This is a genomic window from Geopsychrobacter electrodiphilus DSM 16401, from assembly GCF_000384395.1.
Classification (GTDB): Bacteria; Desulfobacterota; Desulfuromonadia; order Desulfuromonadales; family Geopsychrobacteraceae; genus Geopsychrobacter; species Geopsychrobacter electrodiphilus.
Genome location: NZ_ARWE01000001.1, coordinates 3659168 through 4120540 on the forward strand (window position 1 = coordinate 3659168; position 461373 = coordinate 4120540).

The 461373-nt window shown below is 52.8% G+C and carries 438 protein-coding genes, 1 tRNA gene and 15 pseudogenes (2 of these 454 only partly in view); 193 read left to right on the plus strand and 261 right to left on the minus strand.

Translation table 11 applies throughout. The features are described from left to right. From D888_RS22160 to fabG, 14 genes are all read right to left on the minus strand, one after another. Positions 1-202 carry the start of a beta-ketoacyl synthase N-terminal-like domain-containing protein gene (locus D888_RS22160; protein WP_020677813.1) on the minus strand. Its footprint begins 518 nt before the window's first position, so the window shows 202 of its 720 coding nt (coding positions 1-202); it begins with the start codon at positions 200-202; the stop codon falls past the left edge of the window. Beyond that, positions 199-1320 carry a beta-ketoacyl synthase N-terminal-like domain-containing protein gene (locus tag D888_RS0117185; protein ID WP_245555049.1) on the minus strand — a complete coding sequence of 374 codons (1122 nt, stop codon included), beginning with the start codon at positions 1318-1320 and terminating at the stop codon, positions 199-201. The genes D888_RS22160 and D888_RS0117185 overlap by 4 nt, the downstream gene beginning before the upstream one ends. Before the next feature lie 5 nt (positions 1321-1325). Continuing rightward, positions 1326-1787: an acyl-CoA thioesterase gene (locus D888_RS0117190; RefSeq protein WP_020677815.1), complete on the minus strand. Its 462-nt coding sequence runs from the start codon at positions 1785-1787 to the stop codon at positions 1326-1328. After that, positions 1784-2164, minus strand: coding sequence for an ApeI family dehydratase (locus tag D888_RS0117195; protein ID WP_020677816.1), 381 nt, complete (start codon positions 2162-2164; stop codon positions 1784-1786). The genes D888_RS0117190 and D888_RS0117195 overlap by 4 nt, the downstream gene beginning before the upstream one ends. Continuing rightward, positions 2161-2823, minus strand: a complete 663-nt coding sequence (locus tag D888_RS0117200) for a lipoprotein insertase outer membrane protein LolB (RefSeq protein WP_020677817.1) — start codon at positions 2821-2823, stop codon at positions 2161-2163. Before D888_RS0117200 ends, D888_RS0117195 begins: the two co-directional genes overlap by 4 nt. Before the next feature lie 3 nt (positions 2824-2826). Next, positions 2827-5202 (minus strand): MMPL family transporter, encoded by a 2376-nt coding sequence (locus tag D888_RS0117205; RefSeq protein ID WP_020677818.1) that lies wholly within the window; start codon positions 5200-5202, stop codon positions 2827-2829. Beyond that, positions 5199-5846, minus strand: a complete 648-nt coding sequence (locus tag D888_RS22165; RefSeq protein WP_051092389.1) for an outer membrane lipoprotein carrier protein LolA — start codon at positions 5844-5846, stop codon at positions 5199-5201. The genes D888_RS0117205 and D888_RS22165 overlap by 4 nt, the downstream gene beginning before the upstream one ends. A 2-nt stretch (positions 5847-5848) precedes the next feature. Further along, positions 5849-6271, minus strand: coding sequence for a hotdog family protein (locus tag D888_RS0117215; protein ID WP_020677820.1), 423 nt, complete (start codon positions 6269-6271; stop codon positions 5849-5851). A gap of 38 nt (positions 6272-6309) precedes the next feature. Then, a complete protein-coding gene (locus D888_RS0117220) occupies positions 6310-7056 on the minus strand; it encodes a lysophospholipid acyltransferase family protein (protein ID WP_020677821.1) in 747 nt (248 codons plus the stop codon). Positions 7057-7120: 64 nt separating this feature from the next. Continuing rightward, positions 7121-7375, minus strand: coding sequence for a phosphopantetheine-binding protein (locus tag D888_RS0117225; protein WP_020677822.1), 255 nt, complete (start codon positions 7373-7375; stop codon positions 7121-7123). After that, the gene (locus tag D888_RS0117230; RefSeq protein WP_020677823.1) at positions 7368-8603 is read right to left on the minus strand and encodes a beta-ketoacyl-[acyl-carrier-protein] synthase family protein; all 1236 of its coding nucleotides are present in this window, start codon (positions 8601-8603) and stop codon (positions 7368-7370) included. The genes D888_RS0117225 and D888_RS0117230 overlap by 8 nt, the downstream gene beginning before the upstream one ends. Then, on the minus strand, positions 8594-10069 hold the full coding sequence (locus tag D888_RS0117235; RefSeq protein WP_020677824.1) for a phytoene desaturase family protein: 1476 nt from the start codon (positions 10067-10069) through the stop codon (positions 8594-8596). Before D888_RS0117235 ends, D888_RS0117230 begins: the two co-directional genes overlap by 10 nt. Before the next feature lie 4 nt (positions 10070-10073). Beyond that, positions 10074-11288, minus strand: coding sequence for a beta-ketoacyl-[acyl-carrier-protein] synthase family protein (locus D888_RS0117240; RefSeq protein ID WP_020677825.1), 1215 nt, complete (start codon positions 11286-11288; stop codon positions 10074-10076). Between the two features lie 16 nt (positions 11289-11304). Then, positions 11305-12036 (minus strand): 3-oxoacyl-ACP reductase FabG, encoded by a 732-nt coding sequence (gene fabG, locus D888_RS0117245; RefSeq protein WP_020677826.1) that lies wholly within the window; start codon positions 12034-12036, stop codon positions 11305-11307. Positions 12037-12272: 236 nt separating this feature from the next. On the opposite strand from fabG, the gene D888_RS0117250 reads away from it, so the two are divergent. Both D888_RS0117250 and D888_RS0117255 read left to right on the plus strand, forming a co-directional pair. Next, positions 12273-13325 (plus strand): hypothetical protein, encoded by a 1053-nt coding sequence (locus D888_RS0117250; protein ID WP_020677827.1) that lies wholly within the window; start codon positions 12273-12275, stop codon positions 13323-13325. Between the two features lie 237 nt (positions 13326-13562). Then, the gene (locus D888_RS0117255; RefSeq protein ID WP_026362467.1) at positions 13563-14435 is read left to right on the plus strand and encodes a glycerophosphodiester phosphodiesterase; all 873 of its coding nucleotides are present in this window, start codon (positions 13563-13565) and stop codon (positions 14433-14435) included. A 133-nt stretch (positions 14436-14568) separates the two neighbouring features. Here D888_RS0117255 and D888_RS0117260 read toward each other — a convergent pair whose 3' ends face one another. Next, complete coding sequence (locus D888_RS0117260) at positions 14569-16482, minus strand: potassium transporter Kup (RefSeq protein WP_020677829.1); 1914 nt, start codon at positions 16480-16482, stop codon at positions 14569-14571. A 373-nt stretch (positions 16483-16855) separates the two neighbouring features. On the opposite strand from D888_RS0117260, the gene D888_RS0117270 reads away from it, so the two are divergent. The 10 genes from D888_RS0117270 (at position 16856) to D888_RS0117315 (ending at position 25667) form a co-directional block, all read left to right on the plus strand. Beyond that, positions 16856-17191 carry a hypothetical protein gene (locus D888_RS0117270; RefSeq protein WP_020677831.1) on the plus strand — a complete coding sequence of 112 codons (336 nt, stop codon included), beginning with the start codon at positions 16856-16858 and terminating at the stop codon, positions 17189-17191. A gap of 231 nt (positions 17192-17422) precedes the next feature. Next, on the plus strand, positions 17423-20029 hold the full coding sequence (locus D888_RS23755; RefSeq protein WP_020677832.1) for a protein translocase subunit SecDF: 2607 nt from the start codon (positions 17423-17425) through the stop codon (positions 20027-20029). A gap of 337 nt (positions 20030-20366) precedes the next feature. Beyond that, on the plus strand, positions 20367-21944 hold the full coding sequence (locus D888_RS0117280; protein WP_020677833.1) for an ATP-binding protein: 1578 nt from the start codon (positions 20367-20369) through the stop codon (positions 21942-21944). A gap of 30 nt (positions 21945-21974) precedes the next feature. Beyond that, entirely contained in the window at positions 21975-22538 is a 564-nt protein-coding gene (locus D888_RS0117285; protein ID WP_020677834.1) for an ANTAR domain-containing response regulator, read from the plus strand. 4 nt (positions 22539-22542) lie between these two features. Next, on the plus strand, positions 22543-23337 hold the full coding sequence (locus D888_RS0117290) for an NAD(+)--dinitrogen-reductase ADP-D-ribosyltransferase (protein WP_020677835.1): 795 nt from the start codon (positions 22543-22545) through the stop codon (positions 23335-23337). Next, on the plus strand, positions 23330-24262 hold the full coding sequence (draG, locus tag D888_RS0117295; RefSeq protein WP_020677836.1) for an ADP-ribosyl-[dinitrogen reductase] hydrolase: 933 nt from the start codon (positions 23330-23332) through the stop codon (positions 24260-24262). The genes D888_RS0117290 and draG overlap by 8 nt, the downstream gene beginning before the upstream one ends. Further along, positions 24234-24461 carry a hypothetical protein gene (locus D888_RS0117300; protein ID WP_020677837.1) on the plus strand — a complete coding sequence of 76 codons (228 nt, stop codon included), beginning with the start codon at positions 24234-24236 and terminating at the stop codon, positions 24459-24461. The genes draG and D888_RS0117300 overlap by 29 nt, the downstream gene beginning before the upstream one ends. Before the next feature lie 12 nt (positions 24462-24473). Further along, positions 24474-24758: a hypothetical protein gene (locus D888_RS0117305; RefSeq protein WP_020677838.1), complete on the plus strand. Its 285-nt coding sequence runs from the start codon at positions 24474-24476 to the stop codon at positions 24756-24758. 17 nt (positions 24759-24775) lie between these two features. Then, on the plus strand, positions 24776-25231 hold the full coding sequence (locus D888_RS0117310) for an FKBP-type peptidyl-prolyl cis-trans isomerase (protein ID WP_020677839.1): 456 nt from the start codon (positions 24776-24778) through the stop codon (positions 25229-25231). Beyond that, positions 25221-25667, plus strand: a complete 447-nt coding sequence (locus D888_RS0117315) for a GNAT family N-acetyltransferase (protein WP_020677840.1) — start codon at positions 25221-25223, stop codon at positions 25665-25667. Before D888_RS0117310 ends, D888_RS0117315 begins: the two co-directional genes overlap by 11 nt. Before the next feature lie 35 nt (positions 25668-25702). Here the strand turns inward: D888_RS0117315 and D888_RS0117320 are convergent, their stop codons facing one another. From D888_RS0117320 to D888_RS0117335, 4 genes are all read right to left on the minus strand, one after another. Beyond that, positions 25703-27307, minus strand: a complete 1605-nt coding sequence (locus D888_RS0117320) for an aspartate:alanine exchanger family transporter (protein WP_020677841.1) — start codon at positions 27305-27307, stop codon at positions 25703-25705. Positions 27308-27563: 256 nt separating this feature from the next. Then, on the minus strand, positions 27564-28196 hold the full coding sequence (thiE, locus tag D888_RS0117325; RefSeq protein ID WP_020677842.1) for a thiamine phosphate synthase: 633 nt from the start codon (positions 28194-28196) through the stop codon (positions 27564-27566). Between the two features lie 8 nt (positions 28197-28204). Further along, on the minus strand, positions 28205-28993 hold the full coding sequence (gene thiM / locus D888_RS0117330; RefSeq protein WP_020677843.1) for a hydroxyethylthiazole kinase: 789 nt from the start codon (positions 28991-28993) through the stop codon (positions 28205-28207). Between the two features lie 123 nt (positions 28994-29116). After that, positions 29117-30145: an aldo/keto reductase gene (locus tag D888_RS0117335; protein WP_020677844.1), complete on the minus strand. Its 1029-nt coding sequence runs from the start codon at positions 30143-30145 to the stop codon at positions 29117-29119. Positions 30146-30378: 233 nt separating this feature from the next. Here D888_RS0117335 and D888_RS0117340 point away from each other — a divergent pair, with 233 nt between their 5' ends. Next, the gene (locus tag D888_RS0117340) at positions 30379-31041 is read left to right on the plus strand and encodes a class I SAM-dependent methyltransferase (RefSeq protein ID WP_020677845.1); all 663 of its coding nucleotides are present in this window, start codon (positions 30379-30381) and stop codon (positions 31039-31041) included. A gap of 39 nt (positions 31042-31080) precedes the next feature. Here the strand turns inward: D888_RS0117340 and D888_RS0117345 are convergent, their stop codons facing one another. Continuing rightward, positions 31081-32082, minus strand: coding sequence for a metalloregulator ArsR/SmtB family transcription factor (locus tag D888_RS0117345; protein ID WP_020677846.1), 1002 nt, complete (start codon positions 32080-32082; stop codon positions 31081-31083). Positions 32083-32485: 403 nt separating this feature from the next. Between D888_RS0117345 and D888_RS0117350 the strand changes: the two genes are divergently transcribed. Both D888_RS0117350 and D888_RS0117355 read left to right on the plus strand, forming a co-directional pair. Beyond that, a complete protein-coding gene (locus tag D888_RS0117350; protein WP_156827043.1) occupies positions 32486-32752 on the plus strand; it encodes a hypothetical protein in 267 nt (88 codons plus the stop codon). Between the two features lie 2 nt (positions 32753-32754). Continuing rightward, a complete protein-coding gene (locus D888_RS0117355; RefSeq protein WP_020677848.1) occupies positions 32755-33396 on the plus strand; it encodes a lactate utilization protein in 642 nt (213 codons plus the stop codon). Positions 33397-33535: 139 nt separating this feature from the next. Here D888_RS0117355 and D888_RS0117360 read toward each other — a convergent pair whose 3' ends face one another. The 4 genes from D888_RS0117360 to D888_RS0117375 all read right to left on the minus strand — a co-directional run bounded on the left by D888_RS0117360 (position 33536) and on the right by D888_RS0117375 (position 43987). Continuing rightward, complete coding sequence (locus D888_RS0117360; protein WP_156827044.1) at positions 33536-35680, minus strand: hypothetical protein; 2145 nt, start codon at positions 35678-35680, stop codon at positions 33536-33538. Positions 35681-36008: 328 nt separating this feature from the next. Continuing rightward, positions 36009-38255, minus strand: a complete 2247-nt coding sequence (locus D888_RS24480; protein ID WP_020677850.1) for an outer membrane protein assembly factor BamB — start codon at positions 38253-38255, stop codon at positions 36009-36011. A gap of 275 nt (positions 38256-38530) precedes the next feature. Further along, positions 38531-41803 (minus strand): AfsR/SARP family transcriptional regulator, encoded by a 3273-nt coding sequence (locus D888_RS0117370; RefSeq protein ID WP_020677851.1) that lies wholly within the window; start codon positions 41801-41803, stop codon positions 38531-38533. Positions 41804-42190: 387 nt separating this feature from the next. Continuing rightward, positions 42191-43987, minus strand: a complete 1797-nt coding sequence (locus D888_RS0117375) for a cation:proton antiporter (RefSeq protein ID WP_020677852.1) — start codon at positions 43985-43987, stop codon at positions 42191-42193. A 212-nt stretch (positions 43988-44199) separates the two neighbouring features. Here D888_RS0117375 and D888_RS0117380 point away from each other — a divergent pair, with 212 nt between their 5' ends. Together D888_RS0117380 and D888_RS0117385 are read left to right on the plus strand one after the other, a co-directional pair. Next, positions 44200-45243, plus strand: a complete 1044-nt coding sequence (locus D888_RS0117380) for an aldo/keto reductase (protein WP_020677853.1) — start codon at positions 44200-44202, stop codon at positions 45241-45243. Between the two features lie 197 nt (positions 45244-45440). Then, complete coding sequence (locus D888_RS0117385) at positions 45441-47393, plus strand: monovalent cation:proton antiporter family protein (protein WP_020677854.1); 1953 nt, start codon at positions 45441-45443, stop codon at positions 47391-47393. A 198-nt stretch (positions 47394-47591) separates the two neighbouring features. Here D888_RS0117385 and D888_RS0117395 read toward each other — a convergent pair whose 3' ends face one another. The 3 genes from D888_RS0117395 to D888_RS0117405 all read right to left on the minus strand — a co-directional run bounded on the left by D888_RS0117395 (position 47592) and on the right by D888_RS0117405 (position 49186). Beyond that, on the minus strand, positions 47592-48173 hold the full coding sequence (locus tag D888_RS0117395) for a DJ-1/PfpI family protein (protein WP_020677856.1): 582 nt from the start codon (positions 48171-48173) through the stop codon (positions 47592-47594). 205 nt (positions 48174-48378) lie between these two features. Next, entirely contained in the window at positions 48379-48690 is a 312-nt protein-coding gene (locus D888_RS0117400; protein ID WP_020677857.1) for a cytochrome c peroxidase, read from the minus strand. A gap of 295 nt (positions 48691-48985) precedes the next feature. Further along, positions 48986-49186, minus strand: a complete 201-nt coding sequence (locus D888_RS0117405) for a hypothetical protein (RefSeq protein WP_020677858.1) — start codon at positions 49184-49186, stop codon at positions 48986-48988. A gap of 463 nt (positions 49187-49649) precedes the next feature. Between D888_RS0117405 and D888_RS23390 the strand changes: the two genes are divergently transcribed. Beyond that, positions 49650-51626 (plus strand): sensor histidine kinase, encoded by a 1977-nt coding sequence (locus D888_RS23390; protein WP_020677859.1) that lies wholly within the window; start codon positions 49650-49652, stop codon positions 51624-51626. A gap of 88 nt (positions 51627-51714) precedes the next feature. On the opposite strand, the gene D888_RS0117420 is transcribed toward D888_RS23390, so the two are convergent. Next, positions 51715-53379 (minus strand): phytoene desaturase family protein, encoded by a 1665-nt coding sequence (locus tag D888_RS0117420; RefSeq protein ID WP_020677860.1) that lies wholly within the window; start codon positions 53377-53379, stop codon positions 51715-51717. Between the two features lie 338 nt (positions 53380-53717). Here D888_RS0117420 and D888_RS0117430 point away from each other — a divergent pair, with 338 nt between their 5' ends. From D888_RS0117430 to D888_RS22185, 3 genes are all read left to right on the plus strand, one after another. Further along, on the plus strand, positions 53718-55985 hold the full coding sequence (locus tag D888_RS0117430; RefSeq protein ID WP_020677862.1) for a GspE/PulE family protein: 2268 nt from the start codon (positions 53718-53720) through the stop codon (positions 55983-55985). A gap of 608 nt (positions 55986-56593) precedes the next feature. Continuing rightward, the gene (locus D888_RS0117435) at positions 56594-57724 is read left to right on the plus strand and encodes a helix-turn-helix transcriptional regulator (RefSeq protein WP_020677863.1); all 1131 of its coding nucleotides are present in this window, start codon (positions 56594-56596) and stop codon (positions 57722-57724) included. Positions 57725-57922: 198 nt separating this feature from the next. Next, on the plus strand, positions 57923-58240 hold the full coding sequence (locus tag D888_RS22185; RefSeq protein ID WP_211215676.1) for an alpha/beta fold hydrolase: 318 nt from the start codon (positions 57923-57925) through the stop codon (positions 58238-58240). 250 nt (positions 58241-58490) lie between these two features. Here the strand turns inward: D888_RS22185 and D888_RS0117445 are convergent, their stop codons facing one another. Next, complete coding sequence (locus D888_RS0117445; protein ID WP_020677865.1) at positions 58491-60125, minus strand: PKD domain-containing protein; 1635 nt, start codon at positions 60123-60125, stop codon at positions 58491-58493. A gap of 620 nt (positions 60126-60745) precedes the next feature. Here D888_RS0117445 and D888_RS0117455 point away from each other — a divergent pair. Further along, positions 60746-61012: a DksA/TraR family C4-type zinc finger protein gene (locus tag D888_RS0117455; RefSeq protein ID WP_020677866.1), complete on the plus strand. Its 267-nt coding sequence runs from the start codon at positions 60746-60748 to the stop codon at positions 61010-61012. A 212-nt stretch (positions 61013-61224) separates the two neighbouring features. On the opposite strand, the gene adeC is transcribed toward D888_RS0117455, so the two are convergent. The 21 genes from adeC to D888_RS0117570 all read right to left on the minus strand — a co-directional run bounded on the left by adeC (position 61225) and on the right by D888_RS0117570 (position 88967). After that, on the minus strand, positions 61225-62622 hold the full coding sequence (adeC, locus tag D888_RS0117460) for an AdeC/AdeK/OprM family multidrug efflux complex outer membrane factor (protein WP_020677867.1): 1398 nt from the start codon (positions 62620-62622) through the stop codon (positions 61225-61227). A 1-nt stretch (position 62623) separates the two neighbouring features. Beyond that, positions 62624-65773: an efflux RND transporter permease subunit gene (locus D888_RS0117465; protein ID WP_020677868.1), complete on the minus strand. Its 3150-nt coding sequence runs from the start codon at positions 65771-65773 to the stop codon at positions 62624-62626. A gap of 12 nt (positions 65774-65785) precedes the next feature. Further along, positions 65786-66955 carry an efflux RND transporter periplasmic adaptor subunit gene (locus D888_RS0117470; protein WP_020677869.1) on the minus strand — a complete coding sequence of 390 codons (1170 nt, stop codon included), beginning with the start codon at positions 66953-66955 and terminating at the stop codon, positions 65786-65788. A gap of 247 nt (positions 66956-67202) precedes the next feature. After that, positions 67203-68764, minus strand: a protein-coding gene (locus tag D888_RS22190) for an IS3 family transposase (RefSeq protein ID WP_156827136.1) whose coding sequence is annotated in 2 segments (ribosomal slippage) — positions 67203-68290 and positions 68290-68764 — 1563 coding nt in all. Because the reading frame shifts where the segments join, the coding sequence is not laid out codon by codon here. 198 nt (positions 68765-68962) lie between these two features. Next, positions 68963-69172 carry a YwbE family protein gene (locus D888_RS0117490; protein ID WP_020677873.1) on the minus strand — a complete coding sequence of 70 codons (210 nt, stop codon included), beginning with the start codon at positions 69170-69172 and terminating at the stop codon, positions 68963-68965. A gap of 72 nt (positions 69173-69244) precedes the next feature. Further along, positions 69245-69649 (minus strand): hypothetical protein, encoded by a 405-nt coding sequence (locus D888_RS0117495; RefSeq protein WP_020677874.1) that lies wholly within the window; start codon positions 69647-69649, stop codon positions 69245-69247. Between the two features lie 195 nt (positions 69650-69844). Continuing rightward, a complete protein-coding gene (locus D888_RS24485; protein ID WP_020677875.1) occupies positions 69845-71671 on the minus strand; it encodes a CHASE domain-containing protein in 1827 nt (608 codons plus the stop codon). Further along, on the minus strand, positions 71661-71834 hold the full coding sequence (locus D888_RS24215; protein ID WP_020677876.1) for a hypothetical protein: 174 nt from the start codon (positions 71832-71834) through the stop codon (positions 71661-71663). The genes D888_RS24485 and D888_RS24215 overlap by 11 nt, the downstream gene beginning before the upstream one ends. 148 nt (positions 71835-71982) lie before the next feature. Continuing rightward, on the minus strand, positions 71983-72942 hold the full coding sequence (locus D888_RS23395) for a response regulator (RefSeq protein ID WP_020677877.1): 960 nt from the start codon (positions 72940-72942) through the stop codon (positions 71983-71985). Between the two features lie 59 nt (positions 72943-73001). After that, on the minus strand, positions 73002-74231 hold the full coding sequence (locus tag D888_RS0117515) for a GGDEF domain-containing response regulator (RefSeq protein WP_020677878.1): 1230 nt from the start codon (positions 74229-74231) through the stop codon (positions 73002-73004). Beyond that, on the minus strand, positions 74228-74989 hold the full coding sequence (locus D888_RS0117520; protein WP_020677879.1) for a response regulator: 762 nt from the start codon (positions 74987-74989) through the stop codon (positions 74228-74230). Before D888_RS0117520 ends, D888_RS0117515 begins: the two co-directional genes overlap by 4 nt. A 51-nt stretch (positions 74990-75040) precedes the next feature. Then, positions 75041-76078, minus strand: coding sequence for a two-component system sensor histidine kinase NtrB (locus D888_RS23400; RefSeq protein ID WP_020677880.1), 1038 nt, complete (start codon positions 76076-76078; stop codon positions 75041-75043). Beyond that, a complete protein-coding gene (locus D888_RS0117530; protein ID WP_020677881.1) occupies positions 76071-80243 on the minus strand; it encodes a PAS domain S-box protein in 4173 nt (1390 codons plus the stop codon). The genes D888_RS23400 and D888_RS0117530 overlap by 8 nt, the downstream gene beginning before the upstream one ends. Before the next feature lie 73 nt (positions 80244-80316). Beyond that, on the minus strand, positions 80317-81360 hold the full coding sequence (locus tag D888_RS0117535) for a response regulator (protein ID WP_020677882.1): 1044 nt from the start codon (positions 81358-81360) through the stop codon (positions 80317-80319). Next, entirely contained in the window at positions 81357-83675 is a 2319-nt protein-coding gene (locus D888_RS0117540) for a hybrid sensor histidine kinase/response regulator (RefSeq protein WP_211215677.1), read from the minus strand. Before D888_RS0117540 ends, D888_RS0117535 begins: the two co-directional genes overlap by 4 nt. A 198-nt stretch (positions 83676-83873) precedes the next feature. Beyond that, on the minus strand, positions 83874-84404 hold the full coding sequence (locus D888_RS0117545) for a YIP1 family protein (RefSeq protein ID WP_211215678.1): 531 nt from the start codon (positions 84402-84404) through the stop codon (positions 83874-83876). 171 nt (positions 84405-84575) lie between these two features. Further along, the gene (locus D888_RS22205) at positions 84576-86252 is read right to left on the minus strand and encodes a PAS-domain containing protein (RefSeq protein WP_020677885.1); all 1677 of its coding nucleotides are present in this window, start codon (positions 86250-86252) and stop codon (positions 84576-84578) included. 363 nt (positions 86253-86615) lie between these two features. Next, positions 86616-87311 carry a DUF799 domain-containing protein gene (locus tag D888_RS0117555; protein WP_020677886.1) on the minus strand — a complete coding sequence of 232 codons (696 nt, stop codon included), beginning with the start codon at positions 87309-87311 and terminating at the stop codon, positions 86616-86618. Continuing rightward, positions 87308-87691, minus strand: coding sequence for a DUF4810 domain-containing protein (locus D888_RS0117560; RefSeq protein WP_020677887.1), 384 nt, complete (start codon positions 87689-87691; stop codon positions 87308-87310). The genes D888_RS0117555 and D888_RS0117560 overlap by 4 nt, the downstream gene beginning before the upstream one ends. After that, entirely contained in the window at positions 87688-87984 is a 297-nt protein-coding gene (locus D888_RS0117565) for a hypothetical protein (RefSeq protein ID WP_020677888.1), read from the minus strand. Before D888_RS0117565 ends, D888_RS0117560 begins: the two co-directional genes overlap by 4 nt. After that, a complete protein-coding gene (locus D888_RS0117570) occupies positions 87984-88967 on the minus strand; it encodes a CsgG/HfaB family protein (protein ID WP_020677889.1) in 984 nt (327 codons plus the stop codon). Before D888_RS0117570 ends, D888_RS0117565 begins: the two co-directional genes overlap by 1 nt. Before the next feature lie 778 nt (positions 88968-89745). Between D888_RS0117570 and nifH the strand changes: the two genes are divergently transcribed. From nifH to D888_RS22210, 9 genes and pseudogenes are all read left to right on the plus strand, one after another. After that, positions 89746-90624, plus strand: a complete 879-nt coding sequence (gene nifH / locus D888_RS0117585; protein WP_020677891.1) for a nitrogenase iron protein — start codon at positions 89746-89748, stop codon at positions 90622-90624. Between the two features lie 187 nt (positions 90625-90811). After that, the gene (nifD, locus tag D888_RS0117590; RefSeq protein WP_020677892.1) at positions 90812-92254 is read left to right on the plus strand and encodes a nitrogenase molybdenum-iron protein alpha chain; all 1443 of its coding nucleotides are present in this window, start codon (positions 90812-90814) and stop codon (positions 92252-92254) included. 139 nt (positions 92255-92393) lie between these two features. Further along, positions 92394-93857 carry a nitrogenase molybdenum-iron protein subunit beta gene (nifK, locus tag D888_RS0117595; RefSeq protein WP_020677893.1) on the plus strand — a complete coding sequence of 488 codons (1464 nt, stop codon included), beginning with the start codon at positions 92394-92396 and terminating at the stop codon, positions 93855-93857. A gap of 211 nt (positions 93858-94068) precedes the next feature. Next, positions 94069-94443 carry a nitrogen fixation protein NifX gene (gene nifX, locus D888_RS0117605; RefSeq protein ID WP_020677895.1) on the plus strand — a complete coding sequence of 125 codons (375 nt, stop codon included), beginning with the start codon at positions 94069-94071 and terminating at the stop codon, positions 94441-94443. Positions 94444-94541: 98 nt separating this feature from the next. Then, entirely contained in the window at positions 94542-94811 is a 270-nt protein-coding gene (fdxB, locus tag D888_RS0117610) for a ferredoxin III, nif-specific (RefSeq protein WP_020677896.1), read from the plus strand. A gap of 17 nt (positions 94812-94828) precedes the next feature. Then, the gene (locus D888_RS0117615; RefSeq protein WP_020677897.1) at positions 94829-95212 is read left to right on the plus strand and encodes a NifB/NifX family molybdenum-iron cluster-binding protein; all 384 of its coding nucleotides are present in this window, start codon (positions 94829-94831) and stop codon (positions 95210-95212) included. A 409-nt stretch (positions 95213-95621) separates the two neighbouring features. Further along, positions 95622-96503: a radical SAM protein gene (locus D888_RS0117620; RefSeq protein ID WP_020677898.1), complete on the plus strand. Its 882-nt coding sequence runs from the start codon at positions 95622-95624 to the stop codon at positions 96501-96503. A gap of 116 nt (positions 96504-96619) precedes the next feature. After that, positions 96620-96910 (plus strand): annotated as a pseudogene (locus D888_RS0117625) (hypothetical protein); the annotation flags it as partial. Between the two features lie 34 nt (positions 96911-96944). Then, a complete protein-coding gene (locus tag D888_RS22210) occupies positions 96945-97205 on the plus strand; it encodes a hypothetical protein (protein WP_020677900.1) in 261 nt (86 codons plus the stop codon). Between the two features lie 184 nt (positions 97206-97389). On the opposite strand, the gene D888_RS0117635 is transcribed toward D888_RS22210, so the two are convergent. The 3 genes from D888_RS0117635 to nifE form a co-directional block, all read right to left on the minus strand. Then, positions 97390-98415 (minus strand): nitrogen fixation protein NifQ, encoded by a 1026-nt coding sequence (locus tag D888_RS0117635; protein ID WP_020677901.1) that lies wholly within the window; start codon positions 98413-98415, stop codon positions 97390-97392. Between the two features lie 292 nt (positions 98416-98707). After that, positions 98708-100003 carry a nitrogenase iron-molybdenum cofactor biosynthesis protein NifN gene (gene nifN, locus D888_RS0117640; RefSeq protein WP_020677902.1) on the minus strand — a complete coding sequence of 432 codons (1296 nt, stop codon included), beginning with the start codon at positions 100001-100003 and terminating at the stop codon, positions 98708-98710. Then, positions 99991-101343 carry a nitrogenase iron-molybdenum cofactor biosynthesis protein NifE gene (nifE, locus tag D888_RS0117645; protein ID WP_020677903.1) on the minus strand — a complete coding sequence of 451 codons (1353 nt, stop codon included), beginning with the start codon at positions 101341-101343 and terminating at the stop codon, positions 99991-99993. Before nifE ends, nifN begins: the two co-directional genes overlap by 13 nt. A 380-nt stretch (positions 101344-101723) precedes the next feature. On the opposite strand from nifE, the gene nifV reads away from it, so the two are divergent. Together nifV and D888_RS23765 are read left to right on the plus strand one after the other, a co-directional pair. After that, positions 101724-102863 carry a homocitrate synthase gene (gene nifV / locus D888_RS0117650; protein ID WP_020677904.1) on the plus strand — a complete coding sequence of 380 codons (1140 nt, stop codon included), beginning with the start codon at positions 101724-101726 and terminating at the stop codon, positions 102861-102863. Between the two features lie 197 nt (positions 102864-103060). After that, positions 103061-103824 (plus strand): annotated as a pseudogene (locus D888_RS23765) (TSUP family transporter). A gap of 164 nt (positions 103825-103988) precedes the next feature. On the opposite strand, the gene D888_RS0117660 reads toward D888_RS23765, so the two are convergent. Both D888_RS0117660 and D888_RS0117665 read right to left on the minus strand, forming a co-directional pair. Then, complete coding sequence (locus D888_RS0117660) at positions 103989-104921, minus strand: mechanosensitive ion channel family protein (protein WP_020677905.1); 933 nt, start codon at positions 104919-104921, stop codon at positions 103989-103991. 138 nt (positions 104922-105059) lie between these two features. After that, positions 105060-105326 (minus strand): hypothetical protein, encoded by a 267-nt coding sequence (locus tag D888_RS0117665; protein ID WP_020677906.1) that lies wholly within the window; start codon positions 105324-105326, stop codon positions 105060-105062. 293 nt (positions 105327-105619) lie between these two features. On the opposite strand from D888_RS0117665, the gene D888_RS22225 reads away from it, so the two are divergent. Beyond that, on the plus strand, positions 105620-105841 hold the full coding sequence (locus D888_RS22225; RefSeq protein ID WP_020677907.1) for a hypothetical protein: 222 nt from the start codon (positions 105620-105622) through the stop codon (positions 105839-105841). A gap of 13 nt (positions 105842-105854) precedes the next feature. Here the strand turns inward: D888_RS22225 and D888_RS0117675 are convergent, their stop codons facing one another. Continuing rightward, complete coding sequence (locus tag D888_RS0117675) at positions 105855-107081, minus strand: CaiB/BaiF CoA transferase family protein (protein ID WP_020677908.1); 1227 nt, start codon at positions 107079-107081, stop codon at positions 105855-105857. Positions 107082-107540: 459 nt separating this feature from the next. On the opposite strand from D888_RS0117675, the gene D888_RS22230 reads away from it, so the two are divergent. Continuing rightward, positions 107541-108311, plus strand: coding sequence for a hypothetical protein (locus D888_RS22230; protein WP_020677909.1), 771 nt, complete (start codon positions 107541-107543; stop codon positions 108309-108311). A 13-nt stretch (positions 108312-108324) separates the two neighbouring features. Here D888_RS22230 and glgC read toward each other — a convergent pair whose 3' ends face one another. Beyond that, positions 108325-109608, minus strand: a complete 1284-nt coding sequence (gene glgC / locus D888_RS0117685; RefSeq protein WP_020677910.1) for a glucose-1-phosphate adenylyltransferase — start codon at positions 109606-109608, stop codon at positions 108325-108327. 396 nt (positions 109609-110004) lie between these two features. On the opposite strand from glgC, the gene D888_RS0117690 reads away from it, so the two are divergent. Then, positions 110005-111042 carry an alcohol dehydrogenase catalytic domain-containing protein gene (locus D888_RS0117690; protein WP_026362471.1) on the plus strand — a complete coding sequence of 346 codons (1038 nt, stop codon included), beginning with the start codon at positions 110005-110007 and terminating at the stop codon, positions 111040-111042. Between the two features lie 105 nt (positions 111043-111147). On the opposite strand, the gene D888_RS22235 is transcribed toward D888_RS0117690, so the two are convergent. Together D888_RS22235 and D888_RS24815 are read right to left on the minus strand one after the other, a co-directional pair. Beyond that, positions 111148-111447, minus strand: a complete 300-nt coding sequence (locus D888_RS22235) for a magnesium chelatase subunit ChlI family protein (RefSeq protein WP_281169686.1) — start codon at positions 111445-111447, stop codon at positions 111148-111150. 45 nt (positions 111448-111492) lie between these two features. After that, positions 111493-111615, minus strand: a pseudogene (locus D888_RS24815) (ATP-binding protein); the annotation flags it as partial. Between the two features lie 14 nt (positions 111616-111629). On the opposite strand from D888_RS24815, the gene D888_RS0117700 reads away from it, so the two are divergent. The 3 genes from D888_RS0117700 (at position 111630) to D888_RS0117710 (ending at position 113826) form a co-directional block, all read left to right on the plus strand. Then, on the plus strand, positions 111630-112124 hold the full coding sequence (locus D888_RS0117700) for a helix-turn-helix domain-containing protein (RefSeq protein WP_020677913.1): 495 nt from the start codon (positions 111630-111632) through the stop codon (positions 112122-112124). 114 nt (positions 112125-112238) lie between these two features. Continuing rightward, positions 112239-112592, plus strand: coding sequence for a helix-turn-helix domain-containing protein (locus tag D888_RS22240; RefSeq protein WP_026362472.1), 354 nt, complete (start codon positions 112239-112241; stop codon positions 112590-112592). Then, entirely contained in the window at positions 112573-113826 is a 1254-nt protein-coding gene (locus D888_RS0117710) for a type II toxin-antitoxin system HipA family toxin (RefSeq protein ID WP_020677915.1), read from the plus strand. Before D888_RS22240 ends, D888_RS0117710 begins: the two co-directional genes overlap by 20 nt. Before the next feature lie 228 nt (positions 113827-114054). On the opposite strand, the gene D888_RS0117715 is transcribed toward D888_RS0117710, so the two are convergent. Continuing rightward, on the minus strand, positions 114055-114663 hold the full coding sequence (locus tag D888_RS0117715; protein WP_020677916.1) for a type IV toxin-antitoxin system AbiEi family antitoxin domain-containing protein: 609 nt from the start codon (positions 114661-114663) through the stop codon (positions 114055-114057). Between the two features lie 606 nt (positions 114664-115269). Here D888_RS0117715 and D888_RS0117725 point away from each other — a divergent pair. From D888_RS0117725 to D888_RS23410, 6 genes are all read left to right on the plus strand, one after another. After that, the gene (locus D888_RS0117725) at positions 115270-116805 is read left to right on the plus strand and encodes a Fic family protein (RefSeq protein WP_020677918.1); all 1536 of its coding nucleotides are present in this window, start codon (positions 115270-115272) and stop codon (positions 116803-116805) included. Between the two features lie 609 nt (positions 116806-117414). After that, positions 117415-118209, plus strand: a complete 795-nt coding sequence (gene folE2, locus D888_RS0117730) for a GTP cyclohydrolase FolE2 (protein WP_020677919.1) — start codon at positions 117415-117417, stop codon at positions 118207-118209. A gap of 412 nt (positions 118210-118621) precedes the next feature. Next, entirely contained in the window at positions 118622-119239 is a 618-nt protein-coding gene (locus tag D888_RS0117735) for a TetR/AcrR family transcriptional regulator (protein WP_020677920.1), read from the plus strand. Positions 119240-119774: 535 nt separating this feature from the next. Continuing rightward, positions 119775-123023, plus strand: a complete 3249-nt coding sequence (locus D888_RS23405) for an ATP-binding protein (protein ID WP_169513299.1) — start codon at positions 119775-119777, stop codon at positions 123021-123023. Positions 123024-123275: 252 nt separating this feature from the next. Continuing rightward, positions 123276-124175 (plus strand): GGDEF domain-containing protein, encoded by a 900-nt coding sequence (locus D888_RS22255; RefSeq protein ID WP_020677922.1) that lies wholly within the window; start codon positions 123276-123278, stop codon positions 124173-124175. A 393-nt stretch (positions 124176-124568) separates the two neighbouring features. Next, entirely contained in the window at positions 124569-128645 is a 4077-nt protein-coding gene (locus tag D888_RS23410) for an ABC transporter substrate-binding protein (protein WP_020677923.1), read from the plus strand. Between the two features lie 367 nt (positions 128646-129012). Here the strand turns inward: D888_RS23410 and D888_RS22265 are convergent, their stop codons facing one another. Together D888_RS22265 and D888_RS24820 are read right to left on the minus strand one after the other, a co-directional pair. Next, positions 129013-129345 carry a magnesium chelatase subunit ChlI family protein gene (locus tag D888_RS22265; protein ID WP_020677924.1) on the minus strand — a complete coding sequence of 111 codons (333 nt, stop codon included), beginning with the start codon at positions 129343-129345 and terminating at the stop codon, positions 129013-129015. A gap of 12 nt (positions 129346-129357) precedes the next feature. Further along, positions 129358-129480 (minus strand): annotated as a pseudogene (locus D888_RS24820) (ATP-binding protein); the annotation flags it as partial. Between the two features lie 14 nt (positions 129481-129494). Between D888_RS24820 and D888_RS0117760 the strand changes: the two are divergent. After that, positions 129495-129971 carry a helix-turn-helix domain-containing protein gene (locus D888_RS0117760; RefSeq protein WP_020677925.1) on the plus strand — a complete coding sequence of 159 codons (477 nt, stop codon included), beginning with the start codon at positions 129495-129497 and terminating at the stop codon, positions 129969-129971. 2 nt (positions 129972-129973) lie between these two features. Here D888_RS0117760 and D888_RS0117765 read toward each other — a convergent pair whose 3' ends face one another. From D888_RS0117765 to D888_RS24825, 6 genes and pseudogenes are all read right to left on the minus strand, one after another. After that, the gene (locus tag D888_RS0117765) at positions 129974-130366 is read right to left on the minus strand and encodes a hypothetical protein (protein ID WP_020677926.1); all 393 of its coding nucleotides are present in this window, start codon (positions 130364-130366) and stop codon (positions 129974-129976) included. Between the two features lie 165 nt (positions 130367-130531). Beyond that, on the minus strand, positions 130532-131509 hold the full coding sequence (locus tag D888_RS0117775; protein WP_020677928.1) for a virulence RhuM family protein/type II toxin-antitoxin system death-on-curing family toxin: 978 nt from the start codon (positions 131507-131509) through the stop codon (positions 130532-130534). Beyond that, positions 131502-131762, minus strand: a complete 261-nt coding sequence (locus D888_RS0117780; RefSeq protein ID WP_156827048.1) for a hypothetical protein — start codon at positions 131760-131762, stop codon at positions 131502-131504. Before D888_RS0117780 ends, D888_RS0117775 begins: the two co-directional genes overlap by 8 nt. 6 nt (positions 131763-131768) lie before the next feature. Continuing rightward, the gene (locus D888_RS0117785; protein WP_020677930.1) at positions 131769-132701 is read right to left on the minus strand and encodes an Abi family protein; all 933 of its coding nucleotides are present in this window, start codon (positions 132699-132701) and stop codon (positions 131769-131771) included. A gap of 223 nt (positions 132702-132924) precedes the next feature. Next, the gene (locus D888_RS22270) at positions 132925-133257 is read right to left on the minus strand and encodes a magnesium chelatase subunit ChlI family protein (RefSeq protein WP_156827049.1); all 333 of its coding nucleotides are present in this window, start codon (positions 133255-133257) and stop codon (positions 132925-132927) included. A 12-nt stretch (positions 133258-133269) separates the two neighbouring features. Continuing rightward, positions 133270-133392: pseudogene (locus tag D888_RS24825) on the minus strand (ATP-binding protein); the annotation flags it as partial. 62 nt (positions 133393-133454) lie between these two features. On the opposite strand from D888_RS24825, the gene D888_RS0117795 reads away from it, so the two are divergent. The 6 genes from D888_RS0117795 (at position 133455) to D888_RS0117820 (ending at position 139520) form a co-directional block, all read left to right on the plus strand. Further along, positions 133455-133901, plus strand: coding sequence for a helix-turn-helix domain-containing protein (locus tag D888_RS0117795; RefSeq protein ID WP_020677932.1), 447 nt, complete (start codon positions 133455-133457; stop codon positions 133899-133901). A gap of 114 nt (positions 133902-134015) precedes the next feature. Continuing rightward, positions 134016-134369 (plus strand): helix-turn-helix domain-containing protein, encoded by a 354-nt coding sequence (locus D888_RS22275; RefSeq protein ID WP_026362475.1) that lies wholly within the window; start codon positions 134016-134018, stop codon positions 134367-134369. Continuing rightward, entirely contained in the window at positions 134350-135603 is a 1254-nt protein-coding gene (locus tag D888_RS0117805; RefSeq protein ID WP_020677934.1) for a type II toxin-antitoxin system HipA family toxin, read from the plus strand. The genes D888_RS22275 and D888_RS0117805 overlap by 20 nt, the downstream gene beginning before the upstream one ends. 225 nt (positions 135604-135828) lie before the next feature. Further along, entirely contained in the window at positions 135829-136461 is a 633-nt protein-coding gene (locus tag D888_RS22280) for a Fic family protein (RefSeq protein ID WP_020677935.1), read from the plus strand. 383 nt (positions 136462-136844) lie between these two features. Continuing rightward, positions 136845-137924 (plus strand): IS5 family transposase, encoded by a 1080-nt coding sequence (locus D888_RS0117815; RefSeq protein WP_020676404.1) that lies wholly within the window; start codon positions 136845-136847, stop codon positions 137922-137924. A gap of 483 nt (positions 137925-138407) precedes the next feature. Then, the gene (locus tag D888_RS0117820) at positions 138408-139520 is read left to right on the plus strand and encodes an IS110 family RNA-guided transposase (protein WP_020677936.1); all 1113 of its coding nucleotides are present in this window, start codon (positions 138408-138410) and stop codon (positions 139518-139520) included. A gap of 928 nt (positions 139521-140448) precedes the next feature. Here the strand turns inward: D888_RS0117820 and D888_RS0117830 are convergent. The 7 genes from D888_RS0117830 to D888_RS23415 all read right to left on the minus strand — a co-directional run bounded on the left by D888_RS0117830 (position 140449) and on the right by D888_RS23415 (position 145126). Beyond that, positions 140449-140694, minus strand: a complete 246-nt coding sequence (locus D888_RS0117830; RefSeq protein ID WP_020677937.1) for a double zinc ribbon domain-containing protein — start codon at positions 140692-140694, stop codon at positions 140449-140451. A gap of 9 nt (positions 140695-140703) precedes the next feature. Then, positions 140704-141411, minus strand: coding sequence for an ABC transporter ATP-binding protein (locus D888_RS0117835; RefSeq protein ID WP_020677938.1), 708 nt, complete (start codon positions 141409-141411; stop codon positions 140704-140706). A gap of 22 nt (positions 141412-141433) precedes the next feature. Beyond that, on the minus strand, positions 141434-142591 hold the full coding sequence (locus D888_RS0117840; protein ID WP_020677939.1) for an ABC transporter permease: 1158 nt from the start codon (positions 142589-142591) through the stop codon (positions 141434-141436). Between the two features lie 29 nt (positions 142592-142620). Next, positions 142621-143139: a DUF2318 domain-containing protein gene (locus tag D888_RS22285; protein WP_020677940.1), complete on the minus strand. Its 519-nt coding sequence runs from the start codon at positions 143137-143139 to the stop codon at positions 142621-142623. 59 nt (positions 143140-143198) lie between these two features. Next, positions 143199-144080, minus strand: a complete 882-nt coding sequence (locus tag D888_RS23780) for a cation transporter (protein ID WP_156827050.1) — start codon at positions 144078-144080, stop codon at positions 143199-143201. Positions 144081-144343: 263 nt separating this feature from the next. Then, positions 144344-144568, minus strand: a complete 225-nt coding sequence (locus D888_RS0117855; RefSeq protein WP_020677942.1) for a hypothetical protein — start codon at positions 144566-144568, stop codon at positions 144344-144346. 81 nt (positions 144569-144649) lie between these two features. Then, positions 144650-145126 (minus strand): hypothetical protein, encoded by a 477-nt coding sequence (locus D888_RS23415; RefSeq protein ID WP_156827051.1) that lies wholly within the window; start codon positions 145124-145126, stop codon positions 144650-144652. A gap of 250 nt (positions 145127-145376) precedes the next feature. On the opposite strand from D888_RS23415, the pseudogene D888_RS24665 reads away from it, so the two are divergent. Further along, a pseudogene (locus D888_RS24665) lies at positions 145377-146430 on the plus strand (IS256 family transposase); the annotation flags it as partial. An 89-nt stretch (positions 146431-146519) separates the two neighbouring features. On the opposite strand, the gene D888_RS0117875 reads toward D888_RS24665, so the two are convergent. Next, a complete protein-coding gene (locus D888_RS0117875; protein WP_020677946.1) occupies positions 146520-146972 on the minus strand; it encodes a hypothetical protein in 453 nt (150 codons plus the stop codon). Positions 146973-147641: 669 nt separating this feature from the next. Between D888_RS0117875 and D888_RS25005 the strand changes: the two are divergent. Next, positions 147642-148267, plus strand: a pseudogene (locus tag D888_RS25005) (transposase); the annotation flags it as partial. Positions 148268-148430: 163 nt separating this feature from the next. Continuing rightward, complete coding sequence (locus D888_RS0117890) at positions 148431-148901, plus strand: hypothetical protein (RefSeq protein WP_020677948.1); 471 nt, start codon at positions 148431-148433, stop codon at positions 148899-148901. 693 nt (positions 148902-149594) lie between these two features. Here the strand turns inward: D888_RS0117890 and D888_RS0117905 are convergent. The 5 genes from D888_RS0117905 to D888_RS0117930 all read right to left on the minus strand — a co-directional run bounded on the left by D888_RS0117905 (position 149595) and on the right by D888_RS0117930 (position 158216). Next, a complete protein-coding gene (locus D888_RS0117905) occupies positions 149595-151016 on the minus strand; it encodes an efflux transporter outer membrane subunit (RefSeq protein ID WP_020677951.1) in 1422 nt (473 codons plus the stop codon). A gap of 694 nt (positions 151017-151710) precedes the next feature. Beyond that, a complete protein-coding gene (locus tag D888_RS0117915) occupies positions 151711-152157 on the minus strand; it encodes a hypothetical protein (RefSeq protein WP_020677953.1) in 447 nt (148 codons plus the stop codon). 58 nt (positions 152158-152215) lie between these two features. Next, positions 152216-155518: an efflux RND transporter permease subunit gene (locus D888_RS0117920; RefSeq protein WP_020677954.1), complete on the minus strand. Its 3303-nt coding sequence runs from the start codon at positions 155516-155518 to the stop codon at positions 152216-152218. A gap of 29 nt (positions 155519-155547) precedes the next feature. Then, positions 155548-156906 (minus strand): efflux RND transporter periplasmic adaptor subunit, encoded by a 1359-nt coding sequence (locus D888_RS0117925; RefSeq protein WP_020675438.1) that lies wholly within the window; start codon positions 156904-156906, stop codon positions 155548-155550. A gap of 11 nt (positions 156907-156917) precedes the next feature. After that, on the minus strand, positions 156918-158216 hold the full coding sequence (locus D888_RS0117930) for a TolC family protein (RefSeq protein ID WP_020677955.1): 1299 nt from the start codon (positions 158214-158216) through the stop codon (positions 156918-156920). Positions 158217-158779: 563 nt separating this feature from the next. Here D888_RS0117930 and D888_RS0117935 point away from each other — a divergent pair. Both D888_RS0117935 and D888_RS0117940 read left to right on the plus strand, forming a co-directional pair. After that, on the plus strand, positions 158780-159340 hold the full coding sequence (locus D888_RS0117935; protein ID WP_020677956.1) for an OsmC family protein: 561 nt from the start codon (positions 158780-158782) through the stop codon (positions 159338-159340). A gap of 172 nt (positions 159341-159512) precedes the next feature. Further along, positions 159513-160814, plus strand: a complete 1302-nt coding sequence (locus D888_RS0117940; RefSeq protein WP_020677957.1) for a hypothetical protein — start codon at positions 159513-159515, stop codon at positions 160812-160814. Positions 160815-160965: 151 nt separating this feature from the next. Here the strand turns inward: D888_RS0117940 and D888_RS24905 are convergent, their stop codons facing one another. Continuing rightward, positions 160966-161037: a hypothetical protein gene (locus D888_RS24905; protein WP_083928953.1), complete on the minus strand. Its 72-nt coding sequence runs from the start codon at positions 161035-161037 to the stop codon at positions 160966-160968. A gap of 373 nt (positions 161038-161410) precedes the next feature. Here D888_RS24905 and D888_RS22305 point away from each other — a divergent pair, with 373 nt between their 5' ends. From D888_RS22305 to D888_RS22310, 3 genes are all read left to right on the plus strand, one after another. Further along, the gene (locus tag D888_RS22305; RefSeq protein ID WP_020677958.1) at positions 161411-162757 is read left to right on the plus strand and encodes an APC family permease; all 1347 of its coding nucleotides are present in this window, start codon (positions 161411-161413) and stop codon (positions 162755-162757) included. A gap of 418 nt (positions 162758-163175) precedes the next feature. Continuing rightward, the gene (locus D888_RS0117950; protein WP_020677959.1) at positions 163176-163367 is read left to right on the plus strand and encodes a hypothetical protein; all 192 of its coding nucleotides are present in this window, start codon (positions 163176-163178) and stop codon (positions 163365-163367) included. Positions 163368-163699: 332 nt separating this feature from the next. Next, positions 163700-164599 carry a DMT family transporter gene (locus D888_RS22310; RefSeq protein ID WP_281169687.1) on the plus strand — a complete coding sequence of 300 codons (900 nt, stop codon included), beginning with the start codon at positions 163700-163702 and terminating at the stop codon, positions 164597-164599. A gap of 208 nt (positions 164600-164807) precedes the next feature. Here the strand turns inward: D888_RS22310 and D888_RS25010 are convergent, their stop codons facing one another. The 5 genes from D888_RS25010 to D888_RS22315 form a co-directional block, all read right to left on the minus strand. Beyond that, a complete protein-coding gene (locus D888_RS25010) occupies positions 164808-164978 on the minus strand; it encodes a DUF302 domain-containing protein (protein ID WP_425402576.1) in 171 nt (56 codons plus the stop codon). 335 nt (positions 164979-165313) lie between these two features. Beyond that, positions 165314-165499 (minus strand): multicopper oxidase domain-containing protein, encoded by a 186-nt coding sequence (locus tag D888_RS0117965; protein ID WP_020677962.1) that lies wholly within the window; start codon positions 165497-165499, stop codon positions 165314-165316. A 460-nt stretch (positions 165500-165959) separates the two neighbouring features. Beyond that, complete coding sequence (locus D888_RS0117970) at positions 165960-166253, minus strand: hypothetical protein (RefSeq protein WP_020677963.1); 294 nt, start codon at positions 166251-166253, stop codon at positions 165960-165962. An 18-nt stretch (positions 166254-166271) separates the two neighbouring features. Further along, the gene (locus tag D888_RS0117975; RefSeq protein WP_020677964.1) at positions 166272-166790 is read right to left on the minus strand and encodes a glycine/sarcosine/betaine reductase selenoprotein B family protein; all 519 of its coding nucleotides are present in this window, start codon (positions 166788-166790) and stop codon (positions 166272-166274) included. A 38-nt stretch (positions 166791-166828) separates the two neighbouring features. Further along, on the minus strand, positions 166829-167755 hold the full coding sequence (locus D888_RS22315) for a sulfurtransferase (protein ID WP_020677965.1): 927 nt from the start codon (positions 167753-167755) through the stop codon (positions 166829-166831). Positions 167756-168777: 1022 nt separating this feature from the next. Here D888_RS22315 and D888_RS24255 point away from each other — a divergent pair. Next, positions 168778-169065 carry a GSU3473 family protein gene (locus tag D888_RS24255; protein ID WP_020677967.1) on the plus strand — a complete coding sequence of 96 codons (288 nt, stop codon included), beginning with the start codon at positions 168778-168780 and terminating at the stop codon, positions 169063-169065. Between the two features lie 1020 nt (positions 169066-170085). After that, positions 170086-170247, plus strand: coding sequence for an NAD(P)/FAD-dependent oxidoreductase (locus D888_RS23795; RefSeq protein WP_020677968.1), 162 nt, complete (start codon positions 170086-170088; stop codon positions 170245-170247). A 103-nt stretch (positions 170248-170350) separates the two neighbouring features. On the opposite strand, the gene D888_RS0118000 is transcribed toward D888_RS23795, so the two are convergent. The 3 genes from D888_RS0118000 to D888_RS0118010 all read right to left on the minus strand — a co-directional run bounded on the left by D888_RS0118000 (position 170351) and on the right by D888_RS0118010 (position 172718). Further along, positions 170351-171964 (minus strand): hypothetical protein, encoded by a 1614-nt coding sequence (locus D888_RS0118000; protein ID WP_020677969.1) that lies wholly within the window; start codon positions 171962-171964, stop codon positions 170351-170353. A gap of 44 nt (positions 171965-172008) precedes the next feature. Continuing rightward, the gene (locus D888_RS24260) at positions 172009-172146 is read right to left on the minus strand and encodes a hypothetical protein (RefSeq protein WP_020676582.1); all 138 of its coding nucleotides are present in this window, start codon (positions 172144-172146) and stop codon (positions 172009-172011) included. A gap of 101 nt (positions 172147-172247) precedes the next feature. Next, complete coding sequence (locus tag D888_RS0118010) at positions 172248-172718, minus strand: RT0821/Lpp0805 family surface protein (protein WP_020677970.1); 471 nt, start codon at positions 172716-172718, stop codon at positions 172248-172250. A gap of 290 nt (positions 172719-173008) precedes the next feature. Here D888_RS0118010 and D888_RS0118015 point away from each other — a divergent pair, with 290 nt between their 5' ends. The 6 genes from D888_RS0118015 (at position 173009) to D888_RS22330 (ending at position 176481) form a co-directional block, all read left to right on the plus strand. Beyond that, the gene (locus D888_RS0118015; RefSeq protein ID WP_020676580.1) at positions 173009-173590 is read left to right on the plus strand and encodes an RNA polymerase sigma factor; all 582 of its coding nucleotides are present in this window, start codon (positions 173009-173011) and stop codon (positions 173588-173590) included. Then, the gene (locus D888_RS0118020) at positions 173587-174042 is read left to right on the plus strand and encodes an anti-sigma factor family protein (protein WP_020676579.1); all 456 of its coding nucleotides are present in this window, start codon (positions 173587-173589) and stop codon (positions 174040-174042) included. Before D888_RS0118015 ends, D888_RS0118020 begins: the two co-directional genes overlap by 4 nt. Before the next feature lie 4 nt (positions 174043-174046). Next, on the plus strand, positions 174047-174265 hold the full coding sequence (locus D888_RS0118025) for a hypothetical protein (RefSeq protein ID WP_020677971.1): 219 nt from the start codon (positions 174047-174049) through the stop codon (positions 174263-174265). Then, on the plus strand, positions 174262-174801 hold the full coding sequence (locus D888_RS22325; protein ID WP_020677972.1) for a DUF3106 domain-containing protein: 540 nt from the start codon (positions 174262-174264) through the stop codon (positions 174799-174801). Before D888_RS0118025 ends, D888_RS22325 begins: the two co-directional genes overlap by 4 nt. 301 nt (positions 174802-175102) lie before the next feature. Then, on the plus strand, positions 175103-175507 hold the full coding sequence (locus D888_RS23420) for a hypothetical protein (protein ID WP_020677973.1): 405 nt from the start codon (positions 175103-175105) through the stop codon (positions 175505-175507). A gap of 116 nt (positions 175508-175623) precedes the next feature. Then, positions 175624-176481 (plus strand): transporter, encoded by an 858-nt coding sequence (locus tag D888_RS22330; protein WP_020677974.1) that lies wholly within the window; start codon positions 175624-175626, stop codon positions 176479-176481. Here the strand turns inward: D888_RS22330 and D888_RS0118045 are convergent. Both D888_RS0118045 and D888_RS0118050 read right to left on the minus strand, forming a co-directional pair. After that, positions 176478-177194: a copper resistance protein B gene (locus D888_RS0118045; protein WP_020677975.1), complete on the minus strand. Its 717-nt coding sequence runs from the start codon at positions 177192-177194 to the stop codon at positions 176478-176480. The genes D888_RS22330 and D888_RS0118045 overlap by 4 nt on opposite strands. Then, positions 177191-179035 carry a copper resistance system multicopper oxidase gene (locus D888_RS0118050; protein ID WP_020677976.1) on the minus strand — a complete coding sequence of 615 codons (1845 nt, stop codon included), beginning with the start codon at positions 179033-179035 and terminating at the stop codon, positions 177191-177193. Before D888_RS0118050 ends, D888_RS0118045 begins: the two co-directional genes overlap by 4 nt. Positions 179036-179305: 270 nt before the next feature. Between D888_RS0118050 and D888_RS0118055 the strand changes: the two genes are divergently transcribed. The 8 genes from D888_RS0118055 to D888_RS0118090 all read left to right on the plus strand — a co-directional run bounded on the left by D888_RS0118055 (position 179306) and on the right by D888_RS0118090 (position 185895). Then, positions 179306-179731 (plus strand): MerR family DNA-binding protein, encoded by a 426-nt coding sequence (locus D888_RS0118055; protein WP_020677977.1) that lies wholly within the window; start codon positions 179306-179308, stop codon positions 179729-179731. A gap of 18 nt (positions 179732-179749) precedes the next feature. Further along, positions 179750-179896 carry a hypothetical protein gene (locus D888_RS24385; protein WP_020677978.1) on the plus strand — a complete coding sequence of 49 codons (147 nt, stop codon included), beginning with the start codon at positions 179750-179752 and terminating at the stop codon, positions 179894-179896. A gap of 76 nt (positions 179897-179972) precedes the next feature. Continuing rightward, positions 179973-182591 (plus strand): heavy metal translocating P-type ATPase, encoded by a 2619-nt coding sequence (locus tag D888_RS0118065; protein WP_020677979.1) that lies wholly within the window; start codon positions 179973-179975, stop codon positions 182589-182591. Positions 182592-182663: 72 nt separating this feature from the next. Continuing rightward, complete coding sequence (locus tag D888_RS0118070) at positions 182664-183818, plus strand: NAD(P)/FAD-dependent oxidoreductase (protein WP_020677980.1); 1155 nt, start codon at positions 182664-182666, stop codon at positions 183816-183818. A gap of 10 nt (positions 183819-183828) precedes the next feature. Continuing rightward, a complete protein-coding gene (locus D888_RS0118075; protein ID WP_020677981.1) occupies positions 183829-184086 on the plus strand; it encodes a DUF5676 family membrane protein in 258 nt (85 codons plus the stop codon). Between the two features lie 41 nt (positions 184087-184127). Next, complete coding sequence (locus D888_RS22335) at positions 184128-184361, plus strand: hypothetical protein (protein ID WP_020677982.1); 234 nt, start codon at positions 184128-184130, stop codon at positions 184359-184361. Between the two features lie 92 nt (positions 184362-184453). Then, on the plus strand, positions 184454-185218 hold the full coding sequence (locus tag D888_RS0118085) for an HD-GYP domain-containing protein (protein ID WP_020677983.1): 765 nt from the start codon (positions 184454-184456) through the stop codon (positions 185216-185218). 29 nt (positions 185219-185247) lie between these two features. Further along, a complete protein-coding gene (locus tag D888_RS0118090) occupies positions 185248-185895 on the plus strand; it encodes a methyltransferase family protein (protein ID WP_020677984.1) in 648 nt (215 codons plus the stop codon). Positions 185896-186476: 581 nt separating this feature from the next. Here the strand turns inward: D888_RS0118090 and D888_RS24670 are convergent. The 4 genes and pseudogenes from D888_RS24670 to cadR form a co-directional block, all read right to left on the minus strand. Next, entirely contained in the window at positions 186477-186809 is a 333-nt protein-coding gene (locus tag D888_RS24670; RefSeq protein WP_245555050.1) for a magnesium chelatase subunit ChlI family protein, read from the minus strand. Positions 186810-186821: 12 nt separating this feature from the next. Next, positions 186822-187031: pseudogene (locus D888_RS24675) on the minus strand (ATP-binding protein); the annotation flags it as partial. Continuing rightward, positions 186989-187201: a hypothetical protein gene (locus D888_RS23800; RefSeq protein WP_156827054.1), complete on the minus strand. Its 213-nt coding sequence runs from the start codon at positions 187199-187201 to the stop codon at positions 186989-186991. The pseudogene D888_RS24675 and the gene D888_RS23800, both read right to left, overlap by 43 nt. 35 nt (positions 187202-187236) lie before the next feature. Then, positions 187237-187659, minus strand: coding sequence for a Cd(II)/Pb(II)-responsive transcriptional regulator (gene cadR / locus D888_RS0118100; protein WP_020677987.1), 423 nt, complete (start codon positions 187657-187659; stop codon positions 187237-187239). 102 nt (positions 187660-187761) lie between these two features. Between cadR and D888_RS0118105 the strand changes: the two genes are divergently transcribed. The 4 genes from D888_RS0118105 to D888_RS0118120 are packed head-to-tail and all read left to right on the plus strand — an operon-like array spanning position 187762 to position 192335. Next, positions 187762-190149, plus strand: coding sequence for a heavy metal translocating P-type ATPase (locus D888_RS0118105; protein WP_020677988.1), 2388 nt, complete (start codon positions 187762-187764; stop codon positions 190147-190149). Positions 190150-190169: 20 nt separating this feature from the next. Then, entirely contained in the window at positions 190170-190664 is a 495-nt protein-coding gene (lspA, locus tag D888_RS0118110; RefSeq protein WP_020677989.1) for a signal peptidase II, read from the plus strand. Positions 190665-190683: 19 nt separating this feature from the next. After that, the gene (locus tag D888_RS0118115; RefSeq protein WP_020677990.1) at positions 190684-191433 is read left to right on the plus strand and encodes a cytochrome c biogenesis CcdA family protein; all 750 of its coding nucleotides are present in this window, start codon (positions 190684-190686) and stop codon (positions 191431-191433) included. Positions 191434-191456: 23 nt separating this feature from the next. Further along, a complete protein-coding gene (locus tag D888_RS0118120; RefSeq protein WP_020677991.1) occupies positions 191457-192335 on the plus strand; it encodes a right-handed parallel beta-helix repeat-containing protein in 879 nt (292 codons plus the stop codon). 90 nt (positions 192336-192425) lie between these two features. Here D888_RS0118120 and D888_RS0118125 read toward each other — a convergent pair whose 3' ends face one another. The 8 genes from D888_RS0118125 to D888_RS0118155 all read right to left on the minus strand — a co-directional run bounded on the left by D888_RS0118125 (position 192426) and on the right by D888_RS0118155 (position 198179). Beyond that, positions 192426-192683 carry an SHOCT domain-containing protein gene (locus D888_RS0118125; RefSeq protein WP_020677992.1) on the minus strand — a complete coding sequence of 86 codons (258 nt, stop codon included), beginning with the start codon at positions 192681-192683 and terminating at the stop codon, positions 192426-192428. Between the two features lie 63 nt (positions 192684-192746). Then, positions 192747-193133 carry a DUF302 domain-containing protein gene (locus D888_RS0118130; RefSeq protein ID WP_020677993.1) on the minus strand — a complete coding sequence of 129 codons (387 nt, stop codon included), beginning with the start codon at positions 193131-193133 and terminating at the stop codon, positions 192747-192749. A 103-nt stretch (positions 193134-193236) separates the two neighbouring features. After that, complete coding sequence (locus D888_RS0118135) at positions 193237-193743, minus strand: DsrE family protein (RefSeq protein WP_020677994.1); 507 nt, start codon at positions 193741-193743, stop codon at positions 193237-193239. A gap of 47 nt (positions 193744-193790) precedes the next feature. Next, entirely contained in the window at positions 193791-194315 is a 525-nt protein-coding gene (locus D888_RS0118140) for a hypothetical protein (protein ID WP_020677995.1), read from the minus strand. A gap of 29 nt (positions 194316-194344) precedes the next feature. Beyond that, the gene (locus D888_RS22340) at positions 194345-194644 is read right to left on the minus strand and encodes a double zinc ribbon domain-containing protein (RefSeq protein ID WP_020677996.1); all 300 of its coding nucleotides are present in this window, start codon (positions 194642-194644) and stop codon (positions 194345-194347) included. 2 nt (positions 194645-194646) lie between these two features. Then, entirely contained in the window at positions 194647-194787 is a 141-nt protein-coding gene (locus D888_RS24265) for a hypothetical protein (protein ID WP_156827057.1), read from the minus strand. Positions 194788-195000: 213 nt separating this feature from the next. Further along, complete coding sequence (locus tag D888_RS0118150; RefSeq protein WP_020677997.1) at positions 195001-196362, minus strand: sigma-54-dependent transcriptional regulator; 1362 nt, start codon at positions 196360-196362, stop codon at positions 195001-195003. Beyond that, positions 196359-198179, minus strand: a complete 1821-nt coding sequence (locus tag D888_RS0118155; protein WP_020677998.1) for a two-component system sensor histidine kinase NtrB — start codon at positions 198177-198179, stop codon at positions 196359-196361. Before D888_RS0118155 ends, D888_RS0118150 begins: the two co-directional genes overlap by 4 nt. Before the next feature lie 81 nt (positions 198180-198260). Between D888_RS0118155 and D888_RS0118160 the strand changes: the two genes are divergently transcribed. The 3 genes from D888_RS0118160 to D888_RS0118175 all read left to right on the plus strand — a co-directional run bounded on the left by D888_RS0118160 (position 198261) and on the right by D888_RS0118175 (position 201515). Continuing rightward, positions 198261-198614 carry an ArsR/SmtB family transcription factor gene (locus D888_RS0118160; protein WP_026362483.1) on the plus strand — a complete coding sequence of 118 codons (354 nt, stop codon included), beginning with the start codon at positions 198261-198263 and terminating at the stop codon, positions 198612-198614. A 75-nt stretch (positions 198615-198689) separates the two neighbouring features. Further along, the gene (gene feoB, locus D888_RS0118165) at positions 198690-200684 is read left to right on the plus strand and encodes a ferrous iron transport protein B (RefSeq protein WP_020678000.1); all 1995 of its coding nucleotides are present in this window, start codon (positions 198690-198692) and stop codon (positions 200682-200684) included. 180 nt (positions 200685-200864) lie between these two features. Then, positions 200865-201515: a metal-dependent transcriptional regulator gene (locus D888_RS0118175; protein WP_020678002.1), complete on the plus strand. Its 651-nt coding sequence runs from the start codon at positions 200865-200867 to the stop codon at positions 201513-201515. Positions 201516-201597: 82 nt separating this feature from the next. On the opposite strand, the gene D888_RS22345 is transcribed toward D888_RS0118175, so the two are convergent. Continuing rightward, positions 201598-201930 carry a magnesium chelatase subunit ChlI family protein gene (locus tag D888_RS22345; protein WP_156827058.1) on the minus strand — a complete coding sequence of 111 codons (333 nt, stop codon included), beginning with the start codon at positions 201928-201930 and terminating at the stop codon, positions 201598-201600. A 12-nt stretch (positions 201931-201942) separates the two neighbouring features. After that, a pseudogene (locus tag D888_RS24830) lies at positions 201943-202065 on the minus strand (ATP-binding protein); the annotation flags it as partial. Between the two features lie 14 nt (positions 202066-202079). Here D888_RS24830 and D888_RS0118185 point away from each other — a divergent pair. The 4 genes from D888_RS0118185 (at position 202080) to D888_RS0118200 (ending at position 205484) form a co-directional block, all read left to right on the plus strand. Further along, positions 202080-202574, plus strand: coding sequence for a helix-turn-helix domain-containing protein (locus D888_RS0118185; protein ID WP_020678004.1), 495 nt, complete (start codon positions 202080-202082; stop codon positions 202572-202574). 114 nt (positions 202575-202688) lie between these two features. Next, entirely contained in the window at positions 202689-203042 is a 354-nt protein-coding gene (locus D888_RS22350) for a helix-turn-helix domain-containing protein (RefSeq protein ID WP_026362484.1), read from the plus strand. Continuing rightward, positions 203023-204276, plus strand: coding sequence for a type II toxin-antitoxin system HipA family toxin (locus D888_RS0118195; protein ID WP_020678006.1), 1254 nt, complete (start codon positions 203023-203025; stop codon positions 204274-204276). Before D888_RS22350 ends, D888_RS0118195 begins: the two co-directional genes overlap by 20 nt. Before the next feature lie 290 nt (positions 204277-204566). Then, positions 204567-205484, plus strand: a complete 918-nt coding sequence (locus D888_RS0118200) for a glutaminase (RefSeq protein ID WP_020678007.1) — start codon at positions 204567-204569, stop codon at positions 205482-205484. An 84-nt stretch (positions 205485-205568) separates the two neighbouring features. Here D888_RS0118200 and D888_RS24915 read toward each other — a convergent pair. The 5 genes and pseudogenes from D888_RS24915 to pdxR form a co-directional block, all read right to left on the minus strand. Continuing rightward, positions 205569-205727, minus strand: a pseudogene (locus D888_RS24915) (DUF5131 family protein); the annotation flags it as partial. 454 nt (positions 205728-206181) lie between these two features. Next, entirely contained in the window at positions 206182-209319 is a 3138-nt protein-coding gene (locus D888_RS0118210) for an efflux RND transporter permease subunit (RefSeq protein ID WP_020678009.1), read from the minus strand. A gap of 3 nt (positions 209320-209322) precedes the next feature. Beyond that, positions 209323-210477 carry an efflux RND transporter periplasmic adaptor subunit gene (locus tag D888_RS22355; protein ID WP_083928909.1) on the minus strand — a complete coding sequence of 385 codons (1155 nt, stop codon included), beginning with the start codon at positions 210475-210477 and terminating at the stop codon, positions 209323-209325. A gap of 44 nt (positions 210478-210521) precedes the next feature. Beyond that, a complete protein-coding gene (locus D888_RS0118220; protein WP_083928910.1) occupies positions 210522-211151 on the minus strand; it encodes a TetR/AcrR family transcriptional regulator in 630 nt (209 codons plus the stop codon). Positions 211152-211692: 541 nt separating this feature from the next. After that, positions 211693-213087 (minus strand): MocR-like pyridoxine biosynthesis transcription factor PdxR, encoded by a 1395-nt coding sequence (gene pdxR, locus D888_RS0118230; RefSeq protein ID WP_020678013.1) that lies wholly within the window; start codon positions 213085-213087, stop codon positions 211693-211695. A 132-nt stretch (positions 213088-213219) separates the two neighbouring features. Between pdxR and D888_RS0118235 the strand changes: the two genes are divergently transcribed. Then, complete coding sequence (locus D888_RS0118235; RefSeq protein ID WP_020678014.1) at positions 213220-213591, plus strand: pyridoxamine 5'-phosphate oxidase family protein; 372 nt, start codon at positions 213220-213222, stop codon at positions 213589-213591. 30 nt (positions 213592-213621) lie between these two features. Continuing rightward, positions 213622-213798 (plus strand): hypothetical protein, encoded by a 177-nt coding sequence (locus tag D888_RS0118240; protein WP_020678015.1) that lies wholly within the window; start codon positions 213622-213624, stop codon positions 213796-213798. 619 nt (positions 213799-214417) lie between these two features. Here D888_RS0118240 and D888_RS0118250 read toward each other — a convergent pair. The 9 genes and pseudogenes from D888_RS0118250 to D888_RS24835 all read right to left on the minus strand — a co-directional run. Further along, positions 214418-214633 carry a zinc ribbon domain-containing protein gene (locus D888_RS0118250; protein WP_020678016.1) on the minus strand — a complete coding sequence of 72 codons (216 nt, stop codon included), beginning with the start codon at positions 214631-214633 and terminating at the stop codon, positions 214418-214420. Positions 214634-214642: 9 nt separating this feature from the next. Continuing rightward, on the minus strand, positions 214643-215350 hold the full coding sequence (locus tag D888_RS0118255; protein ID WP_020678017.1) for an ABC transporter ATP-binding protein: 708 nt from the start codon (positions 215348-215350) through the stop codon (positions 214643-214645). Positions 215351-215372: 22 nt separating this feature from the next. Continuing rightward, positions 215373-216530 (minus strand): ABC transporter permease, encoded by a 1158-nt coding sequence (locus tag D888_RS0118260; protein WP_020678018.1) that lies wholly within the window; start codon positions 216528-216530, stop codon positions 215373-215375. A 29-nt stretch (positions 216531-216559) separates the two neighbouring features. Next, positions 216560-217078, minus strand: coding sequence for a Fe-S-containing protein (locus D888_RS22360; RefSeq protein ID WP_020678019.1), 519 nt, complete (start codon positions 217076-217078; stop codon positions 216560-216562). Between the two features lie 59 nt (positions 217079-217137). Beyond that, positions 217138-218019: a cation transporter gene (locus D888_RS23425; protein ID WP_245555024.1), complete on the minus strand. Its 882-nt coding sequence runs from the start codon at positions 218017-218019 to the stop codon at positions 217138-217140. A gap of 365 nt (positions 218020-218384) precedes the next feature. After that, complete coding sequence (locus tag D888_RS24275; RefSeq protein WP_020678021.1) at positions 218385-218528, minus strand: hypothetical protein; 144 nt, start codon at positions 218526-218528, stop codon at positions 218385-218387. Between the two features lie 573 nt (positions 218529-219101). Continuing rightward, a protein-coding gene (locus tag D888_RS23805) for an IS3 family transposase (RefSeq protein ID WP_156827059.1) occupies positions 219102-220657 on the minus strand; the annotation gives its coding sequence in 2 pieces (ribosomal slippage) (positions 219102-220186 and positions 220186-220657; 1557 coding nt in all). Between the two features lie 183 nt (positions 220658-220840). After that, positions 220841-221173 carry a magnesium chelatase subunit ChlI family protein gene (locus D888_RS22370; RefSeq protein ID WP_245555025.1) on the minus strand — a complete coding sequence of 111 codons (333 nt, stop codon included), beginning with the start codon at positions 221171-221173 and terminating at the stop codon, positions 220841-220843. Positions 221174-221185: 12 nt separating this feature from the next. Then, positions 221186-221308 (minus strand): annotated as a pseudogene (locus tag D888_RS24835) (ATP-binding protein); the annotation flags it as partial. 62 nt (positions 221309-221370) lie between these two features. Between D888_RS24835 and D888_RS22375 the strand changes: the two are divergent. The 3 genes from D888_RS22375 to D888_RS0118305 all read left to right on the plus strand — a co-directional run bounded on the left by D888_RS22375 (position 221371) and on the right by D888_RS0118305 (position 223523). Next, positions 221371-221844, plus strand: a complete 474-nt coding sequence (locus tag D888_RS22375; RefSeq protein ID WP_020678025.1) for a helix-turn-helix domain-containing protein — start codon at positions 221371-221373, stop codon at positions 221842-221844. Between the two features lie 91 nt (positions 221845-221935). After that, positions 221936-222289 (plus strand): helix-turn-helix domain-containing protein, encoded by a 354-nt coding sequence (locus tag D888_RS22380; protein WP_026362484.1) that lies wholly within the window; start codon positions 221936-221938, stop codon positions 222287-222289. Then, a complete protein-coding gene (locus D888_RS0118305) occupies positions 222270-223523 on the plus strand; it encodes a type II toxin-antitoxin system HipA family toxin (protein WP_020678026.1) in 1254 nt (417 codons plus the stop codon). Before D888_RS22380 ends, D888_RS0118305 begins: the two co-directional genes overlap by 20 nt. A 246-nt stretch (positions 223524-223769) precedes the next feature. Here the strand turns inward: D888_RS0118305 and D888_RS22385 are convergent. Continuing rightward, a pseudogene (locus tag D888_RS22385) lies at positions 223770-223958 on the minus strand (winged helix-turn-helix transcriptional regulator); the annotation flags it as partial. A 143-nt stretch (positions 223959-224101) separates the two neighbouring features. Between D888_RS22385 and D888_RS0118315 the strand changes: the two are divergent. After that, complete coding sequence (locus D888_RS0118315; protein WP_020678028.1) at positions 224102-224338, plus strand: thioredoxin family protein; 237 nt, start codon at positions 224102-224104, stop codon at positions 224336-224338. 992 nt (positions 224339-225330) lie between these two features. On the opposite strand, the gene D888_RS0118320 is transcribed toward D888_RS0118315, so the two are convergent. Beyond that, positions 225331-225963 (minus strand): DUF6448 family protein, encoded by a 633-nt coding sequence (locus D888_RS0118320; protein WP_020678029.1) that lies wholly within the window; start codon positions 225961-225963, stop codon positions 225331-225333. 206 nt (positions 225964-226169) lie between these two features. Here D888_RS0118320 and D888_RS22390 point away from each other — a divergent pair, with 206 nt between their 5' ends. Both D888_RS22390 and D888_RS0118330 read left to right on the plus strand, forming a co-directional pair. Beyond that, a complete protein-coding gene (locus D888_RS22390; RefSeq protein ID WP_156827060.1) occupies positions 226170-226712 on the plus strand; it encodes an RNA polymerase sigma factor in 543 nt (180 codons plus the stop codon). Then, positions 226699-227235, plus strand: a complete 537-nt coding sequence (locus D888_RS0118330) for a hypothetical protein (protein ID WP_020678031.1) — start codon at positions 226699-226701, stop codon at positions 227233-227235. The genes D888_RS22390 and D888_RS0118330 overlap by 14 nt, the downstream gene beginning before the upstream one ends. Positions 227236-227337: 102 nt before the next feature. Here the strand turns inward: D888_RS0118330 and D888_RS0118335 are convergent, their stop codons facing one another. Together D888_RS0118335 and hcp are read right to left on the minus strand one after the other, a co-directional pair. Next, positions 227338-227814: a ferritin family protein gene (locus tag D888_RS0118335; protein ID WP_020678032.1), complete on the minus strand. Its 477-nt coding sequence runs from the start codon at positions 227812-227814 to the stop codon at positions 227338-227340. A 103-nt stretch (positions 227815-227917) separates the two neighbouring features. Further along, entirely contained in the window at positions 227918-229540 is a 1623-nt protein-coding gene (hcp, locus tag D888_RS0118340; RefSeq protein WP_156827144.1) for a hydroxylamine reductase, read from the minus strand. A gap of 381 nt (positions 229541-229921) precedes the next feature. Between hcp and D888_RS22395 the strand changes: the two genes are divergently transcribed. From D888_RS22395 to D888_RS24930, 20 genes and pseudogenes are all read left to right on the plus strand, one after another. Beyond that, positions 229922-230548 carry a TetR/AcrR family transcriptional regulator gene (locus D888_RS22395; RefSeq protein ID WP_245555026.1) on the plus strand — a complete coding sequence of 209 codons (627 nt, stop codon included), beginning with the start codon at positions 229922-229924 and terminating at the stop codon, positions 230546-230548. A gap of 70 nt (positions 230549-230618) precedes the next feature. Continuing rightward, complete coding sequence (ric, locus tag D888_RS0118350; RefSeq protein WP_020678035.1) at positions 230619-231341, plus strand: iron-sulfur cluster repair di-iron protein; 723 nt, start codon at positions 230619-230621, stop codon at positions 231339-231341. 527 nt (positions 231342-231868) lie between these two features. Further along, a complete protein-coding gene (locus D888_RS0118360; RefSeq protein ID WP_020678036.1) occupies positions 231869-232219 on the plus strand; it encodes a hypothetical protein in 351 nt (116 codons plus the stop codon). A gap of 178 nt (positions 232220-232397) precedes the next feature. Then, positions 232398-233192, plus strand: a complete 795-nt coding sequence (locus D888_RS23430) for a cytidylate kinase-like family protein (RefSeq protein WP_020678037.1) — start codon at positions 232398-232400, stop codon at positions 233190-233192. A 48-nt stretch (positions 233193-233240) separates the two neighbouring features. Further along, positions 233241-233387 (plus strand): annotated as a pseudogene (locus D888_RS24925) (iron-sulfur cluster repair di-iron protein); the annotation flags it as partial. A gap of 59 nt (positions 233388-233446) precedes the next feature. Next, a complete protein-coding gene (locus D888_RS0118375) occupies positions 233447-233641 on the plus strand; it encodes a ferredoxin (protein ID WP_020678039.1) in 195 nt (64 codons plus the stop codon). A 22-nt stretch (positions 233642-233663) separates the two neighbouring features. After that, entirely contained in the window at positions 233664-233825 is a 162-nt protein-coding gene (locus D888_RS0118380; protein ID WP_020678040.1) for a rubredoxin, read from the plus strand. A gap of 23 nt (positions 233826-233848) precedes the next feature. After that, positions 233849-235183, plus strand: coding sequence for an FAD-dependent oxidoreductase (locus tag D888_RS0118385; protein ID WP_020678041.1), 1335 nt, complete (start codon positions 233849-233851; stop codon positions 235181-235183). Between the two features lie 108 nt (positions 235184-235291). Beyond that, a complete protein-coding gene (locus tag D888_RS0118390) occupies positions 235292-236515 on the plus strand; it encodes an NAD(P)/FAD-dependent oxidoreductase (RefSeq protein ID WP_033423825.1) in 1224 nt (407 codons plus the stop codon). 155 nt (positions 236516-236670) lie between these two features. Next, positions 236671-237888 (plus strand): c-type heme family protein, encoded by a 1218-nt coding sequence (locus D888_RS0118395; protein WP_020678043.1) that lies wholly within the window; start codon positions 236671-236673, stop codon positions 237886-237888. Between the two features lie 53 nt (positions 237889-237941). Continuing rightward, the gene (locus D888_RS0118400; RefSeq protein ID WP_020678044.1) at positions 237942-240350 is read left to right on the plus strand and encodes an acyl-CoA dehydrogenase; all 2409 of its coding nucleotides are present in this window, start codon (positions 237942-237944) and stop codon (positions 240348-240350) included. A gap of 183 nt (positions 240351-240533) precedes the next feature. Continuing rightward, complete coding sequence (locus tag D888_RS0118405) at positions 240534-240791, plus strand: hypothetical protein (RefSeq protein ID WP_020678045.1); 258 nt, start codon at positions 240534-240536, stop codon at positions 240789-240791. A gap of 84 nt (positions 240792-240875) precedes the next feature. Then, complete coding sequence (locus D888_RS0118410; RefSeq protein ID WP_020678046.1) at positions 240876-241373, plus strand: ferritin-like domain-containing protein; 498 nt, start codon at positions 240876-240878, stop codon at positions 241371-241373. A gap of 16 nt (positions 241374-241389) precedes the next feature. Next, positions 241390-241755, plus strand: coding sequence for a DUF488 domain-containing protein (locus tag D888_RS0118415; RefSeq protein ID WP_020678047.1), 366 nt, complete (start codon positions 241390-241392; stop codon positions 241753-241755). Between the two features lie 263 nt (positions 241756-242018). Next, positions 242019-242627, plus strand: coding sequence for a TetR/AcrR family transcriptional regulator (locus D888_RS0118420; protein ID WP_020678048.1), 609 nt, complete (start codon positions 242019-242021; stop codon positions 242625-242627). After that, positions 242624-243769 (plus strand): efflux RND transporter periplasmic adaptor subunit, encoded by a 1146-nt coding sequence (locus D888_RS0118425; protein ID WP_020678049.1) that lies wholly within the window; start codon positions 242624-242626, stop codon positions 243767-243769. Before D888_RS0118420 ends, D888_RS0118425 begins: the two co-directional genes overlap by 4 nt. Further along, positions 243766-244971 (plus strand): ABC transporter permease, encoded by a 1206-nt coding sequence (locus D888_RS0118430; protein ID WP_020678050.1) that lies wholly within the window; start codon positions 243766-243768, stop codon positions 244969-244971. The genes D888_RS0118425 and D888_RS0118430 overlap by 4 nt, the downstream gene beginning before the upstream one ends. A gap of 1 nt (position 244972) precedes the next feature. Beyond that, positions 244973-245683, plus strand: a complete 711-nt coding sequence (locus D888_RS0118435) for an ABC transporter ATP-binding protein (RefSeq protein WP_020678051.1) — start codon at positions 244973-244975, stop codon at positions 245681-245683. 30 nt (positions 245684-245713) lie between these two features. Then, positions 245714-247156 (plus strand): efflux transporter outer membrane subunit, encoded by a 1443-nt coding sequence (locus tag D888_RS0118440; RefSeq protein ID WP_020678052.1) that lies wholly within the window; start codon positions 245714-245716, stop codon positions 247154-247156. 72 nt (positions 247157-247228) lie between these two features. Beyond that, a complete protein-coding gene (locus tag D888_RS24930; RefSeq protein WP_083928912.1) occupies positions 247229-247474 on the plus strand; it encodes a zinc-binding dehydrogenase in 246 nt (81 codons plus the stop codon). Between the two features lie 300 nt (positions 247475-247774). Here D888_RS24930 and narI read toward each other — a convergent pair whose 3' ends face one another. The 5 genes from narI to D888_RS0118470 form a co-directional block, all read right to left on the minus strand. Then, complete coding sequence (narI, locus tag D888_RS0118450; protein ID WP_020678053.1) at positions 247775-248452, minus strand: respiratory nitrate reductase subunit gamma; 678 nt, start codon at positions 248450-248452, stop codon at positions 247775-247777. Beyond that, entirely contained in the window at positions 248445-249008 is a 564-nt protein-coding gene (gene narJ, locus D888_RS0118455; protein ID WP_020678054.1) for a nitrate reductase molybdenum cofactor assembly chaperone, read from the minus strand. The genes narI and narJ overlap by 8 nt, the downstream gene beginning before the upstream one ends. Before the next feature lie 2 nt (positions 249009-249010). After that, entirely contained in the window at positions 249011-250498 is a 1488-nt protein-coding gene (gene narH / locus D888_RS0118460) for a nitrate reductase subunit beta (protein ID WP_020678055.1), read from the minus strand. Between the two features lie 233 nt (positions 250499-250731). Beyond that, a complete protein-coding gene (locus tag D888_RS0118465) occupies positions 250732-254355 on the minus strand; it encodes a nitrate reductase subunit alpha (RefSeq protein WP_020678056.1) in 3624 nt (1207 codons plus the stop codon). A 2-nt stretch (positions 254356-254357) separates the two neighbouring features. Beyond that, positions 254358-255260 (minus strand): c-type cytochrome, encoded by a 903-nt coding sequence (locus tag D888_RS0118470; RefSeq protein ID WP_020678057.1) that lies wholly within the window; start codon positions 255258-255260, stop codon positions 254358-254360. 893 nt (positions 255261-256153) lie between these two features. On the opposite strand from D888_RS0118470, the gene D888_RS0118480 reads away from it, so the two are divergent. Then, positions 256154-256420, plus strand: a complete 267-nt coding sequence (locus D888_RS0118480; RefSeq protein ID WP_020678058.1) for a hypothetical protein — start codon at positions 256154-256156, stop codon at positions 256418-256420. A gap of 180 nt (positions 256421-256600) precedes the next feature. Continuing rightward, positions 256601-257107, plus strand: a complete 507-nt coding sequence (msrA, locus tag D888_RS0118485; RefSeq protein WP_026362489.1) for a peptide-methionine (S)-S-oxide reductase MsrA — start codon at positions 256601-256603, stop codon at positions 257105-257107. Positions 257108-257327: 220 nt separating this feature from the next. On the opposite strand, the gene D888_RS0118490 is transcribed toward msrA (D888_RS0118485), so the two are convergent. Next, positions 257328-258164, minus strand: coding sequence for an FTR1 family iron permease (locus D888_RS0118490; RefSeq protein WP_020678060.1), 837 nt, complete (start codon positions 258162-258164; stop codon positions 257328-257330). 213 nt (positions 258165-258377) lie between these two features. Here D888_RS0118490 and D888_RS0118495 point away from each other — a divergent pair, with 213 nt between their 5' ends. Further along, a complete protein-coding gene (locus D888_RS0118495; RefSeq protein WP_020678061.1) occupies positions 258378-259244 on the plus strand; it encodes a hypothetical protein in 867 nt (288 codons plus the stop codon). A 208-nt stretch (positions 259245-259452) separates the two neighbouring features. Here D888_RS0118495 and D888_RS23815 read toward each other — a convergent pair. Next, positions 259453-259920, minus strand: a pseudogene (locus tag D888_RS23815) (magnesium chelatase subunit ChlI family protein); the annotation flags it as partial. A 14-nt stretch (positions 259921-259934) separates the two neighbouring features. On the opposite strand from D888_RS23815, the gene D888_RS0118510 reads away from it, so the two are divergent. Beyond that, on the plus strand, positions 259935-260399 hold the full coding sequence (locus D888_RS0118510) for a helix-turn-helix domain-containing protein (RefSeq protein ID WP_020678064.1): 465 nt from the start codon (positions 259935-259937) through the stop codon (positions 260397-260399). Positions 260400-261677: 1278 nt separating this feature from the next. On the opposite strand, the gene D888_RS0118535 is transcribed toward D888_RS0118510, so the two are convergent. The 8 genes from D888_RS0118535 to D888_RS0118570 all read right to left on the minus strand — a co-directional run bounded on the left by D888_RS0118535 (position 261678) and on the right by D888_RS0118570 (position 270485). Then, a complete protein-coding gene (locus tag D888_RS0118535; RefSeq protein ID WP_483788269.1) occupies positions 261678-262154 on the minus strand; it encodes a PIN domain-containing protein in 477 nt (158 codons plus the stop codon). Between the two features lie 5 nt (positions 262155-262159). Beyond that, positions 262160-263230: an XRE family transcriptional regulator gene (locus D888_RS0118540; protein ID WP_020678070.1), complete on the minus strand. Its 1071-nt coding sequence runs from the start codon at positions 263228-263230 to the stop codon at positions 262160-262162. 514 nt (positions 263231-263744) lie between these two features. Beyond that, positions 263745-264314, minus strand: coding sequence for a hypothetical protein (locus D888_RS0118545; protein ID WP_020678071.1), 570 nt, complete (start codon positions 264312-264314; stop codon positions 263745-263747). Next, positions 264314-265972, minus strand: a complete 1659-nt coding sequence (locus tag D888_RS0118550) for a DEAD/DEAH box helicase family protein (RefSeq protein ID WP_020678072.1) — start codon at positions 265970-265972, stop codon at positions 264314-264316. Before D888_RS0118550 ends, D888_RS0118545 begins: the two co-directional genes overlap by 1 nt. After that, positions 265969-268356 carry an ATP-binding protein gene (locus D888_RS0118555; protein WP_020678073.1) on the minus strand — a complete coding sequence of 796 codons (2388 nt, stop codon included), beginning with the start codon at positions 268354-268356 and terminating at the stop codon, positions 265969-265971. Before D888_RS0118555 ends, D888_RS0118550 begins: the two co-directional genes overlap by 4 nt. Positions 268357-268368: 12 nt before the next feature. Further along, the gene (locus D888_RS0118560; protein ID WP_020678074.1) at positions 268369-269406 is read right to left on the minus strand and encodes a DNA cytosine methyltransferase; all 1038 of its coding nucleotides are present in this window, start codon (positions 269404-269406) and stop codon (positions 268369-268371) included. 2 nt (positions 269407-269408) lie between these two features. Further along, positions 269409-269843: a very short patch repair endonuclease gene (locus D888_RS24935; protein ID WP_342666809.1), complete on the minus strand. Its 435-nt coding sequence runs from the start codon at positions 269841-269843 to the stop codon at positions 269409-269411. Between the two features lie 553 nt (positions 269844-270396). Further along, positions 270397-270485: transfer RNA gene (locus D888_RS0118570), tRNA-Arg, on the minus strand. Positions 270486-270602: 117 nt separating this feature from the next. On the opposite strand from D888_RS0118570, the gene D888_RS25015 reads away from it, so the two are divergent. The 9 genes from D888_RS25015 to D888_RS22430 all read left to right on the plus strand — a co-directional run bounded on the left by D888_RS25015 (position 270603) and on the right by D888_RS22430 (position 278140). Then, positions 270603-270815 carry a lysozyme family protein gene (locus D888_RS25015; protein WP_083928913.1) on the plus strand — a complete coding sequence of 71 codons (213 nt, stop codon included), beginning with the start codon at positions 270603-270605 and terminating at the stop codon, positions 270813-270815. 260 nt (positions 270816-271075) lie between these two features. Beyond that, positions 271076-271489 carry a lytic transglycosylase domain-containing protein gene (locus D888_RS22415; RefSeq protein WP_020678076.1) on the plus strand — a complete coding sequence of 138 codons (414 nt, stop codon included), beginning with the start codon at positions 271076-271078 and terminating at the stop codon, positions 271487-271489. Then, the gene (locus tag D888_RS0118580; protein ID WP_020678077.1) at positions 271486-272217 is read left to right on the plus strand and encodes a hypothetical protein; all 732 of its coding nucleotides are present in this window, start codon (positions 271486-271488) and stop codon (positions 272215-272217) included. The genes D888_RS22415 and D888_RS0118580 overlap by 4 nt, the downstream gene beginning before the upstream one ends. Continuing rightward, complete coding sequence (locus D888_RS0118585; protein WP_020678078.1) at positions 272189-273565, plus strand: type IV secretory system conjugative DNA transfer family protein; 1377 nt, start codon at positions 272189-272191, stop codon at positions 273563-273565. Before D888_RS0118580 ends, D888_RS0118585 begins: the two co-directional genes overlap by 29 nt. After that, positions 273555-275051, plus strand: a complete 1497-nt coding sequence (locus D888_RS0118590; RefSeq protein ID WP_020678079.1) for an HD domain-containing protein — start codon at positions 273555-273557, stop codon at positions 275049-275051. The genes D888_RS0118585 and D888_RS0118590 overlap by 11 nt, the downstream gene beginning before the upstream one ends. Continuing rightward, on the plus strand, positions 275048-275857 hold the full coding sequence (locus D888_RS22420) for a conjugal transfer protein TraF (RefSeq protein ID WP_020678080.1): 810 nt from the start codon (positions 275048-275050) through the stop codon (positions 275855-275857). The genes D888_RS0118590 and D888_RS22420 overlap by 4 nt, the downstream gene beginning before the upstream one ends. Beyond that, positions 275838-276305: a hypothetical protein gene (locus D888_RS0118600; protein ID WP_020678081.1), complete on the plus strand. Its 468-nt coding sequence runs from the start codon at positions 275838-275840 to the stop codon at positions 276303-276305. Before D888_RS22420 ends, D888_RS0118600 begins: the two co-directional genes overlap by 20 nt. Beyond that, positions 276277-277746, plus strand: a complete 1470-nt coding sequence (locus D888_RS22425; RefSeq protein WP_020678082.1) for a conjugal transfer protein TraH — start codon at positions 276277-276279, stop codon at positions 277744-277746. The genes D888_RS0118600 and D888_RS22425 overlap by 29 nt, the downstream gene beginning before the upstream one ends. A gap of 13 nt (positions 277747-277759) precedes the next feature. Continuing rightward, on the plus strand, positions 277760-278140 hold the full coding sequence (locus D888_RS22430) for a hypothetical protein (protein WP_020678083.1): 381 nt from the start codon (positions 277760-277762) through the stop codon (positions 278138-278140). Between the two features lie 314 nt (positions 278141-278454). On the opposite strand, the gene D888_RS23440 is transcribed toward D888_RS22430, so the two are convergent. The 9 genes from D888_RS23440 to D888_RS0118660 form a co-directional block, all read right to left on the minus strand. Further along, positions 278455-278871 carry a hypothetical protein gene (locus D888_RS23440; protein WP_020678084.1) on the minus strand — a complete coding sequence of 139 codons (417 nt, stop codon included), beginning with the start codon at positions 278869-278871 and terminating at the stop codon, positions 278455-278457. Positions 278872-278873: 2 nt separating this feature from the next. Then, complete coding sequence (locus tag D888_RS0118620; RefSeq protein WP_020678085.1) at positions 278874-279788, minus strand: zinc dependent phospholipase C family protein; 915 nt, start codon at positions 279786-279788, stop codon at positions 278874-278876. Between the two features lie 453 nt (positions 279789-280241). Continuing rightward, positions 280242-281803 (minus strand): IS3 family transposase gene (locus D888_RS22440; protein WP_156827136.1). Its coding sequence is split into 2 segments (ribosomal slippage): positions 280242-281329 and positions 281329-281803, totalling 1563 coding nucleotides; the frame shifts between segments, so codons are not numbered across the junction. A gap of 218 nt (positions 281804-282021) precedes the next feature. Then, on the minus strand, positions 282022-284103 hold the full coding sequence (locus D888_RS0118635) for an anti-phage 6A-MBL system cap2_3 protein (protein WP_020678086.1): 2082 nt from the start codon (positions 284101-284103) through the stop codon (positions 282022-282024). Beyond that, on the minus strand, positions 284096-285259 hold the full coding sequence (locus D888_RS0118640) for an anti-phage 6A-MBL system MBL-fold protein (protein ID WP_020678087.1): 1164 nt from the start codon (positions 285257-285259) through the stop codon (positions 284096-284098). The genes D888_RS0118635 and D888_RS0118640 overlap by 8 nt, the downstream gene beginning before the upstream one ends. Then, a complete protein-coding gene (locus tag D888_RS0118645) occupies positions 285252-285980 on the minus strand; it encodes a hypothetical protein (protein ID WP_020678088.1) in 729 nt (242 codons plus the stop codon). Before D888_RS0118645 ends, D888_RS0118640 begins: the two co-directional genes overlap by 8 nt. Positions 285981-286321: 341 nt before the next feature. Further along, positions 286322-287584: a translesion error-prone DNA polymerase V subunit UmuC gene (gene umuC / locus D888_RS0118650; RefSeq protein ID WP_020678089.1), complete on the minus strand. Its 1263-nt coding sequence runs from the start codon at positions 287582-287584 to the stop codon at positions 286322-286324. Next, positions 287581-288012, minus strand: coding sequence for a translesion error-prone DNA polymerase V autoproteolytic subunit (gene umuD, locus D888_RS0118655; RefSeq protein ID WP_020678090.1), 432 nt, complete (start codon positions 288010-288012; stop codon positions 287581-287583). The genes umuC and umuD overlap by 4 nt, the downstream gene beginning before the upstream one ends. Before the next feature lie 147 nt (positions 288013-288159). Next, positions 288160-288861 (minus strand): SOS response-associated peptidase, encoded by a 702-nt coding sequence (locus D888_RS0118660; RefSeq protein WP_245555028.1) that lies wholly within the window; start codon positions 288859-288861, stop codon positions 288160-288162. 644 nt (positions 288862-289505) lie between these two features. On the opposite strand from D888_RS0118660, the gene D888_RS0118670 reads away from it, so the two are divergent. The 19 genes from D888_RS0118670 to D888_RS0118780 all read left to right on the plus strand — a co-directional run bounded on the left by D888_RS0118670 (position 289506) and on the right by D888_RS0118780 (position 303679). Further along, positions 289506-289910, plus strand: a complete 405-nt coding sequence (locus tag D888_RS0118670) for a single-stranded DNA-binding protein (protein WP_020678093.1) — start codon at positions 289506-289508, stop codon at positions 289908-289910. A gap of 105 nt (positions 289911-290015) precedes the next feature. Beyond that, positions 290016-291035 carry a phage recombination protein Bet gene (bet, locus tag D888_RS23445; protein WP_020678094.1) on the plus strand — a complete coding sequence of 340 codons (1020 nt, stop codon included), beginning with the start codon at positions 290016-290018 and terminating at the stop codon, positions 291033-291035. A 435-nt stretch (positions 291036-291470) separates the two neighbouring features. Beyond that, positions 291471-291743, plus strand: a complete 273-nt coding sequence (locus D888_RS0118685; RefSeq protein ID WP_020678096.1) for a hypothetical protein — start codon at positions 291471-291473, stop codon at positions 291741-291743. A 92-nt stretch (positions 291744-291835) separates the two neighbouring features. Then, positions 291836-292801, plus strand: a complete 966-nt coding sequence (locus D888_RS0118690; RefSeq protein ID WP_020678097.1) for a hypothetical protein — start codon at positions 291836-291838, stop codon at positions 292799-292801. Between the two features lie 230 nt (positions 292802-293031). Beyond that, positions 293032-293226 carry a hypothetical protein gene (locus tag D888_RS22450; RefSeq protein ID WP_020678099.1) on the plus strand — a complete coding sequence of 65 codons (195 nt, stop codon included), beginning with the start codon at positions 293032-293034 and terminating at the stop codon, positions 293224-293226. 398 nt (positions 293227-293624) lie between these two features. Next, entirely contained in the window at positions 293625-294554 is a 930-nt protein-coding gene (locus D888_RS0118710) for a CbbQ/NirQ/NorQ/GpvN family protein (protein ID WP_020678101.1), read from the plus strand. A 472-nt stretch (positions 294555-295026) separates the two neighbouring features. Continuing rightward, positions 295027-296037, plus strand: coding sequence for a DUF3150 domain-containing protein (locus tag D888_RS22455; protein ID WP_020678102.1), 1011 nt, complete (start codon positions 295027-295029; stop codon positions 296035-296037). A 129-nt stretch (positions 296038-296166) separates the two neighbouring features. Continuing rightward, positions 296167-297900 carry a cobaltochelatase CobT-related protein gene (locus D888_RS0118720; protein WP_020678103.1) on the plus strand — a complete coding sequence of 578 codons (1734 nt, stop codon included), beginning with the start codon at positions 296167-296169 and terminating at the stop codon, positions 297898-297900. Between the two features lie 81 nt (positions 297901-297981). After that, entirely contained in the window at positions 297982-298476 is a 495-nt protein-coding gene (locus D888_RS0118725) for a JAB domain-containing protein (protein ID WP_020678104.1), read from the plus strand. A 14-nt stretch (positions 298477-298490) separates the two neighbouring features. Then, on the plus strand, positions 298491-298877 hold the full coding sequence (locus D888_RS22460) for a TSCPD domain-containing protein (RefSeq protein ID WP_020678105.1): 387 nt from the start codon (positions 298491-298493) through the stop codon (positions 298875-298877). Beyond that, on the plus strand, positions 298874-299188 hold the full coding sequence (locus tag D888_RS0118735) for a hypothetical protein (RefSeq protein ID WP_020678106.1): 315 nt from the start codon (positions 298874-298876) through the stop codon (positions 299186-299188). Before D888_RS22460 ends, D888_RS0118735 begins: the two co-directional genes overlap by 4 nt. 368 nt (positions 299189-299556) lie before the next feature. Beyond that, positions 299557-299826, plus strand: coding sequence for a hypothetical protein (locus D888_RS0118745; protein ID WP_020678108.1), 270 nt, complete (start codon positions 299557-299559; stop codon positions 299824-299826). Between the two features lie 11 nt (positions 299827-299837). Then, positions 299838-300140: a hypothetical protein gene (locus D888_RS0118750; protein WP_020678109.1), complete on the plus strand. Its 303-nt coding sequence runs from the start codon at positions 299838-299840 to the stop codon at positions 300138-300140. 21 nt (positions 300141-300161) lie between these two features. Then, positions 300162-300458: a hypothetical protein gene (locus tag D888_RS0118755; RefSeq protein WP_020678110.1), complete on the plus strand. Its 297-nt coding sequence runs from the start codon at positions 300162-300164 to the stop codon at positions 300456-300458. Then, the gene (locus tag D888_RS0118760; protein ID WP_020678111.1) at positions 300455-300919 is read left to right on the plus strand and encodes a metal-dependent hydrolase; all 465 of its coding nucleotides are present in this window, start codon (positions 300455-300457) and stop codon (positions 300917-300919) included. Before D888_RS0118755 ends, D888_RS0118760 begins: the two co-directional genes overlap by 4 nt. Before the next feature lie 115 nt (positions 300920-301034). Beyond that, positions 301035-301346 carry a DUF7673 family protein gene (locus tag D888_RS0118765; protein WP_020678112.1) on the plus strand — a complete coding sequence of 104 codons (312 nt, stop codon included), beginning with the start codon at positions 301035-301037 and terminating at the stop codon, positions 301344-301346. Positions 301347-301717: 371 nt separating this feature from the next. Beyond that, a complete protein-coding gene (locus D888_RS0118770) occupies positions 301718-302707 on the plus strand; it encodes a tyrosine-type recombinase/integrase (RefSeq protein ID WP_020678113.1) in 990 nt (329 codons plus the stop codon). Then, positions 302704-303006: a hypothetical protein gene (locus D888_RS0118775; protein WP_020678114.1), complete on the plus strand. Its 303-nt coding sequence runs from the start codon at positions 302704-302706 to the stop codon at positions 303004-303006. Before D888_RS0118770 ends, D888_RS0118775 begins: the two co-directional genes overlap by 4 nt. 1 nt (position 303007) lies before the next feature. After that, the gene (locus D888_RS0118780) at positions 303008-303679 is read left to right on the plus strand and encodes a thermonuclease family protein (protein ID WP_020678115.1); all 672 of its coding nucleotides are present in this window, start codon (positions 303008-303010) and stop codon (positions 303677-303679) included. A gap of 420 nt (positions 303680-304099) precedes the next feature. Here the strand turns inward: D888_RS0118780 and D888_RS0118785 are convergent, their stop codons facing one another. The 12 genes from D888_RS0118785 to D888_RS0118840 all read right to left on the minus strand — a co-directional run bounded on the left by D888_RS0118785 (position 304100) and on the right by D888_RS0118840 (position 316346). Continuing rightward, complete coding sequence (locus D888_RS0118785; protein ID WP_020678116.1) at positions 304100-305215, minus strand: NADH:flavin oxidoreductase; 1116 nt, start codon at positions 305213-305215, stop codon at positions 304100-304102. A 222-nt stretch (positions 305216-305437) separates the two neighbouring features. Further along, positions 305438-305866, minus strand: a complete 429-nt coding sequence (locus tag D888_RS0118790) for an acyl-CoA thioesterase (RefSeq protein ID WP_020678117.1) — start codon at positions 305864-305866, stop codon at positions 305438-305440. A 54-nt stretch (positions 305867-305920) separates the two neighbouring features. Beyond that, a complete protein-coding gene (locus D888_RS0118795) occupies positions 305921-306124 on the minus strand; it encodes a tautomerase family protein (protein WP_020678118.1) in 204 nt (67 codons plus the stop codon). A 53-nt stretch (positions 306125-306177) separates the two neighbouring features. Continuing rightward, a complete protein-coding gene (locus D888_RS0118800; RefSeq protein ID WP_020678119.1) occupies positions 306178-308016 on the minus strand; it encodes an aldehyde ferredoxin oxidoreductase C-terminal domain-containing protein in 1839 nt (612 codons plus the stop codon). 61 nt (positions 308017-308077) lie between these two features. Continuing rightward, complete coding sequence (locus D888_RS0118805; protein WP_020678120.1) at positions 308078-308302, minus strand: MoaD/ThiS family protein; 225 nt, start codon at positions 308300-308302, stop codon at positions 308078-308080. Between the two features lie 43 nt (positions 308303-308345). Beyond that, positions 308346-309500, minus strand: a complete 1155-nt coding sequence (locus D888_RS0118810; protein ID WP_020678121.1) for an iron-containing alcohol dehydrogenase — start codon at positions 309498-309500, stop codon at positions 308346-308348. A gap of 52 nt (positions 309501-309552) precedes the next feature. Beyond that, complete coding sequence (locus D888_RS0118815) at positions 309553-310206, minus strand: ATP-binding cassette domain-containing protein (protein ID WP_020678122.1); 654 nt, start codon at positions 310204-310206, stop codon at positions 309553-309555. Next, complete coding sequence (locus D888_RS0118820; protein WP_020678123.1) at positions 310193-310981, minus strand: ABC transporter ATP-binding protein; 789 nt, start codon at positions 310979-310981, stop codon at positions 310193-310195. The genes D888_RS0118815 and D888_RS0118820 overlap by 14 nt, the downstream gene beginning before the upstream one ends. Continuing rightward, a complete protein-coding gene (locus tag D888_RS0118825; RefSeq protein WP_020678124.1) occupies positions 310981-311925 on the minus strand; it encodes a branched-chain amino acid ABC transporter permease in 945 nt (314 codons plus the stop codon). The genes D888_RS0118820 and D888_RS0118825 overlap by 1 nt, the downstream gene beginning before the upstream one ends. Next, positions 311925-312821, minus strand: a complete 897-nt coding sequence (locus tag D888_RS0118830) for a branched-chain amino acid ABC transporter permease (RefSeq protein WP_020678125.1) — start codon at positions 312819-312821, stop codon at positions 311925-311927. The genes D888_RS0118825 and D888_RS0118830 overlap by 1 nt, the downstream gene beginning before the upstream one ends. 63 nt (positions 312822-312884) lie before the next feature. After that, entirely contained in the window at positions 312885-314213 is a 1329-nt protein-coding gene (locus D888_RS0118835) for an ABC transporter substrate-binding protein (protein ID WP_020678126.1), read from the minus strand. Positions 314214-314594: 381 nt separating this feature from the next. Further along, entirely contained in the window at positions 314595-316346 is a 1752-nt protein-coding gene (locus D888_RS0118840) for a sigma 54-interacting transcriptional regulator (protein WP_020678127.1), read from the minus strand. 776 nt (positions 316347-317122) lie between these two features. Between D888_RS0118840 and D888_RS0118845 the strand changes: the two genes are divergently transcribed. The 3 genes from D888_RS0118845 (at position 317123) to D888_RS0118855 (ending at position 319044) form a co-directional block, all read left to right on the plus strand. Continuing rightward, on the plus strand, positions 317123-317638 hold the full coding sequence (locus D888_RS0118845; RefSeq protein WP_020678128.1) for a hypothetical protein: 516 nt from the start codon (positions 317123-317125) through the stop codon (positions 317636-317638). 27 nt (positions 317639-317665) lie between these two features. Beyond that, positions 317666-318349 (plus strand): tetratricopeptide repeat protein, encoded by a 684-nt coding sequence (locus D888_RS0118850; protein ID WP_020678129.1) that lies wholly within the window; start codon positions 317666-317668, stop codon positions 318347-318349. Positions 318350-318786: 437 nt separating this feature from the next. Beyond that, on the plus strand, positions 318787-319044 hold the full coding sequence (locus D888_RS0118855; RefSeq protein WP_020678130.1) for a hypothetical protein: 258 nt from the start codon (positions 318787-318789) through the stop codon (positions 319042-319044). A 68-nt stretch (positions 319045-319112) separates the two neighbouring features. On the opposite strand, the gene D888_RS23450 is transcribed toward D888_RS0118855, so the two are convergent. From D888_RS23450 to trfA, 29 genes are all read right to left on the minus strand, one after another. Next, entirely contained in the window at positions 319113-322352 is a 3240-nt protein-coding gene (locus D888_RS23450; RefSeq protein WP_020678131.1) for a conjugal transfer protein TraG N-terminal domain-containing protein, read from the minus strand. A 20-nt stretch (positions 322353-322372) separates the two neighbouring features. Next, positions 322373-322978, minus strand: a complete 606-nt coding sequence (locus tag D888_RS23455; RefSeq protein ID WP_020678132.1) for an HD-GYP domain-containing protein — start codon at positions 322976-322978, stop codon at positions 322373-322375. Positions 322979-322988: 10 nt separating this feature from the next. Next, the gene (locus D888_RS24390; RefSeq protein WP_020678133.1) at positions 322989-323183 is read right to left on the minus strand and encodes a hypothetical protein; all 195 of its coding nucleotides are present in this window, start codon (positions 323181-323183) and stop codon (positions 322989-322991) included. A gap of 2 nt (positions 323184-323185) precedes the next feature. Continuing rightward, positions 323186-323908, minus strand: a complete 723-nt coding sequence (locus D888_RS0118875; RefSeq protein ID WP_020678134.1) for a hypothetical protein — start codon at positions 323906-323908, stop codon at positions 323186-323188. 9 nt (positions 323909-323917) lie between these two features. Beyond that, positions 323918-324172, minus strand: coding sequence for a hypothetical protein (locus D888_RS0118880; RefSeq protein WP_020678135.1), 255 nt, complete (start codon positions 324170-324172; stop codon positions 323918-323920). A gap of 11 nt (positions 324173-324183) precedes the next feature. Next, positions 324184-324714: a S26 family signal peptidase gene (locus D888_RS22475; protein ID WP_020678136.1), complete on the minus strand. Its 531-nt coding sequence runs from the start codon at positions 324712-324714 to the stop codon at positions 324184-324186. After that, the gene (locus tag D888_RS22480) at positions 324711-325100 is read right to left on the minus strand and encodes a hypothetical protein (RefSeq protein ID WP_020678137.1); all 390 of its coding nucleotides are present in this window, start codon (positions 325098-325100) and stop codon (positions 324711-324713) included. The genes D888_RS22475 and D888_RS22480 overlap by 4 nt, the downstream gene beginning before the upstream one ends. A gap of 42 nt (positions 325101-325142) precedes the next feature. Beyond that, entirely contained in the window at positions 325143-325310 is a 168-nt protein-coding gene (locus tag D888_RS24290; protein ID WP_020678138.1) for a hypothetical protein, read from the minus strand. 13 nt (positions 325311-325323) lie between these two features. Then, on the minus strand, positions 325324-326022 hold the full coding sequence (locus tag D888_RS23460) for a type-F conjugative transfer system pilin assembly protein TrbC (RefSeq protein ID WP_020678139.1): 699 nt from the start codon (positions 326020-326022) through the stop codon (positions 325324-325326). Continuing rightward, positions 326019-326255 carry a hypothetical protein gene (locus D888_RS0118905; RefSeq protein WP_020678140.1) on the minus strand — a complete coding sequence of 79 codons (237 nt, stop codon included), beginning with the start codon at positions 326253-326255 and terminating at the stop codon, positions 326019-326021. The genes D888_RS23460 and D888_RS0118905 overlap by 4 nt, the downstream gene beginning before the upstream one ends. Before the next feature lie 12 nt (positions 326256-326267). Continuing rightward, positions 326268-327275, minus strand: coding sequence for a TraU family protein (locus tag D888_RS0118910; RefSeq protein WP_020678141.1), 1008 nt, complete (start codon positions 327273-327275; stop codon positions 326268-326270). Between the two features lie 2 nt (positions 327276-327277). Then, entirely contained in the window at positions 327278-327883 is a 606-nt protein-coding gene (locus D888_RS0118915) for a hypothetical protein (RefSeq protein ID WP_020678142.1), read from the minus strand. After that, on the minus strand, positions 327880-329718 hold the full coding sequence (traN, locus tag D888_RS23465) for a conjugal transfer protein TraN (protein WP_020678143.1): 1839 nt from the start codon (positions 329716-329718) through the stop codon (positions 327880-327882). The genes D888_RS0118915 and traN overlap by 4 nt, the downstream gene beginning before the upstream one ends. Beyond that, a complete protein-coding gene (locus tag D888_RS24295; RefSeq protein WP_020678144.1) occupies positions 329715-331712 on the minus strand; it encodes a hypothetical protein in 1998 nt (665 codons plus the stop codon). Before D888_RS24295 ends, traN begins: the two co-directional genes overlap by 4 nt. Then, a complete protein-coding gene (locus D888_RS0118930) occupies positions 331669-334104 on the minus strand; it encodes a TraC family protein (protein WP_020678145.1) in 2436 nt (811 codons plus the stop codon). Before D888_RS0118930 ends, D888_RS24295 begins: the two co-directional genes overlap by 44 nt. A gap of 1 nt (position 334105) precedes the next feature. Then, a complete protein-coding gene (locus D888_RS0118935; protein ID WP_020678146.1) occupies positions 334106-334486 on the minus strand; it encodes a TraV family lipoprotein in 381 nt (126 codons plus the stop codon). A gap of 3 nt (positions 334487-334489) precedes the next feature. Continuing rightward, entirely contained in the window at positions 334490-335707 is a 1218-nt protein-coding gene (locus tag D888_RS22495) for a TraB/VirB10 family protein (RefSeq protein WP_020678147.1), read from the minus strand. Further along, positions 335704-336579 (minus strand): type-F conjugative transfer system secretin TraK, encoded by an 876-nt coding sequence (locus D888_RS22500; protein WP_020678148.1) that lies wholly within the window; start codon positions 336577-336579, stop codon positions 335704-335706. Before D888_RS22500 ends, D888_RS22495 begins: the two co-directional genes overlap by 4 nt. After that, positions 336576-337136: a type IV conjugative transfer system protein TraE gene (locus D888_RS0118950; protein ID WP_020678149.1), complete on the minus strand. Its 561-nt coding sequence runs from the start codon at positions 337134-337136 to the stop codon at positions 336576-336578. The genes D888_RS22500 and D888_RS0118950 overlap by 4 nt, the downstream gene beginning before the upstream one ends. Before the next feature lie 11 nt (positions 337137-337147). Continuing rightward, positions 337148-337429 carry a type IV conjugative transfer system protein TraL gene (locus D888_RS0118955; protein WP_020678150.1) on the minus strand — a complete coding sequence of 94 codons (282 nt, stop codon included), beginning with the start codon at positions 337427-337429 and terminating at the stop codon, positions 337148-337150. A gap of 46 nt (positions 337430-337475) precedes the next feature. Then, entirely contained in the window at positions 337476-337772 is a 297-nt protein-coding gene (locus D888_RS0118960; protein ID WP_020678151.1) for a hypothetical protein, read from the minus strand. Next, entirely contained in the window at positions 337769-338500 is a 732-nt protein-coding gene (locus D888_RS0118965; RefSeq protein ID WP_020678152.1) for a DsbC family protein, read from the minus strand. Before D888_RS0118965 ends, D888_RS0118960 begins: the two co-directional genes overlap by 4 nt. Continuing rightward, the gene (locus D888_RS23470; RefSeq protein WP_083928919.1) at positions 338500-339075 is read right to left on the minus strand and encodes an OmpA family protein; all 576 of its coding nucleotides are present in this window, start codon (positions 339073-339075) and stop codon (positions 338500-338502) included. The genes D888_RS0118965 and D888_RS23470 overlap by 1 nt, the downstream gene beginning before the upstream one ends. A gap of 90 nt (positions 339076-339165) precedes the next feature. Further along, positions 339166-339426 (minus strand): hypothetical protein, encoded by a 261-nt coding sequence (locus tag D888_RS22510; protein ID WP_020678154.1) that lies wholly within the window; start codon positions 339424-339426, stop codon positions 339166-339168. A gap of 9 nt (positions 339427-339435) precedes the next feature. Then, positions 339436-340308, minus strand: a complete 873-nt coding sequence (locus D888_RS0118980; protein ID WP_020678155.1) for a ParM/StbA family protein — start codon at positions 340306-340308, stop codon at positions 339436-339438. A 183-nt stretch (positions 340309-340491) separates the two neighbouring features. Beyond that, a complete protein-coding gene (locus D888_RS0118985) occupies positions 340492-340902 on the minus strand; it encodes a hypothetical protein (protein WP_020678156.1) in 411 nt (136 codons plus the stop codon). Positions 340903-340926: 24 nt separating this feature from the next. Further along, entirely contained in the window at positions 340927-341379 is a 453-nt protein-coding gene (locus tag D888_RS0118990; RefSeq protein ID WP_020678157.1) for a helix-turn-helix domain-containing protein, read from the minus strand. A gap of 20 nt (positions 341380-341399) precedes the next feature. Then, entirely contained in the window at positions 341400-342692 is a 1293-nt protein-coding gene (locus D888_RS0118995) for a hypothetical protein (RefSeq protein ID WP_020678158.1), read from the minus strand. A gap of 280 nt (positions 342693-342972) precedes the next feature. Next, positions 342973-343842, minus strand: a complete 870-nt coding sequence (gene trfA, locus D888_RS0119000) for a plasmid replication initiator TrfA (RefSeq protein WP_156827061.1) — start codon at positions 343840-343842, stop codon at positions 342973-342975. A 343-nt stretch (positions 343843-344185) separates the two neighbouring features. Between trfA and D888_RS22515 the strand changes: the two genes are divergently transcribed. Together D888_RS22515 and D888_RS0119015 are read left to right on the plus strand one after the other, a co-directional pair. Beyond that, positions 344186-344830, plus strand: coding sequence for an XRE family transcriptional regulator (locus D888_RS22515; RefSeq protein WP_020678160.1), 645 nt, complete (start codon positions 344186-344188; stop codon positions 344828-344830). Between the two features lie 55 nt (positions 344831-344885). Further along, positions 344886-346379, plus strand: coding sequence for a recombinase family protein (locus D888_RS0119015; protein WP_020678161.1), 1494 nt, complete (start codon positions 344886-344888; stop codon positions 346377-346379). On the opposite strand, the pseudogene D888_RS22520 reads toward D888_RS0119015, so the two are convergent. Further along, positions 346342-347406: pseudogene (locus D888_RS22520) on the minus strand (YifB family Mg chelatase-like AAA ATPase); the annotation flags it as partial. The gene D888_RS0119015 and the pseudogene D888_RS22520 overlap by 38 nt on opposite strands. 118 nt (positions 347407-347524) lie before the next feature. Continuing rightward, entirely contained in the window at positions 347525-348460 is a 936-nt protein-coding gene (gene trxB / locus D888_RS0119025; protein WP_020678163.1) for a thioredoxin-disulfide reductase, read from the minus strand. 148 nt (positions 348461-348608) lie between these two features. Between trxB and D888_RS0119030 the strand changes: the two genes are divergently transcribed. Continuing rightward, positions 348609-348968 (plus strand): hypothetical protein, encoded by a 360-nt coding sequence (locus D888_RS0119030; RefSeq protein WP_020678164.1) that lies wholly within the window; start codon positions 348609-348611, stop codon positions 348966-348968. 3 nt (positions 348969-348971) lie between these two features. On the opposite strand, the gene D888_RS0119035 is transcribed toward D888_RS0119030, so the two are convergent. Next, positions 348972-349760 carry a carbon-nitrogen family hydrolase gene (locus D888_RS0119035; RefSeq protein ID WP_020678165.1) on the minus strand — a complete coding sequence of 263 codons (789 nt, stop codon included), beginning with the start codon at positions 349758-349760 and terminating at the stop codon, positions 348972-348974. A gap of 234 nt (positions 349761-349994) precedes the next feature. Here D888_RS0119035 and nhaD (D888_RS0119040) point away from each other — a divergent pair, with 234 nt between their 5' ends. From nhaD (D888_RS0119040) to D888_RS0119080, 8 genes are all read left to right on the plus strand, one after another. Further along, a complete protein-coding gene (gene nhaD / locus D888_RS0119040) occupies positions 349995-351437 on the plus strand; it encodes a sodium:proton antiporter NhaD (protein WP_020678166.1) in 1443 nt (480 codons plus the stop codon). A 274-nt stretch (positions 351438-351711) separates the two neighbouring features. Next, positions 351712-353001: a sodium:proton antiporter NhaD gene (nhaD, locus tag D888_RS0119050; protein ID WP_020678168.1), complete on the plus strand. Its 1290-nt coding sequence runs from the start codon at positions 351712-351714 to the stop codon at positions 352999-353001. 79 nt (positions 353002-353080) lie between these two features. Next, the gene (gene hemW, locus D888_RS22525) at positions 353081-354208 is read left to right on the plus strand and encodes a radical SAM family heme chaperone HemW (protein ID WP_020678169.1); all 1128 of its coding nucleotides are present in this window, start codon (positions 353081-353083) and stop codon (positions 354206-354208) included. Between the two features lie 130 nt (positions 354209-354338). Next, on the plus strand, positions 354339-355379 hold the full coding sequence (gene hrcA, locus D888_RS0119060; protein WP_020678170.1) for a heat-inducible transcriptional repressor HrcA: 1041 nt from the start codon (positions 354339-354341) through the stop codon (positions 355377-355379). Between the two features lie 15 nt (positions 355380-355394). Beyond that, complete coding sequence (gene grpE / locus D888_RS22530; protein ID WP_020678171.1) at positions 355395-356087, plus strand: nucleotide exchange factor GrpE; 693 nt, start codon at positions 355395-355397, stop codon at positions 356085-356087. Between the two features lie 72 nt (positions 356088-356159). Continuing rightward, entirely contained in the window at positions 356160-358049 is a 1890-nt protein-coding gene (gene dnaK, locus D888_RS0119070) for a molecular chaperone DnaK (protein WP_020678172.1), read from the plus strand. Between the two features lie 97 nt (positions 358050-358146). Continuing rightward, positions 358147-359265 (plus strand): molecular chaperone DnaJ, encoded by a 1119-nt coding sequence (gene dnaJ / locus D888_RS0119075; protein ID WP_020678173.1) that lies wholly within the window; start codon positions 358147-358149, stop codon positions 359263-359265. Positions 359266-359297: 32 nt separating this feature from the next. Then, positions 359298-361211 (plus strand): ABC transporter substrate-binding protein, encoded by a 1914-nt coding sequence (locus tag D888_RS0119080; protein WP_020678174.1) that lies wholly within the window; start codon positions 359298-359300, stop codon positions 361209-361211. Positions 361212-361667: 456 nt separating this feature from the next. On the opposite strand, the gene D888_RS23475 is transcribed toward D888_RS0119080, so the two are convergent. Together D888_RS23475 and D888_RS0119100 are read right to left on the minus strand one after the other, a co-directional pair. Beyond that, positions 361668-364106 carry an ATP-binding protein gene (locus tag D888_RS23475; RefSeq protein ID WP_020678175.1) on the minus strand — a complete coding sequence of 813 codons (2439 nt, stop codon included), beginning with the start codon at positions 364104-364106 and terminating at the stop codon, positions 361668-361670. Positions 364107-364420: 314 nt separating this feature from the next. Then, a complete protein-coding gene (locus D888_RS0119100; RefSeq protein WP_020678177.1) occupies positions 364421-365068 on the minus strand; it encodes a carbonic anhydrase in 648 nt (215 codons plus the stop codon). A 341-nt stretch (positions 365069-365409) separates the two neighbouring features. On the opposite strand from D888_RS0119100, the gene aroC reads away from it, so the two are divergent. The 3 genes from aroC to D888_RS0119115 are packed head-to-tail and all read left to right on the plus strand — an operon-like array spanning position 365410 to position 368131. Next, complete coding sequence (gene aroC / locus D888_RS0119105) at positions 365410-366495, plus strand: chorismate synthase (RefSeq protein ID WP_020678178.1); 1086 nt, start codon at positions 365410-365412, stop codon at positions 366493-366495. A 35-nt stretch (positions 366496-366530) separates the two neighbouring features. Further along, positions 366531-367385 carry a DsbA family protein gene (locus D888_RS22540; protein ID WP_020678179.1) on the plus strand — a complete coding sequence of 285 codons (855 nt, stop codon included), beginning with the start codon at positions 366531-366533 and terminating at the stop codon, positions 367383-367385. Positions 367386-367399: 14 nt separating this feature from the next. After that, a complete protein-coding gene (locus D888_RS0119115) occupies positions 367400-368131 on the plus strand; it encodes an MBL fold metallo-hydrolase (protein WP_020678180.1) in 732 nt (243 codons plus the stop codon). 6 nt (positions 368132-368137) lie between these two features. Here D888_RS0119115 and D888_RS0119120 read toward each other — a convergent pair whose 3' ends face one another. Both D888_RS0119120 and D888_RS23480 read right to left on the minus strand, forming a co-directional pair. Further along, positions 368138-368659, minus strand: a complete 522-nt coding sequence (locus D888_RS0119120) for a permease (protein WP_020678181.1) — start codon at positions 368657-368659, stop codon at positions 368138-368140. Next, complete coding sequence (locus tag D888_RS23480; protein ID WP_020678182.1) at positions 368656-369144, minus strand: permease; 489 nt, start codon at positions 369142-369144, stop codon at positions 368656-368658. Before D888_RS23480 ends, D888_RS0119120 begins: the two co-directional genes overlap by 4 nt. A 145-nt stretch (positions 369145-369289) precedes the next feature. Between D888_RS23480 and D888_RS0119130 the strand changes: the two genes are divergently transcribed. Together D888_RS0119130 and D888_RS0119135 are read left to right on the plus strand one after the other, a co-directional pair. Further along, entirely contained in the window at positions 369290-369838 is a 549-nt protein-coding gene (locus D888_RS0119130) for an NADH peroxidase (RefSeq protein WP_020678183.1), read from the plus strand. A 137-nt stretch (positions 369839-369975) separates the two neighbouring features. After that, positions 369976-370857 (plus strand): DMT family transporter, encoded by an 882-nt coding sequence (locus D888_RS0119135; RefSeq protein ID WP_020678184.1) that lies wholly within the window; start codon positions 369976-369978, stop codon positions 370855-370857. On the opposite strand, the gene D888_RS0119140 is transcribed toward D888_RS0119135, so the two are convergent. From D888_RS0119140 to D888_RS0119290, 31 genes are all read right to left on the minus strand, one after another. Next, positions 370854-371837 carry a GlxA family transcriptional regulator gene (locus D888_RS0119140; protein ID WP_020678185.1) on the minus strand — a complete coding sequence of 328 codons (984 nt, stop codon included), beginning with the start codon at positions 371835-371837 and terminating at the stop codon, positions 370854-370856. The two genes, D888_RS0119135 and D888_RS0119140, sit on opposite strands and share 4 nt — an antisense overlap. Before the next feature lie 98 nt (positions 371838-371935). Further along, positions 371936-373738, minus strand: a complete 1803-nt coding sequence (locus tag D888_RS0119145) for an ABC transporter ATP-binding protein (RefSeq protein WP_020678186.1) — start codon at positions 373736-373738, stop codon at positions 371936-371938. A gap of 9 nt (positions 373739-373747) precedes the next feature. Then, entirely contained in the window at positions 373748-374668 is a 921-nt protein-coding gene (gene cbiQ, locus D888_RS0119150; protein WP_020678187.1) for a cobalt ECF transporter T component CbiQ, read from the minus strand. After that, positions 374665-375285: a cobalt transporter CbiM gene (cbiM, locus tag D888_RS0119155; protein ID WP_020678188.1), complete on the minus strand. Its 621-nt coding sequence runs from the start codon at positions 375283-375285 to the stop codon at positions 374665-374667. Before cbiM ends, cbiQ begins: the two co-directional genes overlap by 4 nt. A gap of 82 nt (positions 375286-375367) precedes the next feature. Continuing rightward, entirely contained in the window at positions 375368-375661 is a 294-nt protein-coding gene (locus D888_RS0119160) for a hypothetical protein (protein ID WP_020678189.1), read from the minus strand. Beyond that, a complete protein-coding gene (locus D888_RS0119165; RefSeq protein WP_020678190.1) occupies positions 375658-375990 on the minus strand; it encodes a hypothetical protein in 333 nt (110 codons plus the stop codon). The genes D888_RS0119160 and D888_RS0119165 overlap by 4 nt, the downstream gene beginning before the upstream one ends. Before the next feature lie 18 nt (positions 375991-376008). Further along, positions 376009-376806 (minus strand): DUF4198 domain-containing protein, encoded by a 798-nt coding sequence (locus tag D888_RS0119170; protein WP_020678191.1) that lies wholly within the window; start codon positions 376804-376806, stop codon positions 376009-376011. Positions 376807-376990: 184 nt separating this feature from the next. Continuing rightward, positions 376991-377443, minus strand: a complete 453-nt coding sequence (gene msrA, locus D888_RS0119175; protein ID WP_020678192.1) for a peptide-methionine (S)-S-oxide reductase MsrA — start codon at positions 377441-377443, stop codon at positions 376991-376993. Then, positions 377440-378327 (minus strand): ATP-binding protein, encoded by an 888-nt coding sequence (locus D888_RS0119180; RefSeq protein ID WP_020678193.1) that lies wholly within the window; start codon positions 378325-378327, stop codon positions 377440-377442. Before D888_RS0119180 ends, msrA (D888_RS0119175) begins: the two co-directional genes overlap by 4 nt. A 42-nt stretch (positions 378328-378369) precedes the next feature. Beyond that, positions 378370-379962, minus strand: a complete 1593-nt coding sequence (locus D888_RS0119185) for a DUF445 family protein (RefSeq protein ID WP_020678194.1) — start codon at positions 379960-379962, stop codon at positions 378370-378372. An 18-nt stretch (positions 379963-379980) separates the two neighbouring features. Beyond that, entirely contained in the window at positions 379981-380976 is a 996-nt protein-coding gene (locus D888_RS0119190; RefSeq protein WP_020678195.1) for a sugar phosphate nucleotidyltransferase, read from the minus strand. After that, entirely contained in the window at positions 380973-381464 is a 492-nt protein-coding gene (locus D888_RS0119195) for an OmpA family protein (RefSeq protein ID WP_020678196.1), read from the minus strand. Before D888_RS0119195 ends, D888_RS0119190 begins: the two co-directional genes overlap by 4 nt. A gap of 1 nt (position 381465) precedes the next feature. Continuing rightward, complete coding sequence (locus D888_RS0119200) at positions 381466-382053, minus strand: Gx transporter family protein (RefSeq protein ID WP_020678197.1); 588 nt, start codon at positions 382051-382053, stop codon at positions 381466-381468. Next, positions 382034-382420, minus strand: coding sequence for a NusG domain II-containing protein (locus tag D888_RS0119205; RefSeq protein WP_020678198.1), 387 nt, complete (start codon positions 382418-382420; stop codon positions 382034-382036). The genes D888_RS0119200 and D888_RS0119205 overlap by 20 nt, the downstream gene beginning before the upstream one ends. After that, positions 382411-383406, minus strand: coding sequence for an FAD:protein FMN transferase (locus D888_RS22550; protein WP_020678199.1), 996 nt, complete (start codon positions 383404-383406; stop codon positions 382411-382413). The genes D888_RS0119205 and D888_RS22550 overlap by 10 nt, the downstream gene beginning before the upstream one ends. After that, positions 383400-384749: a 30S ribosomal protein S12 methylthiotransferase RimO gene (rimO, locus tag D888_RS0119215; RefSeq protein WP_020678200.1), complete on the minus strand. Its 1350-nt coding sequence runs from the start codon at positions 384747-384749 to the stop codon at positions 383400-383402. Before rimO ends, D888_RS22550 begins: the two co-directional genes overlap by 7 nt. A gap of 37 nt (positions 384750-384786) precedes the next feature. Continuing rightward, the gene (locus tag D888_RS0119220) at positions 384787-385272 is read right to left on the minus strand and encodes a YajQ family cyclic di-GMP-binding protein (protein ID WP_020678201.1); all 486 of its coding nucleotides are present in this window, start codon (positions 385270-385272) and stop codon (positions 384787-384789) included. 154 nt (positions 385273-385426) lie between these two features. Beyond that, positions 385427-386203, minus strand: coding sequence for a LolA family protein (locus D888_RS22555; RefSeq protein WP_020678202.1), 777 nt, complete (start codon positions 386201-386203; stop codon positions 385427-385429). Between the two features lie 115 nt (positions 386204-386318). After that, on the minus strand, positions 386319-386837 hold the full coding sequence (locus D888_RS0119230; RefSeq protein WP_020678203.1) for a chemotaxis protein CheX: 519 nt from the start codon (positions 386835-386837) through the stop codon (positions 386319-386321). Between the two features lie 16 nt (positions 386838-386853). Then, the gene (locus D888_RS23485) at positions 386854-388668 is read right to left on the minus strand and encodes a chemotaxis protein CheA (protein WP_020678204.1); all 1815 of its coding nucleotides are present in this window, start codon (positions 388666-388668) and stop codon (positions 386854-386856) included. A 21-nt stretch (positions 388669-388689) separates the two neighbouring features. Continuing rightward, a complete protein-coding gene (locus D888_RS0119240; protein ID WP_026362501.1) occupies positions 388690-389052 on the minus strand; it encodes a response regulator in 363 nt (120 codons plus the stop codon). Beyond that, entirely contained in the window at positions 389024-389485 is a 462-nt protein-coding gene (locus tag D888_RS0119245; protein WP_020678206.1) for a chemotaxis protein CheW, read from the minus strand. The genes D888_RS0119240 and D888_RS0119245 overlap by 29 nt, the downstream gene beginning before the upstream one ends. Next, positions 389485-390768, minus strand: a complete 1284-nt coding sequence (locus tag D888_RS0119250; RefSeq protein WP_020678207.1) for a methyl-accepting chemotaxis protein — start codon at positions 390766-390768, stop codon at positions 389485-389487. The genes D888_RS0119245 and D888_RS0119250 overlap by 1 nt, the downstream gene beginning before the upstream one ends. Positions 390769-390815: 47 nt before the next feature. Next, entirely contained in the window at positions 390816-391715 is a 900-nt protein-coding gene (locus D888_RS22565; RefSeq protein ID WP_020678208.1) for a CheR family methyltransferase, read from the minus strand. Positions 391716-391721: 6 nt separating this feature from the next. Then, positions 391722-392708 carry a thiamine-phosphate kinase gene (thiL, locus tag D888_RS0119260; RefSeq protein ID WP_020678209.1) on the minus strand — a complete coding sequence of 329 codons (987 nt, stop codon included), beginning with the start codon at positions 392706-392708 and terminating at the stop codon, positions 391722-391724. A 166-nt stretch (positions 392709-392874) separates the two neighbouring features. Then, a complete protein-coding gene (gene pckA / locus D888_RS0119265; protein WP_020678210.1) occupies positions 392875-394452 on the minus strand; it encodes a phosphoenolpyruvate carboxykinase (ATP) in 1578 nt (525 codons plus the stop codon). Between the two features lie 193 nt (positions 394453-394645). Next, a complete protein-coding gene (locus D888_RS0119270; RefSeq protein ID WP_020678211.1) occupies positions 394646-395065 on the minus strand; it encodes a c-type cytochrome in 420 nt (139 codons plus the stop codon). Between the two features lie 227 nt (positions 395066-395292). Further along, positions 395293-395769, minus strand: a complete 477-nt coding sequence (locus D888_RS0119275) for a HyaD/HybD family hydrogenase maturation endopeptidase (RefSeq protein ID WP_020678212.1) — start codon at positions 395767-395769, stop codon at positions 395293-395295. Further along, a complete protein-coding gene (gene cybH, locus D888_RS0119280; protein WP_020678213.1) occupies positions 395769-396422 on the minus strand; it encodes a Ni/Fe-hydrogenase, b-type cytochrome subunit in 654 nt (217 codons plus the stop codon). Before cybH ends, D888_RS0119275 begins: the two co-directional genes overlap by 1 nt. Positions 396423-396440: 18 nt before the next feature. Further along, positions 396441-398153, minus strand: a complete 1713-nt coding sequence (locus tag D888_RS0119285) for a nickel-dependent hydrogenase large subunit (RefSeq protein ID WP_020678214.1) — start codon at positions 398151-398153, stop codon at positions 396441-396443. 3 nt (positions 398154-398156) lie between these two features. After that, on the minus strand, positions 398157-399263 hold the full coding sequence (locus D888_RS0119290; protein ID WP_020678215.1) for a hydrogenase small subunit: 1107 nt from the start codon (positions 399261-399263) through the stop codon (positions 398157-398159). Between the two features lie 288 nt (positions 399264-399551). On the opposite strand from D888_RS0119290, the gene D888_RS0119295 reads away from it, so the two are divergent. Then, positions 399552-400448 (plus strand): complex I NDUFA9 subunit family protein, encoded by an 897-nt coding sequence (locus tag D888_RS0119295; RefSeq protein WP_020678216.1) that lies wholly within the window; start codon positions 399552-399554, stop codon positions 400446-400448. A 55-nt stretch (positions 400449-400503) separates the two neighbouring features. Here the strand turns inward: D888_RS0119295 and D888_RS0119300 are convergent, their stop codons facing one another. Together D888_RS0119300 and D888_RS0119305 are read right to left on the minus strand one after the other, a co-directional pair. Further along, a complete protein-coding gene (locus D888_RS0119300) occupies positions 400504-401070 on the minus strand; it encodes a YfaZ family outer membrane protein (RefSeq protein WP_020678217.1) in 567 nt (188 codons plus the stop codon). Positions 401071-401088: 18 nt separating this feature from the next. Then, the gene (locus D888_RS0119305) at positions 401089-401793 is read right to left on the minus strand and encodes a GntR family transcriptional regulator (protein WP_020678218.1); all 705 of its coding nucleotides are present in this window, start codon (positions 401791-401793) and stop codon (positions 401089-401091) included. A gap of 154 nt (positions 401794-401947) precedes the next feature. On the opposite strand from D888_RS0119305, the gene D888_RS0119310 reads away from it, so the two are divergent. Together D888_RS0119310 and D888_RS0119315 are read left to right on the plus strand one after the other, a co-directional pair. Further along, entirely contained in the window at positions 401948-402961 is a 1014-nt protein-coding gene (locus tag D888_RS0119310) for a potassium channel family protein (RefSeq protein ID WP_020678219.1), read from the plus strand. Then, entirely contained in the window at positions 402933-403727 is a 795-nt protein-coding gene (locus tag D888_RS0119315; RefSeq protein WP_020678220.1) for a sugar phosphate isomerase/epimerase family protein, read from the plus strand. The genes D888_RS0119310 and D888_RS0119315 overlap by 29 nt, the downstream gene beginning before the upstream one ends. A gap of 58 nt (positions 403728-403785) precedes the next feature. On the opposite strand, the gene D888_RS0119320 is transcribed toward D888_RS0119315, so the two are convergent. From D888_RS0119320 to rpmH, 17 genes are all read right to left on the minus strand, one after another. Then, positions 403786-404193 carry a F0F1 ATP synthase subunit epsilon gene (locus D888_RS0119320; RefSeq protein ID WP_020678221.1) on the minus strand — a complete coding sequence of 136 codons (408 nt, stop codon included), beginning with the start codon at positions 404191-404193 and terminating at the stop codon, positions 403786-403788. Between the two features lie 35 nt (positions 404194-404228). Beyond that, positions 404229-405635, minus strand: coding sequence for a F0F1 ATP synthase subunit beta (gene atpD / locus D888_RS0119325; RefSeq protein WP_020678222.1), 1407 nt, complete (start codon positions 405633-405635; stop codon positions 404229-404231). Positions 405636-405699: 64 nt separating this feature from the next. Further along, positions 405700-406569, minus strand: coding sequence for an ATP synthase F1 subunit gamma (atpG, locus tag D888_RS0119330; RefSeq protein ID WP_020678223.1), 870 nt, complete (start codon positions 406567-406569; stop codon positions 405700-405702). Between the two features lie 29 nt (positions 406570-406598). Further along, a complete protein-coding gene (atpA, locus tag D888_RS0119335; RefSeq protein WP_020678224.1) occupies positions 406599-408107 on the minus strand; it encodes a F0F1 ATP synthase subunit alpha in 1509 nt (502 codons plus the stop codon). Positions 408108-408116: 9 nt separating this feature from the next. Continuing rightward, entirely contained in the window at positions 408117-408659 is a 543-nt protein-coding gene (gene atpH / locus D888_RS0119340) for an ATP synthase F1 subunit delta (protein ID WP_020678225.1), read from the minus strand. Beyond that, a complete protein-coding gene (locus tag D888_RS0119345; RefSeq protein WP_026362504.1) occupies positions 408656-409234 on the minus strand; it encodes a F0F1 ATP synthase subunit B in 579 nt (192 codons plus the stop codon). The genes atpH and D888_RS0119345 overlap by 4 nt, the downstream gene beginning before the upstream one ends. A gap of 20 nt (positions 409235-409254) precedes the next feature. After that, positions 409255-409683, minus strand: coding sequence for a F0F1 ATP synthase subunit B (locus tag D888_RS0119350; RefSeq protein ID WP_020678227.1), 429 nt, complete (start codon positions 409681-409683; stop codon positions 409255-409257). A gap of 204 nt (positions 409684-409887) precedes the next feature. Next, positions 409888-410268 (minus strand): bactofilin family protein, encoded by a 381-nt coding sequence (locus D888_RS0119355; RefSeq protein ID WP_020678228.1) that lies wholly within the window; start codon positions 410266-410268, stop codon positions 409888-409890. Between the two features lie 50 nt (positions 410269-410318). Further along, the gene (locus D888_RS0119360; RefSeq protein ID WP_020678229.1) at positions 410319-411173 is read right to left on the minus strand and encodes a ParB/RepB/Spo0J family partition protein; all 855 of its coding nucleotides are present in this window, start codon (positions 411171-411173) and stop codon (positions 410319-410321) included. Continuing rightward, positions 411166-411942, minus strand: coding sequence for a ParA family protein (locus D888_RS0119365; protein WP_020678230.1), 777 nt, complete (start codon positions 411940-411942; stop codon positions 411166-411168). Before D888_RS0119365 ends, D888_RS0119360 begins: the two co-directional genes overlap by 8 nt. 116 nt (positions 411943-412058) lie before the next feature. Further along, positions 412059-412700 (minus strand): 16S rRNA (guanine(527)-N(7))-methyltransferase RsmG, encoded by a 642-nt coding sequence (gene rsmG, locus D888_RS22570; protein ID WP_020678231.1) that lies wholly within the window; start codon positions 412698-412700, stop codon positions 412059-412061. Then, complete coding sequence (gene mnmG, locus D888_RS0119375) at positions 412676-414553, minus strand: tRNA uridine-5-carboxymethylaminomethyl(34) synthesis enzyme MnmG (RefSeq protein WP_020678232.1); 1878 nt, start codon at positions 414551-414553, stop codon at positions 412676-412678. The genes rsmG and mnmG overlap by 25 nt, the downstream gene beginning before the upstream one ends. Positions 414554-414590: 37 nt before the next feature. Next, on the minus strand, positions 414591-416000 hold the full coding sequence (mnmE, locus tag D888_RS0119380) for a tRNA uridine-5-carboxymethylaminomethyl(34) synthesis GTPase MnmE (protein WP_083928924.1): 1410 nt from the start codon (positions 415998-416000) through the stop codon (positions 414591-414593). Then, the gene (gene yidC, locus D888_RS0119385; RefSeq protein ID WP_020678234.1) at positions 415957-417597 is read right to left on the minus strand and encodes a membrane protein insertase YidC; all 1641 of its coding nucleotides are present in this window, start codon (positions 417595-417597) and stop codon (positions 415957-415959) included. The genes mnmE and yidC overlap by 44 nt, the downstream gene beginning before the upstream one ends. Positions 417598-417602: 5 nt before the next feature. After that, on the minus strand, positions 417603-417836 hold the full coding sequence (yidD, locus tag D888_RS23825) for a membrane protein insertion efficiency factor YidD (protein ID WP_083928925.1): 234 nt from the start codon (positions 417834-417836) through the stop codon (positions 417603-417605). Between the two features lie 9 nt (positions 417837-417845). Beyond that, positions 417846-418214, minus strand: coding sequence for a ribonuclease P protein component (rnpA, locus tag D888_RS23830; RefSeq protein ID WP_083928926.1), 369 nt, complete (start codon positions 418212-418214; stop codon positions 417846-417848). After that, positions 418192-418344: a 50S ribosomal protein L34 gene (rpmH, locus tag D888_RS23835; protein ID WP_083928927.1), complete on the minus strand. Its 153-nt coding sequence runs from the start codon at positions 418342-418344 to the stop codon at positions 418192-418194. The genes rnpA and rpmH overlap by 23 nt, the downstream gene beginning before the upstream one ends. A 250-nt stretch (positions 418345-418594) precedes the next feature. On the opposite strand from rpmH, the gene dnaA reads away from it, so the two are divergent. The 12 genes from dnaA (at position 418595) to D888_RS0119445 (ending at position 434273) form a co-directional block, all read left to right on the plus strand. Further along, positions 418595-419923, plus strand: a complete 1329-nt coding sequence (gene dnaA, locus D888_RS0119390; RefSeq protein ID WP_020678235.1) for a chromosomal replication initiator protein DnaA — start codon at positions 418595-418597, stop codon at positions 419921-419923. Between the two features lie 222 nt (positions 419924-420145). Beyond that, the gene (gene dnaN / locus D888_RS0119395; RefSeq protein WP_020678236.1) at positions 420146-421249 is read left to right on the plus strand and encodes a DNA polymerase III subunit beta; all 1104 of its coding nucleotides are present in this window, start codon (positions 420146-420148) and stop codon (positions 421247-421249) included. Then, complete coding sequence (gene recF / locus D888_RS0119400; protein WP_020678237.1) at positions 421250-422308, plus strand: DNA replication/repair protein RecF; 1059 nt, start codon at positions 421250-421252, stop codon at positions 422306-422308. It begins immediately after the preceding gene. Positions 422309-422321: 13 nt separating this feature from the next. Then, positions 422322-424694 carry a DNA topoisomerase (ATP-hydrolyzing) subunit B gene (gene gyrB / locus D888_RS0119405; RefSeq protein ID WP_020678238.1) on the plus strand — a complete coding sequence of 791 codons (2373 nt, stop codon included), beginning with the start codon at positions 422322-422324 and terminating at the stop codon, positions 424692-424694. A 97-nt stretch (positions 424695-424791) separates the two neighbouring features. After that, complete coding sequence (gene gyrA, locus D888_RS0119410) at positions 424792-427290, plus strand: DNA gyrase subunit A (protein ID WP_020678239.1); 2499 nt, start codon at positions 424792-424794, stop codon at positions 427288-427290. Then, the gene (locus D888_RS0119415; RefSeq protein ID WP_083928928.1) at positions 427229-428095 is read left to right on the plus strand and encodes a tetratricopeptide repeat protein; all 867 of its coding nucleotides are present in this window, start codon (positions 427229-427231) and stop codon (positions 428093-428095) included. The genes gyrA and D888_RS0119415 overlap by 62 nt, the downstream gene beginning before the upstream one ends. After that, entirely contained in the window at positions 428095-429114 is a 1020-nt protein-coding gene (locus D888_RS0119420) for an NAD(P)H-dependent glycerol-3-phosphate dehydrogenase (protein ID WP_020678241.1), read from the plus strand. Before D888_RS0119415 ends, D888_RS0119420 begins: the two co-directional genes overlap by 1 nt. A 21-nt stretch (positions 429115-429135) precedes the next feature. Further along, positions 429136-429702 carry a peptidylprolyl isomerase A gene (locus D888_RS0119425; protein ID WP_020678242.1) on the plus strand — a complete coding sequence of 189 codons (567 nt, stop codon included), beginning with the start codon at positions 429136-429138 and terminating at the stop codon, positions 429700-429702. 119 nt (positions 429703-429821) lie between these two features. Beyond that, entirely contained in the window at positions 429822-430523 is a 702-nt protein-coding gene (locus D888_RS0119430; protein ID WP_020678243.1) for an endonuclease/exonuclease/phosphatase family protein, read from the plus strand. An 82-nt stretch (positions 430524-430605) separates the two neighbouring features. Beyond that, positions 430606-431247 carry an endonuclease III gene (gene nth, locus D888_RS0119435; protein ID WP_020678244.1) on the plus strand — a complete coding sequence of 214 codons (642 nt, stop codon included), beginning with the start codon at positions 430606-430608 and terminating at the stop codon, positions 431245-431247. 183 nt (positions 431248-431430) lie between these two features. Further along, entirely contained in the window at positions 431431-434064 is a 2634-nt protein-coding gene (gene acnA, locus D888_RS0119440; RefSeq protein ID WP_020678245.1) for an aconitate hydratase AcnA, read from the plus strand. A 29-nt stretch (positions 434065-434093) separates the two neighbouring features. Continuing rightward, positions 434094-434273 carry a Rho termination factor N-terminal domain-containing protein gene (locus tag D888_RS0119445; RefSeq protein ID WP_020678246.1) on the plus strand — a complete coding sequence of 60 codons (180 nt, stop codon included), beginning with the start codon at positions 434094-434096 and terminating at the stop codon, positions 434271-434273. A 3-nt stretch (positions 434274-434276) separates the two neighbouring features. On the opposite strand, the gene tsaA is transcribed toward D888_RS0119445, so the two are convergent. After that, positions 434277-434978: a tRNA (N6-threonylcarbamoyladenosine(37)-N6)-methyltransferase TrmO gene (gene tsaA, locus D888_RS0119450; protein WP_020678247.1), complete on the minus strand. Its 702-nt coding sequence runs from the start codon at positions 434976-434978 to the stop codon at positions 434277-434279. 13 nt (positions 434979-434991) lie between these two features. Continuing rightward, positions 434992-435882, minus strand: a complete 891-nt coding sequence (locus tag D888_RS0119455) for a DMT family transporter (RefSeq protein WP_026362508.1) — start codon at positions 435880-435882, stop codon at positions 434992-434994. A 557-nt stretch (positions 435883-436439) separates the two neighbouring features. On the opposite strand from D888_RS0119455, the gene D888_RS0119465 reads away from it, so the two are divergent. Next, the gene (locus tag D888_RS0119465) at positions 436440-436685 is read left to right on the plus strand and encodes a hypothetical protein (RefSeq protein WP_020678250.1); all 246 of its coding nucleotides are present in this window, start codon (positions 436440-436442) and stop codon (positions 436683-436685) included. A gap of 278 nt (positions 436686-436963) precedes the next feature. Here D888_RS0119465 and D888_RS0119475 read toward each other — a convergent pair whose 3' ends face one another. Then, the gene (locus tag D888_RS0119475) at positions 436964-439378 is read right to left on the minus strand and encodes a penicillin-binding protein 1A (RefSeq protein WP_020678252.1); all 2415 of its coding nucleotides are present in this window, start codon (positions 439376-439378) and stop codon (positions 436964-436966) included. A 165-nt stretch (positions 439379-439543) separates the two neighbouring features. Here D888_RS0119475 and queC point away from each other — a divergent pair, with 165 nt between their 5' ends. From queC to D888_RS0119530, 11 genes are all read left to right on the plus strand, one after another. Next, the gene (queC, locus tag D888_RS0119480; protein WP_020678253.1) at positions 439544-440215 is read left to right on the plus strand and encodes a 7-cyano-7-deazaguanine synthase QueC; all 672 of its coding nucleotides are present in this window, start codon (positions 439544-439546) and stop codon (positions 440213-440215) included. An 11-nt stretch (positions 440216-440226) separates the two neighbouring features. After that, positions 440227-441021, plus strand: coding sequence for a GTP cyclohydrolase FolE2 (gene folE2 / locus D888_RS0119485; RefSeq protein WP_020678254.1), 795 nt, complete (start codon positions 440227-440229; stop codon positions 441019-441021). Positions 441022-441025: 4 nt separating this feature from the next. Next, entirely contained in the window at positions 441026-441742 is a 717-nt protein-coding gene (locus D888_RS22575; protein WP_169513303.1) for a TIGR04282 family arsenosugar biosynthesis glycosyltransferase, read from the plus strand. A gap of 98 nt (positions 441743-441840) precedes the next feature. Then, positions 441841-442509: a protein TolQ gene (gene tolQ / locus D888_RS0119495; RefSeq protein ID WP_020678256.1), complete on the plus strand. Its 669-nt coding sequence runs from the start codon at positions 441841-441843 to the stop codon at positions 442507-442509. Positions 442510-442512: 3 nt separating this feature from the next. Next, positions 442513-442935, plus strand: a complete 423-nt coding sequence (tolR, locus tag D888_RS0119500) for a protein TolR (protein WP_026362509.1) — start codon at positions 442513-442515, stop codon at positions 442933-442935. A gap of 8 nt (positions 442936-442943) precedes the next feature. After that, positions 442944-443759: a TonB C-terminal domain-containing protein gene (locus tag D888_RS0119505; RefSeq protein ID WP_020678258.1), complete on the plus strand. Its 816-nt coding sequence runs from the start codon at positions 442944-442946 to the stop codon at positions 443757-443759. After that, positions 443756-445051, plus strand: coding sequence for a Tol-Pal system beta propeller repeat protein TolB (tolB, locus tag D888_RS0119510; RefSeq protein WP_020678259.1), 1296 nt, complete (start codon positions 443756-443758; stop codon positions 445049-445051). The genes D888_RS0119505 and tolB overlap by 4 nt, the downstream gene beginning before the upstream one ends. A 165-nt stretch (positions 445052-445216) precedes the next feature. Beyond that, complete coding sequence (gene pal / locus D888_RS0119515) at positions 445217-445768, plus strand: peptidoglycan-associated lipoprotein Pal (protein ID WP_020678260.1); 552 nt, start codon at positions 445217-445219, stop codon at positions 445766-445768. 72 nt (positions 445769-445840) lie between these two features. Then, on the plus strand, positions 445841-446635 hold the full coding sequence (ybgF, locus tag D888_RS0119520; protein WP_020678261.1) for a tol-pal system protein YbgF: 795 nt from the start codon (positions 445841-445843) through the stop codon (positions 446633-446635). A gap of 188 nt (positions 446636-446823) precedes the next feature. Further along, the gene (locus D888_RS0119525; protein WP_020678262.1) at positions 446824-447666 is read left to right on the plus strand and encodes a hypothetical protein; all 843 of its coding nucleotides are present in this window, start codon (positions 446824-446826) and stop codon (positions 447664-447666) included. Further along, the gene (locus D888_RS0119530; RefSeq protein WP_020678263.1) at positions 447663-448178 is read left to right on the plus strand and encodes an acyl-CoA thioesterase; all 516 of its coding nucleotides are present in this window, start codon (positions 447663-447665) and stop codon (positions 448176-448178) included. Before D888_RS0119525 ends, D888_RS0119530 begins: the two co-directional genes overlap by 4 nt. Before the next feature lie 12 nt (positions 448179-448190). Here D888_RS0119530 and D888_RS0119535 read toward each other — a convergent pair whose 3' ends face one another. From D888_RS0119535 to D888_RS0119590, 12 genes are all read right to left on the minus strand, one after another. Next, positions 448191-449378 carry a vWA domain-containing protein gene (locus tag D888_RS0119535; protein WP_020678264.1) on the minus strand — a complete coding sequence of 396 codons (1188 nt, stop codon included), beginning with the start codon at positions 449376-449378 and terminating at the stop codon, positions 448191-448193. A 9-nt stretch (positions 449379-449387) separates the two neighbouring features. Continuing rightward, a complete protein-coding gene (locus tag D888_RS0119540) occupies positions 449388-450230 on the minus strand; it encodes an AAA family ATPase (protein WP_020678265.1) in 843 nt (280 codons plus the stop codon). A gap of 222 nt (positions 450231-450452) precedes the next feature. Next, a complete protein-coding gene (locus tag D888_RS0119545; RefSeq protein WP_020678266.1) occupies positions 450453-451298 on the minus strand; it encodes a class I SAM-dependent methyltransferase in 846 nt (281 codons plus the stop codon). Position 451299: 1 nt separating this feature from the next. Beyond that, positions 451300-453360: a sodium-extruding oxaloacetate decarboxylase subunit alpha gene (gene oadA / locus D888_RS0119550; RefSeq protein WP_020678267.1), complete on the minus strand. Its 2061-nt coding sequence runs from the start codon at positions 453358-453360 to the stop codon at positions 451300-451302. 102 nt (positions 453361-453462) lie between these two features. Then, positions 453463-455220, minus strand: coding sequence for an acyl-CoA carboxylase subunit beta (locus tag D888_RS0119555; RefSeq protein WP_020678268.1), 1758 nt, complete (start codon positions 455218-455220; stop codon positions 453463-453465). Positions 455221-455331: 111 nt separating this feature from the next. Continuing rightward, positions 455332-455544 carry an acetyl-CoA carboxylase biotin carboxyl carrier protein subunit gene (locus tag D888_RS0119560; RefSeq protein ID WP_020678269.1) on the minus strand — a complete coding sequence of 71 codons (213 nt, stop codon included), beginning with the start codon at positions 455542-455544 and terminating at the stop codon, positions 455332-455334. A 48-nt stretch (positions 455545-455592) separates the two neighbouring features. Continuing rightward, complete coding sequence (locus tag D888_RS0119565; RefSeq protein WP_020678270.1) at positions 455593-456711, minus strand: sodium ion-translocating decarboxylase subunit beta; 1119 nt, start codon at positions 456709-456711, stop codon at positions 455593-455595. 27 nt (positions 456712-456738) lie between these two features. Then, positions 456739-456897: a hypothetical protein gene (locus D888_RS24300; protein ID WP_020678271.1), complete on the minus strand. Its 159-nt coding sequence runs from the start codon at positions 456895-456897 to the stop codon at positions 456739-456741. Positions 456898-456954: 57 nt separating this feature from the next. Continuing rightward, the gene (locus tag D888_RS0119575) at positions 456955-458112 is read right to left on the minus strand and encodes an acyl-CoA dehydrogenase family protein (RefSeq protein ID WP_020678272.1); all 1158 of its coding nucleotides are present in this window, start codon (positions 458110-458112) and stop codon (positions 456955-456957) included. Between the two features lie 55 nt (positions 458113-458167). Continuing rightward, a complete protein-coding gene (locus D888_RS0119580; RefSeq protein ID WP_020678273.1) occupies positions 458168-458953 on the minus strand; it encodes an IclR family transcriptional regulator in 786 nt (261 codons plus the stop codon). A gap of 327 nt (positions 458954-459280) precedes the next feature. Continuing rightward, entirely contained in the window at positions 459281-461122 is a 1842-nt protein-coding gene (locus D888_RS0119585; RefSeq protein WP_020678274.1) for a feruloyl-CoA synthase, read from the minus strand. A 41-nt stretch (positions 461123-461163) separates the two neighbouring features. Continuing rightward, positions 461164-461373: the final stretch of an acyl-CoA dehydrogenase family protein gene (locus tag D888_RS0119590; protein WP_020678275.1), read on the minus strand. It continues 1554 nt past the right edge of the window; the window shows 210 of its 1764 coding nt (coding positions 1555-1764); its start codon lies off the right edge, out of view; it ends in the stop codon at positions 461164-461166.

The window sequence follows — 461373 nt, forward strand, 5'->3', positions numbered from 1 at the left end:
CACGCAGACACATGGCCAGTGCAGCCAGCCCAATGCGCGAAAAATCATCCAGTCGGCCGAAACGCCGGTCGACCTCGCTAAAAATCAGCTTGCGCGTCGGTATTTCGAGCTCTCCCGCCACCAGCGGTTGCTCAGTGGCAGCGCGCCCCATGCCCAATCCCGCCGGAGTCAACCAGCCGATGCCGTTGATCCAGGCGTTCATTGTGCCCCCCGCTGCAGGATAACCGCGCTGTTAATCCCGCCGAAACCCGAGTTAGTGCAGAGCAGGTAGTCGCCGGATATGGACTGTGAGCTATTCATGACCCGGCCCCGGGTGGCTTCTTCAGGATCAAGACAGCCACAGGTTGCGGGGATTGTTTGTTCCTGCAGCGCCCGTGCGGCGATGGCGATCTCAACGCCGCCGGCCGCGCCGAGGCAATGCCCCAGACTCCCTTTGACACCGTGCATCGGCGGCAAACTGTCGCCAAAGATTTCGCCGAAGGCGGTTAGCTCCATGGCGTCGTTATAGACGGTGCCGGTTCCGTGAGCGTTGATCGCCGCGATCTGTTCGGCGGCGAGCGCGGCCTTACACAGCGCCAGACGACTGGCCCGGATCAGCCCGCTGCCATCACGCGCCGGGGCGGTGACATGATGGGCGTCGTTGGCGACCCCCCACCCGGCGACATATGCCAGCACTGTTTCTCCCGCGGTCCGGGCGCAAGCTTCACTCATCAACAACAGCGCCACTCCGGCCTCACCCAGGGTCAGGCCCTGACGCTGACGATCAAAGGGACGGCTCGGTTCAGGCGAGAGCGCCTGCAGTGCCGAGAACCCTGAGAAAACAAATTCACTCAAAATATCGGCGGAGTAGATCAACACCGCTTCGGCCTGCCCGGCGGCGATTTGGGCGGCCCCACGCGCCAGCGCAATGCTCGACGAGGCGCAGGCCGCGTTGATGTTGCTGCCGGGATCGGCCAGATCGAAACGCCGCGCGATCTTGGCCAGCAGCGGCTCGAACAGCACCCCACGCGGGAACAGGGTTCTCTGGCGGCCGACAGTCTCTAATCGATCGATCTCCCCCTTTGTCGAAGCGACCAGCAGCCGACAACCGACAGGCAGCGGGCCCAGCTGAACGGCAACCCGTTCCAGCAGCGGATCGAGCCGCGACCCGCCTGGCGGAGCCTGCAGACCCGCGATAGCGCCGCCCAAACCGGAGAGGTAGTTGCCGCAGTCAAAATGCGTCAGCGGCGCAATCCCGCTCTCCTCCCTCAGCAACCCCTGCCAGAGGCCGGCGAGGTTCTCCCCCAGCGCGGTGACCGGCACTGCGCGGGTCAGGACCACGCGACTCAAAACAGGGCCCCCGCCTGCCAGCGCTCACGAAAATCGGCATAAAAAGGGGGGGGCAGCATCAGCACCTGCTGCTGCTCGTCCATCAACAATTGCACCGAATAACCACTGGTCGTGACTTCTCCGGCCGCGTTGCGCAGGATAAACTCATGGTTCAGCCTGGTCGCGTCGCTCCAGTGCAGAATCGCCTCGATACTGAAGGCTTCGCCGAAGCGCAGCGGCAGCTGGTAATCGACGAACAATTGCTTGATCGGTGCCAACACCCCCTGCTGGTAGAGATCCATGTACCCGAGGCCGTAGGTTTGCCCGAGCATCACCCGCGCGTCCTCGAAATAACTCGGATAGCGGCCATGCCAGACAATCGCGAGGGGGTCGACCTCTTCGAAGCGCACCACCCGCTCGACCGTACAGCGCAGGGGCGGTGGCGCCCCCGCCTTCATCGGGAAATAAGGTTTCTTCATACCGCGGCCTCCTTGCCCAGCAGCAGGGTGAAACTGGCGGCCAGTTCAGCGGCGACCATCAACCGGGTCACACAGCGCCACTGACCCTCACGCTCCTGACAATTGACGACCACCTCGATCAGTTCGCCGGGGCGCAATTGGCGGGTGAACTTGGCTCGTGTAAGCTCCTGAAACTGCAACGTCTCCCCGACAATCTGCTCAGCCAGCAGCTGCGCCAGCAGGGTCTGCAGAACCCCCGGCAGAATCGGATAGCCGGGAAAATGTCCGGCAAAGCCGAGAAAGTTTTCGGCAAAACAGAAGCTCTGTGCCCCGCTCGCGCCGGTCAATCGGGCCGGAGCCACAGCGGCTTCAACAAGTGCCTGACGCATGCGATTCATAATTCCTGTTTCACCTCTTTTTGCCAGAGGGACAATTTGACCCGGTGTGTCTCATCGTTGAACAGAATCTCCTCGGGCAGGCGCGCACCGGCATAATCGCGATAGTCGTTGTAGATCACCTGCCATTCGCCGCTTTTCGCCTGCTGGCGGGTTTCACGCAGATCGCCGGAGCAATCAAAAATAAACTCCAGCTGGCCATCGCTAAGGCTCCGCCGCAGACCCTGGCTATTGCCCTGGGTCTGCAACAGATCGTTCGCCTCGGGCAACGGCTGCAGAAAGATCCGGCGTAAACTCTGGGCGACGCCCCGAGCCACGGCTTTGTGCTCTCTGATCTGGGGGATGGCGCGATGCAGCACTTCCCCCTGCTCTGTCACCTGCAGATCAAACAGCACCAGGCCCATTTCGTTCAACGCCAGCAGCCGCGCCTCTTTGTGTCGCAGGTCGAGGCGCAAGAACCCCTCAAGCGGAATCTTCTTCGACCCGATCTCCAGCAGCGCAGCCTGGCGCAAGCGCCAGATATGGGGTTGCTGCCGCCAGTTACCGGCAATCAGTTGGGACCGAGACTGTGCGGCCCGGCAGTTTTCGGGCAGCTGCAGCGTGGAAAGCGTCGGTCCGCAGGCGCCAAGCGCCAGCAGCAGACAAATGGATAAAATACGCAAGCCTCAGTTCCTCTTGACGCGCAGGGCCGGAATCACCAGCACCGCGGTCGGAACGGCGGCGCTGATCCCGAGCAGAACCGTCAGTCCGATAGAATGCAGCGCCGGGTGCTTGGCCAGGACCAGGGCACCGAAGCCCGCCAGGGTGGTCAAACCGGAAACCAGCACCGCACGGGACGAGGCCAGATCCTCCGGCTGTTGGCTATGACAGACCATGAAGATCCCGTAATCAACCCCCAGACCGATAATCAGAATCGCCGCCGCCACATTAAACAGGTTCATCTCCAGCCCGAGCCAGCCCATGCCGCCGAACATCGCCAGCAGTCCGGTCATAACCGGCAGGAGCGCCAGCAGCACCTCCGGCAGGCGGCGAAACAGTAACAGCAGCAGCAGCAGCACGGCCAGACCGGCGAGCAGGATAAAGTGCTTGAAGTCGCTGGAGATCTCCTGACTGAGCTGACGCCCGAAGCGAGTCTGCGAAACCAGGGTCAACCCCGGCAACGCACTGAGCTCGGAGTCCAGACTGCTGATCAGCTCAGGGCGGTCGGGAATCAGGGTCAGCACCTGATAATAACCGCGCTCGTCCTGCAGCAACAGATTCTCCAGCAGCCCGCCGAGACCCCAGCGCTGCAGGGTCGGGACATCGAGCACGGCCTGCGGCTGGGCGAGGCGCGCAAAAAATGGCGCAAAAGCGTCCCCGGCAAAGCCGTAGTGCGCCCCCGCTTTCTGCACAAGGGCTTCTGTCGGCAGTCGCCGCTCCTGCCAGAAGCTCTCCCAATTCTGCAGATGTTGCTGCTGAGTCCGCGCCGAAGGGAACAGGGGAGCCAGGCTGACCGACTCCGTCTGCAGGCCTTTTTCTCCCAGCAGTTGCCAGAGGCGCTCATTGAGTTGCAGGGCGGTTTCCAGATCAGGCGCTTCGGCGAAAGCCAGGGCCCGACCGCGCATATTGCCCCAGACTTTGGCCAGCTGTTGTTCGTTCTGCTGCAATGCGGTGGGCAGATAGCTGAGCTGACGAAGTTCGCCGTTGATCGACAGATGCCGAGCCTGCAGCGCACCGAGGCAGCACAGCCCCAGCCACAGGCTCAACACCGCCCAGCGCAACCAGGGTTTACGCAGATAGATATGTCGACGATAGGCCTTGCGACTCAGGGGATTCACCGGGCCACGGGCCACGATAAAGTGGGGCAAAAACAGCAGCGCCAGAAGCAGAGCCGCAAGAATCCCGGCAATCGCAAAGATCGCCAGCTGCCGCTGTCCGGGCAGTTCGGAGCGCAAGAGCGCGGCAAAAGCGGCCAGGGTGGTCAGAGCGCCGAAGATTACCGGCCGCGCTACCGCCCGCAGCAGTTCGGCGGGCTCCCCCTGCCCATAGCGCAGGGCAAAATAGACATGCAGGCCGAAGTCGATGGTGATGCCGAGGAGGACCGCGCCGAAACCGACCGTAATCCCCGAGAGACGCCCGTAACAGACTGATGCGACCAGCAGCGCCAGCGCCATACTGAAGAGTGGCAACAGGTAGACCGCCAGCGCCCGCCAGCTGCGGAGGAACACCAGAAACAGCACCAGAATGCCAAGTCCGGAGACCAGCAGGACCAGCCGCATGTCGTTCTTTATTGCATCGGCATTGGCCAGGGTATAGCCGTGCCCGCTGATCAGCGCAGCGCTGATCCCGACAGGGAGCTGCTGTCGAGCCTGACGAAACGTCTCAAGCAGTTCCCGCGCACCCGCCGCATCGGTAATCAACACCGGAGTATCTGCCAAAATCAGGCTGCTGCGGCCATCGGCGCTGAGAAAATGGCCTTCGACCAAACGCACCCCGGGGAGCGGATTGACATATCCAAGTTTGGCCAGAGCCAGACGCTGCAGGTTCAACGGATCTCTCTGGATCTGTTGTTTCAACGCCACGCCCTGCGGCTGCAGCAGTTGCGCCAAATCTTCAGCGATGCTGCGATCGATCTGCTCCGGCTGCAGCTGTTGGTCAATTTTCTGCAAATCCTGCGCATCAGCCAGCAGCGGCAAAAAATCCCCCAGCTCACGCAGCAGGGGCGAACTCCCCAGCTCACCCGGTCCACTTACGGGATGAATAAACAGATCCGGCGGGAGAGAATCACGGAGTTGATCGGTCGCTTTCATTAAATCGCTGACCGCAACCCCCGGCGCCGCGCGCAGATGAATGACCAGCTTGCGCGCAAAAGGAGCTTGCTGCAACAGATGAAAGTCATCGGCGACCCGCGAATCGCCGTCCGGCAGCATGGAGACGATACTCTCCTCGATCTTTAAATGGGCCAGATTCCAGCCACTGGCGAGGACCAGCAGCAGCAGAATCAACACCAGCCAGCCGCGTCGCTCGCGCATCAGGATGTAACAGGAGGCAATCAACTTCATTTAAATTCCGGGGCCTCAAAGGTCGCGACTGGCAGCGCCGTATTCAGCTGAACGTTAGTAAAACGCAGCAGGGTACTGTCCCCGCCCTGCTCCTTGAGCAACACCTCGGCAACATGGCTGCGATCCCCGGCAAACAGAATCTGCAGCTCCTCGATGAAACCTGCCTCCCCTTTATCAAGGGGGGTCAGACGCAACCTGACCGGCGACTCGGCCAACAGCTCCATGCGGTAACGACTCTGCAGCCAGTCGAGATCAACCCGCGCCCAGGCCAGCAGCTGCCGGGCAATGATCCCCATGATCGGATCATTGGCCACCGAAAAGTCACTGCGCTCACGGCTGAGGCTGTTCCAGCGTTCCCCCTTGTCACCACGCAAGACAAAACCCGAGTCTATGGGGGTCAGCAGTTCCCAGCGCAACCGGTCCGGCTGTTGATAGGCGAAGCGCCCTGCGGACACCAGCTTCTCGGAAAAAATTGCCAACTCTTTCTCCTGGATAAAATCACTCTTCAGGGAATGAGTCTGTCCTGCGGTATCCTGCAGCTGCCGCAGCAGGGTGTGCAAGTCCGTGGTTTCGGCGGCACCGAGAGGTGCGGCGACCAGGAACAAAACCACCAGCAGGAGGTTCAAACAGCATAATTTGCGCATTTTCAGTTGATCCATATCTTGATTTCACCCCGTGCGATCAGGGTTTTATCTGTCCAGATTTCACCGTCAGCGACGGCAAAACCATCCAGTTCGGCCAGAGTGCGGATGTGAATCTGCAGACAATCCCCGACCCTCGTGCTGTGTAAGCGGACGAGCTTCTTGATCCCGACCAGAAAACCCTGACGCACCGGGAATCCGGCGCGCCGGTCAAGATAACCCCGGAGCGCGGCGAAGCTCTGAGCGATCAGTTCGATCAGGGCGACATCCTCAAGTTGACCCTGTTCATCGACCAGCGGACAGTCGGCACGCACCAGCGCCTCGACGACGCCGTTCTGGCCGTCAATCTCAAGTAAGCGCTCCACCAGCCGCATCGGCAAACGATGCGGCACCAGGGCTTCGGCCGCCATCGGCAGGCTCAGGTTCATCACTCTCTCCATTGGGGCGATAGCTTCAGCAGGCACCCTCAGCCGGGTGTGCCGCGCATCTCGTCCAGGGCAGCGGTCATGCGACCCTTCACCAGTTTACGCAGACGGCTGTGCCCCTCATCATCGTTGAAGGCGCGCGTATCAATCGGCTCCAGCGCGCGCAACCGGACCTGACAAGGACGAAACAGCTTGCGTCCGGGCGGCAGCAGCCGGTCGGTGCCATCGATGCACAGTGGGATCAGCGGCACCCCGGCGTTAATCGCGACCTTGAACCCGCCGGAGTAGAAACGCTGCAGTTGACCGTCGCGACTGCGATGTCCCTCTGGGAAGAACAGCACCGTCCCCCCGGCCGCAAAAGCGCTCTTACTGTTGCACAGGGTCTCATCCCAGCTGCTCCCCTCGACATCCAGATAGCGCGCCAGGCGCATGAAGCCGCTGTACCAGAACATGCGGAACGGCCAGGAGCGCACCGCGAATGTGATGTCATGCACCGGCAGCAGCGCCATGCAGTAGGTATCAAAAAACGACAGGTGATTCACCACGAACAGGCATGGAGTATCAGCCTTGATTAACGCCATCTGCTCGCGGCGGAAACGTACAAAGGGGCTCATCAGCAGCAACCAGCCGCGGCCATACAACCAGATAAACCAACGCGCCAGCTTGTCGGCCGGCTGACGCAGAAACAGCAGCCCCAGGCCGAAAGCAAAGGGGAAAGCCAGGATTCCGAGCAGGGTCCAGAGCAGCAGCGTGCCGTAACACCAGAGATTCATCAGCAGCAGTATCACTCAAGTCCTCACTTGCATAGCGGATGATCCAGAATAAATCCCAGACTCGACCTGTTCCGATAGCTCAACCCTGTTCAGCAATTTTTTGCAGGACAAAGTTGTGGATATCACTAAGGGTGCGGATGGCCCGCACCGATTCTTCTTCGCGAATCTTGAACTTGAAGGCGCCTTCCAGAACGATAACCATATCGACGGTGTCGAGGCTGTCCAGGCCCAGATCTGTATAGATATTAGCCTCGGGGGTCATAGCCTCCCGGTCGAGTTCGAATTCATCGGCCAGACTGGAATCGATCAGTTCAATCACGTCCGCTTCAGTCATACATGCTGCTCCTCATGATCAGGGTGCAATTTATGCCCCCCATGGCAAAATTATTTTTCAATACAATTTTCGGTGTTGTCTGCTGGTTCTGCTGAAGATGCCAGAGGCCACAACACTGCTCATCAACCTCGTCGAGATTGCGCGTCCGGATCAGTTCACCCTGACGCATCATACCGATGCAGGCCGCCAGTTCAATCGAACCACTGGCCGCCATTGTGTGGCCCAGATGCCCTTTAAGGCTGCTGACCGGCACCCGATCGGCGACCAGACGCCGGATCGCCTCGGCCTCGGCGACATCCCCCTGCAGGGTTCCGGTGGCGTGGGCGTTGATGTAATCGAGATCGCTGCTAGCCAGCCCGGCATCTTCCAGGGCAAGACGCATGCAGTCGTACATTGCTCCGGCATCGGGATTGGCGATACTCGAGGTGTCCGAGGTGGTCGCGAAACCGATGATCTCGGCCAGCACCCTTGCCCCGCGCGCTGCGGCAACACTGCGTTTTTCGAGCAGCAGGATGCCGCTCCCCTCACCACACACCAGACCATCACGGGCGCGATCGAAGGGACGAGGTGCGGCGTCCGGTTGCTGATTGTAGGCGGTCGAGGCAGCATGCATCACATCGAAGGTCGCCACCGTCAGGGGGTGAAACTCGTCGGCGCCACCGCAGAGGATGGCATCCTGGCGGCCGAAGGCGATCTGTTCATAGGCATAACCTAGCGCCTGACAGCTGGTGGCACAGGCCGCCGAAGGAGCCATGACCCGGCCGGTAATCCCCAGCGACTGGGCGACATTTGCCGCGCAGGAGTGCCCCATGATCTGAAAGAACAGGCCGGACTTCATCCGTTCAAGACTGTGATCGCGGAAATAGTCGGCGAAAAACGCCTCGCTGGTTTCGGTACTCCCCAGGGTTGAACCGATCATCACCCCGGTGCGCCCGCTGGCCAGCAGCGCCTCCGGATAAGCAGCCATCGCCAGCGCCTGCTGACTGGCCAGATAGGCGTAGACCGACATATTTGACATGGAACGCCGGATTTTGCGGGGGATATTTTTAGGCTCGACCCCCTCAACTCGTGCGGCCAGGCGCGAGCGCAAGCCGCCGATATGGTCTAGCTCGGGTACGATTTTGACCCCTGATTCCCCGACGTACAGAGCTGCCATCAACGCGTCAAAGGTGTGCCCGAGGGGGGAGATAATCCCGATTCCAGTCACAACCACAGATTCTAACGCCATATTTTTAGCTCTTTTCGCAGATGTTCATGGCCCAGGATCGAACCACAGGTCAGGTAGCTGGCAACCAGGGCCCCCAATAGACCGGGAGCGGCAATCGCCTGACCGGACAGAAACAGGCCGGGCAAACGGGTCACCGGGGACGGATTATACTGGCCAATGAAGCGCCCGACCCCGTAAATTGCTCCCGCCGGAGCATTGGAATAATCGCGCAGGGTCAATGGGGTTGCCAGTTCAAGGAGTTCCAGGTCAGCGAGTTCTGGGCAATTCGCCGCGAACATCCGCAAAAGGGTTTCTCCGATCGCAGTTTTATGCGCCTGGTAATCCCGGGCATGACGTTGATCTTTGCTGTCCCAGGCCGCGACTTCAGCATAACTCGCGGGAACGATGCCGATCAAACCCATAAGCGCACCATCCCGCCCCTGATCTGCTGCGGTCAGGTAGATGGAGCGCTCAGTCAGTGGCTTCTGTGCGTCATGACCGAAGATCCCGGCTTGCTGCTGAATAAAGAGGTTTCTGTGGCGCAGGAATTCGAGGGGTTTTGCGCTTCTGGCGAACACTATATAGGCAGATGAGGTCTGACGTAAATTATTTAAACGCTTCAGATAAGCCGGTCGCAACACTCCCGGCGGCAACATCTTTGGCAGCAGCGCCGGATTCAGGGTGACCACCAGCTCTCTGGCCGGTATTTTCTCGCCGCTGAGCAGCTGAACACCGCTGACAGCACCAGCATCCGTGCGCACGGCTGTGACCTCTGCGCGACACCGAACTTCCACCCCCGCGTTGGTCAGAAGTTCAAGTAGAGCCTCGACCAGCGCCCGGCCACCCCCGACAATCCCATGCACCGAGTGGTAATAGGAACCGGCAACCTGAGCGTTCAGGGTTTCCGGCGCATCTTCCGGGGGAACACCATAGAGCAGGCTGTGCATCGAGAGCAGACCCTGCAACTGCGGCCAGGTACTGAATTCCTGCAGGCGTTCATACAGGGATGGTCCATGAACCGTCTGCATGCCGAAAGCGCTGATATCGGCATCCAGATCCAGATAGGGGAAGGAGCACCATTGCTGAGCGATCAGATCCAGATAACTCTCAAGCTTGGCGCGGGCGGCGGGGAACCTCTCCCCCAGCTCAGCCTTGATCGCCGCGAAGCCGACCGGCAGCGCAAAGGTCTCACCGGTTGCCGCGATGCGTAACCGATCGAACCCCCGCTCGGCATAGGGGAAAATCTCCAGCCTGGCGGCCAGCCCCAGATGCCCCAAAAATGAGCCCAAGGGGCCAGCTGCTCCCAGGCCACCGACGTAGTGGAAACCGCTGTCGAAATACAGACCGTCACGGCTGAAGCCACGCACCACCGGTGCCGGCTGGTGGTGTCGCTCGAGGATCAGCACCTTACGACCGCTGCGGGCGAGCAGCAGTGCGGAGGTCAGACCGGAGAGCCCCGCTCCGATAACGATAGAATCATAAGCCATAAACTCAGGAAAACCGGAGGACAAGCGCAGAGTTGGTGCCGCCAAAGCCGGCTGAATTACACAGCACCTTCGATGGGGCCTGATGAATGGTCTCGCGAATGATGTTCAGTCCGGCAGTGTCAGCGCTCGGCCGGGTATAGTTGATATTCGGCGCAATAAATTTCTGCTGGGCCATGATCGTCGCATAGACCACCTGCGAGGCCCCCGACATCCAAAGTTCATGACCGGTCATCGATTTCAGGGATGAAATCGGTGGCGTGCTGGCCCCGAAGACAGCCCGGATATTGGCCGCCTCGGCAGCATCACCCGCCGGGGTCGACGTCGCATGGGCAGAGAGATAATCGATCTCGGCCGCCGCGAGGCCGCTCTGATCCAGGGCCATGCGCATCGCCCGACTGATCCCGTCGTGACTCGGCACCGCTAGCTGTCCCCCATCCGAGGAGAAACCATAACCGAGCAGTTCACCCAGAATGCAGGCTCCCCTTTTTTCAGCCAGATCGTAACGCTCCAGCACGACGCTTGTGGCACCGCCGCTCGGCACCAGGCCATCGCGTTCGGCGTCGAAGGGGCGGCTGGCAGCGCAAGGGTCCTCAACGCGCGGCGAAAAGGCCCCCAGCCCGTCAAAACTGCACATCGATTGCCAGTTGATCTCCTGGGCACCGCCACAGATCACGCGTTCCTGACGCCCGAGACGGATCAGATCGGCGGCCTGCCCGACGGCGTGTCCGCCACTGGAACAGGCCGAACTGAGGGACCAGCAGGCGCCGCGGGTTTGCAACAGGGTGTTGAGGTTCATGGTGACGGTCGAAGTCATAGAACGGAAGATCTGGCCACTGCCGATGGAGTGAGTGTCTCCCTTTTCGGCCAGGACAGCGACCTGTTCCACCGCCGCGACACAGCTTGAATCGCAGCCGTAAATCAGGCCGGTCATATCATTCGCGATTGCTGCCGCGTCAAGCCCGGCCTGCGCCAGCGCATCCCGTGCCGTGGCATAGGCCCAGACCGCAAAATCGGGCATGCTCTTGCGCTGCTTGCGTGACAGCAGGCTGTCATCAAAGTTACTGATCTGCCCGGTCAACGGACTGCGAAAACCCATCTCGACCCGCCGCGGATCAATGACAATTCCGGAGCGCCCGGCGCGCAAGGCGGCGCCCACTTCCTGAAGATTGTTCCCTAGGCAGGAGACGATTCCGATTCCGGTGATAGCAACGCGATACAATGAGAATTCCTGTCGTTTAAATATGCACGCCGCCGTTGACGGCAAAGACCTGACCCGTGATGTAGCTCGCCCGCTCAGAACAGAGAAAACCGACGAGGCCCGAGACCTCTTCCGGTGTTCCGAACCGCCCCAGAGGGATCAATGGCAGAATCTGCGCCTGCGACAGTTCGGCGGTCATTTCAGTCGTGATAAACCCCGGCGAGACGGCATTGACCAGAATATTCCGGCGCCCGACTTCTGCGGCCAAAGAACGGGTCGCGCCGATCAGTCCGGCCTTGGCCGCCGAATAGTTGACCTGGCCAGCGACTCCGGATTCACCCGAAGTCGAGACAATATTGATGATCCGCCCCTGACGCTTCCTCAGCATCCGGGCGACCACCAGACGGGTAACATTGAAAAAGCCGTTGAGGTGAACGGCGAGGACATTGCCCCAGTCGGACTGACTCATCATCGCCATGATGCCATCGCGCGCAAAACCGGCATTATTCACCAGCACGAAAGGCACCTGCTCCTTGAGCAAGGGTTCCAACGCGGCCTCAACCGCGACGGGATCAGCGACATCAAAAGGAACCAGGATGCAAATTCCCCCGGCGGCTTCAATCTCTTTAGCGACTTGCTCAGCCGCCAGATGATCGCTGCGATAATTCAGCCAGATCGCAAAACCGGCTGACGCCAGCTCACGCGCAATCGCAGCGCCGATTCCTCGACTCGCCCCGGTCACCAGAGCTATCCTCGCATTTTCAGTCAATGAAAAAATCCTCGCCTTCTACTAACAACAGTAACCTGCACCCTAAAAAAAGCTCCAGCTCCCAAAGAGCCTCGTGTGACGTCAATCCGCGCGCGGCAATCTTGTCGAATCGTCAACACTCATCCTGTCTAAGGCTGATGAAACATAAAAATAACTCTTTTCCTGTTATTATCGTTAGATAAAAGTAAATCTTTTGCGCGACTTGGCCGTGATCACAATTTTAATCCCGCCCGGAGATGATCGATCTGGCCATCCTGCGGGTGACATCGGCTGCCAATCCTTTGAGGAATTATCTGATGTTCAACTCCACCCGCTTCACCCTGAAAATTCGTATTCCTGTCCTCCTGGCCGTTTTTATCCCGCTGCTTTTAACGGGGTGTATCAATGCGCCCAAACCCTCGTCGCTGGCCACAGCCACTCCCTACCTTGCCGAACCGGGAGATCAACTGCTCAATCGCTTCGCCCCGGTGTTCTGGATTGAAGAGAACAGCACCGACCATAACCGCATCGGTACCGTACGCGCGACTTCTGACGAGGAGGTGTTTATCGATCCCGACACCGCGGTGATCTATGCAGCGCAGCGACCATTCACCACTCCCAGGGGTGACTACACCAACCTGATTTACCGGGTTCACTTTCAGGAAATTCCGGGCGGCCTCAGCCCATTCTATCTGGGGGCCGGCAAAAACATCGGGCTGCTGATTGTGATCACGCTTAATGCGCAGCACCAGCCCCTGCTCGTCACCAGCGTCCATACCTGCGGCTGCTACCTGGCCTTTATTCCCACGTCATACCTTACGCCGCCGGCGTTCCCTCAAGGCTGGCCGCCAGACCGCCAGACGGTTTTTTCCGAAGATCTCCCGGCGCGGTTAAGCTATCCGCAGGCCGGTGCGGCACCACTCCGCATCCAGATCAGCATCAGGCCCGACACCCATCGGGTTATGAATGTCTGGCTGGCTCCAGTCGATACAATCCAGACAAACACTATCCCGATGCACCTCAAACCCCTGGCAGATTTAAACAACCTGCCGATCTCGAAGCAGCATACCACCTCGATGTTCGTAACCTCCGGAGCACGCAAAGGCTATGTGAAGGGGAGCTTCAAAACCCGCGAACGCCTTTTTATGAGCTGGTGGGCGCTCGATTGGCACATCGGCCAGGATAAGGTCCTCGGCAAAGACAAACAGGATGGTACGACTTTTTACACCAGTCTCAAACCCTGGGCCCGTGACGCATCAGATATGCGGGATTTTAGCAAATTTCTGGCGTATTGGGGCTGGGGTTTGTAATGTCGTTCCACAGCTTGAGACCACTCAATCGTCCCCGTCTCGCCATCAGGAGAGTCATCCTTTGCGCCCGCCGGAGGATGGCGTCGAGCAGGGAATTTCCGGTCTGCGGCAACACCTCCGGCGAATTGTAACCCCTCTCACTTTTACTCACTTTTACATATGGTTACTATTCTCATACCCCCAGATAATTGAAAAAGCAACTTGAAGGAGGCAGATTTAGCGATGACGGACCAGCACTTGAAAGCAAACCTTCTGTTCCCGGCAGACCCGACGGTGTTCATCATTGCTCATCGTGGTGCCCGCAGCAGCGCGCCAGAAAATACCCTCGCCGCCGCGGACTGCGCCCTCCGCCAGGGAGCGCAGATGTGGGAGCTGGACGTCTGCCTCACCGCAGATGGTATCCCGGTGGTTATGCATGACGACAGCCTTCAACGCACCACGGATATTTCCCGGCGCCCGGAATTTGCCGGTCAAGCTCCCTGGCGCGTCTGTGATCTGACTCTGGATGAAACCCGCCGGCTGGATGCCGGCAGCTGGTTTGCCGCCTCGGACCCCTTCGGCACTGTAGCCGCACACGAAATCAGTGATCATCAACTTGCGAGCTATGTCGGTTGCCGGCTTCCGACCCTTGAGGAGGCGCTGCACTTCACCCGCGAAAAGGACTGGACGGTTAACGTCGAGATCAAGGACCACGCGCGGCTCAAGGGGCATAGCCGCGTGACAGCCAGTGTGGTGGAAATGATCCGCTCTTGCGACATGGTGGAGAGGGTCCTGTTGTCCTCATTTCAACATCAGTATCTCGCCGAAGCGCGCACCCGGCTCCCGCAACTGGCGCGCGCCGTTCTGGTGGAAGGGACGCGCCCCGCTGACCCGCTGGAGCTCTGTCGCGCATACGCAGCGACGGCCTATCATCCCGCTGCCGCGTTGGTCACCAAAGAGGATGTCGCGCGGCTGCGCACGGCGGGGATTCATGTCAATGTCTGGACAGTCAACGACGTTGAAACAATAGATGAACTCACGGTCATGGGCGTAAGCGGCCTGATTACAGATTTTCCTGCCCGCACCCGGCAGGTAGTGGACCATCTCCTGCAGTTGAAGCAGAGCAAATAGCCCAAAAAAAACCTGAATCGGCGGGGGCTCTGGTATCAGGCTGCGATGATAAAACCTCTTTTTTAAGCGGTACAAGCGGAGGAGGAAGGCGTCAGGCGAGTCACTTTGACGGATCAAGTGCGTAACCGGGCGCTCAGATCTCGATCTGCATTCCCAGTTCGACGACGCGGTTCGGCGGCAGACCAAAGAAACTGGTGGCGGTACGGGCGTTGCGTGACATGGTAGTGAAAAGATGTTCGCGCCAGAGAGCCATCCCCGGCCGGGACGAGGGGATGATCGTCTCGCGCCCCAGGAAGAAGGTCGTCTCCATCAACTTAAAAGGACGCCCCCCCACCTCAAGAGTTGAGAGCACCTGCGGTACATCCGGTTCATCCATGAAACCGTAACTCAGCACCAGCAGATAGATCCCCTCACCGACATCTTCCAACTCGCTCCGCCGGGCTTCCGGCACATGCGGCACATCCTCGGTGACGACGGCGAGAATAATAATGCGCTGGTGCAGAACCCGGTTGTGCTTGAGATTGTGCAACATCGCCGGGGGCGCAATATGCAAGTTGCCGGACATGAAGACCGCGGTCCCCTCAACCCGCGGCGGCATGGAGACGCTGATCGAGGAGAGGAAGTTGCTGATCGACAGGGATCCCTCGCGCAGCCGTTTGGAGAGGATTCTGCGCCCGGTCTTCCAGGTTGACATCAGGGTAAAGACCAGGCTCGCGACCAACAGCGGGAACCAGCCGCCGTGCAGTATTTTGGCGAAGTTGGCGCCGAAGAAGGCGAGATCGAAAATCAGGAAGCCGCCACAAAGCAGCAGGGATGTCCTGAGCGGCCAGTGGAAGCGTTCGCGGGTCACGAAGAAAAAGAGCAGGGTGGTAATGATCATGTCGGTGGTCACCGAAAAGCCGTAGGCGGCGGCCAGGTTGCTGGAGGAGCCGAAGCCAATAACAAGACCGATGCAGCTGAACATCAGCAGCCAGTTGACGGCAGGCAGGTAAATCTGCCCGCGTTCCTTGGCTGAGGTATGGGAGACGGTCAGACGCGGGCTGAAACCGAGCTGGATCGCCTGCATAGTGATGGAGAAAGACCCCGAAATAACCGCTTGCGAGGCGATAATGGTGGCTGCGGTGGCCAGCACCACCAGCGGCACCAGCGCCCAGTGTGGTGCCATGTGATAGAAGGGATTTTCCAAGGCCTCAGGGTGTGAGAGTAACAGCGCGCCTTGGCCGAAATAATTGATGACCAGCGCCGGCAAGACCAGGCTGAACCAGACCAGCCGGATCGGACGCACGCCAAAATGGCCCATATCAGCATAGAGCGCCTCGCCGCCGGTGACGACCAGAAACACCGAGCCGAGAACCAAAAAAGCCGGCCAGCCATTATTGTACAGGAAGTGCAGGGCGTAATGCGGACTGGCCGCCATTAAAACCTGAGGGTAGGTGATGATCTGGCGGATCCCGAGGAGGGCCAGGACCAAAAACCAGACCAGGGTGAGTGGGCCGAAGACCGCGCCGATCTTGCCCGTACCCCGCGACTGGAAGAAGAAGAGAATAACCAGGACCGCGACCGTCAGTGGAATAATCAGGGGAGCGATCGATGGCGTCACAATTTTCAGCCCTTCAATCGCCGAGAGAACCGAAATCGCCGGGGTAATCATGCCATCACCGTAAAGCAGGGCGGCGCCGAACAGGCCGAGGATCACCAGCAGCTTCCGGTTTCCCTGATCGCGCGCTTTCCGTGGCAGAATCAGGGCGGTCAGGGCCATGATCCCGCCTTCCCCATTATTATCGGCGCGCAGGATGAAGCTGAGATATTTGAAGGAGATGACCAGGATCAGGGCCCAAAAAATCAGGGAAAGGATCCCGAGCACGTTGTCCGGAGTCGGCACCAGTCCATGACTGCTGTGAAAGCATTCCTTCAGAGCGTAGAGCGGGCTCGTCCCGATATCCCCGAAGACGACCCCAAGAGCAGCCAGACTCAGTGCGGCGAGGGAGCTGCGCGGATGCCCCGGAGGTTGATCGCTGTCTGGAACAGGATTGACTGGTTGTTTCACAAAGATACATCCCTGATCGAAAATCGGCAGAAGGACCGGTTTCGACTGTGTCCGGCCGGGAGGAGAAACCTACCACAGGCGCTACAGCCCGACAAGAGCTCACTGGCTATGACTATCACCGCGGGAGTCGACACCGGAGCAGAAGTTAGCGCTTAAACGCCATGAAACATATTTGATAACCGGCGGCCTGCTGCAATTCTACCTTGTATGGATCGGTTCAACAGGAATCGGCACATCAATCATCTCGGAATGTTGTTGCATAAAGACCGCCTTCTACTGACTGGTTAATTTATGTGCTCCGGCTCCCGGTCAACAACCAACGCGCCAGCTTATTCCCTTGTCAGGGTATGACTGTCCATGCTAGCGTTTTTTTATGAAACCTCACGGCCTGATCCGCCCGTACCAAAAACCTCTGCTGCAGATTTTACTGCTGATCTTTGTCGTCCTCGCCTCGGGTGGGACCTTCTCCACCAACCTGACCTCCGCCCAATCCGGAGGGAAAACCTGTTTCAGCGTCAAGGTCGGGTCCGACTCGCTCGCTGTCAGCCTTACAAAAATTGATCATGTTTTACACGTCGCCCCGGCCTTTACTCCAAAGGTCCTCGGCTTTCTCCGTATTTCCGTAGTCCGGCACACCCCCCAGAGTGCCATTTCCAAACTGACTGCGGCCACCCCCTGCCGAGCTCCACCCGGCGCCTTTCTCGCCTGACCCTAAAAAACACATTCAGACTGGCCGTCCCCTGCCGTCAGAAACTCAGCATGTACAGTCCTTTTTCAGGATGTTTTCCGGCCGCCCGCCGGTTCATCCCGCTTAAGGCCACCACCCCTTATGCAGGTTCACGGCCCGCGTCCACAAAATGCAGGACAGCCATACCCTTAATCAGCAGAGATGCGCCCCCTGGGAGAAGTACTCCGGGACGCATCTGAAAGGAATACGCAGATGTCCAATCAACTTAAACGAAGACTGGGTCTGACCCTCTTCTTTCTCCTATTGTCGTTTTTATCGCTGGCTCCAACCTTCACCAGCCAACTCCCCGCCTGGTGGAAAAGTCCTCTTCCTCAAGAGAAAGTCCACCTCGGCCTCGACCTGCAGGGCGGCTCACAGCTGGTGCTGGCGGTCAAAACAGACGTCGCCGTTGCCGGCTACATGGATCGCCTGGCGACTGAGCTGGAGGATGAACTCGTCACCGCCAACTCCCCCTTCAAAAGCATCACCCGGACGAGCGGCAACCAGCTGCAGCTGGTGCTGTATGACCGGGACATCGCAACCGGTATCCACGACCGTGTGAAAAAATCTCACCCTGATCTCGACGTATCACAGCCCGCCGAACAGTCCGGGATGTTCCCGGTACAGATCAGTATCCCCGCCAAAACCGGGCAGAAGCTGAAAGACCGCACGGTTCTGCAGGCATTGGAGACGATCCGTAACCGCATCGACCAATTCGGGGTCTCAGAACCGCTGGTTCAACGCGAAGGGGCGGATCACATCGTCGTCCAGCTGCCCGGCATCAAGGACCCGCAGCGCGCCATCGACCTGATCGGCAAGACCGCGCTGCTCGAATTCAAGCTGCTGGCCAAGGGCGTCGATCCGGCAACCCCGGCTGCGTCCCTGCCCGCCGACGTGCAAATTCTGATGGAGAAGCGGGTCGACTCCCAGGGCGTCGAAGTGGGCCAGATCCCCCTGGCTGTGCAAAAACGCGCCGTCATTACCGGCGATCTGCTCAAGGATGCGCAGGTGAGGATGGACCCCCGGACCAACAGCCCCTACGTCTCCATCACCTTCGACACAGTGGGCGCCAGAATTTTCGACCAGGTCACCGCGGCCAACGTCGGCAAGCGCTTTGCCATCGTACTGGACAACACCATCTATTCGGCGCCGGTGATTCAGGAGCGGATCTCGGGCGGCAGCGCCCAGATCAGCGGAGCCTTCAGCGCCAAGGAGGCGGCCGACCTGGCGATCGTGCTGCGCGCCGGGTCGCTGCCTGCCCCGGTCGAGATCATCCAGAACGTGACCGTCGGCCCTTCTCTCGGTCTGGATTCCATTCATAAGGGGCTGATGGCCGGCGCCGTCGGCGTGCTGGTGGTCATGCTCTTCATGGCCATCTACTACCGCTTCGCCGGGCTGGTGGCCAATGTCGGTCTGATACTAAACATCCTGTTGCTCATGGGCGTCCTGGCCGCCCTCGGTGCCACCCTGACCCTGCCGGGAATTGCCGCCATCGTGCTGCTGGTCGGCATGTCGGTCGATGCCAACGTGCTGATCTTCGAACGCATCAAGGAAGAGTTGGGTCTGGGGCGAACGCCAGGGGCCAGTCTGTCCGCCGGGTACGACAAGGCCTTTCTGACCATCATGGATTCCCATGTGACGACCCTGATCACTGCGGCAGTGCTGTTCCAGTTCGGCACCGGCCCGGTCAAGGGGTTCGCGGTCTCCCTGAGCTTGGGGATCCTCATCAACCTCTTCACCTCCCTGGTGACGACCCGGATCATTTTTGATCTGGTACATAACCGCTTTCGCCTGAAAAGCAGCAGCTTCGGCGGCACCGGCTTTGCCCTGCTGAAAAATCTGCACATCAACTTCATCGGTAAACGCGCCCTCGCCTTTCTGCTCTCGGCAATCATCGTCCTCACCGGCCTGGTCGGGGTGGTCCAGATCTCCCGCGGCGCCGCCAACCTCGGCACCGACTTTACCGGCGGCACCGCCGTGCAGCTCAAATTCAACAAACCCCCATCCCTCAACGCCGCCCGCGATATTCTCGCCCGCCACGGGCTGAAGGAGGCGACCCTGCAGGAGATCCACGAGGGGAACAAGCTGCAGATCAAGGTCGGCAAAAGCTACCAGCACGAGGGAAGTGTCGCCGATGCGATCAAAAACTCCTTCACCAAGGAGATGCCGGATAATGGTTTCGTCGTGGAATCCTCCAGCGAGATCGGCCCTTCTATCGGCCACAAGCTCAAACAGGATACCCTGGTGGCGGTGGCGATTTCGCTCTTCGCCATTCTCTGCTATGTCGGCTGGCGCTTCGACCTCAAATTTGCCGTCGGCGCCCTGGCCGCCACCCTGCATGACGTGCTGGCGCTGTTCGCGGTGTTCTATGTCATGGACAAGGAGATCAACCTGCTGTTTATTACCGCCGTGCTGACCATCGCCGGCTACTCCCTGACCGATACGGTCGTGGTCTTTGACCGCACCCGCGAGAACCTGCGCAAGGGAACCTCGGAACCGCTGGAGACCATCTTCAACCGCAGCCTCAACGAGGTCTTCTCGCGGACCATCGTCACCTCGCTGACAACCTTTCTCGCCGCGGCTTCTCTCTACTTCTTCGGCGGCGAGGTGATTCATGACTTCGCCTTCGCGCTGGTCGTCGGGGTGGTCATCGCCACCTACTCTTCCATCTTCGTCGCCAGCCCGGTGGTCATCGAATGGTGCCTGCGAACGAACAGAAAAAAACCTGACACTCCGGACACAAAAGCGCAACTGCCCGCAGTCGACGCGCCTAAAACCGGTCCGGGTGCTTCTCTCCCCAAGGAGATCAAGGCACGCTGAGGCGAGCTAAAAAGCCCCTGCTTCGGAGCAACGAAGCAGGGGCTTCTGTCGCCAAAGTACGCACCGCTTTGGCAAGAGCGGCGATGCTCTCAGGGCGAGCTGACCTGTGCTGCCGAGCTGCGAGGTCGGGTTGTTGACACTCACCCAAAAGAGTCGAACATCGCCCACGCAGGGAGCTCTCTAATCAAGACAAATCCACAATACCTGCCCATTATCTAAGCAAAGATGCACAGATAATGATCGACTATCTCTTCGTTTCTCTCTCTATTCCCCGGATTAAGGCCTTTTAGCCGCTGGCATGACATATGCGAAACACTGTCGGTGGAAAGGAGCGCTCATGTCTGAAATGAATCCCCAAGAAGAACGCCTGCTGCACGCCCTCATCAAAATCGGCCGCGAGTTTATCTCCACCGTCGATCTCGATGAACTCCTCACCCGGATTCTTACTGCCTCGCGTGAAGTGTTCGGGTTTGAGAATGCCATCATCCGCCTGCTGGATACCGAGCGCGGACTGCTGGTGACGGCCGCTTCTTATGGCTATGAACCCGCTGCGGCCGATTATGAAATATCTTTGGGTGAAGGGATCATGGGGGTTGTGGCCCAGACCGCGGCACCCTTACTCGTGGGTGATCTGGCAACCGCCGCTTATGTGCAGGGGATCAGTGACGCACGTTCGGAATTGGCAGTCCCCCTGCTCGTCAATGATCGTCTCATCGGCGTCTTTAACGTCGAAAGTCCTGTGGCCGATGCGTTTACAACCAGCGACATTGAACCACTCATGACCCTGGCCGGGCTGGCGGCCGTCGCCATCGAAAATGCCCGACTCTACGCGGAATTGCGTCAGGCCGATGAAGAGAATCGCAGCCTGAATCAACTGAATCAGCGCATTCTCGAAAGTTCCGGGTTAGGGATCTACACCCTCGATCGAGAGTTGCGGGTCAGCTCCTGGAACCGGCAGATGGAGCAGAGCAGCGGGGTGAAAAGCACCGAAATTCTCGGCCAGTCGCTGCTGGAGAAATTCCCTGCCCTGCATGACGAGGGTTTTGATCAGGCGTTGCTGCATGTTTTACGCATGGGAACTTCGGAAAGTTTGCGCCTGGCGCATCGCAATCTCAAGGGGGAGCTGCGTTTTCAAAAAAGGCGTCTTTCGCCGCTGTATGAAGCCGATGAAACCTCAGGCGTGCTGGTGATAGTCGAGGACATCACCGAATTTCGGCGGCTGCTCGAGCAGACGATTCAGTCGGAGAAGCTGGTCGATATCGGCCGTCTGACTGCCGGGATAGCCCATGAGGTCAACAACCCGCTGGCGGTCATCTCCTATGCGGTGCAGCTGCTGCAGCGCGAGACAGTCATCGGCCCGGAATCAGCCGAACTGCTCGCGCGCATTGCGGGAGAAACGGAGCGCTTAAAGGTGCTGACCGGTGGGCTGACGAGTTTCACCCGCCAGGCGGATACGCGACTGGGACCGGTCGATCTCAACCAGGTCATCAAAGATGTGCTGTTGCTGGTGCACTATGAATTGTTGAACAAGCAGATCGAAGTCACCAGGTCACTCCCCCCGTTGCCGGTGCTTCAGGCCGACGCCAACAAATTGAAACAGGTGTTTTTCAATCTGCTGATCAATGCCGCCCAGGTCCTGCCCCGCGGGGGACGGATTCAGGTCGCATCCGGGATTGACGCCGGCGGACGGGTCTTTGCCACTATTGGCGATAACGGCCCGGGAGTGGCCGCAGTGATCCGTGAACAGATTTTCGAGCCATTTTTCACGACCAAGGTGGCAGGCGAAGGGACCGGGCTCGGACTTTACCTCTGCCGCAATATTTTGATCGAGCATCACGGCAGTCTCATCCTGGAAGAGAGCCCCGAGGGGGGAGCGCTTTTCCGCTTGTGTCTCCCGCTTGATCCCCCTGAATAACATGATCCCTCACGACCCTCTGGAGGTCCTATGAAAATTGCACTTATTGCCGATGATGAGCCTTTGATACGACGTCAGGTCGCCGAATGTCTGTCCGCCTACGGTTTCGATCGCGTTGTCGAAGCCGAAAACGGTGCGCAGGCCGCTACCACGGCAGCCATTGAAAAACCTTTATTGATCGTACTGGATGTCAACATGCCGGTGATGGACGGGATGACGGCGGCAGAAAAAATCCGGCAGACTATTTCGGCGCCGATTATTTTACTGACCGGGAACACCGACGCAGAGACCATTGCCCGCGCGCGCGATGTCGGCGTCAGCAATTATCTGCTGAAACCCTTTCATGCCGAACAGATGAAGGCGGCAGTAGAGCTGGCCATTCATCGCTTTATCGAGATCAGTAATCTGCAGGATGAGAATACCAGGCTGAAAGAGGCTCTCGAAACCCGCAAGCTGGTCGACAAGGCCAAGGGTTTGCTGATCGGCAAAGGCATGAGTGAGCCAGACGCTTATCGCAAGATGCAGAAGATCGCCATGGATAAACGCAAATCGCTGAAAGAGGTCGCCGAAGCAATTTTACTGATGGAGAGCTGAGCCGATGACGGCGAGCTCGTTCAACCGGTGCAACCTGCCGCCCTGGGCGATCGCCTCGCGCCACTTTAACGCCAAACCGCAACGCCTTGAGATTTCAGGCGTGCGCCAGACCAACCGCTTTCTGTTTGAGCGACTCGATCAGCTGGATTCTCCAGAAGACCGCGGAATGCAGTTTCATGACTATATGGACGTCAAATTCCAGCTGCATCAGTGGCAGAGAGAGATTTCGCTGAGCAGTCGCAAGAGTTTAAAAAACAGTTATCTGCGCTTTTTACGCGGCTGGCTGTTCGACAGCAACGCGCAGGAGGGGGCGGTGCTCAAGGGCTGGGTTGAATCGCGTTTCGGCCTTGCGCCGACCTTCCATCGCCAGCCGATTGCCGACCCTGAAGGTGAGGCCTACCAGCGCTTTGCCTTCGACCGCATGAAGGGGGCCGCACGCACCAACGCGATCTTTCCGCAGCTCGATCTGCTCTTTGAATTTGTCCAGGACGAATTACGCCGGCGTTATCCTGACCAGACCCACCTCGCCCTGTATCGCGGCATCTACGATTTTTCCGAACACCAGGTGCTGGAGCAGCGCGAACGCAATAAGTACCTGGTACGCCTGAATAACCTCAACTCCTTTACCGCCAACTTTGAACAGGCCTGGGAGTTCGGCAGCCGGGTTTTAAAAACTGAAGTCCCGCTGGTCAAGGTCTTGTTCGGTACAGGGCTGCTCCCCAAGGCTCTGCTCAAGGGGGAAGGTGAACTTCTGGTGATCGGTGGCGAATATGAAGTCGAGGTTTTAACCGGTGGCTAAGAAACTGCTTGATCGTGCCCGGGCCAGCTTTCTGGGCGTCGCACTGGGCGATGCCCTGGGCGCGACCACCGAGTTCATGACCCCCGCCGAGATTCAGGCGCAGTACAGGGTGCACAGCAAGATCCGTGGCGGTGGCTGGCTGGGAGTGAAACCAGGGCAGGTGACTGATGACACCGAAATGTCACTGGCCATCGCCCGAGCGGTCGATTTGGCTGGCGAGTGGAATTTAAGAGGGATTGCGGAGAATTTTCTGGCCTGGATGCGCGCCAAACCCATCGATATGGGTTCGACTGTACGCAAAGGCATCGTTAATTTCCGCCGCACCGACAAACTGTCTGTGCCTCCCGGCGACTGGGACGCCGGCAACGGCGCGTTGATGCGCATGGCACCGATAGTGATATTCAGCCTGGGCGATGAGCAACTCTTCCAGCGCGCAACCCTCGAACAGGCCCACCTGACGCACAACCATCCGCTGTCGGATGTGGCCTGTCTCTGTGTTGGCGCCATGGTTCAGGCCGCCCTGCTGGGAGCCGATCGTTTTGAGCTGCACGCCATGGCGCGGGGGTTGGTCGCGGGTTATTCCACCTTTCAGTTTTCCGACTACCGTGGTCTGGCCTCAGGCTATGTGGTCGACACCGTCCAGACCGTGTTTCACTACTTTTTCAGCACCGGCAGTTTTGAAGAATGTCTGGTCGGAGTTGTCAACCAGGGTGGGGATGCCGACACCACCGGGGCCATCGCCGGGATGCTGGCCGGTGCCTTTTACGGTCTTGATGCCCTGCCGTCCCGCTGGTTGCGAAAACTCGACCGGAACATTCTCAACGAGATCGAAGCATTGACCCCGCGGCTCCTTGGTCTTTCACCCTGGAGTCGGCACGACAGAAAGGAACAGCAACATGGATACGAGAAAAATCAGCATAAATGAAGCTGCTGCCCGCTTACAGAGCACCCCCCTCAACGTGCTGATGCATATCAAACGCAATCTGCTCTCTGGTGAAGAGGTCGACGGCAACTGGTTTGTCGACGCCGCAGCGCTGGAAGATTTTATTGCGAGTCGCGAGGGCGCACCCAAAGAGAACGTCTGTCAGAGCCGCTGTGCACACAAGTGCCCGAGCTGTGGCTAGGGGAGAGATGCGATGGGAATTGAAATCAAACCCTCCGACCTCTACTACCGCTATCCGCGCAAAAAAGAAGACCGCGACCTGCCGAAGTTTTGCGGTAAACCTGATCCGCGTCCCTTTGACCGCTACGATCTCTACGAAGTGATCCCGATGTTCGAGGCGGTGATGGATAGTCTCGCCAGTCAGGATCAGGATCTGTTGCAGCGCATCGAGGAAAACCTCGACAAGATACCGGCCTTCATCGATACGCGCGAAATGATTTTCGACGCGCTGCTGGATGGGGTGAAGGATTTTGTCTGAACTTTGGAAAGGACCTTATGCAAATTGCCAAACCCGGTGATCGAGTATCCATCCACTATATCGGCACCCTGGATAACGGCTATGTTTTCGACAGTGCCGAGAGCGACAACCCCTTGAGTTTTACCCTGGGCGAAGGGGAAGTTTTCCCCGCGCTGGAGCAAGCGGTGGTCGGCATGCCGGTTGGCAGCGCGATGAATATCGAAATCAAAGCGGCCGAGGCCTATGGCCCACGCCGCGCTGAAAACCTGTTGCGTGTCGCGCGCAGCCAGTTTCCGGCGACCCGCGAAATACGTGTAGGGGAGAAGATTTCACTGGCCTTTGCCGATGGCGAAGAACGTGTGATGCGGATCGTCGAACAGGATGAAGATCAGGTGACACTCGACGCCAATCATCCCCTCGCCGGGCTGGATCTGACCTTTGCCCTGCAACTGGAGGCGATTTTGCCCGGGGAGAAGCCAAAAGATGCTGATTGATGCTGCCCGCACAGCCGACATCCCCGCCCTCTGTACACTGCTTGCAAGCCTGTTCAGCCAGGAAGCCGAATTCAGCCCCGACAGCCGTGCCCAGCAGGCCGGCCTGAAGCTGATCATCGAGAATCCCGAGATCGGCACCATTCTGGTCGCGCGCCACGGCGGTCAGCTAGTCGGCATGCTCAATCTGCTCTTCACCGTTTCAACGGCGCTGGGAGGACGGGTCGCACTGCTGGAAGATATGGTTATCGCTGCGGCGCACCGCGGGACCGGAATCGGTACCCTGCTGATGGGTAAGGCGCTGGACTTCGCCAGACAGAACAGCTGCCAGCGGATCACCCTGTTGACCGATGCAGACAACGCAAGCGCTCAGCGTTTCTACCAGCGTCAGGGCTTCAATCTCTCACCGATGATCGCGTTTCGGCGGCACCTCGCCTGAAGATCAACGGTTGAGGGGATCAGGGTTTGGGCGGATCAGGGGATCGGCAGAATGAGCAGCAATACTTTCACCGCCAGAATCTTACTGATCAGCGCAACCGGGTAGACGGTTGCGTAGGCGGCCGGGGCATAGGTCGAATTCGACAGGGTTCCGGCGGCCGCCAGGCCCGAGGCGCTGGTCATGCCGCCGACCAGCACGCCGAGCAGGCGCAAAAAGCGCACCCGCAACAACCACAGCCCGAGCGCCGCGCCGACGATTACCGGCAACAGGGTCACCAGCACACCGGAGAAGAGCAGAGCCAGACCGCGCTCCTGCAGGGTTGGAATAAACGAGGTGCCGGCCGAGGTGCCGACCGCCGCCATAAAGAGCGCCAGCCCCAGGTCGCGGATCAGTCGATTGCCGGCCAGAGGGACATCCCAGATCAAGGGACCTGTCTGGTAAAGGGCACCGAGGACAAGACCCGCCAGCAGGGTCCCGCCGGTGGTGCCGAGGGTCAGGGGCCCAACCAGCGGCAGCGGAATGGTGATGCGGCCGAGCAGGAAACCGAAGAGCAGCCCGACCAGAATGGGAAAGAGGTTGATATCATAGGTCGACTTCAGGTCGTTGCCGAGCATTTTCGAGACATTGCGCAGCGCGCGCTCGTCGCCGACGGCATGCAGCACATCGCCCAGATGCAGGCGGGTGTTGACGTCCGGCACCAGGTCGATCCCGCTGCGCGTGATGCGCGCGATCTGAATATTAAAGGTTTCGCGAAAGTTGAAATAGCCGAGCGTGGTGCCGACAAAGCGGCGCTTTGAGACCACGATGCTCTTCTTGGTCAAAATCCGGTCAAAAGCGATCTCGCCCGATACCGGCTTACCGATGAGAATCTCGATCTTGTCCAGATCGAGGCTCCGCCCGACCACGCGTAAATGGTCCCCCTCCTGCAGCACAGTATCTCCCCCCACCAGGATCGGCTCATCAGCCCCCGCACGCAAAAGACGGGTGATGGTCACCGCTGCGATCTGCTTGAGAAAGATGGCGTCGACGCGCTTGCCGAACAGGTTGGGGTTGGTCACTTCAACATGCCGGAAGCTGATCGGCGGATTGATACTGGTCAACTCCTCGCCCAGCTGCTGCTCTTCGGCGGCCAGGTTGATCCGCATCAGGCGCGGCAAGAGTTTAATGAAGAGCGCCACGCCGATGACGCCGAACCCGTAGGTCACGCCATAGGCGGCGGGAGCTCGATCGTAGCCGACGATCTCGACCGCGGTCGCCAGGGACGGGGTGCTGGTCATGGCCCCGGAGAGCAGTCCCGCGCCGGTGCCGGCATCGAAACCGAAGAGCTTGCAGCAGGCCAGGGTCACCAAGGTGCCGGTGACCGCCATGGCGATAACGGTTACCGCCATGGCCAGGCCGTGACTGCGGAACGAGCTGATAAAGGCCGGTCCGGCCTGCAGGCCGACGGCATAGATGAACATCGCCAGGCCGATAACCTGGATACCGGCGGGGAGGGTTACGCCGAAGTGGCCGAAGGCCAGAGCGACAAAGATGATCGCCGAGGGACCGAGGGAGAGCCCGCCGACCCGGATCTTGCCAAGCAATTCACCGAGAACGATGATCAGCAGCAGCAGGAAAATCTGGTTGTGCAGTAAAGTCACGTGCGCTCCGCAGACGGAGTAAGGGATTCAGAGGCTGGCTCGCAGCGGATCAGCGTTGCAGAACTATATCATGCGCACAGAATTGTCCAGCACAAAGCCCGGATTCAGACGCTTATCCTACAGGGGAAGCCCTTCTCCCTCAGGGAGAAGGTGGCCGAAGGCCGGATGAGGGGGAGATGCTATTGCGAACCGTCCCCCCTCTCCCTCAGGGAGAGGGAATGTCATTAATACGCAAAACTGAGTTCATTTTATCTGTTTAGCGCGTTTTACTTATCTGCAGACAGAGCTCGCGGGTCGCCTGAGTCGGATCATCCGCCGCGCAGATCGCCGAAACCACCGCTACCCCATGCGCGCCCGCTGCGAAGATTGAACGGAGATTCCCCGCATACACCCCGCCGATGGCCACCAGCTTATGGCGGGAGATCGTCCGGATCGCGCGGATCCCCGCAAGGCCCAGGGGCGGCTGCAGATCTGTTTTGGTGGCGGTCGAAAAGACCGGACTGATCCCCAGGTAGGCAACGTCCAGCTGTTCCGCGGCCAGGGCATCGGCCACCGATTCCACCGACAGGCCGATAATCGCGGTCGGTCCCAGCAGCTCGCGCGCCATGGCGTAGGGCATGTCACGCTGGCCGATATGCACGCCGTCCGCGCCGAGCGCCAGGGCGATATCGACCCGGTCGTTGATCAGGAGCGGCACCGCGCAGGGCTTCAGCTCGGCCAGCAGCGCACGGCCCAACTCCAGAAAGTCGCGGGTCGAACAGTCCTTCTCGCGCAACTGAACGAGACTGACCCCGCCGGCGACGGCACCGCGTACGATCTCGACCAGCTCGCGCCCGCGCGCGAGGCCGCGATCGGTCACCAGGTGCAGATCCAGTTTGAACTCTTGCATGAGGTCGCCTAGCGCAGAACCTGCTTGATCTGCTGTTCATTAAGATTGAACAGACTGTCGATAAAATTCATCTGCAGCGAGGCCGGACCCGCCGCCGTTTCGGCCGCAAGTTCACCGCAGATCCCCATCACCGCCATGGCATGACTTGCCGCCGCCAGCATATCCGAATTGATCGCGGCAAAGGCACCGACCAGCGCCGTCGCCGTACAACCCAGGCCGGTGACCCTGGGCATCAGCGCGTGACCGTTGTTGACGTAATGTTGGGTCGCCCCGTTCGTCACCAGATCGGTTTCGCCACTCACCACCACCACGCAGCCATACTCCCTGGCCAGTCTCGCCGCCGCAGAATCTGCCGTGCGCCCTGCGGCCGAACTGTCGACCCCCCTGGTTTTGATGTTCGAATCGAGCAGCGCCAAAATCTCAGAGGCGTTCCCGCGGATAATCGTCGGCGCGGTTTTTTGCAGCAGCTCCAGGCAGGTGCGGGTCCGATAACTGGTGGCTCCGGCACCGACCGGATCGAAAATAATCGGAATCCCTTTTTTGGCGGCGGCCTGCATCGCCAGCTCCATCGCCGCAATCCATTCGCGGCTGAGCGTACCGATATTGATCACCAGCGCCGAGGCGATGCCGACCATCTCCTCGACCTCTTCCGCCGCGTGCGCCATCACCGGTGAAGCGCCGATCGCCAGCAAGGCGTTGGCGGTATTGTTCATCACCACATAGTTGGTGATGTTGTGTACCAGCGGTGCAGCGACCCGCAGTTTTTGGACATCATTCCAGATGCTCTTTGCGTTCATATCTTATCTCCAGGTATTTCGCTTGAAAGGAAATGGGCATATTACTGAGGTTATCAGGAGGAACAACCGCGTGGACCTGTTCCTCCTGGCTGGTATCGAACCCCGACTCTATTGAATCCCTGATCAGCGTCCGGCCGCGCGACAATGCTCCAGATAGAGCTGCTGATGGCCCTTGATAATCTCTGGGATCTGCAGATCGTAGGGGCAACGGTCGATGCAGATGCCACAGGCGTTACAGTTGGCGACGCTCTCCATCGGCCCCTGGCAGAAGTCGACCGCCACCGCCGGCGACATGCGGTTCACCACGATCTTGTAACCCATCGCCGGGGTGATCAAAACCCCGTTCGGGCAGGGCAAACAATATTCGCAGCGACGGCAGAAGCGTTTGCCCAGCTCCTGGCGATAGTCCTCCATCAGGTCCAGGTCCGCGGCCTCGACCTGATTGGGTGCCGCGTAAAAATCGACGACCTCGTCAACCTGGGCGGTTGACTCGAAACCCGGTATCGGAATGCAGGTCGGGTACTGGCGCAAAAACTTGAAGGCGACCGCGGCGTTATCGATGGCCCCGCCGCCGAAGGGCTTCATGGCGATGAAGCCCATCCCCAGCTGCTCGGCCAGGGGGATAAGTTCAAGAGCGGCGCCCTCTTCGATGAAGTTGAAGGGGAACTGAATGGTGCTGAACAGCCCGGTACGCACCAGCTTAATCGCCATCGGCAGGCTGTGCGAGGTCACCCCCAGGTAGCGGATCTTCCCGGCGTCGCGCGCGCGGATGATCTCTTCCAGGGCCCCGCCGGGTGCGCTCACCGCCTGCCAGTCTTTTTCCTGGGCAATCTGATGCAGCTGGTAAAGATCAATATAATCGGTACCCAGCATCTGCAGGCTGCGCTCCAGATGCTCACGCACCCCCTTGGCATCGCGCAGCAGGCTCTTGCTGGCAATCACGATCTTGTCACGCTCTCCCTTCAGCGCGCGGCCGATCTTCTCCTCGCTGTCACGGTAGGCATTGGCGGTATCGAAAAAGTTGATCCCCCGCTCCAGGGCATGGCGCAACACAGCAGTTGCCTGCTGTTGCTCCAGTCGAATAATCGGAATGGCGCCGAAGCCGATCTCGGACACCTGTAGTTCGGTTTTCCCCAGTTGTTTCATCTGCATGGCTATCACCCCTGTTTTTTTTTGCAACGCGAATAATCATTTAAACCTACAACAAATCAACCCCTGCATCTTAACTTTATCGCCGCCAGAATTCACCCCCGGCCGCATAAAAATATCCGGGGATAACAACAACCATTCCGGGAATAGCGCTCGCCCGCCGCGTCTTATATACTGAACGGAGCTAAGCGAATTTATTTTTAAAAGGATAAAGAGGTGCGAAGGAGGTAAAAGACATGAATGAATTTGATCCTGCTGCCTATAAAAAGATGGTCAAATCATACCAGGATAGAGACGATCCCACGGGTTGGTTTAACAGCATCTACACCGATGCGCAGGGGGATCATCGCGCGGTTTTCTGGGCGGATCTTGAACCCAACCCCTATCTATTAGCCTGGTTAAAGGAAAGTGAGGTTAAACATTCAGGCCGCAGGGCCATTGTTGTCGGATGCGGGGTTGGCGATGATGCTGAGGCCCTGAGTGCAGCAGGATACCAGGTGACCGCGTTCGATATTTCACCTGAAGCCATACGTCTTTGCCAAAAGCGTTATCCGGACTCCAGCGTCACCTACCTGGTCGCAGATCTTTTTGATTACCCGGCGCCATGGGCTGAAAGTTTTGCGCTGGTTTACGAATGTAACACCATTCAAGTTTTGCCCGGCAAGTACCGCATTCAGGCACGGGATGCCATGGTCTCACTCCTCGCACCGCAGGGATATCTGCTTGTCTCATGCAGAAGCCGCCTCAAGGGGAAACAGGAAGATGACATCCCCCTGCCGCTGGATAAAGAGGAGATAGACGGCTTTATCCGCTGTGGCCTTAAGGAAGAGAGTTTTGAAGCATACGATGATACCCAGACACCCCCGGTGCCGCATTTTTTTGCAACCTATAAGAAATAACGGCCATTGTACCCATCCGAGTTGCCGGATGGTCTCTGACTAGTGATTTTCCCGGGTTCGCTTCTGGTAGGTCTTCTCGCTGTTGTACCCGTGTTCGCCGAAGGGTTGCAGGGTCTCAAGCCAGTGCAGCTCGAGTGCGGCGAGGGACTGCTCGGCATCTTCATCTGGCGCAGGCTTATCCAGCACCGCGAGCACGGAAAACTCAAATGCATCTTTCCCGAGTTCATCGAGATCCTCTTGCAGCTCGCGGCTGAAGGGGACCGACCCCATGCGCAGCTGAAATAGTCGGCTGTTCCGCTCACCCTCCAGGTTACGACTGCTGGCGATATATATTTTGCCATTGGCCAGGTTGCGGATCTGGAATACGCCCATATCTGGCGCATCCTGCTTGTATGTCCTTTTGATCGCGCTGCGTGCTGACTTCTCCATCTGCTCTGACTCTTTTCTGTTTGGAACCGGCAACACGGGGATTGCCGTTGTGGGGTTAGTTGAAAGTTCACGCCAATAGGTCGCCCCTTCCCGCCGAATCAAGCCTTCATCGACCAAAAGTCTGCGGATCAGGCAGTAGTCATCGAACAGGGGTAAAATCAACTCCGTCACCTGCTGCTCGTTGTAGCGACTATCCAGCGCAAACCTTGCGACAAACTGCTCGAGCACGATGAGCCGTTTTTTGTGTTGCGCCGGTAACTTTTCAAGCCTGCCGTTGTGAAAGAAGGTTTTCAAAACCTTCGCCTGATACACATTCATCCGGCTGTCCTGCAACTCCCGGCTCAGTGGATGCGCCGCGACGATCTCGCGCAAGGTCGTATCGAAGATCTCTTTATTGGCGCTGAAAACCACGTAATACTGTTCCTTCTGACTGCTGACAAGCTTGGCTTTTTCAAGCTTACGCAGATGGAACGAAATCGTAGACGCTGCCAGCGCGTGCCGGGTTGCCAACTCTTCGACATACTGGGAGCGCTCCAGAAGAGAATTGATGATTGCCAGCCGCGACGGATCAGCCAGCGCCTTCATGATGGTTATGCTCTCCTCGAATTTCATCTGCCGCCTCCTGATTCGATATCTGTCGAATTAAAATATTCGACCATATGGTTATTTGTCAATATGTTTTTATACATATCGAATCATAATCCATATCCACGAGAAACATTTCTACGGCGCAGATCACCATAAATATGACGGGATTTGATAAGGGTGATTTTTCAACCATCTAATTTCACTGGGACTTATCTTGGCGGCTTGCTTGACAGGAATATCTTGAATACTCAATAGTGTTCGTGGATTTACATGTTGAAATTATAATATGCAGCGGAGGGCTGCCGTGCCTTAAGGGGATGGCGAGCATGGGCCGTCTGCAGCTGACGGGCCGGCTTTTTGTGTTTCTGATATCCAAAGCGCCAGCCCCCTTCCCCACCCGATCCACCGATCTTCACCCAGGAGATTAATGATGAGCCCAACCGAAGATCAAACCAAAGGCAAAAAATTGCTGCAAGAAGTCGCCCTGCGCTACGCCAGCCAGCACGGCCTGCGACCCGACCGCATCGAATGGGATGACCTGGGCTACGAAAGCGGCATGAAGATCATCACCGCCGAGCATACGGTGCGGGTGATCTTCTCGCCGGACGAGATCGCATTCTATTCTGCCGAGGGTTTGGTTGACAAAGAAGCAAAGCTCAAGATTCGCAACGCCTTTGCCAGCCTGTCGATGTGACCATGATGCCTGCCGAACGTACACCCATAGAAACCTGCCGCGCGGCGCTGACTGCCAACGGCTTTGAGGTTTTTGTCGCCAAAGATCCTGCCGAGGCGCGACAGATCTTCTTTACGCGGATTCTGCCTAATGTGAAGGCCGACCTGGTCTCCTGGGCAGATTCCCTGACCATGGAAGCCACCGGGGTGCTCGACGCGCTGCTGGCCGACCCGGCGATCAACATGATCAAAACCTTCGATCCCACAGCCGAGCGCGGCGAGATCATGGAGCGGCGGCGGCAGGCGCTATTGGTCGATCTGTTTCTCACCGGCAGCAACGCCGTGACCGAGTGCGGCAAGCTGGTCAACCTCGATATGATCGGCAACCGCACCGGGGGCATCTCGTTCGGGCCAAAAAAGGTGGTGCTGTTCATCGGTCAAAACAAGATTGTGCCCGATCTGCAAAAAGCCATGGAACGGATCAAAAATCACGCCGCACCCCTCAACGCCAAACGCCACAATATGTCCACCCCCTGTGCCAAGACCGGCCGCTGTCATGATTGCAGCTCGCCGCAGCGGATCTGTAATACCTGGGCGATTGTCGATAAGTGTTACCCGAAAGGGCGGATCAAGGTGGTGTTGATTGAGCAGGATTTGGGGATTTAGAAAATAATTGAGTGAGGTGTCCCCGGAATTCGGGAAGTGTCCCTAATTGTTTTCCTGGGAAACCAATCGTTTTCAGGAGAAAAGATTCCGCCTGCCTCTGCGGCCAACAAACGGTTGTCAGGCTTGATTTCGCGGCAAGCTATTGAATATTGCTATAAAGCATTATGAGCATGTTTTGTGCTGGTCCGTTCTTTGTGTATTGAAAGGTGTAGTCCCCATAGAAGTCTGAATAAGCTGAATATCCTATTTGGGAACTGTAAGGGGTCACGCCGCAATGCCCTAATATCAGGGGAAAAGAGATAGGAAGTTGATGGTAAAATCTGGATGCCACGCCCGAATCGAGCCCGTATGTCCCCTCTGGAAGATCCCGGAACGTATAGCGTGCAACTTGTGCCTTCCCTATGAGGGTCCACGAGGGTGGGTCTTGGCCAATATAGTGCTCTTTGGGGATGGCAAACGTATTCATCTCCGGAGATTCGGAATATGCTTGATGCGTTGTCTCATTGACCAAAGTGACAGCCAGCTGAGAATCTGGTAAGGAATCGATTCCGCAGAGAGTTGGTCGCCCAGAAACCGCCGCCGGATCGACATAGAACCGCAGGGTGATTGGCTTGGCCTCCTCGAAAAGGGAAAGGGAGAAAACCAGGTCATCCGCAGCCTGGAGTTCCGGTGACTGCTGATAGGAGGTGGTTGCCTTGGCATACTTCAGGCCCTCTCCCGTGTAATAAGAGACTTTGTCGCATTGCTGCCAGCAATATCCCGACGCGCACTCCGTATGGCAATATTTTGCAGTGTAGCTATGAAGGGTCATCGCCGGATACACGGACCAGTTCTTTTTGACCCAATCCTCGTCGGCAAAGATATTGTAACCCTCCTGGTATGTCGGGTCCGAGAATTCGTCCTCGATTTTATTCCTGTCCCTATCGGAGTCGCCGATGAATCTCCGTTCGTCGATCGCAAGGTTTTTCTCGACAAGATCGAGGAAGAGCTTGGACTGGGCGGTGAAGCGCTTGTCCTGATCGTCGAGAATGCGTTTGAAGTCTTGGTTGTCATTATTCAAATGCTTGCGTTCAGCCAGCAAATTGAGCGCCATGTTTTGCAGGGTCCCCCAGTACGCCATAAACTCTGACATTTTTTGGTAATATTTTTCACTATCATCTCCCTGGTTGCGAAAATGCTCATCCGCCAACTCCAGAAGAGACTTTTGAAAACCTGTGCCAACGAGGCTGTTGTTAATGTCTATCAGGTCGCTCGCCGGGTCATGTTGAAAGTCATTCAGCAGAAAATTCTTTCGTTTTGCAATGTAATTGGTGTAATCCGACCCTTGCAAAGTCGTTGCATAATGAAAACTACTATCCCAGTCCTGTAAATACCCGAGTCCTTTATTCAGACTGGATGCCCTGTCATCGAAATCTGCGTCCTGAATGTCATTTTTCAGGTCATTCGCCAGCCTAGCGTACTGGCTCTCGAGCTGAGCAAGTTCATTCATGACTTTATTGTATTGCCCGTTCGCATTGCCCCCAACGCCCTCCAGCACCCATCCCGCAAGTTGCCCGCCTGTGTAGCTGAGCGCTCCTTGGGCCAGCGCCTTGCCGATGAATTCCGACACCTCCGAAGAGCCCCCGACTACGGACTCGCCATAGGACGAACACTGCTTGATCATGCATGAGTCGAAATTTGCCGGATCGTCCACGTAGCTGGCAATCCGGTGCAAATAGGCATCGACCCCGCCCTGCTCGGCTGCCTTGGCAAGGAGAACATCCGGCGGCAGGGGCGTCTTGAAGTAATAGAGATCATTTGGGCTCATTGAGTCAGGGATATCCAGCAGCGTTTTCACATTGGAGATACATTGCGCGGCTGAAGTCCCCGGATGATCCAGCTCGCAGTAGGCGATGATCGTTGAGAGAGGCCCCACATGGAAAATACCTGGCGAAACCCAATCAGATTGCTGTGTCGCGTAGTAGAGCTTCCCCTCGAAGGCTTTGCCCGTCCCAGCGAACGTACCTCCGGCCACCTCGATGATGATTTGTTTGTCGGCCCCCACCAAAGCGCTTTTGGCCAGTGGAAATCGGAACGCACCATTGACATTCGTAGCGTTTTCATGCGTCTCGAGAGGCCGCATATCCTGGGCATAAAAGGTGACGTCAGCCCCTTGTATGGGTTCACCGAAAGAGGCGGTGCCATCCACGAAAACTGGGGCACTGCCATTTCCACACCCGGCAATCGCCAGGAAACAGGTGAGCGCAAACAACAAGGCAAAAAAACGACAGAAGTTTTTCATCATGTCTCCTCCGAGATCGTCATACCATCAACCGAACTCTCCTGGATGGGCGGCATTATCAGATAGGTAAAGAGGGGGGCACAGCACACAAGGGCCGTCACGATATCGATTCTAATCTGCCATATCGAATCGACCGTTGATTGATTCAGAGACAATGGGGCCAATACCTCCCCGATGAATACACCTTACTGGTTAACCCTGACAATTTCCTTACCGACAGCGGCTGGTACTAAAATTTTCAAGAACGTACCTTTTGCTTCCCCCAATAAAAAGCCTCCTCTCGCCGGGAAAGGAGGCTTTCGATGGTCTACGCCCTGGGCTTATTTCGGCCTCAGTGTATGGCATAGAGGGAACCGTCCAGCGAGCCGACATAGATGGTGCCATCGGCGCCGATCGCCGGCGAGGTGTTTACCGAGTGCCCAAACCCAATAGTGTAGAGCCATCTGAGACTGCCGTCAGGGTTGAGCGCGTAGAGACTGCCGTCGTTCGAGCCGAAGTAGATGGTGCCGTCGGCACCTACCGCCGGAGAAGACTGCACTGCATTCCCTGTGGCGTAGCTCCATTTCAGGGTGCCGTCGGGGTTGAGCGCGTAGAGACTGTAATCCTCCGAGCCGAAATAGATGGTGCCGTCGGCGCCGATCGCCGGAGAAGAGTACACTCCATTCCCTATGGAGTAGCGCCACTTTAGGCTGCCATCGGGGTTGAGTGCGTAGAGGTAGCCATCATTCGAACCGATGTAGATGGTACCATCGACGCCGATCGCCGGTGACGTGCCTACCCAGTCTCCTGTCGCGTAGCGCCACTTGAGGCTGCCGTCGGGGTTGAGTGCGTAGAGATAGTGGTTTCCCGTGCCAACGTAGATGGTGCCGTCAGCGCTGATCGCAGGAGCGTTGTTTACCGCACCCCCCATGGGGTAGCGCCACTTTTCGGTCCCGTCGGGGCTGATCGCGTAGAGACCGTTGCTCAAAGAGCCGACGTAGATGGTGCCGTCGGCACCGATCGCCGGCGAGGAGTATACCGGGCCCCCCATGGGGTAGCGCCACTTGAGGGTGCCGGTGGGGTTGAGCGCTAAGAGACTATTGTCATACGACCCGACGTAGACGGTTCCGTCGGAACCGATCGCCGGCGAGGAGGTTATCCAGATTCCGACGGTGGAGCTCCACTTGAAGCTGCCCTCGGAGTTGAGCGCGTAGAAGTTGCCGTCGCGCGACCCGACGTAGACGGTGCCGTCGGCACCAATCGCAGGAGAGGAGGTTATCCAGGACCCCGTGAGATAGCTCCACTTGAGGGTGCCAGTGGTCGTGCTGGTATCGACGCTGCTGAGCCCGGTGCCTTGGAGACCTCGGTGAAAGCGCGGCCAGGGGGCGGCGCTTCCCACCGATACCGCGCTTGTCCCCGTGACGGTTGTCAGGCCGTCGCTGACCGCCACGGAGACGTTATATTCGCCCGGAATGCCGGGCGAGGCCCATAGGGCGCTGTTGCCGGTGGCAATGCTGTCGATGCCGCCTATCATCCATGTGTAGCTCAGCGGGTCGCCGTTGGGATCATAGGCGCTGCATGACAGGTTGGCCCAGGTCAAGACCGGCTGCGGGAAAATGCTCATGGTCTCAATGGTGGGGACCATGTCGCCTTCGGTGCTGACGAACAGGCGGCCCGAAACGCTCGTGCCGTTGCTGTCGGTCACAGTGACGGTCACGGTGCCGCTGGCGCCGTAGGTCGGTGGGGCGGAGATGGAGACCGTGTCCGTGCCGGCGCCGCCGGTAACGGCCCAACCCGCCGGGACCGTCCAGGCGTAAGTCAGAGTAAGGCCCTCGGCGCTGGAGGCGTCGACCAGGGCAGTCAGGGCGCCACCGGGGGCTGCCGGGGTGCCATCCACGGCCATATTTTGGATGACCGGCCCCACGGGTCCGGCGGGTCCCGTCTCCCCGTTGCACACGTAGTTGACCTGGGCCACCTCGGCCGGATCGAGAACGCCGTTGCTGTTGCCGTCGAGGCCGCTTGCGATCTTCTGCCCCCCAAAGGCGCAGTTCGCTCCGGCAGGCTCGCTCGAGGTGGCGACCAGAGAGGTCAACCCGTCGGCCCCTGTCGCGCCGGTGGCGCCAGTTGAGCCGTTGCACACGTAGCGGACCTGGGTAACCTCGGCCGGATCGAGAACGCCGCTGCCGTTGCTGTCGAGGCCGCTGGCAATCTTCTGCCCCCCATAGGCGCAGTTCGCCCCGGCAGGCTCGCTCGAGGTGGCGACCAGAGAGGTCAGACCGTCAGTGCCTGTCGCGCCGGTGGCACCGTTGGCGCCAGTTGAGCCATTACACACGTAGTTGACCTGGGTAACCTCGGCCGGGTCGAGAACGCCGTTGCCGTTGCCGTCGAGGCCGCTGGCAATCTTCTGACCGCCGCTGACGCAGTTCGCCCCGGCGGCCTCGCTTTTGGTGGCGACCAGCGCGTTCGATCCGTCGGCCCCCGTGGCTCCAGCGGCCCCAACATCACCACTTCCACAACCTCCGACAAGCAGCGACAACGCCACGGCCGTCAACAGAAAGCCTACCCGCGACCATTTTCCAGTCCGAAATTCCCTTGCCATCCTATTGCCTCCAATTCTGCTAGTTTGCTCGGCCCGGCCGTTTAGTGTAAAAAGCGGAAGCTACTATCGGCGCCAGCGGACCTGGCACTTGCTCGGCATTGCACCAGCCAAGTTGGCGCACTCTACCGTACGATCCTGTCAATTTCCTTACAGGGACGAGAGAACCCGAGGGTAAATATAGTGAAAAAATAGAAACCCACATCGTCTCAACGGGAACGTTGCCATTCGAACGATGGGCATCCGGGAGAGCGGAAAGACGAAAAGTGAGCTTGTTTTCAGGGAGTTGGCTCGACTTTGATCGCTGTAATCAGTTCGGCGATCTCGTCGGTGGAGTAACCCTCGTTATGGAGTTCGTCGGTTAACTGCCTGAGGACTTTTTTGGCAAGAACAGCGGACCGTTGTCCCTGAAGCCTGTAGAGAAGTGCATAAAGAAGGTCGTTAAGGGGGGCGTAAGACAATGCTTTTTCCGCAACCCGGATCGCCTGGGGCAAACGACCAGAGTCGGCCAACAGGCCGCTCCAGGCGATGGTCAGTTCCACCATCGCCCCGGTGAGTTTATCCCGGAAGGCACGGATCTGATTCTCGCCGCAGACGCCGGGCGCGAACTCGCCCCGCCACAGCGAATCGGCCAGCGTAAAGGCGTTGCCGGCCTGCCAGTGCTCCTGCAACCTGAAATGGCGCAGGCCGAGACTGACAGCATCCAGGAAACCGACAGCGTCGATCCGGCAGTGGGCCAGCCAGAGCATCCCTTTTTCCCTTCGGATGTAGAGATGCGCCGTATCCTCCTTCAGGGCGTCGGCAAAAGTCTTGCGCAAGCGCGAAACCAGCGTATCGAGTTTGACCTTGACGGTGTCAGGGGGACTGTCCGGCCAGAAGTGGTACTGAATGGTTTCCTGGGGTAATTTAAATGCGGGCGCCGCCAACAACAGGCTCAATAGCTCGCGCTGCTGCGGCGTCAGATCCTGGGCTTGGATCAGAAGGGTGCCGCGACACAGTATGCTGAGATCTCCCAGGGTTCGAATGTCGAGGCGGGGAATGGCGCGGCCGTCGTCCTGCAGGTCCAGGCCGAGGCGGTCGGCGGCGAGGGCCCGGGCGTAATCGGGTTCGATCCCGTGCGTCACGGCATACGCTAGAGTGCGCTGCATGGTTTCTGGAACCCAGGCCCAGAAATTCCGGTAGCCATTGCGACGCATCAACCCCAGGCCGAGTTCGAGATCGCGCCCGGCCTGCTCATGCGCTCCGGTCTCAAGGTAAGCCGCAGCCCGGTGCAGGAGACCGCAGGCTTCGAGAGACCCGCTCGGCATTTGCCGGGCAAGGCCAATCCCTTCACCGAACAGCTCAATCGCGTCTTTTCGGCGGTTGCAGTGAACGTGGGTCAAACCCACCACCAGGTTGTTTACACAGAGGAAATACGGCCCGCCGGAGATCTTCCGCAAGCGCGCCGACTCCTCAGCCGCCGCCAGGGCCTTTTCGGGCTGATGCCCCAAGGCCAAAGCCAGGGCTTTGAACTGCAGGATCTGACTGCGAAAATGGGGGCTGAGTAACGGATGCTTGGTCAGGGCCTGGTCGGCGAGGGCCAGGACGTCCTCGGCATCCCCCCGATGAATGGCGATATTCATCTCCAGTACGTGACAGAAAGGACCAGCGACAGACTGAGAAAACAAGGTAGAACCAACCGCCTCCACAAGCTGATTTTTCTGGTCGAAGTAGTTGCCGAAATCGCCCTCGTGGAAGAGGAAATCAAAAAGCATCAACCGAATGACGAGGCCGTTGAAGGTTCCGACCTCGGGCCGATGTACATAGGTTTCGGCCTCCTCCAGATACGGCCTGGCAGCGGCATAATGTCCTGCCAATATCTGGATGTACCCCATGACCATGAGAAGAGCCGCCTCGAAATTGACCATCCCCTCCTTTCGGGCCAGGTTCAGAGCCGTAGAGGCAAACTTGCCGGCCTCTGACATATCCCCCAAGAAAATGCCGTACCCCATGGCCAGACTGCGGGCGATGAGAACGGTCATGGAGGGGGGCAGAATTTCGGTGGCCTGGGAAAAAAGCCGTTCCGCGCGGATGAGCCTATCCGCCCCATCCCGGTAGTCCCCGGTGGTTGTGATGTGGATAGAGATGATATGGGCCAGGCAGAGCAGTTCGCCCACCAGATCTTCTCTTCCGGAAAAGACGGCCAATGCCTGATCGAGGAGCGGCAGAGCCCGCACGGGCGCCAGGTCCAAATTGGCCAGGGCCAGAAAAAAAGAGGACCAGGGCTGCCTCTGCAGACACTCCTCAGGAATCTTCTCCAGAAACGCGGCGAGGGTAGCTGTCCGATTGATCTCCAGAAACGACATTCCGTGTTCGGCCAGAACGAATTCGACGGCGTCATAGGCCTCGGCCCTCTGCAAATAACGCAATGCCTGCGCTGGGTCTTTCTGGCGGGCACAAAACTCTCCGGCCCGGCGAGACATTTCATGGACGGCCTCCGGACCGAGTTCCGTCAGCGCCTTCTCGTACAGAGATTGCCGAAAAAGCTGGTGCAGAACGAATATTCTCCCCTCCGGGTCGAGCCGGCGGACAAAAAGGTTGCGCCGCGCGAGATCGTCAAGGTCTGCGCCGATCTGCGATTCAGCGGTAAGTTCGATCGCAAGATCAACCGGAATCTCATCGAGCAGGGAGAGGACAAGAAGCGATCGGTGCAGTCGCGGTTCCAGAAAGCTGAAAATCTCCCTGCGAAAGTAGCGCAGGATCACCTGACCATCGGCTTCCTCGTGATCGACCAGAGCGGGAAGAGCAGCCGTACCTTTCTGCTGCTTGATCTGCAACCCGAGCAACAGGACCCCCATAAACCACCCGTCCGTGGTCCGGGCGATCTCACGGATGGCATCCTGCGAAAGATCAAGACCGAGGACCTGGTGGAACAGGTCGGTGGTTTCGCTCTCGTCCAGCACCAGATGCCGGTTGCCGAGACGCAGCATGCCCCGCTTGCGGGCGATCGACCGCAAGTTGTTCAGCGGCAGGGGTTCGCGCGAGGAGAGGATGAAATGGAGCTTGGGGGGTGCCGTTTCGAGCAGACGATTCAGAACAAACAGGCTGGATTCCCAGGAGATCAACTCATGCAGATCGTCAAAAACGATGTACAGGTCCTCGTCCAGGCAGGAGTTGAGATCATTCAGCAACAGGCTGATCCGATTTTCCAGATCGAAGATGGTAAAATCATTTTCCGTCAGGGCCCGGACGGTTGCGGCTGAGGGGCAGTCCGGCAGCAGCCTGTTGACACAGGCCAGAATGGCCTGGAGAAAAAGGACCGGATCGGCATCTTCGGGGCCGACCTGGTACCAGACCGAAGCGATCTCGGTGCGATTGAGAAATTGCTTGATGACGGTGGTCTTGCCCTGGCCGGCCTGGGCCTCGACGAGGATGACCGGCAGCCGCCGGGCACTCTGGTGCAATAGATGGTCGACCACCCGTTCCCGGTAAAGAAACTGCGGGGTATCGACCTGGGGGGGATAAAACTTGTCAGCCTTGATTTGCGATCTGAATTCCGCCGTTTGACGCATAATCGATCCTGTATGCAGAGGGGCCGGCATACAAAGGGGACATTAGTTGAGAAATCCACCTATTCCATCAGTTGTTGGTAGGAATTTGCTTTTGCGGGATGCGTGCCTACAGCGCGCCGCCCCCCCTCCTGCCCTGCTGCCGCCGGATTCGCTCTGAAACCCAGCAGTCTGCTTCATATATCCCATCCATCGCCAACCGTCAAACCCAAAACCCGGCAGGGAAGCGGTGATCGCAAGTTCCGGGGAGACCTCACTTAATTCGTATCCGAATTTATTGCACCTCTACAATTTGATGGTAGCCCCCTCGACTTCACCATCCCCGATTTATCTCGGTTTACTTATGTGGGGCCAGGTTTTGAAATTACGCAGCAGTGTCGCAGCTTCCAGTCAACCTGCCTGAGAGACAAGGCTGAGGACCGACCAGCCCTCTACCGGAGCCACAGTCTCACCGACGCTGAAGACGTGGATCCGCTCGCGCTCGTCGATAGCGAACAGCGGGATGAGACCCTCGCCGTGGGTCGTTTGCAGCTCGGCCATTCCGAAGGATTCGGTCAGGTTGGTTATTTTGATCGCGGCGCCCGCAGCCAGGGCCGACTGCAGCGACTCGTAGGTTACCTTGGTACCGAACAGGCTTTTCCCGCGCCGCAATGCAGAAACCTGCTGTGAATTGGTGCCACCGTTGCTCGGCTTGGACTGCAGGGTGTAGACGTTGTTCTTTCCAAGCTCCATGCGGTAATGGAGTGCGGCTGCCAGGTTGACGCTGTCGTGCGGAGACAGCGCCAGCATGCGGCCGATGCCGATCAGGTCGAGATGGCGATCGGCATGCTCAGACACCGGGTTGCCCAGGTAAGTCGGCAGCCCGCCCATTTTGGCTTTCGCTATTTTTTCCCAACTGTCATCGACGAGCTGGACCCGCAACCCCGCCGTGAGCAAGGCTTTGGCAATGGCCCGCGCCACCTCGTTGGCACCGATGATCAAAAAGCCCTTAGGTTCAGGTTCGGCGACTCCTAACCAGAGCGCCACCAGCCGTGCAGTGGTGCTCTGCAGCAGGACCGTACCGATGATCACCATGAAGGTCAGCGGCACCAGGGCTTTGGCGCTTTCTAAACCGTGATTGACGAGCTGCATGGCAAAGAGCGCGGAAATGGCGGCGGCGATAATACCGCGCGGCGCGATCCAGGCCAGCAGGTGCCGTTCCGGCCACTTCAGCGCGGAACCGTAGGTGGAGATAAGCACGTTGAGGGGGCGGGCGAGGAACTGGATCGCCAGGAACACCCAAAGCGCCGACCAACCGAGTTCCACAAACGAGGTCATTTCCAGTCGCGCCGCGAGCATGATGAAGAGCACGGAGATCAGCAGGATGCTGAGGTTCTCCTTGAAATCGAGTATATCCTCGGTGTCGACCCCCTTCATGTTGGCCAGCCAGATGCCCATCACCGTGACGGTGACCAGGCCGGCCTCATCCTGCAGAGCGTTGGACAAAGCGAAGCTGCCGATAACCAGCGCCAGGGTCGAGAGGTTGTGCAGGAACTCCGGCAGCCAGTGGCGGCGCAGCAACAGGCCGAACAGGTAGCCTCCGCCGGAACCGATGATCGCCCCCACGGCAACGATCTCGGCGAAGGTCAGCATGGTGTGGCCGAGGGCGCCCCGGCCGCCGCCGGAAATAATGAACTCGTAAACCAGAACGGCGAGCGAGGCGCCGATCGGGTCGATGACAATACCTTCCCAGCGCAGAATGTTCGACACCGCCGCCGTCGGTCTGACGGTGCGCAGCATCGGCACGATTACGGTCGGACCAGTCACCACAGTGATCGCACCAAACAGGAACGCGACCTGCCAGGAGAGGTCAAGGGCAAAACGCGTCACCAGGGCCGTGATCATCCAGGTGACCAGCATGCCGATGGAGACCATGTTGCGCACGACTTGCTGCAGGCCTCGAATCTCGCTGAACTTAAGTGTCAGACTGCCTTCAAAGAGGATAATCGCAACCGAGAGCGAAATGAACGGGAAGAACAGGTCACCGAACAGCTCCTGCGGTTTGAAGATATCGAGTATCGGTCCTGAGAGGATGCCGACCAGCAACAGAAAGATGATCGCCGGCAGCTTGACCCGCCAGGCAAGCCACTGGCATAGGGCGCAGACCGCCAGCAGGATCGCGATCGCGGGCAGGATATGTCCGACCATATAAACGACTCCGTATCGTCAGCTTGGCTTTGCGATGATAATTATAAGCATATTTCTGCTTTTATGTACGTTGACTTCGAATCTGGCATTTCGGGGGTAACTTTGGGATTCTTCCCAATTTCCTTCAATTGAGTCACCTCAATGTAGTCCTGTTGCCATTGGTGATAAACTATACCCTGATAAACAATAATCATTCAGAGTAAGGAGGTCTTATGCGCTACAACAGACTTGGCAACACCGGACTGTTTATTTCGGAACTCTGCTTCGGCACCATGACCTTTGGCGGTGGCGAGGGGATCTGGGGGATGATCGGTGACCTGCAGCAGAAGGAGGCCGAACGGCTGATCGCCCAGGCCCTGGAAGGGGGCATCAACTTCATCGACACCGCTGATGTCTACGCGGGGGGCGTCGCCGAACAGATCACCGGGCAGGCCCTGAAAAATCTCGGCGTCAAACGCGATGAGGTAGTGATCGCGACCAAGGTCTTCAGCCAGATGGGGGCCGGCCCCAATTCCCGCGGTGCGTCCCGCGCTCATATTCTCGACGGCATCAAGGCCAGCCTCAAGCGGCTGCAGCTCGACTACGTCGATCTCTACCAGATTCACGGCTTCGACCCCGCGACGCCGATGGAAGAGACCGTACGCGCGCTGGAATCTCTGGTGTCACAGGGGCTGGTGCGTTATGTCGGGGTCTCCAACTGGAGTGCCTGGCAGATCATGAAAGGGCTGGGGATCGCCGACCGCCTCGGCTTCTCCCGGTTTGCCTCCCTGCAAGCCTACTACAGCATCGCCGGTCGCGACCTGGAACGGGAGATTGTACCGCTGCTCGAGAGCGAAGGGCTGGGGCTGATGGTCTGGAGTCCCCTGGCTGGCGGTCTGCTCAGCGGCAAGTACGGGCGGGACCTCAGCGGTGAAGAAGGGAGCCGACGGGTGATCTTCGACTTTCCGCCGGTGGACCTCGAGCGAGCCTGGGGGGTGGTCGACTGCATGCGCCCCATGGCCGAGGCGCGTGGCTGCTCGGTGGCGCGCATCGCCCTGGCCTGGCTGCTACATCAGCCCCGGGTGACCAGCGTCATCATCGGCGCCAAACGTCCCGATCAGCTGACGGACAACCTGGCCGCGGTGGAGATCGCGCTGTCCACGGACGAACTGGCGACCCTCGACGAGGTCAGCCGCCTGCCGCAGGAATACCCTGCCTGGATGCTGGAGCGACAGGGGGAGGTACGCATGACGCAGCTGAAGGACGCGAAACACTGAGCCGGGCTGCGCAAAAAACACGACTTGTTCCCTTCTTTCCGTGGCATGGCATCAAGCACCTTGAACTTGCAACTCGAAGAATGTGAGCATAGGTTCAATCAAAGAGGTCGGGATTTGAGTCGCTGGATCCTTGATGTTTTGCGAAATCAACCCCTAGACCGGTCATGATCCTTAACTAAAATTCTGGTGAGATTTCAATGGGTATTGCCGCCGATATTGTCATAATTGTTCTCGCTGCCTTTGGTGGAGGTTTGCTGGCGCACGCCCTGCGGCAGCCTTTGATTCTGGGCTATATCCTTGCCGGAGTTTTGATTGGCCCCTTCACCGGTGGTGTCACGGTTTCTGATGTCCATGACATCGAAAAGTTGGCCGAAATCGGTGTTGCCCTGCTTTTATTCGCGCTCGGGCTTGAATTCTCTCTCAAGGAGTTACGGCCGGTCAGGTTTATTGCGCTCATCGGGGCACCAATCCAGATCCTGCTGACAATCGGGTTTGGATACCTGATCGGACTTTCTCTTGGCTGGGCCCCGGTTGCGTCTTTATGGCTAGGTGGGCTGGTTTCGCTGTCGAGTACCATGGTGATCCTGAAGACCCTTATGAACCAGGGGATGATGGGTACCTTATCGAGCAGGGTGATGGTCGGGATCCTGATTGTGCAGGATCTGGCTGTGGTGCCGCTGATGATTCTATTGCCGCAGATATCGGATCCTAAGGCGGGCCTGCCGGTATTGGGGATGGCTTTACTTAAAGGGGCTGTCTTTCTTGCGGTGATGCTGTTTGTCGGGTCGCGGATTCTGCCCTGGCTGCTGCGGCGGATTGCACGTTGGAATTCGCGCGAGCTTTTTGTCCTTTCAATTACCGCTATCGGTCTGGGAGTCGGCTATGCCACTTATCAGATCGGCCTCTCCTTCGCCCTGGGCGCTTTTGTTGCCGGTATGGTGTTAAGCGAATCCGATTACGGGCACCAGGCTCTCAGCGACATCATCCCGTTGCGCGACCTGTTCAGTCTGCTCTTTTTTACTTCGGTTGGGATGCTGCTCGATCCAGCATTTCTGTTTCACAACTGGGTCGGAGTTTTACAGCTGGTGTTGATGATCTCTCTCGGTAAGGGATTGATTCTGGCACTCACAACCAGAAGTTTCGGTTATGGGAATGTGGTCCCGCTTGCCGTGGGGTTGGGGATGTTTCAGATCGGAGAATTCTCTTTTGTGCTGGGGCAGGTTGGATTTTCTGGCGGGTTTTTGAGCGGCGAGGAACACTCCTTTATTCTCTCTGCAACCATTCTCAGTATGTTGATGACGCCTCTGATCTCCAGCTTAACGGTGCCGCTCTATCGCCTGAAAACCCGCTATTTCAAAGCAGATTCCATCAAGACGGCTAATCTGCCACCCGAAGGATTACATGGGCATATTGTCATCGCCGGTGGGGGTCGGGTCGGTCAGCATATTGCGAAGCTTCTCACCCAGGTCGAAGTCTCATTTATCATCATTGAGATGAATCATAATCGCCTCGAAGAATGCACAAAACTTGGATTTCCGGCAATTTATGGAGATGCAAGCCAGGAGATTGTTCTTGAAGCCGCAAATCTGGGCGAGGCCCAACAAGTACTGATTACCTTGCCGAATATTATTGCCACCGAAGCCATCGTACGTCAGGTCCACAGTCGATATCCCACGCTGAATATGGTGGTGCGGGCTGAAGGGGTTGAGCAGATGCGGGCGCTGTATGAAGACGGGGTCTACATGGTCATCCTCCCCGAGCTGGAAGCCGGCCTTGAAATCGCCCGTCAGGCGCTGTTGCATCTCAAGCTCCCGATCCCCACCATCCAGCGTTACACTGATGCCTTGCGCCGTGATCACTATCATCCAGATCATGAGATGGGCAAAGGCCATCTAGAAATCAGTCTGTTGAAAAATGCTCGTGATCATCTCGAGCTGAACTGGGAGCGATTGGATCAAGACAGCTTGATGGTCGGGCAGAGTATTCGAACCCTTGACATTCGGCGCACCACAGGGGTCTCGATCGTCGGCGTTTTACGTGAGGGGAGTTTCAGCCCGAATCCGCCGGCCGACTTTGTTTTTTCTGCAGGTGATTTGGTGGCGGTTCTTGGAAACAGCAGCCAATGTATAGAGATTAGTGCGCTGGCGTAACCTGGTCTTTTGAGGTCAGGGAAGAATGTGAACTTAGGGGACGTTGTTGATTTGTTGATTAACCCGGAACTTAGTTGACGAGGCAACAACCTCCCCCTCAACTACTGACAGGACAAGGGGCAGATTGAAAATGGCCGACCCTTTTCGGGGGTAGGCCATTTCTATTTCCTGCCGGAGATTCAATCGCCTGATTGAATCTCAGAGTTCGATCTTCGTCCCGAGAACCTGTAAAAACTTGGAGAGCCATTCGGGATGGGCGGGCCATGCCGGAGCGGTGACCAGATTCCCATCAACATGAGCGCGGTCAACCGCAATCTCCATGAATTTTCCGCCGGCGAGGGTAACATCCGGCCCAACCGCCGGATAACAGGAACAGGACCGTCCCTTAAGAACCCCGGCCGCCGCCAGGACCTGAGCGCCATGACAAACGGCCGCGATCGGTTTGTTCGCCGCAGCAAAATGTTGCACGATCGACAGAACAGTTTTATTGAGTCGAATATACTCCGGTGCGCGCCCACCAGGGATGACAAGAGCGTCATAAGCGTCAGCCTTGATATCGTCAAAGGTCGCGTTCAGGGCAAAATTATGACCGGGTTTTTCGCTGTAGGTCTGATCCCCCTCGAAATCATGCACCGCAGTCCGTACCGACTCTCCCGCCTTCTTCCCCGGACAAACCGCATGAACCGTGTGACCGATCATCTGCAGCGCCTGAAATGGGACCATGACCTCGTAGTCTTCAACAAAATCGCCGACCAGCATCAGTATTTTTTTGGCTGCCATCAGTAACTCCTTTGGTTTGAGTTGATCCGGTCCTAACTCGATTGCAATACTCTTTTAATTGCCCTTTCATGCTACCAGAGTTCTGGTTAACGGCAATGTCGAGGTCATGTGCCACTGGGCATAAAAGGAGACAGATTTATGGCCGTTTATTGGCAAATAAATCTGTCCCCTTTTTGTGTATTTCGAGCAGCAAACCTATGAGGGGTCAGGAACCGGGCTGCAGGCTCCGCAGGTAGATCAGCATTGAGTCGAGCTCGGTCGATTCCAGGGCGAGCACCTTCCCTTTGAGGGCGCCGCGGATACAGGAATTGATCCTCCCCTTGAGCTTGGCGTCGTCGTAGCCAGCAATCTTCTCCAGCCCTTTTCCCTGCGAATGACAACTCGAACAGCTCTTGCCGTTGCTCCCCAGGGTGGGCGACTCGAACAACTGCTTGCCAAGATCGGCGGTCGGGGCCTGGGCGGCGAGACACGGACTGGCAACAAACATTAACAGCATGATAGTCAGGATCAGTTTCATAGTGGGCTCCTTGGGACAATGGGTCGGCTTTTGCGCTGCGATGGTGACATTATACCAGCGAAAAAAACCTCGGAGAGAAGACAACCCATGTATCTGTCTTCTTTCCTCCGCATTTGCTGAAAAAACTAGGGACACTTCCCATATTTCCTTCAATGGGAGCAGGCCAAGGGGTCAGGTTTAATTTCGGATATTCACTGCTGGTTTCGTCGTCCGAAAAACATTAAGCCCCTTGTAGCGCGAAAAGATTAAATCTGTCTGGCAAATGATTTCAGGTCTGAATCAGTCAGTCTGGTATTCAACCTTCGACAGGGGTCCCGCAACTCACCGGATTTTCTCCGGCTTCCCGCTGGGCCTTAATTTTCAGACAGGTATGCTCGCCACCACAGAGAATCTCGCCGCAGGATGCACAGCACAGGTTGGTAATCTCTTCACGGGGGCAAAGATTCAAGAGATCTCCATTAACTCCACCTTTGGCGGGGCAAATGTATTTTGTCATTTTTCGACTCCAGAATGAATAGCTTTGAGGGGACAGGGTCCAAACTGCCGGGGCATTTTAGGCTATCGGCTTGCCACTGTCCAGAAACCTGTGATGATAAACATCACAGTCACCCCACACCCTTCTGCGGTTCAATCCTGCGAATTGCCCGGTTCACGCCCCTGGCCACCAACCTGACCTTGACGATCCCCCTGCCCAACCTCTTTGCACTTCACAGGGTATTTTCCTGATTATTTTGTACAATTTTTCATAAGATAAAAAGGGTGCATGGAAAATATATCTGTTTTCTTTTCGCTCCGCCTTGATCGAGCCGACGACTGCCTGATATCGTCGGTTCGATTTTATTGATCCTGTGCTTTTTAGTGTAAACCTTCTGGTGATTGATCCGTCTAATAGTAATTTGGCCTGCACTCTGCCTGAATAGAATTTCCGTTTGAACAACAATTGAAGGAACCGGGTCGCGATGAAGTTTCAGACCAAACTGATAATTCTGACCTTGCTGGCCAATCTGCTGCTCGCCGCGGGTGCCTGGCAGCTGATGATTGGCGTTAACGCGGTGCAAAAACAGGTGCAGCTTTTTGTGCCTGCGACTGGCTATCTTCAGGGGATCTCCGGTGTTCACTCCGCGCTGACCCGCCAGGCGAGGGAGAGTCTCGATTATCTGATTTCTCGCAATCCTGCAGATAAAAAAAACTTTTTCACGACCGGTAAAGCTTTGGACAAGGCCTTCCTTCTGTGGCGGGAATCGGCGGCACAACAGTTGGCGTTAAAGGTCGAGGGAGAGCAAGAGGATCTTGAACGGGCGGAGGCCACCTACCTGTTGTATCTTGGCTGGCAAAAAGAGATGCGGGAGATTTTTGCACTGACGGATCAGCAGAAATGGGTGATGGCCCTGAAAAAATTCCAGGGGGCGTGGGAGACCCACCTCAACAATAAACTCTTCCCGGCCATCAATCAGGCCCTGCATGACGGAATGGTTGAAGTCGAGGACACCTACCATGGGCTGACTTTGGCGGTTGGAATTATCCCCTGGGATCTCACTGCCAGCAGTAGGCAACTGGATGAGATTCACAACGTGATGAATATTTTGATCGACGGCAATCAGGTTAATGCCAGCGTGAACAGTCAGTTTTCTGCTTTGATCGACTATTTGTTAAATAACAACGCGGATAGCCTTGAACGCTATGAGCACAGCAAAATTATCAGCCAGGAAGCCTTGGCTGACTGGTTACACGTTGCCGAGAAAGCTGAACCGAGTGATCATCAGCCCTCGGCGACGGGCCAGCAAATAGCCGCGATAGACCGCACCTTTCAGCGGTTCGCGCAGCAGGCAGAATCTGCTATTGCATTGAAAAAAGCCGGGCTGACCACCCGGGCCCTCGCGCTTATCGGAGGACAGGATGACAGCCTGATCGCCGACTTTCATAACAGCACGTCCATCACCATCCGCGATGGAGCCAAAGCTCTGGTCACCCGAGCGACCGCAAGCCGCACCACCGGGATTTTATTTTTGTTTTCCATTTTCGGGTTTATCAGTCTCTTTTCGCTGGGAATCGTGCGGGAAATGTTCGCCTCTCTGAAAACACTCAGCACCGGTATGGATTGTATCGGAGCCGGCGATCTGAGTCACAGGATCGTTCTTAAGGGGGATGACGTCACGGGCCGCCTGGCTCAAACCTTCAACACCATGATGGACAGCCTGTGTCACTCCCAGCGTGACTTGAAAAAACTGACCTCCGAACTGGAACAGCGGGTGGAGAACAGGACTCTGGAGTTGGAAGCTGTCAACCGTGACCTTGAGGCCTTTAACGCCATGGTCTCTCACGACCTGCGCTCACCCTTGGCGATTATTTCAGGCTACTGTGAATTGCTATTGGCGAAAGAGATGTCTCAAAGTGATGAGGCCGTAGAGCAAATTGCGTCCGCCGCCGACAATATAGCTCAGATCGTTTCTGCCCTTGAAAATCTGACCTGTGCCAGCCTGAGACCCCTTAATGATGAAAAGATAGACCTGAGCCAGATGGCCGCAAAGGTCATCGCAGAGTTGCAGTTCAATTCCCCGACAAGCCCCCTCGACATCCAGATCCATCCGACGCCGCTCGCGGTCGGTGATCCACACCTGCTCGAAATTATGCTGACCAACCTGTTGGGAAACGCCTTGAAGTACTCGGCCCAGACAGCCTTACCCCGAATCGAATTTGGTGCGTTTAGCGAACAGGGGCAAACTGTCTGGTTTGTGCGAGACAATGGCGCTGGTTTCGACCATCTCAAGAAAGATATGCTCTTCAAACCGTTCGGACGCCTCCACTCGAGCAAGGAGTTCCCCGGCACTGGTATCGGGCTGCTCACGGTGCAGCGCATCATTCATCGCCATGGTGGGGAGATTCACGCCGAAAGCAGGGTGGGAGCAGGAGCAACCTTCTATTTTTCGTTTGGCTGAGACGCAATCCAGCGGTTTCAATGAGCAAAAAAGGACAGATTTATTTATGGCCGGTTATTAGCAAATAAATCTGTTCCCCTTTCGTATGTCAGGGTTTTGCGGACAGGGAAGAAGAGGTCCGTATTTTTCCCTTCAACCAATCAGGCCAACTGCCCTGATCTTCAGACGGGTAAGTCTGTAATTGTTGCCCTTGAGGGTTAAGGAGTTCGGGCCATTTGCATTCCAGGATAGATGCCGCCCCATGTAATCCGGAGACAGCCGCCCCGGACACCCCATGGGCGACCGTGCTCGCGCCGACGAGTCTCAGGCCTTTGATTTCAGTATTTACCCGATAGGCCATAGGCCCAATTTGTGAATAGCTTTTCTCCGTGCCGTAAGAGCAGCCGTTGGTCGCCGCTGTGTAGTGAGCATTGGTGAGAGGCGTTCCCAGTTCACAAAACACAACATGTTCGGTAATGCCCGGGATAACTTTTTCGAGAGTCTTGAAAAACATTCCAACTATTTTTTGTTTAAGAATTTCGTATTCTTTGGGTCTGGATCCAGACTCGGTTCCTTCGAATTGTCGGAAGCTGTCATATCCGACAAAGGTGACAACCTCTAAGGTATGCCCTCTGCCATTGTAACTTGTCGGATCCTTCAGGGTCGGAGCTGAGATGAAGAGGGCCTCGAAGGACTCTTTAGCGTAGAGCCCGGGATCCTGAGCCCTTTGGAAAACCTGGTCAAAATCAGCTTCCGATGAATACCAGATATTCCCGGAATCCAACCCTGCTGCCGCCATATCCATATCAACCGCTAAAAACAGAACAAGAGAGGGGAGTGAGTACCTGGTTTTGTTCAAACGTTTTTTGAGTTTCCTGCTCAGGTGCGTTTCTCCCACCAGACCATGGAAAGTCCTGTGTGGATCAGCATTCGAGATGATGTGTCTCGCCCGCAGTTCTCTGCCATCGGCGAGCTGAACACCCAGAGCCCGACGTCCCCTGCCGGTTGATTCGGTGAGAATTTTCTCTACGCCGAGCCCGGTCAGAACTTCACTCCCTGCAGTACGAATAGCCTTGACCAGTGCCCGGGCAATGGCGCCCCCGCCGCCCCGTGGATAATACCCGCCATGCTCGTAATGACGGGCCAGCCCGGCATGCAGCATCATCATTGTCCTGGAGGGCGGCAAACCCTGATCACCGCACTGAACCGAGAGAATTCCGCGCACCACAGAATCGGAAATCAGCCCCTCCAGGATCCGCTTCAAACTGTAGAGTCCGTAGCGACCGATATGCCGGGTTCGATAGGGCATCAAAATGACATCTTTGATGCTGTCGATCTCAAGGAGGAGGGGGAATTGGTACACAAGGTTCTGGAGCAACTCCATGTACTTGCCGATACCCTTGCCTTCCTGGGGGAACCTTTGCAAAAGACGCTCGGTCATGGTGGGAAGATGGGCGTGGTAGTCGAATTTCACCCCGGCAATGTGGCAATGCTCATAGTGCTGGGGGTTTTGCTCAAAAAAGATCAGATCGTTGGCCGCACCGAGACCTTCATAGATGGCCCTTGTTTCGTCACCTGGTCCCAAACGGCCGACATAATGAACGCCAGGACTGAAGGTAAAGCCGCACTTGCTGAAGTTTTGGCACCAGCCACCCGGGGCATGGTGCTGCTCTAAAACCAGGACCTTTTGCCCGGCACGCGCCAGGGCAAGAGCTGAGGTCAACCCGCCTGAGCCCGAGCCAATAACGATCGTATCTGCATCGAGATTCGTCATCTATCCCCTCTGTATTGATTGTTCCCCAAACAGACCAGATTCATTTTCAGCGCTGTGAATAAATGTATCCCCGAATCGACAAAAAACAAAAAAGGCTGGAAAATAAATCTGCCCTCTGGTCGTAGGAACAATAAAGGCGATGGGCCCTAACATGTCAAGCTGCATGCAGAGCTACTCCCGCGGAGACCCCGCATTCCCGGCTCCGGCCATTGCGGAGCCTTTTATTTCTGTTAATCTTCAAGCGTCAGTATTATTTATGAATTGTTTGTAATTTTTCTGCGGCAGGAATGGAATGCCCTCTTCTTGCAGGGTGTCTGTACGTAGGGAGCGGCGGAGCTATGAACGAACAAGTCGTCATTTATCTCAAAAGCGGGCAGAGCGTCAACGGTCAGCTCGCACGCACGTTTAAACCGAACGATATCGATATCGAGATACTGACCGCGAGCGATCAAGGGCGGGAGTTGTTCTCCCTTGAAGAGGTCTGTGTGGTCGCTTTTGCCAAGGCGCCAAGCTGGCTCAGGTTTGACGCGCCGGATGGAAACGAACAGATTCAGACCACCGCCGGAAAGACTTTTCATGCCGAGGTCTTTTCCGCAGATCATTGCCGGCTCGGTTTCTTCGGCCTGTTGTTGGACAAGACTGCGCCCTGCCGGACAGTATTCTTTACCTTCAGCGGCGTTCGGTCTCGTAATCAGGAGCGCCACGTCGGGCAGATCCTGATAGACGATCAACTCGTCTCGCAAAAACAGATGTCCGAAGTCCTCGACAGCCAGGAACGGCTACGCAAGCGGCGTCTCGGCGAGGTGATCGCCGAGACGGCCGAGGTTCCCATGGATACGATCGAAAAGACTCTAAAAAGTACCGGGCCCGTCCCCGCAACCTCAAGCCATATCCGGGTTGGTGACATTTTGGTCGAGTCGGGGCTGGTGACGCGCGAACAAGTGGAGAAGGCCTTTGCCAGCCAGGAGAAGGGGAAGAAACTCAAGGTCGGCGAACTTCTGGTCAGTCGCGGACTGATCACCGAGAAGCAGTTGCTCAAGGCATTGGCTGACAAGTTCCGCCTCAGGTTCGTCGATCTCAGCACGCTCATCCCCTCTCCCGAGGCCCTTGACGCAATCTCAGAGGGGCTTGTCGGACGGTTGCAGATCTTTCCGTTAGAGTTGAATGATCGCACTCTGGTCGTCGCCACCTCCGCCCCTACCGACCCGACAGTCAGAGATGCTCTCGGTTTCAGTACCGGGTATGCTATCGAACTGGTGGTGGCAACCGAGAAACAGATCGTCCGCGCGATAGAAACCTATTACCGCAGTCAGGATGTCATCAGCAGCCTGCTCAACGATATGGATGAGGAAGCACAGTCGATCACGGTACAGGAGCGCGCGGACGATGAGGCGTTGAGCAGCGAGACCGATTCGACGGTGATCGCCGTGGTGAATCGCCTGCTGGTCGATGCTTATAAACGGGGAGCCTCCGATATTCACTTCGAACCGGACGGCAATAAAAATCCGATCCTGGTCCGCTATCGCATCGACGGCGAATGTGAGATCGCCCACCGCATCGCCAGTACCTACAAAGGCGCGATTGTGGCGCGATTGAAGATTATCTCGGGTCTCGACATCACCGAACGACGGCGTCCGCAGAGCGGCAAGATTCTTCTTCATTTCCAGCAGCGTAAGCTCGAATACCGGGTTGAGGTCACGCCGACGGTCGGCGGGCTGGAGGACGTGGTGCTGCGGCTTTTGAGCGCATCCAAGCCTCTGCCTCTCGCCGAGATGGGCTTCATGCCCTACAATCTGGAGCGGTTCCGTGCTCTGCTCGAAAAGCCCTACGGCATGATTCTGTGCGTCGGGCCTACCGGGTCCGGTAAGACCACGACCCTGCATTCGGCCCTCAGTCAGATCAACACCCCGAAACGCAAGATCTGGACGGTCGAGGATCCGGTCGAGATCACCCAGGCCGGGCTGCGTCAGGTTCAAGTGAACCGCAAGGTCGGGTTCAGCTTCGCCGAAGCGCTACGTTCTTTTCTGCGCGCTGATCCCGATGTGATCATGATCGGCGAGATGCGTGATGTAGAAACCGCCAAGATCGCCATCGAAGCCTCGCTCACCGGCCATCTGGTCTTCAGTACACTCCACACCAACAGTGCTCCCGAGACCGTCGTCCGCCTGGTCGAAATGGGTCTCGATCCATTTAACTTCGCTGATGCGCTGCTCGGTATCACCGCTCAGCGCCTGGCGCGCCGACTGTGCGCTTCATGCAAGGAGCCGCTTCAGCCCACGCGCGAGGTCTACGACGAACTGCTGGTCATGTTCGAACGCGAAGCCGACCGACTGCCGGAATCGCTACCGGCGTACGCTGACACGCGCTTTATGGCGGCCAAGGGGTGTGATCGCTGCAACGGCAGCGGCTACCGTGGGCGCATCGCCCTGCATGAACTGCTGCTCAGCTCCTCCGGGATCAAGCGCGCGATCCGCAATGGCCTCAGTGTTGAAGAGGTCAGACAGATCGCTCTCGAGGAGGGGATGTGGACACTGCGCATGGACGGAATCATGAAGATATTCTCCGGGGAGACAGATCTGGAGCAGGTCAACAAGGTGTGTATCTAGCGGGACTGGTCCGGGGGGGGGCAAAGCTCTTCCGACATGAGCAGCGGGGTCAGGCTTTCGCGGTCGCAAACTTCAACTATGTCATTCGTAACAACGGTCAATCGTCAGCTCTTAAAAAGGGCCGTTCCAGGACAAAAGGGGTCAAGTCTCCTTTTGACACATTTATCGTCGGTTTGCTACACTCCCCCGTGTGAATCGCGGGCGGCCGGCGTGGGGAAGAGATCTTTTCTGCGTCTGATGACTTTCTGATGTTCATCAAGCTGCTCCAGGAAAGCGCCGAACAGTGGCAGGTAAAAATCTGCGCCTACGGTCTTTTATCAAACCATTACCATCTTCTTATCCAGACACCCTTGGGCAATTGTAATGCTTAATGCGTCACCTCAACGGCCTATACACCCAGCGTTACAATCAAATAAGGACGGACTGTCGATCAGCACCCGCTTTGGTATGGAGGCTATAGCTCCGCAAGCAGCGCAATAGAGCTAATCAATTAAAAGCGGGCAACATGCTCAGAACTTCAGCAACGGATTAATATAATGAAACGACAGCTCGCAGCAGATACGTGTCGAGCGGAGATTTGACACCTCGTTTACGAATTGGAATTGACCATGACCAGTCAGTCGGATCTTATCGAGAGTGTCTATCGGACCGCCAGCGACCCGAATAGTTGGGAGACACTCCTTCGTGACCTGGTAAAAGCGACAGATTCCAGGTCGGCCCGGCTTCTAATCATGAACACCGGGGCCAACCACGTCTTATCCAGCCTCAAGATCAACATTGATGATCACGCCCATGGTCAATATACAGATTACTTCGTCAATAAATGCCCTTGGCGGCCGGAGTTGTTGCGTATGGCACCGGGCAGACTTTATTCCACTTATCTCCATTTTTCCTGCCGGCAAAGAGAATTCTATCAAACCGAATTTTTCAACGACTGGGCCCGCAAACTCGATATTCACCATGGGCTCTGTGGCACCGTCTATCGTGATTCCCGACAAACCGTTCAGCTGTTGATCCAACGTACTCGGGACCAGGGACATTACACCGAGGCCGATACTGGCTTTGTCAATTCGCTGGTCCCTCACATGCAGCATGCTTTGCTCGTAGCGGAACAACTGGCTCAGTCTTATGCCATGGCGCAGGCTACAGCCATAGCGACGGAGAACGAGGCCCTGCCGTTTATCCTATTGGATGAAAATTTGCGCCTTGCATACTGTAGCCAAGGAGGAAAACTCTACCTCAGAGAGAAAGCTCTGTTGCAGATGAAAGATGGCAGGCTTTTCCTCAACGATGTATTAAAGAACCACCGCTTACAGCAGTTGCTCAGGCAATGCCTTGATGCAGCGCGGGCCGTCGATTTTCAGCCCCGCGGCGGAAGCATGCGTTTGCCACGGGCAGACCGGGCAGATGTGCAGTTGCTAGTTAAACCGTTGCACGCGGGACTTCGTCCCCTGGTTGGCAGGTCAAATTCATTTGTCGTCATCTATTGCTATGCACCGGATGCTCAGATCAGGCTCGATCCGGAGCTGTTGCGCGAGCTCTATAACCTCTCTGCTGCCGAAGCGCGGGTGGCTGTCGCCATGGTCGAAGCTCCGGGTTCGGACGAGGTCGCAAGACGCTGCGGCATTAGCCTGCATACCGTGCGCTCGCATATTAAATCGATTTTCAGTAAAACCCAGGCCAAAAACCGGGCTGAACTAATGAAAATTCTCCTGACCAGCCCGGCGCGAAAACTTTAGCTGGATATTGAACAAGTCCGTTCAGGGCGTTCTCAACTACGCCAATCCCTGCCACGGGCCGTTTTTAACTGCTTTTTCGTGCACTCCACAGCGGTATCGCGGCCCCTGGGCTCAAACTATTAAGGACACTGGTATGACGAAGACTTTGAATGCAGTCACGGTCCGCACTGTCTCTGCTCACGACGGTCTGGACATGGTTTGCGATTGTGGCGGGGAAGGAGAGTTGCTGATTTTGTTTCTACATGGCTGGACCTGCCGCCGCACTTACTGGCGGCCCCGTCCTGGGCGCTGCCTTTGTGGCGGGATCTGCTGGCCTGGAGTCCCAACGCTGCCTTTGAGGAGTTGAATATCCCGATCTACGCGATCAATGGAGCCCTGATCCCGGAATCGGCTCGCGATCGCTGTGCCGGATTCGTCACCGAAACTCTCATGCCGGGCGCCGGCCATTTCCTGCAGATGGAAAACCCAACAGCCTTCAATCAGGCCCTGGAGAGGATTCTCGACCGGCTTAGCTGACCGTTATCCTAATCAAGGCTGCAAATAACCGAAGTGATTTTAAACGCACTCATGCCCGTCCCTCCTGGGAAACCTCTGCACTTTCAGTAATTCTGACGTCACTATGGACGAAAAAGTATGAGGTGTGGGCTTTAGCGCGAGGCTGAAGTGTGATGAAACAAAAAGGGCAGGCGATCGGACACAAAGACCGCCTGCCCTTTTTGTTGTAAGGGTTGGCTGACAACCCGGATGCCGAGAAAACTCCCGTCGGTTATTTCCTCGTGCTGGTGTTAATGCCGCCGGTGTACCAGGTGGCCACCGCGCGCGAGGCGCTGGCTACTGCCACCTGGGGAGAGGCATACTCGCTGACCCCGTTGGCCAGGTTCTGGGGTGGCTGCCAGGTGCTGTCGGTGGAGTTCTTCACGCTGGCACGCAGGTCTAAGTTGGTACCGTTGTACTGTAGCCACACCGCGGCGGCATTGCCATCCCCATCCATGGCGACGTAGGGAGCCTGGGTGTTTCCGGCGTCGGTTTCGACCAGGGTCACGCCCTCCCAGAGGCCGGTTGCACTATCGTAACGATTGGCCGCGACATTGTCCTCCCCCTGGACAGTGTCGAACTGATCCCAGACCGCCAGGACATTCCCCGCCGCGTCGGTGGCGAGTTGAAGGGAATTCGACGAATCCGCGCCGGAGATCTTTGCTCCAGGCCCCCAGCTTCCGGCCGCCTCATCGTAGCGGATGGTCCAGATGCTGATATGGGGATTGTCGCCGGGGGCCTCGTCCCGCACCAGCCATGCGACCATGATATCGCCTGCCGGGTCCATAACCAGCTGCGGAATTATGGAATTCGTACTCGGGTCAGTCGGGTCGATGGTCGTCACCGCCCCCCAGCTGTCGCCGGTGAAGTCGTAAGTCGTGCTCCTGATCCGGTTGCTGAGACTGGCGGCGGCATATTGGTTCCAGACGACGGTCGCCTGACCGGCGTCGTCCACGCCGACCTGCCCCCAGACGGCGTCGCCCTCATCGCTTTCGACCTTCAGGGCGGTTCCCCAACCCGAACCGGGGGTGTAGGTGTTGGCCCAGAGGTTGTAGACGGAGGTATCGGTCTGCTGCCATACGGCGACGATCTGCCCGCTGGCGTTGATGGAGACCTGCGGATGGAAGCAGTAATAACCCCCGCTCATGGTGGGAGAGCTGATCTGCTGCGCTGTCCCCCACCCCGACCCGGCAGTGTAAATGTTGGTCCAGACGAAGGACCCGGACGACCCGATCTCCACCCAGACCGCCACCGCATCACCGGCGGCGTTCATGGCCACCTGAGGCAAATCGGGATCGAGGCCCATATCATAGACCGTTTCCCTATTACTCCAGGTATCCGATGTCAGGTTATAATGGCTGGCATAAATGGCTCCAGATCCCGCCCCGTCGCTATAGCGCCAGACGGAAATGGCGTCACCTGAAGCATTCATTGCCAGGTCGGCCCCAAAGCTTCCAGAGAGAGAGTCGAGGCTCTGCGGCGTATGCCAAGTCGCGTTGGTGGTGACTGTCAGACTGTCCGGCACACTGTCGGTGGTGCCATTATTAACTATCAGTTGAATGACAAAATCCCCCGCTACGTCCGGGGTGAAACTGGGAGTCGAGGTGGTTGGAGCAGTCAGCGCGGTCAGCGCGCTCCCCGTGGGGACGGAGCTAAAGCTCCAGTCATAGGTTAGCTGGGCGTTGCCGACATCGTTGCTGGTGCTGCCATCAAGCGTCACCAGACTGCCGGTGGTGACAACCTGGTCAGCACCGGCGATGGCTGTCGGGACATTGTTGGCCGGCGGGGCGGAGTTGTCACTGTTGCTGCCGCATCCGGCTAATAAAAGCACAGAGAGTAACAAACTGACGATAAGCAGTGCTCGCATGGTTTTCCTCCTGAAGATACGAAAATCGAGTGATGAATGGCAAGAAAACACGGAAAAGAGACGATGGCTCTGCCTCTGCGTTCAAATGCCAATAACGAGATTTCTTGTAATTAAGGATGAGTTCTTACCGCCTACCTTTATTTTTTTCGGAAGGCGCGACCATTTAACCACGGCCTCTACCCGATAAGCCCTGCGAACGAACCGACCTACCTTCATGACTTTCTACAGCGAATTCGGGCATAATATCGGAAGAAAGGGTGGAAATCATCGCCCAATTGGGTGAATTTAAGGTGCAAACAGGCGGTCGATGAGGGGAAGATACCTTGTCATCCTCCGGTGGCTTTCTGAGGTTTATCAAGCGGCTCAAGGAAAGAGGCCTGAAAGGAATTTTGATGAAATTAAGGTCTAAGGGCTTGCCAGGGTGCAAACCTGAATAATGTTATGCCAAAGGTTCCCGAGGCACCTCCCCTTATCGATATCCAGATTTACTAAACCACTACACCGCCAGATGAAGTCCGGGCCTGCGATTCGGCTTGAACCATTTCGGCTTTGCCTGTTAACCTGCAGAGGATGGTCTGAGGAGTAGATTTCACCATTGAACTAATAAAAAGGAAAAGATTATGGCTGTAGGATGGGCACGTGACGGAGCAGTGCAGGAGCAGATCGACGCCAGTGTGGCGGATGCGGTGGACCGGGCGAGGAACAACATGCCGAAAGGGGAGAGCCACTCCCACTGTCTGGAGTGTGAAGGAGAGATCCCCCTGGCTCGCCGCAAAGCCGTACCCGGCGTCAGCCTGTGCATTGAATGCCAGTCTGAGCTGGAAACAAAGCAGGGCCCTGTCGCCGGTTATAACCGCCGTGGAAGCAAGGACAGCCAGTTGAAATAGCGCCGCGCCGCTGAGATTGTAAAGACAGCTGTTCCCCTTCGAAAAAAATTCATTAGTTCCGCTCACCCTCCCCCCCTCGCCTAGAGCTTCCCCATCACCAGCGACACATAACGAGAAAAACCAGGGAACTGTGCTTACTTTGTGCCGAAAACAATACTTGCCCCGCCGATGTCTGGCGGGGCCATAGTTATTCCCGAGGCAGTCTTTTGGGGTCAGCTGCCGCCACCCAGGGCCTTATACAAGGTCACCAGGTTATCAAACTTCACCAGCTTCGTGCCGATCAGCTGCTGCCGGGCGCCAAACAGGGAGCGCTGGGCGTCAAGCACGTTGAGGTAGCTGTCGACCCCCTTGTCATAACGGGCTTGGGACAGGCGATAGCTCTCGGCGTCGGCAGCAGTCAGGGCCTGCTGCGCCGCCATCTGTTCATCGATGGTCCCGCGTCGGGCAAGGGCATCGGCCACCTCCCCAAAGGCGATTTGGATCGCCTTCTCGTAGCGGGCCACGGCGATTTTTTGGTCGACCTTGGCAACCTCGAGGCCGGCCCGGCTGCTGCCGGCGTCAAAGATCGGCACGGTCACCTGGGGAACGAAATTCCAGGTCAGCGAACCGCCGGAAAAGAGCCCTGAGAGCTCGCTACTGCCGATACCCAGGGCACCGGTCAGGGTGATGCGGGGAAAGAATGCGGCCCGGGCTGCACCGATGTTGGCGTTGGCGGCCTGCAACTGGTGTTCAGCCTGAAGGATATCGGGACGCGCCAGCAGCACCGTCGAGGGGAGGCCGGGTGCGACCTCGGTGAGTGCGGTCAGATTCTGGTCCAGAGAGGTCGGCAGCAGCTCCGCCGGGACCGTCGTGCCGGCCGCCAGGGTCAGCGCATTTTTATCCTGGGCCACCAGCGTGGTATAGCGGGCGATGTCGACTCGAGCCGCTTCGACGCTTGTTTTTGCCTGCTGCAGGTCGAGAGCCGAGGCGACACCGGCGTCGTAACGACGCTCGACCAGCCCGTAGGCCGCCTGCTGGTTAGCCATGGTCTTCTGCGCCAGCTGCAGGCGCTCCTGGTCAGCGGCCAGGTTCAGATAGCTGCCGGCGACCTCGGCGATTAGACTGATCTGCACGCTGCGCTGCGCTTCGGCGGTGGCCAGGTATTGCTGCAGGGCCTGGTCCTTTAGGCTGCGCACCCGACCGAAGAGATCGAGCTCATAGGCGCTCAAGCCGAGGCCGACGTTGTACTGACGCGTAGTGCTCTGCCGGCCGGTCCCGGAGAGGTCCGCCGGCAGGTGGCGAGCGGTGCTGCTGCCGGTCCCGTCGAGTTGCGGGAAGAGGTCGGCGCGCTGGATACGGTAGGCGGCCCGGGCCCGTTCGATGTTAAGCAGCGCCAGGCGCAGATCACGGTTGTTCTTGAGCGCCAGGTCGATCACCTGGCGCAGCTGAGGAGCGAGAAAATACTCCTGCCAGGGAATGGCAGCCAAGGGCCTGGATCCTGCCGTCGCCGGAGCATCCCCGGGCCAGGCGGCCGCCACCGGGGCGGCCGGCCGGTGATAATCTGGCGTCAAGGTGCTGCAGCCAGCCAGGAGCAGGACCAGACCGAACAAAAAGAATCTCTTCGGTTGCATATCAGTCCACCTCCACTACTTTGACGGGGATGACCTTCTTTTTCCGGGCAACCAGTTTCGACACCATCACGAAAAAGAACGGAATAAAGATCAGGTCGATGAAGGTCGCCGACAGCAGGCCGCCGGTCACGGCGGTACCGATGGCGTTCTGCGCGCCGGCTCCGGCGCCCTTGGTCAGGGCCAGGGGCAAAGTGCCGAAGAAAAAGGCCAGGGAGGTCATGATGACCGGCCGCAGCCGGATACGGACCGCCGTCAGGGTCGCCTCCACCAGCTCCAACCCCTCGTTCAGCTGGGCCTTGATGAATTGGATGATCAGGATCGCGTTCTTGGTCGACAGCCCCACTGTGGTCAGCAGACCTATCTGCAGGTAGATATCATTGGGCAGTCCCCGCAGGGTCACCGCCGCCACCGCCCCGACCAGCCCTAAAGGCAGCATCAACAGGTTGACGAAGGGGATGGTGACGCTCTCGTAGAGGGCCGCCACGGCGAGAAACACCACCAAAAGCGAGATGGCATAGAGCGCCGGAGCCTGGGCCCCCGCCTTTTTCTCCTCGTAGGAAAGGCCGGTCCATTCATAGCCGATGCCGGGTGTCAGCTTGGACACCATCTGTTCCATCTCGGCCATCGCCACGCCGGTGCTGCCGCCGGGCGCGGCCTGGCCGAGGACCTCCATCGAAGGAATGCCGTTGTAGCGCTCCAGCCGTGGCGAGGCGTACTCCCAGTGGGCAGTGGCGAAGGCCGAGAAGGGGACCATCTCCCCCTGGTTGTTGCGCACGTACCAGCGATCGATATCCTTCGGCAACATCCGGTAGCGGGGGTCGGCCTGAACGTAGACCTTCTTGACTCGCCCGTCCTGAATGAAGTCGTTGACGTAGGAGCTACCCCAGGCCGTCGAGAGAACACTGTTGATGTCCGCGATCGAAACCCCCTGGGCGCCGGCCCGCACATCGTCGATGTCGAGCTTGAACTGGGGGGCGTCGTTCTGACCGTTGGGGCGTACCGCGATCAGCTTGGGATTCTTCCTCGCCATACCGAGCAGCTGGTTGCGTGCCGCCATCAGCTTTTCATGGCCGAGGCCGCCGCGATCCTGCAGCTGCAGATCGAAGCCGTTGGCCACCCCCAGCTCGAGCACCGCAGGCGGTGCAAAAGCGAAGGCGAGACCGTCGCGAAACTTGGAGAAAGCCGCCATCGCCCGGGCAGCGACGGCCTTGGCCTTCAGCTCCGGACTGTGGCGCAGATCCCAGTTCTTGAGCTTGACAAAGGCCAGCCCCATGTTCTGACCACGACCGGCGAAACTGAAACCGGCCACGGTGATGACCCCTTCCACTGTTTTCTTCTCATCCTCGAGAAAATGCTTCTCCACCTTGCGGATAACCTGGATCGTCCGTTCCTGGGTCGCGCCGGCCGGCAGTTGAACCTGGCAGATGATGAAGCCCTGATCCTCATCTGGAAGAAAAGAGGTGGGGAGCTGCAGGAAAAACCATCCCATGGCGACGACGATACAGCCGTAGACAAGCAGGTAGCGCAACGGCTTGCGAAAGGAATGGCCGACAATCCGCTCATAGTTGTGACGAAAGAATTCGAAGGCCCGGTTGAAGTAGCGGAAAAACCACGGGAACCAGCCATGTTCGCCGGCATGATGTCCCTTGGGGACCGGTTTCAGAATGGTGGCACAGAGGGCCGGGGTCAGGATCATCGCTACCATCACCGAGATGATCATGGCGGTGATAATGGTGATGGAAAACTGACGGTAAATGACGCCGGTCGCGCCGCCAAAAAAGGCCATGGGCAGGAAGACCGCCGTCAGCACCGTGGCGATCCCCCACAGGGCGCTGGTGATCTGTCCCATCGACTTGACGGTGGCGTCGTGGGGAGAGAGCCCCTCCTCGAACATGATGCGCTCGACGTTCTCGACCACGACAATGGCGTCGTCGACCAGCAGGCCGATGACGATGACCAGGGCGAACATGGTCAGGGTGTTGATCGAGAAACCGCTGATGGCGAGCACCCCCATAGTGCCGAGCAGCACCACCGGCACCGCAATGGTCGGGATCAGGGTGGCGCGGATGTTCTGCAGAAACAGGAACATGATGACGAAGACCAGGCAGACGGCCTCGAGCAGGGTGCGCACCACCTCCTCGATGGAGATCTTGACGAAGGGGGTGGTGTCGTAGGGGTAGACCACCTTCATCCCCTGGGGAAAGTATTGCTCCAGTTCGGCCATCTTGGCCTTGATCCGGTCCCCCGTCTCCAGGGCGTTGGCGCCGGACGCCAGCCGGATCGCCATCCCACCGACCGGTTTACCGTTGTAGAACGACTGGATCTCGTAATTCTCGGTGCCGATCTTGGTCTCGGCCACATCTTTAAGTCGCACCGTCGAACCGTCGGGGTTGGTGCGCAGGATGATAGCATCGAACTCGTCAGGAGTCTTCAGCAGGGTGCGGGCGGTAATAGTGGCATTGAGCTGCTGACCCTTCTCGGCCGGCAGTCCACCGAATTGGCCAGCCGAGACCTGGGCGTTCTGGGCCTGCAGCGCCGCGACCACGTCACTGGTGGTCAGGTGGTAGTTGTACAGCTTGGCCGGGTTGACCCAGACCCGCATGGCGTTCTGGGTGCCGAAGAGAAGAAGCTCGCCGACGCCGTCCAGGCGGCTGACGACATCCTGAACGTTGGAAACCATATAATCGGTCAGAGCGTTACGATCCATCGAACCATCTTCCGAGACCAGACCGACGATCATCAGGAAGTTCCGGGTCGATTTGACGACCTGGATCCCCTGCCGCTGCACGATCTGCGGCAGCAATGGCACGGCCAACTGCAGCTTGTTCTGGGTCTGGACCTGGGCGATGTTGGGGTCGGTGCCGGCCTTGAAAGTCAAGGTGATGGCGACCGCGCCGGTCGACTCGCTGGTCGACGACATGTAGAGCAAGTTGTCGATGCCGTTGAGCTTCTGCTCGATCAACTGGGTAACCGTGTCCTGAACGGTCTGGGCCGAGGCCCCCGGATAGACGGCACGAATAGCGATCTGCGGCGGCGCGATGGGCGGATACTGGGAAACCGGCAGGGTCTTGATCGCCAGCAGGCCGGCCAGCATAACGCCAATGGCGATCACCCAGGCAAAGATCGGGCGATTGATGAAAAATTTAGGCATGGCGGGTCTCCTCTACTTCGCCGCGGCGGCGGGAGTGAAGGGGACGGCATTGATCACCGTTCCGGGACGGGCGTGCTGAAGCCCTTCCACGATGACCCGATCGCCGGGCTTGAGCCCGCCTGTAACCAGCCAGTTGTCGCCAACCGTCCGCGCCACCTGGATCTCCCGCGGCTCGATCTTTTCTCCGGCACCGACGACCATGACCAGGGCGTTGCCGGCAGGATTGCGGGTCACCCCCCGCTGCGGCACCAGCAGCGCCTGTTTCATGAGCCCTTCCTCGATGGTGGCTTGCACGTACATGCCCGGCAGCAGGACCTCCCCGGGGTTGGGAAAGACCGAGCGCAGGGTGACAGAGCCGGTGCTCGGGTTCACCGTGACATCGGAAAACTTGAACGTTCCCTGTTGGTCATAACTGGTGCCGTCCTCGAGGACCAGGTGAACCTTGGCCTGCCCGGCCAGGGTCCCCTTGAGGACACCGCTGGCCAGTTCACGCTTCAGGCGCAGCAGATCGGCGCTCGACTGGGCCACATCCACGTAAACCTGATTCAGTTGCTGGATGGTCGCCAGGGGGGTTGTCTGGCTGGCGGTCACCAGGGCGCCGGTGGTAACCAGAGAGCGGCCGATGCGGCCGCTGATCGGCGCCTTGATGGTCGTGTAATCGAGATTGATGCGGGCCGTATCCCGCGCCGCCTTGGCCACCTGTACCTCGGCCTCGGCCTGCTTGAGGGCAGCCGCGGCATCATCGTAATCCTGTTTGCTCACCGCGTTGATCCTGACCAGCTCGGCATAGCGCGCCTCCTTCAGGCGCGCCGGGTCGAGGTTCGCCTCAGCCTTGGCGAGAGCAGCCTCGGAGCTGGCATAGGCTGCCGCGTAGGTAGCCGGATCGATCCGGTAGAGGACCTCGCCCGCCTTCACCTCGGCCCCCTCTTTGAAGAGACGTTTTTGCAGAATGCCACCGACCTGGGGACGGACTTCGGCGATCAGATAGGGGGACACCCGGCCGGAGAGTTCAGTGGTGATCGGCAACTGCTGAAACTCCATCACCACCACGCCTACCTCGGGCGAAGGATGGGCCTTGGGGGAAGGTGCTGCGGTGCTCTGCTCGCTACAGGCGCTCAGACTGAAACCGGCCAGCAGCAGACCGACGATGACAAACTGTTTCGAATGGTTCAGGATGTTCATGACGTCTTCTTTCTATTTTGATGTCCTATGGTTTTTTTGGAATTGTGGCACAGTTGGAAATTTCGCGTCCAGTTGCTGCGCACCGCCGGCCAGCAGGGCAAACGACAAAGCAGGATGAAAGCCCGAAGGATCCAACCGATGACGAATACGCCCAGGGCCCGCAGAATGGTCGTGCAATCCAGCACCTGCCGGACCACGATTACCATCAAAACCGGCGGGTGTCAAGATAGTTGTCGCCTCAGTCTCATTATGCCGCTTCGCTACAAAGGTCCTCTTCGGAGGACCTTTTCCGTTCAGGGTTGAGTCGAACGGTTTTGATCGGTTCCCAATTGCGTGTTTGCCGCGTCCATCGACAGGGGTTTTTCTGTCGTGCTTGCTCATAAACCTCTTTTCGCTTGTTCAACTTCAGGGCCTCTCGCCCATAGTGCCGATCATCCGGCGTCACGAAGCGGATCTCGCTGTGCTGGTGCTCGGTGTTGTACCAATGAACGAATGCGTCAACCCACCGTTGGGCCTCGTACTCGGAGGCAAATGGTCGTGATGGATATTCTGGCCGATACTTCAAGGTGCGGAACAGCGACTCAGAAAACGGGTTGTCATTGCTAACTCCAGGACGGCTGAAAGACGGTACGACGCCCAGGCGTTGTAAGGTAACCAGCATGGTGGAACCCTTCATCGGGCTACCATTGTCGGAGTGCAGAACAAGCCCTTTTGGATCGACACCGTGGCGGTGGAAGGCCTCGACACAGAGCAGTGCACTGTTCTGTCCACACTCCTTTGAAAAGACTGTGGCTGCGATGATCTTGCGACTCCAGACATCCAGAATCAGGTACAGATAAAAGAACTGACCGGCGATCGTCGACCTTAAGTAGGTAATATCCCAAGACCACACCTGGCATGGCCCGGTGGCCACTTTCTCACGGGGGCGGCGGTGCGTTGCCGGTCGACAACGTTCCCGGTGAGCCAATTGATTCGCCTCGCGCAAGAGGCGGTAGAAGGTAGATTCCGACCCAACGTACCGGCCTTCATCGGCCAGACGGGGAACGATCTGCTTGGGTGACAGTTCCCGATACTGTGGTGAATTGGCAATTGACATCACTTCCTGCCGCTCTACTGGTGTTAGTTTGTTGGCCGGTACAGTCAATGGGCCATGACGACGATCGTCACCACCCTCTTGATGGGACCACCGCTGAATAGTGCGGTCCGTCAGTCCCAACGCCTGAGCGGCAGGCTTCAACCTAGCGCCACCAAGAATAGCTTCATCGATCAATTCGAGGACCTGCTGCCGCTCTAACGGACGGTGTCGTCGTCCTCGTCCCCCCATATTTCCCGGGCTTTTTTTTTGAGAACCAGTAGCGCTGCGGTTTCGGCCAAAGCCTTGTCTTTGCGTCGAAGTTCCTTCTCCAACTCCTGAATACGTTTGGTCTCGACTCGTTTAGCAGGCTTTGGTTCAAGTCCAACGAGCATCTGATCACGCCACTGCTGAAGCAGAGCATCATGTAAGCCTCGGCTGCGCAAAAAGGCACCAAATTCTTCCTCGGAAAGTGAGGCCGCTTCCAGAACGGCAGACAGTTTCTCTTCGGCACTCCAGTCTTGTGGTCGTTTCATATTGGACAGCCTCTTCATTGATTCCGCAAATGACGGTGGCTCGGCAGGGGTAGAAATATCAATCGTATCAGCTTCACTCACCCATCGGTAGAGTGAGCTGCGTGACACGCCAATCTCCTCAGCCAAAGAGACAGGGCTTGGACCATCTGGATCGGTCATTTTCTGAATCATCAAAGAACGAAAAGCGGGGGAATATCTCATCGGCATGGTGGGGCGTCTCCTCTCTATTTTTATTTGAGGCGACAACTATGCTGACACATGGGGAAACTGAAAAGGAGACAGATTTATTTTCCACGGACTTATATTTTTTTGGGGAGGGATGTTCCGGGGACAGTTTACTTAATTAGTGCCCTGTTTTATACAACCACTGCAATTTGATGCCAGGCAACGTTTGACCGGTCAGCCCTGGCTTTGCCCCCCCGCAAGCCCCTGCACTCTCCCGACCTGACCGTCCTCCAACCTGACCTTAATCCCCCGCGAATGAAACGCTGACCTGGTCAGGAGATCCTTGACGATCCCCCTGGTCCGCTTACCTGTGCGCTGGTCCTGCTTGAGGATAATTTCTACGGCAAGCCCGGGGATGATCTCCGCTCTGTTCTGTCCATTCATCGATTCAGCTCATCTTCTCTTGTTTGAAATTCAATACAGGGCCAATAATCCCCTGGACAGTTTATTTGCTCCTCAGAGGGGGAGGCCCTTATCCAGACACCATTTGCGCAGCAGCTCTTCGATCCGCTGCTCTTCATAGATATGCCAGAGGTCGAGCAGGTGCAGTCGGCGCATCAGATCCTTCACGTTGCGAAAGGCCCCGGAGCGGGTAAAGATCGCCTTGACCTGCGGCACCTCCGCTTGAGCGTGGTCATTGAAGAACGCGAGGATCAGCCCCTTCCCCGGGTCGAGATCCTGCCTGCGAGGGATGAGGAGATAGTCGGGGTCGTTATCGGCCTCGGGGGGCGCCTGGTCGAACCCGAGTTCAATCGAGGCCAGAAAAACCTTGCCGCTGACCCGGTGGACCAGCGCCCTGCGGTCGCCTGGTGGGCCGTTACTGATGTAGTTGAAAGCGTCTTCTATCGCGTCGTAGGACATGCGCACCCTTAGGCTAAGAATTCTGCTGCTTGGTTCCTGAGAGTGAATCCTACCACGCTTCGGAGTAGCGGGGACATCTCACTCAATTGACGAATGGGCCCTTAAAGGCCGCCTGCTTCTTTAACTCCATTCAGCACCGCGAATCTACGAGTCTTTGTGAAAGATCCGGATTGCCCACCCCATCTGATATGCATTTCAGGTGTTATCCCGAATCAATTGGGCCAGATCCTTATGCGCTTTTTTCTCACAATCCGGGCAGAGGCCATGACTGAACACGGCATCCGTATGCGTGCTCACATAGGTCTCGACGCCACTCCAGTAGCCTCTGTCATCCCGCACTTGCTTGCATGAGGCGCATATCGGGAGCATCCCACTTAATTGTTTGACATTGGCGAGAGCTTCCTGAAGTGCCTTATTATTTATTTCAAGTTCAACAGAATATCGTCGCAATGCTTCCTCCGCCTGCTTATAGACGGTGATATCTTCATAAACCCCCAATATACCTATGGTTTCATTCATGTCGTTATGCAAGGGCACTTTGGAGGTCCGTACCCAGATTTGCCCCCCTTCCGGGGTCGTCTGTGGCTCATCGTAAGAAAGCTTGGGTATATTGGCATCCATCACCTGCTGGTCATCGGCTCGATACAGCTCAGCTTGATCTTTCCAACCCAGCTCGAAATCGGTTTTGCCGATCAATTCTTCAGAACGGGTCAACCCTGCGTCTTTCGCGAGCAAAGTGTTACCGCCCATAAAGCGTAAATCGCGGTCTTTCCAAAACACGCGCAGAGGAATGGTTTCGATAATCTTGGTCATCAGCTCATGTTGCTTGCGAATTTTTTCTTCCGTCTGCTGATGCTCCATCATCTCCTGCGTGAGCATTGCATTGACATTCGATAAATCTCTGGCGGATTTTTCGATTTGTTCGGCATGTCTGCCACTGAAAAGCAGAAAACCTGCAACAAGGCCTGTCACCGCAAAACCCGCAAGGAGTAATGCCCAAAGATGTAGATTGGCCGTTGCTGCGACAAAGTCCGGCGTGGCCGAATAACGTACCACCCATTGCCGCCCAGCAAACCCGAGGGTTTTTGTTTTACTAAAGCCGGCTTCAGATTGCTCCTGTTTTACCAGGGGGGCGTTGCGAAGACGTGATTCATGTCTATAAAGGAAGCGTTCTTTCGCGGACGCCGATGCATCAATGATGGAAAAGTCGACACCTTCCGGTTCCAATAAAGCAGTCGCTTCTTCGACAATATTGTTGATCCTGAATACGCCCAGCATGAAACCTTCAAGATTGTCCCGACGGGTCTGGTCAGTATTGATCCGCACCCCTTTGCGGTAGACCGGCGCAAAGACGATAAATCCGAATTGATTTCCGGTCTCCCCGGAGAGGCTTATTCTTCCCGTAGCTTGAACCTCGCCACTCCTGGCCGCAATTTCCATAGCTGTCCACCATGCTGTATCGGTAGCAAGGTCAAAGCCAAGGTCTGTGTTACCCAAAGAGGGCTCCATAAAATAAATGGGAAAATATTCCTTGCGCTGCTCCGCTCTTCCCATCTTTCCTGGCGAAATAGGTTCGGTGAATTGAAAATCAGGGAAGCCGTCTCTTCTTGCAGCACTTTCGTATAATTTTCTTTCGGAATCCGGCACGCGCGGTATCCATTCGAGCGCCTGAATACTTAAATGGCCTTTCAGGGCATGGCTTGCAAAATCTCGAAACTCAACCCGCTTCAGAAGTTTGGACCTTTCCAGATCATGGGTGGGAAAAAATATAGCTTGAGCTGATTCAAGGACGTGCAGATTAAGGTCTATCTCTCTTTTCAGCGCGAAATAACGATTCTCCACGGCATGATTGAAGTGTTCCTGCCGATATTTCTCTTCCTGGTAATAACTCGATAAGGAGATAAAAAAGGACAAGGCGATGCCTGAGACCGCTATTGCGGCAATGGTGATATAACGAAAGCGCTTATTGGCCAAAGAGAGAGTCATTGTTTCGCCACCGCTATTAATTCCATTAAAACTCATTCCTCTTGTTGATTTCCTTGAAGGTTTCAAGGACCACCGTATCAAAATGTTCCAGCATGGTCAGGCCGTCACCCTCGGTAATAATCTTGAATGTTTTTTGAGGGTCAAAAACCGGGTTATAGGGACTTTGACTCCGCAACGCGGCATATTGGTCGACGAGCATGAGGATCCTGCCCTCCAGGGGAATTCTATATTGGGGGAGTTCCGCACGACCCCTTAAAGGCCGCCTGCTTCTTTAACTCCATTCAGCACCGCGAGTTCGGCGAACCTTTGTAAAATATCCGGGTTATCCACCGCAGGGATAGGCCTTTTCAGGTGTTATCTCGTATCAGTTGAGCCAGCTCCTCATGTTCTTTTTTCTCACATTCCGGGCAGAGGCCATGACTGAACACGGCATCCGTATGCGCGCTCACATAGGTCTCGACACCGCTCCAGTAGCCCCTGTCATCCCGTACTTTTTTGCATGAGGCGCATATCGGCAACATGCCGGTTAATTGCTTAACCTTGGCAAGAGCTTCCTGCAACTCCTTGTTTTTATTTTCGAGTTCCGCGGAATATCGCTGTAATGCTACTTCGGCGTGCTTGCGCTCGGTGATATCCACAGCATAGATGCGAATGCGGTTGACATCCTGAACATAGGAAATATGCAGTTCATATGTCACTTCGCCTATTGCTCTTTCGGAAATTGTTTCCTCTGGCTTTTTGTCTTGCCGCAAGACCCTGATCGTCTCCATCGAGTCGTGCAGCAAAGGATGTGACTGCCCCATGGCACCCAACCCGGGAAACAGCCTCTCGGCCGCCGGATTAAGGAAGGTGATCTCCCCGGCGGAGTCAAGTTCAATCACCGGGCTTGGACTCAGCCTGGGAAATGAGGACAGGCGCAGAATTTCTTCCCGTGCCTGCTGGCGCTCGACGCCATGTTTGATATTTCGTAGTAAATCATCCATCTGGTAGGGTTTGACCAGGTAAGAAAAGGCCCCTTGACTGGTCGCCTCGATAGCGCTGTCCATTGAGGCATTTCCGGTCAGGATAATGGCCTCGGTCAGCGGCGACATGGCCTTGAGACGTGCCATGACCTCAAGGCCGGGCATGTCCGGCAGCACCAGGTCGATCAGGGCAAGGCTGATGTCACCTGACTCCAGCGCCGCAATGGCCTCTGCGCCGGTGCCGGCAACGGCCGTTGCATAGCCCTTGACCCTCAAGATGTCGCCAAGGGTCTTCCTGATGTTCGGATCATCGTCCACCACCAGGATCTTTATCTCAGCATTCATGGTTCTTCTCCACTTCTGCCAATGCCGGCAAGGTTTGCAGCTTTTTTATCCAGATATCTTCAATCGATCCCGTCGGCAGGAGAAACCATCTCATTGGGCAGAATCTCGACACGATTCCGTCCCTGTTTTTTTGCCTGGTAGAGAGCGTCGTCCACCCTTTTGAGCAGCGAAGCCAGATCATCCGACACTTCGAAGTTGGTGACCCCGAAACTTGCCGTCAGTCTGTCTACCTTATCGAAGTGGTGCTCGGCAATGGCCAGCCGCAGCTTTTCAGCGGTATTTTCGGCACCCGGCCCGGCCGTGTGCGGCATCAGCACCATAAATTCCTCCCCTCCCCAGCGCGCCAGGATATCGGTGGCCCGGAGGTTTTGCTGCACCAGTCCGGAAACGGTCCGCAGCACATCGTCGCCGACGTCGTGCCCGAAGTTATCGTTCACCAACTTGAAGTGATCAAGGTCGAACATGGCCAAAGCCAGGGGTGTGCCATATCTTTTGACGCCCGCCACTTTCCGCTCCAGGATCGCGTTGAACTCCCGCCGGTTGGTAATGCCGGTGAGAGCGTCGGTGGTGGCGTAGAGGTGAATTTCCCTCTCATCCCGTTTACGTTGGCTGATCTCCGTCACATAGATGCGGATCAGGTTGACTTCCGACACGAAGGACACACGCAGTTCATAAGTCGCGTCGCCTATCGCGACCTCCTGGATCGCTTCTTCCTGGCGGTTGCCTTGGCGCAAGGCATCGATCCGCGCCGCCGAGCCACTCAGCAAGGGATGCGATACGCCCTGCGCACTCAAGTCGGGGAATACCTGTTCGGCGGCCGGATTGAGGTAGGAGAGCCCACCGGCAGAATCGAGTTCGATCACCGGGTTGGGGGCCAGCCTGGGAAATGAAGCCAGACGAAGAATCTCCTCCTGGGCCTGCTGGCGCTCGACGCCATGTTTGATATTTTGCAGTAAATCGTCCATGTTGTACGGTTTGAGCAGGTAAGAGAACGCCCCCTGGCTGGTCGCCTTGATAGCGGTATCCATGGAGGCATGTCCGGTCAGGACGATCGTCTCCGTCAAAGGTGAGATGGCCTTGATGTGCGCCATGACCTCAAGACCGGACATATCCGGCAGCATCAGATCGACCAGGGCAAGGCTGATACCCCCTTGCTCCATCGCCGCAACAGCCTCGGCGCCAGTGCCCGCGATCACCGTTGCATAGCCCTTGACCTTCAGGATGTCGGCAAGGGTCTTCCGCAGGTTGGGGTCATCATCCACCACCAGGATTTTCCCCTTTGTGATCATGCCATTACTCCGTTTAAGCCAGAGCCAAGCAAGTTTCGCAGTTTCTTGATTCGGATCTCCTCGATCACCCGGAACAGGTCATCCATCTCCAGAGGTTTGTAGAGGCAGGTATAGGCGCCTATGCTGCGCCCCTTTTCGATGGAATCTCCCATCTCCTGACGATAGCCGGTGACCAGCACCACCGGCTTGGTCGGATACCTGGCACGCACCTCCTTGAGCACATCCGTTCCGTTGACCGCTCCCAGCTTGAGGTCAAGAACGATGGCCAGCTTATAGTCATCTGCCAGATGACCCATAACTTTCCCCGGTTCCGCTTCGGTTTCAACCCGGAAGCCCCGCAGGTTAAGGATATCTTTCAAGGTCTTGCAAAAATTCGGATCGTCATCTACCACCAGGATGCTCTCCTCCTTGCGCAGCAGGGAAAGGAAGGAAAGGATCATGGGGAAATTCAAGGGCTTGCTCAAAACAGCATAGGCACCGGCCCGTTTCGCCTCGGCCAGAAGATCGTCCGTGGCGTAGGCGCTGACCAGGATGATGGGCAGACCCGGTGCGATCTCCTGCATTCGCTTCATCGCCGCGACGCCGTTGATGCCCGGCATCTTGATGTCCATCAGTACGCAATCCGGCCGCTCGCGCCCGACCTGCTCCACCCCCTCCTCGCCCGAGTAGGCGGCGGTGGCTTCATGACCCTTGATCTTCAGGATGTCGCAGGTTGTTTTAACGATCCGGAGATCGTCATCCACCACCAGGATTTTCATGGTCTCTCCATATTCTGATTCGCATTGCGAGGTTTTGAATGTCTGTGCATGTTACCCGCCCGGCAGGGTGACGAAAAACCTGCTTCCCGCTCCCGGTTCGCTCTCCATCCCGACGCTGCCGCCATTGGCCTGGGTCAGGTTCTTGACCACCACCAACCCCAGACCAACCCGACGCGCCTTGGTGGTGAACATCGGTTGGAACAGCCGGGCCCGGTGTTCCGGGGTAATGCCGTCGCCACTGTCTGTGATGCTGACCGTCACTGTTTTCGCCTGCGGATCGGCGACCGCACTGATTTCCATGTTACCCCCATCGGGCATGGCCTCCACCGCATTGGTGAGCAGATTCCAGACCACCTGGTGTATCTGTCCGGGATCGACCCGGAGGGCGGGCAAAGCATCTGGAATATCGAGTCGAACAGTGACTGCGGGCGGGACCTCGCAGCGGCGCAGGGTTTGTTCGATCAACTCTGCCACCTCGACCAGTTGCGGATGCGGCGGTTTGGTGCGCACGGCGTCCAGCAGATCGGAAACGATGCGATCCGCATCAGCTATCTCGTCCTTGATGATGCCCAGGTATTCTTTGGTGGTTTCGTCCGCATCGCTCAGGACGGTCTGGAGAAAATAGACGGCGTTGTTCATCACCCCCAGCGGGTTGCGCAGTTCATGGCCCACCGTATCCGCCACCTGGCCGAGCAGGGCCAGCTTCTCCTTGCGCAACAGTTCTTCCTGAACCTCAAGGAGTTGCCGGGTACGCTCCCGGACCTTGATTTCCAGTTCCGCGTTCAGGGTGTCGCTGGCATTTTCCGCGATCTGCCGCCGTTCCACCTCCTTATGCAGTTCACTGAGCAGGGCCGCCAACAGGCCGACAACCAACATGCCGTCCAAGATGGCGGTAACGACCGCGGCACACAGCAGTTCGGCGCTGAAGCGGCCATCCCAGAGAAAATCGATTCCCTCGACGATGATAATCGCAACGACCACTGCTATGACCATGAACAATCCGGCAACCCGTGGAATGCTTAAACCGAGGAGGAACCTGATCAAGCGATTCAGAGGACCGTTTGAACCGAAAAACGAATTTTCAGTCATACTGCATTTCCTCCGGGTAAACCACGGGCAGGACAATGGTGAATGTGCTTCCCAGGCCGGCTTCACTCTGAACCTCAATCGTCCCGCCATTGGCTTGAACCAGGTTTTTCACCACCACCAGCCCCAGACCGATGCCGCGCGCTTTAGTGGTAAAGAGTGGTTGAAACACGTTGGCCAGCACCTCCGGCGGCATACCGCAGCCAGTGTCGCTTACCCTAACGCTCACCGTACCTTCCTGACGGTTTTCTAGCGCCTCGACCGTAAGCACCCCCTCCTCGGATATCGACTCCATCCCATTGCTGATGAGATTGCGAAACACCTGCTGGACCTGCCGGGCATCCACCCGCACCGGGGGCAGCGCCTCCGGAATGTCCAATGCAACGGTAATGGTGGCGGGCAGGGTGAGTGTGCGCAAGGTCTGGTTAATCAATTCTTGAATGCTGATGGCTGCCGAATGCGGCGGCTTGGTGCGCACGGAGTCCAGCAGGTCGGAGACGATACGGTCCGCATCGGCGATCTCGGTTTTGATGATCTCCAGGTATTCCCGGGTGGTTTCATCGGCATCCATCAATACGGTTTGGAGAAAGTAGATTGCGTTGTTCATTACCCCCAGGGGATTACGTAATTCGTGTCCGACACTGCCGGCCACCTGGCCCAGCAGAGCCAGTTTTTCCTTGCGCACCAGTTCCTCCTGGGCATCCAGCAGTTGCTGGGTGCGCTCGCGCACTCTGTCTTCGAGTTCTTCGTTCAATTTGCGGATTTGTTCTTCAACCTGCTTCTGCTCTGTAATATCAAAGATCACGCCATCGATATAAAATGGCGCACCATCCGGTCCGTAAACAGGCATGCCATTTTCTGACATCCAGCGGATGCCGCCGTCCTTATGCTTCAGCCGGTACTCCACCACGAAGGCACTTTTCTCTGCAATCGCGCGCTTGACTTCAGCCCCCACGCCGGGGCGGTCCTCGTCCAGGATCAGCGGCTCGATCGAGCATACCGTGCCGGTTGTCAATTCATCCGCTGCGTAGCCTGTCATTTGAGCTGGCATTGCATTGTAGAACTGCATCCGCCCCTTCTCACGGACGAACACTCGGTAAACCATACCGGGCAGATTCTGCGACAGGGTACGATAGGCGAGTTCGCTTTCAAGCAGTTCTGCTTGCGCCAGCTTGCGCTCGGTGATGTCGCGATCAATGCCGCGGTAACCGCAAAGTTTTCCCTCATCATCTATGACCGGGACGCCGCTGCTTTCAAAGACGATTGGATGGCCATCCTTATGCAAGCGGGTGTTTTCGAGGTTTATCATGGCTTGTTGCGCCGCAGAAAGCGGCGCAAACAGGCTTGCAACCCGTTTAGCCTCTTCGGGCGCCATCAAATCGAAAGGTGTTTTTCCGATTAACTCCGCGGGTTGATAACCGGTGATGGCGTACCCTCTTGGACTCACATAGGTATAGGTTAAGTTTTCATCGACTTCCCAAACCCAGTCCCTGGTGGTTTCCACGATGTTGCGATAGCGATTTTCGCTGTCACGCAATGCCTGCTCCGCCTGCTTGCGCTCGGTGATGTCGCGATCTAGGCCGCGGTAACCACAAAGTTTTCCCTCCGCGTCCATGACGGGAACGCCACTGGTTTCAAGCACGACGAGATGGCCATCTTTATGGATATAGGTGTTTTCCAGGTTTATGATGGCCTGCTGCGACGCGACAAGCGGAGCAAACAGGCTTGCAACCCGTTTAGCCTCCTCGGGTGCCATCAGATCAAAAGGTGTTTTTCCGATCAGCTCTTCGGGCTGGTAACCGATGATAGCGAACGCTCTTGGGCTCACATAGGTATAAACCGCGTTTTCGTCGACTTCCCAAACCCAGTCGAGAGTGGTTTCGATCAGGTTGCGGTAGCGGCTCTCACTGTCACGCAATGTCTGCTCCGCTTGCTTGCGCTCGGTGATATCATGCACTGTTCCCAGCATGCTGATGGGCTGCTCGTCTTTCCCCCGGATTATCTCGGCCTGCTCATGCACATGGCGTAGCGTGCCATCCGGCAGCAGGATGCGGTGCTCTATGCTGTAGGTATGCTGCCGCGCCAAAGCCTCGCGCAGGCTGTCGTCCATCAACTGACGGTCTTGCGGATGCACCGCGTTCAGGAAAGCCTCGTAGTTCGCGTCGAACTGCTGTGGCTCGAGGCCGAAGATACGGTAGATTTCATCTGACCAAATCAGCATGTCATTGACGATATCCCATTCCCAGTTGCCGAGATGGGCTATGCGCTGTGCTTCCGTAAGGCTGGAAGTTCGCCGAGCCACCTCCCGTTCCAGGTGTGCGCGATGCTGTTCCAGCTCTTCCTTGGCCTCCAATAGTTGATGCGTACGCGCCTGGACCTTCAGCTCAAGTTCTTCGTTCAACTGGTGAACTTTTTCCGTGGCGCGCTTCAGATCCGTGATATCGCGAAAATCCCAGACCCTGCCATAGTACCTGCCATCATCGTCGACTATAGGTGAGGAATGCCGGTCAATGATCCTGCCGTCAAGCAACATCAGCTCGTCGTGGCTGGTTTCTTTTTTATGTTCATAAAGGTATTTAATTCTGGCGAGAAATTTATCCGGGTTTTCAACCTGCTCGCAGACTTTTCGAAGTACCGGCTCATCGATCCCGGCCCTGACCATCTCCTCGGAAAGATTCCACATCTGGATGAAATTTTGATTGTAGGAGACAATCCTGGCGTTTTCATTGACCATCAGGATTGCGCTCGGCGAGATCCGTTGCAGGATGGAGAGGACGGTATTTTTGTAGCGCAGCGCCTCCTCGGCCCGTTTGCTCTCGGTGACGTCATGAACGACGCCGACCATTACAGATCTTCCTCCAAGAAGTATGAGGGGCCCCCCACTGACATCGGCATAAAAGACCGATCCGTCCTTACGTTGTACCGGAAGTTCCGGCGCCACCAGGATCTCGCCTTTTGCCTGGCGTGCAAACTGCCGTTGCACTTCGGGACGCGCTGCGACCGGGGAGAGGTCTGCGACATTCAAGCGCATAAACTCCTCCAGCTCGTAGCCCAGCATGTCGCAGATCGCCTTGTTCCCCATGATGACCGCCTGTGATTGAGCGTCCACCACCAGGATTCCGTCCAGGGCGGCATCGAATATGGCCTTGAGCCTGAGCTCAGCCTCTTCCAGGGCTTGGTCCGCCTGCTTGCGCTCGCTAATGTCGCGCACAATGCCCAGGCCATAAAGTTTGTCAAGGGTGACAGCTCCCATGTTGACCTCCACCGGGAAGGTGGAGCCATCCTTGCGCCGGTGGCGGGTTTCAAACCGCGCTTCTCCCGATTCCCGCATCTGCTCCTCGATCTTCTGGAAGCTATCCGTACCGGAATTGGGATCGATATCGTGAACGCTCAGGGCCAGCAGCTCTTCCCGGCTGTAGCCCAGGGCGCGGCAGGCGGTCTCGTTCACATCGAGAAATCGCAGGGTCGTCGGGTCGATCACTTCGATGGCGTCGCTGGAGCTGTCGAGCAATTTGCGAAACAGGCTGAGGTCGTCATTCGCCTTGCGCAGCGCCTCTGCCGCCAGTATGTCCTCGGTGATATCCTGCCACATCCCCACCAGATAATTCGGCGTATCGTCCTCAAGCCTCACCAGTCGCAGGGAATCCCGGATCCACAGGTAATTGCCGTCGGCTTTCCGCCAGCGGTATTCGTAGGTATGCCGACCTTTTTCCAAAAGCAATTCAATCTCGCCCGAGACCCTCTGGAGGTCGTCGGGATGGATGTGTGAGAACCATAAATCACTTTGGGCTAGAAAATCGCCGGCGGTGTAGCCGGTGAAAGAGGCGACGTTCTGGGACATATACTGGACCGCGTAGTCGCCATCCGCACGGCAACGGTAAACCGCGATCGGTAACGAATCCAAAAGGACTGAATGTTGTTCGTTGGCGGAGTGGAGTTCCTGCTCGGCAGCCTTTCGTTCAGCGAGTCCCTTTGCCAACGGCAGGTTTGACCCCTCGGTCTTTAATGATTCTCCAAGGTTATTGATGCCGGCCATGACGTCATCCAGGGCACTGCCATCCCCGGCAAGGGTCCCCCTGGCCGTCAAGTCCCCCGCGGCGAGCTTGCGGATTATCGCGAGTATCTCCGCCAACCTCGAGTCTTCATGATTATTGGACATCTGATTCATTCGAAGTACCCCTTGATGGGTTGCGCGTTTGGCATTCGGGACTTCCCCATGGAATTGAGCGAGAACTCTGTCCCTACCGATGCTTGTCGAATATCTCTTCGAACACCGGAGCGATTTTTTTGAAGGCTTTAAGGCCCGCCGGATCAAAATGTTCCGGCATGGTCCGGCCGTCACCCTCGGTGATAATCTGGAAGGTCTTTTGATGATCAAAGGCCGGTTTATAGGGCCTTTGACTCCGCAGCGCATCATATTGGTCGACGAGCATGACGATCCTGCCCTCCAGGGGGATGTCTTCTCCTTTGAGCCCGCTCGGATAACCACCGCCATCCCAGCGTTCGTGATGGGCAAGGGCGATGGTGGCAGCCATCTGGAGACTGGGATGATTTGATCCCGAGAGTATTCTGTTGCCGATTGCCGCATGAGTCAGCATGATCGCCCACTCTTCAGGGGTAAAAGAACCGGGCTTTAAGAGGATGCGGTCAGGTATGCCGATCTTGCCGATGTCATGCAACGGGCTTGCAAAGGAAATTCGATCTATAAAATCCGCGGGCAGATTCATGGCCTCTGCCATTTTACCGGCATAAAACCCGATCCTCGCAATATGGTCGCCGGTATCCGTATCCCGAAATTCCGCGGCCGCCGTCAGTTTCAGCATCATCTCGGTGCTCAAATCCTTAAGCGCCCTGGTTCTCGCTTGCACCTCCGTTTCCAGCCTCTGATTATGGTTGAGCATGAAGTCTTCAAAATGCTTGATCTTCAGCAGGTTTTTGACGCGAATGAGTAATTCACCCTGATCGATGGGTTTGGAAAGAAAATCATTGGCGAAGAGAGAGAGGCCTTTCAATTTCGAGCCCCTGTCGTGCAGGGCCGTGACCATGATTATCGGGATATTCATGGTTTTCGGGTCTTCTTTTAAAATTCGGCAGGCCTCGTGGCCATCCATAATCGGCATCATGACATCGAGGATGATCAGATCAGGTGGGCTCTCACCGACCTTCTGCACCGCCTCCGCGCCGTTTGAAGCCCAATCGATATCATAGTCCGACACAACCAGCCACTGGGTCAGCAGCCGTCGATTGGCCTCCTCATCGTCGACCAGCAATATTTTCTCTCTCATTTGTCCAAGAGCTCCCTCACCTTCAACAAAAGGCTTTTTGGTGGGTAGGGTTTTTGGATAAAGTCTAAACCGTCCCCCTCCAACTCTTTGTTGGTGACAATATCCACGCCATAGCCGCTGGAGAAGAGAATTTTCATCTTCGGGCTCACCTTGCGGATCGCTTCAAAGACCTCTTTGCCATTTTTCTTCGGCATGATCATGTCAAGCAGAACGAGGCTGATTTGTTGCTTGTTCTCCAGGAATTTTGCGAGCGCCTCTTCGCCATCCACCGCAGTAATTACCCTGTAGTCGAAGGACTCCAGCACCATCCTTGCTAAATCCCTCAGAGCTTCATCATCTTCGGCCAGCAGGACAGTCTCATGCCCGCCCTTGACTGACACGTTACCCTCCGGTTTCTGGTCGAGGACCGCTTCATTACAGAGGGGTAGATATATTTTGAAAGTCGTCCCTTCGCCCGGCTCACTGTAGACCTTTATATAGCCGTTATGCTGTTTGATTATCCCATAGCAAATAGCGAGACCGAGCCCGGTCCCTTCTCCGACTCTTTTGGTGGTAAAAAAAGGCTCGAATATCTTCTGTTGCGTTTCCACATCCATTCCCTGCCCGGTATCAGCAACCGTAATCAGCGCATATCTTCCGGGCCGGCCATATCCGCAGGCGGCAACATATTCTTCATTCATCTCCTCAAGGCCGGTGGTGAGGATCAGCCGACCGCCTTCGGGCATGACGTCCTTGGCATTGGAGACGAGGTTGATCAGCACCTGCTCGATCTGCCCGGTATCAGCCGACGCGATCAAGGGCGTGTCCGTAAAATCCAAATGAAAGTCAATATTCGCCGGAATAATCCGGACCAGCATTTTTTGCAGGTTCAGGATAAGTCCGTTGATATTAACGGCCGTCTTTTCAGCCACACTTTTTCGGCTGAAGACCAGCAGCCTTTTGGTGAGATTCGCAGCACGGTCGGCAGCAACAAGCACCTCGGACATATGTTCTCGTGCTGGGCTGTCGGCCGCCAGGGTTGCCAGGACCATGTCGCCATATCCCATGATGACATTGAGGATATTATTAAAATCATGGGCGATTCCTCCGGCCAGTGTGCCGACGGCCTCCATCTTCTGGGAGTGAAGGAGTTGAGCTTGAAGTTTTTTTCGTTCACTCACGTCGCGAATATTACATTGGGCCAGCTTGGCCCGATCAACCATATAGATGTCGGTGTAGATTTGTTCCCCACTCTTGGTTTTCAACGGAACATCTTCGTAATTTAAGATGCCCTCCCTGTCTAAATCCTGCATTGTGGCGGAAAAATGGCGTGAGTCGATCGATACTCCGAGATCCCGGAGTTTTTTCCCCAGACACTCCGCTTCGGAATACCCCAACATTTTCTCGAGGGCCGGATTGGCGTGAGCGACATGCCCTTCCTTTTTTTCAAGGAGCACAATCCCGTCACTGGCCGTCTCAAAAAGTCTGCGGTACCGAAGTTCGGATTCTTCCAACTGGTCTTCCAGACGACTACGCTCGGTGATGTCCTCAATGGCCAGCAGGATGACCCGCTCTTTGCCCCAGGCTTGTTCAATCTGCCGGGCATTCAGCAACATAATTCGCCTGCCAATGGTGGCGAAATCATGTGCGACCTCATAGTCATCAAAAGCGGATTTTTCGGGGAGGATGTTTTCCAGCAATTCCCGCAGCTTGGGGATATCCCACTGCTTGTTGCCCAGGTCATAGATGAGCTGCCCTACGGTCTCCTCCGGCTTGACCCTGAAAAATTCGTAGAAGGAGCGGTTGACGGTGACCACCCTGAGATCCTGGTCTAAAGAAATTAAAGGTTCGCGGACCGTGTTGATGACGCTGTCCGCGAATTCATGAGCGGCATCGGCGATCTTTTTAACGACCTCCAGTTCTTTTCGGGTCTTTTCAAGGCCGGCCTCTATCGCCTTGCGCTCGGTGATGTCCTCGATGGCCAGCAGGATGATCCGCTCCTTGCCCATTACTTGTTCAATCTGCCGGGCATTCAAGAGCATAATCCGCTTGCCGATGGTCGCAAAATCGTGTTCGACCTCATAGCCATCAAAGCTGGTGTGCTGGGGAAGAATGTTCTCCAGCAGTTCCCGCAGCCTGGGGATATCCCACTGTTTATTGCCCAGATCGTAGATCAGCTCTCCGACGGTCTCCTCCGGCTTGACCTTGAAAAAATCGTAGAAAGAGCGGTTGACGTTGACCACCCTGAGATCTTGATCCAGAGCGATCAAAGGTTCACGCACGGTATTGATGATGTTCTCGGCAAATTCCAGTGATTGCCGCAGGTGCTTTTCCATGATCATAATTCCCCTCAAGTTGAAAGCATCGAACAGTTGTTCATCGATACAGCTCTGTTGCGAACACTAACCTCTCATGACGCATTTTCAATCACCGGGATACTGACCGAAAAGAAACCATGAAGTGGGCGCGTCTACACATTTCACTTAATGAAAAGAGTAGACGCGCCCCCTAAGTTTTCCAGGTAGATACGCTGCTCAGTTGGCCCCGCCACCCAGCAATGTAAACAGCAACAGCAGGATGAGGGTCTGAATGATCCAGCCGATGGCGCACACGCCCACCGCTCGCAGGGTGCTGGTGTAATCCAGCGCCTGCCGAACCGCGACGACCATGGTTACCAGCATCCAGATGGACGCCAGGGCAAAAATGATCGGGCCCAGCCCCGGGATGATCCCCAGCACCCGAATCAGTCCGGGAGAGCTCGAGAATCCGGTGGTGCGCAACAATTGACCGAGATCAGCTTCGGTTTGCGGTTCGGCCAGAAATCGGGTGCCGATGAAGTAGGTGAGCCAGGCCCAGAGGTACCAGCTGCCAAGAGCGGCGAGGGTCCCGATCAGCATCCCGCCAAGCGCGTGGTTGGCGACGCTTCCGACCCCGGCCGCCAGACTGGAAAGAATAACCACCCCCATCGCCTGAGGCATCGCGCCCTGATCGGCTTCGACCTCTTCATAAAAGGGGACGTCCAGTTTTGCCGCACGTACCATCCGCATCATAAAAGGGTTCATCATTGCTCCTTCGGTTGGTTGGAGATCCCGCTGGTACAGACCTGGACCCTGTCACACCCAGGGACTTAAAGCAACGTGGTCGCCTGGCCCGGTCATATTGGCCGCAAGCGCTGGCCAGGGCAGGCTCTGGTCGATAATCAGCCATGCCGTTCTGAGCCCCTTGACGCCTTCGCTTTATCCGGACAGACACCAGGCGCCACGGCCGGAATTTTTGACCGCATACATGGCGTCATCGGCGGCCCTTAACAGTCCCTCGCGTGTCTGGCCATGGTCCGGATAAAGGGCGATGCCGATGGATGTGCCGATCTGGGCGGTACCGGAGGCCAGGATAAATGGCGTGGCCAGCCGCGCGATAATCTGGTCTGCGATGTCGCAGGCGGCGACAACGTCAACTATATCACGCAGCAGGACAACAAACTCGTCGCCACCCAGGCGGGCGACGATATCGGTCTGGCGTACCGTCTCGCTGAGGCAGGCCGCGACCTTCTTCAACAACTCGTCACCGGCGTCATGACCCAGGGTATCGTTCACCTCTTTAAAGCTGTCGAGATCAAGAAACAGCAGGGCAAAGCGTTGTTTTTTCTGTGCCGCACGGTCCAGGGTCTGCTGCGCCTGTTCATTGAAATTAAGCCGGTTGGGCAGGCCGGTCAGGGCGTCCTGCAAGGCCATGATGCGGATTCGTTCCTCGGCGCGTTTGCGTTCGGTCATGTCGATGTAGATCGAGACGAAACCGCCATTGGGCAATGGCATGCCGCGGATCTCAAGCACCATACCATTGGGGCGAACACGTTCAAATTTGTGCGGTTGAAAGTTACGCGCACGGGCGACGATGTCCGCGACCTGCTGTTCGGGGTCTCCCGGGCCGTATTCGCCGCGTCCCACGTTAAAACGCGCGAGATCTTCAAAGTGGAGGTCGGGCTTGTTCAACAGGGAGTCGGGTAAGTCCAGCAGCACCTTGAGCTGATCGTTATGGGCCGCCAGGTGCAGATCGGCGTCAAACAGCGAAACGGCGCCGGGGAAATTATCGATAATGGTCGAAAGGATATTGTTCTGCTGCTGCAACTGCTCTTCGGTCTGCTTTTGTCCGGTAATGTCGGTGTAGGTGGTGACAAACCCGGAGACATCGTCGCCGATGCCGAACGGGTAGCCTTCGACAAGCAGAACCCGACCGTCGCTGGCGTGCCGTTCGAAACGGTGTGGTTCGAAGCGGCGGGCAAGCTCGGCGCGCTGTCGTACCAGCTCCTCGGGATCACCTGGGCCATATTCACCGCGGCGGGCGGGATAGCTGATCAGATCCTCGAAGCGCACGAATTTGTAGACCGCCCCCCGCGGGAGGCCGAGAATGCTGTAGATCTGGTCGTTCCAGAACATCAGGCGCAGATCACGATCAAAAACCGTAACCCCCAGGTGCAGGCTGTCGAGCAGGGCGTTGAGTTGGTTGATGACGTCCTCGCGTTCGTCCTCGGCCCGTTTCTCGCGGCTGATGTCGTGAAAGGTGCCACCATATTGGACATCCGGTCCCTCGGCGTTGAGCCGCGCGCCACGCATCAGAATGCTGGTTTTGCCCTCACCGCCAGATTTGAGCCGCAGCTCATGATTCAGTGGCAACCCCTCGGCCACGGCGGTCTCGAGAGCCTCCAGAAAGCGCTTGCGGTCGCCAGCGGCGAGGACCGTGGTCCAGGTGTCGGGAGACAGGTTTTGACTGCCGGCAATCGACTCCAGCAGGTTCAGCGACAGGGGGGGTAACCAGAAGCTGGCCGCCGCCGGGTCATACTCCCAATAGCCGACCCGCCCGACCCGTTGCATCACCTCAAGTTGCCGCCGCTCTGTACCGTCTCCGTTATTCGTCATAGGGGTTTCGCTCCTTTTGACTTGCATCACATGCCCGGCAAGATTGTTCGCCGACAAAAAAGCCAGGCCCGCTTTATTTCAGAAGGGTAAGACAACCCGTGGCAGAGAGGAGGTGAGGCGGGAAAAGACTCAAAGGGCTGACCAGCGGCACGGGCTTTAAGTTGGAGTCAGCCTTGTTTGATCGGTATGCTCGGGGTCTGACTAAGAGAATACCCTGAGATCGTTATGCAATGACATGATTCTAATCTCGAAAATTGGCTCAGGGGCCAATCCCCTTCGCTCAATCCTTCAACGTCTTTCGCCGCATGAGACCATCGAGGCTCCATATTCATGCCTTTACCTGTGGGGGTACCAACCTCCATCCTATTGTTTTGGTGTTTGATCAACGATCTGGTCATTTTGGTCCTTCAAGTACATTTCGTTATAAGGGCCAGCCGGCAAGCTCGTAATCAAGCGACTATTGGCGACGCGTGCATATCTGACATAGTCTGCCGAAGCCGTATTAACCGCCGTCGCAATCGCGCTGGCAATCAATCCGGCTAATCCACCGCCCTGGTTGCCGCCGCTGAGATCAACCACGACTGTGCCGGTATAGCTCCATAACTTTGCCAAAGTCCTGGTTGAAACAATTTCAGCTTCAATAGATACGGTCAAATTCGATGCAATGACCAAATAGGCGACATCCCATTTTTTAATATGGGTGTACAAAACAGCATCGGCGCCGAAGTATTCATAGAACTTGTCCAAAGGCAATTGATAGAGCAACTCGGTATCGTACACACCTTCCTGCTTCATGATGTCACTCACCATTTCAACCGGGAAGACATAGTAGCCGCTCAGCGCAAACGGCATCTCAACGGTCGTCATATAATAGGCCTTGGCCTCAGCATCGGTACTTTCGTTCATGGGGGGAAGCACCAGCAGCGAACGGGGTTGCTCCACGTACATTTGCGGAAATTTCTCCGCTTTGCTGACAAGAGTGCGCGGCGGCGCACAGCCGGTCGTCAAGCCCGCAAATATCAGGAGCAGAGGTATGAGTGTCCGTTTAAAACCGATCATTTTTTTGCCCCCTCCGCCAGTTTGACTTTCGCGATCATACGCTCCATGAAATGGGTCGCTTCCGGGTAGACGGCCTTCTCGCGTTCAAAGTTGCTGAGCGCTTTTTGCGCGTTGCCAGCCTTGAGATACATGTAGCCTAGATTGGCGTACATTCCGGGTGGGACGCGGCCGGACCGGCTCTTATCTGCCTTTTCTATGGCCTTTTCCATGGACTCCGTAAGCTTTAACCGGTTCTCCTCATTATCGGTTTTCGCTTGTCTGTAGTAACTCTCACTGTAATCTCCATAGACATACAGAGGCGCTGGCTTGGCGCAAGCGCTCAGGGTCACAACAACGATAACTGCGATTAACCCTCTGCGAAGAGATTCACTGAGCATCATTCCACTCCGATCTCTTTAGCGACGCCATCACTGATGGAGACAAGCCGCTCAACGATCAGCGTTCCACCACGATAGATCCGCACCATGTAGGTGCCTGGCGCGACCCGGTACTGGTTATCTCTGCCCGGCTTGACGCTGAATTTTTCACCCCCGTCGATGGAGACCGCGACTCCATCGGTGTTACCCGAGAAATAGAGATAGGCCACCCGTTCACCCGTTACTACCCCTTCCTTGTAACCACAGCCGGCAAAAAACAGCAGCGAAATCAGCCCAATGACAAGAAAAGTTCGCATCAGTTGACCTCCTTGACCTTGATGAACAGGCTCGAAAAATCTTTACTCTCGATGTAGGCGGCAAGGGAACCATGGGAAACTTTCGCCAGGGAGACCTCGGTGTCGGGCGTATCGCCGAGGGTAGAAGCAATGGTAATTTCGGCGACCTTTTTGCCTGGCAGCGTCAGCATGGTATTGGTCTGGGGATTCTTTATCTTTTTACCTTCCTGCAAAACATCAAAGGTATCGCCCACCTTGATATTTTGACTCGCCCCGCCGGAGGTGATGATCATCCCGTCATCGTAGCCCAGGATGTAGCCACGCCAGGGTTTGTCGAGCATGTTTTCGATGATGTTGGAGGCCAGATCGGAGATCGCCGCCTCGATCGCCTTGTCATTCAGCTGGCCGTCATAGCCGCTCTTGCTGCCAACGCCCATCATCGAGCCGGCCTCGCTGTAGGCCGTCCCTTTCCCCTCTTCCGAATAGATAATCTGACCGCTGCTGACATCAACGATGCGGATATGGACCTTGGCGAAGGCTTCCTGTTTCTTTACGCGACTGAAGATACCGACATCGCTGACCTCTTTTCGACCAAACTCAGTGATCGAGCCAAGAATAAGGTAGTCGGCGGCATTCTTCAGCTTCGAAGCTCCCCCGAGCGCCAACTCTTTCTGAATTGTTGCCAGATCTGCGCGTTCAAGCATGATAAATTTACCGGTTTCAAACAGTTTTGCCGACAGGATATCCATCGCCTGTTTACCGATGCGATCGTTTTTTTCGTCAAGAAAAAAACTTTGCCCATATCTAGTTTCATTGGAAAAGCGGCCGATGGCAACCTTCCTCTTTAACCCGGCAGGTTCATTCTTTTTTGCGACCTGGAGAGTCTTGCTGATCTTGGGCGCCACCGAGACCGGGGTAGCGTGCGTTTGCTGCTCCGTCATGGTTGCGCAGCCGGAAAGAATGAGAAGAATACCGCTGATAAGACTGGAGAGTTTGAGTATCATTGCGCCTCCTTGACTATGCAGTGCTGATGACCCGCGAGATAGGAGCTGAGTCTTCGAAGTATGGCGCATCCGGTGTGCTTTGCAAGGGGCGGGACTTGTTTATTTGGTGGGCAAAAACCCCAGAGGGCCGGTCCTTTTATCCCGGGTTTCGCAGCGCAGGATAATGACGACGTTCTTCACCATGGATGTTCCTGAGAGAAAGGGTCATTGAGCTGCAGATAAAGACCAATGCGATCGGCAAAGGCAACGAGGATGGCAGCCTTTTTGAAGTGTTTTTCATCCCTTGAAGCGCAAGTCCGAGTACCTGACTCTTTTACTCACCAACACCCATTTTTAACCACTGCCAAGAAAACATGCACAAATAATCATCAGCTCCTCCCCAGTCTCCTATTTACCCCTCAACCCGCAAAGTCGCATCAGCTGGTTATTTGAAGTCAAAAATCGATTATTGGCACAACCCCTGCTCTAAGAATCGGCGTACCACGAATCACGATGTAGTGACTCATCCAGAAATGGCAAAGACGCCCGAAGGTCCCTTACCCGGCCTTTGGGCTTTTTATTTTGGCGCACCGCACCGCGCCTCTTCGGCACTGAAGCCCATCCTTCGCATCTGTATGTGAAAGATGGGCTTTGTTGTTTCAACATCCAGGTTGCACGTCAGGCCACAACCGCAAGGCAGTGAAAGACACATCAACGGAGATGCCGCCGGTGATCTGCTGCGGACCAGGCCCTAACCAGAATGGCAGTTGCCATTCGATATTCAAGGAGAACAAAAGTCATGGCAGAGAAAAAGCTTCGTCAAATCGCAATCTATGGCAAGGGCGGCATCGGTAAATCAACCACGACCCAGAACACTGTGGCCGGCCTCGCCTCCCTCGGTAAAAGAATTCTGATCATCGGCTGTGACCCCAAGGCCGACTCCACCCGCCTGATCCTGCATGCCAAGGCGCAGGACACGGTAATGGACAAGGTCCGCGAGCTTGGCACCGTCGAGGACCTGGAGCTGGATGATGTCTGCAAGCGTGGTTACGGCGACGTCATGTGCGTCGAATCGGGTGGTCCCGAGCCGGGCGTCGGTTGTGCCGGGCGCGGGGTTATCACCGCCATCAACTTCCTCGAAGAAGAGGGCGCTTACACCCCTGATCTCGATTACGTCTTTTACGACGTTCTCGGTGACGTTGTCTGCGGTGGTTTCGCCATGCCGATTCGCGAGAACAAGGCGCAGGAGATCTACATCGTAGTCTCCGGCGAGATGATGGCGATGTACGCCGCCAACAACATCTGTAAAGGGATCGTCAAGTACGCGGCCTCGGGCAGCGTGCGTCTGGCCGGTCTGATCTGTAACAGCCGCGAAACCGACCGCGAGGCCGACCTGATCGAAGCTTTGGCAGCGCGCCTCGGGACCCAGATGATCCACTTTGTGCCACGTGACAATCAGGTTCAACGCGCCGAGCTGCGCCGCATGACGGTCATCGAATATTCCCCGGAGCACAAGCAGGCCGAAGAGTATCGTCACCTGGCGCGCAAGATCGCCGACAACAAGATGTTCGTCGTGCCGACCCCGCTCGAGATGGAAGACCTCGAAGAGCTGCTGATGGAGTTCGGCATTATGGAAGCCGAGGACGAGTCGATCATCGGTGTGGCCGAGTCCGCTTAAGCGGACTTAAGCGGCGGACGATTTGGCCCCGACTCGGCGTTGCTTCGGCAAGCCGCAGGCTCGGAGTAGCTTCCGCTACACCTCGCCCGCGACTTACCGGCGCGCCTTGATTCGAGACCAACTTATCCGCCTTACCTTAAGTGGTTGTCGGTGATTCGGAACAAAAAAACTGAAGGAGTAAAAACTTATGGCAGAGCGTAAGCCCATTAAGGGCATGACAATAGAAAGAACCGAGAAGCTGATCGCTGACACCCTGGCTGAGCTACCGGAGAAGGCGAAGAAGAAGCGGGCACCGCACCTGGGTGCCAATGAGCCAAGCGTTTCCTCCTGTGCGGTCAAATCGAATAAAAAGGTTGTTCCCGGCATCATGAGCCAGCGCGGTTGCGCCTATGCCGGTGCCAAGGGGGTGGTCTGGGGTCCGATCCGCGACATGATCCACGTCTCCCACGGCCCCATCGGCTGCGGCGTCTACAGCTGGGGTACCCGGCGTAACCTGATGCAGGGGATCCCAGGGGTCACCTCGTTCCCGATGGACTTCACCTCCGATTTCCAGGAGCGCGACATCGTCTACGGCGGTGACATCAAGCTGGAGAAACTGCTGCACGAGGCGGATGAACTTTTTCCCCTCAACAAGGGACTGTCGGTGCTCTCCGAGTGCCCGGTCGGTCTGATCGGCGACGACATCAACGCTGTCGCCAAGAAGGTCGCCAAGGATCTTGACAAGCTGGTCGTCCCCTGTAACTGCGAAGGTTTCCGCGGCGTCTCCCAGTCGCTGGGTCACCACATCAGTAACGATTCGATCCGCGACCACATTATCGGCAAGTTCCAGTTCAAGGAAGAGGTCGGTCCCTACGATATCGCCCTGATCGGTGATTACAACATCGGCGGAGACGTCTGGGCGGCCAAGCCGATCCTTGAAGAGATCGGCCTGAATGTGAAGTCAGTCTGGACAGGCGACGGTGAAGTCGAGAAGATCGGTGCGACCCATGCGGTCAAGCTGAACCTGATCCACTGCTACCGTTCGATGAACTACATGTGCAAGGTCATGGAAGAGAAGTGGAATATTCCATGGCTCGAGTACAACTTCTTCGGCCCGACCAAGATCGAAGAGAGCCTGCGTGCCATCGCCGAGCGCTTCGATGACAAGATCAAGAAGAACGTCGAGAAGGTCATCAAGAAATACAAGGCCGAGATGCAGGCCGTGCTCGACGAGTACAAACCGCGCCTCGAAGGGAAGACCGCCATGCTGTTCGTCGGCGGGCTGCGTCCGCGCCACACCATCGGCGCCTACGAGGACCTGGGTATTCAGATCACCGGCGCCGGTTACGAGTTCGCCCACCAGGACGACTACGATCGCACCGCCCCGGAGATGGCCAAGGGAACCCTGATCTACGATGACGTTTCCGAGTTCGAACTGGAAAAATTCGTCGAAGAGCTCAAGCCTGACCTGGTCGGCAGCGGCATCAAGGAGAAGTATGTTTTCCAGAAAGCCGGCATCCCCTTCCGTCAGATGCACAGCTGGGATTACTCGGGCCCTTATCACGGTTACGAAGGCTTCAAGGTTTTTGCCCGCGATATCGACATGGCGATCAACAGCCCGACCTGGGGTTTGGTTAAGTCACCGTTTTAGAAGCATTTACCACGGAGTACACGGAGGACACAGAGGGTAAGCGAAATCGGGTTAAACCCATAACGCTTGTTGCTTTGTTGTTAAATAGTTCTCTCCGTGAACTCTGTGCCCTCTGTGGTGAAAGAATAGGAGTTTTATTATGAGCGCTGAAGCAGCAGTAAAATTTGTCACCGAACATACTCCCGAAGAGATTGAACGGGTTAAAAACTGGATTAATACCGAAGAATATAAAGAGAAAAACTTTGCCCGGACCTCTCTGGTGGTCAACCCGGCCCACGCCTGCCAACCCCTCGGCGCACAGATGGTGGCGACCGGCTTTGAAGGCGCCCTCCCCTTTATCCATGGTTCACAGGGCTGCGCTTCCTATTTCCGCAGTACCTTCAGCCGTCATTACCGCGAGCCGGCGGCGGCGACCTGCGACGCCATGACCGAGGACGGCGCGGTGTTCGGTGGACAGAACAACCTGTTCGAAGGGCTGCAGAACGCCTACGAGATCTACAAGCCGAAGATGATCCCGATCTTCACCACCTGCATGCCCGAGGTTATCGGCGACGACCTGACCGCCTATACCAAGAATGCCAAGACTCAAGGGTTTATCCCCGAGGATCTGCCGACCCCCTACGCCAACACCCCGAGCTTCAACGGTTCGCATATTCACGGTTACGACTCGATGCTGATGAGTATTCTGCAGACCCTGACCGAGGGGAAGAAGGTTGAAGGGAAGTGCACCGGCAAGCTCAACATCATCCCCGGTTTCGACGGCAACGTCGGCAATCTGCGCGAGTACAAGCGGATCATTGAGCTGATGGGGGTCCCCTACACCATGCTGGCCGATGTCTCCGATGTCTTCGATTCGGGCTGCGACGGCGAGTACAAGCTTTATCCAGGTGGAACCAAGCTGGAAGACGCCGCCGAGTCGATCAACGGCAAAGCGACCATCGCCATGCAGAAATACGCCACCGCCAACACCATGAAGTGGATCGAATCGGAGTATGACGGCCAGAAGGCGATTATCCCGATGCCGTTCGGAGTCAAAAAAACCGACGAGTTCATTTTGAAGCTCTCCGAACTCTTCGGCAAACCGATCCCTGAAGCGCTCAAGGCCGAGCGTGCGCGGGCGGTCGACGCCATGACCGACGCCCATCAGTATCTGCATGGCCGCAAGTTCGCCATCGCCGGTGACCCGGACTATTTGATCGGTATCGTCACCTTCCTGCTTGAAATGGGTGCCCGCCCCTGGCATATCCTCTGCTCGCGGACGACCAAGAAGTTCCAGAAGGAGATGCAGTCTCTGCTCGACAGCTCGGTCTTCGGGGAAGGCTGCTCGATCTACATTAACAAGGATTTGTGGCACATGCGCAGCCTGCTGGTGACAGATCCGGTCGACGGCATCATCGGCGACACCCACGCCAAGTGGGCTGCACGCGATGCCAAGATCCCACTGTTCCGCATCGGGTTTCCGATCATCGATCGGGTCAACCTGCACCGCACACCGGTGGTCGGTTACAACGGCGCGATCAGCATGCTGAGCATGATCGCCAACAAGTTCCTTGATATCAAGGACGAGACTTGCAGCGATCAGTGGTTTGAGATGATGCGTTAGTTTTTCGGCTGGGAGCGTCCCTTTTGTGCCAGCTCGGCGTCAGCCGGCGGAATCACGTGTGCGGCGTAAAGCACTACGCCTCCGTGTGCTTCCTTGGCTTCCTCGATCTGACGCAAAATTGATCGCTCCCATTCCGAAAAACGCAGGGGAAAATATGATTCGCACCCGCAGACTCGACATCGTTAGAGACAAAGACAGAAAAGGACCCCATATGAAAGTCGCATTCGCCAGTACTGACAAAATCCATATCGATGAGCATTTCGGCCAGGCGAAAGAATTCTACCTGTGGGAGATCGGTCCGGAGAATGCGGAATTCACCGGAGTCCTGCAGGTCAACGAAGGGGATGGCGATACCGATGACCGGATCGAGGCGCGCAGTGCGGCGCTGGCCGATTGCGCGCTGGTCTATGTCGGCCAGATCGGCGGTCCGGCAGCAGCACGGCTGGTGGCGAAAAAGATTCATCCATTGAAAAGTAAAGATGCCGAACCGATCAAGGTGGTGGTGGAAAAACTGCAGCAGGTGCTGCAGGGGAACCCGCCGCCCTGGTTACGCAAAGCGATGCTAAAGGGCGAGAACCTGAATTGACGCGTGAGGAGTGAGGAGTGAAGGGTAAGGAGTTTAAGATCTTTACGCCTCACCCCTTACCCCTCACTCCTCACCGAATTTACCCAAGGAGATTTCAAATGGCTTATGTCACCGCAACAACCAAAGGAGGCAGTACCTGGACCCCGGCCTTTATCGAGACCATCGATCATGAGAAATGCATCGGCTGCGGCCGTTGCTTCAAGGCCTGCGCACGCAAGGTTCTTGGACCGGAGGATCTGGTCGACGAGGAGACCGATTCAACCCGTATGGTCATGACCATCGTTAACGGGGATAACTGCAGCGGCTGTGTCGCCTGTGCTTCGACCTGTCCCAAGGGGTGTTTTTCCCTCAAACCGATGGCCATCTAAGCAAAAAGGAGCGGATCATGCTTATTGCGGTTGCGTCGAAAACCGGCCTTGAGGTCGATCAGCACTTTGGTCATGCCGAGCGCTTTCTGATCTATGACTACGCCGGTGGCAACTCGACACTGCTCAAAGAGGTCATTGTCGATAAGTACTGTTCCTACGACCCGGATCACCCGTTTCGTCATCCGCAGTTCAACGCCATCATCGCCGCGCTGGAAGGCTGCAAGGCGGTGGTGACGCAGATGATCGGCGAGCTGCCAAAGCAGGAACTGAAAAAAGTCGGGATCACCCCGATCGTCACAACCGGACTGATTGCAGAAGCTTTAAAGCTGGCACATGACTCTGTCTGTGGCGGGGGGTGCAAGGGGGGAAAGCGCGCAGCCGGCACTTGTCAGCACGCCTGATCATTCGATTTTTACATTATGCAATAGCCACTGGCTGGGGCAGGACAGACTCTTTAGGCGCTGTTCTGCCCATTCTTTTTACAGAATCAAATTGTTCTATTGTCTGGCCCCTGACGAACAAAAAATAACGCGTGCAATTTACACAGACTCTGCTCAAAGGATGTGCAAACGTACCATTAACCCTGGGCATAGCCCCTGTTTCAGGCCATTTGGTATTTGGCACAGCCTATGCTATTAAATTTATTATCATAATAATCCGATCGGGAAACGACGAGGTCTCCCGCCAGATCAAGGCAATGAAGCCCCGTGAACACGCTGATGTTCACGGGGCTTCTCAATTTCAGGACAAAGCGAGGGCGCTTTCGAATCAATTTCGAATAGCGCCCTTCTGCTTGAAAGGAGACCGACCATGGCCACAGGCTGCCCGATGATGAAAGCGAAGACAGAAACCGATCACCCCTGTTTCGGCGGCGATCACAGCAAGGCCGGACGCATCCACCTGCCGGTGGCACCGGGCTGCAATATCAAGTGCGGTTTCTGCGAGCGCAAGTTCGATTGTGCCAACGAAAGCCGCCCCGGTGTGACCAGCAAGATCTTGCAACCTGCTGAAGCGGTCGAGCGCGTGCGCCTGGTCAAACGTCACATGGAGATGAAAGGCGGCGCCCAATTGAAAGTCGTCGGCATCGCCGGCCCCGGTGACCCACTGGCGAATCCAAAAACTTTTGAGACCTTTCGCCTGGTGCGCGAAGCCTTCCCGGAGATGACGCTCTGCCTGTCGACCAACGGGCTGCTGCTCGAAGAGAAGCTCCCCGAAATCCTCGCGGCCGATGCCCACAGCCTGACGGTCACCATCAATGCGCTGACCGCTAAAACCGGCGCCAGGGTCTATGAATGGATCCACTATAAAGGTCAGCGTTTTAGCGGCGAACGCGCGGCGGGGTTTCTGATCGACAAACAGTTCGCCGGGCTCAAGGCGGCGGCAAAAGCCGGACTGATGATCAAGATCAACCATGTCTATATTCCGGGAGTCAACGATCACGAAACCCTCGATCTGGCCGTTAAGGTGCGGGAGTTGGGCGCGCAGATGATGAACATTATCCCGGTGATTCCGGTCGGCAAGTTCGCGCATGTCGAGATGCCTTCGGAAGCCACCATGGAGCTGGTGCGCAACCAGGCCGAGCTGATCCTCTCGCAGGCTCGACACTGCAAGCAGTGTCGAGCCGATGCGGCCGGGGTGGTCGGACAGGATATCGATCTGAACAGACTCGAAAACTCCGCGATGATGGCCTGAGGTCAACACGTCGTAAAAAATCTGTTATTATCTGGCGATCAACGATCCCATAACAACAGGAGGAGCAGATGAAGATCGATTGGGCGTACTTGCGCAAGGGCTGAACGTCGTGTAAAAATGCCCAGGAGTTTCTTGGGAAAGAACAGCTTGAACCTGCAGAGGTTGTCGACGCGCGGACCATGCGGATCGACGCCGATCAGGCATGGGTGATGCTGAAGAGCGCCGACAGCATCCAGGTCGCCAAGGGGAAAAAGGTTGCCCGCTTCGAACAGGTCCCCCGCGAAAAGGAAGCGGTCCTGCTGGCGGCGATGGGCCCGAGCGGAAATCTGCGGGCGCCAACCTACCGGACCGGCAACTCTTTCGTCATCGGTTTCAACCCGGAACTGTATGAAAACTGGATCAAATAGAAATACTTACGAACGTATCTAACCCGGAGGTCTCATGAAAAAAATCATTTTAGGCAGCATCGTTTTAGTTTTAGGTCTCTCTGGTCTCGGTATGGCAGCCACCAGCGAGGACGGAGCCAGCCTGCTCGATAGCCGCTGCTCGGTTTGCCATTCTGCCGACAGAGCCAAAGAGGCCAAGAAAACCGAGGCCGAATGGGATGCTACCGTTAGCCGCATGATGAGCAATGGTGCGCAATTGACCCCGGCCGAAAAAAAGACTCTGGTCGACTATCTGAGCAAAACCTACAAGCCCTGATTTCTGCGGTTTTCATAGCCAGCCCGCAAAAATTGAACCCTGATGTCGGTACCAATAAACGGCCCAATCTGATTCTCAGATTGGGCCGTTTGTGTGTTGCGCTATTCTTAACCCAGGAAGATGGAGCCGCCTATTTGAATGACCATCCCCAGGTGCCACAGCTAAGGACGAACTCCGCGACCACTCAGGGGGTATTCATCTCCTCCGGCGCAAAACAGAGCGCATAGTCACTGCAATCACCACACACCGGCGACTTGCACATTTTCCCGCCATTGAATTCACACACCTGTTTGAACAGATAGCGTTTCCAGCGCATCTTTTTGGCGTTGGCCGCGAGTAATAATGGCAAGTGACGTCCGATGGCGGCGCTGAGTTGCGGACGTTGGAACAGCCCCATGGCAATCCACAAATGGCCGGGCTGGGCGGCGCGCACAGCAATCATCCGCGCCAGCGCTAGTGAGGCGAACTGCGCGCAACCGAAACTGTCCCTGCGGATAAAGCTGAGGAGCAGCTCCTGAACCTGAGGGTTGATCTCGGGGGGCCGCGCGGTTTTATGCCCCGGTTTGGCAAAGATTTGCTGCTTTTCGACCGCGGGAAAAACCATGAGCAACAGGGTATCGAGCATCAACTCTGAAATATTGAGGGCCTGGTGCAGCAGGGTTGGCTCCTGGTCGGCGACGGCGAGCAAGCAGGCAAACAGATGACGGTCCTCGTGGGACATTCCATGTGCCGGGGCACTATCGATAAGGGCGCGGTAGACAGGGTCGGACTCGGTAACCCGCGGGCCATGCGCTTCAGCATCCGCTGCAATGTTTGTGGTCACGGTCGCAGCATGCTGCTGCACACTGTTGACTGCGGCATGCAGGGCTTCAATCGCCAGTTCTGCGCAATATGTGCGATCAACGGGCAGACCGCCCAGGTGCCGATTCAACGCCTCGGCATCCAGCAGCGCCGCCTGACTTAAAAGTTTGCCTGAGACCTGTTGGGAAACAGCAGCACAGGCGGCCATGGTGAAGCCACAGCCGAAGACCTGATAGCGCACATCTTTGATGCGTTCCGCTTCAACCTGCAGCGCAAAGCGCACCGCCAGTTTTCGCCCGGCTTCTGTAGCACCCAGCCCGACTTCGCCGACACCGTCCGGATGTTCGAGGGTCCCGGCGTGGCTGTCATCGCTGGCGTATTTGAGGATAGTCTCGCTATAGCCGGTCATATTAATATCCTTCGTTGATTGAGATCGTCTTTAAGGTCAAGGTCGCGGGGTTGCGCCCCCGCTCGGCGCCATCATTTCTTTGTGCGCCCAAAGAAACGAAGCAAAGAAATGCGCCCGACCTCCTTGCCCGCCGTTGGCGGGTTCCCTCCACTCTGCTGCGCTTGGCAGCTCGGGAAAAACTCGCCTGCGGCTCAAACATTCCCCTCGAATTCCTGCCAGGCTGCGCGACGTTCCGGCGGCGTCACACGGGGTAGTTTTTCGGCAGATCCCGCTTGACTGTTTCTTTTTGAATTCAAGAAGCCGCCAGATGCGCGCGCATCAAGGTCGCGGCATTCGCACATTCGAACAAAAAATACGCTCCACCCTCATACAACAGGTCATTCTTCAGTGGATTTCCGACCTGTTCCCAGTTCGGAAATCCGCGCAGCACCAGGCCCTTGTGCAGTCGATGGGCGAGGGCTTCACAGTGAAAATTGCCGATGATCAGATCGTAGTCAGCCGCCAGCTGCTCGGCATCTTCCAGATCTCCGACCAGCACCTTTTTGGCCCTGATCTTCTCCAGCTGCGGTGAATCGACGCTTGAAATCGCGACCGTGACCTTGCCGCCGACGTCATAGAGCGCCTGGCAGATCGCGGCGATCTGATCCGGTTCGGCGACCACCAGAAAACGGGTCTGGCCGAGGGAAAAATGACTGTCGAGCATGGCGTCCTGCAGGCGTTGCCGCCAGCGCGCCAGCATCAGCGGTGGACCACTGAAGCCGGTTTCCGCCAGCAGCAGTTCGGCCAGGGCATCCGTGGCCTCGAGACCCTGCAGGTGCGAAAAATGCTGATGTCGCATCAAAGGGTTTTTCTTCTGCAACGCTCCGGCACTCGCCTGCATCGAGTCGCCGACGCTGATCACCAGCCCGGCATCGCCGAGAGCCTTGATCTCTTCAACGGCGATGCCGCCACTCGAGAGAGCCGCCTGTTTCTCGCCCAGATGACCATCGAGGGACGAAGAGAGATCGGGCAGCGCCAGCACATTGAAACCGAAACTTTCAATAAAATCCTTGATCTTCTCGACCTCGATCGGCTGCAGGCTGACGTGCGGCAGCAGCACCAGTTTATTGTCGTTGACCCTCGTCGCAGGTGCGACCAGTTGCTCAATCATCGCTTTGCAGGTCAAAGCCCAGCCGCTCTCGAACCCGCCTTCGTAATCGGGAGTGTTAACGTAAACCAGCGGGAAATCGACTTTTTTGGCCACCCCGGCGATGTCATCCCCCTTGGTCTCCGGCAGGCCGGTGGTGTGCAGACCGATCAGGCTCGGCGTGACCTTTTTGCAGATGTTCTTGACCGACTCGACGATGCTGTAGTCGCCACCGTCAAGCACGGCCAGGGCATCGGTCACCGCCGTGGTCTGGATGGCAATCGGTTCGCAGAAATGGCGGGTGAAGAAGACCTTGGTCAGGCTGGTGCAGCCCTGAGCGCCATGCATCAGCGGCATGCAGTTATCCACGCCCATAAAGGCGAGGGTCGCGCCCATCGGCTGACTGAGCTTGAATGGATTGACCTGTAGCGGCTTGACCCGTTTATGGATTACTTCTGCCATGGTGCCCTCCGTGCGACCAGCTTGAAGACCGGGTTTTCCAGTGAGTTTTTGAGATCTTCGGCCAGGTTCAGCAGCCCACTATAGCCACCGTAGCTCTTTTTCTTCTCCTGGTTGACGTCGGCGAAGGCGATCCCCTTCTTGATGGCGGTGTACAGCGAACGTCCTCCGGCCAGCAGCAGATGCGCGCCACGCTCATCAATGAGCCTGGCCTGTTCGGCGCCGGGATTCATCATCAAAACGCCGTCCTCACCCAGAACCTGGCGAGCCTTTTCGCGGTCGTCTTCGGTGGCTTTTTTGACCGCAGTCGCGACCACCTCAATCCCCAGATCCTGCAAGGCCGCGGCGATGGACCAGGTTTTGTTGCCCCCGGTGTTGAGTACGGCTTTTTTGCCGGCGAACACCCTGCGGTAGGGTTTCAGTTTTTCATCCAGCAAGGCTTCTTCACGGACGATCAGCTGTTTGGTGCGCTTGAGCAGATCGGCATCGCCCAATGCGGTGGCGATGGCCAGCAGTCCGTTCGAGGTATCGCGCTTGCCGTAAAAGGAGAGCGAAATCGACAGAATCCCGTACTGCTCCTGCATTTTGCGGGTGAGTGAGATCAGCGACTTGGCACAGACGATGACGTTGAGTTTGGCGCGGTGGGCGCAACGGATATCGGCAATGCGCCCGTTGCCACTTAGGGTCGCAAGCACGCGGATGCCGAGCTCGTCGAGCAGGTGCGCATACTGCCACATGTCACCGGTGACGTTGTATTCACCGATCAGGTTGATATCGAAGGGGGTGGTGGTTTCCGGTTCGCGGGTGCCGATCAAATGCCGCAGGGCGGCTTCACCCCCCAGACGGCTGCCGAGATTCTTGCTCCCGACAAAGCCGGGCGCATGCACCGGCACCATCGGCACGCCATGTTTTTCGGCGGCCTGCTTGCAGATCAGATCAAGATCGTCACCGATCATCGCGGTGACGCAGGTGGAATAGACGAAGACCGCCTGCGGCGCATAGTTCGCCATGATGTAATCGATGGCGTCGCGCAGCTTCTCTTCACCACTGAACACCACATCGTTCAAATTGATGTCGGTGGTAAAACCCATCTGGGTCAGATCACGTCCCGGCCAGTCGGTCTGGGTGGCGCGCGTCTCCCAGCTGCTGCCGATGCAGGTCATGGGACCATGGACCAGATGGGCGGCATCGGCATAAGGGAACAGCGATATCTGTGCACCTTCGAAGGCGCAGCCGCCGGTGGTCGCGCCGGGAGTCGGCGCATTGCAGGCGACCTTTTTGGTCTTATTGTGAGCGCAAGCGCTCTCATTGAGCAGGTCTTTGATTTTGGGTTTTTGAGACACGACAAACCTCTTTTCATATGCAGAGATTTAAACCCGTCGCATCATTGGGCAGGATTATCAGGAACCACAGCACTGTAGCTGTTGGTTCTAACAGCAAGAGGCTTGCCAGCTTTCAAGATCGGCATCCCTTGGCGGGTTTGCCATTCAAAACATAACATGGTGGGCTATTGTGCAAGCAGTGCCAGCAGATTCTGCTTATTTTCTGTGCACTTGCTACCAAATTTTTACAGCGATCCCCTGACAATTCCTGGCTCTGCAGGCAAGGCACGCCTTTTGCTCAATAGAATAGCAGTCACATCCGGCAGCGCTGCCGGAGATCAGCAACGTCGCCCTGCTCTTCTTTTTTGAAGTGTGGGGCTTTTTCGTTTCGAGGCCAGAATATGAATGCTGAATTTAATCCGAATATCGTAATCGATGACACCACCCTGCGTGATGGTGAGCAAACCGCGGGGGTCGTCTTCTCGCGCGCTGAAAAGTTGCGCATCGCGTTGACGCTGGATGAAATCGGGGTCGGCGAGCTGGAATGCGGCATCCCGGCGATGGGGAAGGAAGAACAGGCCGATGTCCGGGCGCTGGTCGATCTGGGCTTGAAGGCACGCTTGATCACCTGGAACCGCGCGCTGCGCTCAGATATTCAGGCCTCGCTGGATGCTGGCGTCAGCGCAGTGGATATCTCCGTCTCCGTCTCAGATATCCACATCGCCCTGAAATTACACAAGAACCGCGACTGGGTCAGGGAACAGCTAAAGCAGGCCATCGGCTTTGCCAAGACACACCAGCTTTATGTCTCGGTTGGCGCCGAAGATGCGAGTCGTGCCGATCAGGACTTTCTGGTTGAACTGCTGCAGATTTCCAGAATTGAAGGCGCTGACCGCTTTCGTTACTGTGACACCCTCGGCATTCTCGACCCCTTCACCTGCTTCGAACGGATCAGCTATCTGCGCGAGCGGGTCGATCTGCCGCTGGAGATTCATACCCATAACGACCTCGGCATGGCGACGGCCAACGCCATCGCCGGGCTGCGCGCCGGCGCACAATTCGTCAACACCACGGTCAATGGTTTAGGCGAACGGGCCGGGAACGCGGCCCTGGAAGAGGTGGTGATGGCGCTGAAACATGCCTGCGGAGTCGAACCCGGGATCGACACAAGTCGGCTGGTGGAACTTTCGCAACTCGTCGGAGAAGCCAGTGGACGCCCGGTTCCGGAGTGGAAGGCGGTGGTCGGCGAAAGGGTTTTTTCCCATGAATCGGGCCTGCATACCGACGGGGTGATAAAAAACCCCCTCAACTACGAAGGCTTTGATCCCGCCGAGGTCGGACTGCGCCGACATCTGGTCCTCGGCAAGCACAGCGGCCGCGGCGGCCTGGTCAATAAACTTCAAACCATAGGACTCGACCCTGCAGCTTTTAACCTCGAGAAGTTGCTAACAAGGGTGCGCAATGAAAGCCAACGCGTAAAACACCCCCTGCAAGATCTTGAACTGCGGAGGCTCTGCAGCTCGCTGGAATCACGGCACTAATCCTGATTACCCTGCCTCACCCGCGCCGATCGTCTCTGTTTTAGCGGTCGCCTGTTGCAACCAGCGACTGCTATTTCTTTTCAGGAAGAATTGTTCGTGAGAGAACCTCAAAACCGCCGCACCCTGCCCTTTACTTTCGGCGCCGCCCCTTCTATATTTCTGCCGGTTGGATGATCCCTCTCATAACTGGCAAAATTATGGAAATCGAACTATGGCAGTATGTTACGGTCTTCTTCCTGGTCGGTTTTGCCGGATTGATTGACTCGATTGCCGGTGGTGGCGGTTTGATTACGGTGCCAACCTATCTGGCCATGGGCTTGCCTGCGGAACTGATCCTGGGGACCAACAAGTGCGTCAGTTCGGCGGGAACAACCTTCGCCGTCTTCCGCTATATCAAAAACCGCACGATCGTCTGGCAGACAGTGGTCTATGCCATCGGTGCGGCCCTGGTCGGATCAACGCTCGGCGCCTCCCTCTCTGCCTACCTCTCGCGCAGTCTGATTTTCACCCTGCTGCTGGTCGTGATTCCGGTGCTGTTTTATCTGCAGGCCAACCACATGACCCCCGCTGCGGCAAAGCCGGACCTAAGCCGCGCTCAGATTGCCTTGCGGCCACCCTGGCCGGGTTTTTTATCGGCGGCTATGACGGCCTCTTCGGCCCCGGGACCGGGACCTTTTTGTTGCTGGCCTTTATGGTTTTTCTGCACATGGGAACCCGCGAAGCCAGCGCCAATGCGCGCATTGTCAACTATGCCTCAAACATTTCAGCGTTCATCTATTTTCTGATTCAGGGTCGTATTTTCTGGCCCATCGCCCTGGTCGCCATCGCCGGGTCCATCTGCGGAAACTGGATCGGCAGCGGACTGGTTATCAGCAATGCCGACCGGGTCGTTGTCCCGGTTTTCCGTTTTGTGCTGCTGCTGCTGTTGCTGAAGTGCGCTTACGATCTTTTTCTGGCATAGCAACATCCTTAATCTACCTGCACTGCTGCGAGCGGAGCCCCCAAATCAGAATGCTCTGTCGCTTGCTCTGGCAAGGGTTTTATCTCGACCCAACTTGGATTCGCTGTGCCGGAGCATGTTTTTATTGATGGTGAGCGCACTGGTGTCAGGGTTGTTGTGAGGCGTCAATCCTCTGTGCTTGCCTCTGTGCTTGCCTCCGTCCTTTTCCCCAGAACTCTGAGATCAAACGCCTTGCTCTGATCGCCAAAATAAATAGAGCGATGCGGGAATGGAATCTCAATGTCATGTTCATCAAAGGCCAGTTTGATCCGTCGCAGGAATTCACGGCCGACCTCCCATTGTCGAATCGGTAAGGTTTTGATTCGCCCTTTAATGACCACCGCAGAATCGCCGAATTTATCTACCCCGAAAATTTCGGGATCTTCAAGAATCTTGTGACCGAAGGTCTCATCCGCCTGCATCTCCTGGCCTACCTGACGCATGACCTCGATGACCTGATCGGTATTCTCCTTGTAGGCTACCCCGATCTCAAAAACGTATGCCGACCATTGGTTGGTCAGGTTACTCAGGGTCGTAATGGTCCCATTGGGAAAGATATGCACCACCCCGGCAAGGTCACGCAGAACGATGGTCCGGAAATTAATTTTTTCGACCAGCCCGCCGGTGCCATTGATGGTAGCGACATCCCCTATTCTGATCTGATTTTCCAGAATAATAAAAAATCCGGCAATAATATCGCGTACCAGATTCTGGGCACCAAAACCTAAAGCAACGCCGACCACCCCCGCACTGGCGAGGATCGGACCGACTTCCACACCGAACTCCTTGAGCAGAATCAGACCGACGGTCAACCAGAATGCCAGCAGCACCGCCTGCTTGACCAGACGCACAATGGTTTCAATCCGCTTCTCCGACTCCGAGGGGGGTTCCCCTTTTTCGGCACTTGTCTGCACCAGACGATGTTCGAAACGCTGAATCAGTTTAAGGATTATTTTGGTAGCGACCCAGCTCAAAATGAGGATAAGAGAGACGCGCAGCGAAGTCTTGATGATGACTTCCCAGGTGAAACTATTAAAAAATTCTTTAACGATATCCATACTATTTTATAGATCCCCATATGAAGTCAGGCTCGACTGAGCCTGAAATAGAACCCAGCCACCTCCCCGCCGTGCCATCGACAGAGATTAAAGTACGCTGAGAACTGCAGCCTTATTTAGACCAGATAAACAAGCTGATTATTTTCCACCCTGCTTGGTCGGAGAGGAATGTTCGACATCAATCTCGGCATTCAAGCGATGCAGAGCCTCTAAAACCTCCGGGAGCACACTCGGCGGTCCGCCACCCATGTTCTCTTCCTCGGCGACAGCCAATTCGCGTGCGTCATATTCCCAGCGACGGAGGATGGCGATCTTCTGCTCGCGGGTTAGAGCGTTTTCTGTCAGCAGGTCAAGCGGCCTGCTAAACTGACTGCCGGGATTATTCTTTGCTCTTTCAAAGTCCATAATTTATCCCTTCTTCACTCATTTTTCCGTCTGAGCCTTGCCATAATGCTGGGACAAAGCCAGTTCTGTATTCAGAGCTGATAACTTTCGCCGGATCGTGATCGGGAGCCGATTCAACCAGATTGCAGGCCGGATCGGCCCGGATCTCCTAGTTAATCCAGGCGGGCGACTTATTTACCCCGCAACAGGTCGTGCCGACTCCGCAGGGTCAGCCGCTAGTAAACTCCTATCACACTTAAATTGAGAATCAAGTTGAGAGTTCCTGGGACGATCCTGAGGCGCTTGATAGGTTGATGAAGCGGGTTGCCGGAGGACAGCCCCGTCAGGTCAATCACCTTGAGGGGCGCAGCGGCACCTTGGGAGAGGGGCGGTTCAAATCGAGTCCGCTAGAGAACAGCCGCTATCTGCTGGCCAGCTGTCGCTATGTGGAAATGAATCCCGGCCAGGTCGGCTTGTATGATGACCCAGCCGATCACCCGTGGTCACAGGGGCGACCAAGGAAAGCCGAAAAATAAATCAGTCTCCTTTTTACGCTATGATCCCGTCGCTGGCCAACTGCAACTGTTGCGCTTCTGACAAACCGAGCAGTTGGCCGAGGATCTCGCGGTTATGCTCACCCAGCACTGGTGGTGCCTGCTGATACTCGACGGGTGTTTGTGAAAACTTCATCGGACTACCGACCTGCGGAACGCTGCCGGCGCTCTGATGTTCCAGATCGATGCGCATCTGCCGCGCCTCGATCTGCGGGTCGGAAAAAACTTCGGCGAGGGTATTGATCGGGCCGCAAGGGACGCCCGCCCCTTCGAGGAGGTCGATCCAGTCTTTACTAACGCGTTGCCGCAGGGCCTCTTCGATCAACGGAATCAGCTGAGTGCGATTTTCAACCCGGGCGGCGTTGCCGACAAAACGCGGATCGGTCGCCAGGGCAGCACATCCGGCCAGGCGACAGAATTTTCCGAACTGACCGTCATTGCCGACCGCCAGGATAATATGCCCGTCGGCGGTCGCCAGCGCCTGATAGGGGACGATATTCGGATGGGCGTTACCGAGCCGACCCGGCGCGGTGCCACTGACCAGATAGTTCATCGCCTGATTGGCCAGGGTTGCGACCTGGACGTCAAACAGCGCCAGATCGATGTGCTGCCCCTCGCCGGTCCGCTCGCGATGCGCCAGGGCGGCGAGCACCGCAGTGCTGGCGTACATGCCGGTGAAGATGTCGACGATGGCGACGCCGACCTTCATCGGGCCACCTCCCGGTTCACCGTCCGGCGCACCGGTCACGCTCATCAAGCCCCCCATCCCCTGAATCAGAAAATCATAGCCTGCACGCTGGCGATTTGGCCCTGTTTGGCCGAAGCCGGTGATTGAACAGTAGATCAGTCGTGGGTTGAGCTGCTTGAGGGTCGCATAATCCAGCCCGTACTTGGCCAACCCGCCGACCTTGAAATTCTCCAGCAGGATATCGCTCTCTTCAGCCAGACGACAGACCAGCTCGCGCCCGGCAGCCTGGGTAAAATCGATGGTGACCGATTTCTTGCCGCGATTGGTGGAGAGGAAATAGGCGGCATCACTGGTCGGGTTCCCTGCGGCATCCTGCAGAAATGGCGGACCCCAGCCACGGGTATCATCCCCGACTCCGGGGCGTTCGACCTTGATAACCTCGGCGCCCAGATCGGCCAGGGTTTGACCCGCCCAGGGGCCAGCCAGTACCCGACTGAGATCGAGCACGCGAATATGACCGAGTGGCCCCGCCATAAATTTTATCCTTTCTTGCGCGTTCTCAAACAGCAAGCTTGTGCTATTCGCATGATCCCGCTTTAAGTAACACCATCAGGGGTTGACCGATTCTGTTGGAGAGAGAAGCCCGATAATAGTAAAAAGCAGGCAAGTCGCCACGTGGTCGACGAGATAGTAGCGCGCCCCGGACGATGCCGCAACAGGCCAAATCCAGATAAGGGAGAGGCTCCTTGAGTCCCAGGTTAACCCCTTGTGGGTCCGCGCGGCGAAGAACATAAATGGATCATTCTCGACTACCGGCAATTTTCCGGAATATACTGTCCCGGACTTCACGTGGATTAAAGGACGTTTCGCGTGCAGACTTTTTTAATTCATGGGGAACGAGGGCTATGAGGAAGAAATTCTTGCTGGTAAAACTACTTATAACTAGCTGTTTGGCTGCGAAATCCTGTGCCTAAAACACTCCGGCAAACACAGATGAACGACACGACTGAACTCTCTATCCTCCTCACGGAGAACCACCCCTACCAGCGCCTGCTCAGTTATCCCGACGATAATCCAGAGCAACAGGTGCAATACCTCCAGCAGCTGCAGCAACTCGGGGTCGAATGCTTGCTGGCCGCAGGACCTGTACGCCTGGACAGGTTATCTCTCCTCGGAGTCGGTTATTGCGGGCTGGTGTTTGCCGGAATCTGGCAGGGCCGCGCGGTCGCCATCAAGCTGCGCCGCAGCGGTTGTCAACAAGCCGACCTCAATGAGGAAGCGCGCATCTTGCGGCAGGCGAATCTGCTGCACATCGGGCCGCAACTCTACTGTCAAAAAGGTGATCTGCTGGTCATGGAGCGTCTGAGAGGTCAGTCTTTGGCAGGCTGGTTGCCGCATTTGAGCACGGAAGAGGCCCCCAAATTATCCAACATGCTCCAGCGCCTGCTCTGGCAAGGGTTTTATCTGGACAAAGCGGGAATTGACCATGGTGCGCTGCGCTGTGCAGCTGAGCATGTTTTTATTGATGGTGAACGCCTGACCATCATCGACTTCAGTCATAGCAGCACCAGCCGTCGCCCCAACAATGTGACCTCACTGGTGTCCGGGTTGTTGTGGGGCACCCGCTTGGCACAAAACATTCGCAGGCTTCTGCACCTGCCCGAGCGTGACACCCTGCTGCCATGGCTGCAAGAGTACAAACTGCAACCAGAACCTTGCCAGTTCCAGGCATTGTTGCGCGCCATCGGTCTGCATGAACACTAAGCCTTACCCTTGTTTACGCAGCCTCCTCAGGTGCCTTCAACATGCTGCGCGTTACCAGCACGAGACCATTCGTTGAGATGCGGAAACCGTTTGCCTTGTCTTGTGCAGGGTCGAAACCGATGACAGATCCTGCTGGGATGTTGCAGCCCCGGTCAATGATAGCCCGCCTGATTCTGCAATGCCGGTTGATGACAACCCCCGGTAAAACGACCGCTTCTTCAATGCTTGAGTAGGAATGAACCCTGACGTTGGAAAACAGGAGGGTCTTTTTAAGCTGTGAGCCAGAGATAATACAACCGCCGGAGACCATCGAATCGACCGCCATCCCCCGCCGTCCATCGTCATCAAAGACAAATTTTGCCGGCGGCAACTGGCGCTGATAGGTCCAGATCGGCCAGTCGGGGTCGTAAAGGTTCAGTTCCGGGTTCGGCGAGATGAGTTCCATATTCGCTTCCCAAAAGGCATCCAGCGAACCCACATCCCGCCAGTAGGCGAGCGCATTGGTCGCCGGATGCCTGAACGGGTAGGCATGGACCCTGTGATCCTCAAGCATGGCCGGGACAATGTTTTTACCAAAATCATGCTCGGACCCGGCATTCTTACCATCCCTGTCCAGAAGTTTTAACAGGATATCGGTGTTGAAAATGTAGTTGCCCATGGAGGCCAGAGTGACGCCCTGCTTACCGGGAATGGGGGTTGGATGCTCAGGCTTTTCGTCAAACTGGATAACGCGGTGTCTCTCATCGACGGTCATAATCCCGAAGGTAAAAGCCGCCATTTCGATCGGCACTTCCAGACAAGAGACCGTCATGTCGGCACCGCTTTCAACGTGAGCCAGCAACATTGGACGATAATCCATTGTGTAGATATGATCCCCGGCCAGGATCAAGACAAACTTTGGTCTGGCCGAACGGATGATGTCCAGATTCTGATAAACCGCGTCAGCGGTGCCCTGATACCAATCCTTGGAGAATTGTTGCGAGGCCGGCAATATCTCCACATATTCTCCAAGTTCTTTTTTAAAATGACTCCAGCCCCGCACCAGGTGTCGAATGAGTGAATGTGACTTGTATTGTGTCAACACTCCCATCCGGCGAATGCCCGAGTTAATGCAGTTGGAGAGCGGGAAATCGATAATCCGGTACTTCCCGCCAAAATAAACCGCAGGCTTGGCGCGAAAGTCGGTCAATTCATGCAGCCTGGTGCCGCGGCCACCAGCCAGAATCAGGGCGAAGGTATCCTTGGTTAGATGGCTCACGTAACGGTAAACAACTCTGTTACTCATATTGTCAGGCATGGAAACCTCCTTTAGAGAAAGGGGTCGCTCCCTCCTACAGACAAGCATAGCCGTCATTTTTGATAATTGAGGGAACTCAGCCGACATTTTTTCTTTATTCAAGTAATTTATCGCCCACTTTCACTGGATTGACATCGAAACTTTCTGTGGCAACGTTTAAGTTGATTGAGGGGATTCCCTCGCTGGTTCAGGGGTTCTGGTCGGAATTCATCTAAGGTCAATGCAAGGAGAAGCCACTGCCGACTTACGAGTATCCCTGCTCAGGAAGGTAATTCCGGCCGGTTTCACTTTGCCAAAACCAATAAAAGGCGTTGAATCCCTTGGTGGTAAATCCCGTGTTGGCGACATAACGCCAGGCTCGACGAAAAACCGTAAGGAGTCTTTGTGGCAAAACTGATGCATGCCATGTATCTGGATAAATTAGTCGATCTGCGCGTCGAACGTGAACCTTTGCAGCTGGTTGAATGCCCCATCCCTGAACCGGGCCCCGGTGAAGTGCGGATTCGGGTCGCCAGCTGTGGGGTCTGCCACACCGAACTGGATGAAATTGAAGGGCGGACTCCTCCGGTCAGCCTGCCGGTAATACTCGGTCACCAGGCGGTCGGTCGGATCGATCAGATCGGACCACAGGTAAGCGAAAAATATCTCAGTGAAAGGGTGGGTGTCGCCTGGATCTATTCTGCTTGTGGAATCTGCCGCTGGTGTCGGACTGGTCGCGAGAATCTCTGTCCTGAATTTCGCGCCACCGGCCGCGATGTGAATGGAGGCTATGCCGAATACATGGTGGTGCCGATGGCCTTTACCCACCCGATTCCGGAGCTTTTTACCGCCGCCGAAGCCGCACCGCTTTTGTGCGCCGGGGCTATCGGCTATCGCTCACTGCGTCTCGCCCAGCTCCAGCCGGGAGCGCCCCTCGGTTTGACCGGTTTTGGTGCCAGTGCGCACCTGATGCTGAAACTGGCGCGGCATCAATACCCGGATTTACAGGTGTATGTGTTCGCCCGCAGTGAACAGGAACGGCAATTTGCTCGCGATTTAGGCGCGGCATGGGCCGGTGGCAGTGATGAGCAGGCGCCGGGACTGATGCAGGCGATTATTGATACCACCCCGGCCTGGAAGCCGGTGGCTGACGCCCTGCGCCAGCTGGAACCCGGCGGGCGGCTGGTGATCAACGCCATCCGCAAAGAAAAGCAGGATCAAGCTTTCCTCGGTGAGCTCGATTACCCGCGGGACCTCTGGCTGGAAAAAACCATTCAGAGCGTGGCCAATGTCAGTCGCGCCGATGTCCGTGAATTTTTGGCCCTGGCTGCCGAAATTCCGCTTCATCCAACCATCGAAGAGTTTCCGCTGGCGGAAGCTAACCGCGCCCTTCTGGAGCTGAAAGAAGGAAAAATCCAGGGGGCCAAGGTACTCCGCATCGGTCCTGCGACCTAGGTAATCACATAAACACAAGCGAAGGTTATTCTCATGGACAGGGGCTTTAAGGAGTAGAAGATCAGTTATCTGCTCTTCTACAAAGGAGTAACTGTATCAAGACTCTCAGCCCAGCTTGCGATCCAACCCCCGGTACTGAATCGCTTCCGCCAGATGTAATGTCTGAATCGCCTCTGATTTAGCGAGATCAGCTATAGTCCGCGCCAGTTTGAGGATGCGCGTGAAGCTACGCGCCGACAGGCCGAGCTTGTCGGTGACCTGTTCGAGAAGTTGATCACCCTTTTCATCCAATTTGCAGAAACGCCGTATGTGCCGAGCCTGCATCTGGCTGTTGGCGTGGAGGCCGAAGGGGGCCAGGCGCTCACGCTGGATCTTACGGGCGCGGTTGACACGCTCACGAATCACAGCGCTGCTCTCGGCGGGAGACTGGTCGGTCAGATCCTTATGTGGGACGCGCGGGACTTCGATATGCAGATCGATGCGGTCGAGCAGGGGCCCGGAGAGACGACTACGGTAACGCTGCAACATCGGCGGGGTGCAGGTACAGTCGTGGGCCGTGTCGCCGCGAAAACCACAAGGGCAGAGATGTGGACCCCTTTACCAACAATTTAAAGCTTGATCAAACTGCAGGAAAAATGGAAATACCGCTTACGATTCAGCCACTTGAAGAATTCACCCGCGAACCAATCACCCTTGGCGATCACCTGCGGCGACGTAGAATTGAGCTTGGATTGTACCAGAAAGATGTCGCTGCCAGGCTCGACGTCACGACTCCAACGGTCTGGAACTGGGAAAACAGAGGGTCGGTTGATCTGCGATTCACTCCCAGGGTCATAGAGTTTCTCGGCTACAACCCCATCTCCCAACCGGATGACCTGCTGGAACAACTGGCCTGGTACAAACAGATCAACGGCCTGACTCTGGAACATCTTGGTGTCGAGATGAGACGAGATCCAGAGCAGCTAGCGGACTGGTTAAGCGGACGCCATGAACCCTGTCGGCGGAACCGGGAAGAAATTGAGATCTTTTTGGCAAACGGTGCAGAGAACTCCTGTAGGGTTCAGCCGACAAGAAATGTCTGAGTCGAATAGGCGCATATAGTTAACTCAAATCATGAGTTGATTAATTCACGTCAAAAGCAAAACAGTAAATAAGATTGACTAATTTAGCCATGTTTGGTAATTATATTTACCATTATGTCAAAAAAGACTCTCCATATTTATCCTGGGTCCCTGAAGGAAGTCGAGTCTCTGGGGCTCAGACTGAAGGATGCGCGTCTGCGCAGGCGTTTCTCCATGGAGGTCGTTTGCGCCAGAGCCGATATCTCCCGGCCGACGCTCTCCAAGATTGAAAAAGGGGATCCATCGGTTGCTTTTGGCCACTATGTGCAGGTGCTACGTGTTCTTGGCCTGCTGGCTGACCTGGCGCAAATTGCCAATGAAGATGTTTTGGGCCGCAGGCTGCAAGACGAGGCTCTCCCGCACAGACAAAGAGCACCTCGCAAGAAAAAACTTCCGCAGGAAGACGCTGATGGCGAAGGGAACAAATAGAAGACAGTTGTGGGTCTGGCTGGACGATCCTACTTTCGGCCCCCTGCAGAAGATCGGCACCCTGTCGCAAGGGGATCGCGGCAGCGTCAGTTTTGCTTATGATCCTGACTGGCTCACACACGCCCATGTCTTCCCGCTCGATCCTGAGCTGGATTTGCTGCCGGGCGAGTTTTATCCTAGTGGCTCAAACTTCGGGGTCTTCATGGATTCCTGTCCTGATCGCTGGGGCCAACTGCTGATGAAGCGCCGGGAGGCTATTGAGGCCAGAGATGAGAAACGCTCCTCCCGAACCCTTGGCCCTTGGGAGTTTCTGCTAGGAGTGCAGGACTGCACCCGCATGGGGGCCTTACGCTACAGCCTGCCAGACAGCAATATTTTTCTCGCCGCCGAAGCCCTGTCCGCCCCTCCCGTCACCAAGATTGCCGAATTACAGACCATTGCCTTCGAATTGACCCGAAAGAAGCTGGCCAGCCCTGACAAAATCAAAGAATGGCTGAAAGTCCTTGTCGCACCGGGAGCTTCGCTTGGCGGCGCACGTCCGAAGGCGAACCTTATCGATGATCAGGGGCACCTCTGGATCGCCAAGTTCCCTTCGGCGGATGACGACTACGATGTCGCAGTCTGGGAGAAGGTCCTGCACGATCTCGCCCGCGACTGCGGGATCTCCGTCCCGGAATCCCAGCTCATGCAGCTCGGCGACGGGTACCATACTTTTCTCGTCAAGCGTTTTGATCGCGCGAGGGAGAGCCGACGCTTCTTTGCCTCGGCCATGACGCTGCTGAAGCATGTTGATACGGATGATGCCAGCTACCTGGAACTGGCGGAATTTCTGGCGACCTTCGGTGAGCCTGACCTTCTATCCGCCGATCTTGAAGAATTGTTCACGCGGTTAGTGTTCAATGTCGCCACCGCCAACCGCGACGACCATCTGCGTAATCACGGCTTCATGCGTTCCCCTGCCGGCTGGCGGTTGGCACCGGCCTACGACATGAATCCTTCTTTCAAAAAGGAGGAGCATGCTCTGGCTCTGGACATTGAGAACCGCCTGCCTGACCTGAGCGTTGTTTTAGCAACGGCTGGCTATTATCGGCTAGACAGAAAGCGCGCCAAGGCCATCATCGAAAAGGTGATTGAGATCGTTTCGGATTGGGAGCGTCGCGCCCGAAACCATGGTCTATCCCGGCAGGACTGTCTGGAGGCTGCGCACTTGTTTATGGCCGCTGGTAAAAAATAAAGGGCTGGGGTTCTCGCCCGCTACGAGGTTCCGCTGCGGCAGATACAGGATAGGGCAACGTTTCGGGTCCTGCTGCCAATGTGTCAGTCGGCATCCAAATTTGACCCTCTTAGAGATGAACTCGGCGTTGAACATTAACCCACTTAACTTCTGACTTCTGACTTCTGACGTATTAACAAAGAGTTAAATCGTTGCCCCCCCCCTCGGACCCAGCATGCCGATGCCGGGTCAAATTTGGATGCCGATCAACACCTCCAGATAGGGGCGCATGATTTTCGACACTCTGTCGACTCTGGCGGCTTCCACCAGCTCATCCATGGTGACCTTACGTGAACGCCATGCCTCGCGGAGCGCTTCAATGGCGACATCGAGGCCGACCTTGTTTCGGAACTTGAAGCAATCAGCCACCGTCTTCGCAGGGCTGTAAATTTTAACCGCCACACCGTTTAGGACATGCTCCTGAATCCCGAACGAATAGGCCGGACCTGAAACATAGGACAGGTTAAGCGGTGGGTATTCCACATCCGGCCGCCACGAGCCTCTCGGGATCGTCAGCCATATCTCATGGGGAATCTGGGTGGTGATCTCGTGGTAACTCAGGGCAGAAATAAGACAAACAACGGCGTGAGGCAGCCTTTTCGCAACCTCCGCCAGAGACGAGTTCTCTGTCACGGGAGCTTCCGGCAGAGCGTAGAGTCCCACAGCCCTCTTCTCCAGAAGACCTTCCTTGTGCATTCGGTACAGGTAGTTTCGGGAAATCCCCACCGTTTCGACGTCCTCGGCCCGGATAATCCCTTTTTCTCTGGCAAGATCCAGTATCTGTTGTTGCCGACCCATGGAATCTCCTTATTGCAAATCCTCTTCAAATATACATAAGTGACAAGTATTTGCAACAAAAACTTGGCGGTCAAATCAATTATTCTGCTTGTATTGATACTGGCTGTTTCTCTGCGTGAGGCGAATATTTAGCCTAAACGCCTCAAGATATGAGTCGTTTAGGCTCAGAATTGGTTGGGCCAAATTTAATCCAGTTTCTCGGTTACAACCCTATCCCCCGCCCTGACAATCTGCTGGAACGCCTTTCCTGGTTTAAACTGATCAATGGGCTCACACTCGAAGAGCTTGGTTTCAAAATGGATCGCGACCCAGAGCAACTGTCCGATTGGCTGGCAGGAAGACACAAACCTTGCCAGAAGAATCGAAAAAAAATTGAAGAGTTTCTATCCGATAGCCTCATGGAGCATCAGTGCGAGCAACGTTCATGAATTTTGAGGAGGAATATGCTATCAAATCTGATCGTACCACAACAATAGTATGGTCAACTTTGATCTGATAGAGAGCAGAACAATCTTGTTGTGGCAACACATAAAAATCTAGCGTTGACAAGACACAATAATCTAGTTATCGTAAGTCACAATAATCTAGCAACGGATGAGGTATACAATGGCAATCCCCCCAGCGCAACGCAGGCTTGCCGAAGCTCTGACAACCCTGAAGAAATTGCAGGATGACGGCAAAACCGCAATAAAATCAGTTGATCTGACCCGCCTTCAGCGGGAAAGCCTCGTCAAGAACGGCTTCCTGCGACCTATCTTCAAAGGGTGGTATATGCCGTGCCGGCCTGGAGAAGACACCGGCGACAGCACTCCCTGGTATGCAGCGATGCGTGACTTCATCCAGGGCTATTGCACGGAGCGCTTTGGAAAAAAATGGCATGTGTCAGCAGAATACTCATTGTTTTTGCACACGGGAAAGACGATTACGCCACAGCAGGTCGTGATCCACACGCCGCTCGGTCAGAACGGCCTGCTGAAGCTGCCAGACAACTGTTCAATCCTGGACTACAAGACCAAGGATTTCACTCCTGCCGCCAAAATCCAGCTTGTTGAGCAAATTCGTGTCCTGTCGCTTCCCGTGGCTCTCATTCGCGTGCCGGAAGCTTTTTTTACCACCTACGCTCAGGACGCGCACATCGCTCTCCATCAGTTACGGGATGTATCGGATCTGAACAGGGAACTGCTCGAAGGGGGCCATAGCACCGTTGCCGGGCGTCTCGCAGGGGCCCTACGGGCATCGGGGCGCGAAGATCTGGCGGATAATGTGCTAGCAACCATGCGAGCGGCAGGATATGTGGTCATTGAGTCCAATCCCTTCAGTATCGCACCGCCGATCCTGGCGTTCTCCAGAGTGCAATCACCCTATGTCCTGCGGATGCGTCTCATGTGGCAGGCAATGCGAGAGACCGTTCTGGTCTCTTTCCCAACAGAGCCCGGCATTCCGACCAACATTGAAAAGTTCATGAAGACGGTTGAAGAAAACTACAAAACTGATGCCTATCACTCACTTTCAATTGAGGGATATCGTGTCACACCGGAACTCATTCAAAAGGTCGCAACCGGTGACTGGAATCCAGATAGTAATGACTCTGACGCGCAAATGAAGAACGCTATGGCGGCGCATGGTTACTGGCTCGCTCACAATGAGGTTAAGGCCACGATCAGAAGTATTCTCACAGGGGTGAACCCCGGCGAAGCGTTCCGCCGGGATCATGCTTCATGGTATCGCAATCTATTCTCACCCAATGTTGATGCTGGTTTCCTGAAACCGTCCGATCTGGCCGGCTACCGGACAGACAAAGTGTTTATCAGAGGGGCGACCCATGTTCCCCCCTCACAGGATGCTGTTCGTGACATGATGCCGGAACTGTGCGACCTGCTGGAGGATGAACCCAATACAACCGTTCGGGCTGTACTGGGGCATTTTCTATTCGTGTACATCCACCCGTACTTTGACGGCAATGGTCGACTGGGCCGGTTCCTGATGAATGCCATGCTGGCTTCTGGAGGGTACCCGTGGACGGTTATCCGAATAGAAAAACGAGCGAACTATATGGCAGCTCTTGAGGCGGCGAGTTCGCGAGGGAAAATTCAACCTTTTGCGGAGTTCATTGCCAGTTCGATGCAGTCAGACGGCATTTGATAGTCATACTGGCAATGGGGCGCAGTCGGTAATGGGGCGAGATCCAGAACAATTGTCCGACTGGTTAAGCGGTCGCCACAAACCCTGTCAGCGCAACAGTGAAAAGATTAAGCGCTTTCTGAATGACCGTGTCCAGAAGATAATTTCGATAGACCGACCGAAATAGCCACTTTTCGAAATGCAGTTCTCAACAACTGGTCCCCAGCGCAAGGGTCTCACTCATACGATGTTGGCCGCCTTGGCAACAAAAGCCGTCCAGAGGCGATTTCTTCCTAGTAAGACAAAGAGCTCCCATATTAGGGCTAAGTGGTGACGCCTTGTCTTATTGTGGTTAAGCGGGCAAGAGGGAAAATTCTCAGATTATGCGATCTCTGCGTTCAGAATTGATTGGGATAAAAATGGGGGATTAATTCGGCCCTCCGTATAGTCAGACACCGAAACGGCCAACCACAAAAATGGGGTTGGCCGTTCTTGTTTTGCCGAATAATTGGAACCTATCTTAGCCAGCGTTGGTAGTTATCAGTTGTATAGAACCGGGTCCCAAGTTAGTCTGCCTTCTTGGTTACCCCGGCCGGTCTCATCCGGCCTTTTTCTGCTTGGGGGTTTGCAATGATTGACCTACAGAATTCTACTGACCAACGCAACATCCCGATCGATGAGGTTGGTGTGTGTGACATCTGCTATCCAATTACCGTTTTGGACAAAACCAACGGCAGCCAACAGACAGTTGCCAGTATGTCGATGACGGTCAATCTGCCTCATCAGTTCAAGGGCACCCACATGAGTCGTTTTTTTGAGGTACTCAACGAATACCATGAAGAAATGACCATTAGCACCTTGGCGAAGTTCTTGCCCGCGCTCAAACAACGGCTTGAAGCTGAAACGGCAAGGGTAGAAATTCGTTTCCCCTACTTTCTGGAAAAACTGGCACCAATTAGTAAATCGGCAGGACTGATGAAATACGAATGTAGCTTTGTTGGTCAGGCCAACACACAAGGAAACGACTACATTCAGGGTGTCAACGTCCCAGTGACTAGTCTTTGCCCCTGCAGCAAAGCAATTTCTAAATATGGTGCCCATAATCAACGCGGCCATGTCAGCATCGAAGTTCGAACAGTGCGGAAAGCGAACGGCAATCCTAAACTAATCTGGATTGAAGAGCTAATTGAAGTCGCCGAAAAATCTGCTTCGGCGCCAGTTTATGCCTTACTCAAGCGTGAGGATGAGAAAGCGGTGACCGAGCAGGCTTATGAGAATCCGGTCTTTGTCGAAGATATCGTCCGGAATGTGGGCGTGCGATTGATGGAAGATACCCGGGTTGCTTGGTTTCAGGTCAAGGCAATCAATCAGGAAAGCATCCATAATCATAACGCTTTTGCTCGAATCGAATGGTCTCGGAATTGACGACATAATGGAACGGAAAAACCCCGCTTGGCGAACCCTACCGGTCGGTTAATCTGTTGGTGATCTGCGTTGCTTCAGCTAAAATCCCCTTGGAGACTATTCCTCCAGGGGGATTCGCTTTTGGGAAAACATCGAACCGCTCGGAGAGATAGCGACCATGTAGTAGGAATCGAGTTGATTTTGCGGGGTTGATTGCCGCTCTTCAGGATCACTGGCTGCAGATTTCCGCAAAATTCCCAAATGTAGATGACATTACGGTTATTGGAATAGATTTGGATAAGAAGAATTAATGGCATATCTACCCGACTGGAAGTAGATTTCTTACAAGCGCAGAAATTTGTTGACTCACAATTCACTGGGATATATTTTTTTACCAAACGGTTGGTTTTTAAATGAGGGTGGGAGAGAAGCTATGGGGAACAAAGGTGAAATAACCAGGGAGCTTCTTATCACGGAGGCTGCGAAACTCTTCCATAAGAAGGGATTCCGCGGAACAAGCATCAGCGACCTTACAGCGGCAACTGGAGTCAAGAAAGGCAGTCTTTATTTTCATTTTCTCAGTAAAGACGATCTTGGACTAGCAGTTCTTGAATGGTCTCGCGAAAAATGGTTGGAGTTTTCAAAGATCGCTCTCAGCGGCATTACACCCGGAGATTGTCTTCTGAACTTTTTCAATACAGTCGTTTCTTATCACCGGGATTTAGGTTTTATTGGAGGGTGCATTTTCGGGAACACCGCCCTGGAAATGAGTGATAGTGATCAACGTTATGTGAAATTCATTGATCAATTTTTTTCAGATATGGCTGACATGCTTGAAGATTTTATCGTCGCAGCTCAAGAGGCCGGGCAGATAAGAGTCGACATCCCGGCCAATATTTTGGCGGAACATATTGTATTAACCATGGAAGGAGGGATGATGTTTGCCAGACTTCGAAAAGATGAAAGGACTCTACGCCAGTGTTATGACACTCTCTTGATCTTCCTGCAATTGAGCACAATGTCTCCAAATCTGATGAGAATATGCAGATAAAAGGGCTTAAATTCTTATCCCGCAATTTTCCAATAGTGCAGTTCTGACGGTATCACCACGAACAACCGATAGAGATCCGCAGGTTTTCTGATGGCATTCGAAGTTATATCCAATTTGTCGAGTTTGCCTGTATTTTAATCTAATATTTGGAGTCTTAATGTTCATTTAAAATATCGTTCCTATTCTTGTAGTCAATGGCGCCTACATAAAGGAAACCCACGTAATGAAAACATTAAGTTTACGTACCAAAATAGTTGGGACGATTTGTCTATTACTAGGGGTTTCACTAACCCTCTTGACCTATGTCTGCTATGACTACTTTGAACAACAATATGAACTGAGAATTTTTACCGAGCAAGACGCCCTGATACAAGCTCTGGCCGACGAGATACAGAACAAATTGTCCTTTTTCCAGGCTGAGCTCTCGATCTTAGGATCGCAGTTCACTCCAACCCTGATGAATGATCCGGTCGGAGTCCGGGCTTATCTCAGTACCCGACCCGACGCGCTACATGCTTTCAATATGGGCCTGGTTTTGATCAACCCCCTTGGTAAAGTCATGGCATCCAACCCTCCAAATATGCCTTTACCGAAAGATGGCTTTCTCTCATGGGTTGATCGGCAGAATGGCTCACTGAATAAAGGGGAAAACCGAGTTTCAATGGCTTTTTTCCCTTCAGCCGAGGGGAATTGGATCCTGACGTTTAAGACTTCACTATTTTCGGGCAGTGGAAAGTATGGTGGGGCCCTGGTTGGAAGTTTGGATTTATCTAAAAGTAAATTCTTCGATTATCTGTCAGAGATCAACTTGGGCGACGAGGGGGGCATTGCCCTTTACGACGAAAACAATCACTTCATTGCCGGTAACGGTCCACCAATGCGGCAGGGGAACAACACTCGGAGCCAGACTTCCCAGCGTACTCTTGCCTTGGAAAAGCAATACATTGAAACCAATGCCAAGGTAAAAACTACAGGCTGGCACTTATCGGCCCACTACCGCCGGGAGCAGCTTTATGGCCCCCTTGAACATGCCCGGCATTACTTTTTATTTGCCCTATTATTGACAGTTATACTTTCTGGCCTGGTGTTTTGGGGTTCCCTTCGCCTTTTGACCCAGCCGTTGATGGATTTCGTCAAATATCTGGAAAAAGCCCGGGATCATGGGCAGTTGCCCGATCTGTTAGCTGTTAATTCAAAAGATGAAATAGGATCTTTGAAAATAGCTTTCAATGGTTTACTTCAGAAAGTGAAAGAGCAACATCTTAACCTGTTAACCCAACTGAACTTTCAAAAGGCTTTTTTGCAAGCTATCCCCATCCCCGTTTTCTCCAAGGATATTGAAGGTCACTTTCTTGATTGCAATGAGGCCTTCGAAAAGGCTGTTGGGAAAAAGAAATCGTGGATCATCGGGCGAAAGTCCACAGATCTTTTCTCAAATGACGACGCCACACGTTTTGTGGAGAAAGATTCGCAAGTCCTGACGAAGCAGGTCCCGTTTCACGAAGAAATGCCCGTGATGCTCAACGAGCGTGTGCATCATGGCCTGCTGAGTAAGGCTCTTTTTCGTGGTAACGACAATCAGGTTGCTGGAATTGTAGGTGCATTCCTCGACATCACCGAACGCAAGGATACGGAAAAAGCCCTGAATGAAGCGAAAACCCTTGCAGAGAATTTGTTGAGTGGAGCCGCCATACCCTTCCTTGTTCTCGACTCCGAGCACCGTGTGGTGGGTTGGAATCAGGCCATGGAGGCTCTGACCGGTACGAGTGCCGGTGAGATGCTCGGTACCAAAAACCAATGGCAACCCTTTTACCGCACATCCCATCCCTGCTTGGCTGATCTGGTCCTCGATAACAATTGGCAGAATTCTGAAAATAAATTTTCACACATCAGATCACACCAGGAAATCCCAGGCGCACTCCATGGAGAAGGGTGGTATGCGCAACTCAACGGCCAGGACCGCTATCTTATTTCTAATGCCGCTCCGATCCGCAATCCTCAAGGGGACTTGGTCGCCGTCATCGAATCTATCGAGGACCAGACCGAACTGAAACGACTTGAAGAACAAGAGGCCAAAAACCGGCTCATTGCCGAGTCGCAGTCCCGGGCCATTGTCGCTTTCCTGCAAAGTGGTGACCTGAGCAGAATGGCCCAGGGCTTTCTGAAAGAGGTTGCCTCCACAACGGAGGTGTCCTGGGGGCTGCTCTATTTGATTGATGAGCCCGGAGGCGAGGCCCAGATCTTGGCACGACAGGGAACAACCTCTAGCAAAGAAACAACAGAACTATTTTGCACTGAAACTGCCAGTGCTCTGGATGGCCGAACTGACCGGATCAGCTTTAGGCGGGATTGCCTGTTCTTCGCCCCAGTGGTCACCCGGCAAACAATTTCCGAATTAATACTCTGCCACACTTGTCTGGACCGAAAGGATATCCCTCTGGGAAAAGGAGGGATCCTTGGTCTACCCTTAATAAATGGCAAGGAAGTTATCGGTGGATTGCTCCTGTTAAAACCCTCCGGTTCTTTCTCAGATCAGGATATCCACGATATAGAGATGTTTTGCCAGGCTGCTTCCCTGGCTATTCAGAGCGCACGAATGGACCAGGCCCGTGAAAAAGCCGAACAGCGTCTCAAGGTTGTAGAAAAATTTGAGGCGATCGGTCAACTTGCCGGCGGCATCGCCCATGATTTCAATAATCTGCTGACCGTTATTCTCGGCTATACAACACTAATAGCAAAAAAGGTTGATTATGATGAACGCCTGCAACAGAAGGCCAATCTGGTTCTCCAAGCAGGCAAGAGTGCAGAGGCCCTGATCCGGCAACTGCTCGCCTTCAGTCGTCGGCAGGTTTTGGAGGCGGTGGTCATTGATCTCAATATCCTGATAATCGATATCAAAAAACTCCTCCATCGGTTGGTGGCCGAAAATATCCATCTTCAATTTACGCTAGGCACCGAGGCTTGTTTAATCAAGGCTGATCCTTCCCAGGTTGAACAGGTTTTGATGAACCTTTTGGTCAACGCCCGTGACGCAATCGGTGAGAAAAATGGGCATATCCGAGTGAGCGTTGAACCTGCGGAAATAGTGACATCTCTACGAGACCTTCCGCCCGAAGCTTTGGGAAAAAGTTTTGTCCGCCTCATCATTGAAGACGATGGGTGCGGCATCCCACCGGAAACCTTGTCTAAAATTTTCGATCCATTTTATACCACCAAAGAGATCGGACGCGGCACCGGATTGGGGCTGGCTACCGTCCATGGCATCGTTCGGCAATCGGGAGGGTACATTGATGTTCAAAGCATTCTTAAACAAGGGACGACTTTCAGTGTTTTACTTCCAGCGGTGGAGATGGATGAGACGTTCTCCACTAAAACCGTCATCAGTGAATTAATTCAAACCTCAGGCAACCTGTTGTTGGTAGATGATTTGCCGGAGGTGCTTGATCTCACTTCCAGGATACTGCAAGAGGCTGGGCTAACCGTAACCACAGCCGAAAGTGGCTCTGCGGCTATGACGATTTACGAGCAGATGGAGGACAATCTTGATCTGCTGGTGACCGATATCGGCATGCCCGATATCAACGGGATAGAGTTAGCACAACGGTTGCGTGAACAACAACCGGAACTAAGGGTTCTTTACCTTTCCGGCTATGGCCAACTCCATGGACAACGGGATTTTGTTCTGAAGCCTGGCGAAGCCTTTTTGCAAAAACCTTTTTCCGCCGAGGTGTTGTTACGTAAAGTAGTAGACCTGCTTGTGCCACATCTGAACAACCAAGGATAAGGCTATAAATGATCAGATACTGGTAGTGGATCAAGTCTTGTGAGAGAGAATATTTTGTTATAAATGTCACATTGGTTTTACTGGGAAACAGGGGTAAACCAGCAGCCTTCGACGCCACTCTGGAGGAGGATTTGCCTTTACCCCTGATTTCGTAACTGTTACATTGTAATTCTATAATCTAAGTAGACTAACTATTATGCCTTTTTGGGATGAACTCCCCGAAATACAAAGGTTTCCGAAAAGAATTCAAATATGTATGAGCTCGCTTATAATAATTTTTTTCACTTCCTGGAAAACCGCTCAAAAACAATCCATGCTACGCTCAGTACTCTGCTCGGAACAGGTATCGGTTATCTTGACTATTTGACAGGTGATTTCGACTTCGTTCTCTTTTACGTGATACCGATATTTCTTGCCACTTGGTTTATCGGGAAGTGGGCCGGAATTACGACAAGCATTCTTTCGTGTACGACCAGTTTCGGCATAAACCTTCCCTCGATTCTGGCAAAAACTTCCCCTATCAACATGGTATGGGATTTTGCTCTGGACATGACGTTCTTTCTCTTTCTGACATTCCTGTTCAGGATGCTTTGGCATAAATTTGATGAAGTTAATAAGCTAGCCCTGCGGGACCATCTTACCCATGCCCTCAACCGCCGTAGTCTTGACGAAGTCGCTGAATATCAGTTCCTTGCCTCGAAACGTCATCATCGTCCTTTCAGTGTCGCCTTTTTTGATCTCGATAACTTCAAAATGGTCAACGATCAGCTTGGGCACAATATTGGTGATCGTCTACTCTGCAGGGTTGTTGATGTCATGACGACTCTCATCAGAGGCACTGATTTGGTGGCTCGTTTAGGAGGAGATGAGTTCGTAGTTGTCTGCCCCGAATCTGACGAAACACAATCACAAAAGGTGATTGAAAGATTGCGCAGAGCCTTGCTGGAGGCCATGAAAAAAGAAGGGTGGCCGGTGACATTCAGTATCGGGCTGGTGACTGACTATGGGGTCACTTCCTCGTGGGACGAGATTCTCCAAAGGGCTGATTTGCTGATGTATCGAGTGAAATCTGCAAAAAAAGACGGCATTTTGCATGAAGTTATCAGGGGACCATACATAAACCCACAGAATGTCCGACTTGCAGGAAACTGACGATAGAGGTGAATAGGTAGGAAAAGACTTGATCCGGGGGCGTAAAAAACCCTTCGCCTGAAGATTCGGGCGATCTTCTGCAGTGGGTATACAAGTTATTCTAAAGCGGAAGACTTTGGTCGGCTAAACATTAGCTCCTTCTGCACGAAGCCTTTGAATTTTCCCGCTTTTATTAAGACCTTTTACACCGTCTTGATGGAGAGTTAGAGAGTCTCGGATATCACCACTGCCGAGACGGAATTGGGCGTGTTATTGGATAGAGACATTTTGATAAGTAAGGGGAAATGGCCACAAAAGGGGCCACTACATGAAGGTACACTACCATTTGCAGATTCAGATCTAGGAATCTATCGTGCCATGCGAAGTTGATTATCTGTTAGAGGTGATAACATCTTGAAATCGTTTATTCACTTAATCTTTTCTTTTTTAGCGCTCCTACTTTTCTTTTCCCCTGCTCTGGCTAAGCAACAACAGGTAGGCCAGCCAGGAGAGGAGATTACCATCCAACTGAAATGGAAACATCAGTTTCAGTTTGCCGGCTACTATGCAGCCAAGGAGAAAGGATTTTACGCGGAGGAGGGACTCAAGGTTAATCTACGGCCACGGGCAGTAGAAGAAAACTATGTCGAAGATGTGATCAAGGGCCGGGCTGAGTACGGTACCGCAGATGCCAGTCTCTTTTTGTATCGGGCTCAAGGGAACCCCGTCGTTCTTCTGGCGCAGATATTCCAGCATTCTCCCCTGATCTTTATCGCCAAAAAGGAAAGCGAGATTGTCAGCCCCTATGAAATGATCGGCAAAAAGGTGCGGTTCAGCCCGGAGGATTTCAACTATGCGCCGCTCACCGCCACATTAATCGAGACGATCAAAGACCCATCTCGGGTGATTGTCGTCCCCCAATCGTACGATCTTGAGAGCTTTGCACGGGGAGATGTGGATGTCATCTCCGCCTACCTGACAGATCAACCCTACCAGTTGAAAGAGATGGGAGTCGACTTCACCATTATCAACCCACTCAACTATGGCATCGATTTTTATGGCGACAATCTTTTTACCACCGAGGCCGAGATACAGAATCACCCGCAACGGGTAAAAAAAGTGATCCGCGCTACCCTCAAGGGGTGGCAATACGCCCTGGAGCACCAGGAGGAAATAGTCGATCTGATCCTGGCCAAATACGCCCCGGGCGAAAACCGGGGTTTGCTGCTGCACGAAGCCGCAGCAACCGAGCGGATGATCCTCCCAGAGGTTATCCCCCTCGGCAACGTCAACCCCCTGCGCTACCGGCGCATCGCCACCCTGTTTACCAATGCCGGTTTAGCTGCCCGGCGGGACATCCCAGAAGGGTTTTTCTACCAGGACCGAACCGCTCGTCCGAAGGCCAGAGAACAAGCCTGGCTGTCCGAACATGCTACCGTCCGGGCAGGTGTCATTCTCCAGGGAGCCCCCCTGGCGTTTATCGGCGAAAATGGCCTCCCGCAGGGCCTGGTGGTCGATTTTATGAAGACTCTGGAAGGCCTTCTCGGAATCCGTTTCGAGTTTGTGACGGGAACCCGCGAGGAATTGGTTGTCAAGGTGAACAGGGACGAAATCGACCTGATTGCCAACGCAGGCAGCGGCGGACAAAAAAATGGCCAGCCATTGCTTAATACCGGGCCGTACTTGGATTTAACCACCGGTGTTTTTGCCGATGCAGAGGTAACTTATATCGGTGACTTTGCTCTGCTCAACGGGCGTAAAATCGCGATGCTGCGTGACTCCACCCACAAAAAATCAATAGAAGGTCACTACCCGCAAATAAGCATCGTCCCAGTTGCTGACATCCAGGAGGGGTTGAATCGGGTCGAGACCGGCGACGTGTTTGCGTATATGGGCGAAACGCTGACGACATACAAGGCTATACAACAAAAGGGATATGAGCAGATTCATATGGTCGGGGAAGTACCCTTCAGCAATTCCGTGCATCTTGCTGTGGCTGCCGATTCGCCCGATCTGCAAAGAATTCTCCAGCAAGGGATCGAGCAGTTCACCCCACGTGACAGGAACATCATCTATGACAAATGGGCACCGCTCATCCATCATAAGACCCCGGATTACACCTGGGCCTTTAGGATTGTGGCAGTCATCCTGGCTCTTGTTCTGCTGATTCTTCTCTGGAACAGAAGACTTGCCGCCATGGTCAAAAAGCGGACCGCGGCCATTGAAGAAAGGGAGGAACTGTTCCGCAAGCTGTTTGAAGACCACTCGGCGGTTAAATTCATCCACGACCCCGATACCGGCACGATCACTGATGCCAACAATGCGGCGGCGCACTATTACGGCTGGACAAGGGAACAGCTTAAGCAGATGCAAATCTGGGACATCAACACCCTGTCTCAGGATGAGACGAAAAAGGCAATAGAAAGCATCAGGTCCGGAAACCAGCAATATTTCGAGTTCCACCATCGGCGGGCTGACGGCTCAATCCGCGATGTGGAGATATTCAGCAGCAATATAGAGGTTCAGGGTAAAAACCTCCTTCACTCAGTCGTTCACGACATCACCGCGAGGAAGGAGGCAGAAAAAGCCCTAGCCGCCTCCGAGAGCGAACTGCGGGCGCTGTTTTCCTGCATACAGGATATCGTGCTGGTTCTGGACAGGGAAGGCCTATATCGCAAAATTGCTATGACTTCTCCCAAGTTGCTTTATAGACCACCGGAAGAGCTTCTCGGAAAAAGCCTGAAGGAGGTTTTCCCGGTCGATTTGGCCAACCTTCTTATCGACACAATTCATCAGGTCTTGTCGACCGGACAAACAGTCCGCATTCAGTATGACCTCCCGATACAAAAGGAAAAAGTCTATTTCGATGCGTCTGTCACCCCTATGGACGAAAACCATGTGGTCTTTGTTGCCCGCGACATCACCACGCTCAAGAGCACCGAACTGGCCCTGCGGCGCAACGAAGAACGACTGTCGATCGCCTTGGAGTCAACCGGTGCGGGCATCTTCGACCACGCCGTGCCACTGAACGAAAACACCTATCACAGCCCACGCTGGGCCGAGATACTGGGGTATACACTGGACGAACTGCCTTCCTACGACTGTTTCCTGTCGTGGTATAGTGCCAGGGTTCACCCCGATGATCAGAGTGCACTCGAGAAAGCCTATACCGAGTTTATCTCCGACAAGAACCCTCACTACGATGTGGAATACCGCCTTTGCTGTAAATCCGGGGAATGGGTGAGGGTGCGGGAGCTTGCCCATGTAGCAGCCCGCAGCCCACAGGGCCAGGTGATCCGTATCGTCGGCGTCATGCGGGACATCACCAAACACTGGGAACTTGAGGAACAGCTCCGACAGACTCAAAAGATCGAATCAATCGGTCAACTGGCGGGGGGCGTGGCACATGATTTCAACAACATGCTCGGCGTCATCCTCGGCCGCGCAGCACTGGCCCTCAGAAAAGCGCCCCCCGCAAGCCCTCTCATCTCTGATTTGGAGGAAATCCGTACAGCGGCCCAACGTTCTGCAACTCTTACCCGGCAGCTGCTGACCTTTGCCCGCAAGCAGGTCATCGACCCCAAAGTACTGGACCTGAATGAGACGGTCGCCGGAACGCTAAAAATGCTGGAGCGTCTCATCGGCGAAAATATTCAACTCTCCTGGAACGCCGCGGCCAGCCTCTGGCCGGTCGAGGTAGATCCATCGCAGCTGGATCAGATTCTGGCAAACCTGTGTGTCAATGCCCGTGACGCGATCGCCGGTGTCGGCAAGATATCGATAAAAACGGAAAACCACACTTTGGACGAGAGCGCCATTAGCACTATTCCCTTCGATGTTGTGCCTGGTGATTATGTCCTGCTTTCCGTGAGTGATGATGGCTGCGGTATGGATAAACAGGTACAAGCCCACATTTTCGAGCCATTCTACACCACCAAAGAGGTCGGCTCTGGAACCGGATTGGGACTGGCCAGCGTTTATGGCGCTGTCAAGCAGAACCACGGTTTTCTCACCGTCTACAGCGAAGCGGGATTGGGCACAGTATTCAATATCTATCTTCCCCGGGCGAGTAAGGCTGGTGAAGCGAAACAGGAGACAGTAAAAAAACCACTTCTTTGCGGCACTGAAACAATTCTGCTCGTTGAAGATGACGAGATGCTTCTATCACTGGTGACGACCATGCTCGAAGAGAGCGGCTACACGGTGCTAGCTGCTGTGACAACCGAGCTTGCCCAATCTTTCGCCAAGGATCACCCGGGCCCGATTCCTCTGCTGGTTTCCGATATGGTCATGCCTCGCATGAACGGCAAGGAATTGTCAGAAAAATTAATGCTCCTTCGACCTGACATGAAGGTTCTTTTCCTGTCCGGCTACACTGCCGATATTATCTCAAGCCAAGGGGTCATCGAATATAGGGCACATTTCCTACAAAAGCCTTTCTCTCTTGAAGTGTTAGCATCTAAAGTGCGAGAAGTGCTAGATCATCACTGAGCCACTGCTTCTTATAAATCACGACCTATGGAACAAAATAAGCCTCAGCCTGTGTATGCGCTAGTCGGTTCACAAAGGTGTTGAAAAAATTGAAAAATCCCGCAACCTACTGAGGTGACGGGATTTTTCGTGTTTTACCACAGTGTGGGCAACATTGCGAAATCGTTAGTGTTGCGGCGTTTCAATACCTTTGTGGACCGGCTTGTGTGTATGCGGGCCGAGGCTTTCTCATAAGTTGGGTCAGATCACTGGTCCTGCTTCACCTAAGGATAAATTACACAGATTCTGTTTATCAAAAATCAGGTGTTTACTTTTGACGGAAAATTTTAAAGTAACTTCAGATTCATGAAGGGCAAAGTTTTGAGTCTCAAAAGGTTTTCCGATCCAGCCCCCGATACTGAATCGCCTCAGCCAGATGCATCTGGCCGATATTCTCTTCTCCTGCAAGATCAGCAATGGTCCGTGCCACCTTGAGAATCCGACTGTAACTACGCGCCGACATTCCGAGTTTATCGACCACCATCTCCAGCAGTTTTTGCCCTGCCTCATCAAGAGGGCAGAATTTGCGGATATGACGAGCAGCCATGGCAGAATTCGCATGCAGGCCATAAGACCCAAGACGTTCCCGCTGGATGGCGCGGGCCTGCTCCACCCTGGCACGGATGGTCGCAGAAGATTCACCATCCACCGGATCAGCCAAATCCTTATGAGGGACCCGTGGAACCTCGATATGCAGGTCGATTCTATCCAGTAATGGACCGGATAATCGCTGCCGATAACGTTGGATATCATGTGGCGAGCAAGTGCATAAGTTACTGAAATCACCGAGGAATCCGCACTTACAGGGATGTGGACCCCTTTACCAACAATTTTAGGTTTGATCAAACAGCCGGGAAAATCAAAATTCCACTGATAATCCAGCCACCTGAAGAATTTACCCGCGAACCAGTCACCCTCGGTGACCACTTGCGACGACGCAGAATTGAACTTGGACTGTACCAGAAAGATGTCGCGGTTCAGATTGGAGTGACGACTTCAACCATCTGGAACTGGGAGCATGACTGGACTGTTGAGTTGAGATATGTGCCAAAATTAATCCAGTTTCTCGGTTACAACCCTATCCCCCGCCCTGACAATCTGCTGGAGAAACTGGCCTGGTACAAACAGATCAACGGTCTGACCTTCGAACAGCTTGGTGTCGAGATGGGGCGAGATCCGGAGCAGCTGGCGGACTGGTTGGCAGGTCGACATCACCCGTGTCGGCGGAATCGGGAAGAAATGGAAGCATTTTTGCGCGCCCAGGTAAATAACGATCACGGCCCTTGAATTCAGATTATTCCGCGTATCAGAGCGACAATCCAAGGAGTCATCAGCAACGCGGCCATGCCAAATCCCAAGTAACCTCCTTGAAAAATGTCGAAATCAGACCAGATTCGCTTCCAGGAAAGGCGCAGATAAAGACGCCCGAATCCGATGTCAAAAGTCAGCATTGCGACCAACCAGATCAACCCAACAACAATGCTCTCTTGCCCGCTCTGCGGATTGATCCAGGGAATGGTAAACCAGCCGACCAGCTGGATGATGATTGTGCCGGTAATGACAGTAAACTGCCGGGCACGCCGGTCGCCAAGACGTGGATTGAGATATTTGGCCCGTATGATGCCGTGCAGCGTTTCCGCTACCGCGATCAGAAACCAAACTAAAAAGGACTTCAGAATCATTCAACCCTCAGGATTACGGTAGCGCCCGTTACCTTTGCCATACTCAGGTTCCCGGACTTCAATATTGGGAACCTGTTCGAGCTCGTCATCGGGGGAAAAGGCCCCTCGCATGCCTAACTCAGGGTGAGTTTTTTAAAAGCCGACCGAACTTTCCACCAGAGGATATTATGCGTTGCGCCGGTTAATCAAATTCACAATCACCTTCACAATCGTCTCTTTCTCTTCCGGCTTGCTTTCGGCGATCAGCAGGGTCAGGGCAACTAGGGCGTTGTCGGCCAGGCGTTTGCTGCCGTCTTCGCGGTAAAGGATGCTGTTGGCACTTAAGAAATAGATGAAGATGGCGGCGGCGATGCGTTTGTTGCCGTCGCTGAAGGCGTGGTTTTTGACGATGAAGTAGAGCAGATTAGCAGCTTTTTCTTCGGCGCTGGGGTAGAGCTCTTTGCCGTCAAAGGTCTGATAGATGGTACCAAGGGCGCTTTTAAAACCCTGATCCTTTTCGATACCGAACAGTCCATCGAAATGACTTTTCATCGACTGGACTATGCGACTAGCATTTTCGTAATCGAGGACAAAATCAGCGTCGCCGCTGGTCCCTTCAATCGCCAGGGTACCGTGATCGTAACGGTCGAGCAGATCGAGTGCATAGGCGTAGTCAGTGATAACCTGCAACACCTCTTTACCCAAATCATTAACCAATTGCTGGCGATCCAGAGTCCGTGTGAGCAGATTCATTGCCTGCTGCATTTCAGCAAGTTTTTCTGACTTTTCTTCAAGCCTCTGCTGGTTGAGCGTATAGCCCTGAGCCAAATGATCATGCAGAACTCTGGTGGCCCACTGACGGAACCTTGTGCCCTGCAGAGATTTAACTCGGTAGCCAACAGAAATAATCACATCGAGATTGAAAAAGTCGACCTGGTAGGTCTTGCCATCTACGGCAGTTGTTGCAATTTTTGCAACAACTGAATCTCGCACCAGTTCTCCCTCACGAAACAGGTTATTGATATGCCGCGAGATAACAGATTTATCGCGCCCAAACAGCTCAGTAACCTGATTCAAGCTCAACCAAACAGATTCCTGCTCCAGCCGCACTTCGAGAGTAGCCTTGCCATCTGCGGATTGATAGATGACGACCTTGTCAGCCATTCTTTCGCCCTTGTCTGAAATCAGCCAGGTTCACCACTTTTGACCCTTCATGCTGTAGCAACAACGTCAGGAGGGAATCACGCCATTTTCTCTGTGGGTAGAAATAGTCTTTGTCGCCGCCGCACTTTCGCAAAGCATCATTGAGCTGGCAGCCCAAAGCGAACTCGTCTTCAGCTGATCCGGGGAAGCGTTCATAACGGTGGTTAACAAAGGATACCATCCCATCAGCCACCTGCCGGATATGTGCTTGCACGCCAAATCATTGCCCGTTATCTCCAAGGTACCAGAATGACTCGCCAAACCAGTTCTCAGGCATCCCCATATGTTCCCGACTGACTTTGGGATGCTGCTCGAGCAATTCAAACAGCCGCCGGTTCCAACTTGATCCAGAATTTATTCTGCGTAACAGATATTCTGTTACTACCAGCAGATAATAGAGCCGTTTTGTTGGATCGATCCCGGTTCTGGGCAAAGGCGACAGGTTGGGCCATAGCTTCAGAGTCCTTTTGGGAATGACGGGCCGACTACCAAACTCGCGGTTCCAGGTGCGGGCATGGTGTGCGCAGGTATTGCGCAAATCAGACATTGCTCGAAACCAGGATTGCGCAACGGGAATAGGCAGGTTCCAGAAATCGGCAACCGCCTGTTTGTCATCTTTGTAACGCAGATGCGCAAAAAGGAACGAAATTTCCTTGAAAGTCAGAACCTCCATAACCATCCAAACAGGCGGCAGCTCGGGATCCCGGTATTTCTTCCGATAATGCTGGATAAATGGTTCCGCCTGACGGCTCTGGCATTTGCCACGAACCTGACGCAAAAGCCAGTCATGATCATAGCGGTCGTCAAAGATTTCAGATCTGGAGTAAGCATGCGAGCCGTGATGTTCACCGAGCACCTGGGTCATTCGGGCGCGAAAAGCTACTTCAATCCGCTCAATGGCATCAAGAAGAAGTAACCTCAGTTCACGGTCGAAAACATAGAGGGAGAGAATATCGTCAAATGAGACATCCCGCCGAAAAGCATGGCCCTCCTCTGCTTTTTGGAACGGCAGACTGTAAGCGCTCAGGCGATAATAACTGATAACCGAGAGATAGCGCTTGGCACGTTCGGCATTGGAAATAGTCAGCCCACGCGCTTGCCAGAGTTCTAGCTGCCCATCAATGGAGAGAGGAAGTTTATTGAACTGATTCACGCCCGAATCCTCTGGGCAATAAAAAACCCGCCAAAGTGTGCATAACCGCGAACGGCCAGAGGCATGGCAGGTGTATTGGGTAAACTATACTCACTTGTAGAAAGGGATGCAAACATTTTTGTACTCATGGACTGAGGTGCTTGAAAACAAGTCGGATTTCCCCGTGATTGTACAGTGAAGCTGACAGATTGGCCAGCAAATCCAAGCTCGCAATTTTCCACCCTCACCCCAACTTGCGATCCAACCCCCGATACTGAATCGCCTCAGCGAGATGCATCTGGCCTATATTCTCTTCTCCTGCGAGATCAGCAATAGTTCGTGCCACCTTGAGAATCCGACTGTAACTACGAGCCGACATACCGAGTTTATCGACCACCATCTCCAGCAATTTTTGCCCTGCCTCATTGAGAGGGCAGAATTTGCGGATATGCCTAGCGGCCATCGCAGAATTTGCATGCAGGCCATAAGACGCGAGACGTTCCCGCTGGATGACCCGGGCCTTTTCCACCCGGACACGAATGGTCGCAGAAGATTCGCCATCCACTGGATCAGCCAAATCCTTATGAGGCACACGTGGAACCTCGATATGCAGGTCGATTCTATCCAGTAATGGACCGGAAAGCCGCTGCCGATAACGTTGGATATCATGTGGTGCGCAAGTACATAAGTTATTGAAATCACCGAGGAATCCGCACTTACAGGGATGTGGACCCCTTTACCAACAATTTAAAGCTTGATCAAACTGCAGGAAAAATGGAAATACCGCTTACAATTCAGCCACTTGAAGAATTCACCCGCGAACCAATCACCCTTGGCGATCACCTGCGGCGACGTAGAATTGAGCTTGGATTGTACCAGAAAGATGTCGCTGCCAAGCTTGACGTGACCACTTCAACGGTCTGGAACTGGGAGAACAGAGGATCGGTTGATCTGCGATTTATACCCCGGGTTATTGCGTTCCTTGGCCGCAACCCCATCCCCCAACCTGACAATCTGCTGGAAAAGTTGTCTTGGTACAAGCTGATCAACGGCCTGACCTTGGAACAGCTTGGTGTCGAGATGGGACGAGATCCCGAACAGCTAGCTGACTGGTTAAGCGGACGGCATGAACCCTGTCGGCGGAACCGGGAAGAAATTGAGATCTTTTTGGCAAACGGTGCAGAGAACTCCTGTAGGGTTCAGCCGACAAGAAATGTCTGAGTCGAATAGGCGCATATAATTAAATCAAATCATGAGTTGATTAATTCACGTCAAAAGCAAAACAGTAAATAAGATTGACTAATTTAGCCATATTTGGTAATTATATTTACCATTATGGCAAAAAAGACTCTCCATATTTATCCTGGATCCCTGAAGGAAGTCGAGTCTCTGGGTCTCAGACTGAAGGATGCGCGTCTGCGCAGGCGTTTCTCCATGGAGGTCGTTTGCGCCAGAGCCGATATCTCCCGGCCGACACTCTCCAAGATTGAAAAAGGGGATCCATCGGTTGCTTTTGGCCACTATGTGCAGGTGCTACGTGTTCTTGGCCTGCTGGCTGACCTGGCGCAAATTGCCAATGAAGATGTTTTGGGCCGCAGGCTGCAAGACGAGGCTCTCCCGCACAGACAAAGAGCACCTCGCAAGAAAAAACTTCCGCAGGAAGACGTTCATGGCCAAGGGAAAAAATAGAAGACAGTTGTGGGTCTGGCTGGACGATCCTGCTTTCGGCCCCCTGCAGAAGATCGGCACCCTGTCGCAAGGGGATCGCGGCAGCGTCAGTTTTGCTTATGATCCTGACTGGCTCACACACGCCCATGTCTTCCCGCTCGATCCTGAGCTGGATTTGCTGCCAGGCGAGTTTTATCCTAATGGCTCAAACTTCGGGGTCTTCATGGATTCCTGCCCTGATCGCTGGGGCCAACTGCTGATGAAGCGCCGGGAGGCTATTGAGGCCAGAGATGAAAAACGCTCGTCCCGAACCCTTGGCCCTTGGGAGTTTCTGCTTGGTGTTCAGGACTGCACCCGTATGGGGGCCTTACGCTACAGCCTGCCGGACCACAATGTTTTTCTCGCTGACGAAGCCCTGTCCGCCCCTCCCATCACCAAGATTGCTGAATTACAGGCCATTGCCTTGGAATTGACCCGTAAGAAGCTGGCCAGTCCTGACAAAATCAAAGAATGGCTGAAAGTCCTTGTCGCACCGGGAGCTTCGCTTGGCGGTGCACGTCCGAAGGCGAACCTTATCGATGATCAGGGGCACCTCTGGATCGCCAAATTCCCTTCGGCGGATGACGACTACGATGTCGCAGTCTGGGAGAAGGTCCTGCACGATCTCGCCCGCGACTGCGGGATCTCCGTCCCGGAATCCCAGCTCATGCAGCTCGGCGACGGTTACCACACTTTTCTCGTCAAGCGTTTTGATCGCGCGAGAGAGAGCCGACGCTTCTTTGCCTCGGCCATGACGCTGCTGAAGCACGTCGATACGGATGATGCCAGCTACCTGGAACTGGCAGAATTTATGGCGACCTTCGGTGAGCCCGACCTTCTGTCCGCCGATCTTGAAGAATTGTTCACGCGGGTGGTGTTCAATGTCGCCACCGCCAACCGCGACGACCATCTGCGGAATCACGGCTTCATGCGTTCACCTGCAGGCTGGTGGTTGGCACCGGCCTACGACATGAATCCTTCTTTCAAAAAGGAGGAGCATGCCCTGGCTCTGGACATCGAGAACCGCCTGCCTGACCTGAGCGTTGTTTTAGCAACGGCTGGCTATTATCGGCTAGACAGAAAGCGCGCCAAGGCCATCATCGAAAAGGTGATTGAGATCGTTTCGGATTGGGAGCGTCGCGCCCGAAACCATGGTCTATCCCGGCAGGACTGTCTGGAGGCTGCGCACTTGTTTATGGCCGCTGGTAAAAAATAAAGGGCTGGGGTTCTCGCCCGCTACGAGGTTCCGCTGCGGCAGATACAGGATAGGGCAACGTTTCGGGTCCTGCTGCCAATGTATCAGTCGGCATCCAAATTTGACCCTCTTAGAGATGAACTCGGCGTTGAACATTGACCCACTTAACTTCTGACTTCTGACGTATTAACAAAGAGTTAAATCGTTGCCCCCCCTCGGACCCAGCATGCCGATGCCGGGTCAAATTTGGATGCCGATCAACATGTCACACCGGAACTCATTCAAAAGGTCGCAACCGGTGACTGGAATCCAGATAGTAATGACTCTGACGCGCAAATGAAGAACGCCATGGCGGCGCATGGTTACTGGCTCGCTCACAATGAGGTTAAGGCCACGATCAGAAGCATTCTAACAGGGGTGAACCCCGGCGAAGCGTTCCGCCGGGATCATGCTTCATGGTATCGCAATCTATTCTCACCCAATGTTGATGTTGGTTTCCTGAAACCGTCCGATCTGGCCGGCTACCGGACAGACAAAGTGTTTATCAGGGGGGCGACCCATGTTCCCCCCTCACAGGATGCTGTTCGTGACATGATGCCGGAACTGTGCGACCTGCTGGAGGATGAACCCAATACAACCGTTCGGGCTGTACTGGGGCATTTTCTGTTCGTGTACATCCACCCGTACTTTGACGGCAATGGTCGACTGGGCCGGTTCCTGATGAATGCCATGCTGGCTTCTGGAGGGTACCCGTGGACGGTTATCCGAATAGAAAAACGAGCGAACTATATGGCAGCTCTTGAGGCGGCGAGTTCGCGGGGGGAAATTCAACCTTTTGCGGAGTTCATTGCCAGTTCGATGCAGTCAGACGCCATTTGATAGTCATACTGGCAATAGGGCGCAGTCGGTAATGAGGCGAGATCCAGAACAATTGTCCGACTGGTTAAGCGGTCGCCACAAACCCTGTCAGCGCAACAGTGAGAAGATTAATCGCTTTCTGAATGACCGTGTTCAGAAGATAATTTCGATAGACCGACCGAAATAACCACTTTTCGAAATGCAGTTCTCAACAACTGGTCCCCAGTGCAAGGGTCTCACTCATACGATGTTGGCCGCCTTGGCAACAAAAGCCGTCCAGTGCGTATTCTTCCTAGCAGGTTGTTGAAAAACAAATGGGCTAAACCCTTGATTTTGCTAGAATCAGAGGGTTAATTTTGTTATAATTTTGCGCATAACTATCAGATATTGCAGGAGAAACCGTTATGCGCGGCGAAGACCAAAACCAGCAAGCCATGTTCAGTTATGTCTCCCCGGAAGCACGGGTTCCCAAAGATCACCCTCTGCGTCCAATCCGGATCATGGTCGATAACGCATTGAATGATCTGGCCCCCTTGTTTCGGGAGATGTATTCGCATACCGGTCGGCCATCGATTCCGCCGGAGCAACTCTTACGGGCCTCTTTGCTGCAAGTGCTCTACTCCATCCGCAGCGAGCGAATGTTGGTCGAGCAACTGGATTACAACCTGCTGTTTCGTTGGTTCGTCGGACTGTCCATGGATGACAAGGTCTGGAATCATTCCACCTTCTCCAAAAACCGGGAGCGCCTGATGCAATTCGAGGTGGCGACAGCGTTCTTCCAGGCGACCAAGGGACTTGCCGAGCGGGCTGGACTGATGTCGAAGGATCACTTTACTGTGGATGGGACCCTCATCGAAGCCTGGGCCTCGATGAAAAGTTTTCGGCCCAAGGATGATCAGGACCAAGACCCACCAGCGGCGGGTGGCCGTAACCCCGATGTTGATTTTAAAGGGCAGAAACGCAAAAACGACACCCATCAGTCCACAACCGACCCGGATGCTCGGCTCCTCAAAAAGGGCAAAGGCAAGGAAGCGAAGCTCTGCTACATGGGGCACGCCCTTATGGAGAACCGCAACGGCTTGGTGGTCGACAGTCGTCTGACCCTGGCTAACGGCACCGCTGAATGGGATGCCGCTCTGGAAATGGTCGAAAACCTGCCGGGAACCAACCAGATCACGGTAGGCGGAGACAAAGGCTACGATGTCCCGGCTTTTGTCGATGGCCTGCGAGAGTTTTTGGCAACGCCTCATGTGGCTCAGAAAGATAAGGGAACAGCTATCGATGGACGAACCACTCGCCATGAAGGCTACCGGGTCAGCCAGAGAATCCGTAAGCGAGTCGAAGAGATCTTCGGTTGGCTCAAAACCATAGGATATTTGCGTAAGACGCGCCATCGAGGTCTTGATCTGGTTGGCTGGATGTTTGAATTTGCCATGACCGCTTACAATTTGATCCGAATGCGAAATCTGATCTGGGCAACATAGCCAGAAAAGGCGAAAACCGTCGAATAATGGCAGAAAACGAAGCCATCTGACTTCAAAACAAGGACATTCAGCCAGGAATTAACGAAACACAGATTGTCAAAGATCAAAAAAAGCTTTCGGGAGAGAAGAGGAAAAATCCCGGCTAGTTTTTCAACGGCCTGCTAGTAAGACAAAGAGCTCCCATATTAGGGCTAAGTGGTGACGCCTTGTCTTATTGTGGTTAAGCAGGCAAGGGGGAAAATTCTCAGATTATGCGATCTCTGCGTTCGGAATTGATTGGGATAAAAATGGGGGATTAATTCGGCCCTCCGTATAGTCAGACACCGAAACGGCCAACCACAAAAATGGGGTTGGCCGTTCTTGTTTTGCAGACATAATGGCTGACAGCTAAAGACAAAAAGAGACCTGCCCCTTGCAAACGTGGGTTATGTTGGGTTTTCCGCTAGGAAGTCCAACACAGAGCCAAAACCAAGGAGGCAGGTCATGAAAAAGTCTAGCATGTTTGTCGGTCTTGACGTCCACAAATTGTCTATTGAAATTGCTATCGCCGAGGCAGGCCGTGACGGTGAGGTTCGCAGTTACGGCGGCATTGAGGGAACCCTGGACGCCCTCGACAAGGTCGTCCGGAAGTTGGTTTCAAAGGGATGCGACCTGCGTTTTGTCTATGAAGCCGGGCCATGTGGTTATGATGTATACCGTCATCTCACAGCGCAGGGTTACGACTGTGTCGTGGTGGCTCCATCAAAGATTCCCAGACAGAGCGGCAACCGCATTAAAAATGATCGCCGTGACGCTCAGATGCTGGCCCGTCTGCATCGAGCCGGCGAATTGACCGCAGTCTATGTTCCTTGTATCGAAGATGAGGCTATGCGTGATTTAACCCGTGCGCGGGAAGATGCCAAGGCTTTGGAGCGCAAGGCAAAGCAGCTTATTCTAGCCTTCCTGCTCCGCCATGGGCACCGTTACTCGGGGAAATCGCCATGGAGTCGCGCTCACTTTCGCTGGATATCCATCCTCAAGATGCCTCATCCGGCGCAACAGATCGTTCTTCAGGAATCTCTTGACACTCTTGCGGAATGTACAAGTCGGGTTGACCGTTTGACTGAGCAAATTCAGATGTTGTCGACTCAGTGGCGCTTGTTTCCAGTCATCCAGGCCTTACAAACCTTGCGAGGAGTCTCTTTGATTGTCGCAACCACCACAATTGCGGAGATCGGTGATTTAACCCGTTTTGAAGGCCCTACCGAACTAATGTCTTATCTCGGTTTGGTTCCATCAGAGCACTCAAGTGGCCGGTCGACCAGGCGAGGCTCTATTACAAAAACAGGGAATGGCCATGTGCGCCGCGTCCTCGTTGAGGCGGCTTGGGCTTATCGGCTACCGGCCCGGGTAAGTCGAAAACTTCTGATCCGGCAAGAAGGGATGTCACAAGAAGTGTGTGCGATCTCCTGGAAAGCACAACTTCGATTATGTGCCCGTTACAAACGATTTATCGCAAAAGGCAAGTCCCACCAGTTGGTTGTAACGGCCATTGCCAGAGAGCTCTGTGCGTTTATGTGGGCAATCGCCCAGGAAGTTCAAGGTTCAAGGGTGTAACGGATTTTAAAGAAACAGGACCACAGCACTTAAAAGTCAATCGGGAGAGAGCCTATAAGAAGATCTATTATCCAGAACAGTCTCAGGTGGCGCAACCACGGTCAGGAGAATCCTCGGTGACCCTGTTGGATAAGACTCCAAGTCGAACTCCCGATTTGCAGAGAGAGCAGCTCCGCGACGAAGCCAAGTCTGGCGGTAACCAACCCGCGAATATCAGAGCGATCAACCGTCGTCAAACGGGTTCCGCCCCCTGATAGTGTTCTGGAATTAACGTCCAAAGAGAACCGCTGAAAACCAGTTGGGCAGGGAACATTTCGTCTATTGACAACTGTCAGCCATATCAGGGTCTGTAAGAATCTAAAATTTACCTCTGTGATGCGGTCAAAATCGGATGGGGCAACTTATCAGACGGTCGAAGTATTCCGTAACCCCTCTGCCACGAATGGTCGCGGATGTCCTTGATTGCAGAAGATTTCAGACGAGTTGGTTGACATCAACGACTTGGCTTGCGAGGGCATTGATCGGACTGATAAGCAGAAAAAGAATAAAACCCATGTCGTGCCTCCCGGATCATCAGAATTAAAATGACATTATAGACATCACTGATCCGAGAACACATGCAAACTTTATTCAGTATGTTTCTGACTGGATATGACCGCAGCAGGGACAGAACTGCCAGTCTTGGCTAAGATGGACTCCACAGATACATTGGGAGCGATGGTTGCTCCTGCGAGGTCGCTTCCTAAGATAGAGAAGGATCGCGACCGCTACTAGATTTATTCCGATCAGAATCCCGGCGGGAAAACTGATGGTAAGCAGAGATGCAACAGTGCACCGGCCACAGGAAAAACTCCAGTAGTTGTAACAGATAATGCTCAACCCAGTCGCCGCGATCAGCCACAGAATGTAATAACGCTTTTTCATTGAACTACCCAACGGAGTTACTGCCACAAGCGGTGCAGAAACTGTGGCTGATAAATTTGCGCTGATGACAGGATGGGCAGTTTTCACGCAACCTTTGCAGGCAATGGGGGCAGACCATCCAGTCGAGTTCAACCTCTTTAGCGCAACTGGGGCATGCTGCTGTCACTGACTCAATAATCTCAGGGGAATGCAGTTCGTCCTGAATTTTAAGCAGTAAAAAGGCCAGAATAATTAACAGCAGAATAATCATCAGTTACTCCTAACAGACTTGCGATACCACTTTTGGGGTTCGTGCGCTGTCTGATTCAATGCGGCCATCTCGCAGAACAACTGTCCGGTCAAAGTAGGCTCGATTCTCATCATTGTGAGTCACCATGATGATGGTTTGTCCTTCCGCATTCAACTGCAGAAAAAGTGACATAATCTCTTCACTGGTTGCACTATCCAGGCTGCCAGTCGGTTCGTCAGCCAAGATCAAAGGTGGGGCATTCACCAGGGCGCGTGCGATCGCGACTCGTTCCTGTTCGCCACCAGAAAGCTGACTGGGAAGATGCCCGATCCGATGACCAAGGCCGACACGTATCAGCACCTCGTTGGCCATACGGTTTTTTTCAGGCGTAGATAACTTTTTCACCGCTAACGGCAGCATAACGTTTTCAAGGGCGGTCAGGTAAGGGATGAGATTGAAGGATTGAAAGACAAACCCAAGGTATTCGCGTCGAAAATCAGCACGCTGTTCTGAGCCCAGGCCGTAAACGTCAATATCGTCGACCAAAACCTTGCCTGAGGTCGGATGGCAGAGCCCCCCCAAAATCGAAAGCAGGGTGCTCTTCCCCGAGCCTGAAGGGCCCATAATACCAAGGAAACAACCTTCCTCAACCGCCAGTTCCAGCTTATTCAGGGCGATAACGCAATCAACGTTGCTCTCAAATCTTTTTTCAAGTTTTTTCAAATTAACAAAGGGCATGTCCAGTATCCTTTTTTGGTGTTTAAAGAGCGCGTAGGGCTTCGGTCGGATCGAGACGACTGGCCTTAAGTGCCGGATAAAATGAAGCAGAGGTCCCTACCAGTAAGGCAAGAACGACTGCCCCGCCACCAAGCAAAGGGTCCCAATGCAGACTGACTTCATTCTCCGTCATCAACGGCAGGATCAAATAGGTTCCCGCCATGCCGAACACGAAGCCCAATGTCCCAGCGACCAGGCTCACGACTGTCGATTCGAAAAGAATCAAGCGCATGATATGCAAGCGTCTGAACCCTAATGCGCGAAAAATACCAATTTCTCGCGTGCGTTCATTGACAGAGCCCATCATTGTCACAAAAACAACCAGACCACCGACCAATAGGACAACCGCAGCAACAGCCAGAGAAAAATTCCGGAATTGATTCAACGCACGCATGCGTGTTTTTACAACCTGCTGGATAGCACTGACGTCGACCCCCGGTAGCACTTCACCAATCTGGGTAACCATGTCTGAAACCGGACAATCCGCGCAGAGCGCTGCAACTTCAACCAGAGATACTGTCCCCTGCTTGCCCAGTAACCGTTGAGCCGTTGCCAGTTCAGAGATCAGGATCTGATCGTCCTGTGAACCGCTGTTCGCCAAAATCCCGGTCAGGGTAAACATCTCGCCTCCCATTTCAACCTGATCGTCAATTTTGAGGCCAAGTTTTTGGGCGACTGTCGCGCCTGCAACCAGCTCATGGTTCGTTCTTAGGGCCTGGCCATTAACCGTCCACCATTTCTTGAGTTTAAATTCAATGGCGGGGTCCACTCCCATCAACATCACCCGCTGGCCATTAACCTCTATAGCCCCAAGAACCTTGGGCGCAATCGCAGCGATATTGCCTTTATTGCGAATGCTGTTGATTTTGACCAGGTCGGCCTGCCGGATCTCCTGGGAATCGAGAGAGACACCTCCCAAATTTATTCCGCCATAGCTGAGAGCGATATCATCAGTGTGCGGGGTGATGATAATATTTGCTCCGTAATTTTCCATTTTGATCTGAACATCTTCTGTCAAAGTCGTTGACAGTGAGATCATGGTGACGACTGTCGCAACACCGATCAGCAGGCCAGCCACCAGAAAAGCTAAGCGGCTTTTACGGCGGCACAGATTATTAATAGCGATGTTCTCAAGCTTCATTGCAATCCCTCGCAGGCTTCAGCAGAATTTTAAAGTCCGAAATACCAGCCACCACCTACAATGTCTGCCTTAGCGATCAAGATTTGATTGCTCTCAACTCGACGAGCCAAAGGAGCCGGATTGCAGCCGCCCTTTACCTCGTTGACAAGATCGGTCCTGAACTTTTGACCACAGTTATTACAGACCATGAAGTCACCCTCTTGCCGATAGCCTTTCTTTTCGCGATAACAGACGTCACAGGCATCAAACGCCGCACGCATAACGCCATCTACGCTCTTGACGACGAAAAATTTAATGTCACCTTTGCCAGTCGCCAACTTGAAGAAATGTGCCTGGCCGTCATCGAGATCGGAGATGGTTAAATTCACAAAACCGTTCTCAGCTTTGACCGCCGCGATCCCGTCAGATGCACCCTGCCCTAGGAGGAACCAGGCGGCAACCGCGCCAATAACCAGTACACCCAGAAGGGTGAAAACTTTCCCGGTGCTGCTCCCCTTTTTTTTGGTAAACAGTTCTTTTTTACTTTGACGATTGCGCTCTTCACTCATGATTGTCTCTCCCAATAGGTTTTTAATGTCTTAGCTGAAATGGATTTAGACTAGGTGATTCAGGATTTGCTGCCGCTACAAGATCCGCCACAGGAGGAACTTCCAGAGGCTTCTGCCTGCTTGATGGCGGGGTCAAAGATAACGACATCAGTCTTTCGTAGGGTGTCGTTGTACCACTCTGAGAAACGCAACTGCTTGTCCCGATTGGTTTGGGCCCCTGCAATGACATTCAATTCAATATTACGATTGATAATCATATTCTCCTTCACTTTGGTAAAAAATTGCTCAGGGCTACCGAATCTACTCTTAATTGTTTGCTCAAAATCAGGAGTTGCGGCCTTTATACGTTCTATTTCAAGACTGACTTCCCCATCCTGGACTACGATCTTGTTAACATCTGCAGCAGCGAGCATAACCTCTCGCTCTTTCAACTCTTTCCAGACCTGGGCCTGCAGTTGCGGACTGTCAAAGGATGATGCACTCCCGCCCAGGTCTGACGTTCTGCGCAAATTGAGAGCCTGGTTGAAATCGTCTCGTGACAGCAAACGGCTACCGATGCGTGCGACATAGGCCGCACTTAATTGCTCAGTTTCACTCTGGAGCTTTTGAAAATCATCCGCACTCAGGTCCAGTCGTACAGTAGAGGGATAGCCAGCGTCAGTGACCGCCTTCACAATAGCCGCAGAACTGGTCCTGGCTGGGTCATAAGTCACCTGTCCACGGCCATTGGTGACGCTGATATCAGCCGTGCCGACCCCATCGATCTTGGCAAGCGCCTGCTGAATATTGTTGACGCAGGACCCACAGCTTAAATTGGTAACATTCAGTTCCGCCATAGCGGCCGCTTTTATCGTCGGCCCACCGCTCATAAATACAGAGGCGGCAGCGACTGCACCTCCAAGAGCTAACACAGCCAACATGACCACCAGTTTTCTCTTCATCGGAACCTCCATGTAGTAGATAAAATTATCCCGCTTGAACATATCAGGATGCATGCCAATCGCCTGGATTTTTCTATCTATCTGGAATAGTGCGATTTCAAGGAGTTCTTTTGTGAAAATTTTCAATGATGAACAGAAAATATGTAGGATATCCACCGCTTCTATAGGGAATATTCTACAAAATAGTCTTTGCGGGGGAGGAGCGGTTTCATAAAGCGCTATGGTACGGGAACAGGACAAGGCTTCATGCTCATGGGGTCGCGCTATTCAGCTTCAATCGGCGGCTCAAACTGCTTGCCTTGCCAGATTGAAATCACTTTATCAGGCAGGATTGTCACTATTTCAGCACCTTCAATGGCGGTCCCCTGCATTACCGGCAGATCATTGATGAATAGCAATCCGTTCAGCGGGATTGACGCGAACACTGATTCTAAACGCAATGAATGTTGGTCGTTCTTATTGACCGGGAAATGTGAGAATGGCTGCACTCTATCGATTACTTTCCTAAAGTCAATGTGGGATAAGATTCAAGATAGGCTCGTGCGGCGACTGCGAGATTCTTGGGAAAATCATCTCCTATTTTCAAAATGAAAATGAAATGTACGTTGTTTCCCGTCAGCCAGCAACGTGTCGATTTTGAATAAATAAATTCCTTTTTCATCGAGAGTGACGTCACCTCCAAAACTACCACCCATATAGAATAATTTAATAGCCCCACTAGTATTCGCATCAGGATCCCTGATTCTCACTTCTGCAGAGCCGCTCTCTATCGCTTCGCCGCTGGCGATATCTGCAAACGAAACCATGAGGTGATGGGTCTGTTTCAACCTATATTTAATAGGTATTTTTCGTATGTCATTGAGATAAGCAACGCCTTTCACACCATCAGCCTCCTGGACACCGAGCATATATTTAGTTCCTTCAGCCGACATCCCGGGTAAATCCCTAAGCTCTTTTGGCAACCCATAGCCATGCGGATCGGCCATAAAACTGGCAGCAGGTCCTGCCATAAAAGAAAACAGCAAAAAGAAATATGCGACTTTCACCTTCGCCTCCATCAACTACGTCTCTAAAACGCAGAACCACAGTTGTTTACTTTCTTTCTCAGTTTCAACTAATTTTTTTCCGCAATGAACTGCAGCACAGAATTCAATATCTTCCTCATTGAAGAAAGTGGGTCGATCTGCGGAATCTCATTGTCACTTCCATTTTCCTCTCAATGACATTAAAGAATCACTTGGGTGCCGACTAGTGTCCTGTTTTGCTATGCGTTGTACACATAGGAAGGCCTACAGGGGTTATGAGAAGAATACTCCTGCGGGCAAAAAGACCGGCAATTCTCGCAATAGCAGTTACCAGAAGCGCATCAAAGGAGAGTTTAGCAATCTTGACATTGCCGTTCCCCGTGACCGAGATTCCAGCTTTGACTCGGCTATCCTTCCAAAGGGACAAAGCCGTTTCACTGGTCTCAATGATAAGATCATCACCCTTTATGCCCGAGGGATGACCACTCGTGACATTCAGGCTCACCAAGGAGGAGATCTACGGCGTCGAGCCCTCGCCAACCCCGGTTTCTCAGGCCACCAAGGTTGTCTCACAAGGCGTTAAACAGTGGCAGAACCGACCGCCTGCCGAGATCTGTCCCATCGTCTATCTCAATGCCATCCACATCAAGGTTCGCCAGGATGGGCGGGTCATTAATAAGACCACCTACCTAGCAATCGGTGTCAACATCGAGGGCCTCAAGTAAGTTCTTGACCTGTGGCCCGCCGAGACCGAAGGTGCCATATTCTGGCTCCAGGTGGCCCCCGAACTGAAAAACTAGGGCGTCAATAACATCTTCATCGCATGTGTCAATGGGCTAAAGAGATTTCCCGACACGATAGAAACCATTTCCCCCGACACGCAGGTTCAGCTTTGTACCGTCCACATGGTGCGGCATAGCCTAACTTACATTTCTTAGAAGCACCGAAAAGAAGTTGCTTCCAACATGAAAGAGATCTACCAGGCACCAACCTTGGAACAGGCCAAAATCCAACTTGAACAATTCGAGCCCAAGCTGAATGCCCGCTATCCGGCCATCGGTAAATCCTGGCAGCACAACTGGGAATGGATAACGCCGCTATTTGCCTATCCCCCAAAGATTCGCAAGGCGAACTACACGAACAATGCTATCGAATCGATGAGCATGTCGCTACGCAAGGTCACGAAGAACCGCGGTTCGTTCCCCAGGGGTGCATCAATGCTCAAATTGCTCAACCTGGCGTTATAAAATAGCTCGAAGAAGTGGACCATGCCGATTCACAACTGCAAATTGGCACTGAACCAATTTACGATCATCTTTAAATAAGAGATGCCGACACCCTGACCGACAGATCGTTTTCACAATTCGCTTTACAGGCCCAAAACTTGTGGCGGAATCTGATTGGTCACGCTCTTTTATGCGTAGTTGTTGATGTCATCACGAGCTCCGAATTCCTTATCGAAGTCCACCGACGCATAGCGGTTGATGTCATCACGGGCACCGAACTCCTTATCGAAGTTAACAGAGGCATAGCGGTTGATATCATCACGAGCTCCGAATTCCTTATCGAAGTTCACCGACGCATAGCGGTTGATGTCATCACGGGGGCCAAGTTCCTTGTCGAAGTTCACCGCGGCATAGCGGTTGATGTCATCACGGGGACCGAGTTCCTTGTCGAAGTTCACCGCGGCATAGCGGTTGATGTCATCACGGGGACCGAGTTCCTTGTCGAAGTTCACCGCTGCGTAACTGTTGATATCGTCCCGGGCTCCGAGTTCCTTGTCGAAATTGACAGCACTGAAGGTTAAAAAGCTGGCGGCAACGAAGAAACTTGCGAATGTAATAGTTAATGCAGTGTTCTTTTTCATGGTCATCTCCTTGAAAAGAAAAGTTAAATTATTTGTGCTGCTTGACCAAGCAATATATCAAGTCTTGTGCCAACAAAAAAATATAAATAAAATCATGTGTTTATAAAAACTATGTAACTTAATAACAGATAGGGTGAAGAATATCCAACAGCCAGGTGTCGACTATTGGATATTTTGAGGAACTTTCAATGAAAGCGTAACTAGCATGGCGGGGTTGCCTGGCGGGTATAATGTCTGACTACGTAATATAAGTGGCGGTTTGAAAGGCTTGGGAGAGAAAGGTCGATAAATACCGGGCATCCAAAGTGAATGGGGTGCCCGGTATTTATTGGTGTTAGGGAGTTTAGTTGAGTTCAAAAACTTTTAAACCGGCATTTCCTTTACTGAGCAATCCTGCACTTTTGTAATGCATAAGCAGGACAACCTCAGGTTTATGATCATTGTCGATGTCTGCATATTGAAAGTCAGCAAAGCTGCTTTGTTGCGGAGTGGTATGCCAGAGTTCAACAATACTGCTACCGTCTGAGCGTAGCACGGTAATCTGGCCAGGGGCCAACAGAACTACTCAAAAATAACAACAAATTCAATAGGTTAATAATTTAACAACCTGTAAAATATTTTATGTAAATGGTCACAGTCGATTACAACCCGTAATCACTGGTGGAACTGATAACCATACCCAAGGACCTGCTCGATGCCCTGATGAAGACTTACAAGAAGCCTGAAGATCTCATCGGAGAAACCGGGCTTCTGAAACAATTGACCAAGCAACTGCTGGAACGAGCCATGACAGCCGAGATGACTGAACCTCTTGGCTATGAAAAGAACGCTCCTGCTGGCAAAAAGACCAGCAATTCACGCAACGGCAGCTACCAAAAGCGTATCAAGGGTGAATTCGGTAATCTCGATATCGCCGTTCCCCGTGACCGGAATTCCAGATTCGAACCGGTGATTCATCCCAAAGGTCAAAGCCGTTTAACTTGTTTCAATGACAAGATCATCGCTCATATGCCCGAGGAATAACTACCCGTAACATTCAGGCACACCTAGAAAAGACGGCATAGAGATCTCACCAACGCTGGAATCTCAGGGCTCTAGAGCTGCCTCAGAAGACGTCGAGCAGTGGCTGAATCGATCGCTTGACGAGATCTATCCCATCCATCCGCATTAAGGTGCAACAAGATAGGCGGGTCGTCAATAAGTCTGTCCATCTGGCCATCGAGGTCAACCTTGATGGGCTAAAGGAAGTCCTTGGGCTTTGGACCGCCGATACCGAAGGGGCAATATTCTGGTTCTAGGTGGTCACAGAGCTTAAAAACTGAGGGGTCAAGAATATCTTCGGCGCTTTTCCTTTTCAATCATCAGATGATAGAGTTGAATGTATATACTTGTATTTAGTACTCCAGTCGCCCATCCAGTCCTAACCAGACAAGGGGAAAATGTAGTAGGAGGTTCATTATGAAGAGATTCTGGCTGGCCTGTATCTTTTGCCTTGCGACCGCCACCACCCTTTCTGCAATGGAAAAGGTGATAGATGACTACTCAGTGACATTAGGCATCATGTCCTGGAAAAGTATTCAAGCAGGAATTAACGCGGAAGCCCCAGCCTTTAGTACATACCAGCGCAGAATGGCTAAAGAAATGGCCGAAATGCATGGTGGTGGAGTGGTTGGTGATTATCATGTGCTCGTGGTGATCGATAACAAGGCTTCAGGACAACAGGTCAAAGATGCCGAGGTCGATGTCGTCGTTTCCAGTCCTGGGTCCTCAAGTGAAACGGCAACTCTTGAGCGCATGGACATGGATGGGTTTGCGGGATACGGGGGGTACATAGGTTTCAACTTTGAAAAACCCTATACAATGCGAATTTCTTTCAAGCGGCCCTTATCTGGAGAGGTCAGGCAGGTGGAGTTTTCAAATCTGCCATGAACTTGGTGTGACTGGCTCAATGATTGAGACGAAGATAGATGACTTTCAACAAAGCTGAAACTGTCGAAACCTATTAGAAATCTTTACTTGCTAATCGGGAAAAAACCACTGGAATTGGTCGGCACCGACATTGACCCCAATCCGGTTGAGATGCTGTTGGCCGCCTTGAGGGTTGTCAGAAGATTGTTTACCGCGCATATGCGACGGTCATGGGTCTGAAGCTCGAAAGGATTGAAGTACATGCCAAAGGCTATCTTGATTTGCAGGAACTTCTGACCCTGGCCGACGTTCCCTCCGGGTTCTCGCAAATTTCATTCATATACGACTAAGATCATTTCCGACGAACCGGAAGAAAAACTGCGGCAATTGTGCGAAATGGTGGAGAAACACTGCCCGGTGATGGATAGCCTGATGCGAGAAGCGGCGGTAGCTGGTAAAGTGGTGATACTAAAATCTGGCGCGGCCTCAGAACTGCCTAAGGTGATCCTCAGTGAAATAGCAATTCAGTGAGGGGTGTGCACTCTCTGGCCACGAAAGAGAGGATATTCGAGCTATTTTCACATCAAAAGTCGACTTGGTTAAAGTTTTAAGTCTTGATTGTCTGCTCGAGATACGACATGCAGAAATCTGTGTACTCCATACTTCGTTGTCAGGGGCAATAAAGCTATAGGGGAAATGCTTCCACCGCACCGCTTAAAACTCAGATTGCCAACCACCACCCAAAGCTTTGACCAGAAGCACGCTGGCAATCAGCTGTTGTCCGTGGATCTGGTTATACAAGCGCTCAAATAATAGGACGGGAATCCGGTCATCAATGACCTCGAGGGCGCTGACTAAACCGGCTTTGTAACGCATTTCAGAAATCTGCCAAACTTTGGTGTAATCATCGACGGCTTGTTGCAGTTCCTGACCCTGTTGATTCAATGTCTGCAAACCGTGAAGCCCGTCTTCCACCTCCTGAAAGGCCACCAGCACCTGTTGGCGGTAGTTGGCAACCGCTTCTTCATACGCAGCCTTGGCTTGCCTAAGATTATTGCTTTTTCGGCCCCCATCAAAGATCGGAAGAGAGATAGCCGGACCCAGGGCCCAGCTGCGATTGTCCCAGTTGAACAAATTGTCAAGCTGACTGCTTCCGAAACCGGCGCTGCCTATCAGGTTGATTGCCGGGAAGAAGGCTGTTTTTGCCACTCCGATGCGGGCTGAGGCGGCGGCCATCTGGCGTTCGGCGGAAGCAACGTCTGGGCGGCGTTCCAGCAGACTGGACGGCAGACCGGGGACTATCGCAGGGACGGTTAAATTAACCGAGACTGTGTCCAATGTGAAAGTTGAGGGGAACTGTCCAATTAATAAGGCAATTGAATTCTCCAACTCTCCCCGCTGCTTCTGCAGGCCAACCAAGTCGGCTTTTGTCGAGGCAAATTCAGCCCGGGCAAGCAACATCTCACGGAGGCCGACGAGCCCATGTTTATACCGACTTTGGGCAATTGCAAGAGCTTCTTTACGCAGTTCCAGGGTCCGTTCCAGTAGTGAGATTTCGATATCGGTTGAGCGCAGTGTAAAATAGCTGCTCGCTAGCTCCGCCTGCAACAGCAGCAGCAATGTCTGGTAATCGGCGGTTGCGCTTTCGGCGCTGGCCTCTGCTGCTTCAACGGTACGCTTCACTCGCCCAAAAAAGTCGATTTCGTAGTTGAGGACGGAGGAAATATCGTAATAATTAAAAAGAATGCCGGACGGGCCGGTATCAAAACCAAACCTGTTGAGAAGAACACGCGAGCGCTTTGCGTTTCCCGATAAGTCTACGCTAGGAAGCTTGGAAGCCTTGCTGACACCGAGCGCCGCCTTTGCCTGTGTCAGGCGCGCATAAGCTGCTTTAAGTGTCTGATTAGCTTCGCTGGCCTGCAATTCCAGCCTGTTCAAGGTTTCATCTGTGTAAATTTCCCACCAATTCCCCTTATCCAGGTAATCGCTGGGTGTGGCATTTTTCCAAGGCGCGTTGTTTTTGTACTGAGTTGGCGCCAGCGATTCGGGTATTTGATAGTCGGGGCCGAGGGCGCATCCACCAATAAATAGGAAGAGCATCAAAGTAAAAAATAATTGGCAGCTCTGTTTCAACATTTTACATTCGTTATCATGCGACCACCTCTATTGGCGGCAAATTCGGCCCTATGGGCAAAGTTTGCAATGAAAAGTATTTGTTATAGTAGCTAAAAAAGGCTGGGTTCAATTTCGCCAATTTTCGCAAGCATTTCGATATTGCCGCCCTGTTTATATGCTTAATTGGAAGATGTGGAAGATGACTTCTTAAATATTCTGATTGCAAGGGTCTTGTTGCATTGCGTCCAATTCACATGGGTACGTTAAAATTGATGTCCTCATCATTGTCAGAAATGAGGGCATTTTGATTTTCGCTTATACCCGCGAACAAAATATGTATATTTCTGGCCAGCCTATTGAATCATTTCGGGAGCAGCAAAGTTTTTAATTGAGACACTAACGCATCCCATCAAAGGCCATGCGCCGGATTCTCACCCTCTGCCACTGTTCCGATGGGGAGTTTTCTGGAAATGTTTGTTGTGGGTTCTGCCTCCACTGGTCCCTGCTTGATCCTTATCTGTTTGAGAGACGACCATTTTAGCATGATGTTTTTCCCCCATAAATGTCTTGACGCTGTGCGGCTGATGGCTCATCGCAGCCAGCGCAGAAAATGAGAGGCCATTGACAAAATGCCGAGCGGAATAACCATTGCCATGTTTTTCATCTTATCCTCCATCGTGTTAGAGTTGCGAATCGACATTAAATGATCGACTGCTTAGTTTTCGTAATGGAAATGGAAGGCCCGTTTCTTGCCATCGGCCAGTTTGGTGCCGACATTCAAATGGTGCATCCCCTTCTGGGTAAAGCTGACTGAGGTGCCGAACATACCATCGTGCGTCATCATCTTCTGCGCTTCACCGAGCTTCTCATCGGGGGATTCGATCTTGACCGCACAACGACCCTCGCTGATCATCGCGCCGGTCTTCTCATCGGTGAACATCACCATCAACATCTGCCCTTTGCCATCTTTGGCGTCCATCAGGTGCGCCGCACCCTTGACGCCATCGACCACTTCGTCCTGCAGCATCACCACGCCAGACATCCCGCTCTTTTCCATGCTACCCTTGTCCATCTTCATATCCTTGTTGTCCATCGCCTTCATCGCCATGCCGGTGGCGGGAACCAGAACTACCATCAGGGCAAGAATTAATAACTTTTTCATGTTTTTCTCCTTAATGTTTTTGGGTATTGACTGAATATCAGTCAGCTGTTTGTTTGGCCTAAATCTGGGAATCTGTTGGATCATCTTCCCAGTCATATTTTTCCCTACGTCGGAGCGGTCGTTCAATAAAGGTTTCGGTCTCACTGATATCCTCGGCAGATGTCGGGGTCAGATCCTTGATCAGTCCGATACCACGCCAGAGAAAATAGATGACAGGGAAGACCGTCAGCTCCATAAGCCCCGCGGTCACCACCCCGCCGATCATCGGCGCGGCGATCCGTTTCATGACATCGGCACCGGCACCGTGACTCCACATGATCGGCACCAGACCGGCGATGATCACCGAAAGCGTCATAATAATCGGTCGTATCCGGCTGACGGCGCCATGGTGGATCGCCTGCACCAGGTCACCTCGGGTTTTCATACGTCCCTTCTCTTCCCAGAGCTTATATGCCAGATCGAGATAGAGCAGCATGACCACCCCGGTTTCAGCCGCGATTCCGCCCAGGGCGATGACCCCGACCCAGACCGCAATCGAGCTGTTATAGCCCAAGAACCAAATAAACCAGAAGCAGCCGACCAGGGCCATCGGCACCGAAACAAAGACGATGGCGGTTTTAACCAGCGACTTGGTGCTCATGTAGAGGATGACAAAAATCACCAGGATGGTCAGCGGGATGACCATCTGCAGCCGCTGATTCGCTTCCTGCATATATTCGTACTGACCGCTCCAAACCAGGTTATAGCCGGGCGGGAGCTTAACCTTTTCGCTGACGGCCTGCTGGGCACTCTTGACAAAGCTGCCAATATCACTACCGGTCATATCGACATAGACCCAGGCCGTACGACGCGCGTTTTCGCTTTTGATGCCGGGTGGTCCTTTCTTGATGCTGACTTTGGCCACCTGGCTGATCGGGATTCGTGCACCCTGCGGAGTGGTAATCAGAATGCGCTTGAGGGCCTCGAGATTATTCCGATAGTCGCGATCATAGCGGATATTAACCGGGTAGCGTTCGAGGCCTTCGACCGTCTGGGTGACGTTCATGCCGCCGATGGCGGTCTGAATCACATCCTGAATAGCACCAACCGTCAGGCCGTAGCGCGCAGCTGCCTGACGATCGATCTCATAATCGAGGTAATTGCCCCCCACCACCCGCTCAGAAAAAGCCGACAGGGTGCCAGGGACATCGCGCATCGCCGCCTCAACTTCTTTACCAAGACGGCTGAGGGTCTCAAGGTTGTCCCCCATGATCTTGATGCCGACTGGGGTCTTGATGCCGGTCGCCAGCATATCGATGCGGGTTTTGATCGGCATGGTCCAGGCGTTGGTTACGCCAGGAAAGTGGATCGCCTTGTCGAGCTGCTGCTTCAACTGATTCACGCTGATCGTCGCCTCTTCGGGCCAGACCAGACGCAAGGGCTTCTTCAGCCAGTCGAGTCCCTCATCCCAACTCGTGTAGAAGCGCTCGCTCTTAACCTTGGGCCAGTCCGCCTCGGGCTTGAGCATGATGGTGGTCTCAAGCATCGACAGCGGCGCAGGATCGGTCGCGGTCTCGGCACGGCCCGCCTTACCGAAGACATGTTCCACTTCGGGGAAGCTGGCGATAATCCGGTCGGTCTGTTGCACAAGCTCGCGCGCCTTGGTGATGGAGATTCCCGGCAGGGTGGTCGGCATATAGAGCAGATCCCCCTCGTAGAGCGGCGGCATGAATTCCGAGCCGATCTGCTTCAGCGGCAGGATGATCGAGATGGTCACCAGCAGCGCCACCAGCAACACCATCTTGCGCCACCTGAGCACAAAATCGACGACCGGATGGTAGCTGCGAATCAAGAAGCGGTTGATCGGATTGGCGGTTTCCGAGGGGATCTTGCCGCGGATAAACCAGCCCATCAGCACCGGCACCAGGGTCACCGAAAGAAAAGCGGCCGCCCCCATGGAATAGGTCTTGGTGAACGCCAGCGGCTTAAACAGCCGCCCGGACTGTCCGGTCAGGGTAAAGACCGGCACGAAGGAGACGGTGATGATCAACAGCGAGTAGAAGAGCGAAGGACCGACCTCTTTGGCCGCCTTCAGGATGACATCCCAGTGCGCTTCATCCGGTTTTTTATGTTCAAGATGTTTATGCGCGTTTTCGATCATGACGATCGCGGCGTCGATCATCGCCCCGATGGCGATGGCGATGCCGCCGAGACTCATGATATTGGCGTTGATCCCCTGGGCGTGCATGATGATAAAGGCGATAAGAATCGCCACCGGCAGGGTGAAGATCGCCACCAGTGCGCTGCGCAGATGGAAGAGAAAGAGCGCCACGACGAGGGCCACGACGATACTCTCTTCGATCAACTTGCCTTTCAGGGTTTCGACCGCGCGTTCAATCAAGCCGCTGCGATCGTAAACTGCCTTGATCGTCACCCCGTCCGGCAGTCCGGCCTGCAGTTGTTTGAGCTTTTTCTTGACGTTTTCGATCGTCTTCAGCGCATTTTCGCCGTAGCGCATAATAACAACGCCGCCGACCGCTTCGCCCTTGCCATCCAGTTCAGCCAGGCCACGGCGCAACTCCGGCCCAATCTCGACCCGGGCAATATCCCTGACCAGAATCGGGGTGCCGCGCTTATCGGTGCTCACCACCACCTGCTCCAGATCAGCAACCGACTTTATGTAACCCAGACCGCGGACCATGAATTCGGTCTCGCCCATCTCGACCAGCCTTCCACCGACGTCATTATTGCTGCGCTTAATCGCCATGCGCAGCTGAGCGAGTGAGATACCGTAGGCCGCAAGGCGGTTCGGATCGACTTTGACCTGATACTGTTTGACATAGCCGCCGATGCTGGCGACCTCGGAAACCCCGTCTACGGCGGTCAACTCATAACGCAGATACCAATCCTGAATCGAGCGCAGCTGCTGCAGATCGTGATTTTTGCTCTCGAGCACATACTCATAGACCCAGCCGACTCCGGTGGCATCGGCGCCGAGAGCGGGCGTGACCCCGGCCGGCAGCTTGCCTGCGGCATAGTTCAGGTACTCGAGCACCCGTGAACGCGCCCAGTACATGTCGGTGCCGTCTTCAAAAATAATATAGACGAAAGACAGACCGAAGAAGGAGTAGCCGCGCACCGTCTTGGCATAGGGGACGGCCAACATCTGGGTGGTCAACGGGTAGGTGATCTGGTCTTCGACCACCTGGGGGGCCTGCCCCGGATACTTGGTAAAGACAATCACCTGAACATCCGACAGATCGGGAATCGCATCGAGGGAGGTCTTGGACACCGCATAAAGCCCACCGATGATCAGAAAGACGGTGGCCAGTACGACCATAAATTTGTTGCGAATCGAGAGGGTAATGATCTTTTCAAGCATGGCGATTTCCTTAGCTCAGCACAGTCGAATCAGAAGAGGTCATCGAGTTTCTTTTTGGAGGAAGCTTTTTCATCGCCAAACAGATCGGCAGCGGCTCCAGCATCGGCGGAGGGCTCTTTTTTCGGCTCCAGCATTTTATTAACCGCCTCGCGCAGCTGACTTTCCGAATCAAACAGGAACTGAGCCGAGGTCACCACCGTTTCACCGGGAGCGACACCGCTCACAATTTCAATCATGCCCGCGTCGCCCTGAACCCCGGTCTTGACCATGCGCGGTTCAAACTTCCCGCCGCCCAAAGCAACAAAGACCCGCTGTTTGTCGCCCGAATTCAGAACCGCTTCGGCCGGTATCATCAGCACATGCGTGCGCGGTTCGGCCTGAATCTCGACGTTGACATACATATCGGGGCGCAGGCTGCGGTCGGTGTTGGAAAACTCCAACCGCGCCTTGACCGTACGGGTCTTGGCATCGACATAGGGGTAGAGGTAACTCACTTTGGCGCTGCGTGGTTTCTCATTGGCATAGGGGAGGGTCACACTGGCCTGCTGTCCGACCTTGACGAAGGGCAGTTCGTTTTCGTAGAGATCAGCGTAAACCCAGACCCGCGAGAGGTCGGAGATCTGAAACAATGGCGCACCGGGCTGGATATGCATCCCCTCGGTGACCATTTTCATCGACACGATCCCGGAGTGAGGCGCTTCAAGAGTCAGACGTTTCTGCACCTGACCACTTTTTTCGATCTGAGCGATCTGTGCACTTGAAATATCCCACAGGCTCAAACGACTCCGCGAGGCTTCAAGCAGCCGTTTTGCCCCCTCGACGATCTCGGGGAAACTGCTTTTTGAGAGACCAGCAAGGTTCTGCTTCGCCAGAATCAACTCCTGCTGGGCGGTTACCAGTTCGGGGCTATAGATCTCTAACAGCGGCTGCCCTTGCTTGACCTTCTGGCCCTTCTCGTTGACATAGAGTTTCTCGACCCAGCCTGAGATTCTGGCGTTAACGGAGTACTGCCTCGGTTCTTCGTAAGCGATCAGACCGACGGTGCGGATCCGTTTAAAGATATCCCCTACGACCACCGGTGCCGTACGGACCCCCATATTCTGGGCGGTCACAGGATCGATACTGAGGGTTGAGCCGCTTTGCGCATCGTCTTCGTAAACCGGCACCAGATCCATCCCCATCGGCGATTTTCCCGGGGCGTTACGGATATAGGTCGGATCCATCGGCGCCTTCCAGTATTTGACTTTCCTCTCGGCAGCGGCAGCACGTCTAATGATACTAAAATCGACCGTCTGAGGTGCGAGCATCGAGGCCGTCATCCAGTAAAGTCCAGCCAACAGAAGCACAGCCAGGGGCATGAATAATAGTGAGAGAGTAAGCTTACGCATGAGGAGCGTCCTTATCGGTCGAGAGAGGGGGAGATAGATTGAGCGATATCGTCCAGGCCGGTGGTTGCGAGCAACCGTGCGGCACTGCGCTGAACGTCGGATTCGGCACGCGCCAGATCGATACGAAAACGGTAAACCGTCATTAGCGAATCAGTCAGGGTCAAGAAATCGACCTTGTCCACCTGATAGGCCGACAAGGTCGCCTTGTAGGTTTGCTCAGCTTGGGGAATGATGCCGCCACGGTAGAGCTTAACCAGCTGCTGAGCCTGCTGCAGATCTGTCAGACCGTTATGTAATGCCAGATCGACTTGACGGGTAAACTCGTTACGCTGCTGGTGAGCCATCCGCAGACTCGCATCGGCTTCCCGCACTGCAGCCCGCCGTTTGGCGTTGGGGAAAGGGAGGTTCAGGCTGACTCCGCCACTGACAAAATCGGTGCCCTTGTCGGGGAGATCATCGGCACGAAAGCGGTAACCTGCCCAGACCGTAAAGTCGGGACGATAATCGAGCTTGGCCAGCTTGCCCTTCTGTTCAGATTGGCCTATCAATGCGTCAAAAGCACCGAACATCGGGCGATTTTGACGTGCCAGTTTACGTAAGTTTTCGAGACTCGGAGTGTACGAAACCTCAACGGGTTCGTCGATATCAGCAAGGGACTGTTCCGTTGGCCGTCCGACCAGACTGTTAATCCGCGCCTTGCTGTTTTCAGCATCCTGCTGCAGGCCAAGCAGACGATCAAGGAGGCGCGAACGCTCAACCTGAGCCTTCAGAACATTCTGCTGCAAACCCTTGCCCACCTGATAACGCGCTTCGGTCAGCCGGATAAAGTCATCCATCAGCTTCATATTGGTTTGTATCAGGCCAATTGCCTGACGTTGAAAACTCAACTTGAACCAGGTGTCTCGAACCTGCTGGCGAACCTGCAACACCAAATCTTCATATTTTGCTTTTGCCCAGAGTTCGTGCTGATGGGCAAGCTCTCTCTTGGTGGCAAGTTTTCCGGGGAAGGGAAACATCTGCGACAACTTGAAGTCATTACCGGTCATCGGCGTTTTATCGTTACGCAACGTATCTATTGGGTAATTCATCAGGCTGATCGACAGCATCGGATCTGGCAGGGCTGAAACCTGATCAATCCGGGAGGCCGCCACATCCACAGCCTCACGTGCTGCCTGCAATGCCGGATTATGGATTTCAGCTTCTGCAAGAAGGGAAGAAAGCAGTTCAGAATCCACCGGCATACCAGCAAACGCCGGCAGGGCAATCGTCAGGCTGCACAAAAGAACGATTAGCGAAAGCAACAACTTCATGGCGCAAAACTCCCTAAGTAGATCAAGAACTCCTTCAGCCTACTAGCACAATTTGTGCCAAATGAATTTTACACATAATTCTGGGTATATAGCGGCAAAAACAATCTTGTCCTGCAACTCAAGTGAAGAAAACTACCCATCTCTTTGTTGAATATTCTACAAAGAGAATTTTTTAAAAACCAGCAGCGATGCTTTGTATGCGCCAGAAAACATTCACATTGGCCACTGCCACATATACATCTGGTCGGGAGGCATAAAATAATTTTAGCCCCACCCATAATTATCGGCCTAACCGACTCAAATTATGTGCCGGATCTCTGATATCGTAATTTTCATGCTCAATGCTCGCTGAAGAAAACATCAGATATAAGGGAAGGATAAACTTTCGATTGCGCAGCAAACTAAGAATTCTTGACATAGTGGCGGTCATTGCTAAGCGTAGAAATGCGCTATTTCCGACTCTTAACCAATATCAGCTTCACCTTGAAATTTTCCATTAAAAAAGTAATAAATAGGACAAGAGCATTCACGAGTAATTTACTTATAAATCAGGAGAAAAATTCATGAGCGTTAAAATCAAAAATGCCATCACACAGCTAATAGATACGATCGATAAAAAGCCGCAGGTTGCCACCTCGGTGTTTCGGGCATCTGCCTTTTCAGAAACAGACAGCTTCGCCGTACGATCACAAATTCGCGGTTTTACAACAACAATTGATGAACCACTGGAATTGGGCGGCACAGACACTGGGCCCAATCCGGTTGAGATGCTGTTGGCCGCACTTGGAGGCTGCCAGGAGATAGTTTACCGTGCCTATGCGGCAGTCATGGGCCTTGAAATCGAGCGAATCGAGGTACATGCCAAAGGCTATCTTGACCTGCGCGGGTTGTTGAACCTGGCGGACGTTCCCTCCGGTTTCTCTCAGATTTCTTTTACGGCCAAGATTATTTCCGACGAACCAGAAGAAAAACTGCATCAATTGGCCAAAATGGTGGAGAAACACTGCCCGGTGATGGATAGCCTGATGCGGGAAGTCGCTGTGACCGGAAAGGTCGAGGTCGTAAAGAGCGGCGACACGGCCGCGCCGCCCAAGGTGGTCCTCAGCGAAATAGCAAACGACTAAGCTTTCCAGCGTGCGGCAAGTACATTGTTCCTACCACAGGGTCAAACGGGAGAGATTCTTTTTAGTTCGGAACTGCTATACAAGGCTGGAGCACCAGTTAAAACGAACACCTCCCCTTATTCCCGAGGGTTAACTTAGTATCATCCAATTCTTACCTTAAAGGTAAAATCACATGTCTCCCCAAACATACTGGTCTCTAGTCGACGCCTACAAGCAGGATTCGGAATCGGTTTATAACACCTGGTTTATTCAGAGCGATATGCGCCTGAAAGCCTTCCGTTCCATTCGATGTGGTGTACGGGAGATTGTCGCGGCAATCAAGAACAACAGGTTCGGCAACGATTTCAAGGGGTCACTGCTGGAGTTTGTATTGTCCTGTATCACCGAGCAGAAACAGATTTTCACTGGTGCCGCACATCCCTTTTACTGGAAGCCTAAACTGCGGATTCCAGATATCTATGAAAATCGCGCCAATCAGGAAGCCTTTGGCCAATTCCTCGAATCGGTGCTGTCGACCGAGCGCGAGGAGAAACTTCTTGCTGCGATCCTTCGCCTCGACAGTTGCTATATTAAGGGATTAGGACCAGCGGTGGCCAACATTCTCTATTTTCTCCATCCAACCTTGATGCCACCCTTTAACACCGCGATCCTCAAGGGATTTAACCTGCTCTTCCATGAGAAGCGTAAGCTGGGCTGCTGGCAGACATATTTAGCGGTGCGCGAAGCTTTGATCGACTGGAATCGGCAGCTCGGTTCGGCTCTGTCAAAGGATCTGGGCGCTGCAGCCGGGTTACTTTTCGAGATCGGCAGCGAGCGACTGCGGCTCAAAAACAAGGAGCCTGCCCTGGGAGAGGAGGCCCGCTTGAAGCGGGAGAGGGTGTTGCAACGCCGGCATCAGGAAATCTGCCAGGATCTGGATGAAGAGAACCACCACCTGCGGATGCAAATGCTATTGGTGCAGGTCGGACGGGAGCTCGGTTATGACGTCTTTGTCGCTGGCAACGACCGGGGACGCTCGATCGATGGCCAGAGTCTCACCGCCTTGACCTTGCCCAACCTGCCCGACCTGCGGTTGGACGCGGAAACAGCCCGAACGGTTTCACTGATTGACGTCATATGGCTGTGCCACAACACACACCGGGTTGTCAGCGCCTTCGAGATTGAAAAAAGCACCTCCATCTATTCAGGAATGTTGCGTTTGGCCGATCTGGCGGCCTCCCTCGGCGAGAAGACCTGGGAGTTTTTTCTGGTCATTCCTGACAGCCGGGAGAAGGAGGTTTTGCGTCAATTAGCCCGTCCTTCCCTCAATTCTCTGGACAATCTTCATCTGCGCTACCTGTGTTTTAGCGACTTGGAGAAACATCGAGAGGCGATCGCCACCTTTGGTGAGGACTTTACGATTCTTTTGAAGATGGCACGCGAAAAAAAACAGCTACCGATATTTGCTTCAGAGCTCAGCAATTACCCGGCGTAATTTCCCCCGCACCTATCCGACCACAACTCTGAGTTCAGTCCTCAATCGCCTGCATCGGAGGGGGGCAACGGCCGAAACTTAGATGGCTCCATCCTCCAACGTCCGCAGAATGAATATTGCGTAGAAAAATAGTGCCAATCCTGGGTTCAAACTAAAAACCCTGGTAAGCAAAATGTGAATTGCCGGCACCGAGAATTTCGTAGGGAATAAAGTCAACTCCCAGTTTCTTTTTTAGGGTCGGCTATACATCGATCTCCGTCAGTACACCAAACCTTCCCCCAAGCTTGCTGAAACCAACATTTTTGCTGCAGTGAAAGTCCAATTGCCGGTTGGAATGATGGTCCACGATATTCTCCCAGTAACTGACAGTATCGTACTGAGCCAGTCCGTTGATGGACAGGCGGGCATCAGCTCGACTTTTCGGGGAATAGTCGTTCGCCCGGGCTTCACTGTCACTACCAATAAAAGCGCGGGTCTCATAGCATGAACGGCAACAGATGACGCCAGCTTCTCCTGTTGGATGCGCCCCTGGCGCTGCTGTTGATTGATGCTATATTGATAGCATTAGCTTCCGCACCCAGAAATGGATGAATAGCATGAAAAAAACACCCGACAGAACTTCGAAATACCGGGCGGACAGTCTTTCGCTGATCGGCGCGGTAGCCTTGGGGACCGGCGTCATGATCGGCGCCGGGATCTTCGCGCTGACCGGACAGATGGCAGAGATGACCGGCAGCCTGTTCCCCCTGGCTTTTCTTTCCTCCGCGCTGGTTGTCTCGTTCAGCGCCTACTCCTACGTCAAATTATCGAATGCCTATCCCTCCGCCGGCGGCATCGGCATGTATTTGGAAAAAGCCTATGGCCGCACCCTGACGACTGCCTTTCATGCACTGTTGATGTATTTTTCCATGGTGATCGCCCAGAGCTTTCTGGCGCGGACCTTCGGTTCCTACACCTTGCAGTTGTTCGAAATCGATGACAACAGCCTGCTGGTTCCCATTCTAGGGGTAGGATTGCTTCTGGCGGCTTTTCTGATCAACTTGTCCGCTAATTCTGTGATCGAGGGGGTTGCATCGGTCCTCGGCTTTATCAAAATTGGCGGTATTGTTCTGTTTGGCGTGGTCGGAGTGCTGGCGGCGGACACAGTGGAAGTGAATTTCTCGGCGACGGATCCCGGCGCATCCTTGACCGGTTTTCTCGGGGCAACGGCGCTCGGGATTCTGGCTTTCAAAGGCTTTACAACCATTACCAATAGTGGTTCAGAGCTGAAAGATCCCCACCGCAATCTGGGCAGAGCCATCATGATCTCAATCGCACTCTGTGTGGTGATCTATGCGCTGGTGGGCTTTGCGGTCGCCAGCAACCTGTCGCTGCAAGAGATCATCGCAACGCGCAACTACTCCCTGGCCGCTGCCGCCAGACCGGCACTGGGGAAATACGCGGTCTGGTTTACGGTGATTCTGGCCATGCTGGCCACCGCCGGAGGCATCATAGCCAGCATTTTTGCGGTGTCAAGAATGCTCGCCATGCTGACCGAGATGAAGCTGGTTCCTCATCGTCACTTTCACATGCCCGGCAGCATCCAGAAGCATACGCTGGTCTATACGATTGTCCTGGGTTTGCTGCTGACGGCGTTTTTTGACCTGACCCGCATCGCGGCATTGGGCATCATCTTTTATCTGATCATGGATATCGCCATCCATTGGGGTGTGTTGCGCCACTTGAGAAAAGAGTTGGGTGCAAATCCGGTGATTCCGATCACGGCAATCGTTCTCGATATGGTCATCCTTGGCAGTTTTCTCTGGGTAAAGATCATCTCTGATCCTTTCGTTTTAATCGTTGCTGCGGCTGTCATGGCGGTCATCTTGATCGGGGAATTTTTCTTCCTCAGGCAACGACCGGCCGACGACCAGCCGGAGCATCAACATCAACACGGAAATTAGACGGCTAGAACACTGGCCAGGCGCCGGGTCACGTTTGGCAAAAGGAGAAATGTCAGCCCCTTCCGGGACCTTGTTACAAATTTCTCGTTTCCAGATCGAAAACTGCGTTAGTGCCATCCGAGGTTCCCGGATGGGCACAAGCTAGGAGTCTGCCGGCAGCACAGCCTATACTATCTGTCATGATTGACGGACTTGCTAAATATGATGGATGCTGCTGAGGGTGTTACCTTTACTCCACCCCTCTTTTGGTCTTTTTTCAAATAAAATCAGAATCTTACTCTGCCCCCAGCTCTAGATCTTCGGCATGGTATTTGCGAGTCTATTACTCATTAATGTCGCCAATAGTAAACTTCAGCACTGGTGAAGGTTTACAGTCGTTTCTGGCGATCCCTGCAACCCGATAAAAGGAGAACACACAATGAATGAAACCGTGACCGTTACCTATGCCTCAACAGATGCCTTGAAAAACGCGAAAAATGAGCTTATAGCAGCCCAAATTCCCGAAGAGAAATTTTTCGTCGATGAGGAAAAACTACAGATCAAGGTCATTACTCCGAAGGCCACCAAGTCGACGATCGAAGAGCTTTTAAACCGGCATAATCACAAATAAACCAATTGCCTGAAGTCGATTGGATGCCGTTCTCGATCGCCTCGCGTTTGCCGAGGCGAGGTAAAAAATGAATCTGCTCAAAGCCTGCGTGCATGTCGCCGGCGCGGACGGATTGATCCAGGAATGCGATGCCGAATTACTCCGTGCCATCGCCGACGTGCTGGTTTGTCAGATCCCGCCGTTTGTGGAGATTGCTGTAAACTATAAGAATGACGGTCCCCTTGGAATAATCTCAAGCCCAGAGGCCACCAGAATGGGAGGTGCAACAGATGAGACGCTCGCCGCGGCCAGAAGTGGAGCGCCCGCTTTCACCGCTTCGACAAGCCTGTCTGATGCTCGTGGTCATTGCGCCGATGGCCGCGTGTTATCCGGCGATCGATGTGGGTCTGGCATTCGCGCCGCCGTTGCGCTTTGCGGGTGCACGCACGCTCCTGGGCGGGCTGGTGCTCTTGCTCGTGCTGGTCATCCGCCGAAAACCGATGTGGCCCGAGGCGCGGTTGGTTCGATGGATTCTACCCTTGGGACTGCTGGCCACCACGTTTACTTTCGGGGCGATGTTTGCCAGCCCGGCTTACACCGGTGCGGGCATCGCTTCCGTTTTGGGTAACGCGCAACCACTCATCATCATTGTGCTGGCGGCACTTTTTCTCGGTGAACAAATCGGGTGGAGCAAGGCGCTGGCGTTGCTGTTTGGACTGGCTGGCGTAACCCTGCTGGCGCTGCCCGCCTTGCGTGCACCAACCGGCCATCCTTTTCTCGGCGCAATACTGGCGCTGGGCTCTTCGGTCAGCGCGGCGGTGGCCAGCGTGACCATCAAAAGGCTTCGCCCTGGTAAAGACCTCCTGTCGCTGACGGCCTGGCAACTCATTGCCGGAAGCCTGGTTCTGCTCGGCTTGTCGATAGTTTTTGAGCCGCAGGAGACCATCGCGTGGACAGGCGGTTTTGTCGGTCTTTTGCTCTTCCTGGCCTTGGCCGGCACCGCGTTGAGCACCTGGCTCTGGTTCTGGTTGTTGCAGCGAGGGGAGGTAGGCCGACTTTCATTGTATTTGTTCCTGGTTCCGGTGGCTGGACTGTTGATTGCCATGGGCGGTTTCGGAGAACGCTTGAATGCGCTGCAGGTAGGCGGCGTGGCTTTTATCTTAAGTGCCGTTGCGCTTGCCGTGTTTGCCGGTTGGTCTGGGACCGTTCGGAGTACCAAACCTTTGGGAAGAAAGGCTCCGAGCGAGCCATAGCAACCAGGAAACCATCAGCCACGGATTAACCCGTCTTCTGGCTTCAGAGGCTGACCAAGGTAACCTCTTGATATTTAGAGATCTTTGCCCCACCAGGAGGCATTATTGGGGCTATAGGCCGACTTTAGGGGTCTAAATCGCCCCAGGAGTTAGGCAGGTAACTACTTAAAATAATTCGCCAAAGTCCGTTTTTATTGATCTTGACCTTTCAAAAGTTAAAGACCGGATTTATTTTTGACTTCGCAAAGCCAGTTTTCAATCTGAGAACGGTTCTGGGTTTAACCTGCAAAGCCTGGTAGGCGAGGTGTGAATTGCAGGAGCCGAGAATCCTGTCGGGGGTAAAATCAACCCCCCGTTTCTTTTTCAATGTCGCCTGCATCGATCGCGGTAAGAACTCCGAAACCCTTTTCCGCCAGCTTGGAAATCACCAGAGTTTCTGTCTCAGCGAATGTTATGTTTAATTGTCGACTGAGATGATAGCCAATGGAATCGGTTCCTTTCGATACTGGCGGGTTTAACCTCAGAAGCGGATCTGCGGCGTCCCTCCCCAGCGGTAATCTGAATGCCTTTGCGCCCGCATGGTGAAGTCCTTGCTCAGGATGTCGGCCCGCCCCCAGGCGTACCATTAATTCTGGTAGGGCTTCGGCCTGAACGCTGCCACCTGGGGTGGCAGGGTGGAATTGTCATATCTGACGCCCCGGGTCATACCACTCCTCATACGGTTAGGAGTTGGTTGTAGAAGAACCAGTCGCCGACCTCGTTGACATCGAACTCAATAACCGTGGTTGACTGGGGGGCAACAAAGACGGCGTGCTTGAGTGGGGCGCTGGCCATCTCGTAACGCATCATCCAGAACAATGGCGGCCAGATCGAGGTCGAGACCGGCTCCCTGGGGGACAACTTTCCGGGTCCTGTTACCTCAGACCGGTGAAGGGAAGTGGACCATGGATACAAAATCAATTCCGGTCAATGATGACGAAGACTCACTGCGCAAGGTGATTGAATTCATCCTGTGCTAGGAAGGGTACCTTGTTTTCGATGAAGTCGGCGAATTGCCCTCGTTCTGCAGCAGAAACAGTTCCTGACGCTGCAGTAGCTCGGCATAGTGGGACTTGGCGGCGGCACCCACCCGGTCACAGTGCGGTGGGTCGCAGCGACCATCATCGACCTCAGGGCGCTCGTAGGTAAGATGAGCTTTCCTGAGGATATCTACTCGCGGCTGGCCAGCAGAGAAGGGATATCAACAAAGTTTTTGCAAGAAACGAAGTGGGGGACGGTCTCCGGGGCCGTGCAGGAACTGACAACCTTGCGGCGGATGTCGATTCAAAACCCCGCCTGCGCCACGGTAACCTCAATGGCGTCATTCCAATTCAGAATTTTCCGGCGGGCAATAGTCCCGGTATTGTTCGCGCCGCCAGCGAAACGGCAGATCGACGATCGTCCCCGGCAGCTCAGTTTGGTAAAGAGTGCGAAACGCCTCGTACAGTACCGCCCGCTGTTGCTCCCGGTTGCCAGGCTCTCCCAGAGGATGACCAAAGGGCCAGCGCAAAAAGACTGTACGCGGTGGCCTGACCTTTTCCGTGTATTCCCTGACGATCGAAACGCCGATCGTCGCAATCCCCCGTCGTTCAATTTCTCTTTGGATCAATCCCACGGATTGATTGCAGATCCCTCAAGCCGGTGTCAGCAGAACCACGTCGACCTTGTCTCGTTTCAGTCGAGCGGCGACCTCGTTCGCCGTCCTCTCAACCAGTGTTGCGATATGCCGCCCATCGATATGCCCCATGAAAGAGTAATGAGTCTCGGCCAGACCGCCGATGACCCCTTCATCAACAAGCTCTTGCACACGATCTAGGGGAAATATGATGTTCGGGTCCTTGCGGGCGTCGCCGTGATCATAGTAGTCGTGAGTGATGCGAAAGTCGGCGAATAGCGTCCCACCGTCAAGTTCCCGATAGCTCGGATCACCATCGGAATCCTGCATGTCGAAGGGTTGCTGATCCATATGGTGGATTCCCGATGTCGTCACCAAGGCGAGTTTGGCTTGGCGCAACGATTTCGTCGGTCGGACCCAGGGAATCTCACCCTCGCTCTCCCAGGGGCGGTAAGCAGCGACAAATCGTTCGGCCAGTCGCGGAAAGCGGGTAATGAGCCTTGCGATCAGACGGTTTTTGAGTCTAGCAATCGACATTTTTTACCGTTTCCTTAATCCAAGATAACAGATCGACCTCAGTTACCGGTGACCCTGGCTGCGCTTTCAAATCGCCCATCAGCATTGACAATCGGCAAGGAGGGGTCGTTGGCCCACTCAATCCAAGAGCCATCATAATTCTTGACGTTTTTGTAGCCAAGGCCAAGTAGAACCAGGGTTGCATAAGAGGACCTGACCCCGGTCTGGCAATGAGCGATGACCTCCTTGTCCGAGGTGATGCCACGGGATTTCAACAAGGTGACGATCTCATCTTGGCTCTTGAGGACTTTAATCCCGTCCTTTTCGGTTTGTAACTCGGTCCAGTTAAGATGAACAGCTCCGGGAATATGCCCACCCCGGTCGGCACGTACTTCCGTGCCGGCGAATTCTGCATCCCGCCGGGTATCCCAGATCACGACTGCCGGATTATCCAGTCTGGTGAAAACGTCGTCGGCCACTGCGCGCGAATCGCTGCACTCTGCCTCGGCGGGCATGCGGTAATCGGACGGTTTCGGATCTGGGGTGGGAAACAGACTGGTTTCGCGCCCCTCGGCGGACCATTTATCATATCCGCCATTCAGAACATAGGAATTACTATGTCCGTGATAACGCAAGGTCCAGACAAGGCGTGCGGCATAAGGATTGTCATCCTCGGCATAGGCGACGATGATCGTTTCGGGCGTAACCCCCAGTCGATTGAGTGTGGCGGTTATCACTGCTGTGCTTGGGACAAGGCTCTTGACCTGATGCCGAGTCTCGAGAAAAGACTCGCGGGGAACGTACTGTGCTCCCTCGATATGGCCGAGAAGAAAGAAAGGCTTTTTACGCACATCGACCACGACGACCCTGTCGCGATTTTGTGCCAGCCAATCGGTACTGACGAAAAAGTCATCCAGTGCGGCAAAACTTACACTCGGCAGAGACACCAAAAGAACCAGGACGACTAACCAAATTACGTGACGCATAACTCTCCTCCATTGTTGATAAATAGAGTGTAGATATACACGCGTAAAAACACAGCGTCAAGATTGTTTTTATGTATATAGTTCTCCATGAGTTTAATAGGAAAGATTTCAAAAGCCATCACATACAAAAACAGGAAACATCCTTTGAGTTTACCCATCCTCTGCTGTGCTCACCATATAACTCGCAGCCTAGCTTTGAGATTCCCTGTTTGCTGCAACACGTCATTTTAGGGGTATCGCACGCAGCGACACCTTTATCGGCGGCGCTGACCGTGAAGATGTCACCCAGCGATTGGCCCTGCTGACCACCGTTTAAGGCGGCCATCCTCAATGGCTTTAATGTGCTCTTTCGGGAGAAGCGCAAGTTTGGCTGCTTTCAGGCTTTCCTGCCGCTACGCAAAGCACTCATCGACCGGAACCGCCAACTCGACCGACGTTGTCCAAGGATCTGGGCGCTACCGCCGACCGGTCGCTGTAATTGACCTCATTTTGGACAGTACTATGATCAAACTCGATGGTTGCTGATATACCAAACAAGGCACAAGAAACGGCCTAACAGTAAAACCATCATGAAAACTATTCCCATGCGAAAGGACGTCTGACGCCTCCTGTTTTCAGACACAGCAAACTACCAAGGTAAATGTCTACCCAAGGGTTTCTTTATTGGCACGATAGCTGAAATGCATACCCATACCTTCTTTCAAAATAAACTAAAACCATGGACATGCCAGTGAACGTTTCAATTTTTATTATCAAGCATACCAACCCCTCGAATCCTAGTAGTCATGAGGCCTCAGCTTTTCAGGCGAAGCGGAATGGGTTAACTGTAAAAGGTGAAATGGAATCGATGACAGCCGGAGAAGCGTATATGAAATTGTCGAATATTCTCCAGTTTGCTATAGGAAATCCCACAATTCCAAACAAGATATTTCTGACAACACCCTAATTAAGCCGATACCTTCAGTGATATTGAGGCAAATTTTTGAAGGAACGACCGGGGGATACTAAAAAGGAGAATGCCGATGATGATTCGAATCCGGTACATGGACGGTCGGTTTGACATGGTGAAATCGACCCGACTTGACGATTTGATTAAAGCTGAAGGGATAGAGAGATTCAAACGTGCGAACGGTTGGGTTGTGCTCGGAAAAGACTCTGTTCGAGAACAAACTGAGCACGAATTTTATTCTGGAAGCGAAAGGCGTGAGATAGCAACCCCAAATGTGCTGAGAAGGGGGGATGGCTCCCCGATAAAAAAAATTTCTGAAACTGCGCATTTAGTTGTAAGCGCAGGATATTCGACTCCCTGAAGTGAGGTAAGGAAACCCGTGAGCATTTACGTCCGTGAAATGAGCCGAAATCCTTTCAATGATCGCTTTGTCAAAGACGAGATCTCATGAGTTTAGCTGCGATAAACTGCCTCGGTTGTGGAGCACCCGTCAGCCAAGAATATAAATTATGCTCACGATGCTGCGATCTTCTCGGCGTGATCAATCCCTCTGAAGGCTACTCTAAAGAGTCATCGTCTGAAAATTTGGAAGAGTCAGGCCTTGCTGACGTGCTACCACATGCTGATAGGACCTTTATTATTGGTTTTTTTGTATTAAGCCTCAGTTCAGTTGTCATACTGGGGTGGTTAGGGTTGACCTTAATGGTTCCGATGGGCCTCAAATTTGGTTCGCTGATGGGGTGCCTTTGTTAGTTGTTCGATTTCCTTGAGGGGGGAGATTTAAACCACCATAGAAGCGTAAAGGAGTTCAGATGAAAAAGTTTCTTCTAATTGCTGGAGTTTTGCTGATTGTAGGAGTCACCCTTACTTTAACCGGTTGTGTTCATTTTCCTTGGCACGGTATGGGCCATTAGAGAATTGACCCAAATTTCAAACCATTCCAGGCGGGCGATTATTAGCCACAGAGTGCTTATGTATTGTAAAAGCGTCAGGTAGTTTTGCGATCCAGCCACCTGGTTTGAATCGTTTCGGCCAGATGCTGCTTGCGGATGTTTTCCTATCCCGCTGAATCCGAAATCGTCCAAGCTCCCTTGAGTAGCTGTAACTGTGCGCTGACAAGCCCAGCCGATCCTTTACTATCTTAAGTAGCTTACGCTCCGGTTCCCCAGTCGGACAAAATTTTCAATGTGTCGAGCAGCCATGGCGGCGTTGGAGTGAAGTCCAAACTGTGAGGTCGTTCGCGTCGAATGTTTCGCGCTGCATCAACCCGGACCCTGATAGTTGCGGAGGATTCTGGCTCTTTTGTGCCAGAGAGCTCCTGATAGGTAATTCTGGAGACTTCAATTTACGGGTCAATACGATCAAGCTACGGACCTAAGAGATGATTACGGTTCTTCTGGATCATCGGTGGTGCGCAGATGTTTCGCTGAAGGATATCGATATGCGCAGCATGCGCTCGAAAAAGATCGCTAATCTTTACTTTGCCGGTGAGATGATCGATCTGGATGGGCCGACCGGCGGTTTCAACCTGCAGGTCTGCTAGTCAACCCGCTACCTGGCAGGGATCAGTGCGGCGAGTCGTGATTAAAAAAACGGGGGGCGCCAAACTTGGCCGCCCCCCGTTAAATTACCCTTTTTCCGCGTTTTTAAATCAGATGCAGCGGGCTCATGGCATGCATCAGTGCGCTCTTCTGCACATCTGTCAGCCCGCTAAGCCCCAGCATAACCGAATCCCGGTTAGCGAGATCAGCGGCGCTGATCGTGGCCATCGCGGCCGGGTCCAGCGGGGCCAGATTGGTCGCCATTTGAACATCAATCAGGTGAACCAGCATCAGGTCATACTGCAACTGCAGCAGGCTCTTGTCGGGACTCGTGGGGAGCAGGCTTAAGTCGGGAGCGATCGGCATGCTTGCTGGTGAGAGATCTGAGAGCTGGGTTGTCAACGCGCTGGTGACTGGGGTGTAGGTCATCCCCGCGACCGAAGGCAGCAGGTTGGTGCCAGCCACCATCATGGTCGACCAGTTCTGGAGTGGCCCGCCGATGCTGGTCTGCATCATCCCCAGATTCAAGCCAGCAAGGGTCGTACCTGTCATCATTGTCCCACCCATCATGCCGCCCATTCCGTTCATGCCACTCGCCATGGTGTCGAGCATAGTGCCGATCTGGGTGCCACCGTCAGTCGCAGTGTTAAAGTCGCCAAAGGCGTTATTCATCGCCGTTTGCATGTCGATCACCGCCGTATCAAGTGTGGCCTGGGTTGGCAGGATCATCGGATCGGCGAAGGCTTGCTGGCAGAAAGACTGCCGCGCGGTAACCATAGCGCTCTGCAGATTGCCCATCGCCGAGGTCAAGGTCTGGGTCTGGGTTGGGCTTGCGCCAACAACCGGCATGGCCGCGGCGTAACCGTTCATCTGGCCCAACATTTGCCGTTGTTGGGTGCCGGCCATGTAATTGGTCTGCATGGCGGCGAATTGGCCGGGTGAGAGACTGGCCAATGCGGTTGAGCTATCCATAGCCTGACCAGCCTGATCAAAGGCTGCAGCCAGCAGAGTCGGATCGATGCCGGCGGTGTTCCCGGCCTGCATCATCGCGGTCATCAGCTGAGCGTTTGCCAAACCGAATTTCCCGGCTGCGGTGTTGGTAACGGTGTCATCAACCGCGGTCCTGTTTTCAGCGGCAAAGGTCCGCATGGCATCAAGCAGGCCGTTCTGGAAGTTGGCCATCTGGGTTGCGGTCGCGCCGTTATTATTGAGATATGTAGCGAAAGCCGTGGCGGCGTCATGGGCTGCCTGACCAAAGCTGTCAGCATCTGCATCGAGCATGTTGCCGGTTGCAATCATGGTCAGGGGGAACATGGCGCGCAGCGCGGATTCACCGGTGCTGGTTGCGCCCATCATCGCCTGCAGGGCAGCCTGGGTCTGACGGTGGCTGATTTCACTCACCCCCATCTGCAACTGTTGTCCGGCTGTCGGCGCCGGGGCGAGGGACTGCCGCACCATCGTGCCGCCGTCCATGATCTGGATCATCAGAAATGGGGTGCTGCCGGAGTCAGGTACGTTGCTGAACTGAAAGCTGAGTTTGCCGTTCATGTCGCTGGTGGCGTTCATCTGTGCCACCGGCGTTGAACTCGGGACCCCCGCAGCAGAAACGCTGTGGAGCTGCACGGTATAGGCATGATTCGCGGTTAAAGCCATGGCACTGGTGGCGGTCATCACTGAAATCAGCAAGGCCATACTTAAAAAGGTCATTATCTTATTCATGTGGTTCTCCCTTAAAAGGATCGGGTTCAGGTTTCGTTTCATATTCACTGAGCGCTGCCGCTCAGGGTCGCACCGGTCGTGGCAGGCGTCGTTGAGCCGCCACCACCGCAGGCGCTCAGCCCTGTGATCAGGACCAATGCCGTTAGTATCACCAGTGCCATGTGCAAAGTTTTGTTCTTCATGGTTTCACCTCTTTAGATGTTTTGGATTGGTTAACTTTTCCGGGACAATCTGTCCCCATTCATCAGGGGCAGACATTCTGCCTCTGGGTGAAAACTATTTCTTATTTTACGATCTTCCAGCTGCCATCAGCGGTACGACAGGCGGTGCCATAGGCGCGGCTTTCTTGACCACCGATGACCACCGTTTGCAGGTATTCGCGGCAATAATCATTTTTGGCGGTCCGGAAGGTTTTTATTGGCGTCAGGCTTCCGCAGTGCTTATTGTCAGGGTTATTCCAGCTGTTTGTTTCCTGGCTGTGATTGTATTCCAACCCTTCCTGCAAGTTTTGATTCATCGCCAGTTTGTCTGCCTGGTCGAGTGAATGTCCCAACTCCTGACCAATCATGGCTCCGGCCAGTGTGCCGATCGCCACTGCAACCACGCTACCATGACCGCGTCCGAGATGAGAACCCAACAAGGCACCCGTCCCTGCCCCTAACAAGACTCCCCCCTGTTCTTTGGGCCCGACTCCGGGGGCACAGCCCGCCAGAATCAGAAGGACCAGCAGGGTCCAGATGAAAGCTCTATTCATAATCTTACTCCCTTTGCAATTTAAAAGTATCAGGCCGCTTTTGGCGCTTCAGTGTCTTTGACGATCGACCTCTGGAAAGGTTTACAAAAAAATATGGAATCATGATTTTTTGTTTCAAGGAGACGCTAGAGTGACGCTTTAAAAAAAATATCTACTGGGTAAACCTTTTATCCCCTTCAAGCGTCAAAGCTATAGATTCCGGTAGTGGCACTGATTTTCGTGATCTGAGTCAGTAGAATTGTTTCTCATGCAACATTGACGTACGAGGAAGAGGCGGATACGCTCTCTCGATGGATGCAGGTACCGAAAAAATTCTTTTGGCTCAGCTTCAGGCTGGAGATGAGAGCAGCTTCGAGGCGCTGGTCAACGCTAATTCAGCCCGCCTGATCGGGATGGCCTGGCGTATGGTCGGTAACCGCGAAGATGCCGAAGATCTGGCTCAGGAAGCTTTTATCCGGCTGCATAAGAATATTGCGAAGTTTCGTGGAGAGAGCAGCCTGTCGACCTGGCTGTACCAGATCCTCAGTCGTCTGGCGATTGATCATCTACGGCGGCAGAAGCTGAAGCAGAAGATTTTTTTCTTGCGCAACACTGAGGATGATCAGGATCCGTTGGAGCAGGCGGCCGATCCGGGTGCAAATCCGGGGGAAATCTACCTGGCCGGGGAGGCGGGACGAACAATGACCAAGGCGATGGATAAACTTCCGGCGCGACAGCGGATGGTTTTTATCCTGCGGCATCATGAAGGGATGCCGCTCAAGGAGATCGCCAGCGTCCTTGAGCTTGAAGTCGGGACGGTTAAGGCCCATCTTCACCGCGCCATCCATTTTTTGCGGAACGAGTTAAAAGACCTGCAAGGAGGTCTATCATGACCAGCAAAACACAATTAAACGCCTGCCCGACAGAGCAGCTCAGCCTGTTTCATTTTGGTGACCTCGATGACGCAGACAAGCTGCAGGTCGAACAACACCTGCAAACGTGTTCTCTCTGCCGTAGCGAACTTGCCGAAATACGGAAATTTTTAAATCTGGTGCCGACAGGCGTGCCCGAACTCACAGACGGTGAGCTGACGAATTTCAGTGCCCGCGTTATGAAAAAGTTGCCTCAGCGGCGTCGTTTCAGTCGACCTGCACTGGGCTGGGCATTGGCAGGAGCTCTGGTGATGACGTTGACCCTGAACCTGCGGCAGCAGATAGAACCGCCTGTCCCCGTGGTCACAACTCAGGTCGCCGAGCAGGAGGTGCTGGATCAGTTTGAACTTCTGCAGAATCTCGATCTGCTGGAAAACCTCGATCTGCTGCAACAACTCGCCAGCCAGGGATGACCAGATGAGAAAAAGTTTTTGCCTGTATTGGCTGGTGCTCTGCCTCCTGCTTTTCCCGGTGCATCAAGCCTTTGCCGCCGAACAGGGTGACGAACAAAAAAAAGAGCCAGAGGCTCAGGTCAATGCCGAGGATCAGCAGGTCATCGCACATATGGAGCTTTTGCAGCAGATGGATATGTTGAAAGATTTAAACCTACTGAGCGCCGGGGAGGAGAAGAAATGAAAATAGTCCGGATGATCATCTTCCTCGGGTTGCTACTGCTGTCGGTCAATGCGTTGGCGGTGGAGGGCACCGTTCGCCAGGGTCAGGCCGGAGTCAGGGCCGAAACGCCACTGAATGCGCAAGCTCTGCAGCGCTGGCAGCAGCTCTCACCCCAACAGCAGCAAGCCTTGCGCGAGCGCTATCAGCAGTATCAGGCGTTACCGGCAGAAGAGCAGCAGCAATTGCGTCAACGGTTGCAGCGCTTTAAGGCACTGGATCTTCAGCAACAGCAACGGATTCAGGAACGCTTTAAGCGCTGGCAAGCCTTGTCCCCCGAACGGCGCGAGCAATTGCGTCAGACGTATCAGAACTTCAGAAAGCTGACTCCAGAGCAACGACAGAAACTGCGTCAGGAACTGGAACAGTTGAAAGATCTGCCGGAGGCCGAGCGCGCCGAGCGTGCCCGGCAACTGCGGCAAAATTACATGGGCGGCCAGCACAATATGGGACCGGCAGGGGGAATGCAACGCCTGCCGATGCGGCGTATGGGGCATTAGCAGTGCTTCCCTCGACAGGTTGATAACCTTACGCGCCTCGGCTTCAGCCGGGGCGTTGCTGCTTCACAATTCCATTCGACAAAAACCAAATCTCGATATTTTCCCCTGTACCGAACTTTTTTGTAAACTAAATCCATTATCCCGCGTCTAAGAGACATGTCTGGACATTTAAGAAAATCAGGGTTGCAGAATATTCTGCCTGAATTCGGCCGCAGCTGCCCCTAAAAGGCGCAGATCTCTGAAACTGAGTACCACCAGAAAAGTTATTGTCCCCTTAATCTTGAATCCGTGGAGAAACAAAATGTTGATGAAAAAAATGTTTATCGTAATGATCGCGCTGGCAGTGAGTGTTGGTAGTGCAAGTTTGGCAACAGCTGGAAAAGGAGGAGGAGGTTCTCATGCGGGGAGTAGTTTTTCTCGAGGGCAAGGAAGTATGGTCCACTCCATGGGTGGCCAGTCTCAAACTCATACTGCTTCACGTAACATGAACCAGAACATGAACCAGAACATGAACCAGAACATGAACCAGAACATGAACCAGAACATGAATCAGAACATGAATCAGAACATGAATCAGAACATGAATCAGAACATGAACACGAATCAAAACATGAGCCGCAGTCAGGGCCAGATTCATGCGCAGGATGGAACTGAAGGTAATTCTAGATCTACGTCGTACAACGGAACCATGACATTATCGGATTAACGAATGAAAAATCAACAGATCTTGTTTGCGGACTAGATATCTTTCCGTATACTGAGAGGCAGTCGCGAGGTATGTTTTGACAGCCTCTCAGTATAGTTAAAATGGAGCAGCTAAAGATGACCTCATTGAACAATATGAAAACATGGGTTCTACTGCTAGGGATGGGTTTATTCTTTTGCCTCTCAACCAGCGCGCTGGGCGCACCCAATCCTCAGCTCTCCGTGAGCCTTGGGTTTGATTTCGCCAGTGGCAATTACGGCACGTCTCAGACGACCGACAGCTACAGTATCCCTCTGATCATCGGTTACTACCCCACAGAACGTCTCGATTTCTCGCTAGAGATCCCCTATCTCTATCAGAGTGCCGGTTCAACTGTTTCTCTGGGGGGGATACGTTTCCCGATGCAGACCTCCGGCTCCACCACGGGGGGCACTGCTGGTGGTGGCATGGGCAGCGGGAGTACAACCACCAGCACCAGCCAAACCAAATCGCAATCTGGGCTCGGAGATATTACCCTGACGACCGGTTATACCTTGTTGCCTGAATCCGCCACAACTCCGATGCTCCGTCCCCTGATTTATCTCAAGGCCCCGACGGCTGATAAAGACAAGGGGCTCGGAACCGGCGCCTTCGATTTTGGCGCTGGACTCAGTGCCGGCAAGGTTTTCGGCGACTGGTCGCTGTATGCCGAGACACTCTACGTGACACCTGGGTCGACGACGACCTACAATCCGAATAACTACTGGACCTATCAGGGCTCTGTCCGCTACCAGTTGACCCAAAAGCTGGATGCCGGGCTCGCACTCTCCGGGGCGACCACAGCCTTTGCTGGCAACCCCGATGCGTTGGAGGTGCAGCTGCAGTCCCGCTACCGGGTGTCGGAGCAGGGGAGTGTCGGCGCCTATCTGGGGCAGGGCCTAAGTAACAGCAGCCCCGATTATACCGCGGGCTTTTACGGGGCGGTCAGTTTCTAAAACCATAAGCGGACGCCCACAAGCAGCTGTGTCTCTTCTATACCGACCCCTTCGCTCCGGGCAAAGTCAGCGGTGTTCCCATAGACCCGGTTCCAGTTGATGCCGATGTAGGGGGCAAATTCGCGACGGATTTCGTAGCGCAGCCGCAGGCCAGCTTCAGTGTTTGAAATACCCTTGCCAATACCAACGGCTGGGTCATTCCTGCCATAAAAGTTCACCTCAAAATCTGGCACCAGCACCAGGCGCTGGGTCAGCATCAGATCATATTCGGCCTGTAGACGCAGCGCGGTACGGCCATTGGTGCCGATAAAGACTGCGCTGTCGATATCGAAGTAGTAGGGCGCCAGCCCCTTGAATCCCAACGCCAGCCAGTCGCGTTGCGGAGTCGGGCGGATGTCGCGCCGCCAGCCGAGCTGCAGATCCCAGAAGGGCGCAACCGCACGGCTGTAGAGTGCCTGTAGTTCCATCTCTTCCACCTGGCCGCTGATCAATGCACCATCGGTCTTGATCCAGAGTTTATGCAGGTCTTTGCCGATCCAGGCTTCGGCATCCCAGACCAGGGGCGTCGCTCCATCAGCATCGCGGACTTCCAACTGGTTGATCACCAGCTTGGTCAAGAGCGGATCATCTTCCATGCCGCCTGCAACTGACCCCATTGGGAATACCAGCGCCAGGATCAGCAGGCCAAGAGTGTATTTCAGACAGATTTTCATGCTCGCCCCCCCTCGCTGACAACGACTTTTCGGAACATCCCCAGCATGTGATAAAGCAGGTGGCAATGATAGGCCCAGCCGCCCATGGCGTCGGCCGTGACCAGGTAGCTGATTTTCGCGCCCGGCTGCACGATGACCGTGTGCTTGCGCGGCAGATGCAGCCCGTCGCCGGTTTCGAGCTCGCTCCACATACCATGCAGGTGCATCGGGTGGTTCATCATAGTGTCGTTGACAAAGGTGATGCGCAGACGTTCGCCGTATTTGAAGCGCAGCGGCTCAGCATCGGCGTATTTGACGCCGTTGATCGACCACATATAGCGGGCCATGTTGCCGGTCAGGTGCAGCTGGATCTCACGTTCCGGTTCGCGCTGATCGAGGGTTGGGGTGAGGTTGCGCAGATCGGCGTAGCTGAGCACCCGTCGGCCGTTGTCGCGCAGACCGACCCCCGGATCATCCAGGCGGTAGAGCGGTTGCTGCGCGCGGGCGTCGACCTGAGGGCCGAACTCGCTGGCCGCATGCACAATTTCGGCGTCGCTGCCGAGACCGGCCGGACCGCGCATTAGTATGTTTTTTGTCTCTTGTATGTCGGTGGCCGGGCTATCCTTCCCCATTGACATCTGCATGCCCGGCATCATCTGGTGCATGCCACCCATTCCACTTATCTGCCCCATAGCCAACATGCCGTTCATGTTCATCCCCATATCCTTATGGGTCAAAAGAGGGTAAGGATCAAACTCCGGCACCTCCGCGATCAGCCCGGGACTGGTTGTCAGGGTGCCACGGGCATAGCCGCTGCGATCAAGGGCCTGGGCGAAGATGCAGTAGGCACGATCATCTTTGGGCTCAACGATCACATCATAGGTTTCAGCGACTCCGATGCGGAATTCGTCGACCGTCACCGGTTCGATGTTCTGGCCGTCGGCAGCCACTACGCGCATTTTCAGCCCAGGAATGCGCAGATCGAAGAAGCTCATCGCCGAGCCGTTGATAATCCGCAACCGCACCTTCTCGCCGCGTTTGAACAGACCGGTCCAGCCGGAGACTGGGGTCTGTCCGTTCATCAGATAGGTGTAGGTGTAGCCGGTCACATCGGAGAGGTCACGGTCGCTCATGCGCATGCGGTTCCAAATGCTGCGATCCGTCCAGGTTTGATTTAGGCCCTTATCGCGGATGTCCCGCGCCAAATCGCCCGCGGTGCGTTCTGCAAAGTTGTAGTAACCACTCATCTTCTTGAGTTTTGCATAAATATCGGTCGGATCTTCATCGGACCAGTCTGACAGCATCACGACGTAATCACGATCGTAGCTGAAAGGTTCGGGCTCTTTGGGTTCGATAACGATCGGGCCGTAGAGCCCGGTCTGTTCCTGAAAACCCGAATGACTGTGGTACCAGAAGGTGCCGCTCTGCCGGACCTTAAAGCGGTAGTGGAAGGTCGCTCCCGGCGCAATCCCCTTATAGCTGATGTCCGGCACCCCGTCCATGCCGGTCGGCAGGATCAGTCCGTGCCAGTGGATGGAGCTCGATTCCGCCAAGTTGTTGGTCACATCCAGGCTGACCTCATCCCCCTCTTTCCAACGTAGAATCGGTCCCGGCACAGAACCGTTGACGGCTGTCGCCAGTCGTTCCTTCCCTGTGAAGTTGACCGCTTGTGGGGCGATGCTGAGTTTGAAGCGGTTCCCTCGCAAGGTCTGTTGTGCAGGTGATGATCCGCTTGCGGCGAGCAGACGTGATGGCGAAATACCCAGCCCGAGGATGGCTCCGCCAAAGGCCATTCCTTTTACAAATGTGCGACGCGGTAAGCGCAATTTATCAAACTGTTGCAGAATCTCATCAAATCGCATGCGAAGTCCTCCATAAATCAGGGCTAAATAATTGTCTCGTTTTCATGTTGGTAGCGCAATTGCATTATTAATAGCGAATGTTGCGTTTCCGGGCTTTTCCTCCCTGATTATGTCAGAGAATGCAGACTATTCAACAGATGACCGTGGATTATAACTCAATTGTTAATATTAATTCTCACCCTTGACTCTAGACTATGGTCAAAGGTTTAGACTTGAAACATCAGCACACAGGAACCTGAAACATTGATCAAAAAAAGCAGGAGGAACAGGATGTTGAATTCTTTGACAATTGGCAGGCTGGCGAAGAAGGCCGAAGTCTCTATCGACAGTATTCGCTTTTACGAGCGAAAGGGGCTACTGGCCGAGCCCCTGAGGACCGAGTCGAACTACCGGGTTTATCCGTTGGAGACCGCGGTCCGTCTGCGCTTCATCAAAAAGGCCCAGAACCTGGGCTTCTCCTTGAACGAAATCCAGGAACTGCTGGAACTGCAACAGAACCCGGCGGCCAGGAAGTCTGAGGTGAAGGCGAAAACGGCTGAGAAAATCAAGGCGATTCACTTGAAAATTCAGGATTTGAGCCAGATGCTCGGAGTGCTGGAGCACCTGAGCGCGGCCTGTGACGGCCTTGGTTCCATTGATAAATGTCCGATCCTTGAAGGCTTGGCCACAGATGACAGCCAAAAATGTCATCACTAACAAGAGTGAGGTGGAAATATGAATCCGACTTTAACGGATATCCTCTGGTATCTGGCACTCGGCGCGTTGTTTTTCATAATGATGAGAAAAGGCGGCTGCTGCGGTGGACACAAGAAGGAACAACAACAGAAATCCGACAACGGCAAGGAGATGTTGAAGAAGTAATTATACTCTTAAATATTACAAATAAAATTCACCAGTAACCTGGATTAAACCTATTACGAGGGTAGGGAGCAGACAGATGAATCAATATGGAGATAAGGGCCGTCACGCCATAGAGGATAAGTCGTATGTCGATCCGGTCTGCGGTATGAGTACCGCAGATGACATGGCGTTTAAACGTTATGAACTTGCGGGGCATTGCTTTTACTTTTGCAGTGAAAAGTGCCTTGGCAAGTTCAAGCAGTCACCTGATGCCTACCTGGTTGAGGAGACAGCCCCCGCCTTTGTTGACCCGGTCTGTGGCATGAGCACTGATGTAGAGGGAAAATTTAAACATCTTGAGCATGCGGGACACAGCTACTACTTCTGCAGTGACAAGTGTCTGGGAAAGTTTAAACAGGCCCCTTCAAGTTACTTGGACAAGGGGGGAGCTATGCCGGTCGTTGTCTCTCCCGCAGAGAAAGCGGCGACCTACAGCTGTCCGATGCATCCCGAGGTTGAACAGATCGGCCCAGGTCCCTGCCCTAAATGCGGCATGGCGCTGGAAGCACTGATCTCACCCTTGCAGACGACGCGCACCGAATACAGCTGCCCGATGCACCCCGAGGTGGTCGAGGCAAACCCCGGAAGTTGCCCCAAGTGTGGCATGGCGCTGGAAAGCCGGACCCTCGCGCTGGAGGAAGAGGAGAATCCTGAATACGCCGACATGCGCAGGCGGTTCATCTTTTCCGCCATCCTCTCGGTGCCGCTGGTGCTGATCGCCATGCGTCACATGCTCCCCGGCGGCCAGTTGATTGTCAATCTGGCCGCCGGCCGGGTTTTCAACTGGCTTGAAATGCTGCTCGCCACCCCGGTAGTGCTCTGGGCCGGATGGCCCTTTTATGTACGCGCCGTCCAGTCGGTGATCAACAGGAGTCTGAATATGTTCACCCTGATCGGTCTGGGGGTGTCGGTCGCCTACGGCTACAGCCTGGTCGGGGTGCTGATGCCGCAGATCTTCCCCGCCAACATGCGCAGTGCCGATGGAGCAGTCGGGGTCTATTTCGAGGCCGCCGCGGTGATCGTGACCCTGATCCTGTTGGGTCAGATGCTGGAATTGAGTGCCCGCAGCCGTACTGGTGCGGCGATCAAGGCGCTGCTCGGGCTCTCGCCCAAAACCGCGCGCCGGGTCAATGCCGACGGCAGTGATGAAGACATCCCCCTCGACCAAGTGCAGGCTGGCGATCACTTGCGCATCCGTCCGGGGGAGAAAGTTCCGGTCGATGGTCAAGTTGTTGAGGGGAGCAGCAGCGTGGATGAGTCGATGATCTCGGGCGAACCGATCCCGGTTGCAAAGCAGGCCGGAGACCCCCTGATCGGCGCCACCATCAACAGCAGTGGCAGCCTGATCATGCGCGCCGAAAAGGTCGGCAGCGAAACCCTACTGGCGCGAATCATCCAGATGGTCGCCGATGCCCAGCGTTCGCGAGCGCCGATCCAGAAGCTGGCCGATCAGGTCGCTGGTTATTTCGTACCGGTCGTCATCGCTATCTCCTTCCTGGCTTTTGTGGTCTGGATGATGGTCGGCCCCGATCCGCGCTTGGCCTATGCCCTGATCGCGGCGGTTTCGGTGCTGATTATCGCCTGTCCTTGCGCTTTGGGGCTGGCGACTCCGATGTCGATTATGGTCGCCACCGGCAAAGGCGCGGGCATGGGGGTGCTGTTTAAAAATGCCGAGGCGATTGAAACCCTGAGAAAAATCACGACCCTGGTGGTCGATAAAACCGGCACCCTGACCCTCGGGAAACCGAAGCTGACCGCCGTGATTCCAACCGCCGAAATGGACGAAAAGCGTTTGCTCTTTCTGGCCGCCAGCCTCGAGAAAAACAGTGAACATCCCCTCGCTGCGGCACTGGTCTCTGGAGCTAGCGATGAGGGGGTGACCCTGGCCAAGGCCGAAGGCTTCGATTCCCATACCGGAAAAGGGGTCTCCGGTAAGGTCGATGGCGTGGAGGTGCTGCTCGGCAATTCCAAACTGTTGCAGGATTATTCCATCGACTTTTCATCCCTCGCATCCCAGGCCGAAAAGATGAGCAGCGAAGGGCAGACAGTGATGTACCTTGCCGCTGCCGGCAAATTCGCCGGTCTGCTGGTGGTCTCCGATCCGATCAAGGAATCAACGCCAGAAGCGATACGCCAGTTACATGCCGAGGGGATCAAGATCGTCATGCTCACCGGCGACAACCGTGCGACCGCCGAAGCCGTCGGTAAACAGCTCGGAATCGATGAGATCGTCGCCGAGGTCATGCCGGATGAAAAGGCGGCGGTGGTCAAGAAATTTCAGGACGCCGGCGAACTGGTGGCCATGGCCGGTGACGGCATCAACGATGCCCCGGCGCTGGCCCAGGCGGAAGTCGGCATTGCAATGGGGACCGGCACCGATGTCGCCATGGAATCGGCCGGAGTGACCCTGGTTAAAGGTGATCTGACCGGTATTATCCGGGCGCGCAAGCTCAGCCGGGCAACCATGAGCAATATCCGCCAGAACCTGTTCTTTGCTTTTATCTACAATTCTCTGGGAGTGCCGCTGGCCGCCGGGGTGCTCTATCCGGTCTTCGGCATCACGCTCAGCCCGGTGATTGCCGCGGCGGCGATGAGTTTGAGCTCGGTGTCGGTGGTGAGCAACGCCCTGCGGTTGAGGACAGCGAAGATTGATTGAGCCGGGTGACATCAAGGCTAATGTCAATTTAGTACCCGTTCTGCCGGCCGGTGCACTAGAGCGGAGATGGAGATGAGGAGACCTTTAGAAATTATCGGTGCTGGTCCGGCAGGCTTGGCTGCCGCTCTAACCATTGCCAGGGCGGGAGGCAAGGCGATCGTTTACGAACGCCACTCCGATGTCGGTACTCGTTTTCATGGAGATTTTCAGGGACTAGAAAATTGGACCACCGGCGACGATGTTCTGGAAGAACTGGCGGAACTGGGGATCGAAGCCACCTTTGAATATCAGGCCTTTCGTGAATGTCTCTTTTTTGATGATCGCGGTAAGGAATACCTCTGTCGGTCGGCATTGCCACTCTGGTATCTGGTTCGTCGTGGTGGCGGGGCAGGGTCGCTCGATCAGGTGCTCAAGCAGCAGGCTCTGACCGCCGGTGTGGAGATTCGTTTCAACACGGAACATCGTCATTTGCCTGCCGGGGGTATTGTTGCCTACGGACCGCGCCGAACCGATGTTGTGGCTGCCGGCTATCTCTTTGAAACGGATTGTCCAGACGGAGCCTATGCCGTCGTTTCGGATCAAATCGCCCCGAAGGGCTACGCCTACCTGCTGGTCAGCGGTGGCCGTGGCACAATGGCCGTGTGTCAGTTTGCAGATCTGCGAAGCTGCAAAACCTACCTGGACAAAGCGGTCGATTTTTTCCAGAAAAAGATCGGACTACGTATGACAAATTCGAAATTTTTCAGCGGGTTCGGCAACATTTTCCCCTCGCGAAGGGCACGCAAGGGTCAACTGTTGTACGCCGGGGAGGCAGCGGGTTTTCAGGATGCACTTTTCGGCTTCGGTATGCGTTACGCTATGGTTTCGGGGCATCTGGCGGCACAAGCTATGCTGGCGGCCTGCCCGGAAGACTACGAGATTCTGCTTAAGCGGCGTTTCGAAAGCATGTTTAAGTTGTCCGTTGTGAACCGTTACATCTATGAAAGCCTTGGCACTCTGGGCTACCACAATTTGTTGCAACGTCTCTGCTCCGCCTCCGATCCCCGCGCCTGGCTGCAGCATTTCTACTGTTCCGGCCGCGTGAGAAAGCTGGCGTTTCCCTTTGTGCGACGAAGCACTGCGCACAAAGCAGAACTGGTCACCAGTTGCAAGGAGGGTTGCGACTGCATCTTCTGCAGGTGTCGGCCTGCGGTCCAGGCTAAATTGAGTGAGGGTGGTCTCAAATAAGGAGAACGGTATGGGATATCTCAATTGGAAAACCGTGGGTGTATCCGTTGGATTGTTTTTAGCGGTTAGTTACCTGCTGTGCGTAATCTATGATCTGATTTTACCTGGTCAGAATATGTATCTGGCCTGGAGCAGGCTACTGCCTGGTTTTAAGTGGCTGACCTGGGGGACGTTTTTCCTGGGGCTGATAGAGAGCTTTCTTTACGGGGTCTATTTTTCCCTGGTGTTTGTCCCTCTCTACAATTTTTGCAAAAAAAAGTTCGAATAGCCGGGTGGAGAAATAAGTTCAACAATTTACGGAGGTACATCATGGCAAAAGATCCTATTTGTGGCATGGAAGTCTCGGAAGAAGGCGCAGAGCATATGCTTCACTTCGCACATGAGTCCGTCTATTTCTGTTCAAAGGTTTGTAAGGAAACTTACGCCCAGCAAGCCGGACTGGCAAAACCGGCGGCAAAAAAAGGGGTGATCGGCAGGTTTCTGGCGAAGCTTGCCAAAGAGAACGAACAAAGTAACGGTGGCAAGCCACCCTCATGCCATTAACTTCAAACAAATACCCCTGGCAGAGTTGTAACCTCTTTATCGGTTAGCGCAACAAGCAGAAATGACTGGGCCTTTTCAAGGGAGAGCGACCGATGGGGAATAAAACCTTCACCTGCAGCTTCTGCAGCGCAGAAATTGATCGGGTGCCTTTCGCCCGGCAGGGTGACAGCTACTGCTGCGAAGGGTGTTTTCTGAAGCAGCAGGAATTTCAGACTTTGAAACTGGCGCTTGACGAGGCTCACCTCGCCCTGCCGGAGGCGCTGGTCATGGCCTTGGACGAGCGTGAACACCAGACAGGCCTGCATTCCAAGCGGGTGGCCTGTCACACCCTGGTTTTAGCCCAGCACTTCACCACCGACGCGGAGATGCTGCGCCAGGTTTACTGGGGAGCGCTTCTGCACGACATCGGAAAGATCGGCATACCCGATGCGGTCCTACTGAAACGTGGGGCGTTGTCGCCGAAGGAGTGGATGGTGATGCGCTCCCACCCGCAGCGCGGGCACGCGATCCTGGCCGGGCTTCCGTTTCTCACCGGGGCTGCCGAGATCGTTCGGAGTCATCAAGAGAAATTTGACGGGTCCGGCTACCCTCGAGGTCTGGTCGGTGAGGCAATTCCCTGGGGCGCACGGGTCTTTGCTGTAATTGATACCCTGGATGCCATGACCTCGGATCGCCCCTACCGCCAAGGGTGCTCTTTTGACCAGGCGCGGATAGAGATCCTTCAGTTGCGTGGAAGCAAATTCGATCCTCGGGCAGTTGAAGCGTTCCTGGCTGAAGAAACGACCCTGCGGAATATGGTGGCGTTGAAGTGCGGAAAGCTGCCCATTGATGCCGAAGAGTTCAGAAAAGGAATGTAGGGCGTTACAAATAACTAAGCGAGGTTGATATGAACGAAACGATTGCCCATTCTGGAGCCTGGCCCATCGCAGTGATCATGATCGTTATCGCGTCATGGTTTTTTTACCGCTATCTTGCGCCGAAAACCTGGCGCGAATGGGCGAGTGCCGGTCTGGTCCAAGCCTTTATTATAGCCCTGTACGCTGAGATGTACGGTTTTCCGCTGACGATATATTTTCTCGTCCGCTTTTTCGGCCTCGACAGCAAGCATCTTAATGCCAACCTCTGGTCGTCCCTGCTGGGTATCGGCGAATCCGGCATGATGATTTCGATGGTCCTCGGTTATGCATTACTGTTTGTCGGCATAGGGATTTTTATCCAGGGCTGGCGTGTACTCTACCGTGCCCGGCAACAAAACCAGCTTGTCACCACGGGTCTATACCGTTTTGTCAGACACCCGCAATACACCGGGCTGTTTATTGGTCTCTTCGGTGAAGGGGTCGTGCATTGGCCGACCATCTTCTCTGTCGCGATCCTGCCGGTTATCGTCTTTGCCTATTATCTGCTGGCTCGCAGTGAAGAGAAAAAGGTGATCGCACAATTCGGAGATGAGTATCGCGTGTATATGAACAGGGTGCCGATGTTTATTCCACGACCGGGGCAGTGGCAAGCGTTTATTGACAGTCGCGGCGAGTAAATTATTTCCCCTGATACCTGGCTTGAAATGAATAGTCGAACAATCAGGGACTCTTGGAAACCGGAAAACGATTGCAAAATACGGGAGTCTCGCCTAACTCAGGTGGTCTCTGATGATGGAAGCAGTCGTCATCAGTTGGAACTCCGTTTTTATATTTCTGCTGCTTTTACTGTCGTTAGTCGGCACTGGACCAACAACCGTTCTCTGGGTTAGGTTGCTTCAAGACTAAGACGCAAAACCTACAGAACAAAATAAGCCTCAGCCTGTGTATGCGCAAGCCGGTCCACAAAGGTGTTGAAAAAATGGAAAACCCCTGTAACCCATTGAGGTTGCAGGGGTTTTCCTGCTTAAGCCATAAACAGGCAACCCTTTGGAATTACAGGAGTTGTCGGTTTTCAACACCTATATGCACCGGCTAGTGTGTATGCGGGCCGAGGCTTTCTCATAAGTTGGGTCAGATTGCTGTCCCTGCTTCACCTAAGGATAAATTTCACAGATTCTGTTTATCAAAAATCAGGAGTTTACTTTTGACGGAAAAATTTAAAGTAACTTCAAATTCACGAAGGGCAAAGCTTTGAGTCTCAAAAGGTTTTCCTATCCAGCCCCCGATACTGAATCGCCTCGGCCAGATGCATCTGACCAATATTCTCTTCTCCTGCGAGATCAGCAATTGTTCTCGCCACCTTGAGAATCCGACTGTAACTGCGCGCCGACATACCGAGTTTATCGACCACCATCTCCAGCAGTTTTTGCCCTGCCTCATCCAGCGGGCAGAATTTGCGGATGTGTCGGGCAGCCATAGCAGAATTCGCATGCAGGCCATAAGACGCAAGACGTTCCCGCTGGATAGCACGGGCCTTTTCCACCCGGACACGAATGGTCGCAGAAGATTCGCTATCCACTGGATCAGCCAAATCCTTATGTGGCACCCGTGGAACCTCGATATGCAGGTCGATTCTATCCAGTAATGGCCCTGATAATCGCTGCCGATAACGTTGGATATCATGTGGCGTACAAGCGCATAAGTTATGGAAATCACCGAGGAATCCGCACTTGCAGGGATGCGTGTATCCTTTCCTACTTTTCTGAAACGTCACTGCAAGCGCACAAAATCGTAATTCTCCTGACAATTCCACCGCTTGAAGAATTTATCCGCGATCCAACCACCCTCGGCGATCACTTGCGGCGATGCAGAATTGAACTTGGATTGTTTCAGAAAGATGTCGCACTTCAGTTCGGCATGGCGGCTTCCACCATCTGGAATTGGGAGCATGGGTGGACAATTGGGAAACGCTATGTTTCTCAAATCATCACCTTCATCGGATGCAATCCGGTGCCGCACTATCCCTCTATGGTGAACCCTGATGAGCCAAGCTCTTGAAGGATCCCACACTGTTCGGCGGTACGTGCGCCGCTGCAGAGCTGACGAAGCGCCTCCAACTGATCCTTCAGATGTTCAAGCTCCGTGATGCGTGTGCTGATCTGCCCGATATGTTCGTCGAGGAAAGCGCTGACTGCGGTGCAGTCTTCTTGAGGCGCGTCGCGAAACAGCAGAAGCCGCCTGATTTCTTCCAGGGTCATATCGAGGGAACGGCAACGGCGCACAAACAGCAGACACTCGACATGTTTTTCCCCGTACAGGCGGTAATTGCCGCTACTGCGCGGTGGGGGCGGTAGAATCCCTTCCTTTTCGTAGAAGCGGATTGTTTCCACCGGGCAGCGGGTCCGGCTGGCCAGTTCACCGATCTTAAGAGTCATTTTCATGGTTTTGTCTCCCTGATGGCCTAATTGGACTTGACCTTATAGTAACTTCAGGGTGCTTGATAAACAAGACAGGTCATAAAAAAGTATCAACAGGAGTCCGCAATGAGTGAATGTGCCAGCAAGAGCTGTGGCTGTTCGGGCGCACCAGTCCTCACCACTGAAACAGAGACCGAGACCGAATCCCGGGTGGTTTTCCGCATCGATAATATGGACTGCCCGACCGAAGAGGCGCTGATCCGTGACAAGCTCGCTCAGTTGCCCGGGGTGGCGGCGCTCGAATTCAACCTGCTGCAGCGCACCCTCACCTTGACCCACAACCTGCCTTCAGCGGATACGCTGGAAGATGCGCTGGCCGCCATCGGCATGCACGCGGTGCGTCAGACGGCGGCGTCCGGTCGGATCACGCTGCTGCATATTTCCGGCATGGATTGCCCGACCGAAGAAGGCTTGATCCGGCGTAAACTGAATGGAATGGAAGGTGTTTTCGCCCTTGACTTCAACCTGGTGCAACGCAAACTGACCCTCGACCACAGCCCCGAGGTGCTGCCGCAGGTGCTTCAGGCGCTTAAGTCGCTGGATCTGGAAGCCCGGGTGATAGATGACGCTGACACGGGAGCAGAACTGGCCGAAGCGACCAAAATCAACTGGTGGCCGATGGCTGTATCAGGCTGCGCTGCCGTTAGCGCTGAAGCGGTACACTGGCTCAATGGCGGCTTCCACTGGACGGTTGCGGCCCTGGCCCTGTTGGCGATTGTCAGCGGTGGCCTGCCGACCTACAAGAAGGGCCTCATCGCCCTGCGCAACCTCAACCTGAATATGAACGCCCTGATGTCGATCGCGGTGACCGGCGCGATGCTGATCGGCCAATGGCCGGAAGCGGCGATGGTCATGTTTCTCTTCGCACTGGCCGAGATCATCGAGGCGAAATCCCTCGACCGGGCGCGTAACGCCATCCGTAGCTTGATGGATCTGGCTCCGCAAAGCGCGACCCTGCGCCAGCCGGACGGCAGCTGGGTGGAAGTCCCCGCCGCAGAGGTTCCGCTGGAGGCCCTGGTGCGGGTCAAGCCGGGCGAACGGATCGCCCTGGACGGCGAGATCGTATCGGGCAGCTCGACCGTCAATCAGGCGCCGATCACCGGCGAGAGCCTGCCGGTCGAAAAAACTGAAAATGACCCGGTCTTTGCCGGCACCATCAACGAGTCCGGCTCTTTCGAGTACCGGGTGACGGCCCTCGCAAATAACACTACCCTCGCCCGGATCATTCACGCCGTGGAAGCCGCCCAGGGCAGCCGTGCGCCCACTCAGCGTTTCGTCGACAAGTTCGCCAGGGTCTACACGCCGTCGGTCATCGTTGTGGCGCTGGCCATGATGCTGATCCCGCCGCTGGCCTTCGGTGCCGCCTGGCTGGACTGGATCTACCGGGCGTTGGTGCTGCTAGTGGTCGCCTGTCCCTGCGCCCTGGTTATCTCCACCCCGGTGACCATCGTCAGCGGCTTGGCGGCTGCTGCGCGCAAGGGAATTCTCATCAAAGGTGGAATCTATCTTGAAGGTGGTCGCAAACTCGCCGTGCTGGCACTCGACAAGACCGGCACCATCACCCACGGCAAGCCGGAGCAGACCGATTTCAAGAAACTCGGCGGTGGCGAGCAGAGTGTGCGACGGTTGGCTGTCAGTCTCGCGTCGCGTTCTGACCATCCGGTTTCGCAAGCCATCTCACGCGCTGCACTTGAAGCTGCTGCGGTTCCTGTGGCTGTCGCAAACTTTGCCGCCTTGCCCGGTCGCGGCGTGCGCGGAACGATCGACGGCCAGCTGTATCACCTGGGCAATCACAGGCTGATCAGCGAACTCGGTTTGACGACAGTGCTACTAGAAGAACAGCTCAACACGCTGGAGTGCCAGGGAAAGACGGCGGTAATGTTGGCGACCGAAAGGGAGGTGCTGGGGCTGTTCGCAGTGGCGGACACCGTCAAGGAGACCAGTCGACTGGCCATCGCCGATCTGCATGCGCTGGGGATCCGGACACTGATGCTGACCGGCGACAATTCGCATACCGCCGAAGCGATCGCCCGGCAGGTCGGCATCGACGAGGCGTGCGGCAACCAATTGCCGGAGGATAAGCTGAAAACGGTCGAAGCGCTGCTCGAACAGGGCAGTATGGTCGGCATGGTCGGTGACGGCATCAATGACGCCCCGGCCCTAGCCCGTGCCGATATCGGCTTCGCCATGGGCGCAGCCGGCACCGACACCGCCATCGAGACCGCCGACGTTGCGCTGATGGACGATGATCTGCGCAAGCTGCCGACCTTCGTGCGCCTGTCGCGCACCACGGGCGCCATCCTCACCCAGAACATCGCCTTCGCCCTGGGGGTCAAACTTATCTTCATCGCCCTGACCTTTTCCGGCCATGCGACCATGTGGATGGCAGTCTTCGCCGATATGGGCGCCAGCCTGCTGGTGGTGTTCAACGGCCTGCGGTTGCTGCGCAAATGAATGAGCAACGAACAACCTGCATGGAGAAAAATCAGGCTGCGAGTGTTGTCATCGCCTGGCGCTGGTGGATTCTGGCATTCATTGTGTCAATGGCTGATCTGCTCATAAAGTTCGCCGTCTCTACCCTGATGCCCTACGGCCAGAGCATTCCACTGACCGGCTTTTTTAACCTGGTGCATGTCTGGAACACCGGGGCGGCATTCAGCTTTCTCGCTGATGCCGGCGGCTGGCAGCGCTATTTCTTTATCACCCTGGCGCTCGGGGTGTCTGCCTGGTTAGCCATAATGCTGCGCAGACCACGCCGCAGAACAGAGGCGCTTGGCTACAGCCTGATTCTGGGCGGCGCCCTCGGCAATGGCTTCGACCGGATAATGCGCGGCGTTGTCGTCGATTACCTGGACTTTTACTGGCAAAACTGGCATTGGCCGGCGTTCAATCTAGCCGATACCGGCATCGTACTCGGGGTGTCATGTATATTGTTGGCTACATGTAACCCGGAATCTGAGAAGCAATAACGACTTAAGGAATCAAAGAATGGAAACCGACATCAACCTGAGCTTATGGATTGCGTTCTCCGCCGGGGCGCTCTCCTTTTCATCCCCCTGCGTACTCCCCTTGCTCCCTTCTTACGTCTCCTACATTACCGGCCTGACCTTCGGCCAACTCCAGGAAGAACATCCGGGCGCTAAGGCACGGCTGACCGTCCTGTTGCATACGCTGGTCTTTATCCTGGGTTTTTCCGCCGTATTCGTTAGCCTGGGTGCCATTGCCGGGCTGGCTTCCCAAGCCTTTCAGCTCTATTTTCGCGAGGGGCTTGGCTGGTTACAAAGGGGTGGCGGGGTGCTGATTTTTCTGTTCGGTATCCACCTGACCGGTCTGTTCCACTTCGGCATCCTGCTCGGGGACAAACGAGTTCAGGTTCCTAACAAACCTAAGGGTTTTCTGGGAACCTTCCTGGTGGGGGTTGTCTTTGCCGCAGGCTGGACTCCCTGTATCGGTCCGATTCTCGGGGCCATTCTGGCGTTGGCCGCCGGAACCAACTCCAGCGCGGGACAGGGTGTCGTGCTGCTGAGTTTTTATTCGGCGGGTCTGGGCATCCCCTTCCTGATCTCCGCCATGCTCTTTCACGGCTTTCTCTCTGCCTTCAAGCGGTTCCGCAAACATATCCGCCTGGTGGAAATTGTCACCGGCGTCATGCTGATGGCGGTCGGAGCTATGCTGTTTCTGGATTATTACGCCAGGCTTACGAGTTATCTCTTTCAGTGGTTTCCGGCAACCGGCTGAGGAAGAGCGGGGATTCTGAGAATATGCGAATCACGGTGAAGCTTGCATCCCTGGGATTGCTGCTCTTTTTTTCGGCCGCCTGCGCCCTCTCTCCCCAAGGGCGACCCGCTCCGCTGACGGGGGTTCTTTCAGGTGACATCCGCTGGCAGGGGACGGTCTTGATCGGCGGAGATCTGGTGGTAGAGAAGACGGCGCAACTGGTCATCGCCCCCAGCACCGAGGTGGTTTTTCTGCCACCCGCGCCGGGGCAGGATCTTTTCACCGAGCGCCCCAACTTTCCCGGCTGCGAACTGATCGTCCGCGGCACCCTCATTGCTGAAGGAACCGCTGCGGCGCCAATTATCTTTCGATATATTGATCCGGTTGCACCCGCCGGGAGCTGGGGAGGGATCAACCTGCGCGAGAGCCCCGAGGTCCGCTTGCGTTATGTCCGCATCACCCAGGCCAACAGCGCCATTCACAGTCATAAATCCAAAGCCGTCATTGAAGAATCTGTTGTCGAAAACAATCTGTTTGGTCTACGCTTCAGCACCACCGAGTTCGTAATCAGGAACAATCTTCTTCGTAACAACGGTACTGCTATCCGTTTTCATTTTGGCTCCCCGACCATCTACAACAACGTCATCACGGACAACGAAAAGGGGCTCTTCATTACATCCTATCCGAACAACTATCAAATTGAAGGGAACAACATCGTCGGCAACCGCCGCTATGCGGTCGTACTCGGCGAAGAGGTCCGGGACGATGTGCGGATGGCGGGCAATTATTGGGGCACCGACAATCCCGAAGTGATCGCGGCGGCACTTTTTGACGGCCGGGAGGATGACTATCTGGGCAAAGTTCTCTATGCCCCCTTTGCTGATGCACCTGTCTCCACTGCCGGGGTCCCCTGGGCGCATTGAGTTGCGCTCTTTTCAATCGTAGCGGAAAGAATTTCCTGAATGAAGTATCGAACAGATTCCCGAGCAGATTTGATTGATGCATCTCTCTAATCAGCCCTGCAGCTCTTTCTTTGTCCGCTCATATTCTTCACGCTCTATCTCACCTGCCGCATAACGCTGCTGCAAGACGTCCAAGGCGGATAAGGCTGGCGCTCTGTCGGGGCCTTTATGCCCAAACAAGGACCTAAAAACCCAGACGATCAAGAATACCACCAATATCCAGAAGGCAAGGTTGACAAGCATGCCCCAAGGTCCGTGAAAATAGACGCCGGGCCCGCACAGCCAGTTGTCGTTCCAGTCTCTCATCATCAATGTCAGTCTCCTTTTGTTGGCCGCCTGTAAATAGAACCAGACCGCCTCATGCGCAGTATTTTAAAGATTCTCGATGACCCGCTGCAGTCTGAGCCTCATCTGCCCCGCGATATCAGCGAGTTCGGGGTTGTCAATCGCCTGCATCGAAGCGACGGGATCGACTGCCGCAACCTCTACACGTCCATCGTCCAGTTCCTGTACGATGACGTTACAGGGCAGCATGACACCAATTTTATCTTCACTCTGCAGTGCCCAATGGGCAAAGTTGGGGTTGCAGGCGCCGATGATATGATACTTGCGGAAATTGACATTGATCTTCTTCTTCAAGGTCTCCTTGATGTCAATTTCGGTCAAAATGCCGAACTCCTGCAGCTTGAGCTCTGAAATGACTCGTGCCACCGCTTCATCAAAAGCCAAGGATAATTCTTTATTGAAATAATAGCTCATGCTTTCACCTTATATTTAATAATTTTGTCTTCAGTTTCGATTCAAGTTTTCAGCCCACATCTCACGTCGCCTAGGCTGAACTTTTCACCATCCCCTCTCGTGCCTAAATGGCCACCATCGCGTAGCCTTTATTTTGATAAGCGATCAGAGAGACCAGACTGTTTCCGACTTTCTTGATGCCGGACAGCAGCTCGGAGTCTTCCATACCGACCAGGCTAAGAGCGAGGGAACAGATTTCCAGCTGAACGCCAGATCTTCTTAACTCAATGATGTTCCAGGAAATTTTATCCAGGATATCTTGCTTATACTCATCCACATCCGGGTCTTCATTCATATCGGCCAGGCAAGCGACCATGGGACCCCGGAAGGTCACGACCATATCGGGTTGCACACCCTGCCGGGCCAGCCTTTCGCCGGTATTTCTGATCGCAACCAAGGCCCGTAACAGCTTTTGCGGATCGCCCTTATTGACATCAAACACAACCTTGGCAGTAGTCATTCCTTCAAGCGCCTCCCGGTCATCGACTGCGATGGCCGGGCCGGCAGAAATCATCAGGAACAAACCAATCAGCATGAAACCAGTAAACCTGCTAATACATGTCTTTTTCATAGCTCTATCTCCATTTTTTTGGTTATCGGACATCAAAAATAAACGGCTTACCGACAACAAGTGCCGTAATTACTGCCGGACATGTTGTTGCCACTCATCATGTGACCGTCCCTCATCATCTCTCTGCGGTTCATCATTCCATGGCGACCGTTGTTGTGGTTGCAACCCCGGTAGTCACATGCAAACCAGGAAGAGTATCCGCCGCCGGCAACCCGGCTCATTTCCAGGTTGGCCTGGTCCAGGTCTGTCCAGTAGTCATTTTCCAGCTTGTACAGCTCAGCCTCAAGTGCGTTGAGCCGGCCCAGGGTCGTGGCGTCGTCGCTACGGGCCGTAAGCAACTCGTCCTGCTTGGCGTTGAGTTTACCCTGCAACTCCTGCAGTTGCGGTTGATACTTGCCCTCGATTTCATCGACCTTTTTCTGCTGCTCGACGGTCAGGGACTGAGTATCGGTCGCCGCCGCTGATCCGCGGTTCATCCGGTAGTCCGACCAGTCGTTCATCCAGGCGAAGGCTGGCGTAGAAAAGGTCAGCAACATGAGGCTCGCAATCAGCATTTTCCGTTTGTTTTTCATGGTTTTTCTCCTTTTTGTTGGTTTCTTGTTCACTTTGCCAGCGCTGCAGTACAGTGGGGACAGCAGACCCAACCGCTCTCCACCACCCGACTGCAGGCCGGACAATTATTCTTCAAGGTTTCTCCACAATGGGGACAGCGAAAATAGACGCTGCGGACCGCACCTGAACACTTGGGGCAAGTCGCATCGACGACCCTCGGGCGGCGTAGCTGTCTGACCAGCAGGCCGATAACGACCAGCGCCAGAAGCAGCAGAACCAGTCCGAACCCCGGTAGCCACCAGTAAGAAAACCAGGTGGCGCCATTAGCGCAGGAACCGTCCCAATACATCTTCAGTATCCCCGGTGCCCACAGCCGTTGTAGTGGCTGTGGTTCCCACCATGGCCCCAGTGGCCATAATGCCCGCAGCCAGACAAGCTCAACGTGGCCCCGGCCAACAAGACCAGGAACACAACCGTTACAAATGTTTTCATGACTTCCTCCTTTTAGATTCAAGTTGCCCTGAATAAATCGCAAGGAGGGTGCCGATTTCGATTCCAATACTCAAGTGTCTAGAAATAAAGATGTTTTTAATATGTTGATTTTTATTTTCTGGCGGGAGTGAACAAAAACTGGACAACTGGCTATACTGAAAAAGGTGCGAAGTGACAAATAATTTGGCACTTCGCGCTGGGATTCAAATGAATTCAGGAGAGATTGTATTCTTTAAGTTTGTTCTGCAAGGTCTGACGACTGATACCGAGAATTCCGGCGGCGTGGGTGCGGTTACCCTCGGTCTGGGCGAGGGTGGCGATGATCAGATCCTTTTCCATCTCTTTGAGACTGTGCCCGGGCCGCAAAGCAAAGGGCCGCTCGCTGCTCGCGGCTGCCTGACGCACGGGACCGGGAAGTTCCTGCAAATTGATCTGTTCACCAAGGCAAAGGATAACCGCCCGTTCCAAGGTATTTTCCAGTTCACGGATATTACCGGGCCAGGAGTAAGCAAGCAGGGCATCCAGAGCCTCGGGATGAATACCGCGAATATCCTTGCGGTTTTTGCTACTATACTTTTCAAGAAAATGTCCCGCCAGTTGCGGAATGTCTTCGACCCGCTCGCGCAGCGGAGGGAGCACTAAAGGGACGACGCTGAGGCGAAAAAAAAGATCCTGACGAAAACTACCTTCCTCCACCATCTGCAGCAGGTCCTTGTGGGTAGCGGCGAGCAGACGCACATCAACCGTAATCGTCTTTGCGCCGCCGAGACGTTCAAATTCCCCCTCCTGCAGCACACGCAGAATCTTGGCCTGGGTGGTCGGACTCATGTCGCCGATCTCATCGAGAAACAGCGTCCCCTTATGAGCCAGCTCGAAGCGACCCTTACGCTGTTCGGCGGCACCGGTAAATGCGCCTTTTTCATGACCGAACAGCTCGCTCTCGAGCAGATTTTCATGCAGCGCGGCGCAGTTGACCTTGACGAAGGCCTCCGCCGCCCGCAGACTGTTCTGGTGAACAGCGTTGGCGACCAACTCCTTACCAGTGCCCGACTCACCATTAATCAGCACGGTGGCATCGGAGGGTGCGACCAGAGCCAGGGTCTCGAACATTTCACGCATGGGTCGGCTACTGCCGATGATCTTGCCGAAGTCGAATTTTTCACCGAGCCGCTCTTTAAGCGCGGCATTCTCATGCCGTAGAGAATCGAAACTGAGCGCCCGCTCCACCTTCAGGGCCAGCTCGGCGGCATCTACCGGCTTGGTGACATAGTCAAAAGCACCCTTCTGCATCGCTTCCACCGCATTTTCCACCGAGGAGAAGGCGGTGATGATGATCACCGGTAAATCCGGCTTTACTGCGTGGATCGCCTCCAGCGCCTCCATCCCTCCGATCCGCTTCATCTTCAGGTCGAGAAGAACCAGATCGATCTCGCGCTCCCGGGCCAGATGAATAGCCACATCGCCATCATCGGCTTCAACGATCTCATACCCTTTGTCGGCCAGATGGGCCTTGAGCATGGTTCGGTGGGCGGTATCGTCATCAACCACCATGATAGCCGCTTTATTCTGCTTCATATCCCATCCCCTTGCGAATTCGGAAGAATGTACCGCTCTGCAGGATTATTAATTCCCTTAGTTTGTCGTACTTCTCGCGGCAGAACAACTTCGATCCGGGTGCCCTGCTGTGGTGCCGTCTTCACTTCGATGCGCCCGGCGTGCTGCTCAATAATCTGCTGAACCATCGCCAGCCCCAGCCCGGTTCCGGTTTTACGCGTGGTATAGAACGGATCGAACATGTGCGAGCGTTCCTCCGGGGTCATGCCCCGGCCGTTGTCTTCCACCCAAAGAAGGATCTCTTCGTCCCGCTCCGCTGCTCCGAGACTGATCTCTCCACCGGCTTCGGTAGCTGCCTGAGCGTTCTGCAGCAGGTTGATCAGCAGCTGGGTCAGCAGGTCTGAGTCTGCGCTGAAGCGGATCGGCCTGGTGGGCGGCTCGAGATTAAGGTTCAGGTCACTGGCGCTCAGTTCATCCTGCAACAGGCGCGCGGTGCGCTGCAGCAGCTCGGTCAGATCGATCTCAGCCGCTTCCAACTCCCGCGGACGGGCGAATTGCAACAGGGCGGAGATGGTCCGATTGAGCCGATCAACTTCGCCGACCATCAGCTCGACATATTCTTCGGCATGCGGATCTATGCTGCCGAATTTGGAAAAATACTGGGCAAAGCCACGCAGGGTTCCCAGCGGATTGCGGATCTCGTGGGCAATCCCAGCCGCCATGCGCCCGAGGGCTGCGTGCCGGCGCGAGCGTTCCAGCGCCTCTTCCATCAGCCGAATTTCGCGCATATCGTGGATAATCAATACCGTTCCCAGCGGTTTTCCATCCTTGTCAATCAGACGCGAGGTGCTCACCTTGACCGGAACCGTCTCGCCATTCTCCCTCTGGCACTCCATCGCTTGTTCTATAACCTCCCGCCCCTGACGAATCAACGGCGCAATCTCGCATTGCCCCTTGCCGGTCAGACTATCCAACGATTTCCCTACAAGCGCCTTTCCATGCGCACTGAAGATTCCCTGTGCCTTATCGTTAAGCGAGACAATCCGATACTGCTCATCCAGGGTAACCAACCCGGCTGGCATGCTGTCGATGACATTGCGCGTGTAGAGTTCCATGTTGGCCAGGGTGATTCTGGCCACCCGGGTCTGCTGAGAGAGGAAGAGGAAGTAAAATCCGGCCGATCCCAGCAGGAGCAGAAGTCCCCCCATAAGCAGACTCTGACGGAGATCCTCCTGTTGGGCGGATTCGAATTGTCCCATGTACAGACCGACAAAAATCACCCGGCTCTCGATCTGATCTTCCGTCGCGCAGTCCGTTCCGCACCATTGCTGCCAGCGGCTCATCATCCTCTCACGCCCAGTGTCTGTCTCCGTAATCGGATTGAACTCCTTGCCAACTTCGAACACAACACGACCGGCAGCGTCGGTTGTTCGCCGGGTTAAAGGCCGCTTTTCAGTCAGAACCTGCGTAAATGGAAGGATATCGGTGCCACTGATACTTCCCCCTGCTTTCGTCAGCAGGCGTCCGGAAGCATCGGTAATCGCAACATAAGCGACCGATTCCGCGCGTGCCGTCTCTCGCACCAGGGTCGCCAACGTGCTTTCCTGCCAGCTCATCATCATCGAGGTGCGCGTGCCCGCCTCGAAAGCACGGATGAGGGTCAGACCCCTCTCCAACAGAAAGTCTTCCATCAGGCGCTCTTCGCGATCCAGATTGCGCCAGGTCACCACCCCGAGGATCAGGGCTAGGATAATCGCAGCCAGCATGAGGCCCAATGCGGGCAGAGAAAATCTGTTGACGCGGTGCGAGGCGGGGATCATTTTCTTGATGAAAACCATTTTCAAATTCTTCTTGACAAAGAGGCAGGACCAGAGGTAAAACCCAGAACGTCTGAATGATTATTCATACATGCGGGGATTATGTCAAACGATATCTGTCAACTCTACTACGTAGATCAGGAGCGGGTTGCACGGGCCAGAGCGCGGATGCGCGATGACCGCACCATCGTCGACCTGGCCGAAACCTTCAAGGTTCTGGGGGAGCCGACGCGAGTCCGCATCCTGCACGCCATCGCCGAGGAAGAGCTCTGCGTCTGCGATATTGCGGCGGTGGTCGTCGCGACCCAATCGGCGATCTCCCACCAGCTGCGCATTCTGCGTTCCGCGCGGCTGGTTCGATCGAGAAAAGAGGGCAAGATGGTCTACTACTCCCTCGACGATGATCATGTGCGTCACCTGTTCGAAGAAGGAATCCGTCATCTGGAAGAGGGCTGAACCCCTTTTTTTCTTATTACATATGAACATCTATACAGATGTGCACAACAAACCGATTCGAAACACGAGGTCACAATGAATCAGCAAAGCGGTTGCGGCTGCCATGGCAGCCAGCCCGAAGAAGACTCAGCGCTCAAAAAAATTGTCCTGGTCGGCAACCCCAATGTCGGCAAGAGCGCCCTGTTCAACCGCCTGACCGGCTCTTACGTGGTGGTCTCCAACTACCCGGGCACTACGGTGGAGGTATCGCGCGGTAAATGTCAGATCGGGACCGAAGAGTTTCAGATCGAAGACACCCCGGGGATGTACTCCTTGAGGCCGATCACCGAGGAGGAACAGGTCTCGCGTGATATCCTGCTGACCGGCGGCGCCGAGGTGGTGCTGCATGTGGTCGACGCCAAGAATCTCAAGCGGATGCTCTCCTTCACCCTGCAATTGGCCGAAGCGGGTCTGCCGGTGGTGCTGGTGCTCAACATGATCGATGAAGCCAATCAGCTGAAAATCGACATAAATACCCAGCTGCTGGAGAAGAAACTCGGCATCCCGGTGGTGGCGATCTCGGCCCTTTCCGGTCAGGGGGTTGCTCAGCTGAAGGAAAAAATTGCCGTTTATCGTCAACCGGAAACGACTCCGGAGATTTTTTACGGGGATGCCGTCGAAGCGGCGCTGAATACCTTGGCCCCGATCATGCCAGCCGGGCGTGGCTTGTCGCAGCGGTCTCTGGCTCTGTTGCTGATTCAGGGCGATGCAGCCATTAGCGCAGAAGAACAGGAATTGGAAGGACGCTCCAGCGACTTTCTCGATACCACCCTGGCAAACCTGGAAGAGCAACTGGAAGAGTCCGCCAGCTACGTGGTACCGATGACGCTCCATCAATGTGCTGTCAACACTTGCACCGAAACCTTTGCGCCGCCAGCCAGCAAATATAATTCCTTCGCAAATCGCTTGAGTGGCTGGACCATGCGACCGCTGACGGGTGTCCCCATCCTGCTGCTGGTGCTCTATTTCGGTCTTTATAAGTTCGTCGGCGAGTTCGGGGCTGGCACCATCGTCGACTTTCTCGAGGCCGACCTCTTCGGGGCATATATCAGTCCCTGGATAAACAATCTCCTGCAGACATACATCCCCTGGCAGCCGATCCGTGATCTGCTGGGGATGGAATACGGCATCATCACCCTGGGGATTCGCTACGCCATTGCTATCATCCTGCCGATTGTCGGCACCTTTTTCATCGCCTTTTCGATCATCGAAGACACCGGCTACCTGCCCCGCCTGGCACTGCTGGTCGACCGGATCTTTAAAAAGATTGGCCTCAACGGTCGCGCAGTGATCCCCATGACCCTCGGTTTCGGCTGCGACACCATGGCCACCATAGTCACCCGTACCCTGGAAACCAAAAGGGAACGAATCATCGCCACCCTGCTATTGGCCCTGGCGATCCCCTGCAGTGCCCAGCTCGGCGTCATCCTCGGCATGGTCGCCGAGAACCCCGGTGCCATGGCGGTCTGGGCCGGGTTCATGCTGTTCATTTTTCTGTTTATCGGTTTTCTGACCGCGCGGCTGATGCCTGGCGACCGGCCGAACTTCTACATGGAAGTCCCACCATTACGCATGCCCCGCCCGGGAGCGGTCTTCATGAAAACCTACACCCGTATGCAGTGGTATTTCGTGGAAATTTTACCGCTGTTCATTCTGGCCAGTGTGCTGATCTGGTTGGGCAAAATCACCGCAACCTTTGACGTCGTCGTCTCCTGGCTATCGTATGTGATGGGCTGGATCGGCCTGCCGAAAGAAGCTGCAGTGGCCTTTCTGTTCGGCTTTTTCCGCCGTGATTACGGCGCCGCCGGACTTTTCGACCTGCAGCAGGCCGGAGCCCTGACCGGCAACCAGTTGGCCGTGGCGGTAATCACCCTGACTCTGTTTGTCCCCTGCATCGCCCAGTTCCTGGTGATGAAAAAAGAACGAGGGTTCAAAATGGCCTGTGCCATGGCTCTGTTTATCTTCCCCTTCGCCTTTGCGACCGGTGGTCTGGTGAACGCCCTGCTGAATCTCACCGGGATTCAGTTGTGATCTGCCCCTTTTGCCGGAAAGAGTTCGCCGCTGGGGAAGCCAAAAAGGATTGCCGGAGCTGTTCATCCTTCGGCGGCTGCCAGAAGGTTAAGTGCCCTTACTGCGGGTACGAATCACCCAGAGAACCGGAATTTGTCGAAACATTACGCAGTTTAAAGAAAAAGATCTGGAGAAAAACTGATGAAAATAAATGAGCAGATTGAAGAAGCGCTAGAGGTTCTGTGGGTCTGTCTAGTGGACGCTCGCCCGCAGCTAAACACGAAAAGCCAGTTGAGCGCGAAATTGGAGATCTCCCTTGACCAGCTAGCTCAGGAGGGGCTGGTTGATCTATCGGGGGAAACCATCCATTTCACCCAGGCGGGAAAGCAAGAAGCCGCACTGGCGATCCGCCGACACCGCCTTTCGGAACGCCTGTTTCACGATATCATCGAGACCGACCAGACGGACATGGAGGAAGCGGCCTGCCAGGTGGAGCACATCGTCAAAAAGGGGATCGAGGAAAAAATCTGTCGGCTTCTGGGACATCCCGAGACTTGCCCCCATGGTAAACCAATCCCGCCCGGCGAATGCTGCCGCAAGGCCCGCGAGACGAAAGAGAAATTTGTTGTCCCCCTGACCAGCCTGAAGCCGGGGGAGTGCGGAACCATCGCCTACATCAAGGCCGGTGATTCGAAGAAGCTACAGAAATTGATGGTCATGGGAGTCCTGCCCGGCAATAACATCGAGCTGAACGCCAGCTTTCCCTCCTTCGTCTTTTCCGTCGACTACAGTCAGTACGCGGTTGATACGGATATGGCGGCGGCCATTATTGTCAGGCGGAGCGGAATTTGAGAAATTACAAACTCGCTCTGCCACTCTGAAATCCTCTGGTCTCTCTTCTTCAATCCTGGCAGGTGCTCTCAAACAGATGAATTCACCCCAATTTCCGATCCAATCCGCGATACTGAATTGCCTCAGCGAGATGCATCTGACCAATATTCACTTCTCCTGCGAGATCAGCAATAGTTCGTGCCACTTTGAGAATCCGGCTGTAACTACGAGCTGACATACCGAGTTTGTCGACCACCATCTCCAGCAGTTTTTGCCCCGCCTCGTCGAGCGGGCAGAACTTGCGGATGTGTCGGGCAGCCATGGAAGAGTTCGCATGCAGGCCATAAGCCGCAAGACGTTCCCGCTGTATGGCACGGGCCTTTTCCACTCTGGCACGGATAGTCGCAGAAGATTCACCATCCACTGGATCAGCCAAATCCTTATGAGGCACCCGTGGAACCTCGATATGCAGGTCGATTCTATCCAGTAATGGACCGGACAATCGCTGCCGATAACGTTGGATATCATGTGGTGCGCAAGTACATAAGTTACTGAAATCACCGAGAAATCCGCACTTACAGGGATGTGGACCCCTTTACCAACAATTTAAAGCTTGATCAAACAGCCGGAAAAATTGAGATTCCACTGACAATCCAGCCACTTGAAGAATTAACCCGCGAACCTGTCACCCTCGGGGACCACTTGCGACGACGCAGAATTGAGCTTGGTTTGTATCAAAAAGATGTTGCCGCTAGGCTCGGTGTAACAGCCCCAACGGTCTGGAACTGGGAGAACCGAGGATCGGTTGATTTGCGATTTATACCCCGGGTTATTGCGTTCCTTGGCGATAATCCTATCTCCCAACCAGATGATCTGCTGGGAAAACTGACTTGGTACAAACAGGTTAACGGCCTGAACCTGGAACAACTCGGTGTCGAGATGGGACGAGATCCGGAGCAGCTTGCGGACTGGTTAAGCGGACGGCATGAACCCTGTCGGCGGAACCGGGAAGAAATTGAGATCTTTTTGGCAAACGGTGCAGAGAACTCCTGTAGGGTTCAGCCGACAAGAAATGTCTGAGTCGAATAGGCGCATATAATTAACTCAAATCATGAGTTGATTAATTCACGTCAAAAGCAAAACTGTAAATAAGATTGCCTAATTTAGCCATATTTGTTAATTATATTTACCATTATGTCAAAAAAGACTCTCCATATTTATCCCGGCTCACTGAAGGAAGTCGAGTCTCTGGGTCTCAGACTGAAGGATGCGCGTCTGCGCAGGCGTTTCTCCATGGAGGTCGTTTGCGCCAGAGCCGATATCTCCCGGCCGACGCTCTCCAAGATTGAAAAAGGGGATCCATCGGTTGCTTTTGGTCACTATGTGCAGGTGCTACGTGTTCTTGGCCTATTGGCTGACCTGGCGCAAATTGCCAATGAAGATGTTTTGGGCCGCAGGCTGCAAGACGAGGCTCTCCCGCACAGACAAAGAGCACCTCGCAAGAAAAAACTTCCGCAGGAAGACATTGATGGCGAAGGGAAAAAATAGAAGACAGTTGTGGGTCTGGCTGGACGATCCTGCTTTCGGCCCCCTGCAGAAGATCGGCACCCTGTCGCAAGGGGATCGCGGCAGCGCCAGTTTTGCTTATGATCCTGACTGGCTCACACACGCCCATGTCTTCCCGCTCGATCCTGAGCTGGATTTGCTGCCGGGCGATTTTTATCCTAATGGCTCAAACTTCGGGGTCTTCATGGATTCCTGCCCTGATCGCTGGGGCCAACTGCTGATGAAGCGCCGGGAGGCTATTGAGGCCAGAGATGAGAAACGCTCCTCCCGAACCCTTGGCCCTTGGGAGTTTCTGCTAGGAGTGCAGGACTGCACCCGCATGGGGGCCTTACGCTACAGCCTGCCAGACAGCAATATTTTTCTCGCCGCCGAAGCCCTGTCCGCCCCTCCTGTCACCAAGATTGCCGAATTACAGTCCATTGCCTTCGAATTGACCCGAAAGAAGCTGGCCAGCCCTGACAAAATCAAAGAATGGCTGAAAGTCCTTGTCGCACCGGGAGCTTCGCTTGGCGGCGCACGTCCAAAGGCGAACCTTATCGATGATCAGGGGCACCTCTGGATCGCCAAATTCCCTTCGGCGGATGACGACTACGATGTCGCAGTCTGGGAGAAGGTCCTGCACGATCTCGCCCGCGACTGCGGGATCTCCGTCCCAGAATCCCAGCTCATGCAGCTCGGCGACGGTTACCATACTTTTCTCGTCAAGCGTTTTGATCGCGAGAGAGAGAGCCGACGCTTCTTTGCCTCGGCCATGACGCTGCTGAAGCATGTCGATACGGATGATGCCAGCTACCTGGAACTGGCGGAATTTCTGGCGACCTTCGGTGAGCCCGACCTTCTGTCCGCCGATCTTGAAGAATTGTTCACGCGGGTGGTGTTCAATGTCGCCACCGCCAACCGCGACGACCATCTGCGGAATCACGGCTTCATGCGTTCACCTGCCGGCTGGCGGTTGGCACCGGCCTACGACATGAATCCTTCTTTCAAAAAGGAGGAGCATGCTCTGGCTCTGGACATCGAGAACCGCCTGCCTGACCTGAGCGTTGTTTTAGCAACGGCTGGCTATTATCGGCTAGACAGAAAGCGCGCCAAGGCCATCATCGAAAAGGTGATTGAGATCGTTTCGGATTGGGAGCGTCGCGCCCGAAACCAGGGTCTATCCCGTCAGGACTGTCTGGAGGCTGCGCACTTGTTTATGGCCGCTGGTAAAAAATAAAGGGCTGGGGTTCTCTCCCGCTACAAGGTTCCGCGGCGGCAGATACAGGATAGGGCAACGTTTCGGGTCCTGCTGTCAATGTGTCAGTCGGCATCCAAATTTGACACTCTTAGAGATGAACTCGGCGTTGAACATTGACCCACTTAACTTCTGACTTCTGACGTATTAACAAAGAGTTAAATCGTTGCCCCCCCCTCGGACCCAGCATGCCGATGCCGGGTCAAATTTGGATGCCGATCAACATTCCACCAAATACGTATCTAAAACACCTTGTAAGAAAGCATGACAGAGTGACAAACTATCAGCTGGTACTGGATTATATCGTTGAAGCGGTTAGACCGCAGTTCGGAAAAGGGAAAGTGGCGGACTACATCCCCGCCCTCGCAGGCGTACCGCCTCGCAAGTTCGGCATTGCGGTGTGCACCATGGACGGACAGATTTTCAAGGCTGGTGATGCCGATGAAGGCTTTTCGGTCCAGAGCATCTCCAAGCTGTTTGTCCTGCAACTGGTCATGCAGCATTTCGGCAACATGATCTGGACCCGAGTCGGCAAAGAACCCTCTGGCGATCGTTTCAATTCGATGCTACGACTGGAGCAGGAACAGGGCATTCCCAGAAACCCGTTCATAAACCCCGGGGCGCTAGTCATTCTCGATCTGCTGCAAAGCCTTAAGGGGGATGCCTACCAGCGGATCAGGAACTATCTCCGTTTTCTGTCGATGAACGAGACGCTCGACAGCAACCCAACCGTGGCAGACTCAGAGTTTAACCATGCCCACGTCAACCGCGCTCTCGCGCACCTAATGAAGGGCTATGGCAACATCCATGGCGATGTTGAAGCCCTGATGGAGATTTACTGTTTCCAATGCGCGATGGAGATGAGCTGCGTCGAACTCGCTATCGCCGGGCTACCTCTCGCTGGCGGCGGTTATTCGCGGCCCCATGAAACCGCGGTTATCTCCAAAAGTCAGGCCAAGCGGATCAATTCGGTGATGCTGACCTGCGGCATGTATGACAGCGTCGGCAGTTTTGCCTACCGGGTTGGCCTTCCGGCCAAAAGCGGTGTCGGCGGCGGCATCCTGGCCGTGGCTCCAGAAAAACTGACTGTCTGCACCTGGGGTCCGGAACTGGATGCATACGGCAACTCCTATGTTGGGACTGCCGCCCTGGAGATGTTCACGGAAATGACCCACACCAGTATTTCTTGAATCAATCGGTTTATTTTGTTGTTATCCACCATATTTCCCTACGGACCGCGACTTTCTGCCTGACTGGACCCAGAATGCAGGAAATCAATCTGCCACAGGGAATTGTTGCCAAGTTTTGCGGTCTAAAGTGCGGCCTGCCTTTTTCTTACTCACCCCACCCCACTGTTTGAAAAAAAAGGGTACATTTTGAGATGTACATTGATCCCTCAAATCTCGGACCCAGTCTTCTTTCATGGGCCTAGCAAAGCTGGCCACATAGAGTTCACGTTCAGCACCGGTGCTGCTGTTCTCACTGCTACGTGATTTAGTTGCGCTCGCTTCTGCATCTAGGATCGGGAAGTATGCGGCCTGGCTAGTGCCGCGCATTGCCCGCGCTTCACGGATGTGCGCCTGCGCCTCTTTCAGATCTAGGTTGCCGGCGACCGCACGTTTTTCTAAAGCAGAGATCTGGGTATCCTGCAGGATGCTCCACCAGTGGGCGATCGCGTCCGGTTCGGGAGCCTCAGCGCTGAGTCCGCGCAGTAATGTGGCCTTCTAGGCGTCGGGTGCGGATGGGGTTGGTTTGATATAGTTGGGACCTACCGCCGCGCAGCCACCGAGGGCCAAAAGGCCAGCCACCAGTAGGCTGGAGTAGATATGAACGCTATGAATGCCTGTGCTGAGCATTGCTGGGCCTCGCCGGTTGAGAGGTTTAGATTCAACCATGATTACCCCGCGCTCTCCGGCGTGCGCGCCAGGCGCTGCCTTTTTCACGCGCTGACTGGAAAACATAATAGAGCACTGGGATCAGGAAGATCCCGAAAAAGGTCGTGCTCAGCATGCCGCTAAAAACGGTAATGCCTATGGCCTGGCGGCTGCCGGCGCCGGCGCCGGTTGCAATGACCATCGGCACCAGGCCGAAGATAAAAGTAAAGGAGGTCATCAGCACCGGTCTAAAGCGGATGCGCCCGCCATCTACCGCCGCTTCGGCGATCGAGAGGCCATCTTCGCGGCGCGACTGGGCAAACTCGACAATCAGAATGGCGTTCTTGCACGCCAGCCCGACCAGCAGCACCAGGCCGATCTGGGCGTAGATGCTGAGGCTGCCGCCGTTCAGCCACAGACCGGCCAGCGCGCCAAGGGTTGCGACCGGCACCGCAATGATGATCGACATCGGGATATTCCAGCTTTCATACTGGCCGACCAGAAACAGGTAGGCAAACAGCAGCGCCAGCGCGAAGAGGATCGTCACCTGCCCGCTGCTCTTGCGTTCTTGAAACGACATCCCCGACCAGTCGAAGCTGTATCCTTCGGGGAGGGTTTTGGTCGCGATGCGCTCCATCGCCGCCATCGCTTCACCGGAGCTGAAGCCCGGCGCCGCGCCGCCATTCACCTTGATGCTGGTCAACTGGTTGTAGCGATCGACGGTCTGCGGCCCGAGCTCGGTTGACAGGGTCGCCAGGCTGGTCATCGGCACCATCTTCCCCGTATTGCTGCGCACATACAGGCGGCTGATGTCGTCAATCGAATCGCGCTGCGCGGTCGCGGCCTGCAGCTTGACCTGATATCCTCGGTTGGCCAAGTTGAAGTCGTTGACATAACGTCCGCCGAGTTGAGCCTGCAGGGTCGCGAAGACCGCGCTTATCGGGACATTGAGGGTTTCGGCGCGATTGCGGTCAACATTCAGCGCCAACTGCGGGTTGTTGGCGGTGTATGTGCTGAAGACGCGACTTAAGGCCGGGTCCTGATTGGCCGCGACCACCAGCGCCTGGGCGGCGGCGACGAACTCCTGCGGCGATTTGTCAGTCAACGACTGCAGCTGGAAATCGAAGCCGCCGGTGCGCCCCAGTCCACGAATGGGCGGTGGGGTGAAGGCCAGGATATTGGCGGTCGAGATCGCGGCGAGCTTCTGCTGGGCCTTCTTCAAAATTGCATCGACATGCAGAGCAGGGCTGGCCCGCTTATCCCAGGGGGTCAGAATCACCAGGCCGAAGCCAACATTGTCGCCGCGCCCGCTGAGCAGACTGAAGCCGCTGACGCCGAGCACGCTGTCGATCCCGTCAATCGCTCGCAACTCCGTGGTTACCTGTTTCATCACCTCATCGGTGCGCGCCATCGCCGCCGCTTCGGGCAGTTGCAAGTTCAGGTAGATGAGACCTTGATCCTCCTGTGGCAGGAAGCTGGTCGGGCGATTCTGAAACAAAAAATAACTCCCGCCGATAATCAGCACCAACGCCAACAGCGCGACTGATTTCCAGCGAATCAGCCAGCTGGAGCCGGCGACATAACCTTTACGCGACTGATTGAGCGCCTTGTTGAACCAGACCAGCGGCCAGAAGCGCACCGGCAGTGGTTTCTTCAACAACACTGCGCAGAGCGCGGGACTTAAGGTGAGGGCGCAGATCGCCGAAATGACCACCGCGGTACAAATGGTGACGGCAAACTGCTTGTAAAGCTGACCGGTAATCCCCGGCAGAAAGGCGACCGGGATAAAGACAGCCAGCAGCACCAGCGTGGTGGCGATGATCGGGCCGGTGACCTGACCCATCGCCTTAATCGCGGCATCTTTGGGGCTGAGCTGTTCGTCGTCCATCACGCGATAGACGTTTTCGACCACCACGATGGCATCGTCGACCACCAGCCCAATCGACATGATCAACGCGAACAGCGAGATGGTGTTGGCGTTGTAACCCAGCGCCAGCAGAACGGCGAAGGTCCCGATCAGCGAGACAGGAATGGTCACCGTGGGCACCAGGGTCGAGCGCCAGTCCTGCAGAAACAGAAAGGTCACGCCGACGACCAGCATAAAGGTCAGAAACAGGGTCCAGATCATTTCGTGGATGGCGGCGGCGATATATTTGGTCGAGTCATAAATGGTCTGATATTCGACCCCACTCGGTTGGCGTTTGGCGAGCTGCGCCAGTTCGGCGTTGACCGCCTGCATCGTCGCCAGGGCGTTGGCGGTGGGGGAGCCGTAGATCGCCAGCGTCACCGCCGGACCGCCGTTCAAGACTGAACGGGTGCTGTAGGATTTGGCCCCCAGTTCGACCGTTGCGACATCCTTGATGCGTACCAGCCCACCCTGAGCGTTGCTGCGCAGGATGATATTTTTAAACTCTTCGACGTTCTGCAACCGCCCCTGAGCAGTCAGGGTGTACTGCAGCTGCTGGCCGGTATTGACCGGTTCGGCACCGATTGAACCGACCGCCGCCTGGATATTCTGCTGGCGGATCGCGGTGACCAGGTCATCTGCGGTCAGGCCCAGAGCGGTCATGCGCGCCGGGTCCATCCAGATGCGCATGCTGTATTCGAGTTCGCCGAAGATATTGATATCGCTGACGCCATCGAGGCGTACCACGGCATCCTTGATCGTGCTGCTGACGTAGTTACTCAAGAACAGCTTGTCACGCGAGTTATCTGGCGAGAAGAAGCTGATCGCGCCGAGCATATCTGCCGAGCCCTTGCGCACCGTGACACCCTGCGCGACGACCTCCTGTGGCAGCTTGGCGATCGCGGCCTGCACGCGGTTCTGCAGATTGACCTGGGCGATGTCGGTGTCGGTGCCGACCTCGAAGGTTACGCTCAGGCTGTATTGGCCAGAGTTCGATGAAGACGACGACATGTAGAGCATATTTTCGACGCCGTTGACCTCAGCTTCGATCGGCGTCGCGACGCTGTTGGCCAACACCTCGGCGTTGGCGCCCGGATAGGTCGCGCTGACCCGAATCTCGGGCGGGGTGATCTTGGGATACTGGGCGACTGGAATGTTGAACATGGCGATCAGCCCGGCCAGGGTGATAAAGACCGAGAGCACTACGGCCAGTCGCGGCCGGTTAATAAATATGCGGGAGATCATGGTTTAGTTCCCCAGCGGCGCTGCGGCAGCATTCGCAGTGGTGATCTTGACGGTTTGCCCTGGTCGTACCTTTTGCAGACCCTCAACAATTACCTGCTCGCCCACGTTGATTCCGGCTTCTACCGCCCACAACCCACCAACGATTGGGCCGGTGGTGATGCGGCGCTGTACCACCTGATTCCGCGCATCGACCAGTAACAGGTAGCGACCGTCGCGATCTTCGAGCACCGCCGACTGCGGGATGACCGGCAATTTTTTGGTCCGTCTTTCACTCGCGACCAGCCGCACATACTGTCCCGGCAGTAATAGCCCGTCCGGGTTGGCAAACAGGGCGCGCACTGCGATGGTGCCGGTGGTGGGATCGACTTGGTTATCGACAAAATCGATCTGTCCCGTCTGCTCGAAAAATTCGCCGTCAGCCTGCAGCAGCCGCGGTTGCATGATCCCGGTCTTTTTCTTGCTGGCCGCATCCAGTTGTGCCGCCTTGACTGAGGCAAGGTCATTTTCACTGATCGAAAAGAGCACCCGGATCGGGTCGAGTTGAACAATGCGTGCCAGCGCCTCGGAGGTTGGCCCGACCAGGTTGCCCTTGCTCACCGCAGTCGCGCCGATGCGCCCGCTGATCGGGGCGGTAATCCGGGTATAGCCCAGGTCGATGCTCGACAGCTTCTGTACCGCTTGTGCTTCCTGCAGATCGGCTTGGGCCTGCAGCGCAGCAGCTTCGGCACTTTCGATGTCGGTACTGGGAATGCCGCCGGTCCGCACGGTTTGAATCCGCGTTAAGTGCTGGCTGGTCGAATTGACTGCCGCCTGGGTTTTAGCCACGCGCGCCTGATTGACCGCCAGCTTCATCTGGTAGGGTGCGGGTTCGATCAGATACAGCAGCTTACCGGCCTGCACGTTGCTCCCCTCTTTGAAGTGGATCTCTTCGAGCAGACCGCTGACCCGCGCATGCAGATCGACGGTTTGAATCGCCTCTACGTGGCCCACGTACTCGGTCGAGGGAGTTACATTCTGTTCGGTCACGATAACGACGGTTACCAAGGGGGGTGGTCCTGCTTTAACATTGGCCGCGGCGTTGGCAGTATGAGGAGTTTGAACGAGAACCAGACTGAGCAGCAGAACAATATGCATTATGGGAGTGAGGATTTGTCTCATGACGTCAATGCTCCGAAAAGATTCAAAAAGTAAGTATGCGTAAGTTAGACTTTTATTTTGTCACTAATCGCTTCCCAGCAGCCCTCGGCAACCTGAGCGATCAGTGTTTCATCCAATTCAACCAAGCCGGCGATGACATCGCGGACCAAAAAAAGGACCGGTCCAAATGAGAGGGAGAGTAATACTGGTACCGGCAGGGGCTTAACCGCTGCGTCTTTTCCTTTAAAGAACAGCTCCATAAAATGGTTCTTATGACCAGACTTGCTTTCGAGGAGCCATTTCTCGCGTTTCTTATCAATTCCGAATGGTGAATGATAGTATTGCTCCAGAAATTTGAATTCCTGAGGGTGATTTGCCAAAAAATTGGTCAGGTTGACAATGAGCTGTAAGAATTGTTTGCGGGTTGAAAGTTCTTGATTCACACCCTGCACGATCGCCTGCTGAAGGGATTCATCGACCTGCTGATAAAGTTCATCAATCAAACCAGGTTTATCCGTAAAATAGCGATAAATACTGCCAACCCCGACCTTGGCCTGAGACGCGACCCGCGCCATAGGCGCATCATGAAAGCCCCGCTCAGCAAAAAGTTCCAAGGCGGCATTCAAGATAGCTTGTTGCTTCATTTTGTTGAAAGTGGGCATACCGGATCCTTTCGGACGGAACGTTCCGTCCATATTAGTGGCGATATTTTAGAGTGTCAAGATATTCAGCGGAGAATACAGTGGTTAGCAATTGTGACAGTCGATCGACTTAATCGATAAGCCTTTATTTCGCTTGCTAATATCCAGTCAAGAAGAGTAGTCATCATCTATGTAATAGAACAAAGGGCGTAGACGCCTCGCAGTCTGCTGCGAGGGATTAATCATAACCCAGGGTGGGAGCTGACCGGGTCTTCTGTTTGTAGCAGTCATGAGCTGTGAAAATGTCCCGTCCAAAGTGGGGGGCCATTACTATTTAGTCACCATCAATCAGGCACTAAAAAACCCTCGGTCAGCAGATCGAGGGTTTTCTGATTTATCAGGATCAGTAAGATTTCATATTTCTGACAATTTATGGCCCATGATAGCAAGCGAGACAATAAATAAAACAGCTCCTTTCAGAGTTCCTAACGGAAAACTGACCTCATAGTTATATTCAAAACTGGACCTACTCTAAGAGCCAGATCCCTCGTAATATACAAATTATAAATATTTAGATTCGGAACCGAGCAACGAGTCAGAGACAAACTTGAGCAAGAAGAGCAATTCCATCTTCTATCTCACTGGTGGTCAGGCCACCGAATCCGAGCATCAATTTAGTGGTGTCGGGTTCTCCAGTGGCACAGGTCCATGAAAATGGGAACAGACGAATACCTTTTTGCTCGGTGCGGCGGATGATTTCCTTTTCGCTAAAGCTTGTGCCAGGCAGTTGCAGAACAATATGGAGTCCTGCTCCCTGTCCGACAATCTCAGCCAGTGAACCGAAATGTTTATTGACAGCAAGGAGCATAGAATCGTGCTTCTTTTTATTGATACTGCGCATCCGTCGAATGTGTCGAACCCAGTGGCCCTCTTCCATAAATTTGGTAAGGGTCCTCTGCTCAAGTTGAGAGACGGATGAGAAAAAAGTCTGGAACAAGCTACGGTAGGTCGCTAATAGCGATTGGGGCAGAACCAGGTAACTAATCCGTAGTGCGGGGGACAAGACCTTAGAGAACGTTCCAAGGTAGATGATATTTCCGCTCGGCCTCAATCCCTGCAAAGAAGGGATCGGCTTGCCGCTATAACGAAGTTCGCTGTCATAATCGTCTTCGAGGATAAAATTTCCACCAGCCTCGGCCCATTCGATCAGTCTTAGTCGGTTGGCGACCGGCATCACATATCCCAGTGGCAATTGGTGCGAAGGGGTGACATAGGTAATGGTACTGTTTTCAGCTTCAAGAGCATCAAGATCGATCCCGTCGGGACGGACGGCAACAGGAACAACGCTATATGAATGGTTACGAAAAACAGCGCTTGTTAGAGGATAGCCGGGGTCTTCAACCGCTACGCTGGAATGATCTTTTTTCAGGATATTGGCAACAATGTCGAGGCTATGTTGAAGTCCAGCGGTGATAACAATTTGGTCTGGGTCACAGACAACGCCGCGTGAGCGCTCAAGATAACTTTGTATTGAATAGCGCAAGCCCAGTTCACCTTGGGGATCACAATATTGAGAAAGTTGTTGGGGGTTTTCTCGCAGACACTCAAGGAAGAATTTACGCCAAAGCCGACTGGGAAAGCTTGCCTGGTCAAGACGTGCAGGATGGAAGTCATAGCGAAAGATCGGTGTGCTTTGCAAAGGTGGGCGCTGATTGTCAGGTTTGGAAACGAGAGACCTTGGAGCCGAGTCCTGATCGAGGGGTGACACAAAATAACCGCTGCGAGGCCGACTGTAGATGTAGCCTTCTGCGAACAGCTCTTGATAGGCACCTTCTACCGTATTGCGGCTGACGGTCAGATTGTTCGCCATGTCGCGGACAGACGGCAACTTGGAATCAGCTGGCAACGTACCCAAGAGAATATGCTCCCTCATCTGATTATAGAGTTGTTTAAACAAAGGGGCTGGTGCGTTGCTGTCTAGAAAAAACATTGCACTTCCAATCAGGTCCGGATTTTTAAACAAGTTACAAATTGATTAAAAGAAATTATCGCATAGTCGTACAAGAAAATCTGACTCTTTTTGCATAGAGCAGAACAACACTAAAAACAGGAGGTCGTTCCGATGATTCCAGAAAAATTACAAGAAATCATGAAGAAAGATGGAGTGGTTGCGATCGCAACATTAGGTGAAGACGGTCCGCACATGGTTAATACCTGGAACAGTTACATCCGGGTTTCAGAGGAAGGTCGCTTGCTTATTCCAGCCGGTTATATGAATAAAACCGAGGCCAATGTTGCTTACAATAATCAGGTATTGATTACTTTGGGCAGCAGTAAGGTGACTGGCAATAACGGACCTGGTGCGGGTTTTCTGATTAAAGGCACGGCAGCTTTCGTCACGGATGGCCCGGACTTTGATTTGTTGAAGTCAAAGTTCAGTTGGTTACGGGCTACTCTAGCTGTTACCATCGATTCCGCCACACAGACTTGGTAACTCATAGAAAAAACAATAAGGAGGATTGCAATGGATATTGCAGAAAAAGTGTTAGAAGTTATGCGTGCCGAGGGGCAACCACTCAACGCTGGGAAAATTGCGGAACTCGGAACTCTTGACCGTAAAGCTGTTGACAAGGCAATGGCCAAGTTAAAAAAAGAGGAAAAGATTGTTTCGCCCAAGCGATGTTATTGGACACCGGCTTAGGCTTAAATGCCACCCGATCTTCAACAAGAAGCCCTCGATCTTTGATTCAAGGGCTTTTCTCAAAAATCACCATCCATCAGACACTAAAAAAACCTCGGTCAGCTGATTGAGGGATTTCTGATATATCAGAAGATTTCAGACGAGTTGGTTGACATCAACGACTTGGCTTGCGAGGGCATTGATCGGACTGATAAGCAGAAAAAGTATAAAACCCATGTCGAGCCTCCCGGATCATCAGAATTAATATGACATTATAGAGATCACTGATCCGAGAACACATGCAAACTTTATTCAGTATGTTTCTGACTGGATATGACCGCAGCAGGGACAGAACTACCAGTCTTGGCTAAGATGGACTCCACAGATACATTGGGAGCGATGGTTGCTCCTGCGAGGTCGATTCCTAAGATAGAGAAGGATCGCGACCGCTACTAGATTTATTCCGATCAGAATCCCGGCGGGAAAACTGATGGTAAGCAGAGATGCAACAGTGCAACGACCGCAGGAGAAACTCCAGTAATTGTAACAAATAATGCTCAAGCCGGTCGCCGCGACCAACCACAGAAAGTAATAACGCTTTTTCATTGAACTACCCAACGGAGTTAGTGCCACAAGCGGTTCAGAAACTGTGGCTGATAAATTTGCGCTGATGACAGGATGGGCAGTTTTCACGCAACCTTTGCAGGCAATGGGGGCAGACCATCCAGTCGAGTTCAACCTCTTTAGCGCAACTGGGGCATGCTGCTGTCACTGACTCAATAATCTCAGGGGAATGCAGTTCGTCCTGAATTTTAAGCAGTAAAAAGGCCAGAATAATTAACAGCAGAATAATCATCAGTTACTCCTAACAGACTTGCGATACCACTTTTGGGGTTCGTGCGCTGTCTGATTCAATGCGGCCATCTCGCAGAACAACTGTCCGGTCAAAGTAGGCTCGATTCTCATCATTGTGAGTCACCATGATGATGGTTTGTCCTTCCGCATTCAACTGCAGAAAAAGTGACATAATCTCTTCACTGGTTGCACTATCCAGGCTGCCAGTCGGTTCGTCAGCCAAGATCAAAGGTGGGGCATTCACCAGGGCGCGTGCGATCGCGACTCGTTCCTGTTCGCCACCAGAAAGCTGACTGGGAAGATGCCCGATCCGATGACCAAGGCCGACACGTATCAGCACCTCGTTGGCCATACGGTTTTTTTCAGGCGTAGATAACTTTTTCACCGCTAACGGCAGCATAACGTTTTCAAGGGCGGTCAGGTAAGGGATGAGATTGAAGGATTGAAAGACAAACCCAAGGTATTCGCGTCGAAAATCAGCACGCTGTTCTGAGCCCAGGCCGTAAACGTCAATATCGTCGACCAAAACCTTGCCTGAGGTCGGATGGCAGAGCCCCCCCAAAATCGAAAGCAGGGTGCTCTTCCCCGAGCCTGAAGGGCCCATAATACCAAGGAAACAACCTTCCTCAACCGCCAGTTCCAGCTTATTCAGGGCGATAACGCAATCAACGTTGCTCTCAAATCTTTTTTCAAGTTTTTTCAAATGAACAAAGGGCATGTCCAGTATCCTTTTTTGGTGTTTAAAGAGCGCGTAGGGCTTCGGTCGGATCGAGACGACTGGCCTTAAGTGCCGGATAAAATGAAGCAGAGGTCCCTACCAGTAAGGCAAGAACGACTGCCCCGCCACCAAGCAAAGGGTCCCAATGCAGACTGACTTCATTCTCCGTCATCAACGGCAGGATCAAATAGGTTCCCGCCATGCCGAACACGAAGCCCAATGTCCCAGCGACCAGGCTCACGACTGTCGATTCGAAAAGAATCAAGCGCATGATATGCGAGCGTCTGAACCCTAATGCGCGAAAAATACCAATTTCTCGCGTGCGTTCATTGACAGAGCCCATCATTGTCACAAAAACAACCAGACCACCGACCAATAGGACAACCGCAGCAACAGCCAGAGAAAAATTCCGGAATTGATTCAACGCATGCATGCGTGTTTTTACAACCTGCTGGATAGCACTGACGTCGACCCCCGGTAGCACTTCACCAATCTGGGTAACCATGTCTGAAACCGGACAATCCGCGCAGAGCGCTGCAACTTCAACCAGAGATACTGTCCCCTGCTTGCCCAGTAACCGTTGAGCCGTTGCCAGTTCAGAGATCAGGATCTGATCGTCCTGTGAACCGCTGTTCGCCAAAATCCCGGTCAGGGTAAACATCTCGCCTCCCATTTCAACCTGATCGTCAATTTTGAGGCCAAGTTTTTGGGCGACTGTCGCGCCTGCAACCAGCTCATGGTTCGTTCTTAGGGCCTGGCCATTAACCGTCCACCATTTCTTGAGTTTAAATTCAATGGCGGGGTCCACTCCCATCAACATCACCCGCTGGCCATTAACCTCTATAGCCCCAAGAACCTTGGGCGCAATCGCAGCAATATTGCCTTTATTGCGAATGCTGTTGATTTTGACCAGGTCGGCCTGCCGGATCTCCTGGGGATCGAGAGAGACACCTCCCAAATTTATTCCGCCATAGCTGAGAGCGATATCATCAGTGTGCGGGGTGATGATAATATTTGCTCCGTAATTTTCCATTTTGATCTGAACATCTTCTGTCAAAGTCGTAGACAGTGAGATCATGGTGACGACTGTCGCAACACCGATCAGCAGGCCAGCCACCAGAAAAGCTAAGCGGCTTTTACGGCGGCACAGATTATTAATAGCGATGTTCTCAAGCTTCATTGCAATCCCTCGCAGGCTTCAGCAGAATTTTAAAGTCCGAAATACCAGCCACCACCTACAATGTCTGCCTTAGCGATCAAGATTTGATTGCTCTCAACCCGACGAGCCAAAGGAGCCGGATTGCAGCCGCCCTTTACCTCGTTGACAAGATCGGTCCTGAACTTTTGACCACAGTTATTACAGACCATGAAGTCACCCTCTTGCCGATAGCCTTTCTTTTCGCGATAACAGACGTCACAGGCATCAAACGCCGCACGCATCACGCCATCTACGCTCTTGACGACGAAAAATTTAATGTCACCTTTGCCAGTCGCCAACTTGAAGAAATGTGCCTGGCCGTCATCGAGATCGGAGATGGTTAAATTCACAAAACCGTTCTCAGCTTTGACCGCCGCGATCCCGTCAGATGCACCCTGCCCTAGGAGGAACCAGGCGGCAACCGCGCCAATAACCAGTACACCCAGAAGGGTGAAAATTTTCCCGGTGCTGCTCCCCTTTTTTTTGGTAAACAGTTCTTTTTTACTTTGACGATTGCGCTCTTCACTCATGATTGTCTCTCCCAATAGGTTTTTAATGTCTTAGCTGAAATGGATTTAGACTAGGTGATTCAGGATTTGCTGCCGCCACAAGATCCGCCACAGGAGGAACTTCCAGATGCTTCTGCCTGCTTGATGGCGGGGTCAAAGATAACGACATCAGTCTTTCGTAGGGTGTCGTTGTACCACTCTGAGAAACGCAACTGCTTGTCCCGATCGGTTTGGGCCCCTGCAATGACATTCAATTCAATATTACGATTGATAATCATATTCTCCTTCACTTTGGTAAAAAATTGCTCAGGGCTACCGAATCTACTCTTAATTGTTTGCTCAAAATCAGGAGTTGCGGCCTTTATACGTTCTATTTCAAGACTGACTTCCCCATCCTGGACTACGATCTTGTTAACATCTGCAGCAGCGAGCAAAACCTCTCGCTCTTTCAACTCTTTCCAGACCTGGGCCTGCAGTTGCGGACTGTCAAAGGATGATGTACTCCCGCCCAGATCTGACGTTCTGCGCAAATTGAGAGCCTGGTTGAAATCGTCTCGTGACAGCAAACGGCTACCGATGCGTGCGACATAGGCCGCACTTAATTGCTCAGTTTCACTCTGGAGCTTTTGAAAATCATCCGCACTCAGGTCCAGTCGTACAGTAGAGGGATAGCCAGCGTCAGTGACCGCCTTCACAATAGCCGCAGAACTGGTCCTGGCTGGGTCATAATTCACCTGTCCACGGCCATTGGTGACGCTGATATCAGCCGTGCCGACCCCATCGATCTTGGCAAGCGCCTGCTGAATATTGTTGACGCAGGACCCACAGCTTAAATTGGTAACATTCAGTTCCGCCATAGCGGCCGCTTTTATCGTCGGCCCACCGCTCATAAAAACAGAGGCGGCAGCGACTGCACCTCCAAGAGCTAACACAGCCAACAGGACCACCAGTTTTCTCTTCATCGGAACCTCCATGTAGTAGATAAAATTATCCCGCTTGAACATATCAGGATGCATGCCAATCGCCTGGATTTTTCTATCTATCTGGAATTGTGCGGTTTCAAGGAGTTCTTTTGTGGAAAATTTTCAAAGGTGAAAAAAATGTGTAGGATATCCACCGTTTATATAGGGAATATTCTACAAAATTGGCTCTGCAAGGGTAGGTACGGTTTCATAAAGCGCTATGGTACGGGAACAGGACAAGGCTTCATGCTCATGGGGTCGCGCTATTCAGCTTCATTCGGCGGCTCAAACTGCTTGCCTTGCCAGATTGAAATCACTTTATTAGGCACGATTGTCCCTATTTCAGCACCTTCAATGGCGGTCCCCTACATCACCGGCAGATCATTGATGATAGCAATCCGTTCAGCGGGATTGGCGCGATAAGCAATGGCTGTCAGCTTCAGAAATTGCATGCCATCCGGACGGGTTGCTTGAGGTTGAGCATGGGCCTTAACTTTTACCTTAGGCACAGGATTCTCTTGAGCCGCAACTGAATCTGCATCCGGTCGGGGGAGGGGGAAGTGGCAGATGGATCCACCAGCACCGGTTCGGGAGGTTGTATAATCGGTATGTCTGGCAGGGGATCGGAGGACGTCAGGGGCCGAGGAACGGGAATTCTCTCAACAATGGGTTGTGTGGCGACGGTTTCAACGAGATATGTCTTAGTGACGAACAATAATACGCCACTCAAAAGTAAAACAAACAGGACTAAGACGCAGGGAATCTGTGATTATTCAAGATCCAACTTCTGGAGTTTTTGATTGGGTTTCTATTCTATGATGAAACCTTGAGTGGGATGACTATTGGATGGGTTTTGGCAGGCATTCGGTATGTCCGGCAAGTTCCTTAGATTTGTTTCGCAAATTTTCTGTTGAAATCGCTTTTCATATATCCTTAGATGTTGACGGATTAGCAGACTGTGTCATAAATCACAACCTACAGAACAAAATAAGCCTCAGCCTGTGTATGCGGGCCGAGGCTTTCTCATAAGTTGGGTCAGATCACTGTCCCGGCGGGTGTCAAGGTAGTTGTCGCCTCGTTTTTTATGCCGCTATGTTCAGGCTCTCCTCGGAAGGCCTTTTTGGTGCTGGGTTGAGCACAACAATTTCAATCGGTTCCCAGTTGCGGGTCTGCCGAGTCCAGCGGTCAGGATTCTTCTGTCTCGCTAACTCGTAAACTTCTTTGCGTTTACCTAGTATGAATTTTTCCTGCCCGTAGTGCCGTTCATCCGGAGTTACGAAGCGGATCTCGCTGTGCCGATGTTCGGTGTTGTACCAGAGTACGAATTGATCAACCCATTGCTGTGCCTGTTGTACAGACGTAAAAGGGTGCGAGGGGTATTCCGGTCGATACTTCAAAGTGCGGAATAACGACTCCGAAAAAGGGTTGTCATTGCTGACGCTGGGCCGACTAAAGGAAGGCATCACACCCAAGCTCTGAAGTGTTGCCAACATCGTCGATCCCTTCATTGGACTGCCGTTATCAGAATGCAGAATCAGCCCTTCTGGGTCTATATTGTGATGGCAAATCGCATCCATGAACAAAGCAGAAGCGTTCTGGTCTCCCTCCACGGAAAAGACCGTTGCCGCCATAATCTTACGGCTCCAGACGTCGAGAATCAGGTACAGATAGAAGAATTGGCCTCTTACTGTTGATCTGAGATAGGTGATATCCCAGGACCACACTTGGCATGGGCCCGTTGCCTTTTTCTCCTTTGGCCGACGATGCTTGACTGGTCGGCAGCGTTCCCGATGTGCTAATTGACCTTCAGCTCGCAAAATGCGGTAGAAGGTCGATTCCGAAGCGATATACCGCCCTTTATCAGCCAGTCGGGGGACGATCTGCCGAGGAGATAAGTCTCGATACTCCGGCGAATTTGACACTGATAGAACCTGCTGTCGTTCTGAAGAGGACAGCTTGTTCGCTGGTGTAGTCTTTGGGCCATTGCGTCGGTCGTAGCCACCATGCTGACCTCGCCATCGTTGTACAGTCCGAGCTGTTAACCCGAGCATCCGAGCGGCTGGCTCCAATCTGGCTCCACAGTGCACCGCTTGTTCGATTAGGGCTAGCACCTTCTTCCTCGCTACGGGGTCGTGTTGTCGTCCTCGTCCCCCCAAATGTCCTGGGCTTTTTTTTTGAGAACCAGCAAGGCCGCAGCTTCTGCCAAAGCCTTGTCTTTGCGATTGAGTTCTTTTTCCAGATCCTGAATGCGTTTTCTGACGACCCGTGTTGTTGGGGCTGGCTCAAGTCCCACCAGCATCTGCTCATGCCATTGTTGCAAATGGGCTTCATGTAGGCCCCGACTGCGCAAGAAGGGACCAAGATCTTCCTCTGAAAGGGAAGTCGCTTCCAGCACAGCAGCCAATTTCTCTTCAGGACTCCAATCTTGCGGTCGTTTCATGCTGGACATCCTCTGCATGGATTTGGAGAATGAGGGCGGGTCGGGGAGAGCAGCAACATCTACGGTATCAGTTTCACCTGCCCATCGATAGAGTGTGCTTCGTGAGACGCCAATGTCCTTGGCAATAGACATTGGGCCAGGTCCGTTTGGATCTGCCATCTTCCTAACCATCAAGGCTCTGAACGCTTTGGAATACATGTGCCACCTAACTGCCCCCAATCTTGTTGAATTTAGCTAGAGGCGACAACTACCCTGACACAGGGGGGTCCTGCTTCACCTAAGGATAAATTACACAGATTCTGTTTATCAAAAATCAGGAGTTTACTTTTGACGGAAAAGTTTAAAGTAACTTCAAATTCATGAAGGGCAAAGTTTTGAGCCTCAAAAGGTTTTCCGATCCAGCCCCCGATACTGAATCGCCTCAGCCAGATGCATCTGGCCGATATTCTCTTCTCCTGCGAGATCAGCAATAGTTCGTGCCACCTTGAGAATACGGCTGTAACTGCGCGCCGACATTCCGAGTTTATCGACCACCATCTCCAGCAGTTTTTGCCCGGATTCATCAAGCGGGCAGAATTTGCGGATATGCCTAGCGGCCATAGCAGAATTCGCATGCAAGCCATAAGACGCAAGACGTTCCCGCTGGATGGCACGGGCCTTTTCCACCCTGGCACGAATGGTCGCAGAAGATTCACCATCCACTGGATCAGCCAAATCCTTATGAGGTACCCGTGGGACCTCGATATGAAGGTCGATTCTATCCAGTAATGGACCGGACAATCGCTGCCGATAACGTTGGATATCATGTGGTGCGCAAGTGCATAAGTTACTGAAATCACCAAGAAATCCGCACTTACAGAGATGTGGACCCCTTTATCAACAATTTAAAGCTTGATCAAACTGCAGGAAAAATGGAAATACCGCTTACGATTCAGCCACCTGAAGAATTTACCCGCGAACCAATCACCCTCGGAGATCACTTACGACGATGCAGAATTGAACTTGGATTGTACCAGAAAGATGTCGCTGCCAAGCTCGGCGTCACCACCCCAACGGTCTGGAACTGGGAAAACAGAGGGTCGGTTGATCTGCGATTCACTCCCAGGGTCATAGAGTTTCTCGGCTACAACCCCATCTCCCAGCCGAAGGATCTGCTGGAAAAACTGGCATGGTACAAACTGATCAACGGTCTGACCTTGGAACAACTTGGTGTCGAGATGGGACGAGATCCGGAGCAGCTGGCGGACTGGTTAAGCGGACGGCATGAACCATGTCGGCGGAACCGGGAAAAAATTGAGATCTTTTTGGCAAACTGTGCAGAGATTGTCAATCGGCAGGGTTCAGCCGACAAGAAATGTCTGAGTCGAATAGGCGCATATAATTAACTCAAATGATGAGTTGATTAATTCACGTCAAAAGCAAAACTGTAAATAAGATTGACTAATTTAGCCATATTTGTTAATTATATTTACCATTATGTCAAAAAAGACTCTCCATATTTATCCCGGCTCACTGAAGGAAGTCGAGTCTCTGGGTCTCAGACTGAAGGATGCGCGTCTGCGCAGGCGTTTCTCCATGGAGGTCGTTTGCGCCAGAGCCGATATCTCCCGGCCGACGCTCTCCAAGATTGAAAAAGGGGATCCATCGGTTGCTTTTGGTCACTATGTGCAGGTGCTACGTGTTCTTGGCCTATTGGCTGACCTGGCGCAAATTGCCAATGAAGATGTTTTGGGCCGCAGGCTGCAAGACGAGGCTCTCCCGCACAGACAAAGAGCACCTCGCAAGAAAAAACTTCCGCAGGAAGACATTGATGGCGAAGGGAAAAAATAGAAGACAGTTGTGGGTCTGGCTGGACGATCCTGCTTTCGGCCCCCTGCAGAAGATCGGCACCCTGTCGCAAGGGGATCGCGGCAGCGCCAGTTTTGCTTATGATCCTGACTGGCTCACACACGCCCATGTCTTCCCGCTCGATCCTGAGCTGGATTTGCTGCCGGGCGATTTTTATCCTAATGGCTCAAACTTCGGGGTCTTCATGGATTCCTGCCCTGATCGCTGGGGCCAACTGCTGATGAAGCGCCGGGAGGCTATTGAGGCCAGAGATGAGAAACGCTCCTCCCGAACCCTTGGCCCTTGGGAGTTTCTGCTAGGAGTGCAGGACTGCACCCGTATGGGGGCCTTACGCTACAGCCTGCCAGACAGCAATATTTTTCTCGCCGCCGAAGCCCTGTCCGCCCCTCCTGTCACCAAGATTGCCGAATTACAGTCCATTGCCTTCGAATTGACCCGAAAGAAGCTGGCCAGCCCTGACAAAATCAAAGAATGGCTGAAAGTCCTTGTCGCACCGGGAGCTTCGCTTGGCGGCGCACGTCCAAAGGCGAACCTTATCGATGATCAGGGGCACCTCTGGATCGCCAAATTCCCTTCGGCGGATGACGACTACGATGTCGCAGTCTGGGAGAAGGTCCTGCACGATCTCGCCCGCGACTGCGGGATCTCCGTCCCAGAATCCCAGCTCATGCAGCTCGGCGACGGTTACCATACTTTTCTCGTCAAGCGTTTTGATCGCGAGAGAGAGAGCCGACGCTTCTTTGCCTCGGCCATGACGCTGCTGAAGCATGTCGATACGGATGATGCCAGCTACCTGGAACTGGCGGAATTTCTGGCGACCTTCGGTGAGCCCGACCTTCTGTCCGCCGATCTTGAAGAATTGTTCACGCGGGTGGTGTTCAATGTCGCCACCGCCAACCGCGACGACCATCTGCGGAATCACGGCTTCATGCGTTCACCTGCAGGCTGGTGGTTGGCACCGGCCTACGACATGAATCCTTCTTTCAAAAAGGAGGAGCATGCCCTGGCTCTGGACATCGAGAACCGCCTGCCTGACCTGAGCGTTGTTTTAGCAACGGCTGGCTATTATCGGCTAGACAGAAAGCGCGCCAAGGCCATCATCGAAAAGGTGATTGAGATCGTTTCGGATTGGGAGCGTCGCGCCCGAAACCATGGTCTATCCCGGCAGGACTGTCTGGAGGCTGCGCACTTGTTTATGGCCGCTGGTAAAAAATAAAGGGCTGGGGTTCTCTCCCGCTACAAGGTTCCGCGGCGGCAGATACAGGATAGGGCAACGTTTCGGGTCCTGCTGTCAATGTGTCAGTCGGCATCCAAATTTGACACTCTTAGAGATGAACTCGGCGTTGAACATTGACCCACTTAACTTCTGACTTCTGACGTATTAACAAAGAGTTAAATCGTTGCCCCCCCCTCGGACCCAGCATGCCGATGCCGGGTCAAATTTGGATGCCGATCAACAGCGTAACAGGCAATAGTCGGTCAGTTTACGTAGCCGCTCAGAAAGAACTTTCTTTGAGATTCCTGCCACGTGGCGTTCCAACTCGCCCGGGCGCGAAACACCATCAGTAATAGCTTTCAAAACTGCGACAGACCACTTGCAGCCGACAACCTCTTCAAGTTGTCGGTAAACAGGCAGGTTTGATTGCAACATTTTTTTTCCTTTGATTATCGGCAATTTACACCATTTCGTTACCGGGGAACCTAAAAGTGCCTGCTTCCTTGAAGCACCAGCAGGACCTAGAATAGGGTTGTGCCTGAAGCACTGGCATCTCTCTAACTTAGGAGTATACCCTTATGAAAGCAAAAGCAATTTTCTACCACGCTGGATGCCCAGTATGTGTCGCCGCCGAACAACATGTTGCTAACGCGCTTGATACTTCGAGATACGATGTTGAAATTGTCCATCTTGGTGAAAGCAAGTCGCGGCTACAGGAAGCTGAAGTTGCGGGTGTCAAGTCTGTACCAGCTCTGGTCCTGGATGGTTCGGCATTTCACATCAATTTTGGTGCGGGAATTGATGCGTTAAGATAGCGCATTTATCACCCTGTTGCGTTGAAGGGCATCCGCCTCATCGTGGATGCCCTTTTCGCTAAGACCCTACCTATGCGACCCGCGGCATGTAATGAGTAGAGGGTCAGCTTTAGAGCATCAAGTCATTTCCAGTATTATTTGAATGCAAAAAAATGTCGTTGTTCAAATTGGTGGTCTACCTCGGCCATCCGAAACTGGAGGTATAGCTGAACAAAAGACCTTCGCTACACTCCTCGGGTTTTCGACTCTCTTAGGGGGAATCCCACACCCCTATCCAGACAATGTCATGAAAACACTGGCCTGGTACAAACAACAAGTCAACGATTTGTGTTCGAAGACCTTGGGGTTGAGAGGGGCCGTGATTCTGATCAATTGTCTGATTGGTTAGGCGGAAGACATTAAGCTTGCCGGAAGAAGCGAGAAGAACTTGAGATTTTTCTTTCAAGGACCTCATAAAAGTTGACCAGCACAAGGCCGCGATTTTTGTGCCGTGCTGAGTTAAATGACTGACCTAGTCGACGCAAGTATTGAGTTGAATGCGACCGCATTGGCTTGTTGGGGGGGAACCGAGTTACATAATGCGTACAATAAGCAATAATGATGGTACCCGGTCGATCTTGCAGGTCTGCTTTTGGCGACAATAAAGTACTCGGAGATGTCGACCGAAACGCACTTCAGTCTCAGTCTTTAGGCTCTTTTACGACTATCGTTTTAAACTCTTGATGGCGCTCTACATCCCTGAGCACAAAGGGGCATTGAAGAATGACCTGGAGACCCTGCCCCTATCGCCTCGAAGCGCTTTACAGATACATTATTTTCTATGCTGATATCCATTTCGTCTCCAAAATTTAGGTCTTCGGGTTCCCTTGCTGGATCATGGCCACTTAGCCATGATTTTCATCCTATTTTTGAAACAAACTATGGCCCACCCTTAAAATCAGGTGGACCATAGTTTATTAAATGAATGGTTGTTCGTTGTGTGCACCTGAAAGTTAATGGCCATGTTTTCCTTCAGAGGTGGCAACGGATTTAACGCGATGGGCGGTATCGGCCTTAATCAAGTTATGTAGACCTTCGACATAGTGGGTGAATACTACATAGGACTCTACAAACTCACGGCCTGCGTCAACGCTGTCATTTGCATGTTTCTGATTTTCGTAGGCCAGGGTGAAGTTCTCGCGAATACCCTTGGCCAGGGCCCCGGTCATGACCTCAATCACTTTGTCGATCGACCCTGTTGCCAAAGCCTGGTCGGTCAGTACAATCGCCGGATCAATTGAGACTCCTGGTTTCAGTCCCGTATAGGGCGCCCCTTCGCCAGCGCGATGGATACGCACCAGGGTTTCAAAAAAGTACATGTCGGCCAGTTCTTTGCCCTCGGGGCTCTGCTGGCGCAGCGCCAAAGTTTGGGCGAAGGCGGCACGAATAACCTTCTCATCACCTGCGGAGACCCACTTGAGGATCGGGGTGATATCTTTCTGGGACAAGGCGGTTCGCGCATCGGTGACAACCGGTCCATCCAGAGTATCGCAGTGAGCCAGAGCTGATTGTGGTACTGTAAAAACTAGCAGAGCAAATAGACCCAGTGTCATCAGCCGTCCTGTTTTTTTGATAGAGTTTTTCATTGTTTCCTCCTTAGGTTGTGAGCTATTGGGTTGCTTTGCCTACAGAGAACGTAACCAGAATGAATTTTGTGACAATAAAATAAAAATAAATCCAGGAGTGCCCAACTTAAAGGGAATTTAGCTACTTAACAGACATGCTAAAAAAGTGTCACAAATCTCTGTTATTGTACGTATTCAATGAATAAAGAAGGAAAGGCGACCTTTAAGTGACTGACGAGGAACTTATGCTGGCTTATGCTGATGGTGATATGGCTGCCTTTGAAGCCTTATATTTGCGCCATAAAAATCGTATTTTTGGTTTCCTGATGAAGAAACTAAAAAGCCAGCCTGACGCTGAAGAAGTTTTTCAGGCGGTTTTTACCAAGCTGCATGTCGCCAGAGGAAAATACCGGCAAGACATTCCTTTTCTGCCCTGGGCATTCACGATCACCCGCAATGCCTTGATTGACCATATCAGAAAGAGGGATGCTTACCAGAAACATGTCACTACCTCAGAATTGGCTGTGGAAACCTATGCCGGACAGTCAAGCTCAGAAACACCCAGGCGTATTGATGTAGCAGGACTTTCCAGTCTGACCGAGGACCAGCGTCAAGCCCTGGAGTTTCGTTTTAACCAGGGATTAACCTTTTCAGAGATCGCCGAACAGATGCAGACCACCGCAGACAACTCCCGACAAATCATCAGCCGGGCAATACGCAAACTGCGTAAATTGATGGCGAACAAGGAGACGGGCCGTGAATCAAGCTAAGAATGAGCACGAGATGTTTCAGGAATTTGCTGATTTTGTCGAAACCGGGCAGGTTGCCCCTGGCAAACAACTGGATGAGTCGATCCTGAGCATGATAGGAAAAGATCTCAGGCCGGCGATGTGGACAGTTTTGGGTAAATTAACCCTGGTTGAAGTAACCGCAGGGCTTGCAACGCTGACCATTTGTCCACAATTCGGCTTACGATTCGGTCAGCATAATCCGATTCTACATGCCCTGCACACCTCAACGTCACCGACTGTCTTCTATCTTTTCTGCGGTCTGTTTTTCGTCATTTTTGGTGCAATCCTGGGCGGCCTGATTTTAAACCGAGCGGAGATCCTCACTGTTGGTAACAATAAATATCCCTACTTTTTGGTATATAGCATTCTAGCGTATATCCTCCTGACAGCTCTGAGTCCGGAGGTTTTTGTCGTTAGTTCATTGATTTGGATATTAGGTGCGTTGTTGGGTAACATTTTGGGTTTTGCTGTGACCATCCGACTACGTCAAGCAACAACTTGATTGGATGAATTTATACGACAAACAACTCGCGATACTGTCGGGCAAAGCAGCTAAATCAGCCTGGGATTATAAATGGAGTGTTTATGGTTTTACTTTTCCAGTTCACCCCTCCGGCAAAAAGTGCTCCTCGTAAGTATCTTCAAGCTGCTGTAAATATTGAGTTTGGTCGTCTGCAAGAGCGGTAAAGAGTTCCGCCATTGGCGCACCACTACATTTTTCAGACATCCCACGATAAAACTGGAGTGCATCTATTGATAACTGAATTGCGTAAGCCAGGGCTTTCCGATTGTCCGATCCCGCAGTAATCTGGTGAAGGTCACAGCAACGGATAATGAGGTTCATCGTCGGGACAGGACCTTTAGCCACCTGTCCTTCAAGCCCTCCTTTGATTGCCGCCAGCTCAAGTTTCTGTTTAATACCGAGCCTGACGGTTGCAGCATCCTGAAGAATTTCTTTGGCCGCCTTGTTTTTTACAATTCTAATTGCTGCCAGGAAACCTTGGTAAATCTGGGTCTCCAGTTCGATTGCAGAATCACATGCTGCATCAAAAGTAAAACAGGCATTAGCTTGATTTGTCATATTTAGCCTCCAAGCAGATTCACAGATATCGTCTCCTCGTTTAACAGCTTAGGCTCGGTGAAAAGGTGAAGAAGGGCCACCTGTTTCCAAGTGGCCCCCGGTGTTATTTGGCTGCGAGGATCTGCTTGAGATCCTCTTCGGCGGTACCGATTGGACCGATGTTGTAATTCTCGACCAGAAAGTTGAGCACATTCGGAGTAATGAAGGCCGGCAAACTCGGGCCGATCTTGATGTTCTTGATCCCCAGGTGCAGCAGGGTCAGTAGAACCGCAACTGCTTTCTGCTCATACCAGGAGAGGATCATTGACAGCGGTAGGTCATTGACACCGCACTCGAAAGCATCGGCTAAGGCCAGGGCGACCTGAATCGCACTGTAAGTATCGTTGCACTGGCCAACGTCGAGCAGGCGCGGAATTCCGCCGATATTTCCCAGATCCATTTTATTAAAGCGGTATTTACCGCAGGCCAGAGTCAGAATAACCGTGTCCTTGGGGGCCTTTTCAGCGAACTCGGTATAGTAGTTCCGGCCAGATTTCGCCCCATCGCAACCGCCGACCAGGAAGAAATGCTTGATCGCGCCGGTCTTGACTCCTTCGATGACCTTGTCTGCGACACCGAGAATCGCGTTGTGGCCGAAACCGGTGAGAATCTCCTGGCCCGGATTGTCCTTGAAACCGGCACACTCCTGAGCCTTTTGTATCACTGCGGAAAAATCCCAGCCTTCGACATGTTTGACGTTTGGCCACTGCACCAGTCCCCAGGAAAACAGACGGTCCTTATAACTGTCCGCCGGTTTCTGGATACAGTTGGTGTTAAAGATGATGGCGCCGGGGAACTGCTGGAATTCCTTGTACTGATCCTGCCATGCGCCTCCGAAGTTACCCACAAGGTGCTCATATTTTTTCAGTCCGGGATAACCGTGCGCCGGCAGCATCTCGCCGTGGGTGTAGATGTTGATGCCGGTCCCCTCGGTTTGCTTGAGCAGCTCTTCGAGAAACTTAAGGTCGTGGCCCGAGACCAGAATCGCCTTGCCCGCCTTGGTGCCGAGCTGAACCGAAGTCGGAACCGGGTGACCGTAGGCTTCGACATGAGCCTGGTTAAGCAGTTCCATGGTGACGTAGTTGATGCGGCCAGTTTCGAGGGCGAGGTTGACGTTGGCCATCAGATCAAGACTGTCATCAAGCATGGCGGCCAGGGCCTTGTGGGTAAAGGCATAAATCTCGTCCGATTCCTTACCCAGGATCCGGGCATGATCGGCATAGGCAGCATACCCCTTCATGCCATAAACGATGATTGCACGGACGGAATGGATATCTTCGTCGACCTTAAAATCCTTAACCCCATGCAGTTCGCCGAGCTTAATTTGCTCGTCTATCGAAGTGGGCAATGTCCAGTCCTGGGCGGCGACGGGGACAACTCCACTAAGGTCGCTGCAAAGCCGTCTTGCTTTACCACGCAGGCGAACAGCTTCGGTAACAAACTTGGAGACGGCCTCGGCATCGAAGTCAACATTGGTGACAGTGGTGAACAAACCGTCGATCATGAAACGGTCGATTTCCTGATCTTTCTTTCCTTCGCCACGGGCCTTGTCGGCCCAAAAAGAAATTCCCTTTAATGCGTAGACCAGAAGATCTTGCAGCGCGGCAACGTTAGGTTGTTTGCCGCAGACTCCAACGACAGTGCAACCGGTTCCCTTGGCAGTCTGTTCGCACTGATAACAGAACATTGACATGGTATTTCTCTCCTTTTCTTTGGGGTTGAAATAAATCCGCAAGTCATACTTACAAAAAAACTAAAGATATCAATCTTTTGGTTGATTTTACAAGTTCAAACTTGACAATGTTCAGCGACACTTTTCCTTCCCATAGCCCGCCATCCCAATGACGTTCAGTAATTCAATGATCTATTGGCTATGGGGTTAACCTGCCGTCTTACGCCTCATCATTCCGGATTTTCTATCGGAACGTTCCTCCTCGCCTTGCAATGCCTTTTGCCGCAATTCCTTCAAGGAACGGCACCAATCAGAAAAAGGGACCTCATCAGGAGCGTCTGAAAACTAACGAAAGACCCCTTGCTAGTAAATGCTTGCTTACTTATAATCAATATTATGAATAATCACCTTCAAGAAAAGAGGAAGCAAGTGCGAAAGCCTACTGAGGTTCGTAAGCGCGAAATCATTGATGTCGCGATCAATATTATTGCGTTCGAAGGAGCTCGGGCTTTTACCGCCAAGAATATTGCTACCGCAGTCGGAATGACCTCGGGGGGTATTTTCAGGCACTTTGAGAGTATGGAGGCCATTGTTGTCGATGCTATAGAGAGAGTAGAAGAGATTCTCGCCAGCGATTTCCCCTCCGGCGTTGAAGACCCGATCAAACGCCTGCGGGACTTTTTTCTCCAGCGGACACGAACCATCCTGGCTCATCCAGGCATCTCTCGGTTGCTGCTCTCTGACCATTTGGAGCAAGCCGCTGGTATTGAGACTGCCAAGCGGTTGTCAAAAATCAAGATTAGGTCGCGAAAGTTCATTCACGGATGCATCCGGGAGGCGGAACAGCAGGGTTCCCTTGATTCCGTGGCCGATGTTGAAGCAGCTACTTCCATTGTGATAGGTGCCATTCTTTCGCTGTCCCATGTCAGCACGCAGGTTGCGAGTACATCAAAAAGCCATAAACCCTCTGAAGACGTGTGGGCTCTTATTGAGCGCATGCTTGAGAAGGGCAGATCTAGCTGACACCCCGCTTTTGGCAGGTTCGATGATAAAGCTAGATCATTAACCCAAAGACACCGGGAGGTTCGTTCGCATGACAGAATCCAACAAAACTAAAGAAACCAACAAAACAATTGGCGAGTTCGTCGCCGAAGATTACCGGACCGCAGAGACCTTCGAGAAATATGGGATCGATTTCTGTTGTGGCGGACAGGCTACTCTCGCCACCACCTGCCGAGAGAAGGGCATTGATCTTGACAAGGTCCTGCAGGAAATTGAAGCTGCCAGAAAGGAACCGATTCACCGAAGTGAGAACTACGCAGCCTGGCCCCTGCCGTTTCTTATCGACTACATCGTCAACACCCATCACGTCTATCTCAAGGAGAATGATGAACAGATTGTCGCCTATGCACACAAGATCGCCGAGGTGCATGGCACCCATCATCCCGAGGTCATCGAAATCGCCAAAATCTTTGAGAAGATCGCCTCTGATATGGCAGCACACCTGATTGAGGAAGAAGAGATTTTCTTCCCAGCCATCAAGCGCGCCGAAGCGGCTGTCAGGAGTGGCGGCAAGCCCGACGCCAAGGACAGCGCTCTGATCAAGTCAGAGCTGGCTAAACTTCATCGCGAACACGAGCAAATCGGCGATGCCGTCCATAAAATTCGGCATCTCGCCAGGGATTATGCGATCCCGGCGGATGTCTGCAACACCTTTGTCGTCACCTACCGTAAACTCAAGGAGTTCGAGGATGATCTACACAAACACGTCCATCTCGAAAACAACATCCTCTTCTCAAACGCGCAACAACTTTAACCGGTAGCGAGGTCACGACCATATAAAAAGGAGAAAATGACGTGGCTAAACAAGCGTGGGTCGATCAGGATGAATGCATTAGTTAGTTGCGGTGCCTGCATTGACAAAGTTCCAGAGGTGTTGCGGTTTTCCAAAAACGTTAAGACCGAATGCTAAGATCCGAACGGAGCACCGGTGGAGGAGATGGAAAGCAATGCTATTGATGCCTGTCCGGTTTCATGCATTCATTGGAAAAAATATAATTCTGTTAGAGAAGCTTATCATGACCAAATCAATATAAAGATAAATTCACTGAAGCGGTACGAGAACAAGTGGATAAGTCGGCATTTATTCGTGGGAGTTGCAACAAAAAAATACTCTGTAGAGGAATCCGCGAAGCGTGGGATGATCTGTTGCGGCAGAACTCTCCAGCAACCAACTTAGGGATAGTTCAAGTTCTCTATATAGTTTTTGCGCTAAAATGGTAGGGGGATGTTGCTGCGTACCGGGATCTGGTGATGATTTCGCCTGCAGAAAGGACGATAGGTATGAAAAGTATCGATGAACTGAAACAAGCAAAACTGGATGGAAAGGTATTTATCAAATGGTGGCGTCGGGAGAATGACTTTGCCGATTATGAAACGATCGACCAATATATAGAAAGGGCCGGTCATGTTAAGGCCGAAAACTTTGTTCTTCTCGATATGGATGAAATGTGGGAACTAGTCAAAACTTGGAAGTCGTCGGGTTTGCGTTGTACCAAATCAAAAGATGGCGGAATGATTGAGTGGCAGCACACTGGTAAGGATGGACAACCTCGCACCCACACCTGTCCCTACAATGCCGAAAATATCATGACGATTTTTGATGTTGAAACCCGTGGAGATACAATCGTCTAGATTTGGGTGCGCTAGACTTTCGATGGTCGCTTGTAGCTTGAAGGCCGTTTTTCTGTTCCTAATACTGAGGGAGTGTGCCTGTTGCAATGGTTGACGGCGGACACGCTCTCCATGGGTGGATGCATGTGTCCTTTGATTTCCCCACCATGAATCCAGAAACCAACGGAGGATTAGACCCATGAGTATCATCGTAATATCTAGGGCCACCTTGACGGGCTCCACAGTCATCGCCGAGCGCGTGGCCAAGGAGTTGCAGATCCCTTGCATCAGCCGAGAAATCGTCGTCGAGGCGGCACAGAACGCCGGCGTATCATCAGAGATGGTCGAGGCGCGGATGAATCAAACCCCTTCGTTCTTCGATCACTACCCGGAGCGGGATGTCTACCTGTTACAGGTGCAAGCAGAGCTGTTCCGGCATGCTGCAGAGGGGAGCCTCGTGTACAAGGGTCATGGCGGCCACCTCCTGCTCTCTGAGGTGCCTAACCTCATTCGGGTGCACGTGGTAGCACCCATGCGGGTCCGAATCGCGGAGGCCCAAAAAGCCCTTGGACTCGACGCCAAAGAGGCCGAGAAACACATTCAACGCCTCGACTCGCAGCGGCAGAAATGGGTGCAATATCTCTACCGTACCGACTGGGACGACCCGTTGTCCTACGACCTTGTGATCAATCTCGATAAACTCAATGTCGGTGAAGCCAGCGAACTCGTGAATCAGACCGCCCGGCTTGCGTGCTTCGCCTGGACCGATGAGCGCAAGCAGAAGGTGGCCGACTTGGCGTTGGCCACGCGGGTCAAGGCGGATCTGGCCAGGGGCGGGGAGCTGTTCAACGGCATCCTTGAGATATCGGCGCAGGCAAACGTGCTTACCATTGATGGGCGTGTTCGGACCGAGCAGGCGCGAGAAGAGCTTTTAGCCGCGATCAAGCGGACTATCGGTGATGCAGAAATCCGTTTCAACGTGACCAGAGCCTAGAAAAGCGCGGATGAGGTCATACATGCGCAAACGAGTTGCGCCACCATGGATTATGCGATTCCGAAAGATGTCTGCAATACTTTCGTAGCCATATATCGCAAACTTCAGGAGTTCGGGGACGATTTGCGTAAGCATGTCCACCTCAAAGATAACATTCTATTTCTGAAGGAAACTCAACTGTATGGGGTGACATGAGGTCACCCTGAACAATGTGCCGACACGAGTCGGCAGAACCACCAAAAGGAGAAGAATTCATGGCCAAACAACCGTGGGTCGATCAAGAAGAGTGTATCAGTTGCGGCCTCTGCATTGACAATGTTCCGGGCGTATTCCGTTATGCCGATAACGGCAAGGCCGAATGCTACGATCCAAACGGAGCATCGGAGGAGGAGATCGAAAGCAACGCTATCGATGCCTGCCCCGTTTCATGTATTCACTGGAAAGAATGAAATTCTGTCAGAGGAGCTGATCATGCAAAAGTACCAATGCACCGTATGCAATTATATCTATGACCCTGCTGTAGGCGACATCGGACAGGGGGTGGTAGCGGGAACCCCCTTCGACAAACTTCCCGAAGGCTGGGTCTGCCCGGAATGCGGGGTAGGAAAGGACATGTTCGAACCACTGGACTGACCTGACAAAAAAAGAGGTGCTCTATGAAAGTCGTCATCATCGGAGGTATCGCCGCCGGCCTGTCGGCGGCAAGCCAGATAAAACGACAGGCTGTTGACGCGCAGGTTGTAGTGTTGGAGAAAGGTGGCGATGTTTCCTACGCCGCCTGTGGCATGCCTTACAATCTTTTCTTTCGCGACACTGCGGTGGAAGCTTTGTATGCCATGAGTTTGGACAGCATCGTTGGCACGCGCAGAATCGATTATCGACTGCGTAGCGAGGTGACGTCCATCAATCCGGAGCGGCAGGTGGTTCAAGTGATAGACTACGCAGGTGACAAGGAGTATGAGGAAGGCTATGACTTTCTTGTATATGCGACGGGTAGCCGCTCCAAGCAACTCAGCCTTCCGGGATTCGATGATGAAGACGTCTTCTATTTTAAGACCTTGGGAGATACTCGGCGGATCAAGACCTTTCTTTATGGTCGTTCACCCCGATCCGCCCTGCTCGTTGGAGCCGGATACACGAATTTGGAAATGTCCGATGTCCTCAGCAATATGAAGGTCAAACCGATTATTGTTGAAAAAGCCTCCACGATTCTCCCAGCTTTCTGCGGCGCAATTCGGGAAAAAGTTGAGGAAAAGCTACGCGATAAAGATGTTGAATTCTTCACCGACGTGGACGTTTACGAGAAAGCCGGCAACATCATTAAGACCTCTGCTGGTGATTTCATAACCGATTTAGTGGTCGCTTCGCCTGGGATTCAACCTGCCTCAGAACTTTTCGAAGCCGCTGGTGGTGAGCTAGGGGTCGCCTCTGCAGCCAAAGTCGACAGATTCCTGCGCACGAACCTCCCAAATGTCTTCGCAGCAGGCGACTGTGCCGAGCACTATGTGCGACAACTCCGACGAAATTCCTACATGCCGTTGGGGCCGGTCGCCAATAAACAGGGAAGACTGGCCGGCAGCAACATCACAAATCCCGATAAAATGCGTGAATTCTACGGTATCGACCAGACTGCCGTCTTCAAATTCTTCGATCTCACCATCGGCACAACTGGCTTGAATGAAAGACAGTTACAGGACAGCAAATTTGATTATGTCACGACCATCGTGGATAGCGATACTCGGGGTATGTTTTCTGGCGGTGGACGGATGCGGATTGTTTTATTTGTTGAGAAAGGAAGCGGGCTCCTGCATGGGGCTCAGATGATTGGCCAGGACGTGGTGGCTAAACGAATCGACGTGTTGGCGACGGCGATCTACAAAGGGATGACTGTTTTCGAAATCGCAGAACTGGACCTTAGTTACGCACCGCCCTATGCCCCGGTTTGGGACCCGTTACTGGTGGCGGCTAATCAGGCGATAAAAGCTATATAGCCCGCGCCTTAAGCACTCGACATCAACAACGGTGAAGGTTCGGCAGCCAGCAACCCGACAATGGAGGAGATTCTTCCTTCCATCAGGGCCATCAAGGGAAGGTATTATTTGAAAAAACAGCAATATGAAAAACTTAGGCATATTGTTGTCGTTGGCGCAGGGTACGGTGGCATTACCGCCGTTTTGCGACTGGCAAAGAAACTGCGACACCAGAATGAAGTTCAAATTCACCTGGTCGACAAGAATAGCTACCACTTGCTAAAAACTCAGTTACACGAAGCGGCAGTGGGAAAAAGGGAGGTCGCCATCCCAATTGAACACCTGCTCCGCAGGCGGAGAATACTTTTCCATCTGGAAAAGGTCAAAAGCATAGATCCCGATCAGCAAATTATCCACTTTCAGAAGGGTCATCTGGCCTTCGACTTTCTTGTTCTGGCTCTTGGGAGTAAGACAAACTTCTATGGAATTCCCGGGTTAAAGGAACATGCGTTCACTCTCGAAACATTAACCGATGCGCAAAGAATTCATGAGCATATCGCTAGGAACTGTGCACTGGCAGCATCAGAACCTGAAAGCAAACGACGCAAAAACCTGCTGCGATTCATAGTTGGAGGCGGAGGACTTACCGGAGTGGAAGTTGCTGCCGAGTTCGCAGATCTCGTAGTGAAATGCACCATCGATTACAGAGTGAGCCTCGCCGATGCTGAGATCGTCCTGATTGAGGCAGGACAGCATTTGGTACCGCATTTAGGTGAAGCGCTTTCAGCAAAAATCAGCAAAGAGTTATCCGCAAAAGGGGTAAGTATAATGTCCGGGACAAAAGTACTGGCCCTGACTGCGGACGCTGTTACTCTGTCCTCAAACATGACCCTGGAGACCAAGACGTTTGTCTGGACAGGAGGAGTTCACATTGCTGATATTTTCCAGGATAAAAAAATAAAAACTGGCCGCTTGGGCAGGATTCGGGTTGATGCCTGTCTTCGTGCTGAGAATTATCCCTTTATTTACGCCATCGGGGACAATGCTCTGGCCATGAATCCGGAAACTGGCCAGCCTGTCCCTACGGCCGCACAGTTTGCATTGCAACAAGGAAGACTGGTTGCCGATAACATCTACGCCTATATCACAGGGAAGAGCTGTAAACCCTATGCACCTCGGGTCATCGGTGAGGTCGTCAGCTTGGGTGGTCATCTCGCCGTCGGCTGGATGGCCCTTCCTTTGCTGAAAAAAATCACTTTTGTCGGTTTCTTGGGAAGCCTGATAAAAGCAGCCATCCAAAGAAAGCACATCCTGTTGTTGCGGAAAGAAAGCCGCAACTGGAGCATGCGCTAATGACATCAATAGGGTGAAGGAGTCTAACGGTCTTGGGGCTGAGAATGGTACGAAACCAAGCAACGGACCACTGGGACTTTGGTAAAACAATGGTACCGAAAAGTATTATTTGAACATATGAAAAAACGATTACTCGGGGAAGCGAAGGTCTGCCAATGAAATGGTTTCATGACTTGAAAATCAACACCAAGCTGAACTTGATCCTTTCGGCTCTACTAATCGGCCTCTTTTTACTGACCGGTCTGTTGACCTACCGAGATCAACGGGCCATGCTCCTGAATGTGGCTTTGGAGCATGCACGCAGCATCGCCACCCAGGTCATCGAAACCAGAAATTACATGGCCGAGGTGGTTCGCGATGAACCGGAAAAAAACTATGCCCTGATTCCCGAAGCGGTCGCAACGGGAGTTGCCAAAAGGTTAACCAGCGGCGGTCCTTATTATGTGCGACAAATCTCGGAAAGATATCGCAACCCGAACAATCGGCCAGATACCTATGAGGCGGCTCAATTAAAGGTGTTTTCCGGGAGTACGGCAAAAGAAACCTACCAGACAACTAGGCACGAGGGAAAACAGGTATTTCGCTATTTTCGCGAAATGGTGGCGGAAGAGCCCTGTTTGCGTTGCCATGGAGCCTATGAAAAAGCACCAAATTTTGTGCAGGAGCGGTTCCCCCCTGGACACCCCTCTTACAATTACAAACTTGGTGAAATTATTGGGGCCGTTTCGGTCAGTGTCCCGCTGACAGAGCTGTTCGGTGGCCTCGGCAATAACCTGTTTCATGAGCTTCTTTCTCGCCTCGTAATACTGCTGCTGGTTTTTTCTGCAGTAGCCATATTGATCAAGAGGTTCATCACCAATCCGGTCAAACTTGCTTCGGCCACTATGTGCCAGGTTGCCAAGACTGGCAGTCTTTCGGAAAGAATTTCCGTCAGCGCTTCAAGGGATGAAATTGGCGAACTCTTCACCAGTTTCAATGAAATGATGGAAACCCTGAATCGTACTGAAATTCAGCGACAGGAATCTGAAGATCGCTACCGCAACCTGGTTGAGTCGGCAGCGGCGGGTATTGTTACTTTCCTGGCAAACGGCAAGATTGTCATATCAAACCATCTGGCAGAGAGTTTCTTCGCGGTGTCTAAACAGGAACTTCTTGGTCAGACCATTTTTGACTTTTTTGAAAAAGGCGAAATGCTGAAACAGAAGATTGTCGATCATGCTCCAGAAGACAACAGCGCTTGGACAGGTGAAGCCATTAAGGACAGAATCCGCAGCAGGAACAGTCAACTGATTGACGTGGAAGTGACGTTGATCCTGGCGTCAGCAACCGACCATGTCCCAATGTATACCGTCCTGATAACGGAGAGAGCATAGCGTTTCTAGCCATTAACAATGCTCCTGATCAAGGGAGAGAATGAGAGGTTGATATGGTTCTGATCCTTTTGCTCCTTTTAGTGCTGTTTTTTGTTCTGGCCTATTTTCGAGCTCCATTACGAATCTGGTCTCTCGCATGGCTCATCGCATCTGGTTCGATCAGTTATCTAACGTGCGGACCGACGACGCAGACACTTGGCCTGGTCGCCGGGTCGCTGATCCTGGTAGGAATCATAAATTTCACTCCTCTGCGATTGAATCTGCTCAGCCGCCCCCTGTTCATCATCTTCAAACGCATGTTGCCCCCACTGTCGGATACCGAACGCGAGGCTCTGGAGTCAGGTACCGTCGGCTGGGATGGCGAACTTTTTAGCGGCAGACCCGACTGGCATGAACTTTTTTCCCTGCCCGTCCTCTCACTGACCGAAGCGGAGCAGGATTTTCTGGAAGGACCGGTCGAAGAACTCTGCCGGATGCTCGACGACTGGCAAATTGTCGCCCAGGACAAGGACCTTCCGCCCGCAGTCTGGCAATTTCTCAAGGAGCAGCGCTTCTTCGGCATGATCATCCCGCTGCAGTATGGCGGCCACGGCTTTTCCGCCTTGGCTCACTCGGCGGTGATCATGAAAATTTCCAGCCGAAGCATCACCGCAGCGGTTACAGCGATGGTTCCGAACTCGCTCGGGCCGGCAGAGCTGCTGCTCCAGTATGGAACCGAAGCGCAAAAGGATTTTTACCTGCCACGCCTGGCCCGGGGAGAAGAGGTCCCCTGCTTTGCCCTAACCGGCCCCGAAGCAGGGAGTGATGCGGCGGCGATGCCTGACCGTGGGATTGTTTGCCGGGGGGATTTTGCGGGGGAAGAGATCATCGGAATCCGCCTGAACTGGGAAAAACGCTACATCACCCTGGGACCGGTGGCCACCCTGCTCGGGCTGGCCTTCAAGCTTTCCGACCCGGACCATCTGCTGGGAGACAAAGAGGAACTCGGCATTACTCTGGCTTTAATCCCGACGGACACCCAGGGCATCACCATCGGCAGTCGACACGATCCCCTCGGCATCCCTTTCCAGAACGGGCCCAACTGGGGCAAGGACGTCTTCATCCCCCTCGACTGGATTATCGGCGGCACCGAACGCGCTGGTCAGGGTTGGCGGATGTTGATGGAAAGTCTCGGGGTCGGTCGCTCTATCTCGCTGCCGGCACTGAGCACTGGTGCGGGTAAATTGGCCTGCCGTGCCACCGGCGGCTACGCCCGCATCCGCCGCCAATTTCGCGTGCCGATCGGCCGGATGGAAGGGGTCGAGGAAGCCCTGACACGCATTGCTGGCCTGACCTACCAGATGGAAGCCGCCCGCGTTCTGACCTGTGCCGCAGTAGATCGTGGCGAGAAGCCGACGGTTCTCTCGGCAATCGTCAAATACAACCTAACTGAACGCATGCGCAAGGTTATTAATGACGCTATGGACGTACAAGGGGGCAGCGGGATCTGCCTCGGGCCACGCAACTATCTGGCCCGTGCCTATCAGTCGATCCCCATCGGCATTACCGTTGAAGGAGCCAATATCCTGACGCGCACCCTGATCATCTTCGGCCAGGGCGCGATCCGCAGCCACCCTTATGTTCTCAAGGAGATGCAGGCGGTCTCCAACCCGGATCCTGGCGTCGGGTTGCGCCAGTTCGATCAATCATTCTTTGCCCATTTTGGCTTCACCATCAGCACCGCAGTGCGTGCGCTCTGGTCGGGTTTGACCGGCGGCTTGCTGCTGAAGGTTCCGGACGATCCTTGCCGTCGCCAACTCCAAAAAACCACCCGGCTCAGCAGTGCCTTTGTGTTGACAGCCGACACGGCAATGCTGATTTTAGGTGGAACCCTCAAACGCAAGGAGAAGCTTTCCGGGCGCCTGGCGGACATCCTGTCCAACCTGTATCTGATCTCGGCGGTGGTGAAACAGTTTGCCGATCGAGGGCATCCCGTTGAAGAAAAGCCGTTGGTCGACTGGGCCTGTGCCGAAAGCTTCCGTGCCATAGATACTGCTTTCCTCGGATTCTTCCGCAACTTCCCCAACCGGCCGATCGCCTGGCTGCTGCGGCTGGCAACCTTTCCCCTCGGCATCCGTGCATCCGCTCCAAGCGATCAACTCGGCCACCAGGTCGCCAAGCTGCTTATGGAGCCCGGTGCAACGCGAGATCGCTTGACGCATGGAATTTTTGTCCCGCTTGAACTGAACGAACCGCTGGGCCGCATCGAGGATGCTCTCCCCAAGGTGATCGCCGCCGAAGCGGCCGAAAAGAAAATTCGCCAGGGATACAACCGTGGAGAACTCCCCAGGCAGAATGAACCAAACCTGGCCGCAGCCACGGCGGCCGGGATTATATCTGCGGCAGAGCAAGAGCTGATAATTGCAGCCGAAGCGGCGCGGCGCGAAGTGATCCGTGTCGATGATTTTCCGCAGGAGGCTTAGCGGCGAGTTGTTCCACGAGCGCTCTGATTCCTGGCCAGATTCCTTGATCCTGCTCGCAGACTCCAGCTATGCGGAAGTCTTAAACAGAATTTTCTCTGGTAGAATGTTAATACGAGTTCCGCCCGAGACCGGAGCTAGCTGATTGGTACCATCACCTGGAAATTATTGAAAGGAGCCATGATTATGTTGGGACTGCTTATCAAGGACAAGATCCGCTGGCAGGACAAATGGTCGGCTGAAATTGGCCAACGCTTCAGTATCCACGACAGCACTGACAACCTGTTCATCTTCGAAGATGGTTGTATCAGAGAAGAGATCATGGCTGTTATTGGGAAGGTCCCAGAGGGCATTTACGAACTCTTCGAGGTGGAGGCTGCCCCCAAGGATCAGTGCGACTACATGGCTGACTCCGGTCAGTGCTTCGACCGGACAAAACGCTAAATTGACCAGTAACTATAGGCCAAGACGTTGGTCCTTTGTGGTCGAACTTGAAACTAAAAATTTGAACGCAGAAAGGAAATTGTTATGTTTGAAAATGTCGATGTGCAAGAGGCGATAAAACGCTCTATTCAAACAGAAAAGTACGCCCGGGACTTTTACCTGCTGTGCGCAAAGCACATGAAAAACCTAGAGGCATGCAGAACCTTCGAACTATTGGCAGCTGAAGAAGTCGAGCACGCCAAAACGTTCTATGACATCTACCAGGGAGACGATCTCCCCGATTTTGCAGAGTACATGAAACTCGAATCCGCGCCGGACAGCGACTGGTTAACTGACCTGGAAAGAGCGCTGATGGAGGGCCTCAACGAACGGAAGGCGATGGAACTTGCCCTGGACAAGGAACTGAAATTAGAGAAGGCATTACGGACTCTGGTTGAAAAAATTTCCGATGAGGCCGTGCGTGCTGTCTTTATCAGCAACGCCGACTCAACTCATCAACATTACGAATTGATCGAGTCGGAGTATGCACGTCTTATGAGGATGGTGCATGAAACCGACATGGACACCTACGTACGCGAATGAAAAAACGGCATATTCAATGCTGATTCGTCTGAAAAGAGCCTACGACCCGCCTGAAGACACTGATGGATTGCGAATTCTGGTTGATCGCCTTTGGCCGCGGGGAATCAGCAAGGAAAAACTGAGACTTGACGGTTGGGAGAAAGCTCTTGCCCCCAGCAGCACACTGCGCAAGTGGTTCGCTCACGAACCGAACAAATGGGAAGCGTTCAGGCATTTCTACTTCGAAGAACTGAATGGCCACGGCGAAGAGGCGACGAACCTGCTCTCTCGAGCAGAGCACTCCAGATTGACTCTAATTTATGCGGCCAGAGATGTGCGGCATAACCACGGCATAGTGCTTAAGGAATTTCTGGAGAAGATGGTTAAGGACCGCAACAAATAGAGACTATTGACCCGTTGATAGCACAGTGCCATGAGGATTTACTCCGTTTGTTCTTTTGAAAACGTTCCCCTCCAACTTCTCTTGTGATCCAATCTCTTCGAGTGTCTCAAGCAGCAGATGATTCAATTCTCAAATAAAATCAAAGCCCCCCTTAGATAGAAGTCGACGCGCAGACTTATTTTTTGCGAATCTCAATATCCCCCTTGACAAAATCCACGGACTCCGTAAAGATAGTAATCAATTACTATCTTTACGGAGTCGCTATGAATATCCGAAAAAAAAATCTCCCAGCGGCGGAACGCCGAGCGGTGACGGTCAAGGTGGTGGTCGAGCTGGCTGCAGAGCAAAACCCCAGCGATATCACTACCGCGGCAATTGCCAAGCGCATGGGCCTGACCCAAGGCGCCCTGTTTCGCCACTTTCCTAACAAAGACGCAATTCTGCAGACCGTGATGGAGTGGGTGTCTGAGCGGTTGCTGTCCCGGGTGGATAAGGCGGTGCAGGCGGCGCCGTCACCGCTTGCCGCGCTGGAAGCCATGTTCCTGGCCCACGTGGAGTTTGTCGTCGAGCATCCCGGGGTTCCCCGCATGCTCTTTGGTGAATTGCAGCGCGCTGAGGAGACGGGTCCCAAGCGCATGGTGCAGACGCTCATCCAGCGTTATGGAGAGCGATTGAGGCGTTTGCTCGAGGAAGGCAAGACACGCGGCGAACTGGATGCCCATCTTGACACCGAAGCTTCGGCCATCCTCTTCATCGGCACAGTCCAGGGGTTGGTAATGCAATCGCTGTTGGCTGGCGATATCGGCCGCATCCGTCATGACGCGCCGCGGGTCTTTGCCATCTATCATCGCGGTATCAGGAGAGTGCAATGAGATTCCCTATCCAGAAACGCACCTTGGCCATACTGGTCGTGCTGTTACCCCTGCTGGCTCTCTTTGTCTATGTCGCCCTTCGTTCGGGGCCGCTCGCACCGGTTCCGGTGACGGTGACCAGGGTGGAAAACCAATCGATTGCGCCGGCACTCTTCGGTATCGGCACGGTCGAGGCCCGCTACACCTTCAAGATCGGTCCCACCTTCGCCGGGCGGATCAAGCGCCTGGATGTTCAGGTAGGGGATCGGGTCAAGGCCGGGCAGCTCCTCGGCGAAATGGACCCGGTGGATCTCGACCAGCGCATCCGGGCTCAGGATGCCGCACTTAAGCGCGCCGCGGCCCAACTGAGTGAGGCTCAAGCCCGTCAGGCTTACGCACAAACACAGGCCCGACGTTATGCAGAGTTGCTTGCAGCACGCTCGACCAGCGAAGAGATCCTTAGCGGCAAGAAACATGAGCTGCAGGTCGCTGAGGCTGGTCTGAATGCGGCACGTGAAGAATCAGTCCGTGTCCGCGCTGAACGTGACGCTTTGATCGCGCAGCTAAAGAACCTCTCCCTTATCGCCCCGGTTGACGGCCTGGTGACCCTACGTAATGCAGAGCCAGGGACCACCCTGGTGGCTGGCCAATCGGTGGTGGAGCTGATCGACCCGCAGAACCTGTGGGTCAATGTACGCTTCGATCAGATTAATGCCCGGGGGCTGAGCGCCAACCTCGCGGCTCAAATCGTCTTACGCACGCAGGCGAGAGCAGTCCAAGGCAGCATCCTGCGGGTGGAACCCCTGGCTGACGCGGTGACCGAGGAAATACTCGCCAAGGTGGAGTTCGACCAGATCCCCGAAACGCTGCCAGCAGTCGGAGAACTGGCCGAGGTGACCGTTGCCTTGCCGGCGCTTGCGGCTGCACCGGTCATCCCCAATGCAGCCATTCAGCGCATCGCCGGTCAGTTGGGTGTCTGGCAGGTCGCAAGTGGCGATCTGCACTTCACAACCGTCACCTTGGGTGCCGCCGATCTGGAGGGTCATGTCCAGATAAGCGAAGGGCTGGAAGTCGGTGATCAGGTGGTCGTCTACAGCGCAAAAACCTTAACTCCGCGCAGCAGTATCGATGTGGTTGAGCAGATCCCAGGGGTGCCGCGATGATCAGCCTGGCTGGCCGTGACATCATGCACGCCTGGGGCAAGTTCGTCTTTACCGGCGTGGGTCTTGGGCTGCTTATCGGCGTGACACTGTCGATGGCGGGCATTTACCGCGGCATGGTGGATGACGGCAAAGCGTTGCTCGACAACAGCCGTGCAGATCTCTGGGTAGTGCAACAGGGCACCCTCGGTCCCTACGCCGAACCATCGAGCATCTACGATAATGCATGGCGCGGCATCCGCGCCATGCCGGGGGTAGCGCAAACGGCCAATGTCACCTATCTCACCATGCAGGTGCGCCAGGGCGAACGCGACGTGCGGTCGATGGTCACCGGCATTACGGCCGGCGATCCCGGCACCCCCGGCTGGCCGCCATATCTCGTCGCCGGAAGGCAGATCACCCGTGGCCATTACGAAGCGGTGGCCGATATCGCCACCGGCTTCAAGCTAGGTGATCGTCTGCAGATCCGTCGCAACCACTACAGAGTGGTCGGCCTGACCCGAAGGATGGTCTCTTCCGGCGGCGATCCGATGGTCTTTATTCCACTCAAGGATGCTCAGGAAGCCCAGTTTCTCAAAGACAATGACGCCATTTTGCAGCAGCGCCGCCGCACAGTCGCCAACCCAAACTTCAATCGGCCGCAGGTCCCGGGACTGCTCGAAGCTGTCATCGGATTGCAAAGCACCAACGCTTACGTCAACGCCGTTTTGGTGCAGGTTGCAGCAGGTCATGACTCCGACGAGGTGGCGCAATCAATCCGGCGCTGGAAGCGGCTGACGGTTTATACCCGCAGCCAGATGGAGGAGATCCTCATCGGTAAACTGATCGCCACTTCGGCGAAACAGATCGCCATGTTTCTGGTTATACTTTCGATTGTCAGCGCGGCCATTGTCGCCTTCATCATCTACACCCTGACCCTCGGCAAGATCCGGGAGATCGCGGTGCTTAAACTGATCGGCACCCGCAATCGCACCATTGCCGCCATGATCATGCAGCAGTCGGTCGCCCTGGGGGTGATCGGATTTGTGGTCGGCAAGATTTCGGCCACCTTGCTGATGGCGCCAATCTTTCCCAAATACGTGCTGTTGGAACCGGTCGACTCGGTGATCGGCTTCGTCGCCGTGGTGGTGATCTGCATTCTCGCAAGCATCTTCGCAATTCGCGCTGCCCTCAAGGTCGATCCGGCCGAGGCCATTGGAGGCTAATATGTCTGGCAAAGGGATTCGTATCGAAGGGTTGAAAAAACGCTATGGTCGCGGTGACACCGCCGTCGATGCCCTAAAAGGCGTGGACATGCAGGTCGCCCCAGGTGAAGTTGTCGGGCTGGTCGGACCTTCGGGGTCCGGCAAGAGCACCTTGCTCAAGTGCTTGGGCGCGGTGATCGAACCAACTGCCGGTCGGATGATTCTCGGCGACGAGGTGATCTATGACGGCGGTTGGAAGGTGAAAGACTTGCGGGCCCTACGGCGTGACCGCATCGGCTTTATTTTTCAGGCGCCCTATCTCATCCCCTTTCTCGATGTCACCGATAACGTCGCCCTGCTGCCGATGCTCGCCGGGAGACCTAACGGCGAGTCGCGCATGCGGGCAATCGAACTGTTCAAAGCGCTCGATGTGGAGCATCGCGCCAAGGCGATGCCCCCGCAGCTTTCCGGCGGAGAACAGCAACGGGTGGCGATTGCCCGCGGGCTGGTCAATCGCCCACCGGTGATCCTTGCCGATGAACCGACCGCGCCCCTCGACAGCGAACGGGCGCTGGCGGTGATTCGGATTCTGAACGATATGGCGCGCAAATTCGAGACTGCGATCATCGTCGTCACCCATGACGAAAAGATCATGCCGACCTTCAAGCGGATCTATCACATCCGCGATGGCGTGACCTACGAAGAAGCCGGCGAAGGTCGAAGTTTCGAGTGAGGTTTAACCTGTTGAAAGCGAGAGAAGCCAATGAAACATCAACGAATTTATAGAATTATCACTTCAGTTTTCGTGACCGGTCTACTGGCTGGATGCGCCGCCGGTCCCGATTTTAAACGTCCGATAGCACCCGCTGTGGCGGCCTACACCGCTGCCCCGTTGCCGGGCCTTACAACCTCAGCCCCCACGGAGTTGGGTGAATCACAGCGGTTGGTCGAGGGAGAGACGGTCAACCCCCAATGGTGGCAAGAATTTGGTTCAGCCAGGCTTGATACCCTCATCGCTGAAGCCTTGCAGGCCAACCCGACCCTGACTTCGGCAAGGGCCACTTTACGGCAGGCGCAAGAACGTTATGCAGCCCAGTCTGGCTCGACCCTGTATCCGCAGGCTGAAGCCAATCTCACCGGCCAGCGCCAGCGATTCAACCCCAATTCCTCGGGGCTGCCGGGCGACGCTCGGGAATTCGATCTGTACAATGCCAGCGTCGGCGTGCACTACAATCTCGACCTGGCTGGAGGCAACCGGCGCGCCCTGGAAGCCTTGGCCGCTCGCAGCGACTATCAGCGCTACCAACTGGCAGGCGCACGGCTGACGCTGGTGGGCAATATTGTCACCACCGCCGTCACCCAGGCCAGGTTTTCCGCGCAAATGCGGGCCACCGAAGGCATCCTTCACGCCCAGGAAGAGCAGCTAAAGCTGACCGGAGAGCGGGTACGACTCGGCCAGGCTGCCCCTAACGAGGAGCTTCCCCTGAAAACCCAGCTGGAGCAGACCCGCGCAAGCATTCCGCTGCTGCGCAATCAATTCCAACAGAGCGAGCACCTGCTGGCCGTGCTCGCGGGCACGGCGCCAGGCACAAGCGGCTCGCCATCCTTCGCCCTGCAGGAGTTTACCCTGCCGGCCGCTCTGCCGCTGAGCGTTCCATCCGAACTGGTCCGCTCGAGCCCGGACATTCAGGCCGCCGAGGCGCTGCTGCATGCAGCCAATGCAGAATACGGCGTGGCGGTCGCTAATCTCTATCCGCAACTCAACCTTAGCGCCAATCTCGGTTCGCAGGCCTTGACGACCGGGGCCTTATTCGGCAGTGGTTCGGCGATCTGGGCTCTGGTTGGCCAACTGACACAACCTCTATTCAATCCCGGCCTGCCTGCAGAAAAACGGGCGACACTGGCCGCCTTCGATGCAGCGGCGGCGAATTACCAAAGCGTCGTCCTCGAATCTTTGCGCAATGTGGCCGATGTGCTGTGCGAACTGGAGAACAACACCCAGCGGTTGACTGCACTCTCTGTCGCCGATGCCGCGGCCCAGAATTCCCTCAAATCGATACAGCGCCAGTACGAGCTGGGCGCGGCCAGCTATGTCCAGTTACTCATCGCGCAACAGCAGGTGCAACAGACCCAAATTGATCTGATTGAGGCCCAGGCACGGCGCCTTCTCGATAGCACCGCATTATTTCTGGCTATGGGCGGTTGAAAACCACATTTAAGAAAGGCAAACCGAGTTGAGGCCGTTGGTTTCAATTCTACTGACGTTGTAGTTGATCTCGTGGCGGGTAAAAAGTGGTCGCAATATTTAAAGGTCTTCCATCCAGGTGGACGATATGCTGTGGCTGGAGCTATTGCGGGTCCACTGGTAGAGCTAAACATTAGAACGCTCTATCTGAAAGGCCTGAGTCTGTTCGGTTGCACCGTCCTTGGTTCAGAAGTTTTCAAGAACTTGATAACTCTCATTGAACAAGGGGCTGTATCTCCTGAAATTGTAAAGACGTTCGCTCTGGACCCTAACGGTTAGGCCAAGGTGATGTTTGGGGATGAGAAGTTTTTCGGAAAAATTGTATTCAGTATTTGAATAATTGTCTTCAAATATAGGGTGCTACATATCTCGATCGGCCCCCATTTGAAGACCTGGTTATCGGCCAGAAATGTTATCGGCGCGCCATTGAACATCCATGCGGCAAAGCAGACAGTAAATGCCAGAGTGTTAACAGTATTTTGTGTGATGTGGCCGTCGCCTTTTGTCTCATCACAAAAGAAACCTTTTGGTCTTATTTCAGGGTAAGTGGGAGCCTCATTCGCCCGAGTAAAATTACCTTCAGCTGCTACGGCGCTGGCGATACCAGATCACCACCTGATAGGGGCGACCCAGGTAGCCGAGCGGGATGCTGACCACGTGCACCAGGCGCGAAAAGGGGAAGATCGCGACCAGGAAGAAGGCATTGACCGCATGCAACTGGACGACCCACGGCATGTTCGTCAGATAGCTGATTTGCGGATCAAGTTTGACCAGCGACCAGAGCCAGGGTGAAATCGTGTGGACATACCAAGCCCCGCCCCAGCGCAGGTTGATGGCAATGTACACGCCTGCTGCGACCTGCAGTAGCAGTGAAGCAAGCAGTACCCAGTCGATCCGGCTGGTCACAGCGTTAACGCGCGGGTTGATGACGCGACGGAAGATCAGGATCACTAGCGCAATCAGGGTGGTGATGCCGAGCGCCATGCCGGTGATTTCGAGCAGGACCAGACGTGCCGGCGAACCGAGCAGTGCGCCCCAACCGGCCGGGACCAGAAAGGCCAGAAAATGCGCGATCAGGATCAACAGGATCGCATAGTGCCAGGGGAGCGAGCCCCAGAAAAGCGCTTTGCTCTCCAAAAATTGTGAAGACTGTGACGACCAGGAGTAACGGTCGATGGTATAGCGATAGATACCGACCCCGATCGCCAGAGCCATTGCGACATAGGGGAATACGCCGAACAGGATCAGATCAGCCATGGGATAACTCCTTTTGCGGTGCGCTTTCAGGCAGTTCAATTGCAACAAGGTTGGTCAGATAGGTCTGCAGGGACACCAGCAACTGGCGATAGGGATGCGCTTGATTCTCGATCCCCTGAATAATCTTTTCCAGCGCCGGCAGCAGCGCATCGCTGATGATCTCGCTATTCCCTTGTGGGTCGGGGACTGTGCCAATGAAGCGCAGCATGACACTCAGGTGGTCGGGCAGCTCACCCTCTGACGAAAAATTATGTTGATTGTAAATCTCCTGCAGCTTCATCAGAAACATGGTGCGGGCCTGACTTTCACCGCACAGCTGATAACCGATGTAGGGGAAGCTAATCGCCTGCAGGTCGAAAGCGGAGGTGTAGAGCTCTTCGATCTGCGGTAATTCCTGTTGTTCGAGAAAGTTGATAAAATTTGCAAACGCCATCGCAGCCTGCGGGTCACACTGTTTCAGCTGCTTGTAACAATCGGCAGCTGCCATTTTGACCTGCGCATTCGGATAGCTCAGCAGTCTGCTGAAGGAAAGGCAGAGTTCCAGGTTCGTCGGCATAATCACCACCTTCTCTTCGGCGCTTTGCGGCTGCCGAAGCCCATCGACTGCTTGTACTCTTCGGGATCCATCCCCGCTTCAACCGCCTGCTCGCGCAGCATTGGCGGCACCTGAATCCGTTCCTTGATGCGGGTCAGACTGGTCATGCGGTAGATGGCGTCGAGCGCAGCCTCGTCGAGTCCGGCCAGTTCCCGCGCCTTGACGACCTCGGCTTCGGCCATGTCGCCAACGGTTTCGGCCCGGCGCTGGATACGCACCGCGATCAGGCGGCGATAGACCGCCTTGACCTCTTCTTCGTTGCCACCGGAAAAGAGCCCGGCCAGGTACATCAGCGGCAGGCGGGCCTGCTCGAGGCTGGTGAAGAAGTCATCGGCTAGTTTCTGGGTCCCCTGATGTTCGGTCGAGAGCACCGGCAACAACGGTGGCACGTAGAAGAGCATCGGCAGGGTGCGGAACTCGGGGTGGAGCGGCAGGGCGATCCCCCACTCCTTGACGAACTTGTAGACTGGCGAAGCCTGGGCAGCCTTGATGATCTGCTCGGCCATTCCCTCTTTGCGCACTGCGGCGAGCACCTGCGGGTCAAAGGGGTCAAGGATCATCTCGCGCTGGGCGGCGGCCAGTTCACCATCGGCCTTCATCGCGGTTTCTTCGATTTTGTCGGCATCGTAGAGCAGCACGCCGAGGTAGCGGATCCGTCCGACGCAGGAGTGGAAACAGGCCGGGGCTTCACCCGCCTCCTGACGCGGGAAGCAGAGGATACATTTCTCGGACTTGCCGCTGCTCCAGCCGTAATAGGTTTTCTTGTAGGGACAGGCCGAGACGCACATCCGCCAGCCACGGCATTTGTCCTGGTTGATTAGTACAATGCCGTCCTCGCCGCGTTTGTAGATTGCGCCCGAGGGGCAACTAGCGACGCAGGCCGGGTTGCTGCAGTGGTTGCAGATGCGCGGCAGGTGGAACATCACCATCTTTTCGATGGCGAACAGCTGCTGTTGCTGTTCCTCGCTCAGCTCGATGACGCCGGGGTCGTTCGCGGCGTAGACCGTCGAACCGGAGAGGTCATCGTCCCAGTTGGGACCGGCTTCGATATTTATCGGTTTGCCGCTGACCATTGAGACCGCGCGAGCGGTCGGCTGATCGGTCCCCGCCGGAGCATTGGTCAGATCGGCGTATTTGTAGGTGAACGGTTCGTAGTAGTCGTCCATGGTCGGCAGGTCGGGGTTGTGAAAAATCTTACCGATGGTCGCGGCTTTGCCACCCTGCTTCAGCCGTAGTTGGCTGCCGACCCGCTCCCAGCCGCCGTTGTACTTCTCCTGGTCTTCCCATTTGGTCGGGTAGCCGGTACCGGGCTTGGTTTCGACATTGTTCCACCACATGTATTCATTGCCGCGGCGGTCGGTCCACAGGTTCTTGCAGGCGATGCTGCAGGTGTGGCAACCGATGCACTTGTCGAGGTGAAATACCGATGAGACCTGTGCGCGAATATCCATAAAATCTCTCCCTGGTCTAGGAACCTGTCTGGCTTAACAAGAACCTACTGCGAAACCGGTTTTTCGGCCCTTATCTCCGCCAATTTTCGACAAATAGCGGTGCTATTCGCTCTCAAATTCCCGAAAATAAGGACTCGAAAATCCAATTTCTCGCTACGGTTCGTCAAACCAGTCAGGCTCCTGCCAATCAGTTAACTTTTCTGTTTTCAACCCTTGTCGCAAAAATCAGTCTCTTACCACTGTGGTTCACCATCCAGCTTGCGCACCATGATGTAGGTGTCGCGGTTGGCGCCGGGCGGTCCCCAGTAGTTCCAGGCGAAAGTGAACTGACCGTAGCCGCCGAGCATCAGGTTCGGTTTGAGGCGGATGCGGTTCAAGCTGTTGTGCCCGCCGGCGCGCTTGTTGCCGCGGCGTGCGGTCTTGGGGACGTCGATGGTGCGTTCCGTGGCGTGATAGAGGAACGAGATGCCGCGCGGCAGGCGCGAGCTGACGATGGCACGGGTTACTACCACGCCGTGGTCGTTGTAGACCTCGACCCAGTCGTTGTCGAAGACGCCGATCTGTTCCGCATCCTGATCGTTGATCCAGAAGGGGTGGCAGCCGCGTGACAGAGTCAGCATGCGGTGGTTGTCGGTGTAGGTGCTGTGGATCCCCCACTTGCCGTGCGGGGTCAGGTAGTTGAGCATGATGCTCTTCTTCTCGCCAGTATCTGTGGCCAGAAAATCCTGCAACGTGCCATGGTCCGGCTTCGGCTTGTAGGTCGGCAGATGTTCGCCGGCGGCGATATACCCCTGATGGTCCAGGTAGAAATGCTGACGGCCGGTCAGGGTACGCCAGGGAATCAGCTTCTCGACATTGAGACAGTAGGCCGAATAGGCGCGGCCGTTGTCGGTCAGGCCGCTCCAGATCGGGCTGTTCAAGAGACGGCGAGGTTGGGCGGCCAGATCGGCGAAGGTGGTGCGCACCCCGCGAGTGGCTTCAGCCAGGTCGGTCAGCGGCAGGCCGACTTTCTTCTCCTCGGCGGCGAAGGCGCGGAAGGCCATCTCGCCGTTGGTCTCGGGGGCGAGCTTGAGAATGATCTCGGCTGCGTCACGGGCGTCGACCAGGGTCGGATAAGTCTTGCCGTCCCAGGTATGGGTTTTGTCACCTGCGACCATCTCGTCGTAGTAATCCTCGACTGACCAGGAGAGACCATGGGCTCCTATCCCTTTTCTGGCCTCGGGACCCAGGGAGATGAAGCGGTTGTAAAGGTTCTTGTAGTCACGTTCAACCACCACCAGGCCGGGCATGGTCTTGCCGGGGATCGGTTCGCATTCCCCCTTGTACCAGTCCTTGATTTCAAACTGGGCCATCTCGGCCGGGGTGTCATGCTGCAACGGGACCGAGACGATCTCGCGGATCGGCTCGGGAAGATGGGTTTCGGCTAAGTGACTGACTTTTTTGGCCAGCCCCTTGAAGATGTCCCAGTCGCTCTTCGATTCCCAGCAGGGGGGCACCGCCGCCTGCAGCGGGTGGATGAAGGAGTGCATGTCGGTGGTGTTGAGGTCGTCCTTCTCGTACCAGGTCGCGGTCGGCAGCACGATATCGGAATAGAGCGCCGAGGTGTCCATGCGGAAGTTGATATCGACGACCAGGTCGAGTTTCCCCTGGGGCGCTTCCTTGTGCCACTCGACTTCCTTGACGAACTCTTCGGCGGTCTCGGGCGCGATGCTGTTGTTATGAGTTCCGAGGTAATGTTTGAGGAAATACTCATGCCCCTTGGCGCTCGACATCAGCGCGTTGCCGCGCCAGATGATCCACAGCCGTGGCCAGTTCTCGGGGGCATCAGGGTCTTCAATGGCAAACTTCATCTTCTTGTCGGCCAGCTGCTTAACCGTCCAGTCGACTATCTCCTGATTATTTTTGGCCCCGGCGGCTTCAGCCTGTTTGACCGCTTCGATGGGGCTGCGGTCGAACTGCGGATAGAAGGGGAGCCAGCCATTACGCACCGCACGAACCTGATGATCCATGGTGTGCCCGCCGGTGATCTGGTTCTCTTCGGCGACCGGGTTGATGCGCGCCTCGTCGGAGGTGCGCTCGTAGCGCCACTGGTCGGTATGTACATAATGGTAAGAGGGAGCGTTCTGGAAGCGCGGCGGCTTGGCCCAGTCGAGGGCGCCCATGATCGTCGCCCAGGGGGCGGCCGGGGCGAGTTTCTCCTGGCCGACGTAATGATTGAGGCCTCCACCATTCTTACCGACACAGCCACAGAGCATCAGGGCCGAGATCCCGGAGCGATAGATCAGGTTGGAGTGGTACCAGTGGTTGACACCGGAACCGATGATGATCGAACACTTACCGCCGGTCTTCTCGGCGGTCGAGGCCCATTCGCGTGCAAACTGGATAACGTTGGTGCGGTCGATGCCGGTATATTTCTCCTGCCAGGCCGGGGTGTAGACCTCGTTTTCGGCATCGTAATCTGCAGGATAAGCCCCTGCGAGTCCACGATTGACACCGAACTGGGCCATCAGCAGATCAAAGACGGTGGTGACGGCTACTTTGCCATGGGCGGTTTCGAGATATCGTACCGGCACGCCGCGCTCGACCCTCTGGTCGGCGGAAAAATCATCGAAAGCGACTTGGATTACCGCGTCATTTTCATCCAGCAGCGAGAGCGCGGGAGAGAGGTCGGAACCGTCCTGGCCATCCTTCATTTGCAGGTTCCACTCCCCCTTCTTCTCCTGCCAGCGGAAGCCGAGGGTGCCGAGCGGCATGCGCGGCGTCTGACTGGTTTCATCCCAGACCAGATACTTGAAGTTGCCGTTCTCCTCTGTGCTGTAGCGCTCCAGCTCACCGGCGCGGGCCATGCGCCCGGCGCGGTAGACGCCGTCCTTCTGTTCAAGCTCGATCAGGAAGGGAGTGTCGCTGTAACGCTTCAGGTAATCGAGGAAAAAGGGTGTTTTGGCCTGATGGTGGAACTCGCTGAGGATGACATGATTGACCGCCATCCAGAAGGCGCCGTCCTGCCCGGCATGGGCAGGAATCCACCAGTCGGCGTGCTTGGAGGTGATATTGAAATCGGGGGAGAGCACGGTGACCTTGGAGCCATTATGGCGGGCCTCGGTTAAATAATGGGCGTCCGGGGTGCGGGTCATATCGACATTGGACCCCATGACCGCGATATATTTGCTGTTGTACCAGTCGGCACTCTCGGCGACGTCGGTCTGCTCGCCCCAGACTTCAGGCGAGGCATTCGGCAGGTCACAGTACCAGTCGTAGAAACTCAGGTTGGCACCGCCCATCAACTGCATGAAGCGTGTACCGCTGGCGAAGCTGAGCATCGACATGGCCGGGATCGGCGAGAAGCCAACCAGCCGGTCGGCGCCGAATCTCTTGATGGTGTAGATCGAGGAGGCGGCGATCATTTCTTCCGATTCGTCCCAGCTGACCCGCCGGAAGCCGCCTTTGCCACGCGCCTGCTGATAGCTTTTACGCTTGGCTGCGTCCTCCATGATCGAGGCCCAGGCAAGAACCGGATCTCCATGCTCGGCCTTTGCGGCACGCCAGAGATCGGCGAGGACCCCGCGCATGTAGGGATATTTGATCCGCAACGGGCTGTAGAGGTACCAGGAGAAGGAGATGCCGCGCTGGCAACCACGTGGCTCATAAGGGGGGAGCCCCGGCTCGAGTTCGGGGTAGTCGGTTGCCTGCATTTCCCAGCCGACAATGCCGTCCTTGACATGCACGTTCCAGGAGCAACCGCCGGTGCAATTGACGCCGTGAGTGCTGCGCACCACCTTGTCGCACTGGTTGCGGTTGCGGTAGAACTCTTCCCAGGCACGCGATTTCGGGTCGATAATATCCTTGATCCAGCTCATGATCACATACCTCGCTGTTTTCTGACTTGATCAATTAATGGCTGACGCACCCCCTTGAGACGGCGTAGTCCCAAAAGAGCCACGATGGCAAAGACGATGACGACCCCGAGCAGAATCAACCCGGCCAGCGATTTTGCCGGCGGGGCCTGTTGTGCTGCGGTCTGGGCGAAAAATGCCGTCAGATCGAGACGCTCTTCTGCGGTCAGGGGACGAGAGGCGTAGATGGGCTCCATGCTCGGAAAGGGCAGAGTTTCGAGTACCGACAACACCCCTTCTTCACCATAATCTGCGTAGAGGTTGGAAAGGTCGGGGCCATAACTGGCGGCTCCTGCTGAACCGAATCCGCTCAGGGCGTGGCAGGCGATGCAGGGGGAACCGCCGTTCGTCATTGCTAGTGAACCACTATAAAGTTGCCCTCCGCGCGCGGCATTGCCAATTGCTTCAGTGGCGGGCTCCTGGGCATGGTGCGCAGCCTCTTCTGGGTGGGCAAAGTAGATCAGCAGGGCTTCCACCTGATCACTTTTAAGCCGCAGGGTGGGCATCAGCAGATTGTTGAACTTGGCCAGCAATTGCACGGCAATTGGATCACCGTTGGCGACCATTTTGCCCGGATTTCCGATGAAATTAATCAGCCACTCCCGGTTACGGCGCTCGGTTACCCCGGCCAGATCTGGGCCGGTTTGACGGTCCCCTTCGCCGAGACTGTGGCAGCCCATGCATTTCAGTCGGTACAGGTTCTCACCCTCTTCCGCCAGTTTTGTCAGGGTTGCACCTGTCGGCTGGCTGAAGGCCGGACCGACGAGCAGTAACCCCATCAGGATGGTGACTCCGGATACGAGCAAGAATCGAAACGCTCGCGCCAAGCCGAGTCGGTTGAGATCGGCTCTCCAGCTTTTTGTATTCATGCGTTCTCTCCTTAAAGGACATCTGCTGCGAGGTGTGAAATTATAAATACGGGTGATCTTCTACATAAAAATTATTAGTTTTTTGACTAAGCTAAGCAGAACAGGTTTTACGGAACTGTCAAGCATCGAAGGGTCTGTATGAATGGCCAAAATCTGGGCTTTGGTGACCCTCGAATTCAACAAATCAACATATTATGATCAGCTTTTGACACTGGTAAAGCGATAACACGACAGCAGGGGCTAACGTGCAATAAATTAACACCAAAAAACACAATCAGGGCATCGATTTCAGCCTTAATGATATCCTCAAAATAACAACAGAAAAAAGTGTATAGTTTGTTTTGACAAAGAGTCTGAGAGAAGTGAAGAACTTAAAAATACGGTAGGGGGATGAGCATGCCTTATACTGAAAGTTTAGGTATTTTAAGAGCGATATTGGTAGGATTGACAGTTGAATGCCAGAGGGGTGGTAATCCAGAGTCTTGTCCATTGTTTGAGAAGAGAAGATTGTCATATCCTGACAAGATCATGTGGACAAAGTCCCTTCCCCGCGAGGAGGTTCTTAGTATCTATTTAGCCCACCTCGACTGTCTGCATGCCAACGTTTCTACACTGTCCGGTTTTTAGTACCGGAAGAAATGTGAGATAGACCTGTAATGGTGGACATCATTACGTTAGTCATGCGACACGCGTCGACTGAAGTAGTGTTTTACCCTTCCTCTTATTGTGTTGCAATCGACGAACTAAGCACATTTTTTTGGAGAGGGTGAAATCAGATAACCCTGTTGATGTGATAAAATGGGAATCAATCGCCTGAAAGTCCGCTCAGGATAACCCCACCATTTCACGTCCCGTCTGGTCCCTGGAATGGAGAAGAGTTGAGGAGGCACACTGTGGATATAGAAATGGCAATGCTTGATCCCGACAGCGCATTTACTTCTCCAGACGACGTATTTGCCGAGCAGTCTCTGACGCGGGAGCAAAAAATTAAAATTTTGCGCCGCTGGGAGTACGATGCACGTGAGTTGGAAGTAGCTGAAGAAGAAAATATGGGTGGTGGGCCACCTAACAAACTGGATGAAATTTTAAAGTTTTTACATCGCCTTGATGCAGAGATCGATGTCGATCATTCCCCACCGACAAAGCAAGGTGGTGAGTAGCTGGTTAGAAAATCAATTCAAGGGTTCTGAACACTTCTGTTTCATCTTAAATGCCTTACAACTCACTAAAAATGGGATAATCTCTATCAGTATTCTAAATGATTGCTACTGGGGCATTTATCGAGATGCTTTGAAAGCGACGGTATACGGTGACAATCTTGCCCAAGTGGAGAATGAATGATGACACAGGAACGCGCAGTGCTTGCTGGTGGCTGCTTTTGGGGTATGCAGGATCTGATACGTAAGCTGCCAGGGGTTGAGGCCACCCGAGTGGGCTACACAGGTGGTGACGTGCCCAACGCCACCTACCGAAACCACGGAACGCATGCCGAGGGTATCGAGATTCTGTTCGATCCAGACAGGGTCTCGTACCGCCGACTGTTGGAGTATTTCTTTCAGATCCACGACCCCACAACTCTAAATGCTCAGGGTAATGACCAGGGCACGTCCTACCGTTCAGTGATCTATTATGTCAGCGAAGCGCAGAAACAAACGGCTCTAGAAACGATTGCCGATGTCGACGCTTCGGGTCTGTGGCCTGATAAGGTCATCACGCAGATCGAGCCCGTCGGTTCTTTCTGGGAGGCGGAACCCGAGCACCAAGACTACCTGGAGCGTTTACCTCAAGGCTACACCTGCCATTTTCCGCGCCCAGGTTGGGTGTTGCCCCGACGAGCGCCGAAGTGACAGCCTGTGTATGAGGAATTGGCAAAAGTGACCGGTTCGAACGAACTGGGTCTTTGTTCTCTGAAAAGTCACCATGAATAGAGCGCCAAACGCCCACGATTCTGTAACCGTGGGCGTTTCCTGTGATGCTCTACCTATATGAACACTTTTTGCTGGAATGCAGGGCCTGAAAGAATGACCACCATAAATGACCGTTGAGGCAGTGCCTGGGTTTGAGCTTTCAACATCTGCTGCATCTTTTTTTTGTTGCCAGGAGCCATATGCCACAGGCCGTCATGAGATAAAACATATAGGTGACTACTTCAAGCAGGGTTGGGTTGCCATTGTACCCGAACAGACTCTTGAATATGCTACCGATACTGCCTTGCTCATGCATCACAGAATAGACACCATCAATGATGACCGGGTTGATATCCCAGACATGTTCAATCATTACGGGCAATATCCCTGCTTCTTGAAATTCATGAACACCATGTGCAAACAGACCGGAAGCAAACAAAATAAGAAGGGCACTTGAAAGGTTGAAAACAGTTTTTAACTTCAACTTGAGAGAACCTTGGAAAAAACACCAACCAAGGAAAGACGCCAGGACGATACCAAGGATGGCACCGCTGAGAAGGCTTGTGTCGCTCACAATACTTACACTGCTCAAGAAAAGAACCGTTTCAATGCCTTCCCGCAGTACCGAGAAGAAAACAAGCAAAAAGAGGGCGATCTTGCTGGAATCCTCTACCTCAATAGCTGTAGCAACACTACTCTCAAGCTCGTGCGCTGAGTTCTTGAACATCATCCATAAAATCATGGTAGTTAGAAGTAACCCGGCAATGATCATGGTCGTGCCTTCAAAAATCTGTTCGGCCTTCCCGACAAAACCACCAGCAAGTATCTGGAAAAGATAGGCCCCCAAAATACTCACGACAATTCCAGCAACACAGCCTTTTACCAACGTGGGCAATAGGGACCTGTTATGGCTTTTGATGAGATAGCTCCAGATAATACCTAAAACTAGGGCCACTTCCAGAGTTTCGCGAAATGTAATCATAAAACTTGCAATCATTTAAAAACCTAACGTTAAGGAAGATTAAACTCATTTCACTGACAGAGTAAGGAACGCCCCATTTTTATTGGGCGACTAATATGTTCATCCGATAGACAGAAGGGGGGAATATTAGCAATACAGAGAAAATTATGGATTAGTTGACAATACCTTCCTAAGCGTCTTAAGGGCGAGATGTCGTTTTGAAAAGTTCACCTATTTCGGTTGGCAACTATGATATTTCAGAACAAAAAACTTAATCACCTTCTGCTGGGCTCGTTGATTGTCGCTCTAGCTTTGCCTTTAATTAACATTATTCTTATTTATCCCCATTTTAGTGATCTCCTCGTTAGCAATGTTGAAGAATCGGCAATTCGTTTTGCGCAACATATAGAACGTGACCTTTTGGATAATGGCAATTGGTCTTTTAGTCTGTCGAGTGAAGAGCCAACCAGCAAAGGCAAAGATTTAATTGCCTCGTATATGGCTGATTTTGGCCTGAGAAAAATTAAAATGTTCTCGGAGAAGGGCATGACAATTTTTTCGACAGATACCTCAGATATTGGGAAGCTCAATGACCATGCCTATTTCCATGAATCTGTTGCCAAGGGGCAACTGTTTTCCAAGGTCGTAAAGAAAAAATCCAAATCACTGGAAGGGCAAACATATCAGGATGATGTTGTAGAAGTTTATGTCCCTTCAATGGCAGATAATAAATTTTCCGGAGCTTTTGAACTTTATTATAATATTACGCCTCAAATGACACATCTCGATCTTCTGATATGGTTCGCGTCAATCCTACCCTTTGCCGTTTCTGGAATTCTTCTGCTGGCTTTGTATTGGGGGATAAGAAATCTTGACAAGAGTATGATTGCCAAGGCAAAAGCCGAGGCGGAAATAAAGGTTTTACAGGGGATCATTCCCATATGCAGCTATTGCAAAGAAATCCGTGATGACCAAGGATACTGGAATAAACTTGAAAATTTTATCGCTGAGCATTCCGAAGCGGAATTCAGCCATGGGATTTGCGACAAATGTATCCAAGTGCATTATGGGGAGGAGATGGCTAAAAAGGTTCTTTCAAAGAGATCTCAAAAGTAATTGTCATTTAAAACCAATCCCAGGAATCACCATTTACAGAACAAAATAAGCCTCAGCCTGTGTATGCGGGCCGAGGCTTTCTCATAAGTTGGGTCAGATCACATGGGGATCCTGCTTCACCTAAGGATAAATTACACAGATCAGGAGTTTACTTTTGACGGAAAAGTTTGAAGTAACTTCAAATTCATGAAGGGCAAAGTTTTGAGTCTCAAAAGGTTTTCCGATCCAGCCCCCGATACTGAATCGCCTCAGCCAGATGCATCTGGCATATATTCTCTTCTCCTGCGAGATCAGCAATAGTTCGTGCCACCTTGAGAATCCGGCTGTAACTACGAGCCGACATACCGAGTTTATCGACCACCATCTCCAGCAATTTTTACCCTGCCTCATTGAGAGAGCAGAATTTGCGGATATGCCTTGCTGCCATAGCTGAATTCGCATGCAGGCCATAAGCCGCAAGACGTTCCCGCTGGATGACCCGGGCCTTTTCCACCCTGGCACGAATGGTCGCAGAAGATTCGCCATCCACTGGATCAGCCAAATCCTTATGAGGCACACGTGGAACCTCGATATGCAGGTCGATTCTATCCAGTAATGGACCGGAAAGCCGCTGCCGATAACGTTGGATATCATGTGGTGCGCAAGTACATAAGTTATTGAAATCACCGAGGAATCCGCACTTACAGGGATGTGGACCCCTTTACCAACAATTTCAGGCTTGATCAAACAGCCGGAAAAATTGAAATTCCATTGACAATCCGGACACTTGAAGAATTTATCTGCGAACCAGTCACCCTCGGAGACCACTTGCGACGACGCAGAATTGAACTTGGACTGTACCAAAAAGATGTTGCCGCCAGGCTCGGAGTTACAGCCCCGACAGTCTGGAACTGGGAGAACAGAGGATCGGTTGATCTTCGATTCATTCCCAGGGTTATTGCGTTCCTTGGCTATAGTCCTATCTCCCAACCAGATGATCTGCTGGGAAAACTAACTTGGTACAAACAGGTTAACGGCCTGACCCTGGAACAACTCGGTGTCGAAATGGGACGAGATCCGGAGCAGTTGGCTGATTGGCTAAGCGGAAGACATAGCCCCTGCCGGAGAAATCGAGAAGGCATAGAAAAGTTTTTAACCGATAGTCATGTCTATTAACACCAGCCTTTGGCGGGATTCTAGGATTCGGCACGAAAAAAAGAGCCCCTGAATTTGAATATCAGGGGCTCGTATTTGAATTTCAGAATGTTCTTAATGCACGGTGTACTCTTTCCAGGGGATGGCCCGAAAAGGGATGCTTGCTAGAAATTTCACAATATCGGACCGCTCCCCTCTGTAGCTCGGAACTCCTCTACCATCCTGAGCCATAAGAGTTATGGGCAATCCAGGGAAATGCCTTCGAAAAGCCTGTATCGCTTCCGAAGACTTTATGGACGAATCGAGGATATGCTTTTTGACGACCACTACGGCAAAGGTGGCACCCTGCTCTTTTATAACTGCTCCTTGAAACTTCATAATCTTTGATCTCCTAAAAAAGGGCCCTCCCTGGAAGGAGAGCCCTGCTTGTGGTTATTTTTCTTTCCTGACGCCTTTAAACGGCTTGTCATTCGCTTTCTGATCCATGAAGCGCCCGTCGGGGCCCCGTTTCGTCCAACGGTCATTCTGTGGATTGTAAACTTGGGAGCGGTCTCTAACTGCTCCGTTTCTATGTCCGTCGCCTTTCGGCGGGTTAGTTGCCATAATGCGTACTCCTCTCTTTTCAGAGTTTGATTTGAATGTTTTTTAGGGATTTTTCAAAATTCCCCAGGGTCTTCCGGATTTTGCTTGCACCGTCTCCCTGAAAACGGATATCTGTGCCGCACCTGCGGCAACGATAACTTTTTCCGGAAGCGAGTTCGCTCAATTTCCGGGTGAATTTGGCACTGCATTGCGGACAATCGAGATCGATTGCCATGTCGGAAAAGGAATTCATAACAACATTCCCGTTTCTCGGCATGCGCCGGGTTATTAGCTCCGAGCAATTCGGCACCGTCAAGGATGCTCAGGCTGCTCAGCGGCTTTTGTTGTCAATGAGTCTGAGATGAGATGATTTCTATGACTGGATCGTTAAGGTGAGCGCATGATTTCCTCCTTTCGGCATAAGCCTCATTTTGTGGGTTGCGATGCCGAAGGAGGTTAGGTATAGTTGCCAACACCCATTACCCGTTGGCTGATACCTCCCCCCTCCTTCAGTCATCTGGTTCTCAGAAGCCCTCGCTTGCCGGCGAAGGGCTTTTGTTTTGCACACCCTATCACGTTCCATATATCGCAGGTCAACCACAAATTCTACATGTTGTACTTGTTTGAATTTGTTGTCACTACATATTGTGTTTTTAAGTACCGTGTTTTCGGCGTCTTGTGGTTTAAGGAAAACAGTAGTGTCTCCCCCGCCCGCGCTTAACAACCCATCTGCTCCTTCAACCTATCTAGTTCAACTTTAGGCAAACGCCTTTCCATCAAAGGCCAGGTTTTAATCCAGCGACACAATTCTTCTGGTGGCAACAGGCCTCCTTGAAAAGCTTCTTGCACCACCCAAATAGCACCACGGTATTCGACACCCTCATCCTCGCAACGATTTCTTAAAGGGCGATCTCCAGAGAGAAGAACCCTGCCCTGGCTTTTCGCATAAAAAAGGCAGAGGGCGTCCGGAAAACTTAACTTTCCATTCATCATCTGCCTGGCGGGCGATGCCCATGCCATATCTGAGGTCACGATTCCAATTCCGGCCGCTTCGACTGACTCCCTCAGCCCCGGCTGGCTCTCGTGTTCACACTCACTCAGAACCACATCCAGCACTTCGGTCGGCGAGATCCGAGGGAGAACTGACACTCCGTCCACATCGAACAGGGTAATCAGTATGTTTGCGTCGGTCACCAGTATCAAGACTCATCCCCCTCTTCGAGCCAATTGTTCAATTCTCTGTGTATCTCGACCAGGGGCTTATTGAGAATCTCCGCCGCCCGGGAAGTGGTGACTTCTTCCTTGAGCAAAGCTTGGTAAACCAGTTTTTCTAGTCTGCGAAGCGTCTTAGGTGGTGGAAGAACTGGGTCCTCCTTTGTGGTCCCATACTTTTTGTCGAGAGCATCGTACTGCAGGCGTTTTTGCGAAGGAAGAATCATCCCAACCTGGTGGGCTCTGATCAGGATCGTTCTCATACTGATCTGATAACGAAGCTTCAAGTCCTGCAGAAGGGGCTCTGGTATCCACTGTTTTCTATAGCCGCGCAGTTCCTTCTCGATTACATTACGCGGCATCAGGATCGCACCGGCGAAATGGTTGGCAGTGCTTTCCTTTTCCCTGTCTTTACCAGACTGGGGTTTTCCGTATTCACGCCGATGGAAGATCAAGTGACCGAGCTCGTGCAGTGCGGTGAAATACTTCCGTTCAGTCGGGTGTTCTGCATTGACAAAGATAACACCACCAAGTTCCTCTGTGTATGCCGAAAGGCCAGATACTTCACTTGGGAGAGAATGCAAAATAACCTTGATTCCCTTCTCCTCAAGAAGAGACAGAACATCCCCCAAAGGAGCTTGCTCTACTCCTAACCAATCTCTGATTTCTCGACCCATCGCTTCGGACAATAATGGGTCGTAGCCTTCGAGGTTGTGAGAAGGAGGCAGGGCGGACAGCTCCCCGGTCATTTTTTCTACGGAAGCATAATCTTGAGATTTACGCGCAAGCAGCGCCCGCAGTTCTGGGCCAAGGCTTTCCGGGTTGTCAGCACGAAACAAAAGTGAAGTTCCGGGGTCCTCTGTTTTTTCCAAAAGGAGATCCATGGGGATGTTTAGTGCGCGAGCAAGCTTCGAAAACTGTTCCAGCGAGGGAGCGCGATCTCCTTTTTCCCAGGCAGAAATCGTTTGTCTAGTGACGCCAAGCAAGGTCCCCAATTCTTCTTGAGACAGGCTGGCCTGTTCCCGGTAAGCCCGGATTTGCTTAACTTCAGCGGCCATATGTTCTCCCCTTTCTAGCGTTGAATGTTACATACATATAACATTTACCAGAAAATCGTCTAGTTATCAAGTCGATTTTGTTAAGTAGTTTGTGGTGAGGGCACTTTGGGGGAGATTTGCTTTAGACTATCTAAAAGATCGTATATTGGAATATTGCATTCAGAGGGCATTATTATAGCCCTTCTTAACCCGGCGCAGGTCGGGAGTGTGGATCTTCGGTATGTGTCTTTTGTAGGCAGGGAATCTGATAATTTATTTTAGAGAGGTAGGTGGATAAGACGTGTATAGAAATAGGGGATTTTATCTAAAGCACTATCACTTAAATGGAGAATATAATAATACTTCAGAGAGTTAGAGGGAAAGCCCAGAGCTCGGTTAAAGAAGTTTGGCACAGTTATCTGTACGTGTTAAGAAGAATATTCCTACAAGCAAATCTGATGCAGTAAACAGGTAAATTCTACAATACAAGGGTTTCCAAAGGGCGTCTCCCTTTCGCAGACTCGGCTAAACTAGTTTAAACAAAGTGTAACTTTACACCAATAAAATTTAAGGCGGAAATAAGTTGCTCCTTGTCAGACATCGTGGTAGGACAATTTAATACCGCCAATACCAAGAGAATATGTAGCTTCGCGTCTCTAGGTGGTAGACCAGGAGCCGTTGAGATGAGTTCGAGCACCTTGCGAAGTGCCGTTTCCCACTTTAACAACGTTCCAGTTGCAGCCGCCAAAAGGTTACCATCCTCAAGCCTGAATATCAGGGGTCCTTTCTTGCTATGAATTTCGTACGCCTTTTGATTAAACAGCGCCTCTACTATTGGCTTCATTTCCTCTGGATTGGAAGGAAGGGCTCTCTCACGTTTCCGCTTCGAATATTTCTTCAGTACTCCATCCTTTATGTAAGTCCTAATTTTCTCCTTAGGTGCATACTGAGAAATTATACCTCCGACATCACAATCCTTGACCAAGTCGTCCATGAAAGCACTGTTTTCTAGCTGCGAACGGTGCAGATAGTCGAAAGCTTCGGCTTTCGCGTAAATCGTTTGCCTCACAGCGTGTCTCACGTCCTTGGGCAAGATTATCGCCATTAGAAATCCTCCGGGAACTTTAATTTTTCACTATCTCCAATGTCACTCAAGTTCGCTACGTCTGAAAGCCACGCCTCTATGAACCTTTGTCCAGCAGGGTCTGAAAAGTTGACCACTCCGTCTCGTAGAAAAAGACTTTCTGGTGTTTTGCCCTTTGCCCTGGCTTCTCTATCAAGCTCGGCGACCTCGGCCATCCGTCGGATATCGGAGACAAAATCGAGCACCACCACCTTCTCCTTGTTTGGAGAAAGCCGAAGCCCCCTACCAAGTTGCTGCACGAAGATCCTCCTAGAGTGGGTCGCACGCAGGAACACCAGCATGTTGACATCGGGGACATCGATGCCCTCATTCATAACATCGACCGCAGTCACGGCGACCAATTTACCACTTGAGAAGGCAAGCAGGCGCTTCCGTCTCTCGACCTTGTCCCTTATCGACAGGGATTCGCACTGCAACCCTCTAGCGGATAGCATGGCGGCAAATCGCTCGGCATGCTCGATTGACGGCGAAAAAATCACAATGTGCGGATTTTGAAGTTCGGACGCCACCTTCGTTATCTCGGAGATGACCGCATCGTCGCGCTGCGGAAGGAAAAGGCGTTTATTGAGGTCTCTAACACCGTGCCGCTCACGGGATAATTTCGGGATTGCAGCCCAGTCGATATTGTCGCAGTAGAGGCGGTAGTCAACCTGTGAAAGGAATCCCATGGCCATACCGTCCACGAGAGAGACTCGCGCGACTGGCTCGCCGAACAACTCGTCTATGGATTGACCGTCGCCCCGCCAAGGCGTCGCTGTCATCCCTACGAGGAACCTTGGCGCGAGGTGTTCAATACATTTTCTGAAGCCGTGTGACAGGGCGTGATGAGCCTCGTCGACGATCACGAGGTCGAATGTGCCTGGTTCAATCCCGTTAAGATAACCAACAAGGCTCTGGTAGAGGCCAAAATTTACCCCTTCGTACACCAATGGCGGCATGCCATCAAAGAAATAGCAGGTCGGCACCGACTTGCTCAGCTGTGGCCAGAAACCCTGCTCCAATTGAAGGGCAAGGTCTTGGGCATGACAAAGAACGAGAATTTTGCGGCAATCCCGGTCCCAAAGCCTCGATGCGATTTCACCCGCAATGACGGTCTTTCCTAGACCAGTGGCGACGACATATTGAACCTTGCGACCGCCCTCCTCAAAGATGCGGGCTGCCCGATCAGCAATATCGTTCTGATAGGGACGCAGGGGCCGGTTGTAGTAGTGTTTCTCAGGCCATTTACTAAGCAGCCCCTTTAGGAATATCCCGTTCCACAGCTTAACTTCAAATCCCGCCCGGACAAGCTCCGCCTGCCTCGTATGAACAATTGGAGTAAAGTCGCCGTTGGTAGCGAGGGCCGCGATATGAGCTTCGTAGGTCGACTGGGCTTGCATGACCTCCTCTAGACCTTTACGCCCGACATAGCCACCGCCGAGCACTGACTTCACTTGAACAACCCAAGATCGAGGCTGACCGTTAGCATCGCGCACTCCGACAATGTCAGCGCCCATGTCACCACTGCGACCGACAATCGCAACATCTCGCCAGCCGCAATGCCACATGGCCCTAGCCACGGCCCGCTCCATGGCACGCCAATCGGTGCCCTTAAGAATGTCCTCTGTCAGGAAACTCAATCGACTATCTCATGGGAGAGAAAGTTGATACTGTGAGCACAGCGGGACATCTCGTCCTTACTGCGTGCTGCGGCGCCCGCACCTGTTTGCGAGAGAATCCAGAGGGCGTCCTTAAGGAAGGAGAGTACTCTGTCCTTTGATTCAGCCCGTGCTCTCTCGGTTGCCTGCGGATCGCTGAGCGAGAGAGACAAATAAGGAGCCGCTAACACCTTCCCGTCGAACAAAGCCTCGGCGAAGCGGTCAACAAGTCGCAGAATAGTCTTGGATGGGACAAATCCGAGTGCGTCGAAACCCTCTTCCTCCCTAGACTGGAACTTAATTGTAAGCGGGCCATTGGATAGCGAAAGCAGAGACATTACCGTTTCCTCGGTTTCGCCATTGGACTCGTGCACACAATCAAGAACCTCCTGCTTTCGGTCGGTTAGTTTTTCCATCAACCGTTCGCGTAGCCGGTCAAAGATGCCATCAGCCTTCTCTTGAAGTGACGTTCTATCGACCCGAAGATCTTGAAGTTTACTCTGAACGAGTGCCGAGTATACCTTCCCAATGTCAGCTATTTTGTCCCTAGCTTTGAAGCGTTCGGCGAGGTAAAGACAGAGTATCTGACGAGGCTCGATAGGATACTGGTTTAGGAGGATGTCTCGTGGGTTGAATACGAAGTCGCACTCAATACCGTCCTGAAAGAACATATAAGGTACGGCGGTATCTTCGCGTAGTATCTGACCGGATGAGAGTTCCCAGACCTTGACCTGGAGAGGTGGCGTAGCTGCGTAGGCATACGGTCCGGTCCATGAGGTCAATAGCTTCGACTTTAACATTAGCGAGTCGAGAGTAGAGGTCACCGGTACTGGCTTTGCGGACGCTGGCTTTGCGGGGAGAATAGGTGCTGGTGTGGGTACGGCATGCACGGTTTCCACCGGGCCATAGTTATCTAGATTGTCAGATGGGGCAACACCAGTATCAACCTCTCCCGCAGTGCCGGCACCCCTGGTAGCCACTTCCTTGTCGGCCTCCTGGGCAGCCGTCCACCACTTGTCGTCCGTAACGTAATCGGGGTCGCTACGCCTAAAACCATCCAACAGCGTCCGGGAGGTACTCTTGTTGACATAGAGACATTTGGTGCCAGGATCCATTCGACGATAGGCGTTCGCCAACTGTCCGATCGGTGACGTATTTGGATCGTCATACCCCATTGCCTTGCGGTCTCTCGGTAGCATGGGCCCAACACCGCGCAGGGCTTCGATGGTCTCGCGCCACGATGGATCGGTCCGGTCGAAGTCATTCTTTTGATATGTTGGAAGCAGGTAGTCGACGTGGACCTCGCCGACAATGCGTCCGCCGACCGTGCTGCCGAGCTCCACAGGATACTCTAGTTTCGACGTGCCGGTCAGCGGATTATCCCAAGAGAACAGGTCCTTGTTGCTTATAAAAATCTTTCGGCCATTCCGGATAAAGTCGATACCGAAGTCGTTAGTGTCGGCGTAGCGCTGAATGCCTATCCACCCTCTAAGACGTTTCGGTCGCTCGATTAGGTGACTGGGGGGAGGGCAATCGGAAAAGTCGTCGTGGAAACGTTCTTGCTCGTCCCAAGAAAGATAAGCGTTCCTGTTAACGTCGAAAAGGGCGTTGCCAAGGTCCCTGTCAATAGAGAGAACCGCATTAACCTGACGTCCTGAGTGTGTGACACATCGGCTACTCCCCCAAATACAGTGCTGCTTGGGGGTGAGTCTCTTCCCCTGCAGGTATATCTCAACGTCAATCTCACCTAGCAAAGTCGAGTAGACATTCTCAAGCTGCCTACGTACGATAGTTTCCTGATCTCTAAGTCGGGTGTAGGTTTCGCCCTTCAGCCTGGAAACAATGACCTTGGTTCCGTGCTCGCTCGGATCCACCTTCTGTTCGGTGATTACCTTCGCAGTATAGTTCTTCGAGTTGATAAGTTCCATGAAGTCAATTTCAATACCAGTCCATTCTGTGCTTTCTGGCGTGGCCGAGAGCAGTCGTGTGTTCTCACCGAGACGCGCAGTTGATATATTGAAGCCCATCCCGAACAGACCGAGGTTATGAACAGGATCATTGCTGGAATAGCCCGCCCGTGCAGCATTCTGCAGCTGTGTGAGTTCCATGCCAAGACCGGTGTCGACTATCTCAATTGTACGTGCCGCAGCCGCGACAGCCTCGCTAGACCAAGTAACAGTAATTTTCTTCTCCGACACCTCTTTGCCAGCTCGGGCCGCCTCGGCAAAGGCGTCTATCGAGTTATCGACAAGCTCGGCTAAGCACTGCCAGGATTCAAAGGGAATTTCGCCCAAGATTCTCAAAATCCGGGGGCTCGGTGTGATATCAACCGTCTCTGGTACTCTCTCTAAAGCTTTCTCTAACACTGTCTCACCCCCCTAAAGTAAGTTTTCCATAAAGTCAGCTATCGACTTTGCGACATGATTTGCGAGCAACGGCGGGACTGCGTTTCCTATTTGTTTCATGTTCGCCGTTGTCGAGAACGGGAAGACGAAACCATCGGGAAATGTTTGCAGTCTGGCGCACTCACGGACGGTTAGTCTTCTCGGCAATTTGTAGTGAAACTGGATACGAGAGCGTGAATTAGCCCTGATCGTGTATGATGGCACCCCGGGCATACATGTCTCGTCGCCCTGACTGCGTCTGCGGCCTCTATCTTTTGCCACGGCGGCTTTGAAGTACTGGCTCTGGTTTGGCACTGTTTCATCATCAATACGTTCCAGGTCCTCGATTGCCCAGTCGATACTTCTGTGTTTCTCCTTGTGCGTTGGCACCGGCATGACAGGATGTCCCACTATGTCGTCTCTTACCCCAATAAGGAACAAACGGCTTCTGTTTTGTGGAACTCCATAATCCGGCGCGAAGAGGGGCCACATCTCGAAGCGGTATCCAGCTGATTCCAGGTCGAATAATATGGTCTTCATAACTGATCCACCATCAATTTTAGCTAAATGCGGTACGTTTTCTGCCACCACAACTTTTGGCCTGTGATAACGCATATAGTTGACCATTGCCATGTAAAGGTTGCCGCGTTCAGAATCAAGACCAACCCGAGGCCCACTTATCGAAAAATCCTGGCATGGGAATCCGCCTATCAGGACATCCGCTTCAGGGAGGTGTTCCGGTTCAGCTTCCGACAAATCTTTTACTTCGGCATGATGGCCTATATTCATCCTGTACGTATCGACAGCCCGAGGCTCAAAGTCGTAAGCAGATACAATATGGAACGGTTGCTCCGGCAGCACCTCGTCTTTGAAACGCACGCCTCCGATAAACCCCAAGTCAAGACCGCCGCAGCCTGCAAAGAAAGATAGTACTCTATGCTTGCTCTGGACCTCATCTTTACATGTTGACTGACGCAACTCGTATGTGTGCGAAGAATTATCATAAACATTTGCAGTTTCAAATGAACTCATAGTCACCCCAGAAATGATTTGATGCTTTTTTCAACCCTCAGCATGTCCTTTAATTGGCACTCCCAGATCACTAGAGAGCACCATCCTTCCGAACTTAGTTCCTCGATCTGCCGCCCATCCCTCTGCCGGTTGGTTGCAATTTTTGTCGTCCAGAACTCGATTTTCGACTTCGGAATTCGGCCAAGAGAGCATTCATGCCCATGCCAGAAACAACCATGGACGAAGATTACCTTCCTCCTCCGCATGAATACGAGGTCGGGCTTGCCTGGCAAGTCAGCTCGATGTAATCGGTACCGGTATCCCATACTGTGCACGAGTCGCCTCACCAGCATCTCAGGCTTCGTGTCTTTTGATCGAACCTTCGCCATCTGTACGCTGCGCTGCTCGGGGGTCAGATTGTCCATACACCTTAATTCTCGAACGGATGCAGTTCGCATCTGTCCTGCAGATAGAAGAATAATTCGGTTGTAAAGTACATAAACTATGTGACACTGCCTTTGCTCATCGAAGCCAGTTTGTTCAGGCGTTCGTAACCTTGGTGGTTCTTGGGGAAATGTTCCCACACTAGTTTTTTCAATGTAGCGCTCGCAGTTAGGGTCGCGCCGTAAGGGGCTATAACTCCTCGATAAACGTCATTAGTACGGTGTGAGATTAGCATAGTTTTGTGCGGCAAACTAAAATTATATCGGTCGTCACATCACTGTCTTTGTATTCATGGCACTCCATCAGCGTATTTTACGATAATGACAGAATACGGCATGGCTTTGAGCGGGAGTTTATTTTGTAACAGGCCGGGCAAAGTGCGCCACTTTTACCATCAAGGTGGACATATGAAAGGACGGGGCTAGGAGGACTGAGCGGCGGGACACATGGGGAACCGTCACTCACACGGGACATTCCAGAGACACTCAAAGACCACAGAGAGACAATTCCAGTTGGTTAAACTAAAGAGGATTTACAGCCAAGTGGCCGTAAATCCTTGATTTAGTTTGGCGCGCCACGAGAGATTCGAACTCCCGGCCTTCTGATCCGTAGTCAGATCCTCACAAAACCACCGCTAACATTCAGGTGACTGGCCCGCCTCTCGATTTATAAGGTGGTATCAACGGGAGATTTCCACTGTGGGAAAATCCATCTGATAAAACTCTTCATTTTGCTTCCAAGAGGCCGGCCAGGGGTACGAGGTCTCACCTTGGTTGCCCTGGGCGATCACGGAGGCTGACAGCAGCTTGAATCATCCTGCTGTGTATCAGAACTATAACGGCACAGTCGATATCGGACTGATGCAAATCAACTCAGCCTGGGCAGACCAACTCGGCAAGATTCGGAATTATTTGGATGGTCCCTGCACCCATGTCATGGCAAGTGGGTATTGCGCCAGGCCTACGGCTACGCCTAGAGAGCCATAGGCTGTTATCACAGCCTGACACCTGAACTAAGGGATGCCTACGTTTTGCAAATGTCCTTCTTGGAACCGGCCAGAGGGAGGCAATAATCCCTCCCGAGCTACTCACCAAATATGACCTCGCTGTACCTGCAGCAGCCCTTGCCATCAAGGAGGCAGTCTCCCGCACCGCGCTACAGAGTTTCCATGGGTGACAGGCGAATTAACCTGACACCTACCCCCTTCCCTCATTTATAGGACGACCCCTTTTTGAGGCTATGTCTTATGGCAAAACTGTTTCTTGTTCTCTATTTTACGTTGCTCCCCGCATACACCAACGCCTTCTGCTTTCAGGAGGCAGGACAGCGTTATGGGGTATCGCCTGACCTGCTACAAGCCATAGCCAAAACTGAAAGCAACCTCAACCCGTCCGCAACGAACTACAACAGCAACGGCACAGTCGATATCGGACTGATGCAGATCAATTCAATCTGGACGGCTCAGCTTGGGCCGACCTGGGACTACCTGTTCGATCCATGCACAAACGTCATGGCAGGAGCATGGATTCTGAACCAGTGCATCAGGGACTACGGTTCCACCTGGCAAGCGGTCGGCTGCTACCACAGTCGGACGCCGACCAGACGAGACGCCTACGCCGCTAGGATCGCACATATTCTCAAGACAGAGGGTCGACCGTGATCCCCCGCGACCTCCTTAAGAGGTACAACCTTCCCGAAGACCAGGCTGCCGATGCTATTGAAACGGCCATTTCGCGCACCCTTTCTGCCATGCTCAGGATGAACGTTTTGGTGAGGCTCGATGAAAACCTCGAAGTCATCGCCATAAACCAAAGACTCGCAGACGCAGAACCAATTCAAATCGATCCCACCGGAATTTCCAAACAGGGCCAGCGACAGATCCGGCGTCAAATTGCACTGGAGCTTGAGAAACGCCTGGCTCTCCACGAATGCAACCATCTTCATTCTTTGCGAGGGCAGGTCATAAAGGGAGAAATCCGCAAGGTCTCCACAAATGGCGAAGTCACTGTTGCCCTGGAAGTGGACGATCACTTTCGACAGCTCACCCTGACCGGTGTCTGCCCTGCCCGTTATCTACCGCCAAAGGAACGAGGTTGCTTCTATCTCGGAGAAATCAGGGCGTTCCTCGTCACCAGTGTCCTGTCCGTACAAAAACGAGGACGCTATAAGGTTCAGATTCGACTGAGCAGAACATCAAAAGCCCTGCCCGAGCTGTTGCTGCGACAGACAACCAGCTTACAAGGTATCCGCTGTCTGAAACGAATCGCCGGAGCTTTCTGTGAAATAGAAACCGTCAAATTTCTTCCCAGGGACGCCATCAATGCTGTTGGAGAGGAACTGAAGGAAAGGATTATCGTTCGTGTTCTGGAATCGAAAAAAAACGCCTGAACCAAGCACCCTGATCGGTACCGGGGTCTGTCTGGACAATCCCGCAAAGATTATCCCTATCAAACTGTCCGACAGCCATCGCAAACGCCATACCTTCGTCTTCGGCACAACAGGCGTCGGCAAAACCCGCCTGGCCGAACTGATGATCGAACAGGACATCCGGTCCGGGAAGAACATTGTCTTTCTCGATCCGAAGGGAGACCAGCAAATTTTCACCAAGATCTTCGATGTCGCCCGGCAATGCGGAAGAGAAGAGGAGATGCAACTGGTCACACCGATTTATCCAGAATACTCAGCAGTCATCGATCCGCTGGCCTACTACTTCATGCCGGATGAGCTGGTCGGACACCTGGTGGCCGGAATCAAGGACGGCAAGGAACCTTTTTACCGCAACGTCGCTAAGGAAGTGGCTTCGGCTGTCATCGCCGGGAACATCCTGCTGGCCCGCGCTGAAGGTCGCCCTCCCCTCCAGAATATCGACTCTGTACGTCAGGCCATCCGCCGCTCCGCCATGGAAGAGATGCAGCAGGCCCTCGACCGGATCTCGGACCCCGAAGCGCAGTCTGTCGCCGGAATGATTCAGGACATTCTTGAATCGCCGCAGGGTTATTACGAAAAGGTCAGTTCGACCCTCCGCACCTCCCTGAACGAACTCTCCAGCGGCAATATCGGCCAGATCATCGGCAAAGCAGAGTCCAATCAGTTCATCGAACGCATGGAACAGGGCAAGGGCGTCATCCTGGTCGTCCATACCGGGTCGATGATAACCCGTGAAGCCGGGGAAACGCTGGGCCGGGTCGTTCTCTCCATGATCCAGTCTTTCGTTGGCCGGGTCTACCTCTCCGGGCGGCAGAAGATCGACCGTGGACTGTCTATCTACATCGATGAGGCGCAGTCCCTTTTCTACAAGGGCGTTGAAGATCTGTTCGCCAAGTCAGGGTCGGCCGGAGTCATGGTTCAGGCATTCGCCCAGTCGGTCAACCAACTCTATTCTGCCTTGGGTGAGAACGAGGCAAAGTCCATTCTGGACAACACCAATACCAAAATCTTCATGCGCTGCACTGATGCCGAAACATCTGATTACGTCGTGCAGCACTTCGGAACCAAAAAAGTTCTCTCCACCATCTACAACCCTGCCCAGATCACCACCCGTGAAGTCGAGGAGGACGTATTGCGGGTTCAGGACATCCTGAGCCTGCAACCACAGGATTTTTACATGATGACCTACGCTGGACGACATCGAGGCCGGACTTCCATCGTCAAGGACTCTAAACTGACCATCCAGTTTCCCGATGCTCCGGCTATCGTCAAGGCCGACCGCGAACAGGGAGAGCGTCATGCCGTCTGACCTGATCCTGCTGACTGGAGGAGGAGTCTGTCTTGTTCTGGTTGTCTATGCCGGATGGCAACTGCTTCCGCAGCGGTCCCAGGGGGCAAAGAAGGAACGCCGGCTGCTCGAAGAAATCGCCGGACTCTGGACGGGAAAAGGAGATGTGTTTGATTTCCGGGATATCGCCCGGATCTGGCGAATCACTCCCGAAGTCCGCAATGAACCGCCTCCGCCACCGGAGTACACCAGAGAAGAGATCCAGCAGTTTCATTCCCGCTGGGTCAACCTTCCGACCGTGAAGGAGGAAAAGAAGCGGATCATCGAGAATATCCTCTCTATCCTCGATCACAAGGGAGATTGCCCCTCCGTCGTCCAGCGCAACAAAAATGAAGCCGAGAACAAATACGACAAGGACGTTTTTGAGCAGCTGGCCCAGATTCCTCTTTGGCAGCACAGTCTGACGGTCGCAAGCCACCTTGTAGAGAGTATGAAACAGGCGGTGATGATCCCCGATGCCCTGCTCGCCGGGCTGGGCCATGATCTCGGGAAGATTCCTGCCTACCAGGACGCTCTCTATCGGACCGGCGACCATCCCGTGCTGTCTCTCATCGTTCTGAACCGGATTCCGGGTTATGAATCCATGTCGAACACGGACGATGTTTCCCAGGCAATCCGGCAGCACCATCAGCTTGCCCCGGAAACCCCGCTGGGTGTTGCCCTGAAAAAAGCCGACAAAAAAACCAGGTTGGAAGAGATTAGCCGAATGTCTCCGGTAGATAAAGATCTCCCGCTGGAAATGACGGGGGAAGCTGAGGAAGACCTACCCCCCTCCCCCAATAAAGAGGAAACAGGAAAAGTAACACCCAAGATGGGAACAGAGAATCCTCGCCCGCAGAGACAAAAGAAGCAAGCGCAGCAGCCTGCGCGAAACAAACAACCTGCCGTGTCCGAAACGGACGACAAACAGGAACGACTGGCGACTGCACGGAAAAAAAAGACCAAAGAGACGCACGGCTCAGAGTCCAATTCAGATGCAGGACTTTCCGAAACCTTGGACCTCGCCCTCATCCTTGACGCGCTCAGGAAGCGGATCAACAGGGTCGAAAAGGGTCGCTGGTCGATCATCTCGACCCCGGAGGGAGTTGTCCTCTGTCAGCCGGACGCACTCTGGCAGGAGATCAGGAATGTCAGCAAAGAGAGTCCGGAATTACTGGTCGGAGACGCTGATGAAGAAACAAAACGGAAAATCATCGGAGCGGTTGTCAAAAGGATGAACCACGAACTGAAAGCGATTGAGACCAGTCAACTCGGAGAGGGGTATCACACCGCACAATGTCTGGTGATTGCAGCCAATGGCAAGGCGTTCAAAGCCCCCCTTATCCCCTTCCGGCCCGAAGCGTTCAACTGCCTGCCGTCTCAGCTTGAGGTCCCGAAACTACCGAACATTAGGCGGCTGGTGCAGAAGGTGAAGCTACCGAACCAGATACAAAAGGATGAAGCATGATCCGACTCAAGTCCCTCTTTCTGATCGGAGTCTTGATCTGCCTACGCACGACAAACGCTACCGCCTATCAGAATCCTCCTGAGCGTGGTTACTGGTGGTATGAGACACCACCGAAACAGGAGGAGCAAACAGAGGAGGAACAGTCTCCAACGATCCCCGACTACACCTCGCAGCAGATGATGGTGATGGACTCTGACAAGCTGAAGGAATACGCAGAGCAGGTCACGAAAGAAGCGATCCGGGTGCCGAGCGAAGAAAACGTCAAGCGTCACTACCTGGTTCAAGATGTGATCCGGCGCAAGGCCCGGGCGTTCACAAATGTCTCTGAGATGGTCTGGCAGAAATACCCTGAGCTGACGACCGCGAAGGACAACCCCCTAACAGCACCAGGCCGTAACGCCCTGACCAGGGCACAGGTTGAAGAACGTCGGCAAGAACTGGCCCTGGCACGTAAAGATTTCGCTTTGCTCTATCTTCGCTCCGACACCTGTGAGTTTTGCCAGGCGCAGGACCAGATCATACCGCACGTTGCGTCCCGGCTCGGCTGGAAGGTGAAACCGATCAACATAGATACAGATTCGGAGCTGGCAAAGAGGCTGGGGGTTGAAACGGTTCCGACCCTGATTTTGATCAGCAAAGGGTCCCAGGAGTTTTTTCCGGTCACGACCGGCGTTTCATCAGTCACGGAGATCGAATCCCACCTGTTCCGGGCTATCCGCCTGTTGCGTGGTGAAACAACCCCGGACAACTTCAACCTCTACGATTTTCAGAAAGGAGGCGGATACGATGTCCAGAACCGACAATGAAACCGAGTCAGGGTTCCTGGTCTATGAGGGGTTTATGCCTGGAGCTATTGGAGTGTGCCACTTGCGAGTCATCCCCGGGACCAAAAGAACCGTTTTTCTGGCCAGTGAGTTAAGCAACAACCCCGGCCCCAGCGTAACAAACGCCATCAGGGGGATCTGGCTGCAAATCCAGAATAAATTTCCCGGGCTGTCCAAAGACAAACCGCTCGTTATCGAACATTACAATAATCAGGCGATTTACGGAGAGGTTGCTGGTGGCAATCGCTACGCTGAGGCCCGGATCACTCAGGAAGGTATCCAGTGGTATCCCGGCACCTCTGCGACGATTGCAGGCATGGCCGGTATCTCTAAGGCCGATCTTATCGTTAAGACCAGCATCTTGGTTGTCAACACCAGAGCACTGGAACGGGAGGCTCGGAATGAAAAACCGCATCTTTATCTGGTCTAGGATTTTTCTCCTGGCCTGCTTTGTTGCCCTGTTTTTCGGTGGACTGGAACAGGTACAGGCCGGATGGGTCGATGACTGGGTGGCACAGAAAACAGAGTCAGCACCCAGCAGGTACGAGGGACAGGTCAGGAACTACTACACGGCCGGAAGTTTTAACGCCCGGTGGAACACTCGCAATGATTACCTTTGGAGCCTGAGTCTGCCGAAGGTGAAGACCGGCTGTGGTGGAATCGATGCCTTCATGGGCGGCATGACCTTTCTGAACACCGACTACCTGGTGGAAAAGCTTGAACGTATCATGAATGCCGCTCCGGCAGCGGCCTTCGATATCGCCCTGAAGGTTCTGGCTCCACAGGTATCAGATACAATCCGCTCCATGGAAAGCTTATCGTCGAAACTGAACAGCATCCAGCTTGACGAGTGCAAGGCATCCAAGGCGATGGTTGCTACGATTGCCAACCCGTTCGTTTCCAATCCCGCCCAGAAGAAGGAGTTGGGAGCGATCCAGACAGACTGGTGGCAATCAACCGGTGTCGGTGATCTGTGGACCGAATTCCAGAAACAACGTAAAGCCGACAACGACAAACCTGATGCTGCTGCCGCAGCCGGGTCCCTGTCGGGCTGTTCGGCTGAATTCAAGGATGTTTTTGCCGGCGGCAGTGTTCTGGAGAACGTCGCGACAAAGATCGGACTAACCAACAGCGACTATCTGGCCTTGATCCGGGGCTATGTCGGGGACGTGTATATCGAGGCTCCGAACGCCGCCACCGGATTCGGTGCCTACAAGGTGGCCGGAGACGATCCCTGCGAAAAGAACACCGGACTGGACGACTTCATCAACGGCGATGCCGAGGGCCGGGCTGTCGGCGGAGCCTGTACGCCGATCACAGACGCCAACAGCAATCTGCAAATCTATGTGCAGAACCGGATTTACGAGATCAACACCAAATACGCCACTCGGCAGTCCCTCACCGCCAACGATAGAGCTTTCCTTCAAACCATGCCGTTGCCGGTGTCTCTGATCCTGAAAAGTGCCAGAGCCTCCCAGACAGTCGATGCAGAGGTTGAATATCTGGGCAGTGCCGCTGGCAAAGCCTATTCCTACCGTATGCTGGCCGATCTGTTCGCCAAAACCAGCAAGCTGCTCTACACCGCCCAGACCGTTATGGCGACCCAAGACAACCCGACCGGAGCAAACGGGGCCGCAACGTGCAGAATCGAAAACGTCGGGGCTGCATCAAACAGAATCTTGGCCATGATGGGACAAACATCCGACTTGCTCAACAAGGTCCGGGCCGACTATGCAACAACGCTGAACGAAATCAATGCCCTGGAAACTTTCGTCAAGCGCCGTAAAGACTTTTCAAACAGCGTCCGCGCTCAACTAAGAGACAGATTCGGTTCGGGACTTGCGGAACGTGCAACTCAATCAAGTATCTAAAAAGGAGGCAGGTATGGCAAAAGAGCAAAGAAGGCCGAATATCCGGCAGGAGCGCATGGAACGACGGGTTGAAATGGCGAAACGGGATGATGTCGAGGTTGTCCCCAAACGTGCAGCGGAAACCAACGATTTTATCCGCCTGCTGACCAGCAACGACTTCATCATCAACCGGTTGCGACAGCAACTAGGCCGCCGCAACGGAGTCCCGGTTGAACAGGCTGTGCAATTTCTGGAGCGCAACGAAACTCTGCGGCAGGAGATGAACACACTTAACGCCGAGATCTGCGCGTCGATGGGGATGGACTACCGACCTCCCAGGGGGTTTGAGAATCCGCTGAAGGTAAAACCTGAATTGGAAATGGTTGAAGATAGGAAGAAAATCAAGGCAAAGTAAACCATGAAGCCCCCGTAACAGGGGGCTTTTACTGTAATCGTCAACGCAACCATAAATGAACATTTGTGTTCGTTTTGCGCCACCGCTCCCCCTTATGGAGAACGATACAACTTTTACGAACGGGGGTCAGAGTCCTCGAAGTCCATTTTCAAAAAATAAAACACCTGATTGTTGATAAATCGATATGTGCTTTTAATCCTAAGGTGAAGCAAGACCCCCCTGTGAGATAACATATGAGAAAAAGGCCCACCCGATTTTTCGAGTGAGCCTTCTTTGTGTCATATTGATGGTGATCACATTTACAAATGAATCTGTTACTTACAGACTTGCGTAGTTTCTAAAGAAAAGCTACAGGCCCTCAAAATCCCTTCGGCACGAGAGTCGAGCTGCGCTGTACAACCTGCATCTTCCATCAGGACATTTCTTCCTTGTGAATCGCAGAGCAACACTACCGCTTGCAAGCTTTCACATTTTGCTTTCAAAATATAACCCTCAAAGGGGGTCAGCAGACCTGGATCGTCTTCCACTGCCAGGTGGATACATTCCTCCCCGGTTCCGCCAGGAGTGAAACCATAGTCCTCCGGACGTTCGGCAACCCCTTGCACCGCAGAGCTCAATCTGAGCATGGCCGGTCCAAATTCCTTGCTGGCAACGCCGCCGCTATAGGCACACCCCGAAAAGAAAAGAAGGATGGCGACAAATATCGAAGTAACTCGCAGATAATATTTCATTTTCACCCCCAGAAAGTGATATCACCGGTAGTCAGATTGGCTCCGGTGTCGAGATTCCAGTTTTGCACCTTGGCGATTTCAACTCCGTGTTCAACAAAGCGAGATATTTCAAGCCAGACATCCGCAACATTCTCCGCTGCCTTTTGGAATATTTGCTCGTAGTCCATTTTGCCCCCGCCGGGGACATCAAGATTCTTGATGAACTGGTCATCGACAACTTCAGCTGCGAAATAAAGAAATCCTTGACCGGCAATAAAACGCATTACGAAACCTGGTAACCAGCCGCCTTCGTCAGCTACACCATCGACAACACGCTTGAAATTGCGGTGCCACTTGTCGATGTCGGGAGGATTGCGCGAAAAAACTTCGGGATGAACTGCCTTGAGCATTCCCAGCCAAAGCGCTTTAATGTCCAGGTCGAGAGCGTCATCCGTCCCGCAGGCGCAGATGCCGCCCTTCAGGTGTTCCGTATCGGTAATATCACCGACGTTCAAGGTTTGATAGATGAACGCATCCTGATGCATCTCACACACGCGATGCTCTTTTTCGTGCCCTTGGTAATCACCCACTTTCAACTTAACCACGGGATGAATGCTGACATCGGTTACCACGTGGGCGGCATATCCCATCAGCCAAGCCAGACATTGTCTCTTCACCACGCCATCTGGATAATCCCGCAGAATTCGAGCACCTTCCCGAATCATGTCGCCAGTACATTCATAGTGCATCAAATCGGCCCACTCATCGGTAGCCCCATCGAGTAAACTCAAGTAGGGATAGTCAGGACTGACGCTACCGAGTTCGGCGTATTTCGTCAGCCCGCTAATGGCGCGGTGTGCGGTACTTGACAGGTCCTCCAACTTCTTCAAATTCTTCGCGGTTAAAACCATCGTCATGTGTGCAAAAGCGCCCGGCATAATTCCCTCCAACCTGTTTAATTATTCATATAAAACTAAGACGACATGCGTAATCTTCCCTGCGTACCAGATTAAATCTCACCTAGCAAGATGACACTAATCGAAATCCCAAACAAAAAAACCACCAGCAGCTTCGCAGGTGGCTTGTGGTCATCATGTAAGTCCCCCAATTGGCATGCCAAAAATAAAAATTAATTGCAATCTACAGTAATTTAACGGAGACGTCAAAATTGAGGAAGGTCATGGCTTGAGCCCACCATTTGGGGGTAATCGAAATCCACCTACAACAATTCCAAAAGTGCTGCATCCCGATACAGAGTGTTCAATAAATAGCGCAATAAGAGAAGAGCCCATATATGTTAATCGTGCGCTCTTCCTGTGTTACTGATGGTTACATGTGAGAATTCCCGCCATCTACCGGCGGGTGTCAAGATAGTTGTCGCCTCAGTCTCATTATGCCGCTTCGCTACAAAGGTCCTCTTCGGAGGACCTTTTCCGTTCAGGGTTGAGTCGAACGGTTTTGATCGGTTCCCAATTGCGTGTTTGCCGCGTCCATCGACAGGGGTTTTTCTGTCGTGCTTGCTCATAAACCTCTTTTCGCTTGTTCAACTTCAGGGCCTCTCGCCCATAGTGCCGATCATCCGGCGTCACGAAGCGGATCTCGCTGTGCTGGTGCTCGGTGTTGTACCAATGAACGAATGCGTCAACCCACCGTTGGGCCTCGTACTCGGAGGCAAATGGTCGTGATGGATATTCTGGCCGATACTTCAAGGTGCGGAACAGCGACTCAGAAAACGGGTTGTCATTGCTAACTCCAGGACGGCTGAAAGACGGTACGACGCCCAGGCGTTGTAAGGTAACCAGCATGGTGGAACCCTTCATCGGGCTACCATTGTCGGAGTGCAGAACAAGCCCTTTTGGATCGACACCGTGGCGGTGGAAGGCCTCGACACAGAGCAGTGCACTGTTCTGTCCACACTCCTTTGAAAAGACTGTGGCTGCGATGATCTTGCGACTCCAGACATCCAGAATCAGGTACAGATAAAAGAACTGACCGGCGATCGTCGACCTTAAGTAGGTAATATCCCAAGACCACACCTGGCATGGCCCGGTGGCCACTTTCTCACGGGGGCGGCGGTGCGTTGCCGGTCGACAACGTTCCCGGTGAGCCAATTGATTCGCCTCGCGCAAGAGGCGGTAGAAGGTAGATTCCGACCCAACGTACCGGCCTTCATCGGCCAGACGGGGAACGATCTGCTTGGGTGACAGTTCCCGATACTGTGGTGAATTGGCAATTGACATCACTTCCTGCCGCTCTACTGGTGTTAGTTTGTTGGCCGGTACAGTCAATGGGCCATGACGACGATCGTCACCACCCTCTTGATGGGACCACCGCTGAATAGTGCGGTCCGTCAGTCCCAACGCCTGAGCGGCAGGCTTCAACCTAGCGCCACCAAGAATAGCTTCATCGATCAATTCGAGGACCTGCTGCCGCTCTAACGGACGGTGTCGTCGTCCTCGTCCCCCCATATTTCCCGGGCTTTTTTTTTGAGAACCAGTAGCGCTGCGGTTTCGGCCAAAGCCTTGTCTTTGCGTCGAAGTTCCTTCTCCAACTCCTGAATACGTTTGGTCTCGACTCGTTTAGCAGGCTTTGGTTCAAGTCCAACGAGCATCTGATCACGCCACTGCTGAAGCAGAGCATCATGTAAGCCTCGGCTGCGCAAAAAGGCACCAAATTCTTCCTCGGAAAGTGAGGCCGCTTCCAGAACGGCAGACAGTTTCTCTTCGGCACTCCAGTCTTGTGGTCGTTTCATATTGGACAGCCTCTTCATTGATTCCGCAAATGACGGTGGCTCGGCAGGGGTAGAAATATCAATCGTATCAGCTTCACTCACCCATCGGTAGAGTGAGCTGCGTGACACGCCAATCTCCTCAGCCAAAGAGACAGGGCTTGGACCATCTGGATCGGTCATTTTCTGAATCATCAAAGAACGAAAAGCGGGGGAATATCTCATCGGCATGGTGGGGCGTCTCCTCTCTATTTTTATTTGAGGCGACAACTATGCTGACACATGGGGCTACTCATTCGAGCACATTCCACTGCCAGGGTTGGCACGGACTTTCTTTTATCTCAAGAGTGTCTGCATGTTGCCAAGAAAAAAGGGGACAGCCTAGGGGACAAGTTGGCGGCGACCAAATTGTTAAAGTATATGCCCTATCCATCATTTTTGGCTTACAAAGCGATTACATCATCTGGCGAAATGATGAGACATATGGTGGGCTCGTAATTTCTTACAAATAAAAGTTTTTTATAGGTACCATTGTCAGTGTTAGATGCACCTCCGCCGCGTGGGTGACTATGCCATGTGCCAAGGTAAGTTACCTTCCCATTTGTCCTTCTCTCAATTTGTTTAATGTTCCTCTCCAATCCTTCCGTGCCAAGAACGAAAAGATCTCGTTTTTCAATACTGTCAGGTGGTGCATCTAAAAGCCCAGTTATCACAATCGTTTTTGAAAAAAGAAATACTGTTCCTAGCAGAACTCCACCGGTTTCAACTGGGCTTTTTTCACCCATAAGCCTTTTCATTTGTGTGCGGACTTCTTCGGACAGACGTATATCCCATTCTAGATTTTTAACAGACCTAATAATTTTACTTTCGGGGGCAGAAAACAAACTGGTTTCAAGAGAAAAATTTTCGTTGTATTTGGAGATTAGGATTTCTCCGCTACCCGGAAGCCCATCCTCTAGGCTTTTTTGGATTTTCAAACTCATTGTTGCTGCCATAAGTGAGATTCGTGAATCGTCAACAATCATCGTCTGAGAGCTACACCCTTCACCGATACGCACATTATCAATCTGTGAAGCAAATAGGACACCCCTCAGAGATTCATCCTCCAATGTTCGTCGGTACAGGTGGGCCCAGAGGTCAACCAGAAGACACTCTTTTGTTTTGTTTTCCGATAACAGAATCCCATAGAGACCCTGCCCATATAATCCGCCGGAGATTACAGGGGCAATATCGGTCCTACTCATAAAAAACGATCTGACGGATAAGGATGCAGTCGTATCAATTATCAATCTTGAATTACTATAGTCTATGCCAATGGCAGTTCCAGAGTTTGCTTGCACCTCCACACTACTCGCACTGAACATCGAGAGCGACAATAGATCCGCCTTGTTTTGAGCCCATGTGAGGGTTAAGGCATGGCGAGCGCTATTGTGGGGCAAGAAGATATCATTATCGACACATAAAAACGGTCCATTCCCGTTGCGCGTTAAGTGCATACCTATTTTCGAGCCAAGACTACCACAGCCAACTAGGGCAATATTTTTAGATTCTTTGGTTTTGGTTTTGGTGCCTGAAAGCTGTTTCAATAATTCCTGGGATCTAGCATTCAAATGAGAAAGCATTCCAACCGGGGTATCTGGCAGAACCCGTTTTTTCCTTTTCCTCGCTTTGGATTTATGGACTACAAAATTTAAGAATTCAATATCATGCTTTGAATTTATAATTTTAACTGGTCTTCGTATGGATAAAACGATGAACAACTTGTTTTCATTTAAATTTTCTAGGTCAATTCTTTCAATAAACTCCTGGATATCATCAATACCAACTGAGCGTGCATATTCGTAAAATTGGGCAAGGTTCGTTATCTTATTTGGGAGATAACAATCAATTACACGAGGTGTCTTTATGAATACGGTATGTGCTGACAATCTTTTTTGAATATTGCAGAGACCACCCGTGACGATCAGATTTTTTCTTTCCTCGTAATATATAGCCCTGCTCAGATACGAAGTTTCTTTCTCGAGATAGGCATCAAGGACTTCGTTGAGATCGTAGAGCATAAACCCAGAACAATGGTCATTCCGCATTGGCTCCCAGCCTTGGCTGTAGTCTAGCAACTCATTTGAAGCGGCCTTTTCAAGCCAGTCGACCAATTGATTCAAAAGGCCATTCATCCACTCAGATTGCTGCAGTAGCTCTGAGGGATCACCCTCAAAGACGCAAGGATAGACACCCGTCTCCGAAGGGTTGATGTGCGGAAAGCACCTAGGGAAATTGTCTCTCAACTTTATTTTGGGGGCTTTTAAGGGAAATAAGTCAGAAAATAGAAATAAAACCTCCTCCTTGCATTTAACCCCGATATCCGTGATGCCGGCCCTAATGAAACGACTTGGCAAGCCGATGGAAACGACCGATGAAACAATAGCAATTTTGGATCCGCCTGAAGGGGCTATTTCAGAAACTTCTTCAAACGCATTATGTTCTTGTATGTATTGAATTGCTTTTTCAAACCAAAATCTATCCATGAGGATAAGCTTCTTTTGCTGATGCTAGGGCCGCAACTGCAAGCTTAGATTTTTCTTTTATCCCTTTTTTTTGAGGACCAGCCCCAGTTAGGTTGAACTCAAGTGGTTCCGGTTTTTTTTCGCTAGGATTCTCATTTGTACAGATGAACTGTTCCTTCCCAACAATAGTCACATACTCGTCTTTCGCGGATTCACTTGGTGGGTCTTGGTCTGCATCTTTAATGATTTTGCTTTGAGAGATAATAAATGCACCTTCCTTCTTCTGGCTCAAAGCGCTTAGCGCGTCTCCGCAAACCTTAGGATCATCATCGTCTGTTTGGCTGTCATACGAAATGGAGTGCCAGGAGCAGTGGTGAGGGGCAGTGAGGATGTCATACTCAAATATTTCGGGGCTATCCTTGTGCTTTCTCCAAAGTGATTCCCAGACAAGGCACTCTGCGTCGGCAGCCATAAGAAGTTTGTTGGTATATGTTCCTTGCGTGACTGATATTTGCATAACTATACTTTGGCGGTTTTTGTCTGTGAAGCACTCTTCTTCCTCGCCTTGCTGCTTCTCAATCGGGCTTAAAATCAGCCCTTCTAGCTTAGAGGCTATGTCAAAGTTATTTATTTTATTGAAAGTGTCTCCAACCTTGTAATTGATTTCCTCCAGACCGTTTGTTTTTCCGTCAGGGTCTTCTCCAACTATTATTGCCCTGTTTCCTTCGATCTGAATCTCGCCACTTTCTTCGAAGAGCGTTACCCTTCTCTTCATTTCCTTATTGAATACCTTTGCATCATTACACAGGGCGTAAGTGCTTGATGAGGGTTTCCAGAAATTATGACTACTCCAAAGCTCTCTAATGACAATTTTGAGCTCATCGTCTTTGTCATTGTAGTTTTCTAGTGGACCTACATGGAAATGCTCCTCAAAGCCCTTGAGATGATCTTCATGCCTATGAGTCAAAATAAAGGCATCTACGTAAGGCCTGCCATTTTTGTCTTTTGGCAGCCTATCTCTAAGTTCTAGGTTGATATCGCAGTGATCTGCAATAGCATCCTTTACAATAGAGCAATCAATCAAAACCACTGTTTCTTGGGCGTCATTTAATTTCAGTAAAACCATTCCACCGTTTTCAGATCCGACAGGGAAAAATGTGATAGTTGAATTAGCCATTGCCACCCTCCTCTTTCTTAACGAGAAAATCGTTGAAAAGACTGTCTGCATAGTAGAAAGCAAATTTATCGAGAATAATTTTTCTAGATAAATATAAAGCAATAAAAATCATTGCAAAAACAATAAACAAACTCATTGCTTTAAAAGCATTTTCAGATCCATAAATTATTGAGCATCCGATTGATCCAATTGCCCCCCACAACACACCACCGATAAGATTTCTAATAAATCCATAGCGAATATTATATTGGAAAGTCATAATTCCTCGCCCAACATAAGATCGTATATGCCCAACAGCTTCGCGAGCCTGTTGTCGTGCATTTTCGGGGTTCTCTATTTCTTCGGTAATCGAAGAAAATGTACAGCTAAATAAATTTGAAATTATTGATCTTAAAAGCTCTTTTCTGTTTGATGAAATCAAGCCTCCGCTGTAAAGAAGCATTTCCGTAGTAGGGAATCTTTCACCGCCCTTTCCAAAAACATTTTCTTCGATCCAATGTTTTCCAAAACTGCACTGCACCTGAACAAGGGCGATCATGACAATCAAAGAGAGGCTTAGATCAGCCACAACAACCATCCAGCCAACATTCGCAATCAACTCGTTCCAAAATGTATTCCCTAAGAATAAAACTAAGAAATGAACAAGGGGTGTAACCGATAAAAATGTTGGTATATACCTCGCCTTCACCTCGTATTCATCCCACCATGTAGGCTTGCTCATCTTGAAGCGTCTCCTTTGTCTATCGAAATAAAATACAAAAGGGTTCTACCCCGAATTTACGGGCACTTCAAGATAGCCTATGTTTCTTATTGAATTCTTACAAGTTATCTCACTGTCACATGAATCATTCATTTTGACTAAATTCAATATTCTTGAATGTCCTGCCTGATAAATAAGAAATCTCGTCGTTAGGATTCCTACTCTCTGTACAAGCGGTAATCCTTGACGAAACCTACACAATATAAGAGTATTCATCCCAAGGGGGGCAAATGCTCGCCTATTTAAGCCCGGTCACACACCCCCTCCGTGATCGGGCTTTTTTAAAGCATCTTTTCCGTGACTTATTTTACTGCCGGAATATTATCCCAGCGAGTAGTATAAGCAGGCGAGATATTAGCCTGCTTCATAAACCAATCTTTTGTTGGACGTTGACCGCCGAACCAGACCTTCCCCTTACCACTGTGGTTGATGGCATCTACGGCTTGCATCAATGTGTCATTCTGTTGCCGAGTGGCTTGGCTGTCAAACAGGTTGAGCTGCACATGAACCGGTGAGCAGAAGTCTCCGAGCATGACACCGCCCTTGGCGTAGCGGTAGCCATCCTTCCAGATCATATCGAATAGACGCGTTACCAATCCTAGAATGTTGCGGGTGTCAGAGCTTGGACAGGTTAACTTGCCGGTTGCTGCGTTGTCGTAGCTGGGACCTGATTTGTCAAAGGCGCTGGTGCGGATAAACACATGAACCATGAGCGCAAGTTGGCCCTCGTTGCGGAGCTTCTCCGTGGCCCTGGCCGCGAACTCACAGATACACTCCCTCAAGTCAGCGTAGCTCGTCAGCTTCTCCCCGAACGACCGCGAGCACATGATCTGCTGCTTGGCTGCCGAAGTCTCCTCCAGGTCAATACAACTTTTCCCGTTCAGTTCACAGACCGTGCGCTCAAGAACCACGGAATAGCGTTGCCGAACGCGCCGCGTGTCCATCTGAGCCAACTGCAGGGCTGTGGTGATGCCTTGCTGCTGCAGGCTGAGGGTATGCTTGCGTCCGACACCCCACACCTCTGAAACGTGGGTGATCCCGAGCAGCTTTTTTTGCCGTTGGGTCTCTCTGAGGTCTACCACTCCCTGAGTCGCCTTGAATTTCTTGGCGCCATAATTGGCAAGTTTAGCCAAGGTCTTGGTGGGTGCAATACCAACACAGACCGGAACGCCAACGTGTTGGACCACCGTTGAGCGGATCTTCTGCCCGTACTCGCTGAGTGCTGACATTCCCGAGAGATCAAGAAAGGCTTCATCGATGGAGTAAACTTCGACGTGTGGACTGAACTGCTCCAGCGTCCGCATCACCCGGGCGGAGACATCACCATAGAGAGTGTAGTTAGATGAAAAGACCTGAATACCATGTCGCTTGATCTGGTCGATCACTTTGAACAGGGGCACGCCCATCTTGATCCCCAGGTCCTTAGCCTCTTGGCTGCGGGCGACAATGCAACCATCATTGTTAGAGAGGACAACAATCGGGACGTTTTTCAAATCGGGCCGAAATAGACGCTCACAACTGGCGTAGAAATTATTGCAGTCGACGATGGCAAATGTACGGTTCATGAGTGGCGCAGGCTATGGACGACCGTGGTTGCAACCCCAAAGACTTCAAGATCAGCATCTTCAGGTAGGTCGATGGGCGCAAGTAAACAGTTCATCGGGACCAGTCTCATCTTGGGTTTCGTTTCCAGCATTTTAACCGTCAACTCACCATTCACTGAGACGATCACAATGTCGCCATGAGACGCGCTAATGGATCGATCAACAACCAGAACATCTCCAGGAAAGATTCCAGCTTCTATCATCGAGTCACCCGTCGCCCTAACGAAGTAGGTAGCCGAAGGATTCTTGATGCAGAGGTCATTGAGATCAAGTTTCTGTTCACAATAATCGGTAGCTGGGCTAGGAAAACCTGCCGCCACAGCGTCTGAGAATAACGGGATGTCAAGTTGCTCAAACTCCCCACTTTCACCGACATTTACAACTGACATTGCCTCTCCTAGTCTCCAGTCCTAATGCTTTACAAACAGCTAACAACACCTATTGTCATCTTAAGTCACTACGGTGCGACATGGGGCATTATTTTCAGGAAAATAGATGGAAGCGCTTGGACTGGACGATAGCCAATAGATTATCTGCTAAACAGGCAGGATACAGGCAGGAGAATCTGTGCTGACATGATTCACCGTATTGGCAACGACATACTCCTCAAGCAGATCGGATGGATAAGGCAGGAACAGTTCAGCGAGATTAGCAATATCGTTATTGTCACGACTCAGCCAGCGATTGAACTCGTCGTTGTGCAGGAGCACGGGCATTCGGTCATGAATCTTTTTCACCAGAGCGTTGGCAGTCGTCGTCAGTACCGTGCATGTTTCAATGAGCTCACCTGTTGGTGATTTCCAGCTCTCCCACAGACCCGCCATCGCCATGAGATCGCCGCCACGAAGTCTTATGTAATGGGGTATTTTTTCTTTCCCTACCTTTTCCCATTCGTAGAACCCACTTGCCGGGATAAGGCAGCGCCTGGTGCGCAATGCTTGTTTGAAGGATGGCTTTTCATGTGCGGTTTCACTGCGAGCATTGATCATCTTGTGGCCGATAGAGGTGTCTTTCGCCCATGAAGGAATCAATCCCCATCGTAGTTGCACCAGTTCTCGAGTTTCAGCTTTGTTCTGTCGAACAGCAACGACCTGCTGACTTGGGGCAATATTGTACCGATGATTCAATACTGGTGGAGAGGTCAGCCGGTAGGCGTCCATTAACTGATCAGGAGATGCTTCTAGTACAAATCGGCCACACATGGTTTTGAGGATAGTAGTAATCTCAAGGATGCGCAACGATGAAGCTTAATTTTCGAGATGTATCTGTCGCCAAACTCCCATGCAGGTAAAAAGGGTTGCCAGATCATCGGCTGTTTTATTCAGAGAACCTTTCAAAGGGTCAACTCTGAGCCATTGCAATGGGTACATTTAGATGGTCCTTTTTCTCAGCATCCGCCCACCCCGAAAACCCGGTCGTTTCAGGGCGGGGAAAAGCTAGAAGATGCATCGGTCTTGACAGAAACAAAAAAGATCTTAAAATAGAAGTCATTATTCCACTCTATTTTTTAGAGACTTCTGCATTGCAGAACAAACTTTCAAGGAAAGCCCTTGATCGAAAAACCCCAGGCATGGGACGTATCATTACAGGGAGAAACCGAAGCCCGGTGATCCAATCCACACGCAACCGTGGACTCCCCTGTATGCTGTAACGCCGCACCACATTTCCACCGTGGTTTTTCTTGACGGCTGACAGTTTTATCGTGCGATTTTTCTCACAGCGCACTCACATACCCAATATCCAACCTCACCCGTTTTGGCGACTGCCTCAATGGGTTTTTTCATATCTGCACATCGACCCATCCCTGCCGGGAGGAGAAATCTTCCCCGTCGTGGGGTGGACTCCTTTTGGCTGGGGAAACCCAACAGAAAGGAGAAACACGATGTACAACAAGGTTCAACTGATTGGCAATTTAGGCAAAGACCCCGAACTGCGCTACACCCCTTCCGGGACTGCTGTTGCAACATTTCCACTGGCAACATCAGAGAAGCGCAAAAGCAAAGACGGGGAAGTCGTTGAAAAAACGGAATGGCATAAGATCGTCACCTGGCGCTTACTTGCTGAACATTGCCACGATTATCTTCTGAAGGGACGACTGATCTTTGTCGAAGGCAAGATCCAGACGCGCTCCTATGAAGACCGAGACGGAAACAAACGTTACGTCACGGAAATCATCGCTGACCAGGTAAAATTTCTGGAAAAATGCGAAATCCAAACAGGAGAATCATCACCCGCCCTACATCAGTCAAACGACAATGGCTGGACCGATGAGGACCCTCAATTCTAATCTCTGATCAACAGTTGTAACCCACCCCGCAGGGGAGACATTCTCTCCCTGCCAGGGGAAAACTGTCTCCCCTGTTCGGCATCAGCCAACAGAAAAGGAGACATTATGACAACGCAACTCGCCATCAGAAGCAATCAAGCCACTTCTCTGTCTATTCTGGACGAGGAGAAGATCACACTTGTCAAAAGAACAATCTGCAAAGGGGCCACCGATGATGAGCTTCAGCTCTTCGTCAACCAGTGTAACCGCACCGGCCTTGACCCCTTCTCCCGACAGATCCACGCCATCAAACGCTGGGACTCAAGTGAACAACGTGAAGTTATGTCCATTCAGACCTCGATTGATGGTTTCCGGCTGATTGCAGAGCGTACCGGCAAATATGCTGGTCAGCTCGGCCCTTTTTGGTGTGGGAAAAATGGAGACTGGCAAGAAGTATGGATTCAAGATGCACCTCCGCTTGCTGCGAAGGTTGCTGTTTTACGGTCCGATTTCAAAGAACCCCTTTGGTCCGTTGCACGGTTCAACACCTACGCGCAAAAAACCAAGAAGGGAGAACTTACTCGTTTCTGGAGATCCATGCCCGATCTGATGATCGCCAAGGTTGCTGAAGCACTGGCCATCAGACGAGCCTTCCCACAGGAATTGTCCGGCCTTTACGTCGAAGAAGAAATGGACCAGGCTGGCCCTTCTGTCGAGAAATCTCCATCGAACACGAACAATCAGACTCCCTCCTTGTCAAACACTCCGCCACCAACCGATCCCAGAGAAGGTGAAATCCTGATCTCCAACGGTCAGATCAAAACCCTGGAGCGAATGGTGAAGGAAGCAGGAGCGGACCAGACAAAATTTCTTAAATATCTGGATATCAGATCTTTCGAGGAATTGCCGCACAGCCAGTACACACAGGCTATTGACGCTCTCAAGCGGAAGCAGGAAGGAAAACCGATCCAGCCGCCGCAGAGTATAGATGCTGTCCTGTCTGCGCTGGCGGCCCACAAGATCGAAGCAAAGCTGTCCGAAGATGGAAAAACCATCTATGCAGACTCCTATGAACATCGGAATCTGCTTCGTCAGATGGGTTTCCGTTGGGACAAATCCATGAAGAGCTGGTATCTGACCGTCTAACATCGACCGGCAGCACCAGATAACTGAACGATCCACCCTTCACCGGGGAGACAACATTCTCCCTAGTCGGGGTGTGCCCTGTCTCCCCTGTGCTCAACACAGACAAGGAGACAAAACCATGATCGAAAACACCATTTACGCACTCGCCAATGTCCGCATCAAAAACATCCTGACCGGCACTATCCTCGGCTCCTGCATTGTTGCTGCTGTTTGCATCGCAGGAGGTTCGATGTGAGTCGTCCAGGACGATTAATACCTACTGTCACCAGAGGAAAAACATTTCACGATCATCTGACCTGTGAAACCTGCCTGACCAACTTCCCCGTAGGGGTTGACGGAAGAGCAAGATGTAACAGCCACAAGATTGCGAAATGCCCCTGGTGTCGTCCTGATTCCCATCCCTGGAAAGCTGGACGAGGTATTTAGGAGGACTTGATGAAAACGAAACTTTATCGCATCGAAAGAATCAGTGAGAGTTGGGAACGACGTATTGTTGCAGGAGGGTTTGTCCAGCATCGGGAGATTTATCAGGATGGAAGCAGGGGGCCGTGGCAGTTTTACGTCTCCAGCTTCGACTCCACCCCGGCTGGTCAATATGGAACCTGTGAAGTTGCAACAATCAACGGCCTCACCACAGTCCCAATCGACCCTGACAATCATATCAAGGTCAATCGCCGCTGGCATAGCCGTAGGCATTGGGACCACTAATCACCTACAAACAACACCAACCCCACGGGGCGGATCAGACATCCCCTCGCAGGGTTTTCTGTGTCCGCCCCATCTTTTGACGGGAGACGGACATGAGCAAACTTCAGATATTTCTCGAAAAAGCACTTCGGGAAAATTCCAAAAATAACAGCAGCCATCTCGGGGACCGCAGCAAGTATGTCGGAGCATCTGACATCGCAGGCTGCCCCCGCAAGGCTGTCATGAGCAAATTCCAGCCGGAAGACTTCGATGCAAAAACGCTGCTGCGTTTCTCTCGGGGTCATGCGGCAGAAGATCTGATCGACGGTATCTTTCGGGCTGGTGGTCTAACCCCGCAGCGCGAGGTTGAGCTTTTCCACCCGGACTATCCGGAGATCAAGTGTCACATCGACTTTCTTTTTAACTCAAAAACCAGCGGTCGCTATCATGTCATGGAACTGAAGACGACCAACGGCCTCCCGGATGCCCCCTATGAAAGCTGGGTTAATCAGCTCCACGTCCAGATGGGATTGCTGGAACTGGATAAACCTGGTGTACCTATCGGAGGCAGCATCCTGGCGGTCGATCTAAATGCTGGTGAATGGAAGGAATTCAACTCGTTCACACCGAACAGGATCTTGTTTGATGCCATGATTATGAAAGGGCGTCATATTCTGTTTTCACTCAACTCCCCGGAAAACGCTCAGATCGAACCCGGCATCCTGTGTGGATACTGTTCCCAGCGAGGAACCTGTCCTGCCTTTGCCGGTGACGAGATCGAGATCCCGCAAGAAATTCGGAATCTCGTTGCGCGGTATCTGGAGAAGAGTGAAGGCAAGAGATCTCTGGACAAGGAAATCAAAGGACTTAAAAACGAAATCCTTTCCTTTACCGGGACAAACTTCAAGGGCCATGCTGACTTGCTTCAGATTTGTGCAAGTGAAGTCGGCCCCTCTGAAGCAGTGGACTCAAAACGGCTCAAAGAGGCGTTCCCGGAAGTCTACGACCAAGTAAAGAAGGAACGAGCCGGATTCACCCGGCTTGATGTCGCCAGAATCAGAAAACAGGCTGCTGCCTGATCTACCCCATACGGGGCGCTTACGCCGCCCTCATAAGGGACCCTCCTTTTCGGGGCGGCGTTATTGCGTCTTCGGAAAGGAAGAAACATGCTGAAAGACAAAACGCTACTACTGTTCATCTTTCTGTGTCTGGTGCTGTTTGCCTTGATAGTAACTCCCAGATCCAAACAGAACTACGATCAGTTTGCAAAAACTTATAAAACCTATCGCGAGATGCAGGAGGTGGTGCCATGGTCGCACTGACGAAACACGCCGCCAACCGCATCCTGGAACGTGAAATCCCTTTCGAGGCCATAGAAGCCTGCCGAATGGTTGCACCGATTCTGAACAAGAACCCTTTGAGGTTCCGTTATCGGGATCTGGTTATTGTCGCCAGAAAAGCAGGTGGTTCCCCCCGGATTATCTCTGTCTGGAGGGCGGAATGAAGCTCGAACCAGGGATGTTGATAACTACGAACTATAGCGGCCCATATCGTATCAAGAAAGTTATACGGAATTGCACGTGCCAGTCTTATCTGGACACGATCAATCACTTATCATCTCCCAGTCAGCCCCATATCCATTTGGTCTGTACACGACCTGACGGCACCGGGGAGTTTTTTTTGAACCGCTGGGATGAAACCTCTCTCAAGAGCCTCCAACGAACCTGTTGTGGGGGGAAGAAAGAGGTCGCTCTCGACTGGTTGACAGTCCTGGAAAATGACCAGCCTGTGCAAGGAACCCTATTTTAACTTAACACCCACCCAGACCCGGGAGGAGACAACCTCTTTCCCGGATGGGGAATTGTGTCTCCTTCCGGTCACTTATCGACAAGGAGAAGACACATGCACGAAAAACAATTCAGCATTGCAAAGACCTTCGCCCTGGCAGGACTTCCCGAGGAATTGATGATTCGCGGCTTTGCCGAACGGACTGCTTTTGTCCCAGGCATCGACCCGGACTACCAGTTTCGCAAGGAACTCCTTTCAGACCTTCTTGCCTGGCACATGCTTGGCGGAATCGAAGGACTTTACCTCTCCGGCCCCACCGGGTCCGGAAAATCCACTCTGATTACCCAGGTTGCCGGCCGTTTGAACATCCCTGTTCAGCGGGTCACCGCTCACAGCCGGCTGGAAACGCCAGAGCTGATCGGTCATTACGCTCTGGTTGATGGCTCCATGTCTTTTACGGACGGTCCTCTCACCACAGCAATGCGGGAAGGACACTGGTTCCTTCTCGATGAGATCGATCTGCTCGATCCGGCAACTGCGGCCGGTCTCAACGGGATTGTCGAAGGTTCGCCTCTGGTGATCCCCGAGAAGAACGGTGAAATGGTAAATCCTGCTTACGGTTTCCGTTTCATTGCAACCGGAAACACGGCAGGAGCCGGGGACCAGACAGGGCTCTACCAGGGGACCATGCGTCAGAATCTTGCTTTTCTGGACCGCTTCTGGATGGTCGAAGTTGGCTATCCCGAACAGGAACAGGAGAAACTGATCTTGGCAAAGATTGCCCCCGGTATCCCTGAAGGTGTCAGAGACGGAATGATTGCTTATGCAACTGAGGTACGGAAACTCTTTATGGCGGGACAACTCGAAGTCACCCTCTCCACGCGGACCCTTGTTCGGTGGGCGAAAATGTCGGAATTCTTCCGTCCGCTCGCCAACCTGGGGAAAAATCCGCTGCATCACGCACTGGAACGGGCACTGACCTTCCGTGCAGAACCCGAAACCCGCAGTTCGCTGGCAGAAATCGCCCAGCGCATTTTCGGTTAAGAGAGGAAATTATGCTTATCCATTTGAGATACATCAATCCAGACGGCAGCACCAAGGACTGGATCGGTGAAGCCAGCGACAGGGGAGTTAACATTTCCTGGGGAAGAACAGGATTAGTCCGACAGGGACTGTTTTTACCTCCCGATAAGTGTCGAACTAACCAACAACAAGAATTACAAAACAGGGCAGAGAAGAAGATCAAAAAGGGATACCGGCCCATTCCAACCTTAAAGGTGGAAGGACACCCGGATCCGTCTTCGCCTACACCACCTACACCGTCTACACCATCGGTTCCATCCAAAGCTGCCAGTGCACTTCGCCAATGGACGAAGGATACCAACAGTTCATGGTTTTAGATGGAGGTAGGTAATCAAACAATCTGATCGACACCCAATCCCGACACGGGGGAGACATTCTCCCCTGACGGGGTAGGTGTTTCTCCTGTGTCCTTAATTGACTAGGAGAAAACACCATGTTCGATCTACTTCAAAAGCTTATCTGTTTCAGTCTCGATGTCCACATCTGGAGTGGCAGGAAGAAACTCACTCCCGCTGATCTGAATCTGGACGGGGAAGAGATCCCCCCTGAAGAACTTGCATCTTTGGGAGCTAAAAAAATCTGTCACCCCGTTCTGCTGAGCCGGTTTCAAGCTTTGCGGCGTCGTGCCGAACGCATCTGTGAAGCAGCAGGTGTTCGCTTTCTGGGCGGCTTTGCCATCCCGGAAGAGAAGGCGCAGGAAGTCGCAAGGGAACTGGAAGCGGTCGCAGTTGATTTTGAGGCTGAGAAACAGGAATTCCTAAAATTCTATGCCGAGAATATGCAGGCATGGCTAACAAACCTCCCGGATCGCTGGCGGACAATGGTGGAACAAGCCGTTGAGTCGCCCGAACATGTTGCCACCCGCCTGTCCTTCGGATTCCAGACCTTTCAGGTTTCTGGTGTTGAAGGGCTGAACAGCGGTCTTGAAAAAGCCGCGAACGGACTTGGTGATCAGCTCTTCCGGGAAATAGGTCAGGCATCCCGTCTGGCCTGGAGTCAGTCTTTCGAGTCACGGACAAGGGTAAGCCAGAAAGCTTTGCGGCCGATCCGCAGCATCCTCGAAAAAGCGAAGGGGCTAGTCTTTGTCCAGCCATCGCTGGGACTGCTGATTACCAGTATTGAACAGGAGCTGGACGGTTTGCCAAAGTCCGGCTACATGGAAGGTCGTGATTTTCATGTCCTGGTCGGCATCCTCAACACTCTGTCCTGTCTTGACAATATCAACCTCAATCTCGCGGAAGAACAGAAAGAGACAGAGGGTTCCTCAGATCCGGAGGAATCGACGCTTAAAGAGGATGTGCTGGCAGATCATGAAACGGAAAATGTTTCGGTTGCCAGCGCCCAAAATGCTGCCACCGAAGTTGATGTGGAGCAGGTCTTTGAGCCGATCCCTGAACCGCACCAGAGACAGACAAGCGTCACGTCTCCGGTTGTCTGGTTTTAGGGGCGCGATATGGGCAACCTCACTCTCGAAGAATGTGAAGTCAGCGACTGAACCTTCCTGATATCCCCGCCGTTCCGGGACGTTTGATTTTATCTGACGCCCTGAACGGGGGGCGTCCGTGGAGGCTCTATGAATATTTCAAAATCACTGCCGATTGTCGCAAAGGCGATGGGCGATCAAATGGGAGTCAATGTTGTCATTCGCGGGAACACTGCAGCGACAAATGGGAAAACTATTTTCCTGCCGGAACTCCCAAAAGATGACGCTGAGGCGACCCTGCTGGCGCGGGGTTTCCTCGACCACGAGGCCGCTCATGTTCGACTGACGGATTTTTCCGTTACCGAAAGCGACCCTTATCTGAAAAATCTGACCAACATCATTGAAGATGTAAGGATCGAGAAGGAAATGGGACAGCTCTACCCGGGCTGTGCCATTAACCTGCGGGACCTGGCGAATCATCTGGCTGAAACCGGAAGCTTCGACTTCGACTCTGATCAGCCGGACCAACTGTTTCTTGGTTGGGTTTTGGCTCGATGTCGCAGCAGGATTCTCAGACAGAAAGGTCTTGATCCTGTCTTTAGAAACGCAAATCAGATCCTCGAACCCGCCCTAGGGACCGAACTGCTCGGTAAGGTCGGCAAGCTGCTCGATAATGTCGGTATGTTGAAGACAACCAAGGCATCACAGACTCTGGCTGCTCGTATCCTCCAGTTACTTCGGCAGGAGCAGCAACAGGCGCAGTCTCAACGCCAACAGCAGCAGGACCAGTCCTCCGAATCTTCTTCAGGTGAAGACCGGCAGGAGCAACAGAATCAAAACGATTCCTCTGAGTCTGATCAGGACAACGAAGCGGATGATTCCAGCGACACGACTGGAGAATCCGGATCTCAGCAGGAACAGAAACAAGACGATGGAAGTGTACTCAGTGATCGGGGCAAAGACCCTTCCGGGTCCACCCCAGACGCTGAAAAGCAACCTCAAAACAACGATGCCAGGGCTGACCTCCTCAATCAGATCCTTAATTCATCCCCCGCGGAAGAGTATGGAGATGTTGGGGAGATGGTCGGGGCAGAACTGGAAGCGAAGGCAGCGGAAACAACTCCTGCTACCGCAGAAATGTCCTACCCGGGCGAAGATGGAGGATCGGTAAATTTTAGTTTTCCTCCAGACCTGACAACGGTCCGGCGTAATACCTCCGTGCTTCGATCCCGTCTTGGATCATTGATCCAGGCCTCGAAACTGAAGAGGTCATGCGCCGGTCGATCCGGACGAAGAATAGATCAGCGTGTACTCTGCAGGCTTCCTGTCGGTGACACGCGGATTTTTCGCAGAAGGGAGGAAAAAACAGCAGTCAATACCGCCGTAATTATACTCCTTGACCGCTCCGGGTCGATGAACAGCAGGATGTCTCTGGCAGCAGAGGCAACCCTAGCCGTTACCGATGCACTACACACCGTTCCCGGTGTCAGTATCTGCTCGGCAGCGTTCCCGGGCGAAATGGCATCCGTCATTCCCCTTACCCCGTTTGGGGTCGCTCCAGCCAAAACTCTCAAAAAGTATGGGATCGTGGCTGACGGGGGAACCCCTCTTGCTCATGCTCTCGGGTGGGCGGCAGTTCAATTCGCCATGCGCCAGGAGCCACGCAAGATATTGGTGGTTGCAACCGATGGCACACCCGCAAATCCAGAACGGGTTCGTACCTATCTGGAACGCTTGGCGGAGCAGGGTATTGAGCAGATGGCGGTCGGCATCATGGATGGTGGTGCTTGTGGATGGTACTTCAAAAACCATAAGACGATCCAGAACATCCATGAATTGCCGAACGCGCTGTTCGATATGCTCAAGGATGCTTTAACTCGCTGATAAAAACGAATTACCCAGTTACGGGGGCAGACAAAGCCCCCGGAAGGGGTCCATGTCTGCTCCCGACAAGGAGAAAAGGATATGGAAACGATAAATCTTTTCGGCCCGAAGCCCGAGCCGAAAACTCAAAAAATCTGCATCAGGTCAATCCGGGCGGTTTTTAATAACGAAGTCATTCGGGAGCACGCCCCTGTTTGGGTAAGTAAATCTTGCACCAGCGCCGAGCATGTATTTGAATTGTTCCGCGATTTGGCAAAGGAGACCAAAGAGAATTTTGTGGCTCTTCATCTTGATACCAAAAACCGGATCATCTGCTACGACACGGTTTCTATCGGTTCCCTCAACGCAAGTGTTGTTCACCCCAGAGAGGTATACAAAACGGTCCTGCTGTCATCAGCGGCAGCGGTGCTATTCATTCACAACCACCCTTCGGGGGACACAGCACCGAGCCGGGAAGATATAGAGATAACCAAACGGCTCAAGGACGCCGGGGAACTTCTCGGAATCCGGGTGTTGGATCATTTGATCGTTGGTGAGGCTGGGTATTACTCCTTTGCAAACGATGGGATCTTATAGAAAGGAAATACTTCATGAAGAGAAATCGGCCGAAAGCCGTTAAAGGAGAAACCCTGGAGATGTCATCTCCATGCGGGAAAATATACGTCACGATGAACGACAACCCGGACTCTGGAGATCTTTTGGAGATCTTCGTCAGGTTTGGAAAATCGGGAACCTGCGGCAGCCTGGTCGCCAATGCCCTGACCATCATCACGTCCTATGGACTTCGGTCCGGTATGGATGTGACCGATGCGATCAAGGGGTTGATCGGCCACGGCTGCCACCGTGCGCCCGTACGTGACGAAGACGATAATATTACGTCCTGTGTCGATGCCATCGGCAAGGCTATCCGTATTCATGCGGGACTCGTGCCGGAGGAAGAAGAACAGGATATTGACCACTTAGAGGAGGTATCATGAAACGACTGATAACTGTAGTGATCTTGGCCTCTCTGGCTCTATCTGGCTGTTCCGCAGCCAGTCTCCAGAAGGCTGAAGAAAATACAAGATTGACCGGCATGGTGCCTGGCGGGGGAGTTGTTTATCTCCCGATCTGGGCGGCATCAACGATTGCCGGTGGGCCTGAAGTTGACCCTGATGAGCTTGCGAAGGATGAAGAATATCAGGCACGGCTGAAGGCTAACCTCGAAAATGCCCGGAGAATCCGGGAAAAACGCCAAGCCGAGAAAGAGGCTAAAGAGGCGGCAAAACTGGAGGCGGTAGCCCAATAGTTTTGTTTGACTGACGGACACAGCGGGGCTTAACGGCCCCGCTGCTGTCTCCTTCCGGGTGAAGTCCAGTAGGGCTTCCTGGATCTCCTGTCCACACGACGGGTGATGCGGGAAGCCCTACTGGTTTCAACAGCACTTCACCCCAACAAAAGGAGAACAGCCATGTCCGTCAAAGTCAAAATCAACAATCGTGAATTTACTCTCTCTTGGGACGAGTTTGAGAAACTTGTTCTGAGAAAGGCCCCAACCGCTTCGGTGGAAATTTTGAGCGTGGGGTAAGTGAAAATAGGGAACGGCCGGTATGGTTGTTCCCTATTTTTTTGTGAAAGACCTACCCCCCTCCCTCATTTACAGAATAGAGGGCAAAAATGCCGAAGGTCTTGATACAGACATATCTCGAAGCAGAGTCCCCGCGCCATGCCTGGTATCAGATCCGCATGATCCAGTTGGCCGAGGGGTTTGTTGTCGAGAAAAAATCCGGGAGCCATGGACACAAGGCACAAACGGAGGCCTGGTTCCGTTGGGAGACCGCAGCGGCGAGAAAAGTCTACGACAAGATCCTGAAAGCAAAAACAAAAACTGGCCGAAAGCGTGTTTACCGGGAGGTTCCATCACCAGACCAGCTTGAGCTTTTTTAGGGAGGATAGCAGTGACGAACGAAGATGTCGCACAACAATGGGTAGAAGGTTTGTCGATCATCCGCCGCCATATCGACATGGCCATGGACCCTGAACTCTGGCAGAACGATCCCCAAAAAGCTTTGGCTGCAACGGATCGCATAAACGGACTGAAACAATGGTGTCTGCAAGTTATGGAAACGATGCCCGCGTTGAAAAATAATTTTATCCGGGACATCGAGGAACGAGGAAGTTGCGATGGCGGGGCTGTTCATCACGCATTCCCTTTCGCGCAACACCAGCAACCGCAGCCCGGTATCGGCCAGGAACCATAACCGAAAGATCGAGGCGGCATTATGCAGATGACAAGGGTTGTTCCGGTCTGGATTAAGGTCGCCGGCCTTCTGCTCGTGGTGGGATTCTTTTGTTTGCAGATTTTCGGCAAAGAGCGCCCGATTTCGATGAGGCAAACGAATCAGGTTATTACCCCAGAACCGAGTCTGAATCATGGCCTGGCAGGAAAGGCGGTTGCTAACACCAAACAGATCACGGCCAAACTTTTCAGTCCGGTGGTCGAGGCAAATAGTTCCCCCATTATTCTCCGCGCCACCGAAGACAAACCTTACTATCAGGATGAAGAAGCCGACAAATGAAGTGGCACAATCACAAGCTCTGCACAGTCTGTGTCATGTTTGCCGTAACCGGGCGGCTGTTGCCCGCATTTATCGCCGGGCTGGGCTCCATCCTGCCAGATGTTCTTGAGGTGGGACTGGTCAGACACCGAACCCTGACTCACTGGCCCTTTGTTTATGCCGCACTTATTCTGACAATCGTCCCGGCAATCAAGCTCGTTTCCTGGTGGGCCTGGCTGATCGTCGGATGCCTGCTGATCGGCTGCATCCTCCATCTGGCTGAAGATGGTCTAAGCAAGGGCGGCATCCCCCTATTCAATCCAGCAGGGAAAAAGTATGGATTGGGGTGGTATATCACCGGCACCATCACCGAAACATTTGTCACTGCGGGCATCGTTCTAGTGGCCCTGTACATTGCTGGCCAGCGCGGATTTCTCTCAACCGATTTTCTGGCGGAAGAAATCCGCTGGCTTCTCTCTTGATCATGAATCTCCTTACGGAACTTCGCCAGGAGGAAAATATCGTGAGGATTGGCGAGGGCATTTTCGGATCTATATCCAATGGGTTACAAATCACCTACCAACAAGGAGAAAATGTTTGAAAATTACCATTGAGGAATATGCCACCGCCGTTCAATTTCTTGCCGGACTCGCACAACAGGACACCTCTGGAAGTCGGGCCGCTGCCCAAGTTTTGCTGAGTGCCTACAACGGTGAAGAGTGGCAACTGGACATTACGGATCTCGGGGTTTTGAGTTCAGACTACTATTTAGCGGCCTTGGCTGTTATTCGTGGACGAACTGAACTGATGATCGAGCCGCATAAGCTGATCGAGAATGGTGAGGCAATTTTTGATCGGCTCTGGGATCTCTGGCAAGCGTTTCATGTCAAGAACAGAGGGAAGGGATAACGCTCTTTTTGTCACCATTCTTCACTGCACAAAATATAGTCAAAATGCTAAGCGGGCAGTCTTCTTCCAACATGCCCGTTCCCTGTTCACAGCAGACAGGAGAGTTATCCCTCCGAACTGTGGATTTCGGCCGGATTCAAGCAGGTAAGCCACCTGCTTTTTTTGAGTCGTTTTTACTATACATAATTACTCTTCTGTACAGTAAAAGGTTCCATGCACGAAAACAAAGTTGATGCGATGCACAAAAACAAAGTAAACCACCAAAGCACGAGCAGCTCGTTTAGTCGAATCCCTTCGAGCATAGACCCTTCACAATCCGTTGCCGGCTAGAGACAGAATCGGGACTGATTGAAAATATAAGGAATGCCACTATGAGTGATCTTGTGAAAATCATTGTTTCTCCGGCAATCGCAGATACAGACCTCTCTGACCTTCTGGCTGACTGGCTCAACCTCGATGTTGCCAACGGGGACGCTTGCGCCGACACTCTGAAGACCTATCAAAGCCAGATTCAGACCTGGCTGACCTGGTGCAGCGAAAACTCTGTATATCCCGGACAAGCAACCACCGAGGATGTCAAAAACTGGCGCAAGGATCTGATCGATACCGGAGCAAAGCCATCAACGATTTCCCTGAAGCTGACAACCGTCCGCAGATTTTATCAGTCCGCCGTAGACAGGAGACTGATCGAGAACAACCCGGCAACCAATGTCCGCGCCCCGAAGGATCGACGGGCAAAAAAGGAACAGATCAAACATCTGTCAGCTGGCGAAGCCGAACTGCTGTTCAGAGCCGTACCCTCGGGCGGTGGAGTTAAGGCACTGCGAGATCGAGCAATGGTTGGATTGATGGCACTGGAAGGGTTACGAAGAGTAGAGATCGTCCGGGCCTGCGTTTCCGACATCGAGGGGAATGCACAGGAAATGCGGTTGCTGATTCACGGCAAGGGGAAGGAGAGGTACGTCTACCCCCGTGAAGACACTGCTGCAGCTCTGACCGATTATCTAATAACTCGTGGTTCTGTTGTCGAGGATGAACAAGGAGACCCTCTTTTCGTCCAGATCCGCAAGGGCGGTCACATTGAAGGCAGAATTTCCAGGCAGGGTGTGAACTCAGTCATCGACCACTATCTACTCAAGGCAGGGCTTAAAAGGCAGGGATTGTCCTGTCATGCACTGCGACATACCTGTGGTGCGTTACTCTACCAGGCAACAAGGGACATCAGGGCTGTTCAGGAAACCCTGGGACACAGTAATATCTCCACTTCTGCCGGCTACGCTCACATCATCGAGCGAGGGCAGGCACGATACACCAGGCAGATCCCCGTGGGGTTACGGAAAGAACGTGAGGGTGAATTATGAAACCACTGCACCTGCTTTGGCAATTCTGGGAAGACTGGTGTGATGAAGATGCTCCAGCCATTGCAAAGGAAATTGGCTTTACGGCTTTCCTCGGCGCGACTATGCTCTTGCTTGGAGTAGTTGTCTATAAATGGTTGGTTGCGCAGCCACCGCAAATAGTCCGTTTTTCCCCACTTCTTCTCTTCTTGATATTTTCGGGCTGTTGCTGGCATGTTGGGCGGAAGGCATCGGCTTTTGGCTACATCGGAATAGTAGCAATTATAGGAACTGCAATCTGGCTCAAGAACCGAGGTTATTGATATGACCTGGCTGGCAACTCTACTTCTGCTGCTGATTACTGGCCTGCCTTGTTCTGCTGCGTCCTTCACCGGTAAAGTGGTTAAAGTTTCTGATGGGGACACGATCCAGGTTCTCAAGGACGGAAAAGCGGTCAAGATCCGACTGGCGGAAATCGACTGCCCGGAGACAAGTCACGGGAAAAATAAGCCCGGCCAACCTTACGGCAAGGCAGCCAAACGGTTCGCTCTCGATCTGGTAGGCGGCAATACTGTCCGCATTGATGTTGTGACAAAAGACCGCTACGGCAGGACCGTTGGCAAGGTCGTTCTTGATGATGGTTCAACCCTGAATAAACGACTGGTACAGGCTGGCCTAGCCTGGGTGTACCGCCAATACGCGAAAGATCCCGCCCTAATTGATTTGGAAGTTGAAGCTAAGGCTGCCAAGCGTGGCCTCTGGTCCGATCCAAACCCTGTCCCACCCTGGGAATGGCGTCACGGTGCGGGCTGGGGGAAAAAGGGCTCTTCATCCAAAGCGAACCCAATTCCAGCAACAAATGGTCAATGCGGACAAAAACGGTACTGCAATGAGATGTCGAACTGCGAGGAGGCGATCTTCTTTTTGACCCAGTGCGGAGTGTCCAGTCTGGACAGTGATAAAGATGGTGTTCCGTGCGAATCGCTTTGTCGGTAGTTCGTCAAGAGCAGCTGCCGAACACCTCAAACAATAAGTAGATGGTAGACTCCGCTTCAAAGTGCGCCACCCAAGCTAATATTAAGACGTGAAAGGCAGGACCGACTCAAGTTTTTCAATATCAAGCGCTTCAAAACTGAGCAATTTGGTCTCAGCTCTTAGGATATTTGAGATGGGCCTCCTGATTATATAACAGAAGGTCACTAAGTGATTTCTAGCGTTTGAGGCCTAAGGATAGACCTTATGTATCAATACTCAGTTAGGTTTATCTAGCTGCATTTTTCCGAACTATCGAAGTAAGAATAGTCTGAAGGCAAATTAAGCTTGACAGTACGGTCAGGAGGCTCTTTGTTTTTTCCTAGTCCAGTTTTTTTTGGGGTCTAAAGGACCAATCTCGGCAACAGCCACCTCCCGATTCTGTTAATCAGCACACAAAGAACATTTTACCGGCAGCCCCTGCCGAACGGCCAAAAGGCAGTTATTGCAGGAGATACAGCGAGCCTTATCGGACCGCCCGTTTGCAAACTGCTTTGCCAAATGGGGCTCCATGATAAAGGGGCGGGACAAGGAGATCACGTCAGCCTGGCCTTCTTTGAGGATAGTTTCCATCTGTGCCATTGTCCGCATTCCACCCACCAGCATTAGCGGAACCTTGCCGATCACCGGTTTGATCTCGGCCGCCGCTGCGAGGTGATAATTTTCCCTGAAGGCAAAGGCGCCCTTTTCCGCCCGATTACGGCTCATTGCAAGGGGGGAATAAGCGAGCGTGCCACTGCTAATTTCTATCCCATCGATTCCAAGTTCAACCAACCATTGAGAATAGATGGCGGCTAATTCTGGGGTTATCCCGGTCTGCGGGGTGAAATCGTCTGTGTTGAGTTTTATGAAAACCGGCAGATCGGCGGTTACGTTTTTCTTGATCGCCAGAAAAATCTGCTGGAGAATTCTGAACCGTTTCTCGTTACTCCCCCCCCATGCGTCGTCCCTGCGGTTGAAGAAAGGCGAGAGAAACTGGTTGATTAAGTAACCGTGGGCTGCATGAATTTGCACACCATCGGCTCCTGCTTCAGACGCCCTACGGGCGGCATCTCCGAAGGCGGAGATTACTTCCTGAATTTCACCTTTCCCCATGATTTTCGGTTCAACGCCGAATGTCTGGTCCCTGCCATCATTGGAGGGACCTATGGGATCCAGCCCAGTAATCTCTTTTCTGGTCTGTCGTCCCGCATGTGCCAACTGGAAGACGAGCTTGCCCTGCTCCTCGTGGACAACCGAAACCAACTTTTTGAGGCCAGAGATCAAATGGTCACTGTAGATTCCCGTTTGTCTCAACCCAGCCTTGCCGGCCGGGTGGACGTTCATGTGTCCGGGAACAATAAGGCCAATCCCCCCCTTGGCCAGATGACGATACCGGTTAAGAAGCGCCGGACTAACCTCTCCGGTTGTTTCCGACATGCTCTCATAGGTCGCCGAATGCATCAGGCGGTTTTTAACGGTTAAGCGACCAAGATTAAGGGGACTGAATAACATCTGCATGATGAACTATCCTTAGTGATATTAGGGCTTGGTTATTGAGGCGTAAGAACAATAAGTAGAATGAATCGAAAAGATTTAACCAGACACAACAAACGAAATGGTCGCGCGAATTGATGTCCACTTTCCTCAATCTACCCCATTGACCCAGTATTTATTGAAAAAGCCCATCCCATTATCGGATGAGCTTTGGGTATGCATGATAGATGGTTATTGCAGAGAATATTAAATCAAAATAATTTCTAACTTTTCCCGAAGATCCGCGGGCACCTTAACAGGCTTGTTTGATGATCTATCGACAAAGACATGAACAACGTGCCCATACGCTGAAACCAACGGTTCCCCCTTCTTGAATATCGCGACACCATATTGCACGGAAGTATTTCCAATTTTGTCAACACGCAGGCCCGCTTCCAAATGGTCGGGATAACCAACCGGAGCCAGATAATTGCACCCTGAGTTAACGACATAACCAACAACGGGACCTGAATGGATATCCAGGCCGCCATTTTCGATCAGATAAAGATTAACTATGGTGTCAAAATATGAGTAATAAATCACGTTGTTCACGTGACCATACAGATCATTATCCATCCAGCGCGTGGTGAGAGGAAAGAAAACCTTGTAATCGGTGCGCTCTGGTCGTTTTTCCATATACCTGTTCCTTCCGGGCTCTATTTGATTAACCTTTCAAGGATTGCTAGAACCTTAATTGCCATTTAAACGTCTTGAGGTGATTGATTCACCGCCGATTCCCCAATTATCCGTTTCAACTTCTTCGATAACGACCACCGTCCTGGCCGGGTTCTTACCTAAAACATCGACCAGCATCTGGGTGGTTCTTTTGATCAATTCGGCCTTCTGTGCGGTGGTTGCACCTTCACGGGTGATCTTGATGTTGACGAATGGCATGCTTGCCTCCCTTCACTAGTGCAAGTCTCTTAAATTTCAATTTCCACTGCCTGTCAGTCTAGGAATTCTTCCAGCTCCGGTTCAAAAATTTTCCAGACCTTCTTCTCCAGCTCCGCAAAGAATTCAGGCGTAGCAATGCTGGGCAATTTGATATGTGGATTTGGAGTCTCATACACTTCAGCCGGTAGGGAAAATTCAGCCTTGGTATAACCCTGCTGCAATTCCAAAGCGAGCCCCCGCAAAAAAGCCCGGCGTACCGCATTTTTCAATGCTTCTGTGGTGATTTCTAAATCTAATTCGCTCTTCAAGCAGCTGGTCACCATTTCAGTGCTGATCCCATTAGCGATATCGAAAAACTTGCACAGGCCAATCATGTCAAAGCCAACAATGTGAAGCTTTTCTTCAGTGATCGCTTTGGCCCAGGAATCAATATCCGCCTTTCCTTCGCGGATTAGAAGACCGTAGGTTGCCATCGACATGTGACCGCCAGCAATAGCCCAAGCATATCCGGGGTTAGTTTCCGGCTGGTATGCCGCAATCTCCAACCCTTTGACGTGGTAGGCATAACTTGTCTCTCCGGTCGACTGCGACAGCCGCATTGAGCCCTGACCGATCTCCGGCAGCTTCCCTTCACCGGTCAGAATGATCAACTCACGAATTTTTTCATAGTCGCCGAAACTCGCACCATTGAGGATTGTTGCTTCCGGGTGCCGCTCGTTATAGGCCAAGGCGTAGGAAATCGTCACCCCGAGGGAGATAGAGTCCATGCCGTAGTTATCGCCCAGCTGAATCAGCCGCGCCGCCTGACCAGCATCATGGATACCGAGGTTGGTGCCAAGCAGGTTGAGAGGCTCATAATCGAACTTGGCTAGGAACTCCCCTCTGCTGCCGTCAGCGTTCTTCTCTGAGATATTGTTGTGACATGAAATTCCGCAGCGAAAACAGGCCTCAGACTTGATGTCGTACTTCTGCTCGACGTTCTCACGCAGCAACTTTTCCGGCAGGTCATTTCCCTGGGGACGGAAGTTGTTGAAGGGAACCGCATGAAAGGGTTGCATGACATCGTATGCGGCCCAAGTACCGCCACCGCCACCACGACTGATCGGTTGCAGCCGCGCAGAACCACCCCCTTTGAGAACATTGAGGTTAGCCTTCTTTACTGTTTCGGTAAGCGGTTTGAGTTTGTCACTGCTTTGGGCGACCAGGGCAAGGATGTTTTTGTAACCCATCAGACTTCCCATCCCACCACGTCCGGCAAAACGACACTTGTCTTCACCCGATTTGAGCTGATTTTCGGTCGAGAGTGCAACCGCACCCATGTAGTTATCCTGCCAATTCTCTCCGGCCTGACCGATAGCTGCAAAGTGGGCGTTATCGTACTCCTTCTGCAAAACCATAATTTTGGCGTGAGTGGACAGGCCGAGAAGATGAGTCGCAGACTTTGTCTCGACCAAGGGACCACCAGACGTTTCTTTGATCAATATATAGACGGGAGTTTCGGAGCGATTTTCAAAAATCAACTCATCCAGACCAGTCCACTTGAACTTTGCACCAAATTTACCGCTGCCGGTCGACCAGATAGCCGCAGGCAAACCTTTTTTCGAGCTCTTTATTGGACTATATCCGGAAAAATAGGTGCGCATTCCAGTCATGACACTACTGCCGGTGAACAGCCCGGTGTTAACGATCAGTGGGTTCTGGTCGCAGTAAGCTTTTTCGATCTTCCGTGTCGCAAGAGTCTGAAATGAACGACCAAAACCCCCAAGCACATCTTCCAAATTGCGGCAAGGAAGATCTTCCATTTTCTGTGAGCCGGTCTTCAAATCGAGGGTACAGCGTTTATATTGAACCTCAGCAGGATTCGCAGCAGGGTCAGTCGTCATAATTTTCATCACATTCACTCCTTATGGCTGGACAGAGAATCTCAATTGGAGTTAGCAACAGAAGCTACCCCTAACCTCCTCCGAACAAGGGTAAGATCGAGATGCTATCCCCCTCTTGTAAGAAATCATCAAGTTCTGCATGTCGTTCGTTAATCAAGATAATCCCAAGTAGATGGAAGGGCAGTTGAAGTTCCTCAATTACTTGTCGGGCACTGGTGCCAGACTGAAAGCTACGGTCTTCTTCGTTAAAACGATCGATCCTAAAGAGACCGAACAGACGCACCCTGATGTTCATTTGCTCGTCCTCGCCTCCGCTGAGTGAACTCTACTACCGAGTCTCACCAGGCATCCTTGTATATCTGCAATACATCATCAAAGGTAATTTCGCGTGCATTGTTGACCAGTAGTCTAGTCTGCAACATCGCTGCTTCGGCCAACTGGGGCAAAACCTGCTCCTCAATTCCAACTTGGCTCAGGCGTGTTTCAAGCCCAACGTCTGCGATCAGTTGCCCCAGCGCAGAGATCAGCTCAGCACCTGCGGCCAGATCGCTAGCTGAGCCGAGATCGTCAAATATTTCGCGGGCAAGTTCCGCATACTCCTTGCTCGCAACCGGTAGATTGAAGCGCATGACATGGGGCAAAACCAGCGAATTGCTCAGGCCGTGGGGCACGTGATACTGCCCGCCGATCGGGTAGGCCAGGGCATGGACCGCCCCGACCGGAGCGTTGGCGAAGGCCTGCCCGGCGAGCATAGCACCAACAAGCATCTGAGAACGGGCTTCGAGGTCGCTACCGTTAGCCATGACCAAACGAATATTCTCAAACAGCAGCTTCAGTGCCTGACGGGCAAGGGTGTCTGAAATCGGGTTCTTCTTTAACCTAGTGGTGTAGGCTTCAATGGCGTGGACCATGGCATCAATCCCGGTCATGGCGGTCACCCCGGGAGGAAGTCCCGTCGTCAGTTCGGCATCGAGCACGGCGATATCGGGGAGCAGTTGCGGCGCGACGACCCCCTTTTTTTCACTCTCCCCAGTCGTCACAATAGCAATGGGCGTTACTTCTGAACCGGTTCCGGCCGTCGTGGTGACCTGAATCAGCGGTAACCGCTTGCCCTTTGCCATACCGACCCCATAGATGTCCGACAGACTTTGGCTGGAAGAACATAGGAAAGCAACCAATTTGGCAACATCCATCGAGCTGCCACCACCGAAACCAACAACCCCATCGGCCTTAAAATCCTGCGCAAGTTGTAATGCGGCCAGGACATTACTGACAGGGGGATCAGCTAGGACGTCGGCGAACACTTCAACCTCCATCCCGCCGTCGCGCAATCCGGCAATCGCCTTATCAAGAAGACCGATCTTGGCGAGCATGGCATCACTGACTAGCAGCACGCGCGTCATCCCGAGTTCAGTCGCGAACTGTCCGAGTCTTGACGTACTCCCCGGGGCATTAATAATTGTGGGTGTTGTTTGAAAAATAAAATCGCTCATTATGTTTTCTCCACTTTTAATTCGATCGAGATGTCCTGCATGCAGAACCGCTTCAGGTCAGGGACTTTTCGACAATCTGTCCCCGTTCAATGATAAAGACCTTATCTACCAAACCCGCTGAATGGGAATAATCAGATTCAGACAGCAGCACGGACAAACCCTCTGCCTTCAGAACATGCAGGACATCCATGAGTCGTTGACATAAAGCCGGAGCCACCCCCTCAAAAGGTTCATCCAACAGCAGGAGCTTCCGGCCACAGAGCAGAGCGCGCGCCAATGCAACCAACTTTTGTTGGCCGCCGCTAAGCTGTAGTGCTTTACGACTCGCAAATCCAGCAACCTCAGGCATCAGTTCATAGACCCAGGCCAGGCGGGCCTCATAATCGGGGATCTTGCTCGCCCAAGCCGGAACCAGGATATTCTCTTCAACGGTAAGATCGGGGATAAGTCGCCTATCCTCGGGCATGTAACCAATCTCCAGTTTGGCCCGATGATGGGGTTCAATTTTTGTCATGTCGACGCCTTCAATCTGGGCCGAGCCCGAGACAAAGGGCATGAGGCCCATGACGGTGCGCATCAATGTTGTTTTGCCCGCACCATTGCGCCCAATGAGCCCGACCATGCTCCCGGTTTCGATCGACAGCGAGACCTCTCTTAAGATCGGGATTTTTTGGATGTTGACACTCAGGTTATTAATTTTCAGCATGTTGACCATCCTCAGGCTGTTGCAAATGCAATGCGGAGCCTACGATGTACTCCTTCACTTCGGGATTGTTCAAAACCTCTTCTGTCGGACCGTCGGCGATAATATGGCCGTCATAAAAAGCGATGACGCGCGTGGCATAACGTCCAATAATCTCCATGTCATGCTCGACAAAGAGGCTTGCTGCCCCCGAACGATTTACTGCATCCATCACCGTGTCCATCAAACCAAACTTCTCTTCGATGGCAACTCCACTGGTCGGTTCATCCAACAACAGCAGGTCAGGTCCACTCGCCATCGCCATGGCAATATCCAGCAGCTTACGAATACCCTGGGGCAAGGTCCAAACCGGGACATGGGCAGAATGCTCTATAGCGTAACTGGCGAGAACGGCCATAGCCGCTTCAATGTTCGCTTTGCTCTTTAACGGAGTCTGCACCCCCAACCTCTTCTTACTCAACATGGTGTGAGCGACCAGCATGTTTTCCAGCGCGGTCAATTCAGGGAACAGTTGTGCCACCTGAAAGGAACGGCAGATACCGGTTCTTGTAACCTGTCGTGGGTTGAATCCAGTGATATCCCGGCCCCGGAAGAAGATGTTGCCACCACTTGGCTTCATATACCCGGTCACCATATTTATAAAAGTCGTTTTCCCGGCTCCGTTGGATCCGATCACTCCGACAATTTCTTTCTCACTGATAATTACATTGATATTTGCGGCCGCAGTCACGGCACCAAAACTTTTGGTTAAACCTCTGGTTTCAAGGATACTTGACATTATTGTCCCCTCGCTTTATTCGCCTTAAGAAGAGACCATAATCCCTTCGGCAGGAAAAAAATGACCAACAACAACGTGGTGCCGAGAATCATCTGCCAGGTATAGGGAGCCAGATCGAAAGCAATGGTTCGGATAACCTCAAACAAAAAGGCCGCGATAAACGCTGCGACCACATGTCCGGTACCGCCGAGGAGTGCAACAAACACAAATTCACCCGAAGTAGTCCAATACGCTAATTCTGGATCGACGTGTCCGGCAACCAACGCCGTGATCGCCCCGCCAACAGCCGCCAGCATCGCCGCCAGCACGTACTTGATAAAGACCACGCGTTTCGGTGAGACCCCGAGATATTCAACCCGGATCTCATTTTCACGGATGGCTTCGCCAGCGAATCCCATGCCTGATTGGTAATAGCGATGCATAAAAAATGCGGTCAAAAAGGCCACCAGGCAAGCGAGGCTGTAAACAACAAGACTTAACTTTTCCGGGCTGGGAACCCAGCCGAACAGCGTCACCTGGGCAACATTGAACCCGTCAGTACTTCCCAGCCCTTCCGTCTTGACCAAAACCCCATAAAGGATCATTGAAAAGGCCAGGGTCAACATGGCAAAAAATATTTCCCGGTAACGACACAGCAGCAAGCCCAACAGGGCTGCGAGACAACCGGCAATAAAGGCCGAAACAAACAGAATGCCGACCGCATCGGTGATCCCCAGATATTGACCCGCGATACCAACAGTATAGCCCCCGAGACAGTAATAGAGTCCTTGACCGAAAGAGACCAAACCAGACCGCATCAGGAGGACCAGACCGACAACGACCATCGCCTTGGCCAAAGATACGGTGGTGAGAAAAGCGAACCAGTTGGGCAGGATCGTGCCAACCAAAAGCAGCAGAACGAGTGAAAGGCACAGGTTGCGTGAGGTATTATCTATTTTTATCATCAGATTTTCCTCGCAACAGTCGACACAAACAGACCCTGTGGCCGCACCACTAGAACCAGAGCCATAACCCCGTAAATGACGAACAGCTCGACCTGCGGAAAGGTATGAACGGCGATTGATCTCGAGATGCCGACCATCAGGGCACCAACTGCTGCCCCGCCAACGCTGCCAAGCCCACCGATGACCACAACTGCAAAGGCGAGAATCCCCACTTCGATTCCGATCCCTGGGACCACCGAAAGAGATGGAGCCGTAAGCCCACCAGCAAGAGCACCTAGCGCGCTACCCAAAATAAAAGTGATAAAGAAAGTTCTTTTGACATTGATCCCCATGGCCATGCTGATCTCCCGGTCATGGATAACCGCCTTGAGTAATTTGCCTTGAATTGTCCGATTCAACCCGGCCCAGAGCATGGTTCCGATCACAACAGCGGCCGCAATCAGCAGAAAATCGTAGTTGGCGAATGTGATCCCTAGTAATTTTGTGCGGCCAACCAGAGTATAAGGCTGATAGGCGTAGTACGCCTGCACGCCCCAGAGCAGCTTAATCACATCTTCCATGATCAATAGGACGCCATAGGTCACCAAAATCATGACAACTTCGTCGCGGCCATACATCACCCTCAATAACCCGCGCTCAATCAATAAACCCGCGAACGCTCCGGCTACGATCGCGGCTCCGATAAACACTAGGTAGCTGGCCCAAGGGACATACCCTGCGGTAAAGTACCAGCCGACCATTGAAGCGGCTGAATAGGCTCCAATGGCATACAGACTTCCGTGGGCCATGTTTAGGATTTTCATGACGCCATAAACCAAAGTTAAGCCGGCAGCAACAATAAACAGCCAGGATGAATAGACAAGTCCATCAATCAGAATGACCAGAAGTGTGTCCATAAAAACTCACAGTCGGTAGAAAAAAGGACAGGGGTGGCTAAAAGCCACCCCTGTTTCAGAAAATTACTTACAGATGGATTGTTTTAGTCCGTTTTTGATCCATTCGGTACTACTCACACCATCAGGGGGATTGACACAATCGGCAGGGTAGCGCTTGACGTTCTCAATCGTCGGTTTGCCATCTTTTTTAGAGTACTGTCCGTAGTACATATCCTGTACAGCTTGATGACCATTACCGAGTGCCATTTTTACGGTGCCACCCGGGCCCTCGAATTCCAGACCGGTAAGGGCCGCAATAATTTCGTCCTGGGATGGTTTCTTGCCTTTGCCCGCGGCAGCTTTATCCGCAGCAGCCTTCAGCCCCAAGAGTGCCTGAGCCATTTTGTAGGCCGGGTAAGTTGGAGGCGTGCCGAAACGGGCCGAAAAGTTCTTACGGAACCAGTCATTGAGGGGGCTTTTGGGGGCATAGACACCGAAGGGGCCGCGCGCACCGATAATGGTACCCTCGGCAATTTGGTCGGCTAGGCGGTACATGCCGGTCTCACCACAAGTAAAGACGCCAGTGAAGTCATCGAACAAGCCGCGGGCTGCGCCCTGCAGAACCAGACCTTCCATATCGCCACCCCAAAAACTGGAGTGGATAACATCGGCCTTTTCCAGCATCAGAGCAGAGATTTCTGCTCCGTACTGGCCAGCATAGATTTTTGGAAATTGTTCTGTCTTGACCTTAACGCTCGGCTTAAGGGTCTCCATGGCGCCCTTGAAGTCAGACCAGGAGTCCTGTCCGAAAGAATAGTTCTGGTTGATACCTGAAATTGATTTCAGGTCAGGCTTGATATCCAGGACATAGCGCGCTGCGGCAACATTATCCATGGTGGATGTCGGGCCGGTGCGAAACAGGTATTTATATTTGTTCTCTTCAAAAATCCGTGGGGTTCCGCAATCGAAAAAGATCGTCAATTTGCCCATCTCTTCAACGACTGGAGCAATGGCCATGCAGTCACCGCTTGAAATATAGCCTATGACCGCATCTACATCCTTGCGCTGGACCAGGTTGCGATATTCTCCGACCTGTTTGGTGCCACCGCCAGCTTCATCAATAGTGATTGGCTCAATCGACTGCCCGGCAATCCCTTTGGTGTTGTAAGGGGCTGGCAGGGTGCCGTTGTTTATGGCTTCGACAAGAAGTTCCGCAGCATTACGTGCGGGGATACCGAAAGGGCCGGCAGCACCACCCGAAAGGAAGGTAACCAGACCGACCTTAAAGTTACCGTCTTCGGCTCGTGCAGATACCGACATGCCGAGACTAAGTGTTGCAGTCAGCAATAAGGTTAAGAATACTGTTGCGCCATTCAACTTAGAACGGCTACCGGGTTTACTATCATTTACCATTTTAACCTCCCTTGGGGTTTGGGGACGAGCCCCGTTATTAGATACTTCATAAAACTTACGTCCCGACGTTTGATGTCACATCCTTTTATTTTGATCTTTTGGGTTTAGATGTAACGTTATTGACGTAGTGACCCTAAATTAATTAAACAAGAATCAACTACTGTTTTAGCAAGGCGTATGCCACAATAATTTTATGTAGCTAAACATTTAATATATAAAGGTAAATCGTTTTTTTAAAATAAATACGTGTGAGTGACACAATGCAGTATTGCAATGAGGAGAAGGCCAAGAAAGGACGTAGGTATAAACTGTCGCTATATATCTAGCTAGTTAGGATGATTGTATTGCAGAGTTGCAATACAATTGCAACTCTGCAATACATTACTTGAGGCTGTGCTTGCTGGCTTTTCGCCAGAGTGTCGTAGTGTGAATCCCGAGTGACTTGGCGGCTGCTAGTTCGGTTGGGTGCAGTTTTAGTGCATTCTCAATCATTTTTTTTTCCAAAGCCTCTAATGCACCCTTCAGGTTCTGAACACCGTCCAAGCCGGGCGGGCTAACCAAAGGCAGAGTACTAATTTCCATCGGCAAATCTTCGAGGTCAATTGTCTCCTTATCGGACATAACCGTTAACTGCTCTAGAATGTTAAGCAGTTGGCGGACATTCCCCGGATAATGGAAGCTCTGGAGTCGATTCAGTGCCACAGGGGAAAACCACTTATTGGTATTGTGTCTCTGGTTATATTCCTCCATAAATTTATAGATCAGTGGAGGAATATCTTCACGCCGCTCACGCAATGAGGGAATATTAATCGGCACCACGTTGAGTCGGTAAAAGAGGTCTTCTCTAAACTGCCCCAGTTTCATCATCTCCTGAAGGTTCCGGTGGGTGGCAGCGATAATCCTAACATCGACCTTGATGATCTTGGCCCCTCCCACCCGAGTAAAAGATTTTTCCTCGATGACTTCCAGCAGTTTAACCTGTAGCGCTAGCTTCAACTCACCGATCTCATCCAGAAAAAGGGTTCCGCCATGAGCGGCCTCAATCAAGCCCGCCTTCCCTTCCTTGCTGGCGCCAGTGAAGGCTCCCTTTTCATAACCGAATAGCTCGCTTTCGATCAGGGATTCGGGGATTGTTCCGCAATTGATCTTGACGAAGGGTCGCTCCTTGCGCTTACTCATCTGATGAATGGCCCGAGCCAACATCGTTTTTCCGGTCCCAGATTCACCGCTGAGCAGAACCGAGATATCAGAAGCGGCAACCTTGACGGCGCGATGAACCACATGCTGCATCTCCTTGCTCTTGACCACCATATCTTTGAGCATCTGCTCCATACCCTCTTGCTCAAGGATTGACTGGTAGTAGCGGCTGCTCAACTGACGGCTGTCTTCCAACTCGACACGCAGGTGATTTAGCTCGGTAATATCCCGCACATTAGTGACGACAAGCTCGATATCTCCAGCATCATTGAATACCGGCGTACCGGTAACCATGATCTGCTTGCCACTCTTGAGATTCTGGAGCATTGAAGACTGTTTTCGATCCTGAAGTACCGCAAGAGTGGCCGAATAGTCAAAAACCCCGGCAGCTACCAGATCGTTCAAATTTTTACCAATCAGATTTTTTCGAGATAGCCCGGTTATCCGCTCATAGGCGTTATTTACCTGGATCGTGGTCGCATGGCCGTCAGCAATATAGAGGCCATCCTCCGAGGACTCGAAAATGGCTTCCAATTCGCGATGGAGAGTCTGATAACCCTGTAGTTTGGAAATGATCGATTCGTATTCAGAGATATCCTGGAATACCGAAATTGCCCCCACAACACTCCCACCAATGATGATCGGACTGCGATTGACAATGATCGTGGCCCCAGGGAGAGAGAGTTTGTGACCTATTTGAGGCTGGCCAGTAGCCAGAACGTGCTGAAGCTCTGGCCAGGCTTCGGGGCGAACCGTTGAGAAATGCTGACCGACGATAGCAACCGGATTCCCCTCGAAGATCCTAGAGGCCGCAGCATTATAAAAAACCACTGTACCTTCCCGATCAAGAATCATAATTCCGTTATGACTGGCATTAAGAACCGCGGCGACGGGGCCCTGCAGGTTCGACAAAAAATATAGTTCGCTTTCCCGCATAGAATCCCTCGTAGACTTTCTATCCATGTGCGCAAAAAGGGCCATCTAAACCCCTTGCGCTTAAAATACCGCCGACAACTGTCGCACTGGCGCTCTTGATTTTATATTTTCCATGAGAGGACTTTTGATTACCATCACTTAATTTCTTTCCGTCAAACACACAAAAGAGACTTTGCGACTGTAGTCTAGATTTAAAGCCCAATCAAATACCTTAAAAGTTGTGCCATTGGAATTTGTCTGTTATTAAAATTTATAACTCCTACGAAAGTCAGGAGCGTTGAAGCCCTGAATATCATATCGAGTGGAAGGGTCTTCCGGATACCCTACAAACGGACATTCCATCACATCCAAGTATAAATATTCAATATAATGGTGTGGTGTGCGCTGAATGGAATCGTTCACTGCCGACGTGTTGGCCAGAGCCCAGCAGAGGCGATAAGGGTGTTCCTAACAACGTGAATGATCACCAGAAGCCCGAAATTTCCAAGATTGACCGGTGGATTCCGGGTGAGGCTCACCGAACCGATCTGTCCAATATGTTATGTCACTGATTTTTGGAAGGCCGCGCCCCCATGTGTCAGGATAGTTGTCTCCTCTCAATTTCTATTTGAGGCGACAACTATCCTGACACATGGGGGTATCGGGATGCAGCATTTGCAAAACACACAAAATCTTGCCAGACAGAGAAACAGCAAACTCGAAATATTTGATGAGGAATGTTACGCTTCTATCGACATCAAGTCGGTACGACAACCCACGTAGGAAAACTCGAACCAATGCAGACGATGAGTACAGACCCCTTTGAAGTTTTGCGCTTACAATACAAACCTGAAACGATAAAAATACTTTTTATCGGTGAGTCCAGACCTCAGAACGGCACTTTTTTCTATAAAAACAACTCAAATCTCTCAATATTTACGCATGAAGCATTGATTCTTTATCGACCGGATCTATTCGACTCCACCGACTTCCTGCAAAGCTTTAAAAAGTATGGTTGTTACCTCGTGGACTTGTGTGAACAACCAGTAAATGGCCTCACAAGAACTGAACGTCGCAATATTCACAAGCTGGGGGAGCCAAACCTAAAACAGACCATTAATGAGTTAAACCCAGACGCAATCATTGTGGTCATTAAGGGTATTCGCATATCAGTTGAAAGCGTCTTAGCTGAAACAGCTAATAGCTCTTGCCCACTATTCTTTCTGCCCTTCCCTGCCCTTGGACATCAACATCAGTATGTCGATCAACTGCACAAAGCTCTTGAACGCCTAAGCCAAACAGGAATCATCTAGTTGTATTGGAATACAGTGGAGGGATAAATGTCGGGAGCATATAAAAACGTAGAAAACTTGATGAAGCAGAATGATTATTCGAAAGCTTTACCAATCCTCTTGAATCTCATAGAAACTAATCCTGAAGACTGGAATCTTCATTTCATGGTAGGACAGTGCCACAGGTTTAAAAAGGACTTCCAGGCAGCCGTAAGCCACCTAGAGATTGCTTCAAAACTGAAACCTGAAGAGACCGTAGTCTTGCATGCACTGGGCATCGCATATCAATTAAACAATCAACTCAACGATGCGGTTAATGCCCTCAGCCAAGCTCTAGATTCTGATCCCCACTATGTCCCATCAATGAACAGTTTAGGACTGACATATCGCATTCTTGGCGATCTAAAGTCTGCTCTTAAATGGTATTCAAAGGCGGCAGAAACCCATATGAATATCACCATAGCTCCAATGCTGGCTGACAAAGAAATCAGCTACACTGACACACCCGACGGCGGCAGACATATTAACGATAAAGTTTTTAAGAAATCGCAAGAACTGCTAAAGGCAAACCCCATATATGCCACTCTAAAAAACAACATGGGGGTCTGCTTCAGAGAAATGGGAGATCTCGACACAGCACGAGAGCAATTCACAGAGTCGATAGTGTTCACACCTGATGGTTTTCAATATGACGAGCCGAGGAAGAATCTTGCGGCTATCACTGGATCGTGAGGTACAGCAAAAACGTTAAATCAGTTCGGATTCAAACCAAACTCTCCACGCAATCATATGAGGATCTGGCATTGAATTGCTCCTAATTCCGTAAACGCTATTAAACGTCTAAGTAATCACGATCCGTAAGACAAAAACGGCTCAACCTGTATTCAGTCTTACATGTTGTGCTGGATCACTTTCCTGCTTCATCTAAGGATTTAAAACGCACCCATTACCAGGAGATCTATCTCAAAACCATAAGGTGCCTGAGATTGAAAAGCTGGGATCGGTACCATCTTTCAAAAATCAATCAATCCTGTCTTTTGTAGCTCAACTCTCCCGTCATAGGCCCTTAACTTGTAAATTCCGATTTGACGTTAAAGGTAGCCATAGATATATTACAAATAAGTTTAATGCCGAACGAGAAGAGCCGATATAATCAGGGAGGAGGAACCTTGTCGATCCTGAACTTCTTAAAGAGAATCAAACTGCCGAGCTTCGAGGATGAGTTCATCGTGGACCCGGTGGATGAGGAAGTCAGCCCAGAACATGGACGACAGATGCAGATACTGGCAGCCATGCACAGGGAAAAGGTGCTTGCAGACAAAGATTTGTCTGGTCGAGAAGATTGGCTGGAAAGTTTGATGCAAAAAAGCTGGGATCTCCATACCGACCCCAGCGATGCAGCATCTCTTGTTGCAGACGATCCGTGATCTTATCTTGATGAGTAAATCAGTACCGTAAAGTAAAGTCTCGTTATTCTCAGGGGCTTTTTATCTAACTACTTCCCACCCAACTTCTTCAACATTTCCTCCATTCTTTGCAAAGACTCTTCCGGGACACGAAAGTCAGCTGACTGTGCCGGTCTTCCGTCAACAGCTGAATTTCCTCTTCTTTCCTGCATCGAATCCGGGGATTGTGGGCCAGGACCTCCGCCCGGACTCATGCCTGGAAGATTTCTGGCGTCTGGTTCCTCCGGCTGCGGCACGAAAGAACTCGCAGCATCACGCCCTGCCTGTTTAAAAGCGTTGCCTCCGAAGTCAAAAGCGCCGTTGTCCTCGTAAATTTCGTTGATCACTCCGCGTCGGGTTTGTTGGCGGTTGATCCCCCCGTCAACATCGGGCGCCTTGATATTTCCCGGCCTCGGATCATCAAACGAGCTATCAGCAACCGCCCCTCTTACCCGGTCTGAGACACCTTCGCCCGTGGCCCTATGTGACTCAACTCCTGCACTGGCCCTGTTTCTGTATTCCGCAACATCCCTCATCACGTGATTGCCGGTTTTAGGTGTATCGAGATAATCGTCGTAGCGCCTGATAGACCATGCCCTCATGTCGTTTTTAAGGGCTTCCTGATCTGCACCGCTGCCAGTCCGCTGCTGACTCATATCATCAAGAATGCTCTTGCGCATATTGTTTGTAACCTCTCCAGGCGCAACATCAAACTTCTCAGCCGCTCGATCATCAACATAGGCAGTCATAAGATCCATATTCTGTGATGCTGAAGAGGTATCCTGAATGGAAGCACGACGCAAATAAGAGAACCCTTCGGATGCGTTATCCTGGGCAGATGAGGAAGCTGCGTACTTCTGGCCGGCATCAGTTTTCATCGTCTGGGTGATCGCCTCTTCCCGGATCTGACCCACCTCCTGCGTCAGTGACTTCATTTCGCTTTCACTGGCGCTGAACGAGGCGGTTGCACCGTCCTGACCTACAAGCTGCTGTTTCCCTGAAGCCGTTGCACCAATTTTCACTGATCCGAGAGAAAGGGCCGCAAGCAATCCTCCACCGCTCAACCCCATTGTGGCCCCTGCCTCAAGTATTGACTTCTTGGATTCATCTTTCATCTGTCTGAACGCTGCCCCATCTTCCACTTTGTTCTGCACAGAGTCGGAAACCCGCTCAGTCAACCCTTCCTTAAATGCCCGGGCCTCGCTGCTGCTTTTGGAATCCGAATCAACTTCCTGCATCATCTGGTTCCAGTTCTCACCGGATGAGAGAGTATGAGCGCCTTCCTCGATGCCAGTTTCCCGATAGTCCCGAGCAAAAGAATTCGTCAGACCGGCGGCCTGGGTTTGCACAGTAGACTGTCCATCGGCCCCGGTTGTCTCGGTGATTGTCCCGGACGCCCCAACAAACGTATTGGTGCTGCCCACCACTTCACCACCTTCAACCTTCTCACTGCTTTTCTGAGCCCAGCCGTCAGCCTGTGTCGCTTGAGACCCACTGAGTCCTGTCCCAGCCGTTGCACCGGCGCTGAAGTTTGACACCACCCCGTCGTTATTCGCTATCTGCCCTGAGCGCATGGATCGATTGAGAAGTTCGCCACCCGCCGCACCATAGGCACTTCCACCAGGGATATTCCCAAGCGCCTGCTGGTGGGCCGTCTTGAGTTCGTGCGCGGAAGCAGCCTCGACCTGTCCCATTTTTGAGACCATAGAACCGTGCGTCATGCCTGAATATCCATATCTAGGGGCATTGGCGATTGTCTGTGTCGGCATGGCAGCACTGTTTGCCTGGATCGCAGCAGCACGTCCCGAGGGGTCTTCCGTTAACCTTGCGGCCTGTAAGCCTGCGCCCTGAACCTGTCCGGTCAGATTCCCCGCCATTGACGCCAGAGCATGACCGCCGAACTTGACCAGAACACCGGTGAGAACCGTTGCCAGCATCAAGCCAGACATACGGATCATCCCGAACATCCCCAGCACTTTTGCGGTTTCCGGTGGAGTGAAATAAAATGCATCCATCCCCATTGCCCCGGGTGTGGTGGCAAGGTTGCGAATATCCAGCAGGGCTTTCCCGGCAAAATCAACAGCAAAGCTGTGCAGCAAGGCATCGGTAACGCCCCATGACACAATCCAGATCATCATCCCAAGGAAAAAACTGAGCGATTTACCGAGCAGCGGTGTCGGAAGAAAGAGCGCCAGAATCGGCACCAAACCGAGTGCAATGGCCGTCAGAACCCCCTTCATGGTTGGCAGCCATTCGTTCGCTGCAACCATCGTCCCTTTGGCATTCACCATGAATTTGTAGTTGGTCAGAGCGGTTGTGTTTCCACTCCTAAAAATATCATGAAGCTGTCGGGCAAGAAACGCCTGCCGCACAAAGTCGGTACTTGTCATCGTGATGCCAAGATCCCCTAAGACATCCTGAATCGAGGTCCGGCACTGTTGTCTGGACGCCGCAACACTTGGGTCAAATCCGATTTCCGAGCAGGTTTCGTCCAGAGCCGCATCAAAGGTCGTTGCATTGTTAAGCTGCGGACTGATGTCGTTCGCCCAGGCATCCGCACAAGTTGTGACTATCCCGTGCGGATTGGCGGTGCTGTACATGACGGCACCGATAGCAGGGTGCGCGGCTTTACCGAGTGATACCCTGAAATCCGTAGTTCCTCTTCGGAGCTCTTCGACCGTCAGAGTGGAGGTCGGCTCCATTACCTCGTAAGACACGCATTTGTCGATATATTCGTTGAGGTTTTGACCCAGATGAGGGTCGGGAATCGTGAAGTTCGAGGAGGCCAAGCTCAAGATCCCCATATATCCGGTTCCACCGGCCTGATAAATGAAGCTCTTGGGATCGGTGGATGTTTCGATGATCTCGATCAGACCTTTCTCGATGCTGTTCAGAACGTGAGCAACAATGATCACTCCGTCCGGAACACCCGGAACCGCCATATACCGATTCGTTCGATCCGAGTAAACGTGCATGGTCCCGGTTGGAATCACCATACCGAGATACAGCAGCACACCCACAAAAATCGGGACCAGCCAACCAAGAGGAGATGCCTTCGCTCCAGTCGCAACCCGCATAATCAGGTTGATGCTGCCCAGGAAAATCCCCAGGACAATGACCGAATAGAACAAGGTCTGATAGGCATTATCGGAGAAGATTAGCGCAATCCGCTGGAACCCGGCAACGACCGCATCGAACCCGCCATATGTGTAGAACTCCCCGTCTATTGCCCAAACAAACCCAGGCGATACCACCAACAAAATCACAAGCAAAAGAATTTTCCACTTCATTCCTTTACCACTCCTCTATTTTACGGCCCGACAACACTGAAAACCGGTCTGGAATGCTTCCCCTCGGCCAGCCCGAGAACCACCCGAACTCCGTGCAGCATTTTTCTCTCCTGCTCACCGGAGAACAAACGATCAACAACATTTCTGAGCTCCTGAAATAAACTATGAGGGTCTAGAATCTCCCGGCAATAAGGCCGATCATCCATCAATGCTGCCAGACGGTCTGCAACCTGGATGACCCGGGCCTCAACACCGACATTTTTGATTCCAAACGGATAGCCTGTCCCGGTCGGGCATTCATGGTGATGCAGTATCATCTCCTTGAACGGCTCCAGATCCGTCCCCTGAACAAACTGTCCACCCCAGATCGGATGAAGCTCCATGATGTCGCGCTCCGATTCGTCTAACGCTTCGACTTTGAGCAGGATCGAATCCGGTAGAGACAATTTTCCAACATCGTGCAGAATTCCGGCGATATGCGCATGCTGCGGCTCAAATTCTTGACAGAAATCCCCGGCAATCACCAATCTGTGAGCGAGCTTTCCAGTCGTCACTGAATGGTTATAAAGACCTGAACTCTTTGCATAGAGGGTTTTCAGTACAACCTCGACAATCTGATCCAGCATGAAGACTTCCTCAACCTTCCTCTTTGATTTTCCAGTTTTTCCCAAGCAGCCCCACGCTATGAACTTCGAGCAAACCCTTTCCAACAAGGACATCAAAAGTTCTTTTTCGATGGCCGAATATTGCCAGCCGAAAATCCGAAACCGGCTGTTTCAAACGGATCTCTTCGAGCAGTTCGCGCTGCCTCAGAGTCAGGCGTATCCTCATAGCTACTCCACATGCACCAGACCGGCTTTAATCAACTTCCGGTTCCTGACCCGGGCCAGCAGCATGGAGGTCGTTGGGATCAGAACAAAGACAAGTGTCACTCCAAGAACGAACCAGGCCGAGGTTAAAAAGACCGGTTTAAAATCATAAAGCCAGCTATATGCGGAAACTACGGCGTTTCTGGGCGCATGAGCCTTGTAGAGCAGTTGTGCCCCTTTCTGCATGTTGGCGTCAGACAACATCACGAAATACAGAAAATGAAATCCGAGAAAGGCCAGAATTGCCTTGAATACCGCTCCGGCAACCACTCCACCGAGCAGGTTGCGGATCATCGCCCTTGTATAGCCACCGACAAACTTTGTTGAGGCGTAGGCCAGGAAAATCGCAAGCCCGAGGGAATATCCAACCGCCAGCATGAAGGCGAACACCATGTCGAATCTGGACGGGTCGGCATCACCAAATATCGGGATATACCGCTCAATCACACCGATAGCGATTGGCGTTAACAGTGCCGAAATCAACCCAGACATGAACGAACCGCGAAACCCGACCTCGAAGAATTCCAGCCGTTGTTTGGTGGTCAAAAATGTTTCTTTCAGGATCGCGCCGCCAAGCTCATTCGAGAAGTTCTGCTCAATAAAGGAAATCGCTTCCAACAGCCCCTTCGGGTGGATCTCCTGGCCAGCAGGCATCGGCATAATATCGGTTGCGTCGTCTTTTGCCATGGTCTCCTCCTACCGAGCCAGAAGCCCGAAAAACCGCATGACTGCCGCTCCATAGGCCAATGAACCGGCCCCCAGGAAAGTCCAGAACCCCATCATGAAGTTTCGCCGCCGAACACCGAACCAAAAAGACAGGACCAGCAACAGTGTTGCAAAAATACGGCTCCAGATCCCGAGAAACAGCGTCGCAAAAAGTGTCTGCCAGAAGGTTGCGTATTCTCCCGCTCCGACATGGGTCAAGGGGTTGAAGTGTGTCAGCCAGTCCATATTTCTCACTCCTAGAAAATCCCGTTGGCCCGGGAGATAAAACTCTCTTTGTCCACCAGACCAAAATAGCGGGAATCGAAACTGTCCACATTGTCACCGACCATAAAAGCCCTGCCGGGCGGAATGGTCCCCTGCACCTGGGCAGGCTCCAGCGTAGCTCCCTTACGGGTCTTTTCCTTAGCTCTCCCTAGAAACCTGTCACCGCAGAAAAATTCTCGCCCGTCCTCTCCATCGCGATTCAAGAACTCACCCTCATCGCAACCGATCCGCTTGACCGCCGAGATGATTCCATCCTCGTCCGTTGTCAGTTCAGTCGGCAGCGGCAACCCCTGGAGACGTGTCCTATCCAGCAGGAACACCACGTAGTCTCCCGTGCCGACATTTTTCACATCGGAGGTCAGCCACAACAGGCGATATTTGATCGAAGGTGTCAGGGTGATAAACAAACGGCCCGGCAACTGCGATCCAACGAACCCTGCGATGACCGCTATCGCAACACAGACCCACTGCAGTTTTTTCCCAGTCGGCTTTTGCGCTGTCATGGCTTCAGCACCTCGATATTTCGCACAGCCACATCCCCCAGAATGACGGAATGATGCTTTGGAATCTGATCGACAAAAGCCTCCAGTTTATCCATGCGCCGATCCACATCCTCTTCGGTAATTTTGCCGTCCAGGTAGTCGTCTTTCTGTTCCTGCAGAAAGCCCTTGAGATCAACCGCGACAACCTTCTGAGCAAAGTGTTGGTCGTAGACATAAACCGTTCCGGCGGCAACCGTCAGACTGACGATCAGACTGATCACCACGCACAGGAGAAAAGACCTAACCGGCCCTTTAGGACGAGAAGAGGGAGATTCTTCAGGGACCGGTTCGCTTGTCATCGGGGTGGTTGTACCCGCTTCGTTTGTTGTTTCTTCAACATCACTCATCACACAATCCTCACAGCCAAATGGGGTGTCTCAACCCTTGTCCTAAAGTGTTTTTCCAGTTTTTTCCAGAACCGAAAATGATCCTGTTTTCAGTTTTTCCAGAATCAAAAGCGGGTCTGTTTTTCCAGAAACAAGAACTACTTTTATTAAGTTCAGTTTTTTCCAGAAAAGTAGCCGCACGTTTTGCCAGAAAATGGAATCTGCATCCATCCATAATTCTCCATCACGAACCCTCCTCGATCTCAGACTCAAACTGCTCCAGCGCAAACCTCAAGCTCACATCGCCATACAGAATCAGTGGGTCTTTTTGCGGCCCCCGGTCGAAGACGATAGCCGGTACTTTCTGAATGCCGAACTCCCGGAATTTCATCGGATCGATCGTGACCGATACCGGCCAGGTGTCACACTGCCCGGAGGTCATATCGCAACCTGAATCCACTTTGATGATGTCTCCGATCAGCCTGACGGTCGGTCCGATCTTTCCTGCTCCACTGACAAAACCACGAAACACCATAACCGGTGCGTAATCCTCCTGCTCCGCCATCCCTGCCGCATAATTCCTCAGTGTTTGCAGAGGAATCGAAGAGGATGCGAAAACGTACACAGAACGTCCCGACAAACCCTTGAGGCTACCTATGTTTTCGCCTGCTGCTGCTTGCCCTTTTATGCCGAGAATTTCGCGGATTCTGACCTGTTCCTGTTTCAGCTTTTGCTGGTATGCCGGTGAGCGATAGAGCGACACGATCTGATCGACCTTTTCCCGGATTTCGTGGGCAGGTTTCTGGTGCAACTGTTCCTGATCAATATTCACCTTCGATACGTTCCTGTTCAGATCGTCCAGACGGTCTACCAGAAGCCTCTCTGCAGAACCTGCCGAGGCAGCACAGGCCAGCAGGATTATCATGGGAATGAGTTTTTTCACTTAACCTCCTCTGGGCTAATCTTTTCCGGAAACGCTAAGGTGAACGGTTCACAAGGACTCAACAATGCGGTCAGCCTGCTATGGGCCTCATCAATACTCATCTCTTTGGGAAGCTTCAGTAGTTGTTCATCTCCGTCAGTCGTCAGAAGCCGCAGGCTATGCCGGGAATAATCCGCTTTGACAGAAATGACTGCCTCCAGGCTGTAGTAGCTCTCATTGTGTCTGATCCACATGGAAGAATCCTTTTACGGTGTATAGCCAACACAGCACTTGTTCTTACGGGTCATCACCCAGAGAAAGTTGTTCGGTGCGTTCTGTCCTGCCCCCAGAGGCGGGTTTTTCCCCGCACCCCAGAGAAAATCCGACCGACCGATAGGAATACAGTCGTTCCCTCTGACCGGACGAGCTATTTGCAACCGGTAGAGGCTTTTCTTCCAGATAGGCATCAACCGTGATCCGCAGGGATCTGACCCCGTATCGAATGCCAGCATTTCCCGTCCCAGCTTGAACAGCATTCGTGCCGCCAACCCTGCGTTGGCCGTTGTGTCATCCCGCCCCTCGATAGAACCCGTCAACGGGTACGATCCGCCCCAGGAACCCATGCACCAGAAAAGAGGATCGAGTGGATAGCCCGCATTTGCAGCCACACTGTCCGGGATGCACGACAGTTGCGAAACCGGATTGGCAAACAGCAGTGCCTCCGGGTTGAGCAGAAAGGCCAAGGCATCATTTGACCAGGTAGGGTCCACCTCCGTCATATAGGCCAGATCGAAATCCTCTTCCTCCAAACAGGGAAAATCGGCAAACAAGTTCATCAACTGGAACACAGGCAAAATGTAGTAATGGGCCTGCTGAAAGATCTTGGCCCCGTCATGAGCCGCCGCATCAGACTTCGATCCATTAAGGAACCCAGGTTTAGGATTCGACATCTGTGTTCCCAGTGACGGAAAGCAATAAGCGTCCTGTACCGTCTCAATCATCCTTGCCGGCTCATAAAAGCTCACCGTTACCCCGATGGTCAGCGAACCGCCGCTGAAACAGGCACAAACTGGAGGCGAACGATCCTCCGGCGGGACATTCCCTTGGGTGTTACCAAGCGTCATCCGACCACCGAACTGAACCGGGAAGATGCAGTTCCAGCACACGTCCGTCACCGGATTGATCGGTCGAGATCGGCAAATAGCCCACCCCATCGATCCCAGACAAAGAACCAGCACCAGCGACAAGGCGCTCCGGATAAACATCCTGGACATGCTCATTCCTCCTTCTCTACCCTGATTTCCTGAACCTCCATCAGCTTGTCCCTGCGCCGGATGACCGATGGTGCTGCCCGCAGGTGAAAACGCTCAACGATCTGCGGAGTCGCGTAGTAAACCGGCCGCTTCAGTCCCTTCCCGACATCAACGAAAGAACCACCACTGAGCAACAGCATCGTGTTCGGTTTCGTCAGCACCCCAGACGTTTTCAGCCATACGATCTGAAGCGGATCGTCTCCGTCAAAGACAACCAGGGTCTGGCCGAAAGGTAGGTACTCGAGCGGGTTGAAGCGATACCCTTTCGGATAGAGAATTCCCCCCTTCCCATCCGGTATGTCGAACTCCAAGGTGTAGGTCATATCCACCAGGAACGACCTATCTTCGACGGCTCGCGGTAATACCGGTAGCCCTGTTGGGCGAAACCCTTCCGGCCTGATCTTGTCCAGTTTGGACTTCCAGTTGACCTGAGCCGCCCGTTCCTGGATCTCTGCCAAAGCATCACGCTCCTTAACCGGGTAGGTCTTGCCAAAGGTCCCGAGGACACGGGCAAGTCCCGGCTGAACTGTGAGCAGGATGAGAACCGCGATCAGAACAAAATGCTTCATTGCGTCCCCTGATAATGGTTCTGGATGCCCTGCTGAATTCTCTGCTGAGCGTCCTGAACGTTCTGGTTCATCCCGTCCATGATGTCTCCGAAGTATTCCGTCAAATCAATCTTTGAGAAATCGAGCTGCTGGAATTCCTCCGGGGTGAAGCCGCGACAGTTCGGGTCTTCTGCCGTCCCCCAGCCGCCGGAAGGACCGAACGCTTTAAGCTGGGGCCTTCCCTGCTCTGCTACGATCCGGGCCATCTTTGAGTTGAAACAGCAAAACCGTTTAGCTCGCTGCACACAACCTATCCATTTCATCTTCTTGACGCAGATATCTCCCAGGTAATGGCAATAGCCGGACTCGCTGAAGATCGCCGCCTGAACATCGTTCTCGTCGCAACCGTTGCCGAACAGAATCTTCATCGCCACCATCACCACAATGGCTATCGCAATAGTCGCCGGGTTCAGCAGGGCGGAAGTGAATCCCTGGAGTCCCGCCCCGGTTGCACTCGCTGCCCCCGCCCCGGAACTGGCCGCCCCTTGAGCCGCCATAACCCCCGTTCCAACCTGAGACCCTGCCGCCGCCGTCGTTACCGTTGCTCCGGTTGCTGTCGAGGTTACAGTGACCGCTCCGGACGCAGTCGTTGTCGCGGTCATCGCCCCGGTCCCGATCTGGTAGGAGTAGTAAGCCGTCTTTGCCATCTGGTAGGTCGTCTTGAGCGCGGAGACATAGCTGGAGTATTTGTTGCCGGTCTTGGAATCGGTGATCGTATCGCTGCTCTCGCAACAGTTATTCAGTTGTCCAACCTCGTATCCCGGCGGACGGCAGCGGGCCGATTTCCCTGAAAAGATGTACAGCGCCCCCAGGCAGTTACCGTTCGCGTCCACCTGTCCATCGTTTTGCAGCCAGGAATCGTCCGGTGGTGGCTGAATGATCTCATTCTGAACGGCCTGCATATCCACACAGGGATTGGGCGAACACTGCGGAAGTGATTCCCCGGTATCGAAACAGGTGTAATTACCCAGCGGACAGTTGAAGACATCGGATTCACACATCCCGGTTGTCGGATTGTAGGTTCCGATAACGCAATCTCTGGACAGCGTATAGGAAGCGGTGCAGACACCGGCCGCAGCAGCAAATCGTCCAGAACCGCAATCGGGCGGGAACGCCGTACCGGAAGAACCTCCGGGAGGCGATGTATTGAAGTAGCTCCAGAATCCATAGGTGTCCGAGTATTGCCCGCCGGGAGCCAAAGGTTGATACTTGGTATCAATCCAGGGCGTGGATTGCGTTATGCTTCCACCGGTATACGCGTTAATGATTGTCGATACCCAGGTGCAGGAAGCATCGAATTGTGCCATGTGACGGAACAAGGTTCGCCCCGAGAGATCATCGATCCTCATGACCTGACAACTCCCCCCGGGATCTGTAGTGCAAGAGGTTGGATAGTATTTCCAGCCCAATAATGAACCCACCGAAGAGGTCTCAGACGCAGAACACTGTGGTTTCGTGATGCACGCCTTTTTCTGGGCATTCCAGGTCCCGGTCGGACAGACGGGGGCTTTTTCACAGCGGTCTGTCGCAACTACATAGTCATAGCCAGGGTCGAGACATGTCTTGATCGGCTGGGTCGGCGTATCAGGTTCACAATTCACGGCCTGGACAGAACAGAAATCCGCATTGCCCTGACCGTTGTGAACCGGATAGCTGATACAGGTTGCAGTTTCGTTCTGGGCATCTGTAAATCCGTCCTTGTTCAGATCTGCCCCGCAGGTCATCGCCATGAGATTGGGGGGCAAAACCGCTATCACGAAGCAGATCAGAACCAGAATCGCGGTCAGTTTTTTCATTTCGGCACTCCATCTGAGCAGATAACGTCCTGTCCTGCAGTGCGTAACATCTGGATTACCGTTGCCGCTTCGGCAAACTCGTTCAGACACTGGCAATTCACCAGGATCTCCTCCCCGGTCTCGGTCGGACATGCACCATCAACGCAGGTGTGATAGAGGATGTCGTAACTTCTGGTATCGGTCTGATACTGGATTGATGTGCCGGACAGGGTGGCCTGGGTATCCTCTCGCAGCCGCCGGGTCTTGCAGGCTGGCTCACACTCCTCGAAACTGCCGACATCCGGCAGAATCATGGACCCGCTGAGATTGCTCCAGGCTCCGTTCACCAGAATCTGGTCCTGATAGGTCGAGGAATCGGCACTGATCGAATCGACCACTTTCCCGTACCGGGCGGCGGCATTGCTGAAGTCATAGACGGGACTTGAACAGAAATAAGTCCGCTTCTTGTGCCACCAGTCCTGTGTGACATCTTCCGTACAATTCCCCTGAGTCAAAGTCCTGGTTGACGGCAACGGAGCCAGACTGGTCGGGTTGGCATTACGGAAGGTCTGGACACCATCGACCTTTTCATCCTGAAGGTCACAATCAGACCGTCCATCCAGCGCCGCACAGCCATCGACTACGCTGGATGCGACTATGCAACGATCCGGTTTGAGTTTGATCCGTACAAAGGCATAGCCCTCCCCGCCTCCTGTGACCGAAACGCGAATCTTGGTTTTAATTTCACCTGGTCGTTTGAAATAACTGGTGACATTGACGTTTGGATTCTGATTCCAGCTGGTGCCCAGTTCACAACTCCCAGCGGTTTCAGGGGGAAAGTTACCGTTCGGACCACTCCAGACCTTATAATTGTCGATCCAGACCTGCATGTAGTCGTCCCATTTCGCGTGGACAATCGTTGCCGACTGAATCAGTTCCGGCTGTTTGACATAAACCCGAAAATCCTTTTCAAAGATTTGGCAATGACCGGACCAGTAGTTGTCGCCGATTTGCCCGAGAACCACATTGATGCAATCGGGACCGCAATACTGAACAGCCCCGGTCCCTCCCAGGGGAACGATCACATCGTTGATGTTCGGTTTGCTCAACATGATCTGCTGGTTGATTTCGCAGATATTCTGCTGCTTCTGGGTGTCGATCCCGCTGACCAGACTGTAGAGGCTGTTAGGATCGCCGGTTTGAGCTTGGGTCAGATTCTGCACGCTGGTCGGCATCGCCAGCGGAGTATTCAAAAAAGCCGTTTCCGGTGGCGGTCCCGCAGAAGTCACTCCGGTAGCACTGGTGGTCCGTGAGGTATCCTGCCCGTAGTAGGCGATTGTCGTGTCGTTCATCCGGACATCGGAGATCGTAAAACCACTGTTTGTCTGCTGTACGGCCCCGACAACTCCACCGCCGAGATCCTGCAGAATGATCTGTGTGTTATTCCAGACCAGATTGTTACCGCAGCCGGTATTGATACAGTAGCAACCGCCCAGATTGTCCGGGAAGGTATCCTGCAGGCGGACCTTCCCACTGCTGTCTGCTGTCCAGCGATAGTTCAGACAGTTCTTCCAGGTCCCGGGCGTACAGGAAATAACCCCGTTGGCACAGACACCGGAAATCGGCACAGGAACCTGGTAGGAGTAGTCGGTCGTCCCATCAAAATCGAGATCTTCGCCGAGGATCGTGGTCGAAAGATCGCCGGTCGCTCCCGGCTGCACGAAAACTTCAAGGAATTTCTTCGAGCTGGGAAAAGCCAGTTGTGCGGAAAATGCCGTACTGCCGTCAACCGTTTGCAGCGGTGTCCCGGAAGAAACCAGCGGATTGATGATGTTCTGCCGCAACGTCGTCTTTGAACCGAACTTGTTTCTGATGATTTGTGTCGCAGTCTGCCCCGCAGCCTGTCCCGCAGCCACATCCCCTGTGGCGGCACTGACCGCACCTGCGGGGAACAGAACCAGGACAACGAAATTAGCGACGATACCTGTCCACCATCGTCCTGATAGCCTCGACATAACTCAGCCCTCCCTGCACCATAGCTTCAATTTCAGCAATCTCGTCCGCATCGGACGTGTAAGCGTAATAACTGAACGGATCGACAATCAGCCGGCTCACACCGCAGCCGAAAGGGGTATCCATGAAGATCTCCGAATAGATTTTTTTCCGGCTGCTGATGCCCTTGAGCAGCCCCATCGTAAAAGGATCGTAGGTGATCAGTTTTTCCGTCTCGGCTCGGGCAAAATCATGGGACTGGAGGAAGAACTTGAAGGCACTGTTTCCCCAGATCACGTCACCGACCGGTCCGAACTGTTTGATATCCAGAATCGACTGGGTGACGATGTTGAATGACCCCTTGAACTTTCGAGCCCGGCGGTAACCCTCTTCGATGACCTCGCGCAGATGGCTCGACTTGCCAAGAAACTTCCACGCCTCGTCAAAGATGATGAAACGGGGGTCCTGACGATTGGACAGATAGAGATCCTTGGTGACGGCATTGATGATCTGGAGGGTGACGACCTTGAACAACTCCTTCTTCTGTTCAAGGTGTTCCAGTTCCAGCACCACGAAGTCATCATCTGCGATGTTGAACGTCGAAGGGCCGTTGAAAAATCCCCCGTAAGGACCGCTTGAAGTGAAGTCGGTGATATTGAACGCCAGCTTTTCAGCAGCTTGAGCAATCTCGCCGTTGCTTTCGCTGATCTCCTTGAAATGGGCCAGATAGTAGTAGACATGATCGACCCCCGCCTGCGTCCCCTCGTTCTCCCAGGCCCACCAGACAGCGTTTTTCAGCAGACTCATCTCAGTTTCTGTTGGTTCTTCATCAGTCGCGGAATAGACCATCTGCGCGATGATCGGCGCGATCACTGGAATGTCATGCTGCGGTTCGATAATGTTGGTGAACGGGTTGATGCAGATTTTTGTCTGGTCAGAGAAATCCAAAAAACGCGCCCCGGCCAGGTGGGTCATTTTCTTGTAGGAAAAACCGATATCAATGATGCGGATCTTGGCTCCGCTGGCGAAATAGTTTGTGGCCAGATAGTTGATAAGAAAGGATTTGCCCCCACCAGAGGTTGCGGCCAGAAACGCATTGTGGTTGGTTGCCCCGGAATCGAACATATCGAGAGAGGCAACCTGTCCTTTTCGCGCCAGAAAGAGCATTTCCGGTTTGCCTATACCAGAGAAGTCCCCCTGCGTTGGGGTAATGACTGAGATCGTGCTTGCGGGAACAATGTAGTCCCGCTCAATCTGGTCAACGTTCTTACCGATGTTGTACAGGCCGAACGGTAGAGAAGACGCCAGCAGGATCGGCAGAATTCCCCGGTCCTCCTGCATCAGATAGTTCTGGTTTTCCCACAGCCGGCGGGCTCGGTCGAGAGAACTACGGCACTTTTCCGGTTTGTCATAAACCCACATGACCGGAATGATCCGGTAAAATTTCGTCCCTTTGTCAGCCTCACCTGTTGCCCAGGTGTATTCCTCCTTCTTACGGGCCAGGCTCGGGGCGAAAGACCCGGCGCCCTGTTGGATCAGGACCGCGTTACACTTGGCGTGGAGTTTCGTCTTCTGGTCCTCCAGCAGGACCGTCAGGCAGTAAAGAAAGGGGCTGGGGATCTGGTCGGCATCACTGGAGACGCCTTCCACTCCACCGAACAGCCTGTTGGTCCGTAAGGGATCGACCTCCTGTGGGTAGGTTTTCGGCGTCAGACTGCGCCATTCTTTTCGTCCAATCTGAACATGATCGAGCTGCTTGCGGATGACCGTCTCGGCCAGAATCGCCTGCTTCCGAATCGGCATAGTGTCATCGTATAGCCGCAGGTTGCCGCTTGGATCATCATTCAGCAGCCGGCGCAACCATTCCAGCAACTCTTCCGGGCCGACAGCCTTCGGTGGCAACCCTGCTCCGCCCAGTGCCTCGGCGCACATGCTGCCAACTTCCACCAAATTGCACTTGCTGTCCCTGGGCCATTTGGCCGCGACAAACAGGCGGAAATTTCGCAGGACATGACCGCTTGACCACTCTCCTCTGGCTCCTTTTCGAAAATGGTCCGTAAGAGACTGGGCAACCTCCCTGAACAGTTCCTCGTTCCGAACTTTCGTCTGCTGGTAGGTCGCCAGAATCGGCTCAATGTGCGGGTCCGCATGAAGAATAAACTGGAGGATCGCACCTTTAGGAAAGGGAACTCGCAGCAGACCTTCCATCGACATGACGGTGCGTTCTCCGGCAAAGACAGTCGGGACACATTCCCACAGCATCCCGATGGTATCGTCACTGTTCAGATAGGTCTTCGTCTCAGGATCGTAAGTGACATAGGGCAGATAGTCAGAAAAGCTGTTGCGTCTGGCAGCAGCTTTTAACTGAGGTTTGGTCAGCCCGCCGTCACCGAAAAGAAGAGAGAAAAGCGCCATGCTATTTCCTCCCTTTTAACGGGTCAGTCAGTACCCAGCGAGGTCTATCCACGAAAATATAGGCGTAGCGCAGCATGTACAGCTCGCTATCCTCGCCCTCGTAGGGAAGCATCAGGACGCGCATGACTTTAGGAGGAACCACAACAGGTGTAGACGGAGCCTGAAGCAGATTCGTCATTCGATCGTAAAGCGCCTGTTCATAATCAATACTGGTCGCGCTCGCCTTTTGTCCGGGTAGACCCTTTGATTCGTAATAGGCCGTTTCCATATCGACGCACTTACCATCATCTGTTTTGGGACATTTGAAGTCCTCTTCATAGGGATTCATGATCGAGCAGCCAGTCAGCAGCACAAGTCCCAAAATCAAAGACAGTCGTTTCATCAATCAATCCTCCTCGTTCGGATCGCGCAGCGTCAGCACGGTCCCTTCCTCAATAACAAGAGTGACACTCTTGGTTGCGCCGATTTCAATCACCGGTACTGCCTGCTTTGCCAGATCGAGATAGAACTTCTGGATCTCCGTGAACCCAGTCGCCAGTCCTGCTCCCATGCCATATTTGGCGGCATCGGCGGGATCAACCGTTATTGTTGAGCCCAAGGGACTGGTCGAAAGAACCTGGTTCTGGGAGGAGATGTAATCGCCCATGCCGCCGAAAAAGCCAGCGACCATCGACCGGGCGATAGCCGAGCCCATGCGGGAAACCACCCGGCCCTGCAGCCCGATCTTGCCGTCCTGATCAACCAGGAACCCCTTGATCTTCTGGTCGATAACCGCTTTGCCTTCTCTGGTTACGCAGGACAGGGAAACCGCCTGCATGTTGGCTCTTTCAGTTGCGAGGTCCCCGTACCCGGAAGCGATCACAAAGCAACCCTTCAGGTCGGCCTTCACATCGTTCGGTAGCACAGCCAGATTCCTGATTCTCAGCAAGGCCGGAACCGGATTTCCTTTGCCGGTCTCAGCGGTCGGAGCGTCCAGGCCGGAAAGCAGCGTTGCCGCCATAAAAGAAGGCGGGAGGTAGATCTTCCTGTGGTCTTTTTTTTTATCTTCGGCCTGTTCGATGACCGGTACGGACACGATGCCAATCTCTCCGATCATCACCACTTCTTCGGGAGGCGGGGGCGGCCCTGGCGAACCTGCTGGAATCTGGGCCATCGCACCGGTACTGGGATAGATAGATCCCGGCGGCGGTGGTGGAAACGCAGGGAGAACGGGTTGCTCCGGTTGATGTTCTGAAGGGGAAGCTCCAGATTCAGCCATCCCATTGACTCCGGGTTGGTCGTCTGTTTTCGACAGGGAGACTTCCCGGCGATTCTCCTCTCCTTCCCGCTTGACCAGGTCATCGAGGCGCTTTTTCAGTTCATCCATCTGCTGATCCCGCTTTTTCAGCTCCCGTTGACTCTTTTTGTAGAGGGATTTTTGCAGCGTCGTCGCATCATCCAGCAATGAGACCGGCTTGGCCTTTTTAACCATTGGTGGAGCCGGTTTCGAGCGGACCTGATAGGCAAACATGGCGAACAGAAGAACCCCGACGACACAGAGGGCTTTGACCGCTTTTTTCTTCTTGTCCGGGTCCAGGTTCTTCCAGGTATCCTTGAGACTCATGCCCCCTCCTCATCTTCAAACAAATCGTCCTGATCCTCTTTTATCTGCTTCTCCGGCGGTAATATTCCGTCCGGCTGAACGCCTTGAGGAATAAGAGGATTGACCTGTTCATCTGGATTACGACGCTCAACGATAAAGACACGGGACTTATCTCCCGGTGTGAGCAATGGTTCCTCGATGGCGACCGCCAGAGGGTTCCGGGTCAGCGCTGGCCTCAAGAAGTCCTTCTCGGACAAACGCCACTGCCCCTCTCCGTCCTTCAGGGAGACGACATACTCCCGAACACCCAACCCTTCACCCTCAACGAGGATGTCCCGTTTGGCTGTCAGCCAGACCTGATTAAAGAGATCCTTCTGCTTATAGATCTTCCGAACCGTGTAACTCTCCGGCAGATCGCCCGTGTAGGCCTGTTTAACCAGCTTGAGAATTTTCTTTTCCAGCGGCTGGCCAGCAAAGAGAGACAAATTTTTCTCGATTTTCTTTTTTATCCCGCTCGACAACCGGACTGTCTGTGCCGGGATCTGCCTCGGCATCCCGATCATCGAGTAAACATCCCCAGCACAGACGACGTAGAATTCCGAAGGGGTCTTGGAATAAAGGATTTCCTGTCCTCGTTTAAGCGCCTGAAATTTCACGAAGGCGTTTTCCCCAGCGACCTTGACCTTGATTCCCTTGTCCTGGGAGAACATCACATCCTTAATCGGCCCAGGGCAGACAAAGCGGTTCACATCCGTACTGGACAGGTTGACCTTGGTCGTATATTCGGGAAAAACCACCACCAGGGGATCCTCCACCGTGCTCTCGGCAGCCAATACCGGAACCGTCAGTCCCAGTACCAGGATCACCGACAAAATCAGCATATTTCCTCTCATCGCAAGGGCCTCCCGCTGATGCTGGTCATGTAAAACCGGCCAGATCTGACTGAATACTTGATGGTGTAGATTTTCTGTTGCTCCTCTGTCTTCTGATCCTGAACGAAGGTCTTTTCGATCCCGGTGACCTCAATGATGTCTTCGCTCGGCTTCAACTGCATTTTGGTCGTGTAGAAAACCTTGGAAACAGACGACAGTTCAACCGTATCCACGGTCTCAAACAGTTTGGTCTGATACTCCGCAAACTGCTCCGGATCGATAATTGTCAGAGCTTCCTCAAACTGCTTGCGAACTGTACCGGGGCTATAGACCAGCAGCAGATTGACCAGGTAACGAGCCATCTGACGGGCGTAGCTCTCGTCAATCGTTCCGGCGGTCAAAGACGCCTTGTCTTTCAGTCCTGGCGGGACCAGGATCACCGCCTGCCGGTTCAAGGCGAGCTGCAACATGAAGGAGTTGAACAGCGTCAGCCCCCCGATCAGAACCACAATCACCATCAGCAGCCGGTTGACGGCGAAGAGATTGCTGGTTCTCTGGACGAACAGATCAAACTTCACAAAACACTCCTTTACTCGATAAATTCATCCTCGAAATACTGCGGATAGCCTTCCATCCGGGTCCATCCGAGCATGTACAAGCTGTGGCGCAGGAATCCGCGTGGATGGTTACGTTTCAGCCTTGAATAAACAGTGGGGAAAACGATCAACATTAACCACCAGAACCAGCCACCGAAAATCATCGCCATCAGGTACGCCAGAACCATCACGGTCATATCATCCGGCTCGAACCAGAGCAGTTGATACGGCTGGGTCAGATATTGCGGCATCCGCCTCGAAGAAGGATTTTTCATCAGCACACCAGAAGGATTAACGGGGAGCGGGGGACTCCCCGGATTGTTAGATCAACATCCCGAAGCCGGTGACAATCGTGTCAGCAGCGAGAATGACACCACCAGAAACGATGGTAATCAGAGCAGGAATGTACTTGCCAGCGGGAAGCATGGACGCTCCCCAGACCACAATGCACAGCCCTGTCACAAAACCGATGGCCCCCTGTAGGCCCTTGAGGACAACGTAGTCATAGAAGATGTAGCCAAAGCTGTTGGGGTCGGTCGGCGCAGTAACGGCGAACGCACTGCCAGCGACCATCAGGAATGCCAGGACCATCATCAGAATCAAAACCTTTTTGCTCATTTACTTTCTCCCTTCTGGTTGAGATAAGAGGAAATCGTTTTGGCATCACCTTGCGTCCGCTGGCCGTCGATCCAGAGTGTCGGTGTCCCCCGCACTCCGACAGAACCTCCGGCCCGAAGATTTTCATCAATCAGGGTGTCTGCTTCACAGTTTCCAACTTGGGGTATTGGCTGGTTGTCCAGCCCTCCTTGGTAAACCTCCCGCATGGCTGCTTCCTGATCCTGACTGCACAGGATGTATCGTGCTTTCGCCCGTGCTGACTTGTGGATAGATTCCAGGGGGAAGAAAAAAATATGTCGTGTGAGATCGGTACGTTTTGCCAGCATCTGGTCGAGCTGACGACAGAAGGGGCAGTCGGGATCGGTGAATTCGATTACCTGATGAGCCCCGTTGCCAATGGTCAGAGCCTTGTCAAAGGGTAGTTTGGCAACGTTGGACCGGACAATCTCGTCACGAGCCTGAGCAGTTATGTTCTTGCCGTCCTGACTCCAGATTTCCCCGAATACCAGGTAGCCCTCTGGGGAGAAGTAGAATATCTGTGGTCCAGCACCGACCTGATACAGACTGGGAATTGGTGACGGTTTGAATGTATCGATACCCGTCTTTGGCAAGGTTTTGGAGAACTGTTGCAACGCTTTGTTCAGCGCCGCATCCGTCACCTCCTCGGCGGCAAACACCGGCGCAGCAAATCCCGCCAGAATTATCAAACTCAAGACAACACGCTTCATTACTCAACCTCCATGACAACGGCCCGACGATTGCGGGCCAGATCTGTTTCAGATACCGGGCAGCACTCTCCCCGTCCTTCTTGAACAACGACCGTTACTCCATGCTTTTCCAGCTCCTCCGCAACGACTGCAGCCCGGCGGCCAGACAGCTTCCGGTTGTAGACTTCGCCACCCAGACGACAGGTGTAGCCCTCAACTCGAACCTTCAGTCCGGTCGGTACGCTGCCCAGAAGGGATAGATCTTTCATATCCAGATCCGCCCGGTCGAAATCGAACAGGATCTCCCAGCGTCGGGAACCTGCCGCTGGCGTTTCTGGAGACTGAACTGCGGTCTTGATCGTTTGGTTTTCAGTGGGGGATTGATCCTGTTCGCCGAAACGGAGAGTCAGCTGGGACACAAGCCGGGCATTCAGGTGATTTTCAGGACAGCCGTCCTGGATCAGAAAACCCTTCGTCACCGGACTGGAGACCGTAGATGAACTGAAATCGTCGATGTACGCATCGCGGCACATGGTCGATGCCAATACCGGCGAAGCGCAACAAAGCACCATACAGAGACAAGCAGACAGACGCATAGGATATGACCTCCCCAAAAAAAAGCACTTGTCGTGTAGATGGGGGAGGGGGGTAGGTATTTGATAAAAAAGAAGGGATTTTCAGATTTATTATCCGAAAATATCGTCCAGATTTGAGGTCGTCCTTCCATCTTCTGAACTGCGCTTACTTCCGCTTTTGAGCGCTTCCTGTGCCTCAGGGGAAGTTGAGCCCGTGAGGGCCAGCAACAAATGCTGACCCTCCTCGGTTCCCAGAAAATGACGTAATGCTTCGACAACAAACATCGACTGTTTGCGGGATTTACTCAGGCGATCCAAGGCGGACGAGATTTTTTCATCGTAGAGGGTCATTCGGATCAATCGCTGGGCCACGGCTTCCTCCTAACCCTCTGCCAGAGCAAAACCAAGCGCATTGGCATACTCCGGCTCCTGCAGAATCTCGATAGAGACTTTCTTCGCCTGGATGATGTCCCGGATCAAGATCGCTCCACCGCCGAAAATCAATACGGTCTCAAAGGACGCCTTGAGACCGAGATGGGCCTGAAGTTCACCGCTGATGTCGCACAATACATCGTCGATATAGGCTTTGGCGGCCGTTTCGATCTCACCCGTGATGTCGTGACGCTCAAACCCATACTGGACATATCCCCGCTCGATCAAATAACTGATTTCAACGGGAGAAAAGGTCCGGGATGGAGCCAGATCACGGATAGTTGGCAACAACAATTGAGTCGCCATCTGATGAACACCTCGTTTATAGAAGGTATCTCCATAGATAATCGCGTGAGACGTACCATCAACCAGGGTGAAAATAACCGTATTGAATCCAATATCGACGGCAAGGATATTTCCGGTTTGAGCCTGATTCTGGTTCAAGAAAAGACGGACGCCACCAAGCCCCTGAGGGAGAACGCGGACATCAGTCCAGCCGGACGCATTGAGAACCCTGGTCAACGTTTTCACTACGCCAGCATCTTTATCCTTTTCTGCAACCCAAGCTCCGTAGGGTAGTCCGACGACCAGAGAGGTTTCAGACGGGACATTGGCAATCGCAGCCACCTCCGTTACGAACGCCGGGTAATGGTGCACCAAGTCTTCGAGGGTCTTCAGATAACTTGAACCAGAGGTCAGTAGCGCATCTTCCCCAACGACTAGACCTTCATGGCTCCGACGGTAAGCCGAGACGATCCGCCCTTTCTTTTTACCATAGACCCATTTCAATGAAGAAAATCCCAGATCACAGACAAACACCATGATGTAGCTCCTTTCATTACCTTTGTTGGCAACATTGCTTTATATGTCTACTAGGACGGCAACTACCAGATAGACAGTGTTGTTATGTTGTAGCCAAATCAGGCTACGTTGCCCTTTTTGTTGACAATGCTTTTTCTATATATTGGGGGATGGGGGTAGGTGGGATCTTCGCAAAAGCAATCGTCAGGGCTTTTGCGTTGGATTTGAACGACGATTGCGGCGGATGTCGTATGCAGTTGCCCTGATTTTGACGACCTGCTTTTTTGTCAGACGAACCTTCAGGTGGTATTGAACTCTCTGAATCACATCTTCAGCGGAAATGCGTTCTCCCTCTTCCGCATTGAGGTAGCAGGACAGGGCGTATCTCTCTGCACGTGACAAACCGCCCTCTTCGATGATTTTCTGTTTGTAGCTTTTTGGCAATGGAGCCAAAAACCTTCGGAGATACCAGATCCGTCCACGCACGAAGGCAATAATGGCAAGCCCCTTTAAGTCATGGTCAGAAACGGGGTCATCAATCATGCCGTCTTTATGCAACCTCTCGACTATGGAGTTTGGGATATCGACAAGCTCGGCAGCTTCTTTTAGATTCATCGGATACAAGATCTCCTAACGGACTCAACAGGCGATTTGAGGCTGCTCTGAATGACGTTCAGAACGGCCCTGCTCTTTCTTGCCATACGAATCCAGCAAATCAAGAAGCTCCCGTACAATCTCTTCGATCTGTCGTTTCCCGGCATTCGAGATAGCGGCACGTTCATAGGCAAGGGTGAGTAGTTTTCCCATTTTGGGGCCAATCTGAAAAGTGGCCTGTCTAGTCGCTTCGTCTGCAACCATTTCCAGGACACTTCTCTTGTACTGGACGCCAGTATCGCTGGTTTCGCGAACCCCAAGAAGCCAGTTGGGTTCCACTCCTTCAAGCTCACAGAGCCTAGTCAGAAAGGCAGCATCCGGTTTTCTTCTTTCCGCTTCGTAGTTCATCAATGTATTGGGACAAATCCCATAACCTTCTACAAAGCTGGCAATCGTCCTGTCTCCGCGAATTGAACGGATTTTCTTGCCAAGCGTCATCAAATCCTCCAGGTAAAAAGCTAGGCAGCCAGATAAAATTGAGCCTGCTCAACAAAAGGCCCGCTTGATATTGTGTCTGTAAAGATATCTTTTGTTTTATTTCGGACAACTTTTCCTATATTTCTTATTCTTTTCGCAATCTTCGCCGGTGGAGAGCGATCATGCGTAATAGGTGGGTCATCACCTTTTTTGTCTGAATAAGCTGTTATAGGTCCATTTCGGTTGTTATTGTGACTCGAAGCGAAACCAGGGGATATTTTTCGATTAAAAATGCTGATAACGTCCTCAACCGGCCCTTGTCTGCGCTCTCGTAGATGACAGATAACAATGCTTCTTACGGTGGATGAATTGTTGCTGGCAACAAAGCTTGTCATGTCTGCCAGGCAGAAATCGTAACGCGAACTTGCCAAGTTCATGGGTTGTATACCCATGAACTTTTCCTGTGTTGGAACTGATCCAAAGCTACAAAGCCCCCTGTCTGATATTGGGAAAGAAGGCACACCGATAAAAGACCCCGGAAAATGCTCGCTCGCGATGACCTTGTGGCTGTGGGGAGTCTGGTGTGTTTTCGTACCCACCGAGCGATGCGAGTCAGGCCTCCTTGCGTTGCGCGAGGCTAGATGGCGTTTTGGTTGTTTCTTCTCCGAATTCCCGGCAGAAGGAACATCAAGCTTTACGACCTTGTTCTCCTCTGTTTTTTGGGTCTCAAGCATTTCTTCGAACTGTTTAATGATTTCGGTTTCAACAAATTCAGCATCCAACTCTCCACTTGCAACCAGTAAGGAAATTCGCTGGCAGGCCCGGTTCAGCGCCTGCCGAACATTTGCCGGAGTGCATCCCAGGTGCCTTGCGGCCTCCTTTATTTTCATAGTCCCGCCATGAATACCCAGCAACGCTTCAAGTACTTGTACTTCTTTAGGTGCCAGATAATCGCGAACAAAAGGATAAACCTGATCAATGTCGATATTGAACAGGGGCTCTGAATAGCAGATGCTGTCGGCTTGATTAAATCGCTCTTCCGAAAAATCAGACCAATCACAGGTCGTTCGTGGAGGTGAGGAGGACCCGGTTCTACATTTTGAGTCCGGATTCGGCGTTACCGCAGAAATCTTGCATTTGAACAGAGTCCAGAAGCAGGCAGGAAAAAATACTTGGCGCTCCATCGACACGGTGGCGGCCTCAAGTGCAGCCTCGTAAGCATCCTGTAGAAAGTCCTCCTGATCATAAGGCGCATACGGGAGATATTTCCTCGAATGCCCGGCTATCTGCTTAGCATTCTGGTCCACCCATGCAATAGCTGCTTCAGCAGTCATTTTCTTTAAGCCCCTCTCTATATATGGTTAAATAATGGTTAAAATATCTTTTGCTATTTCCAGAAACTGTTTTTCTAAATGGCCGAAAACATTGGGCAATTATTGAATAAAAGTTGTCAACAGCCAGAAAAGTGTGAGTCAATGACCGATAGTTGTGTGAGTCATCGACCGATAACGCGTGCGTCAAAGACCGATACCCTGTGAGTCATTAACCGATACCCCGTGCGTCAAAGACCGATACCTTTCGAATCCCAAAATGTGAGTCATAGACCGATACCCGTTAACTCCTGCGAATGACTGCCACCAGATCCGATTCGATGCCCCAGGTTTCCAGAAAACCAACTTCCTTCAGTGCCTTCAGCGCCTTCTTGAGCTCTCTTCTGAAAAAGCGCAGCTCGCTATTGCTGGCACAGAGCTTTTGCAGGGTTTCAACCTTGACCGGGTAGGGCTCTCTGTGGCTTGACCAGTAACTGTGAAGCTTCGTAGCAATCCCGTCGGACAACGCCTTACGCTGTTCCAAGTCAATCAGCGTGAATGCGCTGTCGGCAAATAGCAGACTCATAACTTTTGAAAGCCGAACTTCCCATTGAGCCAAGGGCGTGTGTTTTTCCGGGTCCCACATCGCGATGTAGTCGATAAGGCTTGTGACAACGGTTTGATGAAGGCGGTTTGACGTGATCTGGACAGCCGTGGCCTTCATGCGCAGGAGACAATCTCTGATGCGTTGATAACCACGGCTATTGACCTGCCAGCCGATTGATTTCAGAAAGGAGTAGGGCGTAAAGAAGATCGAGTCCCCGAGCGGTTGTCCCTTGGCAAGTTGCAGCAGCCGCATCCAAACTAATTCATCGTCCTGACGCAACTCTTCTCCCAAGTAGAGGAGGCTCCCACCGCCAGTGACCATAATCTCAGCCTGCTTGAGGTAAACCCTGCGCTTGTTGCGGTTACGAGCCGTAAACAGCGCTGATCGAACGATTTCGTTTGGTGATGCCCCTTTGGCAGCGGTCCATTCCGGCAAGCGTTTGGGAGCAGCCTCTATCTCATCTCTGAACCGTTCCAGTACAGCCATCAATTCAGGAGCCAGACCAGAGGAGTTTTTTTGCGAGGCAGGCTCCAAGATTTTGTGGCTACCTCCTGTTTGCCCGCTCATCCCTTGGCCTCGATTTTCTCCTCACAAACTCCCTGTCCATGTCGGACAAGGGCCTCCGCAAACATCCTCATGATCCGAGTGTGCTTTGCACAGGAAAGCTCCGGTGGTATTTTTCGAAATTCAAAAGAAACTTTCGAAGCACAAAATTTTGTGGTATTTGTTGTGTTTCCGCTCATTTTTTGTGAATTACTCTTTTTCTGGTTGTGTACCCAGTCCATGAAAGACACGGAAAATGCGGCAGGAATATGAAATTGTTTATAACCACTCGTTTTTGTTTTAAAACACACGGCAGAGTGTGTCAAGACATAATTTTATCTGCGGACACACATTTGTGGAGGAGCCCATGGGAGAAGTAGGTGATCGGATCAGGGAACTTCGCGGGGAGATGCAACAGGCGGAGCTGGCTGACAAGCTGAGTATTCACAAAAACACCATGGCTAATTACGAACGGGGGGATCGCTTTCCCGACGTAAAGATTCTTTTGAAAATATTAGATGTCTTTCCGGACACCAATCCGGCATGGCTATTAACAGGAGAGGGCTCCAAAAATAGATCGGAGCCCGTTCAGGAGGGGTTTGTGATGTTCCCGCGTTATGAAATTGAGGTCGGTGCCGGCCCAGGAAGGAATGTTCAAAGTGAACAAGTTGTAGATTTTGTTTCTTTCAAAGAGGAATGGGTCAAGAACTTTTTACACGTTCCAAGAAAAGATCTGGCCTTGCTGTCAGTGAAGGGAGACAGCATGAATCCAACCTTGAATGATGGCGACATGATTCTTGTAGATCTGAGATCCGACAGAATTGATGACAGTGCCATCTATGTGCTTGAGTTTGACGATGCACTCCTCGTCAAAAGGATTCAGAGAAAACTGGACGGTTCTATCGTCATCAAGAGCGACAACCAGCTCTATGAACCAGAGGTTCTGCAAAAGGACCGTGCTGAGACACTTAAAATAATAGGCCGCGTCGTTTGGAGCGGTCGGCGAATGTAGTTCTTTGAACTCTTGGAATGAAAAAAGCTGGCAACACATGTGAGAGAAGGAAGCGATGCAAGTAGGGATTTGGATAAGAGTTTCCACTGATGATCAGGCTCGTGGCGAATCTCCTAAAAACCACGAAGCCCGGGCACGGATGTATGCGGAGCTGAAAGGGTGGACGGTTGTCGAGATGTATGACCTGTCCGGGGTTTCGGGCAAGTCCGTTTCGGAACACCCTGAGGCACAGAGGATGTTTGCCGACCTTGTCTCTGGGAAAATCCAAGGTCTGATATTCTCGAAACTAGCCCGCCTTGCTCGCAACACCAGAGAGTTACTTGATTTTTCGGATTTTTTCGAGAAACACAATGCAAACCTCATCAGTTTGGAGGAAAGTCTCGACACATCGACCCCCGCCGGCCGCCTTCTCTATACAGTGATCGGCGCACTGGCACAGTGGGAGCGTGAAGAGATCTCTGCTCGTGTTGCCGCATCGATACCAATTCGTGCTCGACAAGGTAAATCGACCGGAGGTATTGGGCCTTTCGGGTATATGTGGAAGGACAAGAAACTCGTTCCAAACCCAGCAGAAGTTCCAATCGTAAAGCGGGCCTTTGATCTATATCTGGAGCTTGGCAGACTGAAAGCTGTTTGCGCACAACTCAAAGAAGAGGGATATTGCGCTCGAAAAAGCGACTTCAAACCCCAGACCCTCAAAAGAGTCCTTACTGACACGACATACAAGGGCTTACGCCGAGCCAACTACAGCAAAAGCAAAGGGAACAAAAAGTCCTGGGTCCTCAAGCCTGAAGAAGATTGGATATTTATCGAAGTAGAACCTCTGATAGATAAAGACCTATGGGAGACTGTCAACGCTCTCGTTGCTCAAAGAGCCCAGCCATTCTCTAAGATCATCCACAAGAAGAGCCAATATCTGTTTGGAGGCAATCTGGTTTGTTCATGCGGTACCAAAATGTATGTTCAATCGTACTCGGGCATGAAAATTCCACGTTACAGGTGCCGGTCATGCCACTTCAAACTGAATGAAGATGTTTTGGAAGATCATTTCCTGAAAATTCTTAAAACCATAATTGTTCGTCCAGAGGAATTGAAGACTAACAAGGATGCCGATGGAGAAAAAAGAGAAAAGGAAGGGCGGCTGGATCTATTAAGAAGAGAACTCAGAAAGATCGACCTCAAGATTGACACCCTTGTGGATCTTGTTGGAGATCAAACAATAGACCGATCTACCTTCACGGAAAGATTCCTTCCGCTTAAGGAACGTAAGGGAAACATCCAGGAAGAGCTCCCTCGCATTCAGGCCGAAATCGACTATCTTGAGACCAGTTCAATCTCCAGAGATTACCTGATTGAGCAGGCAACCACTTTCGCATCAATGTGGCCAGTGCTGAATTATACAGAAAAAACCAAGTTAATAGATGAGCTGGTCGAGAAGATTGAAATCCAGAACGACACCCTCCATTTCACCCTGACTTATACCCCCCCATTTAGGACACTTGGTAAAGGGGTCCACAACTCCAGGGATTCATTGCCGCAACCAACATAAAATTAGCGGGATAGGTCAAACTAAGGGCGGCACGGCTGATCGAAACCTGTCCATCTTCGAGGGGTTGACGCAGCATCTCCAGGACATTTTTTTTGAACTCGGGAAATTCATCCAAAAACAGAATACCCCGGTGGGCCAGGGAGACTTCACCTGGTCGCGGGTAGCTGCCGCCACCAATCAAGCCTGCATCAGAGATGCTGTGATGAGGAGATCGAAACGGCCGCCTGCGTACCAGGGCATCATGATTCAACAACAAACCGGCGACGGAGTGGATCTTGGTAGTTTCGAGTGCTTCGGCGAAAGAAAAATCTGGCAATATCGTCGGCAGCCGTCGAGCCAGCATGGTTTTGCCGCTACCGGGCGGACCTGACATCAGGATATTATGCGAACCTGCCGCAGCGACTTCGAGAGCGCGTTTAACCTGTTCTTGACCGCGCACCTCGGAGAAATCATCCTGTCCGCCACTGAACTGATCTTCAGCAGGGTCTGCTTCACAACGATAGGGTGCGATCTCAATCTCACCGTTAATCAGCGCGACAACCTGACCCAGATCGCTGACCGCATAGATATCGGGACCGTTGGCCACAGCACCCTCGGCGGCATTCTCCAGCGGGAGTATCAGCCCCTTTTTCTGCCATTTCAGTGCTGATATCGCCACGGGGAGCACGCCGTGCACCGGCTTGATACGGCCATCAAGAGAGAGTTCCCCCATCAATACGAAATTTTCGAGCGCCTTGGCGTCGACCAGCCCGGTGGCGCAAAGAATACCAATGGCAATCGGCAGGTCGAAGGCGGCGCCTTCTTTACGAATATCAGCGGGGGCAAGGTTTATGGTGATGCGGCGGGTGGGAAAATCGTAGCCGGAATTTTTGATAGCTGATTTGACGCGATCCTTGCTCTCTTTAACCGCGCCTTCGGGGAGACCAACCGTCGAGAACTGAGGCAAGCCCTGAGCGATGTCAACTTCGACCTCTACCGGGTAAGCTTCGATCCCGATCAGGGCACCGGATGTAACTTTTGCCAACATGGAATCCCCCTCCATTTTAGAAGCAGTGAGGCGTGAAGAGGGAAGAGTAAGGCGGAGAGCTAAATCTCTTGTGCTGAGACTTACTCCTTTCTCCTCACCTTTTACTCCCCACTGTCCTTCAGCTGTGTTTCAGTTCTTCGAGATACTTTTCGGCCTGAGTCGCGGCCACAGCGCCATCACCGACGGCGGTTGAAACCTGCTTGAGCACGCTGGTCCGGCAATCACCGGCGACGAAAATTCCCGGCACCGATGTGCGGGTATTTTCACTCGCCTTGATATAACCGCTCTTGTCCAGTTCAACCAGATCTTTTAAAAACCCGGAAATCGGCGTGACACCGACCGCGACGAACATACCGACGGCGTTGAGTTGGCGTTGTTCGCCGCTCTTGACATTTTTAACCGTGATTCCGGTCAGGCCTGTATTATCAGAATCAAGCCCTGAAACAACCGAATCCCAAACCATTTCGATTTTTTCACTCTCAAAGACACGATTTTGCAGAATTTTCGTGGTTCGCATCTTGTCACGACGGTGAACCATGTAGACCTTACTGGCAAAACGCGTCAGAAAGACAGCTTCTTCAGCCGCCGTATCACCAGCTCCGATCACGGCAATCGGCACGTTACGAAAAAAAGCACCGTCGCAGGTCGCACAGTAGGAGACCCCGCGCCCAACCAGCGCCTCTTCCCCTTCAATACCCAGCTTGCGCGGGTTGGCGCCGGTAGCGATAATCACCGCCTTGCATAGATATTCCTTGCCATCGATGATCAGGCGTTTCTGCTTGCCAAGATCTTCGATTTTTTCAACTTCACCGGTTCTGGTCTCGAGACCGAATTCGACACAGTGCGTCTGAAAGCGCATCATCAGTTCCGGACCATCTATACCACCGGGATAACCGGGCCAGTTTTCGACCAGGGTCGCGGTCATCATTTGCCCGCCCATAATCATCTTTTCGACCAGCAAGGTTTTCAACTCAGACCGTGAAGCATAGAGGCCAGCTGTCATACCGGCCGGACCACCCCCAATAATAATGATGTCATATTCCTGTGCGCTCATCTAAATCTCAACTCCTGGATAAAGGGATCAAGCCGCAGATTTATTACCACAGCAGCGGGCAAAAAGAAACCCGCCATCACGAATCTGGCCTTGAGTTCGAGCGCACGGTCCGGGTAGTATGTGGAGCACTTTTCAAAGGAAGAATCTTATGTTCAAACTCACTCGCTGGTTTCTCTGGGGGCTCTTCTCCCTGCTGCTCCTGACGATTCTGGATCAGGTCCTGCTGCGCGTAAATTTACCGGTCCCCGGCTATACAGAAGTCCATGAATTTTACATCGATTTTCGTAGCCGGCTGATCGAACTGGTCGACAAGGACCCTGTGGCACGCGTGATCTCGACAAACAAATCAGAGAAGTCGGAGCAGGTAAAAAAGACGATTTCAACGAACACCAAACAAAAAACTCAGCGCTACCTCTATGTTGATGCCGAAGGCGCCCTGCAGTTTGCTGACAGTCTTGAGCAGGTTCCACTGCAATATCGTCGGGATGCTCAACCCATGTCTGAATAGGGTTCAGGGCGTTCCATAAACATCGGACCGACGATCGCCAAGAATATTAATTTGGTGCCGATATTGCGCCATCTCATCAAAGTCAAAGTCGGCGACCAGTTCAGCCTCCTCCTCACCCGCAAAGGCCAAAACCCTCCCCAGTGGTGAAATCAGCTGACTACGCCCGAAGAAATCGAGGGGGCCCTGCACACCACAACAGTTAGCCGCCACAACAAATAGTTGATTTTCGATCGCACGCGCCCTGATCAAGGTGTCCCAGTGTTCCTGACGCGGCTTGGGCCATTCTGCCGGAAGACAGATAATTTCAGCGCCAGCCAGGGACAATTTGCGAAAAAGTTCGGGAAAGCGCAGATCATAGCAGATGGCTATTCCCAACCGTGCGATCGAGGTCTCAACCACCAGCATCTCATCCCCCGCGGCCAGATACTTATCCTCGTTCATGGTCGAAAACAGATGCAGCTTGCGGTATCTCCCTATGACTTCGCCGCAATCGATCACATAAGCAGTATTGTAAATTTTTTCGCCGGCAATTTCAGGTAGACTGCCGACTGAAACCAGGCCGGTATCACGACAGGTCTGCTGCCAATGTTCGAGGACCTGTGGCGTTTGTTCCGCCAAAGCTGTCATATGCCGAAAATCATAGGCACAACTCCACATCTCAGGCAGAACCGCGAGTTGCGCACCCTGTTGGGCAGCTCGCCGCAGCCCCTCAGCCGCTTTTGCCAGATTAATTTGGATGGCACCAGGTTTAATGTTGAACTGAACCGCCGCAGCGCGAATTTGTCTTGGCATCAGCTGATCTCCGCAAGGCTTTGTAACTCTGTTTTAGTTTTCAAACTGACAGCTTAAAGATACTTTCTCACGAGTATACGATGCTCTTACACCAGCGACAACCTCTTAGATTTTCGGTTTCACTTGACCCTCTCTGATGCCGATGATAGAAACTAGAAACCGCATATCGGGCAAAGATCGCGGTATATTTATTTCGACCAATGCGGTCGCTTTTAATGAAAAAAGGGAGAGAACATGAAAAAGCTGGGGCTGCTTCTGCTGCCGATGTTATCGCTAGCTTCCGTTGCTTTCGGCAGTGAAGGGGCCAAGATCAACACCGAACTGATCCATACAGGGATGGGTTATCTGGCCCTGTTTATTTTTGTCGGCGCCTATGCTCTGGTCATTCTCGAAGAGAACCTCCACCTGCGTAAAAGTAAACCGGTCATGGTTGCCGCCGGAATCATCTGGATTCTGGTTGCGCTGACCTATGCCTCCATAGGAGATCACCACTCCCCGGAAGAGGCGATTCGTGGCAACCTGACAGAATACGCCGAACTCTTCCTCTTTCTATTATCCGCGATGACCTACATCAACGCCCTGACCGAACGCAATGTCTTTCAGGCGCTGCGCTCCTGGCTGGTGCTCAAAGGCTTCACCCTGCGCACCGTTTTCTGGATCACCGGCCTGCTCGCCTTTCTGATCTCACCCATTGCCGACAACCTGACCACCGCCCTTTTGATGGGTGCCGTGGTTATGGCGGTCGCCAAAGATAATAAAAAGTTTGTCGTGGTTGCCTGCATCAATGTGGTCGTCGGCGCCAATGCGGGGGGCGCCTTCTCCCCCTTTGGTGACATTACCACCCTGATGGTCTGGCAGAAAGGGCAGGTTCAATTTCTCGAATTCTTCGATATTTTTCTCCCTTCCCTGGTCAACTGGCTGATCCCGGCGCTCATCATGAGTTTCACCATCGCCAAGGAACGTCCAGAAGCCCACGGCGAACCAGTCCAGATGAAGGTCGGCGCACGCCGCATTATGGCTCTCTTCCTGCTGACCATCATAACCGCGGTCTCGTTTCACCAGTTTCTCAACCTGCCGCCAGCTGTCGGCATGATGCTCGGTCTCGGATATCTGTCCTTCTTCGCTTACTATCTGAAGAAAAAGGAGCTGCGCGAATTTCACAACAGTTCTGCCCTTGATATGACGGGAGGCGACCTTCACGAAGGGGGACACCCCCCTATCGGCTTCGACCTGTTCCAAAAGATCGCCAAGGCTGAGTGGGACACACTGCTCTTCTTCTACGGGGTTATCCTCTGTGTTGGAGGTCTCTCGCAATTCGGCTATTTAGCAATCACCTCTGACTTTCTTTACAACGGCCTTGGGGCCACCTGGGCCAACGTAACGGTCGGCTTGCTCTCGGCGATTGTCGATAATATACCGGTGATGTTCGCCGTTTTGACCATGAACCCCCACATGTCCCACGGTCAGTGGCTGCTGGTAACCCTGACCGCCGGGGTTGGCGGCAGTTTGCTTTCCATCGGCAGCGCCGCAGGGGTTGGTCTGATGGGGACCGCCCGTGGCGTCTACACCTTCGGTCAGCACATGAAATGGACCTGGGCAATAGCTCTCGGTTATGCTGCCGCAATTCTGATGCATCTCTGGTTTAATGCGGAGCTGATGACGATTTTCAACCACTAAAGACAGAACTATAGATAGGCACTCAGGGCAAAATCCATCCACATCAGGGCCGTCCATTGCGTCGGTCCTGATGTCTTTCTGGAGAGAATCTTTACGGCCTTCAAACACCCATGCTTAAAAACAATCTTCTTGACGGTCAACCCACGTTTCCTTTTTTATTGGCGGGCCCTCATAAGTCCTTTATAGTCGTCGCACCCCTCCTAAAAGCGCCGACAGGAACCCAATAACAAGGAGTAGTTATCTGCTCCCTTCGCCATAATACGCAGGAGTAATCATGCTCACCTTACTGGTTGTTATCTTCGTACTTGCGTATACCGCAATCGCCCTTGAACACCCCCTCAAGGTCAACAAATCTGCGTCCGCGCTGATCGGCGCTGGCCTTCTCTGGACGGTCTATGCCCTGGCGACCGGCGACCATCAACTGGTTTCACAACAACTGAATGAGTCCCTCTCTAACACAGCTCAAATCATCTTCTTCCTGATGGGGGCCATGACCATTGTCGAACTGGTCGATGCCCACCAGGGTTTTGTGGTCATCACCTCCCGAATCACCACGACCCGACTAACGACTCTGCTCTGGCTGATCGGGTTTGTAACCTTTTTTCTCAGTGCGATGCTCGACAACCTGACGACCACCATCGTGATGATCTCACTGATTAAAAAGCTGCTCGACAAACATGAAGATCGCCTGTTTTTTGCCGGGATCATCGTCATTGCCGCCAACGCTGGTGGTGCCTGGTCCCCCATCGGCGACGTCACGACAACAATGCTCTGGATCGGCGGTCAGATCACCACCCTGGCGATTATGAAAGGGGTTTTCCTGGCCTCTCTGGCGAACCTGCTGATCCCCCTGGCGGTGACCAGCTATGTTCTGCGCGGCAAACTGGTGGAGGCGCCAACATTTGTTGAACGCCGGGGTGCTGGCGTCGTCACCACCACATTCGAACGCAACCTGATGTTCTGCTGCGGGATCGGCACCCTGGTTGCGGTACCGATCTTCAAGACCCTGACCCACCTGCCGCCTTTCATGGGTATCCTGTTCGGATTGGGTATCCTCTGGCTGGTTGGCGAACTGGTCCACCGCAACAAGAAAGACGAGGAGAAACAACATCTGACTCTGGTTCATGCCCTGGCCCACATCGACATGAGTTCGGTGGTCTTTTTCATCGGCATTCTGTTGGCGGTCGCGACGCTGGAACAAACCCACATCCTCACCAACGTGGCGGCATGGCTTGACAGGGTCGTGGGCAGTCAGGGCCTGATTGTTACGATCATCGGCATGATCAGCGCGATCGTCGACAACGTACCCCTGGTCGCTGCTTCCATGGGGATGTACGATATGAGTCAGTTCCACCCGGATAGTTTTCTCTGGGAATTCATGGCCTATTGTGCCGGAACCGGGGGCTCGATTTTGATTATAGGTTCGGCCGCCGGAGTGGCGGCCATGGGGCTGGAAAAGATTCACTTCTTCTGGTACGTCAAAAGAATCAGCGGGCTGGCTTTGCTCGGCTATTTTTCCGGAGCGCTGGTTTATGTTATTCAATACAGCCTGTTGCGAGGGTAACAAGATGTTGCGTGCGCTTTCGAAAGCCTTGATAGCTAAGGGACAGAATCCTCCCTACCAACGAAAACTGCTGCTCTAGATGGCCGGACTCTACCTGCACGTCCCCTTCTGTCAGCAAAAATGTCATTACTGTGATTTCTTCTCGGCCCCCCCCCTGGGGGACCAACTGACCTCCTGGCATCAACTGTTAGAACGCAACCTGCACCTGATTGCCCAGGAGTATAGGCCTCTCCTTGAAACAGTTTTTTTCGGTGGCGGGACCCCTTCCCTGCTGACTCCGTCCCAGATAGCAACCATTCTGAGCAGTTGCCAAAAACTTTTTCCGGTCAGTAGTGGCGCCGAAATCTCACTTGAAGCCAACCCCGGAACACTGACGGTGACAAATCTGAAAGGTTATCTTTCCGCAGGCATAAACCGGCTCTCAATCGGCGTCCAGAGTTTCGATGATGAGACGTTAGACCTTCTAGGTCGCAGGCACAATGCAGCAGAAGCCCGGCAGATCTTCATCCAAGCCCGTTCCCTTGGCTTTACCAATATCTCCCTCGACCTGATCTTCGCCCTGCCGGGACAAAGTCTCGCGGCCCTTGATCGGGAACTGGAGCAACTGCTTGAACTGTCTCCTGAGCACGTTGGGATCTACGGTTTGTCGATCGAACCCGGGACTCACCTGGCGAAATTGATCAATAAAGGTCAACTACGGGAGACCACGGATGAGGCCTATGCCGAAGCCTATCTGCATCTTCATCGGCGGCTAACAGCCGAAGGCTACGACCATTATGAAATTTCAAACTTTGCCCGCCCCGGCTACCGGTGTCGCCACAACCAGGGCTATTGGCAACGGAAACCTTGTCTTGCCGCCGGCGCCGGCGCACATGGCTTTAACCCCACCGGTTACGGACAGCGCAACGCCATCCCCAATGACCTGCTCCGTTATCAGCAGAAACTTGACGCGGGGGAGAACCCGGCCGAACTGCTGGAAGAATTCGATCAACAGCTGGCGATGGTAGAAACCCTCTATCTGGGCCTACGCACCAGCGATGGAGTGGATCGCACTGATTTTGCGCAAAAATTCGGTAGCTTCCCTGAGGTTGCTTTTCCTGCCGCCTTCCATAGCCTCGGATCCAAACTCCATCTCGAAAAGAACCGCTATTTTTTTAACCCTGAAGAGTGGCTGCTATACGATCACCTGATCAGCCATTTTCTTTAGTCCGAAATTCTCGGCTATCATCACTTGGATAACGGCTTGACAAAGTCTGGAGCGATTGATACCTTCTATTAGCACTCGCTTGCGTTGAGTGCTAATCTTGTTTTAGCCCTAATTTTGTGAGCAAAAGCGGATGGGTTCTCCTTTAAACGAGCGCAGTCAAAATATCCTCGAAGCGATTGTTGAGGACTATATTCAAACCGCAGAACCTGTCGGTAGCCGGGCGATCACCAGGCGCCACGCCTTTGACCTGTCGCCGGCAACGGTGCGCAACGTCATGTCAGATCTGGAAGAGATGGGTTTTCTCATCTCGCCGCACACCTCGGCTGGGCGCATTCCAACTGAAAAAGGCTATCAGTATTACGTCGAATCCTTGTTGCAGGTGCGTGATCTATCTCAGGAATGCCGCGACAACCTGGAAGATGGCTCGCGCTTTGCGGGCAAGAACATGGAAGACATCATGCAGGAGGTGGGTAATCTGCTCTCCGGCATATCAAGTTACACCGGACTGGTCATGGCTCCACGATTCAACTCCACCATCTTTCGCCAGATCGACTTTATCCGCCTGTCCAAGGGACGTCTGCTGGTCATTTTTGTCTCGGAATCCGGGCTGGTGCAAAACAAGGTCATTGAACCGGGATTTGATTTTACTCAACGTGAACTGGAATCGATCACCAACTATCTGAACCACAGACTCCCCGGCATGACCATCACCCAGGTCCGGGAGCGGATAGCAGTGGAACTTCGTGAAGAGAAAACACGCCTGAACAAATTGCAAAAACAAGCCTTCGAACTATCTGACAAGGCTCTCCAGGGAGATATCTCAGACCAGGTTTATGTCGCCGGGACGTCACGCATGCTTGAGCAACCCGACTTCAGTTCGCATGACTCGATGATGAAGATTATGCGCACCCTCGAAAGCAAGCAGCAATTAATTCACCTGCTCGACAGCAGTCAGTCGGTCGGTGGTGTTCAGATATTTATCGGTAGCCAGTCTACCCACGCCAAACTTGATGGCTGCAGTTTGATTACAGCCCCTTTTTCGGGGCATAAAGGTGCGATTGGCACTCTAGGCGTCATCGGACCGGTTCGCATGAATTATTCACAGGTTATCCCGATCGTCGATTTTACGGCCAATCTGGTCAGCCGGATTCTCGATCGCGAAACTCGCTAAAGGAGTTTTTAAACGGTGGCGAAAAAGAAGCAAGAACAGACATCCAAGGAACTAAGCGCTGAAGAATTAGCGGAAATTGAAGAATTAACCGCACACCTCGGACCGGAAATCGAAGTCGTGCCAGCGCAGTTGAATGAACCAGGCGAAACCGCGCCTGATAAAGAGTCAGAAGGGTTAGAGCTGGAGGGCGATAACCTTCAACTTGACCTTGATGCAGCGCGCGAAGAAGCACGCAATAACCAGGAACTCTATCTACGCGCCTTGGCCGAAATGGACAACCTGCGCAAACGTCAACTCCGCGAAAAGGAGGATATCTTCAAATTCGGCAACGAAAATATCCTGCGTGACCTGCTGCCGGTGATCGACAATCTTGAACGGGCCGTTGACCACGCGGCCAATCAAGAAGGGGGTGAGGCTCTGCTTGAAGGGGTTCAGATGACCCTCACCCAATTCAGCAGTGTCCTCAAAAAGTTTGGGGTTGAAACCCTTACGTCGGTCGGCCAGGCCTTTGATCCGGCCCACCATCAGGCGGTAGGACAGCTCGAAAGCCATGAATTCCCGAGCAATCATGTTGCTCAGGAGTTGCAGAAAGGCTATCTGCTCAATAGCCGCCTGCTCCGTCCGGCGATGGTCATGGTCGCCAAGACCGCCCAGACCAGCCTAAACAACGATGCGACCCCCGCGCCTGCCGAAGACGGCGGCGAATAAAACAGAGCATTTCATCCACAAGAACCCGGGTCCCAGAACCCGAAAGAACACTTATAAGGAGGAACGAAAATCATGAGTAAAGTTATTGGAATCGACCTCGGCACCACCAACTCGTGTGTGTCGGTTATGGAGGGTGGCGAACCAGTTGTTATCGCAAACTCTGAGGGAGCACGAACGACCCCTTCGATGGTTGCCATCGCCGAAAATGGTGAGCGCCTAGTTGGACAGCAAGCCAAGCGTCAAGCGGTCACCAACCCGGAGAACACCCTGTTTGCAATCAAGCGGCTGATCGGACGTAAATTCGACTCCGAGCAGGTCAAAAAAGATATCGTCATCAGCCCCTTCTCTATTATTCAGGCCGACAATGGTGACGCCTGGGTCGAGGCCCGCGGGAAACAGTACAGTCCGCAGGAGATATCAGCCATGGTTCTGCAGAAAATGAAGCAGACGGCTGAAGACTACCTGGGTGAAACAGTCACCGACGCCGTCATCACGGTGCCGGCCTACTTTAACGATTCGCAACGCCAGGCGACCAAAGACGCCGGCAAAATTGCGGGGCTTAATGTCCAACGCATCATCAACGAGCCGACCGCTGCCGCACTGGCCTATGGCCTCGATAAAAAAGAAGAGATGACCATCGCGGTCTTTGACCTGGGTGGCGGGACCTTCGATATTTCGATCCTCGAACTGGGTGATGGCGTTTTCGAAGTCAAATCCACTAACGGCGACACCTTTCTGGGGGGCGAAGACTTCGACCAGCGAATTATTGATTATATCGCCGACGAGTTCAAAAAAGATCAGGGGATCAACCTGCGTGGCGACAAAATGGCCCTGCAGCGCCTGAAAGAGAGCGCAGAAAAGGCCAAGATAGAACTCTCTTCATCAATGGAGACCGATGTCAATCTGCCCTTCATCACGGCCGACCAGACCGGACCGAAGCACCTGAACATCAAACTTTCCCGCGCCAAGCTCGAAAGTATCTGCTCTGATCTAATCGAAAACCTGGTAGCCCCCTGTCGGATGGCGATCAAAGATGCGGGAATTTCGGCCAGCGATATCAACGAAGTTTTATTGGTCGGCGGCATGTCCCGGATGCCGATTGTTCAGCAGAAGGTCAAGGAGATCTTCGGCAAGGATCCGAGTAAAGGGGTAAATCCAGATGAAGTTGTCGCCATTGGCGCCGCCATTCAGGGCGGGGTTTTAACTGGTGATGTCAAAGACGTTCTGCTGCTCGACGTGACTCCGCTTTCACTGGGGATTGAAACCTTAGGTGGCGTCATGACCAAGCTGATCGAAAAGAACACCACCGTTCCGTGCAAAAAGAGCCAGGTCTTCTCGACCGCAGCCGACAATCAACCCGCTGTTTCAGTGCATGTTCTGCAGGGCGAGCGTGAGATGTCGGTCGACAACAAGACGATCGGTAATTTTGAGCTGGTCGGTCTGCCGCCGGCACCCCGTGGGGTTCCGCAGATCGAGGTCACCTTCGATATCGACGCTAACGGTATTCTGCACGTCTCTGCCAAGGATCTTGGCACCGGCAAAGTACAGTCGATTCAGATCACCGCTTCAAGCGGCCTCTCAAAGGACGAGATCGAACGGATGGTCAAAGATGCCGAATCGCATGCTACGGACGATAAGAAAAAGCGTGAGTTAATCGAGGCGCGCAATCAGGCCGATGGCCTGATGTACACTACTGAAAAAGCGCTGAAGGAGCATGCCGAAAAGATTGACAGCCAGACTAAAACGTCCATTGAAACAGCTCTTGCAGATTTAAAAACTGCGGTTGCCGGTGACGATCCGGCCGAGATCCAGAAAAAAACCGAAGCGCTGGCCCAGGCTTCGCATAAATTGGCCGAAACCATGTATGCAGATGGCAAAACTGACACCGACACTCCTGCTTCGGCGGCTGATGACGGTGTTGTTGATGCAGAGTTTGAGGACGTTGCTGACGACAAGAAGTAAATTTGCAGCACCAAAGACTGAGTGCCTGGGGGAACAACCCAACTGAACCCGCAGCCCGGCAGGCTATACTGCCGGGCTGTACTAGGAAGATTAGATTTTGGCCAAACGTGACTATTACGAAATTCTCGAGGTCAACCGCAACGCCAGCGAGACCGAGATCAAAAAAGCCTATCGCCGCCTGGCGATTAAATATCACCCTGACAAGAACCAGGGTGACAAGGCAGCCGAGGAGAAGTTCAAAGAACTGACCGAGGCCTATGCCGTGCTATCCGATGCACAGAAACGCGTCACCTACGATCAGTTCGGTCATGCCGGGATGAACGGCGGCGGATTCTCGAGTGGCGGTTTTGATTTTGGCGGAGGGTCCCCCTTCGAAGACATCTTCGGCGACATTTTCGGAGACATCTTCGGTGGCGGTTCGCGCCGTGGAAGCACTCGCGGTCGTCGCGGCGATGATCTTCGCTATAATCTGACCATCTCATTCGAAGACGCCGCTTTCGGTGCAGAAAAGAATCTGCAGCTCCCCCGCAAGCAGGCCTGCGAAAGCTGTGGCGGATCCGGCGCACGCAAAGGAACCGAAGCCCGGGCTTGCAGTACCTGTCGCGGAGTTGGCCAGGTGCGGTTTCAACAGGGCTTTTTCACCATGACCAGGCCCTGTCCCGACTGCCATGGCGAAGGGACCATTATTGCTGATCCCTGCCCTGACTGCCATGGTTCCGGTCTTATTAAAAAGAAACGCAACCTCTCGCTTAAAATTCCGGCTGGGGTTGAAACTGATACGCGTCTTAAACTCAGCGGCGAAGGTGAAGCCGGAACACAAGGAGGCCCCGCCGGGGACCTCTACGTAGTCATCACCGTTGAAGAGCACTCAATCTTTGAACGTGAAGGGCAGGACGTCATCTGCGAAGTGCCTATTTCGTTTGTACAGGCGGCTCTCGGTTGCGAAATTGAGGTTCCCACCCTCGAAGGCAAGGTCGCCCTTAAAGTCCCCGCCGGCACCCAGAGTGGTAAAATTTTCAAATTAAGCGGCAAAGGAATTGTTTCGTTACAAGGCTATGGACGGGGCGATCAGATGGTTGTACTGCGCGTCGAGGTTCCAACCAAGCTCGATGCTCGCCAACGCGAACTTTTGAATGAATTTGCTGCGGTCAGTGGGGAAGATATCCACCCTATCGGCAAGGGTTTCTTCGACAAGGTGAAGGAACTGTTCGGCTGAAAAGCTGTCACATTCTACCAACGGATTTCGGTATGAAAACCTCTCTGCTGCGGCTATCGTTTCTGGTTCTACTGGCTTTCGTCAGCCTTGCGAACTCCTCTTTTGCCGCGGAGGTACAGGGGGTTGCCCTCAGGGCCGCCGCGCAAGAGACCTTTGCCGCGGCTGAAGCCGCATACCGCGAGGGAAACCAAGCCCTTGCGTTATCACGCTTTCGCAGTTTTGTTCTGAGCCACCACGATTCCGAGTTGACCCCCGTAGCCTATACCTACCTCGGGCGTATTTTTATCCAGCAGCATCGTTATACCGATGCCCTGCTCTATCTCGAAAGAGTCGCTAAAAACGCCCGCCTGCCCGAAGTTCAGCTTCTGAGCGGCTATAGCCTGATCATGGCCGGAGAAAACGATCCGGGCTTCTCACAGCTGCTAGGAATAGCCGGCCAAACCTTCTCGCCAGCCGATCAGCAACTTCTGGACGAAGGCCTGGCGCTGGCTTACAGTCGCCGGGACGAACCCTTGAAAGCGCTCTACTTTTATCAACAGGCGCTACCTGGTGCGACCGACCCGCAAAAGCTCCTGCAGAGCGCTCACCATATTCTGAAAAACAACATTGACAGCAGTATGTTGCGTGAAGCGAGCTTCCTTTTCAGCGCCGGCCCGATTGGTCAGGATGCACGACTGCAACTCGCGCGCTATGCCCTGACGGAAAAAGATCAAAAAAGCGCGCTCAATTATCTGAGTCAAATTTTAGCCAGCCCGATCTCTTTCCCCTGGCGAACCGAAGCCGCTCAATTAATGGATCGTTTCAGTCAGGGGAGTTGGCTTCAAAAAGATGCCATTGGCGTGCTGCTCCCTTTAAGCGGCCGCTACGAAACGTACGGTAAAATGGTCAAACGCGGAATTGACCTGGCTTTAAAGCTGCACAACGCAGAAAAACCTCCCCTGCGTCTACTTTACCGAGACACAGAAGCTGATCCGACCAAGGCACGCCAGGCAACCATGGCCCTGGCCAATGAAGAACGGGTCATGGCGATCCTCGGACCGTTAACCAGTGGTGCAGCGCTCTCGGCCGCAACCAGCGCCCAGCAAAATAGAACCCCCCTGCTCGCGTTTTCACAACGCGCTGCAATCCCTGAAATTGGACCCTATATTTTTCGCGATTCTTTGACGCCCCGCATGCAGGCACGGGCTCTGGCGCGTTATGCGATTCTGGAGAAAGGCTTTCATTCCTTCGGGATTCTTGCCCCTGAAAATCGTCTCGGTCGTGAGATGTCAGAACTCTTCACCGAAGAAGTTATCAAGCTCGGCGGACTGGTTATCGATGAACAAACCTATGCCGAAGATGCCAATGATTTTCGGCCGCAAATTCTTCACCTGATGGGAAAATCTGCCGAACATGAAAAAACCGATTATCGACAGAAGACAGAGACGCAACGCCTCGATGACCTGTTTGTGCCTGACGAACCCGACTACCCACCAACAACCTTTGATGCCCTGTTTATTCCCGATTACGCCAACCATATCGGTTTGATTGCCCCACAACTTGCCTTTTACGGGATTCAAAATTTCCCCCTGCTCGGGATCAGCGGCTGGAATTCTCCCGAACTTCTGCGCCTGGCTGGCCGTTACGTCGAAGGTGCGGTCTTCGTCGACGGATTCTTTCTTGATAGCCCTTACCCCTTTGTCAAAGAGTTCATCGACCTTTACGTCGAAACTTATGGCGAGCCCCCATCGCTACTCGAAGCACAGGCCTTCGACTGTGCCAACATCCTCTTTGCCCAACTAGAAAGCCCCACTGTTACTGATCGCGACAGTTTGCGTGCGGCTTTGGCCAAATTGCAAAACTACCCAGGGGTCACAGGGTCCACCAGCTTTGATTTCACCGGCGAAGCAGATAAGGTTCTGTTTCAACTACAAATTAAGGATGGCGCAATCAGGCAATTAAACTGATAATTGTCTGAGACACCTTTACACCCGTCGTTGCAAAGTCCCTTTGCAGGGTTAGAGTTTTCGCGACGTTCTAACTGTTGCCATTTGTATACTGTCAGTCAACCAGGACGATCTGATCGACAACCTCGGTGATAGTCTTAATTTTGTCGGTGATGAAAAAATCACCCCCTGGAATCACGCCGTCGAACTTATTACCGGCTATCTCGCCTCAGAGGTAGTTGGATGGTGCTGAGCCGACAAAACATCCTTGTTCATCGGACGCGATGTTTAACACCCATTGCCCTCTCTCTGACTGTAACCACCCACCCCAGACAATCCAGTCTATCTGCATCTCAAAGACGGTCTGCTGTATTGAACAAAAAATACTGGTCGCACCCACATGACACTCACATGAAGAACGTCCCTCAGACCATAATGATTTGCGCGAGGTGTTTATTTAATCAAGAAGGAGGGGTCTTAATCGGGCAGGGGGAAGCTTAATTCCACCAAGGTCCCTTCGCCCAGGGTGCTACGGATTGTGATCGTACCGCCATGCCCTTCGACGATCTGCTTGACGATGCTCATCCCTATTCCCAGGCCGCTGGTTTTAGTGTTGCTATAATCGACGCGGTAAAATTTGTCAAAGATTTGCGCAATCTGCTCTGGCAGCATGCCGATCCCAAAGTCTTCTATCTGGATCAGATAGCTCTGTCCATGTCGCCTGCCGCTGATCCGGATTGGTTTCTCACCGCTGGAATATTTAACCGCATTACTCAACAGATTTTCCAGGGCCTGCTGCATTCTTCCTGTATCAAGTGCCATATAGACGCTTCTATCTGGTAATTCCAGTTCAAACCAATACGACTGCGAGGTTAGAATGAACTGTTTAACCACCCGTTCTAACACCCTGGAAATATCAGCCGTAGAAAGCTCTAACACAAGTGGCTGCCCCGACTCAATCCGGCTGATACTGAGAAGATCATCAATAATCCGCGCCAGGGTTTCTGCTCGCTCGAGGATTTCCTGCAGAAAATCACGCTTCTCTTCTGGAGAGAATCGATCCTCATTGGTCGGCTCAAGCATCAACTCGCTATAGCCCAGAATCGAGGCCAAAGGCGTGCGCAGTTCATGGGCTGCGGTTGAAATAAATTCATTTTTCATCTGGTCCATACTGCGCTCACGCGAAACATCACGTAGCAACATCACCAGACCAATGACATGCTCATGACCATCAAAAACCGCCGAAGCATGCGCTTGTATCACACTGAGAACCCCAGTCTCGGCTGAAAGCAGAGGGACATCGAGGGTGCGTCCGGAGCCTCCCTTCTCTTCGAGCAAACGCAGGGCAATCTCCCGTACCCTGATTTTGGCTTCGGCGCCTAAAAGTTTTTCGGCCGGATTGTTTATCAGTTGGATATTTCCTTGTAGATCAACCACAACCAATCCATCGGGCACCGAACGCAACAGAACATCAACCCGGCGCCGGGCCTCTTCAGCCATCAGCAGCGCCTTCTCTCGAGAATCTCGCGCGGCCATCAATTCAGTCACATCTTTTAAGATGCAGACGACTCCGAGTTCATCGCGCTCATTCCCGCAGGGAGCACTCGAAAAGAGGACGGAAATATTTTCCCCTTTGGCGCCGCGAATTTTTGTTTCAAGGTTGCTGACGGGACAACAAATAAGGCCCGTCGAAAATGTCGTGCGCCGCAAAACGCCCGGAGTATCAAGAAACAGATCGGCCAGGGGTCGATGGATAATTCTTGCAGAATCACAGCCGAAAAGCTGCAGTGTCGCCTGATTTACCTGCACGACCAAGCCTTGCGAATCCGTCACAATCAAAGGATCGATTATCGTTTGAATGATCTTTTGCAGATCCTCGATTGAACGTCGGTGCTCCTCAAGCTCAATAACCATCCGGTTCAGTGCATTGTTCAGTCGATTGAACTCTTCGCTCGAATCGAGAGGAAGTTGTTGATGATAATCCCCGTGTCCAACCCGATCAGCAAAATCAACCAACCGATCGAGATTACGCGTCAGCAGCCTGGTCAATTTCCAGGTTAAAACAGTGGCAAGCAGGATCACCAAAAAACTGAACCCGATCGCCATGGCGCGAATTTTATTGACCTCAGCCCGGTACCTTTGCCAGGGGACTGAAGCCATAACCTGCCAGCCTCCGACCTCGACCTTTTGGGCAACCAGAACCAGATCCTCATCAAAGAGTTGGTGGCGAACCGGCTCTTCTTCCGGTCGATAGGTCAATTTTTGAAAAACCAATTCAGTGCGATGATAGGTCAACAGCTCTTCCTGATCAGAAAGCAGGGAGAGTGATGCGACCTCATTCCGGGAAATTTTCTGCAAGGATTGTTCAAAACGATCCAGCGGCAGCGTCAGTAACAGAGTGCCGAAAAATTGGCGGCCTGAATGGCTAGTAAAGGTATAAGCCAGAGAAACTGAAGCTTTACCAAGGAGAGGGTCTTGTCTTCCAGAGCCGATGCTCAGTTGATTCGGGTGACGACGGGCGCTTTGGACCACCGGATCGTACTGAAAATTTAAATATTCTGCTTGGGGCTTTCCATTAATCAACCTAGCTATTTCGTTACCATTTTTATCCAGCAGACTAACGACAGGAAACTCTTGCGCCAGCCCCTCGAAATAGGCGAGAAAATGTTTCTCTTGCGGTAAATCGCCGTAACGTTGATAAAAGGTCTCCATATCGAACCCCTTTATCTGACGCTCCCGGTCGCGAAGAACCGCCCTGATCTCCTTCGCTCCTTCTCTGGCCAGAGAGACGAGATGACGTCCCTGCAAATCTTCCAGAGCAGAAATCAGGACCAGATGCGCTCCCCCGACCAACAAAATCGCCATCAGGAGCACGATCATAATTTGAATTAAGAGAAGACGGTTACGAAAATTCAACTTAAAAACCTTGCAGGGTTTTGAATGAGATGAAAATGATTCCGAATTTTCGGATGCCGTAGCTGCGCCGTGCCTCAACAGCCCTCGACACCTCAGGCCCAGCAGGAGAGTCAATCAGAAAAATTAAATCACAGTTGAAATTCAAAAAAATCAGTCCCGATTTCCGCGCAACAGTAAGTAAGAAGCAAGGGTTCAGAGCTGACATGATTCAGAGAACTAGCCCCGCATAGGGCCACTTCAGATGGTTAGGATAGCCGTATTTATGGATTTTTGGAACAGAGAAGTCAGGGTGAGGTCCAGCAGGAGGACAAAGATCAAAAATTATGTTTTTCGACCAGAACTTCAAAGCGACCAGCCTCAGGTCGGTAAACCGAAAGCTCACCGCGCTCGATCACAAAATACCAACCATGTAAGTCTAACTCACCAGCCAAAAGTCGCTTTTTTAGCCAAGGAAAAGTTTGCAGGTTCGTCAACGAAGTCAGGATCGCTTCCTGTTCACAGACACAGCTTAAATCGTTAGATTCCCCTGCTGCAACCCGCGCCATGGCACGATCCCGCGCGTCTGAAGCGATATCGACCCAGCGTCCAACAAACTCGCCAACCATATTGCCATCGGCACCAAGGAGTAACCCTTCGATCCCGCCACAACCGGAATGACCGAGCACGATAATATCTTCAACCTTCAGAAAACAGACGGCATATTCAAGCGCCGCACTTACTCCGTGATAGGCATTATCCAGTTCGTACGGCGGAACGAGATTGGCAATATTCCGCACGGTAAAGATATCTCCCGGGGAACAACCCATCAATAGCGCCGGATCAACGCGAGAATCCGAACAAGAAATAACCAGTGTTTTCGGACTCTGTCCCTTTGCCAGCTGAGCAGCCAGTAGTTCATTGTCTCCATAAAGTTGCTGCTGAAATAGTTTGAAGCCGTTGATAAAACGATGGATATTTCCCATGTAGTCGCCTCTTCGCTTCCCCACAGCTGTGACCTGGATACAGAATATAATTTAGCAAAACGAAAAATGGCGCCCTGTCGGGCAACAGGGCGCAAAAAGGAGAGACATAAATGAAGCGGTCACAGCGTCTGTTATTTTAGCCCTGCAAGCCGCATCCACGGCGCTCAATATACCCCGCAACAGTGTTTTGATCAAGAATATATTTACCATTGATAAATTTTTTTATCTCGAGTAAAAATCTGGTTCTCTCTGCGACAAATCTAACAGAGCTACACCCCCGCAAATAAATCTGTTATATTCTTCCTTCGATCGACACCCTAAACAAGGAGATTGAAAACAGAATGTCGAGTAGCCTTGGTACCCTTTTACGTATTTCAACCTTCGGCGAATCCCATTGTGCGGGTGTCGGCGTAGTGATTGATGGCGTTCCGCCACGGATGGAACTAAAGTCGGCGGATATCCAGATTCAACTGGATCGCCGCCGCCCCGGGCAAAGCAAGCTTTCAACCGACCGCGATGAAGCCGACCAGGTCGAGATCCTCTCCGGCGTCGAGAACGGGCTGACCCTTGGCTCACCAATCGGGCTCCTGGTGCGCAACAAAGACCAGAGGCCTCAAGATTACAATTCCATGGTGCAAATTCCACGCCCCTCGCATGCGGATTTAACTTACCGCCAAAAATATGGCATCCATGCCTCAAGCGGGGGCGGTCGTTCCAGTGCCCGGGAAACTATCGGCCGTGTTGCGGCCGGCGCGATCGCCGAAAAATTTCTGCGCGAACAGTACGGTATTGAAATTGTCGCCTGGGTCAGCTCCGTCGGCAGTATTGAGGCTGCTGCAGTCGATTTTTCGACTGTGACTCGCGCCCAGGTGGATGCCAACGATGTGCGTTGCCCTGATCAGAACGTGGCTGAACGGATGTCGGAGCAAATTCTGGCCACCCGCGCCGACAACGACTCGATCGGTGGCGTTCTCACCTGCGTCTGCCGCAACCTGCCGCCAGGCCTCGGTGAACCGGCTTTCGATCGTCTGGAAGCACGCCTGGCCCACGCAATGCTCTCGATTCCAGCAACCAAAGGCTTTGAAATTGGCTCCGGCTTTTCCGGCGCAGCAATGCGCGGATCAGCTCACAATGATCCCTACTGTTTTAAAAATGGGCGTCTCGGGACCCTCACCAATCACAGCGGAGGCGTTCAGGGGGGTATCTCCAACGGTGAAAATGTCTTTTTTCGAGTCGCATTCAAGCCGCCTGCAACTATCGGTCAAGCCCAGAAAACCGTCGATTATAAAGGACAGGATGCAATCCTCGAAGCCAAGGGACGTCATGATCCCTGTGTGGTGCCGCGCGCGGTACCAATTGTTGAAGCGATGGCCGCCTTGGTGATTGCCGACTTGGCATTAATCCAAAAAATGCGCCTACCTCTCTGAATTTTAATATGATTAACAACAAAGTGGAGTTCTTTATGCGTTTAGGTACCCTGATTCTTCTCGTTTTACTCAGTATAGCCACCCCCGCTTTTTCAGGAGTGATAAATCTGCGGGAGCTCAACACCATTCAGCTTGATGCCACACCAAAGCAGGTCACCAGCACCGTCGATGGTCGCCGCATGTATGTCCTCACTCAGGATAATAATCTTCTGGTTTACACCCTCGGAGGTGAACTTCAGGGCCAACTGAGCGTTGACCCGGCTATCGACCGGATTACGCCCCTCGGCCCACAGCACCTGCTGCTGCAGAAAACCGCCAAGAAGCAGGCGGTTATCGCAATAGTCGAAGTCTCCCAGCCGATAGATATCAGTAATGCCCCGGTTCTCGGTGATGAGTCCGCTCCGGTCACACTGGCCGTCTTTGACGACTTTGAATGCCCCTACTGCGCCAAAACTGTTCCGCTTCTGAAACAGGTCGTTGAAAAGTACCAGGGTAAGGTCAAACTGGTGTTCAAAAACTTCCCGCTTACCATTCATCGTGATTCGCGTAATGCCGCGCTGACGGCTCTTGCCGCCAACAAACAGGGGAAATTCTGGAATGTTTATGATCTCTTCTATGCAAACTACAATAGTCTAAACCCGCAAAAAATAGATGAACTGGCAGCCCAGACCGGACTGGATATGGAGCAATTAAAAAAAGACCGTCTCGATCCGCGGTTGAATGCGCAAATTGAGAGCGATATCGCCGAAGGGACCAGAATTGGTGTGCGTGGTACGCCGACGGTCTTTGTCAATGGCCGACTGTTGCAAGAGCGGAGCATGGCCGGGTTCAGCCAATTAATCGATGAAGAGCTGAATCGGCTTTCTTCGCCTCAGAAATCAGGACAATAAGCTGGAGGTCCTTCTTGCAATTGACCTTTCTTGGCAGCGGCGATGCCTTCTCAAGTGGTGGGCGTTTACAAAGCGGGATCTATCTCTCTACAGGTAAAAAAGGGTTGCTCCTCGATTGTGGAGCAACCCTGCTGGCCGGACTGCATCGTTGCGGGCTCGCCACGGAGCAGATCGATGACATTGCCATCAGCCATCTGCACGGTGATCATTTTAGCGGTATCCCCTTTTTCTTCCTCGATGCCCTCTTCGTTCAACAACGCCGTAAACCCTTAAATATATTCGGCCCGACTGGACTTGAAGAACGTGTGGTCTCTACCTGCCATGCGCTCTACCCCGGTGCCCTCGATGGCCCTTTTCCGTTTACACTCAACTATCACATCCTGACCCCGCCAAAAACCACGGTCACAGAATTGTTCAAAGTTTCAACCTTCGCAGCCCGCCATGGACAGGCCCCCGCTCTCTCGATGCGGCTCGAATTCGGCACATGTACTATCGCCTACAGTGGCGATACCGAATGGCACCCGGACCTGATCAAGCTCGCCAGGGGGAGCGATCTTTTCATCTGCGAGTGCAGCAGCTACGACAATTCTGTCCCGGGTCATCTCAATTATAAAACCCTCGTCCAACACCTCACTGAGCTTGAATCCAACCGGATTATTCTGACCCATACCGGCCCACAGATTGACGCCCAGCGTCACCAGATCGTCCTTGAAGTCGCGCAGGATGGCCTGCAAATTCGACTCTAGAGGCACCTAATTTCTCTCATCCTCCGGCATCAATCGTTCCACCGCGAGACCCAGCGGAATCGCCAGCATCAACGTCAGCCCCCCGCGCACCAGCGCAAAGGGCAAACCCAGAAATTGGGCCTCAACCGGTAACATCTGCGGCTTCAGCCCATAGGCCGCCAGCACAATGGCAACCACGGCCCAGCGCGCCCCCAGACGACGTAAACTCATCAACAATGGAAATATCACAAAAGAGGGGCCGATCAGAATCGCTCCGCACCCGACCCCCAGCAACAACCCCTTGAAGCCCCCCTCCCGTCCGAGTACGCGCCCAATCATTTCCCGTCCGATCCAGGTCTGAAGTAATCCAGCCATCGCGAAAACGGCAATGATCAAAATCGTGACTGACAGGAACAGGTGATATCCGGCCTGAAATGCGGCCAGGGTTTTCTGAGGTGAAACCAGCCAGGTCCCGAGATATAACGCGCCCACGAACAGGAGCATGCGCTGGCGGAGCAGACCCATAAAAAACTTGGTCAAGGCTGTCACAATAATCCTCCAAGGAAGAGTCCGGATATGAGTGCGGCGACCAGGGTCAAACTGTTCCGCACCAGGGCGAAGCGCCAGGTGAATATTCTGGCTTCAAAGGGGAGGGTTACCACACCGACGGAAATCCACGACATGATGAAGGCCGCCACCGCAGGCGGCCAGGCACCATGACTTAGCAAGGACCCTGCGATGGGATAGGATGCCAATGGCGGGCCGATTGAAACCGCCCCGAGCAACCCGCCGACAAGTAAGGAGAGCGCGGGGTTTCCAGTTCCCATCACGGATTCAATCATCTCAGCTGGAAGAAATTCCTGAAACAGCCCGACCAGGGCAAAAATGGCAAACAGCATGGGGAGCAAGTTCAATAAAGATGTCGCACCAGCCTTAATTGAATCACGAGCCTTATCTGGATCACGCCCAAAGGCCCAAATGTAGGCGCAGGTGACCAAAAGCAGATAGATCAGACCGATAGTTTTTATTCCCATAATTTTCTTCTCTCACGCAAGCGGGGCCAACGGCATTTCAGTATAAAAGAAAACCGGTGTTGACAGCAGAAACTATTCAGGTATAATCCGGACCGATTTAGTAATATTTTAATCCTATTCCCCCTCATTCAAGGAGATTTCCCCGATGAAAAAGTTTGTCTGCACAATCTGCGGTTATGTTCACGAAGGCGACACTGCTCCGGACTGTTGCCCGCAGTGTAATGCACCCGCAGAAAAATTTGCCCTGGTCGATCCAAACGCCACCCTGACCTGGGCCGACGAGCACCGTATCGGCGTTGCTCAAGGGGTTGATGCTGAAATTCTCGAGGGTCTGCGTGCCAACTTTACCGGTGAGTGCACCGAGGTCGGTATGTATCTGGCGATGAGCCGTCAAGCCGATCGTGAAGGCTATCCCGAGATTGCCGAAGCCTACAAGCGGATTGCATTCGAAGAAGCTGAACATGCCTCCCGCTTTGCAGAACTGCTCGGCGAGTGCGTTGTTGCTGACACCAAGACCAACCTTCAGGCACGGGTTGAAGCAGAGCACGGCGCCTGTGCGGGCAAGAAAAAACTGGCCACTCGCGCCAAAGAACTCAACCTTGATGCGATCCATGATACCGTTCACGAAATGTGCAAAGATGAAGCCCGTCACGGCTCTGCTTTTGCCGGTCTGCTGAAACGTTACTTCGCCTGAGTCATTTAAATATCCGTCTAAAAAGGGTGGTGAGTTATCAACTCACCACCCTTTTTTATAGGGTCAAACAATAATCGACGTAGACATTTTAGCCGCTTCGCCAGTATTCTGCCGGACTGCCTGAATGGATATGCCTTATGCCAACTAATCCTCATCTGCGTGGCCTGCTGATTACGGTCGCAGCGGTTCTGATTCTGAGTCCTGACGCCCTGCTGGTCAAGCTAATGCAGACCGATGCCTGGACCATGCTTTTTTGGCGAAGCTTGATCTCTAGCGCAAGCCTCCTGGTTGGACTCACGGTTATTTATCGACGCAAAATTTTTTGGATTTTCAGGAAATCTGGACGCTTGGGCCTGACTTCCGGCATCATCACTGCCTGGGGTTCGCTTCTGTTTATCGGGGCGCTCTACCACACCACCGCGGCAAATACCCTGGTGATTCTGGCCGCAACTCCTCTCTTTGCAGCCTTGATTGGACGCCTGAGCGGTCAGGACCGGATCTCACGGTTAACATTATTGACTGCTTGCTCTGTTTTTGGCGGAATCGCCCTGCTTTTTATTGAAAGTTTTTCAGCTGACAATCTGCTAGGGAACCTGATGGCCCTGGGTGCATCGAGCCTTTGGGGCGGGAATCTGGTGGTCCTTCGCCAGGCCCGGGAACGCAACATGATTCCCGCGGTTGCTCTGGGTGCAATTTTGGCGGTGCCGTTAAGCCTGCTGTTCGGAGCTGCCCCGCTCAGCATTGGAGCACATGATCTTCTGCTCCTCAGCCTGCAGGGGACGCTGGTACTGCCGATCTCATTCGCGTTGATCACCAGCGGAGCACGAGATCTGCCGGCGGCGGAGGTCAGCCTGATTCTGTTGCTGGAAACCCTGCTCGGACCTCTCTGGGTCTGGCTGGTAGTCGGCGAGGCGCCTGGGTCACTGACTCTCGGAGCAGGAATTTTTGTCCTCTGCGCCCTTGCCCTGCATTCCCTGATCTCACTCCGCCTCAGACAAAGCCACCTGATCCTTGATTAACCTCCTCGCAACTCCACAAAACGACGACGATAAACCGTCGGTGAAACTCCAACAATCTGTTTGAAGAGGCGACGGAAGGAACTGGCGTCTTCATAACCAACGGCACCAGTAATCAATTCAATGCGGGTTTCACCCCGTTCCAATAAACGCTTTGCTGCTTCAACCCGCAAGCGTTGCAGATATTCCAACGGTGAATCACCAGTCGCCTTCTTGAATCGCCGCAAAAAGGTGCGCTCAACCATTTGCGCCATTCCGGCCATCTCGACCACACTGGTCCGGTCTGTAAGATGTTGTTCAAGGTGGCGTTGCACCAGAGCAATCGACTCATCACCATGATTTTTGTGTCGGCGAAAGCGGATATAGGGTGCCTGCTGACGTCGCACTCGATCGATCAGCATCATCCGCGCGCAGCTATCTGCCAGGTCGGTCGAACCGTATTTTTCCAACAGGTAAATCGCCAAGTCCTGATGAGCGCTCGTCCCGCCGGCGCAGATGTAATCCCCTCCATCAATCAGAATTTGATCCGCCTGCAACTTCACTTTGGGATAGGTCTGGCGAAACCGCTCCGCCAATTGCCAGTGCGTGGTCGCTTCGCGTCCATTTAAAATTCCGGCCTCCGCAGACAGAAATGCTCCAGCGCAGATACTCGCGATAACGACCCCCCGCGCATGTTGATCTTTAAGCCAGGCAATTGCTTGTTTCTCCTGTCGCAACGCCTCGATGTTCCCTAGCACTGAAGGCAGAATTATCAGGTCGGGTTGCCGACACGCGTGGATTGAACAATGAGGAACCAGAGGGTCCTGGCTGAAGCAGACGACCGGACCCCCATCTACAGTCAGGACTTCCCAGCGACAAAAAGGTGAGGGATCTGTCTTATTTCGCTTCTTTTTTTCCCAATTCGCCACCGTAAACAGATCCAGCGGGCCGGCAATGCTGGATTGCAGGCAATTATCAAAGGCCAGTATGGCGACGTTGAGCATGGTTGTCCCTCCTGTCTTAAATGTCTTTTCGGACAGGATACGCGATTTCAAGGAGATTGTCAGTTTGAGTTTGTTAAACGGCAGGAACCCGAAACTGTTCAGTGCGGGTGATGATGCTCATCCTCTTCATGGCCCGGATGACTATGGTCATGGTATCGAGTTTGCGTCGGATGTTGGTGAGAACCGGCATCTCCATGCACGTGCGTGAAACTGTGCTGATGTTCATGCTCATGTTCGTGGAGATGACTGTGAACAGTCTCACCATGTCGATGAAGATGTTCATGCCGATGTTTGTGTGCATGAGCATGTTCGTGCTTGTGCTGCAGGTCACGAATCCTCAAGGTACAGCGGTCGCGATAGGTATAATCGAGACCATTGAGGCTGGTCAGGTTCCTGTCATTGATGAAATCCTTTGTCGAATAATCATGGCTAATCAGGCCGTCGTGCATCACCAGCGTGCGCTCGCTGAGTTGACGCACAAAGAAGATGTCATGACTCACCAGCACCAGTGTCGCATCAATGCCGCCTAAAATTTCGAGCAGTAACTCCTCACCCTGGGGATCGAGGCCCGCGGTCGGTTCATCGAGGATCAGCAATTGCGGCTGGAGGCTTAAAACGCTCGCCAAGGCCAGACGCTTGCGCTCCCCTCCCGAGAGGTGTAGTGGAATCCGTTCGGCGAAATCGTCAAGTTTAACCATTTTAAGGGCAGATGCGACAAGTTTCCCTACCTCATCTTCTTTAATCCCGAACTGACGCGGGGCAAAGGCTACTTCGTCATAGCAGGTGGGACAGATCAACTGGTCGGCACTATCTTGAAAAACCATGCCGGTCTCTTGCCAAACCAGACGCCCCTTGCCGGGCAGAACCTGTCGACCACCAAAGCGATAATCTCCATGAAACGGAATCAGACCCAGCAAGGCCATCAGCAGCGTGCTCTTACCGGCACCGTTTTCTCCCACGATGGCCAGCCGCTCACCGGGCTGAATTCTCAGATCAACCCCGCGCAGAGCGGGTGTTCCATCAGGATAATTGTAACGGAGCGCTTTGACCTCGATCAAAGGGAGTTCCGCTGGCTGCGCTGCTGCCTTGGCCGTAGCAGCGGTTGCGGCTGCCAACGCCCGATCGGCCGCAGCATCCTCGGCAAAACGAAAGGAGAAATCGAGTCCGTGCTCACGCAATGAGGGGCGGTGCTCTACCAGTTCTTTCAACTGAAAATCATGATGTACCCGGCCGTTATCAAGCACCAGGGCACGTTCGCATAGTTCGTAGAGGAAGATCAGATCATGGCTGATCAGCACCAGGGTCCCCTGGTAATCTTTAAGCAGGTCGAGAAAGATCTGTTCTTGCAGCGGGTCCAGATTAGCTGTCGGTTCATCCAGTATCAGCAGTTCGGGCTGCATCGCCAGCAGGCCGGCTAAGGCCGCGCGCTTCTTTTGTCCGTAGCTTAAGGAATGCGGCGGCTTAAACAGCAGTTCGGTCAGCCCAACATCGCTGACGGCCTGACGCACCGCCAGATCGACTTCCTTCTCGGACAGACCCTGATTGCGCGGCCCAAAAGCCACATCTTCATAAATGTTGTGACCGAAGAGTTGATCATCCGGATCCTGAAACAGAATCCCTATCTCCAGACGTACCCGTTTCAGCTGTTCTGCCGTGAGCTGCTCTCCCCGAAATGTGATCTGCCCCTCTTGCGGGGTCAGCAGACCACAGAGCTGCTTGACAAGAGTGGTCTTGCCTGAACCATTATGCCCGACCAGAGCGATGCGATCCCTGACGCGAATCTGCAGATTGATGTCACTAAGCGCCTGGGTCCCGTCCGGGTAGGTATAACTTAGGCCGGACGCCTGCAGGAGCAAGGTATCGTTCTGCGCTGTGATGATTGTTTGTGCCAGCTGATGCATGATTGTTCCTTAGAATCCGGCCGGGAGCAGTTGATCCCAGATCACCAGCAACAGGCCACAGCCCACAACCAACAGCGTTTTTAAATAGTCGGCAGGACAGGACTTAAAGCGGAAAGGCTGAGGCCAGGTGCCCTGGTAGCCGCGTGCCAGCATCGCCATGTGCACCCGCTCGGTGCGTTCAAAACTGCGCACAAAGAGCATGCCGACATAGTTTCCAACCGAACGCAGGGTGGCCATATTGGTCGCTTTATGAAAACCGCGCACATCCATACCGATCTGCATGCGCCTGGCTTCGTGCATAAAAACATAGAGGTAGCGGTGGCTAATCAGCAGCAGTTCTGAGATGCGCTGCGGCACCCCCATCCGCGAGAGTCCCGCCAGGGTTTCAGGCAGCGGGGCCGTCGCCAGCAGAGGCTCCATCAACAGCGCTACGCTTGCTGCACGCAATATAATCAGGAGCGCAAGATCAAGTCCGCGCAGGTTGAAGGTTAGCCAGCCGAGTCCGTTAAAACCGATAAGCTGGTCGCCCGCCAGATGTACCGCCGTCAGGGGCAGCATCAGCAGAAACATCGACAAAAAGCCGGTCATCCCGACCAGACGCTTCAGCCCCCGCCGCCAGGGGATGGCAGCCATACGGTTGCCGATCAGGGCCAAAAGGACTGCAACCGCTGCCGATTGCGGATGTTTAAGTGAAACCGCCAGAAAGGCGACAAAGAGAAAACTAGCCAATTTAAAGCGGATGTCCCAACGGTGTACCGGCGAATCGCCGCCAGCAAATTCTATTTGCGGCACTGACCAGTCACGCTCCCTGCCGCCTTGTTCCTTACGTGCAAACCCGAGCAGCATGCGAAATCCGAAATAGACCGTCAGGGGCAACAGCAGGAGCACCAGTAGCCAGAGTGGAGAAACGATCAGGAGGGTTGCATTCACTTTTGGCCCTTAAGTGCAAAAGGGGTCTCGAGCAGTTCAGGCTTCACCTTGAGTAAAAAGGAGACAATCATTGCGGTGACCCCGGTTTCGATCAACACCACCGGGATGTGCGCGATCAGAGCCAGTTTGGCGACGCCGTAAAAATCCTCGCCGCCGCTGGCCAGAAGCAACGCCAGAAGTAAGGCCGCAAACACAGTCGCCCCGCCGCCGCAAAGAGCTCCGACAAAAATCCGCTGTTTCCTGCTCCGCCCTTTAAAATGATAAAAAAACCAGCCCGCCAATAACGCAGGCAGACCCATCATCAACATATTAGCCCCCAAGGCAGTCAACCCGCCAAACTGAAACAGCAGGCACTGCAGCACCAGTCCGAGAGCGATGGCTAAAAAAGCCGATGGGCCTAGCAGCGCACCGACTAGGCCGGGAATGATCAAATGCACACTGGTCGGGCCGAAGGGCAGATGAATCAACGAAGCGACAAAGAATGCCGCGGTCAGCACCGCCACCTTGGGCAGGTCTTCACTCCGGGTGCGTTTAACACTCCAGGTACAGATCCCCGCACTGACAACATAGGTGCCAATAGCGACTGATATAGGGAGAACTCCGTCAGAAATATGCATAGCATCCCAGAGTAAAAGTAAAAACTAAAACGGAGAAGAAGGGTCCACGCCAAAAAAAGCGCCTGTGAATTGTTGCCCTGCCTCAGACATCCCGCCGCGCCCGCTTTCGCGCGTCGATCATCATAGCGACACCGCTGAGACCAAAGATCAGACCAAGACCACCAAAGACCTGGGGCCAACCGGCTTTCTGTTCTTTGTTACGTTCCAGCGCGAGGGCCCGTCGGGCCTCGCGCAACTGCTGGTGTAGATGCTCATTCTGTTGTTCGAGTTGGGCAATCCTGGCGCCAGCATCGACGATAGGATCTGCGGCACTAAGAGGGCCTGCCAGACAGAAAAGCATCACCATCAGGGGGAGGAGGAGGCGAAGATCTGTCATTTGCCCGCCTCAATTTCGGCTTTTTTCAGGATGAAGCTGTTCCGGTGTCCCATACTCGCGCTGATCACTATCTTGAGATCCTCGACCTCGGGGATTGCAATCTGGTAACGACCGGAATCATCGGTCGCTCCCGCAACCAGGAGCTGATCCTGGTTGTCAAAAATTTCAATCCGTCCCTGTTTGACCTTTTTCCCGTCGGGGAAATAACTTTCAGTGTAGATGACGCCGCCTTCAACGTAGGCGAACAGATTGACCTTATGGGCCAGCGCCGGGCTGACACACAACAAACACAGAACAAGCGACAAACTTAGCAGCTGTAATGACCGCATTTTTTTATCTCCTTGAAATTACTGCAGATCGGTCACATGCACCCAGTAAACTGCTCCAATTTCAACAGCCTTATCGATGCCGTCATGTTGCAATTTCCAATCTGCTTCACTTAAGGCGGCAAAGCCCCACCAACCGCTTTTCGGCATGGCAAAGTGAAATACTCCACCGCCATCAGTCTTAACCACCTGAGTCACAAAGGGATCACTCGGCGCATGAATCGGTGCGCCTTCGGCCGCCTCGTTCAGATATTCAACCTCAACCTCAATAAACGCCGCGGGCTTCCCCTTTAGCAGCACCTGTGCCGAAAAGAGATTCCCCGTCCACAAGCCATAGGGCCGGGTCAGTGGCACGATTTCAGTTTCCAGGCCGACGGCCTGGTCCCATCCCGTCTGCAAACCAAAAGCATCGACACAAACCTTGGTGTAGTGAAGGATATATTTGTCCTCGGCGGGCTCCCAGTAGGGGGTTGGTTCTACAAAAAAGGTATAATCGCCGGGTCGCCGGATCTTGTAGTCACCGACCCAGTAGGTAAAATCCCGCGTTTGAGTCGGACCGCGCCCTTTGCGCGCCTGTAATTTGTCACTCAGATCCGTTATTTTCCCCGCATGAAGCACACCAAAACGCTGCGGCTTCACCATTTCCAGATAATGCCCTTCATATGGATGAAGAAACTTGACTTGCAAACTGAGGGTCCGATTGTCGGTCTGTGTCAGAATATCATCCGACGGCAGAATCAACCCAAAATGTGCCATCGCAATGGATGCAGAGCACAGAATCAAAGCGCAAACCAGCAACAACCGCCAACGGTAATCCATAATTTAAATCCTCCGGCGTAACACCAATGCAATATTCGTGACACCGGATTTTAGGAAAACAGTATTTGCCCGTCAAGTACAAATGTTACGAAATTAAATTTCGTGCTACAGAAGATTTAGGGTCTTTTCAAGGCGAGGCATCGCATGCAGTGAAATCAAATTTCGGACGCATTTAGCGCCGAGTCTACTTGTCCAGATACTGCTGGTGATAATCTTCAGCACGCCAGAAAATCCCGGCTGAAGTAATTTCGGTAACGATCGGGGCGGCGTGTCGACCGGAGTCGGTTTCAGCTTGTCGGCTCTTTTCGGCCGCTCTTCGTTGATCTTCTTCCGTATAAAAAATAGCGCTGCGATATTGGCTGCCAATATCCAGACCCTGATAATTTCTACAAGTCGGGTTATGCAGCCGCCAAAAGTGCTCCAACAGCCTAGTGTAGCTGACCTGCTGCGGATCAAATTCAACCATGACAGTCTCGGCATGTCCGGTTTCTCCCGTACAGACCTGTGCATAGGCCGGGTTCGGCCAGTCGCCCCCCATATAACCGACGACGGTCGCAGTCACGCCTGAAACTTCAGCGAATTTCTTTTCCACCCCCCAGAAACAACCAGCTGCGAAATAAGCACGGGTCATGTTCATTTTTTATCCTTCCGCATACGTCGTCCAACTGAATACTGAGCAAACTGCAGCGCAGTTCGCCCACAACGCTTACTCTTGGCGCGTGACCATTCAATCGCCTCGCTACACAGCTCCTTATCCCACAGTGGGGGAATCCCCTGCTGGTGACAGATCCGGGCGAGGGTTTTTTCTACCACTTCAAGATACTGATCCTGACTGAAGCTGTTAAACGCGACCCAGAGGCCGAAGCGGTCCGAGAGCGAGATTTTCTCTTCAACCCCCTCGCCGTGATGAATCTCATTATTCACCATTTTAGCCCCGAGATTGTCGGTTTCATATTCGGGCAACAGATGACGGCGGTTGGAGGTGACATAGATCCGCACATTTTCTGGCGCAGCATAGACCGAGCCATCCAACGCACTCTTCAGCACCTTGTAGCCCGTTTCTCCCGGCTCAAACGAAAGGTCATCGCACAACAGAATGAAACGATACGCCTGTCCGCGAATTGCAGCAAAGATATCGGGCAGGTAGACAAGATCATCTTTATCGACCTGAATAACGCGCAATCCTGAGGCGGCATAACGATTGAGCAGGGCGCGCACCAGGGTCGACTTGCCGGTACCACGCGTCCCCCAGAGCAGGACATTGTTTGACGGGAATCCATCGAGGAACTGACAGGTGTTTTCTTCCAAAATGCGCTTTTGGGCGTCAATGCCGAGCAGATCGTCGAGCTGCACTGGATCGAGCGCATCAACCGGATGCAGAAACCCGGCAAAGGACTGGCGACGCCAGCTCGCGGCATGGCAAGACTGCCAGTCAAGCGGCTCAATCGCTGGGGGCAGTAACTGTTCGACGGCAGCCAGCACGCGTTGTAATTGCGTTTTCAAAACAGGATCATCAAACATGACCACTTCCTTTCACCAGATCCTGCCGGGCAGGGTCAGCCTTCAGATCAACCGGAGGAGAAACAGATTGAGCAGGCCGATCAGAAACCCAAGCAGCCCCCCGAACAGATTGATGTATTTAAACTGCTCCTGCATGATCCCCATCAGCAGCCCTTCAACCTGAAGCAGATCCAGACTGTTGACCTTCTCTTCGACCATCCGCTGCACATTCAGGGTTTCGACCAGGCGCGGAGCTTCCCTTTTCAACAGATCCTCGACCAGCTGACAAAGAGCCGTTTCGAGTTCCTGACGCAGATCATGCGGCATCCGCGCCGAGAGCAGTCCGAGTGGTTTTCGATACAGCCATGCTTCACTTTGCTCAAGGAGTACGCGCTCAAGGGTTTGCTGTGCCTGAGGTGAACGGAGCAATTCAAGTAACTGGTCGGCCAACTGCTTCTGCAAGGTTTCGAGCGTGCCAGCCGGCAGACTTGCGCGCAGCATGCTGTCGAATGAGCGGTCTTTGAGCCGGTCCAGGGCCGTCTCGGCCAAGCCTAATGCGGTATCTGCGGTGCGCCTGGACTGCAGGGCAACGAGCGCCTGTTTCCGCACAAACCCGCGCATGCCACTGACCTTTTCATGGGAGAGCTTGTCCAGATAGCTCGCCAAGGGACGCTCCAGCAGCGCTTCTATCCGTTCACGCATCGCTCCGGCCAGTTGCTGCTGGGTCTTCTCCTCTTTCAACCAGGCGGCGACCTCGTCCCCGGCCTTGTCCAGAAATTCGGGGATCTTTGCATAGATCTTGTTCAGATCCATAAATCCGCTCAGCAGCCCCGCCAGCCCCCCCAAAGAATCGAGAAAGGAATCGACCGCACCCTTCCCTTTTGTGACCAGTCTTTCGCGAAAGTCAGGATCATAAAGCATCCCGCCGAAACGTTCGATCAGGGGAGGTATTTCCCGTTCAAGTTGATTCAGCAGCAGTTCAACCAGCTCTGGCGGCAGAAGTTCACGCAGGGGGCGCTGGCTGGCGATAAGCCGTTGCGTCTTGTGATCAACATACTGACCGACGGTTTCTGCCAATTCCGGAGATTGAAAAAAAGCACTCAGCTTCGTATCAAGATGCTGCTGCAGAAGCTGATAACGCTCCGGGGTAAGAAACCCCTTAAGATCTCGGGCCAGCCACTGATCGGTCTGACACAAAAGATAGGTGCGCAGCTGCTCTTCAAATTGCTCGCTCTGCAGATAGGCAAAGATCAACTTTGCCAGTTTCGTGCGCACCAGTGCGACCAGCTCCCGAAAGCGCGGACGAAAGCGCGCCGGCACCAGGGTCTCGAGCGGCCCAAGCTCACGGTCAAGCAGCGTTCCGAGCTTGTCCGTGACCGCCATGCGTAATTCGCGCTGGATACCTTCCTTTGCGAAGGCGCGCCCGACATCATCTGCGGTCAACAGGTGATCACCGACCATATCGCCCATTTTGCGCGCCAGTTCCCCGCGCTTGGCCGGGATAATTCCAGGGGTCAAAGGCAAGCGAATGCCGAAGATGCGCCAGGCCCTTAAAGGCCGGAACAGCATGCGGATGGCAATATAGTTGGTGACATACCCGATCAGCGCCCCAAGCAGAGGGGGGACCAGATAGGGTAGTATCTGCTCGATGGTCATTCCGTTCACTGTATCCCTTTACTGATCCATTTCAATGATCGAGTGATCACCAATATTCATCCGCCGAGGCGAGCCGACCAGGGTCACCACATCACCCAACAAGGATTGATCCAGGATCATATTGGTGACGTGATTTTCGGCATTGATAATCGAATCGGAGATGACGCTCTTGTCTATTCTACTCCCAGCCGCAACCGAGACATTCGGCCCGATAATTGAATTTTTTATAATGGCGCCCTGTTCAATATGTACCGGTTCAATCAGAACCGAATTTTCCACCACACCATGGTTATGATGCCGACCCTGTAGCAGGAAGCGGTTGGTTTCGAGCAAGGTTTCGGGTTTGCCACAATCGAGCCAGGCTTCGATCTCGGGGGCGCGGAGAGTCTGACCAGCGGCGATCATGCGCATAAAGACCGCAGGCAGGTAATATTCCCCCTTCACCGTATCTCCTGCGGTGATGGTCTGTTCGATCACCTTCATGAAGCCGCGACCATCCTTCAGATAGTAGAGCCCGACCTGTGCCAGGCGCGAGATCGGCTTATCTGGCTTTTCGACCATATCGACAATCCGCCCGTCACGCACCACATTGACGCCAAAGCGCTGGTAATCTTCAACCTCTTTGGAATAGATCAGGCCGTCAGCGTCGGTACAGAGTTGTGGAATTTTGGTCAGATCGGCGACAAAAATCGTGTCATTGAAGACCACCAGCAGATCGTCTCCGTCCTCAATCGCCGGGGCCGCTAAAGCCACGGCGTGAGCCGGTCCCAGGCGTTGCTGCTGGACAAAATAGCGACACTTCAAGTGGGGAAATTTACGCTCCATGAAATTTTGCACCTGCTGCCCGTTTTCATCGGTTATAAACAGATATTCACTGACGGGGAGAGGCTCAAGACGACTGATGATATGTTCCAGGACGGTTTTGCCGGCGACATGCACCAGAGACTTGGCTTTGGTGTGAGTGTGCGGGCGCAGGCGGGTCCCTTTGCCGGCGACAGGTAGAATGACCTTCATTTTTTTACTCCCTTGTCGGTGGTTGATCCCTTCTGAAGGAGCTGCATTTCAAGCGGCGCCCCCTCTCCGGCCACAGCGTTAAAGGTTATATTGCTTGAATTCACCCCTGAACTCTTCAGATAGGTTTGCATGACGATTAGCCGCGCGTCAGCAAGACTCTGGTCATAGGCCTTTCCTTCTCCAGTTTTCGCGCGCAATGTCAGCTGCCAGGTGCGATGAGAGTCTTTCATCAGGCGGATCATAGGATCAAGCATGTCCGGACCACCGGGCATTGGTAAAACGGAGCCGGTCGCAAATAGGGTCCCCACCGGAAACCTGACAGTCAAAGGGTCGGTGCCAGAGACCAGAACTCCGGGAAGCTGGGACAGTCCGGCGCGCAACTGGGGAAGGTCGATTAGGCTTTCGGGTTCAACCCCGGCCTTCGGATGAGTCCCAGCTGCGCAGGCCGCCAGCAGCGAACAGATCAGCAAAAATATATATTTGCGCATGCTATTTTTCCTCAGTCGGAAAATGATATCCGAACCCTTTACGGACGGTGGAAAAGGCCGGATGCCGCAGCAGGTAATCGACCAGCAGGTCAGAAACCAAACCGTTAATCACTCCGCTGACCAGGGCAACCAGCAGGAAAACCGGTAACAGCAGCCAGATCGCCTGGTGCTGCACCACAACCAGATCGGCAATCAGCAATTGCCCAAAAACATGCCCAGTAGCGCCCAGTACCGAAAGCCCGACCAGCCCGATTCCTCGCTTGAGCAAGATAGCCCCGGCACTCATCAGCAGGCAGGCCCCCAGAACACCGGTGAATGAGAGGAGAAACCCCGGACCGAAGAGGTTGCCGATCAGGAGGCTACCGATGAAAACCCGGCTGAGACTAAGAATCCACATCGCCCGCAATCCATAGAAGGAGAGCGCTGTCAACGCCAGGATATTTGCAAGCCCGATACGAAACCAGGGGAGTGGATTCGGCAGCAGAACCTCAAAGGTGTGCAAGCCGACCGCCAGAGCGATAAACAGCGCCATGAAAACGCGCTGCCGGGTCTGGGCCAGATGCTGATCGTCACCGACTGAGCAGGTCATATCCCCCCGCAGCTTCCCCTTCAATCCTCACCACCACTCGATTGGGCACGCAGGCCAGAAGATCTCCACTGCGATGAACCTCCCCCATGCCGATACAGATTTTGCGCGGACAAGGGGATGCCAGCACCCGAACCTGCCCCCCTTTAATTTCAATTTCTGTCTTTCCGAGTGGCCCCTGAAATTCAAGTTGGCGATTCTGGTTGAGGGGTCCGACAAAAGCGATCTTCTCCCCCGTATAAACAATCACCTGCTCTCCAGGGGGACGGCCGAGGCTCAAAAAAAGGCTGATAAGCAGGGCCGACACCAGCAGACAGATGACCCAACAATCAGTGCGAGTAATCCGTTGCCAGAGCGAAGTCACCGCCATTTTAGCCGATCCTTAAGACCACTGGTCATGACGGCATGCCCATCAGCGGCTACGATCAGACCTTCGACATCAGGATATTTCTCGAGAAAGGCCAACCCCGCTTGGGGGCCAAGAACAAAAGTTGCGGTTGCCAGTGCATCCGCTTCGCCGACGGTTGCGGCGATAACCGTGACACTCTGGCACCCCCGCGCAGGCATCCCGGTTTGTGGATCAAAGATATGATGATAACGCACTCCATCCTGCATAAAGAATCGTTCGTAATCGCCTGAAGTCACTATCGCGCGCTCACGCAGTTCGATCGTCGCCAACAACTCACCAGCTTTGCGCGGATGCTGAATGCCGATCTTCCATGGCCGTTCACCGTGACCACCCAATAAACCTATATCTCCACCGGCGTTAATGCTCGCCGAAACGAGACCTGCAGCGCGTAAAACCTCCAGCGCCCGATCGACCGCATAGCCCTTGGCAATCCCACCCAAATCAAGCTGAACGCGCGGATCAAGGCGCTTGACCTGCATACCCTTGATCTCCAGCTGATTTTCGGGACTCACTGGAATCAACGCCCTGATCTGCTCTTCTGTCGGCGCCTGTGGGTGAAGAGCCTGAAAATTCCACAGCTTGACCAGCCCACCCAGGCCCATATTGAAGGCACCGTGTGATTCCCGCGCAACCTTCAGCCCCAGGTGCAGCACCTCCACGACCTGTGCATCGACGGCAACCGGCCCCGTTGCCTTGTTGATCGCGGAAATCTGACTGGTTTCAATCTCCGGCGAAAACCGTTGTTCCTCGTCACGCATCACTGCAAATGCGGCGGATATCGCCCTTTCTATATTTTTTACGTCAGTGCCAACAACTTTGATCTCGACCAGAGTCCCCATAATCAAAGCCGTACGAGCGACCTCGGTCGAAGGCTCAGGGCGCTGCCACCAGACCAGCAACAGGATAAGGAAAAACCCGAGAATCAGGGTTAAGGGACGATTCAGCACCCCGAGTCCTCGACGATTTCACCAATAAGATCATACTCCGATGAATCAGAAATCCGCAGTTCGACCATCTCCCCGACCTCTGCCTGTCCGGCGGTTATCAGACAGCACCCATCGACATCTGGAGCCTGCCCGGCGCTCCGTGCCTTAAGAAGCAGTTCGGTCTCTTCACTGAAACCCTCGACCAGAACTTTTTTTATACTCCCGACCAGGGCCTGGTTATGCTCAAAGGAGATTTTGGCCTGTGCGATCATCAAACGTCTCAACCGGCTCTGTTTGGTGCGATCCGGGATCTGCCCTTTAAGCTTGGCAGCGCCAGTCCCTTCTTCACGCGAGTAGGCGAACACTCCGACCCGCTCGAAATGGCCCTCTTCAACGAAGTGGAGCAATTTTTCAAATTGTGCGGCGCTCTCCCCCGGAAATCCGACGATAAATGAGGTCCGGAGGGTCAAATCAGGGATCTGTTGTCGCAGCCTTTGCAAAAGGCGTTTCACCCCGGCGGAGTCGAGACGCCGATTCATCTGCTTGAGAATCTGATCATCAATATGCTGAAGCGGGATATCCAGATAGTTACAAATTTTCTCCTCACCTGCGATCAGGGCAATCAACTCATCGCTAATTCCGTCCGGATAGGCATATAAAAGGCGAATCCAGTCCAACTTTTCAATTTTTACCAGCTCACGCAACAGCGGTTCAATCGCCGCCCCGTCCTGCCGATCGGCACCATAGGCAGTGATATCCTGTGCGATCAGGTTAATTTCACGGACCCCTTTTTCGGCTAGGGCCCGGGCCTCCGTGACGACGGATTCAACACTTCGTGAGCGTAAAGCGCCGCGTAACTGCGGGATGATACAGTATGAACAATGGTTGGAGCAGCCATCGGCGATCTTGATATAGTTGGTATAAAAGGGGGAAGAATTCAAACGCGGGGTGCTGTGATCATAGAGGTAATCCGGTATGCCGATTTCCGTCGAACTCTCTTTGCGACCGAACTGACGATCGATCAACGCGACAATCCGCGGCGCATCACTGGTTCCCATAAACAGATCAACTTCGGGGAGCTGTTCGGCCAGCTCTTCTTGATAACGCTGAGGCAGGCAGCCACTGACGATCAACATCCGGCATTTCCCGGTTTGCTTGTAATCAGCGACATCCAGAATAGTCTCGATCGACTCTTCTTTGGCGTCCTGGATAAAAGAACAGGTGTTAACGACAATAATATCGGCCAACTCATCTTCAGCGATAATCTCAAAGCGTTCTGCCGGCAAATGACCGAGCATAACTTCTGCATCCACCAGGTTTTTCGGGCAGCCAAGGCTGACCAGGCTGATTTTCAATTTTTTCACAGGTGTCCTTTGGTCATCATCGTTCTGTTCACACGGATCAGGAACGCATATTTTCAAATTGAAGTTCGACGTCAAAATCTTTCTGTTTAAGCAACTGCATTACGGCCTGTAGATCATCAATTTTTTTACCAGCCACCCGCACCTGTTCTTCCATTATCTGAGCCTGAACCTTGAGCTTCGACTCTTTGATTGCTTTGACAATCTCCTTCCCCTTCTCTTTACTGATCCCTTGTACGATCGTGGCCTTCTGACGCACGGCCCCTGCCGAGGCATTCTCTTCGGCACCATAATTGAAGCACTTGGGCGAAACCTGCCGCCGCACCAGTTTTTCTATCAGAATCTCTTTTATCGCCTTAAGCTTATATTCGTCGGCTGCCAATATTTTAAGCCCCTCGGCCACCAGTTCGACTTCGTTGGTTGTCCCCTTGAAATCATAACGGGTGCCGATCTCCTTGACGGCCTGATTGACGGCATTGTCCACTTCTTGCATATCGACCTTGGAAACCACATCAAAACTTGGCATGGCAAAAATCTCCTTCTTTCAAATTGAGCGGGGCAGAACGCGCCCGGAAACCATGACATATAACACAAAGGCCGCCCCGGATAAAAGTTCCGGGACGGTCCTTATTTTGCCATTCATATTAGCGCGAACTGACGGAGATCCCCGCCAGTAATAACTAGAAGCCCATCTTCGTTCCGGTAGGTCGCACCACGTCAACCCCCGCGGGCTGGATAAACTGAAAAAAGCTGGTTGGGAGGCCACGGTTGAATCTAACGTTTGAGAATTCGATGGACGTACTATTATTGGCCGGATCAACAACGGTGGTGGCCAGAATTGGAAAATAATTTCCGACCTGATGATGTTCGACATAATCGGTCACTGCTCGACGATCGACCACAATCTGCAGCGAGTTAATCAGGCTTGAGACCCGATGCGGTTTCAGTTCAAGCACATAATTGCCATCCTGGTCATGATCCGGAATCGCCCAGCGTACGCTGAAATCCCGTGACAGGTTCCCAAGACCGGTCAGAAAGGTCATCGGGTTATCGGCGTGTTGCTGGGTCGCCTGTGCGATATCACTGACTATAACCTGCCGATTCTCCGGAAGATAGACCCACATGGTCTCGGCGTTAGAGACGACTTCCTGACGGGCCGGCTCCTGGTATTCCCAGCGAAACATCGCCAGCGGCACCTGTGATCCTCCCCGGTAATCGAAACGGAAGCTAACGTAGCCACTGCCACGTTGAATGCGGTCGATTGCGGCGATTTTTGATTGTTGAAAAAAATCAGCCTGAAAATCAAAGATTCCCGACTTGTCACTGCCACGCGCCTGGACAACACCTGGCTTAAACGGCTTTTGCAGTGCCTCGGCAACATCATTCAGACTGATATTGACGGCACCGCAAACTCCGGGGACTAATATGAGTAGCAACAGGATGATATATTTTTTCATTTCAAGCTCCTTCGGATTTAATCATGGTTTAATCCGTTTTTTCTATTTTTTCGAAAGTCTAACAGATTTCTGGACTACCTGACTGGCAAAACACTTTTCCTCCCCAACTGACCGCCTACCCCGCCAGCAGAATATCCAGGGCCGGGCTATCAAGACCAACCAGTACCTGTCCTCGCTCCAAACAGGAACTCCAATAGAACTCGGCCCAGAAAAGGCTGTCAAACACTGGAGGGTCTTGCCTGACAAAACTCAAATCTGGTGGTGTCGGCATAGTTCTCAGGCCCTGGTGCTGATCGAAGTGAACAACAAAAGCTGAGGCCAGAATATTACCGAACTCCTTGATCGCTGAACGGGCCTGCTCATCAAGAAGGGAGGGGTGGGCGTCGGCAGTCAGTTTTTTTACGATCTCTACCGCCAGCATCTCTGGTAACAGGATAGTAACACCTCCGGTGAGCGCACCATTCAGCCCAAGGCTGACGCAAACGCCAACTAGACTTACCTCAGGCGTGATAATCCCAATCCGGATATTGCCATCCAACAACATTTTCAGGGTTTTACCTGCAGCGTCAAGTCCGGCCTGAACCGACCGCTCCAGTCGAAGAAGTTGTTGAGTATTTAATTTTTGGCGTGTCATTTTCCGACTCCCGGGATCAGCGTCGGCGTTCGAGTAAACCTTGAATATCAAGGATAAAAACAATCCGTCCATCCCCCAGGATAGTTCCTCCTCCCAGCCCGTGTAAACGATCCACCGGACTCGGCACCTTCTGCACAAAAACCTCTCGCTGACCGGAAAAGCCATCGACAACCAAGCCAATTTTGCGGCCGAGAACTTCGGTCACCACGACAGCAACAAATTCTGCCGCCTTAGGGATCGGTAAATTGAGGATTTTACGCAACGAAATCAGCGGGAGCAGCTCTTCATGGTGAGAAAAGACCCGTTGCTTGCCACTGATTTGAATCTGGTGCCGGTCGACCTCAATTGTCTGCAGCACGCGAGTTATCGGGAGAGCGACCTGTTTCCCGTCAACATGTAACAACAGGACCTTAATGATGGCGACAGAGAGGGGCAGTTTCAGGGTAAAGCGCGTCCCACGTCCCTGAACCGCGTCAATGTGCAGCACCCCACCCAGCTTCTCGACAGCGGACTTCACCACGTCCATTCCCACACCGCGACCAGAAGTTTCTGTGACCTGAGGGGCGGTTGAAAAGCCGGGAAGGCAAATCAGCTGTAAAGCATCATAGTCGCGCATCGCCTCCAACTGCGCCTGACTGATGAGCCCTTTCTCGAACGCACGTCGCCGCAGGGTCTCAGGATTCATTCCCGCGCCGTTGTCCGCAACCTGCAGCATAACCTGATCACGCTGGCGCCAGGCCCGCACCGTTATCGTCCCCTTCTGCTCTATCCCGTGGTCGATGGCATTGCGGACCATATGGACAAGGGGGTCAGTCAACTCTTCCAAGATGGAGCGGTCAAGTTCGATCCCGGTCCCCTCAAGTTCGAGACGGATATCCTTATTCGATTTACGTGACAAATCACGAACCAAGCGCGGCAGCCGCCCGGTGACTGTGTCAATCGGCATCATACGGACCTGCAACACCTGATGATGCAGATCCTTAACCAGGCGCGCAAGACGTCCAAGACCATCTTTCATGGCGCCCCAGTCTTTTGCTCCAGCAGCGCTCTGAAGCATGTAACGGCTCGTAATCAACTCACCGGTCAAACTGATAAAGCGGTCCAGGAGATCAGTACCAACTCTTACCGTTGCACCTGCAGAACCTGCACCCTGGGCGGCTGGTTTCGTTTCTGGCAAGGCCACGTCACTATTAGAAATTTCAGAATAATTTTTGAGACAGGCCTTAATAGCCCCGATATCCAGAGAGGTTTGAAGAGTCAGATCAAGATGGCGAACAACACCACCACGCAGGATTTGTTCCTGAGTCGGGTCACTAGTTAACACCTTTCCCAAGGTTGACAGATGTCGCAAAATAACCAGAAATCGAGCCGCAGGTGAAACGACTTTGTCGTGCAGACTCAGCTGGAGCCGAAATTTCTCTTCGACTACCGTTGGGGATACAGTACCAGCATCCGCAACCTCAGCCACTTCATGGCGAAGCTCTTTGGCATGATAGAACTCTTCGACCTTACGCTCTTCTCGATCGGCATCAATATCCTCGAGTAAAGCTTCCAGCAAATCGACTCCCGCTAAAAGAGAGTCGATCGCCTCAGGCGTAATATGCCCCTTCTGCCGAAAGAGATCCAGGGTGTCTTCGAGGTGATGCGCCAACCCTGCCGTCTGCATGAACCCCATCGAAGCGGCCATCCCTTTTATGGAATGAGCCTGACGAAACAAGGCATCAATCCCATTCTGATTTGAGGGATCCGCTTCAACTGTCACCAGTTGGGCACTCATTTTCTGCAGATGTTCCCGCGCCTCAGTGAGAAACATCACTTTGTATTTCGACATATCCATGTCAGACAGGCCTATTCAACCCATTACCCGCCGCACAACTTCCAAAACCTGCTCGCGCTTAAACGGTTTAACAATAAAATCTCTGGCGCCATTTTGCAGTGCCTCCATCACCATGCTCTCCTGCCCAAGGGCACTGCACATGACCACCAGAGCCCGCGAATCGATTGCGATAATATCCTGCAAGGCCTCAATGCCGTTGCGTTCAGGCATGACAATATCCATCGTTACCAGATCAGGACTAACCTCCTGATACTTTTGCCAGGCTTCATGTCCATCTGCCGCTTCACCGGCGATTTCCCAGCCCGCTGAAGAGAAAATATCGCGCAATAAATTGCGCATAAACTGGGCGTCATCCACGATCAAAACTCGTGATGGCATGTTCACCTCCGGGAGAACTACATTTCGCCTCAACCAGCTTTTGCAGCCGTTGCAAATCAAGCAGACTGATCATCTGCCCCTGCCAGTTCAGCACCGCACCAATACAATCGTCCGGGCCGTCTTCCTGGGTCAGGACCGCTTGTTCAAAATCGACACTGATCAGGGCCTCCATTTGACCTACAGCCAGAACCATCTGAAAATCGCGCCCCGACAGCACAATCATCCTTGCGCTCCAACCGACCGGTGAAAACCCGAGGCAGAGGGGCAGATCAAGAACAGGGAGAATACGTCCGTGAACATTGACCGCTGCTATAATTTCCGGTGGTGCGCCGGGGAGATAATGGGGCGTGGCCCCTTCGACGACCTCCTGAATATCGGTCAGTTTAAGGCCATAGCGCTCGTCACCGAGCAGAAAAGGGAGAAGCAGCGTCATCAGCTGCCACTCTCCTCGTCACTGCCAAGATTAAAACTGCTGACCGACGTCAGGAGCTCATCGGCCAGTTGCGCCAGTTTCTGAGAGGCATAAGTCAGCTCTTCCATCGAGGCCGACTGCTCTTCGGTTGCGGCAGAAACCTCTTCGGTCCCCGCGGCATTATCCTCGGCTACCCGGGCAATCTCTTCGATCGCGGTAACAATGTCGCCCGAACCACGATTCTGCCTTTCGGCCAGAATTGTAATATTATTGGCTTTCCCTTGAGCATCTTCCGCTTTTTCAATAATCGCCAAAAACACACCACTCGTGGTATCGATCGCTTCGCGACCAGAATCGATGGAACGCACACTTTCGAGCATCGATTGATGGACCCGCTGACTCTCCTCTCGGGTCGTGTCGATCAAGCGAGTGATCTCGGCCGCCGACTCACTGGTACTATCAGCCAATTTGCTGATCTCCTCAGCGACAACTGCAAAACCATGCCCATACTCGCCGGCGCGGGCTGCTTCAATGGTTGCGTTTAACGCTAGAAGGTTGGTCTTCTGCGCGATATTTGTGATAACCCCGATAATCGATCCGATCTTCTGCACGTGCTCGCTGAACGACACCATCTGACGACCGTTATTTTCAACCACACCGAGAACATGTTTCATTTTTTCAAGAGTCGTATCGGTCAGCCTTCCGCCCTCTTTCGCGGTGCGCGTAGTCTCCTCCGCCGAGAGAGAGAGGATCTGACTTGACGCTGTAATCTTCTCAATCGAGTCGGCCATCTCCCGGATAACCCTTGAAACCCTCTCCACCATTTCAGCCTGAGTCTCAGCGCCACGACTGATCTGCTCAATTGCGCCAGCAACCTCGTGCGAGGACGCGGTCATCTCTTCTGCCGAGGCACTTAACCCCCGAGAAGACTCGTTGACCCGAACTGAAGAGCTTCGAATCTTCCCCACCAGCTTGCGCAAACTGTCGACAACCTGATTCAAGGATTCAGCGAGGTCTTCCGTTTCATCAGAGAACAGACTTTTGCTCAATTTAAGTTTACGACTCAGGTCTCCCTGACTAAGACGTTCTGCACCGGTAGTCAAGACCCCGATATTCGAAGTAAAGGCCTTGGAAAAAATCCAGCCGAAGATCAGACCGACCAGCAGAGCCCCGAGGGTGGTGACAAATTGTTGAAAACTTGGCGGGATGAAACCGATGGTGGGAACCAGATAGTTGAGGAAAACGATCGACCCGACCACCACCACGAATCCGAGGACAAATTTGTGACTGATTTCGATGCGCATGGAACAGACTCCTGCTCAGATAAATGTCACTTAATGGCTGACAAGGACTAAATGTTCGACACCAAGGTCGCTTCATTCCGTTTGCGATAGATTCGTTCAGCAGGATCTACGCAGGTAAAAAGTTCACGACAATCATTGACCAGCGTTTCGGCGCGTCCCAGTACCAATAAGCCTTCGGGTGCCAGGGTTGCAGCCAGAGAGCGCAAAATCCGTTCTTGTTCCTGTCGTGAAAAGTAGATCAGCATGTTTCGACAGAGAATCAGATCGGCTCGAGGGAAATGCCGATCCTGTAAAATATCATGTCTTATAAAACGAACTTTGGCGCAAATTCGACTTTGTAGACGGTAATTCAGACCTTCCTGGGTGAAATACTGATGCAGAACCGAAGCAGGAACTTCAACCAGCCGATGCGCTTCATACAGGCCCGCTTTTGCTCTTTTCAGAATATCTGCGCTGACATCGCTCCCGATAATAGAAACCTGATCCTCGGGACCACATAGTTCATCACACAACAAGGCAATCGAGTAAGGCTCTTCTCCTCCCGCGCAACCTACACTCCAGACCCTTAAACCACCAACTTGTCCACGTCTCTTCTTGAGCAGCAGCGGCAGGATGGTCTTTTCCAGAACGGTAAAGGTTGTGGGGTTACGAAAAAACTGCGAGACATGGATCGTTATCGCTTCGAGCAGTTCACCCTGTTCCTTCTCCTGTAGCGTCAGGAGCCTTATGTAGTCCGAGGCATTTCCATACCCCAAGGTTCTGATACGCAAGGCGATCCGGCGCTTGATGCAGCGATCCTTGTATCCATCAAGATCAAAACCCCGTCCTGCAAACAGAATATCGCGAATTTCGGCAAAATCAGTATCGGAGAGATGACTCCCGACAAAATGTTTCTCTCCGACATACCTTGATGGTTTTTCGCTGCTGTCTGAAGAATTATTATTCACACTGGGTCAGTCCTTGATAGCACTAAAATGATCAAATGCGGTCAGTTGAGGTTGGTAAACCTGGCCATTTTTCAAATAAATTTGTCGTTCTGAACCGCTGGTAATCTGACCAATCCGCTGCAAGGGGAGCCGCACTTCGTGTGAAATCTCTGCGATCTCTGTACGAGCGGTGATGTTGGCGCTGAAGAGCAGCTCATAATCTTCGCCCCCACAAAGGGCAAGATCAAACAACGCAGGATCTGCCTTAACCGCCGAACGAAACTCCCCGGAAAGAGGAATTTTCTCTAGTTCAACCCGCGCCCCAACCTTTGAAGCTCTCAGCATATGCCCAAGGTCCCCACAGAGCCCATCGGATAGATCCAGCATCGCCGTTGCGGTCTTTTGGGCTAAAAGTCGTTCTCCAAGTTGGACCCTGGCCACCGGCCGAAAGTGCCGATCCGCCAAAAAAGTGGAGACCGGACAGCCGCCCTGCAGCCGGCGCAAGGCCAAGGCGCTATCACCGAGAGTTCCGGAGACCCAGAGATCATCACCCGAAGCGGCACCACCGCGAGTAATGGCCCGATTCCGCAGAGCGCTCCCTTGAACCGTAACCGAAATTATCAAGGGCCCAGTTGAACGACTGGTGTCGCCTCCGGCCAACGACAGATCATAGGTTTGTAAGCCTGCAAATATTCCATCTAACAACGCTTCAACCTGAGCGTCTCTAAAATCGAGCGGTAGCCCAACCCCGAGGTAGAGCGCAAGAGGCGTTCCGCCCATAGCAGCTATATCACTGACATTAACCGCAACAGCCTTAAGTCCGAGACTCCTCAGGTCGGTCCAGTCGAGACGAAAGTGAACACCCTCCAGCAGCAAATCAGTACTGGTCAGCAGTTCATGCTCTGGAGAGATCAGAAGCGCGGAACAATCATCGCCGATCCCCAACCGCACCTCGGCTCTACCGCTCGCGCGCTGACTAATTTTATCGATCAGCGTAAATTCGCCCGTGAGCATCTGGTGTACTCCACCCTGAACCGCATCTTTCTAATATTTCAGAAGCTTAGGCCGTCATTATTATTTTTGTTTTAACTTCTGTCAAGGTCAGACATTCCGCCATAAAAGAAGGCGCCTGATCACTATCAGCCGCCTTCTTTTCAAGCTCATATTTTCAGAAGCGAACTCAGAGCTTCGGCCCGTATTGGGTAAAGTCAACATCACCCTTAATCACGTACTTTTTAAAGTTGTCGACAAACATCCCCGCCAGCTTTTTGGCGGTGGCATCAAAGAGTTCTTTGTCAGCCCAGGCGTTACGTGGGTTCAGTAGCTTGGTGTCGACACCGGGGAGCTCTTTAGGAATGCTCAACATGAAGAACGGCGTCTTCTCAAATTTCGCGTCATTGATTGACCCGTCAAGGATAGCATTAATACAAGCCCGCGTCCCCTTGATACTCATCCTCTGCCCAACACCGTAACCGCCGCCGACCCATCCGGTATTGACCAGATAGGCGTTGACACCATGTTCTTCCATCTTCTGGCCGAGAAGCTTGCCATAGACTGTTGGGTGAAGCGGCAAGAAAGCTTCCCCGAAACAGGCCGAAAAAGTCGCACTCGGCTCGGTCACGCCGCGCTCGGTTCCGGCAACCTTGGCGGTATAGCCTGAAAGGAAATAATACATCGCCTGCTCTTTGGTCAACTTGGAAACTGGTGGCAGTACGCCGAAAGCGTCACAGGTTAGAAAAATAATGTTCTGCGGATGTCCAGCCTTAAGGGTCGGCTCATGGTTGTCGATATGCTCGATCGGGTAGGAGACTCGGGTATTTTCGGTCTTGGCGCCGCTGTTGTAGTCAATGATTCCGTCATCGTCGTAAACGACATTTTCCAACAGGGCATCACGCCTGATGGCGCCAAAGATTTCCGGCTCACTTTCGGGTGAGAGATTAATGCACTTGGCGTAGCAACCACCTTCGAAGTTAAAGACCCCTGAAGCATCCCACCCATGCTCGTCATCCCCGATTAATTTACGCTTGGCATCGGTTGATAGAGTGGTCTTCCCCGTGCCGGAGAGGCCGAAGAACAGCGCCACATCACCGCCTTTGCCAACATTGGCCGAGCAATGCATAGAGAGGATCCCTTCCAACGGGAGCCAGTAGTTCATCATGGTGAAGATGCCCTTTTTCATCTCCCCGCCATACCAGGTGCCTCCGATGATGGCAATATTCTTTTCAATATTGAAGATGACGAAGACTTCGGAGTTGAGTCCGTGCTTCTGCCATTTTGCGTTCGGCATCCCAGCTGCGTTGTAAACTCTGAAATTAGGGGAAAAACCAGGGAGATCTGCTGCGTCAGGTCGGATGAACATGTTCTTGACAAAATGTGACTGCCAGGCGATCTCGGTAATAAATCTCACCGATTTGCGTGTATCCTGGTTAGCGCCACTGTAACCATCGGTGACATAGAGATCTTTACCCGACAGATATTCAACAGTATCGGCATAGAGTTCATCAAAGACTTCGGCTCTGACAGGCTGGTTAATTTTGCCCCAGGCAACATTCTCCTGCGAAGGGGACTGCTGGACAAAATACTTGTCTTTAGGGGAGCGTCCGGTAAATTTACCCGTGTCGACCATCATGGTGCCATTAATAGAAATAGCCCCCTCCTGACGCTCTTGTTCATGCTTGAACAGTTCGTCATAGCCTAGATTGTGGTAGAGGCGACCGACACTCTTCAGCCCCAGATCTGATGCTTTCAGTTGGCTCATCTGAACACTCCCTGAAGGAAAACGGAAAAGAAAAGTTATTGACCTAAACGATAGAAAATCGATCATATAAACGGCTGGACTATAGCGTAAACTTTAATTTGAAACAATGGATTGAAGGAATTATTTTCCAGGGGATTTAAACCAGAATCCTGCAGACAATATAAAATGATCTACTGGAAGATTTCTACCTGGTTCAATAGATCGGAATATTCCCCGCCCGATAGCGTATAAACGCTACAAGCTCCCAAATTTGCTCCGCACTTAAGTGCTGCCCCCAGGGAGGCATGACAGAGCCTGCACTGCGAAAAGGTTCTCTTCTGTTCCCATGCTCGATACGCAGGTAAAGATATCCAGGAATGGCCGTTCGATAGCGAAGTTCATGGAAATCTGGTGCAGCCAGGCTGAACCCTGCGGTGCGGTGGGTCCGACCTTCAGCCAGACTACCATGGCATTCGGCACAATGAGCCTTAAACAGCAGTTGCCCCTGTTCGATCTGCCGCTGGTTCCCCAAAAGTTTTGGCGGCGGGATCGGCAGCTCGCCTTTGTGGGTCTCACCACAAGCGGACAGCAATAGCAACAGAATCAGGAAAAAGGCCTCTTTGATCGTCAGCATTGAAATCCCTTTTTGCCTGCACGAACTTATAGTGGAAACGAAAATTCGATGCCTGCCCTCAGAATTTTGGATCACTTGCGAAGTCACAGCGCCTGCTTAGGGGGTAGACAGGACTAACTCACCAGAAAACTTCGTGCCCCTCCTCCGGGCCAAAAAATTGCCAAGTTGTCAGAAAAATGGGGCCACCTTACGATGGCCCCATTCCATACGAGGGTTTCCTTGGTGATTCAAGCAGCACGCAACGGCTGGCCCCAATCCTTTAGTTCAGTCAAAACCCCAGCGATCACCTCTTCAAAAGCCGCCGCGACCTTGGGTGACAGTTCCATACGCATTTCGACCAGAGCCGACTGTGCCCCGATCACCACCAAAACACCCGGCAGGTTCCCCTGAAGTTCAGCGACCGCCAGCAGATCCTGCAGTCCCATCTGATGAACGGATAATTTATTGGCAAAGGCCCGTGGAACCTCTTCCCCTTCAAGACGAAATACAACGCCTGGCTCCGCCCCCATCTCCAGGGCATCGATAATCAACAGTTTTTCGATCCCCTCAAGACGCGGAAGCAGATCAAGCCCCAGAGTACCACCATCCAGCAAACTCACCTCTTCACACGGCACGAAACGTCTCTCAAGTTCGGTAATCACGCGGCTCCCGAGCCCATCATCACTCATCAGCAGATTACCAAGGCCCATCACCAGAATCGACATCAAAGATCCTTCGGATCAATAAACTTGTAGCCGCCGAAGATCGAACCGAGTGTGCCATTCTTCTCTTTCACATCCATCAGCCAGCCGCTGTAGACATGGTGGATAGCAAAACCGATGAGTAGCCACATGATCATATGGTGGGTCAGCCTCAGCCCCTGATTACTAAAGAGACTCAAGAATGGTGCCGTCACGCTCGCCCAGAGACCATTAGGATCGTACTGCCCGTAGAGCGCAAAGCCGCTGACAATCTGCAGCGTAAAGAGCACAAAGACAAAGGAATAAGCTATGCCCGCCAATGCATTATGCCCAACGACGTAGGGAACTTTTCTGCGCAAGAAGGTGTACCAGGAGAAAGTGCCAATAATATTCCGCCAACCCTCTTTCGAGGCCCAAGGTATAAAAGCCGTCCACCTCGCATACTTGTTCCCAAAAAACATCCAGAGCAGCCGCACGACGAACGAAACGGCAAAGAGATAGGCAAAACCGAAATGGACCGCACGCATCCAGCCCATGACAAATGAGCTGGTTTTTGGAACAGACAAATTCGGATTGCCAATATAAATCCCGGTCACGGACAGGGCAATGATCGAGAGGACAATAAACCAGTGGGTCAGGCGTACCGGCCATTCCCAGACGTAGCGTCTTTGCAGCATGAGTCGATCCTCCTCGCGCTAAAGGGCCCTGACCTTGATAATTTCATTCCCGCGGCCATCAAACAAGTGAACCGCACAGGCGAGACAAGGATCAAACGAATGAATAGTCCGCAAAATCTCAAGCGGTTGCTCCTCGTTGGCGATGGGTGTTCCGACCAGCGCAGATTCATATGGACCCATCTGGCCGGCGGCATCACGTGGCCCGGCATTCCAGGTCGAAGGCACCACCGCCTGGTAATTGGCAATTGCGCCATCTTCGATGCGGATCCAGTGCCCCAGTGCGCCCCGCGGTGCTTCATGGTAACCGAAGCCCTGGGCCTCTTTCGGCCAGGTAGATGGATCCCATTTTTCGGCATTATGAACTTCGAGAATGCCGCGCCCCATATTGTCGATCAGCTGCTTCAACCAGAGCTCTGTCTTTTGGGCCAGCATCAGACAGTCGATGCCGCGAGCCGCGGTCCGTCCAAGGGTCGAAAAGAGGGCTTCGGGCCCAACACCAAGCGTCTTGAGAACATGCCCAACGATCGCCTTCGCATCTTCATTCCCGCTGGCATATGCCACCAGCACGCGAGCCAGAGGCCCAACTTCCATTGGTTGATCCATGTATCGCGGTGACTTGACCCAGGAATATTTACCGTCGGTATCCAGGAATTCATAAGGCGGTTTAGGCCCGGTATAGTTGGGCGTAGTTTCACCATCGTAGGGGTGCTTGCCCTTGGCATCGCCACCGCTGTAGCTGTACCATGAATTTGTAACGTATTCTGTAATCTTCTTCTCGTCCATCTCCAGCACATTGGCAATATCCTTACCCATAATTACGCCACGCTGAAAGTAGAGGCTGTCTGTCCCACCACTGTTGTCCATCGGATAATCGCCGTAGGAGAGATAATTACCAACCCCACCACCAATCGCGGCCCAATCCTTGTAAAAAGAAGCCACCGCCAGCAGATCCGGGATATAGACATTCTCGACAAATTTTCGCGCCCTTTTAAGCAACTTACCGATCAGTGCCAACCTGTCGTCGTTCAAGGCATTCTGACTATTCGGATCCATAGGAATCGCCATCCCGCCAACTAGAAATGTCTGGGGATGTGGATTTTTAGAGCCAAGAATCGCATGGATCTTGATAACATCCTTTTGCCATTCAAGGGCTTCCAGATAGTGCGCAACCGCCATCAAATTGGCTTCCGGCGGCAATTTATAGGCGCTATGCCCCCAGTAGGCGTTCGAAAAAGGTCCGAGACGACCGGTCCCGACAAAGGCCTTGACGCGCTCCTGAATCCCCTTGAAATACTTGGCGCTAGACAACGGCCAATCAGACACCGATTGCGCCAACTGAGCAGTTTTTTGCGGGTCTGCAGAGAGGGCGCTGACGATATCGACCCAATCTAAGGCATGCAGGTGATAGAAGTGAATAACGTGATCCTGCATATTCTGAATCGCCATAATGATGTTGCGGATCAGGCGGGCATTGTCAGGAATCTGAATCTTTAGCGCATCTTCAACGGCCCGAATGCTCGCCATCGAATGGACCGTGGTACAGACTCCACAGAAGCGCTGGGTGAAGTGGTGTGCATCGCGGGGATCACGCCCTTTCAGAATGGTTTCAATGCCGCGAAAGGCCGTCGAGGAACTCCAGGCATCCAGAATGCGCCCCCCTTCGACTTTCGCCTCAATCCGCAAATGGCCCTCAATGCGGGTAATGGGGTCAACTACAATCTTCTTGGCCATCGTTTAATCCTCCTTCTCATGCGGACCAGAATCATCCTTGCGCAGTGCGCTCACAACTCCATGGGCCCCGAAGGCCACCGCCGTCGCCGCCGCAATACCCAGGCCGATCTTATCCGCCGTCGCCTCGATTCCAAAACCTGGGACATTCGGCAACCGCTTATAGAATGGCGTCATCGTATCCCAGAACTGTGGCTCACTGCAGCCGATGCAGCCATGCCCTGACTGGACTGGCCAGCTGGTCCCTTCGTTATAACGAACGGTCGGGCAGTTATGGAAGGTTTCCGGTCCCTTGCAGCCCAGCTTGTAGAGACACCAGCCCTGCCTATGACCGGCATCGCCGAAACCTTCGGCATATTGGCCAGCATCAAAATGGGCGCGACGTTCGCAATTGTCGTGAATCCGTTTGCCATAGGCAAACTTTGGCCGGCCCAGATTGTCGGTTGCCGGAAGTTTGCCGAAAGTCAGAAAATGAACGATGGTCGCCGTCAGATTAGTAGCATTGAGCGGGCACCCCGGCAAATTCAACACAGTTGCGCCCGGAACGGCCTTTGAAACCGAGATTGCGCCGGTTGGATTGGGCGCTGCAGCAGGGATTCCCCCGAAGCAGGCGCAAGTACCTACCGCAATCGTGGCCGCAGCATTGCCGCAGACTTCACGCGTGATATTCAAGGCAGAGTTTCCGCCAATCGTGCAATGAATACCCCCCTCGACGGTCGGGATCGAACCCTCAACGATAGCGATATATTTCCCCTTGTACTTCTCCATCGTCTGACGTCTGGCGGCCTCGGCCTGGTGCCCGGCGGCGGCCATGAGGGTTTCATGATAATCGATCGACAGATAATCAAGAATAATTGCGGTTGCTGTCGGTTCATTAGCGCGCAGGAAGGCTTCTGTATCTCCAGTGCATCCCAGAAACTCCATCCAGATCACGGATGGCCGATTGTCGGCCTCAATTGCCTCGGCAATCCTCCCCATCATCGTCATCGGCAAAGCGAGTGTTGCGGTCATCACCGAGCAGAATTTCATAAAATCCCGACGGCTAACGCCACGTGTTTCCCAGCGCCGCAGAATCTCTTCCGGAATCTGGGCATTTTGCTGCTGACTCGTCATTTATTTTCTCCTTTCGCCATGCGTTATTTGTGTTTTTGAAGGTCTAAAAATCAGACTATTTTCTGATAGGAATTTTTTATTTTTTAGATTGTATAGCGCAAAGGGCTCTATAGAATAACTTAAAACAACGTTTTGTATACTACCCGGGTCAAAAAAGAGTCAAGACAATCATCGCATATGATGCATACGCTATACTATAAATGGTATATGGTGGCGTATGCGATTAATCCGTACCAAAATGATAGACTAGGATGGTTGAGATGCAACATTATTTGGGGGAGCATAAATATGGACATCTTTTTGACCGGAGGGAGTGGCTTTGTCGGGCGGGCGCTCTGTCGAGTATTAATTGGAAGAGGGCACAGTGTTAAATGCCTGGTCAGAGTCGGATCGGAACATCGACTTCTTGAATCGCCTCTGATTAAACCTGTTCCTGGTGATCTCTTGAATAGTGCTCAGCTTGCAGAACTTATCCCCGGCTGTGGGGCCGTTATCCAACTGGTTGGAATTATCCGTGAATTTCCAGCAAAAGGGATCACCTTCAACAGCGTACACCGAGATACCACCATATCGATTGTCGCAGCGTGCCAGAAGGCCGGGATCAAACGCTACCTGCACATGAGCGCTAACGGGACCCGTGATCATGCTCATACGGCCTACCACCGCACCAAATGGCAAGCCGAAGAAACAGTGCGCAACAGCGACCTCGATTGGACCATTTTTCGCCCTTCACTCATTTATGGAGAAGAAGATCAATTTATCACCATGATTTCGGGTTTAATCCGCAAACTCCCGCTGGTTCCAGTAATCGGTGATGGCTCATATCGTCTACAACCGGTCCCGGTTGAAACCATTGCCGCCGGATTTGCAAACGCCCTTAGCCGACCAAAAACGATCGGCAAAATCTACCACTGTGGTGGTGCAGATTGCCTTAGTTATGATCAACTGCTTGACGAAGTTGGCCGTGCTCTCGGGAAACCCAAGGTCAGAAAACTTCATCACCCACTCGCGCTAATGGAACCTCTGGTTGAATTACTCCAGCACCTTGCCATCTTTCCGCTGACCTCCGGTCAACTAAAGATGCTGCTAGAGGGAAACTGTTGCGACAACACTGACTGGCTTGAAGATCTTGATCTTACAGAGACCAGCATTCGCAAAGGGTTTGAATATCTGAAACAGCAATAAAAAAGCCCCGGCAAGAAGGCCGAGGCTTTTTTATTGTAAGTTGAGGGGCAGAAGTTCAGAACGAGAAACTCACCCCGAAGCGAACTGTTTCATCGAGATCATAATTTCCAGTGTTTTTGAACTGGGTCTGGATATTTTGAAATGCCAGAGTGACTTTCGCATTCGGCAAGACATGATACCCCGCTCCGAATCCCCACTCGAAATAATCCTTGCAATCCAGAAAAGTAAAAATTTCAGGTGAATAGACCAGGTGAGCCTCGAGGTCAAACCCTGGTATAACCGGAGGGGCATACTGAGTTGACAATCCAATTCCAAAAGCCATAAATTTTTGGTCACTGGTTGCCTGGCCACCATTCAACGCCACATCAATGCCCAACTTCAATCCATCAATGTTCCCTGGAGTTCCGATGACACCGCCGGCAACACCCGCAAGGTTAGTATCTGTGTGATCATTATAGAGATAGCGAACCTTTGCAACAGTGTCCCCGTAGGCCTGTGCTTGTATTTTTTGAACATACCCGAACTGGGTACTATTATCGTTGAAATCAAACGAAAAACTCCCGGCCCAGCATGGAACGCTTACAGCCAAAAGCATTAACAGACTAGCAATAAGTGATTTCATTACGACTCCTCCTAAGTTTTAACCGTCGTTACGTTGATCAAGACTTGACGCTCGCCCCTGGCCAGCATCGGTCATACCCTCCAATAAAACCTGGCCACCAATCGCAGCGGTCTGTTTTACCAGATCTTCAGCCAGATCACCATCCTGATTTTTAAACGCCTCAATTAATCTGTCATGCTCGACCACCGAGATACTCATGCGTCCCGAAATTGAGAGGGACGCCATGCGCAAACGGTTAAATTTCATCCCCAGTTGGGTAATCAGTTCGGCCAGTTTATGATTGCCGGCGGCGCGCACAAACAGATCGTGAAATTCGTTGTGAATCCGGAAAAAAGCCTTAACATCGCCATCAACGGCCAGATTTCTAAGTTTTTCATTAATTGTTTGCAGCTTCTCGATATCCTTGATCGTCAATCTAGTTGCTGCCAACTCAGCAGCATAACCTTCGAGGATACTCTTAATCGCATAAAACTCCTGGACATCCTGCTCGGAAAGAGCGGTCACTACTGCCCCTTTACGCGGAATAACAGTTAGGTAGCCTTCGGATTCAAGTTGACGAAAAGCTTCACGAATTGGGGTGCGACTGATTCCGAATCGTTCAGCCAATTCAGGCTCAGCTACCTTCTCCCCCGGCCTTAGTGTCCCTTTAAGAATGGCTTCTCGAATTGTCTCAAGAATCTTCTCACGTAAGGTCTGATGCCTTTCGATAAATTTACTTTTCAAAGCAATTCTCCCCGCTTAAAACGTTTGCTTAGAATTGTATACAGTATACAGAGCAAGTCAATCCTTTTCTTTTCGCCTGCCCTTCAACTCGGCATTTGCGTTGTTTTTTGTCGGGACTGCCGCTATATTCTTTGTTTAATTTGAGGGATTTTTTATGGATCCAATGCGTAAATTTTGTTTTTCTCTTTTGACCCTGTTCATCGTTATCCTTGGCGGTACGATCGGTTATACCCTGGTTGAAGGCTGGCCCCCCTTTGAATCGCTTTATATGACGGTTATTACAGTAGCTACTGTCGGTTTCAAGGAGATCCATGAGCTCTCAGACCATGGAAAAATATTTACCATTATACTGATCATCTTCGGCGCCAGCAGTCTGGCATATACCCTTGGGACTCTGTTTCAATTTATGGTTGAAGGGCAGTTACGCACGATTCTGGGGAGGAAGAAATTGGAAAAAAAAATTGAAGCCCTGAAGGGCCATTATATTGTCTGCGGTTATGGCCGCATCGGCCAGCTTATCTGTCGCGAATTTGGCGCGAAACCCGTCCCCTTTATCGTCGTTGAGCAGGACGCCGAACTCTGCATGAAACTCGATGAAAATGGTCAACTCTATGTTCACGGCGATGCCACCCGCGACGAAGTTTTGTTGCGCGCCGGAATTAACCAGGCCAAAGGGTTGATAACCGCCGTCACCTCTGATTCTGCCAACGTCTATATTACCCTGACGGCCCGAGGGTTGAACCCCGACATGTTCATTCTTGCTCGCGCCAGTGAGGAAGGTTCCGAAATAAAGCTGAAACGTGCCGGTGCCAATAAAGTCGTTTCGCCGTACACCATCGGAGCCACACGCATGGCACACGCTATGCTCCGTCCATCGGTGGTCGATTTTATTGAGATTGCCACCGGGGACCAGGAGTTGGAATTACAACTCGAAGAGATCAGGGTCCTGCCCGCTTCAGCACTCGCCGGTACCACCCTGCTCTCTTCTAATATCCGTAAAAAACATGGCATCATCATCGTCGGCATCCGCAAAGATGGCGCAAAAATTTTATTTAACCCTGGATCGGACACCCTGATTGCCGCAGGAGACACCCTGATTACCTTAGGTGAACGTCCCGCGATCAAGGAACTCGAACGCATTGCATCTGGAGGGTCTTCTGTTTTCTGATCTCTATATTCATCTTCCGGTTGCCAAACTTCAGGAGAGGTTACCTGATTTCCTTGCTCAAAGATGGCAACCTGAACTTGCCCTGCTAACTGACGATCTCGATCATCTGACTTCTGCGGATATCGAAAGTATCCGTTTACAGCTGAAAAGAGTAAACCTGCGATGCACGATTCACGCGCCCTTTCTTGACTTGAATCCAGCCTCCAGCGACCGTGATATCAAACAGATAACCGCCCGCAGGTTTTTGCAAACCCTCGATTTTGCCGCAGCGGTTGAGGCATCACGCATCGTCTACCACCCTGGTTATGACCCCTGGCGTTATGCCCGTGCCCCTGAATCCTGGTTGAGCAATTCTCTCGCGTTCTGGCCCGACCTTGTCCAGCGAGCTAACCATCTTGATATCCTGCTGTGCCTGGAAAACATCTTCGACTCTCAGCCGGCACCACTGTCGGAACTATTGAGCACCATCAATTCACCCAACTTGCGACACTGTTTTGACATAGGTCACTGGTTTCTATTTTCACAAACACCCTTGGCAGAATGGTTCGCGCAACTTGGACCCTATCTCTCCCATCTGCACCTGCATGATAATCGTGGGCGTGGCGATGACCACCGCCCTGTTGGCAAGGGGAAGATTGATTTCCCTGCTTTCATTGCGCAACTAAAAGCGTCCAATACCAGCCCCACAGTGACGCTTGAAGCACACAGTCTTAAGGATGCGGTGGCTTCACTGAGGGGGATAGAAAAACTGCTGAAAATGTCATAAAAAAGGGCGCCCCGAAAGGAGGCGCCTTTTTCAACCAGACTACTTATCATCAATATTTTCAGCGCCGCCCGGCGACCTGAATCCGTACCAGAGCCCGTTGCAGTGCAGCTTCCATCACCGCATAGTTGACGTCTTCCTGAGAGAGCGACTTTAGCGCTTGCTCAGCACGACCAAGAGCTGCCTTGGCTCGCTCGAGATCAATCTCATCGGCTTTTTCAGCCGTATCAACCAAAATCGTAACCTTGTCATCGCCCACCTCGAGATAACCCCAGTTGACGGCGACTTTAAACGTATTGCTCCCCTGCCTGTAGGCCAGTTCGCCTATCTTGAGGGTCGTCAATAAAGGGGTGTGTCCCGGAAGAAGTCCCAACTCCCCAAGGGAGCCTGGGGCCGTAATCTCATCAACTTCCTGAGAGAGAATCTTCTTGTAGGGTGTCACCATTTCAAGTGTAAGCTTTTCAGCCATCAGGACAGTCCTTTTTCAGTTAATCCTGTAATCAATCAGGCCGCCAGTTTCTTGGCTTTTTCGATTGCTTCCTCAATGGTTCCAACAAGGTAAAAGGCCTGCTCTGGCAGTGCGTCATGCTTACCTTCGATGATCTCTTTGAAACCCTTGATGGTGTCCTTGAGCTCGACATATTTGCCCGGTGCACCGGTAAAGACTTCAGCAACGTGGAACGGTTGCGAAAGGAACTTTTGAATCTTTCGGGCACGCGCGACAGTCAATTTATCTTCCTCAGAGAGTTCGTCCATACCGAGGATGGCAATGATATCCTGCAGATCCTTGTAGCGTTGCAGGATATACTGAACGTCACGGGCTATCTTGTAGTGCTCTTCGCCGATAATCTGAGGATCAAGGATCCGACTGGTCGAATCGAGGGGGTCAACCGCAGGGTAAATTCCGAGCTCGGCAATCTGACGCGAAAGAACGGTCGTTGCATCCAAGTGAGCAAATGCAGTCGCCGGAGCCGGATCGGTCAAGTCATCGGCCGGAACGTAGATTGCCTGTACCGAAGTGATGGAGCCTTTATCGGTGGTGGTGATCCGTTCCTGCAGCTCGCCCATCTCGGTCGAGAGGGTCGGCTGATAACCAACGGCCGAAGGGATCCGCCCGAGCAGAGCCGAAACCTCTGAGCCAGCCTGAGTAAAGCGAAAGATATTATCAACGAACAACAGTACGTCCTGACCTTCTTCATCGCGGAAATACTCAGCGACGGTCAGTGCCGAAAGCGCAACCCGCGCACGGGCTCCTGGAGGCTCGTTCATCTGACCATAGACCAGTGCAGTCTTACTAAGAACGCCGGACTCTTTCATCTCTTCCCAGAGGTCATTCCCCTCACGGGTCCGCTCGCCAACCCCGGCGAAAACAGAGAAGCCACCATGCTGCTGTGCGATATTGTTGATCAACTCCATGATCAGAACGGTTTTCCCGACCCCGGCGCCCCCGAACAGACCGATTTTACCACCACGCGAATAAGGAGCGAGCAGATCGACAACCTTTATTCCGGTCTCGAAGGACTCAACCTTGGTCGATTGGCTGACGAAGTCTGGAGCAGGACGATGAATTGCCCATTTATGTTCGGTTTCGATCGGACCAGCTTCATCGATCGTTTCGCCAATAACGTTCATGATTCGCCCAAGCGTGTTTTTACCAACCGGCATCAAAATCTGTGCACCGGTATCAAGAACCTCCTGACCGCGAACCAGACCATCAGTCGAATCCATAGCGATGGCACGCACGGTATTATCACCAAGGTGCTGGGCAACCTCGACCACCAGATTCCACTCATCAGAAGAGATCGCTGGATTGGAGAGCTTCAGTGCGTGATAGATCTCCGGCAACTTACCGGGCTCAAATTCGATGTCAACAACAGGGCCGATGACCTGTGTAATCTTTCCCTTGTTCATGTTTCCTTTTCCTCCTCTATCCTGCCGGAAAAAACTCTATATATTCTAGTTTCTTAACACTTAGCTATTTGACCGATTCTGAACCGGAGATAATCTCCATCAACTCGGTAGTGATCGCGGCCTGACGTGCACGATTATACTGCAAGGTCAGTTTACCGATCATTTCCGCAGCGTTACGACTGGCACTATCCATCGCAGCCATCCGTGCGCCATGCTCGGACGCATTCGATTCGAGCAAACCGCGGAAAATTTGAACATCAACCATCTTTGGTAGAATCTGGGACAAAACTTCAGGCCGATTCGGTTCGTAGATGTAATCCGTTGCATTTCCTTCGATCTCAGGCGTAGTTTCAGCCTTTATAGGCAACAACTGCTCAAGAGTAACAATCTGACTAATAGCACTCTCAAAGGCATTATAGATCAGGTATACGGCATCATAAGTCTCGTCTTCGAAAGAACGGACGATCTCCTGGCCCAGCAGCGACGCGGTCTTGTAGTTAAGATTTGCCCCCAGATTTTCGTGGACCTTGACAATATTGTCCCCGACACGGCTACGTAGAAATTCTTTCCCCTTGCGGCCGGTTATCATCAGGTCAATAGCATCGAACCCCTGCACATTCTCACGTATAAAACGCTCGGCGGCTTTCGAAACGTTGGCTGTAAATCCACCGCATAAACCACGATCTGCAGTGATCAGCAATATCAGCGCACGCCCTTTTCCGCGTTGAACCAATAAGGGATGAGCATCAACCTCTTCACGGCGAGCCAGGTTAAAGAGCACCTGCTGCAGCTTTTCAGCGTAAGGGCGAGCCGAAACAGCAGCTTCCTGGGCCCTGCGCAACTTCGCCGCAGAGACCATTTTCATCGCCTTTGTGATCTGCTGGGTATTTTTTACCGAGCTGATCCGTTTTTTTATGTCTTTAAGACTAGCCATGCGTTCAAACCTTTTGTCTGCAGTTTAAATCAAGCGCTGAACTGGCCTTTAAATTCTTCCAGAGCCTTTACAATGCGATCCTTAAGATCATCATCAATTGCATTCTTCTCGGTCAGGTCTTTGACCAGGTCTGATTTCTGACCGTCCATGAAGGAGATCATCTCCTGCTCATAGCGCTGAACAGTTGCAGCAGGGATATGATCGGTATAACCGTTATTGACTGCATAGATTGCCAGAACCTGCTTTGCAACGGGCAGAGGCTGATACTGACCCTGCTTAAGGATCTCAACCAGACGCTCACCACGAGCCAACTGCTTCTGGGTTTCTGCATCGAGGTCGGATCCGAACTGGGCAAAAGCTGCCATCTCACGATACTGAGCCAGAGCCAGACGCAGGGTACCAGCGACCTGTTTCATCGCCTTGACCTGAGCTGAACCACCAACCCGCGAAACCGAAAGACCGACATTGATCGCCGGACGCACACCCGAGTAGAAAAGATCGGTTTCAAGGAAGATCTGTCCGTCGGTAATCGAAATAACGTTGGTTGGAATATAAGCTGAAACGTCACCAGCCTGCGTCTCAATAATCGGCAGGGCGGTCAGACTGCCCGCGCCCAACTTGTCGTTAACCTTACAGGCCCGCTCTAACAGGCGACTGTGCAGGTAGAAAACGTCCCCCGGGAAAGCCTCGCGACCTGGCGGACGACGTAACAACAAGGAGAGCTGACGATAAGCAACAGCTTGTTTGGAGAGGTCATCATAAATGATCAGGGCGTGCTGGCCGTTGTCACGGAAGTACTCACCCATGGTAACGCCGGTATAGGGGCTGATAAACTGGAGAGGCGCCGGGTCAGAGGCCGTTGCAGCAACAACAATCGTGTAATCCATTGCACCGTGCTGACGTAGCTTTTCAACGACCTGAGCAACCGTCGAACGTTTCTGCCCGATGGCAACGTAGATACAGGTAACGCCATTACCCTTCTGATTGATGATCGTATCAATCGCAACCGCCGTCTTGCCGGTTTGACGGTCACCGATGATCAGCTCCCGCTGACCACGACCTATCGGGACCATGGCATCAATCGCTTTGAGTCCGGTCTGCAATGGCTCATGAACCGATTTACGTGCTACGATGCCCGGAGCTTTGAGTTCAACCTGGCTATAGGTATCGGTTTTGATATCACCCTTGCCATCGATTGGTATTCCGATACCGTTAACGACTCGCCCGATCAGAGCTTCGCCAACCGGAACGCGCACAATCTGTTCGGTCCGCTTGACCAGGTCGCCTTCTTTGATATGCTCCGAATCACCTAGAATAGCGGCACCGACATTATCGGCCTCAAGGTTAAGCACCATCCCCATGGTACCGCCAGGGAACTCAAGCAGCTCACCTGCCATTGCCTTGTCGAGTCCATGAATCCGGGCGATACCGTCACCTACGGAAATAATGGTTCCAGTCTCGCTGACCTCGATCTCACGACCGAACCCTTCGATCTGCTTCTTGATAATTGCACTGATCTCTTCTGCTCTAATTTCCATAATATTTTTTTACCCCTTTGCTAAGGTATCTGCGATCTGCTTAAGCTGGGTTTTCACACTTCCATCAAAAAGTTTGCCACCCATTTCCGCTTTGACCCCGCCGATAAGGCTTTGATCAACGGCAAGATTGAGAACGACTTTTTTGCCGGTCTGTTTTTCAAGCCCTGCACGGATCGCTTCATTCGTCTGGTCAGAAAGTGAATGAGCGGAGGTCAGCGTTGCGCGAACGATTCCCGAGAGCTCGTCTGCGAATCTTCTATAGTTTTCAGAGATTTGTGGAACCTGAGCAATTCGTCCCTTTACGACCAGCAGACCGAGAAAGTCCTTCATTCCTTCACTCAGTTTCATCAAATCCACGACATCATTCATGATGGCGCTCTTCTTCTCAACCGGAAGGGTTGGGCTATCTAGCAACAGACGCAGCAGATCCTGTTTGCTCATGACAGCGGCTACAGACGACAGTTCCTCGGCGTAGGGCTCTACCTGCCCAACTTCTTTGCCGATTGACAGCAGAGCCTTGGCGTATCTTATGGCAATCGCACTGTTACTCAATGTAACTCTCCCACCTTCTGCATATACTCGTCGATCAGACGGGTATCATCTTCGCCGGTAAAGTTCTTTTTCAAGAGGTCCTCGGCCAGTTCAACGGCCAGATGCACAGCTTCAGCCTGAAGCTGCGTGCGGGCCTTAGCGACCTCGCGAGCAGCTGACTTTTCGGCATCCTGCTCAATCTTGATCGCCATCTCACGAGCACTGGCAATAATTTTTTCTTTTTCCCGCTCACCTTCGAGCTTGATGCCTGCGCTGATCTGCGCAATTTCTGCATTAGCCAAGGTAAGCTTCTGATCATATTCCGCAAATTTGGTTTCGGCATTGAGCTTGATTTGTTCCGCTTCTGCCAACGCCTTTTCGATCTCTTCACGACGACCGGAAAGTCCTTTTTTCAAAGGTTTAGCCAGGAAATAAACCAGGATGCCGACTACGATTGCGAAATTGAATACCCGATAGAGAAAATCCTTAAGCAGAACTCCACTGTCGACAGCGTGTTCGCTACTCGAGGCATAGACAAGGCCTGTTAGCAGAACCATCAGTGCCAGTGTCAGCAATACTGTTCTTGTTGCGCGCATCGATATCCCTTCTTGTATTATCAGACCAGTGCCCGACCGAGTACCTTAGAGGCAATCTGCCCGGCCATCGCTTTGGCTTCACTCTTGAGAATCTGACCAGCTTGTGTCGCTTCGTTTTCGACCTGCTCACGAATACTCGTAATGCGCGCAACGGCTTTATTCTGAGCTTCGCCGGTTATTTCCGCTTCCTGGATGTGAGCTGTTTTACGTAACTCTGCACGTTCAGAAACCGCCGCGGATTTAGCCGCATTCAATTGCTCCTGATATTGCTTCATTTTTTCTTCAATACCGGCCTCAAGATCACGGGCACGCGATTTGCTGCCCACAATCTTTTCACGACGCTGAGCCATAATACCGAGCAGCGGACGATAGAGAATTTTATTAAGGATGATGAGGAGAATTATAAAATTAAAAAACTGCAGTATCAGAGTCCAGTCGAGACTGATCACTTGTCCACCTCTGCTAGATTAGTCGAACGATTTAAAGACGGTATACTGTATACAATAGAGTGTAGTAAAAAAAATCAGGCCAGAGCCAAAAACAGGGGGATAGCTAACATGCAGGTCAACTTATGTCAAGAAATTTTGCTACTTTGGGAATTTTAGACCTCTCGCTTAATAATGAAAACCAAACAATAGCAACTGCACCGGAATTTAACTGGTTTCGCCATTAGAAGCCTTGACATCACTGGCCATAAGGATCTCCCCATTAAACATGACCTTTTCTTCAATTTTAAGCTCGGGTGTTTGAATAGTGCCTTGGACATTCGCCGGGGCTCTAAGCTCCACTCTCTGTCTGGCAACGATATTACCCTTAAAATTTCCACTTAAGACCAGGCATCCAACATGGATATCCCCTTCAACCTCGGCCGTGTCACCCACCACCAGAGTGTCAGCGGAGTGAATTTCACCGACAAAGCGTCCATCTAGACGAACCATTTCATCAAAACTCAGCTTCCCCTCAAACTGACTTCCCGGGCCAAGGAAGGCTTTTATATCTGCTTTGTCGATATTTATCTGACTCTTCTTCATCATTGGACAATCCCATCAGCGACTGTGGCAACCGGGCCATGTCAGCAAAAAATCTAAAGTGTAACTCCTAGAAGGTCCAGAAGGCGGTCCAGGTCATCAAGGTTTTGATATCCGATTTCGATCTTACCTCCCTGCCCTTTTGGCAGGACACGCGCCTTAGCTCCCAACCGTTGAGTCAACGCTGAGGCAAGTGTTTCAAGGTTGGGATCAACTTCAGTTGCCTTGACCTTAGGTGGCGAAAAACCAAAACTCTTAATCTTCTTGACCAGCTTTTCTGTGTCGCGAACAGATAGTTTTTTACTGATGACCTGTAGAGCAGCTTCAAGCATATCTTCTTCGTTAGTCAGTGACAGCAGCGCTCTGGCATGCCCCATACTGATGCGACCACCATTCAGATCAGAACGAAGACTTGCAGGCAACTTCAACAGACGTAAAGCATTAGCAACAGTAGGTCTCTCCTTGCCTACCCTTTTTGCGACCTCTTCCTGTGACAAATCAAAGGTGTCGATCAAATATTGATAGGCCTCCGCCTCTTCGAGCGGGGTCAGATCTTCGCGTTGCACATTTTCGATCAAGGCCATCTCCAGAGCCCAGTCTTCACTGACATCCTGGATAACGACAGGGACCTTGTCGAGGCCTGCTTTCTGCGCAGCTCGCCAGCGTCGTTCACCGGCGATAATCTGGTAATAATCAGCAACCCGACGTACCACCAGAGGCTGAATTATTCCCTTCTCACGCACCGACGCAGCAAGTTCTACAAGTTTGGCATCATCAAAGTTTTTTCGAGGTTGGTTACTGTGGGGACGCAACTCTTCAATGGGACATTGAAAGTACTTCTTGCCACCTTCCTGAGCAGCTGTATTCAGAAGGGCTCCCATACCCTTCCCCAAAGCTGGACGCTTAGCCATGGACAACTTCCTCCTGTTCCATTACCTCTTTCGCCAACTCCAGATATGATCTCGCCCCAGTCGAAGCAATATCATAAAGCAGAGCCGGTTGACCGAAACTTGGTGCTTCCGACAGGCGCACGTTTCGAGGAATAACAACTGAAAAAACCTTATCGCCAAAGTGGCTTCTTATCTCATCGCTGACCTGGCGACATAGATTGTTCCGCCCATCATACATGGTCAGCAATATGCCTCCGATGGCAAGTCGCGGATTCAGTTCTCCCTGAACCAAACGAATAGTTTGCATCAACTGACCCAACCCCTCCATGGCATAAAACTCACACTGCAGAGGCACCAGCACATAATCGGCAGCAGTTAAGGCATTCAAGGTTAATAAAGACAGGGAGGGTGGGCAATCAATGATAATATAATCGTAATCGGCAACAATGGGGGTCAGGACAGTCTTCAACCGTGTCTCTCTTCCCGGTTTATCAATCAACTCAATTTCTGCACCTATCAGGTTGGTGTTTGAAGGCAGGATACTTAAAAACTCTAACTCACTCCCAACGATAACCCCGCGGATATCTTCATCTTCAATTAAAACATCATAAACCGTTGAAATTACCGTTGTTTTATCTACACCAAGCCCACTACAAGCGTTCGCCTGAGGATCCATATCGACCAACAGCGTCCTATTTTCAGCGACTGCTAACGATGCGGCGAGATTCACGGCAGTCGTAGTTTTACCCACCCCGCCCTTCTGATTAGCTACGGCGATAATTCGCGCCATAAAAGCTCCTTGTCGCGTAAAAAATGAAGTCGAATCCTATCATACACACCCAGGCAAAAGCATCCCATTTCTGAAACCTCGAACTTGAGCACAAAATATGTTTAATTTATAATTTTTTAGCTTCTCGATATTTCTAGAATTTGACGATTAGCCTTACAGAACGGGAGTTGATAACTATGCTTTTTGCAGATTATAAAATCGAACCGCGACAATGCTTCAGTGCTCTTGTTCAAGTTGACCTCATCCTTCGACCCTCGTAAAAGCAAAAGTCGTCCCCCAGGGGTCAACAAAGGGTGTACAAGCGCTAGTATTTTATCGAGCGGGGCAAATGCTCGTGCGGTGATTTGTGGATAGCTATTTTCCTTCACCAGCGACTCTACCCGGCAGTTCAAAGGAGTCAGGTTATTTAAAGATAATTTTCGACGCACATGTTTTTGAAAATTTACCTTCTTCCCGACCGATTCTACGCTGACAATAGCTAATTCTGGTCGGGCTATGGCTAAAGGAATCGAAGGTATTCCAGCCCCTGTGCCCAGATCAAGCAGCAGTTCATCTCGTAAAAAGAGTAAAAGTACCAGGGAATCAATTAGGTGCTTTTCAATCCCCTCCTGCTGATTTTTGATCGCGGTGAGATTTATGCGATCACTCCAGCGCAAAAGTTCATCCAGAAATTCAAGTTCACGTAGTAAAATTGACTCACTCAGCTTGATTCCGAAATTCCCAAGTCCCGAAATTAAATGTTCTGTTCTTTTTTCCATCGCTTTAGATATACACTCAATACGGCAATTGCTGCCGGGGTTACCCCCTGAATTCGACTGGCCTGCCCGAGGGTTTCGGGCCGAACCTCAGACAACCTCTCTTTTACCTCCTGAGAAAGCCCCCTAATACTGGAATACTCAAGTTCGGGCGGCAAACCTTCCCCTTCAAGAGAACCCATCCGAGCAACCTGTTCGTATTGCCGAGCAATATATCCTTCATATTTCACAGCAATTTCCAACTGCTCAAGCACCTCGGCTTCAAGAATTAAAAGCTCAGTAGAAAGGGAGCATAACTGCTCTATTTGAATCTCTGGGCGCTTCAGCAACTCCTTCAAACTTAAACTCTGGGTTAGATTCCCGAGGGCAAACCTAGCGACTGTTTCTTTTTGACGGGCGCTGACACGTTGTCTCTCCAACGCCTCTAGCCCTGCCGCAAATCCTTGCTGCTTCACCTCATATCGCAACCAACGGTCATTGGTGACCAACCCCACCTTTCGTCCTTCAGGAGTCAGTCTCTGATCAGCATTATCCTCACGCAACAAAAGCCTATATTCTGAACGTGAAGTAAACATACGGTATGGTTCACGAGTGGGCTGGGTGGTTAGATCATCAATCATCACCCCGATATATGCTTGATCACGCCCTAGAATTAGAGGTTCTTTCTGTTGCGCTCGACGGGCCGCATTTATTCCAGCCATAACTCCTTGGGCCGCCGCTTCTTCATACCCCGATGTACCATTGATTTGGCCAGCATGAAAAAGGCCAGCAATCCTTTTTGTTTCAAGAGATTTTGTGATCTGAACCGGTTCAACAAAGTCATACTCAATAGCATAACCAGGGCGCATTATCTCTACCTTCTCCAAACCAACCATCGATCGATAAAATCGGAGTTGGACATCCGGTGGTAATGAGGTAGACATACCACTTGGGTACATTTCGGCGCTGAGACGGCCCTCCGGTTCAAGGAAGGTTTGATGCGACTTTCGGTCTGGAAAGCGTACAACCTTATCTTCAATAGAAGGACAATACCGCGGACCTATCCCCTCAATAACTCCAGAATATAAGGGTGATTGGTGGAGATTTTTTCGAATAATGTCATGGGTTTTTTCATTGGTATTGGCAATATAGCAGGGAACCTGATCTATCTGGTGACTTTGAGTTAAAAAAGAAAAACCCTTCACCAGATCATCACCTGTCTGTGTTTCTAATTTTGTAAAATCAATAGAACGGCGACTTAACCGCGCTGGAGTACCGGTCTTCAATCGCCCAACCCTAAACCCTAAGTCACGCAAACAATCGGATAGACCCTCTGATGCCGGTTCCCCTGCACGACCACCGCTGTAATTTCTCAACCCCACATGGATCAAACCACGCATAAAGGTCCCAGTTGTCAAAACGACATTACGCCCTGCATAATAAAGACCCTCACGGGTCTTCACGCCACAGATGCCATGTTGTCCCACTTCGAGGGCTACTACAGCCCCCTGCTTCAAATCAAGATACGGTTCCGACTCCAATATCCGCTTCATTCGAGCACTATAAGCCATACGGTCTGCCTGGGCTCGACTGGCCCTGACGGCTGGGCCCTTACGGGTATTTAAGCGCCGGAACTGAATTGCCGTAGCATCTATATTCAGTCCCATCTCTCCACCAAGAGCATCAATCTCGTGTACCAGATGTCCCTTTGCTAAACCGCCGATAGCCGGGTTGCATGACATCATCGCCACAACATCCAACCCCATTGTCAGCAGGAGAGTAGTACAACCCATGCGCGCAGAAGCAAGAGCGGCTTCACAACCTGCGTGGCCTGCCCCAACGACAATTACCTGATATTCTTTTCCATACCCCTTCAATATCCACCTGCCTTAAATGTTCCACGTGGAACAAAAACTACTTACCTATACAAAAGCGGCTGAAGATCGAATCCAAAACATCTTCGGTCGTTGTTTCTCCGGTTATGTCACCCAGGGCAACAAGAGCTTCCCTAAGATCAGAAGCAAGAAATTCTAAAGAAAACCCCAAAGATACAGAATCAACAAAGCGCTGAAGGGAAACCATAGCATGGGAAGCAGCAGCATAGTGCCGTTGATTTGTCATGACGACAGAATTATCAATCCGAGATTGATGGCCTATTATCGCGTCATGGATCGCCTGTCGCAAAAGAGAAAGCCCCTCTCCACTCTTGATAGAAATAGAAATAGCATCCTTAATGTCTGAGAACTCAACAGAAGGTTCCAGGGGTAAATCACTCTTCGTAATAACCTTAATGTGCTTTTTATCTAGACAAGCATCCGCAGCGTCCTGGTCCTCTTGATCAAAGGGCCGAGATCCATCTATCATTAAAAGTACAAGATCCGCGGTAATAAGTTTACGCCGAGCACGCTCTACCCCTTCCCTTTCAATCGGATCTAGGCCAGCGCGCAATCCGGCGGCATCAATTAAGCGAACAGGAATACCATGAATAACCAGCCCTTCTTCCAAAAGATCTCGAGTCGTACCCTCAATCTCAGTAACTATCGACCTCTCCTCTCCGAGAAGAGCGTTCATCAGAGAGCTTTTACCGACATTCGGTTTACCAAAAAGTAAAAGAGAAACACCCTCGACATAACTTCGACCAGTATTATACCCCCCGCAGAGAACCCTTAATTCGTTTATAGACTGACTAACCTGCAGTTTTATTTCATTCATATCTTCAGTGGGAAGTTCTTCATCCGGGAAATCAATCCAGGCTTCAAGTAGCGCAAGTGAGTCCCTCAATTTAGCGGTATATGAGTATAATGTGCGTGAAAGCTGACCTTCCATCTGAGAAAAAGCAAGGGTCTGTGCCGTAGCAGAGCGGGCATGAATTAAATCGGCAATAGCTTCGGCCTGTGAAAGGTCTATTCTTCCATTAATGAAAGCTCGATAACTAAACTCTCCAGCCTTCGCAAGACGAGCGCCTGCCTTTAAAAATAAGGAAAGAATTTTCTCAACCGTTTGGTGACCACCATGACAATGAATTTCAACAACATCTTCGGCGGTAAAACTTCGTGGAGTTGCCATAAAGACAAACATTACTTCATCAAGCCTATGACCCTGCGAATCAAGCAGAAAGCCATGGTAAAAATAATGTGAATCAGGTCGATTGAAGGTACGGCTGGATTGAAAAAAAGGAAGGACAAGGTCAAGGCAATTAGGCCCAGAGAGACGAATTATTGCAACCCCACCCTCGCCGGGTGGGGTCGCTGGTGCGACAATTATATCCTGGCGATCCACATCAAGATCTGGCTGGTGTGCGGTTGATAAAATACTGCTGCGCAATGGTTAACAGATTGTTAACCAGCCAGTAGATGACCAGTCCGGAGGGGAAGCTGAGGAAGATAAAAGTAAAGAAAACAGGCATAAACATCATCACCTTGGCCTGGGTCGGATCCATGGTTGTTGGTGTCATCCGTTGTTGAAGAAACATCGTGAAACCCATGATCAAAGGCAAAGGACCCAAAGCGAAACCAAGGTGAAATGCATCGCTGATCAGCGTATCAGCCGCAGAGAGGTCTGTAATCCAGAGCATAAACGGGGCATGGCGTAATTCAATAGACTCAAGCAACACACGATAAAGCGCAAAGAATACCGGGATTTGTATAACCATTGGCAAACATCCTCCAAAGGGGTTGACCCGATTTTCCTTATAAAGTGCCATCATCTCTTGATTGAGTTTTTGTTTATCTTTGCCATGCTTGGCGCGTAATTTTGCCATCTGCGGTTGCAGATTTTTCATGGCATTCATGGAGCTGTAACTCTTTTGCGTTAATGGCCAGAAAATGGCTTTAATACAAACTGTTAATAAAATTATTGCAAAGCCATAATTACCGAGGAATCCATAAAAGAATTTAAGTGCAACCATTAATGGTCTGGCAATAATTCCGAAGAAACCAAGGTCAATGATATTTTCAAATGACAGGCCTGTTTGTTTTAAAAGATCATAATCCCTTGGTCCTAAATAATTTTTATACTTAAACTCATGAGAACCACCAGGTTGAATAGAAAAAGGCGGTGATGTAATAATATTTATTACAGAATCATTATTAAACTCAATCGTTATGTTCTTTAATGAATCTCCAATTGGCTTAACAATATTTGAGAAATATTTAGTTGTAAAGGAAGTCCATAATATATTGCTTCCATAAGTCTTACTTTCTTCTTTTAATTTTTTTGGTTCATCGTCATATAATTTGTTACCGTCATAAGTTACAGCTCCGACGAAATTATATCTATCACTTTTTTTCGAATCATCCCAATTACTTACGAGAGAGAAATTAACGTTTCCATTTTTTACTTGATTAGATAGATTATTAACAATTACATTAACATCAAAATAGTATTTATTAGGATAAAAGGTAAATGTTTTTGTAATTTGAATATTTTCGGCAGTAACTGTTTTGAAAGTAATATAAGATTTTTCGGTTGATGAAAGTAGAACTTCATTACTATTACCATCAAAAGTATAGTGCGCATTAGGAGGCAGATTAAATCCATCGCCGCCAAAAAAACCATAGGTACCCTTCTCTCCTGACTGTTCATCAACTATTTTAACAAAAGGAGAATTTTTAGAATTTGTTTGCTTGAATTTGTTGAGTTGCCCATCAATCAAACGTGCCCCGTCGGAACTAAAAACTAATTCGAAAAGATCGGATTTAACCTTTATCCTGCGTTCTTTCGCCGGTTGCGCTGACGGATGCATATCAATCAATGGTACCCGCTTCTGCACAGCTACGCCTGAGTGGTCAACGGGAACAACCTTTTCAACCACAGACTGCTCTTGAGCCGGTTTTTCATGGGTCGAAGGGTAAAGAAAATTGTAACCGGTCCACAAAAACAGAACCAGGGCGATAGCTATGAGAGTGCGTTTATTTTCCATTTAATTCAAACCTGGGAATCCCGCGGAGGAACAGGGTCAAATCCTCCGGGATGAAAAGGGTGACATTTACTGATGCGACGAATGGTCAATATACTACCAGTCAGAAGACCATGTTCAATAAGTGATTGACGTGCATAATTTGAACAACTGGGGTAAAAACGGCAGATTGGTGGATAAAGCGGAGATATCACATGTCGATAGATATCAATTAAAAATATAATAAGTCGCTTAAAAAACACGGCAAAAACCTATCCGAACAGTTCTTCAAGCTCATGCCAAATCGTATCAGTATCGACCTGACCGGCATCACGCTTAGCTATAACAGAAAGATCAACCGGTTTTTCCAGTCGAAATCGATTACAACGAAAAAATTCGCGAATAATCCTTTTTACCCTATTCCGTACAACCGCATTGCCAACTTTGCGACTAACAGTTACTCCTAAACGGCTATGTTCCTGAGAATTTATCAAAACCAAAAGTAAAAAATGGGGTGTATTTCTCTTACACCCCATTCGATAAACGGCATTGAATTCCCAGCGTTTCCGTAGCCGAGTTTCTCGCGGCAAAATAAAATGCTGCTCGGACAAAACAGTATTATTTTTTTGGAGTTGCTGCACTCAATAAACTACGCCCGCGAGCACGACGTCGACTAATCACGCGACGACCATTTTTTGTCTGCATCCGCTGACGAAATCCGTGAGTACGCTTACGTTTAATACGACTTGGTTGATATGTACGTTTCGACATTTTTATTTTCCTTTTGATATCAGTTGAGATGAACTGCTTCTTAAAACATATTTAGGGATGAAATGTCAAGTATTCTAGCACGTCAATTTATAAAAAAAATTAAACTGTCATTTGAAATAGGCGAATGAGATACGCTTGCAAAAATAAGACTGCTTTGCTAGCCTGACGCGAGTTTTAACCTTGAAAAAAGGTAACATTTTAGAGATGTCAACAGCTGTTGATAAATTGTTGACTAAAGGGATTGGGCACCATGGCACCGTCACTGTGGGATAAGGTTGCACTTCAACTGGAAAAAGAGTTGAACAGCCACAATTACAACACTTGGATATGTCCAATAAAATACGAATCGATAGATGATAACTTTTTAAATATTTCTGTGCCTAATAAATTTTTTTCCGATTGGATAAAAGACAATTATAAAAATAAAATTGAATCAATATTAAATAATATATTAAACAATAATATTAAATTAAATATAAACATTTCAAATATAATGATGAATCAAGAAAATAAGGAAGAAATAAAAATTGAAGAGAAAAAAGATCATATAAAAATAACAAATAATACGTTAAATAACAAATATACATTTGATAGTTTTGTTTCAGGAACGTCAAATCAATTTGCTCATGCAGCAGCAATGGCTGTAGCAAATAATCCAGCAACAACATATAATCCTTTATTTATATATGGTGGAGTTGGTCTAGGTAAAACACATATTATCAATGCTATTGGTAATTATATACATGAAAAAAATAATAACGCAAAAATAGCATATTATAGTTCTGAAAAATTTATGAATGAATTAATTAATTCATTAAGATATGCAAAAATGGAAGACTTCAGAAATAAATTTAGATCAATGGATGTTTTGTTGATCGACGACATACAATTTATTGCAGGAAAAGAAAGAACTCAGGAAGAATTTTTTCATACATTTAATGCTCTTTATGAATCACATAAACAAATAATTGTAACATCAGATAAATTTCCAAAGGAGATACCAGGACTTGAAGAGCGTTTAAGATCAAGATTCGAGTGGGGTTTAATTGCTGATATACAAGCTCCAGATGTCGAAACAAAACTAGCAATTCTTAAAATGAAAGCTGATCAAAATGGAATAAACATCCCAGAAGACGTTGGTTTTTTCCTGGCTAACTCAATAACAAGCAATGTCCGTGAATTGGAGGGTTATTTAGTACGAGTCGGTGCATATGCCAGTTTGACATCGACACCGATAAATATGGAAATGGCCAAAAATATTTTAAAGGACATCCTTGTTGAACAAAATAGAGAAATAACAATTGAAACGATTCAAAAAATAGTAGCAAATCATTTCAATGTAAAAACAATTGAACTCAAATCTTCTAAAAGACTTAAAACCCTGGTTTTACCCCGCCAGATAGCCATGTATATTTCTCGAAAAATGACATCCTGTTCGTTCCCCGAAATAGGAAATCGCTTTGGCGGAAAAGACCATTCCACGGTAATCCATGCTATAAAAAAAATAGATCAAAAAATGGTTGAAGACATTCAACTAAAAACTACTGTGGAAAGACTCATGGACAACATGCGTTCATAAAGTTGTTTATAAATTAAGGACAAAATGTGGATAAACAATAATTATTCAGCAACCCACAAAATTAAGTTTTTTATAAACAAGAAGATTATTGCTAGTTTTTAAAATAAATGTCGATATTTTAGTTATTTACAATATTTATCAACAATTAACAGCCCCTACTGTTATTACTAGTTTTAAAAACATAAAGATAATATAAATAGCGCATGTTCACAGGAGGAATGAATGGAGTTTAAAATTGAAAAAGAAATTTTTTTAAAAGCATTAGGCCAGATACAAGGAATAATAGAAAAAAAACACACCATCCCAATATTAGCTAATGTACATATTAATGCTAAAAATAATGAACTAACATTAACAGCAACTGATCTTGAAATAGGGGTACGTTCTAAATTTTCAACTCAAATTATAGAAGATGGTAAAATAACAGTTTCTGCAAAAAAATTGTTTGAAATAATAAGAGAACTTCCTGACAAAGAAATAAATTTTAAATCAAAAGATAATTGTTGGATTGAAATAAAATGTGATAAATCTATTTTTAACCTTGTCGGCTTATCCTCTGATGAATATCCAAAATTTCCTGAATTTAAATCAGATAATTTATTAAATATAAGTTCATTTAAAATAAATGAAATGATTGATAAAACTATTTTTTCAATTTCTAATGATGAAACTAAATATAATCTAAATGGAATTTTTTTAAAATATGAAGATGAAAAATTATCGATGATATCAACAGATGGACATAGGTTATCTTACAGTTTTACAGATATAGAAGAAAAATTTATATTATTTGATAAGGGTATTATTTTACCTAAAAAAGGAATTTTTGAATTAAGAAAAATAATAAATAAAGAAAACAATAATTTAGAAATAAGTATAGTTGATAATAATTTTATAATAATAGATGAAAATACTATTCTAATTATGAGACTAGTCGATGGGGATTTTCCAGATTACAAAAGGGTAATACCTGAAAAATGTGAAAATACTTCAATAATAAATAAAAATGAATTTTTTCATGCTTTAAAAAGAATATCGGTCCTTTCAAGTGAAAAAACGAAAGGTATTAAAATTAATTTTACTAATAATAAAGCAATTTTAACATCTTCAAATCCGGATCTGGGTGACGCTAGTGAAGAAATTGATATTTCCTATAAAGGTAAAGATATTTCAATAGGATTTAATTCAAAGTATATTTTAGATATTTTACAAGCAATAGATGAAGAGTTTATAGAATTTCATTTAAAGGACAATCTATCACCAGGTATGATAGAACCAGAAAAAAACAAAAACTTCATTTCAGTAATTATGCCAATGCGTTTGTAAATGTATATAAATGATATAAAATTGGATAATTTTAGAAATATAAAAAATAACATTTTTTATCCATCTCCTAATATTAATTTATTATTTGGAAATAATGCAGCAGGAAAAACAAGTTTTATAGAAGCTATTTTTTCTTTGTCAAACTTAAAAAGTTTTAGAACATCTTATTTATTCGAAACGATAAATAAGACAAAAAATAAATCTTATATAGAGTGTAATTATACAAAAAACAATTGTATTGAAAATATTAAGATAGAAATAAACAAAAAAAACAAAATATTTTTTAAAAATGACAAGTCTGTAAAAATAGATGAATATTTATGTTCAATTTTTTCTATAGATTTTAAACCAGACGACATAAATATAATATCTGGACCACCTATAAAAAGAAGAGAATTAATTGATAAAGCAATTTTTTATACAGATAAAGAATATTTTAAAATATTAAAACAATATTTTAAAATAATTGAAAATAAGAATAAATTACTTAAAACAGAAAATTTAAAAAATTTAGAAGAGTGGAATATTTTAATATCTAAATATTCTTCAATTATAGATAAAAAAAGGTCAGATTATATTTATAGGTTAAATAAAATATTAATAAACCTACCATTCAAATTTAGAATTAATTATTTAGATTCAGAAAAAATTGAGAATAAAGAAAATTACTACTTAAAAAAAATAAATGAAAACATAGATAAAGAAATTAAATATAAATATTCAATAATAGGTTGTCATAAAAATAAAGTAAATTTTTTTTATGAGGATAATGATCTTAATATTTATGGTTCTCAAGGACAAAAAAGATCTTTTATTATTTTATTTAGAACAGCTCAAATAATAGATTTTGAATATATAAATAAATTTAAACCAATTTTACTTTTAGATGATATAGCAAGTGAACTAGATATTAATAATAAAAATATTTTATTTAATCTTATTGAAAATCATTCAGGTCAAACATTTATTACAACTACAGATAAAAATTTATTTTTATCAAAATCAAGAAAATTATCAAAATTTTATGTAAAAGATGGAACTATTTCTTCATTTTCTTGAACAAGGAGTTTAAATGAGTGGAAGTTATAAAGCGGACAGCATTAAAGTTTTAGAAGGACTATCTGCTGTTCGTAAAAGACCGGCTATGTATATAGGATCAACCAGTACCGCAGGTCTTCATCATTTAGTTTATGAAGTGGTAGACAATTCGATTGATGAAGCCCTGGCAGGTCATTGTGACAGTGTAAAGGTTACAATTCACGAAGATAATTCAGTAACGGTTGAGGATAACGGTCGTGGTATCCCCGTCGATTGGCACGCAGCCGAAAATAAAGCAGCCGCTGAAGTTGTTATGACTGTTTTACATGCAGGCGGTAAATTTGATAACGATTCTTATAAAGTATCAGGTGGATTGCATGGTGTTGGCGTTTCGGTCGTCAATGCTTTGTCAAAAAAACTGGAACTCGAAATAAGAAGAGATAATAAAATTTATCGACAGGATTATCGAATTGGCGTTCCCGTCATGCCATTAAAAGAAGAGGGTGATACTGTAAAGCGCGGCACGCGAATTACTTTTTGGCCTGATGATGACATTTTTGAAACGACTGAATTTTCTTTCGAGACTCTCTCCCAACGATTACGAGAACTTGCTTTCCTAAATGCCGGGGTCAGAATTATCATTCATGATGATCGTACTGAAAAGGTTAATGATTTTTTCTACGAAGGGGGAATCTGTTCATTTGTTGAATATTTAAATAGAGCCAAATCATCATTACATCCTGCACCTATATTCGTGCGAGGTACCAGGGAAGGTGTAGATATTGAGGTTGCTATTCAATACAACGATAGCTATGACGAGAAAATTTTTTCTTTCGCAAATAATATTAACACCCATGAAGGGGGCACTCATTTAAGCGGTTTTAAAGCTGCTTTAACCCGGACAATGAATTCCTACGCGACAGCTAATAATCTTCTTAAAAATGTTAAGGTCGCAATCTCTGGCGATGACTTGCGTGAAGGAATCGCTGCGGTAATTTCGGTCAAACTGTCTGAACCTCAATTTGAAGGTCAGACAAAAACGAAATTGGGAAATTCCGATGTAAAGGGATTTGTTGAGTCTCTGGTGAATGAAAAACTTGCAACCTATCTCGAAGAAAATCCGCAGATTGCGCGTAAAATTCTCGAAAAAGGCATTGATGCAGCCCGCGCCAGAGAGGCGGCGCGCAAGGCGCGTGATTTAACGAGACGCAAAGGGGCACTGGACGGTCTCTCCCTGCCCGGCAAGTTGGCGGATTGTCAGGAGAAGGATCCCGCGCTTTGTGAGATTTACCTGGTCGAGGGCGATTCGGCCGGAGGTAGCGCAAAACAAGGGCGAGAGCGTCGTTATCAGGCGATTCTTCCGCTTAAAGGGAAAATTCTCAATGTAGAGAAAGCCCGGTTTGATAAACTGCTGACATCCAATGAAATCAGAACCCTCATCACCGCCATGGGAACCAGTATTGGTAAAGATGATTTTGATGTTTCGAAATTGCGTTATCACCGGATCATTATCATGACCGACGCCGACGTCGACGGTTCGCACATTCGTACCCTGTTGTTGACTTTTTTCTTTCGGCAGATGCCGGAACTGGTTGAACGCGGTCACCTTTATATTGCGCAACCACCGTTATTTAAAGCCAAAAAAGGGAAACGCGAACTCTATCTTAAAGATGACGAAGCACTGCTTGAATACCTGCTGGATACAGGAGTTGATGGGGCTACGGTTGAACTTAGTAGCGGAAAGGTGACCCGCGGCAAGCAGATTATCCCCACCTTAAAAAATATAATTGAATTCAATAAAATTTTCGAAAAGGTATCAAACAGAGGGGTTCCGGTCGAGATTTTGAAAATTCTAGTGCGTGGGCATATACGCAACGGTTATGCCGATCATCAATCACTACAACCTCTCGCTGATAGTCTCTTTGCGATACAACCCGACATAAAATGCGAAGTTATGCAAGACCCCGATCGAATTTTGGTGACTCTTGGTAATTTGCATGCACGTATTGATCGTCAAATGGTTGAAATACTTTCGTCCCATGAGTACAAGCTGCTTTTGCAAGCATATAAACAGGTTGAAGAAATTTGCGATGGGGAACCAGTTACAATCAACTATGAAGAAAGAACTAATGTTCAGGTCCTCAGTCGTCAGGAACTGCTTGAGCATTTTCTGGCTCGTGCTAAAAAAGGGCAGTATATTCAGCGGTACAAAGGCCTTGGTGAAATGAACCCCGAGCAATTGTGGGAGACCACAATGGATCCGGAGAAGCGGATTCTACTGCAGGTAACGATTCAGGATGCAGTCAAAGCAGATGAAATATTTACGGTATTAATGGGGGATCAAGTCGAGCCGCGGCGCGAATTTATCGAACGCAATGCCTTGAATGTTGCCAATCTTGACGTTTAAAAAACGGGAAAATTGTCAAAGGAGAGGGGTTGAAGTGTTTAGCTCTCTTTCTCATTTTGACATTTTTCCTTTTTCCTTATTTTCCGGAGGAAAATAGATGCTTACCGAACAAAATAAAGTAACCGTAAATATAGAAGACGAAATGCGTAAATCGTATATGGATTATGCGATGAGCGTTATTGTCGGGCGCGCTCTGCCCGACATTCGTGACGGGCTCAAACCGGTACACCGGCGCATCCTTTTCGCGATGCACGATCTGAATAATGATTTCAATAAACCCTATAAAAAATCAGCGCGGGTTGTCGGCGACGTCATCGGTAAGTACCATCCACACGGTGACACCGCGGTTTACGACAGCATCGTACGGATGGCCCAAGATTTTTCGATGCGTCATCCGTTGGTGGATGGTCAGGGGAACTTCGGTTCGGTCGATGGTGATTCCGCTGCAGCCATGCGTTATACCGAAATTCGGATGGATAAACTTGCGCATGAATTGCTGGCCGACATCGATAAAGAGACCGTAGATTTCGGACCTAACTACGATGATTCTCTCGAAGAACCCCTGGTTTTACCGTGTAAGTTTCCCAATCTGCTGGTCAATGGTTCTGAAGGGATTGCGGTCGGCATGGCGACCAAAATTCCACCGCACAATCTGGGTGAGGTGATCGATGGTTTGCTCGCAATCATCGAGAATCCACGCATTGAGTTTGAAGAGTTGATAGGTCTTATACCAGGTCCCGATTTCCCGACGGCAGGCTTCATCAACGGCCGGGAAGGGATTCGTGAGGCTTATAGCACCGGGCGCGGTATTGTGCAGATGCGCGCGCGCGCGCTGGTTGAAGTCGATCGGCGTACCGGACGCGAAAAAATTATTGTCACCGAGATTCCCTACCAGGTTAATAAAGCGCGGCTGATAGAGAAGATCGCCGAACTGGTTAAAACTAAAAAAATTGAAGGTATTTCTGATCTGCGGGATGAATCGGACCGTGAAGGGATGCGGATCTGTATTGAACTGAAGAAGGATATGGTGCCAGGCGTCATCCTCAATCAGCTCTACAAGATGACAGCCATGCAGTCGTCCTTCGGTATTATCATGTTGGCGATCGTCAAGGGCCAGCCACGGATTCTTGCCCTGCGTGAAACCCTTGATTTCTTTATTGATCACCGCCGTGAAATTGTTACCCGCCGTTGCATTTATGAACTTAAAAAGGCCGAAGCCAGAGCCCATATCCTCGAAGGTTTGAAGATTGCGCTCGACAATCTTGATGAGGTTATCCAGCTCATCAAAACCTCGGCCAACCCCGCCGAAGCCAAAGAGAAACTGATCGCACGCTTCACCTTCAGTGATATTCAGGCGCAGGCGATTCTTGATATGCGTCTGCATCGTTTGACCGGCCTCGAGCGTGACAAGATTCTCAATGAGCTGAATGAAGTTATGGCTCAAATCACCCGCCTGAAAGAGATTCTTGCCAGCGAGATTGAAATTCTTAAGATCATTCACGATGAGCTGGTGACGATCAGGGCTCAGTTTGCCAATCCGCGCCGGACCGAAATTCTCGACCGAACCGCCGATCTGACCCTGGAGGATATGATCGTCGATGAGGATATGGTGGTGACGGTATCACACACTGGTTATATCAAGCGTAATGCTGTTTCGCTCTATCGTTCGCAACGTCGTGGCGGCAAAGGTCAGACCGGGATGCGACCCAAGGAAGAGGATTTTGTCGAGCATCTGTTCATCGCTTCGACCCACTCCTATATTCTGTTTTTTACCAGCCTTGGGCGGGCCTATTGGCTCAAGGTGCATGAAATTCCCCAAGGAGGTCGCGCTTCTCGAGGTAAGGCGATCATTAATCTGCTCCAGCTGGAGCAGAACGAATCGGTCACCAGCATATTGCCGGTCAAGGAGTTTATTGAAGACCGCTACATTGTCATGGCGACACGTAATGGCGTGGTCAAAAAGACGGAATTGATGGCCTATTCTCGCCCTCGTGTTGGCGGAATAATCGCCGTGAATATCGACGAAGGGGATTCGCTGATCTCGACCCGCCTTACCGACGGCAACATGGATATTCTACTGGCGACTCACTACGGAAAATCGATCCGCTTCCCCGAGACGGATGTCCGTGCTATCGGTCGCGTCGGTCGCGGTGTGCGTGGCATGACTCTCGTGAAGGGAGACCGGGTGATTGGACTGCAGGTCGTAAGTGATAATACAGCAGCTACCCTGGTGACCGTGACTGAAAACGGTTATGGTAAACGTACTGAAATTGATGAATATCGGGTTCAGAGCCGCGGTGGCAAAGGGGTTATTACCATCAAGACGACCGAGCGCAATGGACAGGTCGTCGACATCAAGATGGTTGATGAAGACTCTGATCTGATGTTTATCACCAACGGTGGCAAGGTTCTGAGAACTCGGGTCGGAAACCTTTCAATTATTGGCCGTAATACGCAGGGTGTGCGTCTGATGGTCCTAGAGGCAGGCGAACATATTGTGTCGGTAGCAAAGCTGGCGGAGAAAGAAGTAGAGCATGATGAGTCCACAGAAGCTGAAGAGGACTTTACAGAAGGATTTGAGGACGAGCAGGAGTAAAAAAAGTCGATCTATTCTGGTCGGTGGTCTGTTATTGATCGGTTTTATTGCCATCGGTTCATACCGCCTTTGGATTGAATATCGCCCTGCTGCTTTATTGCGGCAGGGCATTCGTCTTGAACAGCAGAATATTCCTAAAAAAGCACTGCAGCGTTATACTGAGCTTGTTATCGATTATCCTATGAGTGAATTAACGGCAGAGGCTCTATACCGTAGTGGTCGGATCCAGCAATTCGATTTGCGGGATGATCAGCGTGCGCTGATCGCTTATCTGCAACTGGAAAAAAATTACCCCAAGAGCCAGTTTCTCTCCCAGGCGCAGCACGCGGCTGCCGAGTTGACAAAATATCGGTTGGATGACTGTGGTCAGGCGATACCGATATACCAGCGTATGATAGAACAGAGCCATGAGAATGGTGACGCCAATCTTTACGAAATTGCCGACTGTTACGTGCAGCAAAAAAACTGGGCGCAGGCAGCTATTGAATTCGAATCACTGCTCACGAGTTACCCGCAGAGTGAATTAAGGGCAATCACCCAGTATCGCCTGGCAAATGCCTGGTTGCTCGGCAAGCAGCGGAAGAAGGCTCGGGAAGGCTTTGAGCGGGTCAGCAAAGAATTTGCGGAGCGCCCGATTGGCCAGGAAGCGAGTTTTCGCCTGGCCGAGATGCTTGAGGAGAAGGAACATCTAAAAGAGGCTTTACAGGCGTTCTCGGAATTAACCCGCTATCCACGGCAGGATCTTCTGAAGCAAAAAATTCAGCGGCTTAAACAACGCATGGCCCGCAAAAAGAAGGTACTTTGATGAATCAGACCAGAACCTGCAAATGTGCCGTTATCGGCGCAGGCAGCTGGGGAACAACCCTGGCTCAGCTGTTGGCGGACAAGGGGCATGAAACAACCCTTTGGGCCTATGAATCAGAACTTGTCTCACGAATGACAATCAGTCATGAAAATGAACTCTATCTCCCTGGTATCAAATTAGCGTCAGCTTTGAAATTTAGTTCAGACCTTGGTTTGGCTGTTGAGGGTGCTGATATGGTTCTGCTTGTCTGCCCCTCACAAGTGATGCGATCGGTATTGCTTGGGCTGGTGGATTATCTTAAACCAGGAACGCTCTTGGTTTCGGCAGCAAAAGGGATTGAAAATGGCAGTTTGAGGCTGATGTCTGAACTGATTAGTGAACTTCTCCCTGAGCGTTTACGAAAAAAGACTGGATTTCTCTCCGGGCCCTCATTTGCGCGTGAAGTGGCCCTCAAGATCCCGACTGCAGTTGTGGCTGCCGCGACACATATTGCAGTAGCCGAAGAGATTCAGGAGATTTTTTCCACCGATTATTTCCGGGTATACACCCATGATGATATCATCGGAGTTGAACTCGGCGGCGCGATGAAAAATGTTATTGCCCTTGCTGCCGGAGTTTCAGATGGTCTTGGCTTCGGGTTCAACTCAAGGGCTGCGCTGATTACGCGAGGACTGGCTGAGATGACCCGTTTGGGCATCGCCTTGGGTGGAGCAGCAGCCACATTTTCCGGTCTCAGTGGCATGGGGGATCTGGTCCTAACCTGTACAGGTGATCTTTCGCGTAACCGGACGGTGGGGATTGAGCTTGGTCGTGGGAAAAAGCTGAGTGAAATTATGGCGGGAATGCAGATGGTCGCCGAGGGAGTCAAAACGACGCTTTCGGCTTATCAGCTGGCGCAAAGAATGGGGGTTGATACCCCGATTATTGAACAGATGTACCTGATTCTTTATGAGAACAAGGATCCACGACAGGCCGTCACCGACTTGATGTTGCGTGATCTGCGCCCGGAAGCTCTCTGACATGTTTATAAGGAGGTAAGTGTGAAGAAAATAGTTCTGACCCTGATTCTGCTCGGAATTTTTTGTGCTCCCGCTGTCGCTGGCGAGCTGGTTGAAATGAAAACATCTGTTGGAAACATCAAGCTTGAGCTTGATCGCGATAAGGCTCCATTGAGTGTTGAAAATTTTCTGCAGTATGTCGACAACGGGTTTTATGATGGCACCGTCTTTCACCGCGTGATCGATAAATTTATGATTCAGGGTGGCGGTTTCGACCAGAACCTTAAGCATAAACCGACCGCAGCACCGATCAAGAATGAAGCGACTAATGGCTTAAAAAATTCCCGTGGCACAATTGCTATGGCACGGACCTCGGTGGTTGACAGTGGTACAAGCCAATTCTTTATCAATCTGATCGATAATGACTTCCTGAACAATAGTGGCACCAGCGCGCAAACTTATGGGTATGCTGTTTTTGGTAAGGTGGTTGAAGGGATGGATGTGGTTGATAAGATTGGCCATAGTCGGACCATACGAACGAATGCTCTGTTTCAAAACCTGCCAGAACCACTGGTTATTATTGAGTCGATCAAACGAATCGGAAAGTAATCGACAGTTAGTATATGCTCAAATGCAGGGCCAGCTTTTCGCCCTGCTTTTTTTTGTGTCATTGAGATTTCTTGCCGGGCCTTCTATAATCAACAGCCTAGTTTGAAGGTGGAGGAAAGATGTCAATCCTGCGGGTTATGACTTATGCGCTAAAGGGCACCACAGCACGAGATGTTGCGGTGTTGGCGCAGATGCTCAGGGCACAGCGACCTGAGTTGGTCTATCTGCAGTACCTGACAGCCGACCTTCTCCTGGTGCTGGCCAGGGAAACTGGATTACAGGCCTATGGTGACGGCGAAAATTGTGGTTTTCTTAGTCGACATCCCCTCACCGCTCTGCAGACCTTAAATCTGGGGGGCAACGGCTGTTGTTCCAGAGCTGACCTGACTCTGGTGGACAAACGGATTCATTTATTTAACATCCAACTCAATACAGATCCGGCACTTCGGAGGCAACAGATTGTCCGACTTTTCAGTGACGATCTGCTCGGGGCTCGTCTCCCCTGTGCCCTCCTGATTGCTGGCGATTTCAGCCTGCCAATCTGGGGTGGTGGACAGTGGTTATTGAGGCAACGGCTCAAGCCAGTGCCTTATCCTACCTGGGGGGCAAATTATCCCGCGACCTTCCCGCTTTGGCCACGTGATCGTTTTTATCTGCGTGGCCCGATTCGCGCCTTGGCTGGGCAGGTCGTTTCCGCTCAGGAAATTCGTAGCATTTCAAACCATCTGCCAGTGATCGCAACCCTGGAATTGACTGATACGCGGGTATATCTGAAGGTGCCCGAGGTTGCCGAGCCGCGGATGAGGCCGGCAACAAGTTGAATGGTACCCCCTGTGGATAAACCTGTGAAAAGAGAGAATAACTCTCAATTACAGCACTTTTCTTCTTTGTGGGAAAAATAACATGCCAACCACCCGCGAAGCCGAATCTCTGCTCAATAGGCTTGAGCAAATCTATCCTGACGCTAGCTGTGCTCTAGTTTATTCCTCCGCCTGGCAACTGCTGGTCGCAACAATTCTCTCGGCCCAGTGTACTGATAAGCGTGTCAACCTGGTGACTGAGGACCTTTTCAGGCAGCTGCCTACTCCTGCATCACTCGCGGCAGCAGAGGTAGCTGAAGTTGAAGAATTAGTTCACTCTGCTGGTTTCTATCACAGTAAAGCCAGGCATCTCCAGGGGTGTGCACAGGCAATACTTGATCGTCATGCTGGCGAGGTTCCGAATCAGCTGTGTGAACTGGTTAAATTACCGGGTGTTGGACGCAAGACCGCCAATGTGGTGTTGGGCAATATTTTTAACGTTCCGGGTATGGTGGTTGATACTCATGTCAGGCGTTTAAGCCGAAGGTTTGGCTGGACTGGAAAAAGCGAGCCAGTGCAGATTGAAAAGGATCTGTGTCTGCTGTTGCCAGCGAGCCGTTGGACCCAATGCGGCCACACCCTGATTGAGCACGGCCGCGTCTGCTGCAAGGCCCCAGTCCCTTATTGTAGCCAGTGTCCGGTTATCGACCTCTGCCCACGGATAGGCGTCGGTAAAAGTCACTGAAGCAAAGTCAACTTTAGTAGATTCTTTCTCCCCCACCTTGATGATGACTCCCGGTACTTTTCTTTTACGTGTTCAGGCGTGAAAGAAATAAAAAAATATAAAGATATCAGGTCCTCCCCTTTGCGTTGAAGGCGCGAGGCGGTAAACTGGGGGGAAACCAAACTTTATTGCCAAGGGGAAATTATGCGTCCAAAACCAAATTCATGTCACAAAACATTGAAGGTTAAAAATCAAACCTACAGCTATTGCAGCTTAAGCGCTCTGGCTCAAGAGCAGGGCGTTGATTTAACGCGTCTGCCGAAAACCATTCGGATTCTGGTTGAGAATCTGCTGCGTAATCTGGATGGCAGTACGAGTGGATACCAGCAGTTAGAGGATGTTCTTAACTGGCGGGTCGGCGCTGAGATCGCATACCGCCCTGCGCGGGTGCTGATGCAGGATTTTACCGGCGTACCCGCCATTGTGGATCTGGCAGCAATGCGTGACGCGGTTGTGGCTGCGGGTGGTAATCCGGCGCAGATCAATCCGCAGATTCCGGTTGATCTGGTGATCGACCATTCGGTTATGGTTGATCAATATGGCAGTGGAAATGCTTATCGTGCCAATGTCGAAATCGAGATGGAGCGTAACCGCGAACGCTATGCTTTTTTGCGTTGGGGTCAAAAATCTTTCGATAATTTCAGGGTTGTACCACCTGGGACCGGTATCTGCCATCAGGTCAATCTTGAATATCTGGCGCAGGCGGTGTGGACACGGCAGCAGGATGGTAAAATTCTTGCCTATCCTGATACCCTGGTTGGCACCGACAGCCACACCACCATGATCAATGGTCTGGGGGTTCTTGGATGGGGCGTTGGGGGTATTGAAGCCGAGGCGGCGATGCTTGGGCAGCCGATCTCGATGCTCATCCCTGAAGTGGTTGGTTTCCGCCTCGATGGTAGCCTGCGTGAAGGCATTACCGCCACCGATCTGGTCTTGACGGTTACTCAGCAGTTGCGTTCCCACGGCGTGGTCGGAAAATTCGTGGAGTTCTTCGGTCCTGGTCTGGACCAACTGCCCCTGGCCGATCGGGCAACCATTGCCAACATGGCCCCTGAGTACGGTGCGACCTGCGGTTTCTTCCCGATTGATCGCATCACCCTCGACTATCTTCAATTGACGGGTCGCGATGCGCAGCAGATTGCACTGGTCGAAAGTTATTGTCGTGAACAGGGACTCTGGCGGGAGTCAGGCGAAGCGGATCCAGAATTTACGACCCTGCTGACACTTGATCTGGGTGCAATTGTTCCGAGTTTAGCTGGACCCAAGCGGCCCCAGGACAGGGTTGCCTTGCCAGATCTGAAGCGGACGTTCGATAAGTTTGTGCCTGAGGATAAGCTTGATCAGCAGGTAAAGGTCGGTGAGTTCACCATGAGCAGTGGCGACGTGGTGATTGCCGCGATTACCAGTTGCACCAATACCTCCAACCCGGCAGTCATGATGGCGGCAGGTCTGGTTGCGCAGAAGGCTCAGGCTCTTGGATTGACGAGTAAGCCCTGGGTCAAGACGTCACTCGCACCGGGCTCGAAAGTGGTGACCGATTATCTGGCCGCCGCCGGCCTGCAGTCTGCGCTGGATGCACTCGGCTTTCAGGTTGTCGGTTACGGTTGTACCACCTGCATCGGTAATTCGGGACCGCTCAAAGGGCCGATCGCCGATGCCATCAGTGAAAATGATCTTTGGGTTTCTTCTGTCCTGTCGGGAAACCGTAACTTCGAAGGACGAATTCATCAACAGGTCAAAGCCAACTGGCTGGCCTCACCTCCACTGGTCGTCGCCTACGCCCTGGCGGGCACTACCCGGATCGATCTGAGCAGTGAACCACTCGGAATCGGTAGCAACGGAAAGCCTGTCTTTCTCAAGGATATCTGGCCGAGTAATGCCGAGGTGGCGGAAAAGGTTCAGTTGGTCGCGGCCGAAATGTTTCATCATGAGTATGCGGAAGTCTTCGAGGGGGATGATCAGTGGCGCGAATTGCCGGTGCCCGAGGGTCAAACCTATGCCTGGGATGAAAAATCAACTTACATCCGCCAGCCCTCCTTTTTCAGAGTTCCGGATCAGTTGACAGATTTCAGCGGGTTTAAAAATGCTCGCATTCTGGCGTTGTTGGGTGATTCGATCACTACCGATCACATCTCCCCTGCCGGAGCAATTAAGGGCGACAGTCCTGCTGGGCTCTATCTGCAGGAGCATGGCATTGCTGAGAACGATTTTAATTCATACGGTTCACGACGTGGTAATCATGAGGTGATGATGCGCGGAACTTTCGCCAACATCCGTCTGCGCAATAAAATGGTCCCTGATCTTGAAGGAGGTTTCACCCATCATCTTCCCGATGGCAAACCGATGTCGATTTTTGATGCTGCGATGAAATATGCAGAAGTGGAGCAGCCCCTGGTAGTGATTGCGGGGCGAGAATATGGTACTGGATCGAGTCGTGACTGGGCCGCCAAGGGGACACTGCTTCTTGGCGTCAAAGCAGTCATAGCCGAAAGTTATGAACGAATCCATCGCTCCAACCTGGTCGGTATGGGAATCCTGCCGCTGCAGTTTGTTGAAGGCGCCAACGCCGAAACCCTGGGGCTGAACGGTGAAGAGTTGATCAGTCTCCCCTTCAGTGGAGAACTGAAGGCGAAGATGCATCTGCCGCTGGTGATCCAACGACCGGGGGGAGGGAAAATTCAGATTGAACTTCTCTGCCGTATCGATACCGAGGACGAGGTTGCCTACTATCGAAGCGGCGGTATACTCAATTATGTGCTCGGACGGTTAGTTTGACCTGCGTGGAAATCTAAAGGAGTGATTTGATGAAACTTAATGAGATCAAGCAGTTGGCAAAGGATCGTGGGCTTGTTCCTGGACGGTTGCGCAAGGTTGAATTGATTCATTCTTTACAGAAGCAGGAAGGGAATCCGCAGTGCTACCAAAGCGGATTTGCTGCGGATTGTGGTCAGTCCCATTGTCTCTGGCGTTCAGACTGCATATAAATATCAGATCGGGGAGATGGCACTGACCAGTGCTGTCTCCCCGTCCATTTTCCAGTTCAAATTCAAATCATAGATTCTGACCCCGTAACTACGAGTGTCAATCCCCTTGCCGCGATACGCCGGACGTGGATCCTGAGCCAGCATTTCGATTATTGTCTTGCGGAGTTGAGGGTGGGTTGGTCGTAAACGTTGCAATTCGATTTCAGCTTCAGGGCTGAATTTGACGTTGATCAAAACCGGTTCCGTTTTGGCAAAAGCTCCTTTTGCGTCAGAGAGTGCATCTGAGTAAGGGAGATAGGGTTTGATATCGATGATCGGGGTACCATCAACCAGATCGGCTCCCCGCAGACGCAGGACCAGACCTGAATTTTTATGGAAAATTTCAATTAATTCGACGGCCGAGAGACCGATCGGGTTGGGCCGGAAAGGGGAGCGACTGGCAAAGACACCGACTCGTTTGTTACCTCCGAGGCGTGGAGGACGCACGGTCGGGTGCCAGTTACGGCCGAGATTCTGATGAAAGAGAAAGATCAGCCAGATATGGCTGAAATCTTCAAGCCCGTGAAAAAATTCTTCCTGGTTATAAGGGGATAATAGCTCCAACTCAGCTTCAACGCTGGGAGCTAATCCAGCTTGGCGTGGCACGGCAAACTTTTCTTTGTAGGGGGAGTGAATCACCCCAATCGGCTTGAGATTGATCTCCATCGACGTCTCTTTCTTAAGTATTTAATCTATGCCCACCCTGGCGGCTGATAAACACCCCGATAAAAACCAGCAGCACCGCCAACCATTGACCTTTGGTCAAATGTTCTGACAATACCAAAGAACCGAGCATAACACTGAAGACCGGGATCAGGTTGACAAAAGCTGCCGCTTGATTGGCAGGAATGCGGCTAACGCCGAAATTAAACAGGCCATAGGCACCAAAGGTAATAAAGGTCCCAAGGTAGATGATTGCTAAGCCGGGACCGAACTCCCAATGGGTCGGAAGACCAACATCGGGAGGTAAAAGAAAAAATGCAAAAAAAATGCAGCCAATCATGGCCTGGACTGCCGTCAAAAACAATGGTGAATAGCGCCCGCTCAGGTGTTTAAGACAAATGGTATAGCCGGCGGCGCAGACCATGGCCGCCAGTTCACACAAGTTGCCGAGCAGTGGCGCTGGTGAGTGCGTGGTTGCTACAGCGGCGAGGCTGAGAATTATTGCGCCGCAGATTGCGATAAAAAAGCCGACCAGCGTTAAATGGCTGATTTTTTCTTTAAGCAGTAGCCAGGCAGCCACCGCCACGAGTAGTGGCAACATGGCAGTGATCATCCCGGCTTGCGAGGCGCTGGTATTTTGTAGGGCCTCGGCTTCGAAAAGGAAATAGAGACAGGGTTCGAAAAGTGCCATCAGCAAGAGGTAGCGCAGATCCCTGAGATGCCATTTGATGCGAAAAAAACTGGGGACAAAGGGCAGAAAACAGAGACTGGCGACCAGCATGCGACCGAAGATGACCTGCATCGGGTGGTAACTGAGGAAGGCAATTTTTAGGGCCACAAAAGAGCTGGCCCAAAGCAGCATGGCCAAAATGAGACAAAGGGCTGCTGCGGTCGATTTTTGTTGCAAGAAATTGATCTCCTGTTTGGCGGGAGCAAACTGAAGGGACAATAGCTGTTTTTGCCCTCCGGAGCTATAAAAAAGGGATCGTAAACGTCTGTCGGTTCTATGGCGGCAAAGACCGCAGACTCAAAGGGGCTGCTGTTTGCCAGGAACTATATTTAGTAGCGACTGACAGCTGAAAAAATTTGGCACTATCGTTGCTGTCAGGCGAATGGCACTCATTGCAGCGGCTGGCATCGGATGTCTGGCAGGTTTTAAGTAATGGTGTTTTCTTCGTGGATTTTAAGGCTCCGGCGGAGAGAGCTGGAGGCTGGTCGGTTTCGCTGGGTAAGTCTTCGTTAGTGATGGGGATTATTCGCGCGGTAGGAGATTCAGACTCTCAGGTGGGTGCCAGGAAAGTGAATCTGGAGAGTAAAGACGGTCTGTGCGCTGAGGCCTGGAACAAGAACCATTTTTATCCCTTATGCCAGGGTAATTATTAAAAAACAATCACGTTTTATAGCGGAAATCACGGTCAATAAACCAGATACCAGAATGTCCTTCTTAAGAAAAGGCAAACGACGATGAATGAGCACAGGAAGTACTGCCAGCGTTTTGGCAAGATTGCGGTCGACAGAGGCTATCTGCTCGCAGAGCAGTTGCAGCAGGCTTTGCGCGAACAGGTCGATGATGATCTGGTGGAGCGCCCTCATCGAGTATTGGGTGCCATCTGTTTCGACCACGGTTGGATGAGCCCACGACAGATCGATGAGGTGTTGAATCTCATGTTTAAAATGAGCAGAACCGAACCGGAATTGATTACACAATAAGGAATAAGGGGTTAATTCGGCCGAGTGGAATATTTTACGACCGAGACTATTCTGTTTGAGAAGAAATTGGCGGTCAATCCCCTGGACACCGCAATCGTCAAGGCGATGATCGCTCTCTCCGGTTATCTGCGCGAGTAGCTAATTACCGACCGGGTGCAAAGTGGGGGCGCCGCTGAACAGTGATTATCAAATTCGGGCGATTTTCGTTTGCTGACCAGTTCACAGGCCATAACGTTCACCATAAAACAGCAGTAATTAGGTGAGCTTAAAGCACATTATCAGAAGGTATCTTCCTGGTCGAGTCTGAAAAAATCCCGCGCCTTGGGGGCCTCTTCATCACTGGCGCGCGCCGTCGGAGCTGTTCCGGGGGCAAAGGCTTCGATGCGCGCCTGGGGATCATTGTCGGGCAGGAGTTTGCCCGTCTTCTCATCAATTGGATAGAATTCGATGGCGTCCGGGACGCTGAAGTTCCGTGCCGGATACTGCTTAATCGCCTCCTGCATAAATGCTATCCAGGCTGGCGCCGCGGCTCGGGCTCCGGTCTCGCCACGGCCAAGGGGTTTCTCTTGGTCATATCCGACCCATGAGACGCAGGCCAGTTGCGGAATAAAACCAATAAACCAGGCGTCTTTCAGATCATTAGTGGTCCCGGTTTTACCCGCTACCGGGCGGCCTAACACTCTGGCTCGTCTACCCGTTCCTTCTTGAACAACACTCTCCATAAGATTGGTTATCAGATAGGCTGTTTCTTTACTGATGACACGACGTGGTGGTTTGCGGATCAGACGTTGATCCGGCTCCATACCGGAAGCAAAATCCGCAGGATCGATGGATTCGAGAATGCGACCATTGCGATCGACAATTTTATTGATATAGCTGGGGGAAACCCGGATACCGCCGTTGGCAAAAACAGTGTAGGCGTTAAGCATTTCAATCGGAGTGACGGCCGTTGAGCCGAGGGCCATGGTCAGATCGCGGGTAAGCGGTGTTTTGATCCCAAGTTTTTTGGCATAATTCGCAACATAACCGACTCCGATATCCTCAAGAATTTTGATGGTCACGACATTGCGCGAATGGGTCAGCGCTTGACGGAAGGAGGTCGGACCGTAAAATTTCTCTTCATAATTTTTTGGTTTCCAGGCGCTCATTTCTCCCTGCTTGTCTAACTCTTCAAAGATGAGCGGGGTATCCAGAATAACCGAGGCCGGGGTATAGCCCTTGTCGAGAGCAGCTGCGTAGATAATCGGTTTGATCGCAGAACCTGGAAGACGTTTCGCTTGAATGGCGCGGTTGAACTGGCTTTCACCGAAGTCATATCCCCCCACCATCGCCTTGATCTGGCCGGTTTCAGGAGTGCTCGCTATCAGCGCGCCCTGCGCCAATGGAGCTTGATCAAGGGCCAGGATCAGGGACCCATCCTTGGGCATCCCGGTAACCTCAACGTCAATCAGAGAGCCGAGCGGGATGTGGGAAGGTTGACCTGGTTCAGCGTTGCCGCTCGCTTCGACATCACGCGCAACGACTGAGATCGGGCTCGCCCAAGAGGGGTCTTTGATGTCGATAATTCCGTTATAGTTGCCGATACGGCAGAGGATCTTCTCCGTGTCACCACCTGTAACCAGGGCTTGCGTCAGGCTGCCGACTTTTAATGGCTCATCGGCTAGAGTTTTCTCCTGTTCACTTAGAAATGCGTCCTGATCAGCAGCGTCTATTTGGGCTTCGGGTCCGCGATAGCCCTGTCGTTTGTCGTGATTTCTCAGGTTTTGGCGGACGGCAATTTCGGCAGCCTGCTGCATCGCGATGTTGATGCTGGTATGGACTTGGAGTCCGCCGGTGTAGAGCATGTCGGTGCCGAAACGTTCTTCGATGTAGCGTCTGACCTGCTCGTTGAAATAGGCAGTTTCTTCCAGGTGGGTATTCAGACGGGGGCGAATCTCGACTTTTTCATGACGGGCCTGGTCGGCTTGAGCCGGGGTGATATAACCTTCTTCGGTCATGCGCAGCAGGACGTACTGCTGACGGGCGATGGCGCGTTTATAATGACGATAGGGGGAATAGCGGCTCGGGGCCTGGGGCAGCCCCGCGAGGATCGCACATTCGGCCAGACTGAGCTGTTCGACGCTTTTGTCAAAGTAGTTTTCTGCGGCGGCCTCAACTCCGTAGGCACGATGGCCCAGATAGATCTGATTGAGGTAGAGGTAGAGGATTTCCTTTTTGGAGAGTGCTTGCTCCATGCGCCATGCCAGGATTGCTTCTTTAAATTTGCGGGAGAAAGAGCGCTCTGATGTTAACAACAGCTGTTTGGCGACCTGCTGGGTGATGGTGCTCCCTCCCTGAGAGATTCCGCCGGCGGCGACATTTTTCAAGGCTGCACGCAGGATGGAGACCAGATCGATGCCGCTGTGCTTAAAAAAATTGGAATCTTCTGCGGCGACAAAGGCCTGGACCAGTTGCCAGGGGAGCTTGTCGATAGGAACTAAAATCCGCCGCTCGCGCGAATATTCGGCGATGATGGTGCCATCATCGCTGTAAATCCTGGTAATCAGCGGGGGACGGTAATCGGAGAGGGTTTCGACCCGGGGCAGGGAACTGGAGACGTAGAAGTAAGCGATCCCCAAACCTAAGATCCCGCTCAGGCCGAAGCCGAGAGAGGCGAGCAGAAGATATTTAAAAATCCGTTTTCGGCTTAACATCCTTCGAATCCATCAGAAAACAATCGGGAAAAAGTAATCTTGAAACAGGGACTTATAGCATGTGAACCCGAGTGGCGGCAACAGCTGAAGCGAACGGCTTCCCGCTTGACCCTGTATCGGTGGTGACCTATGCTTCAGCAATCTTCAATCAAGGAATGAATAAACATGAAAAAAGCAGTCATTCTCTACAGCGGAGGTCTCGATTCGACGACCTGTATGGCGATCGCGCGTGATGCAGGTTTTGAACCCTATGCCCTAAGTTTCGCCTACGGCCAACGACATGCTGTTGAGCTTGAGAAGGCCCGTGAATACGCACCACTGGTCGGCGCCAAAGAGCATATGGTGGTCAATATCGATCTGCGTCAGATGGGAGGCAGCGCTCTGACCAGCGCGATTGAGGTGCCGAAAGACGGGGCCGATGCGGCGCAAATTCCCATTACCTATGTGCCGGCGCGCAACACGATCTTTCTCTCTTTCGCTCTCGGTTGGGCCGAGGTGCTTGGTGCCCAGGATATCTACATCGGGGTCAATGCGGTTGATTATTCCGGTTACCCTGACTGTCGCCCCGAGTTCATTGCCGCTTTCCAGCAGATGGCCGATCTGGCGACCCGCGCAGGCGTTGAAGGGAATCCGTACCGGATTCACGCGCCGCTGATCGATCTGACCAAGGCTCAGATAATAGAGAAAGGTCTCCTTCTCGGGGTCGATTATCGTTATACCCACAGCTGTTACGATCCGGCAGCGGACGGTCGCGCCTGTGGTCATTGTGATTCCTGTCTGTTGCGGCTAAAAGGTTTTGCCGATGCCGGGACCAGCGACCCGGTCCCTTATCTGTAAAGAAGATGATCATGAAAAAGATGCCCGATATGCAGAAGAGCGCTGACCCGCGGCGCATTGCCATTGACAAGGTCGGGGTTAAGGATATCCGCTATCCGATCGTGGTGCTCGACCGAGCGCGCAAAAAGCAGCACACGGTAGCGCGGGTCAATATGTATGTCGATCTGCCGCATCATTTCAAGGGGACTCACATGAGTCGCTTCATCGAGGTTCTCAACCTTTATCATGGCGCGGTGAGTATCGAGAATATCGAGGAGATCCTGACGGCCATGAAAGAAAGGCTGGAAGCCAGTTGTGCCTATCTTGAACTGGAGTTCCCCTATTTCATCGAAAAGCAGGCCCCGGTCTCCAAGGCGCGCGGGCTGATGGAATATCAGTGTCGCATGACCGGGATTTTAGGCGATGAGTTTGATTTCGTGTTGGAAGTGAGCGTCCCTGTGACCTCTCTTTGCCCCTGCTCACGCGAGATCAGCGACCGGGGTGCGCACAATCAGCGTAGCCTGGTCAATGTCCAGGTGCGTTACACCGGGCATATCTGGCTTGAGGAACTGGTCGATCAGGTTGAGGCCTGCGCGAGTGCGCCGGTATATTCCCTGCTCAAGCGTGAAGATGAAAAAGCGGTGACCGAGCAGGCCTACGACAATCCGATGTTTGTCGAGGACATGGTGCGTGCGGTGACTGAACGACTCACGGCGATGCCGGATGTCACCTGGTTTAAGATCGAATGCGAGAATTTCGAGTCGATTCACAATCATTCTGCATATGCACAACTGGAGTATTATAAACGACCCAAGGCCTGTGGATAAACCTGTGGGAAGTGTGGATAACCCTGCAAAACCGATAAAAAATTCCGCGGTTGTCGGCATTTTTGCCAAGACGCCAGTGGCCGGGCAGGTGAAAACCCGTCTCTGTCCCCCCCTCCATCTTGAACAAGCTGCTGAACTTTATCGGGTGGCACTTGATGAGACGATCCGACGATTTGGCGGGCAATCTTTCGATCTGGTGATCTTCCATGCCGGCGGCGAAGATTACTTTTTGCACAATTATCCTGGTCAGAACCGACAACCCCAGCGGGGGGGCGATCTCGGCGCGCGCATGGCCCAGGCGCTAAACGGGTTGTTACGACAGGGCTATCAACAGGCGGTACTTATCGGCAGTGACAGCCCGGATCTGCCGCTGGCTTATGTTAAGCAGGCATTCAGCGCCTTGCAGACGGTTGAGGTGGTGATTGCCCCGGCCGCCGATGGGGGCTACGTTCTGATCGGCGAAAGCAAGCATCATCCCGCTTTATTTGATGCCATGCCCTGGAGCCAACCCGATCTTATGACACAGACCCGGCAGGTCCTGACAAAACAGCGGATTAGAGCGAAGTTTCTTCCAGGCTGGGAAGATGTGGATGATCTCGCGTCACTGGAAAGCTTGCTGCAGCGCTCCCCCCTGAGTCTGACCGCCGCCCACATCAGAGAGCATCTCGCAGTTTTCCTGACACCTCCATCGTCTTCTGAAGCGCCCGAATATCATGGTTAGAGAATGGTGCGAGGGTTGACTTGCCTGAAGGGCTGGTCGATAATTCCACACTGACCTGCCACTGTTTACCTTATTAAAGTCAACCAAAGGAGTCTAACTTGGAACTGGTACTTCATGCCGGACTGGTCGTTAAGCTGGTTCTGCTGATTCTGCTTTATTTCTCCCTCGTCTCCTGGGGAATCATTTTCTACAAATTTAAAACCATTCAGCAGGCGATTCATGAATCGGACCGTTTTCTCGATTTTTTCTGGGAGAAGAAGCGTTTTGATATCATCGGTAATGAGATCAAGGATTTTACCGGGACTCCACTGGCGATTCTGTTTCGTGAGGGCTACCATGAGCTGCTGCAGCTGAAAAAACAGGCGCGACCCGATGCGGCGCGCGAGCTTTCCGCTGACCTTGGAGGGCTTGGCAATGTCTCACGGGCGCTGCGGCGCGCAACCACTCAAGAGACTCAGCGACTCGAAAAATATCTGACATTTCTCGCTACCACCGGCTCCACGGCACCCTTTATCGGACTTTTCGGTACAGTATGGGGGATTATGGATGCCTTTCATGGTATCGGCTTAACCGGCAGTGCTTCGCTGGCCGTTGTTGCGCCAGGGATCTCGGAAGCCCTGGTTGCCACCGCCATCGGGTTGGCGGCAGCGATTCCTGCGGTCATGGGCTATAACCATTTTCTTAACAAGGTCAATGTTCTGGTCGGTGAGATGGATAACTTCAGTCAGGAATTCCTCAATATCGTCGAGCGGATGGAACGGAGCTAGATGATGGAGGTGGGACGCCCCGGCACCGGCCGACGCAGCAGTATGTCGCAGATCAACGTTACGCCCTTTGTCGATGTGATGCTGGTGCTGCTGATTATCTTCATGGTCACCGCTCCGATGCTCGATCAGGGGGTAACGGTCGATCTACCACAAGTCAAAGAGGCGCCCAACCTGCAGAGCAAGGTTGAACCGCTGGTGGTATCGGTCAATAAGGATGGCAGCCTGCTGATCGGGACGAGCCGGATCACCGAGATCAGCAAGTTGGCGCCAGTCATTTTGCAGGCCCTGAAAGGTAAAGAGGGGCGCGAGGTTTATCTCGAAGCGGACAAGGCTGTCCCCTATGGACGTGTGGTCGAGGTGATGGCTGCCGTGAAAAAGGCTGGCATCGAGCGTCTGGGGATGGTCACCCGCATGCCTGAGGAGTAGGCGCCGGGATGTCTGAACACTATCGTCACCGGCTGCATCAGTTGCAGAGCCTGCTCGAACCGGGCTTGCGGCGGATGTTGCTGATCTCCTTTCTTCTGCACCTGATTGTCCCGGTGATTCTCTCCGGCGTACTCAAGGTGACTCACAAAACGCCACAGCTGCCGGTTTACCGGGTCAACCTGGTCAATATGCCGGTTAAGAATCCACGTGCCGGCCGTCCCGATGCTGCGCCGAGTAAGCGGAAAGAAAAACCACGGGTCATAGACAAGGCTGAAGCGGTGAAGATCCCAGCCAGGACGGTGAAAAAGGTTCCGGTGAAAAAGGCAACGCCGACGCCAAAAGCTGCTCCGGTGGCCAAAGCCGTCAAGCCCGACACGGCGGCGGCGGATGCACTCCAGAAACGTCTGGCCGAGATGCAGGCCAAAGCCGAACGGCAGCAAACATTGGATAAACTGAAGGCCGTTCTTGCGGCACAGAAGGCCGCTCTTGAAAAACCGGACATTAAGGCTCCGGTCGGAGAGCCCGATGGCACCGGGAATGAAATCGGGGTTAAGGCTACTCGTTACGTCGAAAATTTTATCAAGGAACAATGGCGACTTTCCAAATATCAACTTCCCAATCTAGATCTGGAGGTTGAAGCTAAACTTTTTTATTCAAAGGCAGGCATGCTGGGCGTTTGGGAAATAGTGACGCCCTCGGGAAATGCTTTTTTTGATGAATCAGTGAAAAAAGCGATTTTACGCTCAAAAAATTTAGGGAGACCCCTACCCGCAGCCGATACTTTTGACATTGTTTTTAACCTTAAGGATCTTCAGACCCAATGAAAAAAATATTCAGTTTATTCTTGCTCTGTGTTTTGGTCCTTCCTTTGACTGCTCATGCCGTACGCATAGAAATCAGCGCGCCGGGCGAGCAGACGATTCCCCTGGCCCTGCCGTTGTTCCTGCCGCTGGCGGGACCTTCGGCGACGATCGCTAATGAAATTAATGAGGTTTTATCCGCTGATCTCGACCTTTCAGGTCTGTTTGAAATGGCGAATCGAGCGGCGTTTCTTTCCGATGCCGAAAAACTGGGATTGAACAGCAGTCAGGTTGATTTTGCCCAATGGCGACTTTTGGGGGTCGATGCGGTCGTCAAGGGGGGCTATCGTCTTGAAGGGGACAAGCTGGTGATCGAGGCGCGCTTGTATGATGTGGCCAGTCAGCGGCTCCTGACAGGCCGACGTTATGTCGGTGCCAAAGGCGACGCGAGGCGTATTGCCCACAGTTTTGCTGATCAGATCATGGAAGCGTTAACCGGCAAGAAAGGCCCCTTCTCCAGTCGACTGGCCTATATCTCAACCCGCAGCGGGCATAAGGAACTTTATCTGATGGAGGTTGACGGACATAATCCCGTGCGTCTGACCGACCATCGTTCCATCGTCCTTGATCCCGACTTTTCGCCGGTGCGTAAAGAGATTGTCTATACCTCCTACCGACAGGGGAACCCTGATCTGTATCGTAGGGAGATCTACACCGGCAGCGAGGCACGAATTTCTCACCGGCCCGGTTTGAATACCGGCGGGCGGTATCGGGCCGATGGCGGAGAACTCGCCGTGACCCTGTCAATGGGGAATAATTCGGATATTTATTTGCTCGGGACCGACGGCAGTATTCACAAACGTTTGACCACTCATTGGGGGATTGATGTCGCCCCGAGCTGGAGTCCTGACTCTGACAAGATCGCTTTTGTCTCTGATCGTCGGGGGAACCCGCACATTTTTATTGTTGATATCAACAGCCTCAAGGTTAGTCGGCTGACCTTTGAAGGCAAGTATAACGCCACCCCTGACTGGAGCCCGACCGGCGACTGGATCGTATTTTCACGGCGGACCGAGGGGCAGTTCGACCTCTTCATGATTCGACCCGATGGCACCGGGGAGCATCGTCTGACCTTTGGTGCAGGGACCAAAGAACATCCGCGTTTCAGTCCGGACGGCCGTTTTCTGGTTTATTCTCTAGATTTAAAGGGAGAAAAATCGATTCATATCATGCGCATTGACGGGACCGGTGATCGGCGTGTATCGGCTCCTGGAGGCAATGATACGCATCCTGCCTGGTCTGGCCTTTGGCAGTAGAGTTATTTCCTGAGCTAAAAACCCGATAAAGACCAGCTGGGAGGAGTTCGTGCGGTTTTTTAGTGCTTTTCCTCTTGGTTTTTGTGTAGGATAGAAGATTATCAGAAAAAATTTGTCGCTAGAGCGGCATTCACAAGTTCGCGTTTGCGAAAGGAGTGGTAGATCATGCAACTGAAACCTGTCATTAAATTAACTGCATTGCTGGCCCTGGTCTTGATGCTGGCTGTTGGCTGTGCAAAAAAACCGAAGATGGATGATTCGGCCCAGGTTGACCAAACTCAAATGCAACAAGAGCAGGTTGCCCAGGTCGCTGAGCAACCGGTTACTGAGCAACCGGTGACCGAGCAGAGCAGCAGTATGGCTCAGGATACCACGGCCGATGCCGCGACCTCTCTTGAGCGGGTCCATTTTGATTTTGATCAGTATGTCTTGACCGCTGACGCTCGCGCCAGCCTCAAGAACAACGCTGCTTACCTCAACGCCAAGGGCGTCAGTGTCCGTATCGAAGGTCACTGTGATGAACGTGGTTCAGACGAGTATAATCTGGCTCTGGGCGAAAAACGTGCATTGGCGGTTAAGTCCTATCTGGTCTCCCTCGGTGTCCCCGCAGAGCGGATGAGCATCCTCAGCTACGGTGAGGAAATGCCTTTGGTGATGGGCCATACCGAAGAAGCTTGGGCCCAGAATCGTCGTGCCGAGTTCAAAGTACTCAACTGATACAGTTGAACGATTCAGTGAAAGGCCGTGCCTTGTTGAGGTGCGGCCTTTTTTTATCAGAAAGGATACCAGATGAAGCGACTCCTCGGTCTTGGTTGTCTGTTACTGGTTCTGGCAGGTTGCCTGCCGGCACCCCAGGCACAGCTTAAAATGGAAAATGACTTCGAAGAGATGAAGCGACATCTTGCGCATCTTGAGCAAGGAAACAGTGATGGTGGCAGCCAGGCCAAGCGGCAAGTCGAAACCCTTGGACGACAGGTCGCCGAACTTCAGTCTGGACTCGACAGCTTGCGGGTTGAAGTTCAATCGATCAATGGCCGACTTGATGAGGTCAACCGTTCCAATCAGCAGAGTTCTGCCGATCTGTCGCTGGTGCGTGATGATCTGTCGATGCAGATATCGGTCCTGACCAAGCGCTTGAATGACATGGAAGCGAAGGCACTTCAAGCCCCACCTGTGGCTGAAGCGGCGACCCCTCCTGGCAAGGCTGAAGAGAACACCAGTCCTGAAATGGTCTATCAGGCGGCGCTGGAAAAGATTTTAAATGGCAGCGACTTTGAGGGGGGGCGCAAAGCTCTTGAAGCCTTCATTCAGAAATACCCTAAGCATGAATTGCAGGTTAACGCGCTGTATTGGATTGGTGAAGCTCTTTACGGTGAGAAAAAATATGAGGCCGCGATCCTCAAATTTCAAGAGGTTATCCAGCAGCACAGTGATCACCCCAAAGCCGCTGCAGCCTTGCTGAAGCAGGGGAAAGCCTTTATGGCTCTCGGGGATAAACAGAATGCTAAAACGACCTGGAAGACGCTGGTGAAAACCTTCCCCCTGTCGCCCGAAGCGGAAAAAGCGAAACTGTTGCTCAAGTAGGGGGGAGACTCAGTCAAGACGAAGAATGGCCCCCGTTCTGTAAAGACGGGGGTCTTTCTTTTGGCGGGCAGGGTCCTGATCCTGCAGGGGGTTGGGATAAAGCGCTATACTCGGTGTTGGGTCAGCGCTTGATCAAGCATAAGTTTCATATGCGTTCAGGAAGAAATAGATTTTTTAAGGATGAAGAAATGAATGCCGTTCAATTCTCAGGGCTGGTTGTTGAATTAAATTACACCCTGGCAAAGATCAGTAAATATCTGAAAAATAATCAGTACGTCTATCTGCGGGCTTTTGACAGCTGGACGGATAGCTATAATGCGGTGGCCGTGCGGCTCAATGCCGATAAAACCCTGACCGTCCCGACTTTCAGGTTGAGTCCCAGCGATTATTCCCCGTCCGGCAAATCGATCAAAAAGACCAGCGTGGATAAATTTATCAAGACCATCAATCATCAGATCGTGCGCCTCGAAAACAAGATCGATGAACTGCACAGGGAGGCTGCCTTGCAGCTTGCGGAACCGCATCCGCTGGCAAGGTTTTTCCCGAGCGACCCCGATGGGAAAACTCTTGATCAGCCATCGGCAGACAAAAGAGTTGTGGTTGCCGGCCCCGGAACCGATGTCGGTCGGTCTGTTTTCCATCAAGGTATCCAACCGTTACTCGAGGCCCAGGGTTTAGGCTGGTTCAGGGTAGAGGCATCGCCTCTGGATGAGAATGGACTCTGCGAACTCTGCCAGCAACTCTACACCTGCCGGCTGGCAATTCTCGATCTAGCCGGTCAGGACGCAAATGTCATGCTCACTCTGGGCCTGGCCTACGGGATCGGCAAACCGGTTATTCTTCTTCAGCCGCTGAACGAACCGCCGCTCGGGGGGGGCAATAACCCTGATCTCCTGTGCTATGCCGATACGGCCGAGATCAAGACCTTGCTCGGGAACCACCTGCAGGCGATGACCACTGCTTCGGGTTTGAACCTTTTACGGAGAGCGGAATGTCCAGCATCAGGGAACAAACAGGAGAACTCACTATGACCCCTAAACCAGCCAAGTATTGCAAAGAATCGAGAACCATAAAAGCCTCGATGGTTCTTCCTCCCGATACCAACAACTACGGCACCATGTTCGGCGGCAAGGTAATGTATCATATTGACGATATTGCCGCCATTGCCGCTACCCGTCATGCGCGAACCTCGGTGGTGACAGCATCAACCGACTCGGTCGATTTTCTGCATCCGATCCGCATCGGTCATTCGGTCTGTCTCGAAGCCTTTGTCACCTGGACCAATCGCACCTCGGTTGAAGTCTTCGTCAAGGTTGTCGCCGAAGAAATGATGAGCGGTGAGCGCACAGTCTGTGCGACCTCTTTTGTGACCTTCGTGTCGATCAACATCAATGGCGAGAAACAGATGGTTCCCGGTGTCATCCCCGAGACCGAGCTGGAAAAATTTCTGTTTGAGGGGGCTCCAGAAAGGGCCAAAAAACGCCTGGAAAAACGTGAGATCTCAAAAGATCTGGCGGCAAGGTTCGGTACCAGGAGTTTCTGATCGTCTGACGATTCAGAGCTGAGTCTTACTCAGCAGCCGAATGCCTGCATCCAGCCCTTCGAGGGTCAGCGGGAACATCCGTCCCGCCATCAACTGGTGCACCATGCCGGTCGACTGGGTAAAGTTCCACCAGCCCTGGGGGGTCGGGTTGAGCCAGATTGCATTCTTGTAGGCATCGAGCAGACGCTGTCCCCAGACATAGCCGGCTTCCTCGTTCATATGCTCGACGCTGCCGCCGACCATCGAAATTTCATAAGGGCTCATGGCGGCATCGCCGACGAAGATCAGCTTGTAGTCGGGACCAAAAGTGTGAATCAGCTCCCAGAGGTCGATCCGCTCGGCGCGGTAGCGCTGGTTGTCACGCCAAACGCTTTCGTAAACAAAGTTGTGAAAATAGAAATATTCGAGTTGCTTGAATTCACTGCGGGCGGCGGAGAAGAGTTCTTCGCAAACCTTGATATGGTCATCCATCGAGCCACCGACATCGAAGAACAGCAGTACCTTGATCTTGTTGTGGAGTTTGGGGATCAGCTTCAGGTCGAGATAGCCAGCGTTGCTGGCGGTGGCGCGGATGGTGCCGGGCAGATCGAGAACTTCGGGAGCTCCTTCCCGTGCGAAATGCCGCAGACGCCGCAGGGCGAGCTTGATGTTGCGCGTGCCGAGTTCCACTGAACCATCGAGATTCTTAAACTCGCGCTTATCCCAGACCTTGACCGCACGCCGATGGCGTGACCCCTCCTGGCCGATGCGGATCCCTTCAGGGTTGTAGCCGTAGGCGCCGAAGGGAGAACGCCCACCGGTACCGATCCATTTGCTCCCCCCCTGGTGACGCTCTTTCTGTTCTGCGAGGCGCTGCTTCAAGGTCTCCATCAGCTTTTCAAAACCACCAAGCGCTTCGATCTGGGCCTTCTCTTCTTCGGAGAGTACCAACTCGGACAACTTGCGCAACCATTCCTCGGGAATCTGGGTCTCCAGCTCTTCGCTGAGATCAGTTATCCCCTTAAAATACTGGGCAAAAACCCGGTCGAACTTGTCGAAATGGGTCTCATCCTTGATCAGGCAGAGCCGCGCCAAATAATAAAAATCCTCGACGCTTCCCCAGACCACCTGTTTGTCGAGAGCTTCGAGCAACCCCAGATACTCACGAATGCTGACCGGGATCTTGGCCTGTTTCAGTTGGAGAAAAAATTCGACCAGCATCAGCGTTGCTTACCTACCACGACGAGACAGACCGACTAACCGCTCAAACAGTCCCAGATCCTGTTCATTTTTCAACAGCGCACCATGCAAGGGCGGGATCGATTTACCCGGCTGCGAGCTGTGCAGAGCTTCGGCCGGAATCTCCTCGGCGACCAGCAGCTTGAGCCAGTCGAGCAGTTCGGAGGTCGAGGGTTTTTTCTTCAAGCCCGGCACCTCGCGCATGCCGAAAAATGTTTCGAGGGCGCTCTTGAGCAGGTTCTGCTTGATCCCCGGATAGTGTACCCCAACGATCTGCGCCATGGTCTCCGCTTCGGGGAAGCGGATGTAGTGGAAGAAACAGCGGCGTAGAAAGGCGTCGGGCAATTCCTTTTCGTTGTTGCTGGTGATGATGATCACCGGGCGGTGTTTCGCCTTGATCAGCTGGCGGGTCTCGTAGACGTAAAACTCCATGCGGTCGAGTTCCTGCAGCAGGTCGTTGGGGAACTCGATGTCGGCTTTGTCGATCTCGTCGATCAGCAACACTGCACGCTGATCTGACTCGAAGGCCTCCCACATCTTCCCCTTGATGATGTAGTTACCGATCTCGTGCACCCGTTCGTCGCCGAGCTGTGAATCGCGCAGCCGTGAGACGGCATCATACTCGTAGAGGCCCTGATGGGCCTTGGTCGTTGATTTGACATGCCACTGGTAGAGTGGCATGCCGAGGCTTTTGGCGACCTCTTCGGCGAGCATCGTTTTGCCGGTGCCCGGCTCCCCCTTGATCAGCAGAGGTCTGCCCAGGGTGATGGCGGCATTGACTGCAAGGTTCAGGTCAGGGGTGGCTATATAAGAATCGGTGCCGGTAAATTTCATGGTTATTTCATCCTGTTCGTCTGTTTATAAAAATCAGCCCGACATCGGGCGGTGTCATAAGCGATCTTTGTACGTTGATCTTACTACAAGCAGTCCTTTCTGAAGCTGTTCTGAGAGAAATTTTTTCCTCACAGGGGCTGCGCACCGGGCACAGCCCAGGCGAAGCGTTGCCGGAACGGCTCCCAGAAACTTGGTAACTGATCCAGGCCATTGGGGCTCCTTTTATACTGGCCGTTGAACGCTGGCTTCGATGAGTGCGATCCGGTCCTCTTCAAGGTTGCGCACCTGATTTTGCGCCATGAGCCGAAAATCGTTTCCTAGCAGCAGATGTATCCCGAGGCCTGGCATGCTCTGTTGCTTGATTTTATCCCCCATGCGGCGAAACCAGACGCGCCCCTTTTCGGTACTGTCCTGCCAGCTCAAAATCTCGAAACCCAGACACTCGAGTTGTTCGCGCAACTGCTGCGCACTGATCAGGTGGCTGATCGACGGGTCACGTGCCCAGGGGACCGGAAAAAGAACCGGTCCGCCCGCTCCGGCGAGTACATCATAGATAGCCAGCCTGCCGCCGGGTTTCAGAACGCGCCACATCTCGGCAAAAAGCCTGGCTTTGTCGGCGATATTCATCGACGTATGCTGGGTCCAGAGGAGATCGAAGCTGTTATCGGCAAAGGGGAGAGAGAGGGCGTTCCCCTGCTGGTAGGAGACCCGCGAGTCAAGCCCGAGCCGTGTCGCCAGCATGTTGGCGACGCGACAATATTCCGCGCTGAGATCGATGCCGGTAACCCGGCAACCGAATTCGGTCGCCAGACAGCGTGAGGCACCGCCAAGGCCGCTCCCGATATCCAGCACTGCCAGGCCTGCGGAGAGGTCGAGTTGGCGTGCGAATTCGAGGGTGGCCCTGCGCCCGCCGATGTGAAATTCATCAATCGGGGCCAGATCTTTGGCTGTCAGCTGATTCAAATCCAGCCCGGCCTTGGACAGTGCCGACAGCAGCGCGGTTTCAAGGCCCTGATGGGCGTAGTGCGCCTCAACGGAGCCGCAACCTGAAGCGGAAGAGGACACCATCTCAGGCCAGAACCAGCAAGGTTTGCCCGATATCGACCGCGTCACCCTCTTTGATGAGCAGTTGGCTGATGGTCCCATCGCGCTCGGCAATGATCTCGTTCTCCATCTTCATCGCTTCGAGAACCAGCAGCAGATCGCCTTCCTGAACCTGCTGTCCTGCCGTCACCTCCAGCTTCCAGATGTTGCCCGCCAGCGGAGCGACCACTCCGTTGACAACTGCAGTGTCGTCAGGTGCAGGCGCTGCGGCAACCGGATCCGCGGGACTACGCTTCTCGCCGGAAAAGGCGAGAAGCGCAGCGCCGATCTCAACCGCATCCCCCTCCTTGACCAGGACCTCAGCCACCAGGCCGGCTTTCTCGGCGACGACTTCATGTTCCATCTTCATCGCTTCGAGGACAAAGAGCAGATCCCCTTCTTCAACGGTCTGTCCCGGGGTCACTTCAACCTTCCAGATATTTCCGGCCAGGTGAGCAGTCAGGGTGTCTGCGACAACCGGTGTCGCCGCGGTCGCTTGAGTTTCCGCGCTCGCCGCAACCGCCGCGGCCGCTGCGGCTGCACCTGCAGCTTCGACCACCTGCACAACAAAAGTTTTGCCACCGCCGGTTACCGTGTAGATTTCAGCGCCGGCGATCGCCGCAGCCTGAGGCGCGGCGACCGCGGGCTCTGCGGAGGGGACGGGTTCAAAGGCCGCCGGGTTGTGGCGATTTTCGATGAATTTTAATCCGACCTGCTGGAATAAGGCGTAGGTCAGGACGTCCTCGATCTCGTTTTCGGCCAGACTGAGCGCTTTATCGGCCGCGATGCCGCGCAGTTCGGCGGTGAGCCGCTCCACCTCGGGCTCGAGCAGATCCGCCGGGCGACAGGTGATCGGGGTCGCCCCTTTCAGAATCTTTACCTGCAGCTCTTTGTTGACCGGCGCCGGGGTCGCGCCGTATTCCCCTTTGAGGACGGCGGTGGTCTCCTTGGTGACGGCCTTGTAGCGCTCACCGGCGAGGATATTCAGCACCGCCTGGCTGCCGACGATCTGCGAGGTCGGTGTGACCAGCGGCAGAAAGCCGAGGTCTTCGCGCACGAAGGGGATTTCCTGCAAGACCTGATCGATCTTGTCACTGGCCCCCTGCTCGCGCAGTTGGCTCTCCATGTTGGTCAGCATGCCGCCGGGGACCTGAGCCAGGATAATCCGCGCGTCGATCCCTTTGAGGGATCCTTCAAACTTGGCGTATTTTTTCCGTACTTCGTGAAAATAGGCGGCGATCTCCTGCAACAGCGGAAGATCCAGGCCGGTGGCCCGTTCGGTCTCGGCGGTGATGGCGACCAGCGCCTCAGTGGGGGAATGAGCGTAGGTCATGCTCATGGAGGAGATCCCGGTGTCGACCCCGTCGATCCCGGCTTCGATCGCTTTTAAATAAGCCGCGGTCGACATGCCGGTGGTGGCGTGGCAGTGCATATGGATCGGAATCGTCAGGTTTTTCTTGAGTTTTTTGACCAATTCGTAGGCGGCGTAGGGGGTTATCAGACCGGCCATATCCTTGATACAGAGCGAGTGAGCGCCCATATCCTCAATGAATTTGGCCAGGTCGACCCATTTGGCCAGGGTATGCACCGGACTGACGGTGTAGGAGATGCACCCCTGAGCGTGCTTGTCCTGTTTGATGACCGCTTTGATCGCGGTTTCGAGATTGCGCGGATCGTTCATGGCATCGAACACCCGGAACACATCGATGCCGCCAGCCGCTGCGCGCTCGACGAATTTTTCGACTACGTCATCGGCATAGTGGCGATAGCCGAGGATATTCTGGCCGCGAAACAGCATCTGTTGGGGCGTGTTGGGCATGGCCTTTTTCAAAGCGCGCAGCCGCTCCCAGGGGTCCTCGCCCAGATACCGGATACAGGAGTCGAAGGTCGCGCCGCCCCAGGTTTCCAGAGACCAGTAACCGACCTGGTCGAGCTTTTCGGCGATCGGCAGCATGTCGTCCAGGCGCATGCGAGTGGCAAACAGGGACTGGTGTGCATCGCGCAGGACAAGTTCGGTGATTCTCAGGGGGGTTTTTGATTTGCTCATATATCCGCCTCGCAATCTTGATCCGTCTGGGGATTAAAATCTATAAAAACCGGGTGGGAACCTTCCCCGGAGAGAGGGTCGGGGAAGGTTCCGCCGCCGGGCCTAACCTTTTATGATGCGCGGCAACAGCATCTGATGTACCGGAGTGATCGATCTGGGGTTCTGGTAGTTGGCCCCGGTGAAGGCCTTGATGTAGTTGCGCAGCTCGGTCAGCGCGACGATCTCGTCGACAAATCCGGTCTTGGCGCAGTAGGCCGGACGCGACTTGTCCTGATAATCCTGGATCATCTGGTTCATCTTATCCAGGGTCGGTGTGAGGTCATTGCCGGCGTCATCCTCTTTGACCAGCCGCCGCGCGTAAGACGCGGCTGCGGCGGTTTCACCGTGCATGACATAAATTTCGGTGATCGGAGTGCCGAGGGTGAAGGCGTTGTTATTGTTGGCCTGTGGGCCACACATGATGTAATGGGCCGCGGCGGTCCCTTTGCGCAACACGACGCACATCATCGAGAGTTCGGTCTGTTCGATGGAATAGACCAGTGACTGTCCCAGCGCCAGCAGTTCCGCCTCTTCGGCGAGATCGCCGACATCGATACCGGTGGTATCCTGCAGCCAGACGATCGGCAGGTTGTCGCGGCCGCAGAGGGTGACAAACTCACCCTGCTTGATCAGTCCCTCGCGGTAGTGCTTGCCGCCGACCCCAGGATAGGCTCCTTCGGCATAAGCCGGGTAGCCGGGGAAGACCCCCTGCTGGTTACCGATAAAGGCGACCGGAAAACCATCGATCTTGGCGATGCCGGTGAAGACCTCGCGCCCGTAGTCGGGACGGTATTCCATGAACTCACTGTTGTCCGTGAGTCGCGCCAGAATCTGGATGGCATCGTAGGGGCGCTTCTGGTTGGCCGGTAAAAGCAGATTAAGCTCCTCGGTCGGAAGTCTGGGTTCGGCAGGTAGAGCGACCCGGAACATGGTCGGATCGTAGGCCGGCATCATGCGCATGTAGTCTTTGATGCCGTCCAATACCCCCTGCTCGGTATCATGGACTTCACGGAAGTAGGCGGTCTGGTCGAAGTGGGTTTCAACCCGCCCCGGCGCCTTGCCCTGGAAATTTTTGGTCCCCTCAATAAGTGCCTGAGCGGCCTCTTCATCAATATAACCTTTGGGATTCATGCCACCGACAATACCGGCGCCGCCGACGGCGATGTTTGCATCTTTGTGCGCCAGCAGGATGGTCGGGCTGATCCCCTGATAGCCGCCACCGGCCGGATTGGTGCCGTAGATGCCGTTGAGGATCGGGATCCCCAGATGGTTAAGATCGGCGTGACGGTAGAAGGGTGCACCGCTTGAGCGCCGCCCGGCGTAGACCGTCTCTTGCTCCATCAGCTTTACGCCGCTGCAGTTGGTCAACCAGACCAGCGGCACGTTGAGACGCTTGGCCATTTCAGTGACCATCAAAATATTTTCGGATTGTCCAGCGATCCAGGCTCCGGCCATGACCTTGTTGTCAAAGCCGATAATCACCGCCCACTTGCCTTCGATCTTACCGATGCCGTTGACCACACCGGTGCAGCCTTCTTCGTTATCCGTCGGGTTGTAAAGGCTGTGCAGCGGGCACCAGGTGCCGGCGTCGACCAGGTAGTCGAGGCGGTCGTAGATGGTCATGCCGCCGCGTGAATGAACTTTTTCCGCCGGAATTCCGGCGTTCTTGACGCGCAGAATTTCTTCGGCGAGGATCGCTTCCTGCTGCTTGATCAGTTCGGCGTTCTCCTGGGAACGGCGAATTTCTCCGTCCCTGAGTTCCTTGCCGATGGCGGGCATGGTCTCGAAATATTGGCGCAATGGCGTTTGTTTGCGTGTCATGGCTGTCCCTTTCTCGATGACGACAAGCGGCAGCCGGATGTCTGAAGATTAGCCCGGCTGCTCGATGTCGAACAATTTATAAAAATGAGTTGATGAGCGATAACCTCAAGCTCATTCAATCACGATCAGTACGTCATCCTCATTGACCGCGTCCCCTTCTTTAACCTTGATGGTTTTGACAGTCCCGGCATCGTCGCAGTAGATGGGCGTCTCCATTTTCAAGGCCTCGAGAATGACCAATTCATCGTCCAGCTCAACTTTATCGCCCACGGCCACGAGGATTTTCCAGACATTACCGGCGATGGGTGCAATCAGTTCAGGCATCGTAATTCTCCTTTGTCAGGTGTATTAAGCTGTAGCAGCTAAAACAAATTATCCAAGATTCTTCAAAAGGATGGCCGCAGCCACCACGGTGCCGATCACGCCAGCCACGTTGGGGCCCATGGCGTGCATCAGTAGATAGTTGCGCCGATTGGCTTCGGAGCCGACCTTATGCACACAGCGGGCGGCCATGGGCACGGCGGAGACGCCGGCCGCGCCGATAAGCGGATTGATCTTGTTTTTGAGAAACAGGTTCATGAATTTGGCCATCAAGAGTCCCGAGGCGGTGCTGATAACGAAGGCGAAAAGGCCGAGGAAGAAGATAAACAGGACCTTGGGGTTCAAAAACACTTCGGCGGTCATAGTCGCCCCGACTGACAGTCCGAGGAAGATGGTGACAATATTCATCAGCTCGTTGGAAGCCGCCTTGCTCAGCCGTTCAACAACGCCCGACTCTTTGAAGAGGTTGCCGAGCATCAGCATTGAGATCAAGGGCGCCGAGGCTGGCACCACCAGCATGATGATCATGGCGGTAATGATCGGAAAACAGATCTTCTGCAAGCGGCTGACCGGTGCGAGTTTGGGCATGACAATCTTGCGTTCGGCATCGCTGGTCAACAGTTTCATGATCGGCGGTTGAATGATCGGGACTAGGGCCATGTAGGCGTAGGCCGAGACCGCGGTGGCGCCGAGCAGATGGGGCGCCAGCTTGGAGCCGAGGTAGATGGTGGTCGGCCCGTCGGCGCCACCGATAATGGCGATGGCGGCCGATTCTTTCAGATCGAAGCCGAACAGTACAGCGGCAAAGAAGGTGACGTAAAGACCGACCTGGGCTCCGGCGCCGAGCATCAGCGTTTTCGGGTTCGAGATCAGCGGTCCGAAATCGATCATCGCGCCCAGGCCGAGGAAGATCAATGGCGGGATAATATCCAGGTCGATGCCGTATTTATAGAAGAACCAGATCAGTCCATGTTCCGGTTCCATCAGATAAGTCAGCGGCAGGTTGACGACCAGAATGCCGAAGGCGATCGGCAGTAGCAACAGCGGCTCGTACTGTTTCTTGATGGCGAGATAAAAGAGCACAAAGGCGATCAGCCACATAACCAGATTGCCTAAACTCAAATTCATCAGACCGCTTGAAAAGATGATGTCCTGTAAGATTTTAATCATGACTTTGCACTCCAAAAATCAAGCGGTTTAGGCCTGCTCTGTTTCCTCTTTTTTCTGGCTCTGCTCAAACCGTTTGATGATTCCGTTACTGAGCTTGGTCAGAATCATCAACAGGAACATGACCAGATAGACGCCGAAAATTCCGCTACCGAAGACCTCGAACACTTTTCCCCAATCGATTTCCATGACTCACTCCCAGGCAGTGATTGCCTTTGAATGCAGATTGCCTTTATCGGCAAACGACTAGCGGTTGGCGACATCGCCCATCGAGATCCCGGCGATAATCATCTTCTGGATATTGCTGGTCCCTTCGACTACTCGCAGCGAGTGGGAATCCCGCAGGAAACGCTCTGCTGGGTACTCGGTAGAATAACCATAGCTGCCGAAGATCTTCATCGTCTCGCTGGCCGCATGGACGGCGGCTTCGGAGGCGAAGAGTTTGGCCATGGAGGTCTGATGTTGGTTGGGCAGGCCCTGATCCTTGAGCCAGGCGGCGCGATAGACGAGGAGCTGGGCGGCTTCATGCTCAGCGACCATCTCGGCAATCGAGGCCTGGATCATCTGGTAGGAGCCGATCTTTTTGCCGAACTGGGTGCGCTCGTTGGCGTATTCGATGGCCGCCTTGATCGCGCCTCCGGCGATGCCGAGTGCACCGGCCGAACAGCTGATGCGGGTGTTGTTGAGCTGCCACATGCAGATCTCGAAGCCCTGGCCGACTTCACCTAAGACTGAATCCTTGGGAATCTGTGCTTTGTCGAAGGCGATCTCGCCGGTCGGTGCGCAATGCAGGCCGAGCTTGGTCTCGATCGGTGCGGTAACGATCCCCTCGTTGCCTTTGAGATTGACGATAAAGCAGGTCATCCCCTTGTATTTCTTGCTCTTGTCGGTCATGGCGTAGACCAGGCCGTAATCGCCGAGATGGGCGTTGGAGATCCACATCTTCTGACCATTAAGCTCCCAGTGAGTGCCGCGATCGGTGGCAGTGGTCCCCATGCTGACGACGTCAGAGCCGGAGTTGGGCTCGGTGATGGCGAAAAAGCCTATATGCTCGGCACTGACCCACTTGGAAATGAAGCGTTCTTTTTGATCCTGCGTGCCATACTTGTTGACGGTACAGGCGGGACCGACGTTTTGCATATTAAGCGGCAAACGCGAGGATCCGCTGACAATGGCAAGCTGTTCGGCGATGATGACCGATTCGAGAAAACCGCAGCCGTTGCCGCCGTACTCTTCAGGCAGGGCGCAACCGAAGAAGCCGAGATCAGCCATCTGCTTGACGAGTTCGGGGCGGAAGCGGTGATTCGCTTCGTCGTCCTTAAGGGTGGGCAGGATCTCCTTCTGGGCAAAATCCCTGGCCATCTCCTGCATCATCCGTTGTTCGTCCGTCAGTCCAAAATGCATCTTGACCTCCTGTAAATTATTGGGTTTCCAGCGTCTGGTTTAAATGTCCGCAGGGTTATAGATTTTCGAGGCGCCGACCGATTTCAACCAGTTTCGGCCCGATTTCATGTTCAAGTTTTTCAGCGCTGAGCTGCCAGGCCGGGCCTCCGCAGTTGATCGCCAGGACCGACCTGTCGGCCTGGATCAGAGGGACGGCGATAGAGTTGACATTTTCGCGCCAGTCCCCAAGCGAGAAGCAGAAGCCCTTGGTCTGATAGTCGCTGGCACCCTGATCGATCCCGGCCTTGATCTTCGGCCAATCGGCTTTAGGGGTGGCCTGCTTGATCTGCGCGACCAGGCTGATCCGTTCTTCAGGCGCTAAACCGCAGAGCAGAGCTCGTCCCATAGCGGTATTGGCGATCCGGGTGCGGGCGCCAATCTCAATGCGCAGGGCGATCATGTTGGCACTGGCGACGCAGTTTTCCAGATAGACCATGTGCAGGCCATCAGGGGCCGCCAGCGAGACGGAGGCTTCGGCATTGTCGGCCAATTCCTGCATCAACGGCCGGGCGGATTTAAGGATGTCCATATTGCCGCGCATCGAATAGCCCAGGGTGAGCACCGCCGCCCCCAGACTGTACTGGTTGAAGCGTTTGGAGTGATTCAAATAGCCCAGAGTCGTCAGGGTCTGGGTGAGCCGGGAGACTGTCGCTTTAGGTAGTCCGGTGCGCGCGGCGATTTCCTGGTTCCCCAGAAAGTGGTCTCCCTGATGAAAACAGCGCAGCACGCTCAGGCCTCGGGCCAGAGCGGTGATGACCTGGGGCGCCTGCTCTGCGCCGCTCTTTTCATCCTTACTGTTCATGGTCTGTCGATCCTCAACGAAAGTTAGGCTTTCGAGCCTGTTCGGATTAACTGTTGATTCTATCTATACGTTGTGAAACGTCTTCGGTCAATAGTTTTTTTGGAATCGAATTCCACTCTACGGAATTAAGAAACGACAGGTGTAGATCAAATTTCTGAAAATTCTGGATCTATAATGGCTTGCAGATGAGGCTAAAGCGGGGTTGAAAGCAGCGAAAGAAAGGGCGGCGCTGGAAAGTTTTTGTGGAAAGAGAGCCCGTGCACAAGCGGGTAACGAGTGATAATACGAAAGGCCGCATCTCACCAGCGCCTGCAGGACCAGCCTCAATTAGAGCACAATCACACCTGAAGCTGGGGGCTCAGCATAGAGTTGTTCGACGAGATCCTGGCGCCGTTGTAGAGACGCACGCTGATTGATGTAGCCTTTGTCGGTAATCTCGTTGGCGTCACTGTCTGGCGGGGTGGTCATTAACAGGATCCGGCCGATTCGGGTGGATGACCCCTGTTGTTCGGCGTTGTATTGGGACAGGGCGCGACGCAGGTGGGTTTTGACCTCGGGATGCTGCAATAGAACTGCGGGTGAAACATCCCCTTCAGTCTCACCGCAAAGCTTCTTGCAGGCCGAAAGGTTCGGCCAGCCAAGAATTCCAACCTCCTCCCGGTCATGGCCGGTGACCAGGGCGAACTGCAGCACCGGCGCGGCGACCGCCAGCACCGCCACCCGCAGCAGTCCGACCCGTACCCAGGTGCCGCTGGCCAGTTTAAAATCTTCTGCTACCCGGCCATCGAAGGAGATCCCCTTGCCCGGGTCGCTGGGATCGACGAACCGACCGGCGTCGCCGATCCGGTAATAGCCGTCGCTATCGAAGGCGTCGGCGGTCAGATCGGGTCGCCGGAAATATCCGGGGGTCACATTTGGCCCCTTGACCCGCAATTCGTAGCTGTCACCGTTCGGCAGCATTTTCAGCGAGACGCCGGGACAGGGGATGCCGATGACTCCGGCTTTCTTCAGCGTAAAATGGGCGGCGGTGGCAAGCGGCGAAGTTTCGGTCGAACCCCAGGAGGAGGTCATCATGACTTTCTTGCCGGTCGCCTGGATGGCCACCTGTTCGAGGCGCTCCCACAGATCCTGGGGCAGGGCCGCGCCGGCGTAGAAGATCAGCTGCAGATTTTTGAAGAAGTTGTCGCGCAGGGCGGCATCCTGCTCCAGATGAGGGAGTAGCATGGCATAGCCGACCGGAACATTAAAATAGATGGTCGGCGAGATCTCTGCCAGGTTTTTCACGGTCTGTGACACCAGCCCCGGCGCCGGTTTACCGCCGTCGATATACAGGGTGCCGCCCTGATTGAGCACCAGGTTGAAATTGTGGTTGCCGCCGAAGGTGTGGTTCCAGGGGAGCCAGTCGACAAGAACCGGCGGGGTCTGCAGGGTAAAGGGCCAGACCTGGGCGAGCATCTGCTGGTTAGCGCAGAGCATGCCGTGGGTGTTGATGACCCCCTTGGGCTGACCGGTCGAGCCGGAGGTATAGAGAATTTTGGCCACGGATTTTGCGCCCACCTGCGCCAGGGACTGATCAACGTCGGCGGTCACCGGGGTCTTGAGCAGTGTGGCAAAGAGGGTGGTTGCCTGCCCGGGAAGCTCGCCCTGACCGACTACAATTTCGACCCCGGCCAGGTTCAGGCTGGAGAGGGGCCTGGCAAACAGCGCGCCGTCGGCGACATAGATCAGTCCGGGACAGATCTCCTCGAAGATAAAGCGCAGCTTGAGAAAATCCTGGCTGAGCAGTGAATAGGGAACCGAGACCGGCACCACCGGCACGCCGGCGATGAAGCCGCCGAGCATCAGCAGGGCGTGATCGATGGAATTACCGGAGAGGATCATCAGCGGGCGGTAAGGGCCCAGCTTGCGGTTGAGTAACGCCTGGGCAATGGCGTTCGCCTGCTGGCTGACCTCCGCATAGCTGAGACGGCGCCAGTCGTCCGCCTGGCGTTCGGCGAGAAAGATCCGCTCTGGAGCCTGCTCGGCCCAGTGTCGTAACCTGAGGCTCAGATTCTCCGGGTAGGGTTGCAGGGGGATGGCAGAGGAGAAGAGGAAGCCGGTCTCGGGGGTGCCCTCGATGGCGACACGCACCGGGGCAAAATCAACAGCGGCGAATTCGGTGGAATGCATGGCAAACCTCCTGGAGCGATTGAATAAAAGTGCTGATCAGTTCAGAACGGGTAGCCTCCGGCGTCGCTGGCCGCCGCGGCAAGAGTGCGCTTGGCCTCCAGCAGGTCGGTGGGGAGATAAGCGGTCAACTCGGTGATGGTTTGACGCAGGTCCCCGCTCTGCGGTTCCGGTACACCGTAGGCGGCACAGCGCAGGGCGGCAGACAGGATCTGGCCGCTCAAGGAGAAGGCAGCTGTTTGCACCAGGGCCCG

What these genes read in the sequence shown, in the direction of transcription:
- D888_RS22375 (WP_020678025.1), top strand. Translation starts at nt 221,371, where the DNA reads ATGGAAATACCGCTTACGATTCAGCCACCTGAAGAATTTACCCGCGAA.
- D888_RS0118600 (WP_020678081.1), top strand. Translation starts at nt 275,838, where the DNA reads ATGTCCAGAACCGACAATGAAACCGAGTCAGGGTTCCTGGTCTATGAG.
- D888_RS0117380 (WP_020677853.1), top strand. Translation starts at nt 44,200, where the DNA reads ATGCGCTACAACAGACTTGGCAACACCGGACTGTTTATTTCGGAACTC.
- D888_RS0119585 (WP_020678274.1), bottom strand. Translation starts at nt 461,122, where the DNA reads ATGCATTCCACCGAATTCGCCGCTGTTGATTTTGCCCCGGTGCGTGTC.
- D888_RS0117735 (WP_020677920.1), top strand. Translation starts at nt 118,622, where the DNA reads ATGGGGAACAAAGGTGAAATAACCAGGGAGCTTCTTATCACGGAGGCT.
- D888_RS0117565 (WP_020677888.1), bottom strand. Translation starts at nt 87,984, where the DNA reads ATGCGAACTTTTCTTGTCATTGGGCTGATTTCGCTGCTGTTTTTTGCC.
- tolB (WP_020678259.1), top strand. Translation starts at nt 443,756, where the DNA reads ATGAAAAAAATATTCAGTTTATTCTTGCTCTGTGTTTTGGTCCTTCCT.
- D888_RS0118770 (WP_020678113.1), top strand. Translation starts at nt 301,718, where the DNA reads ATGAGTGATCTTGTGAAAATCATTGTTTCTCCGGCAATCGCAGATACA.
- lspA (WP_020677989.1), top strand. Translation starts at nt 190,170, where the DNA reads ATGGAGAAAAATCAGGCTGCGAGTGTTGTCATCGCCTGGCGCTGGTGG.
- D888_RS0118115 (WP_020677990.1), top strand. Translation starts at nt 190,684, where the DNA reads ATGGAAACCGACATCAACCTGAGCTTATGGATTGCGTTCTCCGCCGGG.
- D888_RS0118120 (WP_020677991.1), top strand. Translation starts at nt 191,457, where the DNA reads ATGCGAATCACGGTGAAGCTTGCATCCCTGGGATTGCTGCTCTTTTTT.
- D888_RS0117775 (WP_020677928.1), bottom strand. Translation starts at nt 131,509, where the DNA reads ATGGCTGACAAGGTCGTCATCTATCAATCCGCAGATGGCAAGGCTACT.
- D888_RS23390 (WP_020677859.1), top strand. Translation starts at nt 49,650, where the DNA reads ATGAAGTTTCAGACCAAACTGATAATTCTGACCTTGCTGGCCAATCTG.
- D888_RS0119415 (WP_083928928.1), top strand. Translation starts at nt 427,229, where the DNA reads ATGATGAGTCCACAGAAGCTGAAGAGGACTTTACAGAAGGATTTGAGG.
- D888_RS0119245 (WP_020678206.1), bottom strand. Translation starts at nt 389,485, where the DNA reads ATGACGCTGCTTCTCCCTTTTCTGCTCGGTGACGAGCGCTATGGCCTT.
- atpG (WP_020678223.1), bottom strand. Translation starts at nt 406,569, where the DNA reads ATGGCTAGTCTTAAAGACATAAAAAAACGGATCAGCTCGGTAAAAAAT.
- D888_RS22315 (WP_020677965.1), bottom strand. Translation starts at nt 167,755, where the DNA reads ATGCGTCACGTAATTTGGTTAGTCGTCCTGGTTCTTTTGGTGTCTCTG.
- nhaD (WP_020678166.1), top strand. Translation starts at nt 349,995, where the DNA reads ATGAAAAAGCTGGGGCTGCTTCTGCTGCCGATGTTATCGCTAGCTTCC.
- D888_RS0117930 (WP_020677955.1), bottom strand. Translation starts at nt 158,216, where the DNA reads ATGAAGTTGTTGCTTTCGCTAATCGTTCTTTTGTGCAGCCTGACGATT.
- D888_RS0117375 (WP_020677852.1), bottom strand. Translation starts at nt 43,987, where the DNA reads ATGGTCGGACATATCCTGCCCGCGATCGCGATCCTGCTGGCGGTCTGC.
- D888_RS0119220 (WP_020678201.1), bottom strand. Translation starts at nt 385,272, where the DNA reads ATGCCAAGTTTTGATGTGGTTTCCAAGGTCGATATGCAAGAAGTGGAC.
- D888_RS0119030 (WP_020678164.1), top strand. Translation starts at nt 348,609, where the DNA reads ATGTTCAAACTCACTCGCTGGTTTCTCTGGGGGCTCTTCTCCCTGCTG.
- D888_RS0118815 (WP_020678122.1), bottom strand. Translation starts at nt 310,206, where the DNA reads ATGCTGAAAATTAATAACCTGAGTGTCAACATCCAAAAAATCCCGATC.
- D888_RS23395 (WP_020677877.1), bottom strand. Translation starts at nt 72,942, where the DNA reads ATGAATGCTGAGATAAAGATCCTGGTGGTGGACGATGATCCGAACATC.
- D888_RS0119540 (WP_020678265.1), bottom strand. Translation starts at nt 450,230, where the DNA reads ATGAAATTTACCGGCACCGATTCTTATATAGCCACCCCTGACCTGAAC.
- atpD (WP_020678222.1), bottom strand. Translation starts at nt 405,635, where the DNA reads ATGAACAAGGGAAAGATTACACAGGTCATCGGCCCTGTTGTTGACATC.
- D888_RS0117435 (WP_020677863.1), top strand. Translation starts at nt 56,594, where the DNA reads ATGACCAGTCAGTCGGATCTTATCGAGAGTGTCTATCGGACCGCCAGC.
- ric (WP_020678035.1), top strand. Translation starts at nt 230,619, where the DNA reads ATGACAGAATCCAACAAAACTAAAGAAACCAACAAAACAATTGGCGAG.
- D888_RS0118360 (WP_020678036.1), top strand. Translation starts at nt 231,869, where the DNA reads ATGAAAAGTATCGATGAACTGAAACAAGCAAAACTGGATGGAAAGGTA.
- D888_RS0118755 (WP_020678110.1), top strand. Translation starts at nt 300,162, where the DNA reads ATGCAGATGACAAGGGTTGTTCCGGTCTGGATTAAGGTCGCCGGCCTT.
- D888_RS24385 (WP_020677978.1), top strand. Translation starts at nt 179,750, where the DNA reads ATGAATCCGACTTTAACGGATATCCTCTGGTATCTGGCACTCGGCGCG.
- D888_RS22285 (WP_020677940.1), bottom strand. Translation starts at nt 143,139, where the DNA reads ATGAGTGAAGAGCGCAATCGTCAAAGTAAAAAAGAACTGTTTACCAAA.
- D888_RS22230 (WP_020677909.1), top strand. Translation starts at nt 107,541, where the DNA reads ATGAACGACACGACTGAACTCTCTATCCTCCTCACGGAGAACCACCCC.
- D888_RS0119300 (WP_020678217.1), bottom strand. Translation starts at nt 401,070, where the DNA reads ATGAAATCACTTATTGCTAGTCTGTTAATGCTTTTGGCTGTAAGCGTT.
- D888_RS0117490 (WP_020677873.1), bottom strand. Translation starts at nt 69,172, where the DNA reads ATGAATGGACAGAACAGAGCGGAGATCATCCCCGGGCTTGCCGTAGAA.
- D888_RS0118990 (WP_020678157.1), bottom strand. Translation starts at nt 341,379, where the DNA reads ATGACGCTTGGCAAGAAAATCCGTTCAATTCGCGGAGACAGGACGATT.
- D888_RS23400 (WP_020677880.1), bottom strand. Translation starts at nt 76,078, where the DNA reads ATGACTGAAAATTCGTTTTTCGGTTCAAACGGTCCTCTGAATCGCTTG.
- D888_RS0118645 (WP_020678088.1), bottom strand. Translation starts at nt 285,980, where the DNA reads ATGAGCAAGCCTACATGGTGGGATGAATACGAGGTGAAGGCGAGGTAT.
- D888_RS0119580 (WP_020678273.1), bottom strand. Translation starts at nt 458,953, where the DNA reads ATGAACAGTAAGGATGAAAAGAGCGGCGCAGAGCAGGCGCCCCAGGTC.
- D888_RS23425 (WP_245555024.1), bottom strand. Translation starts at nt 218,019, where the DNA reads ATGAAGAGAAAACTGGTGGTCCTGTTGGCTGTGTTAGCTCTTGGAGGT.
- D888_RS0117710 (WP_020677915.1), top strand. Translation starts at nt 112,573, where the DNA reads ATGGCGAAGGGAACAAATAGAAGACAGTTGTGGGTCTGGCTGGACGAT.
- nifV (WP_020677904.1), top strand. Translation starts at nt 101,724, where the DNA reads ATGAATGCTGAATTTAATCCGAATATCGTAATCGATGACACCACCCTG.
- D888_RS0119465 (WP_020678250.1), top strand. Translation starts at nt 436,440, where the DNA reads ATGAATGAGCACAGGAAGTACTGCCAGCGTTTTGGCAAGATTGCGGTC.
- D888_RS0117215 (WP_020677820.1), bottom strand. Translation starts at nt 6,271, where the DNA reads ATGAACCTGAGCCTGCCGATGGCGGCCGAAGCCCTGGTGCCGCATCGT.
- D888_RS0118745 (WP_020678108.1), top strand. Translation starts at nt 299,557, where the DNA reads ATGCCGAAGGTCTTGATACAGACATATCTCGAAGCAGAGTCCCCGCGC.
- D888_RS0117530 (WP_020677881.1), bottom strand. Translation starts at nt 80,243, where the DNA reads ATGAATCAGATGTCCAATAATCATGAAGACTCGAGGTTGGCGGAGATA.
- acnA (WP_020678245.1), top strand. Translation starts at nt 431,431, where the DNA reads ATGCGTCCAAAACCAAATTCATGTCACAAAACATTGAAGGTTAAAAAT.
- D888_RS0117690 (WP_026362471.1), top strand. Translation starts at nt 110,005, where the DNA reads ATGCATGCCATGTATCTGGATAAATTAGTCGATCTGCGCGTCGAACGT.
- D888_RS22455 (WP_020678102.1), top strand. Translation starts at nt 295,027, where the DNA reads ATGTTCGATCTACTTCAAAAGCTTATCTGTTTCAGTCTCGATGTCCAC.
- D888_RS0117205 (WP_020677818.1), bottom strand. Translation starts at nt 5,202, where the DNA reads ATGAAGTTGATTGCCTCCTGTTACATCCTGATGCGCGAGCGACGCGGC.
- D888_RS0117890 (WP_020677948.1), top strand. Translation starts at nt 148,431, where the DNA reads ATGAAGAGATTCTGGCTGGCCTGTATCTTTTGCCTTGCGACCGCCACC.
- trxB (WP_020678163.1), bottom strand. Translation starts at nt 348,460, where the DNA reads ATGAGCGCACAGGAATATGACATCATTATTATTGGGGGTGGTCCGGCC.
- D888_RS0118670 (WP_020678093.1), top strand. Translation starts at nt 289,506, where the DNA reads ATGTACAACAAGGTTCAACTGATTGGCAATTTAGGCAAAGACCCCGAA.
- D888_RS0119205 (WP_020678198.1), bottom strand. Translation starts at nt 382,420, where the DNA reads ATGGCGGTGACTTCGCTCTGGCAACGGATTACTCGCACTGATTGTTGG.
- D888_RS0118380 (WP_020678040.1), top strand. Translation starts at nt 233,664, where the DNA reads ATGCAAAAGTACCAATGCACCGTATGCAATTATATCTATGACCCTGCT.
- D888_RS0117520 (WP_020677879.1), bottom strand. Translation starts at nt 74,989, where the DNA reads ATGAAAATCCTGGTGGTGGATGACGATCTCCGGATCGTTAAAACAACC.
- D888_RS0119190 (WP_020678195.1), bottom strand. Translation starts at nt 380,976, where the DNA reads ATGAAGGTCATTCTACCTGTCGCCGGCAAAGGGACCCGCCTGCGCCCG.
- D888_RS0118415 (WP_020678047.1), top strand. Translation starts at nt 241,390, where the DNA reads ATGCTGATTCGTCTGAAAAGAGCCTACGACCCGCCTGAAGACACTGAT.
- D888_RS0118175 (WP_020678002.1), top strand. Translation starts at nt 200,865, where the DNA reads ATGAAAATAAATGAGCAGATTGAAGAAGCGCTAGAGGTTCTGTGGGTC.
- D888_RS0119355 (WP_020678228.1), bottom strand. Translation starts at nt 410,268, where the DNA reads ATGATGAAGAAGAGTCAGATAAATATCGACAAAGCAGATATAAAAGCC.
- D888_RS0117620 (WP_020677898.1), top strand. Translation starts at nt 95,622, where the DNA reads ATGGCCACAGGCTGCCCGATGATGAAAGCGAAGACAGAAACCGATCAC.
- nth (WP_020678244.1), top strand. Translation starts at nt 430,606, where the DNA reads ATGCCAACCACCCGCGAAGCCGAATCTCTGCTCAATAGGCTTGAGCAA.
- D888_RS22310 (WP_281169687.1), top strand. Translation starts at nt 163,700, where the DNA reads ATGCTCGTGGTCATTGCGCCGATGGCCGCGTGTTATCCGGCGATCGAT.
- D888_RS0118255 (WP_020678017.1), bottom strand. Translation starts at nt 215,350, where the DNA reads ATGCCCTTTGTTCATTTGAAAAAACTTGAAAAAAGATTTGAGAGCAAC.
- msrA (WP_020678192.1), bottom strand. Translation starts at nt 377,443, where the DNA reads ATGAACATGACCCGTGCTTATTTCGCAGCTGGTTGTTTCTGGGGGGTG.
- D888_RS24485 (WP_020677875.1), bottom strand. Translation starts at nt 71,671, where the DNA reads ATGAGTTTTAATGGAATTAATAGCGGTGGCGAAACAATGACTCTCTCT.
- D888_RS22165 (WP_051092389.1), bottom strand. Translation starts at nt 5,846, where the DNA reads ATGCGCAAATTATGCTGTTTGAACCTCCTGCTGGTGGTTTTGTTCCTG.
- hcp (WP_156827144.1), bottom strand. Translation starts at nt 229,540, where the DNA reads ATGTTCTGTTATCAGTGCGAACAGACTGCCAAGGGAACCGGTTGCACT.
- D888_RS0117470 (WP_020677869.1), bottom strand. Translation starts at nt 66,955, where the DNA reads ATGAACATCCTGAACCATTCGAAACAGTTTGTCATCGTCGGTCTGCTG.
- narH (WP_020678055.1), bottom strand. Translation starts at nt 250,498, where the DNA reads ATGGATATTCGCGCACAGGTCTCATCGGTATTTCACCTCGACAAGTGC.
- D888_RS0118840 (WP_020678127.1), bottom strand. Translation starts at nt 316,346, where the DNA reads ATGCGGGAAAGCGAACTATATTTTTTGTCGAACCTGCAGGGCCCCGTC.
- D888_RS0118725 (WP_020678104.1), top strand. Translation starts at nt 297,982, where the DNA reads ATGGAAACGATAAATCTTTTCGGCCCGAAGCCCGAGCCGAAAACTCAA.
- trfA (WP_156827061.1), bottom strand. Translation starts at nt 343,842, where the DNA reads ATGAGCGGGCAAACAGGAGGTAGCCACAAAATCTTGGAGCCTGCCTCG.
- D888_RS0118050 (WP_020677976.1), bottom strand. Translation starts at nt 179,035, where the DNA reads ATGCGATTTGATGAGATTCTGCAACAGTTTGATAAATTGCGCTTACCG.
- D888_RS24935 (WP_342666809.1), bottom strand. Translation starts at nt 269,843, where the DNA reads ATGCGAACTGCATCCGTTCGAGAATTAAGGTGTATGGACAATCTGACC.
- D888_RS0119230 (WP_020678203.1), bottom strand. Translation starts at nt 386,837, where the DNA reads ATGACACGCCAAAAATTAAATACTCAACAACTTCTTCGACTGGAGCGG.
- D888_RS24390 (WP_020678133.1), bottom strand. Translation starts at nt 323,183, where the DNA reads ATGAGGATACGCCTGACTCTGAGGCAGCGCGAACTGCTCGAAGAGATC.
- D888_RS0117190 (WP_020677815.1), bottom strand. Translation starts at nt 1,787, where the DNA reads ATGAAGAAACCTTATTTCCCGATGAAGGCGGGGGCGCCACCGCCCCTG.
- queC (WP_020678253.1), top strand. Translation starts at nt 439,544, where the DNA reads ATGAAAAAAGCAGTCATTCTCTACAGCGGAGGTCTCGATTCGACGACC.
- D888_RS0118405 (WP_020678045.1), top strand. Translation starts at nt 240,534, where the DNA reads ATGTTGGGACTGCTTATCAAGGACAAGATCCGCTGGCAGGACAAATGG.
- D888_RS0117515 (WP_020677878.1), bottom strand. Translation starts at nt 74,231, where the DNA reads ATGATCACAAAGGGGAAAATCCTGGTGGTGGATGATGACCCCAACCTG.
- D888_RS0119290 (WP_020678215.1), bottom strand. Translation starts at nt 399,263, where the DNA reads ATGACGAGTCAGCAGCAAAATGCCCAGATTCCGGAAGAGATTCTGCGG.
- D888_RS22225 (WP_020677907.1), top strand. Translation starts at nt 105,620, where the DNA reads ATGAAGCGGGTTGCCGGAGGACAGCCCCGTCAGGTCAATCACCTTGAG.
- D888_RS24265 (WP_156827057.1), bottom strand. Translation starts at nt 194,787, where the DNA reads ATGAAAACATTTGTAACGGTTGTGTTCCTGGTCTTGTTGGCCGGGGCC.
- D888_RS0118085 (WP_020677983.1), top strand. Translation starts at nt 184,454, where the DNA reads ATGGGGAATAAAACCTTCACCTGCAGCTTCTGCAGCGCAGAAATTGAT.
- D888_RS0118915 (WP_020678142.1), bottom strand. Translation starts at nt 327,883, where the DNA reads ATGAAGCATTTTGTTCTGATCGCGGTTCTCATCCTGCTCACAGTTCAG.
- D888_RS22450 (WP_020678099.1), top strand. Translation starts at nt 293,032, where the DNA reads ATGGTCGCACTGACGAAACACGCCGCCAACCGCATCCTGGAACGTGAA.
- D888_RS0118150 (WP_020677997.1), bottom strand. Translation starts at nt 196,362, where the DNA reads ATGAAGCAGAATAAAGCGGCTATCATGGTGGTTGATGACGATACCGCC.
- D888_RS0118465 (WP_020678056.1), bottom strand. Translation starts at nt 254,355, where the DNA reads ATGAGCTGGATCAAGGATATTATCGACCCGAAATCGCGTGCCTGGGAA.
- D888_RS0117195 (WP_020677816.1), bottom strand. Translation starts at nt 2,164, where the DNA reads ATGAATCGCATGCGTCAGGCACTTGTTGAAGCCGCTGTGGCTCCGGCC.
- D888_RS24255 (WP_020677967.1), top strand. Translation starts at nt 168,778, where the DNA reads ATGATGATTCGAATCCGGTACATGGACGGTCGGTTTGACATGGTGAAA.
- D888_RS0119320 (WP_020678221.1), bottom strand. Translation starts at nt 404,193, where the DNA reads ATGGCTGAAAAGCTTACACTTGAAATGGTGACACCCTACAAGAAGATT.
- D888_RS22395 (WP_245555026.1), top strand. Translation starts at nt 229,922, where the DNA reads ATGAATAATCACCTTCAAGAAAAGAGGAAGCAAGTGCGAAAGCCTACT.
- feoB (WP_020678000.1), top strand. Translation starts at nt 198,690, where the DNA reads ATGAATCAGCAAAGCGGTTGCGGCTGCCATGGCAGCCAGCCCGAAGAA.
- D888_RS0118735 (WP_020678106.1), top strand. Translation starts at nt 298,874, where the DNA reads ATGAAACGACTGATAACTGTAGTGATCTTGGCCTCTCTGGCTCTATCT.
- D888_RS23430 (WP_020678037.1), top strand. Translation starts at nt 232,398, where the DNA reads ATGAGTATCATCGTAATATCTAGGGCCACCTTGACGGGCTCCACAGTC.
- D888_RS0118835 (WP_020678126.1), bottom strand. Translation starts at nt 314,213, where the DNA reads ATGGTAAATGATAGTAAACCCGGTAGCCGTTCTAAGTTGAATGGCGCA.
- D888_RS0117915 (WP_020677953.1), bottom strand. Translation starts at nt 152,157, where the DNA reads ATGAAAAAGTTATTAATTCTTGCCCTGATGGTAGTTCTGGTTCCCGCC.
- D888_RS0118070 (WP_020677980.1), top strand. Translation starts at nt 182,664, where the DNA reads ATGAGGAGACCTTTAGAAATTATCGGTGCTGGTCCGGCAGGCTTGGCT.
- D888_RS0119195 (WP_020678196.1), bottom strand. Translation starts at nt 381,464, where the DNA reads ATGCGCAAATATATATTTTTGCTGATCTGTTCGCTGCTGGCGGCCTGC.
- D888_RS0118635 (WP_020678086.1), bottom strand. Translation starts at nt 284,103, where the DNA reads ATGGATAGATTTTGGTTTGAAAAAGCAATTCAATACATACAAGAACAT.
- D888_RS0117545 (WP_211215678.1), bottom strand. Translation starts at nt 84,404, where the DNA reads ATGATGAACCCTTTTATGATGCGGATGGTACGTGCGGCAAAACTGGAC.
- D888_RS0119160 (WP_020678189.1), bottom strand. Translation starts at nt 375,661, where the DNA reads ATGACAGATCTTCGCCTCCTCCTCCCCCTGATGGTGATGCTTTTCTGT.
- D888_RS0118075 (WP_020677981.1), top strand. Translation starts at nt 183,829, where the DNA reads ATGGGATATCTCAATTGGAAAACCGTGGGTGTATCCGTTGGATTGTTT.
- D888_RS0118135 (WP_020677994.1), bottom strand. Translation starts at nt 193,743, where the DNA reads ATGAAAAAGACATGTATTAGCAGGTTTACTGGTTTCATGCTGATTGGT.
- nifN (WP_020677902.1), bottom strand. Translation starts at nt 100,003, where the DNA reads ATGGCAGAAGTAATCCATAAACGGGTCAAGCCGCTACAGGTCAATCCA.
- narI (WP_020678053.1), bottom strand. Translation starts at nt 248,452, where the DNA reads ATGGCTGATCTGATCCTGTTCGGCGTATTCCCCTATGTCGCAATGGCT.
- D888_RS0117445 (WP_020677865.1), bottom strand. Translation starts at nt 60,125, where the DNA reads ATGCGAGCACTGCTTATCGTCAGTTTGTTACTCTCTGTGCTTTTATTA.
- hrcA (WP_020678170.1), top strand. Translation starts at nt 354,339, where the DNA reads ATGGGTTCTCCTTTAAACGAGCGCAGTCAAAATATCCTCGAAGCGATT.
- D888_RS22495 (WP_020678147.1), bottom strand. Translation starts at nt 335,707, where the DNA reads ATGAGTCTCAAGGATACCTGGAAGAACCTGGACCCGGACAAGAAGAAA.
- nifD (WP_020677892.1), top strand. Translation starts at nt 90,812, where the DNA reads ATGGCAGAGCGTAAGCCCATTAAGGGCATGACAATAGAAAGAACCGAG.
- D888_RS0118440 (WP_020678052.1), top strand. Translation starts at nt 245,714, where the DNA reads ATGAAACATCAACGAATTTATAGAATTATCACTTCAGTTTTCGTGACC.
- D888_RS0118045 (WP_020677975.1), bottom strand. Translation starts at nt 177,194, where the DNA reads ATGAAAATCTGTCTGAAATACACTCTTGGCCTGCTGATCCTGGCGCTG.
- D888_RS22210 (WP_020677900.1), top strand. Translation starts at nt 96,945, where the DNA reads ATGAAAAAAATCATTTTAGGCAGCATCGTTTTAGTTTTAGGTCTCTCT.
- D888_RS0118590 (WP_020678079.1), top strand. Translation starts at nt 273,555, where the DNA reads ATGCCGTCTGACCTGATCCTGCTGACTGGAGGAGGAGTCTGTCTTGTT.
- D888_RS23755 (WP_020677832.1), top strand. Translation starts at nt 17,423, where the DNA reads ATGTCCAATCAACTTAAACGAAGACTGGGTCTGACCCTCTTCTTTCTC.
- D888_RS24295 (WP_020678144.1), bottom strand. Translation starts at nt 331,712, where the DNA reads ATGTCGAGGCTATCAGGACGATGGTGGACAGGTATCGTCGCTAATTTC.
- nhaD (WP_020678168.1), top strand. Translation starts at nt 351,712, where the DNA reads ATGCTCACCTTACTGGTTGTTATCTTCGTACTTGCGTATACCGCAATC.
- D888_RS0119575 (WP_020678272.1), bottom strand. Translation starts at nt 458,112, where the DNA reads ATGCATTTTGGACTGACGGACGAACAACGGATGATGCAGGAGATGGCC.
- nifX (WP_020677895.1), top strand. Translation starts at nt 94,069, where the DNA reads ATGAAAGTCGCATTCGCCAGTACTGACAAAATCCATATCGATGAGCAT.
- D888_RS0119560 (WP_020678269.1), bottom strand. Translation starts at nt 455,544, where the DNA reads ATGCCTGAACTGATTGCACCCATCGCCGGTAATGTCTGGAAAATCCTC.
- D888_RS0119420 (WP_020678241.1), top strand. Translation starts at nt 428,095, where the DNA reads ATGAATCAGACCAGAACCTGCAAATGTGCCGTTATCGGCGCAGGCAGC.
- D888_RS22335 (WP_020677982.1), top strand. Translation starts at nt 184,128, where the DNA reads ATGGCAAAAGATCCTATTTGTGGCATGGAAGTCTCGGAAGAAGGCGCA.
- D888_RS0118400 (WP_020678044.1), top strand. Translation starts at nt 237,942, where the DNA reads ATGGTTCTGATCCTTTTGCTCCTTTTAGTGCTGTTTTTTGTTCTGGCC.
- D888_RS0118905 (WP_020678140.1), bottom strand. Translation starts at nt 326,255, where the DNA reads ATGTGGATCAGACACAATGAGAGCTACTACAGCCTGGAGGCAGTCATT.
- D888_RS0118785 (WP_020678116.1), bottom strand. Translation starts at nt 305,215, where the DNA reads ATGCAGATGTTATTCAGTCCCCTTAATCTTGGTCGCTTAACCGTTAAA.
- D888_RS0118825 (WP_020678124.1), bottom strand. Translation starts at nt 311,925, where the DNA reads ATGATAAAAATAGATAATACCTCACGCAACCTGTGCCTTTCACTCGTT.
- D888_RS0118105 (WP_020677988.1), top strand. Translation starts at nt 187,762, where the DNA reads ATGAGTGAATGTGCCAGCAAGAGCTGTGGCTGTTCGGGCGCACCAGTC.
- nifK (WP_020677893.1), top strand. Translation starts at nt 92,394, where the DNA reads ATGAGCGCTGAAGCAGCAGTAAAATTTGTCACCGAACATACTCCCGAA.
- D888_RS0117635 (WP_020677901.1), bottom strand. Translation starts at nt 98,415, where the DNA reads ATGACCGGCTATAGCGAGACTATCCTCAAATACGCCAGCGATGACAGC.
- D888_RS0119345 (WP_026362504.1), bottom strand. Translation starts at nt 409,234, where the DNA reads ATGCGCGCAACAAGAACAGTATTGCTGACACTGGCACTGATGGTTCTG.
- D888_RS23480 (WP_020678182.1), bottom strand. Translation starts at nt 369,144, where the DNA reads ATGGGAATAAAAACTATCGGTCTGATCTATCTGCTTTTGGTCACCTGC.
- D888_RS0118995 (WP_020678158.1), bottom strand. Translation starts at nt 342,692, where the DNA reads ATGACTGCTGAAGCAGCTATTGCATGGGTGGACCAGAATGCTAAGCAG.
- D888_RS22350 (WP_026362484.1), top strand. Translation starts at nt 202,689, where the DNA reads ATGTCAAAAAAGACTCTCCATATTTATCCCGGCTCACTGAAGGAAGTC.
- D888_RS0118560 (WP_020678074.1), bottom strand. Translation starts at nt 269,406, where the DNA reads ATGAGTTCATTTGAAACTGCAAATGTTTATGATAATTCTTCGCACACA.
- narJ (WP_020678054.1), bottom strand. Translation starts at nt 249,008, where the DNA reads ATGCCGACGAACCTGGAACTCTGCCTTTCCTTCAGCAGACTGCTGAGC.
- D888_RS0117465 (WP_020677868.1), bottom strand. Translation starts at nt 65,773, where the DNA reads ATGCCTAAATTTTTCATCAATCGCCCGATCTTTGCCTGGGTGATCGCC.
- D888_RS0117405 (WP_020677858.1), bottom strand. Translation starts at nt 49,186, where the DNA reads ATGACAAAATACATTTGCCCCGCCAAAGGTGGAGTTAATGGAGATCTC.
- D888_RS0117665 (WP_020677906.1), bottom strand. Translation starts at nt 105,326, where the DNA reads ATGGACTTTGAAAGAGCAAAGAATAATCCCGGCAGTCAGTTTAGCAGG.
- D888_RS0117615 (WP_020677897.1), top strand. Translation starts at nt 94,829, where the DNA reads ATGCTTATTGCGGTTGCGTCGAAAACCGGCCTTGAGGTCGATCAGCAC.
- D888_RS0117975 (WP_020677964.1), bottom strand. Translation starts at nt 166,790, where the DNA reads ATGTCGATTGCTAGACTCAAAAACCGTCTGATCGCAAGGCTCATTACC.
- D888_RS0119080 (WP_020678174.1), top strand. Translation starts at nt 359,298, where the DNA reads ATGAAAACCTCTCTGCTGCGGCTATCGTTTCTGGTTCTACTGGCTTTC.
- D888_RS0118335 (WP_020678032.1), bottom strand. Translation starts at nt 227,814, where the DNA reads ATGACAAATCAAGCTAATGCCTGTTTTACTTTTGATGCAGCATGTGAT.
- D888_RS0118090 (WP_020677984.1), top strand. Translation starts at nt 185,248, where the DNA reads ATGAACGAAACGATTGCCCATTCTGGAGCCTGGCCCATCGCAGTGATC.
- thiM (WP_020677843.1), bottom strand. Translation starts at nt 28,993, where the DNA reads ATGAACGCAAAGAGCATCTGGAATGATGTCCAAAAACTGCGGGTCGCT.
- D888_RS0118980 (WP_020678155.1), bottom strand. Translation starts at nt 340,308, where the DNA reads ATGGTGTTTGTCTGTGATCTGGGATTTTCTTCATTGAAATGGGTCTAT.
- D888_RS0119555 (WP_020678268.1), bottom strand. Translation starts at nt 455,220, where the DNA reads ATGACACGCAAACAAACGCCATTGCGCCAATATTTCGAGACCATGCCC.
- D888_RS0117935 (WP_020677956.1), top strand. Translation starts at nt 158,780, where the DNA reads ATGAGCGTTAAAATCAAAAATGCCATCACACAGCTAATAGATACGATC.
- D888_RS0117535 (WP_020677882.1), bottom strand. Translation starts at nt 81,360, where the DNA reads ATGAGAGAGAAAATATTGCTGGTCGACGATGAGGAGGCCAATCGACGG.
- D888_RS0117430 (WP_020677862.1), top strand. Translation starts at nt 53,718, where the DNA reads ATGAACGAACAAGTCGTCATTTATCTCAAAAGCGGGCAGAGCGTCAAC.
- nifH (WP_020677891.1), top strand. Translation starts at nt 89,746, where the DNA reads ATGGCAGAGAAAAAGCTTCGTCAAATCGCAATCTATGGCAAGGGCGGC.
- D888_RS0118685 (WP_020678096.1), top strand. Translation starts at nt 291,471, where the DNA reads ATGAAAACGAAACTTTATCGCATCGAAAGAATCAGTGAGAGTTGGGAA.
- ybgF (WP_020678261.1), top strand. Translation starts at nt 445,841, where the DNA reads ATGAAGCGACTCCTCGGTCTTGGTTGTCTGTTACTGGTTCTGGCAGGT.
- D888_RS0117250 (WP_020677827.1), top strand. Translation starts at nt 12,273, where the DNA reads ATGATCGATCTGGCCATCCTGCGGGTGACATCGGCTGCCAATCCTTTG.
- cadR (WP_020677987.1), bottom strand. Translation starts at nt 187,659, where the DNA reads ATGAAAATGACTCTTAAGATCGGTGAACTGGCCAGCCGGACCCGCTGC.
- D888_RS22515 (WP_020678160.1), top strand. Translation starts at nt 344,186, where the DNA reads ATGGGAGAAGTAGGTGATCGGATCAGGGAACTTCGCGGGGAGATGCAA.
- folE2 (WP_020677919.1), top strand. Translation starts at nt 117,415, where the DNA reads ATGATTGACCTACAGAATTCTACTGACCAACGCAACATCCCGATCGAT.
- D888_RS0118880 (WP_020678135.1), bottom strand. Translation starts at nt 324,172, where the DNA reads ATGGACTGGCTGACACACTTCAACCCCTTGACCCATGTCGGAGCGGGA.
- D888_RS0118000 (WP_020677969.1), bottom strand. Translation starts at nt 171,964, where the DNA reads ATGAATAAGATAATGACCTTTTTAAGTATGGCCTTGCTGATTTCAGTG.
- D888_RS24290 (WP_020678138.1), bottom strand. Translation starts at nt 325,310, where the DNA reads ATGGATGCAGATTCCATTTTCTGGCAAAACGTGCGGCTACTTTTCTGG.
- D888_RS0119565 (WP_020678270.1), bottom strand. Translation starts at nt 456,711, where the DNA reads ATGATTAAAATCTTACAGGACATCATCTTTTCAAGCGGTCTGATGAAT.
- traN (WP_020678143.1), bottom strand. Translation starts at nt 329,718, where the DNA reads ATGAAAAAACTGACCGCGATTCTGGTTCTGATCTGCTTCGTGATAGCG.
- D888_RS24480 (WP_020677850.1), bottom strand. Translation starts at nt 38,255, where the DNA reads ATGGCAAGGGAATTTCGGACTGGAAAATGGTCGCGGGTAGGCTTTCTG.
- D888_RS23440 (WP_020678084.1), bottom strand. Translation starts at nt 278,871, where the DNA reads ATGAAATATTATCTGCGAGTTACTTCGATATTTGTCGCCATCCTTCTT.
- D888_RS23780 (WP_156827050.1), bottom strand. Translation starts at nt 144,080, where the DNA reads ATGAAGAGAAAACTGGTGGTCATGTTGGCTGTGTTAGCTCTTGGAGGT.
- D888_RS0117905 (WP_020677951.1), bottom strand. Translation starts at nt 151,016, where the DNA reads ATGTTGAAACAGAGCTGCCAATTATTTTTTACTTTGATGCTCTTCCTA.
- msrA (WP_026362489.1), top strand. Translation starts at nt 256,601, where the DNA reads ATGACACAGGAACGCGCAGTGCTTGCTGGTGGCTGCTTTTGGGGTATG.
- D888_RS0118015 (WP_020676580.1), top strand. Translation starts at nt 173,009, where the DNA reads ATGGATGCAGGTACCGAAAAAATTCTTTTGGCTCAGCTTCAGGCTGGA.
- D888_RS0117940 (WP_020677957.1), top strand. Translation starts at nt 159,513, where the DNA reads ATGTCTCCCCAAACATACTGGTCTCTAGTCGACGCCTACAAGCAGGAT.
- hemW (WP_020678169.1), top strand. Translation starts at nt 353,081, where the DNA reads ATGGCCGGACTCTACCTGCACGTCCCCTTCTGTCAGCAAAAATGTCAT.
- D888_RS0119130 (WP_020678183.1), top strand. Translation starts at nt 369,290, where the DNA reads ATGAAAAAGTTTGTCTGCACAATCTGCGGTTATGTTCACGAAGGCGAC.
- D888_RS0117420 (WP_020677860.1), bottom strand. Translation starts at nt 53,379, where the DNA reads ATGACGAATCTCGATGCAGATACGATCGTTATTGGCTCGGGCTCAGGC.
- D888_RS0118875 (WP_020678134.1), bottom strand. Translation starts at nt 323,908, where the DNA reads ATGGCAAAAGACGACGCAACCGATATTATGCCGATGCCTGCTGGCCAG.
- D888_RS0118710 (WP_020678101.1), top strand. Translation starts at nt 293,625, where the DNA reads ATGCACGAAAAACAATTCAGCATTGCAAAGACCTTCGCCCTGGCAGGA.
- D888_RS0117570 (WP_020677889.1), bottom strand. Translation starts at nt 88,967, where the DNA reads ATGATACTCAAACTCTCCAGTCTTATCAGCGGTATTCTTCTCATTCTT.
- rsmG (WP_020678231.1), bottom strand. Translation starts at nt 412,700, where the DNA reads ATGGAAAAAAGAACAGAACATTTAATTTCGGGACTTGGGAATTTCGGA.
- D888_RS0117540 (WP_211215677.1), bottom strand. Translation starts at nt 83,675, where the DNA reads ATGGAAAAGCACCTGCGGCAATCACTGGAATTTGCCGAGAACATCATC.
- D888_RS0117370 (WP_020677851.1), bottom strand. Translation starts at nt 41,803, where the DNA reads ATGCGTCAAACGGCGGAATTCAGATCGCAAATCAAGGCTGACAAGTTT.
- D888_RS0118960 (WP_020678151.1), bottom strand. Translation starts at nt 337,772, where the DNA reads ATGAGCAAAAAGGTTTTGATTCTGATGATGGTCCTGGCATTCCTGATG.
- D888_RS0119360 (WP_020678229.1), bottom strand. Translation starts at nt 411,173, where the DNA reads ATGGCTAAGCGTCCAGCTTTGGGGAAGGGTATGGGAGCCCTTCTGAAT.
- D888_RS0118305 (WP_020678026.1), top strand. Translation starts at nt 222,270, where the DNA reads ATGGCGAAGGGAAAAAATAGAAGACAGTTGTGGGTCTGGCTGGACGAT.
- D888_RS0117830 (WP_020677937.1), bottom strand. Translation starts at nt 140,694, where the DNA reads ATGATTATTCTGCTGTTAATTATTCTGGCCTTTTTACTGCTTAAAATT.
- D888_RS0119180 (WP_020678193.1), bottom strand. Translation starts at nt 378,327, where the DNA reads ATGTTTGATGATCCTGTTTTGAAAACGCAATTACAACGCGTGCTGGCT.
- D888_RS0118935 (WP_020678146.1), bottom strand. Translation starts at nt 334,486, where the DNA reads ATGAAACGACTGTCTTTGATTTTGGGACTTGTGCTGCTGACTGGCTGC.
- D888_RS0117300 (WP_020677837.1), top strand. Translation starts at nt 24,234, where the DNA reads ATGGATACGAGAAAAATCAGCATAAATGAAGCTGCTGCCCGCTTACAG.
- D888_RS0119185 (WP_020678194.1), bottom strand. Translation starts at nt 379,962, where the DNA reads ATGACCATCGAGCAGATACTACCCTATCTGGTCCCCCCTCTGCTTGGG.
- D888_RS22480 (WP_020678137.1), bottom strand. Translation starts at nt 325,100, where the DNA reads ATGAGTGATGTTGAAGAAACAACAAACGAAGCGGGTACAACCACCCCG.
- D888_RS0118025 (WP_020677971.1), top strand. Translation starts at nt 174,047, where the DNA reads ATGAGAAAAAGTTTTTGCCTGTATTGGCTGGTGCTCTGCCTCCTGCTT.
- cbiM (WP_020678188.1), bottom strand. Translation starts at nt 375,285, where the DNA reads ATGCATATTTCTGACGGAGTTCTCCCTATATCAGTCGCTATTGGCACC.
- D888_RS22380 (WP_026362484.1), top strand. Translation starts at nt 221,936, where the DNA reads ATGTCAAAAAAGACTCTCCATATTTATCCCGGCTCACTGAAGGAAGTC.
- bet (WP_020678094.1), top strand. Translation starts at nt 290,016, where the DNA reads ATGACAACGCAACTCGCCATCAGAAGCAATCAAGCCACTTCTCTGTCT.
- D888_RS0117310 (WP_020677839.1), top strand. Translation starts at nt 24,776, where the DNA reads ATGCAAATTGCCAAACCCGGTGATCGAGTATCCATCCACTATATCGGC.
- D888_RS0119475 (WP_020678252.1), bottom strand. Translation starts at nt 439,378, where the DNA reads ATGTTAAGCCGAAAACGGATTTTTAAATATCTTCTGCTCGCCTCTCTC.
- D888_RS0117235 (WP_020677824.1), bottom strand. Translation starts at nt 10,069, where the DNA reads ATGGCTTATGATTCTATCGTTATCGGAGCGGGGCTCTCCGGTCTGACC.
- D888_RS0117305 (WP_020677838.1), top strand. Translation starts at nt 24,474, where the DNA reads ATGGGAATTGAAATCAAACCCTCCGACCTCTACTACCGCTATCCGCGC.
- D888_RS25010 (WP_425402576.1), bottom strand. Translation starts at nt 164,978, where the DNA reads ATGCAGGCGACATTGAAAAAGAAACGGGGGGTTGATTTTACCCCCGAC.
- D888_RS0118470 (WP_020678057.1), bottom strand. Translation starts at nt 255,260, where the DNA reads ATGAATACAAAAAGCTGGAGAGCCGATCTCAACCGACTCGGCTTGGCG.
- D888_RS22425 (WP_020678082.1), top strand. Translation starts at nt 276,277, where the DNA reads ATGAAAAACCGCATCTTTATCTGGTCTAGGATTTTTCTCCTGGCCTGC.
- adeC (WP_020677867.1), bottom strand. Translation starts at nt 62,622, where the DNA reads ATGCAACCGAAGAGATTCTTTTTGTTCGGTCTGGTCCTGCTCCTGGCT.
- D888_RS0118620 (WP_020678085.1), bottom strand. Translation starts at nt 279,788, where the DNA reads ATGCCGGGCGCTTTTGCACACATGACGATGGTTTTAACCGCGAAGAAT.
- D888_RS0118155 (WP_020677998.1), bottom strand. Translation starts at nt 198,179, where the DNA reads ATGGTTTTCATCAAGAAAATGATCCCCGCCTCGCACCGCGTCAACAGA.
- D888_RS0117875 (WP_020677946.1), bottom strand. Translation starts at nt 146,972, where the DNA reads ATGAAAAAGAACACTGCATTAACTATTACATTCGCAAGTTTCTTCGTT.
- rpmH (WP_083928927.1), bottom strand. Translation starts at nt 418,344, where the DNA reads ATGTCGAAACGTACATATCAACCAAGTCGTATTAAACGTAAGCGTACT.
- D888_RS0119285 (WP_020678214.1), bottom strand. Translation starts at nt 398,153, where the DNA reads ATGGCCAAGAAGATTGTAGTTGACCCCATTACCCGCATTGAGGGCCAT.
- D888_RS22420 (WP_020678080.1), top strand. Translation starts at nt 275,048, where the DNA reads ATGATCCGACTCAAGTCCCTCTTTCTGATCGGAGTCTTGATCTGCCTA.
- tolR (WP_026362509.1), top strand. Translation starts at nt 442,513, where the DNA reads ATGGAGGTGGGACGCCCCGGCACCGGCCGACGCAGCAGTATGTCGCAG.
- D888_RS0118720 (WP_020678103.1), top strand. Translation starts at nt 296,167, where the DNA reads ATGAATATTTCAAAATCACTGCCGATTGTCGCAAAGGCGATGGGCGAT.
- D888_RS22240 (WP_026362472.1), top strand. Translation starts at nt 112,239, where the DNA reads ATGTCAAAAAAGACTCTCCATATTTATCCTGGGTCCCTGAAGGAAGTC.
- D888_RS22555 (WP_020678202.1), bottom strand. Translation starts at nt 386,203, where the DNA reads ATGAAAAAATATATCATCCTGTTGCTACTCATATTAGTCCCCGGAGTT.
- D888_RS0118375 (WP_020678039.1), top strand. Translation starts at nt 233,447, where the DNA reads ATGGCCAAACAACCGTGGGTCGATCAAGAAGAGTGTATCAGTTGCGGC.
- D888_RS0119530 (WP_020678263.1), top strand. Translation starts at nt 447,663, where the DNA reads ATGACCCCTAAACCAGCCAAGTATTGCAAAGAATCGAGAACCATAAAA.
- D888_RS0117715 (WP_020677916.1), bottom strand. Translation starts at nt 114,663, where the DNA reads ATGGGTCGGCAACAACAGATACTGGATCTTGCCAGAGAAAAAGGGATT.
- D888_RS0119505 (WP_020678258.1), top strand. Translation starts at nt 442,944, where the DNA reads ATGTCTGAACACTATCGTCACCGGCTGCATCAGTTGCAGAGCCTGCTC.
- D888_RS0119015 (WP_020678161.1), top strand. Translation starts at nt 344,886, where the DNA reads ATGCAAGTAGGGATTTGGATAAGAGTTTCCACTGATGATCAGGCTCGT.
- D888_RS0119525 (WP_020678262.1), top strand. Translation starts at nt 446,824, where the DNA reads ATGAATGCCGTTCAATTCTCAGGGCTGGTTGTTGAATTAAATTACACC.
- D888_RS22325 (WP_020677972.1), top strand. Translation starts at nt 174,262, where the DNA reads ATGAAAATAGTCCGGATGATCATCTTCCTCGGGTTGCTACTGCTGTCG.
- pal (WP_020678260.1), top strand. Translation starts at nt 445,217, where the DNA reads ATGCAACTGAAACCTGTCATTAAATTAACTGCATTGCTGGCCCTGGTC.
- D888_RS22305 (WP_020677958.1), top strand. Translation starts at nt 161,411, where the DNA reads ATGAAAAAAACACCCGACAGAACTTCGAAATACCGGGCGGACAGTCTT.
- D888_RS23795 (WP_020677968.1), top strand. Translation starts at nt 170,086, where the DNA reads ATGATTACGGTTCTTCTGGATCATCGGTGGTGCGCAGATGTTTCGCTG.
- D888_RS0119035 (WP_020678165.1), bottom strand. Translation starts at nt 349,760, where the DNA reads ATGCCAAGACAAATTCGCGCTGCGGCGGTTCAGTTCAACATTAAACCT.
- thiE (WP_020677842.1), bottom strand. Translation starts at nt 28,196, where the DNA reads ATGCAAGAGTTCAAACTGGATCTGCACCTGGTGACCGATCGCGGCCTC.
- D888_RS0117355 (WP_020677848.1), top strand. Translation starts at nt 32,755, where the DNA reads ATGATGCCTGCCGAACGTACACCCATAGAAACCTGCCGCGCGGCGCTG.
- D888_RS0118910 (WP_020678141.1), bottom strand. Translation starts at nt 327,275, where the DNA reads ATGTCCAGGATGTTTATCCGGAGCGCCTTGTCGCTGGTGCTGGTTCTT.
- D888_RS0118125 (WP_020677992.1), bottom strand. Translation starts at nt 192,683, where the DNA reads ATGATGAGAGACTGGAACGACAACTGGCTGTGCGGGCCCGGCGTCTAT.
- D888_RS0117315 (WP_020677840.1), top strand. Translation starts at nt 25,221, where the DNA reads ATGCTGATTGATGCTGCCCGCACAGCCGACATCCCCGCCCTCTGTACA.
- D888_RS0118395 (WP_020678043.1), top strand. Translation starts at nt 236,671, where the DNA reads ATGAAATGGTTTCATGACTTGAAAATCAACACCAAGCTGAACTTGATC.
- D888_RS0117660 (WP_020677905.1), bottom strand. Translation starts at nt 104,921, where the DNA reads ATGGATATCGTTAAAGAATTTTTTAATAGTTTCACCTGGGAAGTCATC.
- umuC (WP_020678089.1), bottom strand. Translation starts at nt 287,584, where the DNA reads ATGAACCGTACATTTGCCATCGTCGACTGCAATAATTTCTACGCCAGT.
- D888_RS0118130 (WP_020677993.1), bottom strand. Translation starts at nt 193,133, where the DNA reads ATGAGCTATTATTTCAATAAAGAATTATCCTTGGCTTTTGATGAAGCG.
- umuD (WP_020678090.1), bottom strand. Translation starts at nt 288,012, where the DNA reads ATGTCAGTTGTAAATGTCGGTGAAAGTGGGGAGTTTGAGCAACTTGAC.
- D888_RS0117230 (WP_020677823.1), bottom strand. Translation starts at nt 8,603, where the DNA reads ATGGCGTTAGAATCTGTGGTTGTGACTGGAATCGGGATTATCTCCCCC.
- D888_RS22205 (WP_020677885.1), bottom strand. Translation starts at nt 86,252, where the DNA reads ATGACGAATAACGGAGACGGTACAGAGCGGCGGCAACTTGAGGTGATG.
- D888_RS0118435 (WP_020678051.1), top strand. Translation starts at nt 244,973, where the DNA reads ATGTCTGGCAAAGGGATTCGTATCGAAGGGTTGAAAAAACGCTATGGT.
- D888_RS0118430 (WP_020678050.1), top strand. Translation starts at nt 243,766, where the DNA reads ATGATCAGCCTGGCTGGCCGTGACATCATGCACGCCTGGGGCAAGTTC.
- D888_RS0117835 (WP_020677938.1), bottom strand. Translation starts at nt 141,411, where the DNA reads ATGCCCTTTGTTAATTTGAAAAAACTTGAAAAAAGATTTGAGAGCAAC.
- D888_RS0117225 (WP_020677822.1), bottom strand. Translation starts at nt 7,375, where the DNA reads ATGACTGAAGCGGACGTGATTGAACTGATCGATTCCAGTCTGGCCGAT.
- D888_RS0117675 (WP_020677908.1), bottom strand. Translation starts at nt 107,081, where the DNA reads ATGGCGGGGCCACTCGGTCATATTCGCGTGCTCGATCTCAGTCGGGTA.
- D888_RS0117290 (WP_020677835.1), top strand. Translation starts at nt 22,543, where the DNA reads ATGACGGCGAGCTCGTTCAACCGGTGCAACCTGCCGCCCTGGGCGATC.
- D888_RS0118790 (WP_020678117.1), bottom strand. Translation starts at nt 305,866, where the DNA reads ATGGAAAAACGACCAGAGCGCACCGATTACAAGGTTTTCTTTCCTCTC.
- yidC (WP_020678234.1), bottom strand. Translation starts at nt 417,597, where the DNA reads ATGGAAAATAAACGCACTCTCATAGCTATCGCCCTGGTTCTGTTTTTG.
- D888_RS22355 (WP_083928909.1), bottom strand. Translation starts at nt 210,477, where the DNA reads ATGAGACAAATCCTCACTCCCATAATGCATATTGTTCTGCTGCTCAGT.
- D888_RS0117385 (WP_020677854.1), top strand. Translation starts at nt 45,441, where the DNA reads ATGGGTATTGCCGCCGATATTGTCATAATTGTTCTCGCTGCCTTTGGT.
- D888_RS0119535 (WP_020678264.1), bottom strand. Translation starts at nt 449,378, where the DNA reads ATGCTGGTCGAATTTTTTCTCCAACTGAAACAGGCCAAGATCCCGGTC.
- D888_RS0118775 (WP_020678114.1), top strand. Translation starts at nt 302,704, where the DNA reads ATGAAACCACTGCACCTGCTTTGGCAATTCTGGGAAGACTGGTGTGAT.
- D888_RS0118780 (WP_020678115.1), top strand. Translation starts at nt 303,008, where the DNA reads ATGACCTGGCTGGCAACTCTACTTCTGCTGCTGATTACTGGCCTGCCT.
- D888_RS0117270 (WP_020677831.1), top strand. Translation starts at nt 16,856, where the DNA reads ATGAAACCTCACGGCCTGATCCGCCCGTACCAAAAACCTCTGCTGCAG.
- D888_RS0119145 (WP_020678186.1), bottom strand. Translation starts at nt 373,738, where the DNA reads ATGCATCAGCTGGCACAAACAATCATCACAGCGCAGAACGATACCTTG.
- D888_RS0118320 (WP_020678029.1), bottom strand. Translation starts at nt 225,963, where the DNA reads ATGAAAAACTCTATCAAAAAAACAGGACGGCTGATGACACTGGGTCTA.
- D888_RS0118420 (WP_020678048.1), top strand. Translation starts at nt 242,019, where the DNA reads ATGAATATCCGAAAAAAAAATCTCCCAGCGGCGGAACGCCGAGCGGTG.
- D888_RS0119135 (WP_020678184.1), top strand. Translation starts at nt 369,976, where the DNA reads ATGCCAACTAATCCTCATCTGCGTGGCCTGCTGATTACGGTCGCAGCG.
- D888_RS0117765 (WP_020677926.1), bottom strand. Translation starts at nt 130,366, where the DNA reads ATGATTCTGAAGTCCTTTTTAGTTTGGTTTCTGATCGCGGTAGCGGAA.
- D888_RS22500 (WP_020678148.1), bottom strand. Translation starts at nt 336,579, where the DNA reads ATGAGAGGAAATATGCTGATTTTGTCGGTGATCCTGGTACTGGGACTG.
- D888_RS0117285 (WP_020677834.1), top strand. Translation starts at nt 21,975, where the DNA reads ATGAAAATTGCACTTATTGCCGATGATGAGCCTTTGATACGACGTCAG.
- D888_RS22540 (WP_020678179.1), top strand. Translation starts at nt 366,531, where the DNA reads ATGCGTTTAGGTACCCTGATTCTTCTCGTTTTACTCAGTATAGCCACC.
- D888_RS0118195 (WP_020678006.1), top strand. Translation starts at nt 203,023, where the DNA reads ATGGCGAAGGGAAAAAATAGAAGACAGTTGTGGGTCTGGCTGGACGAT.
- D888_RS0117360 (WP_156827044.1), bottom strand. Translation starts at nt 35,680, where the DNA reads ATGATGAAAAACTTCTGTCGTTTTTTTGCCTTGTTGTTTGCGCTCACC.
- D888_RS0118425 (WP_020678049.1), top strand. Translation starts at nt 242,624, where the DNA reads ATGAGATTCCCTATCCAGAAACGCACCTTGGCCATACTGGTCGTGCTG.
- cybH (WP_020678213.1), bottom strand. Translation starts at nt 396,422, where the DNA reads ATGCTGCAAAGACGCTACGTCTGGGAATGGCCGGTACGCCTGACCCAC.
- D888_RS23420 (WP_020677973.1), top strand. Translation starts at nt 175,103, where the DNA reads ATGTTGATGAAAAAAATGTTTATCGTAATGATCGCGCTGGCAGTGAGT.
- D888_RS22330 (WP_020677974.1), top strand. Translation starts at nt 175,624, where the DNA reads ATGACCTCATTGAACAATATGAAAACATGGGTTCTACTGCTAGGGATG.
- D888_RS0117840 (WP_020677939.1), bottom strand. Translation starts at nt 142,591, where the DNA reads ATGAAGCTTGAGAACATCGCTATTAATAATCTGTGCCGCCGTAAAAGC.
- D888_RS0118985 (WP_020678156.1), bottom strand. Translation starts at nt 340,902, where the DNA reads ATGAATCTAAAAGAAGCTGCCGAGCTTGTCGATATCCCAAACTCCATA.
- thiL (WP_020678209.1), bottom strand. Translation starts at nt 392,708, where the DNA reads ATGCTCACGGGCGAATTTACGCTGATCGATAAAATTAGTCAGCGCGCG.
- D888_RS0118690 (WP_020678097.1), top strand. Translation starts at nt 291,836, where the DNA reads ATGAGCAAACTTCAGATATTTCTCGAAAAAGCACTTCGGGAAAATTCC.
- D888_RS0118055 (WP_020677977.1), top strand. Translation starts at nt 179,306, where the DNA reads ATGTTGAATTCTTTGACAATTGGCAGGCTGGCGAAGAAGGCCGAAGTC.
- D888_RS0117395 (WP_020677856.1), bottom strand. Translation starts at nt 48,173, where the DNA reads ATGGCAGCCAAAAAAATACTGATGCTGGTCGGCGATTTTGTTGAAGAC.
- D888_RS0118800 (WP_020678119.1), bottom strand. Translation starts at nt 308,016, where the DNA reads ATGAAAATTATGACGACTGACCCTGCTGCGAATCCTGCTGAGGTTCAA.
- D888_RS0118965 (WP_020678152.1), bottom strand. Translation starts at nt 338,500, where the DNA reads ATGAAGCGTGTTGTCTTGAGTTTGATAATTCTGGCGGGATTTGCTGCG.
- D888_RS0117555 (WP_020677886.1), bottom strand. Translation starts at nt 87,311, where the DNA reads ATGATCGGTTTTAAACGGACACTCATACCTCTGCTCCTGATATTTGCG.
- recF (WP_020678237.1), top strand. Translation starts at nt 421,250, where the DNA reads ATGTATATAAATGATATAAAATTGGATAATTTTAGAAATATAAAAAAT.
- D888_RS0118315 (WP_020678028.1), top strand. Translation starts at nt 224,102, where the DNA reads ATGAAAGCAAAAGCAATTTTCTACCACGCTGGATGCCCAGTATGTGTC.
- D888_RS0118850 (WP_020678129.1), top strand. Translation starts at nt 317,666, where the DNA reads ATGTCGGGAGCATATAAAAACGTAGAAAACTTGATGAAGCAGAATGAT.
- D888_RS0118020 (WP_020676579.1), top strand. Translation starts at nt 173,587, where the DNA reads ATGACCAGCAAAACACAATTAAACGCCTGCCCGACAGAGCAGCTCAGC.
- D888_RS0117340 (WP_020677845.1), top strand. Translation starts at nt 30,379, where the DNA reads ATGAATGAATTTGATCCTGCTGCCTATAAAAAGATGGTCAAATCATAC.
- D888_RS0119165 (WP_020678190.1), bottom strand. Translation starts at nt 375,990, where the DNA reads ATGCGGTCATTACAGCTGCTAAGTTTGTCGCTTGTTCTGTGTTTGTTG.
- D888_RS0118210 (WP_020678009.1), bottom strand. Translation starts at nt 209,319, where the DNA reads ATGATCTCCCGCATATTTATTAACCGGCCGCGACTGGCCGTAGTGCTC.
- D888_RS0118495 (WP_020678061.1), top strand. Translation starts at nt 258,378, where the DNA reads ATGATATTTCAGAACAAAAAACTTAATCACCTTCTGCTGGGCTCGTTG.
- D888_RS0119240 (WP_026362501.1), bottom strand. Translation starts at nt 389,052, where the DNA reads ATGCCATCACGAGTTTTGATCGTGGATGACGCCCAGTTTATGCGCAAT.
- D888_RS0117280 (WP_020677833.1), top strand. Translation starts at nt 20,367, where the DNA reads ATGTCTGAAATGAATCCCCAAGAAGAACGCCTGCTGCACGCCCTCATC.
- D888_RS0118540 (WP_020678070.1), bottom strand. Translation starts at nt 263,230, where the DNA reads ATGGCCGCTGAAGTTAAGCAAATCCGGGCTTACCGGGAACAGGCCAGC.
- D888_RS0119275 (WP_020678212.1), bottom strand. Translation starts at nt 395,769, where the DNA reads ATGTCGATTCTGGTGATGGGCCTTGGTAATCTGCTGATGAGTGATGAT.
- dnaN (WP_020678236.1), top strand. Translation starts at nt 420,146, where the DNA reads ATGGAGTTTAAAATTGAAAAAGAAATTTTTTTAAAAGCATTAGGCCAG.
- D888_RS22255 (WP_020677922.1), top strand. Translation starts at nt 123,276, where the DNA reads ATGTATGAGCTCGCTTATAATAATTTTTTTCACTTCCTGGAAAACCGC.
- D888_RS0117950 (WP_020677959.1), top strand. Translation starts at nt 163,176, where the DNA reads ATGAATGAAACCGTGACCGTTACCTATGCCTCAACAGATGCCTTGAAA.
- dnaK (WP_020678172.1), top strand. Translation starts at nt 356,160, where the DNA reads ATGAGTAAAGTTATTGGAATCGACCTCGGCACCACCAACTCGTGTGTG.
- D888_RS0119140 (WP_020678185.1), bottom strand. Translation starts at nt 371,837, where the DNA reads ATGCTCAACGTCGCCATACTGGCCTTTGATAATTGCCTGCAATCCAGC.
- D888_RS0117400 (WP_020677857.1), bottom strand. Translation starts at nt 48,690, where the DNA reads ATGAAACTGATCCTGACTATCATGCTGTTAATGTTTGTTGCCAGTCCG.
- D888_RS0117820 (WP_020677936.1), top strand. Translation starts at nt 138,408, where the DNA reads ATGAAAAAGTCTAGCATGTTTGTCGGTCTTGACGTCCACAAATTGTCT.
- D888_RS0118830 (WP_020678125.1), bottom strand. Translation starts at nt 312,821, where the DNA reads ATGGACACACTTCTGGTCATTCTGATTGATGGACTTGTCTATTCATCC.
- D888_RS0118240 (WP_020678015.1), top strand. Translation starts at nt 213,622, where the DNA reads ATGGATATTGCAGAAAAAGTGTTAGAAGTTATGCGTGCCGAGGGGCAA.
- D888_RS0119310 (WP_020678219.1), top strand. Translation starts at nt 401,948, where the DNA reads ATGGATCCAATGCGTAAATTTTGTTTTTCTCTTTTGACCCTGTTCATC.
- gyrA (WP_020678239.1), top strand. Translation starts at nt 424,792, where the DNA reads ATGCTTACCGAACAAAATAAAGTAACCGTAAATATAGAAGACGAAATG.
- D888_RS22460 (WP_020678105.1), top strand. Translation starts at nt 298,491, where the DNA reads ATGAAGAGAAATCGGCCGAAAGCCGTTAAAGGAGAAACCCTGGAGATG.
- D888_RS0117795 (WP_020677932.1), top strand. Translation starts at nt 133,455, where the DNA reads ATGGAAATACCGCTTACAATTCAGCCACTTGAAGAATTCACCCGCGAA.
- D888_RS24300 (WP_020678271.1), bottom strand. Translation starts at nt 456,897, where the DNA reads ATGGAAATCGATTGGGGAAAAGTGTTCGAGGTCTTCGGTAGCGGAATT.
- D888_RS24260 (WP_020676582.1), bottom strand. Translation starts at nt 172,146, where the DNA reads ATGAAGAACAAAACTTTGCACATGGCACTGGTGATACTAACGGCATTG.
- D888_RS0117925 (WP_020675438.1), bottom strand. Translation starts at nt 156,906, where the DNA reads ATGCGTAAGCTTACTCTCTCACTATTATTCATGCCCCTGGCTGTGCTT.
- pdxR (WP_020678013.1), bottom strand. Translation starts at nt 213,087, where the DNA reads ATGTTTTTTCTAGACAGCAACGCACCAGCCCCTTTGTTTAAACAACTC.
- D888_RS0118140 (WP_020677995.1), bottom strand. Translation starts at nt 194,315, where the DNA reads ATGAAAAACAAACGGAAAATGCTGATTGCGAGCCTCATGTTGCTGACC.
- D888_RS0118220 (WP_083928910.1), bottom strand. Translation starts at nt 211,151, where the DNA reads ATGGACGGAACGTTCCGTCCGAAAGGATCCGGTATGCCCACTTTCAAC.
- D888_RS0118235 (WP_020678014.1), top strand. Translation starts at nt 213,220, where the DNA reads ATGATTCCAGAAAAATTACAAGAAATCATGAAGAAAGATGGAGTGGTT.
- D888_RS0118490 (WP_020678060.1), bottom strand. Translation starts at nt 258,164, where the DNA reads ATGATTGCAAGTTTTATGATTACATTTCGCGAAACTCTGGAAGTGGCC.
- D888_RS0118810 (WP_020678121.1), bottom strand. Translation starts at nt 309,500, where the DNA reads ATGAGCGATTTTATTTTTCAAACAACACCCACAATTATTAATGCCCCG.
- D888_RS0117335 (WP_020677844.1), bottom strand. Translation starts at nt 30,145, where the DNA reads ATGCAGATGAAACAACTGGGGAAAACCGAACTACAGGTGTCCGAGATC.
- D888_RS0118955 (WP_020678150.1), bottom strand. Translation starts at nt 337,429, where the DNA reads ATGAAAAATCCTTCTTCGAGGCGGATGCCGCAATATCTGACCCAGCCG.
- D888_RS0119270 (WP_020678211.1), bottom strand. Translation starts at nt 395,065, where the DNA reads ATGCTGACGATCAAAGAGGCCTTTTTCCTGATTCTGTTGCTATTGCTG.
- D888_RS0119100 (WP_020678177.1), bottom strand. Translation starts at nt 365,068, where the DNA reads ATGGGAAATATCCATCGTTTTATCAACGGCTTCAAACTATTTCAGCAG.
- D888_RS0117560 (WP_020677887.1), bottom strand. Translation starts at nt 87,691, where the DNA reads ATGATGCTCAGTGAATCTCTTCGCAGAGGGTTAATCGCAGTTATCGTT.
- aroC (WP_020678178.1), top strand. Translation starts at nt 365,410, where the DNA reads ATGTCGAGTAGCCTTGGTACCCTTTTACGTATTTCAACCTTCGGCGAA.
- D888_RS0117725 (WP_020677918.1), top strand. Translation starts at nt 115,270, where the DNA reads ATGGCAATCCCCCCAGCGCAACGCAGGCTTGCCGAAGCTCTGACAACC.
- gyrB (WP_020678238.1), top strand. Translation starts at nt 422,322, where the DNA reads ATGAGTGGAAGTTATAAAGCGGACAGCATTAAAGTTTTAGAAGGACTA.
- D888_RS0119445 (WP_020678246.1), top strand. Translation starts at nt 434,094, where the DNA reads ATGAAACTTAATGAGATCAAGCAGTTGGCAAAGGATCGTGGGCTTGTT.
- glgC (WP_020677910.1), bottom strand. Translation starts at nt 109,608, where the DNA reads ATGCCTGACAATATGAGTAACAGAGTTGTTTACCGTTACGTGAGCCAT.
- oadA (WP_020678267.1), bottom strand. Translation starts at nt 453,360, where the DNA reads ATGAGCAAATCAAAAACCCCCCTGAGAATCACCGAACTTGTCCTGCGC.
- D888_RS0117805 (WP_020677934.1), top strand. Translation starts at nt 134,350, where the DNA reads ATGGCCAAGGGAAAAAATAGAAGACAGTTGTGGGTCTGGCTGGACGAT.
- dnaA (WP_020678235.1), top strand. Translation starts at nt 418,595, where the DNA reads ATGGCACCGTCACTGTGGGATAAGGTTGCACTTCAACTGGAAAAAGAG.
- D888_RS0117920 (WP_020677954.1), bottom strand. Translation starts at nt 155,518, where the DNA reads ATGCTTGAAAAGATCATTACCCTCTCGATTCGCAACAAATTTATGGTC.
- D888_RS23485 (WP_020678204.1), bottom strand. Translation starts at nt 388,668, where the DNA reads ATGTCGAAATACAAAGTGATGTTTCTCACTGAGGCGCGGGAACATCTG.
- D888_RS0117455 (WP_020677866.1), top strand. Translation starts at nt 60,746, where the DNA reads ATGGCTGTAGGATGGGCACGTGACGGAGCAGTGCAGGAGCAGATCGAC.
- fdxB (WP_020677896.1), top strand. Translation starts at nt 94,542, where the DNA reads ATGGCTTATGTCACCGCAACAACCAAAGGAGGCAGTACCTGGACCCCG.
- D888_RS0118160 (WP_026362483.1), top strand. Translation starts at nt 198,261, where the DNA reads ATGTCAAACGATATCTGTCAACTCTACTACGTAGATCAGGAGCGGGTT.
- D888_RS22360 (WP_020678019.1), bottom strand. Translation starts at nt 217,078, where the DNA reads ATGAGTGAAGAGCGCAATCGTCAAAGTAAAAAAGAACTGTTTACCAAA.
- D888_RS0117815 (WP_020676404.1), top strand. Translation starts at nt 136,845, where the DNA reads ATGCGCGGCGAAGACCAAAACCAGCAAGCCATGTTCAGTTATGTCTCC.
- D888_RS0117345 (WP_020677846.1), bottom strand. Translation starts at nt 32,082, where the DNA reads ATGAAATTCGAGGAGAGCATAACCATCATGAAGGCGCTGGCTGATCCG.
- pckA (WP_020678210.1), bottom strand. Translation starts at nt 394,452, where the DNA reads ATGAGCCAACTGAAAGCATCAGATCTGGGGCTGAAGAGTGTCGGTCGC.
- D888_RS0119200 (WP_020678197.1), bottom strand. Translation starts at nt 382,053, where the DNA reads ATGACCTGCTCAGTCGGTGACGATCAGCATCTGGCCCAGACCCGGCAG.
- D888_RS0118010 (WP_020677970.1), bottom strand. Translation starts at nt 172,718, where the DNA reads ATGAATAGAGCTTTCATCTGGACCCTGCTGGTCCTTCTGATTCTGGCG.
- D888_RS0118845 (WP_020678128.1), top strand. Translation starts at nt 317,123, where the DNA reads ATGCAGACGATGAGTACAGACCCCTTTGAAGTTTTGCGCTTACAATAC.
- D888_RS0118260 (WP_020678018.1), bottom strand. Translation starts at nt 216,530, where the DNA reads ATGAAGCTTGAGAACATCGCTATTAATAATCTGTGCCGCCGTAAAAGC.
- D888_RS0119170 (WP_020678191.1), bottom strand. Translation starts at nt 376,806, where the DNA reads ATGGATTACCGTTGGCGGTTGTTGCTGGTTTGCGCTTTGATTCTGTGC.
- D888_RS0118805 (WP_020678120.1), bottom strand. Translation starts at nt 308,302, where the DNA reads ATGAACATCAGGGTGCGTCTGTTCGGTCTCTTTAGGATCGATCGTTTT.
- D888_RS22415 (WP_020678076.1), top strand. Translation starts at nt 271,076, where the DNA reads ATGGCAAAACTGTTTCTTGTTCTCTATTTTACGTTGCTCCCCGCATAC.
- D888_RS22475 (WP_020678136.1), bottom strand. Translation starts at nt 324,714, where the DNA reads ATGACAGCGCAAAAGCCGACTGGGAAAAAACTGCAGTGGGTCTGTGTT.
- D888_RS0118250 (WP_020678016.1), bottom strand. Translation starts at nt 214,633, where the DNA reads ATGATTATTCTGCTGTTAATTATTCTGGCCTTTTTACTGCTTAAAATT.
- folE2 (WP_020678254.1), top strand. Translation starts at nt 440,227, where the DNA reads ATGAAAAAGATGCCCGATATGCAGAAGAGCGCTGACCCGCGGCGCATT.
- D888_RS0119365 (WP_020678230.1), bottom strand. Translation starts at nt 411,942, where the DNA reads ATGGCGCGAATTATCGCCGTAGCTAATCAGAAGGGCGGGGTGGGTAAA.
- tsaA (WP_020678247.1), bottom strand. Translation starts at nt 434,978, where the DNA reads ATGGAGATCAATCTCAAGCCGATTGGGGTGATTCACTCCCCCTACAAA.
- D888_RS22275 (WP_026362475.1), top strand. Translation starts at nt 134,016, where the DNA reads ATGGCAAAAAAGACTCTCCATATTTATCCTGGATCCCTGAAGGAAGTC.
- D888_RS0117495 (WP_020677874.1), bottom strand. Translation starts at nt 69,649, where the DNA reads ATGTCCTACGACGCGATAGAAGACGCTTTCAACTACATCAGTAACGGC.
- D888_RS0118820 (WP_020678123.1), bottom strand. Translation starts at nt 310,981, where the DNA reads ATGTCAAGTATCCTTGAAACCAGAGGTTTAACCAAAAGTTTTGGTGCC.
- D888_RS0118760 (WP_020678111.1), top strand. Translation starts at nt 300,455, where the DNA reads ATGAAGTGGCACAATCACAAGCTCTGCACAGTCTGTGTCATGTTTGCC.
- D888_RS22340 (WP_020677996.1), bottom strand. Translation starts at nt 194,644, where the DNA reads ATGTATTGGGACGGTTCCTGCGCTAATGGCGCCACCTGGTTTTCTTAC.
- D888_RS23470 (WP_083928919.1), bottom strand. Translation starts at nt 339,075, where the DNA reads ATGCGTCTGTCTGCTTGTCTCTGTATGGTGCTTTGTTGCGCTTCGCCG.
- D888_RS0119250 (WP_020678207.1), bottom strand. Translation starts at nt 390,768, where the DNA reads ATGCGCATCGAAATCAGTCACAAATTTGTCCTCGGATTCGTGGTGGTG.
- D888_RS23455 (WP_020678132.1), bottom strand. Translation starts at nt 322,978, where the DNA reads ATGCTGGATCAGATTGTCGAGGTTGTACTGAAAACCCTCTATGCAAAG.
- D888_RS24215 (WP_020677876.1), bottom strand. Translation starts at nt 71,834, where the DNA reads ATGCTCGTCGACCAATATGCCGCGTTGCGGAGTCAAAGTCCCTATAAC.
- D888_RS0117350 (WP_156827043.1), top strand. Translation starts at nt 32,486, where the DNA reads ATGATGAGCCCAACCGAAGATCAAACCAAAGGCAAAAAATTGCTGCAA.
- D888_RS22430 (WP_020678083.1), top strand. Translation starts at nt 277,760, where the DNA reads ATGGCAAAAGAGCAAAGAAGGCCGAATATCCGGCAGGAGCGCATGGAA.
- D888_RS0118545 (WP_020678071.1), bottom strand. Translation starts at nt 264,314, where the DNA reads ATGGCGATAATCTTGCCCAAGGACGTGAGACACGCTGTGAGGCAAACG.
- atpA (WP_020678224.1), bottom strand. Translation starts at nt 408,107, where the DNA reads ATGGAAATTAGAGCAGAAGAGATCAGTGCAATTATCAAGAAGCAGATC.
- D888_RS0118795 (WP_020678118.1), bottom strand. Translation starts at nt 306,124, where the DNA reads ATGCCATTCGTCAACATCAAGATCACCCGTGAAGGTGCAACCACCGCA.
- D888_RS23450 (WP_020678131.1), bottom strand. Translation starts at nt 322,352, where the DNA reads ATGAAGTGGAAAATTCTTTTGCTTGTGATTTTGTTGGTGGTATCGCCT.
- D888_RS0118065 (WP_020677979.1), top strand. Translation starts at nt 179,973, where the DNA reads ATGAATCAATATGGAGATAAGGGCCGTCACGCCATAGAGGATAAGTCG.
- D888_RS0118385 (WP_020678041.1), top strand. Translation starts at nt 233,849, where the DNA reads ATGAAAGTCGTCATCATCGGAGGTATCGCCGCCGGCCTGTCGGCGGCA.
- D888_RS0119430 (WP_020678243.1), top strand. Translation starts at nt 429,822, where the DNA reads ATGTCAATCCTGCGGGTTATGACTTATGCGCTAAAGGGCACCACAGCA.
- D888_RS0119545 (WP_020678266.1), bottom strand. Translation starts at nt 451,298, where the DNA reads ATGGTGTCCTCTTCCGCTTCAGGTTGCGGCTCCGTTGAGGCGCACTAC.
- D888_RS0119295 (WP_020678216.1), top strand. Translation starts at nt 399,552, where the DNA reads ATGGACATCTTTTTGACCGGAGGGAGTGGCTTTGTCGGGCGGGCGCTC.
- D888_RS0118410 (WP_020678046.1), top strand. Translation starts at nt 240,876, where the DNA reads ATGTTTGAAAATGTCGATGTGCAAGAGGCGATAAAACGCTCTATTCAA.
- D888_RS0118930 (WP_020678145.1), bottom strand. Translation starts at nt 334,104, where the DNA reads ATGGCGCTTTTCTCTCTTCTTTTCGGTGACGGCGGGCTGACCAAACCT.
- D888_RS0118640 (WP_020678087.1), bottom strand. Translation starts at nt 285,259, where the DNA reads ATGGCTAATTCAACTATCACATTTTTCCCTGTCGGATCTGAAAACGGT.